Genomic DNA, 456349 nt, shown 5'->3' on the forward strand with positions numbered 1-456349 from the left:
AGGTCGGCTAACAACTCTTTATCGTGCTCGTTAATCGCTTGCGCAGTAACAGGTTTATCACTCATTTTAACACTCTCCCACTAGTTTGCCAGGATTCAAAATGAGATTAGGGTCAAGGGCGCGTTTGATATTCTTCATCGCTTCCAGCGTGACCGGGCCAAACTGATCTTCCATATATTTAAGCTTGCCCAGACCAATGCCGTGTTCGCCTGAAAGCGTGCCGCCCAGCTTGATTGCCGTACTGAAGATTTCGTCCATTGCTTTATACACCCGGTCCATCTCTTCCTTGTCGCGGATATCGCAAACAATGGTAGGATGCATGTTGCCGTCGCCGGCATGGCCAAATGTGCCGATGGTCACGTTATATTTTTGGGCAGTTTCGTTTACCGCACGAATCATATCAGGCACTTTGTTGCGGGGAACGGTAGCGTCTTCGACAAAGGTGGTCGGGCGGAGTTTGGCCAGCGCCGGCAGCGCCGCCCGGCGGGCAGCCCACAATTTATCGCGTTCGGCCGCGTCCTTTGCCATTTTGACCTCGTCCGCCTGATTAGCTTTTAAGACCTCCATGACTTTAGCCGCTTCTTTTTCCACAACCTCCGGAATACCGTCAACCTCAATCAGCAAGACGGCTTCCGCATCTACCGGCAAGCCTACTTTGGCGTAATCCTCGACTGTGCGGATTGTGGGATTGTCCATGATTTCCAGGGTTGCGGGAATAATCTTGGCGGCAATAATGGCGGCAATCGCCTTGCCGGCATTGTCAAGATTCTTAAAGATAGCCATCATACTCTTTTTGGCCTCCGGGGCAGGCACCAGCTTGACAATAATCCTGGTAATTACCCCTAAGGTGCCCTCCGCACCGGTAAAGAGTTTAGTCATGTCATAACCGGATACGTCTTTTACATTCTTTCCGCCCACGTGCATTACCTGGCCGGTGGCAAGGACAACCTCCAGGCCCATGACGTAGTGCTTGGTTACTCCGTATTTTAGCCCGCGCAGGCCGCCGGCATTCTCCGACACGGTGCCGCCCAGGGTTGCCGTGGTTACTGTGCCGGGATCAGGCGGGTAAATGAGCCCGTAAGCCTCGACTGCTTTATTAAGGTCAGATACAATAAGCCCGGGTTCGGCCACGGCCACCAGGTTTTCCGTATCGATCTCAATCAGTTTGTCCATCCGGGTCATAAGCAGGACAATACCGCCCTTGGTGGGGACCGTGCCGGCGCTCAGATTGGTGCCTGAGCCGCGGGTATATACGGGGATCTTTCCAGTGTTGGCCAAGGCCAGTACTTTAGCAACTTCTTCTGTGGTTGCCGGTTTAACCACTACATCGGGCATGTGAGAAAAGCCGGGAGTCGCGTCATAAGAATAGCAGTGCAGGTCCTCCACACTTGTCAACACGTGTTCATCGCCAACAATCTTTTTGAGCGCATCAATCTGCTGCTTTTCCATTTGCTCAGGCTCCTTTATTTTTTAAATTTTCACAACATATAAGTTATACCTGTTTACCATTATTCTCGCTAAAGTTGACGCAAATGTAAATCAGGTACTTACCTTAAAATGAAGTAAGAAACTGCCGCAAATAAATGTAGGGTATCCTCCGACATGAAGTGCTATGTTTCACGTGCTGATCAGTTTGTACTGCAGGGCGTAGTTTACCAGCTCTGATTTTTTTCTTACATTCAATTTGTTCATGATGCGCGAGCGGTACGTATCCACTGTCTTGGCGCTCAAAGACAGGTGCTCCGCGATTTCGCTGTTAGTATGCCCCTGGGCCAGCAATCTAAGTACTTGCCGTTCGCGGCTGCTTAATAAAATATAGGGGTCGCGCTGGTCGCTTTTCTCATTATTTATCCGCAGGAGACTGGTTAACAGCGTTTGGGACATAGTTTCATTCAGATATTTTTTGCCGGAATGGATTTTTAGAATACCTTCAACCAGTTCCGTATCGGCCGATTTCTTTAATACGTAGCCGTCGGCGCCGGCCCGCATAACCTCTTTAATGTATTCATCATCATCATACATTGTGAGGACAAGAATACGGCAGGCCAGTCCCCTGGATCTGAGTTCCTTAATACAGTCGACACCGCTCATGACCGGCATGGAGATATCGAGCAGCAGCACATCAGGGCGAAGTTCCTCAATCATGGCAACCGCCTGTTGTCCATCACCGGCTTCCCCAATGACCTCAAATAACGGTGAACAGTTCAGCAGGGCTTTAAGCCCGGAACGCAACACGGCATGGTCATCGGCGATAACTATACGGATTTTTTCCATTGCCTATTCTCTCCTTTTTCAACCGCTAATATATAAAATATCCTCGTGCATAGTTTGTAAATTGTGCTTTTTCCCCCATAAGTATAATATTATGTTACAATGAGATCGTATAAAATATCAATATAGTATTTTCTTTAAGAAAGACTTGGCCGTTCCTGTTTCTGCGGGATGATTGAACAGGCCGGCACCAGGGGATACTAGTACCTTGTCAGCCCCTAAGCCAGTGAATACTGACGGTCTATTTTCCGCAACCCTTCGTTGTCGCCAGCCGGCATACGTCCGGTATGCCTCCCTCTCCGCCTTGGTTTGCAAAAATAGCCTCGCCCTTATTCTACCGTTTTAGCGCTGACAGGGTACTCGGCAAGACTGACTGAAAGGAGGTAACGTAAGGTTGAACATTTTTGATATTATCGGACCGGTCATGGTCGGCCCGTCAAGTTCACATACGGCAGGGGCGGTGCGGCTGGGAAATGCTGCCCGGGCTATTCTGGGGCAGCCTGTAGCCAAGGCTGTGATTGGACTTCATGGCTCTTTTGCCCAGACCGGCCGGGGGCATGGCACCGACCTGGCACTGGTGGCAGGCCTGATGGGCTGGGCGACTGATGACCTGAGAATTCCGGAGGCCTTTGCCTTTGCCAGGGAAGCCGGGCTGCAGTATTCCTTCCGCACCATTCATGCCGGCGATGCCGCCCATCCTAATTTTGTCAGGTTTTGGCTGGCCGGAGAGGAGGGGGCTGAGAGCCAGGTTGCCGGTGCTTCGATTGGCGGCGGGCGGGTGATAATCAGTGAGGTGGACGGTTTTCCGCTGGAGTTTACCGGCGATTTTCCCACAATTCTCACTCTGCATGAAGACCGTCCCGGTGCTGTGGCCGAGGTAACAGGCATCTTATCCAGACGGGGGGTTAATATTGCCCAGATGCGTGTATTCAGAAGAAATAAAGGTGGTTTGGCCAGCATGGTGCTGGAGACTGACCAGCCGGTGGACAAGGCGGACATTACAGCTGTAGCCGGGCTGCCGATGATTAAAGCAGTACGCAGCATTACGGCCATTGGCTGACAAGGAGCGATACATATGTCATTGGATAAGTTGTCTCTGGAGGAATGGATTCAGTCTGCTGCCGGACAGGCAGTTTCTTTTGCCGACTTTTGTGTGGAGTTCCAGTCCCGCCAGCTGGGAGTGACGGCGGGGGAGGTCATCACACGCATGGCAGAACTGCTTACTGTTATGGAAGCGTCGATTGCTGCCGGGCTTAAAGGGCCGCGATCGAAAGGCGGTCTGGTTGGCGGTGATGGACTCAGGCTGCAGCAATATAACCACAGCCAAAAACGGACTGTGTTAGGGAGTTTTCTCGGTAAAGCCGTGGCTTATTCACTGGCTGTCGGTGAGGCTAACGCCGCCATGGGCCGGATCGTGGCCGCGCCTACGGCCGGTTCAAGCGGTGTTTTGCCGGCCATTTTGTTTACCCTAAAAGAAGAATTCGCCTTTAGCCAGGAGGAACTGGCTAAAGGGCTGGTCGTTGCCGGTGCGATCGGGATGGTGATTGCCTCACGGGCCTCTCTGGCCGGCGCCGCCGGCGGCTGCCAGGCTGAATGCGGTTCGGCCGGGGCCATGGCCGCCGGGGCCATGGTCGCGCTCCTGGGCGGTACCCCGGCTCAGACCGGTCAGGCCGTGGCCATTACGATAAAAAATATGCTGGGACTGGTATGTGATCCTGTGGCCGGGCTGGTTGAGGTTCCTTGCGTCAAACGCAATGCCGGGGCTGTGGCGCAGGCCGTTGTCGCGGCGGAAATGGCGCTGGCCGGCATTACCAGTGTTATACCGGTAGATGAAGTGATTGATGCGATGGAGTCGGTCGGTCAGTCCATGCACTGCTCACTGAAAGAAACAGCCCAGGGCGGTTTGGCGGTTACGCCTACCGGCTTGGCCTTAACAGAAAAAATTTTTGGTGATAGTAAATAGGCAGGTTTTTACCAAATAATATAGAATGTCCTAGAAAACAAGCTAAAGGAGGCTGCAGCATGAAAACAGTCGTTAGTTCTGACCGGGCCCCCCAGGCCATCGGTCCTTACTCACAGGCGATCAAAGCCAAGGGATTTTTATTTGTCTCAGGCCAGATACCGCTTGACCCTGTTACCGGCCAGATTGTCTATGGCGGTATCGAGAACCAAACCCACCAGGTGCTGGCTAACCTGCGGGCTATTTTGGAACAGGAGAACCTGACCTTTGCCAATGTGGTAAAAACATCGGTGTTTCTAAAGGACATGGACGATTTTGCCCTCATGAACAATGTCTATAGCCAGTATTTTACTGAGGCGCCGCCCGCCCGGGCTTGTGTTCAGGTCGCAAAACTGCCCCGTGATGTCAGTGTGGAGATTGAGCTGATTGCTGTATATCCGTAAATGAGAAAAGCCGAAACCTTTTGCAGGGTTCGGCTTTTCCTGTATATAGGGCGATATTCTGGCAAGTATTCTCAATCCATTCAGTTGGCCAATGGCAAGGTTACTTATTTTTGCCGGCAAGCCCGATGCGTTCGGCATAATAACCCTGCCGGATGAAAAGGATCAAGCCAATAACGATAACGGCGAGGCTGGTGAGCTGGGCTGATTTTAAACCAAACAGCAGGGTGCCGTAATCGCCGCGGAGAAACTCCAGGAAGAAACGGGCTGCCGAATATAAAACCGCATACAGGATAAATACCTGGCCTTTGGCATGATTGGTGGTCCTGAAGATTAACAGGAGAACAAAGATGACCACATCGATTTGGCCTTCCCATACCTCAGCCGGCCACAGCGGTTGATCGCCATATACCTGATAGGCCAGGGTGGTTGAGGGATACACGATTCCGAAGTTGCCGCCGGTAGGATGGCCAAACGCATCGCCGTTCATTAAATTGGCCATCCGGCCGATTGCCTGGCCGATAATAATAGCCGGGGCCGCAACAATATCGGCAAAGGCCCAGGTATCAATTTTATGGATTTTGGTATAGATGATCCCGGCAACGGCCCCGAACAAAACGCCGCCCTGGATAGCCATCCCCCCCTGCCAGACAAACGGGATTTCCAGCAGGTGATGCTGGTAGTATTCCCAGTCAAAGAAGAAAACATCCCAGAGGCGGGCCCCGACAATACCGGCCAAGCCGCAATAGATGCCCATGTCCGGCACATGCTGGTGCCAGCGGCCATCCTGCCTGGCCAGGAAATAGGCGGTGCCTGTGGCCAGGATTATGCTCAGGCTCAAGATCAGGCCATAGGCCCTGATCGGAAAATCACCGATAAAAAAGAGGTACTGATGCATAGTGTGTTGAACCTCCAAATTTAATAATATTAAAAAGCGGTAAAACATATATCTGTTATATCAGCTGAGAGGAGACTATCATGCCGACCAGACTTATCATTCTGGCAGTAACCGTGATCGCGATGACAATTGCGATTGGTTTTGTTGCCATGGAACCTGCTAATCTGCCTCCCCCTGCGACCAATAAGCCGGCGGCGGAGACCGGCGTAACTGTTGGCAAGATCCTGCCGGGTTTTACGCTGGCCGCTGTGGACGGGAAGCAGGTAAACATTGCTCCGGCCGGACGGATTATTGTCCTGAACTTTTGGGCAACCTGGTGCCCGCCCTGCCGGGAGGAAATGCCTGAGCTGAATCAGTTTTCCGGCAAATATGGTGACCGTATATCCTTCTATCTTGTTAATATCCAGGAGAGTCAGGCCACGGTGGCTGACTTTTTAAGCCAGAACGGGTATGATATGAACTGCCTGCTGGATATTGACGGCCAAGTAGCGAAGACCTTCCGTATTAATGCGATACCTACAACCCTGGTGGTTGATCAGCAAGGGACGATCAAATACCGGAAGTCCGGCCCGGTCACCATGGCCGAACTGGAAGGAGTGTTGAATGGATTATAATCTCACGCTGGCCACTGTTTTTGGCGCCGGTGTAGTCTCTTTTTTATCGCCCTGCGTACTGCCGCTGCTGCCGGCCTACACCGCCCTGCTGGCAGGGAGCAAAGAGCAAAGCGCGGCTGGTGCGGGCCAAAGGAGATTCCTGCTTAACGCCATCAGTTTTCTTAGCGGCTTTACCTTAGTATTTGTCGCCATGGGGGCAACGGCTTCTTATATTGGCGAGCTGTTTTTTGCGTATCAGGAGCTGATCCGCAAAGGCGGGGCGGTGTTCATGGTCCTTATGGGCTTACAGCTGGTGGGTGTGCTGAAAATTCCCGGTTTGGGGCGGGAATTCCGGCCGTTCCTGCACGGCACCTTTGCCGGTCCCCTGGGGGCTTTTCTGCTGGGGCTGGCTTTTACTGCCGGCTGGACACCCTGTACCGGACCGATTTTAGCTACTGTGCTTATGTATGCCGGGGCCATGGCGACGGTTAGCCAGGGGGCGCTGCTGCTGTTTATCTATGCGATGGGGTTTTGTCTGCCGTTTTTAATCATGGCCATGGTAATCAACCGCTATTTCCACAAGATTCAGCGTGTGTACCGCTGGCTGCCGCTTATTCAGCGGGCGGCGGGGGGGATATTAATTGCCGTTGGCATCCTGATCTATTTTGATCTGCTGGCCAAGGTCATGGGAGTGGCCGGCGGCCTTTTTGGCTAAGACGTTATAAAAGCTGCCTGACCTTGAAGTCCAGGGCATCGCAGGATACCAGATGGTAAGCGGCACCGTTGATTATACCGGTAGCCGCATTTTTTATTGACTCGCCATGGAGATGGCCGTAAATACAGATTGCCACATTATACTTGGCGATCAGGCCGGCAAAGCCGGTTGCGGTATTATGGTCATAAAAAGGCGGAAAATGCAGCATCAGGAGGAGGCGGGAATAACCGGCATTGCGGGCCGCCGCCAGGGAAGCCTCAACCCGCAGCAGCTCCCGGCTGAAAATAGGCTGGTCAGCAGTTTTGAACAGCGGGTCTTCCGGGCATGTCCAGCCCCGGCTGCCGCAGATGGCCCATTCGCCGGCGACGGCAAAGCTATTATGGAGAAACTCAATCTTAGCCTCTACGGCTTTGGTCATTTTGCTGACCGACTGCCACCAGTAATCATGATTGCCGCGCACAACAATTTTTCTTCCCGGCAGGCAGGCGATTGCCTGCAAATCAGTCAGGGCATCAGGCAGCTTCATGGCCCAGGAGATGTCGCCGGCAATCAGGACAACATCCTCCGGCGCTACCTGCTCCTGCCAGCTTGTTTTGATTTTATCCCAGTGGCCTTCCCAGTGCCTGCCAAAAATACTCATGGGCTTAGCCGGCGGCAGGCCTGATAAATGGGTATCGGCTATGGCAAATATCTTCATACTAACAGCTTCCTCGCATTTGGCTTAGTTGATCATCGAGACTGCCGCCCCTACAGGCGGACGGGTTTTCCACCCTGAAATTACCCTGCTGCAGCAGGTTCACTTGTGGCAACACCTGGAATTATTGTATCCAATATTGGTGTGAATAGCAATGCAAAGCAGCAATAAGTCCGGTATTTTACCCCAGGCGGCTGTTTTGCCTACAGCGTGAACAGATTCCGGATCTCGGTTTCGCTCATCTTGGTTAAGAAATTTTCACCAGGCTTAATCAGGGTGTCAATCAGCTTTTTCTTTTGTTGTTGCAATAGATATATTTTTTCTTCCATTGTATTTTTAGTAATGAGTTTATAGACCTGAACCGAGTTTTTTTGACCTATACGGTAGGCCCGGTCTGTGGCCTGGTCTTCGACCGCCGGATTCCACCAGGGGTCGTAGTGAATGACCATATCGGCCCCGGTCAGATTTAATCCGGTGCCGCCGGCTTTAAGGGACAGCAGGAAAACTGATTTTTCGCCGGCATTAAAAGAGCGGACAAGCTGGAGCCGCATGTCGGCTTTGGTTGCGCCATCTAGATAATGGTAGCTGATTTTCATGGCTTCAAGCTCCTGCCTGATCAGCGACAGCATGCCGGTAAACTGGGAAAATAACAGGACCCGGTGCCTGCCGTCGGTTGCATCGCGGATTAACTCCTTAACCATTTCCAGCTTGCCGCTGCCGCCCTGATAGTTTTCAATAAATAAAGCAGGGTGGCAGCAGATTTGCCTGAGTCTGGTCAACAGTGATAAAATTTTAATTTGACTTTTTTCAAAGCCATGGCTGCTGACCTCGGCTTCAAACTCGGCTTTGGCCTGCAGCAGCCAGGCTGCATATAATCTGGCCTGGGCCGCAGTCATTTCATTCACCATTTTACTTTCGATCTTTTCCGGCAGTTCCTTTAGCACCGCCTGTTTCATGCGCCGCAGGATAAAGGGCTTAGTATGGCGGCCTAATTCCTGCAGCGCCTGTTGATCATTGTTTTTGACAATGGGAATTTCGAAGCGGCTCATAAAGTCCTTGTGGGTGCGCAAATAGCCGGGCATCAGAAAGTCAAAAATTGACCATAATTCTGTCAGTGTATTTTCAATAGGCGTACCGGTAAGGGCAAAATAATTTTTTGCTTTTATTTGCTTCACCGACTTAGCGTTTAAGGTGTTCGGGTTCTTTATATGCTGGGCTTCATCCAGGAAACAGTATTTGAAGGTGCGCTGCTCATAGAGATCGATATCCCGTTTGATCAGGCCATAGGAGGTAATTACAATATCGGCGCTGTCGATATTCTTAAACTGCTCCAGCCGCTCAGCCGGCTGGCCGGCAATTACGACCGCCTGCAGGCCCGGTGCGAATTTTATTATTTCCTCCTGCCAGTTATAGACAAGCGAGGTCGGGGCAATAACAAGTGACGGACCGGGGGCGGTTTCTTTTTCGGCCAGGATAAAGGCAATGACCTGTAAGGTTTTGCCTAAGCCCATATCGTCGGCCAGAATACCCCCCAGACCGTAATGCGCCAGCGATTTAAGCCATTTGAAGCCTGTTTTCTGATAATCCCTGAGTTTGCCCTGGATACCTCCCGGTATTGGATATTCAATATCCTGCGGTTCACGGATATCCTGAACCATATGCCGGAAGGCGCTGCTGCGCTCAACCGTAAAGGCCGGCGATTCGCGGGCCAGGCTGTCCAGATAGAAGGCACGGTATTTTGGCAGTTCCACGACCTGGTTTTCCATATCGTCCGTACTTAGCTCCAGTTCGGCAATCAGGCCGGCGGCTGTTTGAAATTCGGGAGCATCGAGCGAAATGAAAGAACCGTCCGGGAGGCGGTGATAGCGTTTTTTCAGCCTGTAGGCAGCCAGCAAATCGATCAATTCCTGTGGGGATATATCTTCCAGTTGAAGCGAAAATTCCAGCATGTCTGTTGCCTGATTCAGTCTGACGCCGGCGGTAATTTTTCCGGCCGGCTTAATTTTAGGCTGGTGCAAGTCATCGGCATACAGGATCTCGGCACTGCTCTGCAGTTCCGGCAAGGCCTGAGACAGAAAGGTATAAGCCGCCTCCTCGTCAGCCAGTACCAGCCGGCCGGCCGACCAGGTAAAACCATATTGCTGAAACGTATTCAATAGTTCTTTTTCCTGGGCGGTGGCGCGGAGCAGCCATTTGCCGGCAATCGTAGCGTCACCCGGCCCGGTGTCGCCAAGGGGATTTATCATGGTGTCACCATACCAAAACTCAATCCGGGCGCAGATGCCGTTGCCAAACCGGTCAAGGTAGATGCGTTTTTCCAATTGTTCTTTATGGAAATTATTATAAATAGAATCATCTACATTTATCGTTGCAATTGTTTCGAGCGCTGGCAGTGCGCCTGACATAAAATCGGATACAGTGGCGGCCGGGATATGCAGTTCAGGCTTTCTGTTTTCGTTAAAACAGAGTAATAACCGTTTAACATAGCTGGCAAACAGGGGATCAACACGGTAAATCGTCCTGTTATGATAGATATAGCGAAAATCGGCATCAAGACCGTAAAATACATCGCCGGCCAGATTCATTGACAGCCGTAAGCCGTCCTCGGCGGCCTTAACCGCCAGATCGACCGGCGGACGGCGGTTCTGAATGGTAACACCGGGGATTGTATGGTCATTAATCACGGCTGTAAATGACTGAGACTGCATGATCTCAAAAAAACGCATAAGGCCTGAAGGGAGCAGTTTAAAGCGGCGGGGTTCACTGTAGGCAGAATTGGCGTGAAGCCTGGAGTAAACAGGGAAATTCCAGCCCGAGCGCTGCTTCTCTTCCTCATAGGCAGCGGTAAGCAGACTGACTAAGGCGGCTGATACCTCATCGAACACAACCTCGCCCGGCTTTAAGGCAAAATTTTTGCCGAAAACGATGGTTTGCCGGGCGTGCAAAGCGGTAAGCAGCTGCGGGATATCCTTTAGAACATACAGCCGGTCTGTGCCGATCATAAATTCAAGATAGCTTGTCTTTTTATTATTGGCCAGATAAAAATGATAGACCGGTATTATTTTTGCCAGCGCGGCCTTAGCGGGTTTCGCTGTTAGCTTATTCTCGCCGGTACCCTGGAAAAAATCCAGGAATTCCCTGGTGGAGCGGGTTAACGTCATCGGGCCGGGAGTGCTGAAATATTGCTGCCAGGTGTGCTGGATTTTTTTCAAAACAGCGACAATATGTTTACAGGCACCGTCAAAACTATAAAAGGCCGGGCAGTCACAGGCATACTGTTTAATTTTTTGCTGCGGTGAGAAGGTCACAGAAACACTATACAGGTGCTGGCCGGCGACCCGGGCGGCAAAAGTACTGTCTTCAGGCAAAAAAAGAAAGGTTTTGACCCGGCTGCTATGGTAATAATGACAACCCCTGATGTAGGAGGCGTGAGAATCGGCTTCTGCTTTAATTTTTTCTTCTGTTAACATCCTGGCTCCTTTCCGCTTATTGGCATCTATATATTATTTAAATTATCTTACCAACGATAAAAATCCTGCCGGGAGATTCCGCTGGCCTGCCGCCAGGCATAGATTATATCGACGGCGTATTCGCTCAGATATTGTAAAAGCGGGGGTGAACTATGATTTATCGTAACCCAGGCAGCAGTTTCCGGCAGTTAGTAGCCGGCACTGATGCCAAAGTACCTTTAGCCAATGGGAAGTATGTCAGGGGGATTAACTTTGACAATGCGGCCACTACGCCGCCACTTTGCGCAGTTTTAAGCGAGATTAATCAATTCGCTCCCTGGTATGCCTCTGTTCATCGCGGTAAAGGCTATAAGTCAATTGTCTGCTCCGAGCTTTATGAACAAGGCCGCGAGGTTGTCAGGGAATTTGTCAATGCCGGCCGGCAGGATGTTGTAATTTTTACCAAAAATACGACGGAAGCAATTAATATGCTGGCTTATGCTTTAGCCGGCGGGCCGGAGCAGGTGGTGTTAACAACAGATATGGAGCATCTGGCCAATGACATGCCCTGGCGGGATAAATTCACTGTCGATTATGTCGGTCTGACAAAAGCGGGCAGATTATCTTTGCCGAGTCTGGAAGCAAAGCTGCAGCTCCATGCAGGCAAAGTAAAATTAGTCGCTGTTACCGGCGCTTCCAATGTTAGCGGTTATATTAATCCCATTGCCAAAATTGCCCGGCTGGCCCACCAGCACGGAGCCGCAATTTTTGTGGACGGTGCGCAGTGGGTGCCGCATATCGGTGTTAATATGCGGCCGCCGGATGCGGCCGAGCATATCGATTACTTAGCGTTTTCGGGTCACAAAATGTACGCGCCCTTTGGTACCGGGGTTCTTATCGGGCCCCAAGCGCCTTTTGCCGGGGCTGTTCCGGTATATCAGGGCGGCGGGGCTGTTGGTTTAGTATCGCAGACCGCAATCGAATGGGAAGCGCCGCCAGCCAAATGGGAGGCAGGCACTCCCAATATGATGGGAGTATTGGCTCTGATTACGGCCATCGAGACGTTGTCCAAGCTAAATCTTAACGTAATCCACACTTATGAACAGCAATTAATTAACTATGCCATTGACGGCTTGCGCAATATTCCCGGGATTACGCTGTACAGCATCAGGGACGGACAGGAAGCCAGGGTGAGTCTGGTATCTTTCAGTCTGGAAGGGCTTCATCACAGCCAGGTGGCGGAAATTCTGTCACAGCAGGCTGGTATTGCTGTGCGCAACGGTTTGTTTTGCGCTCATCCGTATGTGGAAAAACTGCTGCGGCTGAGTGCGGAAGAGATCAAATATTATCAAACCCATGATGATAAAAGCCTGCCAGGGTTAGTAAGGATTAGTTTCGGTCTTTACAACACAATCAGTGAAATTAAGATATTTCTGGCAACGCTGGCTCATATTGCCGACCACCGCCGGCACTATGCCGATAAATACAGTTATGTACTGGCGCCTAACCGCCCGGACGATAAAGGCAAAGGGGAATATCCCTACTGTTAATGACAAAACCACTTAGATCCGGTTGGCGGATTCTGAGTGGTTTTGTTGCTTAGCTAACTGAGCATTCATTTACGTATTAGGGCTGGCTGCTTTAATCCAATCCTCTAACTTGGCCAGGACTTCCGTGCGGGCTTCGTCTACCTCGACTCCTCGCCATTCCTGTCCTGTCTGGCCGTCAAACCATAATTCTTTTTGGGAGAAAGTTCCGCTGGGATAGAGTTTCTCTCTGGCCGCATCCATAATCCCATCAAACATGCTTTGTTTGATGTTTTTCCTGACCATGCGGCAACCGGCCTTTTCGGTACTGTCAACCTCTATGCCGTCCGGACCGGTACTAAGGGCAACATGGGAAAGCAGCTTGCCCTGCTGGCCGGCGGCGGAAATAGCCTGCTTGGCATATGCGGCGGCCTGCTCCCGCTTAATACTGTCGTCATTTACGGTGACTCTGACATTGCCGATAATAAGCTTATACATGACACACCTCCTTATGAACTATTGTATGACTGTTTGCCTGATATAGAACAGTTTTTGTCAATACCGGCATAAGTTGACTTTTCAAATGTATTGCTATATAATGGAACAAGCAAATCTGTAGAGGCAGAATAGTAAGCCTATTATGTACAGTCCAGAGAGCTGGCGGCTGCTGGGAGCCAGTCTGTACTATACCTGAACTCACTGCTGAGGAGCGATTGTGAACTAGTTAACTACTTGCAGCGGTCGTCGCAGGCCTGCGTTACAGGCTAAGGAGTGGATGACTACAGTCATCAAGCAGGGTGGTATCGCGAGAAGTCTCGTCCCTGGCGTTAGCCACGGGACTTTTTTACTATCTGTCCGAGGGGGATTGAATTACTCGATGAATGAAAAATATTCGCCGCGCGAGATTGAGTCCAAGTGGCAAAAATCCTGGGTTGACAATGAGGCGTTCAGCACTACTATCAACCGCCAGCGTCCGGAATACTATGTTCTGGAAATGTTTCCTTATCCGTCAGGCAACCTGCACATGGGCCATGTACGTAATTACTCAATTGGTGATGTTGTTGCCAGATTTAAGGTAATGCAAGGCTATAATGTGCTGCATCCTATGGGCTGGGATGCTTTTGGCATGCCTGCTGAAAACGCCGCTATCAAGCATGGCATTCATCCATCGTCCTGGACATGGGACAATATTGCCAACATGCGACGCCAGCAGCAAGAACTGGGTTTGTCTTACGACTGGGACCGGGAAGTGGCTACCTGCCATCCCCATTATTATCACTGGACCCAGTGGCTGTTTTTGCTGTTCCTGGAACGGGGCCTGGCTTATAAGAAGAAGGCTGCTGTAAACTGGTGCAATGACTGCAATACCGTCTTGGCCAACGAACAGGTTGTTGACGGCCGCTGCTGGCGGTGTGACTCGGCCGTTATTAAAAAGGATCTCGAACAGTGGTTCTTTAAAATAACAGATTACGCCGACCGCCTCCTGGCCGACCTGGCCGACCTGAAAGGCTGGCCTGAGCGTGTTAAAACCATGCAGGAAAACTGGATTGGCCGCAGTGAAGGGGCCGAATTCAGCTTTGCCCTGCCTGAGATTGATGAAAAAATTTCTGTATATACGACCAGGCATGATACGGTTTTCGGTGTAAGCTATATTGTCCTGGCACCGGAACATGCGCTGGTGGACAAGCTGATTGCCGGCAAAGCGGAAGCGGCGGCTGTTAAAGCCTTTATTGAGCGTGTCCGGGGCCAGAGCGAGATTGCCCGCACCTCCAATGAGACGGAAAAAGAGGGGATTTTCACCGGCGCCTACGCCCTCCATCCCTTTACCGGCGAGCAAGTGCCGGTCTGGGTGGCAAACTACGTCCTGGTTGAATACGGCACCGGCGCGGTTATGGGGGTACCGGCCCATGACCAGCGCGACTGGGAATTTGCCGGCAAATACGGATTGCCCAAAAAGGTGGTTGTTCAGCCAACCGGCAAAGAGCTTATCCTTAGTGAAATGACCGGGGCGTTTGACGGACAGGGCACAATGGTCAATTCCGGCGAGTTCAGCGGTCTGGATAATGAAACAGGTAAGGTTAAAATCGCTCAGTGGCTGGAAAAACAGGGGATCGGCAAACGCCGTGTCAATTACCGGCTGCGGGACTGGCTTATTTCCCGCCAGCGTTACTGGGGGGCTCCCATTCCGGTTATTTATTGCCCGGCCTGCGGCACAGTGCCTGTGCCCAAAGACCAGCTGCCTGTCTTATTGCCGGAAAACGTTGATTTTTCCAGTGGCTCTGTATCGCCGCTGGCCCAAGCCGAAGAGTTTATCAACTGTACCTGCCCGAAGTGCGGCGGCAAGGCGCGGCGGGAAACAGATACCATGGACACCTTCATTTGCTCTTCCTGGTATTATTTCCGTTATACCAGCCCCCATAGCGCCGATGAACCGTTCAATCCGGACAAAGCCAACTACTGGATGCCTGTGGATCAGTATATCGGCGGGATTGAGCATGCTATCCTGCATCTTTTATATTCACGCTTTTTTACCAAGGTATTAAAAGACGCCGGTCTGGTTAATGTCAATGAACCGTTCAAGAACCTGCTGACCCAGGGCATGGTGATTAAAGACGGGGCCAAAATGTCGAAATCCAAAGGCAATGTTGTTTCACCGGAAGAGATTATCAGCAAATACGGCGCCGATACGGCCCGCTTGTTTATCCTCTTTGCCGCGCCGCCGGAGCGTGATCTGGAATGGAGTGACCAGGGGGTAGAGGGGGCATACCGCTTCCTGGGGCGGTTATGGCGGATTGTGGGCTACTACGCACCGCTGGTTAAGGCGGAGGCCGACAGCGCCTATGAGCCGAAGCAGCTCGGCAAAGAGGAGAAAACCCTGCGCCGCATACTGCACACAACCATCAAGCGGGTAACCGAGGATATTGGGCAACGGTTTAATTTCAATACCGCAATTAGTGCCATTATGGAACTGGTCAATGCGATGTATGCGCTAAAAGAGCAGAACATAACCCCGCAGCCGGGTCTGGCCCGGGAGGTTGCGTCCGGGCTTCTGAAAATGCTGGCACCCTTTGCGCCGCATATAACGGAAGAGCTGTGGCTCGAAACCATCGCTGAGGGCAGCGTGCACAAGCAGACCTGGCCAACCTTTGAGGCGGCGGCCATGGAAGTGGAAGAGGTGGAAATCGTCCTGCAGATTAACGGCAAGGTTCGCGACAAAGTCGTCGTGCCGGTCGGCCTGAGTGCCAAAGACCTGGAGAAAACAGCCCTTGGCCAGGAAAAAGTGCAGGCCCTTATTGCCGGCAAGCAGGTGGTTAAAGTCATATCCGTGCCGCAGAAACTGGTTAATATTGTTGTAAAATAGCAATAATAATATGAGGAGGCGGACAAGATGAGTGAATTAACGATTACCAGTACCGGACAATTCAATGATGCCGTGCTTAAAGCGGACAAACCTGTTTTGGTGGACTTTTGGGCACCCTGGTGCGGGCCCTGCAAAATGGTAGCCCCGGAGGTTGAGGCGGTTGCCCAAAAATTTGCCGGCCGGGCTGTTGTCGCTAAAGTAAATATTGATGAACAGCAAGCACTGGCCAGTCAGTACAATGTTATGAGTATTCCTACCCTGATCGTTTTTAAGGCCGGCAGTGAGGTCGGCCGGATTACCGGTTTCCGCCCGCAAAGAGATATTGGCGATATGCTGGAAAAAGTATTATGATGTGCATTAAACTCCCGGACTGCAGTCCGGGAGTTTTTCCTGACGTTGCCAGAAACGTTTATTGCCTGAAAACCCCCGGCTTTCGGAATAACGGAAACTGATTTTTGGCAATAGTATGAAAGTTTTTGGGCCGGCAGGTAAGAATCCCGGGTATGTCGAAACTAGTGTCTTGACCACATATCTTTTTCGTTTGCTGGCGGCCAAAACGGCAAATGGCGGCGTCAGTCCCTCCTAGCAGATCCCTGCCAGTATGCGGCGTCGGCGCTTCCTTGCCCTTTGCCAGTTTGTTTCGCCTAAAACTAAAATCAACGTGGCCAGACACTATCAGTTCAAACTTAATTTTGAAGGAGATATAGAATAAATATGATAGGTTGCACTAAATTGCTTTGCGGCACAGCGACCGTTTCGGACATCGTAAAATATGGCCGCAGTTCCCAGCACCTACCACCGCAGATGCTTCAATTTTCCTCAGACGCAACCCCGATTGTGGTCTGGAACTCGACTAACCGCTGTAACCTGAACTGTCAGCACTGTTATATCTCGGCTGAAGACCGGGATTATGCCGGTGAGTTTACAACAGCGGAGGCAAAGAAGTTTATTGATGACCTGGCGGCCATGAGGGTGCCTGTATTGCTATTTTCCGGTGGCGAACCGCTGGTCAGGCGCGATTTGTTTGAACTGGGGGCCTATGCCCTGGCTAAAGGAATTCGTCCGGTAATTTCCACCAATGGCACGTTGATTACGCCGGAACTGGCGCAAAGAATTAAAGCCACCGGTTTTCAGTATGTTGGTGTCAGCATTGACGGCAATGAAGAGGTACACGATTATTTCCGGGGCAAAAAGGGCGCCTTTCAGGAAACCCTGGCCGGCATCCGCAATTCCATTGCGGCCGGTAATAAGACCGGAATCCGGTTTACTGTCAATAAACTTAATTATCATACACTACCTGCTATTTTGGATATTGTTGAGCGCGAGAAGATCCCCCGCTTCTGTATGTACCATCTGGTATATGCCGGACGGGGGCGGGAAATGGCCGAGCTTGATACCACGGCGGAACAGAAGCGGCAGACGATTGAGCTGTTGATAGACCGCACCCTTGACTTTCACAAACGGGGCATTGAGGTGGAGATTCTCACCACCGATAATCATGCCGATGGTATTTATATCCTGCAGTATTTTGAGCGTACCCAGCCTGAACGGGTGCCGGAGATCAAGGAGCTGCTGTCAATGCATGGCGGCTGCTCGGCCGGCCAGAAAATGGCGAATGTGGATCCCCAGGGCGAGGTGCATGCCTGTCAGTTTTGGGGGCATAAATCACTGGGCAATGTGCGGAAACAGCCCTTTAATGAAATCTGGCATAATCAGCAGGATGAATTTTTGTGCAAACTGCGCGATAAACCTAGTTATATAACCGGACGCTGCGGCGAATGCCGCTACAAGGGCTTCTGCGGCGGCTGCCGGATACGGGCCGAAGCTGTATCCGGCGACCTGTGGAGCGAGGACCCAGCCTGCTATCTTACTGATTACAAGGAGTAGCCAGCATGATCATCTCATGGAATACCACCCAGCAATGCAATATTAACTGTGTACACTGTTACCGTGATGCCGGGGCCAAGCGGACGGACGAACTAAGCACGGCCGAGGGCAAAAAACTGCTCAGCGAGATCGCGCAAGCCGGCTTTAAGATTATGATTTTCAGCGGCGGCGAGCCTATGCTGCGGCCTGATATTTATGAATTGATCAGCTACGCGGCCTCTGTCGGTCTCCGGCCTGTACTTGGTACAAACGGTATTATGCTTACCGGGGATGTGCCCGGCAGGCTTAAGGCTGCCGGCCTGATGTGCGCCGGTATCAGTGTGGACAGCCGCGACCCGGAGCGGCATGATACCTTTCGCGGCCTAAAAGGGGCCTGGCAGCGGACGCTGGCAGGGATAAGCAGCTGCCGGGAGGCCGGGCTGCCTTTTCAAATCCATACTACGGTTAGCAACTGGAATGAGCATGAAGTGACAGCGATCACCGATTTTGCCGTTGAACTGGGGGCCGTGGCCCATCACATCTTTTTTCTGGTTCCGGCCGGCCGGGGGAAGGATATTGAGGACACGACATTAAAAACAGCCCAGTATGAGGCCTTGCTGACCCGCATTCTGGATAAGCAGGCCGATACACCGATTGAGCTAAAACCCACATGTGCGCCCCAGTTTATGCGTATTGCCAAGGAGCGGGGTGTGCCGATGCGCTATAGCAAAGGCTGTCTGGCCGGGACTACTTATTGCGTGATCCTGCCGAACGGTGATGTGCAGCCCTGCCCCTATCTGCCGCTGAAGGTCGGCAATGTGCGGGCCACCGCCTTTGACGCCATCTGGCAGGACAGTCAGGTGTTCAAACAGCTCCGCCATGAGCCGCTAAAAGGTGGCTGCGGTTCCTGCGGCTTTGACAAGGTATGCGGCGGCTGCCGGGCCAGAGCCTATTATTACTCGGAGGGGGATTATCTGGCCGAAGAACCCTGGTGCAGCCGGGGCATCAGGATACCATAACCCGGAAAGAGCGTGCTGCGGTTACGAAAGGTCAGGGCTTGCTGCTCTGGCCAGAATGCATAAACGGTTGCCAAAATGCTAGGCTAATCGAAAATAATGAGCAGGATTGTTTTATATCATGCCGCTGACTAAGAATCCAGGTCATTGCCCATGCTATAAGAACGATCCTGCTTATTAATAAATAATGTTAACTATTAGCCGGAACAAAACAGGAAAATTGGCGTGAAAAACAGAATACTTTAACAAGGATTAATTTTCCATACAATTATTTAAGGGGGGGGACTATGGAAAAGCGGGATACCCTTTGGCAATTGTTCCAGAAAAAAAATGTCAGCCGCCGCGATTTTATCAAGACGTGCGTGGCCCTGACCAGTATCATGGGTTTATCCACTGAATTTATACCCCAGGTTATTGAAGCGGCAGAGAAAAAACCTTTGCTGCCGGTTATTTGGCTCCACGGCCACGAATGCACAGGCTGTGATGAAACCTTTATCCGGTCGCAGACGCCGCTGGCCTCTGACCTCGTATTAAACATGATTGCTCTCGAATACATGGACGTATTGGCGGCCACCGGCGGCGACCAGCTGGAACACCAGCTGGAAGAGACCATTAAAAACTATCCGGGCCAGTATGTTCTGATCTTTGAAGGGGCTGTGCCTATTGCCGAGAACGGGATATATTGCATGGTCGGCGGCAAGCCAATTCTGGAGACGGTTAAACATGTCGCCAAAAATGCGGCCGCTATCATTGAAAATGGCTCCTGCGCGGCCTGGGGCGGCATTCAGGCGGCCAGGCCCAATCCGACTAAATCAGTGGCTGTCAGTGAAGTGGTGAGCGGCAAGCCGATTATTAAAGTGCCCGGCTGTCCGCCGATTCCGGAAGTACTGACAGGCACCATCATGCATTATGTCTTATTCGGTCAGCTGCCGCCTGTTGACAACCAGGGGCGGCCGAAGCAGTTTTTTGGCAACCGGATTCATGATACCTGTTACCGGCGGCCGTTTTTTGATTCCGGTATGTTTGTCGAGAAGTTTGACGATATTGCCAGCAAGGCTGGCTGGTGCCTGTATAAGGTGGGCTGCCGGGGGCCGGAGGCTTATAATTCCTGCGGCAATATACGCTGGTGGAACGGCATGAGCTATCCCATTCAGGCCGGTGCCCCCTGTGTAGCCTGCGCGGCCAATAATTTCTGGGATAACGACCCGTTTTATGAGCGGCTGCCTAATATTCCTGTGCCCAATACGATTGTCAATGCCGACAAGGTCGGCGCTATCCTGGCCGGAGTGACTACTGCCGGGGTCGTGGCCCATGGCGTGGCTTCCTATGTGCAGCATAAGCTGCATGAGGCAAAGGCGGAAAAACCGCAGGACGTTGCAGCAGAGCATAAGCCTGAACAAGACCAGGATAATGAATAGCGGACAAGGAGGAAGGGCTTAGATGAAACGTATAGTTGTTGACCCTATCAACCGGATTGAGGGCCACCTGCGGATTGAAATAAAAGTGGACGAGGCCACCGGCAAAGTGGAAGACGCACTGTCAAGCGGCACTGCCTGGCGGGGGATTGAACTGATCGTAAAAAACCGTGACCCGCGGGATGCCTGGATGTTCGCCCAGCGGATATGCGGTGTGTGTACCACCGTGCATGCCTTAGGCTGTTTACGCGCGGTGGAAGACGCACTGGGGATTGAAATCCCTAAAAACGCAAATTATATCCGTAATATCATGGCTGCCGCGCAGACGGTGCATGATCATACGGTCCATTTTTACCACCTCCACGCCCTGGACTGGGTAAGCCCGGTTGCTGCTCTCAAGGCCGATCCGGCCGCCGCCGCGGCCATCCAGAATACCGTTTTGGAAAAATACAGCCTGAATTTTACCGGTCCTGTTGGTTTTGACACCAATGCGTACCCCAAGGAATTCCCCAAAGCCACTACTGCCTATTTTAAAGAAATCCAAAACCGGATCAAGAAGGTCGTGGACAGCGGCCAGTTAGGCCTGTTTGCCGGTCATTACTGGGAGCATCCCGACTACGACGTCTTGCCGCCGGCAGCGCATCTTATGGCGGTTGCCCATTATCTTAACATGCTTGACCGGCAGCGCGAGATTGTGATCCCCCATGTTATTTTCGGCGGCAAAAACCCCCATCCTCACTATATTGTCGGCGGCATGCCCTGTTCAATATCGATGAATGATATGAATGCCCCGATCAATACTGAGCGTTTGGCTGTGGTGGATTCCTCTGTTAACCTGAGTATTGACCTGACCAATCATTTTTATGTGCCTGATGTGCTGGCGATTGGTGATCTGTTTGTCAAAGCCGGTTATGTCGACGGCGGGGGCTTGGCAGGACAACGGGTATTGTCCTTTGGCGATTTTCCGGACGAGCGTTACACCGGGATTGCCAACGGCGATTACTTTAAAAATTTGCTGATTAAATCGAACGGCGTTGTGGAAAATTTTGGCCAGGGGGTGGCTAATGCCACATTCCATCCGCTGGAGGGCAAGGACTTAAGCGATCCCAATGTGTTGGCCGAGGGTGTGGAACATTCCTGGTATAGTTATCCCGAGACCGGTAAGGACCTGCATCCGTGGAGCGGGGTAACCAGTCCCCAGTATACCGGCCCCAAAGAAGGAACCAAGACTAATTGGAAATATTTAGATGAAGACGGCAAATACTCCTGGATTAAAACACCCAAATGGAACGGCAAAATGGCTGAGGTAGGCCCTTTGGCCAAATATATTATTGTGTATACTAAAGTTAAGCAAGGCCATATTCCGCAGCCGACCTGGGCGGAGCAAATGATTGTTGATCAGATTGAGGCTGTATCGAAACTGCTGAATCTGCCGCCGGAAACCTGGATGACGACCACTGTCGGCCGGACCGCAGTCCGCGGTTTAGATGCCCAGTTAAACGCCTATGTCAGCAAATATTTCTTCGATAAGCTGATCAACAGCATAAAAGCCGGTGACACTGCTGTTGCGAACAGCGCCACCTGGGACCCGGCCACCTGGCCGAAAGAGGCTAAAGGGGTTGGCCTGCATGAAGCGCCCCGCGGCGGTCTCAGCCACTGGGTTACGATTAAAAACGGCAAGATCGACAATTATCAGGCTGTCGTTCCTTCTACCTGGAATGCCTGTCCCCGTGACAGCAAAGCCGGCTATGGTGCCTATGAATCAAGCATGATTGACACCAAGGTCAAGATTGCCGACAAGCCGCTGGAAATACTGAGGGTTCTTCATTCATTTGACCCCTGCCTGGCCTGCGCTACCCATTTGTATGACAGCCAAGGCAAGGAGCTTACCGTAGTCCGCACAGACCCGTATTTATAAAGAAAACACGGCTTGCGCCGAGCCTTGGGCGGAAGCGGAAGCCGATGTTGCCCTTATCCAGGGAAAGTTGACCTTTCCATCAGGATAAGATAAGACTTGGCTTGTGCCAAGCCCTTTAGGACGATACCCGTTGGGTATAGCCGTTCTTATGTCCACAGAATTTATTTATAAATTCTGGTAGAGACTAAAAAAGAGGAGGAATACGGTCATGCGTCAAGGCGCTATGAAACCCTATTACCTGTTCAGCCCGTGGACGCGGATTTTCCACTGGGTCATGGTAATATGTGTATTTATTTTGTTTCTTACCGGGCTTTATATTGGCAATCCTTTTTTTCTGGGCACCCAGGGAATGGAGCCAACCTTTGCCGTTAACAATGTGTTGTCCATGGAAACGATCCGCTATATCCACTTTATCGCCGGCTATGTGCTTGTCATTTCTTTTATTCCCCGGATCTATGGCTTTATTATTAATCCTGGCGACAGATTGCTGCCTAAGCCCTGGAGCAAACTGTACTGGACCGGGATGATCGATACCCAGATGCATTATATGCTTCTGCGCGGCAAGCACCGGCCCTATTTGCGGAATTCACTGGCCCGGTCAGGCTATCTGGCTGTGTACCTCATGTTTTTCATCGAAGCCGTTACCGGTTTTGCCATGTACTACATGGTTGAGCCCAACCGGTTTCTGGCAAAAATATTTGGCCCTTTCAACAACTGGCTGATTAATGAGTATATGGTACATATTATTCACCATTATGTCGCCTGGTGCATCATACTGTTTGTTATTGTCCATGTATATATGGCGATCAGGGCCGACTTAACCGAAAAAGGCGGTGAGATTTCGGCCATGTTTTCCGGCGTAAAATATATGGAGGAAGAGCCGGACGATCTGGGCGATATCACAGACACCAAGAAAACTAAGGCAAAATAGGAGCGGCCGTTATGGAGAAAATTGTTATTCTGGGTGTCGGTAATATCCTGATGCAGGATGAAGGGTTTGGTGTCCGGGTGGTTGAAGAACTTACCCGGCGCTATCGCTTTCCGGACAATGTGCTGGTTCTGGATGGCGGTACCCTGGGGATGGAGCTGCTGCGGTTTGTGACCGGTGCAGACCGGTTGCTGATCATTGATGCCGTAAGCGGCGGCGGCAACCCAGGCGATCTGTACCAGTTTGCCAATGAAGAGGTGAAAGCCTATTTCAAAAACAAGGTATCGCTGCACGAACTGGGGATTCAGGATGTGCTGGCCGCCCTGGAGCTATTGGAACAGCCTGTCCGGGAAGTTGTTATCCTCGGTATTCAGCCGGCAGTGATTGATGTTGGCCTGGAGCTGAGTGAGGCCGTGCAGCCGGGGGTGGCCGCCACTGCCGAGCGGGTGCTTACTATTTTGCAAGACTGGCGTATAAACAGCCTGCCGCTAACATAGGTATTACCATGCGGGAGGTGGGGCTGTGAATTACAGTGTCCTCAATGTGGTTCTTACTCTGAAGGAAGAGCCTGAGCTATTTCCGGCCGAAGGTTACCGGTATAATCAGGACAAAGGCTGCCATGAGCTGTTAATTACCGTTTTGGGCCAAAAACTCTGGGTGGATACACGGGCTGTTGTGTTAAAGAAAGTGACAGGAGCGACTTTTTGCTGGCAGGAGTACAGCCACGGCCAGTATGTGGAATTAACTCCGGCAAATTCCGTCTGCCCCGAATGCGGCTGGTGGCGGTGCCACCTGTGCGCTTCCTGCCGCTGTAACAAACCAGCTAAAAAAAATTAATTACAAGTGCTTTACAATGACGGCAGGAAAAACGGTTTTTTCCCCGTATAGTGTAACTTATGGCCTTGTTAATTCTTCGCTAGGAGTGGTGTTAATGCTGCGCGGTATTCGTGGTGCAACAACTGTTACAGACAATAATCGGGAAGAGATTTTTGAACGCGTGGCTGAGCTGCTTGCGGCGATCATCGAGGAAAATGCGGTCAATACGGAGGATATCGGCGCTGTCATTTTTAGCTCCACGCCGGACCTGAATGCGGCTTTCCCGGCGGCCGGGGCCAGAAAGCTGGGCTGGACCCAGGTGCCCCTATTCGGCACGCAGGAGCTGGAGTGTCCGGAGGCGCTGCCGCTTTGTATCCGGGTATTAATTCTTCTGAATACAGACACCCGCCAGTCGGATATCAGACATGTTTATCTGCATGGGGCGATAAACTTGCGCCAGGACATGAAGCTATAATACGGCTGCTGTAAAGCCTGCTTTGTCAAACGACCAAGCAGGCTTTAATAATTACCTCCCGGAAGTAAAATGCTATTAAAATACAGGAATTTTATTGCAAACAGGGGCTGACAGTGCAATAATAGATGAGTGGCAACAGGGAGGGAAGGGTATGGAACTGAGTAAGCAATTGATTTCCATTGTTGTACCGGTATTCAATGAACAGGAGAATATTGATAACTTTTACCAGGAAGTTGTTAAACATATGGCGCCGCTGGCCTATTCTTTGGAGCTGATCTTTATTGATGACGGCTCGAGTGATGCCACGCCCCTGATTTTAGAGCGGTTGGCGCAGGCGGACGGGCGGGTGCGGGCTTTGATTATGGCCCGGAATTTCGGCCATCAGGTGGCCTTGACCTGTGGGTTGGATTATGCCAGAGGCCAGGCTGTCATTACCATGGATGGCGATATGCAGCATCCGCCGGACATGATTCCGCGGCTGATTGCGGAATGGGAAAACGGTTTTGAGGTGGTGCAAACAGTCAGGATTACCACCGAAGGCGTTTCCTGGTTTAAAAGCCTGACTTCAGGCCTGTTCTATAAACTGATGAATGTGATGTCCAATGTACGGGTAACTGAGGGCGGGTCTGATTTTCGTTTACTGGACAGAAAAGTGGTGGACAGCTTCTGCCGGTTCCGGGAACGGGCCCGGTTTATTCGCGGCATGATCAGTGCGATCGGCTACCGGCAGACTTATATAGAATTTGTTGCCCCCAGGCGATTTGCCGGGAGGTCCAAATTTTCCCTGCGCCGCATGCTGCATTTTGCGCTTGACGGTATTACCGCCTATTCCAAAACCCCGCTGCGCATTGCTTTTTATGTGGGTATTGCCATGGGCTTTGCCAGTATTATTCTGACGCTGCAGGTCCTGTACATCCGGTTGTTTACCAATGAAGCTGTTCCCGGCTGGACAACAATTACTGCCAGTATTTTGCTGCTGGGCGGTTTGCAGCTGTCCGGCATCGGGATTATTGGCGAATATATCGGGCGAATCTTTGAAGAGGTAAAACAGCGGCCCCTTTACTGGCTGCGGGCGGAGATCACGCGGCCAGAAGAAAACGACGAGAGGTAAATGCTGGGCAAATAACTTATTTTTTTTGCCTAATTATTGTAAAAAAAACGCAATTTTGGGCAGGAATTTTTAAATTTAAACAGAATATAACATGGGTGAGCGTATAGAAAGCCGAATCCAGCTCCAGTACGGGGGAACCAACTTATGGGGTGAAACCGGAGAGATTTTCCGGTAGGGTGCCTGCAACCCTAACCCGGCAGCTAACCTCGGAGGCCAGCGAGAGGAGAAACAGTTTGCACAAGTTTTTTGGGTTCATTGTCGCTTTTTGTCTCTTTTTCGGAACCACTGCTTTCGCCTTTGCTTCTGGTACTTATGAAGCCGGCGATCAGGGCGAAGAAGTAGCCGCAATTCAGTCCCAGCTTAACAGCCTTGGCTTTAATGCCGGTGCAGCTGATGGTGATTTCGGCGACGCGACGGTCAGCGCCGTGAAGGCTTTCCAGAAGGCCCGTGGCCTTGAAGTCGATGGCGTAATCGGACCGCAAACCTACCGGGCTCTGATGGGGCGGGATATCCCTGTCAGCCGTGATTCTTCCACCACTTCGGTACGGCGGATTATTCAGACCTCTATGCGCTATACAGGTGTGCCGTATGTCTTTGGTGGGACAAGCCCTAATGGATTCGATTGTTCGGGTTTTACACGTTATGTTTTTGCTCAGAGCGGTGTTTATTTGCCGCGAATGGCTGATGAACAGTTTGCAGTTGGGCGGACCGTATCGTACAACAGGCTCCAGCCGGGTGATCTGGTGTTCTTCAGCACTTACGCTGCCGGGGCATCCCACAGTGGCATCTATCTTGGTGACGGCAAGTTTATTAGTGCTACGTCCAGCCGCGGTGTTGCTATTGACCGCATGAACAGTAGTTACTGGGGACCGCGCTATGTCGGTGCCCGCAGGGTGATGTAAACTGACAGCAGGGAAGGCTTTAGCAGCCTTCCCCTTTTATTTACCAAAGACTTGTGTTTTCTGAATCGATTTTCCACACCAGAAGTAGTTGTCCGATTATTGCGGTGGAGATATGCTATGTTAAGTTTTTACTGGCGAAAATTCATCATTCCCTATTGGCTGCTGGCTGCAACGGCGATAGTTTGTTTTGTTATCGCCACTGCTGCCGGCCTCGCGGCCCCGTTGGTAGTAAAACTGTTGATTGACGATGCCCTGGCGGGCGGCAGTATTGCCTTCCTGCATTTTATTACAGCCGGAATTATCCTGCTTTATCTGATCCGCGGTTTGTTCTTTTATGGCTATGGTTATGGTATGGCTAAAGCCGGTAACAAAATGCTGGCCAGACTGCGCGCCGATATGTTTCATAAACTGCAGTCACTGGATTATGCCTACTATATGAAGACGCCTTCGGGAGAGATTGTTTCATTATTTACCAATGATCTTTTGTTTATCCAACAGGCAGTTACAACGGGGATTCCCGACGTTATTGTCGAGTCCCTTAACCTGCTGGCCATTATGGCTATCATGATTTATTTTGACTGGGAGCTGGCAATGGTTACTTTTGCCACTTTGCCCTTCATTATTGTGGCCATCAGTTGTTTCAATCATAAAATAGGCCGCCTGGGAGCACTTGTGGAACATCACCTGGCTAAAGTGACGGCCATTATTCAACAGTCGGTCGTAGCGGTTATGATTGTGCAGAGTTATGCCCGCGAAGAGTATGAGTACCGAAAATTTAGCAGCAAGCTCCGGCTGGCTGCTGCTGATTTGCTGAAAGCCCAGCGGTTAAGCGCGATGCTGGTGCCGCTGGTTGAATTTCTGGCCGCTATTGGCCTAACCGTTATTGTCTGGTACGGCGGGCGGGAGGTTATCCGCGGCGACCTTACCATCGGCGGCATGTTTGCCTTTCTTGTTTACATTATCAATGTACCGGCGCCTGTCGGCAAAATTAGTCAGGGCCTGACCCAGCTTAAACTGGGATTGGTCGCCTGGGAACGGATTAGCCGGCTGCTGAACGAACAGCGGCCGGCAGTGGCGGACGGCCGGCTGGAACTGGCTCAGGCGCGGGGGCTGGTAGAATTCAGGCGTGTTACCTTTGCCTACCGGCACGGGCAGCCGGTGCTGAACAATATTAACGTGACAGCGCGCCCGGGCGAGGTAATTGCCATTGTGGGGCCGAGCGGGGCCGGGAAATCATCTTTTGCCAACCTGCTGCTGCGATTTTATGACCCGGAGAGCGGAGCCATCCTGCTGGACGGTATTGATATCAGGGACCTTACATTCAGTTCCCTGCGCAGACATATTGGTTTTATTCAGCAAGAGCCGGTATTATTTAACATGTCCATCCGGGAAAACATTCGTTATGGCCGGCCTGCAGCCACCGTGAGCCAGGTTGATCAGGCAGCCAGGCTTGCCAACGCCTATGAATTTATTCAGGCGTTGCCGGCAGGCTATGATACTATGGCCGGTGAATTAGGCGGCAGCCTTTCCGGCGGTCAGCGGCAGCGCATCGCAATTGCCCGGGCCATTATCACCGAGCCGGCCATATTGCTCCTGGATGAGCCGACTGCGGCCCTTGACGCCCATACGGAAAAGCTGGTGATGGCTGCGATCAGGCAGGCCGGAACCGGGCGCACCACTTTTATTATCACCCACCGTATGTCCACCATCATGGCCTCTGACCGGGTTCTGTACTTAACAGGCGGCACGATAGCCGAAACCGGCACCCATCAGGAGCTTATCGCTCAGGGAGGGGCCTATGCCCGGGCCTATGAGCTTGGTAAACTGCGCATAAGTGAGTAAAATAATGGTAATAATCATAACACCATCCTGCGGCCGGTCTTTATTGGGAGAGTATAGATTGGTCGCTGTATTTTTTCATAGCCTTGGCTTAAAACTGCCGGCAGGAATTGACAGATGCCAGTAAGGCTGATAACATCTAGCTAGGAATATTCTTATGTAGAGTATCCGCAACACCGGCTGAGGAGGCTACTATGGCTGAAGTTAAACTGCATAATATTACCTTTGGTTACAATAATACGGAAATGGTGCTGCGCAATATATCCTTCACTGTGCAGCAAGGTGAATTTGTTGTTGCGGTAGGACCAAACGGCGCTGGCAAAAGTACGCTTTTAAAAATTATTGCCGGGCTGATTGAACCGGCTGCGGGCCAGGTCCTGATTAATAATGGCAGTATCGGTTCCGCCGCCCGGCAGGGCATTATGGCCTATGTACCCCAGCATTATTCCCAGAATACGGCGGCTTTCCCGGCGACTGTCGAGGAGATTGTCGCCCTGGGGCTTGTTGGCAGCCGGGGGCGGCCAAAAGCGGCCGCCCATAAGCGGTTTATTGACCAGATGCTGGAAATGGTCGGGGCAGAGCAGCTAAAAGGCCGCCGGATTGGCGAATTGTCAGGGGGCCAGCAGCAGCGGGTGATGGTAGCCCGGGCTTTGGCGGGTGAGCCGCGGCTGTTATTGCTGGATGAACCAACAAGTGGCATTGATTATGCTGCCAGCAGCCGGATTTACGAATTGCTGGGCCAGCTTAACACTACCCTGGGCATCACCATTATCATGGTATCCCATGATATCGAGAATGGGACCCGCTTTGCGGCAAAGGTGGCCTGCATCAACCGGCATCTGTGTTTCTTCGGCGGCAGTGAAGAATTCCGCTCCAGTCACGCCAGTATGCAGCATTTATGGTATTATTCCGGATTCACCGGTTAGGGAGGGGGCTATTATGCCATTACTAGAGATGTTTCAGTACGATTTTATGCAGCGGGCTTTTTTGGCCGGTATGATTACAGCGATTACCTGCCCGCTGCTGGGGATGTTTGTGGTTGTGCGCCGCCAGGCTATGATTGGCGACGGGCTGGGCCACATTGCTTTTGCCGGCGTGACCGGCGGTTATCTGGCCGGCATCTATCCGGCAGTCGGCGCTTTTATCCTGACAATTGCCGGCGCCGCCGGCATTGAACTGGTACGGCGCCGTCAGACCCAGATGGCCGATACCGCTTTGGCTGTTTTTTTCTATGCAGGCATCGCTTTAGCCATTATTTTCAGCACTATTACCAGGATGCCCAGCGCCGGTTTGCTGGGGTTTCTTTTTGGCAGCATCTTAACCGTCTCCTGGCAGGATGTAATGGTTATTGCCGGCTGCGGTCTGGTGGTGCTGGCATTTGTTTGCACTAATTTTACCAGGCTGATGCTGGTTGCCTTTGACGAAGATGTAGCCGAGGTTGCCGGTATCCGTACCGCGGCCGTCAACATGGCGTTAAGCATTGTTACCGCCATCACTGTTGTTACAGGCATGATGGTGGTGGGGATTCTGATGGTAAGCGCGCTGATGATTGTACCGGTGGCAGCCGCGGAGCAGCTGGGAAAGGGTTTTAAGGCTACCATGGCCTGGGCGGTGGGCCTGGCGATGCTTGCTGTTACCGGCGGCCTGACCGCAGCTTTTTATTTGGATATTGCCCCGGGCGGTTCCATCATTATGACGATTATCATCTTTTATGCGCTGATTGCCGCCGGCCGCCGCCTTAGATATACATGGCGTTCCGCCAGACGGACACAAACTTACACCTAACTTGAATGCAGCCTGTTTTGATATAATGGGGATAAATTTACTATACATAATAAGGAGGCTTTACCGTGGATACCAGCAGACAACAAGCCTGGCAGGTATTACGCCAGCATGTACAAAGCGAGGTGCTGTTAAAGCACTGTCTGGCAGTTGAAATTGCTATGCGGGCGTATGCCGCCAAATTTGGTGAGGATATTGAATACTGGGGGGCTATAGGCCTGCTCCATGATGTTGATTTCGAGAAATATCCTCATGATCATCCTAACCATGCCGCTGAAATCCTGGGTGCTGCCGGCTACGACAGCCGGTTTGTCACCGATGTGGAAAGCCATGCCCGGGACTGGGAACCGGAACGTACACTGCTGCAAAAAACATTGCTGGCGGTTGATGAGCTAACCGGTTTTATTATTGCCTGTGCATTGGTGCGTCCTGACAAAAACCTGGACAATCTGGAAGTCAAATCAGTGATGAAAAAAATGAAGGATAAAGCCTTTGCCCGTGCAGTTAACCGCGAAACCATAATTGCCAGTGCCGCCGCGATGAATGTCGAGCTAAAAGAACATGTTGAATTTGTTGCGAAAGCCCTGGCACAGGCGGTCAAAGCACCTGAATATCAGGAGCTGCCGCTGTTAGTATCGTAGGCTGGCGGAATGAAACATAAACCGGTGAGGAGGTGCATAAAGATTAATGAGATAGCTAAGAGGAGAGAGATAATGACCAAAAATATTCTGAATAAGCTTACCGTTAATCTTTATGACACCGACGACATCCGGGAAAAACTCCACGCACATCTGACAATGCTCTTAAAATGCCAGGAGGGGCATGCCATAAGGCCGCTGGTGGTGTTGTGCATCGGCTCCGACCGTTACACCGGCGATGCCTTGGGGCCGCTTATCGGCACTCAGCTGGAAGAGCATACTGACTGCAGTGTTTACGGAACTCTTGACCATCCGGTTCATGCCGGTAATTTTGTAGAAACAGTTAATATTATTAATCACCGTTATCATCACCCGCTGATTATTGCCATTGATGCCTGTCTGGGGAAAGCACACGAAATAGGCAATATTGAGATCTGGCAGGGGGGCCTGGCGGCAGGTATTGCGGTAGGCAACAGGCTGCCCACGGTCGGTGATATTTCGGTGATTGGGGTAGTCAATGCCCAAAGCCAGATCGGTTATCTTGACCTGCAAAGCACCCCCCTGTCAAAAGTAATGAAATTGAGCAAAGCGATCAGCGAGGCGCTTGTTGAGTGCCTCAATACGGCAATGGTCGAGGCCATGCCGGCCTGCACTCAGTCTGCTGCCAAATAACAAAGTTGAAATACCGGGGTTGGGGCCAAGTGCTTCAGGGCCACGGTAAGCCAAAATGGGCATGAATTTTATATATGTCAACAGGAATGAAAAGAGACGGGTTTGCTCACCGTATGTGAACAAACCCGTCTTTTTAGGATTACTTCAGTCCTCAGGAAATAATCTGTTCCACAACATATACAGGATGATTAAGGTTCCCGCAAAAAACAAGCCAATATCGGCAATGTAACGTTCCATCGCACCACACTCCCCGACTTAGCATTTATTCTTATCTGGATTATATGCTACTTGCAGGCATGGTGCAAGGGTATGCCAAGAAATATTTTTTGCTGCCAGGCACATTCAACTTGTCTCGCCCATAAAATTTAACCGACAGACTTTTGGGGGTGAGTGACTGAATGGGCCTTTCGTTTATTATGGTTTTGGCAGCGTCGGTAATTAAAGGCATCACCCTGTTAGTGTCTTATATCGCCAACAATACTTTTCCATTGCCGTTATCGGAAAAAGATGAACAGGTTTATCTTCAACGGCTTAAAAGTGGGGATGAAGACGCTCGCAATGTCCTGATTGAACGGAACCTGAGACTGGTAGCACACATTGTCAAAAAATTTGACAATACCGGTGAAGATGTTGATGACCTTATTTCGATAGGTACAATTGGCCTCATTAAAGCCATCAACACCTTTGATCCCTCTAAGAAAATCAGGTTGGCTACATATGCGGCCCGATGTATTGAAAATGAAATTCTCATGCATTTAAGGAGCACCCGCCGCATCCGGACCGAAGTCAGTCTGTATGATCCCATTGGAGTCGACAAAGAGGGTAATGAGATAACGCTTGCTGTTTATCTGTTTGGACTCTCTAAGCCGCGAATTACTTGGGTAAAATCGGGTATAGCACTAATGTGAAATCATCGTCACGTTGGTGCTTTTCTTTTCGGTAAGTTGCATATTCAAGAACAGATTTTAACATTTGATTTTTAATTGCAGGGTCTTTGGTTTTATCATACACATCAAGTACCATTTCTAATTTAGGGATAATATCCTTCCTGGCTTTCTCGCGTTTGGTTTCATTTTTGATTGCTTTTTCCGTATCTGTAATATTCTTCTCGGCTTCGCTGATCCGTTCGGAGAGCTTTTGCGATCGATCCAAATAAGTGGCTTCGCCGTATATGCCGCGTTCTAATAAATCATGCAGTTTTTCTTTCTGTTGGACCAGCTCTTTTAGTTCTTTGGTAAGGTTCTGCTGGACCTTTTTCTTAATGCTTATGACATTATCTTTTTCTTCAACCGGCTTGGTTTTGCCCCACTGAGTACGGTACTCTTCCAGCCATGCTCGGAGCCCGGCAATTACTTTTCCTTCGACATATTCAAAGCGGCTGCTTTTATTGGTACATTGCTTGTTATAGCACATCAAGTGAGGGTATTTCTGGTGTGAGTAAGGCCTATAAATCATAGATGCACCGCACATGTCACACTTAATCATCCCGGCTAGGGGATTCGTGATGCCATTGGCAAGCTGATAGGGGACATGGTATTTTTTAGCAAGCATGTGTTGTACTTCGAAAAATTCTTTTTCAGTGACATAAGCCTCGTGCGTGTTATGTACCCACAGTTGTTCCTCGCGGGGGCGAGAACGGGTGTCTCTTTTTTTACCAGGTACTTTTGATTTTTTTTGCTCTTTCTTTTTCCAGGCGGTAATACCCGCGTATACTGGATTTTTAAGTATGTTCAAAACAGAAGCAGGCGTCCACTTTTGTCCTGTGTAAGATAGATACCCCAATCTGTTTAATTCATTTGCAATTTTATTGGTGCCGATATTTTCATAGCGATATAATCTCCAAATGATTTCAGTAGGGGCACTTTGATCTGGGTGTTTGACAAGATATCGTCTGCGATCTTTCTTCCCAATAGAGTAGCCATACGGGGGCTTGGCGCCGATATAATTACCGTCCTCAACTGAACGTATCCGGCCACCTTGCAAACGCCTTGTGATAATCTTAAGTTCTTTGCGTGCCATGAAGGCTTCAAACTCAGTGTACTCTTCGTCAAACTCATCGTTCAGGTCATACACCTTGCGCGGGGTGACAATCAGCGTCTTTGACTGCTTAAATGTCCGCAGAATAAGGCCCTGATCTTCCATGTCACCGCGGCCAAGACGGTCAACCTCTACACAGAAGACAGAACGCCATTTGCCTTCGGAAACTTCTTTTAGTAGCTGCATCATTTCCGGTCGATGAATAACGCTTTCTCCGGAAACAACCTCCTCAAAAACATGAGTAATATTGACATTATAGTCTTTGGCCAGCCTAAATAGGTCCCGTTTATGTTTGGCCAGTGTTTCACCTTCGCCGCGGGCTTCTGCTTCGCGATCTTCGCGCGATTTGCGGAGGTAGAAGGTGGCTGGTTCTAAATCAGTGCGTGTGTGTTTTTGCCTCAAGGTATTCACCTCGATTTCGACTTTATTTTGTGTCAGAAATTAGAATAAGTAACACTATTTTTTGTTAATGTTACAAAATATGATACAATTCAAGTAAATAGGTGTCGGATTTTATAATAATAGTGGTAAAATCGTTTAATTTGTCAAAAAGTTTATACCAGGTGCTATGCAGGAAAACGACCTAGTGTTTGCCAAAGTAATACTACTTTTGGATCTGACACAAAATTGCTCTTAGTCTTAAAATTTTACATAGGTTCAAGTTGCTCCTGGACTATATTTCGGTTCTGCCACAGAGAGCGAGGTGTCCTTTATGCTCAGGGTCGGAGTGATTCTGAAGCAGAAAGGAGTATCGCAACGAAAACTATCCAGGGATACAGGGATCAATGTTTCTACTGTCAATGCCATGGTAAATGGACAAAGAACTTGGTTGTCTGCAATTGAAGAAGAAAAAATAGCTAAAGTCCTTGGTGTCGATCCAAAAGAATTATACCAAGGAGGGTATAGGTTATGAACATATTTTTATGCCAGTCCGCAACGAGTTGCATCGGACTGGCATTTTGCGTTTATTTCAATGATTTTTAAATAGGATATTGCTAATAAAGGAAGAAAGAGGTAAAATTAACACAGAACATATGTTCTGGAAATTCGGTTTTGACCTATACTGGCCTTCTTGTAAGTGTTCGGATCTTGACCTCATGCTCGCCAGCAATCTCAAATAGCGACTTCATATCATCGCAAATATTGGTTTCAATCTGAGATATATTTTCTTTTAGTTCCGTTCTAATAGCATCGATTTCATCGATTACGTGAGTTCTTAGCTTGGCGACATCGTCTTTTGTAGCTACTTTAGCATTCATAATAGTGAGCATTTTCTCTTCTTTCGACGACTTCTAAGTTAGCAGTAGTAACCCTTTAAGCCGTTAACTTCAGCACTAATACATTCGGTGTTATGTCGAACAGCTTTAACGATTTGATTAGTTTCAAGCATCTGACCTTCAAGATTAGATACATCGGTTTTAATCTTCGAAACATCAATTTCGATTCGATCAAGCCGACTGTCCATTTTATCTAGTTGAGAAATGATTTGTTTTAAGAGTTGTTCACTCATTGGTTTTACCTTGCTTTTTTAAGTAATCGAATGTCTGCCTCATGTTCGAAGGTCCGGTCATTCAGGGCATCAAGTTTAGCTTCCACACGGGATATGGTTTCGGTTTTTTCGCCAAGTAAATTGACCATATTGACAATATCAGAAAAACCCTGTTCGGTTGTTTGCTTTAAATCGGTAATATCCTGTTTCAAAGTAGTTGTATCCTGTTTCAACGTGGTAACATCCTGGCGAAGCTTTTCGATGGAAGCATTATTGTTGCCAACCATTTTAATTAATTGTTCGAGCATGGATTGCATTTGGTTCAGTTGTTCGCTCATAGATTTTTTACCTCGCTTTTAATGAGTTTGGAATTATTGGTACATATGACGGGGGGCGTATATGTGGAGAGGAATGTTGAAATAACAGATGAGGAATTAAAAATTATACTACTTATGGTCTTAGATGAAATTACTGCTGAACGGAAAGATGATTAATAATTATTTCAAGAGCCTTCTGCTGATCGGGTGGGAGGCTTTTTAATTTTTTATACATTGTTAGCAGCCGCTTGGTTTGTTCTTCGGAAGACATTTCCTTGAATGTTTCCATTGCGGCTTTTCTTTCTTCTGAAAGTTCCATTGTTTCGCTTATTTTGATAGCACGTTGCTGGAGGTCTTCGACTTGAAAAAATTCTGACATAGTAATACCTAGTCCGTTACATATTTGGTTAATAGTATCTGCTCTGGGACTGGTTTTTCCTTGCATGATGGTTGCTAGGGTTGATTGTGGAATATTTGAAATTCTACCTAATTCGTTTATGCTAGATATTCCGTGTTTTATAATTAACTCTTTTATGCGTTCAGGTATATTCACAGGCATTCTTCCTTTATCGAAATTTCGTTAATTATATTATGACATAAAAAAAAATTTTATAAAATATCGAAATAACGATTGACATACTATCGATATTACGATAATATAAAGACATAATCGTAATATCGATCTGCTATTTTAATAAGGTGGTGAAATAGATGACTTTCGGTCAACGAATAAAAGTTTTCCGGCAAAGAGTTAGTAAATCACAAAAAGACATTGAAGCTGAAACTGAAATACCACAGGCGACCTTAAGCGGATGGGAAAATGATAAGTCGGAGCCCTGCGTATCTGATGCAGTTAAATTAGCCGCAGCCCTCGGCGTAACCGTTGCCGAGCTTATCGACGGTCCAGACCAGCAGCCAGGTACGTTGCCTAGGACGGGCTAAACCGGCCGCCGGGTAAGCGTCCGAATTCGTATTTCGTGATCGCCGATAACTTCGGCGACAGACCTTAAGTCCTCGCTGATGCCGGCCGCTTGTTCGTCGAGTTCTTGTCGATGTCGCGGTAAGACTGCTGAATCAATCGCCATCAAAGGCAGGTTAGTTATTTTAATAAATCCTTTGTGAATTTCATTAGCAGGCATAATTCAGGAAATACAAACATTCGCGCCTTGCAGTACACCTCTACAAACCCTTCAATTTTTTCTAAATCTTCTTTGTTTGTACGAATATCCATACCTGCAAATTTGAACAGCGCGACGGCAAATTCCATTGACATCTTATTTCCATCGTAGCCAGAATCTAATATATCATAATACGTATTTATGATTTCGGGAGGGAAAGAAAATAAATGGTCAACCGCTTTCTTGCTTCCTAATAATATAAGCGCATACTCTGTATAACGGTCAACTAACAAAATGTACATGGAACGTCTTTTAACGTCATCGCCAGCTAAAACCGTGTCCAAAGTCGATCCTACAATGGTGATTCGTAAGCGCAGGTATTCAAGAAACAATCTATTAGATTTGCCTCTTGGAAGACCTGCCGTAATATCATTAAAACCACCAACTGCTTTTATATCAGCTAAACAGTAGCGAGCTAACTCATCAGCTATTTCTTTGAGAGATTTCTTTCTTTTGAAAAAACCAAATAAGCCCATTTTTACCTCCTTTCTGGCTTGTCCGACAAGCCAAATAAAATAGTGGTCCCAGAACGAACAGAGTGAGAGTGTGAATTTAAAAAACAATAAGGACAGGGATAACCAGTAACCAGTTAGTATGCCGAGGACGGGGTAAGGATGAGAAAAGTGCACAAAAAGGAACTAAATAAAAATTCAGAGTGAATGTGGTAAATACACTGTTGTAACTTGTAATAATTTAAGGAATGGCACTACAAAAAGTTGTGGGTGTTTAAAGAAAGAATTACTTGCCAAACGTAATACAAAACACAGAATGGCTGGTCCAAATAGGAATTCGTTGTATACAGTTTGGGCAGGCATGAAGCAAGATGTTTTAATCAAAACGAAACCGCATTCAAAAACTATGGCGCTCGTGGAATAACTGTATGTGATGGAATGGAAGGTGAACATAAACAATGCGCCGGGATAAATCGAACAAAAAAGAGACTCAGACAGATTCACCCGTTGCAAAAATGACTTTCGAAGAAAAGCTTGATTTATATAAAGGTCTGTCTGTAACGCAACACGAGGAACTTCCGTTGTCAGATTTTAAAGAGTTCCTAAGGCATTCGCTTATTATCGTGATTATCAATGCCGTTGTGTTTGGGATAGCCGGACTGATAATTGTTTCTTTATGGAAGTTATCAAAGTAGGTTTAGTAAGACGCTGATCCATGAGGGTAACACGTTTTTTCATCTCACTGAGCAAATCTTTTGCGGCTGCTTTAGTCAAAGGCTCAGTTTTGCAATGCATAGTGAAGTTTTCAAACCAATGAATGTCTGCCAATGTCTCCCGAGCTATGTCGGGGCGGTAAGCAAACATATGAACGTAGTCAGAAATTGAGGATGTTGCGCCGAGCGAATGCAACTCCAACATGATTTTGCATTTGCTCTCCTTTGTAGCTATATCTAGTCTGTCAATCTGGGCTTGGATCAAAGAGATGTTTTCTGTCAGAAGTGCTTTATACATCAATAGCAATCCAGTGGCAATCTTTTCTCTTTCGCGATTTTTGAGGACTAAGTTTGTAATGTGGGTGGAAATTACCGAGGCGACTACTGATCCAATAATAGTAAGTCCAAGTTGGATAGGAGTTACAGTATTCATGAAATCGACTCCTTGATATTTGTTAATCTGAAAAACTTCAAGGAGTAGTTGTAGATTCCTGCAAGCATCTTTGTTATTTGCTTTTTATCACCAAATAGGCAATGCCAAATACAGCACTTACAGCTAAAAGTTCAAGGCCAACCTTTCCATAATCGATAGCTGAACCATGCGATGGGACTTTCCAAACCAAGGAATATCCCATAGAAAGCTTAAGAGCAGGATTATCACGATGAACTCGTTGCCAAGGAACATAAACACAGGCAATTACCACAAAAATTAAATAACCAATGAGTAACTTCCTCTGTAAAGGTGATAAATTCATAAGTTTTACCTCCTTTCCGGCTTGTCGCTTCGCCCAACCAAATAATCAAGACTGACATTGAAGTAGTCGGCCAAGGCAACAGTTAGATCAATACTAGGAGATTTTTTTCCACATTCCAAATTACTCAAGGAAGCTCTGTGAATTTTAAAGGTGTCGGCAAATTGCTTGGCTGGAATTTCATGCAATTCCCTTAATTTACGGAGTCTAGAGCCAAATAAAGCCTTTACAAACATATTATAGAAACTCCTTTTTTTATAAGCAATTCCATTTAGTGGATTTTCGCTAGATAGAATGTAAATTCCTGTAATATGGATTGATAAATAGGTGGATTTTTGGAAAAAGGATTTGAACTCAAACCGCTATTGCCGAGGATGGGTAGCGCCACCGAGCTGCGGTGCAGTAGTGGGAAAGAAACAAACTATTTTCAGGAAATACCATGCGGAACAAGGGGGAAGAGGAGGGGAGGAATTTGGCAGTTACCAGGGCCGTCCCAGGCGATCGCCGGCATATACATAGTGCTAGAGGTGATCGTATGGAACCGAAATACGCGGCCACTTATAAGTTTGGTAAAAGCACTGTGCATGTGGTAGCTCCTCCGCCAATGTCAGAAGAGAAGAAAGAGCTAGTTCTCAGAAATCTACATATGGCTGCCTGGGCTGCTTGGAATTCTTTGCCGGTTGAAGAGCGGCTAAAAATTAATTTAGGTGTGGATTTAACAAAGATTCTTCAGCGGCGGCTTTTGGTGCTCATGGCCGAGTAATTCGGCTTAGATGGAATATAGACAAGCGAGGTGATGAACAGTGAAGCCGCAACGAATTGAACCACAGCTTATATCGGCTCGCCAAGACTCGGAAGAGGACAAGTTACCGAAATGGGTAGTGGTGGTTGGTAAGGTTGCATACTGGTTGAGCGTAGTTTTATTCTTCAAGGCATTTGTTGATGCTGTTGGTTAAAAAAATAGCCCTACCGGGAGAACGGCAGGGCGAATGGAGGTGGGTGACAGACACAAGGAACTCCCGGTTTACATGTTTATTATCTCACGAGAGGGAGGTGAGAGAGGATGCCAAAATTGACGGAACTTGCACCATTTTTGCGGGAGCAGGGATTGCCGAAAACTTTACCCGGGGTATTGCGTGGTCTCCGGCTATATCGTGGCTTGCCGACGTGGCGCGTAGCGCAAGAGGCACATATGAGTGAAAGGACTTATGAGCGAACTGAAGCTGGGAAAAGAGACGTGACGCCGGATGAATTGCGAAAGCTTGATGAAATTTACGATTGCAATGACGAATTGATTATGTTTCGCTTTGGTAAGATCAAGTTTAGTTTCGGGAAAAAGAAAAATCGCCTGTGCGCCAACACAGACGAAGTAAGTTAAAACAAATTATATCATTGCCATTGTACCATGCCCGGTTATTGGCAGTCAATTGGAGGGCGTTAAAATGTACGGTGAACACTGCGATATTTGCAAAAGCTATGTGCCCGAACATATCTGTTTTGTTGAGGACAAAAATGGCCGGCCACTTGATGTATGCGGCTTATGCTTAGATAACTTGCAGGCGGACGAGCTTGTCGATGACGATGGATATCTTACATTTAGTTTCGAGGTGAAGAAGCGTGAGTGTGTCGATATTGGCCAAGACGGCAGACATTGGCCGGGCTGAGTGGCTTGAGCTTAGAAAACGGGGAATAGGCGGCAGCGACGCCGCGGCGGTAGCCGGAGTTAGCCGGTGGAAGTCCGCCGTAGGTGTGTGGCTGGAAAAAACTGGACAAGTCCCGGACGAGGAGCCGGGAGAGGCGGCATACTGGGGTATAAAACTTGAAGATGTGGTTGCCGGAGAATTTACGATTCAGACTGGGTTAAAAGTCCGCCGGCGCAATGCAATCCTTCAGCATCCGGTACATACCTTTATGTTAGCCAATATAGACCGGGAGATAGTCGGCTCAAAAATAGGCTTGGAGTGTAAGACTACCAATGCATTTATGCGGGCCGAGTGGGACGGCGACACATTGCCGGACGCCTATTATATCCAGTGCCAGCATTATATGGCCGTGACCGGATATGAGGCATGGTGGATTGCCTGCCTAATCGGCGGCAATCGGTTCCTATATAAACTAATTGAGCGCAACGAAAAATTGATTCAGCGTCTGATAGAGATAGAAGAAGCGTTTTGGCAGCACGTTATAAACGGCACCATGCCGCAGATCGACGGCACTAATGCCTGCACAGACGCGTTGTTAAGGATGTATCCAGAGGCCAATGGTCGCGAGGTAGAACTGCACGAAACGTCTGAGTTGTGGATTGGTCAATATGAACAGGCCAGCAAAGAGGAAAAAGTTGCCAAGGAGCGCAAACAAGAAGCTCAGAACGCGCTGATCAAGATGCTGGGCGATAACGAGCGGGGCCGGTCCGGTGAGCGATTAGTGAAGTGGTCTAATGTAGCTGGTCGGATCGGGTTTGACACCGAACTGTTTAAGACAGAGCACCCTGAACTATATAAGCGGTATGTTAAGCAAGGCAAGCCGTCGCGGCGGTTTAGCGTGAAGTAGGGAGGAATGACAGTGGCCAGTGTTAACGGTAGCAATGCTGCTCTTGTAAATAGAATGGCCGGGGCTAATCATGCTCCGGCCGCCGGGGAAAAAGAAGTTGGTTTAAAGGCAATGCTTGGCAATGCCAATGTGCGGAAGCGGTTTGAAGAATTGCTTGGCAAAAAAGCGGCCGGCTTCATGTCCAGTCTGATATCGGTAACTAACGGCAATGCTCAACTGCAAAAAGCGGAACCGCAAACTATTATTGCGGCCGGCGCCATAGCCGCGGCCTTGGATTTGCCGGTTGATCCTAATCTGGGGTTTGCTTACATCGTGCCATATAACACCAAAAAGAAACTGCCAGATGGCTCGGAAATTTGGGTTAACCAAGCGCAGTTTCAACTTGGTTATAAGGGATATATTCAGCTGGCAATGCGTACCGGTCAGTACAAGACGATTAATGCCTGCGAGGTTTATGAGGGGGAGATCAAAGGCATTAACCGCTTTACCGGCGAGGTTGAGTTTGGCGAACAGACGTCAGACAAAATTGTCGGATATATGGCCTATTTTAAGTTACTAAATGGCTTTGAAAAGTACTTGTATATGACCAAGGGCGAAATCGAAAGGCACGCTAAAAAATTCAGCCAGACATATAAAAAAGGGTCTGGTAAGTGGGCTGATGATTTTCATGCCATGGCTATTAAAACGGTCTTAAAGCGGCTGCTGAGCAAGTATGGCATATTATCCATAGAAATGCAGACAAGCCTACAAGCTGACCAGGCGGTGGTAAGCCAGGATGCTGATGGCAATACCGCGTTTGAATATGCGGACGGTGCGACGATTGATGCCGAAGGCGTTGTGGTTGATGACCAGCCTACTGATGATGAAATTCTGGCGGCTGCAATCGGAGGTAATGCATAATGGCAATACAACCAGAATCCGGGGAGGTGCAGGTTGTGTGACAGAGAATTGGTACGCTTTTGCACTTGCCCTGATGAGTCCGCGCTTTATAACAATAGAGACCGCATTTGAACACCTTGCCCGGGGACGCTATGCCGGCGATAGGAAATTTAATGTGTTAAGCGAGTCAGATGTCCAGGATATGGTCAATATGCGTGCTGGCGGAGAGACATGGAAAGCAGTCGGCATGGTGTATGGATTAAGTATGGATTCGGCAAGACGGAGAATTTTGCGCTTTATAGAATCCCGTGAGAGGTCTACGTGTGAAATGCAAACGATGCAGACGGCTACTTAACGACCCGTTATCCATCGACCGCAGTTACGGGCCGGTCTGCTGGGCGGCAAGCCAGGCTCAGAGCCTGGCGCCATCCCGGCCGATATCCAGACAATTAGAATTGGAGTTTGAGCCGCCGAGCCGGCTCTTTACTCCAGGCTTGAGTCTTACAGAGCAGTATAAGATCGTGAAGCGATTTCTTGATATGAAATAGTGGGGAGGAATTACAGTGAGTATGTTTGATAAAGTAAAATCGATTATTGTTGAACAGCTTGGCGTCGATCCGGCTGAAGTCACGATGGATGCCAATATTATTACCGATCTGGGCGCAGATTCTTTTGATATGGTTGAGCTAACTATGTTATATGAAGAGGAGTTCAGTATTGAAATTCCGGATGATGTCGCATTGAACCTTAAAGCTGTCCAAATGGTTGTTGACTATTTAAAAGCAGAACGGGGGGATGCCGCATGAAGTCGACAGGTATAGTGCGCAAGGTCGACGAGCTTGGCAGGATAGTTATTCCCCGTGAGTTACGTAGGACCCTGAATATTGAGGAGAAAGACCCTCTGGAGATCTATGTGGAAGGTGACCGGATCATCTTCCGGAAGTATCAGCCGGCCTGCATCTTTTGCGGGGAGGCCAAGGATATTGCAACTTTTAAAGGTAAAAACGTATGCCAGGGCTGCCTAAGTGCCCTGGCCGGGAAACCGGAGGTATCTGAAAATGAACGATGCGCCTAAGAAGTGCCCGGACTGCGGGGAAGTGCATCCACCGATAACCATGAATTTATTTAAGGAGGCGGATCTTGATGGAAATCCGGTTCAACGGCAAGGAGCTGGAGCGAGCGGTCCAGGCGGCGAACAAGGTAATCTCCGGGAAGCTTCTTAGTTCAGTTTTGAGCGGGATTCTCATCAAAGCCGAAGGTGATAAAGTTCAATTTGTAGCTACCAATTATGAGGTAGTAATTCGGTACGACGTAAGCGCCCAGGTTGTTGAATCCGGCAAGGTCCTCATTTCTGGTAAGTTACTGTATGACCTTATAAAGCGTATGCCCGGCAATGAAATTACATTGAAAACCGGGGTTAAAGACAATATGTTAACCGTTAAGGGGAGCAGTAAGGCTGTCTATGACATTCTTCTTATGGATGCCATTTTATATCCCGAAATAGAGTCGCTGGTAAATGAAAACTCCTCGCTAGTAAAAGGCAATGTATTGCATGAAATTTATCGTAAGATGGGATATGCAGTTGCAGATACAACGGCGCGGCCTATTTTTGCTGGGATTAATTTTAAATTCAGTGAGAATGAATTAGTGGCAACTGGCACTGACACGCATCGGCTTTCAAGAAAAAAATTTAATGTTTCCGGTAAGACCAATGATTTTATTATCACAGTTAAGTCCTTAGCTGATGTATCCAGTTTGGTCGAGGCTGATGAAGAAATAACCTTATTTAGCATGTCGGGTAAGGTAGTGTTTGAGACTGATCAACTGTATTATCAGTCTCAGATTATATCAGGTGAATTCCCCGATGTTGATAGAGTAATACCGATAGAATTATCGCTGCGTGTTACTGTCGAGCGACAAGAGCTATTGAGTGCCATAGATCGCCTATCTGTCATTAGTCTTAGTAAAGAGCAAAACATTACGACCAATAATATCAATTTAACTTTCGGTCAAGAAGAAATCGTAATTCAGGGCAATAGCGCCGCAAAGGGAATTGCTTTCGAGCAAATCCCGGCCGGGGTTGATGGATTACCAATAAATATCCGTTTAGACGGGACCCAAGTTGTTGAGTGCTTAAAGTCACTTGATTGTGAGCAGGTTATCCTTTCTTTTAATAAACCGCTAAACCCAGGCACTATAACTGCGGACAATGACGAGAACTATATTCATGTCATTTGTCCAATACGAAACTTTGATTGATAAATAAGCTGGGCGAGCTGGGGGAGTGGAAAAATGTTTATCTCCTATCATGATCTTGAAATAGAGCAATGCAAAGACTTGGATTACAAAATTAAATCAGGCGTAGCAGCAATAGCTTCGGCCCTGAAAGTTTGCAAACATCGACCAGCTGTGGCTTTTTCGGCCGGGAAAGACAGTACGGTACTTTGGCACTTGATCCGAACCCATTTCCCGGAGTGGCAGGACCGTCTTATTGTCATCTATGGTAATACTGGTGTCGAATATCCTGAGTGCCTGAGCTTTGCAAAGCGAATTTCCTTGGAATGGGGCCGCGGTAATTTTTACGAAGCGACACCAAGTCTCACAGAATCAGCGGGGCTAAAGTATAAAGCGCAGCAAGAGATATTGGAATACTTTATAACCACGAAACAGGTTAAGTCGGTACTGAAAGAGGATGGCAAACTCAAAAGCACTGAGGCTTTAGAAAGGGCCTGCCCGGCTCAGCTGATGGACAAATTCACCAGAGAGCGCCTTATCTGGCCAGTAGGAACAAAAATGAACTTCTGGTGGTGCATAGATCAATATGGCTGGCCGCTGTTGGGGAAAGCAAGATCAAAGCTAAAGGCCAGGCGAATTAATATTGACTGTTTTCTCCGTTTCTCACAAAGCATAAGTCAGGATGAAAAGCTTTTGGCCTATTATAGGCTGCTCCGTCAGGTGAAATTCAGTCAGGCGTGCTGCGACCTTTTAAAAAAAGAACCTTCCGAGCGGCTGCAGGTTGAATATGATGTTGATGTCGTTTTTAAAGGACTAATGGCGGCAGAATCCAGGACCAGGCAGACCAATTTTATTACTCGCGGATATCTGTTTGAATCTCACCGGAATCATCTGGGTAAGGACCCCTTTTGGCATTGTAATCCACTTTCTATTTGGACCGACGATGATATCTGGGAGTACATTCATCGTTTCAATGTTCCGTATGCCTCTTTGTATGATATGGGATGGACAGACAATAAAGGGGTTTGTCATAAAATCAAGCGAAATGGCTGCATGGGGTGCGGTACGGACTTGCTATATCCCAATAATCATGGCAATGCTCAGGCGTACTCATCCAAAGTTCTGGCGCCTTTACATGAGTATGGGAATGGCGCAGGAAATTCAAAACATCCAAATAGCGCGGAGAAACGGGAAACTAAGTTTATTTGACTATTTCGGAGCCGAGGCATTACTGGATGAGCGGCCTTGCATCTTCGACCGCATTGATCATCTGATTTATGAAGATGACACGATGGAAGAATACGACCCGGATGTGGAAGAGGAGGCGGGTTGCTGAGAAAGCCCAAAAACAGGCCCAGATAGTAAACAAGCATCTTAACATGTTGGTGGGAGAGGCGGTCAGCTGTGGCCGTCTCTTGTGGGAGGGGTGAGGTTTATGACATTCTTGCTAAGTTTAATAAGTAATCACAGCCTTAAGGAATTCATGGGAACGGAGAAAAAGCTATGAAAGATGCATTTTACTTCTCCCATGATTGTAACGCTCGCCATGATCCTAAGATATTAGCCTTGCGCAGTGTATATGGTATGGAAGGCTATGGACGTTACTGGATTCTTATTGAAATGTTACGCGAACAATCCGACTATCGCATTATGCTGACGAAATACGTCTGGAATGCACTCGCAATGCAGATGCAGTGCAGCGCATCAGAAGCAGAAGAATTTGTGCAAAACTGCATTAACGAATTTCGCCTTTTTCAAAGTGACGGTAAAGCCTTCTGGAGTGAGTCTCTTTTTCGCCGGATGAGTAAAAAGGATGCAAAAACAGATCAGGCCAGAAATGCCGCTAATGCCAGGTGGAATAAGGGGAAACAGGATTCTAATAATGCTGAAACATGCGAGGTTAATACAAAGGCAATGCAGACGCAATGCGGGAGCAATGCTATAAAAGAAAAGAAAGAAAAGAAAGAAGAAGAAAGTAAAGAAAAGAATATACGCGCGCGCGAGGAGGACAAGGTCCTGCTTGCATATCAAAACAACATCGGCGTGCTAAATGACATCGCGGCAAAAAAGCTGGATACCTTGACTGAAATGTATACGGCTGAATGGGTACTGGCCGCTATCGAGGAAGCGGTTATGGCCAATGTGCGTAAACTTGGCTTTATCGAATCTGTGCTCAGTAACTGGGGAGTAAATGGCTTTAAAACAAAGCCGTGGGAGGTTGATAAATGTGAGAGAGGGGATAAATCCAGCCATAGCGGCGGTAGTAAACAAGGCCAGAGAAGCAGCAGAGGGAGCCCGGCAAAATCAAATACAGACTGGGAAAACGAACCTGATACCCTCTGACCGCGATCAGGTTTCATATGCTGATCTTGAAAAGCGTGGTATTTACCGCCGGTACTGGCACTGCACATTTGCGGAAATGGAACGAAAGGGGATTCCTGTGCAGGTGCAAAGCCAGTATGCGCAGGTTAAGCAATATATAGCCAATATGCAAGAAAACCGGGAGTCTGGAATCGGTATGATACTCAAAGGCCCAGTCGGGACAATGAAAACCAGCATGGCAGTAGCCGTATTGGTCGAGCATTTAAAGACTGGTCATAGTGGGCTGTTTGTGCCGATGGTCAGCATGCTTGACAATATCTTCACCATGAAGGCCAGGAATAAGGAGGAGTGGCTGGCCTATGAAGATCGGATACGGAATACCGTCCTGCTGGTGTTGGATGATCTGGGCGCCGAGTATCATCAGGAATGGGTATTGTCTAAGGTGGACGCCATTATCAGCGAACGGTATAACCGGATGAAGCCGGTTATCATCACCACGAATCTGAGCGCCGATGAGTTAAAGGGCAAATATGCGGAACGGGTTTATGACCGGCTGAAAGGTACGTCAAAGGTAATTAATTTCTCTGGCAAGAGTTTGCGGGAGAGTGCATGAATAAAGTGTTGATTAAACTCACCGTCCCAGATGTTCCACCCAGTATTAACCGGTGGACACGCCTACATTGGACAAGACTGCGTCAGTTTAAAAAGCAATGGGAACTTGAAGTTTGGGCAACTGCGGTCAAGGCAAAAGTTAATAATAAGCAGTTCGCTAAAGCTGTGATACGCATTACTTATTTTTTCACAGACAGCAGGCGTAGGGATAAAGATAATTATGCTCCTAAGTTCATTTTGGATGGTCTAGTAAAGGCTGGAGTGCTGCAAGATGATAACGCAGACGCAATTGACGTTGACTGGTGTTTTGCTAAAGGGGCTAAGAGGACTGAGATCGAGATTTGGGAGGGGTAGACATGGAATATTGCAGTGTACCTATTCGATGCATAAAGCCGATGGAGGAATTTATAAAGGAGCAGGAAACCTATTTTGCTACCCAGCATGGCGACGTAGTGACCCGCAAGGCTACAGCCGCCGACATCGCCCGAATTGAGGCCGAGATTGCAGCAAAAGGCCAGAGGGTGACGGTAGACATATGCGGGGAGCTTGAACTGAACAGAAAGGCTGAAATACCGGATATGCCGTTTGAGGAGATTACACGGAAGCCGCGGCGGTTGGAGCCGCAGTATAACCCGGTGGAGTTTGGGGAGAAGGTTGGATAAGGCTTCCTGCATGGTATGCAGGAAGCCAACACAAATAACGGAGTGAATTCTCGTTTCTGTTTTAATTAAATATAGGATGTCTATAGTAATAAGTTTATATCAAAAAGGGCAGCTAGTCCGCCCTAATCTGCGTTTATATTATTTGGGGGTGGGGGTGCAGCATGAATTGCATTAGAGAAGCAGAAAACTACCTACGGTATTACCGTGAATTACAGCAAAGTATTAATCATGCTAACCGTATGATTGGTCGACTGAAAATGCAAACTGCCCCGGGTGCGGTTTCAGCCGTAAACATAGAGGTAACTGGTATCCGATCTTCTAAGCCGGTGAACACGCTGAATCAATTGTATCAGCTGCAGAAGTGGCAGGAGATGAAGGAGCGGACGCTAGAAGAGATCGAGAAGATCGAGGAGGCTCTTGCCGGGATTAACCAGGCGCAGGGGTGTGAGAGGTACCGGGACGTGCTCTTTATGTGGTATGTGGAGAGGCTGGATAAGGATGAGATTGCGGAGAAATTGAGCTATAGCCATCGGCAATCTGCATATGAAGTCAAAAACAAGGCTATTAAAAAGTTTGCCGTAGCTTTGTTTGGTGTGGTGGCATTGGAAGCTATTTAAATGGCGACAAATTGGCGACACTTTTTTGACTTTGGCTGTGGTAAAATAATAGCATGAGATAGGAACGCAAAGAAAGCCGCTCCGGCAAAGGGCGGCTTTGAGTAGCGAAGGAACTGACAGCCGCTAAGGCTGTTTTTTTATAGGCTTTTTCTTAGCGTGTAACCCGAGATGGTCTTTTAAGGCAGATTGTAGTATTTTAGAGAAGTTTACATTTTGCTTTTCTGCTATATCATTGAGATAGCGAGGAATAGTAAGGGTTTTCTTGACCGCACGATTGTCAAGCTCAGCCCGAATCGGCAGCATCCAGACTTCAATTAGGCCGATTACTTCGCCGTCTGCTAATTCGATGCTATCAATAGAGGACGGTGCGGGGATATCATCACCATCGCGTTCCATTCCCCACAGATGAAGCCCTAGCGCTTCTTTAGCCATTTCATGAGCATGCTGGAGATTATCGCCTATTGATATACAACCGGGAAGATCCGGAAAGGAAACGCCGTATTTACCTTGTAATGATTTCTCAAAGATTGCCGGATAAATATAAGAATCACGCACCACATAAACCTCCTTTGCAAGCAGCGCTATTAAATAAGCCCTGCTTGTTTTAGTATTGATTTCTCCGTTCTAGGCGTCAGGTCATCGTTTTTGCTATGAACAGGCACGGTAACTTTGCCTTTTTTAACAGGATGCTTAAACTGCCGATGTGAGCCTTCCTGTTCCACTTCATACCAGCCATCTTGTTTTAAGAGTTTAAGTATTTCTCTGACTTTCATCGGCATGACACGAATCCCCTCCTGATAGTTTGAGTATATCATACGTGTTTAATACGTGTCAAAGCTGGATTGCACTAAAATAGAGATTTTGGAGTTGATAACCATGCCGACAGTAAGATGTGAAGGTCATTGTCGGGCCGAAAAAGCGCCAACTGTTTGAACTGCGCCAGGAGTGTCGGTTTTACATATTGCCGAACGGCGGCCGGCCCGGGTGGATTACGCCGGTGTAGCAGCGGTTCGGGGAGAGTACTGGGTGGTGCCGGCGGAGAATATGATTAAGGAAATGTGGTATGAAATTGTTGGCCTGACTGTAAGAATCGCCATAATAAGGAATTGTGAGTTTTAATTTTAGAGGGGGACTAAAACCCCCAGTTTTCCGTGGTAATATGGTAGCATGAAGTAGATATGAGAAAGGTCGCCAGTAAAGGTGGTCTTTTTTTCTGCAGGGATTTATTCCCTTTTAACGAAGATTATAAACGATAACAGAACGATAGTTCTACAACCTGGAGAATAAAGTTTCTAGGAGGTGCCTATGCTTTCTACCACAGATGCGTTCAGGTATGCATTTTGTGAAATTCTGAAACGACCAGTATTTTGGATTCTGATTGCACTGCTTTATGTATTATTAGATAGTATTCGAATTAACTTTCACAATGATGGCTTTCAGAGCAATATAATACTAATCGCTGAAAATCTATTATATGTTATTGTTGTCAGCGTAACAATTAAAGCAATAGCCAATAGAGAATATCATTTAACGGATACTTTTCGTGAGCCCATCATTTTAGTTAAGGCTTGTATTCTCGCTATTATAATTTTTTTGTTGTATTGGACCTTATTGATGCTTCCAATGATGTTTTTTTTAACCGCATTTTTCTTTAAAAATTCCCTTGCTTTTGAATTTGGCTTACCGATTATAACAGTAATGATTCTATTGTTAGTGTATATATTTACTAGACTTTTCTTCGCACAATATTATTTTTTTGATAAAAAAAATTCACTATGGCAATGCTTAAAAGAATCGTGGAAAGATAGTGATTATCAAGTTTCTCTAAGCATACTTATGTCTATACTTTGGATGGGTATCTTATGTATCCCATTATTTCTGTTAGATAAAGTGATGAGTGATTTTTGTTTGCATTCATCCTTATTTATTACACCAATAGGCCAACTTGCAGGGGCTCACATGTATATGCAGTTACAATATAAAAAAGACAAAAATATGATAGAATGACATTTCATATATATAAATCCATGTTGCGTCCTTCGGGGGAGGGGGGCGCTTTTCTTATACCCAAATCCAGGAGGTGACACCATGCCCCACTGCAACCAAACCGACTGCCGGTTTAATGCCGTCGACCAGCTGCTCTGCCAAACCGAGGCCTACCTGGTTGACAGGCGGTGCATTACCTTCAAACGACGGCCGCGAAAGACTGATTACCAGGAATTAATGCGGACTGACTTGCTAGTAGCTCCAAAAGAGCGCCGGTGCCGGAATAACAAAATGACTAACTTAGCGAGGTGATAGCAATGATTATCGATAACACTCTTGGTATAGATGGGGTAATTGTGAACTATAGCAATGGCATCAGTGAGGACGAGGTTCGGCAGATACTGGCTGAGGAGCAGGCGCTGTGGCTGGCCAAGGGTAAAACACTGGGCAAATTGGAGCTGGTAGTAGACGGCGATGAGATTGTCGTCAGGGCTATTGAAAGGTCTCCGATCAAGCGGATTCGGCGCATTACCGGTTATCTCAGTACCGAGGACCGGTTTAACTCCTCGAAGCAGGCTGAGCTGGCGGATCGACGAGCACAGTTATAGAGGAGTACAATACGCCTGGAGGTGGTGACTATGTAAATGGCGCGAGAGCGAAGCCCTAATCGTGATAGAGCATTTGAAATATATAGAGAGCATGACGGCAAAATCTCTAACCGCCAGATTGCTGAGCTACTTAGCGAAGATGAAAAGAAGATTGCCGTCTGGAAACAGCGTGATAAATGGAATGTAGTACAACAATTAGCCAATGTTGTACAACAAAGTCCGGATAATGTTGTACAACAAAAGAAAAAATGTGGCGCTCCCCAAGGTAACAACAATGCAAAAGGACATGGTGCTCCCAAGAACAATAAAAATGCCGTTGGTAATCGCGGCGGACCAGGCGGCCCACCTGGTAATAAAAAGGCTGAGAAGCATGGTTTTTTTGCGCGCATATTTCCCAATGATGATGAAACCCGTGAGATAGTCGAAAGTATCAACCTGAAAAGTCCGCTTGAGATGCTATGGGAGAATATTGTTATTCAGTACACGGCTATCGCCCGGGCCCAGAAGATCATGTTCGTCAAAGATAAAGAGGAAATGATTAAGGAATTGAAGCGGTCTTATGAGAAAAACACAGAGAGAAGTACCACCAAAACTAAGTCTGATGCCCAAGAGTGTGAATATGAATATGAATTCCAATTCTCCTGGGACAGGCAAGCAACCTTTCTAAAAGCGCAAAGTGCAGCTATGAAGACGCTAGAGGGATTGTTGTCCAGGTATGAAGAAATGCTACGGAGTGAGCTGGCTACCGAAGAGCAGCAGGCCCGGATTGATAAGTTAAGGGCTGAGGTTGCGCGGATTAAGGGGGATGATGGCACTGAAGAACAGGGAGAAGAGGACACTTTCCTTGCTGCTTTAAAAGGGAAAGCTCCGGAAGTGTGGGATGACGATGGCGCTTAAGGTGAAACCATTTAAGTTTGAGCCCTTTTCCAGGAAGCAACTTCAGGTATTAACATGGTGGCTGCCGAATTCGCCGGTCCACCAAAAGGACATTCTCATTGCTGACGGCGCTGTCAGGTCGGGCAAAACCGTATCAATGTCGCTTGCCTATGTTCAGTGGGGGATGGACGAGTTTGACGGTGAAAACCTGGGTATGGCTGGAAAAACGATTGGCTCCTTCCGGCGCAATGTGCTGGCGCCCCTCAAGCGGATGCTTAAATCCTTAAGGTACAGGGTCAAAGAGCATCGAACAGAAAACATGTTGGAAATCTCCCGGCGCGGCCGGGTTAATTTTTTCTATATGTTTGGCGGTAAGGATGAGCGAAGCCAGGACCTTATTCAGGGGATTACGCTGGCCGGTATGCTGTTTGATGAAGTGGCTCTGATGCCGCAATCTTTTGTTAATCAGGCGACTGCCCGCTGTTCTGTTGAAGGGGCCAAGTTATGGTTCAATTGTAATCCGGCCGGGCCGTATCACTGGTTTAAGGTTGATTATCTTGATAAGATTGTTGAACTAAATGGCATTTATCTTCACTTCACGATGGACGATAACTTAAGTCTAAGCGCGAGGGTGAAGGCGCGCTATGGCCGCATGTACACCGGGGTTTTCTATAAGCGGTATATCCTGGGGCTGTGGGTGATGGCGGAAGGGGTGATCTACGATATGTTCAGCGAAGAAAAGCATAAGGTCAAAACCATTCCCCGGTTGATGAATGAATGGATTGCCATTGACCATGGAACCGGTAATCCGACGGCTTTTCTTCGCCAGGGATTTGATGGCGAAAAGTTCTATACTGCCGCTGAATATTATTACAATAGCAAGGAAACGGGTTTGCAAAAAACGACAGGCGAATATTCAAATGATCTTCAGGCATTCACCGTTAACAAACGTTTGCCGGTAATCGTGGACCCGAACGCCAAGGCTCTAATCGTTCAGCTGCGAAAAGATGGTTTCCCGGTCATTGAGGCTGAGAACGATGTTTTGCCAGGCATTGAGCATGTCGGCAACTTGCTTAATGATGGACTGTACCACATTCATGAGCGTTGCATTAATTTACTTAAAGAAAAGTCAGCTTATTGCTGGGATGTTAAGGCCCAGCAGCGCGGTGAAGATAAGCCACTGAAGCAACAAGACCATGCTTCTGATGCTGAGCGGTATGGGCTTTATACGATGCGATATTTGATTGATGCCGCTAAGCAAAGGAAAGCCAACATACCCAAGGCGGGACGCCTATAAGGAGGTGGTTAGAGTGAAGATTTATCTTGGTGTGATGTATGATGCGTTTGAAGGCGCTACAAGCATTGCCAAAACTTATGCTTATAATGTGGTGAGTATTGAGGTGGTAAATGATTCGACGCAGGAAAACCCACAGGAAATAATTCTTGATGTGGGTTACACGCTTGTCCGGATTAAGCAGGGCGAAAAGTTCAATGAAGTCATTATCCCGACGAAAACATTCTCTATTCAGGCCACAGGCCCGTATCGTTGTCTTGTCAGGGGGGCTGGGTAATGGGCTGGGAGACACTAAAATGCAGGGGTGATGGGTACAGTCAGCAAAAGGCTATGGTATTTTTAGTAGCTGATATGCCGGTTGGCCCTTATGAGACAGAGGTTGCCTTCCCCTGGCTTGGCCGTATTCAGCAGGTACAGGTTAATGCGCAAGCACCTAGTGCCGTTGATACAAAGTTCTATGTTGAGCAACAAGGCAAAGTCGAGTATCGGGCGCAAGCAAACAACTGGCAGCGGGTAGATGGCCAGTTGTTTGTTTTGCCAGCCGGTGAGGTTTACACAGAGCTACCAGTCACCGGCTCTGTGATGCCAGGCGATGTGTTCAGGCTCTATTGTGCGGAGGGGGGCACGAGTAGTTTAACAATCCAAATTATCATAACACTGGAGGAATGAGAAAATGTCAGAACCGATTATCTCTCTTAGAAGTACGTCGAATCCAGCTACGGAGATTACCTCTTGGCCGGTTGGGGTGGTGACTGCAGGTGAGTCTTCAGTCGTATTGGCGCTGGATATTTGGAATAATTACGGTGGCGCTGCCGATGTAAGCAATATGCAGAATGTCAAGATCACGCTCAAGGATTCTGGTGGTGGTGATGGGCTGGATGTTGTGCGGCAGAAGTGGACTCAGGTGAGAAATATAACTAAGAATGAAAGTGAGTTTATTGCTATTGGCGGCACTCACGGGGTGCAATACGCGGATGCGGGCACTACTGGCTATGAGCACCCGCTTAGTGCCGTGGGGACGGCAACCGGCGAGATTGGCGGTTACGCTAATGATGGCAATCCGTCTGCTACAGATACGAAGCGAAATTTTGTTTCTTTGCAGTTGGTCATGCGGCCGCCGCTAAATGCTAAGGCCCTGGGCAAGGATGCCCAGGGGAACGCGATACCGCGCAATTTTTTGGTTAAGTGGGGTTATCAGTACACATAAGGAGACCTATATGCAAAGGTATTTTTGGGAAGCAACGCTGAACAATGGCGAACGGCTGCGGGAGGGGCTGCATCCTTTTAGTCGAATCTCGCAGGAAAATCTTGTCCGGCTCATGCTGATTGGCCCACAGGACACGGTGTTTTTTGATATGGCGGCCGGGGTTCTGTATTTGAATGTATCTCCTATTCGCCTGCAGTTAGGGGAACGGAGTTTATGCGGCCGGCCAGATGATTATTTTACTTTTAAACACGCCGAGTTTTGCGCCGGCGCGGGTGGTGTCGGCAATCGGATTATACAGTATGATATTGGCTATACGCGCCAGGTGGATGATTGCCGTGTGAAGATCGCGTATGTGTTTCCGGTGGCCGGACCTGGCTATTTACAGCTGGAGCTTACGCCAGAGCATGATATCTGCCGTGAACTGAGTGTGATGTATTGCAGCGCCGAGTTTAAACTGCCGACTGAATTGCCCGGCGGGCAGACCTGGCAGATTGAGTTTAATATACGATAGTTAGAGGTGAGGTGAAATGTCAGACACCATTGTGCGCATTTTAGACACAACTGAGGGCTACGGCGGCAGCTTTGAGATCGCTACAGACCTGTCTGTCAGACCCTGTGCCGTGCTCCCGGAGGGCGTGGATTCCACTGTAATTACGACGACGGAGGCTACCCGGATTCCGCTGGCCCGGCGGGCTGGTATTATTGGGGTAAATGTGGAGGGGTCTGGGGCGCGGGTATTGGTTAGTTTTGATGGGGGGGAGACGTGGTTAAGTAATAAGGTTTTTATTGGATATTCACCTGATCAAAGCGGTACTGTAAATATGATTCCGGTAATGACATCGAATACTGCTCCCAGTGGAGTTGCTTCTGCAAGTAGTGAAAACAGTACCTCAAATCAAGCTTGGAAAGCTATGGATAACAATAAAGATACTTTTTGGATATCCGTTGGTGCAGGCAGCGCTTGGATTCAGTATAAGTTTAGCAGTGGTATAGTTGTAAATAAATATAATATAGATAACTCAGGTGCATCCGCAGGACCTACACCTAACTCATGGAGTTTTTTAGGAAGTAATGATGGGACTAATTGGACAATTCTTGATACGCAAACAGATCAAGCAAATTGGTCAAGTTCACTAAATAGAAGCTATAGTTTTCCTAATCAGGCAGCTTATTTGTATTATCGGTTAAATATAATATCGTCTCTTAATGGTGCGCAAATTTATTTAGGTACTCTTGCACTTTATGAAGCCTTGCCCCTTTATGGCTGGGGTCCTGTTGATATCAACGAAATCGCTGAAAAAGGCATGACGCCGGAAGAAATCAGCACTATTACGCAGGCCCAGTGGCAAGAGGTGTTTCAGCCGACAGGGATTGATTTTGCGGTGTATTTGGATGATAGTTTGAGTAGTTATGGTGATACCAATATATATCCTGCTACAGTGGTAAAAACTGTATCATATAATGGGTTTTACGCTTATTCTTCAGAATATATCCCCGAAGACATGGTCATAACAGCAGTAAATTTGCAGAGGTGGAATAACAACACGGTAGGGACATATGTATACCTATATTCTGGAGGGGGACTCTATGCCACGGTAGTGCCAAATCCTAGCAACAGCACCACTGTATGGTGGTACAATACGCAAATGAAAGCTATTGACAAAGTTGTTTGGGTGGCACCAAATGTATCAAGTTCAAGCTACGCTGTTATGTTTAAATCGGAAATATATGCAACGAAAAAGATAGCTTATCTCAAATCCATCACAGTAATCCTGCCCGAAAACTACCCGCCGGCCATAACCGATATCCACATTACTCCGGACACTACCCACAATCAGGATGTCGTGCTAACCGCCACCATCACTGATGCCGAGGGTGACGAAGCCTTTTATCGGATACTGGTGAATGGTGAGCCCTTAACGGCTTATGCTAGCAATGGTAGTAGTTATCCTATTGCGGAAACTATCCCCAGCGATCGGCTGATTGTTGGCACCAATGCGATCGACATTCAGACCAAAGACGAAGGCCAGGAAGGAACACCCTATACCGTGTATGTTACCCGGACCAATGCGCTGCCGGCTGTGGTCGGGGTGTTAAACCGGCTTGATTTTACGGCAACCATCATGGATGCGGACGGAGACTTTGTACGGTATCGGGTAAAAGTCAACGGCGAGCCACGCACGGAGTGGACAGCCTATGCCATACCGCCGATAAATGTGGCTTATACTTTGCATAAGCTGGATATCCTTGTTGGCTACCAAAATACGCTGACTTTAGAGGTGCAGGACAGTTTAGGCGAGGTAGCTGTTACTGATTTTGATTTTGTCGGCCAGTATTATGGGCTTTTGTTCGAGGACCAGGATGGTCCGTTTGCTGATGATAAGGGGAATGTCCTCCGGTACTTGGATTTTGGTGTTATGATTGCCGGGGCCAACAGCTCTCCGCAAGCGATTAAGCTCAGCAATACCACTGGGCAAAACCTGCAGTCCCTAACAGTAACCGCTGATTCTATGCCCACTATCCCGGGGATGGAGCAGCCGGAGGTTACAGTGGAATTTGATTCTACGATGGATTTTACGCGTCCGGTAACTACAATGCCGGTTCTGATGCTTAACGATGGATCAGCGGCTGACTTTTGGGCTCGTCTCAAAACAGACCGCAAAAGCCGGACAGGCGGTGTGTTTACGCTCCGGGCTAAAGGCGAGGTGACGTAAAGGTGATGCAAAACACCATGCAGGCCCGGTATGCGATTCAGCGGCCGCCGGTGTATGCGGCAACAGCCGATACGGTTATAGATGCTTTTGTCAATTCGGAAAATCCATATATGAATTACTGCCGGGAGCATGAGATGCTTAGTCAGCAGGGGAAGCAGGTGGCTTTCTTGTCATTCTCAGCCCCGGCGGTGCCGGAGTACGGCGAAACGATTGGCGCTATATTAAAGCTGAATAAGCTTACTGAGGCCACATGCACTTTGCAGATATACGCATCCCCAGAGTTTGATGAATATAGTCTTACTTGGGACAATCAGCCTGAGCAGGGTGAACTTATACGCACCATTACCCTAACTGGCGTAGGCGAGCAGCTTATTGACTTGTCTGAGGCTTATTTTAGTTTGTGGGCAGAATCTCTTTGGATTACTATTGCTATTGAGGCGGATGTATTTACTCGCCTAGCGACGGCAGAATCGGCTACATCACCAGCTTTTATTTTTGAATATGAGGATACCCGTGTTGCGCAGGCCGGTATGCGAACGCTGCCAGGGAATATTAGTATACTACGGTTAGCGGAAACCTATCTGCCAGGTAGTGTGATCATTGACGGTAAGAACCGGTCCTTTAACTTACCTGGATCGTTATGGATTATTAATAGGGTCCAGATGCGGGTTTTGTATGGCAGCCTGGTTGTAAGAAACCAGCGAAATCTTATGTTACTAGGTACTATTGCTATTGAGCAGTATATTGGCAACAGGTATCTGCCGGGGGCTGTGCAGATTCGGCGCAATGCCTGGAGACAAATGGTCGGTAATATTTATGTGCGGGAGTTTGCGGGTAGCGTCGACTTGCCGGGCTCTATTATTGTTCGCGCTAATGCATTGTCGGTATTGTCCGGTACGATGGTGATTCCGCAATTTATGGGCACAAGGGAGTTACCTGGTTCTGTTTTTATCCGTGCCTGGGGGCAGGGGCGATTACCCGGTTCTATAGGTGTTCAAACCATTGACAGCGAAGCGGTTTTACCTGGCTTGATTACCGTTCGCGAGAATCGTTTTTTACCAGGCAGTATTACTTTAAGGTGTGAGGCGGCAGCCATTTTATATGGGTATATGGAGGTTCGCGCGGCTATTGTGCTGCCAGGGAGTATTCTCAATGTTATTCAGCCATTCTTACCCGGCTCTATTGTTGTTCAGGCGATAGGGCAAATCGTCTTGCCTGGCAATATCGAAGTCAAAGCCCGCGATATCGTAGTTTTACCGGGCTGGATTACGGTTGGGGATATAGCAAAAGGCTATGTATTTATCATGTAAGGAGGGGGTGAAATATGGCAAAGGCTATACGGCTCAATGCTGAGCAGGAAGAAAAGTTGATGGACTATCTCAAAAACCGTCATTTGGCAGCCCAACGCTATTATGAGGAAGAAATTGAACCCAAGGTAGCGGAGCGCATTGATATTTATTATGCCAAAGAAGCCTTCTACGCCAAAATGTTTGAGCGTCTGTCAGAGGTGTCGAGCCTCACGGCGTCCGATGTGGCCGATACGATCGAATGGGTGATGCCTTCGCTCATGAAAATATTCTTCGGCGGCCAGTCGATCATTCAGATCCAAGGCACGCAGGAAGACGATGTGACGAATGCCGAGACCATGCAGGAATTGATTGACTATCAGATCCAGCGGCGGAATAAAGGTTTCCTGAAGTTCCATAACTGGATGAAGTATGCGCTCATTACCAACATGGCCACGACGAAATGTTATTGGGAACGTGAGACAAAGCCGGTGGCCTATGTGCAGCAGATGACAGTGGAAGAAATGGACTTGCTGCAGACACAAAAGAAGAATGTCCAGATACTTGAGGCCGAGGAGATTGCTCCTGGTCTTTTTAATGTTCAGTGGCAGGAGGAGAAGGTAATTAAAAACCAGCCGGTGATTGATTTCCTCCTGGCCAGCGAATTTCGGTTTGCACCGGATGCCCGGGATGTGGATGACCTGGACTTCTCCGAGCATGTACAGGCTGTGACCCTGGATGCTATTCGGCGCAAGGTGAAGGCCAGCGAATATCGGAAGCTGACCGAAGACGATGAGAAGAAACTGGATGCCCTGACCTATACCCGGCTTGATGAAAAGACACGGCGCTTTACCTATCAGCAAGATTGGGATGCCAATGATGACACGCCCAACAAGAAAGTTGAGATCCGCGAGACCTACGTTAAGTATGATGTAAATGATGACGGCTTGCTAGAGGATATCATTGTCTGGTGGTCTGGCGACATCTTGCTGCGGATTGAGGAAAACGCTGTTGGCCGACATCCGTTCTTTTCGTTGTCACCGACGCTGGACCCGCATCAGTTGTTTGCCGAGCGCGGCTTTAGTGAGATGATTGCTCAGATTCAGCACCTTAAGACGGCGCTGCTGCGGCTACTGGTCTACAATATCACGCTGGCCAATACGCCGCAGGCGGCGGTGGACATGACGAAGTTTCAGGATATCGATGACCTGCTGGAGGGCCGGCAATACTGGCGTGTCAACGGCGATCCCCATAACGCGGTATTCCCGATTCCGAACAGCCAGATCCATCCGCTGACGATGCCTTTCATGGAGTATTTGGAGGGACAGAAGGAAAACAAGACTGGAATTACCCGCTATAACCAGGGCACTGACGGAAATAGCCTAAATAAGACGGCCACCGGGGTATCAATGATCATGGGGGCAGCCAATCAGCGGCTGGAGTTGATTGCCCGGATATTTGCCGAGACAGGCTTTGTGCAGCTGTTCAAGTATATTGCGATGCTCAATCAGATGTACATTGATGATGACACTACCATCTTACTTACGAACAAGACGCTGCGGATTAACCCGGCAAACTTGGCTGGTGATTTTGATTTTGTTATTTCGGCCGGCATTGGGACGGGGACGAAGGAGACGAATGTTCAGCAGTTGCAGTTATTACTAGGTATGTATCCGCAATTGCTGCAGATGCGCATTGCCACTCCGGTCAATGTGTATAACTGCGTCAAGAAGCTGATTGAGGAGATGGGCTATAAGAATTCTGATGACTATGTCACCGATCCCGAACAACTGATGCAGCAGATGGGACAAGAGGAGAAGGGACCGGAAGTCAAGACGTCAATGTCATTGCGTATTGATTTTGACAATCTGCCGCCTGGCGTAAAGGCTCAAATACTTCAGGATCATGGCTATCAGGCAACTCCGGATGAGTTTGTAATGAATATGGATTTGCAAGCAGCGGCCAAGGCGGCAGAGAAAGGAGGGGTGCCGATTGGACAGGGAGCAGAAAGCCAAACTGGAGGCCCAGGTGCTCCAGGGGGAGACGGCGGCGCAGGTCTTGGCCTGGACGCGCTCTTGGCTGCAGGAATACCGCCAGGGGCTGCTCAAGGTATTGCCTGATACACCGGATGAGCAGGTAGTAGCCTTGAAATATAAAGCGGTGGCCGTGGGGGAGTTTGTCCATGCGCTGGCTGCCGCTATAAACGGGGGGAAGGTAGCGCAACAGGTTTTAGATGCTGATAAGGGCGGCGAATAGCCGTCAATTTTATTTGGGAGGAATGAGCAACCATGGAAGAATTTAAGCTCAAAATATTTGGCCTGCAAGTTTTCGCCGAGGCCGAAGGGGAAGGCGGCGAAGTTGCGGGCACCGGCGGCCAGGAGGATATTGATGATACTGATATTGACCCTGGCGATGATGTAGGGGAGGACAATGAGCCTACCGATGATCCACTGGCGCTACCCGGCAAGCTTGGTCTTAAAGATGGCCGCCTGGAATATATCGACGAAAGCGGGGACGATGACGCCGGCAAAGGGGGTGAGAAAGAAAAGCAAGAGATTGGCACCGAACAACAGAAAGCTAGCGAGGATGATGACGGCGAGAAGAAGCCGTCTTTTTATTCGCCCGCAGAACTTTCGCTTGCCGACATTACCAAGCTTGACCCTGCGCGGATTCCCCCGGAGGCTATGCCGTTCTATCGGGCTTTAGTTGCGAGCCAGGCTAAGCAGCCTGAAACTAAGGAACCCGAGAAGAAGGAGAAATCTACAGAAGAAGCTGAAGTCGCGTCAGATGTCACCGATGCAGCGATGCAGGAAGTGGCCAAGATTCTTGAAAAAAAAGGCGAAGAATATGACCCGTTCTCTGCTGAGCACCAGGCGCTGCTTTTCCAGCAGATCGCGAAGCTGGACCGGGCGAAAGCTGATGTTGCTACGCAAACCCAAGCCCGGGAAGCTAAGCAAAAACAGACAAATGAGTTGTTTGCTGCTGAGGTTGCGGCTACACGGAAAACAGACGGCGCTGATTTTGCTGGCATTGACAAGTTGGCGGCAGAGCACCTGCAGACACTGCCTTATCAACAGGCGGCCCCCATTGCCGCCGCTATTCAGCGGCTCAGTCAGAATCAGCTTACCAAAGAAGATATTCCCATAATTAAGGGATACTGGGAAGAGTGCCGGCGCGAATATTTCGCTAAAAAGACCGGAGTAGGCAAGGAGCCAAAGCAGGTTCCGCCTCAGATCTTAAAACCCAGCAATGACAAGGAAGTTAAAGAGAAACTAAATCCCAAGGAGATTGGGAAAATGAACCAGGATGAACGCATTGAGTATTACAAGCGTACTGGCTTTGCTGATAGGATTGCCAATCTCGGCTAATGCCGGGAACAAATATAAAACAATGATTAGGAGGAATGACAATAATGGCTAAAGGATCTCATAGTTATACCACTGTCGGTACGGTAGAGGATATTTCAGATTTAATTACTAACATCGCCCCCGACGACACGCCGCTGCTGACCATGTTTGGTAGGGGCAAGGCGGACAATACCACGGTATCGGAACTAAATGATGCGCTGCCGACCCCTCAAAATGACCCGCAGTTGGAAGGGTCCGACTATGTGCCGGAGGAAGTGGATGCCCGGTCCAGAATCGACAATCATACCCAAATCTTTGACCGGGTGTTCTATATCACGACGACCCAAAAGGCGGTCAAGAAATATGGCGTCAAAGACGAGGTTCTGTATCAGTTGGACAAATACATGAAAGGCATTGCCATGGACCTGGAGGCTGTTTTAGTCACGTCGGATTCGACTGCCCAGCATACCGCGTCTGTCCCGGGCCGGATGGGGGGCATTCCGTATTTCAATACGGTCAATGTCATTGACACGTCTACCCGGACGCCGGCCAGCGTGTTCGATGAAGAAGGCTTCAACGATGCTATTGAAAAGGCATGGACGGCCGGCGGCAATCCCAAAATCGCTGTCATGTCGATGAGTGAAAAACGAAAAGCGAATAATACTTTCGGGGCTGATTCCGGTACTTCCAAGCAGCGGAGCCAAAAAGAGAAAAAGGCGATTGCCCCGCTGGACTTCTATGAATCGGATGCCGGTGTTATTAAACTGATGCCGCACCGGATGATTAACCGGGCGGTTGATCCCGGTACCGGCAAATTGGGTGCGCTCAAGACTACAGGGCGCCGGGTGGAAATCATTGACCCGCAGTATTTCAAGCCGGCATTTCTGATCCCGTTCCATGTCGAGGAATTGGGCAAGAAGGGCAAGCGGTTTGAAAAGGCAATTACCGGCGAGGTGACGCTCCGGTGCCGGTCGAAGGAAGCGCATGCGGCGATGACTGGGATTGGTACTGCCGGTTAATTTTATCAGTGCGTATGGGGAGGGGAAACCCTCCCTGTTAATTTAGTAAGGAAGGTGTTGGCGATTGATTGTTGGGCAAGAGATCCGACAGGAAGGCAATAAAATTATCCTGACCAACCATGTTGATGATACCGCGCTTAGGCAATATTGCCATGAAGAAAAGAAAATTATCGGTAAGGGTTTTACTTTGGATAAAACAATGCGTAAATTCGGCTCTGTTACTCCTGCTCTTCTGCAGGCAGATCCCTTGCTGCGCGAAGGATTTCAGGCGGAAATGGCCGGTGACGATCAATGGGCAGACCGCTGCTACCGTTTATTTTTCCGGCTTAATCCGGAGTATCGCTGCTCTGAAGGTGGTATATAGTTATGACTGTTGAGCAGCTTTTGCATAAAGCCCGGTTTAAGCTGGGTGATACCTATAAGGCTAAAATCAGTGATTATAGCTTGCTTGATGCTCTGGAAAGTGTGTTGACATTAGTGTCGACAGCGCTTGACAGTATTAGCTCCAATCTCTTAGTTAAAAGAATTGCAGTGCCGCTGGTGGCAGGCGTCGGCGAGTTGCCGGCGGACTTTCAATCGTTGGTGGCAGTCGAGGATGGCTGGCGACATGCGCCGCTCCATCGCAAGCCGGGCCGCGGTGAATATCAGCTGTTAGGCAATGAAATATATGCAGATGCGGCAGTAGTAAGCATTTTGTACAAACGCCATTTGCAAGTCACATCTGTATCGGACAATGTGCCATTACCTGATGCTTTTACTGAACTCATGCTTCAATTTATGCAGCTTATCCTTGACGATCCTGCTTCAAAATCCAATGATGAGTTATTATCTATGATCGCTCCGGCGGTTTATCGTTTAGCTGCTGGCCGGGAACGGACCGAGCTACGCCAGCGCTTGATTTTCAAAGTGTAAAGGAGGTAAAACCCTATGTCAAAAGCGAGTATCCTTATTACCCGGGCACGGATGCGGTTAAAAGATCCGGGCGAGAATAAATTCTCCCGGTATGAAATGCTTGACTATTTCAACGATGCAGTGGACTTTATTTCCATGGAACTCATTGCCCAACAAGACCCGGACCTGATTTATGAAATCAATCACACTAGCGGCGAAGCTCTGCCCGACAATTTTGTGGCGTTCGCCGGCCAGCATCCTGTTTACACGAAAAACGGCCTGACTTATGCTACGGATACGGCTGCTACTTTGACAACCATCCGCTATTTTGGCAAGAAGGATCGGGTGGAGGACGTCGAGGTCAATGCCCCGTTTCTCTCTATGTACGATCCGGTACTTGTGCAGCTGATAGTTATATTCGCTATGAACCGGGACACCGGAGGTATGCCTCAAGATGCGGAAATTCTGAATCAGATCCGGCAGAATATCGGTGTGATTAAGCAACAGCAGCAGAAGGCCCAGGGGTAAGGTATGGCGACATGGATTAAGAATTTTAATTTTCGCGGGGAATGGAGCAATGCGGCTACCTATACCGTGAATGATATCGTGCTGTATGAGAATGCTTTGTATATTTGCCGGTCGCAAAATGTGAATGTAGTGCCGACGACGGAACCGACATGGCTGCTGTTTATTAAAGGTGGGCCCGGCAAATATGTTATTGTGGATGAAGAAACAGGGACCATTGCGGTTGGAATTGATGTCGAGTTTGAGTCTCCTGGAGTAGCAGCAGCGAAGGATAGTATAGCGATGGGTACTAGAGTTAGAGTAATAGGAGCGGATAACTCTATCGCAATGGGTACTGACAGTGTAGTCTTAGCACAAAACTCAGTAGTAATCGGACCTGGCGCACGGTCAACAGGCAATTGGGGAGTAGAAGACGGGAACGTGGTTATCGGTAAGAACAGTGGCACACCAGCGTCTAATACAGTAATCCTCGGCACTAATGCCTTTGTAAGCAGTGATAATAGTATAGCCATCGGTAACTACGCAGCAATTAGTACTGAATCCGGGATTGCTATAGGTCAGAATTCTGCTGTGAATGCTCCGTATGCTATTGCAATAGGTAAAGGTTCAAACGCTACTCATGATGATTCTGCAATCGCTATAGGTCGTGAGTCTTTTACTTCTGCCGGCCGCGGTGTGGCATTAGGAGTTAAATCATACTGCGTTTCTAATGACAGTGTCGCTATAGGTTCTGAAGCTTACTGTTCCAGTGAGCAAGGTATTTCGATAGGGTATAAATCATATGTGGTCGGTGATCATGGTGTAGGTATCGGCATAAATTCAATGGCCACAGGTTCCTATGCAATTTGTTTAGGGGCTGAGAATAAGGGTAACGGTGCTGAGTGCATTTGTGTCGGGCGCAATAATGAAAACTTTGGAGCGCAGTCTATAGGAATTGGCAGGGACTTGAAAGCCTATGGCTCTACGGGTGTGGTTATTGGTAAGGGCAGCGCACATTTCCAAGGTAATGGGGTAGTTATTGGCGTTGGTAACGCAACGGGCCATGGTGGCGGTATGTCCTGTGTAGTTGTCGGGGATACGTCAGCAGTAAATTACGATGGTGAGCGTTGTATCGCTATTGGCAAGGAAGCTCTGTCTGGCGGAATTATGGATGGAAGCAATAATGGTACTGATAATATTGCTATTGGGTATCAGGCTATGGGTGGGGAACGGGCTGAAAATATAACGGGGAGTAATAACATTGCTCTCGGAAAAGAATGCCTAAAGGATTTGACGACAGGATCAAATAATATATTCCTGGGCACGAATGCAGTTGATGATAACGGGTCCTATGCCGATAAATCCGGGCGTGTTGCTATAGGGCATGAAGTTTCGTGCGAAAAGAATTATGCTATCGCTATTGGGGCAAACTCTTCTGCTGTGAGAGGTGAAAACGCTATTTGTTTAGGGAAATCGGCACATACTGGTGCTGATGATACTATAGCCATTGGGAATAACGCATCAGCGTATTTTGACGCTGCGGGAATAGCAATAGGTAAAGATTCAGCAGCTGGAGCTGCTAATTCAATCGCCTTTGGTGTTAATAGCCACATTGGCGGTGATAGTTCAATCGCAATTGGGAAGCAAGCCAATTCTAATGGCATTCGATCTTTATCTGCTGGTGTTAGCTCTAATGCCGGTGGTGATGATGCCATTGCTATAGGAACAGGGAGCAACGCCGGGAGTCAAAATTCTGTTGCAATAGGGCGGGGTAGTAATTGTACAGGTGAAAAAGCAATTGCTATTGGATACGGCGCAAGTACTTCAGGTGCTAACAATATCACCATAGGAAACATTAAATCAGCAAATTCTATAGGTGGAGAAAGCAACGTAGTTATTGGAAATGGCTCATCTTCTTCGGGAAATCAAGCGGTCATTATAGGTAACGACATTTCAGCATCAGCTTATGATACAGTTTATATTGGAACAGGTGCCGGACATAACAGTTATGGCGAGAATACTGTAGCCATTGGTAAGAATGCTCTAGCTTCCGCAATAATGTATTCCAACTGCACCGGCCTAGGTGCCAACTCCGCAGTCACCGGTGACAACCAAGTCCAACTCGGCGACTCCGCCACAACTGTATATGCCTATGGCGCCATCCAGGATAGATCAGACGAGCGCGACAAGGCTGACATTCGAGACACCGAACTGGGTCTCGATTTTATTTTGCATTTGCGGCCTGTTGATTTCCGTTGGGACTACCGGGAGGACTACCGGGAAGACCAAGAAAAAGACGGCAGTAAGAAGCGCAGTCGCTATCATCATGGCTTGATTGCCCAGGAAATCCAACAGGTCATCTCAGACACGGGTGTCGACTTTGGGGGTTTCCAAGACCATAGTGTAAACAGCGGCAAGGATGTACTGAGTATCGGCTATACAGAGTTGATTGCGCCGCTTATCAAGGCCGTGCAGGAACAACAGCAGATAATAGCGGCACTGACTGCGAGACTTGAGGCATTAGAAGTTAAGTAAGGGGGTGATACCTTGCTGTCAGATTCTTTTTTTGGGACAGGAAATTTCTCCAAAACTATTTCATTTTACGGTACGGCGGTAAATGCGTTTAATAACGGCGACGCGGAAATGATCATCGTTGCCGGCGAGAACAATGAATTTCGGCTCTATCCGGGCGTAGAGCTGAACGCGGAAGAATTATCCCCCTTTACTACCGTAGAGATTACCGCCACAGGTCCCTGGGAGTGCATCATCCGAGGCCGGCCGGCCTACGATACCGGCACTTCCGACCTTATTAGCGAAATTCGCATTCTTATCCATGATGTTGACAAGCTGGAATACCCGACAGATGAAGATTTGCTGCCCCATATCAATCAGGCCATTACCTTTTTGAGCAAGCAGCTGATTGCCGCCGGCAGCTTGATCATGGTGCAGGAAGACATCTTTACCGACGATATGCCTGTACCCTTGCTCTTTGAAAAGACTTGCGGCGAATATCCGCTGCGGGTGTTGGGCGGCAAGGTCAAAATGCGGTCTCCGGGCGATATGACGGTGCAATACTATGCGCACAAGCCCCGGATTAAGGCGGTGACCGACAGTGTTGACTTCCCGGCACAGTATGTCAGCGCCTTGGCATATGTGGCGGCCATGTTCGCGCAAAACAAAAACGAATTTGAAATCCAGCAGGATGAAGGCCTATTGGCCAAATTGCTGTAAGGGAGGTGGAGGTCTATGCCAAAACTGAGCAATAAGCATGGCGAGAGGGCGCAAGTGCTGACCTTCGCCGACTTTACCGGTGGTCTGCGCAAAGACATTGCCCCTAACTCGGAAAAGTTTCTGCCGAATATGCTGCAGGAAGCCACCAATGTGGAAATTGACTATTCTTCCGGCAAACTAAAGGTAGCCGCGGGGCTGGTGCCGGTAGTTACGCTGCCGGCAGCGGCGGATACGTTGTTTTACAATTACAAGGATAATTATTTTTTGACGAATTGTGGTCGAAGTTTATATAAGCTCCGGGGGTATTTGTCGCCCAATACAACGCCGGAGCTGATCGGACAATTGAAAGGGATTAAGCGGCCAGCGTATGCGGTGTATGGGCCGTATACGGCAATCGTATCCGGGAACAGGGTTCAGTACGTGGACTATTTTAATGCGTTTAACATGGCGTCTGGTTCGCCGGTCTCGGACATGTGCTATGTGCGGGGCGGCCGCCTGGCCACAAGCAATACCGGCAGCGATATTGTTTATTTCTGCGGGGTCGGGGACATTGAAAATTGGAATTATGGCACAGATAACCTCCAGGATGCCTGGTATGCGGAGGTCGGCTACCAGGACGGTGGCGGCATTGTGGCCGTTAAACAATTGTTTGGTAATGTAGTTGTTATAAAACGATCAGGCAAGACCTTCCGTTTAGTCGGTGACTATAACTGGGATGTGTATGATGGCCCGGAGGGCGTATATGTGGCGGGACCGGAGGCGATTCGCTTTGCCGGCAATGGCTTGTATTATGTTGGTAAGGACGGGTTTTCGGTCATGGGCTTTAATTCTGGAGAATATGGCACGCTCCGGTCGTCGGAGGTAGGGGCGGCAGTTAACCAGGATTTGCTGCAAGGGGTTAGCCAGAATGCAAAGATATGGGATATACAGCCCAAGAAGCAGCTTTGGGTACGGACGGATGATATGGGCACAACCTACCTATTTCATTACTTTTCCGGGGTGTTTACGGTGCGTAAATTCAGTATCCCGATTTCGGATGTTTGCCTTGTGGGCAATACGGTGTACGTGCTGGCTGGGGATACCATCTACCGGCTAGATGAAACGGCTGACACGGAGGTTAGCGGCAATCTGATCCAGATTGATGTGGAAGGTAAACTGTATACCACGATCAACGACTTTTTGATTAAGCGCATTGCCGCGTCGGTCGATGCCAAAAGCGCGGTATTGGCAAATGTAGCAGTTAGTAAGGTGCAACTGCCGATTGGCTATACGGCGGAAAGCCCCTATGTGCATGATTCCACTGGCTATCTGCATGACGCCAACCATCCGCTGTGGGCGCTGACCAGGACCACACCGGCCAGCAAGCGGCAGATCTACCGGACCAAGGAATTTTCAATGAGAGTTACTTCTGTTAAGGGGACTTTTGCGCTGAATGACGTTAAGGTTGAGGTAGTGGAGGTGTAGCACTTGGCAACTAAACTGGATACCCATGTCACAGCAGAGGCGATAGAACGTAATTTCATCCTCCTGAACCGGGCGCTGAAAAGTTACGATGACCAGATTGCCGCACTACAGGAAGCAGCGGGAGCCGGTAATGAGGAGGCGGAAATTACCGAGGAAATCAATCAGTTAATTAATCAAAAAATGACGGAGATCAAGAAATATGCGGCTAATCTGCTGCAGGGGAGTTTGTCCTTAGATAATTATCTGGGGAGTCGCGCCCAGATTTCGGTCAAGGATTTTATCCGCTTCAGTGTGGTGAATGATAATGACGAGCAGCGGCTTGTTTTTCAGATAGCCGGTGGTGAAGAGGAAGATATGGAACCGGGTTTTTCTATTATCGATCAGGAGACAGAAGATGGCCCGGTGTATGGTAAAATCCGCTTCGGCAACGCGGAGCATGAATTCTTAATGGAGTTTCAGGATAGTACAGGGCAAACAACCACTTTTAAGCAGGACGCGGTCGGCATGTCCTTTGCCATACAAGTCGCAGAATCCACTGCGGCTTTTTTCTGTGATGCGGCTGACCAGAAATGGAAAATCTCCTATAACGATATTGCGTTCGAAATAGGAGACATGCGTAAGTCTGAGTATGATAGCAACGATGATGGTAAGGTAAATGCTGCTGACCATGCTGACTTTGTACCCTGGGAGGGTGTACAGGGCACGCCGACTACGCTGGCGGGGTATGGGATAACGGATGCCTATACAGCAGGGCAAGGGGAAGCACTGGAAAGTATTGTCGCCGATCTGGGCACGACACTAGTCAACGAAGTGAACCGGCTTAATCAGGCCGATACCGAGAATACTGCGGCTATAGCGCGTGTGGCGGCGGACCTTGCCGCGTTTGAATTAAGTGATTTACAGGATGTGGATGAAACGGTTTTGCCGGCTAAAGGCCATGTGCTTGCTTTTGACGGTGCGAAATGGAGGCCGGGTGCCGTTGAACGTAATATTGACGGCGGAACCAGTGCAAGTGTGTATTTGCCGATACAGAGGATCGACGGAGGTGGAGCTGGTGGCTGATATTATACAACTAAGGCGCGACACGGAGGCAAATTGGACTGCGGCTAATCCCGTATTGGCGCAGGGGGAGCTAGGGATTGCCATAGACTTAGTACCACCTAAAATGAAGATAGGTAACGGTATTGACGTTTGGAATGCTCTTGATTATTTTGCGGGTGGCACGGCTTCCAGTCTGGCTGATTTGACTGATGTTGATCTTGCAACGCCACCGACTGCCAGTCAAGTACTGGTTTATGACGCCACGACAGAAACCTGGAAAGCGGGAACGGTATCCGGTGGCGGCGGTGTCGGGATATCCAGCGCAGTGGTGAACGAGAATGGTGATCTGATCATCACGCTGACGGACAGCACGACGATTAATGCCGGACATGTGGTAGGCGAGCAGGGGCCGCCGGGGGATACTGGTGCAACTGGTGCCGATGGTGCACAGGGCTCCCCTGGTACTCCCGGTGCGGATGGTAAAAGCGCCTATCAAATCTGGTTGGATAACGGACACACCGGCACAGAGGCTAATTTTTTGGCTGCACTGAAAGGCGAAGCGGGGGATACTGGTCCGGCTGGCTCAGTTGATTATATTGATTTAACTACAGCGCCGGCTGACGGCGAGATTTTAGTGTGGGATAATGCAAATAGTGTTTTTAAGCCTAGCGGTATTCTTAGCGGCCTGGAGGCTGCTCTGGCCGCTATAAACGGAGTGTGAGAGAAGTGAGTATTGCCAGTGAGTTGATAACTCTGAATACAGCAAAGCAAAACATTAAACAGGCGATTATCGATAAGGGCGTTGACTTAACAGGTGTGCCGTTCACAAATTATCACACCAAGATTGCGGAAATAAGTCAAGGCGGAAGTGGCGGTAATAGCAGTATGCCGTCAATCGCGGTTACCGCCGTCACCCAAGCGGGATCAGACGCGGGGAACAAAGAAACTCAATTAACGGTAACATTGCCTAGTACAGCTGTTACTGCAGTAATTAGTTAAGGGGGATAAATTTATGCTTTATGGACCAACCGAAGAAGATTATGATGCCATACGGAAGCTTGGTACAAAACTCCACATTCCAACTCCTGAGATGTTTTGGGGGTTTAAGGTGGAAGATCTAAATGGCAATGTATTGCACGAACATGATGAACGCGGTCATAGTTGGGTGAGAAATGCTTACAATGTATTAGTGAGCGGTTTTTGTGGAGTCAACATGTCAGGCGCAGTGTTCGGAGCCGGTTACACAACCCTGAAGGCTGTTGACGGAACTGCCAAGAGTGGAAATTTAATAGTTGGGTTTGGCGATATGTCTAGCACTTCCAGTGAGTCGTCGGTAGGCTACCATGGTGCACTAGCTACTGCCACAACTGGTATAATTATTGGTACGGGAAACTCAGCGTACTCATTTGAGGACTACAAGCTAGCAACACAAATAACGCAGGGTACTTCAAGTGGGCAGATGTCGCATGATGCACATAATGCCATTGTAAAAGCGTATGATTCGGGGAGTAAGATATACACAGCAACGCATTCACGCTATTTCACAAACAATTCAGGTGCTTCAATAATCGTAAGTGAAGCTGGTCTTTTGGGACGCACAAACGGCTATGGTTTATACGGTAATTATCTGCTAGTTAGGGACGTATTAGGTACACCAATAACAGTTGCCGATTTAGCCCGCTTGACAGTGACCTACACCATAGCGGTAACTTATCCAGCTTAGCAACCCTATGCCGGCTTAATTTTACGGTACAGGAAGTAAAGCGATCTTACAGGAGGTGTAAACTATGCCCTTTTCACCAGGCTTTCCCGTAGATACAGGACCGGGCCCGAATGGGGATACCGTCCGCGCGGCAGCCGAAAAGTTTATCCAAGAGTTTGCAAAAGTCTACGGCGATATGACTGCTTTTGAACAGTTGATCGCCGTTTTGATTGAGCACGGTAATGTCGATATGGTTGACGGCAAGCACGCCGACGGTACTGCCAATAATATTCCTCTGCTCAACGGCAGCAGCAGGCTAACCAACGACACGGAAGGCACTGCCTGGAATATTCCGACTAGCGATGTTGGCGGCAATATCTGGATTGCGAAGTAAGGTGGTGGTGACGTGGCACTCAGCGAGTATAAGCTCAACATCCGCGTAGTAGAGAACAATAGTAAAAAGATCATTAGCCATGAGCTTTATGATGCCTCAACGGACATTGCTGGCGGTATGTATGCCCAGTTAAAGGACCCTGATGATAATCCGTTGTATTTGCCGATTACTACAAATCTGGTTAATTATTTTTCCTCTCCGCTGCGGTTCCGCAATAAAGCAACCGGTCAGATTTATGCGGCTAAGCGGGTCTATATTCCTCCTGCACAAGAATCAACGCTAGAATATGATGCCTATTTATATGATTTAAGAGGCAGCGTTGCCTGGCAGAATTATACGTTAGGTAACTTTCCTTTTTATGTGCAAAACAAGAGTTTGCCTATCAAGGTAACGTTAAAACTTACTGGGTGGACAAATACCTGGGGTGGTTGGGCCAATGACGTATATACCAAAATTGGTGTACACATTGATGGAGAACCTTATCTGATGAATGAGGCTGCCTCTTATGGTAAAAGTGGGGTAATCAACTACAATAACGCAGTTATCGGTGACCGGATAACTTATATTCTGGATGCCGAGGGGGCCCATACTATCGGTCTCTGCATTGCCGCCAACTGTTCATCGAAAGACGGCAATGCGTGTTATGTCACATCGTTTGAAGTTAGAGTGGAAGTCGAGGGGGATTAAATTGACTCTCTACGATTGGCTTAAACTCTATCATAAAAAGACAGGCGAATACCCTAACGGCTGGCCCGGTTCCGACTTTGTATTTGATGAGGAGCGCGGGTTTTGTGTTTCTATCCAGGATGGAGATGTGTTGATTATTGGCGAAGTGTGCGGCGGTGGCCGGTTTTGGCTACGGTGGCTGAATCAAAAGGCCAAGGAATTAGGCTGCAGTAAACTCCGGTTCTGGACCCAAAGAAACCCGGCCGCATTCGCCCGTAAGTACGGGTTTACGCTGACCGGGTTTGTGGATGGTCATTATGTTTTAGAAAAGGAGGTTGTTTGATGAGTGGGGTGAAAAAAGCGCTTTTCGGGAGCAAAGATAAAGTGTCCAGCGTGCCGGCGCAGGTGTACCCGGAATGGGATTATCAACAGGATATGCGGGAGGATTTGACCGGTGTTGCAAGCGGCCTGCTAGGTGGGGCAAGCAATTACATTAACCAGGGGGCAGGTTTGCTCTCACAGGCTGCGTCAGGGCAACTCAGCGGGGAAACGGCGGCCAATTTACAGCGCCAGGCCACGGATACCTACAACAAGCAGGTTGGCAGCCTGGTCAACAATATGGCGCTTAAAAATTTGGGCGCCAACTCCATGACGCAAAATGCCCTGGCGCAGGCCGGGACGGATGCAACGAACTGGGTGATGGATAACTATATGCAGGCATTGGGGCAGCAGGGGCAGATTGCCAGCGGCCTGGTGAGTACCGGCAACTCCATGCTGGAGCCGGCGCAGGGGCTTTATAGTCAATGGCTGCAGGCACAAATGGGGCTTTCGAGTCCGGCGCAGACTGCGATAAAGAAAGGCAGCAGTGGGTTGCTGGGTTCGGCGCTGAGTGGATGGACCAGCGGAGGATTTAAGCTGCCGTCCTAGGGAGGAGGAATTAACATGGCTATCATTCTAAATGACCCGCGATACCAGGCCCTTGACCAGGTCGGGTTTTCTTTTGGCAAATATCTCGGGGATCAGTGGGAAAAGAAAAAGGCGGATAACGCAACGCAACAATTTATTGCTGAACAGGCGGCCAATGCCCAAAAGGCCAGTGAGGTACAGGGGGTTTATGGGAGTTTCGACAAGAAATATAACTATTTAAAACAGTATGAAGCAATTAAGAAAAAGTATAAGGATCATAAAGAACTGGGTTGGGATGATAAACAATTGGATCCATTTGTAGTTGAATCTAGAGACCTACGTCAGAAGGCTCTAGATGATGGTGTTGAGTTGCCAGGCGAGGAACTTAGCTATAATGACATGCGGATTTCCAATGATGACTTTGCCCGGTCAAATATTGGACAAATTGCTTCGCAAATGGAGACAACAGGCCTTTACGGGCCGGCACTGGCAAGGATTCAGGCTGACCTGTCTCCAGGTATAGGGGCAGGAGTACGCCCAGAATTGCCACAGGGCCTCTTATCCAGTATAAAGGGGCTTGTTGACGACCAGGTGGCTAAGTACGCAGACCCCAGACAGCGGGAGGCGGATAACGCTACATTTCTGGCTAAACACTCTTTCTCGCCGGAGGTGGCGAAACGGGTTGAAACAATGCTGCAGCCGCGGGTAACAGATGCCAAGACGAAGCGCAATGCCCAGCTTATAAGAACGCTGTACAATCCTTTCGCTGCTGATGAAGAGAAGATTCAGGCGGCGTTGGAGTATTATCAAGTAAATAACCTGCCACTGGATGAGACCCTTTTGAGGAGGCTGGCGCCGGGACGTAAGACAGCAGAGCTTAATCTCGGCGACAGGGTGGAAATGGTGGAGGTGCAAGGCGCTAATGAACTCGGTTTTGGCGATCCTAAAGCGAAAACGTTCCTTACTCGGAATAAGGGGTTCGCACCGGGTGACAGGGAGCGGTTGGACTTGCAGGGTAAAATTCACGAAGATAATAACGCTCTGAACTGGGCCAAGTTCCGACAGGATGCCAATGGGATTAAGCAAATCATTACCGGTGATGATGGCACTGTGTACGGTATCAGCAACTCTGGGGACGTCAAATCGCTTGCTAATGTTTCGACTTTTTCGAAAGAAGATGCTGCACGAGTAAGAGCACTCCAGACGCGGATGAACAATGCTATTCAATTTTACAAAGCGTCACAGCATTCGTATGATGCTGAAACTGAGACTCCTGGTATGAAACAGGCGCTGGATGATTATAACAAGGCGGCGGCTGAGCTGGATGCGATATTTACGAAAGGGCGCGGCGGGCAGCAAGGGCAGGGGAGTGGGCAAGGCAAGGTTGTTAATTACAATTCCGCCATATCTGAAATAACATCCGCTCTGGAGCGAAATGCTAAAGCACCTGCCGGTCAAAAGTGGAATCGTCAACAGATAGAAGCTCATATTCTTCAAAAATATGGAGATATGGGTGAAAAGCTCATTGCAGATACTGATTTTAGAGCTTATGGAATGTAGGTGAGAATTATGGCATTTAATCCGTTTGAAGATACCTCTCCAATAACAACAGGATTTAATCCATTTAATGAAAATATAGATGAGGTGGGTAAAGTGGACCAACCTCAAGATTCATTAGGCAATGCTTATCTTAATCCGCAGGGGGTTAAGTCCGACAGACTGAACGCATACAGTCAAGCAGCGCAAAGCGGGGCCATACCGGCCAATCCATCACAGCCAGTGACAAAGGAGACTGAGGGCAATGGTGCTTTAGGCTGGTTCAAGGATGCCATAGATTCAGGCGCGGCAGGTGCATTAGCCGGGCAGGCGCATTTCATGGATGCAAACTTTGGTATTGGCGGCGATACAGCTAAATATCTTGATAAAGTTGCCGAACGCAATAAAAGAGAAAAGCAGTACAGTGCTAAAGATATGATCCCCTTTGCTTCAGATTATTGGACTAATCCGCAGGGAGCTGTTTATGATGTCGGTAACATGGTTGGTTCTGCCGGCGCATTGGGAGTTGAAGCATTAGGGGCAGCGGGATTGGCCTCTATGCTTCCTGGTGGCGCTGTCGCCGGCGGTGCGGCTGCTATTGCAAGTCGTTTTCCTACGCTTGCAAGATTTGCTAGTACTCCTCTTGGTAAACTTGCTGTGCTTAATATGGCCAGTAAGCCGTTTGAAGCTATGTCAGAAGGCGGCAGCATTGTTCCAGAGATGCGCAAGGCTGGGTATTCGGAAGATGAGATAAAAAGTGCGACTAGAGAACTAGCTGCTTATAACGCCCTATTTTTAACAGCTACTGGTCTTACTGAATCGGCCGGGATGGGATGGTTGGGCAAAGGCGTTAAAAACGCTGGGCAGCAGGGGTTAAAGGAAGGTGCTAAGACCATTGCAAAACGTAGTGCTATTGGTGCAGCTGGCGGCAGTTTGCAGAATGCTTTTGAAGAAAGGACGCAAACTGCCCTTTCCAATGATGTTATGGGCGAACCAACGGGTAACTGGTATAATCCGTTTAGTTGGACTCAGGAAGAGATCGATGCTGCGGCAGTTGGCGGCGTAGGTGGTGCGGTATTGGGCGGCGCAGGCGGCGCTTTAGGCGGTGCAACGAGCAACCGGCAAGCAAACAGTGTTGCCAGTGGCCAATCACAAGACCCCTATCAAGCCATGGCTCAGAGCGTAGCCGCCAAGACTGGCATCCCTGCCGAATTAATCTATGGCCAGCTTTACCACGAAAGTGGCGGATTCAATAGTCAGTTAGCCAGAGAAAACAATAATTTCGGCGGGCTGACGCAAGTAGAATTTAATGGCGAGGATAACAAGCAGCCGGACGGCAGCAACTACTATATGAAGTTTGACAGCCCGGAAAAGTTCGCCGATTACTATGCAAAGTATCTTAAAAAGTATGCGGAAGATGGAATACTTGAGGCTAAAACCCCGGAAGAATACGCTGCCGCCTTGAAGCGTGGCGGGTATTATACCGATAGCGTAGAGAACTATACTGCTGGCATTAAGGGCGGCATGAGTAAGTATACCGGCGCCTCCGGGCAGGTAACGGCTAGACAGCCTGATACTGCTATTCCGGAACCTCCGAAAGTCGAGTTTACACCGGAGGAAACCCAACAGGCCGTAACATGGCTGGAAGATCAAATCCCTGAGCTCCAGACCAGCAACATAGAGGAATCCAACTACATAGAAGAGGAGCTTGCCAAGAAAAATGTCGGCAAGCTCCTTAACGAATATATGATTGCTAATGGCGAAAACCCTGTGCCGCTGGGCCAGCATTTATTCCCGGAGAAGTTCCGGCAGCAAACACAATCTGTTGAGCAGCAGCCGGCTAAGCCTAATGCAATCATAACCTCTACGCCGATTGACACTGTATCAAGAGCACAGGCCGAAGATACTGCAAACTTAATGTCTTCTCCTGCGCCCGGATTGGTCATGAAGCAAACTCCATTGGCGATTAAACAGGAGATTGATGTTTTAAGGGGTGCTGTCAATCAACGCCAAAATATTGGCCAGCAGAATTCCAAACAAGTACCTGGATTATCCCAGACCGTTAATCCAGCACAACCACAAGCCGTTGCAAATGACTATATTAATACCATGTCGGGGCCTGTTAGTAATAAGCCAAGCAACACCGAAAGGGCTGCTGACGAAGCCAGATTAAATCGTATAACCGGCCAACAGGAGTCGCAACGGCCATCAATTACACTGCCTAATCAATCAGTGCCAAATCCGGCCGGAGCGCAAGCCGTTCAGCAATTGCAACAGCAGAATATGCCAGCCCAACCAGTGGTATTGCCTACTGCCGAAGTCGCCAATCTAAGGCGAAAGTTAATGCGAGCTGTAACCAGCAAAGATTACGAGTCGGCAGTCAATTTAGCAAGACAACTTGGCTTAGATGAAAAGGCTGCTTTATATGAAAACGCTTTGGCCGTACAACGTGGCAACCAGGTACCCAACTCGGCAGCTTCTTTTTCTCCGGAAGAACGCAGAAACCTGACTCAGCAACTTTCCAGGGCGGCAACGGCCAGAGATTATCCTACCGCCTTGAATTTGGCTAGGCAATTGGGGCTGGAAAAACAGGTTGGCATCTACGAAAGAGCGATGGAGAAGCAGGGAATTAAGTTTTCTCAGAGTCGGGATACCCAACAAAACCCGATGAAAGCAACGAAGATGTCCTCTGCGCAACCGCGTGCAGGCGCAACCGACCCTGGTGTTGAGTATTTACGTCAGCAGAAAGATATTAAAGCTGTAGATGATAATATCCGGCGCGGCCAAGAAGCTATAAGCACTGTCATTACGCAAAAGACTGATGTTATTGATGCTATGAATCGTCCTGACCTGGGGAGTATCTCATTTTATTGGGGTGAACCGGGGAGAGGGAATAAATTCAAAGGCGGCTATGGTGTATCTCATATTATTGCTAGACGTATGTCTGAAGGAGAAGACGGCGTTGCAGTAGTCCAGAGAATGGTAGATGTTATTGCAAAAGGCGAAGTGGCAAAAATACAGGAAGCCGGACAGGGGAGTAGGGCCTTAATAACTCATGACGGACATACCGCAGTGCTTTCGCTTTATAAAGAAGGAAATCGTCATACATGGCTGCTAACCGGATGGAAAGACAGAAAAGAAGCTCCCACTGTCGCTGGCGAAGTGTACGATTCGCGCAACGCTACTGCTTCCAGGCCTACACGTTTTCAGCCTGAAAGAGAGGAAACTTCTCTTGCTTCTAATATACCCAATTCGTCGCCATCAGTCAATGGCAAAGAGTACATGACCGACACAAGTGGTATGACGGTACCGCCCAAAGATCCGCAGGATCCGCAGCTGGCCACCCCCGGCGACGATCCAGTAACCAGCAGAGACAATTCATCACTCAATGGGGAAAAACTAAAACTATCAGCCAATAATTTTGCCGGCCAGTTCCGGCCATTTTCTTTCAGACAAGAACCAGAATACGATGTAACTTACGAAATTGAGACGAAAGAGGATAACAAAGAGAAACTCCGCTTTATCCCGGAAAAAAATTACACAAAGGAAGAACAATCCATATCCGAACTGGGCAACTTTATGGGCGTGCCGGTTCGGTTTTTTGTTGCCCGCAGAGAGCTGAGAGGTTTTTATGATCCACAGAATGGTATCAGCTATATTAACCGCAACGGCAATCGGGGACCAGACTGGGCCTTCTGGCATGAGAATATGCATTGGATGAAGCAGCAGAATCCGGCACTATATCGTGACTTGCTGGCTCATATTCAAGGGTCTGACGCTATTACGTCAGAACAGATAGCCCAGTATCGAGAGACGATTGCCCATGGCGAAACGTTGACGGACGCTGAAGTCATTGAGGAAATGCTGAGCGACGAGTTTGCCGATACTGCTATGAGGCAGCAATTGCTACGGAATCTGCAAAGTCGGGATGTTGGCCTGTTTGATAGATTGGTTGAATGGCTCAAAGCGACTATTGCCCGGCTTAAGTATTTCACACATGCAGGAGAGAATAGTAAACTGACTGAGCAACAGGTTATGGTGTTTGAGAATGCAGCCAGAAAGACGCTGCTTTCGCTCAAGGATGCAAAAGGCAACCGACTGTTTCAGGACCGGACGGAGTTTCCGTATCAGAAGCTGCCGGCAGCGGCAATGCAGGTCAGATCTGCCGAATTGCATCAGTCTTTTGCCAAGCAATTGGACGATTGGTCGGAAGGTGTAAAAAAGGGTCCCCCCCTTGCTGTGGGTAGTACCCCTGATGTTTTACTGCAGATTGGCGTAAAGCAGTTGCCGATAGAAATTAGCCGAAAAGTAGTTGCTAAAATAGTCAATCCTGCAGGTATAAATGGCGGCAAACATGGTCTTTCTCTTGAAACTTTAAAACAACTGCCAGAACAGTTGGCTAACCCTGTGCTGGTATTTAAATCTGCCACTGTGGATAACGGTATTGTAGTGCTGACTGAATTAGTCGATTCGCAGGGTAGAAGCGTAATTGCTGCTATCCACCTAGAAGTACAGCATGGTAGCCATATGGTTAATGCTCTTGCGAGCGTGTATGGACGAAATAATGTCAATAACTTTGTAGAAGATCAGATTGACAAGGGAAGATTGCTATATGCGGACAAAGAAAAGAGCCGCGATTGGCTCCGTTCCAGAGGGCTACAATTGCCCAAGGAGGTGGCTCAACAACACGACTCTATTAATAGTATAGTACCGCAAAGCGAAAAAGATGTCAATGACGGTCAACCAGATAGTTCCAATGAAGAAAAGGGTCGTCTTTCGGGTAGGCGGTATAGTGCGGGCAAAACTGAAAAAAGGGCTGTCCTTACCCAACAGGTAGAGATAACGAAAATAAATCCAATTTTCAAAGGTAAAGACTGGAAAGAACTCCGCAAAAAACGTAATTTCCCTAAAGAAATAAAACAACAGATGCTCAGTAAGTCACCTGTTGTTAATAAGCAAACCGGCTGGAAGATATTTATAACCGGCGATAGTTTTGAGCACATGTTAAATTCCGACAAGGGTGGAGAGGTAGTCAAAAGGCAGACGGTTGATCATTATGAACTTATCCCCAGTGTTCCGGAGTTATTAGAAAGAGCCGTCTTGGTCGAGTCTCATGCGGACACGCATGGCCGGAGCGAAATTAAGAGGGTTCATCGATTCTATGCGCCTGCAGACATGAATGGAGATTTACTGGTTGTAAAGTTGACAGCATTAGAATATAAAGATGGCAGCTTGTGGGTCGACGGTTTGTCAGAAACCTATAAGTTGTATGATCATTCTATTGCAACAAAAATACCAGCCGGTACCTCCCGGACTCTGCACGAATCAAAAGATAGTGTGATCTCCGGGCCAGCAGCTGGTATTCCTACTATCAGTGTAAGGGAAATGCTTGGCGATGTCAAGAATGAGGCTGGTTTGGATACAGGTAAATCTCAGAAAGGGATTAAGTTTTCTGCTGATATCGGCGAAAAAGCTCTCGAAAAACTCAGCAAGCAACTTGGCGCCAGTCCTCGCGTTAGTGTCAAACCTCATGATGCTGGTACTAGCGTCGGTATAGTCTCCCGCTGGCTTAACTCGGTTGCGGTGATTGCCAAAGACCATCCAAAAATCAAGGCATTTGTTCACATCGCTGCGAAGGCCAGGGAAAGGCAGGAAGATTTGCGCCAGCACTTCAAGCATCGGGCCGATAAATGGACAAAGGCGCTTAAATCTGATGGCAATTACGAGGAAAACAAAGCGGCCTGGAATGACTTGCTTTGGAAAGGGGATGCCCTGGAAAAAGAATTTACCACGGCAGAACTGCAGGAAATGGGGTATGCGCCGCGGGTAATTCAGGCCTATAAGATGGTACGGGAAGCTATGCGCCATGCTTATAAATTGGCAAATGATGTGCGGCAAGAGGTGCGGACTTACAGCAAAAATATGAGTGCGGCAGAAGTGGAAAAACTGCGGGAGAATAAATTTGTTACTATTCTGAGTGAAAAAAAGGACGGTAATCAGGTACTGGTGTCTTATAAAGCACCTAAAATCCGCGAACAGATTGCAACCTTGACAAAGGCTGAGTTGGAGGCGCTTAAACAGGATGAAAATGTCCAGGTAATTAGTGAGAAGCCGCTGACAACAACCAGTCATGTATTGCCAGGGGCTCAAGGGCTTGCGCGGGGAGGTGACTTCTTTGAGGTCGAATACCGGGAGCAAAAGCCGCCAGTGGGTAATAAAACCGGTTATCTGCCACACTTCTTCCATGAGTGGTTTATCATGGAGAAGGCTGTTGATCCTGAAACTGGCAAAGAGTTTCAGCGCATGTTAGGGTCCGGCAAAACTATGCGTGAAGCTGTAAAGAAAGCCAATGAACTGGCTAAAGGGCTGGTGAAAGGCGAAATCATCGTACAGCCAAAGCAATTCCAATTCCCGGGGGCTGCAGAGCAGGCGGCACTTGTTGGTGATAAGGATTACTTTAAGATGGTGCAAAAGGTTGCAGATGACCTGTCTATTAGCCTGGGTGATGCAAACAACTTCCTGTCTGATAAGGTCCATATGAAGAACCGTCACCGGTTTGTTGGTAACTTTATGAAGCGGACCGGCGCCAAGGGGTTTGAAAAGGATCTCGACTGGGTACTTGGCCATTACTTCAATATGATTGGCCGCTATGTGGCGCTTGATCCGTTTAAACATGAGGCAGTTAGCCGCTTTGAACGGGTTTATGGCAAATATGATGGCCGGCATGAGGGTGAGGCGTCGTATATCAGGAACTATATTGACGATGTTTTGGGCGTACCTACCCAGATTGAAAAAGATGTAAACTCATGGCTTGAGAAGCATCCGCGGTTACGGGCGCGGCTTGGTAACTATTTAGGCGATAGGACAGCGTTAGAGTTAGCGGGAAATTTAACTGGGCTGGCTTCGGCCCTAAAGTTGAATTTCCTCAATGTTGCGTCCACTATGCTGCAGCTCACACAGTTTATTAACTTGGCAGGCTCAATAAACAGTTATGACTATGCTTTTCAAGGCCTAAAGAGAGCATTCCGTCCTGCCATGCAAGACAAGCTAATTTTGCACAGGTCTGGCATACAGTCTAGCCTAGGGATTGACAATGCAGCTGGCTATTCTAAGGCAGGAGTAAAGCGTTGGATACAATACTCTACGGTGTCGTTTCGTTATGCGGACGGGCTAATACGGCGAGCATCGGTGCTGGCAGCGTATCAGCAAGCGTTAGACCAGGGGAAAAGCCAGGGAGAAGCCTTGCAGTATGCAAAAGAAATTAATCAGAAAGCTAACTTTGAGTATGCTGTTGACAACGCCCCTGACATCTTCCGGCGCGGCGGCCCAGTGTCTCAAGTGATGCTGCAGTTTCAAAAGTTTCCGATCATGCAAACAGAATATATGTGGGATATGTTTAAGCACGGTTCCACAGGGCAAAAGGCGCGGTTCTTTGTACCTTACTTTTTCCTTGCCGGTATATGGGGCGTGCCGCTTATAGACCTTTTGGGCACTCTGTTAGGCGGCTTGCTGGGAGCAGATTGGGAAAAAGAAATGAAAAAGGCAACGTTTGAGTGGGCCAGCCAAGGCATGTTGCCACAAGAAAGCAAGGCGCTGGTAAAATGGTTGTGGTATGGTGGCATTCCAGGGGTGGACATCGCCAGTCGTGTGGGTATCGGAGGGTTTGGAACTACACGGATGCCCCAAGATGTTCGTGAGGGATTAGGGAGAATGTTCGGCGTGACAGGGGATACGGTGTATAATGCAATCCGGCAAATATCTCAGGGTAATAGCATTGAGGCTGTTAAAGCTATTACCCCTGGTGTCGGTAATATTCTTCAGGCTGTTGCCGGCGAAACAAAGGGGAAAAGGGGTCGGACACAGACCCGGTACGAGGAGGGTATGTCGCGTGTTATCAAGGCTCTGGGGTTCATGCCTATTGAGGAAAGTGTTGAGCGTGACCGAGACTGGATTATTAACACGGAAAAGCAAAGGCTTCGTGATAAAGTGGCCGAGGCCATCGATGCCTACCTTGCAGCGGAGGCTGCCGGCAATCAAAAGGCAAAGGCAAAAGCCGGCCGGGAACTGCAGCGCCTGCGTGTGACGGGTAAGCAGCTTGATGATGAGCGGCAGCGGAAACGGAAGACAAGCCTTGAGAGAACAGAACAAAACATACCGAGGAAATACCGGCAGGAGTTTTTAGGGATTCAGCAGTTTCAATAGAGATGAGGTGATAACTATGCCGCGAGAGCCATGCCGCTGAGGAGCGGTATTTTTATGTTTAATTTTATGGGGGTGGGGAGTTGGATTATATTTTAAAGCTCTGGGTACTGATCCGACGCAGTATCGACATGATTACTGATTGCTGGCCCTATAAAGCAGCGGCAGCCGGTTTATCAACCTTGATTTGCTTTCTATTCGGTGGCAGTGAAATAATCTTGCTGATTGTTATGGTGTTTGTCTGCCTGGATACTCTGACAAAATGGGTGGCCATCACGAAACGTTATCTAATTGACCAGGGTATCCAGCCAACTACAACCGCATTACTATGCGGATTTTTTTATGCCTGGAAGCCAGGGTACTTATCTAGTACTGCTTTAAAACAATGTTGGGGCGAAAAGATTTTTACCTATGGTATCCTAATTGTTTTCGCGGTCATGACTGGGAAGCTACCTGAAATACTCGTTGTAGGGACACAGTTAAACAAGGCGATTGCCGGCGGCATATACGCTTATATTGCGATGACTGAGTTGTTTAGTATTCTAGAAAACTTCGAAGAAATGGGCAACAAAAAAGTAGCTCAGTTAAAGCAGTATTTTTGTACATTTGTTAGCAAGGTTACGGGGACTGGTTTTTCTGTGACTACAAACCAGGAGCAGGAGGACAAAAAGAATGGCTAGGGTTTGCATAGATCCCGGTCACGGTGGTTGTTATGTCTAAAGTTAAGTTGACATGTCAAAATTGTGGTAGTGATTTTGAAGTGTACCCTTATCGCATTAAACGTGGAAATGTCAAATTCTGCTCAACTTCATGTGGCACGACATACCGGAATAAGCATAATAATCCAGCAAAAAGTCTAGATATTCGTGCTAAGATAAGCGCCAACCATGCGGATGTATCCGGAACACGGAATCCGATGTATGGACGTTGCGGCAAAAATGCGCCAGGGTATGTGGATGGACGCAGGATAGGAGAGAACGGTCGAAAATTAAACGGTGATACATGGAGGCGTGTTGCTTTGCGGCATAAAGACCCTATTTGCGAGATTTGCGGTAAGATAATAAGCGCCGTCGTTTGCATGTGCACCATAAAGACAAAAACAGAAAGAACAATGACCTGAGCAATCTACAAGTAGTCTGTGTAGATTGCCATAATAACGTAATACACCCAAGAGAGCGTGATCTCTTGGGTCGTTTTATTAAGGAGGTGGTGTAAAATGCCAAGGATTTATAAAGTTTGTATTGATCCTGGCCACTGACGGTGGCTCCGATCCGGGGGCCTGCGGCAATAGCCTCCGGGAATGTGATGTCGCGCTGACGGTGGCACTAAAAACACGTGATTATCTGGTGGCTGCCGGCTGCCAGGTGGTTATGACCCGTGAAACCGATGTTGATGTGGCCTATCCTGGTGCGTCGGCCACTGCTGAGTTACAGGCCCGGTGCGACATACCCGACAGATTTGGGGCTGACCTGTTTATGTCCATCCATTGTAACGCTGCAGTAAGTCCGACAGCGCAGGGGACAGAGACTTTTTATTATGCCGGTAGCGTCAGGGGGCGGCACTTTGCGGCCTACGTGCAGATGCAGCTGGTCGGGAAGCTGGGGACCGTTAACCGGGGACTAAAGACAAATGCAATGTACGTCACAGGGCATACTCAGGCAGTGGCCATTTTGGTTGAATTGGCGTTTGTGTCTAATCCGGATGACGCCGCCTTGCTGGCCGATCCGGCAATGCAGGACGAAATAGCCAGGGCGTTGGCTAGGGGTGTGACTGATTATCTCAATAATTGAATAAAAAAGCGCCGTCCAGCGATGGGCGGCGTTTTAATGGGAGAGGAGACATTCATGTTTAGTTTAACCAAAATAAAGGAGATGATTCTCAATGATAAAAAGACTTTGGTTATCGGTGCTGTTTGCCTGCTTGCTGGTTTCGGTATCGGTTGGTACCTGTTCGGCTCAGTATCAGATGACCGATCGGGAGTTGACCAGGTTAGAACAGATATTTCAGCAGCTGGACGAGAACAACAGGCAGCTGCTGATGGAATTGGACGAGTCGAAACAGGACTTGCAGACAGCGCGGCTGAAGCTGGCAGAGTATCAGCGGGACTTGGCGGCGTTGCAGAATCAATTGCTGATGCTGAAAGCCGAATCGACAGCAGCCAGGGAAAGCTTAGTGACAGCGCAGGACTTATTAGTGAAGGCCAACGAATCCTTAGTGGCATACGAGCACGAGGTCAGGGCGGAGATTAGGGGGCTGAAGCTGCAGCGCGGGGTGTTGGTGGTTGGATTAGGGTATTTGGCGTTTAGGTAGATGCAGCCCCGGACTTCGGTTCGGGTTTTTTTATTGGTTAGAGGAAAATCTACGTAACATTTTGAATGTTATAATCAAGTATTAATGTTAATAAGAGGGTGGATGGCGTGGATTTTTCTGAGATTATTCAATGGATTGATAAGCATGAAGGAATTACGGCTATGATTGTAGCAACGATACTATTGGGGTCGCTATTAATGAAGATTCTGAAGCACGTAATTATTTTAAAAGGTGAATATTGTAAATAAGCTTTTAAAATTAATAGACTCCGGTAAAGCATATATTTTGCCCTAAAAAGGTAGTTTTGATTGACCTTCCAGCCATTCTCCCGCGCCGCTTGGCAATAATCTTTCAATGCTGAGCGAATTTCCTTTCGCGCTGCTGCCGATGTGCTGGGCTATGAAATCCATTGGAAAAAGAAAGAACCCCAGCAGTAGCCGCATCCTCCAGGGTGCGGCTTTTTCTGTATTAAGCGAAAAATAAGCCGGTTTCCCGGCTAAATAACAAATTAAATTTTACATTTTAAATACATCTTTTAATAAAATGTCTATTTGAGGCTTCAAATCTCTCAACCCATAGTAGCCATTAGTTCGTCCTGTCCATAATTTCCCATTGTATAAATATTTATTATCTTTAATATTAAAAATTTTAAAGTGTAATCCCACAAGTTTATGGACATTGCGTGCACCAGGGTCGATGGGAAGAATTTCGACTAGCACAACCATGGGATAGTTAGTTTCTTTAAATGCATCAAGTAAATCACTTTTCTCCGTACTTGCCACATCGTGGATATTATAATCATTATTTAATTGTTTAATGTTATATTTATCACCTAGTGATTTTGTAATTTGATCCATTAGAATAGCAGGTAATTCAGCTTTCATTTTAGCCATTGATTCATCTGTACTTGAGTATGAGTTATTTACGATTAACACCGGAAGGATTTGTTTCTCGTTTTGTGATATTTCACTGGCGCGGGCTTGTACCGTTCCCAATGATAATATAATCATTAGGATTAACAACAATATTCTTTTCAAAGAGCATCAGCCTCCATTTTAATACTTTGTCCTTATTATAAATACCACGTTTTTACACTTTATTCCTGCAGCCGAACATATTTCATAGGGTATTTTTGTCATCTCGTTTATGTCCATTTATTACCACTTTACTCCTGGGAACATTTGTTCTGTAATTACGACAAACAAACGTTCTGGAGTGAGACATATCATGGAAGCAAACAAACACAAAATATTTATTAAAATCACGGCTGAACATGACGAAAACGGAATTATCCGGCCCACTATCCTGCATTGGGCTGATGGACGGAAGTTTACCGTCGATAAAGTCTACGACGTGCGCCGGGCTGCAGCTCTCAAGGCTGGCGGGATAGGCTGGAGGTATAATTGTCTAATTTCCGGCAAGCAGGTGTATTTGTTTGACGAAGATGGCCGGTGGTTCGTGGAAGGGAAATAGAAATGCCCCTGGCGTGTGCCGGGGGCATTTTAATCGTATCATATGTGAGGCGGCTAGTCCGCCTCTTTTGTGTTGTAGGTATTGGCCATTGGGATTATTCGGTTAAGTTGTCTATAAAAAGCTGTAATACCGCTTTCTTTTCATCAATGGGCAACTTCATAAAAAGTTTTAATAATTGACTTTTTGTTTCATTTGAAGACGTATTAACTTTAATGTTATCACTAGCAATGCTGGATTCTTTTTCTTCTAATAAACGTTGAAAGTCTCTTAGTTTTGCCTGCTTGCTAGCTAAGTTTGCCCTAATTGCCGCCTCACCAAAAGATGTGTCATATCGGTCGCTATGTTCTTTAACGGAATTTATTTCTTCTGATAGTTCAGCAATTCTTCTTCTTAAGTATGAAGTTTCAGTATCGCTCGAAGATATGTACCCGGCCAATTCCATAAGGTAATCATGGCTAACGTTTAAAGGATTCGCCAGCTTTTCAAGAGTAGAAGGAGATGGTTTTTGTATGTCGTTTTCAATGCGCGAAAGGGTCGCGACGGTTACCCCTGAAGCTCTACTCAGATCACTAAGGCTTTCATAGCCCGCTATAGCTCTGAGATCTGCTAATTCTTTCCCAATAGTTTTAGGCATAATTATTCCTCCGAGCAAAAAAACTTTACGCATCCGTAAAATAATTATTGCGAGCTCGTAAAAGAGGCGCTATAATAATTACGAGGGCGTAACAAAGGGGGGATTTAATGACTGTAAAGTTAAATGTTGGACAACTCGATGAGGCCATTAAAAGTCGTGGATGGACAAATAGAGAGGCGGCAAAAAAGATAGGAATATCACAGGTTCAGTTATGGAGAGCCAAACTTCCGGATGATGACCCGAGGCATAATGACCCTGGTAATGAATTTATATCAGGGGCGATAAGAGCGCTAGGGAAAAATTTTGAAGACCTATTTATTGTATCATCAAATTACGAATGCGTAAACAATGATAAGCAAAGGGAACTACAGATTGAGTGATCTTAGTGTAAATTAAGAAAAAACCGCCCATGAGAGCGGTTAAGTAAATAAGCTGTGCTTAGTATAGCACAAAAGGAGCGCTCTATCAATGAAAAGTATACAATTGTCACTGCGCGGGACAACTCCACTCTTACTTAAAAGCAATGTTGGGGTTAATCCGCTTCACGAAATTTCGATAGCCAAAAAGAAGATCAGTAGTAAGCGCCAAAAAACAGAGGAAGATGTCTTGGGGTTGTTGATGCTTGACTGGCAATTAGGTTTATATTGGGATGATGAAATTGGCGTATTCATACCGGCGCAAAATGTGGAAGCTGCGCTGCGTGATGCAGCGAAAACCGTTAAGAAAGGCAAGGACATAACTAAGGGCGTATTTGTTTTCCCTGATATGATTCCTCTGGTTCATCCAGGCCCCAAGGACTTCGAAACCCTTAAAAATGATCAAAGGTATCGCGATATACGTGTTGGCAGGCTACAGGGTAAATCGTCCATCATGATTTGTCGTCCTCGGTTCGACCGGTGGAGCATTGATATATCTCTGGAATTTGACCCTAGCATTTTTGATGATGAAACGATTCTCCATATTTGCCAGACTGCCGGGAAGTATATTGGCCTGTGTGATTACCGGCCGCGGTACGGAAAGTTTGAGGTGGTTGTGAGATGACAACTGAGAACACGCGCCTGCATCCTGAATACCGGGAGTTGGTTTCAGCAGCTATTGATTGGGACTATGGCTCGATTCATTCTCACCAAGAGATAGCGGAGATCATAGGTATTCCGACAAAGACGAATCGCTTTTATTCAGCAGTCAATATGGCTAACAAGAAGTTATTAGATAAGCAGAAGATGCTTGTCTCAGTCTACAATGCCGGATACAAAGTGGCGTTGCCGGGGGAGTACACCCTTGAGGTGGTGCGACAAATTCGGTTAAGCAAGAAACGAGCAAATCAGGGGTTGAAGGTTGCACAACTTGCTCCTGTTGATAGAATGACTGTCACTGAACAGATACGACATAGAGCCGTCAGCGATAGAGCGTTGTCCTATGCTGCTTTCTCTGCCGGAGTAGTCGTTGAAGCGAAGTTGTTGCTTAGCAAAGACACTAATTAACATAGTCGTGGATTTCAAGGCACGGCGCGGCAAGGCACGGTAAGGTGAGGTGCGGCGAGGTAGGGTGAGGCAAGGCATGGTTTTCTTGGCGATGCGTGGCTCGGTATGGCGAGGCTAGGCTTGGCCTGGCGGGGCACGGCACGGCGTGGGTTTCACGGCATGGAAAAATTTAAAATTTAAAAAGAAGGGGGAGGCGCATGAGTAACTTACAAATCTTTAATAATCCCGAGTTTGGGCAGGTAAGAATCATTGTGGTTAATGGCAAGGAATACGCAGTGGGCAACGATATTGCTAAAGCGTTGGAGTATGCCGAACCTCATAAGGCAATAGCTAGTCATTGCAAGGGGGGCATAACTTATCCCATCCTTACAAATGGCGGCACACAGGAAACAAAAATTATCCCCGAAGGTGACATATATCGTCTAATTGTCAAAGCTGCCGATCAAAGTAAAAATCCAGTCATTAAAGAAAAGGCAGAACGATTTGAACGATGGATTTTTGATGAAGTACTACCATCCATTCGCAAGCACGGCGGTTACCTTACACCTGCGAAAGTTGAGGAGGCTTTGCTTAACCCTGATATAATCATTCGATTGGCTACTGACCTTAAAGTCGAACGTGAGAAGCGACAACGATTGGAGATTGAAAACGCCCAGCAGTTTCAAATCATTCATGAGTTGCAGCCGAAAGCCACGTATTACGATTTGATACTACAAACCAAAGCTGCCATATCAGTCAGCCAAATTGCAAAGGATTATGGCCTGACGGCTACAAAGTTAAACGGCTTGTTGCATGATTTTAAAGTGCAGTACAAACAGGGTGATACGTGGTTACTATATCGGGATCATGCTCCAATGGGGTATACAACATCAAAGACACATAACTACACCAACAGGAAAAACGAACAGTGCAGCAAGCTACATACCTACTGGACGCAAAAAGGACGGCTGTTTATCTACGATCTACTGAAACAACATCGGATATTGCCGATGATTGAGCGCGAGGGATTAAGGCTTGTATCAAATGAGTGATGTTTCCCCAAAAAAAATAAAAACAAAATAGGAAGTCACCCACCCGCCAAGATGATTGACTTCCTATAGTCGTAACCCCTTGCCGGGGTAGATATACTACTATTATACCCACTTTTTACTTTTTTAGTCAATACCTCCTCCGGCAAGGGTAAATGAGGAGGATATTATGAATAGCAAAGTTATTATTATCCTGTTAGCCAAACTATGGCTACAGCAAGTAATCGCTGATATGAGGCAAGGGGAGGCAAAGGAATATGTCTCCTGAAATAGTAATCGTTGAACTACCGGACTGGTACGAGTGGGTTAAAACCACAGATGGCATGTACTTTATTAATCCCCAATACATTGAATCATGGAGGAATGAGAGCAAACAGATAGACTTGGAATAATACTTTGCCGCCAGATAATCTCTGGCGGCTATTAAATAATTAAGGAGTGATTTAATATGGCAACATGGACAAAAAACTTTAATTTCCGGGGCGAATGGAATAGCACAGCTACTTATACCGTGAACGATATCGTGTTGTATGAGAATGCTTTGTACATTTGCCGGTCGCAAAATGTTAATATGGTGCCGACGACCGAGCCGACGTGGCAGTTGTTTCTTGAAGGTGGGGCTGGTAGGTATGTTATTGTGGATGAAGAAACAGGGTCTATTGCGGTCGGGGTTGATGCGGAATTGACAGCAGGTACAAATGTAATCGAAATTGGTACAAATGTGAAGGCGAATCAAGACAACATAATTGCAATAGGCACCAATACTCAAGTAGATTCGTCAGACTCTGTGGTGATAGGCAATGGCGCGGAATCTCGCGTTGGAACGAATGAACCTCCACGAAGTAAAAATGTAGTAATTGGCTCTGGCGCGTTTGTCGCAGGCGACGGTGCAATAGTCATTGGTGCTAACTCCCGTACGCCGGTGAGTGAGTACGCCCTTGTAGTAGGTAATGGAGTGAGCGCACCTGGGGGCACTAATGTTATTGCACTTGGTAAAGGAGTAACAGTATCGGGCTGCGCTGATGCTATTGCCATAGGTACAAGTGCTTACGCATCCTCAGATAGTTCTATCGCAATTGGTAGAGATGTTTCCGCTCCTTCTCCGAGTGTTAATATGATTGTTATAGGTTCTGAGGCATTCACTAGTTCAGATGGAGCGATTGGAATAGGGTTTAAAGCGTATGTCGTAAATGTAGATGGAGTGGCAATAGGTCGAGAGGCATACAACGCAGGGGACCGGGCCGTTTCTATCGGTAAAAAATCCTATGTAACCTCTTCTGATGGTATCTCTATTGGGACTAACGGATTCGTAGTGGGTCTTAGTGCGATTGGTATAGGCCTTGAAAATCAATCTAATGGTGAAAAGGCAATTGCTATTGGGAGCACAAACCAAGTATATAATATAAACGGAATTGGAATAGGCAGCGGTAATCAAGTGTATGGGCGGTCGGCTATTGGGATTGGTATTAATTTAAAAGCGTATGCTGAAGGCTGTATCGTAATCGGGAGGGATAGTGGCGATACTGGGTGCGAATCTGGTGTTATTATTGGTGATACTGCAGCGGTAAACTTTAGGGGCGAGCGTTGTATCGTTATTGGCAAAGAAGCTTTGTCTGGTGGATTGGAAGGAGGAAATAACGGCGGATCGGACAACATAGCAATCGGGTATCAGGCTATGGGCGGGGAAAGAACAGAAGGATCTCCATATGGGGATAATATAACAGGTAACAACAATGTGGCAATAGGCAAAGAGGCTGGGAAAGGACTGACGTCTGGTTCAGATAATGTATTTATTGGCAGTGTCGCTGAAGTATATCCCGATAAATCTAATCGAGTTATTATTGGCAAGGGGGCAGCCGCTTTTGCTGAAGGTGCGATAGCGATAGGTCAAGGTACTATTGTTTATCCTAACGGTTATCATGATGGTACTTCTTACCAGCAATTAGACCTCCCTAGTATAGCGATCGGCACCGCCAGTAGCATTGCGTCTGGTTATAATATCGCCATTGGGGAGGGGGCGTACTGTTCGGGTCAACCGGATCCTGATGGACAGAAGTCGATAGCAATAGGTGTACGTGCTTACGCCGGTGAGAATCGGGCTGTGTCTCTTGGATCTCGTGCAAATGTAACGCGAAACGATTCTATAGCAATAGGGACCTCTTGCAATAACGTCGGAGAAAGAGCGATTAGTATAGGTCCAGATGCGAACACAACAGAAACGCAAGCAATTTCTATCGGACATAGATGTAATAACACCGGTGAAGATGGAATTTCAATCGGCACCCAAGCTAATGCCACCAGTGATCGAAGTATTGCAATTGGGAAAAGCAGTAATAACACAGGTAAGAATACTATCGCCATTGGAAATCAAGCTAACGCAATGAGTGAGTATCAAGTGCTTATAGGTGATAATACCTCTGCGACTGGCGACTCTTCAGTTACCATCGGACGTGAATCAATAAACGGAGGTATAAATGGTGTCCTAATCGGGAGAGACTCCCACTCTCTTGGAACGGACGGAGTAAGTATTGGTAATAATATTCAGGCTTATGGGACTAACTCTATAACTATCGGGAAGGGCAGTCGGAGTAGCGCTATTAATGCGATTACCATTGGTAAAGATTGTCAGGGGGCAGAATCATCAGTAGTTATAGGGGATGCAACTGCTGTTAATTTCTACGGTGCTCGTACTATCGCTATGGGACAAGGAGCACTCTCAGGTGGGTTGGAGAATAGTGAAGGAACAGATAACATAGCAATAGGCACTCAAGCCATGGGAGGAGAGCGGACAGCGGCTATCGCTGGTACCGATAATATCGCTATTGGACAAGGAGCGCTTGCTGTCGTTACATCCGGAAATCAGAATGTCGCTATCGGACGAGAAGCGTTAAATACTCTTAGTGATGGGACTAACTGCGTAGGGTTGGGGTACAATGCTCAGATTACCGGCAATAATCAAGTCCAACTCGGCGACTCCGCCACAACTGTATATGCCTATGGCGCCGTGCAAGATCGGTCAGATGAGCGCGATAAGGCCGATATTCGGGATACAGAGCTTGGCCTAGATTTCATCTTGAAACTCCGTCCGGTTGACTTCAAATGGGACTTTCGGGAAGATTACCCGGAAGGAGAAGAAAAAGACGGCAGTAAAAAACGCAGCCGGTATCATCATGGCCTAATCGCGCAGGACGTGCAGCAGGTCATAGCGGATACCGGCATTGATTTTGGCGGGTTTCAGGACCACAGCAAAAACGGTGGTAAAGATGTGCTCAGTATTGGGTATACGGAGCTTATTGCACCGCTGATAAAGGCTGTGCAGGAGCAGAATGAGCTTATTTTAAGACAGCAGCAAGAGATTATTGAGTTGAGAGATATGATCCGCTCTTTAGTCAAGCAGTAATGTAAAAGCCCCGGCATTGCTTTGCCGGGGGCTTGATTATTTATTGACCCGTTGTAAAATTCTCAATTCCCTGAAGAGAGGGTTTGTTTACTATAATTAATTAGTCCAGGAAATGACAGAAAAATCTGAGCCGGGACCTGAACCGGGGCTTAAGTTTAGCGCAGGAGCTATTGCATCACTATGTAGAACTTTAACTCCTGATATAAATATAGTGCCGTTTGAATATAGTCCACCAACAGTAACGCCGAAATTTGTTGCTTCTATATAATTACCAGCAATCATAAGAGTCGTTCTTGCTGTACCGCCAGATAATTCAATATTGTGTGTTGCCATTACCAGTCCAACCCCATTCCCACTCATCACTGAAGAAGCGTTATCCATTTTAAAATCTTTTGTGTATATTTTGGTAACTGCACCGGATAGACTTTTATTAACTGATCCACTATTTAAATACACTCTATTCTGTGCTATTATGTTAACTATGCTGCCGTTGATGTATGTACCGCTATTAGTTAGAGATAAACTTCCATTGGTATACAAATTTACAGTTCCATTGCTACCAGTATCAATATATCCCCCATTAATGGGGACCCCTGTATTCGCATATATTGTTACAGCACTGCCTTTGATATAGGAGGATGAATTATTTAGCAATAAATCTTCATTGGTATACAAATTTACAGTTCCATTGCTACCTGCATCAATATATCCTCCACTAAAATCAAACCCATTTGTAGCATGTATAGTTATATTTCCGCCTGTAATCTTGGTCCCCGCGTACAGAGTAAATTTGCCTCTAATATATATTGTTACCGTTTTCCCGTCTGGTATCACATAAGAATGACCGTTTAAATAATAATCTCCTTCATAATAATAGGCAGGTTGCGTTAACTGATATATATGACCTCCCCACTGACCTGAAGTCCATGTTTCTGTTATATTTGTTCCTGTTTTTGAAAAATCTGTCGGATTTTCGGGCATTAAAAATGCTGGGTTGGGAATATCTATAGTACCTTGATTACTAATCACTTGCGCCTTGCCCGCAGTTATTTTTTCAATGTTCTCCTCTTTATTCGCCTTAACCATTCCGGACGGGGCATAAGCATATCCTGAAATTGAGTCAATTGCTGTCGTATGTAAATCAATGCTTGTATTTGAAGCAATATCTCCAGTTATTTGAACTGGACCGCCATTAAAGGTTATGGCACCATTTGAAAACGCACTATAATTATTATATATACCACCTCCTCCTTGAGATCCCGTCTTTACATTCACTGTCACTGTCTTTTTTGAGTCGGCTACATGCCCTTCTGAGGTAATTGTATATGTACTTCCTGGCTCTGGGGCAGAAAAGGGGTCAATTGGCGGGTCTATATTGACTATATAGTATTTATCCTCCGAGCCATCAAAACTATTATGGCTATCATTATTTAGCCAATCCCAATCCGTCCTCTCATTAGCAATCGCCACAATAGCCCGCTTAGCCCCGGCCTCAGCCACGAACTGAGCTTCAACCAGATTCTTATTTATCGATGTCAATTTAAGCTGCGTCGTAACCATGGGAGTGAGGCCAGCCACAATAATGCCGGCAAACGCCATGATGAAAAGAGCTAACATAGTTGACAAACCGCTTTGATTTCTTAAATATCTCATATATCACCCTCACATATTAGGAAGCGATATGGTGAATTCATTAAACGTAATTGTTGGACTGTTACTAAATGCCCTGTCAATTACTTCTATAGAAACGGTTAATGTTTTATTAGCAACTGATTCAAATGTTATATTTTCTATTACAGCAGAAGTCAAATTTTCAGTTGTTGTATTGCCGTCTGTGTCAGTTCTCTCTACCATGAGCGTATTGGCATTATTGCCAGTACCAATAAAGATTCGGCAATTTTCGCTATCGACAGTGTATTCAATTTCAGTTGAACTTACTAGCGTAACATTTGTAGCATATCTAATTTCATTTGATAGAGCATTAAAAATTTCGCGTTCGCTTGAGATGTTTCGCTGTTGTGCCATGTTGATTTGAAAGGTTTTAATAGTGGTTGTTAAGGTCCCAAAGATAGGTGCTAAGATTATTAGCATGATGGCCATGCCAACCAGGAGCTCAACTAGAGTAAATCCACGATCATTCAGTTTTAACATAGTAGTATCCTATCAATCTAACATTATTAGGCTCACTGTGAACCGTCAAGCAAATTCAATTGGTCAAGTTTTTGTTGAGCAATATAAGTGGCAGCTGTGTGACCAGACGCGGCGACTGTAGATTTAGATATGTACATACAAGTGCCAAGTATGGCCGTTAATGCAACAACCGTTATGAGGACTCCAAGCATAGAATCAACCAATATCCAGCCGGCTTGCGACTTCATTTTTGTAGTGAGTTTTATACGGGCACGTTTAACGAGTTCTAAAACTAATAATAGATCCCAAAGTAATGAAACCACAAACAAGACAGTAATAATAGTAATCGCTAATGCTTCAGCGAAATCTTGAACACCGTAGCTATATGCAGGAATAAGAATTAGTGCTAAAAGTACAGCTGCGACAAAAATAAAGTAAATTGCTTTAAGTAAGATTATTGAGGTTTTCTCATTTTGGTATGCTTGTTCAAGATCATCCAAATACTTCATGTAAATACCTCCCTAATATTACATATATTTCTTATAAGTTCGATATAAGGGAAAATATACCTTTTAAAAAATAATGTTATTAGAATTGTATTTATATTTTGAGATACACTCCGAGGCATCTTGACATCAGACTTAAAGAGAGCTATTGAACAAAATACAGATAACTATATAGTGTTAATGAGATAACGCTGATTGATGTATTGGGTACTGCCCCTGATATTGTCGGCGAGACAGTCGAGAATCTGTGCGAACAGGAGCGTCTGAATCGGGAGATTCATCGGCTGACCGTCCGGGAAAAATGGGTGCTGGAAATGCGCTTCGGCATTCCTAACGGCAGCCGCAAAACCCAGCGGGATATAGCTAAAATCCTGGGGATATCCCGCAGCTATGTCAGCAGGATCGAGAAGCATGCCATTAACAAGTTGGGGAAGACACTGGCCGTGGATGAACAACCGCCTAAGTAAATGCATTGCCGGTTAATCCCTTTCTAAGACACCGGAGGTTTATTGCTTGGAAAGGAAAAAACAGTAAAAACAGCGCCCACATGATATGCTTCCCTTACAGTAAACAATTGAAACACTGTTTACTGTAAGAAGAAGCATATTTTTCTGGGAAGAAATTTACGGTTTTGTTCTTATGATATCGGCAGGCCTGTCGAATATTTTAGGTCCAAGCAAGAAAGAACAATCCCCGGCTGACCAATAAAGGTAACAGGATTATTATTTTAACAAGGCGTTTTTTTAGAGACTAAATTAAACAAATAAATCGTATGTGTTCTTATGGGAATATTTCTGAATATAATGAAGGATATTGTAAATATGGGGAGAAATATATATAGTTGCAAAAATAATGATTCAAGCAGAATTGTTAGAAGAGTTAATTCAGGTAAAAACAATGTTGGTGATAGAGTGATGGTTAAGATTACTGGGAATTTAGTTATTAATGGGGTTGTGGCAATAGGAAAAGGCACTTTCGGTCAGGCTGTTGTTACAAAAGTAAAACGAGCTGGATCATAGGGAAAAGGTGGCGGTATTGAGCTTGAGGCTAATGCTATGAAACCTGTGAATATATTGAAGTTCCACTAGCGTTTGATACTACCAAGTATGGTGGCGGCCAGGGGATGGTTACCGTGGCTTTTAGTTGGTGTCTTTTCTGGTTTCCTAAAAGGAAAAAACCAAGATAACCCTCTGGCACCAAATTTTCTTAGCGGTTGAATCGGATGTTGATTTAGGCATAAAACCTGAAATGTTAGCGGATTCAATGAGAAATACTATTACAGTCACGACTGAATGAAAAAGGACTGCGAATAATGATATCATATCATAAAGAAAATGGAGGCGTTATCATGGGTAAAATTGCACAGAACCTGACCGACTTAATCGGCCGCACACCGCTTCTTCAGTTAAATAAGTATGGAGCAAGTAAAGGCGTGCCCGCAAATCTAATTGCTAAACTGGAGTATTATAACCCGCTTGGCAGTGTAAAAGACAGAATTGCATATGCAATGATTTCGGATGCGGAAGAAAAGGGGCTCATTAAACAAAATACTGTTATTATTGAGCCCACCTCAGGCAACACTGGCATTGGCCTTGCGTTCGTGGCAGCGGCAAAAGGTTACAAGTTTATTCTTGTTATGCCTGAAACCATGAGCGTTGAACGTCGCTCTCTTGCTGCCGCTTTGGGGGCGGAATTAGTTCTGACCGAAGGCGCTAAGGGGATGAAGGGCGCTATCGAAAAGGCGCGGGAATTAGCGGCTGAATTACCCTCGGCATTTATTCCCCAGCAGTTCGATAACCCGGCCAATCCTAAAGTTCACCGTGAAACGACGGCTTTGGAAATTCTTAATGACACAGCTGGAAATATAGCTGCGTTTGTAGCTGGCGTGGGTACAGGCGGAACAATTACAGGCGTCGGTCAAGTCCTTAAAGAAAAGGTCCCAGGCGTGAAGATTATAGCTGTAGAGCCTTTCGATTCGCCCGTTCTGTCCGGAGGCAATCCCGGCCCGCATAAGATTCAGGGAATCGGCGCCGGTTTTGTCCCTAAAGTGTTTGACAAGTCTGTGGTAGACGAAATAATCACCGTGAGGAATGAGGATGCGTTTGCAACCTCTCAGGCGGTAGCGACTGCGGAAGGCCTGCTGGTCGGAATATCTTCCGGCGCTGCGCTGTATGCGGCGACTCAAGTTGCCTCACACCCGGAGTTGGCAGGAAAAAATGTAGTAGTTTTGCTGCCCGATACCGGCGAGAGATATCTGTCCACGTCTCTGTTCATTAAAAATTAGCCGGCAGTCTAACCGATCAAATCTACGAAGCGTTTGGAAGCCCTTGCTCTGCGGAGCAAGGACTCCCAAACGCTTTTTTTCTATTGCAGCACCAGGCTGTCAACGCAATCGGTTGCGTAAATTGGCATTGAAATATGTGGAAAAGGCTGTAATAATTAATTTACACTAAATATATCGAATTTTATTATTAAAGGAGGTTTTTCATTATGAAAAAATTTTTTGCATTTCTGTTGGCTCTCGTTGCGTCCGCAAGTTTGCTGAGCGGATGCTCTGCAAACAATGGCGGCGGTTCCAGCGTCACAGGCACAGACAGTATAAACCGCCCGGCTAAAATCGAAATACTAAATGTTTCCTACGATCCAACCCGTGAGCTTTATGTTGCGTTCAATAAGGCTTTTGCGAAATACTGGAAAGACAAGACCGGGCAGGAAGTCGTTGTGACTCAGTCTCACGGGGGTTCTGGCAAACAGGCCAATGCGGTTATTGAAGGCAATGAAGCCGATGTCGTTACACTTGCCCTTGAGGGAGATGTTGACGCGGTCCGCAAAGCTGGGCTGATCAAAGACGGCTGGGTTGACCGTCTATCTTTGAAGAGCTCGCCCTACACTTCAACGATCGTTTTTCTTGTTCGCAAAGGTAATCCCAAAAGCATTAAGGATTGGGACGATATTGTAAAGCCCGGCGTAGAAGTCATCACGCCCTCCCCAAAAACTTCCGGCGGCGCTAAGTGGAATTTTCTCGCCGCCTGGTCATTTGCCCTCAACCGTTATAATGGTGATGAGACGAAAGCAACTCAGTTTGTGAAAGACTTGTATGCGAACGTGACTGTTTTAGATTCTGGCGCCCGCGGTTCTACTGTCACATTTGTTGAAAACAAGCAGGGCGACGTACTCCTCGCGTGGGAAAATGAGGCTTTCCTTTCGCAAAAAGAGCACCCGGGCGAATATGAAATCGTTACCCCGTCCATCAGCATTCTCGCCCAGCCTTCTGTTGCCGTTGTTGATGCGAATGTCGATAAGCACGGTACCCGCGAGGTAGCTGAAGCCTATCTCGAATACCTATATACAGATGAAGCGCAGCGCATCGAGGGCGCCTGGTTCTATCGTCCGTCAAACAAAGATATCCTCAAAGAATTTTCCAGTACGTTCGACATACATGTCAAACTCGTTACTATTGACGACGACTTTGGCGGCTGGGATGCGGCCAATGCGAAATTCTTTAAAGACGGCGCCATATTCGACAAAATTTATCATAAATAAGATTGAGGCGGCGCAAGAGGGGGAACAGATTATTATTTACATGAGGTAATGGTAGTATGGATAAAATTTTAAAAAGGTTTGTTCCGAAAAAAAAGGCGAGGGTGGTCCCGGGGTTCGGTCTGTCTATGAGTGTCACGATAACTTTGATAAGCCTGATTGTGCTCATACCACTGCTGTCAGTGCTAGTTGTCCTGTCTGGGTTCACCTGGAAGGAATTTTGGGACTGCATCACGGATAAGATGGTGCTTCACGCTTATCAAGTCAGCTTTGTGTGTTCATTGATTGCGGCGCTGATCAACTGTGTGTTTGGCTTGCTTCTTGCCTGGGTCCTTACAAGATATAAATTTCCGGGGCGAAGGATTCTCGACGGATTGATAGAACTTCCTTTTGCTCTGCCCACTGCCGTAGCGGGAATTGCGCTGACGACTATTTATGCAGACCAAGGATGGATAGGCGCCATCTTCGGACCTCTTGGAATCAAGATTTCATATACGCAAATCGGTATCACAATCGCCTTGATTTTTATTGGAATTCCGTTTGTGGTGCGTTCGGTGCAGCCTGTGCTTGAAAAATTGGACCCCCAGTATGAAGAAGCGGCGGAGATGCTGGGGGCGTCACGTTCGCGGACTTTTTTCAAGGTTGTTTTCCCCGAATTGCTTCCTGCGCTGCTCACTGGTTTCGGCTTGGCGTTTTCACGCGGATTAGGCGAATACGGAAGCGTTGTTTTCATCGCGGGAAATATACCTTACAAAACGCAAATAGCCCCGTTGCTGATCATGGGAAAGTTGGAACAGTTCAGCTATGCGGGTGCAACCGCGATTGCGCTAGTAATGATTATTTCTGCATTTATCCTTTTATTTGCAATTAATTTCATACAAAGTCATATGAACAAAGCGGCAAAAAGCAGTTAGCGGCGCGGGAGGGATGACAATGAAACAAGGAATAAAAGCAAACCTTACAGAGATTACCCTGATTGTTTTATGTGTTGTTTTTGTCGGTGTAATGCTCATAATACCGCTGGCAAGCGTACTAGTTTACTCGCTGCGGGAGGGTTGGGAAGTTTTTAGCAGGACAATCAGTGACAAATACACCATCGCCGCGCTTACACTGACGCTGTACGTCGCAGTAATCGCGGTGGTATTTAACACAGTGTTCGGGCTGTTTGCGTCTTGGGCAATTACAAAGTTCCGTTTTCGAGGGAAAAATTTCCTCACGACGCTGATCGACATTCCCTTTGCCATTTCGCCAGTTATCGCAGGCCTGATATTTATACTCATATTCGGACGTATCGGTTGGGCGTATGATTTTCTCGACAGTCACAATATTAAAGTTGTTTTTGCTGTGCCCGGCATTGTGCTTGCGACGATTTTTGTTACATTGCCCTTCATCGCGCGTGAACTGATACCATTAATGCATTCCCAAGGCTCGGACGAGGAGGAAGCTGCCGCCCTTATGGGGGCTAGAGGAATGACAATCTATCGAAAGATAACGCTGCCTCATATAAAATGGGGACTTCTATACGGAGTGATCCTTTGCACGGCCCGTGCTTTGGGCGAGTTCGGCGCAGTCTCAGTTGTTTCGGGCAAGCTGCGTGGCAAGACCAACACGCTTCCTCTCCATGTCGAGCAATTGTTCCAAGAATTTCATTTGACTGCTGCTTTTGCAGCCGCCTCAATTTTGGTTGTGGTTGCAATTATCATACTGATTTTGAAAAATATCGTGGAATACAAGGGGAAGAAGGAGGAAGAGCTTCATGTACGTTGAGTTGAAAAATATCAATAAGGCGTTCGGAAACTTTCAGGCGCTAAATGATATCTCTATTTCGATAGAAAAGGGAACATTGGTGGGCCTGCTTGGCCCCTCAGGCAGCGGCAAAACGACGGTCCTGCGTTCTATCGCTGGTCTGGAACATCCGGATTCCGGCGATATTTATATAGGCGGACAGCGGGTCAACGATGTTCCTGCCGCGAAAAGAGGCGTGGGCTTTGTTTTCCAAAGTTACGCACTCTTTAGATATATGACAGTTTATGACAATATCGCGTTCGGGCTGGAAATTCAAAAAGAAGATAAAAAATATATCAAAAACCGTGTCTCGGAATTGATTTCGCTAATCGACCTGGAAGGTCTGGAAAAGCGCTATCCTCATCAATTATCCGGCGGACAGAAGCAGCGCGTCGCGTTTGCGCGAGCGCTCGCGCCCAATCCGCATCTTCTGCTGTTGGATGAACCTTTTGCCGCAATCGACGCCAAAATCCGCAAGGAGCTTCGCACATGGCTCCGTGAAACCATTAGCAAGGTCGGAATTACAAGTATCTTTGTAACGCACGACCAAGAGGAGGCCATTGAGGTGTCGGACCAAATCGTTTTGACGAACAACAGTCGTGTGGAACAAACTGGGTCGCCTCTTGAGATATATCGCAACCCCCAAACGCCTTTTGCGGCAAAATTTCTTGGTGATTCAGCCTCAATAGACGATTATAGTAAGATCAAGGGTTTTTCGGCAACAAATGGTTTTAGCAGCGCCATTATCAGGCCCGAGTTTGTCCAAGTATTCAAAGCAGGGAAATCACTTTATCCCAACACAACCGACCGTGGAGTTGTCGAGAGTTCCTTTTTTCGCGGCAACAGCCAGGAACTTCATATCAATTTGAACGGTATAAAAGTCATTGCGGACTATTCTTTAGAAGAAAACCCTTTTCAGATTGGTGAAGCCGTTGAGGTGATTATTAACCGTCTGTTCCTTTATAACGATTCGCAGGTGCTGTCCGTTGAAAATCAAAATCTGAAAAGTTTCAACTCGGTGGTTATTTAAACCTCGTATTTTATATGTAACTGCCTATATCAACATATCCCTGATGCCAAACGCTTTCCCGTTCAACCAATTTACTGGGAAGGATGATCTTAACAGGCAGCTTATGCCCTTTGTTAATGCGGTCAAGTAATATACTCACAGCGATATTTCCCATTTCGATAGCGGGCGTTTCGATGGTAGTAAGCATAGGTGAAACATAAGCCGAAAGCTCGATATTGTCCATACCGATAACCGAAATATCTTCAGGTATTTTTATCCTTGACTCTCTGAAACGACGCATGGCGGCGATGGCCATAGAATCGGAAGCGCAAAAAACGGCCGTTGGTAAAGTCTTTCCGCGTTTAAGCAGCTGCTCTGCGGCCGCATATCCTCCTTCCGCCGTGTGCGGCACATTAATAGAGCAGATATGCTCGAGCTTGGCGGATGCCTTGCGCATCGCTTCCGTATAAGCCTTAAACCTCACCTCATTCGTTGTTTCCCCGAAATACGCAATATGCTTATGTCCGTTTTTGAATAGTAAAGCCAGGGCTTTTTCAGTTGCTTCTTTTCCATCGCAAATCACCTGGTCAAAAGATACGTCAAGAGGGTTTCTCCCGACATAAACGATATTTTTATACTTTTGCTCAATGGCTTTGATTTGGTTTTCTTTGATGCGCCCGATTACGATTGCGTTGCCGAGCTTTTCCTTGTTATCGGGAACGGAAGAATCGCAGCTAGACGTCAGAATGCTGGAGACAACAACTTCTGCGCTCAGCGAGCGCTGTTCAATTGCTCTTGCAACCTGCTCAAAAAACGGATTTTCACTAATGGTTTTCGCGCGTCCCAAGATACAGACAATGCTATTGTGCTGGTGCTTGGACGCACTGTTTCGTTTCAGATTTTTCGCGTTTTGGTTCGGCACATATTCATGCTCCCGTATGACTGCCCAAACGCGGTCGCGCACCTCTTTTGAGGCAAAGCTGTTGTCAGGTGAATTGATAATTCGTGAAACCGTCGATGCGGATACTCCGGCAATTTCCGCAATTTTTTTTATGCTCACATAGGTTCCTCCCAATTCAACACTAGCAAAATGCTACTAGCTATAGTATAGGTTTCTTCCGCTGTCTCAGCAATAAGCAATAAGTAAAACGTTTGCGCAAAAAAGTTGCGTAATACTGCTGGTGAAAATCTCGGGCTATTCAAGCAATCGGTTGCGTAATTGGTCATTGCTGTTTGCCGGTGTGAAACCTATAATTTAACTATTCGAATATGTTTGGTAGGTGCTTTTGTGAACAATATTGAGATAGGTGTACAAAGAATAGCCACGGATTTTTTAATCATAGGCGGCGGTACGGCGGGGTGTTATGCCGCGCTTACCTTTTGCGAGCATTCCGACGCGAAAGTCCTGATTGCTGAAAAAGCAAATATCAGGCGCAGCGGCTGTCTTGCGGCAGGCGTTAACGCTATCAATGCCTATATCCTGCCCGGACGTACTCCACAGGATTATGTGGAGTATGCCAGGACCGACGCCGAAAAAATCGTTCGCGGCGATCTGCTTTTGACAATGGCGGAAGGGCTGAACAGGACCGTTACTAAGCTGGAAGGCCTTGGGCTTTCGCTCCTTAAAGACGAGCATGGGAATTATGCCGCAAGAGGAAGCCGCAACATCAAAATCAACGGCGAGAACATAAAGCCGATTTTGGCTGAAGCTGTGGCCAAGCAGCCGCAAATCACGGTCATGAACCGCATCAATGTGTTTGAATACAGCGCGGAAGACGGCAAAATACTGGGCGCATACGCTTTTTCGATTGACGAGCCGGTCCTATATGTTATCTCAGCCAAGGCTGTGATTTGCGCCGCAGGCGGAGCGGCGGGCCTCTACAGGCCGAATAACCACGGATTTTCACGCCATAAAATGTGGTACTCGCCTTTTAATACAGGCGCGGGTTTGGCGATGGGGATTTTAGCGGGCGCAGAAATGACCACACTTGAAATGCGGTTTATCGCCCTGCGCTGCAAAGATACAATCGCTCCTACCGGGACTCTTGCGCAAGGTGTGGGAGCGAAACAGATCAACTCCAAGGGGGAGGTGTATGAGCGAAAATACGGTATCACCACCTCGCAGCGGCTACACGGGACTGTAACGGAAAATCTTGAGGGGCGCGGGCCGTGTTATCTGAAAACAGTTGGTATCAGCAAAGCGCAGGATGAGGATCTGCAGAAAGCTTATTTGAATATGGCTCCGGGCCAGACGCTCAAATGGCTGGAGAGCGGCAATACGCCAAGCGTGCAAAATGTTGAGATTGAAGGTACTGAACCGTATATCGTGGGAGGACATACCGCCAGTGGATTTTGGATTGATACCAACCGTGAAACGACAATCAAGGGCCTGTTCGCGGCTGGCGACGCGGCGGGCGGTTGTCCGCAGAAATATGTAAGCGGCGCGTTTGCCGAAGGAGAGATCGCCGCAAAATCCGCCCTGAAGTATAGCAAAAATGAGAGTAACACTATTTCCAATGAGGACGCGCAACGGGTTAAAAACCGCCTGCAGCTCATATTGAACAGCACGTCTGCCAGGGCAGACGCCCTTGAAGAGGAAATGCAGGCAGTGATGGACAAATACGCCGGAGGAATCGGGGCGCATTACCGTTATGACGAGAATTCTCTTGCGGTTGCAGACGCAAAGGTAAAAAAAATTCTTGAAAAATCAGAGAAATTATCCGCAAAAACAATGCGGGAGCTGTTATATGTTTTTGAACTGCGGGAGCGGTTGGTTCTCTGCCGTTCGGTAATTGCGCATCTTGCGGCCCGAAAAGAGACGCGCTGGCGCAGCTTTGGCGAGAACACCGGTTATCCCGAAAGAAGCTCCGCTTATGATGTATATATCAATTCAAAGCTGGAAAACGGCATGATAAAAGTCTTTACCCGTAATCTCGTAGAGGAGGGCAGTGTTTATGAGCATTGAGATCACGGAGCGACACTGTGTCGGCTGCGGTTTGTGCGCTGCGGTCTGCCCCGGCAGCTTGATTGCGATCATCGCAGGGAAGGCGGTTATTAACGCCCCAAACCGCTGTTGGGGCTGTGCGTCCTGCGTCAAAGAATGTCCAAAAACCGCCATAGCGCTCTATTTGGGTGCCGACATTGGCGGGTTAGGCGGAAGGCTGACTGTCCGGCAGCAAAATACGCTGCTGCATTGGACAATCAAACTGCCGGACGGCAATATAAAGATCATTATCACTGACAGGGCTCAATCAAATAAATACTGAGGAGGTTTTAAGTTGACTCATTTGGATAAGCTCGAAGCTGAAGCTATCTATATCATCCGCGAGGTTGCGGCAGAATGTGAGAAGCCTGTCATGCTTTATTCCATCGGCAAGGATTCTTCCGTTATGCTCCATCTTGCGATAAAAGCGTTTTATTCTGAAAAACCACCGTTTCCCTTTATGCATATTGATACAAGCTGGAAATTCCGTGAAATGACGGAATTCCGTGAACGCCGCGCAAAGGAGCTCGGTATCAATATGATTGTGTACCGCAATGAGGAGGCCATCGCGCAAGGCATTAATCCGTTCGACCACGGAGCCGCCTACACCGATATCCTTAAAACCCAGGCGTTAAAGCAGGCATTGACAAAATACGGGTTTACCGCCGCGTTCGGCGGTGGGCGCAGAGACGAAGAAAAGTCCCGTGCCAAAGAACGCATCTTTTCGTTCCGGAACGAGCAGCACGCGTGGGACCCGAAAAATCAGCGCCCGGAAATGTGGAAGCTGTTCAATACCAAGATTAACAAGGGCGAGAGCATTCGTGTGTTCCCTATTTCAAACTGGACAGAGAAGGACATCTGGCAGTATATCCGGCGTGAAAACATTCCAATTGTCCCTCTTTACTTTGCCAAAGAACGTCCTGTCGTTTACCGCGACGGCAATATTATTATGGTTGATGACGATCGAATGCGGTTTTTGCCCGGAGAGACTCCCGTAGTAAGAAAAGTGCGATTTCGCACCTTGGGGTGCTACCCGTTAACGGGCGGGGCTGAATCAGACGCCGACACGCTTGACGCGGTAATCGACGAAACCCTTGCGGCGGTTACGTCCGAGCGCACCAGCCGGGTGATTGACAATGAGGCGGCAGGCAGCATGGAGCGCCGGAAGCGGGAGGGGTATTTTTAATGGTGACCGTGGAAAATGGATTGCTTAAATTTATTACCTGCGGCAGCGTAGATGATGGAAAGTCAACGCTGATCGGACATATTTTATATGATTCCAAATTAATCTATACGGACCAGGAGCAGGCGCTTATTCTTGACAGCCAGGTGGGAAGCAGAGGTGGTAAAATCGATTATTCCCTGCTGCTTGACGGGCTGATGGCAGAGCGTGAACAGGGAATCACCATTGACGTAGCCTACCGGTATTTTACTACTGCTGTGAGAAGCTTTATTGTCGCGGATACGCCGGGGCATGAGGAATATACCCGCAATATGGCTGTCGGCGCTTCCTTTGCCGATTTAGCGGTCATTTTGGTTGACGCATCCCGGGGCGTTCTGACCCAAACGCGCAGGCACGCCCGCATATGCTCACTGATGGGTGTCAAATGCTTTGTTTTTGCGGTAAACAAAATGGACTTGGTTAATTATGAAAAGTCCGTATTTGATAAGATCACTGCTGATATTGATAAATTCTCGGAAGAACTGTCCGTAAAGAACACCTATATCGTTCCCGTTTCAGCGACTGAGGGCGACAATATTACGGAGCATTCAAATAATATGCTGTGGTTTAAAGGTCAGCCGCTGTTGTCCTACTTGGAAACGGTAGATATCGAAAACCGTGAAGAAATCGGATTCTATATGCCCGTTCAGCGTGTTTGCCGTCCCGACCAGACATTTCGCGGTTTTCAGGGGCAGGTCGAAGCGGGAACGGTCAGCGTGAGCGACACGCTGACCGCTCTCCCGAGCGGGGAAAAGGCTATCGTGAAAAGTCTGTACATCGGCGATAAAGCAGCGGAAGCCGCCACAGCGGGACAGCCCGTCACCATTCAGCTGGACCGTGAAGTAGATGTGTCCCGGGGTTGTGTCCTCTTGCGGGGAGCGCAGCTTAAAACCGAAAAAGCTTTTATGGCGACCATTTTGTGGACAGATGAAAGCCCTCTTGTTCCCGGCAAGGAATACTGGCTGAAAATCGGCACAAAGCTCATAACCGCTATTGTGACGGGCATCCGTTATAAAACCGACGTCAACAGCGGGCAAAAGTTGTCCGCAGAGAGCGTTGGCAAAAATGAAATTGTCACATGTGAGATTGTGGCGAGCGGACCGCTTATCATAGATGCTTTTGCGCGACATAAGACAATGGGGGAGCTTATTCTTATTGACCGGGTTACCCATGCCACATCCGCTTGCGGTGTCGTAGAGGAAGTGTGTGTGGAGTCGAACGGAAATGTTGTGCTGAAAGACAGTAACCGTGAACTGGCAGTAGGGCTGTTTGACCGTTTCTATTATCACCCGGAAATTCATACCGTTCTGCGGCACAGTCCAAACCCGGTTGTCTTTCAAAAAGGTGATGCTCTGCCGCTTGACAGTACGGGGTTTAAGTACCCGCACAGCTTTGACATACCTGCCGGTGAGGATTTTGCCAATATCAAAAACGGCGTTTTTGCCGGATTTGGCGAGCGGAATACCAGTGCGCCGCTCATTGATGCAAACGGTATTGACGCGAATGGCGCACCGCCGAGAGATTTTTTGCAATACCGCTCCGTTGCGGTGTGGGAGAAGGATTATGAGATTTAGCACTAAGGCTTTGCACAGGTTGAGACAGCGCCCGCGAAGGCGCTGTCTTTATTGTTTATATTGAGAATATCTGCCGCTTGCTATAATTTTAGCCCAGCCGTGTATTATAACTCTTCTTACTAACACAAGACCTTACAACTCAATCTCGACCATATTGCCCGGCGCCGCTTGTATCCGGGCCATTAATCCACGCCATTCATCATAAGTCAAAAAGACTGCCCTGCCTCGACAACAGAAGCCGGCACACGAAAATTTACTGTGTTGCCAAAACTGGCCACAGAGAGAACGCCACCATAAGCAGCGAGGGGGATCCGGTCAAAGTCAATGATCGGAAGGGCCTGCTCCAGGAAAAACTTCTTGTTGACCGATACTTTCATAGCTGTACCTCCACTAAAGTAATATTAATGGCTTAAGAAAGGGATGTTTGCTATTTTTCTTGATAGAAGATAAGCATAATCGTGTCTTTATCCAAAACCAGAGTTTCTCCGGAAATGTGCTTATCAAAAATCCAGCCATCCTGCGCTTGTTTGTTTAAGATTTCTTCCAGCCTCTCACCGTCGAGCCGGGAAGTTCCTAAAAACCCTTTTTTCTTTACTTCAACCACTTTATATTGTCGCATCTTAATTCTCCTCTCATAATTTTATCGGTTTCCTATTATGTAGGATCATTTGGTTATATTATCAGGTGGGCGTTAATCCCATAGGTGTAAAACAGATACCAGCAATTGCTTGCCGGCTCTGTATAGGTACCCCGTCTTTTTATAGTGGACCGCGAAAAAATGAAAAGTTCCAGATTGCAGTTAATGAATTATAATATTTGAGATTATTTACCGCCACCAAATACTATATAAATCATCAGTAAAAAGCCTAAAATAATAACCCAATTTTTCGCCCGGGCTGAGGTTTTTGGCCGCTGCTTGCGAGCCCGTTCAGCCTCAATGCGCTCGCGGGCTTTAATACGCTCCAGTTCCTCCTCATAAATTCTTTTCTTTTGTTCTTTGGTTAGTGCCATAGGCGATCACCTCTAAAAAGAATGGTTAGAAGATGGACCTTTGCTATAATCCGTTCTATTAAAGATATCAATAAAACAGCTTGTCTATTACTCGTCGTGTTTTGCTCGTCTATTCCAAACGTTACACGGTCCTGGACTCCCGGAGGGGTCCCCAATCTGCAAGTGGCCGTATTTTTTATTACCATTAACAAGTTTCGCTAAAGAAACTGCAAATTCCTGTAAAGTTAGTAAAATTAGGTTAATTTTGGAAAATTAAATTCGCCCGCTTCGAGTGCAATGGAATTATTTTCACAAAATACCATTAAGTATATTGCAGGAACCGCAAAAGAGAGAGGGGAATTCAGCCCGGCCCATCGATAGTGCGCCAGCCGTTTTTGCAGGAGCGGGAATAAGAAAAAAGCGGGAGCTAGTGTCCCGCTGTGGCTTAGTCCTGTTACTTATACTTAACTCTTTGGTTCATCAATATATTCCGCGGCTGCATGCAGCGCATCTTTATCCTGCGGGATTTCAGACTCCTTAAAAGATAATGGTTCCGGATTATTAGGACCGTAGCCTGCGGCAGTATTGGCTGCCTGCTGTTGTTTAGCAGATTCTTTCATAGCAATCACCTCTTGGTGATAGTGTGCGCGAACTTAATCTTTATTATTCCTGGGTGATGCTAAACTATCCCATTATATGATATGTGGCCCGGGTTTATATTATTCATTAGATTTAGCACTGAACCTTATATTCGGCATGGGGTTTAGGTTAGCATATTTTGAGTCTATTGCCTTTGCCAATATGCTCGCGAATGAAGCAGATTTTTTCTTGCTTAAACCATCCTTGGCCTGATGATAGCGGAAATTTTGCTGGCGATAATTGTAAACCGGTTGTGCCGGTGTTATTTTTAAAATCATATACTCACTCTCCCTGACTATTAATATAGGGTTACTGCTCTGTTAATATTTCTTTTTTTTAGATTAGCAGGTGACTGTGACAAAAACATGACAACCCATGGTGAGTGAAATCAAAGCGAACTCCCGTTAAGCATAAGAAAAGCGCCTCCCAAGACGCCTAATTATTTCAGTGTTAATTTATTCGTCGCCTTTTTTTTCTGCTTGCTCTTCGGGTAACGGCCTGGCTGCCGCTGGCTGTAAGTGCGGGGAAGATTCAGTTCGTTCCGCAGGGACGAACACGCTTTCCTGCCAGCGTTGATAAAGATAGACAGCAATTAAGTGGATTACCGTTAGGACAAAGGCCCCGAAGCCTGCAAACATATCCTGGTTAAGCCACACGAATATCTCCCGCCGATGCAGCAGTGGCTGGACTAAAAAGATCAATACAAAACTACCTATGATTTGAGCAGCCGTATACCATAAAAATCGTCCGTAAGTATATTTGAGTATCCACATCGAGCCTACCGGCAATGCCCCATAGACATAACTAATCATCTCATTTAACGGGAAAATGTTTTCCCTTGTTTCCCACAGCTTGAAGGTGACACCGGCATCGATAATTATAGTATTTGTTACAATCACAAACAAAGCTGCTGGCATCCATCTTTTAATATCTTTTTTTGGCATTAAGAATAGGGTTAGCCATGGCAAAAACAGCATACCCCATAATATTGTCTGATTACTCATAGCAGATCGCCTCGTCATCTCTTATTTGCTCAGTTTATTTTTGCACATTTTACAAGCTTTATACTAACCATTTCTGCTATTCCCCCATAAGAGGAAAGCGCAATTCCGGTCTGCCTTGATCAAAATGGCAGAAATTTCTGATAGGCGGCAGTAGGTTATTGCTTTTTAAAATGCTGCATTTCCTTTACCGGCGAATTAATACCTTGTCACAAGGCAATACTACTTACAGCTATAGGCGGTGATGCTCTTGACATTCCTAGACGGAAGCATAGAAATGTATATAGCCATTATTAGTATAGCCTTTGCCTGCATCGGCAGTTATTTTTTACTGCGACTTGACTGGAAACGCTACGGGCTTTTATACTTAATTGCCGGTATTACCGGCAACATTCTGTGTTTCATATTTGTCAAAGTTGGCTTTTATTCTTTTCCCTATATATTTTTGCCTATTGTCAAATTACCGGTAGTATCTATAACTACGGCTTTTTCCTTTTATGTTTTGTTTGGTGTCAGGTATAGTCCGGTAAAATGGCCTTATAAAATCGCTTTTTATGGCGTGATTGTAAACCTGGGCGTACTGTTAGAGACCGTTTTAAAAAATACAACTGGTTTAATTCACTATGAATATGAATGGGATTTTTGGGATTCGTACACTTCCTGGTGGGCCTTTTTTATCCTCATGGAATGGATTGGCGGCAAGATCATACCAAGCAACCTGAGAAAACCCCTTAAAGAAGAGGCGTTCCGTTTTGGGAATTGGTTTTTCTTCGTGATTCATTTTGTCGGCATATGTACAATTTTCCTGGCAGGCCTATATCTAGGCGTGTTAATAAAAGAATCAGTTAAAATTTAACTTCGCCTATACCGGCAGCCACCCCTACCGGAATTGCCGCCAACAGCCATGCCGGGCAAAGTTATGTCACACTTTTTTATCACGCCACACTCCCCGTGGGGTAATTTAGGAGACGTAGTCTTATTGTTTATCTCCATTAGGTTAAGTTCTTTTCTGCATATTATTCAGAGTGCAGGCAGCTAAGCCAGCGATGATATTAGGAGGATTTTTATGAGCAACAGCTTTATTATGTGGTTTTTGTCTTTAGCCCCGTGGCTATCCCTTTTCTTTATGAAAAAAGCAGAGATAAAGCAATGGATGCCAGTTGCTATGTTTGCGGTGGTACTGGCTACTATAATTGGCGATATAGGAATTAGGTTAGGTTCTTGGGCTACCCGGGAATCGGTGTATCCGTTTGCCCAACTGTTACCTTACACTTTTGGCACAATGCCGGTATTAACGATATGGGTTTTTAAGCTCGCATATGGACGATTCGGGCTGTATATGGCTGTTAATACAATCCTGGATATTGTTTTTAACTTCTTTTTGCTAAATTATTTTTTACCTATAAGAGGCATAATCGACTTCAACATATCCCCCTTGCTGTCATTGCCAATTACTTTACTGCATGCAGTGGTTATTTATGGCTATCAAATGTGGCAAGATGATGTATTGGTAAACACCGGCAAGGAGGCAGAGTACAATGTCCAGCCGGCAGCAGCAAAACCTTTTGCCAATCCAGGCAAGGAGGAGGAAGAGGATTAGCCATTGTTACGGGGTTATTTATTTCATTATGTGGCAGTCAGATTAAGCTATAATGATGAACGGTAAAAAGCGGATTTTTTTGCACGCAGATTAACCTGACCCTAAAAACTCGCCTGAACTCCTGGCGTTAACTCCACATAATAGTAAAGACAGCGCCTCAAAGGCGCTGTCTTTACTATTATTATGAGGAAAAATGCAGGTTAGCATAAAACAATACTGAATAGACGCCTATAAGCCCTGCTGGCGTTGGCCGCAGCATTGCCAGTCGCATGCGCCGCTAAAAGGGCTAATTTTCACTAAGGCCTAAAGTAATTTCGGCAGACTGCCGGGCACCACAATTTCCTGGTAGTCTGAGGTAGGCTGCGCCAGATTTAGCTGATTCGGTTCGGCGCCGGGGGCGAACCCGCCTGCTGCCTGGACCGCGTCCATAATCAGCGCGTTGCCGGCAAGACGATATACTCCCGGCTTATGTACAAAGCCTTTGATATACACTGTGATTGGCTCGCGGGCCGGTGGCGGTGGGGCTGGCGGCGCCCAGTGGGAAAAAGCCAAGAGGTGGGGAAGGACCATTGCGGCTAACAAAGCGCAGGCTATCTTACACAGATGCTGCACATATTTTTTTACGCCCGCTGGTTTGGCGGGGGACATAACAAACATATTTCCGCCCGGACCGGCTTCCAGCATAACCCGGTGCCAGGGGCCGGTTTTGGCAACCTCGCTGGTTGCATGCAAAGACTGGCTAATTTTTACTTCTGCGAATTCAAAGGCAAAGCCGGCAATTTGAGAATACGGTGCAGTTAAGAAAACAGGGAAGTTTTCGGTCAGCCTCTGGATAAAGACCTCTTGCGGGGTTGCCAGCGTAAAGCTGACAGGTGGTTCAGCCCAGACCGCCAGCAGTGTCCCGTCCCTGGCAATCAGGGCATGGATTGTGTCGCCACTGCTGCCTGACGGCTTGCTGCGTAAAATTTCCTCAAGAACATTCACCATAGAAATAGACTCAGCATCCATAATGTAAATCACTCCGCCCAATTCATTCCTACTAAGATAGTAAACCATCTGCGCAGTATTTACAATAATTAGAATTGATATTTATAACATTTGCAATGGACAAGCTGCTCTCCGCCGGCAGCCCTGACCTGCTGCAGCTCAGCAGCGGTTGGCCGTCTCTTTTGTTTTTTGTTCTGCCATGCTATAATTTTTAATAACTGCATAATAATGGATTGCTGGAGGAAATTTTGCTCAAATTACTAACCCCCTGCTTAGTTGTCAACACGATATATGATATTAAGCCGGAGCTGCTGTGGCAGCGCGGCATCCGGGGCATCATTTTTGATCTTGATAATACGATTGTTGCCTGGAACAGCCCGGAAGTGGGACCGGACATGCGCCTCTGGCTGCAGCAGTTAAGCCGGTATGGTCTAAAAGTCTGTCTGTTGTCCAATAACGGCAATAAACGGGTCAAGGTCATTGCCGACCAATGCGGCGCCCCCTTTGTGGCCCGGGCTCTAAAACCGGCCCGGACCGGTTTCCGGCAGGCTCTGCGTACCCTGGGGCTGACTCCGGCTGAGGTTGCCGTAGTGGGCGACCAGTTGTTTACCGATATGCTCGGCGGCAACCGGCTCGGCTTATTTACCATCTGGGTGCAGCCGCTGGCGCCGCAGGAGTTTATCGGCACCAAAATTACCCGGCAGCTCGAAAAGCTGGCCATCCGCCTGTTGCGGGCCAGCGGCCGCCTATAGGAGGGCTCGGATGAAGATCGCAATGCTGCAAATGGAGATTGTGGCCGGCGACAGGGAAGGCAATACAGGCAAAGGCCTGGCACTTGTGGCGGAAGCAGCCGCCAAGGCTGACGTCATTATCCTGCCGGAAATATGGACAACCGGTTATGCCCTTAAAAACGTGGCTGCGGCGGCCGAGCACACCGACGGGCCGCTAATGACCCGCTTGGCCGGGATTGCCGGCAGCCAGCGCGTACACATTATTGCCGGCTCCGTTCCCGTCAGCCGCAACGGCCGGGTCTACAACACCACCCTGGTAATTGACAGACAGGGTACTGTTGTTGCCAGTTATGAGAAGGTACACCTGTTCAGCCTGTATGGCGAAGAACGCTTTTTTGCCCCAGGCACTAAGCTTGGCATGCTGGCCCTGGACAATATGACAGCCGGGGTGGCAATCTGCTATGATCTCAGGTTTCCCGAACTGTTCCGCTCACTGGCCTTGCAGGGGGCCCAGGCAGTGTTTGTGCCGGCCGGATGGCCGGCAGCCCGCGGCCATCACTGGCGGACCCTGGCTCAGGCCCGGGCTATTGAAAACCACCTGTATGTCTGTGCCGTAAACTGTGTGGGCAGCTATAAAGGCAGTCCTTTTTACGGGCATTCACTGCTTGTTGATCCCGAAGGGGTGATCCTAGCCGAAGGTGACGACCGGGAAACGATTATTTATGGTGAAATTAACCCGGCCCGGGTGACCGAGGCCCGCAAGGTTATGCTGACTTTTGCCGATCGCCGGCCTGATATTTATACTTGTGAATAGGCGCGGGCCTATTCTTTCCAAGTAGACAGACCACTAGCAGAAAGGAGAATTTATGATCATAACGGCTAAAACACAAAAAGTGGGGTTGCTGGGCTGGCCGCTCAGTCATTCGCTGTCGCCGGCCATGCAGAATGCGGCCTTTACAGCCAGCGGCCTGGACTATGTCTATCTGCCGCTGTCGACACCGCCGGCGCTGCTGCCCCAGGCGGTAGCCGGCCTGGCGGCCCTGGGCTTTAGCGGCGTTAATGTCACTATCCCGCACAAGGTGGCGATTATCGACTGTCTTGACGAGCTTGATGCCAGTGCCCGGCTGGCAGGGGCGGTGAATACGGTCGTTGTCAGCGCCGGCCGCCTTCTTGGCTATAACACCGATGCCGGCGGCTACATCGGCTCACTGCTCGCCGCCGGGGTTGCCGTCAAGGCTAAGCACGCTGTTGTTTTGGGGGCCGGCGGGGCGGCCAGGGCCGTGGTGGCCGGTTTGGTCGGCAGCGGCATTGCTGCCGTCAGCATTGGCGCCCGCGATCTGTCCAGGGCAGCGGCAGTTGCCGGCTTATTCGCCGGTACCGGGGTGCCGGTGACCGGCAGCAACTGGGATTCACCGGCCTTTGCCCAATGTGTGGCTGAGGCTGATATCATTGTCAACACCACGCCCTTAGGCATGTTGCCGGACATAGCGGGCCAGCCGCCGCTGGCCTGGGATCAGCTTAAGCCGGCAGCGGTGATCTCCGATCTTGTCTATAATCCGCTGCAGACCGGTTTTCTGGCGGAAGCAAGCCGGCGCGGCCACCGGGTGGTCACCGGTGAGGGCATGCTGCTGGAACAGGGGGCGCTTGCTTTTCAACTGTGGACAGGGGTCCCGGCACCGCGCCCGGTTATGCACCGGGCCTTGCTGGCAGGATTAGGCGGTAACCCGGCTTGACACTGAGATTCATTATCATTTATAATTTTTATAGTAATTCAATTTTATAAAGTTTTAATACAGCCTTAATAAAAAAATGCAGGAATTGTAAATTGTCAGGCGAATATACTTTTAGTAAAATCTCATCCTCCAATCGGAGCAATGAAATCTGGTCTGTATGTGGGCACTTGGACCAGGATGAGCGAGTAGTGCAACCGGCCGCAAAAATAATTATTATTTTGCTGTACCGGTTGTTTTTTTATTTTACATAATTGTTTTCCTGCCTTTTTGGCGCAGGCTGTTTTTGTCAATTATACACAATAATGGAGCGCGACTATGCTAAACAACCGCAAACGGTTAGGCGACCTGTTGATTGAAGCCGGCCTGATCTCCCGGGAGCAACTGGATAAAGCCCTGACTGTGCAGAAGCAAACCGGCGAACGGCTGGGCAAGGTGCTTATTAATCTTGGTTACATAACAGAAAATAATATTACTGAGGTTCTCGAATTTCAGCTGGGAGTGCCCCATGTGGAGCTGGCCGGCATGGCCCTGAACCCGGAAATTGTGGCGACTATCCCGGTTTCACTGGCTGAGCGCTATCAGATTATCCCGGTTAAAAAAGAGGGCCGCCGGCTCACACTGGCGATGGTTGATCCGACTAACTTTTTTGCCATTGACGATGCCCGCATGGCATCGGGGTGCGAGGTCGAACCGGTTATTGCCGCAGAGCGGGAGATTATGCGGGCCATCAGCCAATACTATGGTGTTACCGAGTTGGTGGAAAAAGCGGTCAACCAGTTAAAGCCCGAAGAGGCTGCGCCGATGTCCCAGGTCCAAACCGCTGACGACGCGCCAATCATCGGCATTGTTAACTCCCTGTTCAGCCAGGCGGTGCGGGAACGGGCCAGCGACATCCACCTGGAACCGCAGGAGAAAACACTGCGGGTCCGGTTCCGGATTGACGGGGTGCTCCGGGAGGTGGCCTGTTTTACCCGCGATATCCAGGCGGCGATTGTATCCCGGATCAAGATTACCGGCGGCATGGATATTGCCGAAAGGCGTCTGCCCCAGGACGGCCGGATCAAGATTACCGAAGCCGGCCGCGATATTGACATCCGGGTGTCGACCCTGCCGACCATCCTGGGCGAAAAGGTGGTAATGCGGATACTTGACAAGCAGGCGGTCATTCTGGATGTCGGCAAGCTGGGGTTTGCCCCTGACAACCTGGAGACCTTCCGCCGCCTGTATACCCAGGCTTATGGCATGATCCTGGTTACCGGACCGACCGGGTCCGGCAAAACCACAACCCTTTACTCGACCCTGGGGGAAATCAATACCAGCAGCAAAAATACAATTACCGTCGAAGATCCTGTTGAGTACCGGTTGGACGGTATTAACCAGGTCCAGGTCAATCCCCGGGCCGGCCTGACCTTCGCCCTGGGGCTGCGGTCCATCCTGCGGCAGGACCCCAATATTGTGATGGTTGGCGAAATTCGCGACACCGAAACCGCCGATATCGCCATCCGGGCGGCGCTGACAGGCCATCTGGTGCTAAGCACCCTCCATACCAACGATGCCCCCGGGGCCATTACGCGGCTGCTGGATATGGGGATTGAGCCGTTTCTGGCCGCTTCGTCCATCCTGGGCGTGCTGGCCCAGCGATTAGTCCGCTGCATCTGCCCGGAATGCAAAACCGGCTACACGCCGCCGGCCGACTCCCTGGAACGGCTGTTTCTCGGTGTGGCCCCGGACCAGCCCCTGCTCCTGCAGCGGGGCACCGGCTGCGCAGCCTGCGGCTTTACCGGCTACAAGGGGCGGATGGGAATTCATGAGGTCATGCCGGTGACCTCCACCATCAGGGCGTTGATTACCAGACGGGCCTCGGCCGATGAAATTGCCCTGGCGGCCAAAGACCAGGGGATGCTGTCGATGCGTCAGGATGGGATCGGGAAGGCTTTGGCCGGCCACACAACGGTGGAAGAGGTCATGCGGGTAGCCTATGCCGGTCTGTAGCACTGTTACTCAAATATAAGCAATGATTGCCGTAAATAATGGGGGATAGCTTGATGATGGAAGCACTACTGAGGGCAGCGGTTGAGAAACGGGCCTCTGATGTACATATTACTGTCGGCGTGCCGCCGGTTTTGCGGCTTAACGGCAGCCTGGTCCGGACTGATGCGGCACCGCTATCGGTTCAGGATACGCGGGCCATGCTGGAGGCCATTACCACGCCGGAGCAGCAGGATAAGTTCTGGCAGACGGGTGAGCTGGATTTTTCCTTTGCCATCCCCGGCCTGAGCCGGTTCCGGGTAAACGCCTTTCGCCAGCGGGGTTCGGCCGCCATTGCCATCCGGGTGGTAAACGAGCGGATTGCAACCCTCGAAGAGCTGGGGCACCCGGAGGTATTAAAGAGCCTGGCCCGGATGCCGCGCGGCCTCGTACTTGTCACCGGGCCGACCGGCAGCGGCAAATCCACTACCCTGGCGGCGATGATTGACCTTGTCAACAACGAACGGGCCTGCCATGTGCTGACTCTGGAAGATCCGATCGAATACCTGCACAAACACAAAAAGTGTATTGTCAATCAGCGCGAGATCCATGCCGACAGCAAATCGTTCGCCAATGCCCTGCGCGCCGCCCTGCGGGAAGATCCTGATGTCATCCTGGTGGGGGAGATGCGTGATGTTGAGACCATTGGCATCGCGGTTACCGCTGCCGAGACCGGCCACCTGGTCTTTGCCACCCTGCATACCTGTGATGCCGCCCAGACGATTGACCGGATCATCGACGTCTTTCCGCCCCATCAGCAGCAGCAAATCCGGATTCAGCTGTCCCTGACCCTGCAGGGCATTGTTTCCCAGCAGCTGCTGCCCCGTCTGGACGGCAGCGGCCGGATTGTGGCCCATGAGGTGTTGATGGTGACCCCAGCTGTGCGCAATCTGATCCGGGAGGGCAAAACCCATCAAATTGCCTCTGTTATCCAGACCGGCGCCCGCTTTGGCATGCAGGCGATGGATTTTTCGCTGCGGGACCTGTTCCGGCAGGGGCTGATCAGTTATGAAGACGCCCTGGAGCGGTCCATGAACCCGGAAAACTTTATCCGTTTGGCCAATAGTTAAGGCAGGAGAGCATGAATGGCCACAACCTACCAATATAAAGCCAAGGACCGCAGCGGCCAGCTGCATACCGGCAGTATCCTGGCCGACAGCGAGATGGCGGTCGCCCTCCATTGCCGGGAAAAAGGCTATTTTGTTCTGGAGATTAAGGAACAGGGGCGGCCGGGCGGCACCCTGGGGGCTATTGCCGACAGCTTCCAGACGGTGAAGACCAAGGATCTGGCCGTAGTCTGCCGCCAGTTCGCCACCATGGTGGATGCCGGCTTGTCCCTGGTGTCCTGTCTGAGCGTCCTGATTGACCAGACCGCCAACGCCCGCATCAAAGCGGCCCTGCAGGATGTCTATAAAAAGGTCAAAGAAGGCGAGACCTTTTCCCGCGCCCTGGCCGAACACCCCCGGGTGTTCCCCACCATTATGGTGAATATGGTGGAAGCCGGCGAGGTGGGCGGGGTGCTTGACGATGTATTAAACAGATTGGCAACCCACTTTGAGAAAGAGCATAAACTGAATGAGAAGGTCAAGTCGGCTATGACCTATCCGGCGGTTGTCATTACCCTGGCCGTCATCTGTGTGGTCTTTATTCTTACCTTTGTCATGCCTACCTTTTTGAGCCTGTTTGCCGGCATGAAGGTGGAACTGCCCTGGCCGACAAGGCTGCTGTTGGCGGTAAGTGACTTTTTGAAGAATTACTGGTGGCTCGTATTATTGGAATTGAGCTGCCTGCTCATGGCCTTCAAAGTCGCCTGTACCAGGGAGAACACCCGCAAAAAGCTTGACCAGCTGCTGCTAAGACTGCCGATTGCCGGCCCGCTGGCCAGAAAGATTGCCATTGCCCGGTTCAGCCGCACCCTGAGTACCTTGGTGCGCGGCGGTGTGCCGATCATTTCGGCTCTGGATGTGGTTAAAAAGACGATTGGCAATTTGAGTATGACTGATGCGCTGGCCAAGGCGCAAGTCAACGTGCAGGAAGGCGTGGGCCTGGCCTCGACCCTGGGGGCAAGCAAGATCTTTACGCCGATGGTGATCCATATGGTGGCCATTGGCGAAGAAAGCGGCGCCCTGGACAAAATGCTGGAAAAGGTGGCTGACTTTTACGAGGGTGAGGTCGAGGACACGGTCAGCCGCCTGAGCAGTATTATGGAGCCGGTGATTGTCGGGGTATTGGGAGTGGTGATAGGGTTTATTGTTATTTCGGTTATGTTGCCGCTCTTTGATGTTGTGACTAAAATTTAAGGGCTAAATCTGGACGAAAGGAGGTGAATAGATTGACGGTATTAAAAAGAATTAAAAACCAAAAAGGCTTCACTTTAGTAGAGTTATTGGTAGTAATCTCCATAATTGGTATTCTTGTTGCTATTGCGATCCCTAGATTTACTAGTGCTACTGCCACTGCCAATACGGCAAAAGTTCAGGCTGATTTGCGAATAGTGGATGGTGCCATTCAAATGTATGCAGCCAATAATGGGGGCGAATTTCCAGATGCCGCTGACGATGTAACGGTAGTTGACGGGCTTGAACCTTATTTACCCACGACCCTTACCGTTCCCCGGGGAGCTGTTATGGTCAATGGAGTGGAGGGCGTCGCGCCTACCAGCTATGGTATTAATGATGATGGGCGTGCAATTGCAACAGGTGGCGGTTTTGGAGGAATGACAGCAGAAGAAATTAATGCACCTGCAGCAGAATGACCAGGGTAACACTTTGATAACGCTTTAAAAATTATATTGAGTTCTCTGTAGCTGGGGATGAGTTAAATCGTTCCCGGCTACCCATATTCTGAAATTGACAGGCCTTTTTTAGCCTGAATTTTGTTTGAATAGGCGATTATATGTTTATATACGAAATTATTTTTATTATTTGTATTGGTCTAATTATCGGCAGTTTTTTAAATGTGTGTATTTATCGTTTGCCAGTCAATCAATCGGTTGTTAGTCCTCCCTCGCACTGTTTTGCATGCGATACAAGACTGAAAATATATGATTTAATTCCGGTTTTCAGTTATATTTGGCTACGCGGCCGGTGCCGATATTGTGGTGTCGGTTTCTCAGCCAGGTATGTTGGAATGGAAGTTCTGTCAGCCAGCTTTTTTGCATGGTGCTATATGATATTTGGTTGGTCATTTTTTACTGTACAAGCACTTATTGGCATTTCTTTTCTCCTTATTATTGCTTTTATTGATTACGATCATCAGCTTATACTTGATAAAGTGCTTATTTGGTTTGCAGGCAGCGGTGTGCTCATAAATTTATTTCTGGATAATATTACTTTGGTGGACATGCTTATTGCCTGTCTTGCCGGCGGCGGTATCCTCTTCCTCATCGCCCTCCTCACCAAAGGCGGTATGGGCGGCGGCGATATTAAATTTATGGCTGCACTGGGCCTCTGGCTTGGCCTTAAGCTAACCTTGCTGACCCTGTTCCTATCTTTCGTTATTGGCGGCATCGGCAGCCTGCTGCTGTTGGCCTTTAATATAAAAGGCCGCAAGGATTTTATTCCTTTTGGCCCGTTTATCGCGGTGGCCGCGTTTATCAGCATGCTGTACGGCCAGGAGATCATTGACTGGTATCTTAGCCTGCTGTAGTACAGGCATATTGCCTGGTGCGGGGTGGAATATGCAACAGGGCTTTACTTTGGTGGAACTCCTGCTCACCATCGCCATTATCGGCATTATTGCCGGTGTGGCGGTACCGATGCTTGGCGATGCTGTGGCCACGCTGGAGCTGCATATTTTTGTCAACAACCTGGCAGCCGATATCCGTTATCTGCAGCAGCTGGGCGTGAATGCCAACGGTACGCAGGCTATCTATACGCTCTACTGGACTGGCGGCAGCAGCAAGCCGCAATATAATCTGCACAACCGGGAACAAGCCGTTAAAATCGTTGATTTTCCAGCCTCGGTCGCAGTGACCGGTGATCCGCAGCTAATCCGTTATGCCATCACCGGCTCGCCGTCGTCCGGGGCTCAGACTATTGAATTCCGCAGTAAACGGACCGGCGAATACCTGTATCTCGTCATTGCCCCGGTGACCGGGCGGGTACGGGTCTGTGACGCTGCCGGCCTGGAATGAAAAGTGCGGGCGGGAGGTAGGTTGCGATGGGCCGGAACCACCGGCAGGGGGAGCGGGGGTATCTGCTGCTGGAGGCCGTTGTGGCAATTTTATTGTGACGATGACGCTGGCGGTTGCCGGCCTGCTGCCGCAGGCGCTGCAGGTGATTACGGCGGCCGGCCGTTATACGGCGGCAACGGCGCTGGCGCAGGCCCAGATGGAGCTGCTTAAGAGCCGGGACGACCTGTTCTGGGCTGCTGTCGACTTTCCCTACCAGACTGGCCCGGCCGCGGTGCCCGGGACTGACTTCTGGCAGACGGCAAGGGCCGAAATCAGTCCCCTTGATCCGGAATACCCGCTCCGGCAGCGGATCATTAAGCTAACCGTTTCTGTAGGCCGCCCGGGGGGCGAGCAGGTTACCCTGATATCCTATACCTTACAGGGGATAGGGCAGTTTCTGCCCTAAGGGAGGGGAGATGAACCGTTATTGGCGTGGCCGGCAGGGCCTGACCCTGGTGGAGCTTGTGGCCGGCCTGACAATTTTTTTAATCCTGCTGGCGGCTCTGGGGCCGCTGTTGTCAACCGCCTGCCAGGTCTGGCGGACAGGCCGTTCCCAGGCCGAGCTCCAGCAAACCGCCCGATTGGCGATGGAGCGGCTCAGCCACAGTATCCGGTATGCCCAAACCGTTGCTGCCGCCGATCATGGCGGCAGCCTGATACTCAGGGACGGTGACGGCAGCAGTCTGATCTTCAGTGTCAGTCCGGATACGCAAGCGCTGTGTATGAGCATGGGCGGCGGTGCGCCCCAGCCGCTGGCCGGCGACGGCCTCAGTAAACGGGCGGGCCGGGTGGTGGTGACCGCTAACCCCGGCCGGCAGCCGCGGTTTACTGTACAGACTGTTGTCCTGCAGGCTGCAACCGGACAGGCCCTGCATACGGTAAAACGGGTGGAGATTATGCTTACTGTACAGGACAGGGAGACCGGGCTTGCCTATACCCTGCAGTCGGCTGTGGTGGCGCAAAACTCCTAAGAAGAGGTGTTCCGCTGTGTATGTACGAACACGGGCCGCCGGTCAGTCCGGGGCGAGTGCCCTGCTGGCGTTAGCGGCGCTCCTGCTGCTGAGCCTGCTCGGCTGGGGTTTGGCGACACTTAGTCTGATCGAGCTGGCCATGGCCGCAAGCTACCGTGACGGCACGGCGGCTTTATATCTGGCGGAGGCAGGAGCCAAACGGGCTCTTGTCGAACTACACTACAATCCCGGCTGGCAGCCCCGCAATCCCTATTATGAGGGCCGGGGCAGCTATTCACTGACAATTACGGACGGTACGCCCCTGACGATTGAGGCAGTCGGCACTGTTCACAAGTCGGTGCGCAAGATTGTTTTAGAGGTTACCCGAAATGACGCGGGCGCGGGCTTTACTATTAACTCCTGGCATTATCATTAAGTAGGAGGCAGAATATGCAAATAAGGAATTTTATGGAGGATTTAGTCTGGCAGCGGCTGGAAGAGGTGCTGAAACGCCATCCGAAGGCCTGCAGGTGTGAAAAATGCCGCTATGATATTGTTGCCCTGGCCCTGAATTTTCTGCCGCCGCGCTATGTGGTCACAGATCAGGGCGAGACCTACACCCGGATCAAGGGGCTTGAGCAGCAGTTCAATGTTGACATTATTACCGCCCTCTCGCATGCCATTCAAATTGTCTGCCAGCAGCCCCATCATGATGAAGGCTAATATTGCGCACGTTACAGACCGGGTCAGGCAGTGGCTTACCTATAGTCCAGCCAGTACCATCGGCATTGATATCGGCTCAGGCCTGCTGAAGCTTGCTGAAATCACCTGGCGCAACAATCAGCCGCTTCTGACGGCCGCCGGCCTGGCTGCGCTGCCGCCAGACCTGGTCCGGGACGGGATTATTCTCGACCGCCAGGTAATGGCCGAAACGTTCCGGCAGCTAATCGGAACAGCCGGTGTCACCGGCCGGCATGTTGTCATCTCGGTGAGCGGCCATGCGGTATTTATCCGTGAGCTTACCTTTCCGGCGATGACGGAGGCGGAGTTGCGTCAGGCCATTAGATGGGACCTGGATAAATATATCCCGGCTGATGCCGAGCATTACTATTTTGATTTTGCCGTTGTCGGGGCCGGCAAGCTGCCGCATGAGGTCCGGGTTTTGCTTGTGGCCGCCCCGCAGTCGATGATCGACGCTGTTACCGCGATTTGCAAAGAGGCGGGACTAAAGCCTGTGGCCATTGATATTGAGCCGCTTGCTACTGCCCGGACCTTTACTGCAGCCGCCAACTGTCTGGTCGCCGATATTGGTCAGAAACTATGCCAGCTTACGATCTTCCAGGCCAACTGCCCGGTGGTGTCCCGGCTGATTCCGCTGGGCGGGGACCGCTACACCGATGTTGTCAGGAACGCGCTGGCCCTGGATTACCATGAGGCCGAGCTGCTTAAACAACGCCAGCGGGGCCTGCTGCATGCGGCGGGCGCTAACGAGCCGGCGCCCGCCTCGGTGCACCGGCAGCTGTTGCTGCTGGTGGAGGAACTGAGCCGGGAGATACGCCGGACAGCCGACTATTATCAGGCCCAGAACCGGGAGACCGTCATTGACCGGATTCTTTTGACCGGCGGCGGGGCCCGCATGGATAATCTGGCCGGCAATCTGGCCGCCCAGCTGGGCGGGATTGAGGTAATCCTGCATAACCCACTGAACGAAATTGGCGCTGCCAAATCGTTTGATGCCGACTGGCTGCAGGCGACCGCTCCGCAGCTGACGGTGGCGGTTGGTCTGGCTTTGCGCGGGGGTGAAGGGGATTAACACCAGTATTAAAATTAACCTGCTGCCGCCGGACGAGCGTCAGGAGCGCTGGCCGGTAAACCGGCTGTTCGCTGTGGCTGCCCTGCTGGCGCTTCTGTGTTTTGGCGCCTTGGCCGGTTATAATGCCTATACCATAGCGAAGCTGGAGAGCAGTCTTGCCGCCGTGCGGCAGCAGCTGGAATTGCTGCGGCCGACCCAGGAGAAAATGGTGGCGACAAATGCGCAGCAGCAGGGGATTAATGCCAAAACGGCCCTGCTTACGAAACTGACCACTGAGCGCAAGCCCTGGTATGCGCTTGCCGCCAGGCTGGCTGTCATTATGCCGCCCCAGATCTGGCTGGATGAACTGGGGACCGCTGATAAAAATACGTTCCGGCTGAAGGGCAATGCCCTGACCTATCCTGATCTGGCCAATTTTCTGCAACTGCTGGAACAGGATGACCTGTTTACCGACCCGGTCATGATCAGGGCTGAACGTGATAATCTGTCGGCGGTTACCCGGTTCGAAATGATTGTAAAAAGCAAGGGGTTGCAGCAATGAATATCGCCTGGGCGAAACTATCAACAAAGCATAAAACCATGGTCTTTGCCGGAGGCCTGCTGCTGGCCTGCTGGCTGTACTATGCCTGGATCATCAAGGGGCAAAACGAACAGCTGGCAGCGCTGACAGCCCGGCTGCAGGCTGAGCAGCAAAAATTAGCTGTTATTCAGGGCTTTGCCTATAACCACCCTGATCCGGCCGCCTTTGTGGCAGAACTGAACAAAAAATCGCTGCAGGCTGAGGCCATGCTGCCTGATCAACCCGAACTCGGGGGGCTGCTGGCCCAGGTTGAGCAGGCCGCCAAGGCCTGCGGGCTGCAGCTGGCTGAGATCAAACCGGCGGCTGCGGTCGCGAAAGCCGGTTATCGGGAGATACCGGTGGAAATTGGCATTAAGGGTACCTTTGCCCAAACCGCCGCTTTCTTAAAAAAACTCGAGGACCTTCCCCGCTTTAATTCCCTGGCCCAGGTGAACATGACCGCCCGGCAGGGGGTATTAGAGAGCAAGCTTGTGCTTACTGTGTACAGCTACGGGGTGCCGGCCGGCACCGCCGGTGGCAAGCAGGTTCCTGCCGGACAACCGGACAGAAAATAGCTGATATCGCGGAAATGAGGGTGTTATATGCTAAGATTCATTACTGCCGGCGAGTCCCATGGCCCGGCACTGACTACTGTTATCGAAGGGTTGCCGGCAGGTGTTCCTTTAGATATTGAACTGATTAACCGTGATCTGGCCCGCCGGCAAAAGGGGTTTGGCCGCGGCGGCCGGATGCTGATTGAGCAGGATAAAGCCGAGATTACCGCCGGGGTGCGCTTCGGCCAGACCCTGGGCAGCCCGGTGACGCTGGTTATTCATAACCGGGACTGGGAAAACTGGCAGGACCGGATGGCGCCTGCCGGCCCACCCTGCGGTCCGGCGGTGACAGCCCCCCGGCCGGGGCATGCCGACCTGACCGGGGTCCTGAAGTATGACCGGCACGATGCCCGTGACATCCTGGAGCGGGCCAGCGCCCGCGAGACGGCGGCCCGGGTGGCGGCCGGGGCCGTGATGAAACAGGTGCTGACTGCCGCCGGTATCCGTATCCTTGCCCATGTCACCAATATCGGCGGCGTCCAGGCCGAGGCTGTAAGCCCGGAGTTTGCGGCGCTTGAGGCCGGTGTGCTGGCCTCGGAGCTGAGTTGCTTTGACACTAGGGCCGAAGCGGCCATGAAAGCCGCTATTCTGACGGCCAGGGAACAGGGCGATTCCCTGGGCGGCATCTTTGAGGTGCTGGCAGTTGGCGTGATGCCTGGTCTGGGCAGCCATGTCCAGTGGGACCGGCGGCTTGATACCAAGCTGGCGGCCGCCCTGATGTCGATTCAGGCCATTAAAGGGGTAGAGGTCGGGGCCGGCTTTGCTTATGCCGGCCTGCCTGGCAGCAAAGCCCATGACGAGATCTATTACGAGCCGGCGCGCGGCTATTACCGCCAGACCAATCATGCCGGCGGCCTGGAAGGCGGTATGAGCAATGGCGAACCTATCGTCCTGCGGGCGGTGATGAAACCGATTCCCACCCTGATGAAACCGCTGGCTTCGGTGGATATTGCGTCCAAGGCGCCGCTCCGGGCCAATACGGAACGCAGCGATGTCTGTGCCGTGACGGCGGCGGCCGTGGTGGGCGAGGCAATGGCCGCAATTGTGTTAACCGAGGTGCTGCTGGAGAAATTCGGCAATGATAATCTTCCCGACCTGTTAGCTGCGATCAGCCATTACCGTCAGCGCCTGAGCGGGCGCTAGAAGGGGACATTATTATGCCTGGGGCTGCTTTTATTGAGAAACTGAATAAATGGTACGAGCGGCAGCGCTATCTGGTAATGGCCGGCACCGGGATTATCCTGGCGGCCGCCATCGCCTTGCTCGGCTTGCCGGACAAGCCGCCGGCGACCAGGGTAACTCCCGGGGCGGTTACCCCCCAAGCGGCCGTTGTGCAGCCGTCAATGCCCGGCGGTTATACCGCCCCGCAGACAATGCGTGATCCCTTTGCCCCGCCGCCGGGATTCGGCCAACCGGACAAGCCGGCGGCTATCCTTCGCCCCGGCAGCAATCCGTCCGGACCGGACCCGGCCCCCCCTGCCGGCGCTAAGCCTGCTCCGGCCGCGCTGCCGCGGCTGGTGGGGGTTGTGGCCGGCGGTGACAGGCAGATGGCAATTATTCATTATGATAATACCAGCAGGTCTTATTATCCCGGACAGGAAATCGGCCCTTATCAATTGCTCCAAGTTGACGCAAATTCAGTAATAGTCCAAGGACCTGGCGGACAGCAGGTCTTAGCACTGGGAAGGTGATATGATGCGTTTGATAGCAATCCGCATACTGGCAGCCCTGCTGCTGACCCTGACGGTCGCCGCCACCGCGCTGGCGGCCAGGCCTGTTGTTAATATGAACGTTGTTGAGGGTGAAGTGCGGGAGGTGCTGACTGCCCTGGCCGGTATCGGCCAGATGAATATGGTGATTGACGATTCCGTAAGCGGCACAATAACCATTCAGCTCCGGGATATTCCCTATGACAATGCCCTCAACCTGGTCTGCCGGACCAAAGGGCTTACCTATCATGAGGTTGACAATGTCCTGGTGGTGGGAGTGGCCGATCAGATCGGCCGGGGCTTTGGGGCCGTACATATCTTTAAGCTGAAATACATTAATCCTGATTCGGTCAAAGATACCATCCTGTCCATTCTGTTCGGCGAGAAAAAAGGCGAGCGGCGGACAGAGGCCAGTGCCGGCAGCACCAGCACCAGTGCCAGCAGGAGCAGAAGCAGTACAGGGACGACCGGCAGCAGCAGCACTGCCGCCACCGGCGCCAAAGCCAGTGAACAGTCAACCACGCTGGACCGGCTGACAATTGACTATGCCACCAATTCCCTGGTGCTGTACGGGACAGCAGCCGAAGCGGCCAAGATCCAGGCCCTGCTGGCTGAGCTTGATATCCCTTACCAGCAGGTATCGCTGGAAGCGGAGGTTGTGGCCGTCAACAAGGATAAAAGCAAGGACCTGGGGATTGAGTGGTCCTGGGAGGCAACACCCCAGTATGCTGATTATGAGGCGCCCAAAACGGAGGTTGTCTATGATGCCGACGGCAATCCTGTGGGCACCCATATTACCGAGGCCGGCGAGGTTACGCGGCAGAACAATAGCGGTGTCATTCAGTTCGGGCGGAATCCGGAAGGTTATCCCTATGAGTTCTATTACCAGGCGAAAATTAATGCCCTGGTCAGCAATGGCAATGCCAAGGTGCTGGCCAAGCCCAAGGTCACAACTATTAACGGCAAACCAGCCCAGATCCTGATTGGGGACCGGATTCCGGTGCTTGTGGAAAAAATCGAGAACGGCGAAAGCAAAACCACCACAGAATATGTTGACGCCGGCATTAAACTGGTATATACTCCTCGTATCAACACTGACGGCCTGATTACCGTTGAGGTGCGCACCGAGGTGAGCAGCCCGACTCTGGTAGCCGAGATGAGGGCTTACAAGATCACGACCCGCGAAGCGGAGACCACAGTGCGTCTCAAAGACGGCGAGACGATGGTGATTGGCGGGTTAATCGGGGAAACCAACAGTGAAGTAAGGAAAGCGGTGCCGTTTTTAAGCGATCTGCCGCTCCTGGGGGCGCTGTTTAAAAACAGCAGTAAATCCAAGACTGAAACCGAGGTCATCATCTTCCTGACACCACGTATTGTTAACTAGCAGGTCCTGCTCATTCCGGAGGCATAATGAAAAATATAGTTCTGATAGGGTTTATGGGAACAGGCAAGACAAGCACCGGCCGCTTGCTGGCGGGCCGCCTGAACCGGACTTTTATTGATGTGGATAAAAAAATTGAAATCCAGACAGGCCTGGCCATCAGCGAGATTTTCCAGCTCTATGGTGAGAATCACTTCCGGCAGCTGGAACGGGATGTGATTTTCCGGGTATCCCGCTATCATAATACGGTCATTGCCACCGGCGGCGGCGTTGTCCTTAAACAGGAAAATATGATCAGGCTCAAAAGCACCGGCATTATTATTGCCCTGACCGCCTCGCTGGAGACGATCCTGGAACGGACCTCCCGGCGCGGCGTCCGGCCCTTATTGGACTGTGAGGACCGGGCCGAGCGGGTGGCCCGGCTGTTTCATGACCGGGCCAGTCTCTACATGAAGGCTGATTATACGATTGATACAACCTGCCTGCCGCCCCATCATGTGGCGGAAAAGATTATCGGGCTGCTGCGCGAAGGGAGGCATCTGCGTGGGCGAAGTAAGGGTTAGCCTGGCTGACCACAGTTACAGTATTCATATTCAGGCTGCCGGTCTGCGTCAGCTCGGGCAGTTTATGCAGGCATTGCCCTGCAGTAAAAAAACACTTCTCATTACAGATGAAAACGTTGCTCCCCTTTATGCCGCTGCGGTCACCGACAGCCTGAGGGCCGCCGGGTTCGCGCCCCAGGTCCTGGTGGTTGCACCCGGTGAGGGCTCGAAGTCGCTGGCAACTGCCGATAAGGTGTTTACCACCGCCATCAGCAGCGGCCTGGACCGCAAATCGCCGATTGTCGCCCTGGGCGGCGGGGTAATCGGCGACCTGGCCGGCTTTGCTGCCGCTACCTATCTGCGGGGCGTGCCGTTTGTGCAGGTGCCGACCACCCTGCTGGCCCAGGTGGATTCCAGCGTTGGCGGGAAAACGGCAGTCAACCACCCGCTGGGGAAAAATCTGATCGGCGCTTTTTATCAGCCCCGGCTGGTGCTGATTGACCCGCTTGTACTGAATACCCTGCCGGACCGGGAGTTAAAAGCCGGCCTGGCCGAGGTCATTAAATACGGCATTATTGCCGATGCCGGTTTCTTTGCTTATCTGGCCCGCAATGCCGACGCGCTTCTGGCCCGGGACCCGGCGGCGCTGACTGCGGTGATCAGCCGCTGCTGTCAGCTTAAGGCCGCTGTTGTCGCCCGGGATGAACGGGAAACCTCGGTGCGCATGCTCCTGAATTTTGGCCATACGATCGGTCATGCAGTCGAAGGGGTAGGCGGCTATGCCGAGTACAACCACGGTGAGGCTGTGGCTATCGGCATGGCTGGCGCCGCTATGCTGAGCAGCAGGCTGGGTCTGTGCCCGCCGGCAGCGAGCACAGCCGTACAGCAACTGCTGGCAGCCATGGGCCTGCCCCTGACCGCTCCCGGCTATGGGGTCGAGGAAATGCTGGGGTATCTGGCCCGGGATAAAAAGGTTGTGGACAGCAAGGTCAACTGGGTGCTGATGCAGGAGCTTGGCCAGGTAGTGATTACGGAGGAGGTTGCGGCAGAACAGGTTAGGGCTGTGTTGGAGCAACTGACAGCCCCCGCGAGATAAAAAATGACTTTTAAAATTCGCATAAATAGGTTATAATAAGCATAGAAACATAATAACCATCCTTGCTACCAACAAGGATGGTCGGTGAATAGGGAGGCTACTTGGTAACTGCATGGATGATTTGATAGATCAGCCATAAAGCACCGCTTGAAACGGTCAGTTGGAACCATTTCGTTTTCAAGTGCATAGAATTCACCTCCTTATTCAGTTTTAGGACGGGGGCGTAATCCCGTCCTTTTTCATTATAACAAAAAAACGTCCTTGGGAGGGCGCTTTTCTTTTAAATGCAAGTTTACTAAACCGAATGTATTCGGGGTCAGGCCTTACTATTTACACTAATAATAGAATAGGATATATAGTATGGCCGCAAAAGAGAAAGGCAGGACGTAGTCCGGATGACAAGATGCCATCATGGAATAACCATGTGTAAATCTGACAGATTGGAAAACCCTGTTGGACCAGCCATCTTGCATATCAGACTGGAAACAGCAGTAGCCCGGATACGGATGTAGAAGTGTAAGGCCTGACCCTACACTCCCCAGTTTTAGGACGGGGCGTAATCCCGTCCTTTTCCATATTTATCGGCTTTAGCCGCTACGAATATAAAAACATCTTTAAGGGTGGTAATGAGTCGTAAGTATTAAAGATTGAACAAAGTAAAAGCCAGCCTTTTTAGGCGTTGGCCGGTACTGTCACTTATCGGATAGGGGCGAGCAAACCAGCCGTTAGGCGGGGGATGTCGATTAATGCTATAACTATTCTTTATTATTCCACGATTTTATCGTTAATGATGAACTGCTGGAACCGGAAAGTGAACTTAGTGCTTCTGCTCTTCTGACTGGGTTAAAGATGGGTGATCCATCTATTTCTACTTTCCCGTTAGTGTATATTCCTGCAATAGTCACAGGTGAATAAGCAATATACGTAGGCCACCATATGGCACCGGAGCTTCCTGTAACATAGGATTTGTGGCTGGCATCATCGGCAATAAATAGTGTGCTGGGAGCCTGGACTTGGTTGTCTAACTTTATATAGTTTTTGGCTACAACTAAACCGGCTTTTCCTCCTATTGCCGCCTGATTTGTAAAATAAACATTTCCATTTGTTGAGTAGATGAACGTGCAGGCATCTTTCAGATAGTTAGATGAATACATCGTTTGATTTGCATCATTATTAACAGTAGTATTTACTGTACTATTTTTATTGATGCTTGCTGCATTATCAAATACAAGCGATGAACTGCTGTCACTCTGAATAAAAATGGTATCACCAAAGATACTTGCATTATTTGTAAGTTTTACGGTACCTTGTACATAGATTTTGATTTTGCTCTTATGATTAGCCGATAGTGGTTTAATTAAACTGTTATTTGCCAGTTCAAAATTTCCTTTGACATAAATCGTGATATCATCACCTTCCAATACGGCCGAGGTATCTAACTTTAAATCTCCATTAATTACTATAACTACGGACTGACCTGTTGGTACTGTTAGTTTAGAAGTACCATTCAGCAAATAGGCGTTGTTATAGTAGTATGAAGAACTGGTCAGGTTATAAGTACTATTATAAAATTGATTACCGCTTGTTGTTGGTAATACAGTACTAGTACTAGTGCTGGGAAACGAGGGCATGGCAGGTAATCTGACTTCTAGTGTACCCACTTCTGCTTCAGAAGATAATTTAGTATACCAGCCGGTCGGTGCATTAGGGTAGTAATAATCTGAGAAATCATGACTGACATATAGTTTTCCCGTATGATTGGGCCTATCCACATGAATGTTGCTAGAAGTGGCATTGGTGCCAATATCAGAAATCACCGGATGTGGTGTGGAATTTCCATAAATCCAAAAACCATTTTGAGAAAAAATGTCATATTTTCCCAAAACACTTCCTCTTGCAACCCCATCCCCGATTCCACTTGGACCATCTTGGGCAGTGGCTTCTATTGAAACAATGCGAGAGACTGCATTATTAACCGTTCCAGTAGATGTGATTGTAATGGTATTGTCATTCTGAACTACTGTAACCGTATACGTACCCGCGGTAGGCGTACCGGCATTTTTAGTGGGTGAAGTATAGCCAGTTGTTGCATACTTTATATTGGCAGTTAACTGGGCAATCGCCCACTGGGCCCCGGCTTCAGCCAGATACTGGGCGGCAATATCATCGCGGGTGCGGGCGGCGGTGGTGACATTGCTGGCGCTTAAGGCGGCATAGGCACCGCCGAGAATGCCGAGGACCAGCATCGCCAGTATGGCCAGCATGCCGGCCGAGCCCCGGGAATTATGGATTAGCTTCATCATTGCTTTCACCACCTATTTTACGAATTGGCTAATGGGGATGACCGTGGTTCTTTGATCAATGTGCTGGCCGTACACCGTATCGGTGACACGGATGGAGATATTCATATGGTTTTCATCACCCGCAAAAATTGCGGTGTCCGGATCGTCTATCCTGCCAAGCCGGATATCCCCTGGCTCGACAAAGGTATGGCCGGGAACCAGGGTTGGGGTTCCACCGGTGAACGGTACCTGGTAAAAATGAAAATTGTCTTTATCAATGTAATATAAAAATGTTCCTGGTTCATCCCGTTTTATCGACTCATAAAACAATGCTTCATTGTCCAGTGCTTGGTTATATTCCACAATATCGTAGTTCTTTCCGTAGCGCAGGTTGGTCGAGATGTTTAGCAGCACGAGATCGGCTGTCTGCTGGATGTCATACCGGCGCTGACCGTACATATAGTTTTTGACTAGGGAAGAAAACAGTCCGCTCAGCGCGGCCCCCAGTATGGCAGTTATGGTTATCCAGATGAGAATCTCAATCAGCGTGACACCGGCTTGCTTATTATCCTTGGTTACCATGGCTGCTTCCTTTCGTTCCTGTTGATCATTGGGCAGCGGGAGGGGTAGCTTTAGGAAAGATCGTGGTGAAAGGGACTGTATAAGCTGTATTTTGCCGGCTATGCCAGCTTATGGCAACCGTTACTTCCACCAAATCAGCGGCATTTTCCTCTGTGCACTGCACTGCCGTTGTCCTTACGGTAAAAGCAGGGTTTGAGGCTGTTGCCGCTGCCTCCAGGCTGCTGTCAAACCACTCGGTGCTGTCATAGGGATAAGGGGTTTCCGTAGTTAAGACCGGGGTCGCGCTTTGCTGGCGGAGTTTTAGATATTCAAACTGCTGTTGGGCCAGATTGGCGGCTGTTGTGTATTCGGTAGAGGCGCCTGCCGACCTGCCGGCCTGCAGAAACAACCCGCCAATGGCGATTAGTGCGACAGAGATGATAACAATGGCTACAAGCACTTCAATTAGCATGAATCCCCGCTGAGAATGCAGTTGCTGCATCAGGCACACTCCTAACCTGTTCTGATGGGCCGATAATTAGCCGTTTATATTTACTAATTATACCATACATACTTCTTATATAATATATTGTTAAGCCGCCGCCGGCGCGACAGGCGGTATTTTTTTGTTAACTTTTACGACCAAAACATAAGGAAAATTTAAAATATTTCACGGCAGGAGTGCCTAGCCAGCTGTCGAATAGGAATTGGGTATAAATTTTATGGAGGAATGAGCAGATTGGCAGGCAAGCAGAAACAAACACTGATTATTGCAGCCGTTGTTGCCCTGGCCCTGGCCGGGATTATTGGCTACCGGATTTACAGTAATATGCATGCCAGCCAGGAGCGGGCCGCCCGGGTGTCACAGGGACAGGCCGTGGCTGTCGAGGTTGCAGCCGTAACCAGAGCGGATATTACACCGGTATTAACCTTCACCTCCAGTCTGGAACCGGTATGGACTGCAGAGATTGCCAGCAAGGTCGACGGACGTGTGGACAAGCTCACCGTCGATGAAGGCGATGCTGTTACTGCCGGCATGACGATTGCTGTGCTTGATATGAGCGAGCTTGCGGCTCAGGTTATCCAGGCCGAAGGCAGTTTGCTGCAGGCCCAGGCCAATCTGGAGCAGGCAGAGCTTGATTTTCAGCGGATGGAAATGTTAGCCGCCCAGGGGGCTGTTTCCTCGCAAACACTGGATTCGGCCAGGACGAAGCGGGATCTGGCCGCAGGCCAGGTCCGGGCGGCGGAAGGGGCTGTGGCCTTATATAGCAGCAAACTGACAGGGGCTACCGTCACTGTGCCCCGCGATGGTGTAGTCGTAAAGCGGTTCCTGCAGCCCGGTTTTTACACCAAAGCCGGGTCGGCCATTATCTCTGTGGCTGATATTACTACCCTGCTGGCCAAGGCCACTGTCGGCGAAGCCGAGATTGCTCAGCTCAGACCGGGGACTCCTGTCAAGGTCAGGGTTGATGCGCTGGGCAGCCAGGAGTTTAACGGCACGATTACCCGGATATCGCCGGTGGCGGCAATGCCTTCGCGGACGTTTACGGCGGAAGTGGCAGTGCCCAACCGGCAGAATGACCTGAAGGCCGGTATGTTCGCCCGGGTTGAGGTGCCTGGCCAGGTCCGGTCGCAGGCGGTTGTTGTGCCGGAGACGGCGTTGGTGATGAAAGAGGATAGAAAGACCGTTTTTGTCGTTACCGCGGAAAACAAGGTGGAGCAGCGGCTGCTGCGCCTGGGTTATATTGGCGGCGGCTGGGCCGAGGTGCTTGACGGCGTGAAGGAAGGCGAAAAGATTGTTGTCGCCGGCCAGAACAAAATCCGGGATGGTTCCACAATTAAAATGGGAGCGCCCGGGGAGGCGGGCAGGTAAATGATTGATATTTTTATCAGACGGCCAGTGTTTACGACCATGCTGGTCATGCTGCTGGTGGTATTTGGTCTTACCTCCTATCCGGGGCTGGGGGTTGATCTGTATCCGGATGTTGAGTTTCCGCTGGTTATGGTCAGCGTGAACTATACGGGCGCCTCACCGGAGGAGATGGAAAGCCTGATTACCAAACCGGTGGAAGACGCTGTCAGTTCGGTAGCCGGTATTAAGACCCTGTCATCGGTCTCGCGGGAGGGGGTTTCCCAGACTACGATTGAGTTTGAACTGGGAACTGACCCGAAGCTGGCGGCCAATGATGTGCGGGAAAAAGTCGCCGGCGTCCGGCGGCGGCTGCCGGAACAGATTGATGAACCGGTTGTACAGCGCTATGATATTACCGCCCAGTCTATTCTTACCTTCAGCCTGGCCTCGGACATCAGGCAGCGGGGGGAAATCAGAAAGATTGCCGAAGACATTGTTAAAGATCGGCTGCAGCAGCTGGCCGGGGTAGCCGAGGTCAGTGTCTACGGGGCTGCCCTGCGGGAGATCCAGGTCCTGGCCGACCCGCATAAGCTGGAGGCTTATGGCCTGTCTTTAGACCAACTGCTGGCGGCGGTAAACAACAACAATGCGAATACTCCCGGCGGCCGGGTCACGGACAAAGGCTTTGAACTGACGGTAAGAACCATTGGCAAATACCAAAGTGTCGATGATATCAGGAAAATCATTGTCCTTAATCAGCAGGGCCGCCTGGTGCGGCTCCAGGATGTGGCCGATGTACAGGATACCTGGGCGGAAGAACGGACCTACGCCGCCACCAACGGGGTCCCCAGCGTCATTGTGTCCATCCAAAAGCAGTCCGGCACAAATACGGTGGGGGTTGCGGAAACGGTTAAGCAGGCTATGCAGCAGCTGGAGGAGAATGTGCTGCCGCCTGACATTAAGGTTACAAAAGTACGGGATAATGCCACCTATATCCGGGACAGTGTTGACGACGTCATGGTGTCTATGGTATTCGGCGGCCTGCTGGCAGTGGCCATTACCTTCCTGTTCCTGCGCAATACGCGGGCTACCATGATTGGGGCTATTGCCATCCCGACTTCGATTATAGCGACCTTCTTTCTGATGAAGGTGATGAATTTTACCCTGAATAACATGTCGCTCATGGGCCTCAGCCTGGCCGTGGGCATCCTGATTGACGATGCTATTGTTATTGTCGAGAATATTTACCGCCACATGGAGGCAGGAAAAAGTCCCCTGGTTGCGGCCCGGGAGGGGACGCAGGAGATCTCGCTGGCTGTTCTGGCAACAACTTTCTCTATTCTTGCCGTGTTTGTGCCTGTTGGCAATATGGGCGAAATCATCGGCCAGTTTTTTAAGCAATTTGGTTTGACGGTCGCCTTTGCCGTTGCCTTTTCCCTGTTTGTCGCCTTTACCCTGACGCCGATGCTGTCGGCTTACTGGCTGAAGACCGATGAGGGGCAAGGCCGGCGGCTGCGCTTGGTGGCGTTGATCCTGGACAAATGGGAGCAGGGGTTTGACGCGTTCCGGGAAACGTACCGGCAGCTTCTGTATTGGTCCCTGCAGCGCCCCAAAAAGCTGGTGGCCCTGGCTTTGCTGTCCCTGTTGCTGAACGCGCTGCTGTTGCCCCTGTTAGGCTCGGAATTTCAGCCAACCTATGATTCGGGCGAATTTAATATTAATATGACGGCACCGGCCGGCACGTCCCTTGAACGCAGCAAGGAACTGGTGGCCCAGGTTGAGAAAGAGGTTATGGCGATTCCGGAGCTGGAATCGGCCTACCTGGTTGTCGGTACGAACCGGCAAATTTACCGGTCGATGGTTGGGGTACGCCTGGTCGACGCCAGTGAGCGCTCCCGGTCGATGATGGAGATTATGGATTCGCTGCGGGTGAAGTTTCGCGATGTCCAGGGTTTGAAGGTATCGGTGCCGCCCGGGCAAAGCCAGGGCCGCGGCGATTCCCGGCCGATTCAACTGGCCCTGCGGGGGCCGGAGCTTGATCTGCTGAATCAGTATGCCGCTGCGCTGGCGGAAAAAATCAAACAGATTCCCGGGACTACGGATGTTGATATCTCCAGCGAGCAGTCTGAACCGGAGGTGCAGGTTACCTTTGACCCGAACCGTCTGGGCGATGCCGGGCTGGACGCGACTGCCGCCGGCCAGGCCGTACAAACCGCCTTTTTGGGCGCAACGGCCAAGAATCAATATAATGTGGCCGACAGTGATTATGACATCCGGGTTCAGCTACAGCAGGAAAACCGGCTCAGCCTGGAGGATGTGGCCAACCTCCGGCTTAGCAGCGCAAACGGCTTTGTCCGCCTGGGCGATATTGCCGAGGTAAAATTATCATCAGGCCCGACGCAGATTGACCGGGAAGACCGCCAGCGCCAGGTTATCGTTTATGCCAATGCCGTCGGCACCTCGCCCGGGGAAATCATTGCCAAGGTCAAGGAACTGATTCCTGAGCTCAATCTCCCGCTGGGGTACAGCCATAAACTGGTAGGCCAGGCCCAGACGATGGCAGACTCCTTTAATGAGATCGGCAAAGCGCTGATACTGGCGGTTGTCCTGATTTATATGGTGCTGGCCGCTGAATTTGAGAGCTTTATTCACCCGCTAACCATTATGCTGTCCCTGCCTTTCTCCCTGGTCGGGGCTGTCCTCGGGCTGCTGATAACAGGCAATACGATTAACATCATGTCCCTGATCGGGATCATTATGCTTATGGGTCTAGTAACTAAAAATGCTATTTTGCTGGTTGATTACGCCAATCAGCAGCGGGCGGCGGGAGTACCGGTTGTTGAGGCTCTGGTGGAAGCCGGTTCGGTACGGCTGCGGCCGATATTAATGACGACGATGGCTATGATCTTCGGCATGCTGCCGATTGCGCTGGGGATTGGTGCCGGGGCTGAAATCCGTTCCTCAATGGGGGTTGCGCTGATCGGCGGCTTAATTACCTCAACCTTTCTGACCCTGATTATCATCCCCCTGGTGTATTTGCTGATTGACAGGATACAAAACTATTTTAAGGACCGGCAGCCGGATAAGGCCGCAAAAACCCCTGGCGTTTAACGCCAGGGGTTTTCTTTAGGCCAGCTGCCAGCCTTCAATCACCAGTTTTTTAAAAGTAAAAAAGCGGCTGAGGGTTATGGTCAGAGGAATAGTGGGCAGGTCACGGGGGACATAGACCGTAACACCCCGGATTTCCTCCCGGGTGTAGCTGTCCGGATCGTGCGGCAGGCCCAGACGGACAGACGGGCTTTCCCTCAGGTCAATACAGCAGCTAATGACAGGAAAAAGCTCTAGATATACCGGTTTGCCCCGGGCTTTGATATACTCCAGGGCCTGGTCGCTTATTGTCAGCATTGCCATGAAACAACCTCCTCGCCAAATTCTGTTTCCCAATGATTCGCTGACCGGGGAGGTTTATCCTGCTGCGGCTATAACCTCGCCGCCCCGGCCGGAAAACAAGGCACCGGCGGCTTTGCTATTTCGATGTGACATAATGCTTAGAAACTGAATATCATACACTATAGTGTTCTCAGACGCGCCGCCTTGGGGGTGATGCCATTGTTTTATAACCAGACGGAGGAACTTAATAACCTGCTGGCATTAATGAGAGTACAAAATAACTATATTTATGAGGTGAATAAACTAATCTATAGTGCGGTAGCTGATATGACACTGGCCACTAACCATGAATTTGCCGGGTTTGTTAGTCACTTTTCCGAATTTGTCCGTTATCACTATAACAGTGAGGGCTACAGCCAGGCTGCACAGCTGGTGCAGACCTACCATTATATACTCCTGGAGCGATTGCTTGACAGCCAGGTCCTGGCTGCGGCCGAACAAATAGAGATCGCTATCGGTCATTTGGAAATGGCTGGCCGTGAGACCCTAATCCGGTTAAACCCACAGGTTATGCTGTTAAATCATGGTATGTTATTGATGGAGGAAACGCAGCTCAAAATTATTGAGACGCTGGAAGTGCTGCTGAAAAGTTCTCATCCGGCCCACCAATTGCAGAATTAAAAATAACCCCAAACAGGATTTTGACGGTTAATATTGAATTCTTATAAAGACATAATGCCTGACAATACAGGACATTATGTCTTTATGTTGCGGGGAGAACGGCCACTTTATTGTTTCCCCGGGCGGTAATTTGCTAAGATTATTGCCAATCCGGCTCAGAGGTGTTATTATGCAAAAAGGAACATTTTTCAGCATCAGGTATAAAAAAAACAGGGTCTACATATGTTACGCTTGATTTTACAATTCCGGAAGCAGGGAATGAGACGCAGGACGGGGTGGAGAAGTGGATATTGATTATGTAAGCAGCCTGCTTAAAGAATTTAAGGCAGGCGGTCTCTCACTGGAGGAAGCACTGGAAAAATTAAAGATATTACCGTATGAAGATTTGGAATTTGCCAAACTTGATCATCACCGGCTGCTGCGCCAGGGCTTTGCCGAGGTTGTGTTTTGTCAGGGAAAAACTGTGGAGCAGGTGCTGGCCATTATGGACAGGCTTGCTGAATATAATCGCAGTATCTTAGCGACAAGGGCTACCCCCCAGATGTATGAGGCGGTAAAACAGGCGGTGCCTGATGCCAAATACCATGAACTGGCCAGATTAATCACGATCGAACGCCAGCAGCCGCCAGTGGATCAGGACCGGGTCATATTAGTCATGAGTGCGGGAACGAGCGATATTCCGGTTGCGGAAGAAGCCGCTGTCACGGCCGAGATGATGGGCAATGTGGTTAGACGGGTATATGATGTCGGTGTGGCCGGCATCCATCGTCTCCTCGATCAGCGGCGGCTGATTGAAGAGGCGAATGTCCTGATTGTTGTGGCCGGCATGGAGGGGGCTTTGGCCAGTGTGGTCGGCGGTATGGCGGCAAAGCCGGTTATTGCCGTGCCGACAAGTGTCGGTTATGGCGCTAATTTCGGCGGTTTGTCCGCTCTGCTGAGCATGCTGAACAGCTGTGCGGCCGGAATCGGGGTTGTCAACATTGATAATGGCTTTGGGGCAGGCCGGCTGGCAAGTATTATTAATCATATGAGGTGATGTAAAAGTTATGTCCGCAAATGATAAAGCACTCTATCTGGATTGTTTTGCCGGCATCAGCGGCAATATGCTGCTGGGGGCGCTGCTTGATATCGGGGCGCCGGAAGAACTGCTCCGGACGGAACTGGCCAAGCTGCCGGTAACCGGCTATGACTTGTCAATAACACGGGTTGATAAAGGTGGCATCAGTGCTATCTATCTGGATGTGAAAGTCGATGACGCCGGCCATCACCATCGGAACCTGGCGGAGATAGCCAGAATTATTGAAGAATCGACCCTGGCGGCAGCTGTAAAGGCTAAAAGCAACCAGATTTTTACCCGCCTGGCTGAGGCGGAGGCCAGGGTACATGGTGTTCCGGTCAATGAAATCCATTTCCACGAAGTTGGCGCTGTGGATTCTATTGTCGATATTGTGGGCATCGCCTGGGCTTTGGATTATTTGGGCGTTGAACAGATTTACACCTCCCGGCTCCATGTCGGCAGCGGCTTTGTCAAATGTGCCCATGGCCTGATACCGGTGCCGGCACCGGCTACGGCTGAATTGCTGCGGGGAATTCCTTTTTATCAGGGAGATATTGCCAGGGAACTGGTAACACCGACCGGGGCGGCTGTAGTAGCTGCCCTTGGCAGCGGTTACGGGCCCATGCCTGACGGCTTTGTCAGCAGCCAGGTCGGTTATGGCGCCGGCACCTGGGAACTGGAAATTCCCAATGTTTTGCGGGTATATCTGGGAGAAATGCCGGCAGACGCAGTGCCGGAGCGGTGCGAGGGGCAGGAAGATAAAGGCTACCTGGTGGCAGAGGCCAATATTGACGACCAAAACCCGGAGTTGTACAGCTATATTATGGACAAGCTGTTTGCCGCCGGTGCGGTTGACGTCTGGCTGACACCCATCATTATGAAAAAAGGGCGGCCGGCCACGAAACTGTCGGCCCTGTTGCCGGAGGAGTGCCAGGCCGGGATTGGGGAGATTATTTTAGAAGAAACTACCTCCATCGGAATGCGGTTTTATCCTGTCACCAGGGTGATTGCCAATCGTGAGTTTATTGTGGTGGGACTGCCCTGGGGCGATGTTAAGGTAAAAATCAGTTCATTCCGGGGCAAGATATGCAATGTGGCCCCTGAATACGAGGATTGCCGCCGCATTGCCGAGGAAGCGGGAATGCCGCTCAAGGTAATCCAGCATCTGGCGCTCAAAGAAGCGATGTCATTTTGCTAGAGGGATGCGCATGGAAGGGTTAGCGGCAAGAGTGGCCGCTTTGTCTGAACGTTTTATCCGGGCCGGTTTTACAATAACGGCTGACAAGGCGATCAATTACGGCCGGCAGCTAAGGGTCTCAGCTGGAGAGGCTTCAGTAACTGTCAATATTTATAGCGGCAAAAAAGGCATTACCATTGTCGTGGGAGGCTCCCAGTCCTCCCTTAAGGAAGCAGTAACCGCCCTTACCCAGGGTCAGACACCACTCTGTCCTGCGGCCGGGGCGGAAAAACGGCCGGCGCCAGGCGGCCGCCCGCCTGGTTTTGAAGCAGTAAGGGATTTTGACCATAAGTGGATTGGTCTTGACGAATCCGGCAAAGGTGATTTTTTTGGCCCGCTGGTTATCGCGGCTGTGCTGGTTGATGATCAGTCCGCCGCCAGACTGGCTGCTGCCGGCGTTAAGGACAGCAAAGCCCTGTCAGATGAGAAAACCCGGGCCCTGGCAGCGCGGATCCGGGAGGACTGCGCCGGGAAATTTGTCGAATTGGCCTGGATGCCGGCAGAGTATAATGCAATTTACGGCGAGTTTTGCCAGGCCGGCAAAAATCTCAATCATCTTTTGGCGTTCTCTCATGCCCGGGCACTCGAAAGCCTGCTGGAACGGGAGCCTGCCAGGTTTGCGTTAGCCGACCAATTTGCCCATGAGCGGTTTATCCAGGCTGAGCTTAGGGAAAAAGGCCGGACGATTACGCTGGTCCAAATGCATAAAGCGGAGCGTAATGTTGCTGTGGCCGCGGCTTCGATTTTGGCCCTGGACCGCTTTCTCGCAAGTATGGCCGCCCTTGCCGCCCGCTACGGCATACGCTTTCCCAAGGGAGCGGTCCAGGTTTTGCCTGTGGCCCGGGAGTTTGCCGCCAGATATGGAAAAGATGCCTTACCTCAGGTTTGCAAGGTCCATTTTAAGACTTTTGCGCAGATATAAGGAATAAGGAAACTTTTTAGCAGGAAAAATCGAAATAATGTAAAATTATATTGTTAATATTGTAACTTTTTCGCTAACAGGCAACAGAACGTCAGCGGGCGGGAGGGCTGCAGGGTGGATGGCAAATACCGGATTAAACCATATTCCATTAGCGCTGTTGTGGCCGGCATGGAGCTTGGACGCATGGTGCTGACCCATGACGACAAGGTAATACTTAGTGAAGGCACTATTCTTTCCGAGACCATGATTGCGGGCTTACGCTTCTGGGATATCAGCACCGTCTATATCAAGGAATATTCACCGGCAACGGGGCTGGATTTATCCATTCCCGAAACCGCTGTCCAACAAAAGTTTTATGCTGATTATGAGCATACGGTAAGCTTACTAAAGAACTCTTTCTCCAAGCTGCGTTTTTTTAAAGAAGTACCGCTGGCTGCTATGTGTGAATTAGTGAACAATAATATTGACCCACTTATCAATGCAACCGGTGTAATGAATCATATGCATATGGTCCGCCGGCAGGATGACTATACTTTTCACCATTCTGTCAATGTTGCTGTTATTTGCGGCGTGCTAGGCAAGTGGCTCGGGTATGGGGGCCGGGAATTGCAGGATCTGGTGCTGGCAGGACTGCTCCATGATGTGGGCAAAACCCAGATTCCCCTGGAGATACTAAATAAGCCCGGCAAACTTACCCCGGAAGAAATGGAGATCATGCGCCTGCATACGATCAGGGGCTATCAACTGCTCCGCAATACCCCCAAGGCGCCTAAAGGCGTTATCTATGGGGTGCTTCAGCATCATGAACGATGCGACGGCAGCGGCTATCCTTTAGCTGTTCCAGGTGATAAAATTCACAAATTTGCCAGAATTATTGCCATTGCCGACATCTATGACGCCATGACCTCCGACCGTGTTTATCATCGTAAAATTTCCCCCTTTGCCGTTGTCGAGATTATTGTTGACGAAATGTTCAATAAGCTTGACCCGGCTATCGGCACGGTATTCCTGCATAATGTACGGGACTACTTTGTCGGCAATATCGTGGAATTAAGTGATGGCCGCCAGGGCGAGGTCATTTATCTGGGCCAGTTTATGGCTTCCAGGCCGGTTGTTGTCACCGAGGACCAGGAATATATAGATTTGGAACGCAGTAAGAGTTTAAGTATTATCAATGTTATCAGGGCGTAATGTAAATAACACAGGATAAGGGGAGCGCTTATGAACAAAAGGGCAGTTGTGCTACTATCAGGCGGCTTGGATTCGACTGTATGTATGGCTGTCGCCAACAGTGAAGGCTATGAGCTGTTGCCAATCAGTTTTAACTATCACCAGCGGCATAGCCGGGAGCTGGCAGCCGCAGCCAGTGTGGCCCGGCATTATCAGGTTGACCGCCATTTAGTGATCGAGACCAATATGGAGGCGATTGGCGGCAGTGCGCTGACAGACCCCAGCCTGGCTGTGCCTGCGGGCAATATCAACGCCGCCGGGGTACCTGTCACCTATGTGCCTGCCAGAAATCTGATTTTCCTAAGCTACGCTCTTGGCTACGCCGAGGTAACCGGGGCTGACCGGATATACATCGGTGTCAACGCGCTTGATTATTCAGGCTACCCTGACTGCCGGCCTGAGTTCATCGCTTTGTTTCAGCAACTGGCTGACTATTCCACCAAAGCGGCCACCGAGGATGGCCGGAAAACCAGCATTGAGACACCACTGATACATTTGACCAAACGTGATATTGTGCTGTTAGGGAACAGGCTGAGTGCGCCGCTTCACCTGACAACAAGCTGTTATCAGGGGGGGGATGAGGCCTGCGGCCAATGCGACAGCTGTCTCCTGCGCCTTAAAGGTTTTGCCGAGGCTGGTCTGGCTGACCCTATTTTGTATCGTACTAGGAGTGAATAAAAATGAAGCAAACAGCTCAGGGACGCAACAGCATTAAAGATGTTCAAAACAGCTGCGATGAGCGCGGTATCGCTATTCAAAAGGTCGGGGTCAGTGACGTTCACTTACCGTTTTTAATCAAGACCAAGGGTGGTTCCTTTCAGACAGTACTGGCAAAAATCAAGCTTACGGTTGATCTGCCCCAGGAGTTTAAGGGTACCCATATGAGCCGGTTTATTGAAATTCTCAGCGACTGGAGTCAGAAACCGGTATCTTATAAAGAAATTGAATATATGCTGACAGATACGATTGATCGCTTACATGCGCAGCGCGCGCATATTGATATTCATTTTAAATATTTTATCGAAAAAACTGCGCCGGTAAGCGGTTTCAAGAGTATGCTGGATTATGACTGTATGTTTTCCGGCAGTCTGGCCAGGGGGGAGCATCTGGACTTTATGTTTGGCATTACGGTGCCCTTTACCTCGTTATGTCCCTGCAGCAAGGAAATATCACAATACGGGGCGCATAATCAGCGGGGCATTATGCGGGTAAAGATTAAGCACCAGCACGGCCGCTTTATTTGGATTGAAGACCTGGCCAGCCTGATGGAGCAGCAGGGCAGCTGCCAGGTATACCCGTTGTTAAAACGGGCTGATGAAAAATATGTTACGGAAAAAGCCTATGAAAATCCCAAGTTTGTCGAGGATGTGCTCCGCGATTTAGTGCTTGCCTTGCGCCAGATTGACAGTGTCCAGTGGTTTGAGGTGGAATGTGAGAACTATGAATCCATTCACAACCACAGCGCTTATGCCGCCCATACTGAAAATGTCAGCAGATAAAGCCAGGGAGTTCACTTGGCTGAGCCTGTAAACGAACCGGCGCCGGACCATTCAGGGGAATAGTCCGGCGCCGCCCTTGCTTTATCTGGTTATTCGGCGCTGTAGTCGCCGTGGGCATCATATTTAGCAGTTAAGGTCTGATTAGCCGCCTGGCTTTTGGAATTGCCGGCAGCCGATGTGGCACTGCCCGACTGGGACTGTTTAGCCAGTTTGCCCAATTGGTTCATATCGGCCGAAGTTGCGGAACCGGAAGCAGAAGTTCCGGAAGTGGCAGAGTTGCCGGCCGTGCTGCTGGCGTAGTCGTTGTTGGCATCCAGTTTAGCTGTCAGAGTGCCGTATTGCTGTTTGCTTTCGGCCTGCTTGCTTTGCTTGTTTTGCATAATGCGAGTACCTCCTTGTTTTTTTATTTGGCCTTGTGGCCAATAATAGTATCAGAAATTGGTTATCAAGTCATACCAGGGATTTTTTGCCCGCCTGTGTTGGTGCTTGATGTAATAATTACCTTTGAGGGTGCGATGAAAAAATTAATTATCAACGCCGATGACTTTGGTTTACATGAAAATATTAATCTTGGTATTATTACCGGCCATACGCAGGGCTGTATAACAAGCGCCACCATTATGGCCGGGGGGCCTGCCTTTTTCCATGCGGCAGCGTTGGCAGCCGATTGCCGGTCGCTGGGGGTTGGCGTCCATCTTACCCTGGTCGGTGGGTATCCGGCTGCTAAGCCGGAGCAAATACCGACCCTGATTGACCGGGAAGGCCGGCTTTATGCCAAGTATCCGCTATTTTTGCGGAAGTTCTGCACGGCCGCCGTCCGCCCGGAGGATGTGCGCCGGGAGTTTGTGGCCCAGGTGAAAAAGGTGCTGGCGGCGGGAATTGAAATCACTCATCTTGACAGTCATCAGCATCTGCATGTTGTACCAGGTATTATTGATATTGTTATCGATATTGCCAGGGAGTTTCATATCCGGGCTATCCGGATTCCGGCTGAGCCCCTGTTTTATTTCGGCGGCTTCCGGCCCTCGGCCGGCCGGCTTATCGGCCGGTCCGGCCTCAGTATCTTGGCCGCTCTGGCCCGGGGGAAAGCCAGACGCGCGCGCCTGGCTGTTCCTGACCATTTTTTCGGCATGCTGGCCGGCGGCAGCATGGAGGAGCGGCTGCTCATGAACATCATTGACAGCTTGCCTGACGGCAGCAGTGAGATTATGCTTCACCCCGGCCTGGCTAATGAGGTATTGCAGCCTGTTTTTTCCTGGGATTATCACTGGCAGCAGGAACTGGCCGCAGTGACCAGCCCGCGGCTTGCCGCCGGTCTGCGGCGCTGCCGTGTTTCCCTGGTGTCATTTGCCGGTCTGGCTTAAGGAAGCGACCGGAACGATTTGGTATTTTTAAAATATAACGGGGGACGACCATGGGCAGGCAGTTGGACCGCAATATCTGGCTTGTGTCAGCGATCGCACTATTTATTATGTTTTTTAATTTGGGCGGCATTCCTTTACTTGATCCGGATGAGCCTGTGTATGCCCAAACCCCGAAAGAGATGGCGCGGTTTAATGAGTTTTTGTCGCCGCGGATTTATGGCGAATACTGGTATGATAAGCCGCCGCTGTATTACTGGCTGGTAGCCGGGGCCGGCAAGGTGTTGGGCATGAGTGAATTCGCCGCCCGCTTCCCGTCGGCGTTTTTAGGGGCCGCCGGGGTGCTGGCCCTGTACTTGTTCGGCTGTGAACTGTTTAATAAACGGGCCGGGCTGGCGGGCGCTCTTGTTCTGGCAACAAGCCTGGAATACGTGTATCTGGGTAAGGCGGCTGTTACGGATATGACGCTTACGTTCTGCCTGACCCTTGCCCTGCTGGGGTTTATTACCAAACGCTATTATCTTATGTACATCTTCGCCGGTTTGGCCACTGTCGCTAAGGGGCCGGTGGGTTTTTTGTTCCCCGGGGCCGTAATTTTTCTGTATTTGGCGATTACCGGCCGCTTTCGCCTGCTGGCAGAAATGAAGCTGCCGGCGGGAATGGTGTTATTTGCCGTGATTGGGCTCCCCTGGTATTGGTTTATGTATAGCGTTCACGGCTCTGCCTTTATTGATACGTTTCTGGGGTTTCACAATGTCACCCGCTTTACTTCGCCGGAGCACCCGGAATTAGTCGTCTGGTATTATTTCATTCCCGTGCTGCTCATCGGCTTTTTTCCGTGGACAGCCATCCTGGCTCAGTCGGTATGGGCCTCCTTGCGGCGCGGCAGTCAGGCTGACAGCCGGACATTAGTGTTTCTGAATATCTGGGCGGCGTTTATCTTTCTCTTTTTTTCCATCTGCCAGACTAAGCTGGTATCCTATATATTGCCGCTGTATCCGCCGCTGGCGCTGATTGCCGGCTGGTATATCGACAAAGTCTGGGATTTGCGGGCCAAAATAACGGCCTGGCCGGTTCTGCTTGCCCTATTGTCCACGCTGTTTGCTACCGGTATGGTTGCCGGCATGAGGCTGCTGCCCGGCCTGACATATGCCGCTTTGACGGCAGCGGCGACGCTGGGGAGCATGGCATTGGGCTCGGTAATTTTTATCCGGAAGCGGCAGCCCGGGAAAGCGTTTGGGGTGCAGGTGACAGGCATGGCCCTCTGCTTAGTGGTGATTTTTGGGCTGCTGTTGCCGCCGGCTGCCCCGTTTTTCACGGCCAAATATATTGCGCAGGAGTTTACCGCCCGGTATGACCGCCAGGCGCCGGTTTACGTAATGAAGTTTCTCCGCCCCGGCTTTGCTTATTATACTGATGTTTACGGCACGGAAGTCAAAACCCTGGGACTGGCGGCGGCTGTTGCCGGCGCCCCGGGGTCGGCCTGGTTTGTTGTTCAGCAGGCCGATTACAGGCAGCTGACAGCAGCCGACAGGGACCGGGTTAATATCGTGGCCCAGGTTGCCGACAGAATGATTTTAGTAAAAAAATAGGGAGCTGCGGCTTTATACATTGCTTGCAGGCAAGCAAAAAAGGGCCTTCCGGCGGGAAGGTCCCTTTTTTATTATCCTGTGCAGTAACTTTTTACTCTTTAATATCCTCGGCTAAGATTTCCGCAACATGTTTAATTTTTACCGCCGGCAGCTGTTTGTCAAGGCCGCCCTGAATCTGCATCATGCAGGCCGGGCAGGCCACGGCGATCACCTCGGCGTCACTGGCCTTGATGTTGGCAATTTTCTGCTTAAGGATAGGCATTGACAGCTCGCTGTATTTGACCCCGAACGCGCCGGCCATGCCGCAGCATTTGTCGCAATCTTTCATTTCCACCAGTTCATAGCCCGGAGCGGCTGCCAGCAGCTGCCGCGGTTCAGTGTAGAGGCCGAGACCCCGCTTCATATGGCATGAGTCGTGGTAGGTCACTTTTTTAGGACCGGCTGTTTTGGTCAAGCGGCCGGCTTTTTGGTATTCTCTGGCCACAAAGCTGGTAAACTCACAGACTTTGTGGCCGATTTTTTCAGCCCGCGCCTGCCATTCCGGCTCGTCGGCAAATAATTCGCCATAGGTTTGATGCCAGGTTTCGGCGCAGGTGGGGCAGGCCGAGAGGATGATGTCGGCCTTGGCCGCCTCAAAGACTTCGATATTTTTCCGGGCAATCCGCTTGGCTGTGTCCTTATCGCCCATACCGAGGACCGGTTTGCCGCAGCAGCTTTGTTCCTCCGGAAAAACAATCTCCATGTTCAGGTCCTGGAGCACCTTATATACGGCTTCACCGGTTTCGGGGAAAATAAAATCAATGTTGCAGCCGCTGAAAAAAGCAATCCGTTTGGCCGGTTTATTTATTTTTTTGGTTACTCTGGCAACCCGGTCACGGAAGGGGGAATCAGCGACCGCCGGCAGGCTGCGGTCTTTGGCCATGCCGGCCAGAAACAAAGGCAGATGGCGGATTAAGCGGCCGGTTTGAAAGGGTTTCTGCCCAATAGCGGCCAGGCGCAGCAAGGTATGAAAAACCTTGCGGTTGGCCAGGACGTTTTCAAATACCGCTTTAACGCCGAACGGCAGCCCATGTTCCCGGACGGCTTTAGCCCGGAGCTCCTCGATGAGATGGGGGATATCAATCTTGCCGGGGCATATCTCGACACATTTGCGGCAGCCGATACATAACTCATTGATTTTTTCAAAGTCCCCCATGCTGTTGAGGAAGGCCGTCAGGATGGCGCCGATGCCGCCGGCATAAATATGACCGTACACATGGCCGCCTACCAGCGTATAGACGGGACAAACGTTCAGGCATGAGGCACAGCGGACACATTGGTAGATTTCTTTGAATTTGTCATCACGGGCTGCTTTTAAACGGCCATTATCAAACAGGATAATATGCAGTTCCTTTTCCTGTTCCACCCATTTGCCGTCCTGCTTAACCATTACCGGGGTAACTCCTGCGGTCATGGTCATATAGCTGGTCATCAGCTGGCCGGTGGCGTTGCGCGGCAGGGTGCGCAGGATCGGGGCGGCATCGTTGATGGTGGGGATCAGCTTTTCATAGCCGATGATAACAACATGAATACGGGGCAGGGTAGTTACCAGGCGGGCATTGCCTTCGTTGGTTACCAGGCCGATAGCCCCATTTTCGGCGATGCCGAAGTTTGCCCCGGAGATACCCATGTCGGCCTGGAGGAATTCACTTCTGAGGGCTGTCCGGGCCGCCTGGACCATAAAGGGAATATCAGTGGGAATTTCCTGTTTCAGTTCCCGGGAAAAATAATCGGCAATCTGCTCCCGGTTTAAATGGATGGCCGGCATAACCATATGGGAGGGCTTGTGACCGGCCAGGGAGATAATCCATTCGCCCAGGTCGGTTTCCTTTACATGCAGCCCGGCTGCCTCCAGGTCATGATTCAGGTGAATCTCCTCGGAGGCCATGGATTTGGATTTCACAATCCGTTTTACATTCTTTTCCCGGCAGAGATTGATAAGATATTTTTTCAGGGCTTCACCATCGTGGGCCCGGAACACTTTGGCGCCACGCCTGGTTGCTTCGGCTTCAAATTTAGCAGCCAGGTTGTCAATGTCGGCAACCGCCCCGATCTTCATCTGCCGGACCTGCTCGCGGAGGGCTTCCACATCGGCCACATTCTCATAGGCTTTGGCCCGCGAGACAGGGTAGGCCTCGGCAAAGCGGCCTAAGGCGCCGCGTAATATATCGTCATTCAGTTTCTCTTCTATTTCATTTTTTATATTCCGGTTGTTTGTATTCATTAACAATTACCTCCGTTAACTTCTTCATCAACGGCAATAATGATAAACCGGCTGGGGCCATGCACGCCGATTGTCAGCACCCGCTCAATGTCGGCCGTGCGGCTGGGACCGGTAATGAAACTAATATAACCACGGTCATATACCTTGGAGATTACCTCCATGGCTTCTGTTACACCAGGCACAACATGACCACTGTTCATAAAGGCAACATGAACAGGAGGAAGCATGGAAACCAGGCGGCTTTCAAAGGCCATGGCATCCTGGCAGACACTGCCTGATTCAGCGATGGCAAATTCCACCGCCGAAATGCCAATGTCGGCGCTCTCCGCATGCTCGGCAATGTCGGCCTGGTCGGTGTACAGAGTAACACCAAGCTCGGCCAGGGCGGCATTGATGCCGGCTGCTTGTTGCAGCGGGCTGTTGACAGCTACAATTTTGCGGGCATTTGTGTACTTAACAAGGCTGGTAATGACTGCGGCAGCTTCGGCTGCTGTTTTGACCCGGAAAACCTCAGCGGCGGCGTTTTTGGCCCTGGCCTCAAACTCTGAGAACAGGCTGAGGCCGTCGGCATAGGCTGTAAACGCTTGTTGCCAATGCTCACTCACTTTTTTCAAACTCTCCACTCCCCCAAATAAAAAATTAGATGTTTGGTATGATGGTCTGACCAGTGTAACATTCCGCATGGAGATGAAAAAATCCTGTTTGAATTCGCAAAAAATTGCATAATTTTTGCAATTAAGAGGCTAACTATTAAAATTCATAATTATTCGACCAGCCAGCAGGAAAATACATAACAATAGGGAATTATATTTAGGATAATAATTTGATAAGTGTAGGGAACGGGTGCTTCACGCTTAATAGGGAAGTCCGGTGCAATACCGGCACGGTCCCGCCACTGTATTGGGGATGCTGCTTAAATTTGTGCCACTGGGAAACCGGGAAGGCGAGTAGTCCGGCAAGTCTAGCTTTGGGTTTGGTGGATTACAAGGTCGCGATGAACCAGAGTCAGGAGACCTGCCTGTTCCGGCACATGCCGCTAGTACTTCATCTGATGAAGTACTGGGACCTACGGAAGATAGGCAGGTGTGGGTACAATAATCAGGCAAAAAATTTTCTTGTTTGGTATTTACCCCCTGCTCAAGGGGGTTTTTTGTTGTCTGATAAACCGATGCGCAAGGGGATTACCACCGGGACCTGTGCGGCTGCCGCTGCCAAAGCGGCGGTATTGGCCTGGAAAGGGCAGTCTGTGGCAGCAGTTGAGGTAATTTCACCCCAGGGGGTGGCGCTGGCAGTGCCGGTGGCCGGAAGCTCGGCAATTGCCGGCGGCGGTACGGCCTGGGTGATAAAGGATGCCGGTGATGACCCCGATATTACCAACGGGGTAAAAATTATGGCCGAAATGATGGTAAACGATGAGCCTGGCGTAGTGATTAAAGCCGGGGAAGGGGTCGGGACCGTGACCAAGCCGGGTTTAGCGGTACCTGTCGGTGAACCGGCGGTAAATCCCGGGCCGCGGGCCATGATTATCCGGGCGGTTGGGGAATGCCTGCCGCCGGGCAGGGGCGCGGTCGTGACAATCTCTGTGCCCGGCGGGGAAAAACTGGCTGCCAGGACGCTGAATCCAATCCTCGGGATTGTTGGCGGTTTATCCATTATCGGCACTACCGGTATTGTGGAACCGATGTCCGAAGAAGCGTTTAAAAATTCGCTTGTGCCGCAAATCAGTGTGGTGCAGGCACTGGGCTATGATGAGATCGTGTTTGCCCCGGGCAAAATTGGCCAGGATATTGCGATCAACCGTTATGGCATTCCGGCTGCCGCTGTTGTTCAGACCAGCAACTTTATCGGCCATATGCTGGAGAATGCCGTTAAATATGGTATGCGCCGGGTACTTTTATTCGGTCATCTCGGGAAAATCGTCAAAGTGTCGGCCGGCATATTTCATACCCACAACCGGATGGCTGATGCCAGACTGGAGACACTGGCCGCCTATCTGGCCGCCGGCGGCGCACCGCAGGCCGCGGTCGAGGAGGTTTTGGCCTCCACTACGACCGAGGCTGTCATGCCGATTATAGCCCGCTATAATATGACGGCTGTGTACAAGGTGCTGGCTGAGCGGGCCAGTGCCCGGGCCGAGCGGTATGTGTTCGGCGATTTGACTGTAGGAACCGTGATTGTGACCCTGAAGGGCGAAATACTGGGGCTTGACCAGACTGCCAGGGAAATTGGAGGCCATTTAGGATGGAACATCAGATAATCGTTGTGGGCATAGGCCCTGGCTCGCCTGATTATGTGCTGCCTGTCGCGAGCCGGATTATCGCCGGGGCGAAGGTTTTGGTGGGCAGCAAGCGGGCGCTTGACACATTCGGCTCAGCCCATCAGACCAGGCGGATAATCGATAAGGATGTTGAGGGCGTGCTGGATTTCATCGGGCAGCAGCTTGCCTGTGAGGATGTAATTGTGCTGGTGTCGGGCGATCCCGGCTTTTACAGCATGCTGACTGCCCTTAGGGGCCGGTTCGAACCTACGCGTATCCGGGTTGTTCCCGGCATCAGCTCTGTGCAGCTGGCGTTTGCCCGGCTGGCCGAAGTCTGGCAGGATGCGGCCTTAATCAGCATGCATGGCCGCGAGGCGGCCGATGAGCTGCTCCGATACCGGCCGGGGTATAAATTAGGTATTTTAACCGATCATCAGCATAACCCAGCCCATATTGCCCGTGTGTTGCTGGCGCAGGGGTGGCCGGAAACGGCCTGTGTCTGGCTGTGCGCCAATTTGTCTTATGATAATGAAGCGGTAGCGGCGCTGACCTTGGCTGACACAGCGGCAACCCCCGGGTTCGAACATAGCGTAATGGTGGTGAAGGCATGAACCATAAGCTGGGAATTCCCGACAGTGAGTTTATCCGCGGCGGCATCCCGATGACCAAGCAGGAGATCAGGATTTTAACCCTGGCGAAAGCCGGCATCGGTGCTGCGGACACGGTGATTGACATTGGCGCAGGTACCGGCTCGTTGTCGGTCGAGGCTGCTTTGCTGGCCAGCCAGGGGCGGGTATTTGCCATTGAGCGGGAAGCGGAAGGGGTTGACTTAATCAAGGCTAATGCCGCTAAATTTCAGGCTGCCAATGTGGAGGTCATACTGGGCTCTGCCCCGGAGGCGCTGGCAGGACTGCCGGCGGCTGAGGTTATTTTAATTGGCGGCAGCGGCGGCAGGCTGTCTGAAATTCTCAGTTGCGCCGACGGGTTGTTGAAGCCGGGAGGCAGAATGATTATCACGGCAGTTACGGTAGAGACCTTAGCTGCCGCCCTTGGCAGCATGCGGCAACGGCCTGAATACCAGGTGGAAGCCTGCTGCGTTCAGGTTACCCGGCTCCAGCAGGCTGGCGCCAGCAATATGTTTAAAGCACTTAATCCGATTTATATAATTGCCTGTGATAAAATGGGCAGCTGCCGCAACATTACACAGTGAAGAAGAAAGGAGCACAAGTAAAATGCATGTATTTTTTGTAGGAGCCGGACCTGGCGACCCTGAGCTCATAACCGTGAAAGGGCAGCGTCTATTAGGCCAGGCGGATATTATTATCTATGCCGGTTCGCTGGTAAACCCGGCGCTGCTGTCGCTGGCCAAAAACGGGGCTGTGATTTACAACAGCGCTTCTATGACCCTGGAAGAGGTTATTGCCGTGATGGCGGCGGGGGTTAAGGACCAGAAGCTGGTAGTCAGGCTTCATACCGGTGATCCCAGTATTTATGGCGCCATCCAGGAACAAATGGATGCACTGGCGGCCCGGAATATTACCTTTGAGGTTATACCGGGGGTTAGTTCCTTCCTGGCCACCGCGGCGGCCTTAAAGCAGGAATATACCCTGCCTGACGTGTCGCAAACAGTAATTATTACCCGCCTGGAAGGCCGGACGCCGGTGCCGGAGAAAGAAAAACTGGCGGCGCTGGCCAGCCATGAAGCAACGATGTGTATTTTTTTGAGCGTCCATATGCTCGATAATGTGGTTAAAGAGCTTGTTGACGGCGGTTATCCCTGGGAAACCCCTGTGGCTATTGTCCAGAAGGCTTCCTGGCCTGATCAGCAAATCTTCCGCGGCACACTGGCCACGATTGCCCAGGTTGCCCGGGAGAGCGGGATTGACCGTACGGCCATGATTGTTGTGGGGAAAGTCTTACATACCGATTATGCCTTATCCCGCTTGTACGCTCCTGAGTTTGGCCATATGTTCAGGCAGGCACAGGAGGAGGGTCGGTAGGTTGTGAAGCTGGCAGTCATTTCCGTGACTAATAAAGGGGCTGAACTGGCAGGGCGCTTAGCGCCCTGCCTGGGGGCCAATGTTGATTTATATGTTAAGGCTGGGCGCAATCCGATCAATTCACCGCACTCCTATCAATCCTTAAGTGAGCTGGTTCAGGAAATATTCCCGCGGTATGAAGGGTTTATCTTCATTATGGCAACAGGTATTGTGGTAAGGGTTATTGCCCCCTATGTCAAGGATAAACGGATTGATCCGGCTGTGGTGGTCATGGATGATGGCGGCAACTTTGCCATTAGCCTGCTGGCCGGACATATCGGCGGCGCCAATGATTTGACCCGGCTGATAGCGGCCGCTGCCGGCGCCACCGCGGTTATTACCACCGCTACCGATATTGCCAGCCTGCCGGCTGCAGATGTGCTGGCAGTTAAGCTGGAGCTGGAAATAGAGCCTTTTTCCGCCTTAAAGACAATCAATTCGGCAATCGTCAATGGTGACCGGGTCGTATTTTTTATTGATCATGCCTTACCCGGGTATGAGCGCTATTTTGATTTGGCGGCGAAACAGGGGGTTGAGCTGGCCTGTCTTGATGAGCTTACCTGCCAGGATGGGTACGATGCGGCGGTAATTATCACAGACCGGAATCTTGCTGTTGAGAAGCCTCATCTCTATCTGCGGCCGGCCAGTCTGGCCGTTGGTGTGGGCTGCCGCCGCGGCGCCACCGGCGGGGAGGTCCTGGCCGCGATCAAACAGGCCTGCGGCGAGATCGGCCGTAGTGTCAAGAGTATTGCCGTGATTGGCAGCACGATTGTCAAAGAGCATGAGATCGGGCTCTTGGCGGCGGCGGAGCAACTGGATGTGCCGATTGAATTTTTCAACAATGAACAGCTGGCCCGGTGTATTGAACAAAATAAATTATCATTATCTGATTTTGTTAATGAAACGATAGGAGTGGGAAATGTATGCGAACCAGCAGCAATTCTAACAGGGCAGAGCAGCAACCTGCTGTTGACGAAAACCAAGTATCACAAGGTAACTGTTGCCATTGCGCCGGTAAAATATCGGTGGTGGGAATAGGGCCCGGCAGTTTGCTTGACATGACGCCCCGGGCCCGGCAGGCCATTGAAACGGCTGAGGTTATTGTCGGCTATGACACCTATTTGCATCTGATCCAGGATTTGCTGGCAGGCAAGGCTACGATTGGCACCGGCATGATGCAGGAAATTGACCGTTGCCAGGCGGCTGTAGAGCAGGCTATGAGCGGCAAGCAGGTGGCCGTAATCTCCAGTGGTGACCCCGGCGTCTATGGAATGGCCGGCCTGGTGCTGGAGCTTGTTGGCAAATACCCTGCCATCCTGCAGCCAGAGGTTGCCGTGGTGCCGGGGATCAGCGCCGTCAGCGCCGCCGCCGCCGTTCTGGGGGCGCCTCTGATGCATGATTTTGCAGTTATCAGCCTGAGTGACCTGCTGACCCCGTGGGAGATTATTGAAAAACGCATCGAAATGGCCGCCGCCGGCGACTTTGTTATTGCCATTTATAATCCGAAAAGCATCAGGCGTACAAGTCAAATTGAGGCCGTGCGGGCAATCACCCTGAAGCATCGCGGGCCGAATACCCCTGTGGGCATTGTCCATCATGCGACCAGAGACAAAGAGGATATGACGCTGTCTACCCTTGAAAGTTTTACAAATGAGCATATTGATATGTTCTCCCTGGTGCTGATTGGCAACAGCCAGACGTATGTGGCTGACGGGAGAATGATCACGCCCCGGGGCTACCGGCTGTGATTCTGGTGCTGGCCGGAACTCTTGACGGCCGGGAACTGGCGCTGGCGCTGGCGGCAATGGGTTATCCTGTTGTCGTCTCGGTGGTCAGCGACTACGGGCGCAATCTGGCTGAAGCGCCGGGGCTCAGCGTTCATTCCGGCCAGCTGGCCCTTGCGGACATGAAAGAGCTTATCGGCGCCCGGGGCATTAAGGTGCTTGTCGACGCCAGCCATCCTTATGCGGTGAATGGCTCGGTCAATGCGATGGCAGCGTGTGCAGCCACCGGTATTCGCTACATCCGGTATGAGCGGGCCGAAGCCTATATTCCGGTCGATTACAGCCGGCTATATACAGCCGGCGATGCCAGTGAAGCCGCTAAAATCGCGGCCGGACTGGGCCGCGTGGTTTTTCTGACCACCGGCAGCCGCACCCTCGGACTATTTAAAAATGAGCCCTTACTGGCCTCCTGCCGGCTGATTGCCCGGGTCCTGCCGCAGCCTGCGGTCATTGCCGAGTGTATGGAACTGGGGTTTAGCCCTGGCGACATTGTTGCCATGCAGGGGCCTTTTTCCCATAATTTTAATGTGGCAATGTTTAAAGAGTATGGCACTGAGGTAATTATAACCAAAAACAGCGGCGTTATCGGCGGTGCCGACACGAAGCTTTCGGCAGCTGTGGAACTGAACCTGCCGGTTATTGTTATTGGCCGCCCGGCTGTGGTGTATCAGAACCTGTGCCTGACCCGGCAGGAAGTAATTAATATGGTGCTGGAGGTAATATAATGGAATTCATAAAAGACCCGATGGCCATTGAGACCCGCAGTATGGAGATTATTGCCCCTTATCTGTCCGGGTTTAACTTAGACGAGCAATCCACCAAGGTTTATTCACGCATCATCCATGCTGCCGGCGACCCGGACTATGCCAACATTATAAAAATTCACCCTGAGGCTATAGCGGCCGGTTTGCAGGCCCTTAAGTCCGGCTGTGATATTTTCTGTGATGTGGAAATGGTGCGTACCGGGATTAACAAACGCCGGCTGGCCGAACTGGGAGGGCAGGCCTACTGCCTGGTGGCTGATCCGGCTGTGGCGGAAGAGGCGAAAGCGGCGGGGATTACCCGGTCAATGGCCGCGATGCGCACCTTCGGCGCCAAGCTTAACGGGGCCATTGTGGCGATTGGCAATGCGCCGACAGCGTTGTTTGAAGTGTTGAAACTGATCAAAGAAGAGAATATCAAACCGGCGCTGATCATAGGCGTGCCTGTTGGCTTTGTCGGTGCGGCGGAGTCCAAGGAGCTGCTGTATACGACCTCGTCCGTCCCCTTTATTACCGTACTGGGCAACAAAGGGGGCAGTCCGATTGCGGCCGCCTCTGTCAACGCGGTTATGTACATGCTGGGCCGCTAGTAGCGCGCGGGTATACGGTACGGCGGCTGTGGCTCAGAACAGTGGCAGCGCGCAATTAGGAGGATGTTGATATGAGCCAAGTGCATATTCCCCGGGTGGTTATTGCCGGGGTTAGCAGCGGGGCAGGCAAAACAACAATTGTTACCGGTATATTGGCGGCTTTAGCCGGACGGGGCCTTGCCGTTCAGTCTTATAAGGTTGGCCCTGACTATATTGATCCGGGGTTTCACCGGCTGGCCAGCGGCAAGAGCGCTCATAACCTTGATACCTGGCTGGTGCCGCCGGACTGTCTGGCGGAAATCTTTGCCAGTACGGCGGCGGGTAATGATATTGCCGTTATCGAAGGCGTTATGGGGCTGTATGACGGCGGCCGGGCCGGTGTCAGCAGCACGGCGGCAATTGCAAAAATGCTGAATGCGCCGGTGGTATTGGTTATTGATGCCAAATCAATGGGGGAAAGTGCTGCCGCCATTGCCTTAGGCTTTAAAATGTATGATCCTGATGTCAAACTGGCCGGCGTGATTATTAACCGGCTGGGCTCGGATACCCACCGGCTTATGGTCTGCGAGGCCCTTGACAAGGTTGGCATTCCTGTCCTTGGGGCTGTTTTTCGCAATAATGAGCTTGCTATGCCGGAGCGCCACCTGGGCCTTACACCGGTTACTGAACATGAGGCCGCAGCCGCTGTGGCGGAGATGGGCCGCCAGGTCGCCCGGCAAGTGGCGCTGGATGAACTGCTGGTCCTGGCCAATGCCACCGGTCCCGTCCCGGTCCGCTCCCGGCCGGCGGCAGAACGGCCGGCGGTCAAAGCCCGGATCGGCGTGGCCCGGGACAAGGTGTTTACCTTTTATTATCCCTCCAGCCTGGAAGTTCTGGAGGAGGCCGGGGCGGAAATAATCCCCTTTAGCCCCCTTACAGACAGCCGGCTGCCGGCGGTGGACGGAATTGTGCTGGGCGGGGGATTTCCCGAGATGTTTGTCAAAGAATTGTCAGCCAACAGCCTGATGCGGAATGATATATTACAGGCTGCCGGGCGGGGCCTGCCTATCTACGCCGAGTGCGGCGGCCTGATGTACCTGGCCCGGCAGATTATCGATTTTGACGGCTGTGCGTATGATATGGCCGGCGTAATCCCGGCCGTCTGTCAGATGCAGCCTAAACTGGAAACAGTGGGCTATGTGGAGGCAACCGCCCTTAAAGAAACTGTACTGTGCGGGAACGGACAGACCTTGCGCGGTCACGAGTTTCATTTTTCCCGCATGGTGCCTGACGAGGGCGAGGAGGAATTCCCCTGGGCATTTGCGTTTAAAAAAATGCGGACAGGTACTGTCTATCACGGCGGCTATGCCGTTAATAACGTAGTGGCTTCCTATTTGCACATGCATTTTGCCGGCAACCGGCAGGCAGCCGAACGGTTTGTTGAGCAGTGTTCGCAGTACCGCCTAAGCAGTCAGGGAGGGAATGCCTATGGCCGGTAAAATCATTTTAGTGACCGGTGGCGCCCGCAGCGGCAAAAGCACTTTTGCCGAGCGCTATGCCGCTCAGGGCAACCGGCAGGTGGCTTATATTGCCACTGCCCAGATCTATGATGAGGAAATGAAGGAACGGGTTGCTATTCATCAGCGGCGCCGCCCGCCCGGCTGGACAACCTTTGAAGCACCGTACGGGGCTGAACTGGCTATGGCGCAGGCTGTCCGGTGTGCAGACGCCGTATTGTTCGATTGTCTGACACTCTATACAAGCAATCTGCTGCTGGCACCGACGGCGCCGGCTACCCGGGAGGAGCGCTGTCAGGCCGTGCTGGGTGCGATTGACAAACTGCTCGCAAGTGCCAGGCAGGAGCGGGCCGATGTTATTTTCGTCACTAATGAAGTCGGGCTCGGGATTGTGCCTGAGAATGGGCTGGCCCGTGAATACCGGGATGTCACCGGGCTTGTCAATCAAAAAATTGCCGGCCAGGCTGACGAGGTCTATTTAGTGGTCAGCGGGCTGGCTGTTGCGTTAAAAAAGATAGCTGTTGGTCTTGGGGAGGTTGAGTTTTAATGGCTAAAGCGATCATGCTGCAGGGAACCAGTTCTCATGTTGGCAAAAGTATTTTAACAACGGCATTATGCAGGATATTTAAACAGGATGGCCGGCGGGTGACGCCATTTAAGTCGCAAAATATGGCCCTTAACTCCTATGTGACCAAAACGGGCGGCGAGATGGGCCGGGCCCAGGTGGCCCAGGCCGAGGCTGCAGGCCTGGAACCCAATGTTGATATGAATCCGGTATTATTAAAGCCTACCGGCAACTCCTGTTCGCAGGTCATTGTCATGGGCAAGCCTGTTGGCAATATGTCGGCAAAGGAATATCATTCCGGTTACAGCCTTACCGCCCTGGGCGTGGTAAGCGAATGCCTGGAGCGGCTGCACCGGGATTTTGACGTTATCGTGATTGAAGGCGCCGGCGGTCCGGCTGAGGTTAATCTTAAAGCCAACGATATTGTCAATATGCGTATTGCCAAACTGGCCCAGGCCCCGGTACTCCTGATCGCGGATATCGACAGGGGCGGGGCGCTGGCGTCGGTTGTCGGGACGCTGGAGTTACTAGACCCTGATGAGCGCGAACTGGTCAAGGGCATTATTATTAATAAATTCCGGGGCGATATACAGTTGCTGAAACCAGCCCTGGATTTCCTCGAAAACAAGACAGGCAAGCCTGTACTGGGGGTTATTCCCCATCTTGACCGGCTGGGTATTGACGATGAGGATTCGGTATCACTGGAAGATAAACAGCAGGCTGATACGACCGGTGAGCTTGATATTGCCGTATTGCGTCTGCCCAAAATATCAAATTTTACCGACTTTGACGCCCTTGGCAACGAAAGTGACGTGCGTGTCCGCTACGTGCGCCAGGGAGAGGCGATCGGCCGGCCTGATCTTATTATCCTGCCCGGCAGCAAGAATACAACAGAGGATTTATTATATCTCCGGCACAATGGCTATGAGCAGGAACTTGTCAGGCTGGTTAAAAGCGGCACCCCCATTGTCGGCATCTGCGGCGGCTACCAAATGCTGGGGCGGGAGGTCCAGGACCCTGACCATACGGAATCAGACTTTGATAAGGTTATGGGCTTAGGCCTTATTGACAGTATCACTGTTTTTGAGGCCGATAAAGTGACCCATCAGGTCAGGGCCGCAGCCGTTAATCATCGTTTCCTGGGCATTGACTATACCGGTAACCATCTTACCGGCTATGAAATACATATGGGACGGACCCAGTTTATGACCCCTGTTGACGCTGCTTTTACCATTGTTACCAGGTCGGGAGAGCAGGTGGAAATGCCTGACGGGGCCGTTTCCGCCGATGGCCTGGTTATGGGCACCTATATGCATGGCATTTTTGACAATGACGCCTATCGCCGGGCTGTGCTTGATGCGCTGAGAGTCCGCAAGGGACTGGCACCGCTTGGTGTCACGCAAAATACCGAGGCCCGCAAGGATGCTGCCTATGACCGGCTGGCGGCTGTGGTCCGCCAGCATATGAACATGGATTTAGTCTATCAAATTATGAACCAGCCAACAGGTAAGTAGGCATGACAGAGTATGTGGCGTTAGGGGCTGTGGTTATTGACCGCTTTGTTGGTGATCCGCGCACAGCCTGGCATCCGGTAGTCCTAATCGGCAGCTTTATCTCCTGGCTGGAGGACCGGTTACTGAATACCGGTCATTCGCCTGGCGGCAAGCGGCTGGCCGGGGCCGTCCTTGTCCTGGCGGTGCTGGCCACAGTCTACGCAGTTGCCTGGCTGGCAATGGCGGCTTTCGCTTCCATCCATCCCTGGCTTTTTTATGTCGGCGGGGCCGTACTTTTGTCTTTTGCCATAACGCCCCGCAGTCTGGCTGAGGCCGGACGGGAAATAGCCGGTTATTTACACCACGGGGACATGGAACAGGCCCGCTTTAAGGTGGGCTGGATCGTCGGCCGGGATACGGGCAGCCTCGATACCGCCGAGGTCACCCGTGCCACTGTTGAAACGGTGGCGGAGAATATTGTCGACGGCATTATATCACCGCTGTTTTATGCATTGATCGGCGGTGTGCCCCTGGCCTGCCTGTACCGGGCGGTCAACACGCTAGACTCTATGGTGGGTTATAAGAATGAAAAATACCGGGATTTTGGCATGGCGGCCGCGCGGCTTGATGATGCTTTTAATTATATACCGGCAAGGCTTACCGGCCTGTTAATCGTGCTGGCGGCTGCGCTGCTCAGATACGATGCCGGTGGCGCCTGGCAGGCGATTAAGCGGGATGCCGGCAGGCATCCCAGCCCCAACAGCGGTTTTTCCGAGGCCGGTGTGGCCGGCGCGCTGGGGATTCGCCTGGGAGGGCTCAATTATTATGGCGGGGTAGCCTCCCTGCGGGCTTATATGGGGGCGGCGAAACAAGAACTCCAGCCTATACACATCGAGCAGACGATTCGCATTATGTATCTGGTGACAATACTGTTTATTGCCGGGGCTATTGCGGTGAAGTCGGCTGTGGCTTAGCTAAGGCTGCAATCACTTGGAGGCGTTGCGCTTGAACGATTTTTTTACCGGCTTACAATTTCTTACCCGCATCCGGGTGATAAAGCAAACAGACTGGTCGCCGGCCAGCTTTGGCCGCAGTGTAAAGTATTTTACGCTGATTGGTGCGATCATTGGCCTGATTCTGGCGGCAATCAATTATACCCTGAGTCAGTTCCTGCCGGCCCATGTGCTGGCCGCCGTCATTATTCTGGCTGAGATTGTAATAACAGGCGGTTTGCATTGTGATGGGTTTATGGATACGGCGGACGGTGTATTTTCCGGACGGTCGCGGGAGCGGATGCTGGAAATAATGAAAGACAGCCGGGTCGGCGCCAATGGGGTCGTGGCCTTCGGACTCTTGCTGCTGCTGAAATACTCGCTTATTGTTGATATGACCTCAACCATGCTCACTACGGCGTTGCTGGTCATGCCGGTAGCAGGGCGTCTGGCCATGGTGATCAGTATCACCTCATTCCCTTACGCGCGGCCTGACGGTATGGGAAAAGCCTTTGCCCAGTACGCCGGCCGCAGCACCCTGCTTATTGCCGCCATTGTCGCGCTGGTGATTGTGATTCCTCTGGGACTTACGGCAGTAGTCAGTGCCGGGGCCGCAGTGGTGGCCGGTGTCTTGGCAGCCCGTTATTTTACCAATGTTTTGGGTGGCTTAACCGGAGATACCTATGGTGCTGTCACCTATCTGACCGAGTTGATGGCTTTGCTCGTATTTGTCATTTAGAAAAAGTAAGACTCAATCACTGAAAGGCAGACTTTTGTATGACAATTAAAGTTAAAGCGCCTGGCTCATGCGGTGAGCTGGTACAGGGCACAATAAACGGGGTTAATTTTCTGATTACCTGTCCTGTTGACTGGTATTCGGAGGTTACCGCCGTTGCCGGCGGCAGCATGGACGAGGTCCAGCCGAAGACTGCGGCAGCTGTGCGCAAGACTTTGGCATATCTAAGAAGCCCGGCCGCCATTGGCTTGACGGTTACATCTGATTTGCCGGTAGGTAAAGGCATGGCTTCCAGCAGTGCCGATATCAGTGCTGCCTGTCAGGCGGCGGCGCTGGCGACCGCGGCCGCTACGCTCACCTGTGATGAGATTGCCGATATTGCCTTAACAATAGAACCAACAGACGGGATCTTTTATCCCGAAATTATTATGTTTGATCATGTTGAGGGGCAGATTCGCCGCCGCCTGGGCCAGCCGCCGCCTATTCATATTGCCGTTTTTGATGCCGGAGGCGAGGTGGACACCCTGGTTTTTAACCACCGAGAGGATCTGGCGGCATTAAACAAGGCTAAGGAGCCGCAAATCAAGCAAGCCGTTGACTTGGTGGCCCGAGGCTTAGCAATTGGTGATGCCCGCCTTGTCGGCCAGGGCGCCACGCTAAGCGCCATAGCCAACCAGCAGATTTTATATAAGCCCTGTCTGGAGCTAATGATAAATGCCGGTAACCGTTGCGGCGCTATCGGCGTCTGCGCCGCCCACAGCGGGACCGTGCTGGGGGTCATGTTCAGCACTGAAGCGATGGCAGGCCACGATGCCTGTATCCGCGAGATATGTCAGGTTTGTCCGGAGGTTGTGTATTTAAAGACGGTCCGCCTGATTGCCGGCGGGCTTATCATAACAGGAGATGATGGCAATGAACGCTGACAATCAAGCCGCCGGTTTCGTTCATGGCGGTAATGTGTACGCCTGGGCGCGGGAGCATGGCGGTGAGCCGGCGTCTGTGCTGGACTATAGCGCCAATATAAACCCGCTGGGGTTAGCCCCTGGTGTTCAGGCCGCCATCAGCAAAGCTGTCGGTGAGGTTATTCATTATCCCGATGCCGGAGCGGTACTGCTTAAGGCCGCCATCAGCAGCCATTATCAAGTCGGCGCCGAATGCATCACTGCCGGCAACGGCGCGGTGGAGCTGCTGTATGTGCTGACCCATACCCTGCGCCCCCGGCGGGTGCTGATCCCGGCCCCTTCTTTCAGTGAATATGAACGGGCGGCCCGGGCGGCCGGGGCGGTAATTGAATACGCGTATCTGTCGCCGGAAAACAACTTTGTTCCGGATGTAAACTGGCTTACCCGCCGCTTGGCCGGTGTGGATATGGTATTTATCGGCAATCCCAACAACCCCACCGGCACGCTGTTGTCAGCCGGTCAAATGGAACAAATTTTATTTGCCGCCGTTCAGGCCGGTACAATCGTGGTTGTCGATGAGTCTTTTATGGACTTCATCCCCGGCGACAGGGAATATACCTCCCGGCCGCTGCTTACGCAATATGATAACCTGGTGGTACTTCATTCCCTTACCAAATTTTATGCTATCCCCGGCCTGCGGCTGGGGTTCGCCCTTGCCCGGCCGGCCTTGACGGCCAGGCTGCACGCCGCCAAAGACCCCTGGAATGTCAACTCCCTGGCCCAGGCCGCCGGCGTGGCGGCGTTAACAGACCGGGACTACCAGCAGCAAAGCCGGGATACCGTACAGTATGAAAAAGATGTTTTATATACAGGCCTGAAGGCTATGCCGGGAACCACGCCTTTGCCCCCTGCCGTCAACTACATTCTTGTCCGGATAGAGCCGCCCGCCGCCAGGGTGTGCCAGGCCATGGCCGCAAGGAATATCCTGATTCGTGATTGTTCCAATTATCCGGGGCTTTCTCCGTATTATATCCGGGTGGCTGTTAAACTCGGCGAACAGAATAAAAAACTGCTTACCCATTTAGGGCAGGTGTTGAGGTGAACCTATGACTAGACTGATAGTAGTGCGGCACGGTCAAACTGTATGGAATTTAGAGCGGAAATACCAGGGGCACAGCGATATCGCCCTGACCGATAAAGGGCTTGAACAGGCCCGGGCTGTCGCCGGCCGTCTGGCAGAAGAGCCTGTTCATGCCGTTTACGCCAGTGATTTGTCCCGGGCTTTTCAGACCGCTGAATGTATTGCCGCGGCCCATGGCCTGACGGTAAAGCTGGTACCGGAATTACGGGAGATAAAGTTTGGCGAGTGGGAAGGCCTTACGTATGAACAAATAACTGAGCGCTGGCCGGGTTTGCTGGGGAAGCTGTGGACAACGCCGGACGAGCTGGAGATTCCGGGCGGAGAAACCTTCCGGCAGCTGAAGGAGCGGTCAACTGCCGCCATCGGCCGGATTTTAGCCGCCCATCCCGGCCAAACTGTGGCCGTAGTAGCTCATGGCGGCACGATTGGCACCATTTTGTGTGCCATGCTTGATATTCAGCTCAATCATGTCTGGCGGATCAGGCAGGATAACACGGCTGTAAATATCATTGATTTTTATGAGGGCCGGCCTACCATTACCCTGCTCAACTGTGTCCGCCATCTAAAAGCAGAGAAAGGCGGCAATCTGCCGGAAGTCAAATAAGTGATGGCCCTGTGCGCTCAAGTTCGAACCGGCAAAATCCGGCGGATTTCCGCTAGCAGTCAAAAACACCAGTTTTTTGGCCGATTTTCGACCTTGAACTAACAGGGCGAACATGATAAGATCATATTGTCAAAAGTCACTAATGCCTGAGGTGCTCGTTATCTCTTATATGTTCAACCGACTCATTTATATGGGGAGTTTGATGGTATGCCGCTGTCAGGCCGCCTTGGAGCGGAAGTCAAAAGCATAAATACAAAACGCCCACCTGCGCGAAGCGGGTATGAACATACAGGAGAGAACGGTATCATGGGCGTATATAGAATTTTTTTGATAAATGCTTTCTTTGTAGAAAGTGTTTTTTTTTGCTCACTCAGACTAAATAATTTCCAGGGGCGAGATTCCAATTTTGCCAAAGTATAGCCAACTGTGTTATAATTAAAATAATTCTATCTAAGAGAGGGATATACTTTGAAAAAAGCAATTATTGAGATGGACAAAGGCAATGTGGTTATTGAGCTGTTTGAGAAAGACGCGCCGCAGACGGTTGCTAACTTTGAAAAGCTGATTAATGAAGGTTTTTATAATGGGTTGCAGTTCCACCGGGTTATTAAAGGTTTTGTTGCCCAGGGCGGCTGTCCAAACGGCACCGGCACCGGCGGCCCTGGTTACACGATTCCTTGTGAAACCAAAGGCAATCCCCATAAACATGAACGGGGCTCACTGTCGATGGCTCATCGCGGCCCCAACACCGGTGGCAGCCAGTTTTTTATTGTCTATGAACCCCAGCCCCATCTGGACGGATTACATACTGTATTTGGCAAGGTAATTGAGGGGATGGACATTGTGGATCAAATTAATCAAGGCAACATAATGAATAAAGTCACTGTTGTTGAGGAATGATTTAACAGGTAACGTCGTACAATGGACGTAAGGGGGATAGTTCTATGAGCGAACAAGAAGCCATGCTCAAAAACAAACAATGGGCTGTTGTGGGAGCTACCGATAACAAGGAAAAATTTGGCTATAAGATTTTCAAGGCTTTGAAGGAAGCCGGCTATGAGGTGTATCCGGTAAACCCCGGGGTTGATGAGGTACTTGGGGATAAATGCTACCCGGCTCTGAAGGATTTACCCTGTGTGCCTGAGGTCGTAAATGTTGTGGTGCCGCCAAAAGTCGGCGAACAGATTATGAATAACTGCTCCGAGCTTGGCATCAAAAATGTGTGGCTCCAGCCCGGAGCCAATGCCGCCAGTGTGGTGGAACGGGCTAAAGACCTTGATCTTAATGTGGTTGACCACTGTTGTGTATTGGTTGAACTTCGCAACCACAAATAGGATAGCTATTCTTAATTTAAGTAAAAAAGGGGGACTGTCTGATGGCAAATGTAGTCAATGCTAACGAAAATAATTTCCAGGAAGAAGTGCTTGACGCCGCAAAGCCGGTGCTTGTAGATTTTTGGGCTCCGTGGTGTGGCTACTGCACCCGGCTGGCGCCGGTAATGGATGAACTGGCGGCAGAAATGAGCGACCAAATTAAGATTGCCAAGGTCAATGTCGATGAAAGCCGTTCGCTGGCGCAAAGATATGGTGTAATGAGTTTGCCGACGATGGTTGTCTTTAAGAATGGCGAACAGGTTGAGAAGCTGACCGGATATATGCCGAAAGCAAACATTGCCGCCAAAGTGGAAAAACTGTTATAAAGTGTAAAAAAAATTCCCGGCCGCAGCAGGCCGGGAATTTTTTGGTCTGCCAGAATTTATAAATTCTGGCAGATATGAGGCCGCCTGTAGACCTAAAGGTACAGGCGGCTTCTATTTGGCACAAGCCAAGTCTTTTCTTATGCCTACGCATATCCCCGCGCCTTTTTGCATAGGAAATAGCATAGTATTTCGAAGCTGACGGAGGACACTCTGGTGCGGGATCCAGTGATAAAAGTAGTGCTGGTAGGCTCACCTAATGTCGGTAAAAGTGCCATTTTTAATCATTTGACAGGCAGCTATGCGGCTGTATCCAACTATCCCGGCACTAGTGTTGATATTGCGGCCGGCCAGTTCAAGGCTAATGGTTACCGGTTCGAGGTCATCGATACGCCGGGAATGTATTCTCTGATTCCTCTGACCGAGGAGGAGCGGGTTACCCGGTTGCTGCTGGCAACGGGCAGGCCTGATGTTATTGTTCATGTGGTTGACGCCAAGAACCTAAAGCGAATGCTGCATATGACCATGCAGCTGCTTGATACCGGGATACCTGTCATACTTAACCTGAATATTATGGATGAAGCGCAGCAGCTGGGTATGATTATCGATGGGGAGCGGCTCGAGCAATTGCTGGGAATTCCGGTTGTTGCCACGGCGGCAGTTAACGGTACCGGGATTGGCGCTCTAAAAAAAGCAATTAGCAAATATCAAATAATAAAACCGGTTTTTATGCCCTTGAGCGAACCCATTGAGCGGTCTGTAGCCGACATAAGCGCCTTGTTAACCGGAAATTACGGCCTGAGCAAACGCAGTGCCGCATTATTAATCCTGCAGGGGGATGCAAGCGCGGTGGCTGCTGCTCAAACCGAGGCAGCCTGGCCCGATATAGCCGCCGCCATTAGGCAGCTGCCGTCACGGCCGGAGCAGAATCTAGGCGCTTTGGTAGCAGCGGTGCGGCAGGATATTATTGATTCGCTTATCGCCCAAACGGTGCTATATGCTCGGCCCGGAGGCCGCAGGCGGAAATCGCTGGCTCTGTGGCTGGGAAAGATAACAAGAGAACCCCTGACAGGCATTCCGGTTTTATGTATTGTCCTGTATTGCGGCCTGTACCAGTTTGTGGGAAAATTCGGCGCCGGTTATCTTGTTGATTATATTAATAACTGCCTGTTTATACCCATCCTCATCCCCCAGGTCCAAGGTGCGGCTAATGCCTGGATTCCCTGGGAATGGCTGCAGTCGCTGCTGGTGGGGGATTACGGTGTTTTTACGATGGGCTTCCGTTATGCAACGGCAATTATCCTGCCTATTGTCGGGACTTTTTTCCTGGCTTTTGCCGTACTGGAGGATACGGGTTATCTGCCGCGGCTGGCTATGCTGGCCGATTCGGTGTTCCGGTACTTCGGGCTGAACGGACGGGCCGTTATTCCCTTGACCCTGGGATTGGGCTGCGGTACGATGGCGGTCATGGTTACACGCACCCTGGAAACAAAACGGGAACGCTTGCTGGCTACCTTTCTCTTAGCTTTGACGATTCCTTGCTCGGCTCAGCTTGGCGTTGTGCTGGCGCTGCTTGCGCATAATCCGGTCGCAGTTGGCATCTGGAGTGGCTACTTACTCTGTATTTTTGCCGTTGCGGGCCGGTTAAGCACCAGGCTTGTACCCGGGCGCAGGAGCGCTTTTTATATGGAGCTGCCGCCATTAAGACTGCCGCTTGTCCGCAATGTCATAAAAAAAGCGGCCCTGCGGATGACATGGTATTTTAAGGAAATCTTACCGGTGTTTGTTGCTGCCAGTGCTGTATTGTGGGCAGGAGACCGCAGCGGCATGTTAGCTGAGCTGATTCAATATCTGGAGCCGGCTATGGGACTGATCGGGCTGCCGCCGGCAGCAGCGCAAGCCTTTCTGCTAGGTTTTTTTCGCCGCGATTATGGTGCTGCCGGGCTGTATGACCTGGCTGCTGCCGGCCAGCTGACAGATCTGCAGCTGGTGGTTGCCGCCGTGGCCCTGACCCTGTTTGTTCCCTGTATTGCTCAGTTTGCCGTAATGGTCAAGGAACGGGGGCTGATCACCACCGTCATGATGGTGGCCGTGATTATCCTAATTACCTTTGCTGCGGCGGCTTTCATGTACCAGCTGCTGCGGCTGAGCCTATTTTTGGTGCTGGCAGGAGGGATGGTGTGATTGAACAACAACCGGTTGTTATGCTCCGGTCTGGTGAAAGGGCAAAAATTATTGCTGTACGCACTGCCGATGACCAGCATATGCGGAAGCTGACTGTGTTTGGCTTATTGCCCGGGGCGGACATCGAAGTGCTGCAGACCGCTCCGGTCTATGTCCTGCGTATTGATCATACTGAACTGGCCCTCGACTATGAGACGGCCGCCGGGATTTTTGTTGCCAGCCCGCAGGCTGGCCGGGTGAAATAAAAAAACACCCTTGCCAATCCCGGGGCGAAGGGGCATTATTCCCGATACTGCATAAAACTTATAACTGGTGACAGGCAAAAAAAGCAGGGCCGGCTGGCTCTGCTTTTTTATCCTGATAGAAAGGTTAACTTTCCCCTGGAGAAGGGCAACACCGGCTTCCGCTTTCGCCCCAGGCGCGGCGCAAGCCGTGTTTTCTTTATAACCCCATCAAATTTATCAACGTGCAAGACTATGCTCTAAGGATAAGAAAAATCTTTACCCTACAGGGCACAGGCGGCATCTGCCGGCGTCCCCAAGGACTACTCGCTTACGGCTTTGTTTAAATCAGCAATCAGGGCGTTTGTATCTATGCCGTGAGCGGCCGCGCCTTGCTCGATGTTTTCAAAGCGGGCAGCAGCACACCCAAGGCAACCCATGCCGTAGCTGCGGAATACTTGCACAGTCTGGGGATATTTTTGGACAACATCAACGATGCTCATTTCTTTAGTGATACTCATTGTAGCAGCCTCCTTAAATTAAATATGGAATATGTTTACAAGCTAACTCATTATATCATACTTGCCTAAAACTTGTCATGACTTTATTATAATTTTACAGAATGACAGATGCTGCTACTATTATCGCCGGCTTTTGGCTTTTTATGCGAAATCTGATTCGCCAGTCTTATCAGGCTTAAAGCCGTCCTCTTGCTGGATTGAGTGGGGTGAGCAGAAATTCTAATATAGGACTTTAGTCTCCAAATTTTGGTTTTTTTAAAATCCTGCAGATTTCAGGCAGGATTTTTTTTATTTGCCCAGAATAGACTAAAAAGTGGTGTGAAGTGGTGTAAAGTGGTTGATTATTTAAGGTGGTGGAGACAGCCGTGTTCATGGGTGAATATTTGCATGCCATCGACAATAAAGGGCGGCTGATTCTTCCTGCCAAATTCCGGGAAGAATTAGGAGAAACATTTATTGCCACCAAAGGTCTTGATAATTGTTTGTTTGTATATACCCGCAGTGAGTGGGCCATCCTAGAAGAAAAATTAAAGAAACTGCCGCTGGCTAAACCGGAAGCCCGGGCCTTTGTCCGCTTCTTCTTTTCCGGCGCGGCCGAACTTGAGTGTGATAAACAGGGGCGGGTGCTTATGCCGCCTAACTTACGGGAACATGCCAAGTTAGATAAGGACGTGGTCGTTATTGGCGTGTCAACCAGAATTGAAATCTGGGATAAAGCGGCCTGGGATGCATATAACCGGCAAATCAGCCCTACGGTTGCGGCGATTGCCGAAACCATGGCTGATTTAGGGATTTAAATATAGCTGAAACGAGTGATATAAGTGCAGGAACATGGATTTGAGCATACGAGTGTACTGCTGGCAGAGAGTATTGCAGGCATTTTCTCCGATCCGGAAGGGATCTATGTGGATTGCACATTAGGCGGCGGTGGTCACGCTGCCGCCTTAGCCGCACGGCTCGCACCGGCCGGCTGGCTGATCGGCATTGATCAGGATCCGGCTGCGATTCGTGCCGGCAAGCAGCGTTTAGCAGCGGCTGATTGCCGGATTAGTATTGTGCAGCGTAATTTTCAGCGCCTGGGCTCTGTGCTGGCGGAGCTGGAAACCGGCCTGGTTGACGGTATTCTGTTTGACCTGGGGGTATCATCCCATCAGCTTGATGTTGCTGACCGGGGATTCTCCTATATGCAGGATGCGCCGCTTGATATGCGGATGAATACCGAGGCGGATTTCTCCGCCTATGATGTTGTGAATACCTACAGCGAGCAGCAATTATCAACCATCATTTCTGATTATGGCGAGGAGCGCTGGGCCAGGCGGATTGCCCGCTTTATTGTGGAAAATAGGGCTGCGGCCAATATCACAACAACAGGCCAGCTGGTCGATATTATTAAGAAGGCTATCCCGGCCGCTGCCCGCCGGGACGGACCACATCCGGCGAAAAGAACATTTCAGGCGATTCGGATTGAAGTCAATAATGAACTGGGGATTTTGCAGGATACCTTTCTTACGGCCGTTGAATGCCTAAGACCCGGTGGCCGGATTGGCATAATAACCTTTCATTCGCTGGAGGACCGGATCGCGAAGCAGACATTGCAGCAGCTGGCCAAAGCCTGTATCTGTCCGCCCCAACTGCCGATCTGTGTTTGCCAGCATAAACCCCAGGTTAAAGTGTTGGGAAAACCTGTGCTGCCATCGCCTGATGAGCTTGAGAAAAATCCTCGCGCTCGTAGCGCTAAGCTTCGTATCGCTGTTAAGTTATAGCGACAATTGTTCTAAATTAGGGGGAGGAACAATAAAAATGTTAGTACATAAAAAACAAGAGTTATATGTGTATGAACAGGAAGCCGCTTCACCTGCGCCTAAAATAATACCAAAAGCTGACAGAAAGCTGCGCGTCAAGTGCCTGACTCTTGTCCTTATTGCTGTTGTAATGGCTGCCATTACAACCATGCAAAGCGCCGCAATCGTGCAGTCCGGCTATGAGCTGGTGAAAATTAAAGGTCAGGTGGCAAAAGTAGAGAAAGAAAATGAGCTTTTGCGCCTTGATATTGCCAGACTAAAATCACCGCAGCGGATTGAAGAAATTGCCGTAAAAGAGTTAGGGATGATTGTGCCGAAAAATGCCTATTATGCTTCAGCTGCAACGGCAGCAACGCCTGCGCCGGCAGAGCCGGCCGGGGATGCCGGTGTTGCTGAGCAACTGCTGGGCGCTATTAAACTCAACAAGGCGGAGGCGAGCAAAGGGCGGTAATTTTTTTACGATGGGGGAGATAAATAAGTGGCATCTGTTTCGCATGTTACCATCAGGAAGAGGGTCGCTTGCCTGTTCTTGATCATATCGGTAATTATGATGGGGTTGATTGGTCGCTTACTGTATCTCCAGTTTTATAAGAGCGCCTGGTTAGCGGAGAATGCTGTAGATCAGCGAATCCGTGAGATTCCGGTTGAGGCAAAGCGGGGCATTATTTTTGACCGACATGGCCGGGAACTTGCGGTTAGTGTCAGTACGGAATCTGTATACGCTATACCTGCCGAAATACGGAATCATGAAGAAACAGCAGCCAGACTGGCTGCTATTTTGGCATTAGATGAAAACAACCTTAGGAACAAACTGAAAAAGCGGCAGGCCTTTACCTGGATCAAACGTAAAATTGACCCGGAAACGGCCCGGCAGGTCCAAATGCTTAATTTGCCCGGTATTGGCCTGACGCAGGAGAGTCAGCGTTATTATCCCCATGATAACCTGGCGGCGCATGTCCTTGGTTTTAACGGGATTGACAGCCAGGGGCTGGATGGTGTGGAGATGACCTTTGACAGTTATCTCAAAGGCCGTTCCGGCAGCATCGTAATTGAATATGATGCCAGAGGCCGGGAAATCCCCCAGGCATCTCACCGGTTTGTGCCGCCGGTGGAAGGGAATAATGTCTATCTTACTATTGATTTGGTTATTCAGCAGATAATTGAACGGGAATTGGACCGGGTAATGAAGGAAACCCAGGCGAAAGCGGCTACCATCATTGCCATTGACCCGCGGGATGGCGGCATTCTGGCACTGGCTAACAAGCCCGACTATAATCCTAATAAATTTAGCGAGTTTTCGCCAAAACTTTGGCGGAACATAGCAGTTTCCAATGTGTATGAACCAGGGTCAACCTTTAAAATTATTACTACCTCAGCCGTTATGTCCGAACATATTGTGAAAGCGGATGAAAGGTTCTATGATCCCGGCGAGGTTGAGGTCCAGGGGCGGCACATTCATTGCTGGAAACATGGCGGCCATGGCAGCCAGACCTTTGCCGAGGTGGTGCAGAACTCCTGTAATGTGGGGTTCGTTAATGTTGGCCTGCGTCTGGGGCGTGATCCGTTTTACCGCTATATTGACGCTTTTGGCTTCGGCCGCGCTACTAATATTGATTTGCCTGGCGAAGCGAAGGGCCTTATGATTGAACGGACCAAAGCGACGCCGATTAATATTGCCACCATGTCAATTGGTCAGAGCATTGCTGTTAGCCCTGTTCAATTGGTAACGGCTGCCGCTGCTGTGGCCAACGATGGTCAGCTTCTTCGGCCCCAGATTGTCCGTGAGGTCAAGGATAAATCAGGGCAAACTGTTAGAGGCTTTCAGCCTGATGTAGTCAGGCAGGTGCTTGATCCGACAACAACGAAACAGGTTAAAGAGATCCTGGAATCGGTCGTAACCCAGGGATCAGGCCGGAATGCCTATATCGAAGGCTATAAAATTGCCGGCAAAACAGGTACTGCCCAGAAAGTTGGCGCCGGCGGCTATTTGCCGGATAAATATGTTGCCTCCTTTGTCGGCTTTGCTCCGGCTGATAATCCCCAGGTTGCGATGCTGGTTATTATTGACGAACCTGTTGGCCTTTATTATGGCGGGCAGATTGCTGCGCCCGTATTTGGCGCTGTCATGAAAGATGTCCTGCAGTATCTCAAAGTAACCCCTCAGCCTACAGACAATATGACTAAACCAGCTGCGCCGGATCCGCATGTACTGATTCCCAGTGTCATAAACCTCAGTGTGCCTGAGGCTGTCAAAGAACTGGAAAAAGCAGGGCTGAAACCGCGTATCGAGGAGTCCGGCGACCGGATTGCCGATCAAATTCCCAAGCCGGGGAGCCGTATTCCGGCCGGCAGCGGGGTATTGCTGTATACAATGACACCGCGTTATCAGGCCGGCGAGGTAACGGTGCCGGATTTAACCGGCCGGACACCGCGCGAGGCATCAGATATGCTGGCCGAGTTGGGATTTGTGATAAATCCTGTGGGGATGGACGGAAAAGTCGTCAAACAGGATCCGCTGCCTGGCAGCAAAGTATTGTCAGGAACAACTATTACTACCTATTTTGAGTAACCCGCGTTAAAATAAGAGATATTGGTAAAAATAGATAATAAGGATGTAAACATAATTTTTGTGATTGGGCAGGAGGATAATGATGACCAAAAGTTTAAAACAGCTGGCAGACTTGTTGCCGGCTGCAGCAATACAGGGGCGGCTTGAGCAGGAAATCAGGGCAGTGGCCCATGATTCCCGGCAGGTAGTTCCCGGCACATTGTTTGTTTGTCTGTCCGGGGTTCATGTAGACGGACACGACTTTATCCCTGCCGCTGTGCGGCAGGGGGCAGTGGCTGTGCTGGTGGAGAAGGATGTAGCGGCAGCCGGCTATGAAGGCATTACGATTATCAAAGTTGCTGATACCCGTCAGGCGATGCAGGCCATTGTCCCGTATTTTTTTGATTACCCGGGTCGCAAACTGCGTATGATCGGTGTTACCGGCACCAACGGGAAGACAACAACCACCTATCTGATTAGAAGCATTTTGCAGCAGGCCGGCCATAAAGCAGGCTTGATTGGCACAATTCAGACCATGATTGGCGATCAGATACTACCGGTTAAAAATACAACACCTGACGTTATTGAACTGCAAAGTATTCTCGCAGAAATGGTCGACAATCGCATGGAATATGCAATTATGGAGGTTTCTTCCCATGCTTTGGCGTTAGGACGGATCGCCGGTTGTGAATTTGACGTCGCCGTATTCACCAATATGACTCAGGATCATCTGGATTTTCATCAGACATTTGCCAATTATAGGGAAGCGAAAGCCGAATTGTTTCGGAGTTTAAATAAAGCCGGCAATAAGAAACAAGGGAAAACAGCAATTATTAATTGGGATGATCCGGCCGGGAAGACGATGGCGGCCAATACAGATTGTCCGGTGATCAGTTATGGGATTAACACCACAGCCGTACTTACTGCCGACAGTCTGGCGGTGGCCGCGGCAGGCTCCAGTTTCAGTATCAAGGGGCCCTTTGGCGCTATGCCGCTTAAACTCAGCATTACCGGCATGTTTAATGTGTATAATGTATTGGCGGCAACCGGGGCGGCCCTGGCGGAAAAAATTGATCCGGTCATTATCAGGCAGGCCCTGGAAAGTTTTAGCAGCGTACCGGGCCGGTTCGAACTCGTGCAGGCCGGACAACCGTTTACTGTCATTGTTGACTATGCCCACACGCCGGATGGTTTGGAGAATGTCTTAAAAACAGCAAAACAGTTTGCCACCGCCAAAATTATCGTCGTGTTTGGCTGCGGCGGCGACCGTGACCGTACTAAGCGGCCGATTATGGGCAAACTGGCCGCAGTTTATGGCGACATTGTGCTGGCTACTTCCGATAACCCCCGCAGTGAAGAGCCGGGAAAAATACTGGAAGATATTGAAGTGGGGATTAAAGACGCTTGGGCAGACGGCCATAGCGGCAAAAGCTATCAAATTATTATTGACCGCCGGCAGGCCATTACGCAGGCCCTTCAATTAGCCGGGCCGCAGGATGTGGTGCTTATTGCCGGTAAGGGCCATGAGACCTACCAGATATTAAAAGACAGGACAATTGAATTTGATGACCGCCAGGTAGCGCGTGAGGTTATCAGGGAGATGAAAAGTAATGCCTGATTTTAGCTTAAGTGAAGTATTAAAAGCTACCGGCGGCCGCGGGACCGGCAGCGGCGGCAAATTTTTTCGCGGTATTTCCACAGATACCAGGACAGTCCAGCCGGGTAATTTATTTATCGCTTTAGCGGGGGAGCGCTTTGACGGCCATGAGTTTGTTGCCCAGGCAGCAGCCAAGGGCGCTGCCGGGGTCGTTGTCAGCCGGCCGGTGGCTGTGGCCGGGCCTGTAGCAGTAATTGAGGTGCAGGATACTTTGGCTGCCTTACAGGCTTTAGCCAGGCTGCACCGCAGCCGCTATCAGATTCCCGTAATCGGTGTGACCGGCTCAAATGGCAAGACGACGACCAAGGATATGCTGGCGGCCGTTTTAGCCAGCCGGTTTCATGTGCTTAAGACCGAAGCCAATTTTAATAATGAGATCGGCCTGCCCTTAACCCTGCTGAAGCTGGACTCTGACCATGAAGCCGCCGTTGTGGAAATGGGAATGCGCGCTTGTGGGCAGATTCGCGAACTTACGGAGATTGCCTTGCCCACCGTTGGGGTGGTTACCAATGTGGGCGAAACGCATATAGAACTCCTGGGTTCAATTGAGAATATTGCCGCTGCCAAGGCCGAATTAGTGGAAGCAATCGGGCCGGATGAGGTAGTTGTGCTGAATGCGGATGACCCCTATGTCCGGGCTATGCAGCCCAAAGCCCAGGGGCGGGTTGTATTGTATGGCTTGGGCCCGGAGGCTGCAGTGCGGGCTGAGAACATAGTGACAGGAAAAAACGGTGATTTGCTTACTACCTTTGACTGCAAGGGCCCCCGTGGTTCGTTTCCCGTCACTTTGCACACCGTTGGCAGCCATAATGTATATAATGCCCTAGCGGCCATTGCCACCGGCTGGGAACTGGGGCTGGAGCCCGCTGATCTGGCCGCCGGGATCAGTAGTTTTGTCCCCGGGGCCATGCGGCTGGAGATCCTGCATTACGGCGAATATACGGTTATTAATGATGTGTATAATGCCAGCCCTTTATCTATGGCCGCTGCCCTTGACACCCTGGCAGCTATTGGCAAAGGCCGCAAGCTCGCTGTGCTGGGTGATATGCTGGAGCTTGGCGATACGGCCGCCGGGGCGCATCGGCAGGTTGGGCAATTGGCTGCTGAACAAGGTTTGGATATTGTGCTTACCGTGGGGCCTTTGGCTGAAAACATCGCGGCGGCAGCAGCTGAATATGGTGTTAAAATTGTCCATGCTTTTACCAGCCATCAGCAGGCAATAGAAATGCTGCAGCACCTGCTGCAACCGGGCGATTATATTTTGCTCAAAGGCTCCCGCGGAATGAAAATGGAAACGATGCTGAGAGCATTTGAACATACATCGCTGCGTTAGCGAGTGGATTCAGGAGGTTACGATGCAGGAATTGTTGTATGCTGCCGCGCTGGCGTTTGCCATCGCTATTATGGCAGGGCCGCTGGTTATTCCGATGCTAAAGCGGCTAAAATTCGGGCAAAGCATTAGGGAAGAAGGGCCTGAGCGGCATTATGCCAAAGCCGGAACACCGACTATGGGCGGGGTTTTGCTGTTAATGGCGCTTACTATTCCCAGCCTGATCTTTGCCGGCAATAATCCGGAAGTACAGTTAGCTCTATTTGTTACATTGGGACATGGTTTAATCGGCTTTCTGGATGACTTTATCAAAGTGGTGCTTAAACGCTCGCTGGGTCTCAAAGCCCGGCAAAAGCTGCTCGGGCAGATCATCATGGCTTTAGCCCTCTCTTACATTGCCAGTATTTATTTTGGCCGTGGCACCGATATTTGGATACCTGTCTGGGGCGTTACGATTGATTTTGGGGCTTTATATTATCTGTTAATATTCATTGTGCTTGTGGGGACTACGAACGCGGTGAATCTAACTGACGGCCTTGATGGTTTAGCCGCAGGCACAACCACCGTGGCGGCCCTGGCTTATGCTGTCGTGTCCCTGTCTTTTGGCAAGCCTGATTTAGCCATTTTTTGCGTGGCTTTAGCCGGGGCCTGCCTGGGTTTTTTGCGGTATAACGCGTATCCGGCCAAAGTTTTTATGGGCGACACCGGTTCCCTGGCGTTGGGCGGGGCGCTGGCGGCAGTGGCGGTAATGACGAAAACTGAGTTCCTGCTGGTTATTGTGGGCGGCGTATTTGTTATTGAAGCGCTTTCCGTCATTATTCAGGTAATTTCTTTCAAGTCAACAGGCAAACGGGTTTTTAAAATGAGTCCTATTCATCATCATTTTGAATTATCCGGCTGGTCTGAAACCAAAGTGGTGACCGTATTCTGGCTGGCAGGCGCAGTATTTGCCGCCGTTGCTTTAAGCCTGCTGGCGGTTAGCCGGTCTGGGGGTATGTAAATGAGTGAGCAAACAGAATTCTTCCATAAAAAAATTTTAGTACTCGGTGCCGGAATTAGCGGTATTTCCGTCGCTGCTATCCTGCAGCGGCTGGGGGCACAGGTGACATTAAGTGATGCGAAACCGGCTGATAAAATTGATAAAGATTTTTCCCGGCTAAAAGCAACCGGTGTTAATTTGGCGCTGGGTGAACAAAGCGAAACATTATTGGACGGTATCGATTATATAGTGCTGTCACCGGGCATATCTATTTATATACGGCTTGTTGCTGCCGCACAAATACGGGCTATACCCGTCTTGAGTGAAGTAGAGGTCGCCTACCGCCTGAGCAGCGCACCGATTATCGCCATTACCGGTACTAACGGTAAAACAACAACAACAACCCTGATGGGCGAGATGCTTAAAACTACCGGCCGCCAGGTAGCTGTAGGCGGGAATATTGGCGCTGCTTTGTCCGAGCAGGCGCTTGCAGCCGGGCCTGACGGTTTTATTGTTGCGGAGATATCAAGTTTCCAACTGGAGGGAGCAATCCATTTTAAACCTCACATAGCTGTGGTTTTAAATTTGACTCCCGATCATCTTGACAGGCATCAAACTATGGCTGTATATCAGGAAATGAAGGAACGGATTTTCCTCCGCCAGGAGCATAATGACTACCTGATTCTTAATTATGATGATGTGGCGGTACGGGGGATGGCTGCACGGGCGCCAGGCAAAGTTGTTTATTTTAGCCGCCGCCAATGTCTTGAACAGGGGTTTTATGTTGACGGCGGCAACATCGCTTTTACCTGGGCAGGAAAAACCGGCAAAATCTGTGCGGTCCCCGCTATGCAAATAAAAGGCGGCCATAATGTGGAAAATGCGCTGGCCGCCTGCGCAGCCGCTTATTTTGCCGGCGTCAGTCCGGAAAACATGGCTGCGGTTCTTACCGCGTTTCCCGGTGTGGAGCATCGTATTGAGCCTGTAAGGGAAATTGCCGGTGTACATTATTACAATGACTCTAAAGCCACCAATCCTGAATCGACGATGAAAGCGCTGGAGGCTTTTGCCGGCCATATTATTCTTATTGCCGGCGGCCGGGATAAGAATACCGATTTGACTGAGTTTATGCAGTTAGCCAAAGAGCGGGTTGATCATTTGATTGTAATGGGGGAGGCAGGCTGCCGTTTTGCTGAAGCGGCCGCTCAGCATGGCGTAAGGAATATTCATGCGGTGGATTCCTTCCCGGCGGCGGTTACCCTTGCCCACCGACTGGCGAAACCGCCGCAGGTGGTGCTTTTGTCTCCCGCCTGTGCCAGCTACGATATGTTTAACAACTATGAGGAACGGGGGAGAATATTTAAAGATTTGGTGCACCGGTTAGGTTAAGGAGGGAGCGAGATTGGCGGTCAGACCTAAGTCGCCCGACTATGTCATCTTTTTTGCCATCATTGCTTTGTTGGGTTTTGGGGTAGTAATGGTTTACAGTTCCAGTGCGGTTTCCGCTTATGTCAACTATGATGACAGCTATTACTTTCTAAAACGCCAGATGATTTGGGCTACCCTGGGAATGCTGGCTATGCTGTTCACTATGAATGTTGATTATCATGCATGGCGTACACTGGCAAAGCCCGCGATGATCGTTACACTTATTTTATTAGTACTTGTCCTCATACCCGGTTTAGGCAAGGTTGTTAACGGGGCAAGACGCTGGCTGGGGTTCGGTTCCCTGTACCTGCAGCCATCAGAAATTGCCAAACTGGCTATGGTCCTGTTTACAGCTAACAACCTGGCAAAATCCCAAGATAAAATCAGCAGCTTTACCAAGGGGGTTGCCCCCCAGCTGGCGATGCTGTTAGTTGTGTTCGGGCTGATTTTAAAAGAGCCTGATCTGGGAACCGCGCTTGTTATCGGCGGTACCGTGTTTATCCTGCTGTTTGCCGCCGGCGCTAAATTATCCCATTTAGGATCACTGGGGGCACTGGGGGTTGCCGGTATTATCGGCGCTATTCTGGTGGAGCCGTACCGCCTTAAGCGCCTGCTGGCCTTTAGTGATCCCTGGGCAGATCCCTTAAACAGCGGCTACCACATTATTCAGTCGTTGTATGCCATTGGCTCCGGCGGTCTGTTTGGTGTCGGCCTGGGGCGCAGTCGGGAAAAGTTTTTGTACTTGCCTGAACCGCATACCGATTTTATCTTTGCTATTTTGGGGGAAGAACTGGGTTTCATCGGTACCGCGACTGTAATTATTCTGTTTTTTCTCCTGGCCTGGCGAGGTTATAAGATAGCCATTTCCGCGCCGGATATTTTTGGGAGCTTGTTAGCAGGGGGAATAACAAGCATCATTGTTTTGCAGGCCCTGATGAATATTGCGGTGGTTACCGCATCTATGCCGGTAACAGGAATACCGTTGCCTTTTATTAGCTTTGGGGGCTCGGCATTAATTTTTACCCTGGCAGGGGTCGGCATTCTCCTCAACATATCACGACATGTTAATTTGAAATGATTAGGGGGCAAGCAATATGCGCCTGATTATATCTGGCGGGGGAACAGGCGGTCACATTTACCCCGCCCTTACCATTGCAAGGGAGGTTGCCCGGTTGAGCGGCAATTGTGAAATCCTGTTTGTAGGCACTAAACATGGTTTGGAGTCCGACATTGTGCCGAAAGAAGGTTTTGCGTTTGCCACAATCGAAGTACGGGGGCTCGAGCGCCGCCTTTCCTGGCAGAATATCCGGACTTTATTCGCTACAGCCGGCAGTGTTTGGCATTCAGTAAAAATTATTAAGCGTTTTAAACCTGATGTTGTTATCGGCACCGGCGGCTATGTGTGCGGTCCGGTACTTTTGGCCGCCAGCCTGCTTAAAGTGCCGACCATGATTCAGGAGCAAAATGTTATACCAGGCATTACCAATAAGATACTGGCCCGGTTTGTTGATAAAATAGCCATAGGCTACAAGGACGCCGAACAATATTTTACAAGGTACAAGCCTGACCAGATTGTATTTACCGGTAACCCCATCCGGCCTGCGGTTATGTCGGCGAGCCGGGACGAGGGCCAAAGGGCTTTGGGGTTAGATCCTGGCAAGCTCACCTTGCTGGTTGTTGGCGGCAGCCGGGGGGCGCGCAGTATAAATAACGCTATGTTTGAGGTGTACAAACATTTTAACGGCAGTCCTCAACTGCAAATATTGCATGTAACAGGACAAAACGAGTATAATAGCATAGTTAGCAATATCAAACAAGCTGGTATAGACATTTCCAGTGCTGGAAATATTAGCATTGAACCTTATTTGTATAATATGCCGCTGGCATTGGCGGCTGCTGACCTGGGAGTTTTCCGGGCCGGGGCTGTCGGCTTGGCGGAATTGACAGCCCGAGGCATTCCCGCGATCCTGATACCCTATCCTTATGCCGCGGAAAATCATCAGGAATTCAATGCCAGGTCGCTTGAGCGGCGCGGTGCGGCAACCGTGATTGCTGATAAGGACTTAACAGGCAGTAAGCTCATAGCTACAATTGAAGGCCTAATCACAAATCCGGCCATATTAGCAACTATGGCTGAAAAAAGCAGAGAGTCGGGCCGGCCTCAGGCGGCAGAAGCAATTGCCCGGCTGGCCCTTTGCCTAATAAAGCTGCAAAGTAAATAATAAAAGGTAACACCGGGTGCGGGCAGCGCATACTATGTGGTATGCCAGAGCGGCAGCCGGGTAGTTTCAGAGCAGCTCTTTCTGCCGGATGCGGGCGCCGGAGACGGGGTGCGCAAGAAAGGGGAGAAATACTGTTGTTAGATGATGTTAAAAAAATTCATTTTATCGGTATCGGTGGCTCCGGTATGAGTGCCATTGCCAAGGTATTGCTGGAAATGGGGTATGCAGTCTCCGGTTCTGATGCTCAGAATTCGACTGTTACCTCCAGACTTGAGCAGGCCGGGGCAAAGGTGCATATTGGCCACAGTTATGAAAATATTGGCGATACACAGGCTGTAGTTGTTTCCACAGCCATCCCCGAAACCAACCCGGAGATTAAAGCTGCGCGGGATAAGAAAATTGCAGTATATCACCGGGCTGATGTACTGGCATTTCTGATGCGGAAACGGCAGGGAATCGCTGTAGCCGGTGCTCATGGCAAGACCACAACTACCTCGATGATCGCCCTGATGCTTGAAAAGTCGGGGCTGGACCCGACCATCATTATTGGTGGTGAATTGGAATCAATAGGCGGCAGCGCCAAGCTTGGCCATGGTCCTTATTTAGTGGCAGAGGCAGATGAAAGCGACGGTTCTTTTTTAAAACTGGCCCCTCATATTGCTGTTGTGACCAATATTGAGAACGATCACATGGACTACTACAAAACCATGGATAATATATTACGCACTTTTGATGAATTTTTACATAAGCTTCAGCCAGAGACCGGGTTGGCCGTTTTATGTTTCGACAATGTCCATATCAGGAATATGGCGGCTAAGCTAGAAACACGTTATGTATCTTACGCACTCGACCAGGCTGCTGATTATACGGCGCGTAATATTAAATCCGATGGTCCGGTGACCATGTTTGACGTCCATTCCCGGGAAGAATTTTTGGGTACGGCCAGAATTTGTGTTCCAGGCGTGCATAATGTGGCGAATGCTCTAGCTGCTGTGGCTGTGGGGGTTGAAGCCGGGCTGAGTTTTCCCCAAATTGCCGAAGGCCTGAGCCAGTTTCAGGGGGCTAAGCGCCGCTTCCAATCCAAAGGGCGGGTGAACGGGGTTTGGGTAGTAGATGACTATGCTCATCACCCTACAGAAATTGCCACAACGTTGCTGGGGGCGCGCCAAACAGAGCCAAAGCGGCTAATCTGCATTTTTCAGCCGCACCGGTATACCCGTACTCAGTTTCTGAGTAAGGAGTTCGGCCGTGCTTTTACATCGGCTGATATATTGATTCTTACTGATATTTATTCAGCCGGAGAACAACCTATTCCGGGGATAACGGGGGAGACACTCAAGGCTGAGGTGGAACAGCAGACCGATCAGCGAGTTACCTATATACCGGAACGGGATAAGATCGCCCGGTATCTTGCTGAGATTGTGGAGCCCGGCGATTTAGTAATGACCATGGGTGCCGGCAATATCTACCAGACGGGGGAAGAACTGGTAGAAAAGCTTACACATCAGCAATAATAGTCAGAAAACTATTAGAGATTAGATATAAGAAAATAAAGGGTGATTGTACTTGTCTGGGAGGGAAGACGATGGAGAAATTTATCGTCAGAGGCGAAGTACAACTATGTGGTAATGTCCGGGTGAGCGGGGCTAAAAACGCTACCTTGCCGATTATGGCGGCAACGCTCCTGTGTTCCGGCGTCAGTATTATCCATGATGTTCCCTATTTGCGCGATATTCAGGCCATGCAGGATATTTTAACACTCATCGGCGCAAAAATAATCAGGCAGGGCCATACCATGCTGATTGATACGACTAATGTCAGTAAGGCTGAAATTCCCGAGCATTTAATGCGGGAGATGCGGGCGTCCGTGTTCTTGATGGGGCCGCTGCTGGGGAGGTTCCGCAAAGTTAGAATCTCCTATCCCGGTGGCTGCGCGATCGGACCAAGACCAATTAATCTACATATCAAAGCACTGGAAAAAATTGGCGCAAAAGTTGAGGAAAGTTTTGGATTTATTGAGGCTGAGGCTGAAGAATTAACCGGCGGAGAAGTTAATTTTGACTTTCCCAGCGTGGGGGCGACTGAGAATGCCATGATGGCTGCCGCATTGGCCAAGGGGACAACGATTATCCGCAATGCGGCCCGTGAACCTGAAATCACTGATTTGCAAACAATCCTGAATAAAATGGGGGCAAGAATCAGTGGTGCGGGCACAGATACAATCAGAATAGACGGTGTGGCCAAACTTACCCCGACCGAGCACACGGTAATGTGTGACCGGATTGAAGCAGGCACATTTTTAATGGCAAGCGCTATGACGCGCGGTGATGTTGTTGTTGAAAATATTATTCCGGAGCATTTATTCTCGGTTACTGATAAATTGCAGGATATTGGCGCCCAGATCGTAGCCGGCCGGGATTATGTCCGGATCAAAGCCGGGGAACTCAGAGGGGTTGATATTAAAACCCTGCCTTACCCTGGCTTTCCCACCGACCTGCAGGCACCGATGCTGTCATTGGTTACGATTGCCAAAGGCACCAGCATTATTACGGAAACTATTTTTGAGAACCGCTTTAAACATGTAGATGAACTTACCCGGATGGGAGCTAAAATAAAGGTTGAAGGCCGTACTGCTATTATTCGCGGTGTTGCAAGTCTGACCGGAGCCAATGTGGCGGCACCTGACTTAAGGGCCGGCAGTGCCCTGGTGCTGGCGGCCCTGGCCGCCAAGGGGACCTCAGAGGTTGAACAGGTTTATCATATTGACCGGGGTTATGAAAATATTGAGAAAAAATTGCAGGCTCTAGGAGCACAGATTGTACGGGTCCAGGTAGCCGAAGGGGGACATTAGCTTGAAAAATAAGAAAATTGCCGTTGTCATGGGCGGCCCGTCGGCTGAGCGCGAAGTATCTTTAAATACCGGCAGCGCTATTTTAGGAGCACTGCAGGAAAAAGGGTATAATGCCATTGGGCTTGACCTAAACCCCCGCAATTTTGTCGAACAGTTAAAAACCAATAATATTGATGTCGTATTTAATGCTGTCCATGGCCTTTACGGGGAGGACGGACTCCTGCAAGGAACACTTGATATGTTAGGGATACCTTATACAGGATCCGGGGTGTTGGCCAGCGCGGCGGCCATGGATAAAGCCGTGTCTAAACGGTTGTTTCTGGCCGCAGGGATACCAACGCCCCGCTCGCGGCTGTACAGCAGGCCGGAAGCCGGCGGGCTTTTGCTGAATGAGATTGAAAGTGAGTTTGGCCTGCCGGTGGTCATTAAGTCTGCTGCCCAGGGTTCAAGTATTGGGGTTACCATTGTGGAAGATCCTGCCGGAATTGAGGCTGCGGTAACAGAAGCCTTTAGGTATAGCGACCATATTGTGGTCGAGGAATTCATCAACGGCAAAGAACTGACTGTCGCCATTCTGGGAAGCGACCGGCCGGAGGCGCTCCCGGTCATTGAAATTGTGCCGGAATCAGGCCGCTATGATTACAGGTCAAAATATACCAAAGGCGCTACCCGCTATATTGTTCCCGCCTGCCTGGCAGCGGAGACCACCCGCCGTGTGCAGGAGGTAGCCCTTGCCGCCTATAAACTGTTAAACTGCCGCGGGATTGGCCGTGTTGACGTTATGCTTGATCAGTCTGATTATCCTTACGTACTGGAAATTAATACGATACCGGGCATGACAGCTACCAGTCTGGTACCTAAGGCGGCTGCGGCCATTGGTATTTCTTTTGCTGATTTATGTGAGCGGATCCTCTTGGCAACCGTTGATTAGGGCCTTGCGGGCAGTGTCGACAGATACTGCCCGTTTTTTTAGCCAACTAAGCCTGGAATTTCATTCCAATCCTTCCAGGCAAGTTTCGCTTTATCCGATAGCTAAGCATCACTAAGGCCTCTCGCTGCGGCGGCGGCCTAAGTGCTGCTAAGCTCCTGGATAGGCTCAACTAAGCCTGGAATTTCATTCCAATCCTTCCAGGCAAGTTTCGCTTTATCCGATAGCTAAGCATCACTAAGGCCTCTCGCTGCGGCGGCGGCCTAAGTGCTGCTAAGCTCCTGGATAGGCTCAACTAAGCCTGGAATTTCATTCCAATCGTTCCAGGCAAGTTTCGCTTTATCCGATAGCTAAGCATCACTAAGGCCCCTCGCTGCGGCGGCGGCCTAAGTGCTGCTAAGCTCCTGGATAGGCTCAACTAAGCCTGGAATTTCATTCCAATCGTTCCAGGCAAGTTTCGCTTTATCCGATAGCTAAGCATCGCTAAGGCCTCTCGCTGCGGCGGCGGCCTAAGTGCTGCTAAGCTCCTGGATAGGCTCAACTAAGCCTGGAATTTCATTCCAATTGTTCCAGGCAAGTTTCGCTTTATCTAGCGGACAATCCGGTGTATAATTACTGCAGAAGATGTCTACAGGGGTGATAGCATGCAGACAGCGGAACGCTTAAAGGCGGCAAGGCGGCGGCGTGATTCGGCATTTGCAGCCTATCTTGCGGCTTTGGCATTGCTGATAGCATTTTTTTTATTCGTTAATTCGCCCTATTTTATTGTGGGGACAGTGGTTGTTGAAGGCAATAAATACATTACGGTGGAAGACGTGTTACAGGTGGCCGGTGTCCCTGAACAAGTGAACATTTTCAGATTAAAAACGGCAGATATTAAAGAACGGTTAATGAGTGACCTGCGGGTAGCTGAAGTTAAGGTAGACAGGCGTTTTCCCGCTACTATATCTATCAGGGTAACCGAGCGCCAGCCGCTGGCTTTTGTGGCCAGCCAGTACGGTTTTGTTGAAATTGACCGGCAAGGGATGGTAATGGCTGCTTTTAAAAACCTTAAAGAGATAAAAGTCCCGGTGATTACCGGGGTCCGTTTAGGCAATGTATATGTGGGCGACCAGGTGAACAATCCCGGACTGTTCTGTGTCCTGACCTATCTTGCGGCTTTGGATGAATTAACGCTGAATCAATTGTCAGAGGTAAATATTAAGTCACCGGATGAACTCGTTGCCTATACAATCGATTCCATAGGCATACGGGTTGGTGACAATCAGCGCCTGCCGGAAAAAGCGCTGCTTACAGGCGAGATTTTGCAGGAGATTGCGACTAAAAAGCTGGCTGTCGAATATATAGATCTTAACTATAAATCGCCGATTATCAAGCTGCGTGACCGATGAGGAATTTCGAAAGGAGACGATATTTTGGTACCGATCAAACAAGGGCAGTTTGCGATTGCCCTGGTCTGTGTTGTGCTGGGAATTATGCTGGCGGTACAATTCCGTACCACCCAGGATATTAGATCAAGCATCCCTTATCAGCGGGTGGAAGATTTATCCCAGCGCCTAAGCCAGACCGAAAAAGAACGGGACGCGTTAATCAATCAGGTGCAGGAGCTTAAGCGCACTTCCGGGGCTGAGGCCGCGTCCAAGGAATTGGAGAGGGTTAGGATGGGAGCCGGCGTAATAGCTGTTGAAGGGCCTGGTATTATTGTAACTATTGATGACAGCAAGCGTCCTTCCAAACCTGGTGAAAATCCCAATCTATACCTGATTCATGATGACGATATACTTAAGGTAATTAATGAATTGTGGGCTGCAGGGGCAGAGGCAATTTCTATTAATGAGCAGCGGCTTATAGCCAGCTCTGAGGTCCGCTGTGCCGGCCCGACCCTGTCGGTTAACAATTCACGCTATTCACCGCCGTATGAGGTCAGGGTTATCGGCGAGCCGACAACACTGGAAAACGCGCTTAAAATGCGCGGAGGTGTCATTGAGACCCTGCAGTTTTGGGGTATCCAGGTAACTATAAAAAAACAGGATGATGTAAAAGTCCCGGCTTACAAGGGTGCTTTCCGGTTTGAATTTGCTAAGCCGCTGAAGGAGGGTGGTAACTAATATGGTTTTACCTATTACCGGTTTGATTATAGGTATAGTTATAGGTATATTTTTTCCCATTACTGTGCCACTGGAATATGCAAAATTTATGTCGGTTGCCCTGCTGGCATCATTAGATTCTGTTTTCGGCGGTTTGCGAGCCGGCATTGAGGAAAAATTCGATAACACCGTGTTTATAACCGGTTTTTTTACAAACGCATTACTAGCTGCCGGCTTAGTTTATATAGGCGACCGGCTGGGTATTGACTTATATTATGTTTCACTGTTAGCATTTGGCTTAAGGATATTCCAGAATTTAGCAATTATTCGTCGATATTTCTTGAAAAAATAGTCGAAAAGCTTCAAAGCCTGTCTGAATATGTTAGGGCTTTGAAGCTTTTCTTATGATGAGTTTCCCCAAAAAAAAACAACGAATTTTCCCCCCCGAAAAAAAGGGAAAATGCTACTTATGTTGAAACTATTGGGAAGAAACATAATACTGTGCTGCGAGGGAGTTATGGATAAAAAAAATATATTAGCTATTGATGTTGGCACAGGTATGGTCAAAGTTCTGGCCGGAAGGCAGGAAGCAAATGGCCGAATACAAATTTTTGGCAGCGGCGCTGCTCCAACTGCAGGGTTTGCCAAAGGTGTGATCACTGACATCGGTGCTTTGGCCCATTCTATCAGACAAGCGGTAGAGTGTGTTGTTATGGCAACTGACAGCAAGGCGGCCGGTTCTGTTTATTTAGGTCTTAGCGGCTCGGTGCTTGTTGCGCAAAATAGTATCGGTACTGTGGCAGCCGCCGCAGCCGGAGCTGTTACCGGCGCTGATGTGGAGCGGGCCTGCAAGGCAGCTGTGTTTTCAGTTGCTGATCATGAATATGAGGTGCTGCATGTTTTTCCTGCCAGGGAAGCTGTTACCCAGACTGGCGCAGCGCTTGAAGTGGAGACTCATATTATATCGGCTCCCAAAGATACACTGGCCGAGCTTAGCAGTGTTTTGAGCGGGAGCGGTATTCACCTGAATGGAATCGTTGCCAGCGGCATTATGGCGGCCGAGGGCATGAATAACGAATTACCTGATCAACCTGCTAACTTTATATTTATTGATATTGGTGCAGGTGTTGCCGATATTTCTCTGTATGTGGAAGGGCGCCTGCGTTCCTCCGCAGCATTACCCCTGGGCGGAGACTACATAACCAGTGATTTAATGCAGGGTCTTAGCGTTAACCGGGCCCATGCCGAGGAGATTAAACGCTATTATTCACGGCTTTCTCCTGATTTACGCAATCAGGGGGTAGTGCTGGATTGCAATGATTATGGGACAGTGGACAAACATATCCCCTTTGATTTTTTATATGATATTATTGAAAGCAGGGTGGAAGAAATTGTTGCTTTGGTGCATGGTTATCTTCAACCACTGCAGGCTGAATATCTAACAAAGCCGGGACAAACTTTTGCGGCTATTTATCTGACTGGCGGCTGTGGAGCAATGCCTAGCATGGTGGCTTGTACAGCCAGGGTTTTTCAAATACAGGCCACTGCGGTAACACCGGCCGCCCTTGCGGCTGAATATGCACATCCTGCTAATACCGTAGGTTATGGAATTTTAAAACACGGTGCCAAAAATATGGAAGCTGAGCCGGTTGGCGGGCGCAGTGCCTGGGATACACTGGTTCATAAAGCGAAAAAATTATTGAAATTTGATCGATATTAAGGGAGGAAAACTTACTAATGCTGGAATTTGATATGGATTTAGATCAATTTGCTTCGATAAAAGTAATCGGCGTAGGCGGTGGGGGCAATAATGCCGTAAACCGCATGATTGGCGCCGGCCTGCAGGGCGTTGAATTTATTACAATTAATACCGATGCCCAGGCCTTGATTGGTTCTGAGGCTGCCTACCGCATTCAAATCGGGGAAAAGCTGACCAAAGGTCTGGGCGCAGGCGCTAATCCGGAAATTGGCGAGAAAGCGGCGCAAGAGAGCCGGGAGGATATCATAAAAGTGCTTAAGGGCGCGGACATGGTATTTATTACAGCCGGTATGGGCGGCGGTACCGGTACGGGCGCGGCGCCGGTGGTGGCTGAATGTGCCCGGGAGGTGGGCGCCCTCACTGTTGGCGTTGTCACCAAGCCCTTTACTTTTGAGGGGCGTAAGCGTCAGTTGCAGGCAGAACGCGGGACGGCCAAGCTTAAGGAAAAGGTAGATACGCTGATAACTATTCCCAATGACCGTTTGCTGCAGGTAGTTGATAAGCGGACTTCGATACTGGATGCATTTAAAATAGTTGACGATGTATTGCGTCAGGGTGTGCAGGGGATATCTGACCTTATTGCCGTGCCGGCTCTGATAAACCTTGACTTTGCCGACGTAAAGACCATTATGAGCGATGCCGGTTCAGCCCTGATGGGCATCGGTTTTGGCACTGGCGATAATCGCTCGGTGGCGGCAGTGGAAGCTGCTATCAGAAGCCCGCTGCTGGAGATGTCAATCGATGGTGCCAAGGGGGTATTATTGAACTTTACCGGCGGTCCCAATACAACTTTATTTGAAGTGAATGAAGCAGCCGATATTATCGCTAAGGCTGCTGACCCGGAAGCAACCATTATTTTCGGGGCAACTATTGATGAACGTTTTGAGGATCAGGTACGGGTAACTGTTATTGCCACTGGGTTTGATCCCAAGCCTTCGATCAAAGCAAATGAGGGCCGGCGTGAAAGCCCGGTCATTGAACCTTTTAAAGGTCGTGACTTAGATATTCCGGCTTGGATGCGCCGTTAGTGAACTCGTTTCAGCAAAGCTGAAACTGCGAGGGTTCAGGTGGAGAGCCAACTCCACCTGAACCCTCGCCGCCTAGAGCGGCGGGAGTCTTAACGCCTCGGCTAAGATAACCGGCTCTTATAAAGAAACCCCGGCTCAGTACTGAGCCGGGGTTTCTGTCTGTTTTTAGCCTTATTCTCTGGCAAAAAATTACATTATTTTAAAATAAACCTTGGTATAATTGGCATAGTGATTTTAGCAGTGGCATATATTGCTATGTAGCGGTTCTGATTATGGTATAAAATTCCATGCCAGGAAGGGAAGACCAGTGTACATCTATGCTGATATGGTACTATTGATTAATTTTATGATGAATAGTGTGATTCTGGTGTTAACAGCTTATGCTGCAGGCATTTCGTTCCGGTGGAAACGAGTATTGCCGGCCGCTTTCCTGGGCGGAATCTATTCTCTGGGCGGGATTTTTCCGGAGCTGTTCATACTGTACACAGTCCCGGGAAAGTTATTGGCCTCAGTAATCATTATCCTGCTGGCTTTTGGCCGCAAATCCTTAAAGCTAACACTAACACTTGTCGGCATTTTTTTTATTATCTCTTTTATTTTAGGCGGAGCGGTATTAGGCTGGCTGTATTTTGCCCAGACCGGAGTGCCGCCAGGGGCCAGTCTGATGAGTACGCTGTCCTGGAGTCATTTGTTAACAGGCGCAGTTATTGCTGCCATCCTTATTGGGCTTGTCGTTAAACAGATGCTTGGCCGCATCTATCGCCGGCAGACTTTTTATCAGGCCAAAATCGAGTATGGCGGGCGTTCTGCTGAAATAACCGGTATGCTGGATACAGGCAATGGGCTTTTTTCACTGCTGGGGCGAAAACCGGTTGTTCTCTTGAACCGGCAGGCGTCACTTTCCCTGTTGAGCTTACAGGCAGTGGAATATTTGAACAAGAATAGTCCGGAGCTGTGGCTGGCTAACCTGGATCAATGCCCGGATACAGCCTGGCTGTCAAGGGTGGAGGTTATCCCCTACCAGTCAGTCGGCAGCCGCAGTGTTTTACTGGGCTTCAGACCGGATCGCATCACAGTAATGACCGAATGTGGACCGGCGCAGACCGCTAACGTGCTTATCGGTATTTATAGCGGTGTCTTTGCCGCCGGCAGCGACTGTCAGGCGCTTTTGCACCCTGCGCTAATAACCGGGGTAAATACAACAAAGGAGGCAGGGATATGCGCATTACCTGGCCAATAGTCAGATTATACTTTAAACTTAAGGTGATTTCATTTCTTCAACGTATAGGCTGGCTTAAGCCGGATGAGGTATTTTATGTAGGCAGTGCAGAGATTTTACCGCCGCCCTTATCCGGTGATGAGGAGGTATTTTTGCTCAGCCGCCTGCAAAAAGGCGATAAGTCTGTCAAAAGCGTGTTTATTGAGCGCAACCTCCGCCTTGTTGTCTATATAGCACGCAAGTTTGAGAATACGGGGGTAAGTGTTGAGGATTTAGTCAGTATTGGCACAATCGGACTGATTAAAGCGGTAAATACCTTTGATCCTATAAAAAAGATTAAACTTGCCACCTATGCCTCACGGTGTATTGAGAATGAAATTTTAATGTATCTGCGCCGCAACAGCAAGACCAGGGCTGAAGTATCCTTTGATGAGCCGCTCAATATTGATTGGGATGGCAATGAACTGTTGCTCTCCGATGTATTAGGCACCGAGAATGATATTATTTATAAGTCGGTGGAAGAAGAGGTTGATAAAACATTATTATATACTGCTATGAGTAAGTTGTCCGGACGGGAACGGCGGATTATGGAGCTTAGGTTTGGCCTTAATGATGACGGCAATGAACGCACACAAAAAGAGGTTGCTGATCTGCTGGGAATATCCCAGTCGTACATCTCCCGTCTGGAAAAGAGAATAATCAAGCGCCTGCGCAAAGAAATCAGCCGTATGGAATAAGTCCTGCGGTTGTTTTTTTTTGCCTATTTTTGGGCACGACAGGCATTCATGGCATCACACGGAGTATAAAACCGCCAAGCCATGGCAATAATGCTTGTGTAGGGTTAAGTAGTTTTAGTAGCCTGGAAAAACTGGGGAGGAATAACATGATAATCAATAAGGTAGAGATATGTGGTGTAAATACAGCCAAGCTCCCGGTGCTTTCTGCCACTAAAATGCGTGAGCTGTTTGAGGTTATGCAAGCCGGTGAAAGAGCGGCACGGGAACAGTTGATTTATAGTAATCTGCGCTTGGTTCTTAGTGTTATTCAGCGGTTTAACAACCGGGGCGAATATGTGGACGATTTATTTCAGGTTGGCTGTATCGGCCTTATGAAAGCAATTGACAACTTTGATTTGTCCCAGAATGTTAAGTTCTCTACTTATGCAGTTCCCATGATTATCGGTGAAATCCGGCGTTATCTGCGAGATAACAACCCCATCAGGGTAAGCCGGTCCATGCGGGATATTGCCTATAAGGCCTTACAGGTCCGCGATTCATTAGTAAGCCGGTTTTCGCGGGAACCATCAATCAATGAGATTGCCGATGAACTCAAAGTCCCACGGGAAGAAATCATCTTTGCCCTGGATGCGATTCAGGAACCCATCTCGCTCTTTGAGCCGATTTATCATGATGGCGGTGATCCCATCTTTGTTATGGATCAGATTAGTGATGATAAACATCTGGACTTAAGCTGGCTTGAGGGCGTGGCGATTAAAGAAGCCCTGCGCAAGCTGAGCGAGCGGGAGAAGCATATTCTTACCCTAAGATTTTTTGAAGGAAAAACGCAGATGGAGGTTGCCGAAGAGATCGGTATATCTCAGGCGCAGGTGTCGCGGCTGGAGAAAGCCGCTTTAGGGCATATGCGCAAATATATATAAGTATTCACCGGCAATACCTGGGAGGATGTTAGTCTTGAGGAAAAATTTACCTGTTAAATTTATGGTGCTGTTATTGATATTCTGTTTTGTTGGCGGCGGCTGGGGTTTACTGCTGCAGCAGGAGGAAAGTGGTACGGCTGTAATGTCCAAGCGCGGGGATTATGTTAGACTGCATATCCTGGCGAACAGTGACAGTATTGAGGATCAACAGCTGAAATTAAAAGTGCGCGATGCGGTTATCGCCTATTTAACCCCCTATGTCCAAGACCTAAGCAATGCCGGGGAGGCCAACACCATTATCGCCAGCCATCAGGACAATATAGTTATGATCGCTAAGGCGGTATTAGGGGAAAACGGTGTCAATTATCCGGTTGCCGTGCAAATGGGAACCTTTCCGTTCCCTGACCGCACCTACGGCAGTTTAGTGCTGCCGGCCGGGGAGTATCAGGCTGTCCGTATCCTGATCGGACAGGCTGCAGGCCAAAACTGGTGGTGCGTATTATTTCCGCCCCTTTGTTTTATTGATGGTGCCAACACGGCCCTGGCGCCGGTAAGCGAGCTGAAGGCTGCCGGGCAGCAAGGCAGTCCGGCGCCGCAAATTCGCTGGAAAATAGCCGAATGGTTCAGGCAATAATTATATGTTGCCAGCAATTACAATAGGGAAGAACAGGAGTTGTCTCAATAAAGATAGGGGGATAACTCTTTTTTTATTCCAGCCCCGGCAAAATAGCCGGGGTCTTGCCATACAAATTTGAAAAGCAAAAATTTTCTAACAAATGGTAAAAATTGAAAAAAATCACTGAGAGCGAAAGGGGTTTTGATTTATTTGCAGAATATGGTATTTATTGACAGGGTTATGAGGTGATGATATAGACGCCATATTTAATATCTAAGAAATTATGCCCTTAAGGTTTTATAAAGTAATAATCTGCTTATACGGTCGGCACAGCAATAAATGGTGTGCCGACTTGTTTGTGAGCAGCACGGACTGATTCTGCCGGGATAAATAAAAAGATGATCCCGGGGGATCACCTTCGCGGGCTAATTTTACATTTTAGTTACAGGCTATCCCGCTTAATCTCGCCAAAACTGCCGGCTTCCACTAAAATTACATCCATGCCGATTTTATTAATTTTATCCCAGGGAATAACTACATCTTCATTGCGGCCAAAGAGCCCTAAAAATTTTCCGATGCCCGGAACGACGATTGCGGTAAGCCGGCCACTTTCGACGTCAATTTCGATATCTGTGATATTTCCCATACGTTTGCCATCCACTACATTGATTACTTCTTTTAATTTTAAATCGCTGGTTTTTAACATGTATCCCCCTCCTCTGCCCAGACTGTTACCGATTACTATGTAGCATTCTGATTCTACAATAATTATATGAAGGACAAGGGCTAAATGTGTGTAAAATCAATTATTTATTATAAGGGGATAAGAAAAATCTGCGGCTGCTGACGTCTTGGGCCATGCCAGGTTTTTCTAAATTTAATTTTCCTGTAAGCAGGAAAAGCACAATATATGGCGTATATTAATTATCTGGATACAAGATGTAGTATAGATTCCTGCTGAGCTATAAATATTATAACATACTTGGCAGAGTAATCAAGGGAGTGGATAATTTGCGCTGTCCATTTTGCGGAGTTGCTGACAGTAAAGTGATTGATTCCAGATCAGCCGACGAAGGAAATTCCATTAGGCGTCGCCGGGAATGCTTAGCCTGCGCCCGCCGCTTTACTACCTACGAGGTAGTGGAAGCGATACCGTTAATGGTTATTAAAAAAGATGGACGCCGTGAAATGTTTGACAAAAGCAAGCTGCTTGGCGGGATAGTACGGGCCTGTGAGAAGCGGCCAGTGCCTGCTGAGATTATTGAAATTGCCGTGAGCAAGATTGAAAAAGAAATCCGGGATAACACGGAGCGGGAGGTCTCAACCCGGCAGATTGGTGAAGCTGTGATGCGGCATTTAAAAGAAATTGACCAGGTGGCATATGTACGGTTTGCTTCCGTTTACCGACAGTTTGCCGATATAAATAACTTTATGCAGGAACTTGAGAGCCTGATGAAGGCTCAGCATAAAGAGTAAGCTGAAATAGATGGGGGAAATTTTGATGTTTGCGAGGATAAAAAAACGTGATGGCCGGGAATTGGCCTTTGATGAAAGCAAAATAACCGAGGCGATATATAAAGCGGCCAAAGCAGTCGGCGGGGCGGACCGGCAGCTGGCACTGGAGCTTACGCTGGAAGTATTAAAGTTTTTAAAACAAAAATATAATGGCGGTCTGTTTAGTGTGGAAGATGTCCAGGATGCGGTTGAAAAAACTCTCATCGAAACAGGGCATGCCAAGACAGCCAAGGCTTATATTTTGCACCGGGACAAGCGTACCCGCATGCGGGAGGCTAAATCCGATCTTATGGATGCGGTTGGCGAAATATTGGTTGAAACCAGCCGGGAAAATGCAAATGTTTCCAATTCGCCTTCGGCCAAAATGCTGCAAATCGCCAGTGCTGCCAGCAAATCCTTTTACTTGAACCGTCTGATCCCCGATAAGTTTGCCCAGGCTCATGTAAAAGGGGACTATCATATCCATGACCTGGATTTTTACGGCAAGACCCTGACTTGTGTCCAAATCCCGCTGGGAAAACTATTGCAAAACGGTTTTAATAACGGCCACGGCTACATCCGGTCCCCCAAACGGCCGGCTTCGGCGACTGCTCTTGCTGCTATTATTTTACAGAGCTCGCAAAATGATATGCACGGTGGCCAGTCATTTGCTTTTTTTGACCGGGATATGGCAAAATTCATGGAAAATGCCAGTAATGAAGAAGTATATCAGGCGATGGAAGCGTTGATTTATAATTTAAACAGTATGCACTCCCGCGCCGGCGCTCAGGTGCCGTTTTCCAGCCTTAATATCGGTACAGACACGTCCCCGGCCGGCAGGACTGTAATCAAAAACGTGTTATTGGCTTACGAAAAAGGGTTAGGGCGGGGCGAAAACCCGATTTTCCCTAATATAATTTTTCGCCTGCAGGAAGGCGTCAATTTTAATCCCGGTGATCCGAATTATGATTTGTTCAAACTGGCCATCCGCGTGGCGGCGCAACGCCTTAATCCCACTTTTAGCTTTATGGATTCTTCTTTTAACAAGGAATACGGGGATCAGGTAGGGTACATGGGGTGCCGCACCCGGGTGATGGCTAACCGCTGCGGCCCGGAAGTCACCGACGGGCGGGGGAACCTGAGCTTTACCACGATAAATCTCCCGCGGCTGGCAATTAAGGCGGAACGCAACTTTATGAAGTTTTATCAGAGCCTGGCACAATTTATTGATTTAACCTGCGAACAGCTTTATCATCGCTACCAGGTTCAGGCCAAACTTAGAGTTCGCGACATGCCTTTCTTAATGGGCCAGGGCCTCTACCTGGATTCAGACCACCTGCAACCGAATGATTATATCGGGGATGTTATTAAACACGGCACACTTTCCGTTGGCTTTATTGGTTTAGCCGAGACACTGACCGCATTAACCGGTTATCATCACGGCGAAAACGAAGAGGCGCAGATTATGGGGGAAGAGATTATTGCTTTTATGCGGGACAAGCTTGACCGGGCAGCGGAACATTATGATCTGAACTATACACTGCTCGCTACCCCGGCCGAAGGCCTGTCAGGACGGTTTGTGAAGATGGATCGCCGTGAGTATGGAATTATTCCCGGCGTTACTGATAAAGATTACTATACCAATTCATTTCATATTCCGGTTAATTATCCGGTAAGCGTCTATGATAAAATCCGCATTGAAGGTGTGTATCATAAGTATGCCAATGCCGGACATATTAGTTATGTTGAGTTTTCCGCCCCCCCTGTTAATAACCTGGGGGCTCTGGAAGAGATTATCCGTTATATGCGGAAATGCGACCTGGGGTATGCCGGTTTTAACTATCCTGTTGATTTTTGTGAAGGCTGCGGCCATCTGGGGGTAATCGACACTGACGAATGCCCGTCGTGCGGGACTACCAGCGTACGCCGTGTGCGGCGTATTACCGGTTATCTGAGTACTGTCGACCGGTTTAATGATGCCAAGCTGAATGAGCTAAATCAACGCGTAAGACATATTTAGGGCAGGGAATTATTATGGAGATCAGGCTAGCTGGAATAACGGAAGAAAGCATTGTGGACGGACCAGGTTTAAGGCTGGTTGTTTTTGCCCAGGGGTGCCCTCACCATTGCCAGGGGTGCCATAATCCGGACACACATGATGTCAACAGTGGTTATACCCTTAGGGTGGAAGATCTTTTTGACTATATACAAAAACGGTTTGCCGGTAATAAAATATTACGGGGCGTTACTTTTTCCGGGGGTGAGCCTTTTCTTCAGGCCGAGCCTTTAGGTTATCTGGCTCGGCGTTTAAAAACGCTCGGACTTGATATTGTTTGTTACAGCGGCTTTACTTTTGAGCAACTGGCGCCTATGGCCATAACCAATAAGGGAGTTGGGAAATTGCTCAGCCAGACTGATATTTTAATAGACGGCTTATATCGGGCCAAGGAACGTGATCTGAGTTTGGCCTTTCGGGGCTCGCGGAATCAACGGCTGATTGATGTTGCCGCAACCGTGGCTGCCGGCCGGATCACGCTGTGGGTAGATGCTTCGCAGCAGCGGTGGGCTTAGTGTCTTGACCACATTATCTTTTTAGTTGATGACGGCCAAAATGGCCAATGGCGGCGTCAGCCCCTCCTAGCAGACCCCTTCCAGTATGCGTCGTCGGCGCTTCCTTGCCCTTGGCCATTTTGTCTCGCTCTAAAACTAAAATATAACATGGCCAAGACACTGGTAGCGTGACATTTTAAGCTGAAATTTGTATATACTATTGTAATGTTACCAATGGATTTAATTTAGCGGCAGACATTACCGGTGGATGTGATAACATGTCGTGGCATCTGAAACAGCAGCTGCAAAAAACTATTGCTGCAGAACAAGGAACATTAGTCTTTGCATCAGGCTCCCGTCAGCCGATGGCTCTTGTTTACCCGAATACCTATCATGTAGGAATGTCAAATCTGGGCTTCCACATTATATATGAGCAAGTAAACAACCGGGCCGATACGGCCTGTGAGCGCCTGTTTTTGCCGGATAAAAAAATATTGGCAGAGTATATGCGGACAAATACCCCGTTAATGAGCCTGGAGAATCAAAGGCCGTTATATGAGTTTCCGCTGATTGCCTTTGCGGTTTCTTTTGAGATGGACTATTTTAACCTGCTGGCCATATTAAAGGCAGGCAAGGTCCCGGTATTGGCAGCCGACCGGGAAGCAGGCGATCCCCTGGTGATCATCGGCGGCCCGTGCGCGACCTTTAATCCGGAGCCGCTGGCTGATTTTGTTGATGTTTGCATAGTTGGTGAAGGCGAGGAAGTAATCCAGGATTTTTTAAACAGTTATTATGACAGCCGGCGCCGTGGTTTGTCAAGGGAAGAACTTTTACTCGGCCTGGCCCGGATTGAGGGTTTGTATGTCCCGCGATTCTATCAGCCGGCTTATGACAGTGCGGGCCTTATTGCCGGCTATAGCCGGCATGTAAATGTGCCGGTCCAGGTGAAACGGCGCTTTGTCAAAGATCTGGGGAAGTTTCCCGGACAAACGGTTATCGTTACGTCCGCTACTGAATTCAAGGATATGTACTTAATTGAAGTAGCCAGAGGCTGTGGCCGCCATTGCCGGTTTTGTATGGCTGGCTACTGTTTCCGCAATCCCCGGGTACGGTCGTTGGCGCAAATTGCCGAGGGTGTGAAGAAAGCTAAGCGGCTGCAGGCTAAAGTCGGCCTTATGGGGGCCGCGATATCTGATTATCCGGAGATTGATAAGCTGTGCGCAATGATTTTAGACCAGGGAGTTGCCATGTCCGTCGCCTCGCTCCGGGCTGACTCGCTCACGCCCGCACTGGTGGAAGCCTTGGCTGCCAGCGGCCATAAGACCGTTACCTTAGCGCCTGAAGCCGGCAGTGAGCGGCTGCGAAGGGTAATCAACAAACAAATCAGCGATGACCATTTACTCCAGGCGATAGCGGCAGCAGCCAAAGCCGGCATTCCCCATGTCAGATTATATATTATGGTCGGCCTGCCGGGGGAAACGGAAGAGGACATTGAGGCGATTGTCGAAATGGCTCATAATATAAAAAAATACATGGGGGCTCTGGGCAGCAGGGGCCTATTGACGCTAAGTATTAATCCCTTTATTCCCAAGCCTTTTACCCCTTTTCAATGGCTGCCGATGGCCCCCGTGGCTGCCGTGACCGGTAAGCTGAAGTATATTCAGAAGGCGCTGAAATCACTAAGAGGTGTCGAAGTGCTGATTGAACAGCCCAAGGAGGCCTATATTCAAAGCGTACTGGCAAGGGGGGACCGGCGGCTCGGACCGGTGCTGGACTCGGCTGTGGCTGCCGGGGGCGTCAAAGGGTGGAAGCAGGCACTTAAAATACATGCAGTTGATGAAGAGTTTTATTTGTATCGCGATCGAGACCCCGGGGAAGTCCTGCCCTGGCATAATTTAAGTATGGGATTCAACTCTGACTATCTGTTGGCCGAGTATCAGCAAGCACAGGCAGAAAAAAATACCCCGCCCTGTGCTGCGGGGTGTACACGTTGCGGGATATGCCAATAATAGTGAGCCTAGTGTCTTGACCACATTATCTTTTTAGTTTGATGACGGCCAAAATGGCCAATGGCGGCGTCAGCCCCTCCTAGCAGACCCCTTCCAGTATGCGTCGTCAGCGCTTCCTTGCCCTTGACCATTTTGTCTCGCCCTAAAACTAAAATATAACATGGTCAAGACACTCGTCATAACAGGCAGGACTTGATTAGCAGCTTATCAGCCGCTTGTCCGTAAATCCGGATTTAGGCTCAGCCACTTTAGGCTGGGCTGTTTTTTTTACCGGCGTCACCCTGGCTTTTAGCAGGCAAGGCTTTTATTGGTTTCTCCAGGATGAATAAGTCGTCAATTTTTTGACTCATCAGGGCATGCGTGTCTTTTATGGCCTGATTATAAATAGGGGGACCAATCGTTTCCACAATAAAATCCAACAGCAGGGTGGCGGATAAATCGCTGATAAGCTCATCCTTTTCTGTAAGAAAGTAGTGTTTAATCGCCTCAATACAGGCAGTCTGCTGTTCTTTGCTGAGTTTAGGGTCTTTCATTTTTACCTCCAAAAATAAAAGCCAGAGCTCTGTTCGCTACAGTCACTCTGGCGGGAGTTGCGCACTCCAATATCAGTATACCCGGTTTTGCCGTTCCTTATACAGACAAGCCGGGGCGGGGCCAGCGGTGGGTTGCTCCGTTCATTTTGTGGCTACAGGCAGCGGCCCGGTATTCTCATCCGGGGTTGAAGCGGCAGAGTCGCCGGCTAAAGGCGAATTTGAGCAAAAGCCAATGGGGCACCGGGGCTCTGCCGAAGGCTGGCGTTTGATTCTAATTAGCATAAAGCTTATTTGGCTAATATGCTGAATCAGCTCAACGGCGGATTTATCGGCCAGCGTCCCCTGAAACCAAATCAGGCTTGGGTCCAGATAGCCGATACGGGCTACGCTGAATTCTGTTGATTTGCCAAAGCTTACAAGACGCATTCCGACCTCGTGTTCTTGATCCAGTTCAGCCTCAAAGGCCTGCACACGCTTAATAAGTTCGTTGAAAATGTGCTTGGCCGTATAGGGTTGGTTGAATTCGGCCAATTGCTGGCCAAATGATTTGAGCATCGGAATATCAGGCAGAGACCAGTTCTTAGGGTTTAAAGTCATGCTGTTGTCCACTCCTGCGCAAAATTATATTCATAACAAAATTCGCTAAAAGTAACAAATTTCCTGTAAACAGGCTAAAAGTTAGGCGCTATATACGCATTGGCCGCCCCTTAATGGTCTGACTTTCAACCAGGCAAGGTACTCGTGACAAACAGGTAAATAAATGAAGGATTCTCAGCCGGTTTAACGAATAGGTAGCAAAAAAGGAGGCGGATAAATATGGCTGGAGCTTCGACTATTTGGGTAAATGCCGATATGAGTGAACAAATATCTGATTTTAATGGTGAATATGTATTGATAACAATAAATACTATGCAAAGAATACCGCTGGGGCAGACACTGGAAAGCGCGATAAAGAAATTAAAAGAACTGGGCAGGGAGGACATTGCCGCCCAGTTAAAATAAGAAACGATCTGGCCTTGGGCCAAAGGCCGGCAAAAGCCGCCTGCGCCCCCGGTATAGCCGGAGTAGGCCGATAGAACTTCCATCTCCCGGGCCGGAAAAATTACCGGCTAACCTCACTGCTGTAATTGCTGTGGGGTTAGTTTATTTGGACATAACTTTTTTACAAGAAGGGGATTTCAATATGAGTGCCAGTTTGCAGTTAATTCAGTTAGACGAAGAAAAAATTGTCGAGGTTTCGGGTTTCAGCGCCCTCAGCGGCATTTATCTTGAGAATACGGAGCTGGATATTTCCGTGTCGCCTGCAGGCCAGGGCAAAAATAACACCATACAATTATCCATTACCCCCAACAGCAGGGCGGATGTGCTGCCTTTTTCTTTTGAGATTGAGATTATAGCTCACAGAATAACCTTAGCTCAGCTTGTTAACGGCAGCAGTCTGGTTGTTGTTCCCGCAGGCGTTGATATTAACTTGAGTGACAGCCTGGCGATAAAAGCTGCTTTGCAAAAAAGCGGGGGAATATGGCTGGATAGACTGCCTAAAGAATGTATCAGGGAAATCATAAAACATTGTTCCTGTTGAGACGCGTCGGCGGTTTTTACGATGTGCGCACCTAGAGGGACGGACCGGAGTCTAACTCTGTATGTTGGCATTAAACCAGCTTTGGGCAAACTCTTCCGACCAATCCTGCCGGCAGGCCTGCAAAAAATAACGGATTAACGGGATGCACATTGTTTGGGGATCAGATAAATCATCAACCTTACCATCTATGCGGAATAAGGTTGCCCTATGTTCGATTTTCAGCCTGTCCAAACCGTTTGTAGTCCAGTGAATGGGTGTTTCCGTAAGATCAATCACCTCAAACCATAAGCGGATTGGCCCCCAGTAGCCAAGAGTAGCATAGGTTTCGGAATAAAAACGCAGGGCTTTAACCCAATCGTGCACCAGCCACTGCAGGGGGAGTGGTTCCTGGGGCAACACGTTAAACCCCGTGGCATAAGTGATGTCGCCGCTTTCAAAAACTTTAACGCCAAAACTGTAATTTATTCCGGGGTTAATCCCTTCAAACCTATCGACAAAGGGCCGGAGGATATTACCGTTAAACCAACTAAGATAATGGCGGGAATTAAGCTGATCACGGTGAATCGATAAAGTATCGGCAATTTCCAGATTGCCAATCAGGGGCATGCAGGTCAGCAGAAACGATCCCCAGGGAGCCGGATCAAACAGTATTTTTTCTAAATCCAGATACCGCTGGCGGATGCTGCTTTTGGCAAGGGCGGACATTGTATACATTTGCCGTATCTCCGGTTCGGTTAAGGGAACATTATCCTGATTGCGCCGGGCGTAATAGTAAATGCGCTTATCCCAATTTATGGCATGCGGTTTGAGACGGCTCTCGGGGACATAGGCTATTAGGTAATAACCGCCTAGACGGGCTTCGATTTTGTATAAATAAAATTGCAGCCCCGGAGCGATATTGGTTCTTATAATCCGGGTGGCCCTGTCTATCAGATCAGGTTCGGAGAGCGGTGTTAATTCAGCGGCAATAGAACCGAGATCCGGATGTTTCTCTTCCTGAATGCCGTATATGATCATACCGCCGTTGCTGTTGGCAAGCGCAGTAATATCTTTCAGTAATTCACGCCGCTCTTTGGGCGGTTCAAGGTTTAGCTCCCGCTTGTAATCCAGACGCTGATTTTCCGGTATTCGCTCCCGGCACAAGAGCTGCAGGTCGTTTTCATCCCAGTTCTCCGGCGGCTTGCTGATTGGTAATAGCATACGGCTACCTCCGTTAATAGTAAATTATATACTGATTCTACAATAATTTAGTAAACCCTGTAAAAGCATGGCTCATATGGCCGGCTATTTTTACTGCCCACTGCCTGCGGCCGCGGTGCGGGAACGCATTTTTGCATAAATTTATAAGATCCAGGCACCCTAAAGCCAAGGAGTGATGACAAATGATGGATTATGGCGGCGGCTTCTTCCCTTTCGGCCTGGTATTTATGATTTTATATGTTATTGTTGTTGTGTATTTCCTTATGCAGCTCGCAGGCATCAATAAAGCACTGCAGCGGATTGCGGGCGTCTTGGAGAAAAATAAAGAATAGGTTGTCCTTACGTGGCCCCGGGAAACCGGGGTTTTTATTTTTAGAGCGACAGCTGCATGTGACCTTGCTGTCATTGCCTGTGTAAGCAGAAACTGGCAGTAACAGCTTGACAATGACTGCGGTATCATTTACAATTAGTTTGAAATTCAAATAGTTTGTTAGTGTTATTATTTGAAGTTTAAACTATAAGCTTTGGATAAGTGGTTGACGCAGATAGCGGCTCGCTGCCGGGGAAGTGAGCCGCCGGAGGCTGAAGGCCAAGGCGTTTATTATCCTGATAGACAGTCATGTCGTTACAACGGCACCAGCAAAGAATGAAACATGCTATTTTTGGGGATAGAAAGGTTAACTTTCTCTGGATAAAGGCAACAGCGGCTTCCGCTTTCGCTAAGGCTCGGCGCAAAGCCGTGTTTTCTTTATAAATAAACGATTAAGGAGAGTGGCATCTGATGAATGGAGAGACTGTGGCTGCAGTACAGGTCAATAGGCCGGTTAATGAGCTGTGGGAACGGCACGGGGCGGCGATAACAACTGCTGTTAGCGCGGTGCTGGCTTTGCTGGCGTGGTACGCCGGTACGCTGGGCTGGAGCGTGCTGGAAATTGCTTTGTATGTGTCGGCTTATCTGATTGGCGGCTACCGAAAAGCTTGGGAAGGACTGCAAACGCTCATCCAGGAGCGCGATCTTGATGTTGACCTGCTTATGATTGTGGCCGCCGTTGGTGCGGCCAGCATCGGCTACTGGCAGGATGGGGCAATTTTAATTTTAATTTTTGCGTTAAGCGGTGCCCTGGAAGGCTACACAATGGAGAAAACCAATCAGGACATTCGTTCTATTATGAAGCTGCGGCCGGAAACGGCCCTGGTCTTACAGGGCGATACAGAGCTGCGGGTCAGCGTGGAAGAACTGCAGCCGGGTGATCTGGTGCTGGTTAAACCGGGAGAGAGAATTCCGGCCGACGGGCTGGTCTGTCAAGGTTATTCTGCTGTTGATCAGGCAACCATTACGGGGGAATCCATTCCTGTGGATAAAACCTGTGGCGCTGAGGTGTATGCCGGCACTATCAATGGGCAGGGTGCTTTGACGATTGAAGTGACCAAGCCGGCGGCCGCTACCCTGCTGGCCAGAATTATCCGTCTGGTGCAAGAGGCGCAGAGTGAAATGCCCCCAAGTCAGTTATTTGTGGAAAAGTTTGAACGGATTTACGCCAGAGTTGTTGTTGGGGCCGCGCTGTTGCTGCTGATTATACCTCCGTATGCCTTTGGCTGGACCTGGGATAAGACGGTGTACCGGGCCATGATTTTTCTGGTGGTGGCCTCGCCATGCGCTTTGGTTTCATCAATTATGCCAGCGATTTTATCTGGTATCTCCAATGGTGCCCGTAAGGGAATTTTGTTTAAGGGTGGAGTTCATTTAGAAAATAGCGGTAATATCAAACTGGTTGCGTTTGATAAGACGGGGACGCTGACAGAAGGTAAACCGAAAGTGACGGATATTATCCCGCTGTCTGCGCAAAGTCCGGAGGAATTGCTGCGGCTTACGGCGGCCCTGGAAATGTTATCGGAACATCCAATTGCCAAAGCCATTGTCCAAGCCGCGCAGGCGAAACAGCTGGAATTGCCAAAAGCAACCGAATTGCAGGCTATACCGGGAGTGGGGGTTCATGGCCGTGTGAATCAAGAAGAATTTCGCATTGGCAAGCTGGAATGTCTGAAAGGTCATATTTTGCCGGCTGAACACAAGCAACTGGCGCAGCAGCTTGAGCAGGAAGGGAAAACGGTTATTTATGTACAGGCCCAAAACCAACTGCTGGGGCTGCTGGCAATCCAGGATACGCTGCGGCCGCAGGCGCGCAATGCGGTGCGGGCCTTGCGCCGCATGGGAATTCAGGTGGCTATGCTGACAGGCGATAATGCCGCCACGGCCCAGGCGATTGGCAGGCAAGCTGATGTGGACTGGATTTATGACAGTCTGCTGCCTGAGCAGAAAGTAGAGATTGTTAAGAAACTTACCGCTAAATTCGGCAAGGTTGCGATGGTCGGTGACGGGGTTAATGATGCACCGGCTTTAGCCACCGCAGCGGTGGGCATTGCCATGGGGGCCGCCGGTACGGATGTCGCCTTGGAAACAGCCAATGTGGTCCTTATGGCAGATGATATTGAAAAAGTTGCTTATGCTATTGCCTTGGGGCGCCGCACCAGAAAGGTAATTAAACAAAATATTGTTTTTGCCATGGGGGTTGTTTTGGTATTGGTGGCAGGTACCTTTTTGGATCAGGTCAATCTGCCGTTTGGGGTAATCGGCCATGAAGGCAGCACTTTGCTGGTAATTGCCAGCGGGCTGCGCTTGTTGCGGTAGAACGCTTCTTTGCCGCTAAAACGGGCTATATCCATAAAGGCAACAGATTATGTAACATACTGGCAATAGGCAGAATACAATAAATCAGGGCGGTAGTTATGGGTGTGGCTATAGAGAGGCGACGATCCCGTCGCCTTTACATAACAATAGCGCTGCCGAGTGCGGCGCCAGGGTAGCAGGGAATATATGCAGTTTGGCCCGGTGCCTCAGGCGCTAGGCAGGGTTGCTGTCCCGGCTTTGGCCAGTCTGGCATGAATTCTGATGGGATAAAGAAAACACGGCTTGGGCTGAGCCAGTGGCGAAAGCGGAAGCCGCTGTTGCCCTTAGCCAGGGAAAGTTAACCTTTCTAAATAAAAAGCGCGCCGTCCAGCGATGGGCGGCGCTTTTAAATGGGAGAGGAATACTTGGGGTTAATATACCCAACTGCCAGGCTCTTTATGCACTCGGCGTAGCATACTGGCGGCTGTGGACGGATATTCAGCCTGGCCGCCCTGCCAACAGCCGGCGCCGGTTACCCCCCTGGCGCCGGAGCGGATGCCGGGGCAGGCCTTCGACAGGCAATTGAAAATTCACATATATATAGGAAGGAACATAAAATAAATATAAAATTAGCCCTCTTATTCGACAAATAAGAGGGCTAATAAATCCGTTATCCTATGTGCTGTCAGTTATCTTTGAAAAATGTCGGAACATAATGCTGTATTATGCTCGTAAATAGCTGTTAAGGCTTCGGGATGCCCTAAATTAGTGACATAAACTGGTCGGGGCGACAGGATTCGAACCTGCGGCCTCTTGGTCCCGAACCAAGCGCGCTACCAAACTGCGCTACGCCCCGGCTCACATTTATATAGTATACACATCTGTAAACACATTGTCAACAGTAAAAATAAAGAGTTCCAGCAGACTGCAAAAAATGCCAATATAGGTCATGACGAGGCAGGGAATTTACTGGGAATGTCGAAATGAAGGCGAGAGGTCTGGAAAAAATGGGGGTATGTGTTTGAAAATAGTCCGCATAATTTTATTTACATTTATTTATACATTTTTTTTGCTCATCCCCGACAGCCTGGTTTTGGCTGCCGGGCAGGATATGCCGCTACTCAGGCAGGGCGATAACAAGGAAGCTGTCTGTGTCTTACAGGAGGAGCTAAAGCGGCTGGGGTTTTATCAGTATGAGGTGGACGGAAGTTTTGGTATTGGCACGAAAACGTCTGTTATCAGGTTTCAGGAAATTGTCGGCCTTGACGCCGACGGTATTGTCGGGAACGGAACCTGGCAGGCGCTGCGCAATTATTCCAGCAGCAGTGAGATAAGCCGGGCCAAAACGGACAGGCGGACCGGGCAGCAAATTGCCAGTTTTGCTCAAAAATATCTGGGTGTGCCCTATGCCTGGGGTGGTGCCGGGGCGGGCGGCTTCGACTGTTCAGGCTTTGTCTATTACGTCTATGGCCAGTATAATATTTCTTTGCCGCGGGTTGCTGATGAACAATTCCATATTGGCCGGAACATACGCCTGGCTGATATTGAACCGGGTGATTTGGTGTTTTACAGTACGTACGCTCCCGGGCCATCCCATGTCGGCATCTATGTGGGGAACGGCCACTTTATCCATGCCAGTTCCGGTGCCGGTCAGGTAACTTTGACAGCAATGGGTAAGCCTTATTATCAAGCGAGATTTTTGGGAGCATACCGTGTTGTCCGGTAATAAGCAAGGCTTGGCTTGAGTCAGGGGCTTGCCGGGCGGCGCAGAAGCTGCCTTAAGGGTATGGTCTTCTTACTTCTGATCAGGCAGGTACACTCTCTGATCCTGTACACAGGCAGGCGTGAGTTTTGGCAAGCAGAACCGATATTGCCTTTAGCCAGCAGAAAGTAACCCTGCTGGCAGGAAAAATAACCGGCCTTCCGGTTATTTTTTGTTTGGGCAGGGATAAGACGGGAATAATATAGCAAGACATAATTTTTTTTAACAAAAAGTGCTACAGTTGTTCAAATGTGCTAAAATATTTATGTTAAACAGAATTTCGTCATCATTCGAGGTAAAGTATGCGGATTATAACCGGAATTGCCAAGGGCACCAGGCTTAAAACCCCAAAAGGTCTTGATGTGCGTCCCACTGCTGACCGGGTAAAAGAATCTATGTTCAGCATTCTGGCAAATCTAACATTACCGGCCGGCAAACAGGCACTCAATGGGGCAACAGTATTAGACTTATTTGCCGGTACGGGAAATTTGGGATTAGAGGCCCTGAGCAGGGGGGCAGCATTTGCGCTGTTTATTGATCATAGCCAGATAAGTCTTGCAGCCACCGAACAGAATATCAGCCGTGCCCGGTTGGGAGAGCGGGCGAAAGTCCAACGCGGAGATGCTGTTAAGGCTCTTGACAAGTTAACTCAGTCAGGGCAAACATTTACGCTTATATTCGTAGATCCTCCTTATAATCAGGGGCTGGTACACACGGTATTGTTAAAACTTGATACCAGCAGTGTGCTTGCCGGGGGAGGGCTTGTTGTTGTCGAACACTCTAAACATGAGCCGCTAAATACAGCGTGGCAAAATTTGCAGCTAATTCGAACTGAACGTTATGGAGAAACATTTGTGACTTTTTTTATGCGACCATAGGCGAGACCAATATTATGGCAACAGGAGGCAGTTAAGATGCGGATAGGGGTTTGCCCCGGCAGTTTTGATCCAGTCACCAATGGCCATCTGGATATATTTTCCCGGGCCAGTAAGATGTTTGATGTGCTTATTGTGGCGGTGTTTCATAACCCTAACAAAAAGCCGTTGTTTACTATGGAAGAACGGGTCGAAATGTTGCATATGGCGACAGATGATATACCCAATATTAAAGTTGACAGTTTTTCCGGCTTGCTGAATGATTATGTGCGCCGGCAGAACAGCAGTTTTATTGTCCGCGGCTTGCGGGCTTTAAGTGATTTTGAATACGAGTTTCAACGGGCCTTGCTTATTAAAAAAATTGATCCGGCTATGGAAACGATTTTTATGATGACCAGCAGCGAATATTCTTTTATCAGCTCGAGCGGTATCAAAGAGTTGGCCAAGTTTGGCGGGCCGATAACCGGATTAGTGCCTGTATGTCTGGAGGCTAGAATTATACAGAGAATTCGCGAAAGCTAAACTGGATTAATGGGAGGGAGAAGGGTTATGACGATTGAGAAATTATTAGACGACATGGAAACGCTGCTGGTCGAAGCAGCACGTGTTCCGTTTACCAACAAACGGGTCATTGAGGAAGATGATCTGGCCAGGTTTCTTGACGAGCTGCGGGAGCTATTGCCCAAAGAACTGGACGAGGCAAAACGGCTTCTTGCCGACCGTCAGCGAATACTGGACGATGCGCAAAGGGAAGCTCAAAATATTGTAGATCAGGCAAAATTGTATGTAGTGAAACTGACGGATGAGAATATTATTAATAAGCAGGCCCAGGAACAGGCCAATGAACTTGTGGGCCAGGCCCGCAAAACAGCCAAGGATTTGCAGATAGATGCAGTGATGTACGCGGATGAAGTGTTTAAGCATGTTACGGCCCATTTGGAGAAAACACTGGAGGTTGTCCGGCAGGGGCACCGCGATTTGCAGCAAAACAAGGGCAATCAGGGGAAATAAGCAAGGACCCGGCGGCTGGGGCCAAGTCCTTGGGGATGCCGGCGGAAGCCGCCTAGTGTTTGTTAATGTAATATGGCACAAAAGGAGCTTAGCTCCTTATCTTTTTACATAGACATAGATGCTTCTCGCCAAATGGACAGTAATGGACAGAACTAGCATAATACTAAGCAATAGCCCAATCTGGTAACCGACCTGTTCAATCCTGGTCAGCCACAGCCCCCAGTTGTTAGTATGGGCTACGCTCATGGCTACCGGGACTACAAACAGTTGGGCAATTGCCTGTCCGGGGCCCAGCAATTGCACGGTAATGATTGCCGCAAGAACGGCATGCAGCAGGCGGCCGATCATATAAGGTGCCATCCGGATACCTGATTCGATAACAATACTGGCTACCTGTCCATGAACGGAAAGGCCGCTCCAGGCAATAATCGCGCTGGCGATGGCAACCTTTTGCGCCAGCGGTGCCTCAGCCTGGCTGGCGGCAAGCGTGCCCAGGTCGAGTTCGAACAACCCGCTGACCAGAGACGGAGCCAGGCTGGTGCTGTAACCGATAACGCTCAACAGCGAGGCGAATACGCCGGTTAAAATATCCGTGACACCAACAACGGTCATGATCCGGATAAAAACTGAAAATACGATGATAAAGCCGCCTATCAGCATTATCGTATTCATGGAGGTTTTGACCGCGTCGCCCAGCAATTGCCCTATGGGGCGTTTATCCTCCTGGCGGGCATTATACAGGGCTCTGAAAGCACGGACAATAATATTGCCGCTTGCTGCCGGGGCATCCCGTGTATAACCGTCTCTGTTCCGGCCGTGGAACCGGAAAACAATTCCCACCAGGAAACTGGATAAATAATGGGCTAAGGCAATGGTTACTCCCAGTTCAGGCATGCCGAACATACCTACCGCCACAGCCCCGAACATAAACAGCGGATCGGCAGTATTGGTGAAAGACAGAAGTCGCTCGGCCTCCACCGCTGTGCACAGCTGGTTTTTGCGGAACCGGCAGGTGATTACGGCATCCATCGGATAGCCGGAGGCAAGGCCCATGGACATGGCAAAGGCGCCTACGCCAGGAACGTTGAATATCGGCCGCATGAGCGGCTCAAGCAAAACGCCGATAAAATGAACGACACCGATGCCCATGAGAATCTCCGATAAAATAAAAAAAGGCAGCAGGGAGGGGAAAACAACATTCCACCATAAATTTAAACCCATAATAGCTGAATCAAAAGCTTCTTTTGGATATGTTACCATAGCAATAGTTATAAATACCGTACAAAACGCCATACAATATGCCAATAATCGAGAACGATAGCGTCTGCCACTGCTCCAAATCCGCATATATTATCTCCTCCTCCAAGCCGTGCGGTTTGATAATATATATATTGGCAGGACAGAGGTAATATAACTAAAATACGGTTCGATGTGACTAGTTTATATTGGGGGGATAGCAGTTTGCAGCCGAAAATAGGTTTAGCTCTGGGTTCGGGTGGTTTGCGGGGAATTGCTCACGTCGGAGTTCTCAAAGTATTTGAAAAGCACAATATCCCGGTGGATTATATTGCCGGGTGCAGCATCGGCAGCCTGATTGGTGCTCTGTATGCGGCCGGGCTTGATGCCGAAACGATATTTAAACTGGCTAAGAATCTAAAAAAACGGCACTGGCTGGATTTCGTCATACCCCAGATGGGAATTGTTTCCGGCGAGCGGGCCCTGGCAACTATCCGCCTGTTAACCAAACAAAAAAAATTTGAAGACCTTGTACTGCCGCTGGCCGTGGTTGCTACGGAATTAAACAGCGGTCAGGAAGTCGTATTTACCCAGGGCGATGTGGCGAATGCTGTCCGGGCCAGTATTTCCGTGCCGGGTGTTTTTATTCCTTTTGCCATTGATGACAGGCTATTTGTCGACGGGGCTGTTTTAAATCCCACCCCGATTGATGTGGCCCGCAATATGGGCGCGGATATTGTTGTTGCTGTTGATTTGGCTCATGCCAGTACTGTGGGCAATATTAATAATATGTTTGATGTCATTATTCAAGCCATTGACATTATGGAAAGAGAGCTATGCAAGCACCGTCAGCAGCAGTGTGATATCATGATTCAGCCTGATGTGGGCAGTATGTCCCCCAGTTCATTCGAGACAATGGACGAATGCGCTATAGCCGGTGAACTGGCCGCAGAAGCGGTTATACCGGCGATTAAAACCCTGATAGCTAATTGGCAAGGTAATAGGGCGAAGTCTGATAATCCTGACCGCCTGCTCTCCCTTGGCAGCTAGGATAGCCTAAAACATACAGGTCTGTGGCCTTAATATCATAAGCTAACATGGCCTGCAGCGGGGTCAGGTCATTGCTTTGCCGCTGTTTACTGGTAAGGAAGCGGGTGGTTTTGGTTATTACCGGTATTGTGCCGTGGCTGTCAATCGCCCGCAGCAGCACCCGTCCCTTCCGGTTAAATGCCAGGATACGGGCATACAGGGGGCCGGCCTGGTCAAAACCGGCGAGCGTGGTTTTGGTTGTCCCCAGGAGGGCGTGCATCATAATCCGCTGTAAACGGGTTAAGGGGTAACGCTTACTTTTAACAAGGGACAGCAACTCCTGCAGGGTTGACGCTTTCCGGGCAGAATCACTTATTTTGTTGTGTAATCCCTCGCTTACATCAGGCAATGCGGCTACTTCCCCCAGGTGCATTGACCGGAGTCTGGCCAGGACGATATTGCTGAACGCGTCACAGGTGACCGGAGCACGGCCGGCGGCAATCAGCGCGTTAATTTGGACGGCGTTGGCTGCCGGAAGGGCCTGCCAGGCGCTACTGCCCGGCGGCAGCAAGCTGTTTTGCGCAATTGCCGCCCTGATGGCGGTAGCACTGGCGATGGTTGAAGTAATAACAGTATCGTGATAAGCTGCTGAACAGCGCTGGATGACAAGGGGAACCAACCGGGGTGCGTAATTGAAAATGGCCCGCAGGTATTCAATGGCCAGGATATTGTTGGGGGAATGGATTAACCCCGGTTCAATACCGGCCGTTTCGGCCAGGGCCAGGGCTAAGCCGGCGGCATAGGTCCGGCCTGTCTTCAGTTTCTGGCGTAAGCTGTTACCGGTGGCGCCGGCCGATAAGGCCTTGGCGGCGGCTGTAAGGGCTGGCAAATCGGCAGATTCAGCGCCGAAACAAATATGGCTGACCACTCCCAGGCGGCTGAGAAGCTGAATGCCGCCGGTTGCGAAGTATTGGGCACTGCGTACGGCAAAGGCTGTGGGCAGCTCAATGACTAAATCAACGCCGGCATTTACTGCCATCGCTGCCCGCGACCATTTGTCGGTTATGGCCGGTTCGCCGCGCTGCAGAAAATTCCCACTCATTATGGCAATAGCAAATTCTGCCCCGGCTATTCGTTTCGCCTCGGTTAGATGCCATAAATGGCCGTTATGAAAAGGATTGTATTCAACGATCATGCCTATTGCTGTATTCATTAACAATTCACCCCTGTTTATTTTACAATAATTATTCTATTTGTGAAATTTTTTATTAAATAATTTTGGCAGATGAAGGGAAAATAAGTCAGGTGTCGAAAAGATAAAATTTGTTGGATAATAAGTTGACGCTATTGGATCCAGTGGTCTGTCCACTCTGAAATCATAATTACTCACGGGTCTTTTACGCTTTCAAAGTAGACAGACCGCTGCCACACCAATACATATTAAAGAAACAGGGAGGATTTTGTTGTGAAAGTTTTAGTTGTTAACTGCGGAAGTTCCTCAATCAAGTACCAGCTGGTCAATATGCAGGATGAGTCTGTTTTAGCAAAAGGCCTGGTTGAACGTATCGGTCTGGAAGGAGCCGTGTTAACCCATCAGCCGGAAGGGAAAAATAAAGTAATTATTAATGCCGATATTACTAACCATAGTATTGGCATTAAGCTTGTTATCGAAGCACTTACCGATGCCGGACATGGCGTAATTGCCAGCATGAAGGAAATTGCCGCCGTTGGCCACCGGGTTGTGCATGGCGGGGAAAAATTCGCCGATTCGGTATTGATTACGCCGGCGGTTATGACGGTTCTGGAAGAGTGTATTGAGATGGCGCCGCTGCATAACCCCCCTAATATTATGGGGATCAATGCCTGTGACGAAATTATGCCGGGCATTCCCCAGGTAGCTGTTTTTGACACCGCCTTTCATCAAACAATGCCCAAACATGCCTTTTTGTATGCACTGCCGTATGAAGCCTACGAAAAATACGGCATCAGAAGGTACGGCTTCCACGGCACTTCCCATAAGTATGTTTCGCAGCAGGCAGCAGAGCTTATGGGCGAGCATGTGACCAACCTGCGCATCATTACCTGTCATCTGGGCAATGGCGCAAGCATTGCCGCCATTAAGCATGGTAAGTGCATTGATACCAGCATGGGCTTTACCCCGCTGGAAGGTCTTGTCATGGGTACCCGTTCCGGCGGTATTGATCCTGCCATTATTCCGTTTTTAATGAAGAAAGAAAATATGACGACAGACCAGGTTGATAATTACCTGAACAAAAAATCCGGTGTACTTGGTGTTTCCGGTGTGTCAAGCGATTTCCGGGACATTGAGAACGCTGCCAATTCCGGTAATGAGCGTTCTGAACTGGCCCTGGAGATGTTTGCCTATAGAGTGCGCAAATTTATCGGCTCCTACGTTGCCGCTATGGGCGGGGTTGATGCCATTGTGTTTACCGCCGGTCTTGGCGAAAACTCTATCAGCATGCGGGATAAAATCTCTAATGGCCTTGAATATCTTGGTACCCGTATTGATCCTGATAGAAATAATGTCCGCGGCCAAGCACAGGAAATCAGTGTGGAAGGGGCTAAGGTTAAAATCTTTGTCATTCCCACTAATGAAGAATTGGTTATTGCCCGCGATACAAGAGCAATCTGCGGCAATCTTGCATAACCTTTTTACCGGCTTCGCATGACAGGCAGGGATGCCAGTACCTTGCGTCACCTAAATCTTAAGTGACGCAAGGTACAGTTCCCTGCTTTTCTTATTGCCTTGACAAACCTCCGGCGGGTAGCTATAATAGATGAAGGTTGGTGGAAAATGATGAAAATTAATGTATCCCAGTTAAAAAAAAATCCAGGGAGCACGCAAGCCTTTTCCTTTGCAACATCAGCCGGAGAGCTGGGTCTTGACCAGCAGGAAGTTTGGTCTGAGCATCTGACGGTTGATGGCTCTATTACCAATAAAGGCCTGATTTATGAGGTGAGCGGAGAAATCCGGGCTACATTACATCAATGCTGCAGCCGTTGCCTGGAAGACACGGTTACATCGCTTACGATTGCATTCAGTGAGGAATATAAAGAGGCTGTGCCTGAGGCAGGCAATGGCTTGTCGCAGGAAATCAATTATTTTAACGGTGACGAAATCGATATCGCCGAGTTAGTCCGTGAGAATCTTTTGCTGGCCGAGCCGATTAAACTTGTTTGCAGTGAAAACTGCCGGGGGTTATGCCCGGAGTGCGGCGTCAATTTAAACACCAATACCTGCGGCTGCAACCCGGTGAAAGTGGATCCGCGGCTTGCGGTTTTGGAAAAACTCCTGGGTAAGGACTGAAAATGGCAGGTCAATGTTGTTAAGGAGGTGGAAATAAATGGCAGTACCTAAGCGCAAAATGTCTAAAGCCCGCCGTGACAAGCGTCGTGCTAACTGGAAACTTACTATCCCGGGGTTGGTGGAATGCCCCCAGTGTCATGAAAAGAAAATGCCTCACCGTGTATGTCCTGATTGTGGTCATTATAATGGTAAAGTTGTGGTTGCAGCAGAATAAAAAAATAGTGAGTGAGCAAGATAAAAGGCAATTAAAATTTTATCTTGCTCACTTTTTTGCTTGCAATCCTGGTAGTAACTAGCTATAATTAATGCTATCAATTGGTAATATAACTTACTGATAAAACTAGGTGATGTAATGGCGCGAGTTCAAAAAAAAATAAGACAGGAACAGCTAAAAGAGAAGCTATTAACCACTCCGTTTTTAACAGACGAGGAACTGGCAGCTTATTTGCGGGTTAGTGTGCAGACAATCCGCCTTGACCGGCTGGAGCTTGGGATACCTGAACTCAGAGAGCGGACCAAGCAGATGGCCGAAGAGGCGCAAAATAAGCTGAAAACAATTGCCAGTACGGATGTTGTCGGTGAACTGATAGATCTTGAATTAGGTAAAACCGGCATATCACTCATGACAGTAACCTCAGACATGGTATTTGAAAAGAACAAAGTAGCCCGCGGACACTATATTTTTGCCCAGGCCAATTCTTTGGCACTGGCAATTATTGATGCGCCGGTGGCTGTAACCGGGGTCGCCAATATAAAGTATAAGATTGCTGTTCATGAGGGGGATAAACTGGTCTCCCGGGCTGAGGTTATTAAAAAAAGAGGCAATAAATATTTTATTTGGGTTAAAACTAGGAATGATAGTCAGGAAGTGTTCCGGGCTAAGTTTATTATGGTGTCATTGGAGCCTGATTTGCATAAATAACAAAAGCGGTAATAGATATTGATTATTTATTTATTGGTTTTGTGAAAGGAGATATTGAATGAAGGTTGCCGTTGATGCTATGGGCGGAGATTATGCACCTGATGAGATTGTTCTGGGTGCGTTACAAGCGGCCAAAGAGTACACCGAAGAAAACCTTGAGATTGTTTTAGTCGGCGACCAAGCTCAAATTGCTCAATCACTTGACCGCCTTGGTGATTGGAAAAGTTTCAATATTACGATACATCACGCCAGTGAAGTTATAGATATGCATGAGTCGCCCGGGGCTGCTGTCCGCAAAAAAAAGGATGCCTCCGTAGTTGTCGCCACCAGCCTGGTCAAAGAGGGGCAGTGCGATGTGGCGATATGCGCCGGCAGTACCGGGGCGGCGGTAGCTGCCGCACTGCTTGGTCTGGGGCGCATAAAAGGGATTGAACGCCCGGCAATAGCCACGCCGATGCCGAATCTCACCGGCACAACGGTGCTTGTGGATTCCGGTGCCCAGGTTGACAGCAAGCCGAAACATCTGGTGCAAAATGCGATTATGGGTGCCATTTATGCCGAGTATGTGCTGAATATTCCCAGGCCGAGGGTAGGCCTTTTAAATATTGGTGAAGAAGAAAGCAAAGGCAATGAGCAGGTACTTGCCACGTATCCCCTGCTCAAGCAGCTGAGTACAGTGAACTTTATCGGTAATGTGGAAGGCCGGGATATTCCCAAGGGATCAGTAGATGTTGTTGTTTGCGACGGCTTTGTGGGCAATATTGTTTTAAAACTGGGGGAAGGGCTGGCCGGAGCTATTTTGCAGTTAGTAAAAGACGCAATCAAGAGCAGCGGTTTTTGGACAAAAATGGCGTCCATGTTTGTATTGCCGGCTTTGCGGGGCCTTAAGAAGAAGCTTGACTATGCTGAATATGGCGGAGCGCCCCTGTTAGGTGTAAACGGCGGTTTTATTATCTGCCATGGCAGTTCCCGGGCCAAGGCGATTAAAAATGCCATCAGGGTTGCTAAAGAATTTGCCGAACAGAATGTTGTCGCCCAGATCCGTGAAAACATTGCTAAGGAGGGGGTTGTAACCAATGAAGAATAAAGCAGTAGGCATTATTGGTATCGGCACATATGTTCCGGAAAAGATAATGACGAATAAAGAGCTAGAGAGCATAGTAGAAACCTCTGACGAATGGATTGCCGAGAGGACTGGCATTCGGGAACGGCGTATTGCGGATCCGAGCCAGGCAACCTCTGATTTAGCCAGCCAGGCAGCGCAAAAAGCACTGGCCGATGCCGGTGTGTCGGCTGAAGAAATTGATCTTATCATTGTTGCTACGGCGACGCCGGATATGCTGTTCCCTTCAGTCGCCTGCCTTGTACAGGCCAACATTAAGGCTGTCAGGGCGGCCGCGTTTGATTTGGCGGCAGGCTGTTCCGGGTTTGTTTACGGGATGGTAGCCGGCAGTCAGTTTATTCAGGCCGGTTTATATAAGAAAGTACTGGTTATCGGTGCCGAGACACTTTCCAAGATACTGGACTGGAGCGATCGCAACACCTGTGTTTTGTTTGGCGACGGTGCCGGTGCCGTGGTATTGGCGGAAACAACAGCAGGCTGTGGTATTTTGTCAGCTCACCTGGGCGCCGACGGCGCTGGCGGCGATCTGCTCAAACTGCCGGCCGGCGGCTCGCGCAATCCGGCAACAACTGATACAATTTCTCAAAAAATGCACTTTGTCCATATGAATGGCAATGAGGTGTTTAAGTTCGCAGTTAAAGTTATGGGCGAGGCTGCTGTCAAGGCCCTGGAGGATGCCGGCCTTACTGCCGGCGATGTCGATTGCCTCATTCCCCACCAGGCCAACATCCGGATTATTCAGTCAGCGGCCAAGCGTCTCAAACTGCCGTTAGACAAGGTTATGGTTAATGTTGATAAATACGGCAATACTTCAGCCGCATCGATACCGATTGCGCTTGACGAAGCGGTACACAGCGGTAAAATAAAACAGGGCGAGGTTGTTGTCCTGGTTGGTTTTGGTGCTGGTTTAACCTGGGCCTCGGCTGTTATAAAATGGTGCAAGGAGGCCGAAACTATTGTTAAATAGCAAACTCTGCCAGCTGTTAAATATTCAATATCCTATTTTGCAGGGAGGCATGGCCTGGGTAGCTACGGCAGAATTAGCTGCCGCCGTCTCCAATGCGGGAGGGCTGGGCCTTATCGGCGCCGGCCATATGCCGCCTGCTGCACTCAAAGCAGAAATTATCAAGGCTAAGAGTTTGACAGACAAACCGTTTGGCGTCAATATCATGCTGATGTCACCCTTTGTTAAAGAGGTTATGCAGGTCGTCATTGATGAGCGGGTAGCGGTGGTTACTACCGGTGCCGGCAATCCGGGGGAATATATTCCGGCCTTAAAAGCGATTGGGACCAAAGTGATTCCGGTAGTGGCCTCGGTAGCCCTGGCCAGGCGCTTGGAGCGCGTCGGCATTGATGCGATTATTGCCGAAGGTATGGAAAGCGGCGGCCATGTCGGCGAAGTGACAACAATGACCCTGGTGCCGCTGGTGGCTGATGCGGTTCGCGTGCCGGTCATTGCGGCCGGTGGCATCGGGGATGCCCGTGGGGTAATGGCTGCGCTGGCTTTAGGCGCTCAGGGCGTGCAAATCGGAACCCTGTTTGCCGCCTCGGTGGAATGCACGGCTCATCCCAACTATAAAGCGGCCATTGTCAAAGCCAAAGAACGTTCAACCATTGTAAACGGTATTTCCACAGGGCACCCGGTCCGGGTTATTGCCAATAAACTCACCCGCGATTTTGCCGAATTGGAAAAGAACGGCGCCACCAGTGAAGAACTGGACCGGCTGGGAGTCGGTAAGCTAAAAGCGGCTGTCCGTGACGGCGATGTCGATTATGGCTCCGTTATGGCCGGACAGATCGCCGGCATGATCACCGCAATTCGTCCGGTTGATGAAATCATGCAGGATATTGTGCAGAATATTCCCCGGGTCTTTGCGGAACTCTCGCAAAAAATGTAAATAGGCAATATATACATAAGGAGGGAAAGAAATGGGAAAACTTGCTTTTGTTTTTCCTGGACAGGGCTCTCAAGCCGTAGGCATGGGAAAAGATCTGTATGAAAAATATGACGCAGTCCAGGCTATTTTCCAGTCGGCTGATGAAGCGCTCGGTTTTTCAATTACCGATTTGTGTTTTAACGGTCCGGAGGAAGAGCTTAAAAAGACCTATAACACGCAGCCGGCCATCCTGACTGTCAGTGTGGCCTGTTATGAAGTCCTAAAGCTTCACGGCATTAAGCCCGATATCGTCGCCGGCCACAGCCTGGGCGAATATTCGGCGCTGGTTGCCGCCGGCTCGCTCGCTTTCCGCGATGCGGTGCAGCTGGTAAGAAAACGCGGGCAGTTTATGCAGGCGGCGGTGCCGCTGGGCGAAGGCAGCATGGCGGCGATTATGGGGCTTGACCGGGCCAAGGTTGTTGAAATCTGCCAGCAGGTAGAGGCTGAGGGGGGCGCCGTGCAGGCCGTAAATTTCAACTGCCCCGGCCAGATTGTTATTGCCGGCACCACGCAGGCAGTGGAGAAGGCGAATGAGCTGTTAAAGGCTGCCGGGGCCAAACGGGCCATTTTATTACCTGTAAGCGCTCCTTTTCACAGCACGCTGATGCAGCCGGCAGCGCAAAAACTGAGCACTGAACTGGAAAAAGTCAATATTAAGGAGGCCGCGATCCCGGTAGTAGCGAATGTGGATGGGAACCCAGTGACGCAAGGCGGAGCTATCAAGGCCTCGCTGGTAAAACAGGCCGCCAGTCCGGTATTGTGGGAAGATTGCGTGGCCCAGATTGCCGGCCAGGGCGTAACTACGTTTATCGAGGTCGGCCCGGGCAAGGTTCTCACCGGCTTTACCAAGAAAATAGCCAAAGAGATGGAAACATTAAATATTGAAGATACGGCTTCTTTAGAAAAAATCCTTGATTATTTTAAGGAGGTTCGCTAAAATGCATTTAGATGGACATGTGGCAATTGTTACCGGCGCATCCAGAGGCATTGGCCGGGCGATTGCTATTGCGCTGGCCAATGTGGGGGCCAAGGTGGTCATTAATTATGCCGGCAACGCGGCCTTGGCGGAAGAGGTGCGTCAAGCCATTGTCGACAAGGGCGGCGCCGCAATCACTGTCCAGGCGGACGTAGCCGATGCACAAGCCGTGGATAACCTGGTAAACAAAACTGTCGAGACTTATGGCAAAATCGATATCCTGGTTAACAATGCCGGCATAACCCGTGACACACTGCTGATGCGAATGAAAGACGAAGATTGGGATGCTGTGATAAATACCAATCTAAAAGGGGTATTCTATTGTACTAAGGCAGTGTCCAAAATTATGATGAAGCAAAGAAGCGGTAAAATCATCAATATGACTTCCGTTGTCGGGCTGATGGGCAACGCCGGACAGGCAAATTATGCCGCCGCCAAGGCCGGGGTCATTGGCTTTACCAAATCAATGGCCAAGGAATTGGCCTCACGGGGTATCACGGTCAATGCTATTGCGCCAGGCTTTATTGCCACCGATATGACACATGGTCTGTCTGAGCAGGTAAAAAGTGATTTAGCCACCAAGATTCCTCTCAGCCGTCTGGGGACAGCTGAAGACGTGGCTGCCGCCGCTGTGTTTTTGGCAACAGATTCGGCAAGTTATATTACCGGGCAGACTTTAAATGTTGACGGTGGTATGGTAATGTAATAGATGACTCCAAAATGCCTTGGAAGGAGGTGAACACCCATCATGACAACTTTTGACAAGGTTAAAGAAATCGTTGTTGAACAGCTCGGCGTTGATGAAGCGGACGTGGCTATGAATTCTACTTTCATTGACGATCTCGGCGCTGATTCGCTGGATATTGTTGAATTGATTATGGCCTTTGAAGAGGAATTCAGCATCGAAATTCCGGACGAAATAGCTGAAAAAATTAAAACAGTAAAAGACGCTGTGGAGTACATAGACAAGGAAAAACAGGCGTAATTTAACGTTTTGCCGTCATCGGAGTGAGACATTACCTTTTGGTAGAAGAAGAAAGTCCCGTGGAAACTTTTTTCGCGGGACTTTCTTAAAGGTAATGATTTGCAGTAGCTTATGGTAGGGTTATTGATTGGAGGAGTTGTTACTTGAAACTTCCGGAGCTTAAAATTGGCCAACTTGTTGCTAAGATTCCTATTATCCAGGGGGGCATGGCGATAAGACTTTCAACTGCCCGCTTGGCGGCAGCAGTGGCTGAAGCTGGCGGTATCGGACTTATTGCAGCATCTGGCATGGGCTTTGAGGAATTGCGTCACGAAATTCGTCTGGCCCGTAGCTTAACTAAAGGTATAGTTGGTATAAACATTATGGTGGCGGCCAGAGAGTTCGCCCGTTATGTTAATACGGCCATTGATGAAGGAATTGATTTGGTAGTTGCAGGAGCCGGATTTTCTCGTGACGTATTTCCGCTGGGAAAAAAGTCTGGTACTCCAATCGTACCTATTGTATCATCGGTTAAAGCCGCTAAAATTTCGGAAAAGCTGGGTGCCGCCGCCATCATTGTCGAAGGTAAGGAAGCCGGCGGACATCTGGGGACCGACCAGCCTTTGCATGCAGTCCTGCCGGATATTAAAAAGGCGGTTAGCATTCCAGTGATTGGCGCCGGCGGAATCATGTCCGGCCGGGATATCGTTGCAGTCATGAAGCTTGGGGCTGACGGCGTGCAAATGGGAACAAGATTTGCTGCCAGTGAGGAGTCTAATGCGGCTCCGGCCCTAAAAGAATTTTATCTTAAGGCTAAACATGAAGATGTGGTCTTAATTAAGAGTCCCGTAGGCTTACCGGGACGGGCAATAAAAAATCCTTTTGCTAAGAAAATTCTTGAGTGTACCACAGAGGGCCCAAAAACCTGTGTTGCCTGTTTAAAACATTGTGAACAGAATTTTTGTATTATCAATGCGCTTATTCGGGCTCAACAGGGGGATGTTGATACCGGGCTGGTATTTACCGGTGAGTATATTCATAAAATAGATGAAATCCTACCTGTCAAAGAAATTTTTGCACGGCTTCTAAAAGAAGTTGAAGAAATAAACTAGTGAGGTGACCTTTTTTGAAAAAACGCGTTGTAATTACAGGACTAGGAGCGATCACACCTATCGGTATTGGCACCGGAAACTTTTGGCAGGCGTTGATTGCCGGTAAATCAGGCATTGACCGCATTAGCCGTTTTGATCCCAGTGAATATACGACCCAGATTGCCGGCGAGGTCAAAGGCTTTGAACCGGCCCAATATATTGATAAAAAAGAAGCCAAGCGGATGGACCGTTGCACTCAGTTTGCAATTGCCGCCGCTAAAATGGCGTTCGAAGACTCCGGTATTGTATTAGATCAGGAAGACCGCAGCCGGATAGGAACGTTAATCGGCACCGGTATTGGTGGCATCGATACACTGCATGACCAGTACAAAACCTTGTTTGACAAAGGGCCGGGCCGTATCAGTCCATTTTTTGTGCCGATGATGATTGCCAATATGCCTGCTGGTCAAACCTCCATCACTTTTGGCCTCCAGGGACCCTGCAGCTGTGTGGTTACTGCCTGCGCAACAGGCACCAACGCGATTGGCGACGCCTTTAAAATCATCCAGCGCGGCGATGCGGATGTTATGGTGGCCGGCGGGACGGAAGCAGCTGTTTCACCGGCGGCTGTGGCCGGCTTCTGCGCGATGAAAGCCATGTCCACCCAAAATGACGAGCCGCAAAAAGCTTCGCGCCCCTTCGATAAAGACCGCAGCGGCTTTGTTATGGGAGAAGGCGCCGGCATTGTTATTATGGAAACACTGGAGCATGCGTTAGCCCGGGGGGCAAAAATTTATGCGGAAATTATCGGCTATGGCTTTAATGCTGACGCCTATCATATTACAGCCCCGGCGCCGGAAGGGGCCCAGGCGGCAAAATGCATGGCAATGGCTCTTAACGATGCCGGCATTGAGCCGGCAGAAGTGGATTATATTAATGCTCACGGCACCTCAACGCCGCTAAATGACAAAAATGAGACCCTGGCGATCAAATCCCTGTTTGGCGCCCATGCGCAAAAGCTTAAAATCAGTTCGATAAAGTCTATGACCGGACACCTGTTAGGGGCCGCCGGCGGTATTGAAGCAATTGCCACTGTGCTTACCATAACCAATGGTATTATTCCGCCGACGATTAATCTGGAGATCCAAGATCCTGAACTCGACCTGGATTATGTGCCAAATAAAGCACAGGAGCATGTTGTACATGTGGCCCTTTCGAACTCCTTTGGCTTCGGCGGGCACAATGCAACCATCCTGGTGAAAAAGTACCAGGCGTAAACTGCCCGCGATGAAAGAATCCAAAGGGTTTCCTGATAGCACTCGCCTCCAGGCATTAGCCGAGTTATGCCGCAGGCTGGGAGTGACCTTTAATGATTATAAGCTGCTGCACCAGGCTCTGACCCATACTTCCTATGCTAATGAAACCAAAGGCGCTAATGTCAGGCACAACGAGCGACTGGAGTTTTTAGGCGATGCCGTTTTAGATTTGATTATCAGTTCTTATTTATTCAGTCAGTGTCCCCACTTGCCAGAAGGTGAACTTACAAAAGCCCGGGCCCAGGTCGTGTGCGAACAAACCCTGGCTAAACGGGCGCTGGCATTGGGGATTGGCGAATATCTGCTGCTGGGTAAAGGGGAGGCGCTGTCAGGCGGGCGGGAACGCATATCGATTCTCGCTGATGCGTTTGAGGCCATTATTGGGGCCGTCTATCTTGATGGTGGCTTTAAAAGTGCTGCCCGCTATGTGTTGAACCAATTGAAATCAGAACTGACTCTGGTTGAAGGCGGCGACTATTTTAAAGACTATAAAACCTGGCTGCAGGAAATCGTGCAAAAAAATAACGATAGCAAAATTGCTTATGAAGTAATTAACGAACGCGGCCCTGACCACGACAAGTCTTTTGAGGTTGCTGTTGTTGTTAACAATGAACGCATGGGAACCGGCTGGGGGAAAAGCAAGAAAGAAGCGGAACAGCAGGCAGCCAGACAGGCACTGGTAAAGTTTGGCACAATAAACGAATAAGCTGAGCAGGGCGGCCCAAGGGCCGTCCTTTCTGTATAGGAGCATGATGAAACATTACATTATACCGATATTTATTCCTCATTTGGGGTGCCGTCATCAATGCAGCTTTTGCAACCAGCAAAGTATAACCGGCCGGCCAACCCCTGTTACTGCCAGGCAGGTAAAAACAATCATTGCCGACAGGCTGGCCGGAGTTAATCAGCAACGGCAGGTTGAGGTAGCTTTCTATGGCGGCAGCTTTACTGCTTTGCCGGAGGCGGTACAAAATGAATTGCTGGCCCCGGCTACGGAAGCCCTTGGGCACGGGCATATTCAGGGGATTCGCCTGTCCACCAGGCCTGATTGCATCAATGAACGTATTGTCCATAATCTGATTCAGCACGGCGTAACCACTGTGGAGCTAGGTGTTCAGTCCCTTGACGACGCTGTGCTGGCGGCTGCAGCCCGGGGGCATGACGGCAAGTCTGTCGAGCAGGCTGTAAGCCTGTTAAAGCAGACTGCTTTACGCTGCGGCCTGCAGTTTATGCCCGGCTTGCCAGGTGAGGACTGGCTGAGCTTACTTAAGACTGTGCGGCATGCCCTGGCACTTGCGCCTGATTTTGTCCGCATTTACCCGGCGGTGGTTATTCAGGGCACCCCGCTGGCCGGGCTTTATCTACAGGGGGATTATCAGCCGCTTTCCCTGACGCAGGCGACAGTGCGTTCAGCCTATATGAAACTTGTTTTCGAGCGCCGCGGCATTGCTGTTATCCGGGTTGGCTTGCAGGCTTCAGCAGAGCTTGACAGTGAGGGGGCTGTTCTGGCCGGGCCTTATCATCCGGCCTTTGGCGAGCTGGTGGAGGCCCATATTTTTTATCTAATGCTGGCCGCCTTTGTCGAACAGGATATCGCCGGTTGCCGGGAGCATTTGCTTATACGCCATCATCCGCAGGACTGTTCTAAAGTCAGAGGGCACGGTAATAACAATATTACCGGTTTGCAGCAGGCTTATCCTATTGGCCAGATTACCCTGCAGGCAGATACTTTCGTCCCCCGGGGCACGCTTTTGTTTGTTCGTGGTGGACAAGACTATCTGTTTAACAAAAATATGATAAATTCGATTTAAAAATCATGTAAAAGAAGGAATTTTTAGGAAATAAGCAGAATACCTTTATAGCATAGGCCCTGAATTCAAAGGAGGAGAGCGAAAAATGGAAGTGCTGAAAGTATCTGCACAATCAAATCCTAAATCCGTAGCAGGCGCTCTGGCGGCAGTTTTGCGCGATCGTGGCAGCGCAGAGGTGCAGGCAGTAGGTGCAGGGGCGGTTAATCAGGCTATCAAGGCTATTGCGATTTCACGTGGTTTTGTCGCTCCCAATGGCATTGATTTGATTACCATACCGGCTTTTGCGGAGATTAGCATTGACGGGGAAGAACGTACCGCCATTAGATTCATTGTTGAGCCCCGTTAATTATGTGATCTAATGGAAAAGAAGCCTGTTGGCATATGCGGCAGGCTTTTTTATATTTGCTTGAATTATTGTGCCAGCCCGTGGTAAAATTTTGATTGACCTAAATATACAGGTGAGGGTGATGCTTGTGTTGCTGCGCAGACTAGAGGCCTATGGCTTTAAATCATTTGCCGAAAAAACAGAGTTGGAGTTTGGCCAGGGAATAACAGCAATTGTCGGTCCAAACGGCAGCGGTAAAAGCAATATTTCCGATGCCATTCGCTGGGCCCTGGGCGAGCAGAGCCTGCGGACTTTGCGCGGCACCAAACTGGAAGATGTTATTTTTGTAGGCAGTGCCAACCGCCGGCCGCTGGGAGTGGCCGAGGTATCATTAGTATTTGATAACAGTGACGGGCGGCTGCCGTTAGACTTCAGTGAGGTGACCATCACCAGACGCGTATTTAGATCAGGCGACAGTGAATATTATATTAACAAAACGCCTTGCCGGCTTAAGGATATCCATGATATTCTGGCTGACACCGGGCTGGGCCGCGAGTCAATGACAGTGATCGGGCAGAACAAGGTTGACGAAATTTTAAGCAGCAAGCCTGAGGAACGGCGGCTCTTGTTTGAAGAGGCCGCCGGTATAACCAAATATAAACAACGTAAACGGGAAGCCCTGCGCAAGCTCGATGACACCGAACAAAATCTCATCCGGGTCAGGGATATTACCTCCGAGCTGGAAAGCCAGCTGGAGCCGTTACAGGAAAGCGCCGCCCGGACCGATACTTTCAATAAACTGAAGGCTGAGCTTGTGGCCTGTCAGGTTACGGTACTGCTGGAACGTCTGGGCAAGGCAGAACGGCTGGTGGCAAGCGCCACCCTGGAGCAGACCCGTTTAACAGACGGCAGTATTGCCGCCCAAACCCGGTTAACCTCAACGGAAACAGAAAAGGAATCACTGGTGCTGCAGGCGGCTCAAACTGATGCGCAAATTGCGCATACTGATAAAGAGATCAATGATATCGCAACAGAAATAGAACGGCTTGACAGCCGGCACGGGATACTGAGTGAACGAATAGAGCAAGGCTGTAAGGCAAAACTGCGGCTCGACGAGGCTGGCCTGCGGCTCGGAACGGAGCGGAAAGCGGCAGGGGAAAAGCTGGCCGAACTGCAAAGCAGTCTGGATAGTAAACACCGGCAGTTGCTTGGCATTCAGCAGGAGATAACAGATAAAAGCCTGCGCAATGATCAGCTTACGGCCAGTATCAGACAGGTCGAACAGCAGTTAGCCACCGGCCAGGAAATGACATTTGATCATTTGCAGCAGTTGGTTAATGAACGCAACAACCTGAATATACAGGAGCGCGACCTGACGGCCTTAGCTGCCCGGGCGAATAAACTCAAGACAGAATACGCCAATTACAGCCAGCTGCAGGACGAGGTTAATACCAGGAAAGCGGAACTGCAGCAGGAATTGCAGCTGCTTGCTGCCGCCCAGCAAGCCTTAAAACAAGAAACGGCGGTTTTGCGGCAGGACATAGTTCCCCTGGAGAAGCGTTTTCAAGCAGCAGCCGCCAAAGAACAGCAACTGCTCGGTACTGTGCAGGAAACCACCTCCCGTATCAATGTCCTGACAAGCATGCAATATGAATTGGAAGGCTTCGGCCGGGCGATAAAAGGGATACTGAAAAGCCGCCATGCCTGGCGTAACGGCATCTGTGGCGCTGTTGCCCAGCTACTATCAGTCCCCGATAAATATGTCAATGCCATTGAGGTGGCCCTGGGCGGGGCGCAGCAGCATCTTGTAACTGACACAGAGCAAACAGCCAAGCAGGCTATTGCTTTTTTAAAGGCGCAGAATCTCGGTCGGGCAACGTTTTTACCTTTAAACACAATCAGATTAACAAGACCCAGAGAGGCTGAACTGCTGGCTGCCGGTCAGCCAGGCGCACTTGGTTTTGCCGCAGATGTGGTTGCTGCTGACGAGCGGTACCGGCCGGTAATTAATTATCTGTTAGGGCGGATCATTATTGCGGAAACCATTGACGCGGCGCTGGCCATTGCCCGCAGCGGCGGTTTTTCGTTCCGTATTGTTACGCTTGACGGTGAAATTATTAATCCCGGGGGATCGCTGACAGGCGGCAGTGTGGCCAGAAAGGACGCCAGCTTTATGGCCAGAAATAACGAAATTGAGGTACTGAAGCAGAAAGTGGCAGTTTTGCAGCAGCAAAGGCTGGCCTCTGAACAGGAAAAAACAGCTTTAGAGAGGGCGATTGCCGGGATTCATTCTAACATTGCCGGGCTTGAGGCCAAAGCCGGCGAGGACGAGCTTCGCCAGGCTGAATTGACGATTTATATAGACAAGGCCGGCTCTGATGCCGACAGATATGAACTGGAGCTGGCAACAATAAGGGCGGAGATGACTGAGTGCGAGCAGGGAATCAGTCAGTGCCGGCAGCACATTACAGACGGCCAAGCGGCCCTTGCCTTACTGGAAAACCGGGAAAGCAGTCATAAATCCCAGGTTGCAGACTGGCAAAAGGAACTGCAGGCAGTTAAAGCTGAACAGCAGGCTGCAGTGGAAGAATTGACAGACGCCAAAATCAGGTTGAGTGTCGTCAACCAGGAGATAGCGGGTACCTGTTCGGCCTGTGAACAGTACAAGCAGACAATTACGGCCCTGGACGATGACCTTGCCCGCCTGCAGGCAGAAGAAAACCAGCTGCAGGCTGAGATCGGACAAGCCCGGACCGAACTTGGTTCCGTAGCCGGGCGCAAAGACAAGCTGCAGGCGGCCAAAGGCCGGTTAGCAGAAGTACGCCAGGTCCATTATGCCGCAAAACTGGAATTACTGGCCAATACCCAGAAGCTGGATAAAGAGATAAAAGAGCTGCGCCGGCAAAGCAACGATTTGCAGGCCCGCCTGCACGAAACAGAGCTGCTCATAACAAAATACAGCTATGAAGCCGCCAAGTGCAGCGAGCAGATTACCGGGCAAATGGCCCTAACGCTGGAAGCGGCGAGGGCTTTGCAGAAATCCGAGTCGATTGAGCAATTAATGCAAATGATAACCCGTATGGAAAGTCAAATTACGGCGCTGGGACCAATCAATCCGGCAGCTATTGATGAACACCGGCGGGTGCAGGAACGGTATGATTTCCTGCAGGCGCAGTCCCATGATTTACTCCAGGCCAAAGACTATTTGACAGCAGTGCTGAAAGACATTGATTCTACCATGGCGCGTCAGTTTAACGCCGCGTTTAAAGCGATAAGCCAGTATTTCGGCGAGGTTTTTGTCCGTTTGTTTGGCGGCGGCCGGGCAGAGCTTGCCTTGCTGGAGCCAGGCAATATCCTGGAGACCGGCATCGATATTATTGTACAGCCGCCGGGCAAGAAATTGCAGAACCTGGCCCTGTTATCAGGCGGCGAGCGGGCCCTTACCGTAATCGCCCTGTTATTTGCCATATTAACCTACAGGCCGGCCCCTTTTTGTGTAGTGGATGAAATTGACGCCGCGCTTGATGAAGCCAATGTTCAGCGCTTTAGTGAATTTTTGCGGGATTACGCGCAAAGCACCCAGTTTATTGTTGTGACTCACCGCAAAGGGACGATGGAAGCTGCCGGTGTCCTCCACGGTGTTACCATGGAGGAGTCCGGCATATCCAGGCTGATTTCGGTGAAGTTTATGGATAAAGCCGGGTAATAAATAAATGAAAATGGTTGGAGGACTGAAGGATGGGTTTTTTTGATAAATTAAAGGCAGGCCTGGAAAAAACCAGAAAGAGTTTTACTGAAAAAATCGAACAGCTGGTGACTGGCTACGCCACCATTGATGATGAATTTCTTGATGATGTGGAGGCCGTATTGTTATCCGCCGATGTGGGGGTGTCGACCACAGCCAGATTGATGACCGAAATCCGCAATGGCATTAAAAATAAAGAGATTAATTCGCCTGACGATTTAAAGCCTTTTTTACAAACAAAAATCAGTGCCATGCTGGTAGGCAAAACCGCCGCGGCGCCGCTTGCTCATCAGCCGCCGGTGGTCATGCTGATTGTTGGCGTAAACGGTGTCGGCAAAACAACCACAATTGGCAAATTAGCCAATTATTATCACGAAGCGGGAAAAAAAGTTCTCATTGCCGCTGCTGATACCTTCCGGGCGGCGGCCATCGACCAGCTTGAGATCTGGGGCCAGCGCACCGGTACGGAAGTGATCAAGCATGCCGAAGGCTCCGATCCTGCGGCTGTGGCTTTTGATGCCGTCCAGGCCGGAAAAGCCCGGAAAGCGGATATCATCATCATCGATACCGCCGGCCGCCTGCATACTAAATCAAACCTGATGGAAGAGTTAAAAAAGATAAACAGGGTGATTGCCAAAGAAATCCCGGCAGCGCCGCACGAGACGTTATTGGTCCTTGACGCCACTACCGGGCAAAATGCAATTAACCAGGCCAAGCTGTTTGGTGATGCGGTGGCGTTATCGGGGGTCGTGCTTACTAAATTAGACGGGACGGCCAAAGGCGGGGTTGTAATCGCAATTAATAATGAGCTTAGCTTACCTGTTAAATGGGTAGGGGTGGGTGAAGGCGTAAATGACCTCCGGCCCTTTGATGCGGCTGAGTTTGCCGGCGCCTTGTTTGCCGACAAGTAATTTTACTTGACATGCCATGGTGTTTTCGCTATAATCAGTGGTGTAAAGGAATTTACCTTGTCACTTAAGCAGGTGAATGTATGGAACGCACGCTCAATAAAGTGCTGCGGGTAGGGCAGCTTTACGACTTTTATAACGCGCTGCTAACTGATAAACAGCGGGACTGCCTGAATATGCATTATCTGCAGGACCTGTCACTGGCGGAAATAGCTGATGAATTTGGTGTATCCCGCCAGGCTGTGCATGACATCCTGCGACGGGCTGAACAAACCTTAGAGGAATACGAAAGAAAACTTGGCTTAGCTGCCCGGTATAGCGAGGAACGCAGGCTGATTGCCGAGGTTATCAGCAGCCTGGGGCAGCTGCCGCTTGCCATACGGAACCGGCCTGAAATGAGTCAGGCCCTGAGGCAATTACATTCATTGCTGGAAGACACCCGGGAGGTGTGACATAACCATGGTTTTTGAAAGCCTGGCCGATAAACTGCAGCAGACGTTTAAAAAGCTGCGTGGCAAAGGAAAACTGTCGGAAGCCGATGTTACCGCTGCTCTCAAAGAGGTACGGATGGCCCTCTTGGAAGCAGATGTGAACTTTAAAGTAGTAAAAGATTTGGTGGCTAAGATTAAAGAACGGGCTATTGGCCAAGAGGTGCTTGACAGCCTGACGCCTGCCCAGCAGGTCATAAAAATTGTCAACGAGGAACTTACCAGTCTGATGGGGGGGACGCAAAGCCGTATTGCCATTGCTTCCCGGCCGCCAACGGTTATTATGCTGGTCGGTTTACAGGGGGCAGGCAAGACCACGACCGCCGGTAAGCTGGCCCATCTGTTACAGCGTCAGGGCAAACGGCCGCTCATGGTCGCAGCCGACATCTATCGCCCGGCGGCGATAAAACAGCTGGAGGTTTTAGGCGAGAAACTGGAAATTCCCGTATTTACGCTGGGGCAGGAGAACCCGGTTAACATTGCCAAAAAAGCGGTTGACCAGGCGTTGATGATGGCCCGGGACATCGTGATTATTGATACCGCCGGCCGGCTGCATATTAATGAAGAGCTGATGAATGAGCTCAAGTCGATCAAACAGACGGTCAAGCCTCATGAAATCCTGCTGGTGGTTGACGCTATGACCGGTCAGGATGCAGTGAATGTTGCCGAGTCTTTTAACAATGAGCTTGGGCTTGATGGTATTATCCTGACTAAGCTTGACGGTGATGCCCGCGGTGGCGCCGCCCTGTCGATCAAGGCTGTTACCGGTCAGCCGATCAAGTTTGCCGGTATGGGGGAAAAGCTTGATGCCTTGGAGCCTTTTCATCCGGACCGCATGGCTTCACGCATTCTGGGCATGGGTGATGTACTCAGTTTTATCGAAAAGGCCGAGTCGGCCATTAATCTGGAAAAAGCCCAGGAAATGCAGAAAAAGCTACGCAAAGAAGAGTTTACGCTGGATGATTTCCTGGAGCAGATTGAACAGGTGCGAAAACTGGGGCCCCTTGACCAGATTCTCGGCATGATTCCCGGTATGGGGAAGCTGAAACAACTGCAGGGCATGGACATTGATGATAAAGAAGTAAAACATATTATTGCGATTATCCGGTCAATGACGGCGAAGGAGCGGCGGGACCCGGCAATTATCAACGGCAGCCGGCGCAAACGTATCGCGCTGGGCAGCGGCACCCGCGTCCAGGATGTTAACAGACTGCTCAAGCAGTTTGGTGAGGCCAAAAAGATGATGAAACGTCTCCAGGAAATGCAAAAAAGCGGCAAAAAACCAAGCTTTAAACTTCCGTTTATGCGTTAACTCATCTTATAAATAATTGATATTCTGCAAAGGAGGTGACTATATATTATGGCAGTTAAAATCCGTTTAAAACGCATGGGCGCTAAGAAACGTCCTTTCTACCGCATAGTAGTGGCTGATTCCCGTTCGCCGCGGGACGGACGCTTTATTGAGAATCTGGGGCATTACGACTCTACAACCGAGCCGGCTGTAATCAAAATTGATGAAGAAAAAGCCCTGGAGTGGCTGCAAAAAGGTGCTCAGCCTACCGATACCGTGAAAAACCTGTTCAGTAAAACAGGTGTCCTGAAAAAATGGGACGAAGTAAAACGTACTAAGAAAGAAGCGTAGAGAAACGAGGCGTGATAACTACATGAAGGAATTAGTCGAAGTTATCGCCAAAGCATTAGTGAAAAACCCGGAACAAGTCAATGTGAATGAGACAACCGATAATTCGGGCACAGTCTATGAACTGCATGTGGCCCCGGAGGATATGGGGAAGATCATTGGCAAACAAGGCCGCATCGCCAAAGCCATCCGCACTGTAGTTAAAGCTGCCGCCACCCGGGAAAACAAACGAGTAATGGTGGAAATATTATAAATAAGCTATTAGGGGTGGAATTAAATGGCTGGCATTGAGAGCTTGACAATTAAGTGTCCGGTAACCATTAAGGCTAAAGTAACAGAAGACCTCAAAGCGCATCTGGCGGCCGAAATTCAGGAAGCCATAAAAAAAGCTGACGTTGAACTCCAGCAAATTGAGTTTCATGCCAAGCGGATGATGACTGAGCAGGCGAAGCAAGATGCACAAGGGCTTGTTGGCCTGCGGCAGCAGATTGATGCGGAACGTCAAAAACGTTTTGAATTTAAAAATCATATGTTGGAAAAACTAAAAGAGACAGCACAACTGGAAATTGGTGCGGAAATCGTTCAGGGTACTATGGATCGTGTCGTTGCCGTAAGTGTTGGTGATGACCTGCATAAACTGATGGCGACTGAAATTTTGCTGGAAGACGGCAAAGTTATTGCTTTCCGCAGCTAGTATGTCTGAAACAGAACTGATAACCATTGGTAAGATTGTTGCCCCGCACGGTGTGCGGGGTGATGTTCGTATATTCCCGCTTACCGATTTCCCTGACCGTTTCCAGGATTTGCAGCAAGTGTATGTCGAAAACGCGGGACAAATGCAGCTGGAGTCCGCCCGGCCGCATAAAAAGTTTATTCTGCTGAAGTTTGCCGGTATCAATACGATGAATGAGGCCGGGAATTTGAGCGGCCGGCTGATAAAAATCGGGCGGGAGGATCTGGTCCAGCTGCCGGCAGGTCAGTATTACATTTTTGATATTATTGGACTTACTGTGTTCAATGAAGCAGGCGAGCTGCTGGGGGTTATAACCGACGTGCTGCAGCCTGGCAGCAATGATGTATATGTCGTTGAGACACCGGACAAGCAGGAGCTGCTGGTGCCTGCCATTAAAGATGTAGTCAAACAGATTGATATTGCCAATAAAAAAATGCTGGTAAAACTTCAGGAAGAAATGGATTAACGAGGCATTATGCGTATTGACTTTATTTCGTTATTTCCCGAGATGTTTGCCGGTCCGCTTGGCCATAGTATGTTAAAGCGGGCTCAGGCCGGCGGGCTTATTTCCATACAGGTGACCAATCCCCGGGATTTTACTTACGATAAACATCGTATTGTTGATGATTATCCCTTTGGGGGGGGCTCAGGTATGGTTATGAAGCCTGAGCCAATATTTCGCGCTGTGGAAAGCGTAGTTAATACCAATCATACTCTAAACAAACGGGTTATACTCATGTGTCCGGGCGGCCAGGTTTTTGATCAGGCCAAGGCCCGGGAACTGGCCGGCTATGAGCAACTGATCTTTGTCTGCGGCCATTATGAAGGCATTGATGCCCGGATTCGCCGGCATGTAGTTGATGAAGCCATTTCTATCGGCGATTATGTGCTGACAGGCGGTGAACTGCCGGCCATGGTGGTTACGGATGCCGTAGCCCGGATGATTCCGGGCGTGCTTGGTGCCGATGATGGCGCTCAGCAGGATTCGTTTTACAATGGTCTGCTGGAGTATCCCCAATATACACGCCCGCGCGAGTTTAACGGCTGGGAGGTTCCTGATATACTGCTTTCAGGCGATCATGCCAAAATTGAAAGATGGCGGCGGAAGGAGTCGCTGCGGGCTACGCTGGAACGGCGTCCGGATTTGCTGGCTAAGGCCGAAATGAGCCCGCTTGATCATAAGCTTTTGCAGGAAATAAGATCTGAATAGAGCGGAGGCTGGATATGGCGGCGCCTGTATATTTAGGGTTAGTGCATTATCCTATTTACAATAAAAATAATGAGATCATTACGACTGCGATTACGAATTTTGATATTCATGATATTGCCCGTACTGCCCGGACCTATGATTTGCTGAAATATTTCATTATCCATCCGCTTGCCGGCCAGCAGGCATTAGCGGGCGAAATTATCAGCTACTGGCAGGACGGTTACGGCGGACAGTATAATCCTGACCGGAAAGAGGCCTTGCGCATTGTGGAAGTGATTCCGGACATTGCGGCCGCAGTCGAGTACATTACGGCCAGGGATGGCGCAAAGCCGCTGATTGTGACTACCGATGCCCGCAAGTATGACAATACGGTTTCCTATGGCCGGCTGCGCCGGGAAATAACCGGCACCGGCAGACCGTGCCTGCTCTTGTTTGGTACTGGCTGGGGTATGGAGAATTCAGTAATGGAGCAGTTCGATTATATACTGGAGCCTATTTATGGACCGGGAAATTACAACCATTTGCCTGTGCGCGCAGCGGTTGCCATCATTCTTGACCGCTTGCTTGGTGAACCCTGGTGGGAAAACAAATAAATTGCCTGGATTTTGTTTGAGTTACCGGGTGATATGTGGTATACTATTTTTTGTGTAATACAGGCGGTCCTCTGCCCATGGTACGAACGTCTGATATAAGGAGGAAATCAAGTGAATATTATTCAGATTCTAGAACAGGAACAGCTCCGGCAGGATATCCCTTCTTTTAAGGCCGGCGACACCGTGCGCGTGCATGTAAAGGTTGTTGAGGGAACCCGTGAACGCATTCAGGTTTTTGAAGGTGTGGTCATCAACCGCCAGGGTACTGGTGTACGTGAAACCTTTACAGTAAGACGTGTTTCTTACAACGTTGGCGTAGAGCGTACCTTCCCGGTACATTCGCCGCGTATTGACAAGATTGAGGTTAGGCGCCGTGGTATTGTCCGCAGAGCCAAGCTTTACTATCTGCGCAACCTTACCGGTAAGGCCGCCCGTATCCGGGAAAAACGCTAAAAGCATGAGCGTCCAGGGACTGAATTCAGTCCCTGTTCTTCATATCTGTCACCAATAGGATGAATTAAAGGCATGCCAATACCGAAAGGAGGCGGGCTGTGAGCAGTACCAACCTGGGTGAAGAAATAAAAGACTGGATTATCTCTATTCTCATCGCCATAGTTCTGGCTTTTTTTATCCGGTATTTTATTGTGGAATTGTATATGGTCGAAGGGCCGTCTATGCGGCCAACACTGGTAAATGGCGAACGGCTTATTGTTAATAAATTTATTTACCGGTTTAAGACGCCCGAACGGGGAGAAGTGCTGGTATTCCGTTATCCCCGTGATCCCAGCCGCGATTTTATTAAGCGGGTCATTGCCGTAGCCGGAGATACTATCGAGATAAAAGAGGGCAGGGTGTTTGTTAACGGCCAGCTGTTGAATGAATCTTATATACTGGAACGTACCCGTGGCTCCTATCCGGCGGCCACAGTGCCCGAGGGCCACGTCTATGTTATGGGTGATAACCGTAACAATTCTGAAGACAGCCGCTTTAAAGATGTCGGCTTTGTGCCCCTGGAGTTAATTAAAGGCAAAGCAGTTACGGTTTTCTGGCCAATTGACCACATAAAAACATTACCATAGTAACATGGTCAAGACACTACTACACTATAGCATTTGGTTGCTTAGGTAAGGAGTTGACTTAATGCACATTCACTGGTTTCCCGGCCATATGGCCAAAGCGCAGCGGATGATCCGTGAACAGTTAAGTCTTATTGATGTTGTCATTGAGCTGTTGGACGCCCGTATTCCCGTAAGCAGTGCGAATCCGGTTATAGCCGAGCTTGTTGGCGCCAAACCCAGGGTTGTGGCGCTCAATAAGTCAGACCTGGCCGAGCCGGCGCGTACAGCCGAGTGGATTCAGCATTTCCGCAGCCGGGGCTTTGCCACCGTCCCGTTAGATGCCGCCAGCGGCAAGGGGGCCAAGGAACTGGTAAACAGGGTTGAAGCCGAAGCGGGCGAGAAGCTGGCCCGGCTTATGGCCAAAGGGATCAGGGGCCGGGCGGTCCGGGCTATGATTCTGGGAATTCCCAATGTGGGAAAATCCTCGCTTATTAACCGGCTGCTTGGCACCGCAACGGCGAAAACCGGTGACAAACCCGGCGTGACCCGGGGACAGCAATGGCTTAAAGTGGGCAAAAATCTGGAGTTATTAGATACTCCCGGTGTTTTATGGCCCCGCATGGACGATCAGGAAGTCGCCTTTAAATTAGCCGTGACAGGGGCAATCAAGGATGATATCTATGATATGGAAAGGGTTATCCTGAAACTGTTAGCTATCCTTCGGGAACAGTATGCTGAACGTCTTTGTGAACGGTACAAGCTGAGTGCAGGCGGACTGCCGGCAGAGGCCGGCGAGCTCCTGGCTTTGATCGGGGCTAAACGGGGCTGCCTCAAGGCTGGCGGGATTATTGACGACGAAAAAGTCAGAAGAATCATCTTGACCGACTTTCGCTCAGGCAAGCTTGGCCAGTTTACACTGGATCACCCTGATCAGACGGCGGCGGATCAGGGTGACAAAACCCAGTAATGGAACGGTATTTATGTGCCCGGCCTATACAAGGAACGGCTAGTGATTGGTGAGCCGTTCTATTATTTTGGTCTACCGGAATTTGTAAATTCCGTGGACACAAGAACGCCTATGCCCTAAAGGGCACAGGCGGCTGCTGCCATCGTCCTAAAGGACTTGGAACAAGCCAAGCCTTATCTTATCCTGATAGAAAGGTTAACTTTCCCTGGATAAGGGCAACATCGGCTCCGCTTTCGCTAAGGCTCGGCGCAAGCCGTGTTTTCTTTATGCCAGGACAAGAATTGACTTCCGGCTGGCAGGATTAATTAATTCTCCAGAGAATAAGTAAAGCAGCTTGATTGGGGGAGGGCGTACCTTGGATACGAGACAGATGACAGTAGCCCAGATTACGACATTATTGTCGCAGCCTGAGCTTTCATTACATATAACGAACAGCCTGAAAACCGATGCCCGCCTTTCGGTACAACGGCTTGTGGACAGGTGGGAAGCCCGTTGCCGGGCTGAACGGCAGGAGCAAAAACGGGTTCAGGCCCTATATGAATACGAGCATCAACTATATGCGCTGGGCTATTCTTTGATTGCCGGGACTGATGAAGTTGGCAGGGGGCCGCTGGCAGGCCCCGTACTTATTGCCGCTGTTATTTTACCGCTGGACTGTTATCTGCCGGGCTTAAATGATTCCAAAAAACTTACCGCGGCGCAGCGGGAGAAATTGTATCAGCAGATCAAGGCGGCGGCTCTTGCTGTCAGCTCCTGCATAGTCAGTGTCGAGACGATTGATGCCATTAATATCTACCAGGCAACCGTCAAAGGGATGTACGGCGCCGTTTCCGGGCTGTCACCCGCACCACAGGCCGTGCTTGCCGATGCCGTCCCCCTGCCTGAGCTTACGGTTCCCTATAAAGCAATTACCGGCGGGGACCAGGTCAGCGCCTCGATTGCGGCGGCATCGATTATTGCCAAGGTCGAACGTGATCAGCTTATGAATGAGCTTGACGGCCAGTATCCGCTGTACGGTTTTGGCCGTCATAAAGGCTATGGCACCCAGGAACACCTGGACGCCCTTAAGAAATACGGACCCTGCCCGCAGCACCGGCGGAGTTTTGCCCCGGTCAGGGAGGCTGAAGCTGCGCATAGCGGCCATATGTAAGGTGACGACAACGCGCCAGGGCGAGAAAAATGGCAAAGGGCAAGGAAGCACCGACGACGCATGCTGGCAGGGGGCTGCCAGGAGGGGCTGACGCCGCCCTTTGCCATTTGGCCGTCATTAACCCTAAAAAGATAATGTGGTCAAGGCAGGACACGAAAACGGTGGCTTATAGCCACCGTTTTGACTTGGAAAGTGTATTATCAGGACGATTACCTGACACTGCCGCCTCCACAGCTTTTTCCAGTAAGGAGTTGCTTTTTAAGGCTGAACTCTTTAGTGAATTCAAGGTTTTTCCTATCCTTTTCATTGTGGCGGCGCAGGTTGAGCTTCAGATATTCGTTGCTCATAATATCACCTCCAATGATTAGCTTACCCCAATAAAAAATTTTGATGACTGCCTGTACCTATTAGACGCGGTCAGCCTTTTCCCGCTCGGCCTGCAATTGCTTTAAGGTATCCAGATAGGCCCCGTCAGCGGGCTCTGTTGCGGGAATCACCGGCTGAAGCGGATTTTCCCCGGCATCTTTCCGTATTTTTTTATCCACCGCTGTTCACCTCCGCTATTAGCTTTCCCAGGTCAGCGGCGGACATGCTGTGGCAAAGCCTGGAGAACGGGGTGTCAGTTATTTTTTAATTTAAAATGGTTATCCCGGGGATGCCAGCCTTTTTTACCAATAAATATATCTTTACCGGGCATTTCGCGGCCGTCTCTGTACAGAGCAAATTTTACCATTTTCCCTTTTCTTATATTGAAATTGATCTCATCAATCCCGCGGCCGGTAAAGCGGAACCGGATGGTGTTGCGATCCCGGTCAACTTTAACAAAGTCACCATTCTCCAGTTCTTTTTCCTTAATATTATAGAAACGGCCGTCTGTTTGAATCACACCGGTAAATACATGGCGGCCGCGCAAATTGGTGGATTTAACATGAAACTCGTCCTTACGGTCATGCCAAATTGATAAACTGGCAGTATTCATTAACTGTCCCAGGCTTTGATCAGGGCGCCCTTCAGCCCGGTCGCTCCAGGCAAACGCAGTGCCGGATAATGTAATCATAAGACAAGTAAGCGCACATAAAATCAGTTTTTTCAATGGTATCATCTCCCACGCATATATTGATACCATTATCTAACAAAAGTTTGACAAAAATATGACAAAGAAAAAATACCAAAGGTATCAGTTTTCGGAGATTCTGATACTGTCCCTTAAATATTTCAGTATTTGCAGACCGTCTTCTGTTAATGCAGTGCCGGTACCGTTACAGGCGGTACAAGCCTGGTTGCCGATTTTTCCGCACCCGTTACACGCTGAACATTCTTTTTCTAGCTGGAGCTTTCTATCCATTCAGCAGCCTCCTTTATTTGTATTCTTATTTGTTATCGATGCATTATAACAATTACTAAATAAATTTCCGAAAATAGTTCCAGTCAGCTTCTGGCTCCTTTACCCTTTTTATGAAAAAAATTACCTGCTACAGACTATTTTTTACCAGCAGGATTCTACAAATATCTGTTTAATACTATAGTAAGGAGGCGATAGTATGGTATTTATCCGGGATTGGCTTTATAAAAGGTCAAATACGGTAAAACCGTGGCCTTTATGGTTTAGACTGGTGTTTTGGACGATCATAGTCGGTGTAATAGTCGATTGGATTTTGTAGATAAGTAAGTCCCCGGACAGTAGCCGGGGACTTTTTTTTCAAACCTCAGCCCTTGTATATAAGATGCATTGACAAGCTGTTCCGGCAGGATAATGGCTATAGCATAAAGAATATAATGACATAATTCGTGATCGGTTTGTTACAGAGGAGATGATGGAGTGACTGAGCAGGAGCATGGCAAGTTGCGTAAGGCAGTTGCTCTTACCTATGATGAAGAGGAAAGACTGGCACCAAGGGTTGTAGCTAAAGGAACCGGGGCTGTGGCCGGGAGAATTCTAAATTCGGCGCAAGAGCACGGGATTCCTATTTATCAGAACAAAACACTTACCAGTATGCTGATGGCGGTTGAGCTGGACCGGGAAATACCGCCGGAGCTGTATCAGGCCGTGGCCGAGGTACTGGCGTACATTTACCGTTTGGACCAGCGCTGGGGCAGCAAGCTGAGATAACGGACTGTGGAGGCGACTATGAACCATATTGGCATAGGTGATAAGGGGGAACAGTCGGCTGCAATCTATTTAAGCAAATTGGGGTATAAAATTGTTGCAACCAAATACCGCACCAAAACCGGTGAAATTGATATCATTGCCCAGGACCGGGAGTATATAGTTTTTATCGAAGTAAAGACCCGGCGCTCAACCAGCCGCGGGCTGCCAGCCGAGGCTGTTAATCTCAGAAAGCAGCGAAAAATAATAAATACAGCCCTGTGTTATTTGCATTACCGTGGTCTTAACAACATTGCCTGCCGGTTTGATATTCTGGAAATATACCTGCTGCAGGGTACCATTCGCTATAATCATATTATAAATGCATTTGGCAGCTAGTTTTCATCGCTACGCAAACGATTCCAGCGGTTTAAGAAAGATGAAGTACTAGTACCTCGCTGCGTTGTCGTCGCCTTACATATGTCCGGTATGTAAGGCTCCTCCGCCTTGCATCGCGAAAAAATCTGCGCAAACTATTCCCTCGCTTTTAAGAAAGATGAGGTACTAAGCCGTTATGGGGGTGCGCCGTGTTTGCACAAACTTATGGCTCAACTACATTAGGGTTGCATGGTGTGTTAATAACAGTTGAAGTCGATATTGCCAACGGCATTCCCGGCTTTGATATAGTGGGCCTGCCTGATGCAGCGGTGCGTGAATCGCGGGAACGGGTCAGAGCCGCTATTAAAAACAGCGGCTTTGAATTTCCCGGCCGGAGAATTACCGTTAATCTGGCACCGGCTGATATCAAAAAAGACAGTTCTGGTCTTGATTTGCCAATAGCCATAGGCATATTGGCGGCAAGCGGCCAGGTTAACCCCCAAAGTTGCCGCCGGCAGGTATATGCCGGTGAGCTTTCTTTGGAAGGACGGCTGCGGGGCATAGCAGGAATCCTGTCAATAGCGGCTAATTGCCGGGGGTATGATATAACTGAACTGGTCCTGGCCCGGGAGAATGCTCAGGAAGCACTGCTGGCCGGTGAATTGACAGTCTATGCGCCGGCAACGCTGACAGAGCTTGCTGCCCATCTTAACGGCGAGAAATTGCTGGTGCCAGTCATGCCGGAACCATATAAAGACCAGGCTAAGGCGGCAATGGAGGATTTTGCCGATGTTCAGGGGCAGCTTGTTGCCAAGCGGGCCCTGGAGATTGCGGCCGCCGGCTTTCACAATGTTATGCTGGTCGGGCCGCCGGGGGCGGGGAAAACGCTGCTCGCCAGGCGAATTGCCTCGATCTTGCCGGCTATGACGCCGCAGGAAGCGCTGGAAGTAACAAAAATTTATAGTGTAGCCGGATTATTGAAAAACAGTACCGGCCTAATAACCAACAGACCCTTTCGCAGCCCCCATCATACGGTGTCGACTGCCGGGCTGATCGGCGGCGGCACTATGCCCAGGCCGGGTGAGGTTACACTAAGTCATAATGGTGTCCTGTTTCTGGACGAGCTGCCTGAGTTTCCGCGGGCCATACTGGAAGTTCTCCGTCAGCCGCTTGAAGATGGCGAGGTTACGATTGCCCGGGTTAATGCCACTTTGTCCTTCCCGGCCAAGCTGATGCTTATTGCGGCATTAAATCCATGTCCGTGTGGCTTTAGTTCCGATCCGACCCGGGATTGCTCGTGCACCGCGGGCGATATTCGCCGCTACCGGAAAAAAATATCCGGACCGCTTTTAGACCGTATTGATATATCCATTCATGTGCCGCGCCTTGAGTATAATGATTTAGTGAAAGACATACCCCAGGAACCGTCGGCTGTGATTCGCCGGCGGGTAGAAACGGCGAGGCAGGTGCAAGAGCAGCGTTTTCGGCAATTGGGGTTCTGGGCTAACGCGCAAATGCAGCATAAGCATATAAAAGAATTATGTCATCTTACAGGCGAAGCTGTGAATCTGCTTAAACAGGCTTTTAACCGGATGAATCTTAGCGCCCGCGGTTATGACCGGGTCATTAAAGTGGCGCAGACAATAGCCGATTTGGATGAATCTGTACAAATTGAAGCAAGACACGTGGGCGAGGCTATTCAATTCCGCAATGATTTTAATTATATTGCCAGTAAATAACTAGCGGTCTGACTCCATTGGAAGCGTAACAATAATTCACGGGGATTTTTTCGCAAGACGAGATTTCTGCTTCGTTTTCAAAAAGTCGTTTAGCTAGGAGCTCTATTTTAGCTTCAACTCGTAGGCGAGATTCAGCTTCTCGATAGTTTCTCTCGACTAAGCTGAGTGAAGCATCATTTGCTTCGCAGGTGTTTTTAAATCCGGCGTCAATTTTGCTTCACCACTGTTTAAGCGTTCAACCAGATGTTGTTGGCTTGCTCTAACGTCCCAAGTTTTTTAAGGACTAAGCGTTCAAATTCTTCATTAGTCATGACTTTTTTCCTTTTTGGCTTTGGCTTCTGCCTGAGCCTTTTTATTTTTCTCCCTGGCGTCCCAGAAGACGATTTCAAGAGATTTACTGGCAAATACGGATAAAATATTGAAAATATTTCCAGGAAATAACGGTCGTGCAACTGATGCCCAGGTAGGGTAATAGGTCGAGCTAAATCTTAATCCTCCAATTCCGTACAACCACCCGCATATAAGACTTGTTTGAATTATTCTGGGCAATATTCATCCAGAATGGCGGCACCGGTCTTTCAACCCTAAATTCTGACTCATACTCACCAACGTGCGCCGGATAGAGCCGGTGCCGGCCAAGGGGAGGCAGAGGCTTTGGGAATGGCAGGCCGATTTTATGTATGACTTATGACCCTTGTTATGATTTTCTTTTTGAGAAGAAGGCAAGATAGATAATTTCTAACACGCCGACAGTGTTAATAATGAATAGTGCGATAAACCATCCTAATTGACTATTCCGGGCAGCATGCCAAGTGGCGACCGCTTTCCAGGCTATACTCCATATGATAATTAAAGTAAACAACCAAGGCGTCTGGTGGATTGTGGAAATTATGTTTTCCATAAAATTCTCCTTTCTGGTTTAATTAAATATAGGATGCCTATAGTAATAAGTTTATATCAAAAAGGGCAGCTAGTACCTCATCTCCCTTAAACCCAAGGATAGTTTGCCCATCTTTTCCCGCACTGCTGCGTTGTCGTCGCCTTACATATGTCCGATATGTGCGGCTCCTCCGCCTTGCATTGCGAAAAAATCTACGCAAACTATTCCCTCGCTTTTAAGAAAGATGAGGTACTAGTCTGCCCTAATCCGCATTTATATTATTGGGGTGGGGACCATGATGCCGGCAGTGGACGTAAAAAAGAGAGCAAATGGAAAAACTGAGTGGCAGCGGACTGGCTCATACACTATCGGGAGAGACGGCGTGGCATAATGAGCGGGGCCGGGAGATTCAGGCCGGCAAGGAAAATGTCGGCGGTGGACGGTCGTCTATGCCAGGCCAGCCGGAGGCGTAGTCGGTCCCAGGCACTGGGGTTTAATACCGGTAGTCTCGAATTACCTTTGCCCGTACTTTGAAAATGCAGTCAACTGCGGCTTTGCTGGAGAGCGGCTCCAGGCTGATAGCGGATATCTGCACAAGGCACTATCTGGCGCTAAGCTGTATAGCTGTCTGCAGCCGACTGCGGGACAGGGCAATCTGGTACCTGCCAATCGTTAAGTGCATATAATAAAGTAACATAATACTTGGAGGTGTAAAATGGCTAAAATAATTAAGTTAATCCGTGCTGATGAATCCGGGGTCTATGCATTGCCCGAGGGATGCGGATGGACCTTTGATGCTGTGCAGGCTATTTTAGTTGACAGCAAACCAGTCAAAAAGGGCCGGTATGCTATCGTGGCTGGTAATACGGCTGTTGATATTTTTGATGTTAAGAATGAAGCGGTTATTACCGTGATTTTAAAATAAGAAAAACGCTGTCCAGCAATGGACGGCGTTTTTATATTCTGTAAGAAGACGAGCAGTATATGAAACCATAGTATTATTTGAGCCCGGCTACTCAGCCAACACGCATAACCCTCAGTGCTGGGGTTAGATCGGGCCCTTAAAGGCTTGGCCCGAACCGTTTTTTTTTTAGCCATTTTGCCAGGTTTATGTACGGATAAAGAAAGGGAGGTTTTTTTTCTTGTGATTCGCCACTGCACGGTTACTAAATTATGATGCAAACTAAAAAGTCATTTTTTTGTTGGCTTTCTGTGTGTATAGTGTTATAATAATATCCAAATTATGGAAATTATAGAACGGAGTTGTGATAGTATGACTAGCAATGGGAAAGAATCATTAATAAGTAAATTAACGGCCCGCATACAAGAGCAGCTGGTGTTGAACGGAATTACCGATTTTCAGATTGCCGACGGTAACTTTCATTTTACGAATGTTGATGATAAATCCCGGGCAAATGCAATTATCCGTGATTACTTAACTGATGTGCTTGATAATGAAGCAGAGTGTTTACTGTAGGATGCCGGCTGCCAGGGAGGCTCAGGGGCCGCTTAATTCGTGTTATCCTTTACATAAAATACTATTAAATTGGCAAATGTTCACTTATAATATTATTCATAATAGATGACGAAAGAGGCATTTTTGAAAATCTGCTCAGGGCCCCAATGGGGGCTTTGGCTGTATGGCCTTGAGTAAAAAAACGAAAGGAAGGGTTATACTTATGCAAGATGAGTCCAACCGTTTGCATCGAGAAAACCAGCCAGTGCTTATCTTAAAAAGCAAACCCGCAGGCATTAAAGAAAAAGAACGCGAAGGGGTATTTGTAAACGGCTTTATTTGCCAGAGCTGCGGGCTTCACTTCAATTTATTCTCCTGGAAAGCCAATCGCCACCGCAGTGATAATACCTATTGCCCGGAATGCGGCAACAAGGGCTCCTTTATTCACTATCGCAAGGTGTTGAGTACCAAGAGAGTCAGAGATGATAATTCCAATGACGAAATATTCAGGAATGTGCCTGTGGAAGGGAGTCAGTTAATGCCTGATTCCATTGTAATTCCTAAACAAAAGGATTCTCAGCGGGATTAAAACTTCCTTGTCCCCTGGCCGGTGAAAGCGATTAACAGCGCCAAGGCCCCCAAGAGAAACCGGCATGAGTAAAGCCCTGGCATAACGCCAGGGCTTTGATGTCCTGGAGAAAATATAACTTTCTGCCCGGATAAGGGCAGTTCGGCTTATGCCTTCACTAAGGCCCGGCTCAGGTTTCTTTAGCCTACCAGAACTTATAAATAATTCTGTGGAATACCCTAAGGGCACTGGCAGTTTCTGCCGTCGGCCTCAAAGACTTGGCATAAACCAAGTCTTTTTTAGCAGCAGCCTGTTTAACAATCATTTTTTTCCTTGGGCAGGGGTTTTATTAACTGTGAAACTGTCTCAATCACCAGGAGAAGAACGCCAACGACTGAATAGGCAAGAAAAAATATTACTACTTTTAAGGGGAAGGACGGCATTACATTGGCTTGGTCGTTGGCAGCTATGTAGGTTGAGCAAATATACAAGGCAATAATAAGCATGAAGGTGAAGGCCAGCAGTGCCAGGGAAAACCTGAATCTAAGCGAATTCACGTTGTTAAGAATCTTCAGCAAAACTGAGTTTGAGTTGACGGATACGGTAATAGATAAAGCAGCGAAAATCACGGCAAGCAGGCCACCACTAACCTGGCCAAGAAAGTTTAGCGTCTCTTTAACATAACCGGCATAGACAGTTGCCGGTAGATATTGATTGAAGTAGAGCATGATTACGGCAAAGAGGAACTCGGCCGAAAGAAAAATACTGCTGCAATACTCGCCAATAAGATATTTAAGTTGTTTAGCGCCTTTTTGATTAATAATAATTTTCATGAATATGTACTCCCAGAGGCTTTTTCAGGAGTATTGACAAACCAGCACCGGATTATACGTCCAATTACCAATAGGTAGTCAGCAATAGGTACGGCGTAGAAGACTGCTGGCAGATGGCGCGGTCAGTTATTGTAGTGTTGCTGTACACTGTTGCAGACGCAGCGGGACGGTAGTAGTGGCTTATTATAAAGACATTACCGCCGTCCCGTGTCTTTTAGCCGGAAAGCAGCAGTAACAAGAAGCCTGGACAGAAAATATATTAACAATAAGAGGAGGATCATAATATGAATAAATATTTTTATGACCTGGCGAAGCAGGCTGCCGCCGTAGCCAATGAAGGCGTTGGTGACATTATCAAACCGGAATGGATTTATTGTCAGTGGTGTCATGAGACAGGCGGATTTACTTCCACCTTGGCTAGTGAGTACTATAACCTCGGTGGGTTAACGCAGGTTACACCCAATGATACACCGCAACCGGACGGTCAGTACTACTATAAACAATTTGCCAGCTACGAAGCCTATGCCGAGTATTTTGGCAAATACCTCCGCTACTACGAAGAAGATGGTTTATATGCCGCTGCCAGCATTGATGACTATATTGCCGCACTTAAGCGTGGCGGCTATTTTGGGGATGCTTTGGCAAACTATTTAGCCAGCGTTAAAGGGATTTATGCGGCAAATTTTGCTGCTGCCGACGGCCAGACTGGCTCGGCTGAACGGTGATAGGAACGTAAAAAAGACGCCGTCCAGCGATGGGCGGCGTTTTAATGGGAGAGGAGACAATACATGTTTAGTTTATCCAGGATAAAGGAGATGATTCTCAATGATAAAAAGACTTTGGTTATCAGTGCTGTTTGCCTGCTTGCTGGTTTCGGTATCGGTTGGTACCTGTTCGGCGCAGTATCAAATGACCGAGCAGGAGTTGACCAGGTTAGAACAGATATTTCAGCAGCTGGACGAGAACAACAGGCAGCTATTGACCGAGTTGGCCGAGTCGAAAACGGACTTACAGACAGCGCAGCTGAAGCTGGCAGAGTATCAGAAGGACTTGGCGGCGTTGCAGAATCAGTTGCTGACGCTGAGAGTCGAATTGACAGCAGCCAAACAAAACTTACAGACAGCGCAGGACTTATTGCAGAAGGCCAACGAATCCTTGCAGGCATACGAGCGCGAGGTACGCTCCGAGATTAAGGGCCTGAAGCTGCAGCGCGGGCTGCTGATAGCGGGACTGGGGTATGTAGTGTTTAGGTAGTAAGGTAGAATTTTTCCTGCCAGTGATGCTATAATAACATATATAATAATTTTATCGGTAATGAGGTGCGTTAATTATGATGGATATTCTATGGTGGGCCTTGAATACGGCAATTGGTATTGGTACGGGATTTTATGTTCTTGACCTGCAGGGAGCTTTGTTTATGGCAATGGTAGGGGGGCTGGGCGGGATTTTCTTGTGGTTTGAGAGAGTAACTCACCGCTAAGCCGGAGCATTTTTGCTGCCGCTTCACCTTTTGGGGTGGAGCGGCTTTTTTTTGAGCGATTTTTCGCAGGCGGGAAGCTGTACGTAGAACCGGTACTTTTTAGTTAGCGTTTTTGTACTGCTCCTGGCAAAAATGCAATATAACGATAAAGAGGTGGTGAAGATGCGAAGGGGTGTGATGCTGCGCGGGGCCTGGAGGATTGCCAGGACTTACTGGTTCTCGGAAGAAAAATGGTCGGCCTGGCTGCTGCTGTCCGGTGTGATTATTTTAAATCTGCTGCTTGTGTACGTTACCGTCCAGCTTAATCTCTGGCAAGGGACCTTTTACGATGCGATCCAGAACTTCAATTATGAGGGCTTTCTGCAAATAATGGAACAGTATGCATTATTAGGGGTTTTATTCATTATCGTCAAAGGGTATCAGATCTATGTGCGCATGCTCCTTCACCTGCGCTGGCGGCGCTGGCTTACAGAACGCTACCTGTCGGCCTGGCTGAAAAAAAAATCCTATTACCGGCTGCAGTTAATGGCCGGGAATGCTACCGACAACCCTGATCAGCGAATTAGTGAAGACATTGAATTGTTTGTCAGGCTAACACTGCGGTTATCGGTAGACTTTTTGCAGGATGTGGTGACGGTTTTTTCGTTTGTTATCATATTGTGGAATTTATCGGGGGTTTTTTATTTGCCTGTGGGCGGCCAGCACATACCGATATACGGATATCTGGTATGGCTGGCGTTAGCCTATGCCATCGCCGGTACCTACTGGACACTCAAAATCGGGCGCCCGCTGGTCAGGCTGGAGTATGAGCAGCAGCGGTGCGAGGCCGATTTTCGGTTCAGTCTGGTCCGGGTACGGGAGTATGCGGAAAGCATCGCTCTGTACAGTGGCGAAGAGAATGAAAAGAAAAATTGTATGAAACACTTTAATGAGATTGTAGTCAATTTCCTGCAAATTATTGACGTCCGGAAACGGCTGATGTGGCTGACAACCGGTTACTCTAAGATTTCAGTTATCTTCGCGGCCTTGATCGCATCACCACTTTATTTCCGCGGCCAGATTCATTTCGGCCAGATGTTTCAGATCATTGACGCCTATAACCATGTACAGGTCGGGTTTTCCTTTATTATCGACAGTTTTACCCAATTGGCGCAGTGGCGGGCGGTTATAAACCGGTTGAATAATTTTCTTACCTGCCTGGAAGCCGTCCAAACCGAGGATAGATCCCAGCCGGAGGTTGTTTCCCGGCAGCACCACGGTGATTTTTACTTAGAGGGTGTTCAGGTTTTTCAACCAAACGGGCAAACGCTGGTTCAGGATTTAACATTAACCCTGCCTGGCAGTCAAAGCCTGCTGATAACCGGCCCTTCCGGCTGCGGCAAGAGCACCTTGCTGCGGACCTTGGCCGGTATATGGCCGTATGCCAGTGGCCGCATCCGGATTCCCCGCCAGGCGAGGATCATGTTTGTGCCCCAGAAATCCTATATGCCGATTAACACGCTGCGGGAGGTACTGTTGTACCCCGGGCTGGCCCGGCCGGTAAATGACGCTGATTTACAAGCTGTTTTGACAGCCTGCCGGCTCCGGCAGCTAACAGGCCGGCTTGATGAGTGGCTGGACTGGGGGCAGGCCCTGTCTTTGGGCGAACAGCAACGACTGGCGTTTGCGCGTGCGCTCCTGCAGCGGCCTGATTGGCTGTTTCTGGATGAGGCCACGTCGGCGCTGGATGAAACTACCGAGCAAGCGGTGTACCGGCTGGCAGTTAAAACACTGACCAAGACGACCATCATCAGTGTGGGCCACCGGAGTACACTGGTACATTATCACCAAAACCGCCTGCTTTTGGGCGGCGACGGCAGTTGGGAGCTTAGGGCTGCTTTTGCCGGCGCTGCTAAGATTCACAAATAACCGGCCTCTTGAACTGTTATAAATTCTGACGGGGTAAGAAAGAGCAAGGGCCGGCGGTTCCGGCATTAATGCCGGAACCGCCGGCCCTTGCGGCTTGCAGTAGCAGAAATGTAAGGTGGCGCGGCCTGACGCGCAGCGGCGATAGCAGGGAAAAGCTCCGGGTCTGAAAGAGGCCGGATAAGGGATAATAGGAAACTACCTCTGCCGCTTACGGGTTTTCAGGAATGGAACAGAAAGATACAGGCCGGATATTGTTAAGAGAATTAATCCGATTGCCGTTAGGTCAATAACCCAGCGCAGATCTGTCGCTGCTATTTGACCTTCATGGATCGCCTGTATTAATTCCCGGCCAGGTGAGTGAGTTTCTGTCTGGCCGTACAGATGCCCGGCGCTGTTTTCGTGTGCTATCGTTGCGTAGGGTTCGCCGGTAAGCCCGGGTTCAGACAGCAGCAGGCCGGTAATTGCTTCGACAAGGAGGTTAATGGTCAAAAAAAGGCCAAGCCACATATGGATGGAGCGCACCTGCCGGTATATGAAAGCCACCTCCCATTATTAATCTTTGTTATATTTATGCACAATGTACGAAATTTAGTATCGGCGGGGAGACCGCAGGCAGGACAGGCGATGGTGAAAGCAGCCAACAGCCAATTAGTGGCAATCGGCACTGGCGGTGCATAAACTGAGGTCGGAGGCGAATAGTAATGAAAAAGTATATTGTTGTGAACCTTACAACGCTGCGTGTTGCCTATTATGAAGAGGGCAATTTGATTGCCGAATATCCGGCAGGAATAGGTAAGGCGGAAACACCCACTCCCCCGGGAAGTTATCAGGTTATAGACAAATTAATCTTTACCGAGCCCGGTGAAGTGGACCTTGGTTCGCGCCGGTTTGTCCTGTCCACAGATAAAACCTGCCTGCACGGTTCCTGGTTTGGACCGGTTGAAGGACAGGTATCCGGCGGCTGTGTAAGAATGTACAATCAGGACATTGCAGAACTTTTTGAAAAAGTGGAGATTGGCACCCCGGTGACGATGATGCATTAGCGGTTAGCCATAAAAGCTGCTGGCAAGAGGCAGCCCGGTTGTCAGAGGGGAAAAGCGGGCAGGGACGGTGAACTGTTTTAGCCGAAGACAGTACCGTCCCTGTCTATTGGCGTAAGCTCTAGAGCCAGCCTCGCGTCCGGGGCCTGGAGCTGTCTTAAACCGCTGGCGGTATATTTTTACATTAGTTAAGCATACTACTGGCGGAGGTGTTTTTTAATGATAGGAAATACAATTTGGTTTTTGCTTATTGGGGCTGTGGCCGGCTGGGCGGCCGGCAAACTAATGCGTGGTCATGGTTTTGGGCTATGGGTTGACATTATTGTCGGTGTTGTGGGAGCGTTTATTGGCGGTTTTGCCTTATCTTTATTAGGATTCAACACCTACGGGCTGATTGGCCAGCTTGTTACCAGCATCATCGGCGCGATGATTTTTCTCTGGGTTATCCGTTTGTTCAGCGGTAATCAGGCTAGTACATAAGCGCTGCGATCAGCAGAAAAACTATTGACTACGACCGCTTCATCCTTCCTGATGAAGCGGATTTTTTTGCGTGCCCAGGCCGCCTAGCAGCGTGTCAACCTTAAAACTGTAGGATAATGGCGAGAAGATTTTTCGTAAGACAAGGCGGAGGAATGAGGCATACCGGACGTATGCCGATTGACGACAACGCAGGCTTACGGAAAATATCCCGTCAGTATCCGCAGGATTAGGGTTGTCACGCTGCTAGGGCCGGCAATCATTGCTGCCGGGAAAATTAAGCGCATGCGAGGTTGTTGCCTACACATGCGCTTGGCTCCATGGTACCCTTATCTGACGGGTTAAGACTTCCGCCTCTGGAGGCGCGTCAGTTCAGGGGTGGCGTTGACTCTCCGCCTGAATTCCCGCAGTTTCAGCTTTGCTGAAACGAGTTTACGTTCAGCAGGCCGACGGCTTTTTTCTGTCTGTTTTGCCTGGCTGTAACCGATTTCCCTGGCGGCGCATAGGCTATAATACATCACGCCGCCGGCTAACAACAGGGGAAGGGCCTGGACACAGGTTGTCTGCCCTTTTGTGGATTGTTTTTTATGTGCCTTTTGCTGTTTAACAGGGTGATTGCTTCTGAAGCTCCAGCTGCAAGTAGATGCTTAACAGTCTTTGGCAGGCTGCCGTGCAAAAGGATGTCCGAAAAAATAAATAGGGGGATAGTATCTATGAAAGCCCTTTTATATGCCCGGGTCAGCAAGGAAAACCAAGGCGCATTCAGTATCGAAACCCAGCTCCAGAAATGCCGGAAGCAGGCCGAAATCCTGGGAGCCGACGATATCGAAATATATGTTGACAGCGGTTTGACTGCAGATGTTGACAGGCCCGGGTTTAACAACATGCTGGCAGACTATCAGGCCGGCGACATTATTATTGCCCTTAGCTCCGACCGCCTATTCAGCAGCTTCAGCCAGGCAAAGGAGTTTAACAAACAATACAGGCTTCAGCTCGTCCTGCCAGACGAAGACGAATTAAGGCCGGCGGAGCAAACGGACCAGGCCCAGGCTGCAACTGAGCCTGCTGCTGCCGGGAATGCAAGTAAACCAGATAATAAAGCCCGGCAATTGTTCTTGGCTCATATTGCCGGTTTAATCGATTTCTGGGACCGGGAGCCTAAATCCAGCCGGGAAAAGCTGGAAGGCTTAGCGGTATCCATATTGGGCATTTATGACGGCTGGGCTGAGGAAATCAGCCATTATCTTAAAAAATAACCAGGTTCTTATGCCCGGATGAATGCCGTTTATACGTACGGCCAAGATAATTTGCTAGTAAAATTTGTCGAAATAGTGTATAATGTTGGCATTAGCTGCGAGGTTGCATCCGTGTGATCTCGCATTTAGATTTAAGATAGAGAGGTGTACCTAGCATGGATAATGCCAAAAGATTAGACACAGGTTTGACAGAGGAAGAATTGCAGCAGTTGTTGGCTGATCTGCCTAATATTATTAAAAAACTGGAAAATTGGCAATCTGAGGCTAATCACCTAAAACGTTCCACCTGATGCCTTGCTAATGTAAACATAAGTGTAAGCCCCCGGCGCAGGCCGGGGGCAATTCTATTGTAAGCAAGGCAGGGAAACTTTAACAGGATGGAGAATGCTTTAAAATAGAAAGATAGATAATACAAGCTGAGGCTTGCCAGGAGGTGAACAGGTGTATATTCAAGCCGGTTTGAGATAATAAAATAAATAGCAGTATTTTTATATAAAGGGAGGTTTTTAGATGAATAAAACAGTATGGGTCATTATCGCGATTGTTGGCGCCTTGTTGGTGAGTGCTGTTTTCAACTATAACACATTGGTTAGCATTAATGAAAATGTCAATGGTAAATGGAGTCAGATCGAAAACCAGCTGCAGCGGCGGGCCGATTTAATACCTAACCTGGTTAATACGGTAAAGGGCTATGCTGCCCATGAACAACAGGCAATTCAGGCAGTCGCCGATGCGCGGACCAAGCTGGCAGGAGCCCAGGGACCGGTAAACAAGGCCCAGGCAGACAATGAGTTGAATTCAGCCCTCAGCCGGCTGCTGGTAGTGGTGGAAAACTATCCTAATCTTAAGGCCGATCAAAATTTCCGGGCGCTTATGGACGAACTTAGCGGTACCGAGAACCGGATTGCCGTAGCCCGTAAAGATTACAATGATGCCGTGCAGGGCTATAATGTTAAAATACGCTCGTTGCCGACCAGTTTGTTCGCCGGCATGATGGGCTTCGGGCCCAAGGAATATTTTCAGGCCGCTCCAGGCGCGGAACAAGTTCCCCAAGTAAATTTCTAATGGCCGAATGAGGGGGTAATTTATGAATAAAAGGTTGGCCTGGCTTGTTTTAGTAGTATACCTATTACTAATTTCCCTGGCTGCGGCCCAACCCCTGATCCCGCCGGCGCCGACACACAGTTTCTATGTTCAGGACCACGCCGGCGTATTAAATTCAGATACTAAAAATAAAATTAATGCTCTGGGGGGCAAACTGGCAGATAAAACCAAGGCGCAGATTGTTGTGCTGACTGTTAAGAGCCTGGAGGGAGCCGCTATAGAGGAATACGCCCTGGAGGTTCTGCGGCGGTGGGGTATTGGGGATAAACAGCTAAATAACGGGGTACTGCTGCTTGTTGCGGTCGATGACCGGCAAGCGCGGATTGAAGTGGGATACGGCCTGGAAGGCGCGTTAAACGACGCCCGCACCGGAGCTGTACAGGATGACTACATGCTGCCGTTTTTTGCCGCCAATGATTATAACCAGGGGATTTGGAATGGTTATCAGGCCTTGGTCGGCATTGCGGCCCAGGAATATAAACTGGATATCCATACTGACGCTAAAGCCGCTACCGTGCGTTCTGCCGCCAATCCGTCGTGGTGGGATACCCTGCCCTGGTGGGGGCAGCTGGCGATAGCAGCAGGGGCGCTGGCATTGTTTATTATTGACTGGCTGTTTTTCGGCGGCACGATTACTTATCTCATTCTTTCACTGTTACGGTTCCGCGGCGGTGGCGGCGGTGGCGGCTATGGCGGCGGCTCGGGCGGCGGCGGCGGTTCCAGCCGTAGATGGTAATGCCGGCGGTGTAGGGCAATTGCGGGAATAAAGGAAGGGATTTAGATGGCAGAGGTTTCCTTATTAAACTGTTTTACCACGGTTGCAAAGTATATTCCCCAGTTAGTTAACGGCAAGGTTGGGGTGGTGGTGAGTGACCGGGAAAAATGGTTGGTATCTTACTCGATTCCTGAACTCGAAGGCCAGGTGGTTGTTGGCGAAGCACTCAAACCGGGAGCGGCTGCCTATCAGGCAATACAGCAGCGGCAACGGGTGGTTGTGGCCGTAGGCAGTGAAGTGTACGGTATTCCCTATATTGCCATCAGTCTGCCGATAATTAACGAACAGGGTGAGGTCATTGGCGCTGTTGCGGTTCACGAATCCATGGAACGTCAAAACCTGCTGGCAACGGCGGCCAGACAGTTATCCAGTTCCGCTGTCCATATGTCCTCGTCAATTCAGTCTATTCTGGCCCAGGCCGAAGAACTGGCAGCCAGCGGGCGCGTTCTTAAAGATATGTCAGTTGCCGCCAACAAAGAGGTGGCCGATACGGATTCTGTTGTTGGCTTTATTAAAAATGTTGCCAGTCAAACCAATCTTTTAGGTCTGAATGCCGCCATTGAGGCCGCCAGAGTCGGAGAGCTGGGGCGGGGGTTTGGCGTCGTTGCCGAGGAGGTCCGCAAACTGGCCACCAATAGTGCCAGTTCGGCAACTCAGATTACCACGATCCTGAATAATATTAAACAATCAATTGCGAAAATTGGCGTGGAAATAAATCAGATCGATGCGGTTACCGCGCATCAGGCCAATACCATTCAGGACCTTACAGCCCACAGCCAGACGCTTATGGCAATGTCTGAGCAGCTTGCCAGTCTGGCAGCCAGTATGAATAATGAAAAAAAGTGAAACAACCAGCAGGGTTGTTTCACTTTTTTATTTACGATATTGGCCAAACCAAAGGGCAAATTTCTAAAATTTGCATAATAATCTTTATTCTACATAATTTTATGATACAATAAAATTATATTTTGTCGCAATAGGGGAGGACGCTAATGCAATACAATATGCGGGTAATTGAGATAAAAAGCCAGGAACAGGCTAAGGCTGAACTGTACAAGGTTAAATGTGATCCCGGCGGTGCGGCTATTATGTCTAATAAAGCCGTATATAAAACGATTAAAGTGGAAAATGTGCTAAGTAAAGCCGCGCTGATCTTAAAACAGACCTTTCTTGCCAAAGGCGGCGAGGCCTCTGTCGCCAGGGGCGCGGCCGATTTTAGCGACCAATACACCGATGTGCTGTTAAGCGGGAGCTTAAAACATTATAAACAATGTATTCCCCAGCTTAAGGTCCAGCCATGGGGCTTAAAAAAACTGGCTCAGGAACTGGAGACTGTTATTGCCGCCAGCGAGTCCTTCCCCCGGCGCGACTATCAGCTGGGCAGCCACCAGCTGGCCATTACGCCGGAGAAAACACTGGTTATGGGAATTCTAAATTTTACCCCCGATTCTTTTTCGGACGGGGGAAAGTTTAATACGATTGATGCCGCCCTGAAGCAGGCGGAGCAAATGGTTAAAGACGGGGCCGATATTATCGATATCGGTGCTGAGTCTACGAGACCCTACGGATCAGAGAAAATATCGGCGCAGGAAGAGCTGGAGCGGTTAATGCCTGTCCTGGAAAAAGTACTGGCTGTTGCCAGTGTGCCTGTCTCGATTGATACTTATAAAGCCAGTGTGGCCCGGGAGGCCCTTAAAGCCGGCGCCCATATGATCAATGATATCTGGGGCCTGCAGTTCGACCCCGGCATGGCCAAGGTCGTTGGCGAAGCCGGGGTGCCGGTGGTGATTATGCACAATCAGGAAGGGACCGTGTATCAGCGGGATATTATGGCCCATATTCTTGAGTTTTTGCGGCGCAGTGTTGAGATCGGCCAGGCTGCAGGTATCAGCGCTGATCAGTTTATTATCGATCCTGGCATTGGGTTTGGCAAAACGCCGGCAGCTAATCTAGTAGTGCTGGCGCGCTTGGAGGAGCTAAAATCAATGGGGTGCCCGATACTGTTAGGCACTTCCCGCAAGCGGTTCATTGGCGATATTTTAAATGCCCCGCCTGCTGACCGGGTGGAAGGAACCGGCGCTACTGTCGCTGTGGGAATTACCAAAGGCGCCAATATTGTTCGGGTCCATGATGTCAAGGCGATAGCCCGCATTGCCCGGGTGACAGATGCAATAACAAATGCTAAATATCAGTAGGGGGTAGCTAGAGTGAGCCATAGGGTTTCTTTAAAAAATATGGTGTTTTACGGGTTCCACGGGGTGTACGAATTTGAGCGGGAACTAGGGCAGCGCTTTTATGTTGATCTGGACATGAAGGCCGATTTAAGTCAGGCCGGTAAAAGTGACCGCCTGGAAGAAACCGTAGATTATGTTACTATTTATAATCAAACCAAAGAGATTGTGGAGAATCAGCGGTTCCAGCTGCTGGAGGCGTTGTCCTACCATATTGCCGGGGAGGTTTTACGCCTGCAGCCATTGGTTGAGGAAGTCATTGTCCGGGTGCGCAAACCTTCGGTCCCCATTGCTGCCGCCCTGGAGTATGTTGAGGTTGAGGCTGTACGGAGACGGGGCGAATGATTGTTTTAGGACTGGGTTCTAATATCAGCGTTGGCCGTATTACCAGAGAAGAAAATATTGCTACTGCCATCAGGCTGCTGAATGCTCATCCGCGCATTGCGGTTGAGCAGGTATCTTCCTTATACGAGACAGAACCGGTCGGGCTTAGGGAGCAGCCCCGTTTTCTCAATGCGGTTATTGAAATTGCTACTGATTTACCGCCGCTGGAGCTGCTGGCCGCATGTCTTGGCACAGAACGGCAGATGGGCCGGGTGCGGGAGGTGCGGTGGGGGCCGCGAAATATTGACATTGATCTTTTATTGTATCATAATGTAGAAATGGCTACTGACATACTGGAATTACCCCATCCCCGGATGCCTGACAGGAAATTTGTTTTAATCCCGTTGGCAGAGATTGCCGGTGACTGCCCGGTATATAAAGGACAAACAGTACAGGCCCTGCTGGCCGCAACCGGCGATGACAGCGAGGTTAACCGTTATGGAACAGTAAAAAATACTTGGCAGGCGAATACTATTGGTTAAAACGCGGGTTTTATTTATCAGCGCCCCGATTGGGGCCGGCCATTTTAAAGCAGCCCAGGCTGTGAGCCAGCTGCTTAGGCTACACCATTCGTGCCATACGGAACTGTGCAATGTATTTGATTTCTGCCATCCGTTTATTGGCCGGACAATACTTAAATGTTATTTAAAAATACTCGCTACTTTCCCTCACGCTTATGGCGCAATGTACGGCTGGGGAAATCAAAGCCGGCTGGCCCTGCTTGGCCGGGAGCTTGTCAGTCAGCTGCTGGCACAGCGGATGCTGGCTTATATCAAACAGTTTCAGCCGGCCGCCATTGTCTGTACCCATGCAACGCCGGCCGGCCTTGTCGCCTGGCTGAAAAGAAAAGGTCTGATTACAGTGCCCGCCGCCGCAATCATTACTGACTTTGTGGCCCACCGGCTCTGGGTTTATCCGGAGTTTGAGCATTATTTCGTGGCTCATCCTGCTATGACCGAATATTTAAGCCAGCAGGGGATCAACCCCCGGTCTGTAGTGGTAACAGGCATACCTGTCAGTGCCTGCTTCAGCCAGCCAGGGGGCAAAGAGCAAATATTGGCTGAGCTTGCACTGAGTCCGGACCGCAAAACAATCCTGCTTATGGGGGGCGGCGCCGGCGTAATGCCAATGGCTGAAATCCTTACTTTATGCGCACAAATTGACAGGCCTTTGCAGATCATTGCGGTAGCGGGAAACAATCAGTTATTATACCAGCAACTGTCTCAACTGCAGGCAACCAGCAGGCACCCTGTCAGAGTTTTCGGCTTTGTGGATAATGTGCATGAACTGATGCGGGCCGCCGATGTACTGATCTCCAAACCCGGCGGTATGAGTTCGGCCGAAGCACTTACCATGGGGGTACCGCTTGTTATTTACCGGCCTATACCCGGCCAGGAAGAAGCAAATACCCGTTATTTGCTCGCCAACCGGGTCGCGCTCAGGGCAGATTCCTTGCCTGCGCTGGCGAAGATCCTGACTACACTGTTTACAAATGACAATGATATTGTTACCTTGCGCCGGCAGGCAGCTTTACTTGGCCGGCCTTACGCAGCGAAAAATATTGCCGATTTTATTGCCGAATGCCACTTAAAAGGTTAATAATATAAAAAATTTGTTAAAAAATGCTTTTATAGGACCTTGGACTCTTGACCTATGGATTTTATCCCAGGTATAATTGCAAGTATTATGATTTACCAACTACGAGTAGCTTGTCCGCTCTAAAACAGTAAAATAATGGCGCTGCTATTTTTCGCAAACCAAGGTGGAGGAGGGAAGCATACCGGATGTGTGCGGACTGACGGCAACGAAGAGTTGCGGAAAATAGACGTCAGTATTCACTGGCTTAGGGCGGGCAAGAAACTACCCAATGGTCATCCGCGAGGAATTAAAAGTGGAGGAACTGAATATGGAGCAGTATTACTTGGCTGCCTTACAGCAGATTCCGGGTATTGGCAGTTCACGCATTAAGGCCTTGGTTGATCATTTTGGTAGCGCCCGGCAGGCTTGGTTGGCTGACCAGGGCGATTTATTTTTATCAAAGTGTCTGGATAACACTGTGTGTAATAATTTGCTTGTGCACCGGGACAAGCTAGATGTACATAAGCTGGCTGAAATATTAATGAAAAAGAGAATTCTTCTCTGCAGCTTAACAAATGACAACTACCCTGTTTTGCTGCGTAACACCTACAATCCGCCTTATGTTTTATATTATCGCGGCGTTTTGCCCGGCCATGACCGGCTTGTGGCTATTGTCGGCGCGCGCAAGGCCTCGCCTTATGGCAGGAATGCCGCCGTCATGCTGGCGTCGGCGCTGGCAGCGGCCCGGGTTGGAATTATCAGCGGCGCTGCCAGAGGGATTGACACGGCTGCCCACCAGGGCGCGCTGGAGCAGGGCTATACCGTTGCCGTGCTTGGCTGTGGGGTGGACATTTCCTATCCGCCGGAAAACGCCAGGCTGCTGGCCCGTATTGCCGAGGCCGGGGCGGTAATTTCCGAATATGCCCCGGGGGTTATGGCCCAGGCCCGGCATTTTCCCGCCCGCAACCGTATCATCAGCGGTATGGCGCGGGGGGTTATTGTGGTGGAAGCCGCTGAGCGGAGCGGGGCCCTTATCACTGCCGATTTTGCATTAGAAGAAGGGCGGGATGTATTTGCCGTGCCTGGCAGTATCTTTGCCGGCACCAGCCAGGGGACAAACAGACTTATCAAACAGGGAGCCCGGCTGGTGGACCGGGCCGGTGACATCCTGGAAGAATACGGCTGGGAAACGGATCCGCCCAAACGGGCAGAAATGGACTTGACCAAGGATGAACAGGCTGTGTATAATTTATTGAATTATGAGGAGCCTATAGGAATTGAAGAAATTGTTACAAAACTGAATGTACTGCCGGCAACGGCTGCATATATATTATTGCAACTCACATTACGGGGTTTGACGGTCGAACATAGCGGTCAAAGCTATACTTGTGCCGCCAGGGAGGGAAATAAGTGAGCAAAGCTCTAGTTGTGGTAGAATCCCCGGCCAAAGCCAAAACAATAGAAAAGTTTTTAGGTAAAAATTATACAGTCAAAGCTTCTATGGGACACTTGCGTGATTTGCCAAAAAGCCAGTTTGGTGTTAATATTGAGCAAGGCTTTGAGCCTAAGTACATTAACATCAGGGGCAAGGGCGATCTGATTAAGGGCTTGAAAGAAGCAGCCAAGAATGCCGACAGAGTATATCTGGCAACAGACCCTGACCGTGAAGGGGAGGCCATTGCCTGGCATTTGGCGCATATCCTTAATATTCCGGAGCGAAGTACCTGCCGGATTGAATTTAATGAAATTACCAAGCCGGCCATTCAGCAGGCGGTTAAAAAGCCGCGTCCCATCAACCTGCCCCGGGTTTATGCGCAACAGGCCCGGCGGATACTTGACAGGATTGTGGGTTATAAGCTTAGCCCCCTATTATGGCGCAAAGTCCGCAAAGGCCTTAGTGCCGGCCGGGTTCAGTCGGTTGCTGTCAGGCTGATTTGCGACAGGGAGAAAGAGATTCAGGCCTTTGTGCCGGAAGAGTACTGGACAATAACAGCCAAACTCAAAGAAAAAAATAATGCCAAAGGTTTTGATGCCGAATTAGTAGCCGTTGACGGTACGAAGCCGACGGTTAATAACGAGCAGCAGGCCGCTGCTATTGTCGGTGAGTTAAATACAGCCGAATATGTGGTTAGTGATGTTAAAAAGCGGGAGAGAAAGCGCAATCCCTATCCGCCGTTTACCACCAGCACTCTGCAGCAGGAGGCGGCCCGCAAGCTGGGCTTTACCTCCCGGAAAACGATGATGGTTGCCCAGCAATTATATGAAGGGCTGGACATTGGCCGGGCCGGGCAGGTCGGTCTTATTACGTATATGCGGACTGATTCAACCCGGGTAGCGGACACGGCCCAGCTGGAGGCAAGAACCTACATTGAGCAGAAATTCGGTTTAGATTATCTGCCGGCCAAGGCGCCTGTATATGCCAATAAGAAATCCCAGGATGCCCATGAGGCGGTCAGGCCCACCAGCCTTGAACTGGCCCCGGCCGCGATTGATAAAAATCTCAGCAAAGATCAACTAAAATTATATACGCTTATCTGGGAAAGATTTATGGCCAGCCAGATGACCGCTGCCGTCTATGACACCCTTACCATCGAGATTACTGCCGGCCGCTATAAACTGAAGGCTACCGGCTCCCAGCTTAAGTTCCCGGGTTTTTTAGCTGCGTTCAGCGGTACAATTGGTAAAGGCAAAGAAATAGAGCAAACCGCCGACAGTGACCTGGATCATGAAACCACCCTGCCTGTTCTCACCCCCGGGCAGGTCTTAAAGCTAAGTAAAATCGATCCCCGCCAGCATTTTACCGAACCGCCGCCCCGCTATACGGAGGCATCACTGGTTAAAACACTGGAGGAAAAAGGGATTGGCAGGCCCAGTACCTATGCCCCGACAATCGAAACAATTGTTGACCGGGGCTACGTGGAACGGGTCGATAAAAGATTTTTTCCCACTGAACTGGGTTTTGTGGTACTTGATCTTTTGAAGCAGTATTTTGATAAAATTGTCGATGCCGAATTTACGGCCGGGATGGAAGATCAATTAGACGAAATTGCGGAAGGCGATGCATCCTGGTTAAGTGTTCTGGAACAATTTTATGGCCCCTTTGCCAAAGACCTGAGTTTTGCTGAAGAAGCAATCGGGCCTGTCGAGCTGCCTGTTGAGGTATCTGATATTCCTTGTGAAAATTGTGGCCGGCTGATGGTCGTTAAGCAGGGACGGTACGGGAATTTTCTAGCCTGCCCGGGTTTTCCGGCCTGCCGCAACACGAAGCCGATTTTAAAAGATACCGGCGTCAAGTGTCCCAAATGCCAGGGGGCGATTGTGGAACGTCAGACTAAACGGCGCCGGGTTTTTTATGGTTGTGAAAACTATCCGGAATGTGATTTTAATACCTGGGATCTGCCGCTGAAGGAAAATTGCCAGGTGTGCGGCGCCTTTATGGTGCGGCACAAATATAAAAATGGCGGTGTTGCGGCCGCATGCAGCAACGAAAACTGCTCAACCCGGCAAACACCTGAGAATAAAGCAACGCCTGCAAAAACAGGCGATAATGAGAATCAGGCTAAAGCGAAAAAGCCTGCTGCCAACCGGAGGAAAAAAAGTGGCTAAAGTTACTGTAATCGGAGCTGGCCTGGCCGGCAGTGAAACTGCCTGGCAGCTGGCTGAAGCCGGCATCGATGTGGATTTATATGAAATGCGCCCCCAGGTTATGACCCCGGCCCATCATACCGGCCAGTTTGCCGAGCTGGTCTGCAGCAACTCCCTGCGGGCGGCGGCGGTTGAAAATGCGGTGGGCCTGCTGAAAGAGGAAATGAGAAGGCTTAACTCCCTGATTATGAAGGCGGCCGATGCAAATTGCGTGCCGGCCGGGGGGGCTTTGGCCGTTGACCGCACTGCGTTCAGCCAGATGATTACCGAGACCCTTGTCAAGCATCCCCGGGTTACCGTTAGCCATACCGAACTGGCGCAAATCCCTGCAGCCCGGCCGCTGGTTATTGCCACCGGACCGCTGACGTCACCGGCTTTAGCCGGTGAGATCGGCCGGTTGACCGGCAGTGATTATTTGTATTTTTATGATGCGGCCGCGCCGATTGTGACCGCCGATTCACTGAATATGGCTATTATTTACCGTGCTTCCCGCTATGGCAAAGGGGCTGACGATTATCTGAACTGCCCACTGGATAAGGCGCAGTATGAACGCTTTTGGCAGGAACTGACCCAGGCCGAGGTTGCCCCGGGCAAGGAGTTTGAAAAGATGGTTGTCTTCGAAGGCTGTATGCCGATAGAATCGATGGCCGCCAGGGGCATTGACACCATGCGGTTTGGGCCAATGAAACCTGTTGGCCTGAAAAATCCCGGGACGGGAGAAATCCCTTACGCGGTCGTGCAGCTCCGTCAGGACAATTTTTCCGCATCATTATTTAATATTGTCGGTTTCCAGACCCATCTTAAATGGCCGGAACAAAAGCGGGTATTCCGACTTATTCCCGGCTTGGAAAATGCTGAATTTGTCAGGTACGGAGTGATGCACCGGAATACATTTATTAATTCGCCGGTCTTACTGGAACCGACTTTGCAGCTGAAGGCACACCGGCAGATCCTGTTTGCCGGGCAGATTACGGGGGTTGAGGGATATGTGGAATCAGCCGCCAGCGGCCTGATAGCAGGGATTAATGCCGCCAGGATAGTACGTGGCCTGGAACCGCTGGTATTTCCGGCGGCAACAGCCCATGGCGCCTTATGCCGTTATATTACGCAGGCAGATCCGGCTGGTTTTCAGCCGATGAATATAAATTTTGGTCTGTTGCCGCCGCTGGGGCATAAAATGAAAGATAAGAAGCTGAAAAATAAAGCCATTGCTGAAAGGGCATTGCAGGTAATGGAGAATTTATTTGAATAATTTGACAATAATCTTGCGGAATTATAGCAGGTATGTTAGTATAATAGTAATTTCCGCAAGACCAGAATCAGGTAACAGACGAAAGATCGAGTGACATGGCTAAAAGTAAAGAATTGGATTACATATACCAACTGCTGGATCAGTTTATGTTGTACCTAAAAATTGAAAAAAACGCATCCCAGCACACTATTCACAATTACCAGCGTGACATTCTGCAGTTTATGGATTTTGTGTCTAGGCAAGGGGCTGAGGAGGCTCTGCTTATTCAGATTACTCCGGTTTTAATTCGCAGTTATTTGGCTTATTTAAAATCCGAGCAGTATGCTAAAGCGACCATTATGCGACGAATTGCGGCGCTTAGGTCGTTTTTCCGGTTTTTATGCCGGGAAAGCATCATTTCTGAAAATGTGTTTACTACTATCAGAACACCTAAGCTGGAAAAAAAGCTGCCGGTTTTTCTTGACCCCGATGAAATCAGCGATTTGCTTTCCTTGCCGGACAACAGTCCGTTGGGCCTGCGGGACAGGGCGGTACTGGAAGTCCTGTACGCAACCGGGGCCCGGGTAAGTGAACTTGCCGGGATTAACCTGCAGGATATTGATTTTGCCGGCCGCACAATTATTGTTTCCGGCAAGGGGGCCAAGGAAAGGCTGGTCCTTATTGGCCGGAGTGCGGCCCGAATTCTGGAAAGCTACCTGGCCAGTTCGCGCAGCAAACTGTGTGCTAAGCCCGGTGAGTATGGCCGGCAAAAAGAAAAAATCCATCAGCGCCTGTTTGTCAATAACCGGGGTGGACCACTTACCGACAGGAGCATCCGCCGTATTGTCGAGAGATATGTTGAGGCGCTGGCAATTGCCAAACATGTTACTCCTCACAGTATCAGGCATACTTTTGCCACCCATCTTTTGAACAATGGCGCTGACCTGCGGTCCGTGCAAGAACTGTTAGGGCATGTCAATTTATCGACAACCCAGCTTTATACCCATGTAAGCACCGAAAGGCTCAAAGCGAGTTATAAAAAATCTCATCCACGAGCCTAAATTTCCTCGGAGGTGATACTTATGTTCCATGCTACAACAATTGTTGCGGTTCGCTATCAGGGGAAAACTGCCATAGCTGGTGACGGGCAGGTAACTTTTGGTCAAAACACGGTGATGAAGCATAATGCCAAAAAAGTCCGCCGGCTTTACCATGGTAAAGTATTAGCCGGGTTTGCCGGTTCGGTGGCGGACGCCTTTACTTTATTTGAGAAGTTTGAAGGAAAGCTGGAAGAGTACAACGGCAACATGATGAGAGCAGCGGTTGAACTGGCCAAGGAGTGGCGTTCTGACCGCGTTTTAAGGCGGCTGGAAGCGCTGTTGATTGTTGTTGATGCTGCTCATCTGCTTATTATTTCCGGCAATGGCGAGGTTATTGAACCAGATGATGGTGTTACCGCTATTGGGTCCGGGGGGCCTTACGCCCTGGCCGCGGCCAGAGCACTGGTGCAGCATTCGGCTTTGCCGGCTGCGGCTATTGCCCGGACTGCCCTGGAGATTGCCGCCAATATTTGTGTATACACAAATGACCATATTACTGTGGAAGAGTTATAGTTAAAAGGGGGGATGATTTTGCTGGAACTTACACCAAAAGAGATAGTCAGTGAATTAAACAAGTATATTATCGGTCAGCAGCAAGCGAAAAGATCAGTGGCCGTGGCTCTGAGAAATCGTTGGCGCAGCAAGAGACTGCCAGCAGAGCTTAAGGAAGAGATTATCCCTAAGAATATCCTAATGATCGGTCCTACCGGTGTTGGTAAGACAGAAATCGCCAGGCGCCTGGCCAAACTTGTGAATGCCCCTTTTGTTAAAGTCGAAGCAACCAAATTTACTGAAGTAGGTTATGTGGGGCGTGATGTCGAATCTATGGTGCGGGACCTGGTGGAAACATCCATCCGGATGGTCAAGCAACATAAAATTATTGAAGTAAATGATAAGGCCAAGGTGCTGGCGGAGGAGCGCATCCTTGATCATTTTGTGCCGCCGGTAAAAAAAGAATCTACCCGTAATCCTTTTGAAATGCTGTTTGCCGGCGGCATGGGTGCCAGCCAGGAAAAGCCGCCGGAACCGGAAGAATCTCAGGCCTTCACTACCGGCCGGGAATGGTGGCGGAAACGCCTTAGCAGCGGCGAACTGGAAGACGAACTCATCGAGATTACGGTCGAAGATGCCACGCAGCCGGCAATGGGGATGTTTGCCGGCACCGGGATCGAGGAAATGGGTATGAATATTCAAGATATGCTAGGGAATCTGCTGCCCAAAAAACAAAAAAAACGGAAAGTAACGATTGCCAGCGCCCGGAAGATTTTTATCCAGGAAGAAGCACAAAAGCTGATTGATATGGATGAGGTTACGACAAATGCGGTAAGCCTTGCCGAAGACTCGGGGATTATCTTTCTTGATGAGATTGACAAGATTGCCGGCCGGGGGCAGAGTTCCGGCCCGGATGTCTCGCGGGAAGGTGTTCAGCGTGATATATTGCCGATTGTTGAAGGGTCTACGGTCGTAACTAAATACGGGCCGGTGAAAACAGATCATATCTTATTTATTGCTGCCGGCGCTTTCCATGTTTCCAAACCCTCGGACCTAATACCTGAATTGCAGGGGCGGTTCCCCATCCGGGTTGAACTGACTAATTTGTCTAAGGAAGATTTGCGTCAAATACTGACCGAACCGGCGAATGCGCTGATTAAGCAATATATCAGTCTCCTGGAGACGGAAGGTATAAAAATCGAGTTTACAGAGGACGCTATTGATGAACTGGCAGACATCGCTTGCAAGGTAAACCTCCAGACAGAAAATATCGGCGCCCGCCGATTACATACCATCCTGGAAAAGCTGTTGGAAGATCTGGCTTTTGATGCTCCAGACGCAGGGGAGAAGCTGATTATTATTAACCGTGAGTATGTAAAAGCGAAATTAGACCACATTGTGGTTAATCAGGATTTAAGTCACTATATTTTATAGCTTATTTGTCTTATTATGAAAGGTAGGGGAATATTATGTCGTCATTGTTGGAACGCACGCGTACCATCAACAAACTGCTTCAGAAATCGGAAAATGTTGAATATAGCGAGGTCGCCACAGTCCTCAGCACAGTTATGGCCGCTAATGTTTATATTGTAAGTAAAGACGGCTCGGTCCTGGGATTTGCGTTGATTGATGATTTTGAGTGTGATCTTATGCGGGATAAAGTATTGCAAATGGGTAAATTTCCTGAACGCTATGTAAACTGGCTGCAAAAGATCGACCTGACTTCGCCGAATCTTAGGCTGGAAGGCGGTTTGTGCACCTTTAGCGATGGCACAAGCTGCATGTTTAACGACAAATTTACAACTATTGTGCCTATTCATGGTGTGGGTGACCGCATTGGCACCCTGATTGTCGCCAAATTCAGCGCTGAGTTTACCGATGATGATCTGGTACTGGCAGAATATGGCGCAACGGTTGTCGGCATGGAAATGCTCAGAGACCGCAGTGAGAAGATTGAGGAGGAAGCCAGGAAAAAAGCGACTGTGCAAGTGGCATTAGGCACTTTATCCTACTCCGAGCTCGAAGCGGTAATGCACATTTTAAGTGAGCTTGAAGGGAATGAAGGGCTGCTGGTGGCCAGTAAAATCGCCGACCGCGTCGGCATTACCCGTTCTGTTATTGTCAATGCGCTGCGGAAGTTTGAGAGTGCCGGTGTCATTGAATCGAAATCGCTGGGCATGAAGGGAACTTATATCAAGGTGCTGAATGAGCGGTTATTGGATGAATTGAAAAAATTAAAGAAATAATCTGTATATTTATCCAGCTGTATTCACTGCAGCTGGATTTTTTTTGCCTAATTGAGGCAGGCCCGGATTTTATAGTTCCGAATACCTACACCCCGTTTGCCCCCTAGGACTTTTGGCCCTATTTACAAAAACTTAAGCAGATTTATAGAGGATTTCTGCGCATTATGTAGAAATATGCATAAGATCAAAAAGCACAAATAACGTTTAGTAAAAAGTGGGATGGATGTAAAATTAACAGGAGGGCTAGCAATGCTTAACTCACTTTTAAAATCGACTCAGGTTTCGGTACTGGAAAAAGCGTTGGGTGCAGCCTCACTTCGCCATAAAGTAATCAGCAACAATATTGCCAATGTAAATACCCCGAAATTTAAAAAGAGCGAAGTGAGCTTTGAAGATCAGCTGGCATTGGCGCTGAATCCCAACACTACGCCGATTGCCCGGACTCACGCCCGTCATCTGCCGCTAAAGTCAGGCCTGCAGGTTGAACCGACGGTTAACACCATTACCACCACTTCGCTGCGCAGTGACGGCAACAATGTGGATATTGACAGTGAGATGGCCAGCCTGTCAAAAAACTCTATTTATTACGATGCCGTTGCTCAACAACTGAATAAATATTTTTCAGGAATTAAGTCTGCGATTAATGAAGGGAGACGCTGATTATGGGAATGTTCCGGGCTATTGATGCCGCTGCCTCCGGCATGACGGCGGAACGGCTGCGCATGGATGTTATCTCTAATAATATAGCCAACGCCAACACGACCCGCACGGCGGAAGGCGGTGCTTACCACCGGCAAATGGTGGTGTTTGAACCCCGGTCCGGCCAGGCTTCGTTTGGTCAGATCCTTTCCCGTCAAATGGATGCCGGCGACGGCGTGCGGGTAACCGGCATTATTAAAGACAATGCTCCGCTTAAGCTTATGTATGATCCCGATCATCCGGATGCTAACCGTGAGGGTTATGTTGAGATGCCTAATGTGAATATTGTCACGGAAATGGTCGATATGATTACTGCGTCGAGAGCGTATGAAGCGAACGTAGCAGCGGTCAACGCCGCCAAAAGTATGGCTGCCAAGGCTCTGGACATCGGAAGGTAGGAGAATAACATGCAAATAGAAGCTTTGAAATTAATGCCTGTGAAAGGTACGCTGCCGGCAACAGATGCGCCCGACAGCCCCCGGCAGCCGGAAAAAGCCTTCGGTGAATATCTGCAAGAGGCGTTAACCAACGTTAATGAACTGCAGGGTGAAGCCCAGCAGGCGAGACTCAACCTTGCTGCCGGCAAGATTCAGGATGTGGCCGAAGTTACAATTGCTGCTGAAAAAGCATCAATTGCCCTGCAGCTTACGATGCAAGTCCGCACTAAAATTGTCGATGCCTATCAGGAAGTAATGAGGATGCAGGTGTAATGCCGAAGTGAAAAAAATCAGCATTACCAAGAGTACCTTTTATAATATATTTAGTTAAATATATACTTTCCTTAACTGAAAGGGTGGAGACATGGCTGACTTGAAAGAACAGTCTCTGCGCCTTTGGCAAAATATGAATAATAAACACAGGTACATTATTCTTGGTACAGCCGCATGCATATTTTTAGCTGTTTTGTCTTGGAGCTACTGGTGGGGCGGCCGCCCTGATAATGTGCCTTTATTTACTACTCTTGAGGCCGAAGATGCAGGTCAGGTTACTGCGAAGTTAAAAGAAATGAAAGTCCCGTATGAGGTGCAAACAGGCAGTAATGGCACAGTTATTTTAGTGCCAGCCAAAGACGTGCACAAGCTCAGGCTTGATTTAGCCAGCCAGGGTTTGCCGCGGGGGAGCAAAGGCTTTGAAATATTTGAACAGAATAAATTCGGGACCACCGAGTTCCAGAATAAGGTTCAGTTATTGCAGGCCATCCAGGGTGAGCTTACCCGGACGATTGAGCAAATGGAGGAAGTGGAAAAAGCCAGGGTACATATTGTTATGTCCGAAGACAGCCTGTATAAAAAAAGCGAGAAGCCGGCCACGGCGTCTATCATGCTTAAGCTGAAACCCTCGACCCAGTTGTCGCTGCAACAGATCAACGGCATTGTCAACCTGGTGGCGCATAGTGTGCAGGGGCTGAAGCCAGAAAATATCACCGTTGTCGACCATCTGGCCCGGGTATTGAATGAGCAGTCCGAAGAAGCGCGAATGGCTGGCACAACGACGTTGACCCAGTTTGAGATGACCAAGAAAGTACAGGAAGATTTGCAAAAAAACGTGCAATCCTTGCTTGATCAAACCCTAGGTGTTGGGAAAGCGGCTGCCAGGGTCAATGTCGAGCTTAATTTTGACCAGCGTACGTTGGACAGACAGATATTTGAACCGGTTGTTGATGATAAAGGCATAATTCGCAGTTCCCAGGAAGTGAGCGAAAACTATACCGGCAACTCCGGGGCTCCGGGCGGCGTGCCGGGCACGACCTCTAATATTCCCGGTTATGTAGCAAGCAATAACTCTCAGTCCAATTATGAGAAAAGAGAAGCAATCCGTAACTTTGAGATCAATGAAACCAAAGAAAAAGTCGTTAGTACACCAGGCTCGATCAAACGGGTAACGGTGGCTGTACTCGTGGATGCCGCTGTGCCGAGAGACCAGCAAGAGAGCCTGAGCAAAACAGTAGCCAGTGCCATCGGTATTAATCCGGCCCGCGGCGACAGTATCGCTGTGGAAAGCATTCAATTCAGCACCGAACTGGCAGACAGACAGCGGCAGGATGAAGAAGCGCTTGCCAGACAAGAGCAACAGGCACTTATGCTTAAAGTGGGACTGCTCGTTATTGCCATTATTGCTATACTTTATTTGCTTCGCAGGTATACTCAACGACGTCAGCAGGAAGAATTGGTCGAAGCTCTTGATGTTCAGCCCCAGCCGATTGCTGAGGCCGAAGAGCAGGCAGCAATAAAAGAGCTGACCGCCCAGGAGAAAGAGCGGGCAGAACAGCGCAGTACAGTCGAAAAATATGCAAAATCGCGGCCTGAAGATGTGGCTCAGCTGATCAAGACCTGGTTGGCGGAAGAATAGTGGGAGGGGTCTGGGACATGTACCAGTCAAATGAATTGACAGGCAAACAAAAAGCAGCAATCTTATTAATCGCTTTAGGTCCTGACATCTCAGCCCAGGTATTAAAACACATGCGTGAAGATGAGATAGAAAAATTAACGCTGGAAATTGCCAACCAGCGCAAATTGTCACAAGAACAAAAAGATAAAGTACTGGCTGAATTTCATCAAATGTGTTTAGCCAAGGAATACATCAGCAATGGTGGTCTGGATTATGCCCGGGAAGTACTGGAAAAGGCATTGGGCGCAGAGAAAGCGGTATCCATTATCAACCGGCTGACCACCAGCCTGCAGATACGCCCCTTCGACTTTGCCCGCAAAACGGATCCGAGCCAGCTGCTTAACTTCATTCAAAATGAACATCCGCAAACCATTGCCTTAATTATGGCTTACCTGCAACCGGAACAATCAGCCGCCATTGTATCGGCCTTAGCGCCGGAACGGCAGGTGGATGTTGCCAGGCGCATTGCGACCATGGACCGTACCTCGCCTGATGTTATCCGCGATGTCGAAAGAATTTTGGAACGCAAGCTGTCATCGCTGGTAACGCAGGACTTTACCGCCGCCGGTGGCGTGGATTCGATTGTGGAAATACTTAACCGGGTTGACCGGACTACGGAACGTACGATTATAGAAAATATGGAAGTGCAGAACCCCGAACTGGCAGAAGAGATCAAAAAACGGATGTTCGTATTCGAGGATATTGTGCTGCTTGACGACAGGTCCCTTCAGCTTGTACTCCGGGAGATTGACAACAAAGACCTGGCATTGGCCCTGAAAGCGACCTCAGGCGAGGTTGCCAACAAAATCTATAAAAATATTTCCAAACGGGCGGCGGAGATGCTCCGGGAAGAAATTGAGTATATGGGGCCTGTCCGCATAAGAGATGTTGAGGAAGCGCAGCAGAAAATAGTCAATAACATTCGTCGGCTTGAGGAATCAGGTGAGATTGTGGTTTCCCGTGGCAAAGGAGACGAGATCATTGTCTAAAATACTAAAACGCGTATTATGTGAAAGAACTGCGCCGGTAATTATCAAATACCGGCCGCCGGTACCCGAACCCGAACCGGTGTGTGAAGTAGAACCGGAGCCGGTAATCCCGGAAATCTCGTTGGCAGAGGTGCAGAAAGCCGCTGACAACATCCTCGCTCAGGCGCAGGCCGCAGCGGACCGCTGCCTGGCTGACGCTGAGACCCGGGCCCGGGAGTTGGCCTGTGCGGCCCGGGAAGAAGGCCATGCCCAGGGCTACGAGACCGGCTTGGAGGAAGGGAGGCAGGCGGCGCAGGCCGAAATGCAGCAAAGCCTGCAACAAGCGCTGGCAAAGGCTGACCGGCTGGTCAAGGTGGCTGAACAGGACGCACAGCAGATGATTATTGATGCCGAACGGCAAATTGTTGAGATTGCCCTGGCTGTTGCCGGCAAAGTAATAGCCAGGGAGATTGAAGAAAACCCGGCAACGATACTGCCGATAGTGAAAGAAGCACTGGCAAAAGTCCGCGATCAGGACCACATTGTTATCCGCGTTAACCCTGGCGAGTATGAGATGGTGCTATTGGCTAAACATGATTTGCAGCTTATGGTGGGCAGAGAGCAGGCGGTTAGCGTCAGCGCCGACCAGACCGTCGCCGCCGGCGGCTGTGTCATTGACACCGCCCTGGGGACTGTTGATGCGAAGCTGGATACAAAACTGGAAATGGTGTATAAAGCCATTCAGGAAACACTGCCATGAATACTGTATTTGATGCTGCCAAATATCTGTCGGCTATACATAACGCCGATACCATGAAACTGAATGGGAAGATTACCCAGATTATCGGCTTGGTTATTGAGTCGCAGGGACCCAATGTCAACCTGGGGGAATTATGCTACATCCATCCGCGCAATCAAAGCGAGCCTATTCCGGCCGAGGTTGTGGGGTTTAGAGAAAACCGGGTCCTGCTGATGCCTGTCGGTGAGATGCAGGGGATTGGACCGGGCTGCGAAGTGATATCTGCTCACAGGCTGCTCAGGGTCAATGTCGGCCGGCAGCTGTTGGGCCGCGTGCTTGACGGTCTCGGTAATCCGATTGACGGCAAGGGACCGCTGATCACCAGTACCCAGTATCCGCTGAGCGCCATGCCGCCACCGCCGTTAAACCGGCGGCGCATACTGGACAAGCTGGCTGTGGGCGTGCGCTCTATTGACAGTGTGCTAACCCTGGGGCGCGGGCAACGGGTGGGCATCATGGCCGGCAGCGGTGTTGGCAAAAGCACTTTGCTGGGGATGATCGCCCGCAACACGGAAGCGGATATTAGCGTGATTGCCCTTATTGGTGAACGGGGCCGGGAAGTGCGGGAATTTATTGAGCGTGATTTAGGTGAAGAGGGATTAAAACGGTCGGTCGTTGTTGTGGCCACCTCCGATCAGCCGGCGCTGGTCAGGCTCAAGGGGGCGATGACGGCTACGGCCATTGCCGAGTATTTCCGGGATCAGGGGCTGGATGTCATGCTGATGATGGACTCTGTGACCCGGTTTGCCATGGCCCAGCGGGAAATCGGCCTGACAGTCGGCGAGCCGCCGGCCACCAGAGGGTATACACCGTCGGTATTTGCCATGCTGCCTAAACTGCTGGAACGATCAGGGACCGGGGACCGGGGCTCAATAACCGGAATTTATACAGTGCTTGTCGACGGGGATGATATGAATGAGCCGATTGCCGATGCGGTCCGCAGCATTCTCGACGGCCATATCGTTTTATCCAGGAACCTGGCGGCGCAAAACCATTATCCCGCCATTGACGTGCTCAGCAGTGTCAGCCGGGTTATGCTGGAGATCGCCGAGAAAGAGCATGTGCAGTGCGCTCAGCGGCTGCGCAGACTGCTGGCCACCTACCGCGAGGCCGAGGACCTGATCAACATTGGCGCCTATGCCCGCGGCAGCAACGCCAATATTGATAAAGCGATTGAGGTTATTGGGGGTATAACCAGCTTCCTGCAGCAGGATGTGCATGAAAATACGCCGGTGCTGGAAACCATTGAACGGCTCAAGCAACTTGTTGCCTAAACTCATTAAGGTGGCTGGACATGAAAAAATTCCGTTTCCGTCTTGAAACCTTGTTAAAATTCAGGCAGATGCAGGAGGAGCGGGCTCAGATCAAACTGGCTGAAGCTACGGAAGCCTTGCATAAAGAGCAGGCCCGGCTAGCCGGGTTTCAGGACAGCCTTGCTGCCAACCTGGCCTCCTTCAGCCGGAAACAGTCTGCCGGCAGCCTGACGGTCGAGACTCTTAAGACATTCAGTGATTATACCGATACAATTAACAGGATGATCAGTGAGCAGCAAACACAGGTGGCGAAAGCAGCCGGCCGGCGGCAGGAATGCCTGACAGAGCTGGAAAACGCCATTCAGCAACGGAAACTTGTGAGCAACCTGCGCGAAAAATGCCTGGCCCAATACCGGGAGGAATTGCTGCAGGACGAACAAAAGATTCTCGATGAGCTGGGAACGCAGGCTTTTGGGCGCAACAGGGGGAGGGGAATACAATGATACAAGGGATAAATCAGGTTATGCAGCGGATCACAGAGATTGAGCGGCGTTTTTCGCCCAACAGTGCTGCCGGTGACTTTGCCGGCGCCCTGGACAAGGCTGCTGCCGCCCTGCGGCCAGACAAGCCCGCAGCCAGCCCGGGTGTAACCCAGGGTGATGTGGCCAGGATGATTGAGCTTGCCGCTGCCAAATATGGTGTTGATCCTAAGCTCGCTATGGCTGTGGCCGAGGCTGAATCCGGCCTGTCCCCTGCGGCTGTTTCGCCGGCCGGCGCCACCGGTGTGATGCAGCTGATGCCGGCAACGGCCCGTTCGCTCGGGGTGCGCAATATTAACGACCCCCGCGAGAATATTGACGGTGGCGTCCGCTATCTTAAACAGATGCTGACTATGTTTGCCGGCGATGTTACCAAAGCCGTCGCTGCTTATAATGCCGGACCACAGGCGGTAAAGAACTATAATGGTGTTCCTCCGTACAGTGAAACACGCAACTATGTGACCAGGGTATTAGCGCTGGCTAAGTAGAGGAGCCTTGACTAATTATGGCTGAAAAACCAAACAAAAATGTTGCCAATCCGAAACAGCAGCCTCCGTCCGGTTCAGGCCTTGGGCTTAAAGTGCTGGCTATGTTAGTAACCTTGTTGATTTTAGTCACAATCGGCTTTGCGGCCGGTGTTTACTTCCAATTCATTGATGTGGCAAAACTGGCCAGGGATATGAAGCTTGACCAATATCCGGTGATTGGCAGCTATTTGCCCAAAACCAATTTTGAACCGGTGGACCTTGCCGAAGACGATACATCTGCCGGGCAGGAGGCTCCGGTTCAGCCTGAGCAGAGTCAGAAGCCGGCCAGTGCGTTCCCGGTACCCCAGGTCATTACCCCGGACCTGATTACCCCGGAAGATCTGGAAAAACAGGATAAGCTCAGGCAGCAGGAAGAAAACAAGCGCATTGGCAGACTAGCCCGGCTGTATGGCAGTATGAAACCGGACGAAGCCACCACAATTATGCAAGAGCTTGATGATGCTACTGTCGTGGCGATTTTCAGTAAAATGGAGGAGGAGCAGGTAGCCAAAATACTGGCCCGGTTTGATTCTAAACGCGCTGCCAGTCTTACGCAGGATATGCTTAGAGGCAAGGCCCAGCTGCCGAACCTTTAACATAAATAAAAACCGGGAAAGGAGGTGAAAAAATGAATACAGCTCAGAATATGCTGCCTGTTCAGCCGGCGGCCAAGCCGGCCGGGGCCGGCAAAAGCACTGCCGCCAGACCGAACAGTAAGCAGCAGTCCTTTAGCGACACCCTTAGCGGCTCGGTCGCTAAAGCGGACAAGGCACTGGCTGCGGCCCGGGAGCAGGCAAGCACCAATGAGGCTAAGCAGGCCGGCAGCCCTATGCCGCCAGGCGGCATACCAAGCCCGGTCAAAAAAACCGGCAATACAGCGAACAGCCAAATACCGGCTCAACCGGTCCGGGAAGAACTGGCGGCAGCGCCGGCCGACAGCGAACCGGCCGACCTGACGCAGCTTGGCCAGCAGGCAATGGCTGTGGCCAATACCGGCCTGTTTTCCCAGATGCTCCCAGCCGTTACCGGCGCCTATCTGCTGCCTGCAGCCGGGGCTGAGGCCGCCTTGACGACTGAAGTGGCGGCAATCGCTGCCAGCGTAGACAGCGCCAGTCCGGAAACGGCTGCAGTGCCGTCAGTTCCGGTATTGCCGGCGCAACCGGCCAGGCAACCCATGGCGGCTGCCGTCCCAGTTGAGGCTGACGGGGTACCGCACCTGGACGCCAGGCCCGCCGGCGTGCAGACCGGCCAGGCCCAGCTCCCGGTTAACCCGGTCATGGCCGAACCAGCTACAGCGATCGCCGCCGACCTGACTCAGTCCGCAGTGGCGCAGACCGTACTCGCCGTCCCTGGTAAAGAGGCAATGCGGGCAACAGAGCAACAAGCGGCAGCGGTACTTACTGCTGACACGGAGCAGCAGCCGGCGCTTCCCGTTACGGCCGCAGCTTCACCGGCGGGGACTTCCCGGCAGGATGCCGGCGAGGGGCAACAAGAAAGCCTGGCCGATTCCGCTTTGTTTGAACAGGCGCTTTCCCCCCAACCTGCCAATGCCAATTTGAAGGAAGGAACGCCTTCGCTGTTCCTGCCGGGGCTGGAAACCGCCCTGCTGTCTAAAACGACAGACGCCCTTGCCGGCCAGGCTGCCGAGGGTAAGCTGCCAACCGGCCCGGCGGCTGATATGTATCAGGTCGTCGACCAGATTGTAGAGCAATCCCGGGTTATTACCAAGCTGCAGAACACGGCCATGGTTATCAAGCTGAAACCGGAGCATCTGGGGGAGCTTACCCTGAAAGTGGTTGTCGAGAACGGGGCGGTTAATGCCAGTTTCCATTCCAACAACCCCGAAGTGCGCAGCCTGATTGAGGCCTCCCTGCCCCAGCTTAAACAGGAGTTGGCCAGTAGTGGTCTTAAAGTGGAAAATGTAGGCGTATATGCCGGCTTAAGCCAGTTTTTGCCCAATCATGACCAGGAGCGCAACTCACGCCAGCAATTTGCCAAACTTACCAACAAAAAAAATAGCGGCGAGTTTGTCGAGGCGATTGTGGCGGAAATGGAGGCCGGAAAAATGAACGGCACCGGTGGCCAGGCAGGCGTTGATTACCGTATTTAAAGGAGGTCGCTAACATGGATGTTTATGGTGTCGGCAGTAAAACCACAACCAATAGTACCGATGCTACCCGGAAGAAAAACGACGATCTTGGCAAAAACGATTTCCTGAAACTGCTGACTGTGCAGCTGCGGTATCAGGACCCGATGAACCCTATGGAGGACAAGGAGTTTATTGCCCAGATGGCCCAGTTTTCCAGCCTGGAGCAGATGCAGAACATGAATTCATCAATGGTTATGTCGCAGGCCAGCGGTCTGATCGGCATGCAGGTAAACTGGCTTGACGGCAATGCGGAGGAATGGACGGGGATCGTTCAGTCTGTGCGGATGATTGAAGGGCAGCCGAAACTGATTATCGGCGATATCGCGCTGGACTTGAGTCAGGTAGTGTCTGTCCAAGTACCGAAAAGTACTCCTCCTGAAGAATGACCGACAACCGGATTTATAACCCGTATCAACCGCTCAGTCCTGCCGCCCCGCCTAGTAAACCCGCAGCCTCTCCCGGGGGAATAAGCCCGAACAAAACAAATCCCGGCCCCAGCTTCAACCAGCTGCTGGAACAGGAAATTGCCGGTGTAAAGTTCTCCCAGCATGCGTTGCAGCGTTTACAAAGCCGCAAGATTCAGCTTGACGGCAGTCAGCTTAGCAAGCTCAGCCAGGCGGTGGATAAAGCTGCGCAAAAAGGCGCCAGGGAGTCGCTGATTCTCATGAATGACAATCTGGCATTTGTTGTCAGTGTCAAGAATAAGACGGTGATTACCGCGATAGACGGCGCCAGCATTAAAGACAATGTGTTTACCAACATTGACAGTGCCGTAATTATTTGAGGGCTGGACCTCTTAAGGAAGCCCGCCGGCTGCCGACTGACTGAAGCAGCCCTGTCATATTACAAATTGGGAGGTTTTGATTTACTATGATGCGTTCATTGTTTGCCGGTGTATCCGGTCTGAAAAACCATCAGACCCGCATGGATGTAATCGGCAATAATATTGCCAACGTGAATACCGTCGGCTTTAAAGCCAGCCGGGTAACGTTTCAGGATATGTTAAGCCAGACCATCAAGGGGGCTTCGTCGGCCACCGCCAACCGAGGCGGCACCAACCCGCTGCAGATTGGGATGGGCATGAGCCTGGCCAGTATTGATACCATCTTTACCGACGGCAGCCCGCAGCCAACCGGCAAGCAAACCGATTTGTCCATCTCCGGCCAGGGGTTTTTCGTGTTGAGTGACGGCCAGAGCCAGGTATATACCCGGGCCGGCGCCTTTGATTTCGACACGGCCGGCAATTTTATCGTGCCCGGCACCGGCTATAAGGTCATGGGCTGGAAAGCCGATGCCAGCGGGGTCATTGACAGCAAGCAGGATGCCGCCGCCATCCAGATCCCGGTGGGTGCCTCCATGCCCGCCCAGGTATCCAGCAAAATAATCTATACCAATAACTTGTCGGCCGGCGCCAAAGCGATCGGCACACCGGCTGAGCAGGCGGCTGCCGATGCGGCCAAAGTGGCTGCTGATGCGGCTAAGGTCATCGCCGACAATAATAAAACCGCTGCCGATGCGGCCAAAACCGCTGCCGACACGGCCAAAACCACTGCCGATGCCGCCAAGGCTGCTATCGATGCGGCTAAACTCGCGATGGCGGCTGCGAAAAAAGAGGCAGATGATTTAGCAGCAGGAGTTGCCGGCGCTACACCAACCTCTGTTCAAAATGCTGTAGTCGCCGCTGTAAGCGCTGCTGCATTGGCAGTAACGGCAGCATCACCGGCAACATTAAGTTTAGCGACAGCGGCAAAAAATGATGCCGATGCATTGAAAACGGTAACTGACGATCTGGTTGCGGGTACCGCTGACGAAACGGCTGTAGCGGCAGCGGCCGCTACAGCCGATGCTTCTATGACAAGTGCGGCAATGCTTGCCGCCAGTGAAGCGAGTGACGCTGCGATTAACGCCACCACGGCGGCCACGGCTGCAACGGCAGCGGCGGCAGCGGCTACTGCAGCGGCCACTGCCGCCACCAATGCCGCCCAGGCTGTGTTGGATGCCTATGGCACTTCTTCCGCTGTCCCAACCTCCATTACTGTATATGACGTACAGGGGAATCCCTATAGTGTAAAAGGTACTTTTATGAAGACTGGTGAAAATACCTGGAGCTTTACACCTAATGGCACAGTTGTTGATGACTCAGGGGTAATTGTTGGTAATATTACAGCCACACCCTCCACTATCAGGTTCAATGCCGACGGCACCTATGATCAGACCAGCACCATCAACACAATGACCATCGACCCTGCCGGCGGGCCTTATGCCGGGGCCGGGGCTTTCACGATAACGCCTGATTTTTCCGCTCTGACCCAGTACGGGGGGGAATCGACAGCCAAGGCCACCGGCAAGGACGGGTATGCCGCCGGCACCCTGAACTCGGTGACCATCAATCAGGCCGGCGTGATTGTCGGCACCTTTACCAATGGTGAACAACAGACGCTGGCCCAGGTGGCGCTGGCGGTATTTAATAATCCCGGCGGTCTCAATAAGGCGGGCGACAGCATGTTCTCCCAGTCCAACAATTCGGGCGAGCCCCAGATCGGCTCCAGTGAAACCGGCGGCCGGGGCAAATTCACCCCCGGGTCGCTGGAGATGTCTAATGTTGACCTGGCGCAGGAGTTCAGCGAGATGATTGTTACCCAGCGTGGTTTCCAGGCCAATTCCAAGATTATTACTACATCTGATGAAATGCTGCAGGAATTAGCCAACCTCAAACGCTAGGAAGTGTAAGGCAGCGGGGGGGAGCACCTCCCCTATGCTGCCTATTTTTGAGAATAATAATTAGGGGGGACAGGTGTGATAAAGGTAACCAAATTAAAATCCCAGGGCTGCGACTTTGTGGTTAATGCCGAGCTGATTGAGACAATTGAAGAAACTCCGGATACAGTGATAACCCTGACCAGCGGCAAGAAGCTGATTGTGGAAGAGGCAATGGATGAAATTGTCCGCAAGGTCATGGAGTATCGCCGGTCTTTATTCAGAAACCGCTAGGGCGAGTGTAACAGTAATATCTGCTGTGATGGATAAATACGCTGTAATGGAGGTGTGCCAGTGGCTGAAGAGGAAAAACCAAAAAAGATGTCGATGTCGGTTATTATCATACTGATTGTGGTTGGCTTGATTTTGGCCGGTGGTATTTCGTATTTGATTGCCACCAGGGTGGTGGCTGACAAAACAACAGAGAAAGCGGTTGCGCAGCGTGCGCCCGGACAGTTTATCAAACTGGGCGACGCGAAAGAAGGCCTGATTCTCAATATTGGCGGCGTCAACAGCGGCCGCTACCTTAAGATTGGCCTGATTGTGGAATTGAGACCTGATAAGAATGCGGCCCCGAAGGAAGGCAAACTGCCTTCACCGGAAGAGATTAGGATATTAGACACGGCTGTCTATGTCTTACGATCGCAAAAAATCGAAGATTTTGATCCGCTTAAGCAAGATCAATTAAAAGAGCTGTTAAAAAATGAAATTAACAAGACCCTGGGCGAAGATCGGGTTTATGATATCTATATAACCAATTTTGTTTTACAGTAGATTCATAACAATAATTTTAGTATAATAAAAATACCTATCAGGTAAATTATATTCCTTTTTGATGCGAAAGGAGGGGAGCGATTGGCAGGGCCAGATGTTTTGTCGCAAAGCGAAATTGATGAACTACTGTCAGCTTTGTCTACCGGTGTTGTAACGGCAGAGGAAATAAAAACCGAGCAAAGGCAGCGCAAGATCAAAAGTTACGATTTTAAGCGCCCGGATAAGTTCTCTAAGGATCAAATACGCACGCTCTATATGTTGCATGAAAACTTTGCCCGGCTGATTAATACTTATCTTTCGGCCCATTTGCGGACACTGATTCACATTGATGTTGCCTCTGTAGACCAGCTGACATATGAAGAATTTATCCGTTCCATGTCGAATCCCAGCGTTATCAGTATCTTTCAGATGCGCCCGCTTAAGGGAAATGCCATTTTAGAGATAAACCCCAGCATTGTGCTTGCCATTATCGACAGGTTATTTGGCGGACCCGGTCTGCCGCCAGCCAAGCCGCGTTCCTTAACTGATATTGAAGAGGCGATTATCCGGCGCGTAATTAATAAGGCGATGGAGAGCATGCAGGAGGCCTGGAAACAGGTTGTCGCCGTTGAACCCCGCATGGAGGCGCTGGAGACTAACCCCCAGTTTACTCAGATTGTGCCGCCTAATGATATGGTGGTGCTTATCACGCTCCAGGCGAAAATCGGTCAGGCCGAAGGGTTGATGAATATTTGCATACCCTATCTGGTGCTTGAACCCATTATGGCTAAGCTGACTACCAGCTTTTGGGTCGCGGCCTCGGCCGCCAGGCAGGCGTCGCCGGAATCGATCAGCGTTTTACAGCGGAAGCTGGAAAAAACCCTGATCCCTGTGATTGTTGAGCTTGGGCGGGCTACTGTTACCGTGCACGAATTGTTGGATTTAGGTGTTGGTGATGTGCTGCAGCTGGAAGCGAAAGCGGAGAGTGAACTAAGTGTAATTATCGGCAACCGGGAGAAGTTCAAATGCAAGCCCGGGATCGTTGGTCATAAAAATGCGGTACAAATTACGCAAGTAATTTCCCAAGGAGATGATAATGATGAGTGACGGATTTCTGTCCCAGGAAGAAATAGACGCATTGCTACGAGGCGAACCAGTCGCAGCCTCGCCATCTCCGGCTGGGGCTGATTTGTCAGATATGGAAAAAGACGCGTTAGGTGAGATTGGCAATATCTCAATGGGTACGGCCGCAACTACGCTGTCTGTGCTGTTAGGCCGACGGGTGTCAATTACTACGCCCAAGGTATCGATCTCAAATCTGAATGAAATAAAACGTCAGTATCCGCTGCCGTACCTGGTGATTGAGGTTGGCTATACCCATGGCCTGCTGGGGACTAATATCCTGGCCATGCGCGAGCAGGATGCCCTGATCATTGCTGATTTAATGATGGGGGGAGACGGCTCCAACCCGCCGTCTGAGCTGAATGAGCTGTATATGAGTGCTGTCAGCGAATCAATGAATCAAATGATGGGCTCAACGGCAACCTCTATATCCACTATTTTTAAAAAGAAAGTGGATATAGCGCCCCCCAAGGTTAATCTGCTGGATTTTGCCTTAGACCCTAATGTTACTACGATTATGTCCGGCGATGAAGCGCTGGTGCGTGTGTCTTTCCGGATGGAAGTGGAAGACCTGATCGACAGTGAGCTGATGCAGATCATGCCGCTTAATGTTGCCAAAGAAATGGTGGAAAACCTGATGAATGCCGTGCAGGCCGCCGCGGCGCCGCCGTCACCGCCGGCTGCGTCTCCTCAACCGGCCACGCCTTCGCAACCGGCCGCTCCTCCGCCGGCAGCGGCGCCAGTGTACTCTCAACCGGCACCGCAGCCCAAGCCGCAGCTGGCTGCGAATGTTGCTGTGCAGCCGGTTCAGTTTGCCCCGTTGAAACCGGCCGGGATGTCTGCTACTGACACAAATATCAATCTTATTATGGACGTACCGTTGCAGGTTACTGTTGAACTGGGACGAACCCGCAAACTAATCCGTGACATTCTGGAATTGACGCCCGGTTCAGTTATCGAGCTTGACAAACTTGCCGGTGAGCCTGTGGATATTCTGGTTAATGGCAAACTCATTGCCAAGGGCGAAGTTGTCGTCATTGACGAAAACTTCGGTGTGAGGATCACCGATATTGTCAGTCCCCTGGAACGGGCTCATAATCTTCAATAACAACCTGAATTTATTTGAGATAGGAGAGGTAAGCGAACATGGCGATTAGAGTGTTAGTTGTCGATGATGCTGCATTTATGAGGATGATGATCAAAGACATTTTATCTAAAAACGGTTACGATATCGTCGGGGAAGCCGAGAACGGGATTAAAGCCGTGGAAAAATATCAGGAGCTTAAACCTGATTTGACGACTATGGATATAACGATGCCCGAAATGGATGGCATCACAGCCGTAAAAGAGATTAAAAAGGTTGACCCGGCGGCAAAAGTTATTATGTGCAGCGCAATGGGGCAACAGGCCATGGTTATTGAAGCCATTCAATCGGGAGCACGGGACTTTATTGTAAAGCCGTTCCAGCCTGACCGTGTTCTGGAAGCAGTGCGCAAGGCAGTCGGTTAGCAGGCCTTTTCATGGGTAAATATAGCCGTTGCTTTCGCTGTACCCTTATCCTTTGCTGCCTTGTGCTGCTGTTTGCGAATTGCGGGCTGGCCGCTGGCGAAGCGCCTGAGTATCTTACCTATCAGGAACCGCAGCCGCCAGCGACTTCCTGGTTTGCAGCCACCGGTTATGTTTTTTCCCTATTGGTGACCTTTCTCTTAGTGCTTGGTCTCGCCTATTTCACATCCCGTTTCTTAGGGCAGAAAATGAATGGTCCTGCCGGGCTTAATCAGGGGAAAATTCATGCAACCCTTGCTTTAGGCCCCAATCGTGCTGTTTATGTGGTGGAGATAGCCGGTAAGTACATGGTATTAGGCGTTACCGACCAGAGTATTTCCCTGCTCCGGGAAATTACTTCCCCGGAGGATATTGCGCAGCTTACAGCCCAGGCCGGCGCTGCTGTACCGGCTGAGCCGTTCGCCAATGTTTTCCAGCGCCAGCTGCTTGTACTAAAGCAATTGAATAAGAAATTTCCCGCTGTTTTTGGTTTGGACACTCAGGAAATAAACGAGAAGGAGCATGAGAACCTTAGAGGAAGAGGTAAATAGAGTGTCACATTATACTAACTATTTTAAAGCCTGGAGCAAGTATGTTTGCCTGTTGGCTGTTGTTTTACCCGTTTGTTGGCCGGCAGTAGCCGTGGCAGCGCCCTTAATCCCTATTCCTAATCTTACGGTTGGGGTGGAACAAGCCACAACTCCCCAGGAAACGGCTCTCAGCCTGCAGATTCTGCTGACCTTAACCGTGCTGGCCCTTGCCCCGTCTATCCTGGTGCTGATGACCTCTTTCACCAGAATCATTGTGGTTTTGTCATTTTTGCGCAGCGCCATGGGGACTCAGCAAATGCCGCCTAATCAAATCCTGATTGGACTGGCCTTATTCCTAACCTTTTTTACCATGTCACCTTATTTTGCCCAGGTAAATACAGGCGCCTTACAGCCGATGCTGGCTGGGACGATGGATCAGGAAACCGCCCTCGCGGAGGCAATAAAGCCGATGCGGGAGTTTATGTTCAAGCAGACCCGGGAGAATGATCTGGCCTTATTTGTCAATTTATCAGAAATGCCGCGCCCCAGTTCACCGGAGGATGTTCCCACCTCAGTGGTTATTCCGGCTTTTGTTATCAGTGAACTAAAAACAGCCTTTCAGATTGGGTTTTTAATCTATATTCCCTTTATTGTTATTGACATGGTAGTGGCCAGCACCCTTATGGCCATGGGTATGATGATGGTGCCGCCGATCATGATATCACTGCCGTTTAAAATCTTATTATTTATTTTAGTCGATGGCTGGCATTTAATTGTCCGGTCACTGGTTACCAGTTTTAACTGAAGGGGGAACGCTTATGTCGGGCGATATGGCCATCCAGATTGGGCGCGATGCGTTAACTATGGTCATGCTGGTCGCATCCCCCATGCTGGGTCTGGGTCTGTTAGTCGGTATTCTGGTCAGTGTCTTTCAGGCAACGACACAAATCCAGGAACAGTCACTGGCCTTTATTCCCAAAATCATTGCCGTTTTTGTTGCCATTTTGGTTTTTGGACCATGGATGCTTAGCCTGGTAGTCGGTTATGCGCGGGAGATTTTTTTAAGTATTCCCAGTATCATACGTTAGCTAAAAGGGGGCCGGTGCACTTCAGCATAGATAGGTGGTCGAAAGCATTTGGATTTATTTGCATTATTACAAGAACGGCTGGGGCTGTTTCTCCTGATTTTTGCGCGCATCAGCGGCATATTTTCTGCAGCGCCGATATTTGGGGCCCGCAATGTGCCGCTAACAGTAAAAGCCGGGTTGGCATTAATCATTTCGTCTATTCTGCTGCCGCTCCTAATGCGACCGGAGTTTACTGCTCCTGAAGCTTTTTTGCCCTATGTGGGCTTGGTAACCGGCGAATTTTTGATCGGCTTAATCCTGGGATTTGCCTGCTCTTTTATTTTCTATGGCATACAGATGGCCGGTTCGCTGTTAGATACTCAGATTGGCTTTGGGATGGTCAATGTGCTGGACCCTCAGTTTGGACAACAGGTCCCCCTGATTGGCAATTTCAAGTATATTTTAGCTTTACTGGTATTTTTAGCGACAAATGGACATCATCTTTTTCTTGCCGCTTTATTTCAAAGCTTTCGGCTGATACCGGTAAGTTTTGGGGTTTTCCGGCCGGAGATAGCTGATATTGCCGTCGATATGGTGGCCGGGGCTTTTGTTATTGCCCTTAAAATTAGCCTGCCGGTACTGGTATCCCTGCTGCTGACCGATGTAGCCCTGGGGATTCTGGCCCGTACTATGCCGCAAATGAATATTTTCGTTGTTGGTGTGCCGGGCAAGATTATTGTCGGCATTTTTGTACTATCTTTGGCACTACCGTTTTATATTGGCTTTTTGGAGGTCGTCTTCAATGGCACTTTTCGAGATATTTATCGCCTCCTGGCTGTCTTTGCCCCGGCTTAAACGGCCCCGGCCCAAACTGGGCACTTTTGATTTACAGTTATTTAATGGCGAAAAAACCGAGGAAGCTACCCCTAAGCGGAAAGAAGAGTCTAAAAAGAAGGGGCAGGTAGCCAAAAGCAGCGATATGAGTGCTGTGTTTGTCATGATGTCTGCTTTCTTTGCCCTGAATTTGCTGGCAACCGGTATGTATACCGAGTTAGCCGGCTGCATGACAGGATTTTTTTCGAGTTTGACAACAACAGATTTTACGATTCAGTCTGTTCACATATTATTTCTGGGTCTTAGCCTTGTTTTTTTAAAAACGGTTGTACCGGTACTTTTAGTCATCTTGATTATCTCAGTCGCTGTTAACTATATGCAGGTCGGGTTTATTTTTTCCACTGAGGTGTTAATGCCCAACTTCAGTAAAATCAACCCTTTATCCGGTTTTCAGCGCCTGTTTTCCAAACGGTCGCTGGTCGAGCTGCTGAAAGCCCTGTTCAAGGTGGCAATCATCGGGTATTTTATCTACCGGTTTGCGGTTGTCCAGACGGCAGATATTCCGAAATTGATAAATATGGAGCTGATTGACGCCCTTAAGCTGGCCGGCTCACTTATCATTGATTTAGCCTTCCAGATTATAGGTGTTATGATGGTATTGGCGGCTTTTGACTATTCTTATCAATGGTGGGAACATAACCAAAACCTGAAAATGTCCAAGCAGGAAGTCAAAGAAGAATTTAAACAAACGGAGGGCAACCCCCAGATTAAAGGCAAAATCAAGGAAAAGCAACGGGCTATAGCGATGCGGCGCATGATGCAGGAAATACCTAAGGCCGATGTTGTGGTCACTAACCCGACCCATTTGGCCATCGCCTTAAAATATGACAAAAATATGGCGGCCCCGGTAGTTGTTGCCAAGGGTCAGGATTTTTTGGCTGAACGCATCAAGCAGATAGCCCGGGACAACAAAGTGGCCGTGGTGGAGAATAAACCCTTGGCCCGGGCCCTTTATCCTGTTGTCGAGGTGGGCAATGCGATTCCGCCTGAGTTATATCAGGCGGTGGCCGAAGTGTTAGCTTATGTATATCGGTTAAAAAAACGCCTTTCCTAATATAAGGAGCGATTGATAATGGCTGCTCAACAATCCACGCTGTTTGCGGGTCTGGAAAAATACAGTGATATTATGGTATCGGTAGCCATCATTACCATTGTGGTCATGATGATTATTCCCCTGCCGACCCTGCTGCTCGACCTGCTGTTAACACTAAACATCACCCTGGCTTTAATCATCGTCATGGTAGCTATCTATAATGTAGAGCCACTGGAGTTTTCCGTATTTCCCTCGCTCCTGTTAATCACAACCCTGTTCCGGCTGGCGCTTAATGTGTCTTCAACCCGGCTTATTCTGCTGGATGGTCATGCCGGTGAGGTGATTGCCGCTTTTGGCAACTTTGTCGTGGGCGGCAACCCGGTAGTGGGCTTTATTGTGTTCGTCATTTTAATTATCATTCAGTTTATTGTCATCACTAAGGGCGCTGAGCGGGTCGCGGAGGTTGCGGCCCGGTTTACCCTTGACGCCATGCCTGGCAAACAAATGAGTATCGACGCCGATCTTAACGCCGGACTTATCAGTGACAAGGAGGCCCGCGACCGCCGAAAAAATATTCAGCGGGAAGCGGATTTCTACGGGGCTATGGACGGGGCCAGCAAATTTGTTAAAGGGGACGCCATCGCCGCCATTGTTATTATTATTATTAATATTGTCGGTGGCTTCATTATCGGTATGGTACAGCGGGATATGGATGTTTTGCATGCGCTGCAGACCTATACATTGTTAACCGTTGGTGAGGGGCTGGTTAACCAGATCCCGGCCCTGTTAATATCCACTGCCACCGGCATTGTTGTCACCCGGGCCGCTTCGGAGGCTAATTTGGGCAAAGATCTAACCCGGCAAATTATTAATAATCCCCGGGTATTCTTTATCGCCGCCGGGGTTTTGGGATTACTGGGCCTGATTCCCGGCCTGCCGGGAATTCCGTTCTTTTCTCTGAGCCTGATTACCGGCGCCATCGGTTATGCCCTGATCAGGACCCAGCGGACTGAGGTGCAAAAGGAAATGTCCCAGCAGGAAGAGAAAGAAAAAGAGGAAGTAAGAAAGCCGGAAAATATCATTTCTTTGCTGCAGGTTGACCCGATGGAGCTGGAAATTGGCTATAGCCTGATTCCTTTAGTGGATGTCAGTCAAGGCGGCGATTTGCTGGACCGGGTGGTCATGATTCGCCGCCAGTGCGCTTTGGAGCTAGGCCTAATTGTGCCCACAATCCGCATACGTGACAATATTCAGCTTAAACCCAACATCTATGTGATAAAATTAAAAGGCATCGAGATTGCCAGGGGCGAGCTAATGCTTGATCATTTCCTGGCGATGGATTCGGGGGCTGCTTTTGAGCCGGTGCCGGGAATTGAAACGGTTGAACCCGCATTTGGCTTACCGGCTTTGTGGATTCAGGAATCCTACCGCGAGCAGGCTGAGCTTGCCGGTTATACGGTCGTTGATCCGGTTTCCGTGCTGGCGACCCACCTTACGGAAATTATCAAGTCCTATGCGGCCGAGATATTGGGCCGCCAGGAAGTACAAACATTAATTGAATCAGTTAAACAGAACAATGCGGCGGTTGTTGATGAATTGACACCCAATCTCTTATCCCTGGGTGAGATTCAAAAAGTGCTTGCCAATTTATTGCGGGAGAAAGTCTCTATCCGTGATTTGGTAACGATCTTTGAAACCCTGGCCGATTATGCTCAATTGTCGAAAGACACAGAGCTGCTGACCGAATATGTCCGGCACGGCCTGGCCCGGCAGATATCCAAGCAATATGTAAACAATAATATTTTAACCTGCCTGACTGTTGATCCCCAGCTGGAAAACACGATTATCAACTCGGTGCAGCGGACTGAGCAGGGGTCCTATGTGGCCCTGGAGCCGCAAACGGCGCAAGCCCTGATTACGGCCCTTACGAATGAACTGCCGAAGCTTACCAATATGGGCTATCAGCCGGTGGTGCTCACAAGCCCCGGGGCTAGATTATATTTTCGCAAATTAACAGAACGAGTGGCGCCTAATCTAACGATTTTATCATATGCTGAATTAAATCCAAAAATCGAGGTGCAGGCGCTGGGGATGGTGAAGTTGTAGTTGAAGGTCAAATTATTTACCGCACACAATATGGCTGAAGCGATGGTTCAAGTCAAGCAGGACCTGGGCCGGGATGCGGTGATTCTGCATACCCGCCGTTTTCGGAGAGGTGGCATTCTGGGTTTTTTTGGTAAAGAAATGGTAGAAGTCATGGCAGCTTTGGATTCGCCGGCAGCAGCCCCTCTCCCTGGGAAAAAAATCCAGACCGCCACGCCGCCGCCTGCGGCTGACACGCAGATTACCGCTCTGCAGCTGGAAATGTCCACTATGCGCAAGCTGATGGAGCAAATGTTGTGCCAGATACCAAAAACAGGGGACAGTGCATCGCCATTGCTGGACTTATTAATAAAAAATGACATCGAACCGCTTATTGCCGCCAATTTGGTAAAAGGGCTGCCTGATGAGCGGGCGATCGCCGGCAGCGAGCAGGATATTGTCCGGAAACTGTTAATTGACCGGATTATTAATTGCCTGCAAAAAACAGACGGCATTACAGTCTCGGCCACAAGCTGCAAAGCAGTGGCTTTGATTGGTCCGACCGGCGTTGGCAAAACGACGACAATTGCCAAACTGGCGGCAAACTTTGCCTTAAAGGAAGGGTATAAGGTCGCCTTAATCACAGCCGACACGTACCGTATTGCCGCTGTTGAGCAATTAAAAATTTATGGCGATATTATCGGTATTCCGATCGACATTGTGTATTCACCGGATGAGCTTAAAACCGCCCTCTACCGCCACCGCGACAAGAATCTGGTCTTAATTGATACCGCCGGCCGCAGTCCCAGCAATCACTACCAGCTGGCTGAACTGCAAGCCCTGTTAGCCGTTGATCCTGGTATTGAGACACACCTGGTGTTAAGTACCGCCACCAAATATAAAGATGCATTGGAGATAGTAAATAAGTTTTCTGTTTGTTCACCGCAGAAGTTTTTATTCACCAAGGTTGATGAAGCCAGTAATATAGGCACAATCATTAACCTGTTATACCATTTCCCCACAACCGTATCTTATATGACTACCGGGCAAAGTGTTCCTGATGATATCGAGTTGGCCAGTTCTGCTAAATTAGCAAATATGATTTTGAGGGATTAAAGTGATGAGTGATCAAGCCGAGAGATTACGTCAAATGACACAACATTCTTCGATCCCGAAAAGTCCTGTTATCAAACAAGGACCGAAGAGCCGGGTAATTACCGTTACCAGTGGCAAAGGTGGTGTGGGCAAAACCAACTTTACTGTAAATCTGGCCCTGGCTTTAGCGGCGCTGGGGCAAAAGGTCCTGGTGATTGATGCTGATTTTGGGATGGCGAATGTGGAGGTCGTTCTGGGGTGCTCCTCCTCTTACAATGTATTGCACTTACTGGAGGACGGACTCAGTCTTACTGATGTTGTCACCGAAGGGCCGCGGGGCATAAAATTTATGGCCGGCGGTTCAGGGATGTACCATTTGGCCAATATGAGTGATACTCATTTGCAGCATATTGTGTCCCAAATCTCTTTGTTTGACAACTGGGCTGACATTGTCCTGATTGACACCGGTGCCGGTCTTAGCCGGAATGTTTTAAATTTTGTTATCGCTGCCGATGAGGTTATTATTATTACGACCCCGGAGCCGACGGCAATTACCGATGCCTATGCGATGATGAAGGCCTACGGGGCGCAAAAGGGGATAGCACCGCTGCGGCTGGTTGTTAATCGTATTCTGGATCTTGATGAAGGACAGATGGTTGTTGATAAGTTAATGCGCGTATCGCAGCGATTTCTGCAGGTATCGGTCAACAACCTCGGCTATGTGTATGAGGACCGCAATATGGTTAAGGCCGTTAAAAACCAAGTGCCGCTGGTGCTTACTTTTCCTGATTCCATCTCATCCCGGTGCATTGCCAGTATTGCCCAGCGTTTGCTGTATGGCGAAGCCCCTCAACGCCCACGGGGCATGAAAGGATTTTTTCGTAAGTTTTTAGAATTTATAGGGTAGTTCCTCAAAATGAGGAGGAGGTTCCAATTAGTATCAAAACGGAAGAAATTTTTAAAATTAATCAGCGGATTGAGTTGTTTATACCTGGCCGCAGCGGGCTCGTCGAGCAATATCGCAGCCGGATCGAGGATATCCATGCCGATAATATGGTGATTGCGATGCCGATGGCTAAAAGCCTGCCAGTGCTGCTGCCGCGCGGGGAAGTGTTTTTTGGCCGGGTGGTGGCGAATTTTGCCGCTTTTGAATTCACCAGTTCGCTTATTGCCAAACAGATGCATCCGCTGCCTGTATGGATTATTGCTGTTCCTTACAATATTAAAAAAATACAACAAAGAGCTTTTGTCAGGGTCGATGCGGCTTTACCTGTGCTGATTACCGAGATGATTGACGGCCAGGAAAGCGAAAGCGCAAACATCAGTGCCGTTACCAAGGATATCAGCGGCGGCGGCCTGCAAATAGCCACCAGCCATCTATGGCCTATCGGCACTGAATTAATGGTACATGTCGATTTTCCCGGGGCCGGGCCGGTTGTGCTGAGAAGCAAGGTGATGAGAATACAGCAGCCCCAGCCTGACCGATCCATGTTTTGGATAGGAATCAAGTTTCTCGAAATTAATGAAAAAGACCGGGGCAATATTATTAAATTTATCTTTAAAAAGCAGCTTGAGCAGCGCCGCAAAGGCTTAGAGTGACTTTAGGTGGGTGGTGAGGTTTATTGATAAAGGTACTGGTTGTTGATGACTCAGTATTTATGCGCAAGCTGTTGAGTGATTTATTTGCCGGCGAACCGGATTTTACCGTTGTCGATACTGCCAAGAACGGTAAAGAGGCGATTGAGAAAGTAAAACGTCTTAAACCGGACTTAATTACGATGGATGTTGAGATGCCGGTTATGGACGGTATTACGGCCTTACAGTCTGTTATGAAAGAATGGCCGACCCCGGTGGTTATGATCAGCAGCCTGACAAAAACCGGCGCTGAAGCTACGCTGCAGGCCCTGGAGTTAGGTGCAGTCGAGTTTGTAGCCAAAACGGCCGGCCCCATTTCCAATATAACAGGCATTAGGGCTGAGATATTGAGCAAATGCCGGGCCGCGGTGAAGGTTAATATGGCTCAACTCACGCAACTGCCGCTGCTGACCGCCGGTGCCTTCGCCCGGGTTCCCTTAACCACAGGTGCAACCGGCGGCGAACGCATTGTTGCGATCGGCACATCCACTGGCGGGCCGCGGGCTCTGCAGGAGGTTATCACCAAACTGCCAGGCGATATTCCCTGCGGAGTTGTTGTTGTTCAGCATATGCCGCCGGGCTTTACCCGGTCATTGGCTGAACGCCTGAATTCATTGTCGGCTGTTACTGTGAAAGAGGCCGAGCAAAATGATATGATTCGTCCGGGACTGGTGCTGATTGCGCCGGGAGATTATCATATGCAGGTAGAGCGGGAAGGCGGGAAAGCTGTTGTTAAACTGAATCAAAGCCCCCCGCTTGGCGGGCACCGGCCGGCCGTAGACCCGTTGATGGAATCAGTGGCCCGTATTTTCGGCAGCAAGGCAATTGGTGTTATTTTAACCGGTATGGGCCATGACGGCGCGAAAGGCATCCAGGCGATCAAGCGTCAGAACGGTCAGACTATCGCCGAAGATCAATCAACGGCAGTCGTGTTTGGCATGCCGAAAGCGGCGATTGAATTGGGTGTAGTTGACAGAATAACGCCTATCACTGGTGTAACCGCTGAAATTCTTAAAGCTTTAACCAAGTAATGTAAATGAAATACGGGGGTGTAACAGATGGACATCAGTCAATATATGGGGATGTTTTTAGAAGAGTCGCGTGAGCACCTGCAGACACTAAATAATTGCTTGCTTGATCTCGAAAATGATCCGGGAAGTCTAGCCGTGCTTGACGAAATATTTAGAAGTGCCCATACCATAAAAGGCATGTCTGCCACTATGGGCTTTACAACGATCGCCGAGCTTACCCATGAGATGGAGAATGTGCTTGATTTGCTGCGCAAAGGGACAGTACCGGCCAATGACGACGTTACCGATACTCTGTTCAAATGCGTGGACACACTGGAACAGCTAGTGGAGAATGTTGCTTCCAACTCAGATAAGCCAATTGAGATCAAAACCCTTATTGCCAAGCTGACCGCCATCGCCAAAGGCGATTTTTCCGCAGCACCCAAACAACAGGCAACCCCGTCCGGGACCGAATTGCCGGCAGCAGAGCCCGCCGCCGCAGAACCGATAAAATTTGACGATACAGAGTTGAATGTCGTTAAGGCAGCAAAAAAACAGGGCATGGAGTGCTATGATGTCCAGATTGAACTAAGGGAAGGCTGCCTGCTCAAATCCGCCAGGGCGTATATGGTTATGAATGCTTTAGAGGAACTGGGTGAAGTCATTAAAAGCATTCCCGCTGTTGAAGATTTGGAAAGAGAGAATTTTGATTACAGCTTTCAGGTTGTTATGGTGACCGGGGTGGACGCGGAAAGAATCGAGCAGGCCGTAACCGGTGTTTCCGAGGTGGAGAAGGTCAGTGTTGCCTCATCCGTCATTGGGGCCAACAAAGAAAAGCCAGAGAGTGCCGGTTTACAACCGGAAAACATGCTAACAAGCAAAACGGAGAAAAAAACGGTGAAGGACCGGATGGAAAAGCCGGCAGTTAACGATGGCAACGGTAATGTGGCCGATAAAAAACTCAAAAGCGGCCAATCCGTCCGGGTCGATATTGACAAGCTGGATAGCCTGCTTAATCTTGTCGGTGAGCTGGTCATCAATAAAACCAGGCTGGAGCAAATCGGCATAACCCACCGCCTGACCGAGCTTGTGGAAACAATTGAGCAAATGGACCGGGTTACCACTGATCTGCAGGCCGTAGTCATGAAAGTCAGGATGGTCCCGGTTGGCCAGGTGTTCAACCGATTTCCCCGGATGGTCAGGGATTTATCGCGTGAATTGAATAAAGAGGTCAATCTCATCATTCAGGGGGAAGAAACAGAACTGGACCGCACGGTTATTGATGAAATCGGTGATCCCTTAGTCCATCTGCTACGCAACTCAATTGACCATGGCATTGAGCATCCGGCTGAACGACAGGCTAAAGGCAAAAACCCGGTCGGCGAAATCAGGCTGATTGCCCGCCATGAAGGCAATAATGTTATCATTATGGTCGAGGATGACGGCAAAGGCATTAATGCAGATATTATTAAACAGAAAGCGCTGGAAAAAAATCTCATTACCCAGGCTGAAGCCGATAAAATGGAGCAGTCAGAGGCCGTCCGCCTGGTATTTTTACCAGGGTTCTCCACCGCCGACACGGTTACCGATGTTTCGGGCCGCGGGGTAGGGATGGATGCCGTTAAAACCAAGATTGAATCTTTAGGCGGTATGGTGGATGTTGAGACCAAGATTAATGAAGGCAGCAAATTTAAGATTCGCCTGCCCCTGACGCTGGCTATTATTCAGGCCTTATTGGTTAAAGTATGTGACGAGATTTATGCGATTCCCCTCGGGGCCATTGATAGTACGATTAACATTACCCCGGAAAATATAAAAACAATTCAGAGCCAGGAGGTTATCCTGCTCAGAGGGCAAATTATTCCGATTGTGCGGCTGGCCAATGTCCTTAACTCGCCTGATACCTGCACTCATAATCAGGATGAATTATTTGTCGTCATCGTCCATATGGGCGAGAACCGGGCCGGGATTATTGTGGACACACTCATTGGCCAGCAGGAAATAGTCATCAAATCGATGGGGAAATTGCTGGCCGGCATTAAAGTAATTGCCGGGGCTACCATTTTAGGCAATGGCCAGGTAGCTCTTATCCTGGATGTCGGTGCTTTAAAGCAATAGCGGGAGGGGAAAAAGATGTCTGAAGTAACATATTCCGGCCATGAGGTACAACTGGTCGTATTTAAGCTGGGACGCGAAGAGTATGGCGTCAGCATTCTGCAGGTCCAGGAAATTAAGCGGATGACCGATATAACCCGGGTGCCCCATTCACCCGAGTATATAAAAGGCGTAATTAATTTGCGCGGCAGCGTGTTGCCGGTTATTGACCTCAAGAAAAGGTTGAATCTGCCGCCGATGGAGTATACCGATGATACCCGCATTATTATTGTCAAGGTTGAGGATGTCATCATTGGTATGATTGTTGATGCTGTATCAGAAGTGACGACGATTGATCAAATGAGCATTGAACCGCCGCAAACAGTGGTGGGCGGCATCGCTGCCGACTATTTAAACGGTGTGGGCAAAATGGAAGACCGGTTGTTAATCTTGTTAAACGTGGAAGCAATTATCGGGATCGGCCAGGAAGTTAAAGCTGGTTAATAGTTAGTTATTGATGTTAAAGGGGTGGAGAGATTGTCTGAGGATATACTAAAACTTTCACCATTGCAGTTAGATGCACTGCGGGAGATTGGCAATGTTGGCGCCGGCAATGCAGCAACCGCCTTATCTCAGCTCATTAATCAAAAAATTGATATGACAGTGCCTGAGGTGTCGATTTTGCCTTTGGGTGAAGTGCCTGAGGTTGTAGGCGGCCCTGATGCAATGGTTGCCGGTGTTTATCTTAGGGTTTTTGGCCCGGCGCCTGGCAGTATATTATTTCTCCTTCCCCGCGAAAGTGCTTTTTATCTGGTTGACATGCTGATGGGCCGCAACCAGGGTGAGACTCAGCTGCTAAATTCTATGGATGAATCGGCGTTAATGGAAATCGGCAATATTTTGGCAGGCGCCTATCTGAATGCTTTGTCCTATTTTACCAAGCTGACTTTACTGCCTTCCATTCCGGCGTTAGCCATTGATATGGCAGGAGCCATCTTAAGCGTCATTTTAATTCAGCTGGGGCAAATGGGAGACCACGCGCTGGTCATAGAGACTGAGTTCACTACTGATAATGATGGTGTGAAAGGCCACTTTTTCCTTATTCCTGACCCAGGCTCCCTCAATACAATCTTGACGGCAATCGGGGTGAAGGAATAATGGCTGAACTAATAAAAGTAGGCATGGCTGATTACAAGGTTGGGCGAAACCCTGACAGTTTAATCAGTTATGGCTTAGGGTCCTGTGTAGGCATTGCTTTATTTGATCCTACAGCCAAAGTTGGCGGTTTGGCACATATTATGCTGCCTGACAGCACGCAGGCCCGCTCGGCCGATAATCTGGCCAAGTTTGCCGACACGGCGCTGCCGGTAATGCTTAATGAAATCATTAAACTGGGCGGCCTCAAAGCGCGTATTATTGCCAAGATTGCCGGTGGCTCGCAGATGTTTACCTTTACTAATACCACGGACATCATGCGGGTCGGCGAGCGTAATGCCGAAGCAGTCCGGTCTGTGCTGAAAAAGCTGGAAATCAAGGTAATTGCCGAAGATACTGGAGGAAACTACGGTCGAACTGTCGAATTGAAATTAGACACCGGCGTCTTTCGGGTTAAAACAATTGACAAAGGTGAAAAACAATTATAGTTTTTGGAGGAAGGACTATGCCGCTAAATATACGGATTGGCTTATATCTGGCGCTGATTGCCGGCATGTTAACCATATTGGTTGGTGCTATGAGTGGGGTTACGCCAGTTGTTATTTTATACCGGACATTAGTATCTTTAGTCCTTTTTGCCGTATTGGGATATTGTTTGGCTCAATTTGCCGAACGTTACTTCCGGGATAAGCTTAGCCAGCCAGGAACCAAAGGCCACAATATTGATATAGTAAGTCCTGATGAGTATGGGGACGAGAACCCGGCGCCTGAATTTAAGCCCCTGAATCCTGAACAGCTTGAAAATATCACACTAACGCAAAAGTAGGATGGAGAGGTAAGCGCTAATGCCAGGTAATGACGCTGAACAGAAGGCTGCCAGCATACTCAAGCTTTGGCGGGACTATCATGCCAACCGGAATCAGGAGAGCCGGGAAAAGCTTATTGAAAATTATCTGCCACTGGTCAAACTGGTGGCGGGGCGGGTTGCCGTTAGTTTGCCCCAGCATGTAGATAAGGACGATTTAATCAGCAATGGTTTTTTTGGACTTATGGAGTCGATTGAACGGTTTGATCCTGACCGCGGGGTTAAATTCGAGACCTATGCCGTAGTACGTATCCGCGGGGCCATTTTGGATTCCCTCCGGGCTCAGGACTGGATACCGGCGACAATACGGCAAAAAGCCAGACAATATGAACAAACGGTGGCGAAACTGGAGCATGTACTCGGCCGTTCAGCCCAGGATGAAGAAATTGCCGGGGCCATGAAGATTTCCCTTAATGAACTCTACACGCTCATTAACCACTTGAATATAAGCACACTCATACCTTTGGAAGAGTTTGCCCGAACAGAGACAGCTTCCCAGCATACCCCCAATCCTTCCCAGCAGCTTGAGGAAGAAGAAGTACGGTTTATGCTGGCTAAAAGTATAGATAAATTGCCGGAGAAGGAACGTTTGGTTGTCAGTCTGTATTATTACAACGGTCTGACCTTAAAAGAAATCAGCCTAATATTAAAATTGTCCGAAGCGCGAATTTCGCAGCTCCATACGAAAGCTATCTTCAGGCTGCGCGGCGCTTTATCAAGATTAAAGTCAAGCCTGTTGTGAGTGAATTGGTTAAAGCAGAGGACAGTAATTCAGATGGGGGGGTATGTATGAGTTCAGATGAACACTTTTTAGAGCAGGTAAAGGATAACATAGGTTCACTTGACGGATATTTCAATATTACGGAAGATGAGCAGGGACTCCATTTATCTGTTTATCCCCCGCAGGGTGCAGGCCAGCCGGTAAAGGTTCCGCAAATTGTTGAGAATTTTACAGGGCGCGGGATTAGCAAATTTGATAACGCCTTGCTGATACGTGTAGTTAAAGAAGCCCTGGGAACACCGGTAAAGATTGCAGACAAGCCGGTTGAGGCAGAGGCCGAAATTCAAATACTGGTGGCCCGTGACCGTATGGAGGCTCAGTTGCAGGTTAACCTGCCCAAAGGGTGTAAGCCGGTGACCATTGACGATATTATGAATAAGCTTAAGCCTACCGGTATCGTTTACGGAATTGATCCTGAGGCCATCAAAACAGCCCTGGCCCGTCCCGGCAGCACGGTAGTGTGTGCAAAAGGACTGCGGCCGGTTGACGGGGCGAATGCCTATATTACATACCATATTGATCTGGAAAGCAAAGGCCGGCCGGTTGAGCTGGAAGACGGCCGCGTGGATTTTAAAAATCTTAATATGTTCACTACCGTGGCCAAGGATGAGCTGCTGGCAGAAAAGATTCCGCCTACAGCGGGGACTGCCGGCATGGATATCTTAGGGAACGAGGTTCCGGCTAAACCAGGCCGGGATGTATTGTTGCCGATCGGGAAGAATGTGTATGCCGTTGACGGCCTGAAAGTATATGCCGGCCAAGCCGGCCAGCTGGTTGTAAGCAATAACAAAGTAAACGTGATACCGGTTATTGAGATCAAGGGGGATGTGGACTTATCCACAGGCAATGTCGAATTTGTCGGCAATGTTATTATCCAGGGTTCGGTGCAAACCGGTTTTACTGTTAAGGCGGAAGGCAATGTGGAGATTGCCGGCAATGTCAGCGGCGGGACGGTAGAGGGAAAAAATATTATTGTCCGGATGGGCATTCAGGGCATGCACCGGGGGTATATAAAAGCGGCTGAGAATGTCATCGCCAAGTATATCGAGAATGCCAGTGTCTCGGCCGGCAAAGATGTCATTGTCAGTGATGTTGTTTTACACAGCAAGGTAAGTGCTGCCAAACGGGTCATTGTCGAAGAGCGCCGTGGTCTGATCGTTGGCGGGCAGGTAGCGGCGGGTGAGGAAATCAGGGCCAAAACGGTAGGCACCGCTTCCGCGACCAATACGGATGTTGAGGTTGGTGTAAACCCGCAAATACGGGAAGAATATCAACAAATCCGCAAAGAAGTCAGAAAAGTCGAATTTAATCTGGAACAAACACAGAAGGCCCTTACTATTCTGAAGGCCATGAATCAGAATTCACTGCCGCCGGATAAGCGGGAAATGCTGCTGAAGCTCACTAAAGCCCAATTTCATTTAATTGGGCAAATGGAGACGATGCGCAATCGAACGGCAGAGATTGAGCTTGTATTCGAAGAGATGCGGTATGGGCACATTAAAGTTGCCGATACGGTTTATCCGGGGGTAAAACTGGTTGTCGGCACATTGGTAAAACCGGTACGGGATCCAATAAAATTTGCTACCTTTTATGCCGAAGACGGTGAAATAAAAACAGGCTCCTATAAATAGTGCAAATCTACCAATCAAAGTAAATTTATGGTTGGACGGTGATGGCAATGAGCATTAGATCCATTGATATGCAGGTGCTTATTCCCCGCGCGACAGAAGTACAAAAACAACAGAATACCCTTGGTCAGCAGAGTACCTTACAGCAGCAGCAGATTGCGGAACAGCTGCAGAAAACTGCAGAAATAAGGCAGCATCAGGTTCAGGATGTGGAAAAGAGCCAGAGCGGCCGGGTCAACCGTGACGAGACGGCAGAAGAACGTTCCGCTAGCTACTATCCGCGTAAAGAGCCGGCCGCGAAGCCAGTGGAAACAGAGGAAGAAGAGAATCCGGTCAGTGGCCGGGACCCTGTCCTTGGCCATATTATTGATATAAAAACATAACTGCGAGGTGCTATTTTGCTTACTGGCGTGATTATTTTCCTGCTTTCCCTGCTGCTTTTAGTGTTTTTCCTGTTATATAAAAAACAAATGCTTGCCAAAATGTTTACTCTCAACCTATCTGCCCCTGCCGATGAGTTTGTCCGGCAGCTCGAACAAACGGCCGACCTGGCCGTTAAGCGGCTGGAGGATGAGGCTATGCAGCTTGAATTGTTACTGGATGAAGCTGAGGCCAAAATTGCCAGGCTTACCGAGCAGGTCGAAGCAGCCAATAAAGTCCTTCAGCAATTGAGTGAATCAGACTGTAAACAGGGTCCGGCAACAGAACAGGAGCAGCCTATTGCGCCTGCCGCCGGCATGAACAGTATATCCTTGGCCCCTGAGCAGCCGGCTATAGCCGGCGACTTTGCCAAAACAGCCGTAATTGACAGCAGGCCAATACACCCTGAGCCGGTGAAGCATGAACGGCACCGGATTATTATGGCCATGGCCGATCAGGGTTATAATGTGACAGAGATTGCCAAGGCTACCGGTATTGGCAAAGGTGAAATCATGCTGCTATTGCAATTGCATAAAAAATAAGCATTGCGGGCAATATATCGTTGATTTTTTGCAACATATGACTTGTTATCAGGAAGTAGGTATGCTATACTAATTTTTGGTGTTATCACACACGCAATCTAATTTTGCTACTGTGCCCAAGCTGGGTGAAAGCAAAAGATGCGGATTGCGGCGGTAAATTAACAGGAGGTGTACGTTTATGTCAGTAATTTCTATGAAGCAGCTTTTAGAGGCCGGTGTCCATTTCGGACATCAAACCAGAAGGTGGAACCCCAAAATGGCGCCGTACATATTTACGGAGCGTAATGGTATTTACATTATTGACCTGCAAAAAACAGTGAAAAAGGTAGAGGAAGCGTATAATTTTGTCCGCGATCTGTCTGCCCAGGGCCAGACGATGCTGTTTGTCGGCACTAAGAAACAAGCGCAGGAAGCGGTAAAAGAGGAAGCTATCAGATGTGACATGTTTTATGTTAATGAAAGATGGCTTGGCGGTATGCTGACTAATTTCCAGACAATTCAAAAACGCATCAATAGATTGCGTGAACTTGAGGATATGGAAGCAAAAGGTATGTTTGAAGTGTTGCCCAAGAAAGAAGTCATTACGTTGCGCCATGAGATGGAACGGCTGCAAAAATTTCTTGGCGGCATAAAAAACATGCATAAACTTCCCGGCGCGCTCTTTATTATTGATCCCCGGAAAGAACGGATCGCCGTGGCTGAAGCCCGCAATTTGGGAATTCCTATTGTTGGTATTGTCGATACTAATTGTGACCCTGATGAAATTGATTATGTTATTCCAGGCAATGATGATGCCATCCGGGCTGTCAAGCTACTTACCGCAAAAGTTGCCGATGCCATACTAGAAGGCCGCCAAGGCGAGCAGATGGCAGAGTAATTAGTATTGCAGATTAAAGGTAAGGGGAGTTTGCCCTCTTACCTTTAATAATCGTTAGGAGGATTAAAATGATAACGGCTGAAATGGTTAAAGAATTACGGGAACGGACCGGCGCCGGTATGATGGATTGTAAAAAAGCGCTGACTGAAACAAATGGTGATATGGAAAAGGCTGTTGATTTTCTACGGGAGAAAGGTTTGGCTGCTGCTGCGAAAAAAGCAAGCCGGGTTGCTTCCGAAGGCCTTGTTGAAGCTTATATACACGGAGCAGGACGTATTGGTGTTTTGCTTGAGGTAAACTGTGAAACAGATTTTGTGGCTAAGACTGACGGCTTTAAAGCGTTAGTGCGTGATATTGCGATGCAAATTGCGGCCGCTAACCCCACTTATGTCTCCCGCCAGGAAGTTCCGGAAGAAATACTCAACCATGAGCGGGAAATTTTGCGGGCTCAGGCTCTTAACGAGGGTAAACCGGCCCATATTGTGGAAAAAATGATTGAAGGCCGTCTGGAGAAATTTTATAAAGATGCCTGTTTGCTGGAACAGCCATTTATCAAGGATCCGGACAAAACGATAACTCAGCTGATCACTGCCAACGTGGCTAAAATTGGCGAGAATATTTCAGTTCGCCGCTTTACCAGATATCATCTGGGTGAGGGGATTGAGAAAAAAGCCAATGATTTTGCAGCGGAGGTAATGGCTGCAGTTAAGAAATAAAGAGAACACATAGTGTTCTCTTTTTTCTAAAGAAAATACGCCCTGGGCAAAAGGGGTACGTTTTCTCAGAGAAGAAAAAAAATTGTTCCAAATAAAGGATTTATTCTCTATTTGTAGAAATGTAATTAAAGGAGGTCCCTCTATTGGTTGCGGGTAAATATAAACGCGTTGTCTTAAAATTAAGTGGTGAGGCCCTGGCCGGGACTCAAGGTTATGGTGTGGATCCGGTTGTGGTTGATGCTATCGCCAGGGAGATTAAAGAAGTTAAAGCAAGTCCGCTGGATGTGGCTATTGTTGTTGGCGGCGGGAATATTTGGCGTGGTCTTGCCGGCAGTGCCAAAGGCATGGACCGGGCCACTGCCGATTACATGGGTATGCTGGCTACGGTTATGAACGCGCTGGCTTTGCAGGATGCACTTGAACATTGCGGTGTGGATTCCAGAGTACAAAGCGCCATTAACATGCAGCAGGTAGCTGAACCATATATCCGGCGCCGGGCGATACGCCATATGGAAAAGGGACGCGTAGTTATCTTTGCTGCCGGTACGGGTAACCCCTATTTTTCTACAGATACCACTGCTGCCCTCAGAGCAGCGGAAATTGAAGCAGATGTCATTTTAATGGCCAAAAAGAATGCCGACGGGGTATATGATTCCGATCCCCGGCATAATCCTAATGCCAAGAAATTCAAAGAGCTTGAATATATTGAAGTACTGCAGCGCGGGCTGGGGGTTATGGACTCGACGGCTACGTCACTTTGTATGGATAATAAAATACCGATTGTAGTATTTAGTATTGATGAGCCTGGCAATATATTAGCAGCGGCGTTAGGCAAAGAGATTGGAACTATCGTTGGGGGAGAAAAGAAATGATAGTCAAAGAGATTTATGCTGTCCATGAAGATAAAATGAAAAAAGCGTTGGAAAATCTGCGGCGCGAATACGGCAGCCTGCGGGCGGGACGGGCTACGCCGTCCCTGTTGGAAAAGGTGCTTGTCGACTATTATGGTACGCCGACGCCGGTAAACCAGGTAGCCAATGTTTCGGTGCCTGAACCCCGCATGATTATTATTCAGCCCTGGGAAAAATCGCTGCTGAATGCGATTGACAAAGCCATTCAAAAGTCTGATCTGGGTTTGGTGCCTAATAGCGATGGGGTTGTTATCAGACTGTCTATTCCCCAGCTTACCCAGGAACGGCGGACTGAGATTGTCAAGGTGATTCACAAAAAAGCGGAAGAAGCCAGAGTTGCCGTGCGTAATCTCCGGCGTGACGCCAATGAAAGTATTAAAAAATCCGAAAAAGACAAGAGTGTTTCGGAGGACGAAGCGAAGAAGGCTCAGGATGATATTCAGAAGCTGACAGATAAATATATTAAAGAAATAGAACTGGCCATGGCCGCAAAAGAAAAAGAAATAATGGAAGTGTAGCCGTGTTGGATACAGTTGCGCAACCGCTAATTAAGGTTATCGATAAACTGGAGCAAGCTAATCTTCCCTATACCGTTACCGTTACCAAACCTGCACGGGCGACGTTTCCGCTGCAAGACGATCTTTTTGTTATCAGGCAGCAATTAGATGAGGTTGGTATCTATAAGTTAACGGTTGCCGCAAAAATGGGAAAGGAGGTGTTTTAAACAAATGGCCTACAAAATTACAGACGAATGTGTTGCATGTGGTTCCTGTGCTGCAACTTGTCCGGTTGAAGCCATCAAAGAGGGTGAGCCGGTTTACACCATCACTGACGAATGTGTTGAGTGTGGCGCTTGTGCAGCAGTTTGCCCAACTGGTGCAATTATAGCTCCGGAGTAATTTAAATCCCCCTCGGAAGAGGGGGTTTAAATTTGGTATACGTTGGCTAATTTTACTAGATTTCGGGGATAATTCTGATATTGATTACAGTTAACAGTTTGGCGGAGGGGCTTAGCGTGTGGAAGAAATGGTTTAGTCGAAGTGAGCCCGGGGAACCTAATCATTATGATAAAATTAATCATGAGAGACTTCCCCGGCATATAGCAATCATCATGGATGGCAATGGGCGGTGGGCCCAGAAAAAAGGACTTCCCCGGGCTTTGGGTCACCGGGCCGGGGCAGAAACCTTGCGGGGGATTGTGAAGGCAGCTGCTGAAATGGGGATACAGGTTCTTACCGCCTATGCCTTTTCAACAGAAAACTGGCGCCGGCCGGCTGATGAAGTGCAGTTGCTGATGAGTCTGCTGGCAGATTATCTTGATAATGAGATTAATGAGCTTCATCAGAATAATGTGCAAATTCGTTTTGTCGGCCAAATTGACGAACTGGCTCCAAGCCTGCAGAAAAAAATAGAAAAAGCTCAGGCGCATACTGCTCGCAATACCGGCTTAATTTTAAATCTCGCTGTAAACTATGGCGGACGGGCTGAGCTTGTGCGTGCTGTTAAAATAATTGCTGAAAAAGCAGTACATAAAGAATTGGAACTACATGCTATTAATGATTCAGTTATCGAAGAAAATTTATATACTGCGGGCCTGCCGGCACCGGATTTATTGATCAGGCCCAGCGGTGATTATCGTATAAGCAATTTTTTATTATGGCAAATGGCGTACACTGAATTTTGGTTTACTGAGATTAACTGGCCTGATTTCAAACCAGCTCATTTAGTACAGGCTGTATATGAATTTCAACAGCGGGAACGCCGGTTTGGCGGCATTAAAAATACAAAAAAACGGTAGGTGCCTACATTGCTTGGTAAGCGTATTATAACAGCAGTTATTGGAATACCGGTAGCTGTATATATTATTAATCACGGAACATGGATTTTTGCGGCCGCTGTAGCATTACTGGCACTGGTAGCCTGGCATGAGTTCTATAAAATGATGGCTGTTAAGAATATAGAGGTTCACTATCACATTGGGTTTGCGGGTGTAATTTTGGTGTTAGGCTGTGCCTGGCTTGGCAATAGCCAGGAACTCATTATGGTAATTTTGCTCCTTGTCTTAGCTACACTGGCTAGAACTGTACTATGCCATAAAAGTTATGGAATGATTGAAGCTGCCGTTACCCTGCTGGGAACGTTATACATAAGCCTGCCATTTTCTCATTTGCTTTTGCTGCGGTTTATTGAGTCCAATCAATACATACCCACAGCCTTGGGTAGTTTGGCGGCTGGGGCTGCCTATCTATGGTTAGCCTTTGTCGGTACATGGGCCAGTGATACACTGGCTTATTTTGTCGGTTCTACCCTGGGGCGCCATAAGCTATGTCCGGCCGTCAGTCCGGGGAAAACCTATGAAGGCGCAGCCGGCGGCTTAGTTGGCAGTACGGCGGGGATAACGGTGATGGGAATGCTGTTTGGCTTGCCGGTCATCCCTGTTTTTATCCTCGGCTTGCTTGTCGGCATTGCGGCCCCTTTGGGCGATCTTACGGAATCGGCCCTGAAACGCTTTGCCGGCGTTAAGGATTCAGGCCGTCTGTTACCAGGCCACGGGGGTGTGCTTGACCGTTTTGATGCCATTATGTTTGCCACGCCGGTAGTATATTATTATGTTAAAGTTTTTATTATTATTTAGAATTATAGACAGGAGATCTTCTTTATGCTACATGTTGCAGTGTTAGGAAGTACGGGGTCTATAGGCACGCAGACCCTTGAAGTGATTGCCGCTAATCCGGATAAATATAAAGTTACGGTATTGGCTGCTTATAAAAGTGATAAGTTGCTGGCTGAACAAATAGAATATTTTAAACCGCAGTTGGCAGTTTTGATTGATAAGCAGGCTGCCGACCGGCTGGCTGCCGTTTATCACGGGCCGACAAAAATTTTAACAGGTGAGGAAGGGCTGCTGGAAGCAGCTACCTTTCCGCAAACAGATACGGTGGTGACAGCACTTGTCGGTTTTGCCGGGCTGGGGCCGACGATAGCCGCAATAAAAGCCAAAAAAAATATTGCATTGGCAAATAAGGAAACGCTAGTGGCCGCCGGCGAATTTGTCATGCCCCTGGCTAAACAGTACAATGTCAGTGTTTATCCGGTGGATAGTGAACACAGTGCTGTATTTCAGTGCCTGCAAGGTGAGAATAAAAACCGAATCTCCCGTCTTATTCTTACCGCATCAGGCGGACCGTTCCGGGGGCGGACGGCGCCGGAGCTGAAAAATGTGACGGTGGCGGACTGTTTACAACATCCCAATTGGTCTATGGGGCGCAAGATTACCGTTGATTCAGCTACCTTAGCCAACAAAGGCCTGGAAGTCATTGAAGCAAGATGGCTGTTTGATGTAGCCTATAACCAGATTGAGGTTTGCGTTCATCCGCAAAGTATTATTCATTCCATGGTCGAGTTTGTTGACGGCAGTGTCCTGGCCCAAATGGGTCTGCCCGATATGCGGCTGCCCATCCAGTACGCATTATCTTATCCGGAGCGTATTCCGTCAAGTTATCCGCGCCTGGATTTTACGAGCCTGGCGGCCTTGACGTTTGAGCAACCGGATGTCATTCACTTTCCGGCCTTGGCGTTAGCCTATAACGCCGGCAAAAGCGGGGGGACAATGCCTTGCGTTTTCAATGCCGCCAACGAAGTGGCCGTGGTTGCATTTTTACAGGGGGAAATTAGTTTTCTTGATATCCCCAAGGTTATAGGCTATACTATTGAAAGCCATATAAATGTTCCTGATATCGATCTGAACCAGATTTATCTGGCAGATACCTGGGCCCGGGACCAGGCCCGGAAGGTAGTGGCAGACTTCAGAAAACGGTAACATATTTGAAGGGTTGGTGAAAATTTGTCTACACTTGTAGCGACTATTTTTGTTTTTGGTTTGTTGATTTTATTTCACGAGCTTGGTCACTTTATTACCGCTAAAAGTGTTGGTATGAGAGTTGATGAGTTTGCTATCGGTTTTGGACCAAAGCTGATAAGCCGGAAAATCGGCGAAACAGTCTACTCTTTACGTATTATACCCCTCGGGGGCTTTAACAAGATTGCCGGTATGGATCCTGAGGAAGAACAGGATGAGCGCTCCTTCAGCGCTAAACCGATTTGGGCCAGGATGCTGGTCATTGTGGCCGGTTCAGCCATGAATTTTGTGCTGCCTGTTATTTTGCTGTTTATTGTATTTGTGAGTGCCGGCGTTGATACGCCGTCAAATCAGCCTTTAATCGGCACTATTTTTCCGGAAAAACCGGCAGCCGTGGCCGGCTTGCAGTCTGGTGACCGGGTAACCGCTGTTAATGGGGCCCCGATAGATTCGTGGCGTCAATTTGTTGGCGCCATTCAGGGCAGCGCCGGCACGCAGCTTACCATTACTTATACCCGCGGTTCTGAGACCGGAAAAATTGCCGTACTTACGCCTGAATATGATGAAAAAGGTAACCGGGGCATCATTGGCGTTACGCCGCAAATTGACAAATACCAGCCCGGGCTGGGGGAAGCGGCGGGACTTGCGGCCAAACAGACCTTTTTCGTTGCCCAAAGTATGCTGATTGGCATTGGGGAAATGATCACAGGCAAGACGGCTGCTGATGTGGCCGGGCCGATTGGCGTTGCGCAAATGGCTGGCGAGGTGGCACAGCTTGGCCTTATCCCGCTCTTGCAGTTTGCCGCTTTTTTAAGCATAAATCTGGGCTTAATTAATCTTTTGCCGGTGCCTGTATTGGACGGCGGACATGTGGTAACCCTGGCGGTGGAAGGCGTACGCGGTAAGCCGCTCAACCGGAATCAAATGCAGTTTATTCAAATGATAGGCTTTGCGTTGCTGATGCTGCTGTTCGTTGTGGCGACGTTTAAGGATATATCGCGGTTAAAATTGTTTTAAGCTGGTGAGAGTAAATGCAACGCAGACAAACACGTTCTCTTAACATTGGCCAGGTCGCAGTCGGCGGTTTGGCCCCGATTACGGTACAGTCCATGACCAATACCCGTACCGACGATGTAAACGGCACTGTAGCCCAGATTAAGCGGCTTACTGATGCCGGCTGTGACATCGTGCGCCTTGCTGTGCCGGATATGGCTGCGGCTCTGGCAATAGAGCAAATAAAGCTGGCTGTTGATGTCCCGCTGGTGGCCGATATTCATTTTGATTATCGTCTGGCCATTGCCGCGATAGAACGGGGCGTTGACGCTCTGCGCTTAAATCCCGGTAATATCGGCAATCCCGAGCAGGTAGCTGTGGTAGTCGCTGCCGCTAAAAAAAAGCGTATTCCCATTCGTATCGGCGTTAACGCCGGATCGCTCAGCAAGGAGATGCTGGCTAAATATGACGGGCGGCCAACCGCACAGGCTATGGTGGAGAGTGCTCTCAGTCATATTCATATGCTGGAGAAACATGACTTTTTTGATATCAAGGTATCATTGAAAGCGCATGATGTGCCGCTTACACTCCGTGCTTATCAGCTTATGGCAGAGGCTGCAGATTATCCCCTGCACTTAGGCATAACGGAAGCAGGAACAGTGCGCTCCGGGGTCATCAAGTCGGCTGTGGGGATCGGGGCGCTGCTGGCACAGGGGATTGGCGATACGATCCGGGTGTCTCTTACCGGCGACCCGGTGGAGGAAGTCCGGGCAGCTAATGAAATTCTTAAAGCCCTGGGGCTTAAACAGGCGGGACCCACGCTGGTGTCCTGTCCAACCTGCGGCCGGTGCCAGCTTGATCTTATTCCTATTGCTGAAGTCGTGGAAGATAGACTTAAACATGTGGCTAAGCCGATTACTGTCGCTGTAATGGGCTGTGTTGTCAATGGTCCGGGTGAAGCGAGGGAGGCCGATGTGGGCATTGCCGGCGGCAAAGGGGAAGGTCTGTTGTTCAGCAAAGGCAAAATCATCCGCAAGATCCCGGAAACTGAACTCATAAGTGCATTGTTTGCTGAAATTGATAAGCTTATTAAGGAGGAGAATTAGTCTATGCGTGTTTCCCAACTATTTGCGCCGACTTTAAGAGAAACGCCGGCAGAAGCCGAAATTATAAGTCATCAGCTGATGCTGCGGGCCGGATTTATCCGTAAGGCGGCCGGCGGTATTTATTCCTATTTGCCGCTGGCCTGGCGGGTACTTAAGAAAATCGAAACCATTGTCCGGGAAGAAATGGATGCCAAAGGCGGCCAGGAGTTGGCGATGCCGATCATCCAGCCGGCGGAAATGTGGCAGGAAACAGGCCGCTGGAGCGTTTACGGTGAGGAAATGTTTCGCCTGAAGGACCGGCATAACCGGAATTTCTGCTTGGGGCCAACCCATGAAGAAATGATAACAACCTTGGTGCGGGGTGAGGTCCGCTCTTACCGGCAGCTGCCGCTGCTGCTTTATCAGATACAGAATAAGTACCGCGACGAGATCAGACCCCGGTTTGGCCTGATGCGGGGCCGGGAATTCATAATGAAAGATCTGTATTCCTTTGACCGTGATGAAGCCGGTCTTGATCAAAGCTATAATAAAATGTATGATGCCTATACCCGGATATTTACCCGCTGCGGCCTGATATTCCGGGCGGTAGAAGCCGATTCGGGCGCCATCGGCGGCAGCGGTTCCCATGAATTTATGGTTTTGGCCGAATCCGGGGAAGCGGCTATTGGCTACTGTGGCGGCTGTGATTATGCTGCTAACGTGGAAAAAGCGGAACTTCATCCGGTACAGGCCCCGGCTGAAGAACGTCTGCCCCTGGCCGAAAAAGTCACGCCAGGCACCAAGTCCATTGCCGCTCTTTGCCAGTACCTTGGCATCACTCCGGAAAAAACGATAAAAACCCTGGCTTACCGTACCGATGCCGGCAGCCTTGTGCTGGCGCTTGTCCGGGGCGATCATGAGGTTAATGAAATTAAACTGTTGAACAAGGTTGGCTGCCTGCAGCTTGCTATGGCCAATGATGAGGCAATCGCCGGTATTTTGCAAAGCAATGCCGGCTATATCGGGCCGGTAGGCCTGGAAGGCAAGGAAAATGTCCTTATAGTTGCCGATGCCACCGTTATGAATATGTATAACGCCGTATGCGGGGCCAACAAACCGGATTTACACTATATTAACGTAAATCCCGGCCGTGATTTCAAATCTGCCATCATTGCCGACATCCGCCTGATTCAGGAAAATGATCCCTGCCCCCGCTGCGGCGCGCCGGTAAAAACAGCGCGGGGAATTGAGGTTGGACAGGTATTTAAATTGTTTACTAAATACAGTACCGCCCTGCAGGCAACCTTTATTGGCGAAGACGGCAAAGAACGGCCTATGGTTATGGGCTGTTATGGCGTGGGCGTAAGCCGGACCATGGCTGCAGCTGTTGAACAAAATTATGATGAGCATGGAATCATCTGGCCGGCACCGATTGCGCCTTATGCGGCAGTGGTTATCCCTGTCAGCATTAAGGATGAAGCCCAAAAGGCGTTTGCGGAAAAAATATATGTCGAGTTGTGTGCTCAGGGTGTGGAAGCTTTGCTTGATGACCGTAACGAGCGGCCTGGCGTTAAATTCAAGGATGCCGATTTGATTGGCTATCCTTTGAAAGTGACGGTTGGTCCCAAAACCATTAGTGAAAATCTAATTGAGGTAAAAATACGGCGTACAGGCGAGACACTTTATTTTAGTCCGGAGGACTATCTTGAGGGTATCAGAGAATTGCTTGCCAAACTGTAACCAGATGCAGTTTACACTCTAAAGCGTGATGCCTGGCTATCACGCTTTTTGCATTCCTGCCAGCTGTTGCGGGAGATACCCGGTCCCGGTCAACGGCAGTTAGCCCGTAATACCTACACGGAGGGTGATGATATGGCTCCTATTAGTGAAATCGATATTGTTTTGCGCTTAGGCATCTCCTGTGTTCTTGGCGGCTTGATCGGACTGGAGCGTGAAAGCCTGGAGCGCCCTGCCGGCTTGCGTACTCATATCCTGGTGTGTATTGGCTCGGCGTTAATGATGATCGTTTCTGTCTATGGTTTTGCCGGTTATGAGTCTGTCAACAAAGATCCTGGCCGGATTGCCGCCCAGGTTGTCAGCGGGATTGGTTTTTTGGGAGCCGGTACCATTCTGCGCGAAGGAGTAACCGTAAAAGGCCTTACTACAGCTGCCAGCTTATGGGTAGTTGCCGGCATTGGCTTAGCGATCGGCTGCGGCCAGTTTTTTGCCGGTATTGCGGGCACCGCCCTGGTATTTCTGACCCTGGTGCTGTTCGGCCAGATGGAGCGGCGCCATTGGAGCAATAAATACTGTGACCGGGTTAAGCTGGTGATCCGTGATCAGCCCGGACAGCTTGGCCGGGTGGGCATGTTTTTTGGCAAACACGGTGTCGGCATAAAAAATATAAGCATGCAGCATGTGCCTGAACAAAAAGTAATAAATTTAGAGTTTGTCCTAAAAATCCCGCCAGAGGCCGATATGATCCAAATATTCGCCGAACTGGCCGAAATTGACGGCGTGCTTTCCCTGGATAAATCATGTTAAAATGAGAATGACCAGTTTGTGATAGGAGAGGTTTTGATTGCCTAGTTATTGCATTATACCAGAAAATTGTCAGAGCTTTTTCCTGTTTGTTGACCAACTGCCGGTTGATCCGGCAGGCCGGGAAGCATTAAAGTCATCCCAAGTAAATAAAGTGGAAATCAATCCCGCCACCGGGGCCTGGACGATACATATCACCGTTGCCGCGTCTATCGCCACGGAAATTTTCGATATTGCCGCGGCGCATTTATGCCAGAAATGCGGCTTGCGCAAAGTACTGTTTAAGCAGCAGGTTAAGGATTTAAGACAGTATTTAACGCAAAACTGGCCTCAGTTTGCCTGCCAGGTCGTGCAGGGACAGCAGGCAGTAAAACCTTTATTGCTTAACGCTTCCTGGGCGTATGATGAAGAAACACTGACAATCGAGACTGCCGGCGGTTTGGCAACGGCAATCCTGAAAGACCGCGGTGTTGATCAGGTCATGCAAACCTTTATTTTGCGGGAATTTGGCCGCCGCTGTGAAGTCCGGTTCACCAACGCAGTTGCCGAAGCGCCGGCTGCTCCGGGCGATGATGCCTTCCTGACGCCGGAGTATAAAGAAGCCCTCATTGAAGCCGCTGCCCCCCAGGCTAAGGCTAAGTCTAAGGCCAATGATAATCCGGTCATATTTGGCCGCAATATTAGAGGCGCCGCCGATTCGCTGCAGCCTATCAGCGCCATCCAGGAAGAAGTGCGCAATGTAATTCTTGCCGGTCAGATTATTAACCATGAACTCAAAGAATTAAAATCCGGCCGGTTTCTGCTTACCTTTGACCTTGTCGATCAAACCGACGGTATCAGCGGCAAGGTATTTTTTGATAATCAGGAGCAGTATGGTAAAACAGCCGGAGCCATTACCAACGGGATGCATGTCACCGTAAAAGGCATAGTCCAATACGACAAATTCGCCAATGAACTGGTATTATTTGCCGACAGTATGTGCCGCATGGAAAAAAAGGCCGACCGCCAGGATACGGCGCCTGTCCGCCGGGTTGAATTGCATGCCCATACCCGTATGAGCGCCATGGATGCCATCGTTTCCGCCAAAAACCTGATCAAGACGGCGGCCAGCTGGGGCCACCCGGCTGTGGCCATTACCGACCACGGGGTAGTACAGGCTTTTCCCGAGGCCTATGAGGAAGCAAACAGTGTCGGCATTAAAGTTATTTACGGAATGGAAGGGTATTTGTTTGATGAGGATATCAACCAATCCCGCCATATTATCATTTTGGCGCAGAATAACATTGGTTTACGCAATCTATACCGGCTGGTGTCAATTTCGCATCTCCGCTACCTGCACCGTAAACCGCGCATACCCCGGAAAATCCTTGACGGCTACCGGGACGGCTTATTACTGGGGTCGGCCTGCGAAGCCGGGGAGCTCATACAGGCAATGATTAACGGGAGCAATGAGGAAGAATTGCTCCGTATTGCCCGGTACTATGATTATCTGGAAATTCAGCCAATCGCGAATAATCTATTCCTGCTGCGCAAAGGCAAAGTGGCTGATGAGCAGGGGTTGCGCGATATCAATATCCGGATTTGCGAGCTGGGGCAAAAGCTGGACAAACCGGTTGTCGCCACTTGCGATGTCCATTTTCTCAATCCGGAGGATGAGATATACCGCCGTATCCTGATGGCTGGACAGGGCTATGATGATGCTGATCAGCAGCCACCGCTTTTTTTCCGGACAACGGAGGAAATGCTGGCCGAATTCAGCTATCTCGGGCCCGACAAAGCCTATGAGGTGGTAATAGAAACCCCGCGGCAGATTAATGATCTGATTGAAAACATTAAACCGATTCCGGAAGAGTTGTACTCGCCGCAGATCCCCGGCGCGGAAGAAGAGATAAAAGACATGTCCTATCGAAAGGCCGAATCACTGTATGGAGCACCGTTGCCGGAACTGGTGTCGGACCGCCTCAAGTATGAACTGAATTCCATTATTAACAACGGGTTTGCCGTGTTATACCTTATTGCCCATAAACTTGTTAAAAAGTCGATGGACGACGGCTACCTGGTAGGCTCAAGAGGTTCGGTCGGGTCTTCGTTTGTCGCCACGATGACAGGAATAACGGAGGTTAATCCCCTGCCGCCGCATTGGCGCTGTCCGGCCTGCAAGTATAGTGAATTCATTACTGACGGCAGCTATGGCGGCGGCTTTGATCTGCCAGACAAAGCCTGCCCTCATTGTCTGCTGCGCATGGAAAAAAATGGCCACGACATCCCCTTTGCCGTATTTATGGGGTTCCATGGCGACAAGGTCCCGGATATTGATCTCAACTTTTCCGGCGATTACCAGCCTGTGGCTCATAAATACACCGAAGAATTGTTTGGCCGCGACAATGTATTTAGGGCCGGGACGATCGCAACAATTGCCGAAAAGACAGCTTATGGCTTTGTCAAAAATTATCTAACCGAAAAAGGCACTGCGGCCCGCAACGCGCATATAAACAGGCTGCTGGGCGGCTGCACCGGCGTTAAGCGGACCACCGGGCAGCATCCCGGTGGTATCATGGTCATACCGCGGGACATGGATGTCCATCATTTTACGCCGATTCAATATCCCGCCGATGACAAAAATTCAGCAACAATCACTACTCATTTTGATTATCACTCCATCAGCAGCCGGCTGGTTAAGCTTGATATCCTGGGGCATGACGATCCGACCGTAATTAAAATGCTGGAGGATCTGACCGGGATTGATGCCAAAACCATTCCTTTCGATGATGCGGTAACGATGAGTCTGTTTTCATCAACCGAGGCGCTGAAACTAACCCCTGATGACCTTAACAGCACGGTGGCCACCTTTGGCATCCCTGAATTTGGTACTAAATTTGTCCGGCAAATGCTGGAGGACACCAAGCCCAAAACCTTTAGTGAACTGGTGCGGATTAGCGGTTTTTCCCATGGCACCGACGTATGGCTGAACAATGCGCAGGATCTGATTCGTAATGGTACCGCCAAACTGTCGGAAGCGATTTCGGCCCGGGATGATATTATGGTGTATCTCATCCATAAAGGCGTCGAGCCCCAGGTAGCGTTCAAAGTTATGGAAAGTGTACGGAAAGGCAAAGGTGTGAAGCCTGATGATGTGGAAAAGCTGCGGGCAAAAAATGTGCCTGAATGGTATGTCGAATCCTGCCAAAAGATAAAATACATGTTTCCCAAAGCCCATGCCGTGGCTTATGTCATGATGGCTTTTCGCATAGCCTATTGTAAGGTGCATCATCCGCTGGCCTTTTATGCCGCTTATTTCACGGTCAGGGCAACTGATTTTGACGCAGACCTGATTCTTAAAGGGGAAAAGGCCCTTAAGGCGGAGCTGATGAGCCTGGAGGAAAAGGGGAATACACTCTCGGTAAAAGAGAAAAGCATCCAGACAATACTGGAGATGGCCCATGAAATGTACTTGCGCGGCTTTGTATTCCACCGGGTGGATTTATACAAATCAGATGCTGCAAAATTCCAGATTATTGACAACGGTCTCTTGCCCCCCCTTGGTTCCCTGCAGGGCGTAGGCGAGTCAGCGGCGCATAATATTGTGGCCGCCCGTGAAAGCAAACCTTTTTCGTCCATTGAAGATATCCGCTCACGCAGCCGGGTTTCAAAAACCGTTATCGATATTTTAAAAAATCATGGCTGTCTGGCCGGCCTTGATGAAACAGATCAGATTATGCTGTTTGCCTGATGTAATAATTTAACTAAAGCCGGTTGTAAGATTACCATTTTAATGGTATAATAATTGCAGTATAAAAGTATTTGACTTCTTCAAGAGTGGGTACCGGGCACCCACTCTTTCATCTTATTTCAGGCGTTAATGTTCTTACCATAATTAGGTATGAGGGGTTAGATATCAGGCAACAATACAAAATAAGAGACTGTCACGGTTACTGTACTTCCTCTTTCTTAAAAGCGAGGGAATAGTTTGCGTAGATTTTTTCGCAATGCAAGGCGGAGGAACCGCGCATATCGGACATATGTAAGGCGACGACAACGCAGCAGTGCGGGAAAAGATGCGCAAAATATCCTTGGTTTTGAGGAAGATGAAGTACTAAGCCGTCAAGCGGAGGTGTTGACAAGCATGTCGACAGAAAAAATAGAAGCAGTTGTGGAAAAGCTTGTTGCGGACATTATTGCCGAAAGTGAGCTTGAACTGGTAGATGTCGAATACGTTAAAGAACGCGACTGGTATCTAAGGGTATTTTTAGATAAAAAGTCTGGCATTGAGATTGATGATTGTCAATGGGTTAGCGAACAGCTTGAGCGCAAATTGGATGACCTTGATTTAATCAAAGATCATTATTACCTTGAGGTTTCCTCACCAGGCCTGGACCGCCCGCTAAAAAAGGAACGGGATTTTATCCGTCACGCTGGTGATAAAGTGGAGATAAAGACCTATGAACCCATCAATGGTCAAAAATTATTCACTGGTAAACTGATTGGCCTGGCGGCCGGCAATATTGAAATTGAGGCTGACGGGCAGGTTATGCGTGTTCCCCAGCCCAAGATTGCACTCATCCGGCTGCACATTGAGTTTTAAGAAGGAAAATTGAATAGGGGGAAATAGTTAATGAATGCAGAATTTATGCAAGCCTTCGAACAATTAGGCAAAGAAAAAGGAATTGCACCTGAGATATTGTTTGATGCAATTGAGGCGGCCCTGATTTCGGCATATAAACGCAATTTTGGTTCGGCGCAAAATGTCCGTGTATCGTTAGACCGGACCAGCGGTGAAATACATGTATATGCGCGAAAAAACGTAACGCAGGAGGTTAGTGATGCCCGACTGGAATTATCGCTGAGCGAAGCCAAGGCGATTGATCCGCGTTATGAACTGGACGATGTGGTCGAACTGGAAGTGACGCCGAAAAATTTCGGCCGTATTGCCGCGCAAACAGCTAAGCAGGTGGTGGTGCAGCGAATCAGGGAAGCTGAGCGGGGCATGATTTATGAAGAATTTTCCAACCGGGAAAGCGATATTGTCACAGGGATTGTGCAGCGGCTGGAACAGAAAAATGTATTTATTGATCTGGGTAAAGCCGAAGCCATTCTGGCACCATCTGAACAGATTCCGGATGAGATATATAAACACGGCGACCGTCTGAAAAGTTATATTGTTGAAGTAAAGAAAACCACTAAGGGACCGCAGATCCTGGTATCGCGAACCCACCCAGGGCTGCTGAAGCGATTGTTCGAACTGGAAGTGCCGGAGATTCACGACGGTATTGTCGAAATAAAATCAGTAGCCCGTGAGCCTGGCTTACGTTCTAAAATTGCTGTTTATTCCCGGGATGAAACCATTGATCCGGTGGGATCCTGTGTAGGGCATAAAGGGATGCGGGTGCAAACCATTGTCAATGAGTTAAAAGGGGAAAAAATCGATATTGTCAAATGGAATGCCGATCCGGCAAAATATATAGCCAATGCCTTAAGCCCGGCCAAAGTAGTGTCAGTCGAAGTTCAGGAAACAGAAAAGATGTCACGGGTGGTTGTACCTGACTATCAACTGTCGCTGGCAATTGGCAAGGAAGGACAAAATGCCCGTCTGGCCGCTAAGCTTACCGGCTGGAAGATTGACATCAAGAGTGAATCCCAGGCGGCCCAGTCACCCGCATTTACTTCCAGTCCGGTATTGGAGGAATTGGTGTGAAGCCAAAGAAAATTCCGCTCAGAATGTGTGTTGGCTGTCAGGAAATGAAAGCAAAGAAAGAATTGCTGCGGGTTGTCAGGACGCCGGAAGGGGAGATTGTACTTGATCCAACCGGCAAAAAAGCCGGCCGGGGTGCATATATGTGCCGGAGTGAACCGTGTTTGACCAAAGCCTTTAAGGAAAAAAGACTGGAAAGAGCGCTTAAACAACAGATTTCTGCCGATGTTTACAATGCTCTCCGGGCTGGAATTATAGAATGAGTGACCAAAAGCTCATGTCGATTTTGGGCTTGGCCCAAAAAGCAGGCAAGGTAATATCTGGTGATTTTGCCGTTCAGGGTGCCCTTAAATCAGGTAAAGCCAGGCTGCTGATTATTGCCGGTGATGCATCGGCCAGTACAAAAAAAGAGTATGAATATCAGGCCCAATACCGGAATATTGCCGTCTATTGCGCTTTAACAAAAGAGCAGTTAGGCGGTGCTATCGGCAAAGCCTTACGGGCCGCTGTGGTTATAACTGATGAAGGTTTTGCCAAGTCAATAGTCAAGACTCTCGAAAAGTAAACGTATGTTGCCTGGGGAGAGAAAGAAAATGGGGGTGGATCAATGTCCAAATACAGAGTATATGAATTAGCCAAGGAATATAATACGACCAGCAAAGTAATTATAGATATTTTAGGACGGCATAGTATTGTCGCCAAAAATCATATGAGCAGTGTGGATGAAGATGCCAAGGTGGCAGTGGAAAGAACTTTTGCCCGGAAAACAGGCGGGGCGGAGCAGGCACCTGCTCCCGGACGGGCCGCGCAGCCTGCTCAGCAGGCCGCCAGAAATGAACAGAAAAATTCCCAGTTTGTAAAAGAGGTACATACGCAGGAACCACGGAACCGTCCGGGCTATAACAGTAGCCAGCCGCAGCAGAACCGTCCGGGCTACAACAGTAACCAGCCGCAAAACCGTCCGGGCTACAACAGTAACCAGCCGCAGCAGAACCGTCCGGGCTACAACAGTAACCAGCCGCAGCAAAACCGTCCGGGCTTTAACAGTAGCCAGCCGCAAAACCGTCCGGGCCACAACAGTAACCAGCAGCAGAACCGTCCGGGCTACAACAGTAACCAGCCGCAGCAAAACCGTCCGGGCTATAACAGTAGCCAGCCGCAGCAGAACCGTCCGGGCTACAACAGTAACCAGCCGCAGAACCGTCCGGGCTACAACAGTAACCAGCCGCAGCAAAACCGTCCGGGCTTTAACAGTAACCAGCCGCAGCAGAACCGTCCGGGCTACAACAATAACCAGCAGCGGCAGAACCGTCCGGGCTATAGCAACAGCCAACCAAACCAGCCTGCCGGTAATAACAATAATCAGCAGCAACAGAACCGTCCCAATCATAGCAATAACCAGCAGCGGCCAGGGCAGCGGCCCGGCTCAGGTTCTGAGAACAGGCCGGGACAACAAAATTCACAATTCCAGAACAATAACCGCCGGTCCGCCAATCAACGGAATACCGGTAGTTCCGGTCCGGGTAAACGTTCAAACCAAAACAGGCATCAGTCTGCCAGAAATCAGGCGGCGCCTCATGTTAAAGCGGAGATGCCGAAACCTAAGAGCATTAGAATCGGGGAATCCATTACCGTAAAAGACCTTGCCGGCAAAATGGGGCGTGAAGCCGGGGAAATCATCAAGAAACTGATGATGCTGGGAACCATGGTTAATATCAACCAGGAAGTCGATTTTGATACTGCCAGTATTTTAGGCGGTGAATTTGGGGTGGCGGTAGAGGCCATTCCACCGGAAGAAGATCCGACAGAAATTCCTGAGATTGAAGATGATGAGAAAGACCTGGTTTACCGGCCGCCGGTTGTCACTGTTATGGGTCATGTTGACCATGGTAAAACGTCACTCCTGGATGCGATCAGGAAGACCCATGTCACTTCGCAGGAAGCAGGCGGCATAACCCAGCATATCGGTGCTTATCAGGTAATGTGCCAGGGTAAGAAAATTGTCTTTTTGGATACCCCGGGCCATGAAGCCTTTACGGCCATGCGCGCTCGCGGTGCCCAGGTAACAGATATTGCCATATTGGTCGTAGCCGCCGATGACGGTGTTATGCCGCAGACAATTGAAGCGATCAATCATGCCAAATCCGCCCAAGTACCAATTATTGTCGCCATTAATAAAATGGACCGCCCGGGCGCCAATCCGGACCGGGTTAAACAACAGTTAGCCGAACATCAGCTGATACCTGAAGACTGGGGCGGCGATACTATTATGGCGCCTGTGTCTGCTCATCAGAAAACAGGTATCAACGAACTGCTGGAAATGATCTTATTGGTAGCGGAGATGCTGGATCTCAAAGCAAATCCCAACCGTCTTGCCTATGGTACCATCGTGGAAGCCAAACTGGACAAAGGCCGGGGACCTGTATCTACAGTCCTGGTGCAAAAAGGCACGCTGCGCGTTGGCGATACTATTATCGCCGGCACAGCCTACGGCAAGGTGCGGGCCATGGTAAATGACCGGGGCGAAAAAGTGAAAAAGGCTGAACCGTCCACCCCGGTGGAAGTACTTGGTTTAACTGATGTTCCACAGGCCGGCGACACACTGGTAGCCGTAGATGAACGGACGGCCCGGGTTATTGCTGAAAAGCGCATTGCCAAAAAACGTACTGAGGAAATCAAGCAGTCCCAAAAGGTTTCTTTAGATGATTTATTTAAACAAATTCAGGAAGGCAGCCTGAAGGATCTTAACATCGTTGTTAAGGCCGATGTTCAGGGCTCGATCGAGGCTCTCCGCCAGTCACTGCTTGGCATTAAAAACAAGGAAGTCCGGGTTAACATTGTTCACGCGGGCGTCGGGGCGATCAATGAATCTGATGTCATGCTGGCGGCGGCGTCCAATGCGCTCATTATTGGGTTTAACGTTCGGCCTGATGGCAATGCCCGCAAGGCTGCGGATAATGAAAAGATAGACATTCGGCTCTACCGGGTTATTTATGATGCGCTAAATGATGTGGAAGCGGCAATTACAGGCATGCTGGCGCCCGAGTTCAAAGAAGTCCCGTTAGGCAGGGCAGAGGTGCGTCAGGTGATTTCTGTTCCTAAAGCAGTTGTTGCCGGCTCCTATGTACTGGAAGGCAAAATAACCAGCACCGCCCAGGTACGGCTTATCCGGAACGGTATTGTTGTTCATGAAGGCAAGCTGGAGTCGCTGCGGCGCTTCAAAGATGATGTTAAAGAGGTTGCCCAGAATTATGAATGCGGCATAACGATTGAAAAGTTCCGCGATGTTAAAGAAGGCGACATTATTGAAGCATTTACAATGGAAGAAGTTGCCCCCCGGGGATAAGGGCAATATGTAGCGGAGGAATTTATTATGGGACAATTGCGGGTAGAAAAGGTTCAGGAATTCATCAAGCAGGAAATCAGCAAGCTGATTCTGACTGAACTAAAAGACCCTCGGATTGGTTTCGTAACGGTAACCAGAGTGGAAGCTACTGGCGATCTACGCAGTGCCAAGGTATATATCAGCCTTATGGGCAGCGATGAGCAAAAAGCAGAGACCTGGGCCGGACTTACCAAATCGTTAGGCTATATGCGGGCTGAAATAGGTAAACGTATTCGTATGAGATTTGCTCCCGAATTATCGCTGCATCTTGACGAAACATTGGAATATAGTGCACGAATTCAGGAACTTATCTTGAAAATTAAGCAGGAAGAAGGCAAGCAATAACAGTGGAAGTATCTATTGCACACAGTGCTGAGCTGTTAAACAGGGCTAATCACATTATACTGACTGCTCATATTCATCCTGATGGTGATGCTTTGGGATCACTGCTCGCTCTCAATGCATACCTTTCGTCCCAGGGCAAGCAGGTTAGAATGCTGCTTGATGATGAAATCCCCCGGACCTTTAAATTTCTGGCTGACTGGGAAAAGATAGAAAAGCCGGACAGCTCCGAAATTGAAGCCGACCTGCTGGTCGTGCTTGATGCCAGCGACTTAGAGCGGGTGGGCAAAGTCCGCAACGCGGTAAAAGCTCCGATATTAAACCTGGACCATCATATCTCAAACCTGAAGTTTGCCGATTACTGGTATGTGGACAGTCAAGCGGCCGCTACCGGTGAGATTATTTTCAAGCTGCTTAAGGCAGTGCCGGCGGCGATTACAGCTGACATGGCTACCGCCTTGTTCACGGCCATTGCGACTGACTGCGGTTTCTTCCGGTTTGCCAATACATCGGCCGAAACGCTGCGATTTGCTTCTGAGCTGGTGGCCCTGGGGGCTAAGCCTCATATTATTTCTGAATATCTGGATACAAAACCGCTGGCTGTTATCGCAGCCTTGCCGAAAGTCCTGGAAACCCTGGAGATCCTTGACTGTGGTCAGGGCCGGCAGATTGCGGCCCTGACACTGCGCCAGGAAATACTGGCTGATCTGAGGGAGGATACGGAGGGATTCATTAACTATCCCCGCAATATTGAGGGGGTCGAGATAGCGGTCATGTTTAAGGAAACGGATAATAGCGTGAGGGTAAGCCTGCGCTCCAAAACGGTTGATGTCAGCAAGATTGCCCTGGGGTTTGGCGGCGGCGGCCATGCCCGGGCTGCGGGCTGCACTGTCGCCGAACCGTTAAGCAAGGCCAAGCGGCTGATCCTGGAGGCTGCTAAAAAACAGTTAGCCAAAGGCGCAAGTATTAAATGATGCAAAGTGGTTTAATTAATGTTCTTAAACCGCCAGGCATGACTTCCCATGATGTGGTTGCCTACGTTCGACGACTATATGGGATAAAGCGTGTTGGTCATGCCGGAACGCTGGATCCGGCGGCGGCCGGGGTTTTGCCGGTATTTGTCGGCAACGCCACCAGGCTTGTTGAATATTTGGCTGATGCTGATAAAAGTTACCGGGCTGAACTCACTTTTGGCCTGGAAACAGATACCGGCGATGATACCGGGCAGATTCTCCGGCGCTGTCCGTACACCCGGCCGCAGCCGGGCCGGATCGAGGCTGTTTTTGCCTCGTTTATCGGTGTATCCGAGCAAGTTCCGCCGATGTACTCAGCGGTTAAAATTGGCGGGAAAAAACTATATGAACTGGCTCGCGCCGGTCAGGTTGTGGAACGGAAAGCGCGTAAAATTGTCATTGAGAAGCTTGCGCTTGTCTCGGAAACGGAAACCGGCCTTGTTTTTGATGTACATTGTTCCAAGGGAACGTATATCCGTACACTGTGTGCTGATATTGCCCGCCGGTTGGACTGCCTGGCAGTTATGAGTTTTTTGGTTCGGACGCGGGTGGGCAGTTTTTGTCTGGAAAAATCATTGACACTGGAAGAGATTGCCGCAAATAAAGAACAGGCGCTGCAAGCTGCGGATGCTGCGCTTACCCATCTGCCGGCTGTTATACTGTCCGAGCAGGAGGCACAGGCAGTAAAGAACGGCCGTTCCATCCCCGGCCGGCCAAGCGGGGCTGATTTAGTAAAAATGTATGACTGCCGGCAGAATTTTATTGGTATTGGCCGGGAAACAGGTCAGCGTACAGAGCAGCCAATGTTAATGCCGGTGAAAATTTTAAGTCCGGACCGGTAATGGCAGCCCACACCGGGTTGGCGTTTCACCCAAGGCCGGCACGAGTACCGTACGGCACTTGGAATTTTTTTGTTAGGCGACGCACGGTACTAGTGTTCTTGACCACATTATCTTTTTAGTTTGATGACGGCCAAAATGGCCAATGGCGGCGTCAGCCCCTCCTAGCAGACCCCTTCCCGTATGCGTCGTCGGCGCTTCCTTGCCCTTGGCCATTTTGTCTCGCCCTAAAACTAAAATATAACCTGGCCAAGACACTAGCTGCAATGAGGAGAAACAGATCAGTATGAAAGTCTTTACCCAAATAGAAAACATACGTCATCAGGCTCCTGTGTTCATAGCCTTAGGAACCTTTGACGGTATTCATATCGGCCATCAGGCGATCATCACCCGCGCTGTTAAACAGGCGAAAGAGCGCAATTGCGCCAGCGCGGTGTTTACCTTCAGCAATCACCCGCTTAGTGCGATTGATCCTGAGCGCTGTCCACCGCTGCTTGTAACAAATCAGGAGAAAATTGACCTCATTGCCGGGTTAGGTGTGGATATATTGTTTAATGTTCCCTTTACCACCGAATTTTTGCGGCTGAGCCCGCTCCACTTCCTGAATAAACTGGTCAGCAGCATTAACCTCAGGCATGTTATTGTCGGAACCAATTTTACCTATGGCCACCGCGGGGCCGGCACACCAGCCCTGCTGAAAAAATTTGGCGCAAAACATGGTTTTACCGTCGACGTGGTAGGAATGGTAGATGTGGACGGGGTGATTGTCAGCAGTACAAGCATCAGACAACTGGTGGCCGACGGTGCGGTTAAGCAGGCCGCAAACTTGCTGGGACGGCGGGTAAGTATAACAGGGAGGATTATTGAGGGTGATAAGCGGGGCCGCGAGTTAGGCTTTCCCACCGCAAATCTGGCGATTCCTCAAGGACTGTCTGTACCTGCCGACGGGGTTTATGCTGTTTACGTACAGGACGAGCAGGGGCTGCATTTCAACGGGGTTGCCAACATTGGCAATAATCCTACTTTTACCAGGCAAACCCGGCGCATCGAGGTACATATTCTTGATTTTGACCGTGTTATTTACGGACAGCAGTTAAAAATACAATTTATCGACAGGATCAGGGGCGAAGTTGCTTTTAACGATATCGATCAGCTTAAACAACAAATGGCGGCAGATATTGAATTTGCACAAAAAATATTTTAGATCAACAGTAAAGGTTTACAGGGCATGATTTTTATGGTAAAATATCTTTTAGTGATTTAATCACTGTTTTTAACCATAGCGAGGATAGTCGAGTCTCCGGCGATGTCTTGGCTAATGGGGATAGTAAGTAAAAGGAGGTGAACCATCGTGTTGACACCTGAAAACAAACAGAAGCTGATTGAAAAATACCGTGTACATGTAAATGATACCGGATCGCCAGAAGTACAGATTGCAATCCTTACGGAACGGATTAATTACCTGACTGAACATTTGCGCGAACACAAAAAAGACCATCATTCCCGCCGGGGGTTATTGAAAATGGTAGGTCAACGCAGAGGTCTCTTGAACTATCTGCGTGAAAGTGATATTGAGCGCTACCGGTCCATTCTCGAAAAACTTAATTTAAGAAAATAAAGAAAGAAAACACGGCTTGCGCCGAGCCTTGGGCGAAAGCAAAAGCCGATGTTGCCCTTATCCAGGAAAAACTAACCTTTTTATCAGGACAAGAAAAGCGGATTATCCGCTTTTTTTATTTTTTTCCAGGTTAAAGAAAAATAAAAAAGGGAATAATAAGAAAAATGTCGAACAGTTAATCTTTGCTAAAAGAAAAGGGGTTTATCAGAGGAGGAAAACAAAATATGGAAAAATTCCAGTTGGAATTAGGCGGCCGGACCCTGATCATTGAATCAGGGAAGATGGCTAAGCAGGCCAGTGGCGCTGTGCTGGTGCGCTACGGCGATACCGCCGTACTGGTAGCTGCGACCCAATCGGCTGAACCGCGGCAGGGGATTGACTTTTTCCCCTTAACAGTTGACTATGAAGAGCGTTTGTATTCTGTGGGGAAAATTCCCGGCGGTTTTATTAAACGGGAAGGCCGCCCCAGCGAAGCGGCGATTTTAGCCGGCCGCTTGATTGACCGGCCTATTCGGCCCCTGTTTGCCGATGGCCTGCGTAATGATGTTCATGTAGTGGCTACAGTGATGTCGGTAGATCAGGATAATCCTCCCGATATTGCCGCCATGATTGGCGCATCCTGCGCTTTGGGTATTTCTGATATAGTTTTTAACGGGCCAATTGGCGGTGTGCGTGTTGGGTTACTGGACAATAAGTTTATTTTAAACCCTACCGTAGCGCAGCAGGAACTAAGTGATCTTAATTTAGTTGTTGCCGGCACCAAGGATGCTATTCTGATGGTTGAGGCAGGAGCCAAGGAGCTATCGGAAGAGACTATGCTTGAGGCTATTTTATTTGGCCATGAGGCAATTAAAGAGATCGTCGCTTTTCAGGAAGAGATTATTGCCAAAATTGGCAAACCCAAAAAAGAGAAAACCTTATATGAAGTCCCGGCTGAGATCGACGCGGCTATGCGTGAATTTGTGACTGCCGACTTAAAGGCCGCGGTAGCGAATAAAGACAAGCTCCAGCGGGAAGAGGATATTAAACAGGTTAAAACCGATGCTGTTACCCATTTCCTTGCCCTTTATCCGGATAAGGATAAGGATATTAACTATATGTTCCAAAAGATACTTAAAGAGATTGTCCGGAAAATGATTACGGTTGACAAGATCCGTCCTGACGGCCGCCAGATTGAAGAGGTAAGACCGATTACCTGTGAGGTTGGACTGTTGGCCCGTACTCATGGTTCCGGCTTGTTTACCCGCGGCCAGACTCAGGTTTTTACCATTACCACCCTTGGTGCGATTGGTGACGAGCAGATTCTTGACGGCCTCGGCGTTGAGGAGTCTAAACGCTATATGCACCATTATAACTTTCCTTCCTTTAGTGTAGGCGAGACCAGGCCGTCACGCGGTCCGGGCCGCCGGGAAATCGGACATGGCGCCTTGGCGGAACGGGCCTTATTGGCGGTCATTCCCTCGGAAACCGAGTTTCCCTATACGATCCGGCTGGTATCGGAAGTCATAGAATCCAACGGGTCAACCTCAATGGGCAGCGTTTGCGGCAGCACCTTATCGCTGATGGATGCAGGGGTGCCGATTAAAGCACCGGTGTCCGGGGTTGCAATGGGGTTAGTCAAAGAGGGCGATCATTATACTATCCTCACCGATATTCAGGGCATGGAAGATGCGCTGGGCGATATGGACTTCAAAGTTGCCGGCACGGCGCAAGGCGTGACCGCCATGCAGATGGATATGAAGATATCCGGTATTACCAAAGAAATTTTTGTTGATGCCCTGGCCCAGGCCAAACGGGGACGGATGCATATTATGGGGAAAATGCTTGAGGTCATCAGCGAGCCCAGAAAAGAATTGTCTCCTTTTGCCCCCCGCATCATAACCATGGAGATTGACCCCGATAAAATCCGCGATGTCATTGGACCAGGCGGGAAAACCATTAAGAAGATTATTGAAGAAACCGGGGTTACGATTGATATTGAGGATGACGGCAAAGTCTTTATTGCTGCTGTTGATGTTGCCGCCGGCCAAAAAGCCGTACATATTATTGAAACACTGGTACGGAGTGTGGAAGTGGGTGCAACCTACACCGGCAAAGTGACCCGGTTGATGAATTTTGGCGCTTTTGTCGAGATTCTTCCCGGTAAAGAGGGGCTTGTTCACATCTCCCAACTGGCCCGTGAACGGGTGGCCAAAGTTGAGGATGTTGTCAAAGTAGGCGATGAAATAACCGTTAAAGTAACGGAAATTGACCGTCAGGGCCGCATTAACCTCTCCAGAAAAGAACTGTTAAAAGCAGAACCGCGGGAAACTGCCCCGCAAGGAACAGCGCAGTAATCAGACAGAACGGGGGACTTGGCACAAGCCAAGTCTTTTTATTTTGCTCATAAATTCCTGCCGGCGCTAATACACTGTACTACAGGTGTGACAGGAGTTGATGGAATGCAATGTAAAATAGTAATGGTAGGAAAAATCCGTTATTGGTATGTATACTTTGCTGTTGGTGTATTCATGACAGTGGCTATGTTGTCAGGCAATCTCCAGCCGCTGGTGGCTACCAACGAACTCCCGGCAGTGCCGCCGCCTGTTTTTCAGGGTAATTCGTCTCAGCCCCGGGTTGCCTTTGCCTGCAATGTATTCTGGGGCGAGGAGTATCTGCCGGCTATGCTTAAAACCTTTGATGAAAATAATATCCATATCACTTTCTTTATTGGCGGCAGCTGGGCCAACCGCTATCCGGAGGTGCTAAAAGACATAGCCAATAAAGGCCATGAACTGGGGAACCATACCTACAGTCACCCCCACCCCAACAATTTAAGCAAGGAAAAAAATAAAGAACAGATACTCAAAGCAGAGGAGCTTGTCACCAGCCTTACCGGCATAAAAACCAATCTGTATGCCCCTCCGTATGGTGAGTACAACAATACCGTTCTCCTGGCCGCCCAGGAGCTGAATTATACCACGATTATGTGGAGCATCGACACCGTTGACTGGAAACGGCCGCCACCGGATATTCTGCAAGAACGGGTGCTGAAAAAACTTCATAATGGCGCTATTATTCTCATGCATCCAACAGCACCGACAGCGCAGGCTTTACCAGGGCTTATCAGTGAGATTAAGAAACGGGGATATACGATTACTACAGTAACTGATATACTAAACTAACAAAAATAGGCAGGTTAAAACCTGCTTTTTTTATTGCTTAAATAGAATAAATATGATACTATGATTTACATAAAAAGATAACATGAGGTTATCATGTTTATCTGCTGGAATGGAGGCTGATCTATGAGTAAGCTCAAAAAAATGATATCCTGGCTGGTAATTATGGTGTTCATGCTAACTGTTATGGCACCTGTTACGCCGGCGTACGCTTTTTCAGTAGCTGATCTGTTAGGACAAGCCAACGGTTCCGGCGAAACAAGCGCCGTTTCCGGCGCAAGCACAGGCCAGGGTATGGTGGATATTTTACTGGGACTGCTTATGGGCAGGTTTCTGGGCAATACCTCTGGCACGCCGGCCAAGGAGACCGGCCAGGGCAGTCCGGCCAGCGGCTGGGCCAAGGCCGGGCCGAAAGAACTGGTTGGCTTTTATGCCGAATGGTGGGGGGCAGACACCTCTTCCTATAACTCAATGATGAAAAATGCTGATGTAATTAACACGATTGCCCCCTTCTGGGCAACTCTGCAGGCTGACGGCACAGTAACAGACCGTGGCGGCAATGATCATATGTCTGTGGTTAACAGTGCCGGCCAGAATGATATAACCGTATTGCTGCTGGTCAATAATGCCAAGCAGACTGGCAATACCGTACCCATTCATACGGTGTTGTCAAATCCTGAGCTCCGGTCTAAAGCCATTCAAAATTTTGAGGCTTATCTTAAGAAATATGACCTGGACGGCATCAATATTGACTTTGAAATGGTGCCGGCTACCGACCGGGACAACCTGACCGCGTTCATGCGGGAGCTTTATGCCCGTCTGAAACCACAGGGGTATATTGTGTCGATTGACGTTTTTCCGAAACAGGATGAAAACAATGATGTGGCAGCTGCTTACGATTATGCCGAGCTTAGCAAGTATGCCGATAAAATTATGATTATGACTTATGACAATCATGGGGCCTGGAGTGGTCCGGGACCCATTGCCGATATCGGCTGGGTGGAAAAAAGCCTAAATTATGCCCTGAAGTTCATTCCCAAGGACAAGCTGTTTCTGGGCATTGCCGCTTATGGGTATGACTGGTCGGCTAAAGGCACTCAGTCTTTAGAGTATAAGGCGATTATGGATCTGGCTAAGCAGTATGGCCGGAAGGTGCAATGGGACGACAATTCGAAATCTCCGTATTTTAGCTATAACGCAGCTGATGGTACTGCGCATACGGTCTGGTTTGAAAACAGCGAGAGTTTGAAATATAAACTGGCGCTGCTCACCAAATATGATATTGCCGGTGCCGCCATGTGGAAACTTGGCGAGGAGGACCCGGCTGTCTGGCCGGTACTGCGGGACACGTTCCGCAATGAGTAAAATATTGACGCAGGAGGTATGCTGTGTATAGTAAAAAAATAGTAACACTTGTATTGCTGTTTGTTTTGGTTATCAATGTGGCAGGACCGGTACAAATCGGCCAGGCCGCAGCTTTGGATAATGTCATTGGGGCTTTGGCAGCTTCGAGTGTCCCGGCAACCGACGGGGGCGGGTCAAATGTATTTGACAAGCTGTTTAGCCTATTATTCGATAAAATACTGGGTCCGATTTTTAATATCTTTGGTGGCGATAAAACAACCACTGTGCCGGATAATCCGGTAAAAGTAACGCCCCTGCCATCTGGCGGCGGCAGTGCCGGCAGTGTCACCAGCAGCGGCCTGCGGGGGAAAACGATTGTTATTGACCCCGGGCATGGTGGCAGCAATCCCGGTGCTGTAGCTAATGGCACCAGGGAAACGGATAATAACCTGGCTGTTAGCTTAAAACTGCGGGACAAGCTGCTCAGTGCCGGCGCCAACGTAGTCATGACCAGGGAAACTGACCGCACAGTAGCGGCTGAAGGCAGTTCATTAGGCCAGGAGCTGGCGGCACGGGTCAATATTGCTGAAGCTAAAAATGCCGATATGTTTATCAGTGTTCACTCCAACTCCAACCCTAATCCCGCCATTTTCGGCGCTATGACATTCTATCCGGCCGGCAAGTCGTCCAAACTGGCGCAGACAGTACAGGATCATATCATTAGAGAAACCGGTGCTGTGGACAAAGGCACCTCCTCCGCGACTTTCTATGTTCTGCGCAACACGACAATGCCCAGCATTTTAGTGGAGATGGGCTTTGTTAGTAATGCCGCTGAAGCCCGTAAGCTGCAGGATGACAGCTACCGGAATAAGATTGCCCAGGGTATTTTTAACGGAGCGGCCCAATACTTCAATAATTAGCCGCTTGCTTACACTTATTAAACAGAGACAAACGTTAATTCGAAATCTCTGTTTTTTTCTTCGTCAATATTAGGTATAATAGGGAGTATAATTAGCCAGGCACGTTATTTTTAGCTGGCAAGCTCACTGCTATTTGCGTATGAAAAGGAGATTTACATGTATCAAAAGTCAGTGTTACCTAATGGGATTCGTATAGTTTCTGAAACAATTCCGTATGTTAAATCAGTGACAATGGGGGTATGGATTGGCACAGGCTCAAGATTTGAAGAGGGATATAATCATGGTGTTTCCCATTTTATTGAGCACCTGATGTTTAAAGGCACGGCCAGGCGTTCGGCCAAAGACATCGCTGAAACAGTTGATGCCGTCGGTGGCCAGCTTAATGCCTTTACAGCCAAGGAATATACCTGTTATTATTTAAAAGTGCTCGATTCCCATGCTGATTTAGCGATGGATGTTCTCAGCGATATGCTGCTGGCCTCAAAGTTTGCGGAAGATGATATCGAGCGGGAACGTCAGGTAGTGCTCGAAGAGGTGCATATGTATGAGGATTCACCGGATGAACTGGTCCATGATATTCATCTTGACACCACCTGGTCCGGGCACCCTTTGGGCCGGAATATTCTCGGCACCGCCGATTCCATCGGCCGGTTCAGCCGTAAACTGGTAACAGAGTACTGCCGGGACTTTTATACGGCCGATAATGTTGTTATTGCCGCCTCAGGCAATGTGACCCATGCTGAGCTGGTGAGGCTGGCAGCGCAGTATTTTGCTGTTATGGACGGGAAAAAGAGCAAGCCGGCGATAACGGCACCGGCCCTTACACCGGCCAGAACGGTTGTCAGCAAGGATATCGAGCAGGTGCATATCTGCTTAGGGACGGTGAGTGTTCCTCAGGACCATCCGGAAATTTACCCGGTGCATATCATGAATAATATTTTGGGCGGCGGCATCAGCTCCCGGTTATTTCAGGTGATCAGGGAAGAGCGCGGACTGGCGTACTCGGTTTACTCTTATCAAAATAACTATAAGGATGCCGGGCTGCTGACCATCTATGCCGGGACCCGTCCCGGCAATGTTAATGAGGTGCTGGCGCTGATCATGGCTAACCTGAAAGCAATGAAGCAGCAGGGCATAAGCCAGCAGGAGCTGACAAAGTCCAAAGAACAGATAAAAGGAAATCTGCTGCTGGGCCTGGAAAGCTCCAGCAGCCGGATGTCACGTATTGGCAAACTCGAGGTTACTTTAGGAAAATATGTAGCACTGGAAGAGGTTGTTAATAAAATAGATAAAGTAACCCTTACAGATATTAACAGAATGATTGCGCAGATGTTTACCAACGAAAATCTGTGCTTTACTGCCCTTGGGCCTGTCGACTCCAAGGATATCAACACAAATATCAGTTTTTAACAGGGGGATCATATGATTAGAGGGTTCGAAATCGTCAGTCGTTATGTAGAGAGCGGCATCAGCCTGCCTGTTCGCAAAACGGCAGCAAGTGCCGGTTATGATATTGCCGCCGCCGAGGACAGCACCTTGCTGCCGGGAAAGGTTACCTTAGTGCCCACAGGTCTGAAAGCCTATATGGCCGGCGATGAATATCTGGGCATTCATATCCGCTCCGGGCTGGCTGTAAAGCAGGGCCTGAGCCTGATTAACGGCCAGGGAATTATTGATGCCGATTATTACAATAATCCGGATAATGAGGGGCATATCCTAATCGCCGTTTTTAATCACGGAGACCAACCGGTGCCGATCGCCAAAGGCACCCGGCTGGCGCAGGGAATTTTTTATAAATATCTGCTTGCCGATCATGACAGTCCGGGCGGACAGCGCCTGGGCGGCTTGGGCAGTACCGGCTAAAAACTTCAAGGGGAAACCCTTGAAGTTTTTTTCATATTCTCTTTTGCGCTGCATATACATTGATAGAAGCAGCTTGTGGGGTGGTTCTTTGTATACGTGGGCAATTTTAATGGTAATTATTCTGGCTATTATGTGGTCAATATGGCTGCGGGTCTGCCACTGCCGCCTGGCATTAGACAACCTGCCCCAGGTTGAGCCGCGGCCATCGCCATTTTCCATTGCGGTGCAGGAACTGGTAGCTACTGCCGGCGGTGTTTATCTGTCGCTGGTTATGATTGTCTCTTTTTTAAAACTTGAACTGCCTGAACGGATTACAGTAGGCATACTGTCTTTCGACCCACTGGCGATGACGGCGATCGGAGTAGCCGTGATTCAGCCGGCTATTAGTAAATTATTTCAAAAAAAGTAGGTGGATGGATGCATGCGGATAAGTGAAATGACAGGTAAAGAAGTGATAAACTTAGGCGACGGCACCCGTTTGGGCACGATTGGTGAATGTGATCTGGCATTTGACAGCCGTACCGGCGCAATCAGCGGTTTAATACTGCCAAAACATAAAACTATTTTTCAGTTTTTAAGCGACAGTCAGATCACAAGCATTCCCTGGCATGCAATCAGGCGTATTGGCGACGAGGTTGTTATTGTTGATTTAAATAATGCCTATGACCGTATGTATTCAAGGTTTGAACGGGAATAAAAAATCCAGTGCTGGTTAAACCTAACAGTAGGCTGAATATCAGACTAATGTTAGGAGGTTTTTACAATGACGACAACCAGTAATAACAATCAGGACAATATGTTTAATCCGACAATGGCGCAAACGGAAGGTCAGGCAGGCAACGCCTTGGTCAATAACTATTCCAGTGCCCAGCCGCAGGCGGCAAGTGCAAGCACCGCGTCCAATACCCAGCAGGCTTCCATGCAGGCCGGCGGCCAAGGCGTGAAAAGCGTGATTGGCGTATTTAACTCCCGCGCTGATGCTGAAAAAGGGGTTAACGCCCTGAGAGCCCAGGGTTTTACAACAGAAGAGATTAATATTGTTTCCAAGGACAAAAACAAGCAAAAGGGGCAGGGGAGCGAATACTTTGAGGATGATATTACCGACGGGGCGCTGACCGGCGGGACTTTGGGCGGTATTGGCGGCTTGCTGTTAGGCGCGGGTGCACTGGCCATTCCCGGTGTGGGGCCAATACTGGCGGCCGGCCCGATTGCCGCTGCCTTAAGCGGCGCTGTCGCCGGCGGCATTGCCGGTGGTTTAATCGATTGGGGCATTCCGGCCGAAGCGGGCAAACGCTATGAGCAGCAGGTCGCACAAGGCGGAATTCTCGCCATTGTCCGCTCAGACGCGGCTAAGGTTAATCAGGCGGCTCAGATCCTCCGCCAAAATGGGGCTAAGGATGTGGAGACCCACGCCGTAAAATAGTCAGACTGGTTTTTTATTGTCAGAAAGCAGTCAGCTTTCAATATTTATTGACAATACTGGAACCTTTATTATAAAATGTGTATAAAATGAATAAGCAACATCCTGTACAGGATGAAGTAGAGGTGCGGGAGTTAAAAGTACTTTCAGTAAGAGTGGCATCAGTGACCTGAAAGGAAAGGGGCGACCGCCGAAGTAAGTTAGACTGCCGGGTCTACTTATTGGTCTTATATCAAATAGGTTTAAGACTGTCACCATTACTTGGTGGAGCGCTATCTCATCTGATTGGGGAGGATATATTATATTTTCCTATTGTCAGAAAACGTTGCCATATGGCAGCTGGTGAGAAGCGCTCACCGGCTGCTTTTCTTATTAACAGGAGGTGGATAGCGCTTGACTAGGGTAATGGTTTGTGGCGCTTACGGTAAAATGGGCCGAGAGGTTCTACGGGCCGTGTATCAGGATGAGCACTTGAGTTTAGTGGGTGCGGTAGATACTAACTCTGATTTTGCCGATGTGGGGGAGCTTATGGGGGCAGGCAAGACCGGGGTGACTGTCGGCAAGGATTTGGCGACAGTGATTAATGAAACCAAACCCCAGGTAATGGTGGATTTTACCAATCCTCAGTCGGTAATGAACAATATCAGAGTCGCAATAAAAAACGGGGTATGCCCTGTCGTCGGCACTACCGGCCTGGGAGCCACTGATTTGGATGAGGTCCGCCGGCTGTGTGCGGCGGCTAAGGTTAATGCAATTATTGCGCCTAATTTTGCCATTGGTGCTATTTTGATGATGAAATTAGCGCAGGAAGCAGCGAAATACCTGCCGCATGTTGAGATTATTGAAATGCACCATGACCAGAAACTGGATGCTCCTTCCGGTACGGCCCTTAAAACGGCTGAGCTTATTACCAAGGTCAGAGGGGAAATGTGTCAGGGCCATCCGGCTGAGCTCGAAAAGCTGACAGGTGCCCGCGGCGGCGAACTGGCCGGGATCAGGCTGCACAGTATCCGCCTGCCGGGGTATGTGGCGCACCAGGAGGTTATCTTTGGCGGTCTGGGCCAAACTCTCACCATCCGTCATGACTCCATATCACGGGCGTCATTTATGCCGGGTGTGGTGCTGGCCTGTAAAAAAGTGCTTACTGCTGGCGGGCTGACTTATGGTCTGGAGGATTTACTGGGCTAAATGCGCCTAAAGGTGCGCATGCTAACGTCAAACATATGGGGGAGTTGTTGAAATGAAAAAATATAATGTAGCAATTTTAGGAGCAACAGGAGCTGTTGGCCAGGAGTTTCTGAAACTGATCGAGGAGCGGAATTTTCCGTTTAATGAATTAAAGCTGCTGGCCTCTGAGCGCTCTGCCGGCAAAGTCATTCCTTTTATGGGCAAAGACTACATAGTGGAAGCAGCTAAGCCCGAGTCTTTCAAGGATGTGCAGATTGCCTTGTTTGCCGGCGGCTCGACCAGCAAGGACCTGGCGCCGGCGGCTGTCAAGCACGGGGCTGTTGTTATTGATAACTCCAGTGCCTTCCGGATGGACCCGGATGTCCCGCTGGTAGTGCCTGAGGTCAATCCTGAGGCAATCAGGCAGCACAAAGGAATTATTGCCAATCCGAACTGTTCCACAATTATTATGGTGATGGCGCTGAAGCCGATCTATAATGCTGTTAAAATCAAGCGCATTGTTGTTTCAACCTACCAGGCCGTTTCCGGGGCCGGCAAAGAAGCCATTGATGAACTGACAAATCAGGTAACCGCACTTATGGAGAACCGGGCAGTTGCGGCCAATATCCTGCCAGGCGCCAGCCTGCCTAAGCACTACCAGATTGCCTTTAACCTGCTGCCGCAGATTGACGTATTTGTCGACGGGGATTACACCAAGGAAGAGATGAAAATGGTCCATGAAACCCATAAAATCCTGAATGACTATACCATCGGCATCACGGCGACAACCGTACGGGTACCGGTATACCGCAGTCATTCGGAATCAGTCAACATCGAACTTGACGGACCGCTGTCGCCTAAGGAAGCCAAGGAATTGCTGGCCGGCTTCCCCGGGGTGATAGTCCAGGATGATCCGGCAGAAATGATCTATCCGATGCCTGTATACACCTCTGACAAAAATGAAGTGTTTGTGGGCCGGATACGGGCCGACAAAACTGTGCCGCACGGATTAAATATGTGGGTAGTAGGCGATCAGATCCGGAAAGGGGCAGCCTTAAACGCTGTGCAGATTGCTGAGTACATGGTTGAGCATAATTTAATTTGAGGTGTAAAAAAATGCGGATAATCGTCCAGAAATTCGGGGGGACATCGGTTGCGTCACCCGAAGTGCGGGAACTGGTTTTGCATAAAGTACAGCAGGCCCGTGAGCAAGGCCTCAGCCCGGTGGTAGTCGTATCGGCCATGGGCCGCAAGGGCGCTCCCTATGCAACAGACACCCTGATCGGCATTGCTCAATCAGCCTGTAAACAGATTGCGGCCCGTGAGCTTGATCAGATTATGTACTGCGGGGAGATGATTTCAGCTGTCGTCATGGCTGGAACCCTGCAGGCCGCCGGCATGGATGCCGTGATGCTGACAGGCGGGAATGCCGGTATTGTAACTGACGCAAACTTTAATAATGCCAGGATTCTAAAAAGTGACCCGGCCCGTATCATTTGCCTCCTGCGGCAGGGCAAAGTGCCTGTTGTCTGTGGTTTCCAGGGCATGACCAATGAAGGCGAATTTACCACTTTAGGGCGGGGGGGCAGTGACACGACCGCTTCCGTTCTCGGGGCGGCGCTGAACGCCGAGCTTGTGGAAATATATACAGATGTTGACGGCATTATGACGGCTGATCCGAGAATTGTTGATAATGCCAGGATTCTTGAATGCATAAGCTACGCCGAGGTGTGTCAGCTGGCTCACCAGGGGGCCAAGGTCATTCATCCCCGGGCGGTGGAGATTGCTATGCAGAAGAATATTCCGCTTGTGGTGAAATCAACCTTTTCTGATGCCCCGGGGACCTTAATTACCAATATTGCCAGAGAGGATGCGAGTAACGCGGTTGTGATCGACCGGGTGGCAACAGGAGTAACCTATCTGACCAATCTGGTGCAGATAAAGGTTCAGCTTGCGGAAACAATGGCAGGTGATACCAGTTATAAAGTATTTAAAACACTTGCTGACAGTGATATCAGTGTTGATTTGATCAACGTCCATCCCGGCCAAATTATGTTTACCATTAATGCCGATCATATGGATAAGGCGGCAGAACAACTAGAGCAGCAAGGCTATCATATTGAAGTTTTGGAGAACTGTGCCAAAGTATCGGTTGTGGGCGGCGGCATGCGTGAGGTGCCCGGGGTGATGGCAAGTTTTATTGAAGCATTGACAAATAACAAAATCGCTATTCTTCAGACAGTAGACTCTCATACCTCCATCTCGGCGCTGGTGCCGCAAAACGATGTTGGGGCAGCGGTTAAATCACTTCATGAGAAGTTTGGTTTATCAAATTAATAAGGAGAGAGTTTGATGAGGCATTTCGGGCGGATTTTAACTGCAATGGTAACCCCGTTTAACAATGATGGCAGTGTTAATTATGGTGAAGCTGTTAAATTGGCTCAATACCTTGTAAACAATGGTTCAGACGGTCTCGTCGTCACCGGCAGCACCGGTGAAGCGGCAACCCTGACCAAAGAGGAGAAGGTTAAACTCTATACGGCGGTGCTTGAGGCTGTGGGCGACAGGGCCACAGTCATTGCCGGCACCGGTACGAATGATACTAGAGACTCTGTTGAACTGACCAAAATCGCCGAGCAAACCGGCGTCCATGGGGCTATGGTCGTTGCTCCCTATTACAACAAACCGCCCCAGGAGGGGTTGTTTCAGCATTTCCGGGCGATTGCCGAGTCTACAGCCTTACCGCTGATTGTATATAATGTGCCGGGGCGCACAAGCTCTAACATCCTGCCGGACACGATCGCCCGGCTGGCGGAGCTGGAGAATATTGCCGCCGTTAAAGAAGCCAGCGGCAGTTTGGAGCAGGTTTCGGAAATTATCCGTATTACCCCTAAGGACTTTTTCGTATACAGCGGTGATGATGCTCTAACCCTGCCGGTGCTGGCTGTGGGGGGGCAGGGGGTTATCAGTGTGGCCGCCCATATTGTCGGCAGTCGTATGCAGGCCATGGTAAACGCCTTTTTTGCCGGAGATATGGTCAAGGCTAAGGACCTGCATCTGGAACTCCTGCCTTTCTTCCGGGTGATATTTGTCACCACCAATCCTATTCCGATTAAAGAGGCGGTTAACCTGATCGGTATCAAGGCCGGCCCGGTAAGACTGCCGTTAGTACCGCCCACTGCCGGTGAAACGGCCCAGCTGACAAAGATTATGCAATCATTAGGCGTGTTAAATTAGTTAACGGTTACCGGTAGCGCAAGCTACCGGTTTTTTGTATGTAGAGGCAGGTTTTGCATATAATATTTAAGAGCGAGTAGACCACTTGTTGTCAGCGAATACTAAATAGGTTATAATTATTCACAAGTGGACAGGACGGCCGGTTTCTAGTGATGGGCTTAATGAACGGGCAGTTACAACTTGATTGATTAATATTTTTGGAGGTGTATGTTTTTTTGGCGCGACAACCAGGCAAAGTACAGATTATCCCTCTGGGCGGGATGGGGGAAATTGGCAAGAATATGACGGTAATCCGTTATGGTGATGAAATCATTGTAGTTGATTCAGGGTTAATGTTTCCGGAAGATGACATGCTGGGCATTGATCTGGTCATTCCCGACATCAGCTATCTGTTGGACAACCGTGAGTTAGTCAAGGCTATTGTTTTAACCCATGGGCATGAAGACCACATTGGGGCATTGCCGTATGTGTTAAAACAGCTGAGTGTTCCCGTATACGGAACTCGCCTGACCCTGGGGATTTTAGAGGGACGCCTGAAGGAAAACAATGTTCCGGCCAGCAATCTGCATGCCGTAAAATCCGGGGACCAGATCCAAATCGGCCATTTTTCCATTGGCTTTATCCGGGTAAGCCATAGCATCGCCGATGCGGTAGCTTTATCCATTAAAACGCCTGTAGGTGTCATAGTCCATACGGGAGATTTTAAACTTGATCAAACACCGGTTGACGGTAAAGTCACTGATTTTCACAAATTTGCCGAATTAGGCGACCAGGGGGTGCTGGTGCTGCTGGCAGACAGTACGAACGCCGAGCGGCCCGGCTATACGCCAAGTGAGAAATCAGTGGGCGTTACCTTTGATGATGCCTTTCGCAATGCGCGGGAACGAATTATTATTGCCTCTTTTTCATCCAATATTCACCGGATTCAACAGGCTATTGACACAGCCTGCAAGTACCGGCGCCGGGTGGCCATCCTGGGCCGGAGTATGGTGAACGTTGTTACGATCGCCTTAGAACTTGGTTATTTAAATGTTCCCGAGGGCGTTATTATTGATATTGACGAAATTAACAACTATCCCTCATCCAGCATCGTTATTTTAACAACAGGCAGTCAAGGGGAACCCATGTCGGCCCTCACCCGGATGGCCATGTCGGATCATAAGAAAGTTGAAATTATTCCCGGTGATACTGTAATTATCTCGGCTACGCCAATACCGGGCAACGAGAAGCTGGTGTCACGGACGATTGATTATTTATTCCGCCAGGGCGCCGAGGTTGTTTATGAATCCACCTCAGGCATCCACGTATCCGGCCATGCCAGCCAGGAGGAGCTTAAGCTGATGCATAATCTGCTGCGGCCGAAATTCTTTATCCCCGTACATGGCGAATACCGGCATCTGATTAAGCATTCTAAACTGGCCCAGTCTTTAGGCATGGCCAAGGAAAATATTTTTGTTGCCGAAAACGGCCAGGTCCTGGAATTTACCGCGGACAAGGGCGCTATAACCGGCAAGGTAACCTCAGGCAATGTCCTGGTGGACGGCCTGGGGGTCGGCGATGTGGGGAATATCGTCCTCCGGGACCGCCGCCAACTGTCGCAGGACGGGATACTTATCATTGTTGTCACTATGGATAAGCAGCGCGGTCAGGTAGCTGCCGGCCCGGACATTGTATCCCGCGGTTTTGTCTATGTCCGTGAATCCGAGCAGCTGATGGAGGATGCCAAGGAGCGGGTTAAACAGGCCCTGGATAAATGCGAACTCAATAATATTACCGAATGGGCCACAATTAAGTCTAATGTTCGCGATACCCTGGGCAAATATTTATATGAACGCACCCGCCGGCGACCCATGATTCTGCCTATCATTATGGAAGTCTGAAAAGCTGCTTGCCGCTTCAGTCAAAGAAAACACGGCTTGGGCCGAGCTGGGGCGAAAGCGGAAGCCGGGTTGCCCTTATCCAGGGAAAACTAACCTTTCTATCCTGAAAAATACATTTTTCATTCTTTGCTGGTGCCAGCGTAATGGCATGAGTGTCTATCAGGATAAAAAAAGCCCTGCCGCAGTTAGTTAGTCTAATTGCGGCAGGGCTTATAGGTTGGGGCCTGGTACCAGCTTCTAAGAAGGCGACAACAGCGGCTAAATAAACCAGAAAAAGAGTAAGGCTAATAACAGCACCCAAAAATGGGATAACAGAAAAAATATGATCGCTGCCAAAATCAACCAGAATAGCATAAATCTAATCCCACCCTCTGCTTGTTATCTATTACATATTATGTTTGGTAAAGAAATATGCTACCGCCAGGCAGTGAGACAAACACAGCGAATAAATGTGTCAGAGTATACGCCTGACGGTGGCTGTAACCAATAAATCCTCAATCATCTATTTACAAATGTGTTTGGCCTGATCTATACTAAGGGCAAGAGAATTTTTGTGCTAATTTATCCCATATACACCATTAACAGCATAATGTGGGGATAGGTGCCCTTCGGGGCTTAATAGAGAAGTCCGGTGCAATACCGGCACGGTCCCGCCACTGTAACGGGGAGCAAGCCTGCAAGTGCCACTGAGCAATCGCTTGGGAAGGCGCAGGCGAGCGATGAACCGGAGTCAGGAGAACTGCCTGCCCGGCAATCGCCATTTGTACCTGCGAGCGACAGGGCGGGGATTACGGCAGCGTAAACACGCAAACACTTTCCTTGCAGGAGAGTGTTTTTGTCATTCTGCCAGAAGTTAAAAAATTTTTCTGTGGGCATATGAACGACTAGACCCTAATGGGTGGCGTCCTAAAGGGCTTGACTCAAGCCAAGTTTTTCTGATGAGGACGTTCTCGTTGAAAAACATTGCCATGAGGCAAAAAGGAGAGGAACAGCATGAGTCTGATCGACTGGTTTTCCCGGTTGTTTGTGAAAGAAGCCAAGCATTATGTCTTTACACCGGTAACAGCGGATGTGGAAAGGATTGTGTTCCAGGAGGGACAACACTATTTTCGCCTGCGCCTGGCGGAAATGTTCCTTAAGGATGACCGGAAGCTGTTTCGCAAGGTTGTGCCAGTGGTTTCCTCTGTGGTCGGTTTGCAATTCGGCGCCAATGCGGCCCAGCAGCTGCCCAGCGTGGCCGGTCCGCTGGCGCTTAACCTGGATGAAAGCTCGCTGGGACATGGCGTGGAGCTGAATTACTCCCTGACCAACCTGGTGCCTTATCGCGGCGGCCGGGTGTCGATTAGTGCCGCCTTACTGGCCTATGTCAACAAAGACTATTTTCAGTCTTTTTTAAGTCTTGCCAATAGCATTTCCAGCCTGCTGACCATCGGCCAGCTGTCAACCACTCTCAAAGTGGTCGACAGTGCGGTCAGCGCGCTGCAGGACCTCTTAGCCGGCGGGGATAAAGACATCCGTCTGGTGTTTCACAATGAATACGCCGGAACAGACAGCCTGGGCGGCGTATCGCTCCAGAACGGCTATTTTGCCGTGATTAAGGCCGATGCCGCCAAGTTCAACCCGGAAAAGCTGTTCGTAAAAAATTCGCAGCTCTACTGGGGTGACGACCAGACACCGGCCAGGCCGCTTACCGGTTATGACTACATGCTGTTCAGCGTGGAAGCGGCGCTGTACCGGGACGACTTCCGTTATTTTGCTGAGTACAACAGCTTGCTCTATACGGCCATTGAAAAGGGCATGATCAATAAAAGCGAGGGCGATGCCGTTATCCGGGCCGGTATGCTGGCTGTATTCAAATCAGATGATCTGACCTATGTTGATAAAACGCGGGTAGCGGCCGCACTCAAACAGGAATATGAAGAACGGCTCTCGCTGCAGGGTAAATTAAAAGGAACAATCGCTGCCGACGGGCAGTGGCTGAACACCAGGGCGCTGGCAATCAACCCGGACGGGGTGTGGCGGCAGATTGAGCCGCTATTGGCTGAACCACGGGATGATGCTGCTATTGCCGGCAAAATCTTTAGGCTGATCGAAAACGGCAAAATCGCCTGAAACTTAATTTGCGAACCTAAAGAAACGATCAGGCCCTAACGGGCACAGGCTGGATGAAAATAGCGTCACAACCTGGTATTTTTTCCATATGAGAAATACTATCATAAAACCGGAAAGTTAACCTTTCTATCCTGAAAAATAGCATTTTATATTCTTTGATGGTGCCGTTATAACGACATGACTGTCTATCAGGATAAGAAAAGACTTGGCTTGGGCCAAGTCCTTTGGGACGATACCCTTTAGGGTATCGTCGTTCTTATGTCCACAGAAATTATTTTTTAACTGCTGGTAGACTAAAAAAGGTACACCGGCCATCAACCTGCGGTGTACCTTTTAATGTTCCGGCTTATAAACCTAAAAAACCGACTCTATAAAGCCGGTTATGCAGCCTGAACCTATTTTTTACTTATTATTCCCTCGGAAACGGGAAGGTAGAAAAAATTACTGGATATCATTTTTCATTCGCTCCAGAAACAATTGCAAAGCCTCTCTCTGGCCGGGAGTGAGAGTTTTAGCAATGGTTACTAATTGCTTGATATCTATTGGTATTTCCGTATCATCATCAGAAAAGAATTCACTTAAACTTATTCCTAAGCCAGCACATATTTTACTCATAGAATCAACGGTAGGCTGTTTTTCACCTAACTCAATCTGCCTTACAAAACCCTGTGACAGTCCTGCTATAGCCGCGAGTTTATTCGTACTATACCCTTTTAATTCACGTAGTTCAATAATGCGTTTTGTGATATCCATTTTTAACCACCTTAAAAATAATTCTAAAAATAATTCTATAGTAATAATAGCATATATCACTATCGGAAAAATAATATCATAGTATTGACTGATTAATTCTATAGAATTAGAATGTTAAGCATAAGATGTACTAAAAAGGAGGATGAGAAAATGACGCTGGAAAAATTGCGGACTATGAAAAATATGTCGCAGCAAAAACTGGCGAAGGCAGCAGGCTTAACGCAGGGATATATTTCCGAACTTGAGCGTGGCGCAAAAAAAAATCCTGGCCAGGTAGTGGTAAAAAGGTTAGCAAACGCTCTTAATGTATCCACTGATATGATTTTAGGACTATTTCCTGATACATTGCCTGCCAATGCCAAAGAAAAGTTGTAGCGGCCTAGGAAATGAGGTTGCAAAACGAAAACCGACCAAGCCGGCCGGTTCCTTACGTACTATTTTTTTATATAGGGACTACTTATTTCAATGGGATTAAAGAAAGCCGCCACATCGATTTCTAACCCTTCCGCGATTAGAAATAACATATCTATAGAAAACGCGGAATTAGCCTGGGGAGCTTCAATTTTAGATATATGGCTTGCACTGACTTCAATTTTTTCAGCTAATGCTTCTTGGCTTAATCCGCGTATATTCCGATAAAAAGCTACCTTTCTACCGATTTCTCTATATTTTTCTACATACCTTTTCGGTTTCCGCAATACTTATCCACCTCCTGCGTTCATTATACTGGGGATGGAAATGCCATTGCACTTCACAAATAATATAATATTGTTGCATTGCTTGTGAAATAAATGGTATTATATGGTGAAAAAGATAATGGTTTTGCCGCTGTTTTAATATATATACGACATATCTTCTCTACGTCTTTACTTAATCCTGTTAACAAATACCTGATTTATGGAAAAGTTCGCTCAACAGCAAAAACAGTTTTGCCATATAGCTTGACCTTGACCGTAAGCCAGAGCCTACCGGTCTTGCAACCGGATCAGGACTGAAAAGATCATCTGATAAGCCGATAAGGCTTCGTCAAACAAGGCGAGCCTTTGGATATTACGACTAGAGGAGCTATTGAGGGATGCTTAAAAGGAAAAAGAGACTGACAGTAAAAAAAAGACAGGAATATGATGCTTTATGTGATAAAATCCGGGAACTGAGCCTGGAATATGATCTGTTGGACAAGGAGAAAAAAGACATAACGGAAATAAATAAGCGCCTGGGTATGCTGTTGGATCAATGTTTTGCCTTTGTGCGCAGAGAATATTACAATAAAAATTAAACTGCCTGGTTTGGCCAGGGACGCGTAAGTATAAGAACACCAAAGCCGGGAAGTGATCCCGGCTTTGGGCCGTACTGGTGAGTCCTCCAAGCGAATTATTGGCCGGCGTAATGATAGCGGCCAGCATTACAGTTTATAAATTAATATTGCGGATAAGCTACTATAAAAAAGATAAACTGGCATTAAACAAGGAGTGGAAAACAAGGCTGTGAAATCCCATAGTAAGAATAAAATAATCCTGCTTGGAGTTGGAATACTTGCTGTAATGATACTTGTTTCAGGACTTTGGTATTACGCTCCCCAATATCTTCCCGGACCGTTCAAAAAGTCTGAACAGATGCCTGCAAAGCCGGCTTATGAATATTACATCATTCAGGATGAGGCGACAGGCAATACCTTGATGTATGTGTCAGTCGTAACCGTGAATATAGGGGATGAGCTGGTCGTGGATAATGGCAAATGGTATAGGGTGGTGCGGGTGGAAAACAACATAGCCTATGCCAGACAGTTTGAAAAACAGCTGGATAAATAAACGCTGCCGGAGCGGTCCGGGAACGGCTGAAAAAATAGACAAAAATTGCCGGCTGACAGGAGCGTGAAGAAGAAGGAAGTTTCCGGTATGAAACTCGAATCCAGGTCCATACTAGTAATGATAATACTAGTTGGAGGGAAATTATGTTAAATAATGATAACCCTGTTATAGCACCTCCTGGAACTAATCCGGAAACCCCCCAGGAACCGGTGATGCCGGCAGAAACACCGAAAAAACACCGCTCGGTTTCAGCCAAAAAGGGGACGGCGGCCGGGAACATTCAGGAATTGGGCAGCACTGAGATTCCGGTGGCCAAATCTAATGTTCATGTTATGACAATTATTGGTCAGATTGAAGGTCATATGGTGTTGCCGCCTAATTCAAAAACGACCAAGTACGAACATATTATGCCGCAATTGGTAGCTATAGAGCAAAGTCCGGAGATTGAGGGACTTATGCTGCTTTTAAATACGGTTGGCGGCGATGTCGAAGCCGGCCTGGCCATTGCTGAAATGATCGCCAGTATGTCTAAACCCTCTGTTTCCATTGTCCTGGGTGGCGGTCATAGTATTGGCGTGCCTGTGGCCGTTTCGGCTACCCATTCGTTTATTGTGGAAAGCGCCACAATGACAATCCATCCGATCCGCCTGACCGGTCTGGTTATTGGGGCGCAGAGTTCTTTTGATTATCTGGAAAAGATGCAGGAACGGGTAAATAACTTTGTTACCTCCCATTCAAATATATCTGAGAAAAAATGGAAGGAACTGCTGTTTAAAACCGGTGAATTGTCACGGGACATCGGTACCTCGGTCGTAGGCCGGGATGCAGTGCGGTATGGCCTTATTGACGAAATCGGCGGTGTCGCCTCGGCGATGAATAAACTGCAGGAAATCATCCGCGCCAAAGGTCAGACTAAGGGGTTGAAGCAGTAATGGTGCTTTGGACTATTATGCCTGATGAAGTGCTGTTTGCCCAGGACTATAGTCCTGTTTTGGAAGAGGTTGAATTGGCCGGCACCAGAATGATGGTGGAAAAGACGGCTGGGGATGGCTACCGGGTTGTACGCATATTATCAACTGATCCGCAGGATTACCTTCGACACGATATTCAGCCGGGCACGGTTTTTCACAATGATTGTTTTCATTAGTCAGCGTCAAGCGCTCTCATAAGGGGAGCGTTTTTCTTTGGCAAAATAAAGGATTTTTCTCCATTATGTAGAATGCAATACTGTTAGAGGTGGTATACTTTGCCTAAATGGTTAGCCCATTTAACTCCTGAATTAAGACATGAACTATTTGGCATCACCATGGTGACCGGGGGCGTACTGGCGTTAGTCAGCCTGTTTGGTTTAAATGTTGGTCCCCTGGGGCTGTTTGTTGCCAAAATTCTTAGGTATACTTTTGGGCTTGGCGCCGTGGTTGTGCCGCTGGTACTGTTGATTATAGGCTTAAAGTATATAATGGTAAAAAATTCGATTACATATTCTGTGAAATTTTGGGGCCTGTTGCTTTTATATTTTATGGCTTTAGCCATTTATCACCATATCAAAATTCCTGTCGGTCAGGAGATATTGCCTGAAAGCCTGGTATCAGGCGGCGGCTTTGCCGGTGGAATGATGCTTTTTTCCTTGCGCAAATTATTAGGTGTCCACGGTTCAATCATTGTTTTGTCAGCATTATTGCTGTGCTCCTTGCTGATGGCAACAACGTGGTCGCTGGCAGAAACCTTGGCAAATGCCAAAGAGAAAGCGGTAGAAAGCCTGGTTTCAGCCAGGGAAGCGATTGCGGCCTCTACGGAAACCATATTCCAAAACGAAGAGGAAGAACCGGCCGGGCGCCAACCGGTGTTTTATGACCAGCAGCGTGACGGCAAGGCGGGGCTTTCTGCTGCCCCTGCCCGGGAAACCGACGCCGATTTCACTGGGGCCGAGTATTCGGCACCGGCTGAATTGGCCGGGGCACCGCCACTGGCTATGGGCACCCCGGCAGCAGCCGGCATTAATCCTGCCTATGGGCTACCGCCGGTATCGCTGCTAAAGAAGCCAAACCGGACGCGATTGACCAGGGTCCCCAAAGAGGTTGCCGACAATGCCCGGATATTAGAACAGACGCTGGATAGTTTTGGTGTCAGTGCCAAAGTCATAAACACCTGTCAGGGGCCGACTGTTACCCGCTATGAGCTGGAACCGGCCCCAGGCGTAAAGGTAAGCAAAATAGTTAATTTGGCCGATGATTTATCACTTAAGCTTGCTTCATCAGGGGTTCGTATAGAAGCACCCATCCCGGGCAAAGCCGCTATTGGCATTGAGGTGCCAAATAAGGAATTGTCAGGGGTTGCCCTGCGGGAAGTGCTGGAGACGGATGAATTCCAACGCTCTCCATCAGGACTAACGGTTGCTTTAGGCAAGGATATTGCCGGTCAGCCGATTGTTACCGATTTGGCTAAAATGCCTCATTTACTGGTAGCCGGAGCAACCGGTTCCGGTAAGAGTGTTTGTATCAACACGCTGATAACCAGCGTATTGTTTAAAGCCCGGCCGGATGAAGTAAAGCTTGTGCTCATTGACCCGAAGATGGTGGAGCTGTCAAATTATAATGGTATACCCCATTTATTAACACCTGTTGTGACTGATGCCAAAAAAGCGGCGGCGGCTTTAAACTGGGCTGTCCAGGAGATGGAGCGCCGGTATGAGGTCTTTGCAACAGCCGGAGTTCGTGATATTTCCCGCTATAATGAACTGCATCCTGAAACCAGGTTGCCGCTTATTCTAATTATCATCGACGAGCTGGCCGACCTCATGATGGTGGCACCTGTTGATGTTGAGGATGCCATATGCCGTCTGGCCCAGAAAGCAAGGGCTGCCGGCTTGCATTTAGTGCTGGCCACACAGCGGCCGTCTGTTGATGTTATTACCGGGACAATAAAAGCGAATGTGCCTTCCCGGATTTCGTTTGCTGTTTCTTCCCAGGTGGATTCACGCACCATTTTGGATATGGCCGGAGCGGAAAAGCTTCTGGGCAAGGGGGATATGCTTTTTTATCCTGTAGGGGCTGCTAAGCCGCTCCGTGTGCAGGGGGCCTTTATTGGCGACACGGAAGTGGAGGATTTGGTTTCCTATATTAAAGAGCAGGCTGAGCCTGAGTATACAGAGGGCATAACGACTGTGGAAGCCGGGGGTACCGATAAAGAGGAAGCAGCGCATTATGAGGATGAGCTTTTGGAAGAAGCTGTCCGGATGGTATTGGAAACCGGGCAAGCCTCTGTGTCGATGCTGCAGCGAAAATTCCGGATCGGGTATACCCGTGCGGCCAGGCTGATTGATACGATGGAGGAAATGAAAATTGTCGGGCCCAATATTGGCAGTAAGGCCCGGGAAATTATTATGAATTCAGAGCAGGTTTATTCACGGTATTTCAAAAAATAAGTTGTTGTGGTGCTTAGCGCATTGGCCGGGCAGACTAGTAATAAATGCCGATGCCTGAAATGTTATGAGAACAGACCCTTCTGATTATGCTGCAGGCAAAGGCTGATGATGTGGTCCAGGCCACAGGTGAATATCGACTATTTACAAAAGGTTGGGAGGTAGTTGTGTTGCAAACAGTAGGGGAGATTTTACGTGCCGAACGTGTAAAAAAAGGCCTGACAATAAAAGATATTGAAAATGCCATCAGTATCAGAGCGCTTTATATTGAAGCGATTGAGGAAGGTAATTATGGCATTGTCCCCGGTGAAGTATACTTGAAAGGTTTTATCCGTAATTATGCCACTTTTTTAGGGCTTGATTCCCAGCAGATTATGGAGGTTTACCGGCAGAATAAAGAGCAGCAGACTGCGGCAAAGGCCCCTCCTGCCCCGGCGCCAGCCGAAGCCCCACCCCCGGCCGCGCCTGGCGGCAGCTTGACAAAATGGCTGGTAATTGCCGTTGTGGCGGCCGGTGTGGTGGCGGGAGTCGCCTGGTGGTCGGCCGGCAGCAACAATGCGAAGCCGCCGGCTGCCCAGAGACAACCGGAACAGGCAGCCCAGCAGCGGCCGGCTCCGCCGTCCGCATCCCTTCCGTCCGCCCAGCCGGCGGCACCAGCCAGTAAAGTCGTAATAACAGCTACCTATAATGGGCAGTGCTGGACCCAGATCATAGCAGATGGCAAAGCGATTTATGAAGGGATTCCCAAAAAAGGCGAGTCCCTTACCTGGGAAGCCGCAACCAGGCTTACTGCCAAGTTTGGCAATGCCGGTGCTGTTGACCTGGTATATAACGGCAGTGTTGTGGGGAAAATTGGAGAGAATGGCGAGGTAGTTGCCAAAACGTTCACCGTAAATGGTATGACACAATAAAAAGTGAGGGTATTATAGCAATATGACTGATTTTTTGCCAATGACCCGGGAAGATATGGCGAAACGGGGCTGGCAGCAACTGGATTTTCTGTTCATCAGCGGGGACGCCTATGTTGACCATCCCAGTTTCGGGCCGGCAATTATCTCCCGTTTGCTGGAAAAATACGGTTATAAGGTTGGGCTAATAGCCCAGCCGGACTGGCGTTCAACCAATGCTTTTAAAAAATTAGGCAAACCACGGCTCGGGGTATTGGTTTCAGCAGGCAATCTCGATTCTATGCTGAATAAATATACAGCTGCCAAAAAATATCGCAGCACTGACAACTATTCGCCCGGCGGCCAGGCAGGATGCAGGCCTGAACGGGCGACAATTGTTTATTGCAACCGGATACGGGAATTGTGGAAAAATATTCCTCTGATTATCGGCGGGATTGAAGCCAGCCTGCGCCGGTTCGCCCATTACGACTACTGGTCGGACAGTGTACGCCGTTCGATCCTGATCGACAGCCGGGCTGACCTGCTGATTTACGGTATGGGGGAAAAACAGATAAAAGAATTGGCAGCCCAGTTGTCGGCCGGGATTAGTGTAGATACTATCCGGGATATTCCGGGAACCTGCTACCGCGCCGAATCTCTGGACCACCTCTGGGAGTATACCCAGACCCCTGGTTATGAGCAGGTAACCAATAGCAAAAAGGCGTTTGCCGAGGCTTTTAAGATACAGTACCTGGAGCAAGACCCGATCAGGGGCAAGATTATCGTGCAAAATCACGGTGAACAGTATGTTGTGCAAAATCCACCGTCCGTGCCGCTGTCCACACCGGAAATGGATGAGATCTATGATTTACCTTATCAACGTGCGTATCACCCCTCTTACATACCGGCCGGCGGTATTCCGGCCATCCAGGAAGTAAAGTTTAGTATTGTCAGTCATCGTGGCTGTTATGGCAGCTGCTCATTCTGTGCACTGTATGCCCATCAGGGGCGGATAATACAAAGCCGCAGCCAGCAATCGATACTGCAGGAAGCCGAGAAAATTACGAAGTTACCTGATTTTAAAGGTTTTATTCATGATGTCGGCGGCCCTACCGCAAATTTTCGCCAGCCAGCCTGCAGCCATCAGGCGGACCGGGGAACCTGCCGCGGCAAGCAGTGCCTGTTTCCTGCCGCCTGTAAGAGCCTGAATACCAGCCATAATGAATATTTGACGCTGCTCAGGGCACTCAGGAAACTTCCGGGCATCAAAAAAGTGTTTGTCCGGTCAGGGCTGCGCTATGATTACCTATTGGCTGCCAATGATAAGGTTTTCCTGAAGGAATTATGCGAGCACCATGTAAGCGGCCAGCTTAAGGTTGCGCCTGAACATATTTCACCCAAGGTGACTGCCTTGATGGGCAAAGCGGGCAAGGAAACCTACCTGAGATTTAAAAAAGCTTATGAGCAGGCCAATAAAGAGTTAGGCAAAGAGCAGTATCTGGTGCCGTATTATATGTCCAGCCATCCTGGCGCCGGGCTTAAGGAAGCCGTCGAGCTTGCAGAATTTCTGCGGGACACCGGCTATAACCCGGAACAAGTGCAGGATTTTATTCCTACTCCCGGCAGTTTGTCCACCTGTATGTATTATACAGGCCTGCACCCGCTTACCGGGGAAAAGGTCTATGTGGCCAAAACGGCTCATGATAAAAGGCTGCAGCGGGCTTTGCTGCAGTTCCGCAATCCCAAAAACCATGCCCTGGTGCATGAAGCACTGCTTGCGGCAGGACGGCAGGATTTAATCGGCTATGGACCTAAATGCCTTGTCCGTCCATTAAAGCCGGGACAATATCCTGCCGGCAAAAGACCGGGCGGAAAACCGGACAAGGCCCGGGCTTTGCAGGCTGCCAGAAACAAAACAACTAAAAAGCAGACTAGAAGCTCTTAGTCTGCTTTACTTATCAGGCCAAATGTGCGCCGGCAGTCGTCAGATAAAAGATACATGCCTATCAGCCCGTGGGGGACTATTGTCATGACGCCCATCGTCATATTATAGCCAAACATCACGATGAAACCGATAATTACAAAAATAAAAGACAGGACCAGCTCGAACATGCGGGCCCAGCGCTTGAGCTTCAGCAAACCAGCGGCCGGGACGGCATACAAGAGCAGGGCAACGAACGCATTAAAAGCGGCCGGCAGGTTGCCATGGACTAGGCCGTCATACACGCCAAACGCATAACCGATGGCGACAAGCAGTAAAAAGCCGATAACGAGCAGCAGGCGAACCGTTAAATCTGGATGAAGGAAAGACCACCACCTGGGTCTTTCTGACATAGTAACAACTCCTTTCCAAGCTACTTTCATTTTACCATACAATCAGGTCTTTTTGAATAAGCCGAGGGACTTGCATAAACCTTGAAAAAGGGGTATAGTATATATGTTTGTCTTAATTGTTTGGCCCATCTATCAGCAATGGGGGGGTAACTTATGAAACGTTATCTGCCGTTATTATTGATCTCGTTTTTTTTAATCATCCTGGCGGTAGCAGGCACGACCTATCTGGCCGGCTATGCAGGCAAAGAAAATAGAGATACACTGCCAACCATCACGGTGTATACCACGCTGCCGGTTGAGCAGGTTTCGGTATTAGCACAGGAATACGAGAAGACCGCAAAAGTCAGGGTAAGCATTGCGCCCTTGACCGAGAAAGAACTGTTCACTAAATTAATCCAGGAATCGGCAAAGCCGCAGGCCGATCTGGTTCTTGCCAACCGCAAGACGCTGAAACAGGCCAAAAGCAGCGCGCTGCTGATTCCCTATCAGTCCGAATACACGGATATCATACCAGCGAGATTCCAGGATCCTGACGGCTATTGGACCGGTGTCTGGTATGACCCGGTTATTTTTGCCGTTAACCAGGATTATTCGCTGAAGACGGCTAAAAAACCGGCAAGATGGTCTGAATTGCCATTGGAATCCACGGTAAGGTTCGGTATGACTGATTTTCTGGCAGCTGACGCGGCGGCTAATTTATTGTATACCCTGGTGGCGGCCAATGGCGAAGAACAGACATTGCATTTTCTAAAAAAGCTGCATCCGCAAATTGTTCAGTATGCCAAGTTTCTGGTAACCCCGGCCAGGATGGCGAGTATGGGCGAGGTGGATATCGCTATTGTTGTTCATAGTGAAGCCATGCGGTATGTGCGGGACGGTTTTCCGATCGAAATCGTCTATCCCGAGGACGGAACGGCCTATTTGCTGACCGGAGCCGGGTTAATCCGCGGCGCACCCCATGGTTCTGAGGCCAGGCAATTTATTGACTGGCTGACCCAGGCCGGGGCCCTTGGGGCTATGGCGCAGCAGAAGTTTTATTTTGTGCCGACCAACCCGGAATATCGTATGTACAGGGAGTACATGCCGAAAGAGCTGCTGTTGCTTGATCACCATGACATGTATTTGCCTGAACAACAACGCAAGTTATTAAATAAATGGGTACAGGCCGTGCGCCTGGGAATCCAGTAGGAGGGCCGTATTATGCTTACAGCAGGATTTGTTAGTTTGGGCTGTGCCAAAAATCTTGTTGATACTGAGATCATGTTAGGGATTCTGGCTGATAATAATATAGACATTACCGACGACCCTCATATTGCCGATATTTTGATTGTTAATACCTGTGGTTTTATTGATTCCGCCAAAGAAGAATCGATTTCGACAATTATTCAGATGGCTGATTTTAAGAAAGCCGGCAAATGCAAGGGTGTGATTGTAGCCGGCTGCTTAGGCCAGCGTTATCAGCAGGAACTGCTGGATGAGCTGGCTGAAATATCGGCAATTGTCGGTACCGGTGCCTGGCACCGCATTATGGAAGCGGTTGAGGCTGTTTTGGCCGGTGAACGGGTACTGCTTATTGGCGAAACAGATACAATTTATGACGAAACAATGCGGCGGATCACCACTACGCCGGCCTACAGCGCTTATGTGAAGATTGCCGAAGGCTGCAGCAACTGTTGTTCCTATTGTGTAATTCCGCTGGTGCGGGGCAGTTTCCGGAGCCGGCCGGCAGAATCGGTGATCAGCGAGGTGCAAAAGCTGGCCGGCCGGGGCGTCAAGGAGATAAATCTTATTGCCCAGGACACGACAAGCTACGGCCGTGACCGTTATGGCCAGCCGCAATTGGCGGCACTGCTCAGGGAATTAGCAAAAATTGAGGGTGTTGTCTGGATTCGTTTATTATACTGCTATCCTAACTATTTTAATGATGAACTTATCGACCTGATTGCCCGCGAGCCTAAGATTTGCAAATACATCGATTTGCCGCTCCAGCATGCCGATGATGAGATCCTGACAGCTATGAACCGCCGGGATACACGGACGGAGATTGAACGCCTGCTGAAAAAAATCCGGACAGCTATCCCCGGGGTTGTTGTCCGTACCTCCTTTATTGTTGGCTTTCCGGGTGAGACCGACAGTCATTTTGCCGCACTGAAGCAATTTGCAGCCGAGCAAAAATTTGAACGGCTGGGGGTTTTTACCTATTCCCAGGAAGAGGATACACTGGCCGCCGCTTTGGCACAGCAGGTGCCGGATACAGTTAAAGAGGAACGCTATCATGAATTGATGGCCTTACAGTGTCAGATATCGGAAAACCTGAACCGAAATCTGGAAGGACAGGTGCTGTCGGTATTGATTGAAGGGCATAACCCGGAGCAGCCGGAGGTGGCATTTGGCCGGTCCTACCGGGAAGCCCCCGATGTTGATGGCCGCATTTACGTCGAGAATGCCGGCAGCCTGGCGCCGGGCGAGGTCGTGCAGGCCGAGATTGTACAGGGTTTTACTTATGATTTGCTGGCGGAAAGAAAGTGATATGGGCTGTATAATAATATAATGCAGGCTTAAAATAGTAGAGACTGCCAAGCTCTGCTATTTTTTGTCCCCCGCAGAATTTATAAAATTCGAGCTGTAATCTAAGGGATAAGAAAAATTTTGCCCTAATGGCACAGGCGGCTTCTGCCGGCGTCCTGTGGGACTGCATAACCTAATAAATTCTTGTACTAATTTTTGTCGCAAATGGTATTAATTAAAGGGAATAATTAACCGGGCCGCGAATGCATTATTGTCAGGAGGGAAAGTAATGATTGTAGAACTGGTGAGTACCGGCACAGAGTTGCTTTTGGGTCAGATTACTAACACCAATGCCCCTTTTTTGGCAGCCCGGCTGAATGAACTGGGGTTTAGTGTATTATATCAGACAACCGTTGGCGATAACCGGGAGCGGATGAAGAGAGTGCTGCAAACAGCCTTGGAACGGGCTGATATTGTGATAACAAGCGGGGGTCTAGGCCCTACGCAGGGGGACATAACGAAAGAAGTAACCGCGGCGGTGCTGTCCAGGCCGATGTGCTTTCATGCCGACAGTGCGGAGCGGATAAAGCGCTATTTTGCCGACCGCCGGCTATGCATGTCCGATAATAATCTGCGGCAGGCGATGATGCCGGCAGGGGCAAAAATTGTGGAAAACACTTGCGGCACAGCCCCCGGCGTCATTGTCGAAGACGACACAGGCGGAAAAATAATTATTAATTTACCGGGACCGCCCCATGAGCTGGCCGCTATGTTTGAAGCCTCAATTATTCCGTATCTTACAGAGCGGTATGGCCTGCAGGGGGCTATTGTATCAAGGGTATTGCGTACATATGGGTTAGGTGAATCGGCCCTGGAAGAAAAAATCAAGGCTTTTATCCTGGCTCAGTCTAACCCGACAATTGCCCTGTTGGTGAGAAAGGGTATAATCAATGTCCGGCTTACGGCCAGGGCCGCTGATGAGACCGCCGCTCGGCAGCTGATAGCGGCGCTGGAGGACCAGATCCGGCCGTTATTGGGCGAATATATCTTTGGGGTTGATGATGACACCCTGGAACAGGCTGCAGGCCGGTTGTTGCTGGCCAAGGGTTTGAAAATAGCATTGGCCGAATCCTGTACCGGCGGTCTTGTTACCAGCCGGATTACCGATGTTCCCGGTAGCTCACAGTATGTAATCGGATCTGTGGTTTGCTACAGCAACGAGATCAAGATGGCCCAGGTTGGCGTGCCGGCCTCTGTCCTGGCGGCCGAAGGCGCTGTAAGTCAAAAAACAGCCGCAAGCATGGCCCGGGGCATTAAAGCAAGGTATGCCGCTGATGTTGGCCTCAGTATAACCGGCATTGCCGGTCCCGGCGGCGCCACCGACGGCAAGCCTGTCGGCCTTGTCCATATCGCTATTGACGGCCCGGCAGGAACTGAAAGTTATCAACATTATTTTAATGGCAGTCGCACAGACGTTAAGCACCGAACGGCTCTTGCCGCTCTTAATCACTTGCGTCAATATCTGCTTACACTATAGGAGGTTTTTTAATAATGAAAGATGCAGTAACTTTATTTGGTGATATAGCATTAAGCAAAAAAACAGCAGCGGCAATCACGGCTATGGGCTTTGAAGAGCCGTCGCCAATTCAGAGCCAGACCATTCCGCTCGTATTAGCCGGGCATGATGTTCTCGGTCAGGCTCAGACCGGTACCGGCAAAACAGCAGCCTTCGGTATTCCCATCATGGAACGGATTGCGGAAGCCAAGCAGATTCAGGCCCTGGTGCTTACTCCCACCCGGGAGCTGGCGATTCAGGTGTCGGAAGAGTTGGCTAAAATAGGAAAATTTAAACGGATAAAGACGTTGCCCATCTATGGGGGGCAGGCAATTGAACGTCAAATCCGCTCTCTTAAACTAGGCGTGCAGGTAATCGTAGGCACCCCCGGCCGCCTGCTTGATCATATCCGCAGGAATACAATCAAGCTTGATCATGTCAGAATCCTGGTCATTGACGAAGCCGATGAAATGCTGGATATGGGTTTTATCGATGATATTAAAAACATCCTGCAGCACGTCCCTGACGAACGGCAGACCCTGCTATTTTCAGCGACAATGCCTGCAGAGATCATGGCTTTGGCCAATAAGTACATGAAGGACCGGATAACGGTAACCATCAGCAAGGAGCAGCTGACAGTACCGCTGATTGATCAGATCTATTATGAAACCCGTGATAAACTTGACGGCTTATGCCGGGTGCTGGATTCAGAGACCGTTGGCCGGGTCATTATATTCTGCCGCACCAAAAAAGGGGTGGACGATCTCGTTGCGTCATTATCCACGCGGGGCTACATCTCCGACGGTTTGCACGGCGACCTGAGCCAGGCCCAGCGTGACCGGGTTATGAAAAAATTCCGGGATGGCAAGCTGGATATTCTGATTGCCACTGATGTTGCGGCCAGAGGGCTGGATATTGAGCATATTACCCATGTTATCAACTATGATATACCCCAGGACCCTGAATCCTATGTTCACCGCATCGGCCGTACAGGCCGCGCCGGTAAAAAGGGGGTAGCGATAACCTTTATTCAGCCGCGCGAATACAGGCAGTTAAAGCTGATTGAAAAAGAAGTGCGAACCCGTATCCTGCGGCGGCAACTGCCATCCCCGGCCGATATCCTGGAGCGGCAGAGCGAGATTATAAAAAATCAGCTGACCCAGACGATTACGCGCGGCGGGCTGGATGCCTACAGCAGCATCGTTGCCGATCTCGCAACCGACTATGATCCGATTGACCTGGCGGCGGCCGCGCTGAAACTCTTCCAGGAGGGGTATAAGGAACAGGCCATTATTGAGAAACAGGAGCTGCAATTTGGCAATACCGGCGCCGAACCGGGCATGGTGCGCTTATTTATCAATGCCGGCCGGGCCCAGAGAATCCAGCCGCAGGATATAGTCCGCACCATTGCCGAGGAGGCTGATATTCAGGGGAGCATTATCGGCTTGATTAATATTTATGACAAATTTACTTTTGTTGAGGTCCCCGAAAGCGTCGCCGAGCGGGTGCTGTCAGTTATGAATAAAAATACAATTAAGGGCCACCGGGTTAATATTGAACCGGCTAAAGGGCGTTAGTAGCTGAAAAAGATAACCTGCAACCAGTAAGATTGTTATTGACAAAACGAACAAATGTTTGTAAAATGGTGATATAGTTGCGGGGGAGGTCTCAGGTAATGGATAAGGCTAAAGATTTTGAGAAGAACCGGGAAATGGATAAATTCAAAGCCCTTGAGAATGCGATGCGCCAGATAGAAAAAGATTTTGGCAAGGGTGCGATTATGAAGCTGGGCGAAGCGGCGGCCAAAATGAACCTGGAGGTTATTCCCACAGGGTCCTTACCCCTTGATGTCGCGCTGGGGGTAGGCGGGGTGCCGCGCGGCCGGGTTGTAGAAATCTTCGGCCCGGAATCATCAGGTAAAACGACTGTATCCTTGCATATTATCGCTGAGGCGCAAAAATTGGATGGGATTGCCGCTTTTATTGATGCCGAGCATGCCCTTGATCCGGTGTATGCGAAAAAGCTGGGGGTTGATATTGATAATCTTCTCATTTCCCAGCCGGATAACGGTGAACAGGCGCTGGAGATTGCCGAGGCGCTGGTGCGCAGTGCGGCTATTGATATTATTGTTATTGACTCGGTCGCGGCTTTAGTGCCTAAGAATGAGATTGACGGTGATATGGGCGACTCCCATGTTGGCCTGCATGCCCGTTTAATGTCTCAGGCCTTGCGTAAATTGACCGGTATTATCAGTAAATCACGGACTACCGTTATTTTTATTAATCAAATCAGGGAAAAAGTCGGTGTCATGTTTGGCAATCCGGAAACAACTACCGGTGGGCGGGCGTTAAAGTTTTATGCCTCCATCCGTTTGGATGTCCGTAAATCGGAGAGCTTAAAGCAAGGCAATGATGTTGTCGGCAACCGCACGAAAGTAAAAGTTGTTAAAAATAAAGTGGCGCCTCCTTTTAAACAGGCAGAATTTGATATCATGTATGGCGAGGGGATTTCCCGGGAAGGCAGCCTGGTCGATATTGGGGTTAAGCTTGAGATTATCAATAAAAGCGGCGCCTGGTTTTCTTATAAAGACCAGCGGCTGGGCCAGGGCCGGGAAAATGTAAAAGAGTTTTTAAAGGATAATCGTCAGATTGCCGATGAGATAGACCGTAAAATTCGGGAAATGCTGTTGGCCGGCGGTGATGCCCAGATTGATCATGCCCTAAGTGACGAATTGTTACCGAACAATGGGGATGAAGATAAAGACGATGTTTTTGAGGCTTAAATCAATATGAATATAGTTGATGCTGCCGTTAACATGTTAAGGTTTAGGTCCCATAGCCAATATGAACTTGAACAAAAGCTTCTCAACCAGGGGTATGATGAACTGGCGGTAAACCAGGCTATTCAATATGTTGCTGAGCGCGGCTATCTTAATGATGCCGCGCTTTGTGATGCGCTTGTGGAGCGATATGCGGCCCTGAATAAATATAGCCTGCGGGAGACCTCCCTGCGCTTAAGGCGCAGAGGTTTGCCGGCAGACTTAATTGCGGCCAAGCTGACAGACCTGGACGGGGAGTTTGAATTCCAGGCTGCTTTCAGACTGGCTGCCAGGCATTTCTGTGCGGAAAACAGTGAGGATAGGAACAAGTTAATACGCCGTCTGGCAGCCAAAGGATTTAAGGCCGGGACGGTCCGTAAAGTTTTAGAGCGCCTTAGAGATATGGCTCCTTGACACTCATTTGAAAAACATTTAAAATAAAATTATCCAATCGTGCACCACAGCAAATCTATTAGGTACTTTTAGGAGAGCTTGAATGCTGATAAGGCAATTGAAGAGCTACTTTTAAGAGCCGAGTTTAACTCGGCTTTACCCTTAATACCAGTATTTTAAGTAAGGAGGTGGAACTTATAGTAGAGGTTATTATTACCGCAATTATCGTCGGTCTGTTGGGTGCCGGCGCCGGCTACTGGGTACGCAAGAATATAGCTGAGGCAAAAATTGCTTCGGCTGAGCATGCAGCAAGAAAGATTGTCGAGGATGCTGAAAAATCCGGTGAATCCAGGAAGAAAGAAGCGCTAATCGAAGCCAAGGAAGAAATTCATAAATTAAGAAATGAACTTGAACGAGAAATTAAGGACCGGCGCACAGAACTTCAGCGTTTAGAACGACGCCTGGTGCAAAAAGAAGAAAATCTTGACCGAAAAATTGATTCCCTCGAAAAGAAGGAAGAAATTCTCAGCCGTAAAGAAACTGAGATCGATAAAAGCCAGGAAAAGATTAACGAACTGTATAGTAAGCAGCAAACCGAACTCGAAAGGCTGTCCGGTTTAACCTCGGAAGAGGCCCGCTGTTTACTGCTGGCCAATGTGGAAGAAGAAATCAAGCATGAAACGGCCATGTTAATCAAAGACCTGGAACAACAGGCCAAAGAAGATGCGGATAAGAAAGCCAGAGAGATTATATCGTTAGCTATTCAGCGCTGTGCCGCCGATCATGTTGCAGAGACGACCGTATCTGTGGTTGCTTTGCCTAATGATGAAATGAAAGGCCGGATAATCGGGCGCGAAGGCCGCAATATTAGAACCCTGGAAACACTTACCGGAATTGATTTGATCATTGATGACACACCGGAGGCAGTTATTTTATCCGGGTTTGATCCTGTCCGTCGGGAAGTTGCCAGGATTGCCCTGGAAAAACTTATCGTAGACGGCCGAATTCATCCTGCCCGTATCGAAGAGATGGTTGAGAAGGCACAAAAAGAAGTTGAACAGAAAATTAAGGAAGCAGGCGAACAGGCCACATTTGAAACCGGCGTTCACGGCCTGCATCCAGAACTGATAAAACTTCTCGGAAGGTTAAAATTCCGTACCAGTTATGGTCAGAATGTACTTAAACACTCGATCGAAGTAGCCCATTTGGCAGGTGTTATGGCAGCGGAACTGGGTGTAGACGTCATGTTGGCTAAACGTGCCGGTTTATTGCACGATATTGGCAAGGCTGTAGACCATGAGGTCGAAGGCCCGCATGTAACAATTGGCGCTGATCTGGCCAAGAAGTACCGTGAGTCGGCCGAAGTGATCAATGCTATTGCTGCGCACCACGGAGATGAAGAGCCTAAGACGATTCAGGCTGTGCTTGTCGCCGCGGCTGATGCCGTCTCGGCCGCCCGGCCAGGGGCCCGCAGAGAAACTCTAGAAAGCTATCTTAAGCGATTAACACGATTGGAAGAAATTGCTGAATCATTTGATGGCGTAGAGAAATCTTTTGCGATTCAAGCGGGTCGCGAAATTCGTATTATGGTTAAGCCTGATAAGATTGATGATTTAACAGCTGTTCGTTTAGTGCGGGATATTGTCAAGAAGATTGAAGGCGAGCTTGAATATCCGGGGCAGATTAAAGTGACAGTGATTCGTGAAACCCGGGCTGTTGATTATGCTAAATAGAGAGTAAACGACTATGTAAAACGGCTTTACCAGCAGGTAAAAGCCGTTTTTTAGCTTTTTTCCCAGAAATTTAAAGCAGGATTTACATATCTTCTAGAGAATAGTTACAACAGAACTTTACACGCAATTATTTATATACAAACATTGGACGGTGAAAACAGATGCCTGAACTTTGCCAAAGCGACCAACAGGTTTCCGATGGAGCAAACCTTCTTATATCTATGCTGGTGCGCTATCCGGAAATAGGTACAATTAATTTTGATCCTGAGGCTAATTCACTTACTCTTACTTTTATGATTGCCGGCATTCCCACTGCAAAAGAGTTTGAAACCGCCAAACGGCTGCTCATTCATAGTATTGCCGCCTATCACTTGCTGGAAGGGGTTACAGACAGCATGATTGATGTTGAGCTAAGTTCCTATGAGCAAGTGGCTATTTTAACTGTGCTGCGGGACGTGCATACTATGTCGCGCGGAGAAATCGGGCTGACGATTAAACTGCTGCGGGAGAGGTTTGCCGAGCGGCTGGTTGCCGACCGCAATGATGCGATGCTGGAGGAAGATCTGCTGCTGCAGGAAGAAGTTATTGAAGATATGCTGGAAAATATGCGTAAACAGGATAATGATGACCACAGCCTGATTGGGATTCGTGAAGACGGACGTGTTTTTGTGTTTAATAAATAACGCTGCCGACAATTTGTGCCGGAGATTATAGATAAAAAACGGTTATATGTGCATTTGTTGTAATTATTAGATTTTTTTGTATATGGATAAAGGAATTTTTTCCCGTATAACGAATATATCTATTTTATAGGACTAATAACGTTTTTTTTTAATCAAAGGAGGGCACATAAAAACATGGATGTCTTGAAAGTATCAGCAAAATCCAATCCTAATTCTGTAGCAGGAGCCTTGGCCGGAGTGCTTAGAGAACGGGGGGGGGCCGAGATTCAGGCGATCGGTGCCGGCGCACTCAACCAGGCTGTAAAAGCAGTTGCCATTGCCAGAGGGTTTGTTGCACCCCATGGTGTCGACTTAATTTGCATTCCCGCTTTCACGGATATTCTTATTGATGGCGAAGAACGTACAGCCATCAAATTAATAGTTGAGCCCCGCTAAGACATTGCTGAATACTCAAAACCTGTTCTAGCTGAACAGGTTTTACTGTTTTAGTAGGACATTTTATGGCATAATATAATAATGTTTAGTGCTATCAACTACGAGGAGTGGAAAAATGAAAATTGAAGTAATTAATGGAGCTCTAATCGAAACTGTGTGTGACACCCTCATCATCACTCTGTTTGAAGGCAATAAGGGTCTGCCTGCCGGCAGTGCGGCCAGTAGTGCTGACAGGGCCCTGAACGGTCATATAAGCAAAATTGTTCAGGACCTTCCCACCGCCGGTAAATATGGAGAAACTACTGTTATCTACACTTTGGGCATGATCAGTGCTGAGCGCATCATTCTCCTGGGCTCAGGGAAAAAAGCGGACTTCACCCTGGAAAAAGCCCGGGCCCTGATGGCGGTTGCCCTGCGGAAGGCTAAGAAGCTGCATGCCAGACAGGTAGCTACCGGTATTAGTGATTTTGTTGGCAGCGGCGCTGCCGACTTCCGGGCTATGGCTCAAGGCGTGGCTGAAGGCGCAATCATGGGTTTATATCAGTTTAAGTGCTATAAGTCCGCTAATAACGATGGGCACAATATCGAACAGCTGTTGCTGGTGGAAGCCGGTGCCGGCCATATAACTGCCATTAATAAAGGGGCAGAGCTTGGCAAAACAGTGGCGGCAAGCGTAAATTATGCCCGTGACCTGATCAATCATCCGGCCCAGTATATGACTCCGGCCAAGATGGCCGGACAGGCGGAAGAACTTGCCCGGCAATATGGCTTAGAGTTCAGCCTGCTGGAGAAGGAAGACATGCAGCAGCAGGGGATGGGCGCATTGCTGGCGGTTGCCCGGGGCAGTGCCGAACCGCCCAAGCTGATTGTTTTAAAATATATAGGCGACCCGGCCAGTCAGGAAATGATTGCTTATGTAGGTAAAGGCATTACTTTCGACAGTGGCGGCATATCAATAAAACCCAGCCAAAACATGGACGAAATGAAGCGGGATATGGCAGGCGGCGGCGCTGTGCTGGGGGCGATGATGGCTATTGGTCAGTTGAAGCCCAAGGCGAATATCGTGGCCGTAGTGCCCTGCACCGAGAATATGCCTTCCGGCAGTGCCTACAGGCCTGGCGATATTATTACCTCCATGAGCGGGAAAACAATCGAAGTACTAAATACGGATGCGGAAGGCCGCTTAATCCTGGCAGATGCTGTCAGTTATGCCAAAAAGATCGGTGCCACTAAGATTGTCGATCTGGCAACATTAACCGGCGCCTGCGTTGTGGGGCTGGGTACGGTCTACTCCGGCGTCATAGCCAATGACGGCGAGTGGTGCCGGCGTGTTCTGGCAGCCGCCCGGCAAGCCGGTGAAAAGATGTGGGAACTGCCTAATGACGAAGAATATCTTGAGCAAATAAAAAGCTCCATTGCCGATCTTAAAAATAGTGGCGGCCGGGCAGCAGGCACAATTACCGCCGGCTTATTTATCGGCCAGTTTGCGGATAAGACACCCTGGGTCCATATTGATATCGCCGGCACCTCGGATGCAGACAAAGTGAAAGGCTATAACCTGAAAGGGGGAACGGGAGCCGGTGTCCGGACCTTGATTCAATTAGCCACCGCACAACCCGGCAGCTTATGACAGCTGATTTGCATATCCACTCTACCGCCTCCGACGGCCGCCTGTCGCCGGGGGAAATTGTGCGTCAGGCTATGGCGGCCGGTTTAAGTCATATTGCCATTACCGACCACGATACCGTTGCGGCCCATCTGGAACTTAGCCAAGCCGGGATTACGGCAAGCAGTGCCGCCAGGCTGACAATTATTCCGGGTATTGAGTTTAGTACCGATGTGCCACGGCATGAAGTTCATATGTTAGGTTATTTTATCGATGTTGATCATAGGCGGCTGCGGGAGCAGCTGGACATTATCCAGGAGGACCGGTTGCTGCGGGCAAAAAAAATGGTCAAAAAGCTTAATCAATTGGGCTATTTGCTCGATTATGATAAGGTAGCCGAGTTTGCCGGCCCGGCCATGGCTATAGGCCGGCCCCATGTGGCCCAGGCTTTGGTAGCCGCCAATTACTTTACCACGGTAACAGAGGCTTTTGCTGTCCTGCTGGCGAATAACGGACCGGCCTATGTCCCCCATTATAAGCTGCCCCCTGAACAGGCCATACAACTTATTAAACAAGCCGGCGGTATCGCTGTCTTGGCCCACCCCGGCTTAATTGGTGATGACAGCCTGGTTCTTAACATGATTAACGCCGGTGTGGGGGGACTGGAAGCTTTTCATCCTGAGCACGATCAGGCGATGACTGATAAATATATAGCTATCGCCAATAAATACAAGCTAAAAATAACAGGTGGTTCGGACTTTCATGCTATACCTGGCCGGTATCCCGAGAAGATTGGTGAATTTACCATTTCGACTGTCCTGGTTGATACTCTTCAAGGTAATGTGAGTTTTACTTGACAACACCTGCAAAGGTGTTTATTTTTATGTTATATCCTATTATACTTTTACCAGGAGGCTGCCTATGGATATCTTCGCTTTGGTGGGGTCAAGCGGAACAGGCAAAAGCCATCGGGCCTTGATTGTGGCACATGAGCACAATGTTGATACAATCATTGATGACGGCTTGCTCATTAAAGACAGCAAGATTGTTGCCGGCCATTCAGCAAAAAAGGAACCCAGTAAGATCAGAGCTGTAAAACGTGCTATCTTTATGGAGCCTGATCATGCGGCTGAGGTTAAAGCGGCGATTGCCAGGGTAAGGCCTGAACGCATTTTAATTTTGGGCACATCGGAAAATATGGTGGAAAAAATAGTGGATGTTCTTGATCTGCCGCCGATCAGCAAAATAATCCGGATTGAAGATATTGCCACCAAAAATGAAATTGCCAAGGCGCGGGAGAGCCGTTTAAAAGAAGGCAAACATATTATTCCGGTCCCCACGATTGAGCTTAAACCTCATTTTTCCGGTTATTTGATTGACCCGCTCGATATATTTTTTAAAAAGCCCCGCTCCCGGCAACGACGTAAGCTTGGTGAAAAATCAATTGTCAGGCCGACTTTCAGTTATTACGGCAAGCTGCTGATTTCCGATGCCGCCATTGCGGCGCTTGTGGATTATGTGGCGACAAGTGACGCCAGTATTACTAAAGCTGGTCAGATTACGATTAAAAACTCTCATGACCGGGAAAAAGGCATCTCCATTTCGCTGGATGTAACAATAAAATATGGTCAGTCGATCTGGAATGTTGTCCATGAGGCCCAAAAGCGGATCAAAAAAATTGTGGAGTATATGACAGGGATGGTAGTTAGGGAAGTGAATATCGCAGTTAAACGTCTAAGTATTGAATAATTGAAGATAAGGCGGGAAAAGCGTGGAAAAAACTCAGGGTAAACAGATTCTTTTTTCCGGTTATGCCAAATTGCCTACCGGGATTACAGCCAGTGAAATCTATAAAGTAATTGGTGTAGTACTGCTTGTTAATGAAGATACGGGCGAGATTATCCAGGCTGATTGCACGCTGGCGACAGCGGTGGCGCGGAATCATGTTTCGTCTATTCTCGTGGGCAAGCAAATTGCCAATCCCGACTATCTGGTCCGGATTGTGGATACAACCTATCAGGGAAGCGCTAAAAAAGCGATTATTACGGCCATTCGCATCATTTATGACAAATACCGCAGTTATAAGGAGGGTTTGGCCCCCAGTGCAATTGACTGACAGGGGGGACGGCATGTCTGAGAAGGTAAAGTTTTCCGGTGTGGGTTTTTTTGTGGGCATTCTCAGTGGTTTGCTGGGCGTAGGCGGCGGCATTTTTATTGTGCCGATTCTGGTAGCCTATTTCGGCCTTACTCAGCATATAGCGCAGGCAACATCTATGGCTATCGTTGTGCCTACCAGTTTGGTCAGCAGTCTGATTTATGGTTTTCATGGCAATATGGATATCCCCCTGGCTCTAAATCTGATCGTGGGCAGTATTTGCGGCGCCAGTATCGGTGCCCGGGTAATGAAAAAGATACCAGCCGTTCGCTTAAAGCAGTTATTTGGTATTTTGCTGATGCTGGTCGGGCTGAGGATGGTGCTGGCATGATTCAGGTACTTGTTGTTTTTGCTATGGGGCTTGGGGCCGGTATACTCAGTGGTATGCTGGGGGTCGGCGGCGGTGTGGTGCTGGTACCGATGATGGTGTTTATATTAGGCATAACCCAGCATACGGCGCAGGGGATCTCGATGCTTGTTATTATTCCCACAGCTATTGTCAGTGTGTGGCATTTTCATAAAGCTCAGCTTATTAATTATCAGGCCGTGCCGTACATCGCCGCCGGGGCCGTGGCCGGGGCCTTAATCAGTGCTAATTTTGTCCAGGATGTACCGGCAGATGAGCTTAAACGAATTTTTGGGGTGTTCGCTATTTATTCAGGGCTGAAAATGGTTGTAAGCACCCGGAAAAAATAGTGGTCGGGCGCGGAAATGTTCAGCCCCAGGATGAAGACTTCGTTATATATAGCTGCTCTTGTAGGGCAGCTATTATATTTTGCCGTTACCAGGCACAGCGGCAGCAATACCAGGGCGGTTATGGCCGGCGTTAATGGCAGAAATTTGTACAAGTCCGGCATTTAGGCTATAATTAATTTTACAATACCGCAATTGGAGCTGAAACAGATGGAAGCTAACGATTACAAACATAAAGCCGCGCCTAAACTCTTTTATACGGAAACCTACGGCTGCCAGATGAATATTAATGACTCGGAACGTCTTGCCGGTCAATTAAGAACAATTGGCTATGAGGAAACGGAGCAGGTGGACAAGGCAGACTTAATTTTAATCAATACCTGTTGTGTCCGCGAAAGCGCCGAAAAGAAAATCCATGGCCGCATTGGTGAGATGAAACGGCACAAGCTTGTCAATCCTAATGTCATTATCGGCGTTGTCGGCTGCCTGGCCCAAAAGGATAAAGAAAAAATACTCACTGCATTTCCTCATGTAAATTTAGTGATGGGTACCCATAACACCCATCAGCTTATTGAAGTCATTAGCCAGGTAGAGCAGAGCCGGGAGCCTGTACTGGCAGTATGGGACCAGGCGGAGCGTTTGGCGCCTGATGTTCCTACCGTGCGCAAGGGGCAAATATCAGCCTGGGTGCCGATTATGTACGGCTGCAATAATTTTTGTACCTATTGCATTGTCCCTTATGTCCGTGGCCGTGAACGGAGCCGGCCCCTGGCGGATATTGTGGCTGAGATCCGCCAACTGGGGGCAGCGGGCTTTAAAGAAGTAACCTTGCTGGGGCAGAATGTCAACTCCTATGGCAAAGACAGCGGGACGGCGATTACTGATTTTGCCGATCTGCTGCAGGCCGTGGATCAGGTTGAGCCAATCGCCCGGATCCGCTATATGACCTCCCATCCGCGGGACATGAATGATAAAGTGATTGAAACAATCAAAAACAGCAAAAAAATTTGCGAGCATTTCCACCTGCCTGTCCAGTCCGGTAATAATGACATCCTGGGACGGATGAACCGCGGTTACACCACCGAATATTACCAGCGTCTTGTCAATCATATCCGCCGGCTGATGCCCGGTGCCAGCGTGACAACTGATTTAATAGTAGGATTTCCCGGTGAAAGTGAAGAACATGTTATAGAGACCCTGAATTTTATCAAAACGATCAGGTATGATGCCGCCTATACTTTCCTCTATTCCCAGCGTTCGGGGACCCCGGCCGCCGGCTATCCCGACCAGGTGCCGGTAGCGGAGAAAAAAGCCAGGCTTAATCAATTGATGGCGGTACAAAATGAAATTAGCCTCCAGATTAATAAACAGCTTGTCGGCACCAGCGTAGAAGTACTTGTCGAAGGCCCCAGCAAAAACGATGAAACTAAACTCATGGGGCGGACCCGAACCAATAAGATCGTATTGTGGGCAAAAGCCGGGGCGGAAAAACCCGGCGATTTAGTCAATGTCCAAATTGACACCGCTCAAACCTGGGTTTTAAAAGGCTGTTTGGTTTAACTTCCAGCGGAGAGGAGAATTTACAGCATGTCTATAAGCTACACCCCGATGTTAGAGCAATACCGGGAAGTAAAGAGCAGGCACAGCAATGAGATCTTGTTTTTCCGGTTAGGCGATTTTTATGAGATGTTTTTTGAAGATGCCGAGGTAGCGGCCCGCGAACTGGAGATTACCCTGACTTCGCGGGAGGGCGGCCAAAATACCCGGGTCCCCATGTGCGGTGTACCCTATCATGCCGCTGACAACTATATCGCCAAATTAATCAACAAAGGCTTTAAAGTGGCTATTTGTGAACAGGTGGAGGATCCCAAACAGGCCAAAGGCATTGTCAGGCGGGAAGTTGTCAAAATTATTACCCCCGGTACGGTTCTGGCCGAAACCGCGCTGCCTGACAAAGCCAATAATTATCTGGCGCTGCTGTATGAGGAAGCAGATGAATTATGTTTGACAGCCGCCGATATATCAACAGGGGAGTTTGTATGGGCCGTTTTTACCGGCAGTTCCCGGGCTAATCTTGTTTGCGACCAGTTGTACCGCCTGCTGCCGGCGGAATTAGTTCTGGCAGGCAAGCTGGAAGGCCTTGCCGGCATTAGCAGTTTTCTGGCCCAAAGAGTGCCGGCCTGTGCGGTGACCACCCTGACTAACGCCGACCTTACCGTGGCATCAGCGCTGCCCGGACAGCACTTTGACGGCGGAACGCTCCCGGCCAGCCCGGCGGTGCAGACCGCCATCGGTTATCTGCTGTATTATTTGCATTATACCCTCAAAAGCGACCTTTCTCATATCAATAAACTGGCCGCCATCAATACGCAGGATTTTCTGCTGCTGGATGCCTCCACCCTGCGTAATTTGGAAATTACCCGCAATATGCGCGACGGCGGGCGCAAGGGAACTTTGCTGGCGGTTCTGGATTTTACCAAAACCGCCATGGGCAGCCGGCTGCTCAGGAAATGGCTGGAGTTCCCCCTGCTAAACCCTGTCGCCATCGCTAAACGCCAGGATGCAATCAGCGATTTGCTTGATAAACGGGCTGTGCTTGATGAAGTAAAAGAACTGCTCAGCGATATCTATGATTTTGAGCGCATTTTGACCAGGATTGAGGTCGGCAGTGCCAATGCCCGGGATTTGACGGCGCTGCGAACCTCGCTGGCTGTGCTGCCGGCCATAAAACTGGCCTTGCAGCAGTGCCAGTCCGGCCTGTTAACCGGTATCGGCAGTGAGATTAGAAGCCATGCGGATGTAGCCAACATGATTGCGGCGGCGATTGTCGATAATCCGCCGTTTGGTGTCCGCGACGGGGGCATTATCAGAAGCGGGTACGACCTGGAGCTGGATGAGTTGAGGACGATTGCCAGAGACAGTAAGCAATGGATTCAGGACCTGGAAATGCGGGAGCGGGAAACGACAGGGATTAAATCCCTTAAAATCGGCTATAATAAGGTTTTTGGCTATTATATTGAAGTAACCCATGCCAATACCGGTGCCGTACCGGCTTATTATATCCGCAAGCAGACCCTGGTTAATGCTGAACGCTACATAATGCCGGAACTAAAAGACTTTGAGACGAAAGTGCTTGGGGCGCAGGAGAAAATTGTAAATATCGAATACCAGTTGTTTGCCGGCATCAGGGACTATATAAAGGAACGCATCAGTGAAATTCAACAGACGGCAAGGCACATTGCCCAGCTGGATGTAATTATGTCCCTGAGCGAGGTTGCCGCCCGCTATGGCTATACCCGGCCCGAGCTGAATCAGAAAAAGGAGATTATCATTAAAGATGGCCGCCATCCGGTGGTGGAGCGGCTGTTAACCGGTGAGATGTTTGTACCTAATGATACCTGTTTAAACCACCGCGACAGTGAAATCATGATTATTACCGGTCCCAACATGGCCGGTAAGTCAACCTATATGCGGCAGGTAGCCCTGCTGACCATTATGGCTCAGACCGGCAGCTTTATTCCGGCGCGGGCAGCGTCAATCGGGCCTGTTGACCGGATTTTTACCCGGGTTGGGGCCAGTGATGACCTGGCGACAGGGCAAAGCACCTTTATGGTCGAAATGACGGAAGCCGCCCAAATCATTAAATTTGCCACAGCCAACAGCTTAATTATCCTGGATGAAATCGGCCGGGGGACCAGCACCTTTGACGGCATGAGCATTGCCAGGGCGGTTGTCGAATACATAAAAGACAGGGTGAAGGCGAAAACATTATTCGCCACTCACTACCATGAGCTTACCGAGCTGGCCGAATACAGCAAAGTAATTAAAAATTTTTCGGTAGCGGTTAAAGAGCGGGGCAATGATATTGTTTTTTTGCGCCGGATCGTACCGGGCGGGGCGGATAAAAGCTATGGCATTCATGTTGCCCAGCTGGCCGGGCTGCCGAAACGCATTATTGAGCGGGCCCAGCAGGTTTTGCAGGAGCTGGAGCAGGCCAAGGGCCAGGGCGGGGCTGTTTATGAACCTGCGCCGCCGGCAGCAGGCAAAGCGCAGCCTGCGGCTGCGATATCCCTGTTTGGCTCAGGTATTGCCGATGAAATCCTGGCGCTTGATGTAATGACCCTGACCCCCCTGGAGGCCCTCAATACCTTGTATAAATTACAAAATAAAGCCAGAGAGGAAAGCGGCAGCATATGAGTGAGCAGGTAATCCGTGTATTAGATGAAAATACGGCCAATAAGATTGCTGCCGGTGAAGTGGTTGAGCGGCCGGCCGCGGTGATTAAAGAGCTTGTTGAAAACGCAATTGACGCCGGCAGCAGGCATATTGACATTGAAATTACCGATGGCGGCACCCGCTTCATCCGTGTTACCGATGATGGCAAAGGGATGAGCCATGAGGATGCCCAACTGGCTGTAAAACGTCATGCCACCAGTAAAATCCGCACAGCTGAGGATTTAACGGCCATTTATTCCCTGGGCTTTCGCGGCGAGGCATTACCCAGTATTGCGGCCGTGTCCCAATTTACCCTGACAACCCGTTTGCCTGATGAACCCCTGGCGAGCTATGTTGAAATTCATGGGGGCGTTCCCGTGGATGTCCGCGAAGCGGGGGCCGGTCCCGGCACCACAGTGGTTGTTGCCGATTTATTTTTCAATACCCCGGCCCGCCGCAAATTCCTGAAATCCCCTGCGGCTGAAAGCGGTCATATCAGCGATATAGTCACCAAGCTGTCGCTGTCGCATCCGCAGATTGCCTTCAAATTGATCAGCAATCAGCGCCTGATTCTGTCTACCGGCGGCAATGGGCGGCTGGCAGATACGATTGCCGATATTTACGGGCACAAGGTTGTACCGGAGCTGATTGCGGTGGACTATAGCCAGGACGGCATTGCTGTGTCCGGCTATGTAGCCAAACCGGCCCTGCTGAAAAGCACCCGTCAGTGGCAAACCTTTATGGTTAACAAACGGGTGGTAAACAGCCGTATGCTGGCCAAAGCACTGGATAATGCCTATTTTTCCCTATTGCCGAAAAATGGCTATCCGCTGGCTGTGCTTGCCCTCCATATCCCGGTAGAAGCTATTGATGTCAATGTGCATCCGCAAAAAAAAGAGGTTAAGTTCAGTGATGACCAAAAGATATACAGGGCATTATATAAGGCGGTCTCCTCCAGTCTGGTCCTGCCGGCCGCGCAGAATCAGGCGGCTGCAACCGTTCCCTTTAACCCGCCCCCGGCCCTTAGCCCGCAAAATGGGACCGGCGGTATGGCCGAGCCGCCATATGCCGGTTACAGCAGCCGGACAGGCGGACCGGGGCCGGCCGCCGGGGCCGGCAGCACCCGGCAATGGGCGCCGGCTTTATGGCACGAGGAGAGTGCCACCCTGGCCGAGGTCAGACAAGCGATTAAGCAGGAGGAACAGCTAATCGTAAGAGACGAGGCTGCTGACAGGCCGCAGGCAGCCTCGCCTCTGTACCCTTTGGGCCAGGTTGAGGCCTGCTATATTGTAGCCCAGGGGCCGGACGGCCTGTACATTGTTGATCAGCATGCCGCGCACGAACGCATACTTTATGACCGTATGAGCCGGTCCAAAGGCCGGGTGCCGGCGCAGCAGCTGTTAGTAACGCCATTCCTGGAATTTACCGCCGGTGATTGTGATATGATAGCCGAGAACCGGGAGATTTTTTATCAGCTGGGGTTTACGCTGGAACAGGCCGGCGCGGATACTATGCGGTTAAGCGAGATGCCTGTAGATATTCCCCTGGCTGATGCCGAGCCGGTAATACGGCAGATTTTAAAGCTGATAAACGAACTGCATCAGCCCACTGCGCAGGAACTGCGCCATGCTTATTTGCAGATGGCAGCCTGCCGCAGCGCCATCAAGGCGGGGGATACGCTTACTATGCGGCAGATTCAGGCCTTAATCAGCGAACTGTATACAACTGAGTTGCCCTACACCTGCCCCCATGGCCGGCCGACAATTGTGAGATTTGGGCCGGAGGAGCTGGCAAAAATGTTTAAACGGACATAAGGGGATTCTATGAGTTTAATCGTCACAACAGCGCAAAAGCCGACACCCGCTGTCGTCCAGCTGGCGCGGGATATAGCCGCCCGGCTGGGCGTGCCGTTTGTCCCCCGGGAGCGGTATTCCCTGGCCGTGCTTAAGGAAAAATACGGGGACTGTGATGTAATTGTGGCTGCCGCCAAGGGGCCTGTCATCCATACTGCCGCCGGTGAGTACTTTTTTCATATAAGTATGGCTGAGTTGCGCATAAAAAACTTAATAAATGGAAAACATGACCATATGGTGAATGCCATGGGGCTCCGGGCCGGGATGTCTGTGCTTGACTGTACCTTAGGCCTGGCGACAGATGCCATTGTTGCCAGTTATGTGGCCGGGGCGGCCGGGGCGGTGACCGGACTGGAAAGCTCGCCGGCAATTGCCCTGGTAACCGGCTACGGCCTGCAGCACTTTAGCGTTGATTCTGACGTTGATATTACCGATTCTTTACGCCGGATACAGGTGAAAAACGCTGCCTATGATCAATACCTTGCTGCCCTGGCTGATGACAGTTTCGACATTGTTTACTTTGATCCCATGTTTCGCAATCCCCTCTACAAAAGTTCCAATGTAAACCCGATCAGGACACTTGCCAATAGAAACCCGCTTACGCCGGCGGCCATTCAACAGGCTTGCCGGGTTGCCAGGCAAAAGGTAGTGGTAAAAGAGGCAGCCGGGAGTGGCGAGTTTGCCCGTCTGGGGTTAGTGACAACGGTGGGCGGCAAATACAGCCGTGTACAATACGGGATCATTGACTGCCGGTCACAGACCAGCAATGGAGGCCAGCCATGGAGCGTTTAATTGTTATTATTGGCCCCACGGCTGTGGGAAAAACGCAAATAAGCATTGACCTGGCCAAACGGCTGCAGACACAAATCATCTCCGGCGATTCCATGCTTGTATACCGGGGGCTGGATGTCGGCGCTGCCAAACCCGACAGCAGCGAGCGCAGCGGGGTTGTCCACCATCTGATTGATATCCTGGACCCCTGGGAAGAGTTTAATGTCGTTGATTTTCAGCATTATGCGCAAACATTAATTACCGAGCTCAATCATGACGGACTTATTCCGATTTTAGCCGGCGGCACCGGACTGTATGTCAGGGCCTTACTTGAGGGCTATCGTTTTAACCAGGCGCCAAGCGACGAGGGACTGAGGCAAAAATTGCTTGGTTTGGCAGCGCAATTCGGTAATCAGTATCTGCATACCCTGCTGGCACAGGTACAGCCCGAAACTGCAGCCAGGCTTCATCCCAATGATCAGCGGCGGGTAATCCGGGCGCTGGAGGTGCATACCCTGAGTGGCGAGACGGTTTCTCAGGCTAAGAACGCGCCGAATCAGCTCCTGTATGATGCGGTTGTCATTGGCCTGACGATGGAGCGCGCCGCCTTATATGAGCGGATTAATCAACGGGTCGACCGCATGCTGCAGCAAGGGCTGGTCGCAGAGGTAAGGAGACTTCTCGGCCAGGGAGTCACGGCCAGCTGTCAGGCTATGCAGGGGATTGGCTACAAAGAAATTGTTGAGTATCTGGCTGAGGGCGGGGATTTGCCGCTTGCTGTCAATAAAGTGAAAAAAGCGACCCGCAATTTTGCCAAACGGCAGATGACTTTTTATCGGCAAATGCCGTATATAACCTGGTTTGATGTAGGTGACCGCAATAATTACGATAAAACGTTGGAAACAATTTACAATCATGTTGCAGGAACGTTTGGTCTAAGGTAAAATAGATGTGAGTGAGTAGAACATGAATACGGAGGGGTTTCATTTGACTAATAAAGTCATTAATCTGCAAGACAGTTTTTTAAATCAAGTACGAAAAGAAAACGTGCCGGTAATTATATATCTGGTTAACGGGTTTCAACTGCGGGGAGCCGTAAGGGGTTTTGATAATTTCACCGTAATTATTGAAAACGACGGTAAACAGCAACTTGTTTATAAGCACGCCATCTCGACAGTAACCCCCTTTCGCCCATTGTCCGCCAATCTGCACGAGAAAAAGGAAGAAGCTGCCAAAGCTGATAAAGCTGATAAATAGAAAAATGTCTTGCAGTACTCCGGGTATCATGCCTGGAGTGCTTTTCCTTTTAGTAATCGGATTTATGCGGCCTGAAGGGCAAAAAAAAACAGCCAGCCTAAGGCAAGCCGCTTTTTATCCTGCTAGAAAGGTTAACTTTCCCAGGATAAGGGCAGCATCGGCTTCCGCTTTCGCCAAAGGCTCGGCGCAAGCCGTGTTTTCTTTATCGTTCTTTATCGTTCTGCATCCCTATTTAAGCACCATCATCTCGGTGGCTTTAACCAGTGCCGTAACCTTGTCCCCCGGAGCCAGATTCAAATCTTCCACTGAGTCGACCGTAATTGCTGCTACCAGTTCACTGCCTTTATAATCCATGACAACTTTCGCCATGACGGCACCTTTTACCACTTCTTTTACGGTGGCCTCCAGTTTGTTTCTGCCACTGATTTTCATAAGCTGCAACTCCTTTATTTGGTAATTACTTAGCAACAATATAGCATATTAAATAATGAAAATCAATAAATATCGCAGTATTTATCGATTTTTAGCTAAAATACTAATATATATAACCATACCGAAGTATAGCTCTTAAATACGACGAAAAACTAGTAATATGATAACAATTATGTGAGTTCTGATTTGGTTATGTTAGTTGGCTTGGCAGGCTGGTATGATAGAAGCGGCGCTGCCGGCTCATAATAAAAAAACTACCCTGATTGGTAGTTTCTTTATTATGTCTGTAGATATTGCATTAAATACTTGTAATTTTTGGCAAATCACAATTCGACTGCCCAGTCGATCTCGCTGTATTCCGGGCTATTGTTGACAGGAGCCGGCTTGACGGCAGCATTTGCCATTTGCCGGATGGTAAGGGGAATGTTTGTTTTAGACAGGAACACCAGCTGCTTACCCTGCTGGCGGACCAGCTTGATCAACTTATAAAAGCAGCCATGACTAAATTTACAGCGCACATTGGCAAAAACAATATCGGCATGAAGAATCAGGGCGTCATCAAAACCGGCATCATCACCGGCGAGATAGGTAAAATGAGGCAGCTTGGCTTTTAATTTTGTCTGCCAGCTGTCGGTGCCGCCAATAACCAGGGCCTGCACCGGGGCCAGCAGTTTTACCGCGGCCTCGGAATCCGGCAACTGATCAGATATTGCTGTTAGGTTGCCGGCTGGTAGAGACCTGATGCTGCTGACCTTACCGCTGCGTCCATTCTGCGGCTGAGTGCTGGGTTTCACCAGCTTTTGCTCCTTGGCCATTGAATTCAGGACAAATTCCTGTTTGACCGCCAGGTTGTTAATTTCTTCTTCTTTGGCCGCAAGCAATTTGTTTTTTGCTGCTAACGCTGCTTTCAGCCGCCGGATTTCCAACTCGTTATCACTAAGCTGGTTTTTTAGATTAGCCACTTCGGCATGCAGATAAGCGGCATTATGCTCAAAATAATACTTTTTGGCTTTTTTATATTCTCTTACAAAGTCCAGCAGGTTTAAACCGAACATGACGAATTCGGCACAGTCCAATTCCATTTCTTCTTTACTCTTTTTTACCTGACCGGCGCGAAAGGTTTCAGCCGCCATTTTCACAATATACAGGCGGCAGAGGAGCTCTACATCCCGTTCCTTGATCTGGGCGATCAGGGTCGGTGACAACAGCGAAATACCCTCTTCTGATGAGAGATAGGCATTACAATGGGCCAAGCCTTCCAACAGGCGGTCATCCTGCCAGGGATCAAGATAATTATGATATATTTTTTGATAAATCACATTTTTTAGATAACGGGCCATCTTTTTGACTGCTGATTTATTTAGCCTGCTTTTTAATAAATTGATTTCCTGGGTATTGTCTAAATTACTGCTAATTGTTTGAATGATGGAAAGCAGTTCCGGATCCGATACTGTGACCGGCCGGCCGGCAACACAGGCTATAAACAGGGAAAACTTCAAAGTGGCTTGCAGCGGCAGGTCAATGGAAGGGTATAAGGTGATAAAGGAGCGGATATAGCGAGTGGCTGCCCCTGTCAGCAGATTGTGTTTGTAGCTGTCTTTTACCGGCTTGGAATAATAATGCGGTTTGATTACCCCGGCTAAATCAAGGGTTTCACAATCCCTGATATGGCAGTATAATCCATGCCAGCGCTTGGTCATAATCGCAATTACCTTTTTGAACAAGGGCGAGTTCTGACCGTCTTCTATCGCTGCCAGCAGGAGCCCTGAATATTTGGCGGCATAAATTTGCCGGTCGATGCCGCCGGTCGTAAACAGGGTATGTTTAGCATAAGGCGAGCGGGCGGCGGCGTTGTGGAAACGGATTTTGTCTGTCTCATAGAGCAGGTCGACTTCCTTATATGCTGAAGCCGTATCGGCTGCAAGCTGAATGAAAAGTGGGAGTGTATCCACTGTGATGTCATCAATTGTCAGCGTGAAAGCTGAGGTATCCATAAACAGCACCAACCTTTGCGATAAAATAATTGCCAGATCTTCCCTTGGAGAAGGCCTGGCAATTATTGTCCGGCGGCGGTTTCTTTGAACACAAAACAGACGCACCGATTGCGCCGCCTCAAAATAATGCATCCTTTCCAAAGAAAAACGGGAAGCATAGCGGTTTCCCGCTATACCGGTCGGCCGAGCGCCATGCCATGAAAGGGTTAGGCAAATCGGCTAAGGAGCAATATATATTTACATTATTGCAGTAAGCAACGGGCTTAGCCAATCCGGCAGTTGTTGGCAGCAGGCCAAAATTGATTTAGCCGCCGAATTGAGTTATTATAAAATATAAACAGAATGTCCCGTTCTTATAATCTTTGCAAACATAAGCTAACAAAAACAAAATTAAAACTAATGCCTAATTTGCTTATGTTCATTATAGTTAATATTATATTGCAAATAAATAAAGAATGCAAACACTGATTGATTTACATATTGCTTTAAATTGTGGTTATTTTTATGATTTTGTGTTACATTTTAAATAAGAAAGCCTTTGCGGGGAGCCATAGTTTGCAGTTAGTTTAGTTGATGGGAGATAGGAATTAGTATGCAGCTAATCACAGTGGCCGGACCGCCTTCGGCCGGCAAAACATCAGTGATTCTTAATATTATTAAAGCCTTGCAGGGGGACGGGGTAAAAACCGGTGTGATCAAATTTGATTGTCTCTCAGCCGAGGATCAGAAACTATATGAAAAAAACAATATTCTTGTCAGGACCGGCTTATCGGGCAACTTATGCCCTGATCATTTTTTTGTGACAAATATCCAGGATTGCCTGGAGTGGGGGAAAAAGCTGAACCTGGATATGTTGATAACCGAAAGTGCCGGTTTGTGCAATCGCTGTTCGCCTCATATCCGCGGCGTAATGGCCGTGTGTATTATCGATAATCTTAGCGGTGTCAATACGCCCCGTAAAATTGGCCCTATGCTTAAATTGGCCGATATTGTCGTAATCACCAAAGGCGATATTGTTTCGCAGGCGGAGCGGGAGGTATTTGCCTTCCGCGTCAAGCAGGCCAATCCGGGCGCAGCTATTGTTTATGTTAACGGTATTACCGGTCAGGGCGCACAGGAGGTGAGCCGTTTATTTAAAACGGCAGCCCAATGGGATTCGCTTAGCGGTTGCAGCCTGCGCTTTTCTATGCCTGCTGCCGTTTGCTCCTACTGTCTGGGGCAAACGCGCGTGGGTGTGGATTTTCAAATGGGCAATGTGCGCAAGATGGATTTGTTGTAAAGCAATGTGCAGAAAGGCGGATGGTTATGTGGGACAAGTTAGCGGCTTTATCTATGCGGCAGCTATTGCGTGATTATCCCCATGCACTTGATTTCTTTGCGGCTTTGCCGGCGGGAAAAGGGGATGGCGGTCAGACGGTGCAAGCGTATTTTGCGAACCTCACGGAGGAACAGCTCCAGGATGCGGGAGTCGGCTATGAGGAACTCAAAACGCAGTTTAACGCCTTTATGGTGCAAATGGAAAAATTGAAAACGAAAGAAAAAGCGATCGAAACGGTAACCATTTGTGGTGGCGTTGATAAAAACGGTAACCAGGAAAACTTTGATTTAACGATCCGGGCCGGTGAAATAATCTGTATCGTTGGTCCAACCGGTTCGGGTAAAAGCAGGCTGCTGGCCGATATCGAATGGGTAGCGCAGCGGGATACGCCGACAAAACGCCAAATTCTGCTTAATGGACAAGTGCCGGATTTGACCAGAAGATTTGCGGTTGAACATAAGCTGGTGGCGCAGCTGTCGCAAAACATGAATTTCATCATGGATCTGACAGTCTGTGAGTTTGTCGGCATGCATGCCGAGAGCAGAATGGTTGAACAGGACCGGGACATTATCCAGCATATCATTGATAAGGCCAACGGACTGGCAGGTGAACCTTTTCAGCCGGACACACCTGTTACTTCACTGAGCGGAGGCCAGTCCCGGGCGCTTATGATTGCTGATACAGCCTACTTAAGCGCATCGCCGATCATCCTGATTGACGAGATTGAGAACGCCGGGATTGACCGTAAGCAAGCCTTGCAGCTGCTTGTTGACAAAGAGAAGATTGTGCTTATGGCTACCCATGATCCGATCCTGGCGTTAATGGGAGATAAACGGCTGGTAATAAAAAACGGGGGTATCAGCCAGATTATCGCAACAACACCGGCAGAAAGAAAGAACCTGGCCCGGCTGGAACAGATGGACCGTCAGCTGGCTGTCATCAGGGAATTATTGCGCCAGGGCGAATTTATTAATGAAATTCCGGCTGTAATTACGTAATTAACCAGGAGGAGGAAATCTGTTTTGGAACTTTGCGATGTAACTATTGGTGAACTGATTGAAACCTATCCGGCAACCCGGGCTGTGTTTATCCGTAATGGTTTTCCTCAGTTTGCCGATGATGACGTATTGCAGCAACTGGGGCCTGTCCTGAAACTGAAAACAGCTTTAAAAACTAAAGCAATTAACGCGGAAGCCTTTATTAAACTGTTGGAAGAACACATTGCCGAGGCCGGTTTATACCGCCGGCTGGCAACCGGGGCAGCAAAGGCCGGCCGCCTCAACCTGGTTGCTTTGCTGCCCTGTCCGCTCAAGGTGCCGCTGGAAGCGGAATTAAGCTGTTTTATCGAGGGCTTGCGGCAAGCCGGGGAGGTCAGGCTGGATTATTGCTCGGAAGCTTTTTCCACCAATATGGTTAATTATGATGAGTATATTAAATACTTTGAAGACCCCGACGAACTGCCTGATATTCTGCTGACAGCCGGTTATAGTTTTTTTAACCCGCTGTTTATGGAACGCTTTGTGCGGAACGGCGTGTTCGCCCGGATCGGCTATGCGAATATTGATCCCCGGCTGGAGCAAGCCGGCTTGCTGGACAAAGAAGGACATTTCACGGTAATTGCGGTAAATGTGCTGGTCATGGTGGTGGATCAGCAGCGGCTTGGCGATTTGCCTGTGCCAAACAGCTGGTGTGATTTGTTGCAGCCCATGTATGAGAAAAAAATAGCTATTCGTGGCCATAATGAAATTTTTTGCGATATTGTCCAGTTGAATTATTATAAGGAATACGGTGAGTCCGGGTTGGCAGCCCTGGCGCGGTCTGTAAAATACGGCCTGCATCCGGCGCAAATGGTAAAAGCGTTAAAAAGCAATCAGGCCGATATTCCGCCAATTCATATTATGCCTTATTTTTTTGCCAACACGCTTGCTGACCGTGCTCATATTAAGACAGTTTGGCCAAGCGACGGCGCCCTGGCCTTTCCGGTGTCTGTACTGGTGAAAGCGGATAAAATGGCATTGTATAAGGAACTGGCGGAGTTTTTGACAGGGCCGCATATCGCCCGGATTTGCGGAGCGGCGTTTTTTCCTTCTGTGCACCCTGCCGGGATGGCTGGTTTGCCTGACAATGCCGGCTTCAAGTGGCTGGGCTGGGATTTTATCAAACAGCATGATATGGAGAGGCTGGCAGAAGCGGTAAATGCGAAGTTTGTGCAGGCCCAAAAGAAATAATTGCAAACGGCAAAGGCCCCGGTGCTGCGATCGCACCGGGGCCTTTGCCGTTTGCAGGCATTGTTCTTATTTCCCGGCAGGGGGGACATTCGGATAAGGCTCTGCTTTTGGCTGCTGCGCTTGCAGTTTAGTAGTGCAAGCCTGTAATTGCGCCTCCAGCTGGCTTGTGTGCTGGGAAAGGGCTTGTTCAGCGCCGCGCAGGCTGGCAATTTCCGCCTGCAGGGAATCGATTTTTTGATTGGCAAGCTGCTGTAAAGGCTCAATTACCTGGAGCCGCTCCTCCAGCCGGTTGCGGACGATGGTTTCCCGGGTGAGTTGGTCCTGCAGCGACTGGGTGCTGCTTTTTTCGGCAACAAGTTCTGCCTGACAGCGTTTTGCTTCTGCTTCGGCGGCGGTCAGTCGGGTGAGCAGGCCGGCATTGGTCGTTTCGAGCACGGTGGTTTTGCTGCCGGCCTCGGCCGCGAGCGCTAATGCCTGCGTACACTCTTCCTCGGCTTTTTTCTTTAAGGCAGCGGCCTCGGTCGCCATATGCTGTACGCTGGCAATCATTCCTGCCAAGCCTTTGCGGCTTTCGGCCTCGCGCAGTAATTCTGCATGGCAGGCTGCCGTCTCCGACTGGGCTTTAATCAGTTCGCGTTTGGCTGTAGCGAGACTTTTTTCCAGTTCGGCTAGTTTGGCCTCAAGCTGTTGCGTATATTCTTCTGTCGCCTGGGCTCTTTGGCGATACTCGGCAATTGCCTTAAATTTATCATTTTCGATAATCTGCATTGCCTGCAGGAGGCTTTCGGTAGTGGTCATGATTTCGCACACCGCTTTTTTCATCACCTGCATTTGCGGCGGCTCGACAACCTGTTTATTCTCGCTGTAAATCTTGAGCATATCATTCATAAAATCGGAGAATTTTTTAATACCTGCCGTTTTTTGCGCCTCTTTGAGCATCGTCATTAACTGTTCGTCGACCTTGCCGCCGTAAGTAAGCTGCTTCCCTTTTTCCAGAGAATTCTCGCTTGCCTGGTCCTGACTATTCATCTGCCTATACCCCTTACTCTTAATTTATATACATATTTTATCGCTTTTTGTACATTTTGTCATCTATATATTAAATAAGTTAACTTTTTTATAAAATTAAAAATGAGTTAACTGTTATATTTATTAAGTTAACTAAAAGTTAACTGAATAAATAATGTAAGATTGAAGTTAACTATGGAAAACGTTGGTTAAAAGCAAAAATCTCACATAATGATATTTTGTGAGATTTTGTAAAAAGCCTTATAATCCTTGGATTATAAGGCTTTGCCGGTCTTTTTGCGTACTTTTCCGGGCTTGACAGAAAGGGGAGATCAGGCTATAATCTCACATAATAGTTGGGTAAAGGGGAACCGCTGCGTGAAATTTGTTGAACCATTTCGGAGCAAAAAAGATATTGAAGCAGTGCGTCTGTATCTGCGGGGCAAGGCGCTTAAGCATGGGCTTTGGTTTTGGATTGGTGTGAATTCGGCGTTGCGGATTTCCGACCTGCTGGCGTTAACGGTCGGTGATGTCCGCAGGCCCGATGGCTCGATAGTCAACCGCATCAGCCTGAAAGAGCAAAAAACCGGTAAGACCAAAGAGTTTCCCCTTTCGGACAAGCTCCGGGCGGAAATTCAAACCGTGATCCGGTTTTATAGCCTGCACCATGAGGCTGAACCGCTGTTTCCCAGCAATAAGGGCAAGGGGGGAGAGCGGGGAACCCTTAAGGCCATCGGCCGCTCTTACGCCAATCAGCTTATTACCGAAGCGGCCAGGATGTGCAATATTCCGGGCAATTTCGGCAGCCATTCCATGCGCAAAAGCTTTGCTTATTTTGCCTGGGAGCAAGGCACCGATGTTTTGCTGCTGATGGATTTGCTGAATCATTCGTCCCCGCGGGATTTGCGGCGTTATATCGGCATCACGCAGGAGCAGCTGAACGCGGTGTATTTAAGTGTTAATTTGTAAAGAAAACACGGCTTGCGCCGAGCCTTGGTGCAAGCGGAAGCCGATGTTGCCCTTATCCAGGGAAAGTTAACCTTGCTATCAGGATAAAAAAAGCGCACCATCAGCAGGCTGATGGTGCAGGTTAACGTCTGGCAGGGGGCAGCGGCGCAGTTATTTGTTTTTGCCTTTTTTCGCATCTTTTTCCGGCTTGATAAAACCGGCTGCTTTGCCGGCTCCCTGGCCATCTTTACCGCTGGTTTCACCAGTATTTTTCATAAGCTCACCTCCGGCTTTATTGTTTCCGGAATGAATGAAAAAATGTGGAAAATGAAGATAAGTACCCGGTTTTGTCATAGGCTTGTCACAATTTGGCTGTATAATGCTATATTAATACGCCTGTTTTAAACACCCTATCGCGGCAGGAGGGGATTACTCCGTTAGCGCTGGATTCCATTGAAGACTGAACAAGGGAGGCTGATCATGTGAATAAATGGCTGCAACGATTTTCGATTTTTGTTCTGGGTGTGTCGATGGGGGTTTTGCCCCTGTTGCATTACGCAAAGGCCTCGCCGCTACCGAATCTGGTGCCGCCTGTTGCCAATAGCGCGGCCCCGTCGGCCGAGCGCAACACCTATGTCGTGAATGCGGTCAAAACTGTCGGTCCGGCGGTTGTCGGCATCACCAATAAAGCCTATATGCGGGATAATTTTGATCAAAAGGTGCTTGTGGAACGCGGCGCCGGCTCCGGGGTGATTTTTGACGCGGCCGGGTATATTGCAACAAACTACCATGTTGTTGAGGGGGCCCAGGACATTACCGTTTCCCTGCCTGACGGCCGGACCTTGAGCGGTAAGGTAATTGGCATGGACCAGGCGACCGATTTGGCGGTGGTAAAAGTAGAGGCGGCCGACCTGCCGGCAGTGACGTTTGGTGATTCTGACGCTATCATGGTCGGTGAACCGGCAATAGCCATAGGCAATCCCTTAGGGATGGAATTCCGCGGCAGTGTCACTGTGGGCGTAATCAGCGCTTTAAACCGGACCATTGAGGTCGGCGACCGGCGTTTTAAGCTGATCCAGACCGATGCGGCCATTAACCCTGGCAATTCCGGCGGGGCCCTGGTCAATGCCGACGGTCAGGTAATCGGCATCAACAGTGCCAAGATTGCCTCGGCCGGGGTCGAAGGGATGGGCTTTTCTATCCCGATTAACTCGGCCCGTCCGATTTTGCAGTCCCTGGTTGAGAATGGTAAGATTGCCCGGGCGTACCTGGGCATTGGCGTACTGGACCGGGATGCGGCGCTGCGCTCCGGCTACCGGCCGCCGGTTGACGAGGGGGTATATATTACCCGGGTGGAAAAGAACGGACCGGCCTATCTGGCTGATATGCAGGAAGGCGATGTAATTGTCAAGGTCAATGGAACCGCTATTAATGGCATCGCTGATTTAAGAATGGCCTTGGACAGCATCGCGATAGGCAGCAAGGTGGAAATTGTCATTCTCCGCAATGGTAAAACCCTGACTGCTAACCCGGTAGTAAAAGAAATGCCGAATTAACACTGCAGTCTGAACAGTAAGGTCACTGTGAAAATATAAGTACCAGCCTTAATAAAAGCCTCCATCCGACGCCCGGATGGAGGCTTTAACACCGGTTTTGTGAAGTGCTGCCAGGCTATGCTTGTGCGTTGATAAAGAGGATGGTAAAATATACTCATAGTAGATTTGTGAGTATACGTGAACGACAAGCCGGTAGACTCACGCGTGTATTGTGAGTCTACCGGCTTGTCTGCTTTGGAGGTGAGGCAATGCATATTGAGATCCGGAAGAACGGAACATTTTATCTCAAGGACAGCATATATAACCCGGTTACCAAGCTCCCTAAGAACAAATCCATTTACCTGGGCTCAAATCCCCTGCAGGCCAAACAAAAACTGAAAACTCTGACTGATGATGCCGTGCTGCTAAACCAGATACCCGATACCCTGCCTTATGAAATCGAGCTCGACAAGGTGATTAGAAATCTGCAAAAATTAAATGGTTTGCAGACCAATGGGGTAACCAGGCTGGTCAAAGAGTATTTGGACAGCCTGTTACAGGCCAAACTGTTCCTTGCCGCCGCCCGTAAAGGCATTGTGGCTCCCACACCTGACTGCCAGGCCTGCCGCTACAAAAAAGCAAACCGTTGCGACCACTTTGACCGTGATTTTATCAACGGCAACGGCAGATATAAAGACGGGAAACCGGTACGCTGCCTGGCTTATGAATTAGGAAAAACCAGGCCAGGCAACGGGGCGATCAAACTGCCCCGTGATTTCAGAGAACAGTAATGAACTGCTTTCTCAGCTTTTATTTGATTTAGGATCCGGTGTAAGCACCCTTTCCGCCGGTTTGCGTATAATATATATCACAAAGCCTGCAGATGAGGTGAGATTATGGCTTACCCATGGCCTGAAGATGTGTTACGGGCAATTGAATCAGGAAAAATGTCTCCGTTAGAAGGGTTTAAAAAACTGCGGGAAATAGATAATGCGGCAACGGGGAAGCGCGATGCAACCGGCCTGCAATCCACTGTGGAACAGCGTATCGAGAACGTCCTGCGCGAAATGGATAACCTGGTCGGCCTTAGTGAAGTCAAGGTGCTGGTACGGGAAATATACGCATTTATTGAAATTCAAAAACGGCGGGAAAAAGAACACCTGAACACAGAGCCGCTGGTACTGCATATGATATTCAGGGGCAACCCTGGTACAGGCAAGACCACTGTTGCGAGAATCATGGGCAAGGTATTCCGCGAGATGGGTGTTTTGTCCCGGGGCCATCTTATTGAAGTGGAACGGGCTGATTTAGTTGGCGAGTATATCGGCCATACGGCGCAAAAAACCCGCGAGCAGTTGAAAAAGGCCTATGGCGGCATCCTGTTTATCGATGAAGCGTATTCACTGGCCAGAGGGGGCGAAAAAGACTTCGGGAAAGAAGCCATTGATTGTATGGTAAAGGTTATGGAAGATCATAAAGATGAACTGGTATTAATCCTGGCAGGCTACCAAAAAGAAATGGAAAAGTTTCTCGAGACCAATCCCGGCCTGCGGTCACGGTTTCCCATACATATTGATTTTCCTGATTACAGCAAAGAAGAACTGCTGCAGATTTCGGAGCAGCTTTGTGCCAAACGCCAGTACATGCTGAATAATCAGGCTAAACTTGCCTTGCTGAATTTATTAAATCCGCCTGCTCACAGCAGTGATGACAATTTTGGCAATGCCCGGACGGTAAGAAATATCATTGAAAAGGCTATCAGGCGGCAAGCGGTGCGCCTAGTCCGCAAGCATTCTACAACCAGGGAGGAACTGATGGTTATCGAACCGTGCGACTTAATGGGGGGAGAATAATGCGGGAATGCGTAATTATTGGGCGGCCTAACTCGGGTAAAACCCTGTTTGCTCTAAATTTTGCCAGATATCTGGGTGTCAAGAGCATTGATATGACCTTCCGGACCTATGACGGGCTGATGACTTGCCGCCATTTCTCACTGGAGGAAGCCAAGCGGCAACTGTGCGGAATTGATTTACATAAAACTCGCTCCCTCCAGTCGATGGTCCTGAATATGCCTATCGGCAAATCAACGGTAAATTTTAAACTTACCGATACCTGCGGCATTAGTGAGCAAATACATGCTGATGAGGCAATCAGAAAAGGCATGGCCCAGACCATTGGGCTGCTGCGGTCGGCGGATTTTATTCTGCACCTGGTGGACCTGACTAATATTAGACGCGAGCCGGGGACCCAGGCCAGCATTGATTATGAGTTTTATTATTATGGTGTTGCCCGCAACGCCTATATTATGCTGGGTAACAAGGTTGACCTTGGCTGTGCCAAAGAGAATCTGCCACGGCTGGCAGCGGCGTTCCCCAAGGCGACGGTGATTCCCATTTCCGCCTTATACAACCAGGGCTTTAGAGAGGTGAAGGCCTATGTGGCAAGAAATATTTGATTTTTTTTCCATCGCGGCGGCGGTAGTATTTTGTGCGGCGGCTGTTAAACTTGCTGACGATTATCTGGACAGAGAGTTTGATGCCATCGCCGGCAAAGCGAACTGGGCCGACAGGCTGGGCCGGGGAACGATGCTGTATGCCATGTTTTTACTGGCTTTGGCGGCAGGCATTAATACCCCGTTAAGTTTATCTTTATTTCTTGCCAGTTATGTGATTGGCATGTTTAACAGCATGCGGACAACATTACCCAGCCGGTTAACCGGCTTCCAGGAGTCATTGCTTGCTCTGCTCGCCGGCATGGTACTGTTTGGCTGGAATAACATGTTTTTTGCCTTTAGTTTTGTCTTGGCTGTCCAATTATTTGATGATTGCCTGGACATTCATAGCGACCAGATAGCCGGGCAGCGCAATCTGGCTAAGCGCTTTGGCGGTTTAGAGTGTATGGTGGCGGGGGCCATCTGTATTGTGGCTGCCTGGGGCGCCAATGAAGAGCTGTTTTTGCCTGTGGTCTTTGGGAGTACGCTGGTTTATCTGGGGTCCCTGGGCTATGAGCGGGTGCGGTCATGATAATATATATTACAGTAAGTATGCTGCTGGCGTTCCTGGTGGGGTATATTTGGGGAAAACGCCGGGGCCGGGCGGCCGGCTATCTGGAAGCGGAAGCGGCTGTGCCGCTTACTCTGCGCCAGCAGTCGCTGGAGCAGGGGCAATGCGTACTTTGTCAGGAATATTGGCTGAAGACAATGGCCGATGGGAAAAAAATTGTGCATTACGAAAAAGAAAGGTGAAATTGTCGTGGCAGGCAAGCATAATGAAAATCTTCCTTAACTTTATGGCAGGAGTTCATTAACCGGTCATATTACCTATGTTCGTCATCCAGATTCACACGCTTAACCAAAGCAGCCTTCCGGTGTTATACCGCCGGATAGCTGCTTTTAATAATTCGGATTTCACTCGGGTATCTGCACAGCTTATGGATGATCTAGAAATCCATGTATACAATATATATTCGAAAATTTAATTTACAACCCTGATAAAAAGCGATATAGTAAAAGCATGAAACATTATCATTTTCCCAGTAAGACAAAAAACGCCTACCGAACCTTGCCTGGCATGATCACCGACAGCCTGCGCGAAGCCATTGTTTCCGGCGAACTTAGCGGGGGCGTTCAACTCAAGCAGGAGGAATTAGCGGCCAAATTCGGCGTAAGTATGAGCGCTCTGCGGGAAGCCCTGAAAAGCCTGGAAGGGGAGGGCCTGGTGCGTTTTTATCCCAACCGCGGGGCGGTAGTCAGTGAATTATCGGCGGCAGAAGCGCAGGAGATCTTTGATATCCGGATCTTTTTGGAAGCAGGGGCGCTGGAACTGGCGATTCCCAGTCTGACCGGGGCGGATTTGGCAGCGGCGGCGGCTATTTTGCAAAAAGCGGATGCTGAGACCCGGTGTAAGCGGTGGAGCGAGCTGAACTGGCAGTTTCATCAAACCCTGTACCGGCCTGCCAGCCGGCCGCAGCTGCTGGCACTGATTCAAAACCTTCATAACAATGTGGAACGCTATATGTGCTTATATTTATCAACAATGCATTACCAGACAAAATCGCAGGCAGAACACCGCGCGCTGCTAAACGCCTGCGCGCAAGGCGATATTCAGGAGGCCCAGCAAGTATTGCGCCAGCATATGGCCGATGCGAGCAAGAGTTTGGCAGAATACCTGCGCAAGTGACAAATTGCAGCAATTTATATTTTGTATACATTCGAAAATCGAAATTAATACAAGGGCCGGCATAGTGATAATAAAAAACGGGAGGGACAGATATGCCTAGCAAGCGCATTGAGGAGTTAAAAAAGTCGTATATTGATGCTAAGCCATCTATCAGTATTCACCGGGCGGTCGCTTTCACATCATCCCATCAGGATACAGAAGGCGAGGCTGTTATTATCCGGCGGGCGAAAGCATTTCAGGCGGTATGCAAGAGCATTCCCGCCACCATTTTTGCCGGTGAGCTTATTGTTGGCTCTGTCGGCGAGTTTCTGAAGACTGGTGTTATTTGCCCGGAATACTCATGGCAATGGGTTGAGCAGGAAATGGATTCGTTTGCCAGCCGGGAGCAGGACCCCTACTGTATTGACGAAGAAGCCAAGACGGTTTTGCGGGCGAAGATTTTTCCCTATTGGCGGGGCCGGTCGCTGGAGGAAAACTTTCTGGCGCGCATTAATCCGGAGACGGCCGGAATTTTGATTGACACCGGCATTATTGACAATGATTCCAAATGGCGCAACGCCGTCGGCGAAATCACGGCTGATTATCAAGATATCATTTTTAAAAAAGGCTTTGGCGGGCTACAACAAGAGGCGCTGGCCAAGCTGCAAGGACTGGAGCCGGTTTCGGCCGAAGCGCTGGCCAAGATTGATTTCTATAAGGCGGCAGTCCTGGTGTGCGAGGGCATTATTATCCTGGCCCGGCGTTATGCGGCACAAGCGGCTGAGATGGCCCGGACGGAAGTGGACGTCCGCCGCAAAGCAGAATTACTGGAGATTGCAAGGATTTGCCGGAAAGTACCGGAACATCCCCCGGCCACTTTTTATGAAGCCGTACAGACCGTATGGTTCACCCAGCTGGGGTCGGTTTTGTCGGAAAACTCGCTGGCCTTGAATCTGGGCAGGTTTGATCAGTACATGTATCCCTATTACGCCGGCGATAGCAAGGCCGGTACTGTCACTGCGGACGCCGCGCAGGAACTGATTGAAGCCCTGTGGCTGAAGCTTTCGGAATGGGTATGGGCTATTTCCAGCAATACGGCCAGGTTTTTTGCCGGTTACAACTCCTTTCAAAATCTGACCATAGGCGGCAGAACACGAGACGGCCGGGATGCAACCAATGACCTTTCTTATATGTGCCTTAAAGCCACGGAAAACGTAAAAACCCATCAGCCGGGCCTGAGTGTGCGGATTCACCCGGACAGCCCGCAAGAGTTTTTATTGGCAGTGTGCAGGCTGGTCCGGGCCGGCACGGGCTTTCCCGCCATTCACAATGACCGGGTTGGCTCGGCCATGCTGCTGGCGGAAGGGCTGTCGCCTGAAGATGCGCGTGACTGGAGCAACTGTGGCTGCGTAGTGCCCCATTTCAGAAAAGTCGGCAAGTGGACATCGGCAGTTAACATTAATCTGGCGGCGGCCATGGAATATGCTTTAAACCAAGGAAAAAGCCGGCTTACCGGCAAGGAAATGGGCCTGCCGGCAGTGCCTGCTGCTGAGCTCAGGCGTTATGAAGAAGTGAAAGCGGCCTTTTTTAAGCAGCTGGCTTATCTGATAAAGCACGCGGTGATCGGCTCGGTTACAGCCCAGCAAATTCATGCGGAAATGGTGCCCAGACCGTACATCTCCCTGCTTGTGGACGGCTGTATGGACAAGGGAAAAGACCTTAGCCAAGGCGGCGCCAAATATAATCTGGGGCCGGTTCTTACCGGTATCGGAGTGGCTGACGCGGCCAACTCACTGGCGGCGATAAAGAAACTGGTATTTGAGGACCAAAAATATACGTTAACAGAAATGAATAGAGCTTTAGACGCCAACTGGGAAGGGTATGAGGAACTGAGGCAAGCGGCGCTTGCCTGCCCGAAGTATGGCAATGATGATGACTATGTTGATGCAATTGCCGTAGAAATAAGTGATTTTTACTATCGAGAGGTCCGGGCCTATAAAGACTATTTCGGAGCACCGTTTAATTCGGCATTCATGGGAATCTCCAACTATATCCCGGCCGGGAGCGTGATTGGCGCGACTCCGGACGGCAGAAAGGCAAAAACCCCGTTGACCGAAGGTGTTTCCCCCCATGCGGGCACTGATTTGACAAGTCCCACCGCCGCCATGCGTTCTGTGGCCAAGATTAATCATGATGTACATTCGGGCGGTACTTTGCTGAATATCAAGCTGGCGCCTGCATTACTGCAAACCGAAAGAAGCCTGAACAACCTGGCTGCTATCATCCGGGCCTATTTTGCCCTGGGGGCTTTTCATGTTCAGTTTAATGTGATTTCCACCGAGATTCTGAAAAAAGCCCAGGCCCAGCCGGAGGAATATAAGGATCTGCTTGTGAGAGTAGCCGGCTATAGCACTCAATTCGTCAATCTGTCCCGGGAAGCCCAGAATGCGATTATTGAAAGAACCACCTATGAAGCAATGTAGGGGGCATATATTCCAGATCCAGCGCTGGTCGGTTCATGACGGCGAGGGGGTACGAAGTACGGTTTTTTTAAAAGGCTGTCCGCTGCGCTGTAAATGGTGCGCGAATCCCGAATCCTGGAACCGGAAGCCGGAAATGCTGTTTTTTCCTGAGAAGTGCACCGGTTGCAACCGTTGTGTATCCGCCTGCGGCCAGAGGGCAATTACCATAACCGCAACGGTCAGTCACTTTGCGCGCGAGCGCTGCTGTGGCTGTGCCAGGTGCAGTGAAGGTTGTCCAACAGGGGCCCGCAGGCTGATTGGCGCTGCCGTGACGGTTGCCGATGTCTTACAAGTAATCAAAAGAGATGCTATTTTTTACCGGGAGTCGGGGGGCGGGGTCACTTTCTCCGGTGGCGAACCCTTTGCCCAGCCTGAATTTTTGCGGCAGCTGGCAGCCGCGTGCCACGGACTTGGCATTGATACGGCGGTTGAGACCAGCGGTTATTTTGACTGGGAGCAGGTAAAAGATATTTTCCCGCTATTAGACTGCGTTTTTGTGGACAGCAAACATATGGATGATGAATGGCATAAACAAATGACCGGAGTCAGTAATCGCAAGATTTTAGACAATATCGCGCTGATATCCCAGGAACACCCCCAGACCATTGTGCGTGTTCCTCTGCTTGGCGAAGTGAATGCCAATGCGCAAAACATCAGCAGCCTGTGTGCGTTTCTAAAGAGCAAAACACAGGTTACAGGGGTAGAACTGCTGCCTTACCATGATTACGGTGAGGCGAAATACACTGCGCTTGGGCTCCCGGGCCAGACGTTCACAACGCCGGCGGCAGCAGCCATTGCCGACCTGAAAAAAATAATCTCTGCCTATGGGCTCAATATTGTAGATTTTAATTAGTTTCGGGGTCAGGCCTTACTATTTACACTAATATTTTATCATTAGTGTAAATAGTAAGGCCTGACCCCTCATGATGACCCCTCATGATGCTAGTCCAGGGGATAGTTTTCTGTTGGTTTCAACAGCAGCGAATGAATTAGGGCCAGGGGAAACAATAGAACCCCATAAATCCACCATAATTTAAAGCTTCTTCCTTTGCAGCAGGCAATAAGCGCAGGAATGACTGCTAAAAAAATAAACACATTCGGGCGTCTATATAATGAGAGGTAGAGGTTTAACCATTCATTAAGCACAGACACGGCAGTGTCCATTTGATCACTCCTTATTTATAAAACTGCTGTAAGCTTTTTGTATTCTTTTGATCATTCGATGTTTGGCGAACCAACTCCTGTGTCACGGATGCATGATTATGAATACTATAATATAGAATGCTTATAGGCGTTATTAATTATATTGAGTTTTTCTGTAAACATGCCTGTATGATAAAGAGGTCGTATATTTCTATTTATTGTCTTAATTACTCTTTACTGGCCGGAATATAATCACTGATAACCCAGCAAACTTAAGCTTGAATAAGGGATGAAAGGAGTATTTTATGGAAAGAACTAATGCGCAGTATTATGTCGATTTTATTGATGCCGTTTGGCAAGGGACAATAGGAGATAATGAAATTCAAAACATAAATGAACAAGTTGAGGAGATTGCAAACACAGTATTTCTGGAAATTCAGAAATGCTCTAAAGGCATACTCGCAATTGACATAACTTATTCGCTATTTTATGGAGTTTCTTCTTTTAAAGATCTAATTATTAATTTGGTATCATCTAGCCTCTCTATTCCAAACTGGATTGATGTTTTGCGTGGAAATAGCCAGTACCGGATTTGCGTTTTAGTTGCGTCAATTAATTGGAAAAGTACAATGGCTCTCGCCTTATTAGGATTGGCAAAAGAGAAAAACAACAATCCGGAAGTCGTTTGTAACTTAAAAGAAGAAGGGGAATGAAGTCTTATATATAATATCTCCCTTTAATTTTTAAAAGTCACTTGAAAAAATTACTTGAAAAAATTAAAAAAATAGCATCTATAGATTTTTAGGTTTTGCAGTGAAGTAGCCTTCTACTTTTACTGGAAGCTGTTTAACCTTCTCAAAAGCTCTCTCAGTCTTGGGAAGCTTTACGGGGGTTAAGGTGATAGCCCATGGGGAGAAATAGGGATTAGGTTTTTGGGGTCAGGCTTTACTGTCTTACACTTATGATAAATATAAGTGTAAACAGTAAGGCCTGACCCCTCACTCTGCCCAGGGGGCGATATAAAAGGTGGGATTTTATGCTAAGAAACTGGTATAATATTATGTGTAATTCACATATAAAAGCGGAAAAGTGCGAAATAGGAGGTCAGATGAAGCAAGCGCAGGGATGTAGCGGCTTCATAACCAAAATATTGTAGAGTATGTAATAATACTAACGTTAGGGGTGTTTCATGCTTGCCTGAGGTATATGGAGAAACAACCGGCATCAAAAAAAATATTCTCGATGAGTTGAAGCAATTATATGAGTTCACAGTCCCCTTTGGCCAAACTGTTACCAAGGAGCTGGCTGAAGGCATGGCGGCGCTAACCGGTGTGCTGAACAGGGAGATCGCCGTTTATATTAACCGCCGGGGCAGTGTCGTCCTGGTGGCTGTTGGTGATACCCGGACTGTCTCACTGCCGGAAACTGATGGCCGGCGGGCCCTTAACCGTTTAAGCGGCATTCGCTGTCTTCATACCCATCCGGGGGGCGACAGCCGGTTAAGCAATGTGGATTTGTCGTCTCTCAAAGCAATGCGTTTTGACATCATGGCGGCAATGGGGGTAAGGACAGGGATTGAAGAGATTAGTTTTGGCTTTATTTCCGGGCATACGGCAGACAGTTACAGTGTCGGCACAGTCGGGCCCTTGTCCTTAGCTGATTTTATTGAGCTTGATCTGGGTTATCTGACGAATCAGATTGAGCGTCAGTTGGAGAGTAAAGATATACGGTCCAATGCAGATCAGCCTGAAAACGCGCTCCTGGTCGGGGTCGAGCGTCAAAGCGGCTGGGATGTGGACGATTCCCTGCGCGAATTAGCCCAGTTAGCCGAAACTGCCGGAGCAGAGATTGCCGGGGCGGTGCGGCAGAAACGGAGCCGTCCTGATCCGGCCTTCTTTATCGGGCGGGGCAAGGTTCAGGAGATTAATCTGATTCGCCAGGAGCTTAATGCCAATGTAATTATTTTCGATGACGAGCTTTCCCCCGCCCAGCAGCGCAATCTGGAGCAGGTACTGGGGATTAAAGTGATTGACAGACCGGCGTTGATATTGGATATATTTGCTCAGCGGGCCCGTTCCCATGAAGGGAAATTACAGGTCGAATTAGCGCAGTTAAAATATAACCTCCCCCGGTTAGGCGGCCAGGGACTGGTATTGTCACGTTTAGGCGGGGGGATTGGCACCAGAGGGCCTGGTGAGACCAAGCTGGAGGTGGACCGGCGGCGGATCCGGTCCAGGATAAGCGAGATTGAACAAGAAATTGAGTATCTGAAAAAACACCGTCAGCTGCAGCGTGAGCGCCGGCAGGCCGCGAGAATACCCACGGCGGCATTAGTCGGCTATACTAATGCCGGTAAATCCACCTTGCTGAATAAACTTACCGCTGCTGATGTTTTGGCGGAAGATAAACTTTTTGCCACTCTGGATCCAACCACGCGGCGAGCTACACTGGCCAGCGGCAGGGAGTTTTTACTGACAGATACGGTAGGGTTTATTCAGAAGCTGCCCCATCAGTTGGTTGCGGCTTTTCGCGGGACGCTGGAGGAGGTTTTGCAGGCTGATTTATTACTGCATATCATTGACGCCAGCCATCCGCAGCATGAACAGCAAAGCGAGGCCGTCTACCAGGTACTGCGGGAGTTGGGGGCAGATACCAAGCCGGTAATTACGGTATTTAATAAGATTGACAGGATAGACAGTCTGCCTGTGCAGGAGCGTATGCTGCGGCAGCCGGGAAGTATTGCCGTATCGGCGGTTACCGGAGCAAATCTGGATAAACTGCTTGATCGGATTGAGGATCACTTGCGTACGGTTGTTGTCGATGCGGTGTTATTGGTTCCTTATGACGACAGCGGGTTTATATCTAAGCTATATGATGGTGCTGTGGTTAACAACATTGAGTATAAGCCTGAGGGGATTAGCATTTTAGTTTCCTTAACGCCGGAGCAGTTGGCGCGCTATCAAAAATATGTTGCAGGAGATGAATGATTCATGGCTCTTTTCCCCGAAAATATTATGGCTTTGAAAGGTAAGGCTCTCGAACAGGCGTTGCCATTGTTTGCCGCGCTTGACGCTATAGCAGAACAAAATACTGCCAGCGTGCTTACCGCTTTTCGCAATCATCAAATCTCGGAATATCTTTTCCGGACAACGACCGGTTATGGCTATGGCGATACCGGCCGAGAACGGCTGGAGGCTGTATGGGCTGAATTGTGCGGTGCGGAAAAGGCGCTGGTACGGACTCAGTTTGTATCGGGAACTCACGCCTTGGCCTGCGCCCTGTTCGGGTTGCTGCGTCCCGGTGAGGAGCTGCTGGCGGTTACCGGCGCTCCCTATGATACGATGCAAACGGTCATCGGTCATACTGTGCAAACCCCCGGCTCACTGACAGAGTGCGGCATCGGCTACCGGGAGCTGCCCATGACGGAGGCCGGTGTGGACATAGGGGCTATCGCCGGCTGCATTGGGCCTAATACCAGGGTCGCCCTTATTCAGCGCTCACGGGGCTATAGCCTGCGCAAACCGCTCAGTATTGAAGCAATCCGGGCCGTATGTGCCGCGATTAAAAGCTGCAAGCCTGATTGTATCTGTTTTGTCGACAACTGCTACGGCGAATTTGTGGAGACCGCTGAACCGACAAGTGTTGGTGCCGATATCATGGCCGGATCACTGATCAAGAATCCTGGCGGCGGTTTGGCCCCGGCCGGCGGCTATATTGCCGGTAAAGCGGCCCTGGTGGATATGGCGGCCCGGCGATTAACCGCCCCGGGGCTAGGAGGCGAACTGGGGGCAACACTTGCCGATAGCCGTTTGTTTTATCAGGGGCTGTTTTTAGCGCCCCATGTGGTAAATCAAGCCTTAAAAGGGGCAATATTTGCCGGCCTGATTTTTAGTTTGCTTGGCTATAAGACGCTGCCCCGGCCGGAGGAGCTGCGCAGTGATATTATACAAACCATTGAATTAGGTTCACCGGAAAAAATGGTTGCCTTTTGTCAGGGGCTGCAGCAATATTCTCCGGTTGATGCCCATGTGCGGCCTGTGCCGGGAAACGTGCCGGGATATACGGATCAGGTGATTATGGCCGGGGGGACTTTCGTCCAGGGGTCATCCATTGAGCTGAGTGCCGACGGCCCGCTGCGGCCGCCCTATATTGTTTATGTGCAGGGCGGTTTAACCTTTGAACATGCTTTGCTTGGCATATTGGGGGCTGCCAGCGCTGTTGCCGAAATATAACATTTCTTTGCATATTTCTTAATTGCTGCTGCTTATATGACAGGAAAAAACAAAAAAGCGTAGAATAGGTAGAATAGTTAAAATCAGAATTATGTAAGTTGAAAATTTGTTTTTTTGGTGGTTGGAGTGGAATATATAATTGCCAGTTTACTGGCTATACTTATCGCAACCCTGCTTGTGTATAAACTGGCCAATAGCTTATTGGGGCTGGAACTGCAGTTAAAATCATTATTGTTGTGTGCCGCCTGCGCTATGTTTATCAGCCTGGTTTTACCCAAGTTTGTTGTCGGTTTTGCCGGATTGCCAGGGACTCTGGCTTTTTTAGCTGTTTTTGCCGTTGTTTTTGCTTATTTTGTGGCCCATTATGAAGACGCCGCTGCCACTGATGACAGGGAGAGTGCCTGTTGTCTAACCCAGTCTGAGGTAATGGAGCAAATGGAAGTTACAGGCAGTTTGCTGAATGAAACTGCCTGTAAAAACAGACAGCAGACTGAACAGGGTTATTCTTTCAGTATTAGTGAACCTAGAATAGAGGAAGAGCCGGCAGCAGAAGAGCCGGCAGCAGAAGAACCGGCAGTGGAAGAGCCGGCAGCAGAAGAACCGGCAGTGGAAGAGCCGGCAGCAGAAGAGCCGGCAGAGGAAGAGCCGGCAATGGAAGAGCCGGCAGTGGAAGAGCCGGCAGTGGAAGAGCCGGCAGTGGAAGAACCGGCAATGGAAGAGCCGGCAGTGGAAGAACCGGCAATGGAAGAGCCGGCAGTGGAAGAACCGGCAATGGAAGAGCCGGCAGTGGAAGAACCGGCAATGGAAGAGCCGGCAGTGGAAGAACCGGCAATAACCGGTGACAAGCAGGAACAGACACAATGTATATCATTAATGGAACAGGCAGGTGTTACAGTGCAGGAGTCCGGGAACTCGATCTGGTTTAATGAAAAAGAGGTCAAAGGAGATAAGCCTGCCGCGGTGCAACTGGAGGATTTATTGGATTATGCTTTTTATAATAAAGAACAACATAATTATGAGGCGGCGTTAATGGCCTTTAGCCAGGCGTTGGCTTTATACCCGGATAGTGAGGCCGCTCCTTTTTTGGTTGTTGAAGTGGGCAATCTCCTGAAAAATAAAGGATATTATGATGAAGCGATTAAAGTTTTTGTCGAAGGTCGCCAACTCTGCCAAACCAGAGGGGATGAAATGCTGGAACAGGAATTTATCAGCACAATCGCTTATCTGCGTATTATTAAGAATATTTTAGTGCAGCATCAGTTGGGAGCTATTGCGTTTTTAGAAATTCCGCAACATATAGTTACAGAAATTGATGAGGAATTCAGGGAGTGGCGGCATGTAGCCAATATCTAAGTAGTCGAATATGGAGGGTATAAGATGAAAAAAAGTGCAGAAATTGTAGGACAACCGGTTATAAGTATTACTGAAGGTAAAGAATTTGGCCATGTTAAAGAACTGCTCGTTAATTATATGAATGGTTCCGTCGCGGCAGTGGTTATTGATGATGGCAAATGGTATTTAGGCGCTAAATTACTGCCTTTTACGGCGATTGCCGGCTTGGGTGAGTATGCCGTTACCGTTAATAACAGTGAAGATATTCTGACTGTAAAAGATAAACCGGAGCTGGAAAAATTACTAGAGGCCGGTATTAAGGTTATCGGGACTAAAGTTCTCACTAAAGGCGGCCGCATGCAAGGAAAAATCAATGAATTTATCATTGACGACGCTGGTAAGATTGTTACCTGTGAGCTGGAGACCGCTGACGGTGCAGTGGTTCCTTTGCCGGCTGACAGGGTTGTTACCTTTGGCAAAGAGGTAATAATCATTGCTGAAACTGACCCGGCCGCTGCTGTTACGCCTGCAGCTCCCGTAGCTCCCGCCAAAGAAGCGCCTGCCGCTCAGACTGAACCAGTGCCGGTAGTTATGGCGGAGCTGACAGAAACACTGGCGGCTGCCAGTGTGGTGGAGACCAAAGAGCAGGAACCCGCGGTTGACGATTCCGCTAAAAAATTTGATGATAAACATCGTAAATTTTTGTTAGGCAAGAAAGCTGCCCGCCGTATTGAGACTGATAACGGCATGATCATTGTTGATCAGGGGGGAGAAATTACGGAAGAGGTATTGCAAAAAGCTAAGCTTGCCGGTAAATTTGTTGAACTCTCCATGAATATTCAATAAGCCAGACAGGAAGTAATCCCCGCTATTCCAGCGGGGGTTTACCTTATTGCGGTATTAAGGTTTGCTTTGTGTATACTGGCACTTATAAGAAAGGACTAAGTGTGCTCTGTGCAAACGGCAACAACACGAAATGTGAATATTATATTGTTCCTAATAATCATCCTGCTGTTTAGCTTTATCAGTATGCTGGCAGCTAACTCGGCCTTTATGGTTACAAACAAGATTTATCAGGGTGTCCGGGTTGGTGATATAGATGTTGGCGGCTTATCGGTCCGGGAAGCCGAACAGAAAATCGCCAGGGCCTTTACCGAGCGAACCGCCGCCGCAGCAGCAGTAACAGTAATGTATGACAACAGGCAGTGGCGTATTACTGCCCAGGATATTGAACTGAGTATCCAGGCCGGTGAACTGGCCAGGCAAGCCTATGCTGTCGGTAGAAGCGGCAATCTCATTGAGCGGATAACAGAACGATATCTGGCAGTCAATCAAGGCTATCGCCTGCCGTTAACAGTAGACTATAATTATGATAAAATCTATAGTCAATTGCTGCGTATTGCTAAGCAGATCGAACGTCAGCCGGAGAATGCCAAGCTTAAACCGGGCACGGGCAGGACCACGGCCCGTATTGGCATTGTGCCGGAGGTAGTTGGCCGCAAGGTAGATCTGGATAAGACTATCGCGGCAACAACTGCCGGACTTAACACTCACCTTACCTTTACGGTTAATGTCGCGGTAGATGAGCTTATGCCGGCTGTGGTCAGCAGCGACTTGGCGCATATCGACGGGCTGATTGCCTCTTATACCACTCAATTTGATCCCCGGGACCAGAACCGGACCCAAAATGTATTGTTGGCAGCAAAGAGTGTTAATGATATCCTGGTTAGAACCGGGGAAGTGTTTTCTTTTAATGATATTGTCGGCTTGCGGCTGGCTAAATTTGGCTATAAGGAAGCCCCGGTGTATCTTAACGGTATGTTAGTGCCTGACTGGGGTGGTGGTGTTTGTCAGGTGAGCAGCACACTGTATAATGCGGTTTTGCTAGCCGACTTAGCGATTGAAGAGCGAACCGCCCACTTCCGTCCGCCCGGTTATGTACCGCTTGGCCAAGATGCGACTGTGGCCGATAACCAACTGGATTTCAGGTTTAAGAATACGACGCTGCATAATATTTATATTATCGGTGAAGTTGACGGCAATCAACTTGTTATTAATATCTTTGGCAAGCAATTGGCTAATCCCCCCCAGATTGCGGTAATCGCCACTGATAAAAGGGTATTGGAGCCGAATACTCTTATCAAGCAAGATCCTGGTCTGGAGCTGGGGAAAGAGATTATTGATGTCGAGGGCCAAAAGGGGTTTCTGGTGTCAACCTACCGGATAAAAAAAGTCAATGGCAAAATCATTGACCGGGAATTTTTGGCTGCCGATGAATTTCAAGCTGTCGATAAAGTAATCCGTGTCGGCACAAAAATTTCTCCCAATGAGGAGCAAAAAAAATAGCACTAATTTATTTTAAATTAATATTCTCGGATATCGGATCAAAAGGAGCTTACATTATGAGCTCCTTTTGATTATTTCACAAATTAAATACAGCAGAAACAAATAATATTAATATAATAATAGATTATACATATTGGAATGAATGTAATAATAACTAATTTTTATGTCCGATAATATCTATTATGTTAATTTGAGTTGAGGGAGGAGCAAAATGGACATGTCTTTGAAGGACGACAGTACGCTGGTGCCCCGGGGGCTAATGTTTTTGCTTGCACTGTTCCGCACAGGAAATCGGCGATTTGCAGGAACGCTCATGGTTGCAGCCTGATTGCGGTTATGTAAGGTTTAGTTACTTATTCATCTCGGTCATCTCAGTTATGGAATTAATTGTAAAAATATCTGATTTGGGGTTAATCGCAATATTGCGGTTTGGTTGCGATATAATCGCAAGTCAAGGTAAATATTTACAGACTATTTACAGCACAATTTAGAGTCGAGTTTGTATAAGTGATTATTATAAATATAATACTAAACCTGTCACGGTGGCGTAAGCAATACAGAAAATATGGTGGTGTTATGATATGAATGTATTTGGTCTGTTTGCCCAAGAGAAAGCTGGGAAAAATAACCCCGAACAGGATCATAAAGAAAACTATAATTATGAGATTTCCACAGACCTTTCCTCCTCTGCCGATGCGGATAAACAACAAAATTCTTTAAAAACCCAGTATGATATCCATGAAGATATGATTTTTCCCAGCTAAGCCGGTAAATAAGTAAGATAGATATATTATCATAAGTATATTTACGGAGGTGACGGAATTTGGCTTACTATGGCAGCAATTACTCGCAGAAACTTACCGGAAAAGAAAGAGGCTACTTAGAAGAAGCATTAGAAATGGAGAATCTGGCTTTGGCTAAGTATAGCTTATATGCCGATTATTGCCAGGACCCCGAGCTTAAGAACCTGTTATTTGATATGTCCCAGAATAAACGCCGCCATGCTGACCGCTTGAAGCAGCTAACTGGCAAAGCCGGTGTGTCGCAGCATCAATATCAATAATAATTCTTGTATGAGGTGATTCTATGAGTCATAACAGACGTTATAGTAATAACATGCAGTCCAACCGCAACCGGCTTTCAGAACGGGATATGCTGGTCGATTTAATCAATACGGAAAAGCACCTCTCCCATTTATATGAGCATGCAATTATGGAGTCCACCAATATTACGGTCCGCAATGCTGTGGAAGAGTTCCAGCATGATGAGCACGAAAATGCCTATATCTTATTTCAGGTTATGCAAGATCGGGGCTGGTACAATCCGGCCGGCCAGGAACAGAATACCGGCAGTAAGAAAGCTTATCACGGGAAGCACAATAAAAGATATCAGCCAAACTTTAATGGCCAATATATAAACAACTAAATCTCTAAATAAATTCTATAAAGCGAAAGGAACCCGGGCACTTACCGAGTTCCTTTCGCTTTATATTATATTATAGATGCCTTATAATAGAGTAACATTGAGCTGATCGAGTACATTGGTGATCTTGTTAAACATGGTGGCCTGCTCTGACCCGGCAAATAAAAGCCCAATGGCATAATTATCTTCAGTCAGGATCAAAGAACCGCTGTCTCCGGGCATACTCATCGGCCCTGCCAGAATTTGATCGGTAAACACACCGTATTCTTTGTTGGTCATGGCGATTTTAAAGGTTACGTTGGTGGCCAGGACCTGACTAAAAGTAATACCGGTAGTCCGGCCGCTTTTTTTTACAAATAATCCGGGTGTCGCTTCTTTGATGCCGGCCACAGAGCCAAAGCCTAAAATTTCAGCTTTGATTGCTGCCGGTTCAAGCGGGGCTGCTACGGCGCAATCGACTATATTCAGCTTCTCGCTTTCCTTTACTACCTGGACCTGATAGCGGGGCCGCAGCAGATGAATACAGTTATTCAGCAGTTTTTCAAATACTTTGGCTATTTTACATTTGGGAGATACTGTTTCCCGGTGCAGCGGAATAAACCGGCGCAGATGGGCGATGGTACAGTCGGCCGGTTTGCCGCCGTCATAAATGCCTGGCTGGATGATGGCATCGCCGACTGCGGCGCGGCCGTCACTGCCGTCAGTAATATTGGCCAGGACGTGATTATTCGATAAGATGAGCGTTTCACCGGTAGCCCTGTCTTTGACAACGGCACCGAAGGTCCCGGCTGATATCTTATAGTGCCCAAGGCTCATGCCCGGCTGCGCCGGGCGGTGATACTCCGTCCGTTCTTCCAGCAGGTGGATGTCGCCAACTTCTATTATATCGGTTGGAACATTGTCTATTCTTGCTGGCAGAACTGAACCGCTACGCAATTCAGAGTGCGGATATTTCTTTTTTACTAATATAATTAAGGCTTCCTTGCCTGTGTTGTTTCCACGGGTGTATTTCTGGCCGTGGCCAACGCCAACGACATTATCAGTCTGCGTGTCTAGTTTTAAGAGCTGGCGAAATATTGCCGGAATCTCGTTTTTATTCATTTGCGTGCCCTCCTCCCCTGCTACTGTATGATATGCAGGGAAAAATGAGCAGGCAACTAATAACGCTTATAAGAGTAAATCCCGGATTTCATTCATTTTATTCATCGTGGCATGATAACCGCGCTTAATAAATTCATTAGCCTGGCTCAGGTTCTTTTGATTCAGGTCATAGACCTGCGGTCTGATAATTATATCCGCATACTGTTCTGATTTGATTAAAGTAACTTCCCGGCCCATAATTTCAATACAGTGCATGAGAATTTCACCTACCGAGTTAGTCTCATAATTAGGCTGGCCGGAATAACCTAAATCAATGGCAATAATCTTATTAGCCCCCATATGATTCAGAATATCGGTAGGCAGATTATTTTTTACAGCCCCGTCAACAAGTGTCATGCCGCGGTATTTTTTCGGGAAAAACACGCCGGGGATTGAAATGCTGGCCCGTACAGCTTCATATAAGAGTGCATTATGATAATAACGGGCATTGGCGATGGCCCGGTTAGGCGGCAGCGGTGAGGTAAAAAAAACGGTATCTGCTGATATTATGTCGACTGCTGTAATGGCTAAAGGAATCTTGGTTTCCCGGATTGTTCGCTGCTGCCATAATTTTGCCAGTAAATTCTCGATCTTCTCTCCTTTTATCAGACCGGTGGGTAATACTGACCAGAAGCGGAATTTTCCACTCATGAGCCATTTAAAGCCATGTTTAAATAAATCGGCTGATGTTACTTTTAGGTCAATCAAATCAGCAATATTAATATCCCGGATAATTGTTTGCATTTGTTGGGGCGCGTATCCGCAGGCGTACATGGTAGCCACTATTGCACCGGCACTGGTGCCTGCGATATAATCAACCGGTATGTTATGGTCATTCAGGGCCTTAAGGACGCCGATATGGGAAATTCCCCTTAACCCGCCGCCGCTTAAGGCTAAACCGATTTTTGGCCGCAGACCGCGCTGGAGATTATTGATGGTGACAATCATTGCTATTCACCTCGCACATTCCATCCTCTATTATGTTATGAAGGAACAGCAGCAGGTGATAATTAAAGCAAAAAAAAAGAGACTGTCGTCTCTTTTTTAGTTTAGATTTTTTTGGCAAGGATGATCATCCGCGGCGTTTCCGAACTGTAGGGCCGCCCGTCAAAGCCGCCGTAGGTTTCCAGGATGGACAGGCCGCTATGGCTAAGGATGTTGGCCATTTCCGGGAGCGAATAAGCCCGTAAGATGAAATCGTATTGAATTTTTGTGCCTGTTATCTGGTTGATAAGCTGCCGTTTCATAGTGGCTATTCCCTTTTCCAGCTGCACTTTGTAGGAGAGAACATATTCACCGCTGGGATGGCGCCAGTAGCGGTTCAGGTTATTGCTCACCATCCAGTCCCGGTTTAATAAGTCAATAAGGAACAGGCCCTGTGGTTTTAACGCGTTGGCAATGAGTTTAATAATGTTGGCGTTTTCATCGTCTGTAAAATAACCAAAGGCAGCAAACATATTGATAACAGCCGCAAATTCCTGGGCATAATTAAGTTCGCGCATGTCCTGCTGCTTGAATGTAACATTTACCCCGGCTTCCTGGGCTTTCTGGGCGGCGATATCCAAAAAATCCTGCGTGGCGTCGATGCCGGTCACGTTAAACCCTTGTTTGGCCAGTTCAATTGCGTGGCGTCCATACCCACAATACAAATCTAATATAGGTTCACCGGCTTGTAAATTAAGGGTACTGGTAACAAACCGTACCTCCTGGTCTGTACCGGCGAGAGAATAAGCTTTAAAATCACCTGCTGGTTCATGAGTCACTTTTGACACCACCGTCTACCATTCTTTTTGGGGCAAGTTGCATGTTTGGCAATAGCCTTCCTTATTTGTCCGGCAATTATGTGGGTTTAATTACGGATTGTCAGTCAATGTTCGGTTATGTAGTCGTTAATTTTATAGTGCTTTAAGAGCAAGCATTGACAGTGAGGCTATTATAGAGTCTGAATATTTACTAATAAAAGTTCGATACATTTGCTTAAAATCCTGCCCCGCTATTTTGTAAATTAATTATCGTCATATTTTTTACAGCTTTGCTCTTGCTGGGCCGGGGGTGCGGCTTCCTGCCAGTGCAGATGTAAAGACCTCCTGTGGCGGTTATTTATCCTACCACAGGAGGTCTTTTTTCCCTCTGCCGTTTCAGAGGGCGTTTCCGTTCCGGACAAGCTCTGGCGCTTGGCTTTAATTTCCGTCTTGTATAAATTTTATTCCCCGGCGGATCGCGCTTTCATTAATAGCCAGCAATTCCGGCTTTTTGGCAAACATCTTGGCAAAGGCCTTTAATACGGCATCGGCTGATACCACTTGAGCGGCACCAATGATTGCACCGAGCATAACCATATTGGCGGTTTTGGTATTGCCAAGCTCAGCGGCAATATCATTGGCGGGGATTCGATAGGAAGTAATATCCGGGCGGCTTGCCCCCCGTTCAATGAGCGAGCTGTTGATAACCAGGATTCCGCCTGGCAGCAGCAGTGGTTCAAACTTATCCAATGAGGGCAGATTCATGGCGATAACCAGGTTGGGCTCGGAAACAATGGGCGCTCCAATCGCCTCGTCGGCGATGATTACTGAGCAGTTGGCCGTGCCGCCTCTCATTTCCGGGCCGTAAGAGGGAATCCAGGAAACTTGCTTATGTTCAATCATGCCGGCATAAGTCAGCAGCTGGCCCATTAACATTACTCCCTGGCCGCCAAAGCCGGCCATAATTATTTCATGCGTCATTCCGATCCCCCCTCCCATGTTTTATAGACACCTAACGGGTAATAGGGAATCATTGACTCGGCCAGCCATTTGGCTGCTTCAACCGGGCTCATACCCCAGTTGGTCGGGCAGGTCGATAATATTTCCACCAGTCCAAAGCCTTCGCCGCTGATTTGCAAGGTAAAAGCCTTTTTGATAGCCGCTTTGGCTTTTGCCATATTGCCGGGAGTATTGATGGCCACACGGGCGATAAACTTGGCGCCTTCCAGTGTAGCCAGCATCTCAGAAACCTTAACCGGATAGCCGGCTGCTTCGGCGTTCCGGCCATAAGGCGAGGTATTGGTAACCTGCCCAATCAGGGTAGTTGGCGCCATCTGGCCGCCGGTCATGCCATAAATTGCGTTATTGACAAAAATGGTAGTAATCTTCTCGCCTCTGGCCGCCGCATGGACAATTTCCGCACAACCGATGGCTGCCAGATCACCGTCGCCTTGATAGGTAAAAACAACTGCATCAGGGTGAACCCGTTTTACGCCGGTAGCGACCGCCGGGGCCCGGCCATGGGCAGCTTCAAAGGCGTCAAAGTTAAAATATTCATAAGCAAGTACTGAACAGCCAACCGGTGCGACACCGATCGCCTTATCACGCACATCAAGCTCATCCAGCACTTCGGCAACTAACCGGTGAATGATGCCGTGGTGGCAGCCCGGGCAGTAATGAAAGGGAACATCTTTAAGCCCTTTTGGTCTGGAAAAGATCCTGTCAGCCATGCTTATCTGCCCTCCTTCCCGTTGAGGATATTGACAATCTGTTCAAAAACCGCTTTGGTGCTGGGAATCATACCGCCTGAACGGCCGAAAAAGTATATCGGTTTCGCGCCGTTAACAGCCAGGCGGACATCTTCGATCATTTGTCCGGCGCTGAGTTCCAGCGTAAGGAACGCATTGGCCCGGCCTGCTAAGGCCGCCAACGGTTTTTCCGGGAACGGCCACAGCGTAATCGGACGGAGCATGCCAACCTTCATACCTGCATTGCGCGCTTTTTCCATGGACGAACGGGCAATGCGCGAGGTGATGCCGTAAGCTACCAGGATCAGTTCGGCATCATCGGTATATAATTCTTCATAGCGTGCCTCCCGGGCGATAATGTCGGCGTACTTTTGTTGTAAATGAATGTTATGTAATTCCAGTTTCTCCGGCTGAAGATGAAGCGAGTTAATAATATTAGGTTCCGAACGCCCTCTCAGGCCTGTAGCCGCCCAGGGTTTGGCAACTGGTCTGGTTTCACTGGGATTGAATTCTACCGGTTCCATCATTTGGCCTAATGCCCCGTCGCCCAGTAGCATAACCGGATTTCGGTACATATCGGCAAGATCAAAGGCCAGGATTGTCGTATCCACCATTTCCTGAACTGAGTTGGGGGCCAGAACGATACAATGATAGTCGCCGTGCCCGCCGCCTTTGGTTGCTTGAAAATAATCCGACTGCGCCGGCTGTATCCCCCCTAAACCGGGACCTCCGCGCATGATATTTACGATAACACTGGGCAGCTCAGCGCCGGCAATATACGAAATACCTTCCATTTTCAGGCTGATCCCCGGACTGGAAGAAGAAGTCATTACCCTGGCGCCGGCTCCGGCGGCACCATAAACCATATTAATCGCAGCCACTTCGCTTTCGGCCTGGAGAAATACGCCATTGATCTGCGGCATCCGTTTGGACATATATTCCGTCAATTCCGTTTGCGGTGTGATTGGATAGCCAAAATAGTGGCGGCATCCGGCAACAATTGCTGCTTCACCAATGGCTTCATTGCCTTTCATTAATACCTTTTCTGCCACTACCATCACTCTCCTTTGTCTTTATTGTCTTTATGAATCTCAATGACAATATCCGGGCAGGTTTTGGCGCAGAGAGCACAGCCAACACATTTTGCTTCGTCGATACAGATGGCCGGCCGGTAGCCTTTACTGTTAAACCTGTCGGCAAGCACTACAATCTTGTGGGGGCAGGCTACCGTACATAGCTCACAGCCCTTACAGCGTTCCTCATTGAAAACTGGTCTTGGCATATAATTCCTCCTTATTCTTATTTATGTATAGGGACATTATATCCAGTATACAAAAATTCAACCCCATGTCCTGCAACACGGGGTTAAGATTAATAAAAATTATTTCCTATTTTACAATTTCCACCGTGTCGCCGGTATTAATCTTGGCAGCATTACCTTCATCTGTATCCAGGTGGCATTCGAGCTTAAAGCTGTCACTTACTCTTGCCAATACATTGTCGTAAATGAGGCCCCGCTCGCCATTACAGCGAACTTTCACAATATCTTTATCTTTTAAGCCTAATTCGGCAGCGTCGGCAGTTGTCATATGGATGTGGCGACAGGCAGCAATAACGCCTTCATCCAGCTTTACTTCGCCTTTCGGGCCAACCAGCGTCAAGCCGGGCGAGCCTTTTAGATCACCGGAATCACGTACCGGCGGCTTAATACCAAGTTTGAGGGCATCAGTCAGTGCAATCTCGATCTGAGTCTGCTTGCGCTCTGGTCCGAGTATGCGGACTTTTTTAAAAGATCCTTTTTCCGTAACCAGATCAACTTGCTCTTCACATGCGAACTGGCCCGGTTGTGACAGATCTTTTTTTACTGTAAGTTGATATCCTTCACCAAATAAGATGTCCAGATGTTCACGGGACACATGCAAATGGCGGGCTGAAATACCTACTGGGATTGGTTTAGACATAGAAAAAGCACTCCTTTTATATTAAATTATATGATACCGCTACTCAATGATTTCCGAAAAGTATACTACTGTTACCAGATCGCTGTTGCTTAAGGTTTTGTCATAAATAGACTGTAAGAAGCACATCAGTTCATCAATGCTGGTAAGATCGGGGTTTTCACCTTGTAGATCATGAAGTGTCAATTGGGAAATCGGCTTTACCAGAACACGGTCGATTGCTGCCGTAAATATTCGTTTTTTTTGGGAAAAGCGTTTGCCTACCGTTACCCATACAATATCGCCTTCTGAATATTTATTGGTCTTATCCCCCAGCCTGATAGTACAGATTTTGCGGCGGCAAACCAATTGGCTATGATAGTTAGATGAATAAAAATTCAATGCTTTCATCCCAAAATCCTCCTGTTATTATGGCTTTAGCCATTTTTTTATTCTCGCTACAGCCTCTGCCAGCCTTGCTTCAGGCTGAACAAGAGCCAGGCGTATATAGCCTTCACCGCAAACGCCAAAGGCGCTGCCGGGGATTACAGCTACGCCTGCATTTTTTAATAACGAAACGGTAAAGTCAAAGGATGACTGGTTAGTGGGCACAGGTGCCCATACATACATGGAGGCTTTGGGCCGGTCTGCTTTCCAGCCTATTTCGGCAAAACCATCAATAATGATATCGCGCCGCCGCTGGTAGGTTGCGGCGGTTGCAGCAACACAGCCCTGCGGTCCTGTCAGGGCCGCTACAGCCGCTTGCTGCAGGGGGTAAAAAATACCATAGTCAAAATTGGACTTTAAGCGCCCGAGCAGCGAGATTACCTGGGCGTTACCGACAACATAACCAACACGGCAGCCAGCCATGCTATAGGTTTTCGAAAGCGAATTAAACTCTATGGCAATATCTTTGGCACCGGGGATAGACAGAAAGCTGTCTGGCCGGTAACCGTCAAATACCAGGTCGCTATAGGCAAAATCATAACAGACAAGGATATTATGACGTTTGGCAAAGGCAACAACCTGTTCCAGAAAACTTCGGGGTGCCGTTGCTGCCAGCGGGTTGTTAGGATAATTTAAAATCATGATTTTGGCCCGCTTTAGGATAGTGCCATCAATAGCGTCCAGATCCGGCAGGTAGTTGTTGGCCGGCAATAGCGGCATGCGGTGGAGTTCAGCCCCCGCAACAAGCGGACCGGCGCTGAAAATGGGATAGCCTGGATCTGGTATCAGTACGATATCACCGGGATTGACCAAGCATAATGCGATATGGGCCAATCCTTCCTGCGAGCCGAGCAGGGAGTGTATTTCGGTCTCAGGGTTCAGTTCCACGCCGAATTTATCCTTGTACCAGCCGGCAATAGCGTATAAAAGCTCAGGCACGCCTTTGGATAAGGTATAGCCATAGTTACAGCAACCGTCGGCAGAACTTTTTAATGCTGCAATAATATGCGGTGCCGGTGCCAGATCGGGACTGCCAATGCTTAAGGTGATAACGTCTTTGCCTGCGGCAACTTCGGTTCTGCGCATATCATCAACCTGGGTGAAGATGGCTGAGGTTAAGGCCTGCATACGATGAGCCTGTTCAAACATGATAGCTCCTCCCCTATAGACAGCTAAATGAAACAGGATTATTTTTAATATTCAATACTAAACAGGGCAATTCCTGTTGGCAGCGGCAAAAAAATTATTCGGGGCGTGAAGATTTTATCAAGCGCAGGCCGCGCCGGCCGGCTTCAGCAGTAAGGCGTTCCTGGTCTATGGTTGTCAGCCAGCGGTTAGTCAGCAGTATCTTGCCATCGACAATTACCGTATGGACGTCCTGCGCAGCGGCGGCATAGGCTAACAGGGATAACCGGTCATGGCGCGGATACCAGTGCGGCTCCTGCATGTCAAAAATAGTTATGTCGGCCTTGTACGAAACTTCCAGCCGGCCGGTCGTTTTACCCAGGCCCAGGGCTTCGGCTCCCTGGGCAGTAGCCATGGCTACTGCTGTTTTGGCGGGAACCGCCAGCGGATCAAGGCGATGGACCTTGTGCAGCATGGCCGCTAACCGCAGTTCTTCCAGCATATCGAGATTGTTGTTGCTTGCTGCCCCGTCCGTTCCCAGACCCACACAAATCCCGGCTTTCAGCATATCGGGTACGGGAGCCACGCCGCTGGCCAGCTTCATATTACTGCCCGGATTATGAGCGACCCTTACTTTTTTCTTTTGCATAATCCCAATATCGTCGGGCGTTACATGCACGCAGTGGGCAGCTAAAACCCCATGGTCAAGGACACCCAGCTCTGCCATTAAGGCAATCGGTGATTTTCCGTATTCTTTGTGGCAATCAGCTACCTCACCGGCTGTTTCCGCTAAATGTATATGAATTTCAGCTCCTAACTTTTCCGCCAGGGCCGTTACTTGCCGAAGATATTCAGGCGGGCAGGTATAGGGGGCATGGGGGCCGAGCATAACCGTAATCCGGTCAGCGGCGGCTAAATGCCATTCTCTGTAAAAACTCTCGCTTTCCGCCAGGGCCTGGCTGGCTGTCGGGGCAACCCCGGCCATCCCCCGGGCCAGTACGGCGCGAATACCGCTTTCGGCCACCGCTTTGGCTACTGCGGGCATAAAAAAATACATATCGGCAAAGCAGGTTGTGCCTGATTTCAGCATTTCCGCAATCGCCAGCTGCGTGCCCCAGTATACATCCTCTGCTGTTAAATTATCTTCGGCCGGCCAGATTTTTGTTTTTAACCAGTCCATCAGCATCATATCGTCCGCATAACTGCGAAACAGTGACATCGCTGCATGGGTATGGGTATTAACAAATCCCGGCACGATCAATTTATCCTGGCAGTTAATGATCTGCTCAGCCTGACCGGTGACGGTTCCGATCTGTGTAATTACTGAACCGCTGATGGCGATATCCGCCCGGCGTACCTGGCCGTCAGCACAAAGCACATCACCGTCTTTGAGAAGTATATTTATCATTTATATCCCCCTTCCGCTAAGCCTTATGGAGATAATCATATTGTGCGGGGGTAAGCTCGTCAATGCTAAAGCCCATCGCTTTAAGCTTGAGGCCGGCCACCCGCTGGTCCATTGCGGCGGTTACCGTATACACCCTGTTTTCCAATTCGTCATGCTGGTCGGCAATGTGCAGAACCGCCAGGGTCTGCATGGCAAAGGATAAATCCATAATCTCCGTTGGATGCCCGTCCCCGGCCGCCAGGTTGACTAAACGGCCCTCGGCCAGCAGATATAGCTTGCGGCCGTCCTTCATAACGAATTCTTCAATATTTTTCCGCACGGTACGGCAGCTGACAGCTAATGCCGTTAAATCGTCTTTGTTGATTTCAACATCGAAGTGGCCGGCATTAGCCATAATCGCACCTGGTTTCATGATTTCCATGTGTTCACGGCGAATCACGTCTTTGCAGCCGGTCAGGGTTACAAACATGTCGCCGCAGGCCGCTGCCTGCTGCATCGGTAATACGGTAAAGCCGTCAAAAACAGCTTCAATGGCCTTAATCGGATCAATTTCGGTAACGATTACATTGGCTCCCAGCCCTTTGGCCCGCATGGCCACTCCTTTGCCGCACCAGCCATAGCCGGCAACAACAACTGTCTTGCCGGTTACCGTCAGATTGGTGGTTCGCATAATCCCATCCCAGGTGGACTGGCCGGTGCCGTAACGGTTGTCAAACAGGTATTTGCAGTAGGCATCATTGACCGCAATCATGGGGAACTTCAGCCGTCCTGAATCGGCCAGGGCCCGCAGCCGGAGGACACCGGTCGTCGTTTCTTCCGAGCCGCCGAGGATATTGGCTGCTAAATCGCTCCGCTCACCATGCAGCAAAGAGACCAAATCCCCGCCATCGTCAACAATAATGTCCGGTTTGGTATCAAGCGCCTTATGCAAAAAATCCTCATACTCGGCGGCGGTAGTATTGTACCAGGCAAAGACCCTGACCCCCTGGGAAGCCAGCGCAGCCGCCACGTCGTCCTGGGTTGACAGCGGGTTGCTGCCGGTTACCGCCACATTAGCCCCGGCATTCTTAAGGACAATAGCCAAATAAGCGGTTTTGGCCTCCAGATGCATAGTGATTACCAGATTTTTGCCGGCCAGTGGTTTAGTCTGGGATAATTCCTCATTCAGAACATTAAGTACAGGCATAAATTCTTTAACCCAGTTGATTTTATCCAGCCCCTGCGGGGCCAGGCTCATATCGCGCACAATAGAATCCATAGTTATTGTAGCTCCTTCCTTTACTTTCGCATTGCTGCTAATTGCCCGATGGACTCCTGATAAGGAGCCCGCAGTAAACCATATTCAGTGATAATCGCGGAAATCAGCGTGTGGGGTGTAACATCAAAAGCCGGATTAAATACCCGTACTCCCGCCGGGGCCACGCAGTTGCCGCCCAAGGTAGTAACCTCGGTGGGGCACCGTTCTTCTATGGGAATATCGGTACCGCTCTTTATTGCGAAGTCAAACGTGGAGACCGGCGCCGCCACATAGAACGGAATTTTGTGTTCTTTGGCCAGGATCGCCACACTGTAAGTGCCGATTTTATTGGCAACATCACCATTCAGGGCAATCCGGTCGGCACCGACAAGCACGGCCTGTACCATATTATTTTTCATTACCCAGCCAGCCATATTATCAGTAATTAACGTGACGGGAATGCCATCCTGCATCAACTCCCAGGCTGTCAGCCTGGCCCCTTGCAGCAGCGGCCGGGTTTCATCAGCGAAAACGCCGGTAATGTTTCCCTGGGCCCAGGCCTTACGGATAACTCCCAGCGCTGTACCGAGCGCGACAGTTGCCAGGGCGCCGGCATTGCAATGGGTAAGCACTGCTGTGGGGGTTGTAAATAAGGCCGCCCCCTGGGCCGCCAGTTTCTCGTTGACAGCCTGGTCTTCCCTGGCAATAGCAACTGCCTCCTGTTCCAGGGCGGCAACTGCCGCAGCAGAACCGGTGTCTGGCGGCAGGCGGTTAACAATAGCCAGCATCCGGTCAATTGCCCAGAACAGGTTGATTGCTGTTGGTCTTGTTTGGCGCAGTGCTTCGGCTGTGGCTGCGAGGTTATGTTTGAATTCATAAAACGCCAGACCGCTAAGTTCCTTCGCTCCCAGGACCAGGGCAAATGCCGCCGCCGCGCCAATGGCCGGAGCGCCGCGGACCTCCAGCCGCTTGATTGCCTCGGCGGCGCGCCGCCAGTCATAACATTCGATGTATTCCACTTTATTGGGTAAGAGTGTTTGATTTAACAGGGTTAAACAATGATTGGACCAAACGACAGACCTCATGACGTACCCCCTATAATTTAAAACCGCCATATTCGGCTAAAGCATGCTTGCAGCGGCAGTCGCTAGCGGCCTGCAGACGGGAGATCGCCGCAATAATAAGCTGTTTGATATTTTCGGCATTCCCCTGCATGGTTTCCAGCACTTCGTTATGGGTCAGCGGCTGGGTGGATATACCGGCGGCAAAATTTGTGACCATGGATACCGTGGCGTAACAAATCTCAGCCTCGCGGGCTAAAACGACTTCAGGGACATTTGTCATGCCGACCACATCGCCACCCAGCTTGGCAAACATCTTGATCTCGGCCGGGGTTTCAAACCGTGGACCTTCCGTGCATACATAGGTCCCCTGCTGATGCAGGGTAATAGCCAGGTTGGCAGCGGCAGCGGTTAATACACTGCGCACTGTCGGACAATAAGGAGTTGTTACGTCAACATGGACGACCCCGCGTTCACCGCCTTCGTAAAAGGTTGTGGCCCTGTTTTTAACAAAATCGAGAAACTGGTCAATGAGCACAAAATCCCCCGGTTTCATAGCCGGGTTCAGCGAACCCACCGCTGTTGTTGCGATAATATTTTGTACGCCCAGCTTTTTTATTGCCCAGATATTAGCCCGGTAATTAATCAAATGCGGCGGGATAGAATGACTGCTGCCATGGCGCGGAATAAAGGCAATCTCTTTGCCTGCATATTCACCGCTCTTGAAACGCACCACGCCATAAGGGGTGGCAATCTCCTGCTCGCGGATATTATCTAAGATACGTGGATCGTATACGCCTGTGCCGCCAATGATGGCAATTTCCATAATGTATCACCCTGCCTATTTATTATTTATGCCGCAAATAGCAAGCAAATCTTCCATGGTGTTAAGCACATAGTCAGGCCGTTCTGCCAACAGGTCCTGCCAATCAAGCCGGGTCCAGCGGACTGCCGCTGTTTTGACCCCGGCGGCGCGGCCGCTGGCCAAATCAAAAGGACTGTCGCCGACCATCAGGCACGCGGCCGGGTCCAGCTTGCTGTGTTCCAGGGCCAGTTGTACAGGTTCAGGATCAGGTTTATGCCGGCGGCACTCCTCGTGGCCGATGACAATAGAGAAATACTTGTCCATGTCAAACAGGCGCAGTCCTCTTATCGCCGTGGCTTTCGTTTTGGAAGTCACAATCGCCAGCAGCAGGCCTGCATTGTATAGTTTGTGAATGGCTTCCGCAACACCGGCAAAGCCGGTCGTCAGCTGGTCATGGTGAGCCAGATTGAAATCTCTGTAGGTGGAAACTAAAGCCTCTACCCTGTCTGGTCCATAATGCTCCATGGCAGCTCTGAGCGGTTTACCGAAGAAAGCATAGATCTCCGGGGGCGTAAGCGGCTGCCCGTAATGCTGTTTAAAGGTGTGTTGAAAAGAGCGGACAATCAAGTCGGACGTGTCAATCAGTGTACCATCCAAATCAAATAAAATTCCTTTAAAATTCAAAGCTGCCTCCTGCAAACATTAATATAACCAAAACAGGAGCCTGAATGTAAGGCTCCTGTTTGTGCTCAGGTTATTGGCAGATAAATGAGCTACCTGCCAGCATATAGATAGTGAGCCAGAATTCATATTGCTGTTGGATTTATTGCAACTGCTGCCAAGGGAACAAAAGGCAACCACCTAATTGTCAGGCCGGCTTCCCTTTGCTGTCCCTATAGTATAGAAATTCAAGGTTATTGCCCGAATCCCTGCATTTGATTGCTAAAAATTACAAATTTACGCCAATAAATCCACCCAGCGCACCGGCCAGGCTGCCGGCAGCAAATTTATTGCCCAGCATCAGCCAGGATATTTGCTCCTGCCCTAATTCTAACCCGATACCCACCGAGAACAATACATAGATTATGCCGACGGCCCCACCGATAATCAAGCCCTTGGCCAATACCTGCCGGGCGGCATAGATGCTGCCGACAAAGATGCTGGTGGTTGTCACCGCGACCATGATATATTCAATATAGGTGTCAATAAATCTATTTTCCGATATCAGGCTGACTAAAGAAAGGAGTATGGCACAAACAAGCGATACAGCTATGCTAACGGCAACTCCTTTAAAAATAGCCAGAGGTATATTGGTAATACGCGGAGTTTGGGGGTAGTTTCTTGTCCGTCTGGAAACTTTGGCCATCGTACTCCCTCCTGAACAGTCTTTTACTGTAAATTTATGCAAATTACAGCCAAATATGCCGGACTAAATAATAAGTTTATAACTCCCAGGTCTCCATTGCCTTTATTATACCATAGTTAGTCAGATCAAAATGGACTGGCGTAAGGGATACTTGCCCGTTTTTAACCGCGACAATATCAGTATCCGGGTCATTTTCACTTTCCGATACCCTGCCGCTCATCCAATAGTAGGTGCGGCCCCGGGGGTCCTGCCGGCGTTCAAACGTGTTCTCATAGCTGCGGACACCAAGCTTGGTGATGGCGATGCCTTTGAACTGCTCTTCCGGCAGTGCCGGTACATTGACGTTAAGCAGGGTATTAGGCGGTAAACAGTTAGTAGCCATTTTGGCCACGATCCTCCTGGCTATTTTCGCTGCCGGCAGGAAATCAAACGGCTGCCAGCTGTCCAGCGACATGGCCAGAGCCGGCAGTCCATGCAAAGCCCCCTCAATAGCGGCGCTGACTGTGCCTGAATAAAGCACATCAGTACCTAGGTTTGACCCCTGATTGATGCCGGACACAATGATATCCGGCCTGTCGTCTGTGAGCAGCGCCTCTAAGGCAATCTTGACACAGTCGGTTGGTGTGCCGCCAACCCGCCAGGCGCATATAGCCGGGGTATCAAGGCAGTGGTTATCCACCCAGATCGGATGATGTACAGTAATTGCCTGGCTTGACGCGCTTTTCTCACTATCAGGGGCGACTACAGTAATTCTGGCAATCTGGGATAATTCCAGCCACAGCGCCTTTATTCCCGGAGCATTGATGCCGTCGTCGTTGGTTAACAGTATATGCAAGCCCCAGTCCCTCCCATCGATTATAATTGGCCCATAAACTTATGAGTTTGCGGAATAACCCTGACATTTTCAAGCTGTTTAAGCGCCTCCGCCTGGTAAGCCAGCATGCTGGCCGGTGTTACGGCTGTAGAGGCGTTACAAGGGCTGACTGGCTGCAGGATGAGCGGAATACCGGCGTGAACTGCGGCAACCAGGTCAATTGCTTGTTTAAATTCGTGCGCGCCGGTTTGGCCGGTGATAACCAGTTTGACAAACACTTCTTTGGCTGTTGCCAGACGTAAAAACTGATAATGCTGCTGCCAGTATGGCTTGCCGGTAACGCTGGGGAGTTTTAGATCCATACTGATAATCTGTATATACGGCAGAACCTGGGCCAGTTTTTCCACCAAAGTGCCGTTGGTTTCAAGATATATCGGGCATGTAAGCCTGGGGGCCAGCTGGCTAATGCTTTCTGCTTGCCCCAGGGGCTCGCCGCCAGTGAAACTGATGGAATGGTGTTTAACGGTCAACAGGGAATTAATCCGCCGGGCAAGTTCCGCAACCGGCACCGGATTCGTCACTTTGTCAAAAACCCTTTGGCCCGGAACCGTCTCAACCAGGGCCTGATCACATAGCTGGCGGGATGCAGGGGTATCGCAATAATCACAGGCTAAATTGCAGCCGGCAAAGCGGACAAACACCTGGCGTGTGCCGACATATAAACCTTCTCCCTGAATCGAAGAAAATATTTCAACAATATTGGCCATAGCTTACCCCTGCGGACTGTATTTCACAGCAGAACGCGGTGATTCCCATATTTGGACACTGCGGACCTTAATATTCTGCTGAAAGGCAGGGGTAGCGGCCAGCGTATCATAAATATATTTGGCAATATGTTCTGCTGTCGGGGGGACTGATTTAAATTCCGGCAGGTCGTTGAGGTAATAGTGATCAAGATTATCAATCACTTTGCCAACCGCGGCTTTAAGCTCCTTAAAATCCATAACCATGCCGAGCTGGTTAAGCTCATGACCGTAGACTGTCACCTCCACTTTCCAGTTATGACCGTGCAACCGGCAGCATTTACCGGGGTAGTCAGGCAACTGATGGGCGGCTTCAAATTCCGCAATAATGGTTAAGTCATACATGGGAAAATACCTCCTCCAATAATAGGTTTAATCAGCTGTAGCAGAAATATACTCCAATCATTAAGTGTCAGGGCCATCTTAACTATATGTAAGAAAAGACTTGGCTTGTGCCAAGTGGTTCTTATGTCCCACAGAATGTATTTAAAATTCTGGTAGACCAAAAAAAGATGAGTGTGAACTCACCTTTATTTGATGGCCTGCTTACTTAAGAGGTTTTCCTTGGCAAACTCGTCCGAATTATTTAGCAGCATATCGCGATAGCTTATACTGCGGGTATGTGCAGTGTGGCTCCAGTTCCGGTCATTCCGGTGCAGAAATCCCAGGAAAGTAATTGGTATCCAGCTGTAGACAAACAGCGGATAAAGAAGCAAATAGATCCAGGTCTTCCAGTTTGCCCGGATTTTTGCGAGTATTAGAATTGGAAAAACATATTGGCCAATAAAGATAATCCGCCATACCTCAATGGGCAAAACCATATACAGTATATTCGTATAGAAAGGAACAATATGATAAACATAGCTTAAAATGACGAAGGTTGTGGACAAGATCAAAAAGTGTGGCTGGACCAGATGCAGGACACCATCCAGAATTCGTATGTCCCGCCGCCTTATCCCCTCTGCCAGCAGCTTGGGAATATATCTCCCGGCAACGTCAAAATGTCCCTGAGCCCAGCGTTTGCGCTGTTTACAGGATTGCATGAACGTAAGCGGCTTTTCATCATACACGATAGCGTCATGGGCCCAGGTGGTACGAATGCCAATTAACAGTGTTTTCATGGTAAATTCCATATCTTCTGTTAGACAGGTAGCTCCCCAGCCAAACTTTTTCAGGATATCGGTTGAAATACACATCCCCGTACCGCCGAGAACACTTGATAGGCCAAGATTATACTTGGCCAGATGCCAGATGTGGTTGACAACCCAGAATGAAATGGCAAAAGTTGCGGCTATCCAGGTATCGTTAGGGTTTTTTGCATTCAGGTAACCCTGAATGACTTTTTCTCCCTTGCACAGACGGTTGTTCATTTCACTTAAAAAATTAGGATCAACGAGATTATCAGCATCAAAGACCACTACAGCATCATATTGTTTTTTAAGCGCGAACAGCTTCTCGAACATCCATTCCATGGCATAGCCTTTGCCCCGCTGTTCCAGGTTGAACCGCTCATACACCAGCGCCCCGGCGTTTTGGGCGATCTGGGCGGTGCTGTCTTTGCAATTGTCAGCTACAACATAAATGTCATAAAGTTCTTGCGGATAATTTAGCACATGCAGGTTTTCCACCAGCTGCCCGATTACTTGTTCCTCATTATGGGCCGCAACTATAATCGCAAATGTATTCTTTGGCGTGGTTATTTTATCCTCGTGTCTTTTACAGATGCCAAAAAAGGCGATGATAAAATAATACAAGGTGAAAAATACAATGATAAGCTGCATGGGAATCATTATGTAATCAAAAATGTAATTCATGGACGATTCTCCCTTGTAAAATCCCATCAGGTAATATGTTCCCAATAGGATCTAGTGAGCGGTTTTTTCAAACCTGCTTTGATCTTGTTAGAAAGGTTCACTTTCTGCTCTGTGTCTAAGGAAGAAAAATCTTTACCCTAAAGGGCACAGGCGTTCTGCCGCCATCCGAAGGACTTGGCACAAATCTAATTATTAAGTTTTTCTATTAAATAATATGCATAGGTTGCGGTTACATGTTTATTTTTCCTGCTTCATAACGCCCTGGCAAATAAATTAAGTTGATTGCGGACGGTCAAACAGACCAAATAGAGTATTCAAAATGCCGAATAAGGAATAAACAAAAAACGGCACAAACAATACTGCATTAAGGGTTAAGGTCAAAATATATATACCGACAGCCGCTGCGATTACCGCCGGAATTAACCGCACAGGCTCGCCGCCTTTGCCTTTAAAATCAGGATATTTGATTGTACTCACCATCAGATAGGCAAAAATAGCTACCATTAAAGGAAATGTCCAGCCTGCAGGCTTCATACCCACCATGACAAAGGTTGCCACAACACAGCCGGCAGTAGGAATCGGCAGACCCATAAAATAACCCTTGACGCTGCCTGTATTCACATTAAATCTGGCTAAGCGCAACGCCCCGCAGGTGGCAAAAGCAGCGGCAACAAGGTACCCGGCTGCACCGAAATCCTTGAGCATAAAGGCATAGGCTAAAATAGCGGGAGCTACGCCAAAGGACACCAGGTCACACAAGGAATCGAGCTCTTTGCCAAAATCACTGCTTACACCAAAGTAGCGGGCCACCCGGCCGTCAAGGCCGTCGGCAACCAGCGCCGCTATAATAAATAACGCTGCCGCGGTAAATTCCCCCTGAAAGGTAAAGATAATGGCCAACATGCCTAACACGATGTTGACTGCTGTTAATATATTAGGAATAGCATTTCTCACTGTTCCTTTAACCTCCCTATCACAGTAATTCCGCCTTTAACTCTGTCCCCCTTTTTTACAAGGATGTCAACTGTTGTTGGTACAATAAGTTCGGTACACGACCCGAATTTAATCAATCCGTAACGTTCACCCCGCTGCAGGACCGTGCCCAGGGTAACCCAGGACACAATACGTCGAGCCAGAATACCGGCGATTTGCGTAACTAAAACACGCATCTGGCCATTTTCTAAACCAATAGCGTGACGTTCATTTTCACAGGCGGCGGCCTCTTTGTAGGCTGGCTTAAATCTACCGCAAGTATATTGTTGAAATTTAATCTCACCATTGATGGGACTGCGATTGACATGCACATCAAATACAGATAAAAAAATTGTCACTTTAATACTCTGTTCATTAAGAAACAGATCGTCGTACACCTCACTGACGCCCATTACTTTACCATCTGCAGGCGATACGATCAAATTATTGTCTAGTGGAACATCACGTTTGGGATTGCGGAAAAAGAAGGTAACAAAGGCCGTTAATATTCCCGGAATAATCGCCCAATACCAGCCAAGGGCCAGGGCCGCAACAATAGTGATTAGGCCAAGTACTGCAATATAAATATATCCTTCTTTAACAACAGGAGTTTTTACCATCTATCCACCTCCCTGAGAAAACCTCCTATTAAGTACTAAACCAAAAAGCAAGTTCAGTATATCAGTATAATATACTTGGTTTACTTTGTCTAACATTTTTTGTCGAATATAACTTTAAGGGCAAAACGGGGTAAAGCCATCATTCTGATAATACGCTGCGGCTGATGCAGCAAGCGGAACAGCCATTCCAGGCCGGTGCGCTGCATCCAGCCCGGGGCGCGTTTAACAGTACCGGCCATTACATCAAAAGTTCCGCCTACTCCCATACAAACAGGCACGTTCAGGGCGGATAAATATTTCGCCAGCCATTTTTCCTGCTTGGGAACCCCTAAAGCTGCTAATAAAATATCAGGTTTTGCCGTTTTAATAGCATCAATAATTTCCAGCTCGTCGTGGGGCGTAAAAAAGCCATCTCTCGTACCGGCGATGCAAAGGCCGGGATATCGCTCGGCCGCAACCTTTTTCGCCTTTTCAATAATTTCCGGACGGCTGCCAAACAAAAAGACGCGATACCCCTGCCTGGCTGCCTGGGCCAGCAGGTTTTGCGAGAGGTCATAACCTGCGACTCGTTCTGGCATAGTATATCCTTGATGCCTGGCTGCCCATACAACACCGGCGCCGTCAGGCACTACCAGATCGCAATGATTGAGGATTGTTGCCAATTCCTGATCTTCTTGCGCCAATATAACCATTTCCGCGTTAGCCGTAGCGATCAAATGGGGTTTTTGGCTGGCAATAAACTGTTCAAGCCTGGCTACCGCCTCCGCCATGGTTACCCTGTCAATCGCAATGTTTAAGACAGTTGCTTTAGTACTCACTGAGAAATATTAACTCCTTAAACTTTGTTTTACTATCCTAGCACATTGTACCACAACTTTAAAATGACGGCAATCGCGACCATGGCCATTTCCAAAACGGCTGTTTGCGCTCCTGCTGATCGGGGCGTTGTTCTTGCGTTCCCGGCGCCTGCCAGGATTTAGACCGGGTCTCAGGCAAGGGCTGGGTTCCCTGGATAAAAGCACTGTATTCGGTTTCTTTGCAACCGCTTTCTGCCAGTTTGCCTGTATTGGCACAAATCGGAATACCGGCAACAACATTAGGGGGAATCGGAAAATCAGTGGACGGCGTATTGGCAACGATTTTAGAAACCATTTTGCCCCATAAGGCGGAAACCTCGGTACCTGAAATGCCTACTGGCTTACGGTTGTCATTACCCACATAAATCCCTACTAATATATCCGGCGTATAGCCGATAAACCAGGCTGTTTCGTAATTATCGGTGGTGCCTGTTTTGCCGGCGGCGGGCCGCCCCAGATTAGCCGGTGTTGCCGTACCATCCTGCAGAACGCCCTGGAGCATATCTGTTAAAATATAGGCTGTTTCCGGCGTAAGCACTGATTGCTGGCTGATCCGGCCTTCTTCCAGCACCTGGTTATTTTCATCAAGCACTTTCAGGATCGACACCGGTCTGGATAGTACCCCGCCATTGGCAAAGGCACTATACGCAGTCGTCAATTCCCACAAATTAGTACCCTGGGTCAGGCCGCCCAACGCGGAGGCCAGATTGTTGTCTTCATCCGTTAAGGTTGTAATTCCCAGGGATTTGGCGAGCGATAACGCCTGGTCGATTCCCACCTGCTGGCCAAGTTTGACAGCAGCCACATTGACCGACCAGCGCAGCGCTTTTTTCATGGTGACAGGTCCGCGATACTTTTTATCGTAGTTAATCGGTGCATAGCCGTTAATATTTATGGGTTCATCGACAATAATGGCATTGGCGGCAAGACCCTGATTAAGGGCGGTTGCATATAAAAAGGGCTTAAAGGCGGAGCCGGGCTGGCGAACTTCAACAAATACGCGATTGATCTGACTTTCTTCGTAGCTGCGCCCCCCCACCATGGCTTTGACGTAACCGTTCCTGGGATCAAGAGCCAGTACGGCTCCCTGCAGTTCGCCCAAGGCTGCTTCGGCCGCCTGCTGCTGCTTGATGTCTAGCGTGGTATATACTTTAAGGCCGCCTTTATATACTCTGTTGGCACCGTAACGCCCAACAAGCTCGTTAGCCACATAGTCAAGAAAATAGGAGGCTTGCACCACCCGCTTTTTTTTCCCCGCCAGGGCAATTGGCTCGGTTTTAGCCTGTTCGGCTTCCTGCGCGGTAATATAGCCTTCTTTAACCATACCGGCCAGCACAATCGCCCGCCGCTCGGCGGCGGCCTTCATATCGATATACGGTGAATAGATATTGGGGCCGCGGGGCAAGCCGGCCAGCAAGGCACTTTCCGCTAAAGACAGCTCCTTCGCATGTTTGCCAAAATACATTTGCGCCGCCGCCTCCACGCCATAGGCCCCTTCGCCGAAATATACCTGGTTCAAATAAGCCTGCAGGATTTCCTGCTTAGAGAATTTTCGTTCAATAATTAAGGCCAGCAATGCCTCTTTTATTTTGCGGAATAATGTCCGTTCCTGGGTAAGAAACATATTTTTTGCCAGCTGCTGGGTTATCGTGCTTCCCCCTTCAACGACACCGCCTTGACGAATATTTACCACTATGGCCCGCAAAATTCCGATTGGATCAATACCAAAATGATTGTAAAACCGGGTGTCTTCGTTGGCTATGATCGCCTGCTGGACATAGGGGGACATATTGTTAATTGTTACCACAATCCGGTTTTCCTCGAACAATTTCGAAATGAGCTGACCGTTTATATCAAACACCTGAGTTGCGGCAACCAAATTTAGGTTATTTAGAGTATCTGTTCCCGGCAAGCCTAAAAATGCGGAACAAATATTGGCCGACATGGAAAATAAAACGACAAAAACGGTAATTATAATAATTTTTTTGGTCATAGGCATACACTCCTCTGTGCATAGTATCCCCAAGCTGCCTAAGTTTTACATGCAGGAATAGTGAATCTGACAGAGAATATACGAGATTTAGACAGTGTTTGTCAAATTACGCAACACAGGAGCGACTAATGAAGCATAAATCACGCCTGTTTCCGTCACTATGCAGCGTAAGCGTTGCGTGTCTCTTCCTGTTGATTGCCTCGCCTCTCTACCCGGCAACATCATCGCCAGATTCTGTTATGGCATTTACCCTGCCGGACATGGCCGCCGACGCCTGCTATATGAATGAAAACCCTGAATTTATACCGGTTTCAGGTAACCCAGTTTATGATGTATTCACTGTGGCCGCGCGGCAGGCAAAAGGTTTGGGGCTGGAGGCCCCGCAAATTGCGCCCTATTATGCGGAAAAGGTGGTATATCTTACCTTTGATGACGGTCCGGCACCTGAAAATACACCGGTAGTGCTCGATATTTTACAACGTCATGGCATAAAGGCCACTTTTTTTGTGGTGGGCACGCAGGTTGAGAAGCATCCGGATATAGTGCGGCGCATGTATCAGGAAGGTCATGCTATTGGCAATCACACCTATAATCATGTGTACCGTGAGCTGTATCAGTCGGCTAATACCTATGTTGCACAATTGCACTACACGGATGATATTATTCAGAGCGTCATCGGGGTTCGACCGCGCATTTCCCGTGCGCCCGGCGGCCCGGCCGGCAGTTTTACCAAAGAGTACTGGGATAATTTAAGCAAACAGGGCTATGTTGAAGTGGGCTGGAATATTAGCTCTGGTGATGATTCACGCGCCAAAGCCGGACGCATAGTGGCTAATATTGTTGCCCAAATGAAAAATAAAAATTTATGGAGTCATGCTATTGTACTGATGCATGATGGCCGTGGCCATGGCGAGACGGTAAAAGCCCTGCCGGAAATCATTACATTTTATCAAGAACGCCAATTTGAATTCCGGGTTGTCAGCTTCGACACCCCTCCACCCTGGTAACAATATGTGTAAAAAATGCTTTGGACACCTGGTCCAAAGCATTTTTGCAGTTTAAACACTGTAATTAGGCGATTCTTTGGTTATGCTGATATCATGGGGATGGCTCTCTTTTAACCCGGCACCGGTAATCCGGATAAACTGGGTTTTGGTAATAAGTTCGTCAATATTACGGACCCCGCAGTAACCCATACCAGCCCGCAGGCCCCCTATCAACTGAAATACGGTATCAGATACGGAACCTTTATACGGTACCCGGCCTTCAATTCCTTCCGGCACGAGCTTGTCCATGTTTTCCTGGAAATAGCGGTCTTTGCTGCCTTCCGCCATTGCCCCCAGCGAACCCATACCCCGGTAGACCTTGTAGCTGCGCCCCTGATAGATGATAGTTTCACCCGGGCTTTCCTCGGTGCCGGCCAGCAGGTTGCCAACCATTACGATTTGGGCGCCGGCGGCAATTGCTTTGGCCACATCGCCTGAATACTTGATGCCGCCGTCGGCAATAACCGGCACATTATATTCCTTGGCGGCTCTGGCACAGTTATAAATGGCGGTTATTTGCGGTACGCCGATACCGGCAATAACCCGGGTAGTGCAGATCGAGCCAGGCCCAATCCCTACTTTTACTGCATCGGCACCGGCTTCAATCAGGTCGCGGGTAGCCTCGGCTGTGGCAACATTGCCGGCAATAAGGTCAATCGTGGGAAAGGTGTCTTTAATCTTTCGCACTGAATCAAGAACCCCCCGGGAATGACCATGGGCAGTATCCACGACAATTACATCAACTTTAGCGCCGACAATAGCCTCCACCCGCTCCATCATGTCTGATCCGACCCCGACTGCGGCAGCTACCAGCAGCCGGCCTTTGCCGTCTTTGGCTGAGTTTGGATATTTTTGAGCTTTTTCAATATCTTTAATGGTAATGAGGCCTTTCAAGTTGCCTTCAGAATCAAGCAGCGGCAGCTTTTCAATCCGGTGTTCGCGCAAGATGGCTTTGGCTTCTTCCAGCGAAGTGCCGACATGGGCGGTGATAAGATGCTCTCTGGTCATACAGTCGGATATTTTACGGCTAAGATCAGTTTCAAAACGCAAGTCCCGGTTGGTCAGTATTCCCACCAGTTTATTATTGGTGGTAACAGGAACCCCTGAGATCCGGTATTTTTCCATAAGGTCGTGGGCATCCTGGAGTGTATTGTTAGGCGACAGGAATATGGGGTCAACAATAATACCATGCTCAGACCGTTTGACTTTATCAATTTCGTTGGCCTGGCGGGCGATCGGCATATTTTTATGGATTACCCCGATGCCGCCTTCGCGGGCCATGGCAATCGCCATCCGGGCTTCGGTAACGGTATCCATTCCTGAACTGATAATGGGAATGTTGAGCTTGATATTTTTAGTCAAATATGTAGATACTTCCACTTCCCTGGGCAGTACTTCCGATTTTGCCGGAACAAGCAACACATCATCAAAAGTTAACCCTTCAGGACCGAATTTGTTGTCGAACATTGACTAAACTCCTTTCACTAGTAAGGTACTAAAACACATCTAATAGGTATTTCTCACTATAATAACATAAATAAAGTTACCAAATCTACCATTTTTCATGTCTTGAATAAAAAAAATAAAACAATGCCTGGTATGCACCAGGCATTGCTGTTAACCAAGAACATATACTTTAACTTGTTGGACGCCAAAATCATAAGCCTTAGCTACAGAGACCATGGCGATGTCGATGCGGTTGCCTTTAATTGCCCCACCGGTGTCTTCGGCTATGCCATACATGCCGCTGCCGTCAGCAAACTGGATATATACCCTTGAGCCAAGGGGAATTACCCGGGGGTCAACCGCAATGACACCTGGGCGTATCTGTGTGCCCATATAGGTCAGATTGCCCCATTGGCCATTGTCGTGCGGACCGGGAGCATAAGCCGTAGCTTTGATGTCGAGCACGGCTTTGTAACGTTCGGGCGCACTGCCGCGTGATACCTCTGTTCCCCGATTGCCCACCAGAATTTGCAAGGTGGCCTGCCCGGCAATACCGTCGGCATTAATATTTTTCGCCTGCTGGAGTTCTGTAACCGCTTGCTCGGTGCTGTCACCATATATGCCATCAACTGCAAGGTTATAGCCTAAATCATTGAGCCGGCCCTGAAGCTCCCGGACATCCTGGCCTTCCATACCTGGCTTGAGGGTCTGGTCGCCCAGGGCAGCGGAAACTGGTGACAGCCAGAGAGTGGCAGCCAGAACAGCCAGCGCGCCGGTGCTGTACACAATTTTTTGGATGTTTTTCATTTAGATACCCCTTTCTAAAGCCTACGAGGTTAGCTGACGGGTTCGGGACAAAGGGAAATCCCTACCGCATAGCGCGGATTCACCCCCAAAATGGGTCCCCCATTTTCCTCTTAATAAGGAAATTCGGCTTGTCGATAGTGTACATGATTTTTGGGGGTAAAGCAAGTTGACATAAGTTTGTTTATTAGTAAATAACGACTCTTATCTTTGTTTTTTGGGCATATGCCCGGTAATGCATGGTTTTAAAGAAAGGCCTGTAAAAAATAAAGAGGCTGCAGTTTTGCAGCCCCTGTTCCCGGTTATAATTCTTTACCCAGCATAAACGGGGCAAAGCCGAGTTGCCCCCAATAATAGTTCACTGAGGATTGAATAATACCGGCCAAGCGTCCCCGCAATATTTTTTTGGTTTCGGCTAAGGAATGAAAAAACAGTCTGGCCGCCGGATGGGCGTTATTGGCGGCCGCCTGCTGGTAATACTGGGCCGAGCGGTCTATTAGAGTGTATATAGACCAGAGGGCTGTCAGGGCCGGCAGGTTTACCGGATCGGTCCCAGGCTTGGCCTGGGCTGTGAACTGCTGCCAGTCCGAGTCACTGCCCAGGAGTTCGGCTGCTTCGACAACCGGGTACCTGGCAATATCAATATCTACAGTACTGGCAACAGTGAGTAAAGCATAGAACTTTTCCTGGAACGTATTAACCAGCGTCATTGCCGGCAATGATCCGGTATGGGCTGCCAGTATTGCAAGCTGATTATTTAGCGCAGTTTCCAGTTCAAGGGCGAATTGAAGCGGCACCATATCAGCTGAGTCACCACCTTTTAAATATTATTAGGAAATTAGGCCATTTCCTCACGAAATGGCCTAATGCTTATCTATCTGCTGCTAATACGCCAGCTTTGGCAATATGTTGGGTTGGAGCCTCGCGTAAGACAATGGTTACCGCTTCCGGCGGGCATTTGGCTGTTTCCACAATCGCTTCAGTTACCTTTTTAACTAATTCCCGTTTTTGCTCCAGGGACCGGCCTTCTAACATGTCGATTTGTACAATGGGCATAGTTATCCCTCCTGGTTATTTATAGTTTTTATTTTCGCCATACATACATATAATCCCTGCTGAATGAATAGAGATTATATGACTTCGGAACTCTCTATCACTAATTCATACTATGTAGCATACGATACAATAGAGTTCCACGATCATGAAAAAAAAAAGGAGGATTTTTATGGCTACCTTAAAAGATATTGAAAGAGTTTACGGGTGCGAAATTAATGCTATTGATACGCCGCCCTTCACGACGACCCTGCCTGCTAACGGCACCGTAAGCCTATGCTCGATTACTGTACCTACACGCCGGGACGCCTATCTGGTACGAGCCGTCATCAACTGGAGCGTAACCTTTACACCAATAATACCGACTGTGAGCGTTGTCTTAAGCACCCCCGGCTTTGCCCAGGCTCAATTTGAAATTTTGAAAGATGGCGGCCCGATTGCCCGTGTAACACAATCTCTTGGCCAGCTAGGGTTTACGATTGGTGCCCTTTTCAGTACCCAAACCGCCAGTTTTGGTGTGGCCGCGCTACAGGTCCTGGATACAACATCACTCTGCGGGAATACCAATGAAATTTCAACTTTCGAGGTGCGCGCCACCAACATCGCTTTGTCTGTGCCGTCAGGCATCAGTGGTACCTCAATTATCCCCTTAGGCAGTATTGTATCAGCAGTTGGCCATGTGTCGCTGGTGGTTGAGCAAGTTGATACCTGCAGGCAAGAGGAGATTAATTCTTAAAAGCTACCTGTAACGGGCACACCGGCGTTGTGCCCGTTTATATTATTTGCACTGGCGTTTCTTTCGCGCCTTGCGCCACCACAGGCCACCGTAGAGTGCAGCCACCAAAGTGATAATAAGCATAAGCCGTATACTATTTTCACCGGCAAACACCAGATCATGACCCAGTAAGACCTTGATGATTACCGGCGGCAGTTTGCCGATCCCTGTGGCTAGTAGGAAGTCCTTGCAGGAAATCCTGCTGATTGCGGCCACGGCGGTAATAATTCCTGACGGGGCTAAGGGCAGCAGCCTGGCAAGCAATAGCGCCTTGAAGCCATTGGCGGCACTATAGTCGTCTATCTGCTTTAAATAGCAGCTTTTCTTAATCGAGCGTTCGACTAACGAGCGAAAGCAGTAACGGGCAAAGACAAACATGGCTATGGCCCCGAGAACTTCGCCCGCCCAGGAAATCATGATACCCCAAAACAACCCGAAAACAATACCGGCTGCCCCGGAAAGAATCATAAACGGAAAAACAATGGTAAAGGTCATGACAACAAATAAAATAAGCGTAACAAGGACAGCGCCGGCACCAAAGGAGCGAAGGTATTCAGCCAAAGCGGCAATATCACCCTTTTCGATAATACCGTACGCCTGCTGAAAAAATTCCGGCTGCCACAGGTACATTAGGATAATAAGTGTCAGGACCGCCAGCCAACCCAGGGCTTTTTTCATTTCATATCCTTCCTGTTCTTTAAAAACAGCGCTACACAGCGCTGTTTCGGGGTTAATCGTATTGAGACAGTTCTTTTCTGAATATGTTGCAAGAGCCCTCCAGCCAGTGAATACAGTCAGCACAACGTCGGGCATAAGTGGACGGCGATACATTAAGCAGCGAATAACCATACCCCATTGCCGTGATAACATGCTCAAATTCCTGACATTCTCCGGCAATATTTCTTAGTTGCTGTTCAGTATAATCTTTTACCATGCCGCACCTCTCCTTATCCGATTTTTTTTAGTGTGCGCGCGGTGGTGATAAAAAATTAAAAAATATTTTCAAAACCTGTTATTTTTATGTATAAACCTGCCTGAGAATGTCAATATTAGTAATGTAAATTTTCTCCTCTCCCATAATTGGCGGCCTTCGGGCCGCCCCTTTTTTTGGTTCTGCCACAATTTGCAAATACTTCTGCAGATCAGCCGTAAGCCTTATCTGCAGAATACCATAGTAAAGTTTTCGCCAAACCAGCTTAACAATGTCTGCCAAACCCGGTTAAGGTATTCAGGCGTACAAACGGTCTGCTGAGCCGCACGGCGCGCTTCCAGCAAAATATCGGTATCTCTGATAATATCAGCAATTTTTAAATCAGGGATGCCATGCTGGACTGTGCCGAAAAACTGGCCCGGCCCTCGCAAAATCAAATCCTTTTCAGCCAGGATAAACCCATCATTAATCTCGGTCATGACCTTAAGCCGCTCCACTGTCTCCTGGCTGGTGCTGTCAGATAATAGAATACAGTAGGATTTATGCTCTCCCCTGCCTACCCGGCCGCGTAACTGGTGAAGCTGGGCCAGGCCAAACCGGTCGGCACCCTCAATAATCATGACCGTGGCATTAGGTACATTAACACCAACCTCGATGACTGTCGTTGCAATCAAGGCTTTAATCTCACCGGCGGCAAAAGCCGACATGATGCCGTCTTTTTCCTGTGGCTTCATTTTACCATGCAGCAACCCGCAGGTATAGCCTCTAAAAAATGTGGTCGATAATTCATCATAGATTTTTATCGCCGACTGCGCTTCCACCTTGTCTGATTCCTCAATAAGCGGGCAGACAACATAGACCTGACGGCCAGCCTTAATCTGATCCAGGGCAAAGGCATAGACTTTGTCCCGGCGGCTGCTGGCCCGTGAATAAGTGGCAATTGGCTGACGCCCCGGCGGCAGCTCGCGGATAACAGACACATCAAGATCACCATAAACCGTAAGGGCCATGGTCCGGGGAATGGGTGTGGCCGTCATCACTAATACATCAGGCTGTCCCCCTTTGGCTTCCAGCCGTGCCCGCTGCTGAACGCCAAAGCGGTGCTGTTCGTCGGTTACAACAAGGCCCAGATGCTTGAACTCAACATCAGTCTGAATTAGTGCATGCGTGCCGACAACAATGTCAATGCCGCCTTCTTTAATTTGGCCCAGCACCTGTTCGCGGGCCTTACGGGTAAGTTTCCCGGTGAGAACGGCCAGTTTGATGCCATGAGGTGCAAGTAATCTGGCCAGGGAATGATAATGCTGTTCAGCTAAAATCTCAGTGGGAGCCATCAGGGCTCCCTGGTAGCCATTTTCCACGGTCTTAGCCAGTGCCACTGTGGCAATCACTGTTTTGCCGGAGCCAACATCTCCCTGGAGCAAACGCTGCATAGAGGTGATATCTTCCATGTCGGCTTTAATCTCCCCCAGGGCTTGCTGTTGATCACCGGTTAATGTGAAGGGCAGCTTATTCTCTATTGCCGTTACCAGTTTTCCATCAGGAGCATGTTTGATGCCCGGGCTTTTGTGTTTGTTTTGTTGTTTTAAGTATGTCAGGCCGCACTGTAATAAATATAACTCTTCAAATACCAGCCGCCGCCGGGCTGCGGCCAGCATTTCCCTGGTGGGGGGAAAGTGGATGGCAGTCAGGGCCTGTTGGCGATTGATCAGGTTGTAGTCGGAAAGTATTGCCTGAGGCAGGGTTTCTGCCTCAGACACCGGTAAGGTATGAAATATTTCCACTGCCTGGCGGGTAAGTGCACGCAGCTGCCATTGCGGAATACTCTCGATCGCCGGATATACAGGTATAATCTGCCCGGAGTCGGCATTAAAGTCGGCGGCTAACTCGATGTCAGGCTTGTTTATTTCTACAGTGTGCAGGCGCCGCTGGACTTTGCCGGAAATAATAAGCTCCATCCCTGTCTTATACCTGTTTTTAATATACGACTGATTGAACCAGGTAAGCTGAGCCACACCGGATGGATCCCTGACGGTGATTTTTACGATCCTCAGGCCGCGGTGTGATTTAAGCTCACTGATATTAATGATGACTGCCCGGAACGTTTCATACAATCCGTCAGTTAATTCCGCAATCAGCTTATGGTTGCTCCGGTCTTCATAGCGGCGCGGATAGTGCTCCAGGAGCTGTCCTACCGTAAAAATCCCTAATTTCGCCAGTTTGGCGGCATTAGCCGGTCCCACGCCTTTTAAAAACTGTATTTTTGCCGTCCATAATTTCTGAATAATAATCACCTTACACTTTATCTGTTCCTGCCAGTAAATCATTTAGTTCAGCCAGTAGTGCCTCGACGTCAATCTCATGCATAATGGCACCGGTTTCAATCGTTTCTGTGGTTGAGCCCATACAGCCGGTACAGCCCATGCCATATTTGGCAAAAATCTCGTACGCTTTGGCATGTAAACGGAGCGCTTCAATCAGCGGAGTGCTTCTAGTAAACATAGGTAGCCCCCCTTCGCTTATTTATTTCTATTTTCCATATTATACGCGCAATTCCTGCCGGCGCCCACCCGGTACCGGCGATTTTGTGAAAATATCCTGTAAAAATTCAATTTAGCCTTGCACTTCATAAGTAATTTATGCTAAAATAGTCATGTTGAGTACATGAGGATTTGTCCTACAGGAGGTGGAAATAGATGGCAAATATTTGTGAAATCTGTGGTAAAGGTGAGCGTTCCGGCTTCAATGTCAGCCATTCTAACCTTAAAACCAAGCGCACCTGGAAACCTAATATACAAAGAATCAAAGCATTAGTTAAAGGTGAAACTAAACGCCTGAATGTATGCACACGTTGTCTGCGTTCCGGTAAAATCCAACGGGCGGTCTAAACCTGCCGTACACAGTTAATAAAGGACTTGGCAAAAGCCAGGTCTTTTCTTATTTGCAAAATAGTGTAAAACCAGCGGCCCGTTTGGGAACGCTGGTTTAATTTTTTTAGTCTGCCAGAATTTATCAATAAATTCTCTGGACATAAGAACGACTATACCCTCAAGGGCACAAGCCAAGTCTGTTCTTATTTATTATTTTGCTGCAGCAGCTGTAAAATAGCAGCCAGCTCGGTGGCGTTAAACTGATATTTCTCATTGCAAAAATGACAGCATACCTCGGCCTGGCCTTCGGCAGTCATTGCTTCCAGTTCCTCGGCCCCAAGGCTTATCAGCATATTCTGCACTCTTGCGCGTGAACACTGACAATGAAACCGCAGAGCCAGCGAGTCATAAAAAGTGGCCGGCAAACCGGCAAAAACCGTTTCCAGGATCCCTTTGGCATCCTGGCCGCTGTGTACCATATGTGAAACGGAGGGGATGTGGCGCAGATTGGTTTCCAGTTTTATGAGTGCGTCTTCTTTAGCATCAGGCAGAGCCTGGATAAAGAAACCGCCGGCTGCCAGGGTTGTTGTGTCAGGGGCTATTAAGACCCCCAGGGCAACGCTGGACGGGGTTTGCTCAGACACGGTGAGATACTGGGTGATATCTTCCGCAATTTCACCTGACACGAGGGCGGTGCTGCCGGTAAACGGCTGTTTAAGGCCAACAAACCGGGTGATATGAATATGACCGCTGCCCACTGCCCGGCCGACAGCCAGCTTACCGTTGTGTAGCGGCAGGTCCACAACGGGGTTGCGGACATAGCCGCGAACCGACCCGTCAGGAGCAGCATCTGCCACTATTTCGCCAAGCGGGCCATCACCGGCAATTCTAATCGTCAGGCTTTCGGCTGTCTTTAAATTGGCGGCCAGCAGCAGCGCACCCGTCATTGTCCGGCCCAGGGCTGCTGTGGCCACCGGGAAACAATCATGACGCCGCCGCGCTTCTTCCACCAGGCTGGTGGTAACTGCGGCAAAAGCGCGGATTCCCGGTGCTGTGGCCCGGATTAAATGGTCATGCATAGGTACCTCCGGCACTAGGCCAGCTCCTTGGCAATAAGCGGCTGGCCTGTTGTTATATCTAGTATTTCAATCTTACTGCCCTTTATCCAGGCAATGGTGCTGTAACCGTCAGGATGTTTTGTCATTCCCGGTGAGCCGGGGTTCAGGTAAAAGACACCGTTATGGTGTTCCAGACTGGCGATATGCGTATGGCCGGTAATGAAAATATCGGCTTTCAAGCGCGCCGCCAGCTCCTGCCGGGCAGCTTCGGTCAGATTATGCCCATGGGTTACAGTGATTCTCAAGCCATTCAGCATAAGATAGGCGTACGGTGACTGAATGGGGAGTTTGAGCACCATGCCGTCAACCTCGGCGTCACAGTTCCCGCAGGCAGTAATAATAGGTACGGGGCAGCTGTTAAGAACTTCAGCCAGTTGTTGGGGATTATACTCAGCCGGAATCGGATTGCGCGGTCCATGGTAAAGTACATCACCGGCATGGATAATCAAATCGGCATCCTGGAAATAGCGGCTGAATACACGCTGCCAGGTTTCCAGGCAGCCATGGGTATCACTGATTATGCCAATTTTCATGGTCAACCTCCAGCAAGGCAGAGTTATGCGCTATAGTCCTTTGAGCAGATTTGCCATCTCGATGGCCGACACGGCGGCATCAAAACCTTTGTTCCCCGCTTTGGTGCCGGCCCGCTCGATCGCTTGTTCAATGGTGTCGGTAGTGAGCACGCCGAAGATGGTCGGGACCCCGCTATGCAAGCCAACCTGAGCCACCCCTTTGGATACCTCGGCGCAAACATAGTCGTAATGGCTGGTGCTGCCCCTGATTACCGTGCCCAGGCAGATGACCGCATCATATTTTTTGCTCATTGCCAGCTTCTGCGCTACAAGCGGAATCTCATAGGCACCGGGGACCCAGGCAATTTCCACGTTCTCGCCGGCAGCACCGTGGCGCTTGAGGGCATCCAGGGCGCCACCCAGCAGTTTGCTGGTAATAAATTCATTAAACCGGGCGACAATGATGCCGAATTTTAATCCATCCGCAACCAGATTTCCTTCATGAATTTTACTATTCTCCATTATTTTTGTGCCTCCTCATATTGTTTGAGTAAATGTCCCAGTTTGGATTTTTTGGCAGATAAATACCGGTTGTTAAATTTGTTCGCCAATATTTCCAGCGGCACCCGTTCCGTAATTGTCAGTCCGTAGCCCTCAAGCCCGATCCGTTTGCGGGGGTTGTTGGTAAGCAGCCTGATACTGGTCAAACCAAGGTCGGCTAATATCTGGGCGCCAATGCCATAATCCCTGAGGTCAGGGGCAAAGCCTAAAAGTTCATTGGCTTCGACTGTGTCTTTGCCCTTATCCTGCAAGGCGTAGGCGCGGATTTTATTCGCCAGGCCAATGCCCCTGCCTTCCTGCCGCATATAGAGCAATACGCCGCTGCCTTCCTGTTCGATGCGTTTTAGGGCATGAGCCAGCTGATCGCCGCAGTCGCAGCGCAGAGATCCGAGAACATCACCTGTCAGGCATTCGGAATGGACCCGCACCAATACATTTTGCTTATTGGTAATATCCCCCTTTACCAGGGCAATATGGCACTGATTATCCAGTTGACTTTCATAGGCAATGAGGCGGAAATCACCATATTTGGTCGGCAGGTTGGTTTCGGCCGCTCTGGTAACAAACCGTTCATGTTGTTTCCGGTATTTGATCAGGTCGGCTATGGTTATGAGTTTCAGTTCATGTTTTTTTACAAACTCCATTAATTCCGGCGTCCGGGACATTGTGCCATCTTCATTCATTACTTCGCAGATTACGCCGGCCGGATACAGGCCGGCCAATACGGCCAAATCCACAGCCGCTTCCGTATGTCCTGTACGGCGCAGCACACCGCCCTCACAGTATCTGAGCGGGAAGATATGCCCGGGGCGTCTCAGGTCACTGCTCCTTGTTTTACGATCAAGCACTGCCTGTACAGTGGCTGCCCTTTCCTGGGCCGATATGCCGGTTGTCACTGATTTGGCGTCAATGGAGACTGTAAAAGCCGTACAATGATTGTCCGTATTCTCAGCGACCATAGCCCCAATGCCGAGTTCATCAAGCCTGTTGCCGATAATTGGCATGCAAATCAAGCCGCGGGCGTGGGTAGCCATAAAATTGATGGCTTCAGGGGTTACTTTTTCGGCCGCTATCACAAGGTCACCTTCGTTTTCCCGGTCCTCATCGTCAATAACGACTACGATTTTACCATTTTTTATATCTTCAATCGCTTCTTCAATCGTATTGAATTTCATAATAACCAACTTCCTCCGTTTCATTACCTGGCCGTGTATTGCTCAGCGGGCAAAGCCGTGCTGTTCAAGAAAGCCGAGCGTTATCCTGTCAGCCGGCTTGCTGTCCGGTTTTAGACCAAGCAGTTTTTCAACATATTTGCCGATGATGTCTGCTTCTAAATTTACTTGCTTGCCTGCTGGTTTTAGCCCTACGGTAGTCAGGGCCGCCGTATGGGGAATCAGGGAAACGGTAAACCAGTCCGGGCCGGAGTCGACGACAGTAAGGCTTGTGCCGTCAATGGCAACGGAGCCTTTGTTAATAACATAGCGCATAACTTCGGGGCCGGCACTAATTCTGACAATAACGGCATTGTCATTTTGTTCCTTGGTCAGAATCAGACCGACACCGTCAATGTGACCGCTGACGATATGCCCGCCGAGGCGATCGCCAACCCGGAGCGTGCGCTCCAGGTTGACCGTGTCGCCGGTCTGGAGTTCAGCCAGGGCTGTCCGGTCAACTGTTTCCGGCATGACATCGGCAGTAAACCAGTCACGGCCATAGTCGACAACGGTGAGGCAGGTGCCGTTAACGGCAATGCTGTCGCCAAGCTTAACATCTGTCAGTACTTTGCGGCCACTTACGGTCAGACGCACAGATTTGGCGCCTCTCGCGATTTGTTTAACTTGGCCGAGTTCTTCCACAAGTCCGGTAAACATTGTGTCCCTCCCGTCCGGTTATATAGCCGGTAAGTAAAATGTCGGTGCCTAAGGCTTCCGTTTTCAGGTCCTCCAGTCCAAGCGCCTGGTCTACAGCCGGAAAGCCTGTGCCTCCTACCGGGGTTGGCGCGGTGTGGCCGCCAATTATTTTCGGAGCAATGAAGCAGTGGACTTTATCGATTAAACCGGCTGCAAGCACTGACGCATTGATCGTGGCGCCACCTTCCACCAATATACTGGTAATGCGGCGTTCTCCCAATATTTTAAACAGCTGGCGCAGGTTGATGCCTGCCGGTGTCTGGTCAAGCGTTAGTACCTCAACGCCTTGGCTGCCGAGAGCGGCAACCCTGTCAGCCGGGGCCTCGCGGCTGACAGCGATAATGGTTTGCGCCTGGCCGTCGGTTACTACCTTCGCAGTCAGCGGCGTACGGGCCATACTGTCAACAATAATCCTCACCGGATTGCGGCCAGCCGCGGGCAAGCGGGTAGTTAATTCCGGATTATCGGCAAGCACCGTACCGATACCTACCAGAATACCTGCATACGTATCGCGGAGTTGATGGACATACGCTCTTGCCGCTGCGCCGGTTATCCACTTAGAGTCACCGGTATAAGCAGCAATTTTGCCGTCAAGAGACATGGCTGTTTTGAGAACCCCCCAGGGCATGCCGCCGGTAACCATCCATTTAATAAACACTTCGTTGAGGCGGGCTGCTTCTGCTGACAGAACACCTTCCACAACTTGGATGCCGGCTGCCCGGAGGCGGTTAAAGCCATTACCGGCAACCAGCGGATTGGGATCAGTCATGGCGGCAACAACTTTACTGACACCGGCTTGAATCAGGGCATCGGCGCAGGGCCCGGTCCGGCCGTGATGAGAGCATGGCTCGAGCGTCACATAGACGGTGGCCCCTCTCGCCAGGTCGCCTGCCTGGATCAAAGCATGAATCTCAGCATGGGGCGTGCCTGCCTGCCGGTGCCACCCCTGGCCGACAATGCGGCCGTCTTTGACGATAACAGCGCCTACCATTGGATTAGGGCTGGTCCGGCCCTGAGCGTACTGAGCGATTGTCAGTGCCTGCTGCATGTAATACTCATCCATAAAAGTCCCCCAGTACAGGTAAAATAAAAACTGTTGATTAGCTTTGGGGCTATCAACAGTTAAAGGGAAAATTCAGTAACTGCCATTATGGCAGCATATACGCCTTTTACCATCCAGACTATACTGTCGGCTCTGGAATTGCACCAGATCAGCCGTATAACGGCTCGCGGGCTGTACCGCCGGTCAGGAATCAAAAGATCTCTCTTTTTCACCTTGCCCCAAAGGCTGAATATAAAATTAGCTACTACCTATGTTACCATTAAGCGCCAAATTAATCAAGACCCCGGATGGCCTTAATTGCTGCCGCTATGTCCGGGGCGCCGTATACGGCGGAACCGGCAACCAGGATATTGGCGCCGGCAGCCGTAACCTTACGGGCCGTAACCGCATTAATGCCCCCGTCTACCTCAATATCAACAGTGAGTCTGCGGGCAGTAAGCATCGCCCGCAGACGGGCAATCTTGTCAACTGCAGCCGGTATGAACTGCTGACCGCCAAAGCCCGGATTGACGCTCATGATCAGGACCATATCAATGTCGCCAAGCACTTCTTCCACTACTGAGAGCGGTGTTGCGGGATTTAAAGATACGCCGGCTTTCTTTCCCCGCTCTTTAATGGTTTGAATCAGGCGGTGCAGGTGCGGGGCGGTCTCCGCATGAACCGTAATGATATCGGCGCCGGCTTTTACAAAAGGATCAACAAAGTCCTGGGGGTTGCTGACCATTAAATGAACGTCAAAAGGTAGTTTGGTGACAGGACGGATGGCCGCGACAACCGGCGCGCCAAAGGTTAGGTTAGGGACAAAGTGGCCGTCCATAACATCGATGTGTACCCAGTCGGCTCCGGCCTGTTCAATTTTAAGTATTTCCGCCGCTAAGTGTGAAAAATCGGCAGATAAAATAGAAGGGGCAACTTTAATCGGCGTAGTCATCTAGTAGTCCTTCCTGCTTTCTCTGATTTCAGTTAATATCTCAATATAGGACTGATACCTTTCCTGACGTATGAGTCCGTTGGCGACGGCCTGTTTAACGGCACACTGGGGCTCCCGGTGATGCAGGCAGGAACTGAATTTGCAGGTTGGCGCCAGCCTGGCTATATCAGGGAAATAGTCCATCAGATGCGCTTCCTCTATATCGTTAAACTCGGTGAAACTGAATCCCGGAGTATCAACGACAAAACCGCCGCCGCTCACCGGCATAAGCTCGGCAAACCGTGTGGTATGCTTGCCCCGGCCGATTTTGTGGCTGACGTCTCCTGTCATGAGCTCCAGTCCGGGCTGAACGGCATTTAGAATAGTTGATTTGCCGGCACCGGAGGGGCCGGCAAATACGCTGATTTTATCAAAAAGCAGCGAGCGTAATACATCGATCCCTATGCCCTGCCGGGCGGAAACGGTAAGCACCTTATACCCGATCTGTTCATACAGCCCGGCTAATTCGGCGATAGATTCCGTATTCGATAAATCGATCTTGTTAATGCAGAGGATTATTTCCAGCTCAGAAAATTCGGCAATAACCAGAAACTTATCCACTAGCGTTGTATTGATATTCGGATTGACAGCGGCAAAGGTTAAAACAACCTGGTCCACATTGGCTACCATTGGCCGCTTCAGCATGCTGCGACGGGGCAGGATCTCTTCAATGACGCCTTTGTCCGGGCCGGTTATGGTATAGGTCACCTCATCGCCCACCAGGAGGGAAAAGCGCTCCTTTTTAAACCGGCCACGGAGACTGCAGGTGACGATTCTACTGCCGGCCTGTACATAGTAGTAACTGTTATAGGCTTTTACCACAATACCTTTCAGCACATGATGAGCCTCCTATATTGTTTGTTCCTGCAATAATTTTTCGTTTATATATACTTGCACCCGTACCTGGCCAATACCTTCTACCGTTTTTTCCACCCGCTCCCCGGCTTTATGCGTGCCTTCATACACGACACGGCGGCCATTGGCGTCTGTCACCACAATTTGCAGTGGCTGCCGGTTTGAGCCGTCAGGCACTGTTATTTGCACCATGGCTCTTTTGACAGCTCCCGGTACGCCTTTAGCTACGGAAAAGTCAATTGCTGTACCCTCTGCCACTTCCGTAGCCGGGAGTGGATTCTGGCCGACAATGGTTCCCGGCGGGTATTTGTCATTGAGGATTTCCGTTACTTGTCCCTGTTTTAGCTTCAGGCTTTCCAGCTGCGAGGCAACAGTACTCAAGAGGGAGCCTTGGAAATCAGGCAGTATGACTTTTTTCGGTCCGGCCCCCTTACTTACAACAATATCAATCGCCGTACCTTTGGTTATTTGCGCCGGCGGCCGGGGATTCTGGCTGATAACCGTATCCTGCGGGCTATCCTCTGCGAATTGTTCGTCAATCCGGCCTACCTTCAACCCGGAATTTTTAATCTGCAGCTCCGCATCGCGACGGTTGAGGCCGCGCAAATCGGGCACTACAGTCACCTCGCCGCCCTTGCTGACGATAACGGTAATGGTCCGCTGCTCTTTGACCGTTGCTCCCGCTTCCGGTTGCTGGGAAATAACATACCCGGCCGGGACTTTATCATCGAAAGCATCGGACACGGTAACGCGCAGGTTATTACTGATTAAGATATTGCGGGCCGTATCTACCTGCTTGCCGACAACGTCCGGTACAATCACCTCACTAAGGCTCCAGAATTTGCCGAAGCCTAGAAAGGCGGCAAGGGCCGAAACCAGCAGCAGAAAAATCAGGCTTCCCCAGATCCAGGGCCTGCTGTTTTTGGTTGCCGGCCTGTCAGGCGTGAGGCCTGGTGACTGAACCGGGTTGTTAGGGTTGCCTGGGTTTGAGGGCGGTGTTACCGGCGGCAGGACCTGGGTAGGGAAATCATTGTGCGATAAGCGGCGGGTGCTGTCATCCCTGAGATAATGCTGGGTTAATTTAAAATCGGCAGTCATTTCGCCAATATCATTAAATCTGGCCGCAGGTTCTTTAGCCATTGCTTTTAGAACAATGGCCTCAATGAGGGGTGGGATGTCAGGATTTAGTTCACGGGGGGCCTTTGGTTCTTCCTGCAGATGCTTAAGGGCAATGCTGATCGGTGATTCACCGGTAAACGGGACCTGGCCTGTAAGCATTTCATAGAGAACAACGCCGAGTGAATAAATATCTGACTTGGCGCCCACGGCGGCACCTTTGGCCTGTTCCGGAGAAAAATAATGGACTGAGCCGATAATTGTGCCGGAGTTGGTCATGGTCGAGGAAGTAACGGCTCTGGCAATGCCAAAGTCAGTTACTTTAATGCGGCCGGAACGGGTGACAAGAATATTATGTGGTTTAATATCACAATGAACCAAATTGTTTTGATGAGCATGTTCAAGTGCTTCTGCTATTTCGATGGCGATCCGCACCGCTGTTTCCACAGGCAGGGGCGCTTCCCGTTCAATTTTGTCCTTTAGTGTTTCCCCGGAGATATATTCCATAATAATATAATAGGCTTGTTCATCCAGACCAACATCGTAAATATTAACAATATTGGGGTGAGAAAGCCTGGCGGCTGCCTGGGCTTCACGCCGGAACCGGCTTACAAACTCCTCGTCGTCAGTAAACTGTGAGCGGAGTACCTTAACAGCTACTGAACGGTCAAGCAGCTTATCGTGAGCACGATATACGTCGGCCATCCCCCCGCCGCCAATACGTTCCAGTATTGTGTAACGATCATCAAGTGTGCGATTGAGCATATATTCACCCCCTTATTGTAATGCCTGTACCAGGACTTGCCGCGCTGCCGGCGCGGCGATGGCGCCGCCGGCACCGGCGTTTTCGACAACCACGGCAATCGCAACCTGCGGATTCGCCGCCGGTGCAAAGCCGATAAACCAGGCATGCGGCGAGCCGTGTGGATTTTCGGCTGTGCCGGTTTTACCGGCAACCTCAATATTCCGGATGGCCGCTCCTTGGCCGGTGCCTTCTTCTATTACGGTGACCATCATGCGGGCTACCTGGGCGGCAAGCTGTTCATCCACCGGTGACAGCCATTTTTCCGGTGCGGTCTCTTTAACTGCCACCCCGTCCGGGGTGGTGATTTTTTGTACTAAATAGGGTTTCATCATGATACCCTTGTTGGCAAAAGCTGCTGCCAGCAGAGCCATCCTCAGCGGCGTAACCAGCAGACTGCCCTGACCAATTCCTGTTTGCGCCAAATCGCCGTCGCCCAGTTTGCTAAAATCCGGCAGTTTACCTGGCGTCTCCCTGATATCACCGTCCAGCGGCCGAGAGAATCCATACCGCTCAAAACTTCTGGCCATTTTGGCAGATCCCAGGTCCAGTGCCAATTGGCCGAAAGTTACATTGCAGGATACTGCCAGCGCCTCTTCCAGCTTGAGTTTACCATGCGCTTTGTTACCGGACTCGGGCAGTACATAATCAGGTCCGATTTTCAGTGCCCCGGTACAAGTAAACTCACTTTCGCCTGTGGCTATTTGTTCGGCCAGCGCCGTTTCGGCCACAAGGACTTTGATAATCGAGCCGGGCGGATACAGGCCCTGTGTCGCCCGGTTAAGCAGCGGGCTGCTCGCGGCCTGCGAGATATCATTCCAGTTGTCGTCAATACTGCCTGGATTAAAACCAGGGCGGCTGACCATGGCTAAAATTGCCCCCGTCCTGGGGGCGATGGCAACAATAGCGCCGCGGTTATCTCCCAGTGCCTGATAAGCAGCTTGCTGCAGCCGGGCATCCAGTGTCAGGGTAATATTGTCCCCTGCACCGGCTTTAAACAACTGACTGATCGCGCCCAACCGGCGTTCCGGGGCTATTTGCCCGGACAGATAGCCGTCATAGGCACTTTCAATCCCGGTTTTGCCATATTTGAGGCTGTCATAGCCGACTACATGCGCAAATAATGCGCCCCCGGGATATTCGCGCCGATAATCCTGTTGGGCTGTTTGTTTACTTATAGCAATTACTTTACCCTGGCTATCGGTAATCAGCCCCCGTTCGACTTTGCGGGCTGCCTCGGCGGTGCGCCGGTTTAAAGGATTAAAGGCGAGGCTGTTGCTCTCAATAACCTGAAGATAAGTAATATAACCCAGCAATAGGACCAGCAAGCCGATGGAGAACAGGGCAACTTTATAGATATGCCGGCGAATTGGCTGATCCTGGTTCATTTTATTTTTCATGGGGCACTGTCGCCTCCGATATGGCAAATAACATACCCAGCAGGATAAAACTGGAGACCATTGAGCTGCCGCCATAGCTGATGAGCGGCAGGGTTATACCGGTCAACGGCAAAAATTTGGTTACGCCGCCGATGATAAGAAAAGTCTGCAGCGCTGTCAATACGGCCAGTCCGCCGGCGAGCAGCATCGTAAATGCTGTTGCCGCAGTCAGGGCTGTGCGAAAGGCACGGTATACAATCAGGATATAAGCAATTATTACGGCGGCTGAACCGGCTAGTCCCAGTTCCTCGCCGATGGCGGCAAATATAAAATCAGTATGTACCTCCGGGATGATATCCGGATAGCCGTAAGTAAGACCGCTCCCCAGTATCCCGCCTGAACCAAAGGCAAACAATGACTGGACTATCTGATAGGCGCGGCCGCTGGGATCAGTCCAGGGATTAAGCCAGATATCAATCCGGACTTGTACATGGGGAAACACCAGATAACAGATAACAGACCCTGCAAAAAACAGGCCAAGCGCCAAGACAACGTAACTAAGCCTGCCGCTGGCCATATAGGCCATGATAACGGTGGTGCCGAAATACAACAGCGCCGAGCCCAGGTCCCGCTGGACAATAAGCATGGTCATTGTCAACCCCCATAGGGCCAATAGCGGTGCTATAAACCGGGGGTGAGGCAGAGTGAACGGGCCATAGTGCCTGGTGGCATAGGTCAGGAGCTGTTGTCTTTCGCTTAGATAGGCAGCCAAAAACAGGATGATAAGCAGTTTGGCGAACTCGGAGGGCTGAAAGCGCATAGGACCCAGAATAACCCAGTTTTTATTGCCGCCAATGTCAATGCCCAGGGTGATGGTGAGTAATAATAAAGCGATGCCTGTTAGGCCGCATACATATTTATATTTGGCAATTGCTTCGGCCTGGCGGAAAATACGGCCGGTAATGGCAAAGGCCAGGAGGCCTGCCGCCAGCCACAACGCCTGGGGAAAAAATAAATCAGGTCGCAGCCTTAATATCATTGTTAACCCGATAGAGGCTAAAAATACTGCCAGCGGCAACAGCAGCGGGTCGGCACCGGCTGAAGAGCCGCGTATGACAGTTGCTGTTACTGTCCACAGCAGAATTAAGCCGCTAATTGCCGCCAGCCCCTGCAGACTAAATTGATTATTTGTTAGAGTAACTGCGAGATAGCCATTAATCAGTATCAGGCCGGCCAGGACCAGCAACCCTAACTCGGTTAATCTTGTTTGCTTCATATTAGTCCCTGTATTCCACGATAATTGCCGTAATATTGTCATAGCCGCCGGCCTGGATAGCCTGTTCGACAAGTTTGTTGACTGCCTGCTGCGGGTGTTCATATTGCAAACAGATACTGAGTATATCTTGCTCTGACACCATGTTAGTTAATCCATCTGTGCATAACAACAAACGGTCTTCAGGCTGCTGCGAAAACATGCCTGTATCGACAGCGATTGTTTCGCTGGTACCGACGGCTCTGGTCAGGATATTCCGGTGTGGATGCACTAAGGCTTCCTCGGCAGTAATACTGCCGCTCTGGACTAATTCTTCAACAAGCGAGTGGTCGCTTGTTATCTGGCGCAGTTGATTTTCCCTGATCAGATACAGCCTGCTGTCACCCACATGGCCCCAGTAGATATCGGTCCCCTCCGCATATACAGCCGTAACCGTGGTACCCATACCCAGGCACTCACTTTTGGTTTGGGCCATTTGATAAATGATGGAATTCGCTTTGCTGATGGCCGCTTTCAGATTTTGCTCCCAGTCAGAAGACTGTTGGCAATTTTGGATATATTCCTGGATGGTACTGGCTCCCAGACTGCTGGCAATTTCACCGGCAACATGGCCTCCCATACCATCGGCAACTACAAATAAATGCGGCGGCGCAAAAATAAAGCTATCTTCATTGGTTTTTCGTACCAAACCGATGTCTGACTGTGCAAATGCCAGCATGGAAGTCACCTCACAAACTTAAAAGTAACCGCTCCGATTTGTATGATATCGCCGTCCGCCAGAGCAGTCTCTTCTTCTATCCGTTGACCATTGAGCAATGTACCGTTTGTACTGTTTAAATCAGCGATAAGGTACAGCTGCTTCGATGTAGATATACAGGCATGTTCGTAAGAAACAAAGGAATCATTGATAACTACATCATTATGTTGACTGCGTCCCAGGGCTAAGCTTTCAGCTATGGGATATACAGTTTGCGCTAACAGGCTTTTGCTGTCATCAATAACCAGCAGTTTAGGCAGTTCACCCCTGCCGGTACTCTCTGCCAGTGGCCGGGAAATCGCCGTCTGTCGGGTTAAATCTTGGGCGGCAATTTTTATTACGCGGTATAAAAAATAATAGAGCAGTAACACCAGGCTGTATTGTAAGGTGACGGCAACAATACTGAGCCAATGTATCTTACCAGGCAATTCACTTCACCTCGTATAAAATTACAGTATTGCCTACTTTGATTTTATCACCGTGTTTTAATTGCTTGTGGGTAATACGGTGGCTGCCGACATAAGTGCCGTTTAGACTTTTGGCATCATGGAGAACATGGCAGCCGTCTTCGTAAACAATATATGCATGCAGGCGTGATGTATTCATATCAGTCAGCGGCATTTCATTCGTATTACGGCGGCCAATATTGACTCTGTTGGCAGTACAGTCAACAGTAAGGCCGGCATCAAGCCCATCAGTTACTGTCAACAGTCCGGGCAGCAGCCGGGCTGGCGGAGCAGCCGGCAATGGCGGGTTGAATTTGTCGAATATCCTGGTATCACTGCTGGCGCTTTCGGCCGGAGGAGTATTTACTTCTCCGGGATCATCAGTAAAACTTGGTATAACCCGTAAGGCCTGTTTGGTCAGTTTTTCATCGGCAAACAGCTCAATCTGGGGGCTGCCGGCCATCGTGTAGCCTTTATGCCGGCTTTCCTCGGTTAAATAGGCTGACAGTTCACCACAAACGGCGGGAGCATAAGGCGCCAGCCGCTCATACTCTTCCTGGCTTACATAGATTGAGTAATGGTTAGGCACATATACATGGGAAACACCCACAGTACGCTCATCTTCCATCAGCCGCCCCAGATATCTGGCAATTTCTGCCGGCTGCAGGCCACTGGTAAACTGCTTATTAAAAAACCCCTCGATATATTTTTCAAAAAAGCTTTCAATATTGCGGACAAACTTCAAGTTGTAACACTCCCGCTGCTCTCGTAAATTCAGATAAGAAAAGACGTGGCTTGTGCCAAAACCTCAGGGCGCCGGCAGAAGCCGCCTGTGCCCTTTAGGTATAGGCGTTTTTATGTCCACAGAATTATTTATAAGTTCTGGTAGACGCAAAAAACTTAGTCTCATTATACGCCATATTACCAATCTAGTCAAAATTAACCATCTTTTTGCAGGATTTTATGGCGAAGCTGGCCGCAGGCAGCGTCAATATCGGTCCCCATCTCCCGCCGGAGCGTGACATTGAGCTGGTAGTTTTTTAAGAGCTGCTCAAACCTGCCGACCGCGGCCGGTGACGGCCGGTATAGGCCGCGCTCGGGGACGGGGTTGACCGGGATCAAATTAATGTTGGCCTGCCGGCCTTTGAGCAGCGCCGCCAGTTCGCGGGCATGGCCCGGCTGGTCGTTAATGCCGGCGATGAGGCTATATTCATAGGTAACACGCCTGCCGGTAATGTCGGCATAACGGCTTCCTGCCGCCAGCACCTGTTCAAGCGGATAGTGTTTATTGACAGGCATGAGTCTGGTTCTGAGCTCATTGTTGGCTGCGTGCAGGGAGATTGACAGCGTAATGGGAATCCCCTCAGCCGCTAATCTATCCATTGCGGGCACAATTCCGGCTGTAGACAGCGTGATGCTGCGGTAACTCAGGTTAAGGCAGTACGGTTCATGGATGAGGCGGATGAACCGCAGAACGTTGTCGTAATTGGCCAAAGGCTCGCCGGAGCCCATGAGCACGAGGGAATCGACCTTTTGACCAGCCGGTTTTAATAATTGATCAACATATAACACCTGGGCCAGGATTTCGCCGCCGGTAAGATTTCTGGCCAGTCCGCCCAGGGTTGAGGCGCAAAAAGAGCAGCCCATGGCACAGCCTACCTGGGTGGAGATGCAGACACTATTGCCGTAGGGCTGACGCAGGAGCACTGTTTCCACTGCCATGCCATCGGCAAAGGCCAGTAAAAACTTGCTGGTTTTACCGTCGCCGGCATGCTGGACTGCCTGCTCGCCAATCTGCAGAATGGTGAAATTGCCGGCAAGCTTAGCGCGCTGGTCTTTGGCAAGATTGGTCATTGCCGCAAACTCACGGACTCCGTGTTTATACATCCACTCAGCAATTTGCCGGCCCCGGTAGGCCTCAAGGCCCAGGGGTTTTATCACCGCAGCCGTCTCAGGGGCCGTGAGGCCAAATAATTCGGTTTTTGCCGGAGTTGTCATCATTGATCCCGCCTTATTGCTGACGTCTCATACGGGCTATAAAAAAACCGTCCACACCGTCGGTGTGCGGCCAAAGCTGCAGCATCGTGTCAGGCCGCTTTTTTTCCGGCAGGTACTCACCTGCTGCTTCCAGGCTGAACAGAGGCTGGTCCTGAAGAAAGGCCTGCACAATATTCTCGTTTTCCTCAGGCTCGGTCGTGCAGGTACTGTAGACCAATACCCCGCCTGGCTTTACGCACTGGGCGGCACTGGCGAGGATCGCCGACTGCAGCCTGGGCAGATCCTTAAGCATCGCCTCTGACTTGCGCCAGCGGGAATCGGGCTTGCGTCTTAGGACACCCAGCCCGGAGCACGGGGCATCAACGAGCACCCTGTCAGCCTGAAGCGGATACATACTGCCTAAATTGACAGCATCCAATGCTTTTGTTTCAATATTGGTCAAGCCCAGACGGCAGGCGTTTTCCCGGGTCAAAGCCAGCTTGTGTTCATAAATATCAGTAGATAAAACCTTGCCGGTGTTTTTCATCAGGGCGGCAATATGCGTGGTTTTACCGCCGGGCGCCCCGCAGGCGTCAATAATTAGTTCACCTGGCTGAGGATCAAGAACATGGGCTACCACCATGGAGCTTTCGCCCTGTACCTGGAAAAGCCCGTTCCGCAATGAAGCCAGCGTGCTCAGCCCCGGATGCTCATAGCAGACAATGCCTTCCGGCGCCCAGTTGGAGATTTCGCAGGTTACCCCTTCGCCTGTTAACCTTTCCAGGAGTTCAGTGCGGCTGATCTTTATTGTATTGGCGCGGATTGACAGCGGTGGTGTAGTATTATTGATCTGGCATAATTCCTGACAGGCGGCGGCTCCGAGTCGCGCCAGCCAGCGGGTAATCAGCCATTCAGGGTGGAAATAGGTAAGGGCCAGATATTGTACCGGTTCTTTATCCGGGTCGGGATATACTATTTTTTCCGGGCTGCGGGCAGCATTTCTCAGCACTCCGTTGACAAACTTAACAGTACCGGCATGTCCGTATTTTTTGGTCAGTTCGACGGCCTGGTTGCAGGCGGCCGCAGCCGGTACTTTTTCTAAAAAAAACAGCTGATACATACCTAAGCGCAGAATATTTCTGATAACAGGCGCCACTTTGGCCAGCGGCCGGCTCAGATAGCTGCTGAGCATCCAGTCCAAAGTAGCTCCGGCTTTAACGGTGCCATAAACCAGTTCGGTGATAAACCGCCGGTCCTGATCGGAAAGCGGTCCCTGGGACAACTGGCGGTTTAGCTCGCGGGTCAGGGCAAGGTTGGCATAAGCGCCGTTTGTTTCAATGTCATTAATTATTTTTAGGGCGACTTCCCTGGCATCAATTTTTTTTGCAGTCATATAGAGCCACCATCTTTTTTTGATTTCTAAGTGGTTTTTATGAAGCCTTGAATAACCTCTTCCACTTTTTTTAGGTCAACCCGTGTATTGCAGCAGGGGCCAAATGGCCGGCTGTTGAGAACGCCGATTACCGGCAAGGGAAACACATCCTGGATACCGCTTGTCAGATCGCGCTCACAGGCAATGGCCAGTACTGCGTGGGGGCGAATACCTTTTATTACCTTTCTGGCCAAGGTACCGCCGGTCACGACCGCCAGTTGGGCGCCGTAACGGTTGGCCAGGGTTAAGAGATCACCTATTTGGCATTGGCCGCAGTGATGGCAGTTGGACACATCACGGGTTATTTTATGCGGGCAAGCCTCCTGCTGCAGGCAGTGCGGCGTCATAATCAGCAGTTTGGCCGGTTGTACTTTTATATTCTTTTGCCTGATTAAATGGTTGCTGACCTCAATAAAAGAGCGTTCAATCCGTTCTTTATCGACATCAAACAATTTACCCAGGCAAATTGCGATCGGAAATAAGAGGTTGATGGCCGACCAGGCCAAGCCCTGAAAAACCCCCAAAGTCCTGACCCCGAGGATTGCCAGCAGGATACCGGCAACACCGCAGACAGCGGCCAGAATCACTGCTGCCAGCAATAGACCAAGCAGCAGGGGCAAATAACTGCTGATATTGGTTAAACCGGGCAGGCTGACCACCCACAGGCCGTAGCCGGATATGACTGCCAGCAGCAGGCTAATGAGGATTAGCGCTAAAAAAAGACGTTTGCGGGGCCTGTGTACGATATCTATCATAATTGCCACCTTCTATTCAAATAGGTTGCCTACGTTGAGGCAGTAGCCGCAAACACAGTCGCTGGCCGTCATCCGTCGTTTTGATGCAGGCTGTACCTCCAGTAGTTCAATCAATCCCCTGCCGGTTTCAACAACCAGCCCGGCTTTGGTTATTTGCACAACCCGTCCAGGTTTTGTACAGGCCTGTGTTTCGTTATGGATATTAGTCTGCCAAATTTTCATTGTTTTATTTTGCAGGGTACAGTAGGCACCGGGCCAGGGATTAAGTCCCCGCACCAGATTGTGGATGGCAACAGCCGGCTGCTGCCAGTCAATCCGTTCCGTATCCCGGTCAAGCAAGGGCGCGTAAGTGGACTGAGCCTCAACCTGCGGGGTCCGTGGCGCGTGGCCGGCCTCCAGGCGCTGCAGTGTATCGGCAAGCACGCTGGCACCTAAGTCCCGGAGTTTGTCATGGAGGCTGCCGGTAGTATCGGTTGGCAGAATGGGCAGTTCAGCTTTTAAAATCATGTCGCCGGTGTCCAGGCCGGTGTCCATGTGCATAGTGGTAATCCCGGTTTTGGTTTCGCCATTGATAATGGCCCAGTGTATTGGCGCTGCTCCCCGGTATTTTGGCAATAAGGAAGCATGGACATTGATACAGCCGTGGGGCGGCAGCGTCAAAATTCTCCGCGGGAGAATCTGGCCGAAGGCGACAACAATAATGACATCCGGTGCCAAAGCGCTTAGCTGGTTATAAAATTCATCAGTCTTGATCGTTTCCGGCTGCAAAACAGGTATATTATGGCGCAGCGCCGCTTCTTTAACAGGCGAATAAGCGAGCTTTTGCCCCCGGCCTTTGGGACGGTCAGGCTGGGTAACAACAGCAGCTACCGGAAACTCTTCTTTAATCAGCATTGCTAAACAGGGTACGGCAAATTCCGGCGTTCCCATAAACACTACACGTAGTTTTTCCATTCGATTACCCCTTGCGCATGGTTTTGGCTAACTCAATGAATAAGATACCATTAAGATGGTCTATTTCGTGCTGGAGGGCACGGGCCAGGAGACCGGAGCCGTTAATCTGAATCTTCTTGCCGTTCCTGTTTACGGCCTCAACCGTAACCGTGGCATAGCGTTCAACCTCACCGCACATACCGGGAACGCTTAAACAACCCTCGGTGCCGGTTTCGCAGCCGTCCTTGGCAATAATTACCGGGTTGATAAGTTCGAGCAGACCATCGCCCACGTCGATAACGACGATGCGCTGGGACACCCCCACCTGCGGGGCTGCCAGCCCTACCCCATCGGCAGCATACATGGTTTCAGCCATGTCATTAAGTAAGCTTCTAATTTTACGGTCAATTTTATCGACAGGCACTGCCAATTCTTTCAGGATCTTGTCGCCTGCTTTTCTAATTTCCATTACCGCCAACGTATTTACCTCCTCTTACATCAAACCAATTAAAAAAATTTTACCATAATTTTGTTTACTGCGAAAGGTGCCGGCTATGCCTAAAGGACATTTATCGGGTCAATGTCGACAATGATATCGCGGCGGCTGGCCAGACCCAGGCCTGTCAGCTGTTTGACCACAATGGGCAACATCTGGGTTTTTATGAGGATATTCGCCCGGAAGATATCTTTTATTCTATTCACCGCGGCCGGAAACGGACCAATAACGGCAGACTCTGCCAATCCCGGCGCTTGGGAAATTTCTGCTGCCAATTGGTTAGCATTGCGGTGAACGGTTATTTCGTCAGTTCCGTGAACGGTTATTTTCACCAGATTGGCATAGGGCGGGTAATTTAACTGGCGGCGGCAGGCGATTTCGTGCTCATAAAAGGCCTGGTAATTATGGCTGGCGCCGGCGGTAATCGCATAGTGTTCCGGGTTGTAGGTCTGCATAACCACCCGGCCGGATTTTTTGCCGCGGCCCGCCCGCCCGGCCGCCTGCGTCAGCAGGGCAAAGGTTTTTTCGGCGGCACGAAAGTCAGGCAGATTCAGGGCTGTATCGGCAGAGATGATGCCGACGGCCGTAACGTTCGGGATATCATGGCCTTTGGCCACCATCTGCGTGCCCAGGAGAATGTCATAGGCGCCGGCGGCGAAGGATGACAATATTTTGTCATGGGCCATTTTACCGCCTGTTGTGTCCTGATCCATGCGGATGATGCGGGCGGCCGGAAAGGCGGCGGCCAGCGCTTCTTCCACTTTTTGCGTGCCGGCGCCAAAATAGCGGATATAGCGGCTGCCGCATTCCGGACAGATATCGGGCACGATATGACGCTCCCGGCAGTAGTGGCAGCGCAATACATTGGCAGTGGCGTGATAAACCAGGGAAATGTCGCAATGCGGGCATGTAAGCACATGGCCGCATTCGCGGCACAGCACAAAAGTGGAATAACCGCGCCGGTTCAGCAGGATGACCGCCTGTTCGTGCTTGGCCAGCGCTTCTGTCAGCATATCCTTCAGGGCCTGGGAGATAACACTGCGGCGGCCCTGGGCCAGTTCCTGGCGCATGTCGACAATGGTAACCTCAGGCATCGGTGTATTATCGACCCGCTGGTTCAGCGGGATAAACACATGGTCGCCCCGCTGGGCCCGGTAATAGGTCTCAACCGCAGGGGTTGCACTGCCAAGGACCACAACGGCCCCGGACAGTCTGGCTCTGGCTAAGGCGACCTCCCGGGCATGATAGCGGGGTGTTTCTTCCTGCTTATAAGTAAATTCATGCTCTTCATCAATAATAATCAGGCCTAACCGGCCGGCCGGGGCAAATAAGGCCGACCGGGCGCCGATAACAATGCCTGCCTGGCCTGTCTGCAGACGGCGCCACGCATCATGCCGTTCGCCGACAGACAGTTTACTGTGCATGACAACAACATCTTCGCCGAAAGCGGCTTTAAAACGGGCTACAATCTGGCTTGTCAACGCAATTTCCGGCACCAGTACGATTGCCTGCCGGCTAAGGCGTCTTGCCTCGGCCACGGCCCTGATATAAACCAGGGTCTTGCCGCTGCCGGTAACACCATGCACTAAGAACGAGGTATGAAGGCCGGCCTTAATTGCCGGTATAATTTGGGCAAGTGCCGCTGCCTGTTCTGCTGTCAGGTCTACTGCCGGCGTCTGCAGGCAGCCCCCGGCATAGCTGTTTCTGAATAGAGGCAGCTGCCGGGTTGTGATGAGGCCCTGTTCTGCCAGCTTTTTCACTGTGGCCGGCGTGATGCCGAGACTGCGCAGCTGGGCCGTGGCAAGGCTGCCGGGCGCAGCCAGCAAAGCGTTAAGCAGCCGGCGCTGAGCCGCCTTGTTTTGCGGGAGATTTTGCTCAAGCTGAGCGGCGGTTTCGCGGCTGACCGCCAGATCAATGATTGTTGTTGCGCTGGCTTTGCCTCGCTTGCGGACAATATCGGCACTGACAATTAGTTTATGCTGTAAAAAGAATTTTATCATAGCTTCCGGGTTGCTTGTCAGCTTGGCAAAATCAGCCAGGGCGACAGGGCCGTGTTCATATATATAGGTAAGCACCAGCCGGAATTCTTCCGGTTTCTTGCTTAATAAAACCGCTGCCTGCTCAAGGTCGACACCGGCCGGCGCCTGATAGGCCTTCTGGGTTTTGATGCCCGACTGACCGGGAATAAACAGGCGCATGGCTTCGCTTAGTGAACACAGGTAATAATCACTTAACCATCTGGCCGTGTTCAGCATATTGCTGTCAAACCAGGGCTCCTGATCCAAAATCTCAAAAATTGGTTTTAAGCCTTCGGCTTTTTCCGGTTCCAGGCCAATGATAAATCCTTCCACCTTACGGCTGCCAAAAGGCACAAGTACCCGGCAGCCCACCCGGGCATTGTCCAGATGGGCCGGAATCGTATAAGAAAAAGGCCGGTCAAGGCCGCGGGCCGGAATGTTAACAATAATCTGGGCAGTATTTGCCATAGTCTCACCACTTATCGCCGAATAAAGAGAAGGGGACTGTGCAGTCCCCTTTTTAATTATAAATAGATATTCGCTTTTTACTTGTCAAATACCTGCTGGCGGTTATCCGGATAATGAGCGGCCATTTCCCAGTCAAACCCAGTGTCCATTGGCAAACGTTTAAAAAAACGTCTGGCCCGGTGTCGGCGCAGCGGCGAAAAACGAAGCTTCATATAAGCACACTTCCTAACCCTGAATGGAATAGCCCAGTGATTGCAGCGTTTCTTCAATATAGCCGCTGGGAGTAACCGCTTCGTCATGGGTGACTGCAACCTGATGGTTGGTTAAGGACACCTTTACTGAGGAGACACCATGAAGATGGGACAAAGTATGCTCAATACGATCCCGGCAATGGTCGCCTTTAAGGCCTCCAACACGGTAGATGGATTGTTTGGTGTTTTTCTGTGTAGCCAATGGAATACCTCCTTGTTACTGACTTGAGTGTCCACCATTGTTAGTATTACCATTGGCCGCTAATTAATTAGCTACAGATTTGCTTCTTTGTGCAGAATTTCCGCTTTGTCGGTCTGCTCCCAGGGCAGGCTGACATCGGTGCGGCCAAAATGGCCATAGGCAGCAGTCTGACGGTAAATCGGCCGCCGGAGATTCAGGGATTTAATAATACCGGCCGGTCTTAAATCAAAATGCTTATTGATGAGTTCAACTATTTTCGATTCGGAAATTTTCGCAGTACCGAATGTCTCTACCATAACGGAAACCGGCCGGGCAATACCGATGGCATAGGCCAGTTGGATTTCGCATTTATCGGCTAAGCCGGCGGCAACTACGTTTTTGGCTACATAGCGGGCAGCATAAGCAGCGGAACGGTCGACCTTTGTTGGGTCTTTACCCGAAAAAGCGCCACCGCCATGCCGGGCCATGCCGCCATAGGTGTCAACGATGATTTTCCGTCCTGTTAAACCGGCATCGCCTTGCGGTCCGCCGACCACGAAACGACCGGTCGGGTTGATATAATATTTTGTTTTGGCGTCTAACAGATCCTGGGGCACGATCGGCACGACGACGGCGGCGATTAGATCCTTTTCGATAGTTTCGCGGTCTACTTCCGGGCTGTGCTGAGTGGACACAACAATCGTATCAATGCGTACCGGTTTGCCATCTTCATACTCAACTGTAACCTGGGTCTTGCCATCAGGACGGAGGTAGCCGAGCTCACCGCTTTTACGGACCTCGGACAGTCTGCGGGCCAGTTTATGGGCTAAAGCGATTGGCAGCGGCATATATTCGGGGGTTTCGTTGGTGGCATAGCCGAACATCATCCCCTGATCGCCGGCTCCAATGGCTTCAATCGCGTCCATATCGCCCTGTTTTGCTTCCCAGGCCTTGTCCACTCCCAGGGCAATATCCGGCGATTGTTCGTCAATCGAGGTTAACACACCGCAGGTTTCACCGTCAAAACCATATTTGGCCCGGGTATAGCCGATACTCTTGATGGTTTCACGGACAATTTTGGGAATATCTACATAGCAATTAGTGGTGATTTCTCCCACTACGTGCACAATACCGGTTGTTACCAGGGTTTCGCAGGCAACCCGGGCTGACGGGTCATGAGCCAGAATCGCATCAAGCACACTGTCGGAAATTTGGTCGGCTATCTTATCCGGATGGCCTTCCGTGACAGATTCAGAAGTAAAAAGCACGCGTTTTTTTTCCAAGATCAGTATCCCTCCCTGTTATATTTAAAAAAAGAAAACCCCCGCAAGGGGGTGTGATTTTTTCTTTCACTCCCATCTTACGGTCTTGCCGCCGGAATTGGCACCGTTTTTAGCCGAATAATGCTAAATGGTTGCCGCGGTTTCATCGGGCCAGTCCCTCCACCAACTCTTGATGAGTATAGAGTATGCAATTTTCATATCAAATTTTAATCGAATTAATAAAAAAAATCAAGTAGAATTTGTCAGCATAGCACAAATTCTGTCTAAAATGATTTCTGCAACCTGCTGTTTACTTTGCAGTGGCAGTGCTTCTACCAAGCCGTTTTTGTGAACAATTTTTACGATATTGGTGTCCAGATTAAAACCGGCACCAGGTAAAGTGACATCATTGGCTACAATCATATCCAGGTTTTTCTTGCGCAGTTTTTCCTGGGCATGTTCGATCAGGCCTTCTGTCTCAGCCGCAAAGCCAATTAATAGCTGCTGCTTTTTCCGCTGGCCCAAATCATGCAAAATATCCGGATTTTTGACCAGATTCAGGGTCAGTGCCTGGCCGGTTTTTTTTATTTTTTGCTCTGCTGCCAGTTCAGGCCGGTAATCGGCAACAGCCGCGGCTTTAACGACGATATCAACGGCGTCAAAGTCGGCCAGAACGGCATTGTGCATCTCCGCCGCTGTTTCTACCCTCTTTATGGTAATGCCCGGCGGTACAGGCAAGCTGGACGGTCCGGAAATTAAAATAACTTCAGCACCACGCGCTGCCGCTGCCTGGGCCAGGGCATAGCCCATTTTACCGCTGGAACGGTTGCCAAGGTATCTGACAGGGTCGATGGGTTCCCTGGTGCCGGCGGCAGTAACCAGCAGGCGTTTCCCCGCCAGCTCACGGCGGGGATGCAGGATAGACAGGAGCTTCTCCACAATCGCGGCCGGTTCGGGTAACCGGCCGGGTCCTTCGATTCCACAAGCCAGCATACCTGAGGCCGGTTCCATAATATGATAACCTAAGCTTTTTAGCTTAATTAGATTTTGCTGTGTGACCGGATTGAGAAACATATTTGTATTCATAGCCGGCGCGAGCATAACCGGCGCCGTAGTGGCCATGACGGTGGTTGTAAGCATATCGTCGGCAATACCATTGGCAATTTTGCCGATAATATTGGCTGTTGCCGGGGCAACTAAAAATAAATCAGCCTGTGAAGCCAGGGCAATATGCTGGACATTCCAGGTTTTGGGCTCTTCCCACATATCGGTGACAACCGGATTGCCGCTGATTTCCCGGAAGGTGAGCGGCGTAACGAAAGCAGTGGCGGCTTTTGTCATGATGACATAAACATTGCAGCCGGTTTTTTTTAAACGGCTGACAACATCGACTGCTTTATAGGCAGCAATGCCGCCGGCAACACCCATGACAATCGTTTGACCTGAGGACATGGCTTCCTCCTATTTAATGCCGGTTTTGGTGCGTTCGTAGGTTATTTTCCGCTGGGCTATTTCTTCCAGGGCAATTGTAACAGGCTTATTGGATTTTGATTCTGCTAAAGACGGCTTTCCGTCCATTATTTCTCTTGCCCGTTTGGCCGCAAGCACCACCAGTGTGTATTTACTGTCAACTTTCTCTACTAAAACATCTAAAGATGGATTAATCATTATGTTTCCCCCTAGCCTTTACTTGAAGGTGTGCCTATACACTTTGAACGGTAGAGACTGTCGATTAAATCGATATTCCGTTCTGCCCGGTATTTTTCGGCAGTGATTATCGTTTCAATTCTTTGGACAGCGGCAGCTACCTGATCATTGACCACGATATAATGATAGTTGCGCGCCAGCTTAAGCTCACTGCTTACGCAATGCAAGCGTTTTCTAATCACATCAGGGCTGTCGGTGCCGCGTTTATAAATCCTGTCAGCCAGCTCATTAAGGGAAGGCGGGACAACATATACATAAACACCCTGCGAGAAATTATCCTTGACCTTCATGGCTCCCTGGGTATCAATTTCCAGTACGACATCATACCCGTTATTTAGCTGGTCAAGCACATATTGGCGTGGTGTGCCGTAGAAATTACCGTACACTTCGGCCCATTCCAGCAATTCGCCGTTTTCAATCATTTTCTTAAACTGATCTTTGCCAGTAAACAGGTAGTTTACCCCATCTACCTCTCCCACCCGCGGCGGGCGTGTAGTGGCTGATATCGAGTATTTCAGACGGGGATTGCTACGCAGCAACTCACGGCAAATAGTACCTTTTCCGGTGCCGGAAGGTCCGGAAATAACAATCAAAATTCCTTGCTGCGCCATCGTCAATCTCCTTCCGGGCAGTTATTCCGCCGATTCATCACTGGTATCTTTGCTTGTTAGACGGTGGGCCACTGTTTCCGGTTGTACAGCCGATAAAATGACGTGGTCGCTGTCAGTGATAATTACCGCACGGGTCCGGCGTCCATATGTAGCATCAATAAGCATCCCCCGATCGCGGGCTTCCTGAATAATCCTTTTAATAGGAGCGGATTCCGGGCTGACAATAGAGATAATCCTGTTAGCTGATACGATATTACCGAAGCCAATGTTGATCAACTTTATATCCATTAAGACTCCTCCTATGACATTTATAGGCTGTTAGACGTAGCTTTCTCCTATATTACTCTATGTTTTGGATTTGCTCTCTGACCTTCTCAATTTCACTTTTAATTTCAACGACCACATTGGCAATTGTCGAATCGTTGGCTTTAGAAGCAATGGTATTTGTTTCCCGGTTAATCTCCTGCACGATAAAGTCCAGCTTACGTCCAACCGCTTCCGTTGCTGTAACCGTTGCTTTGAATTGCGATAAATGACTTTTTAGGCGTACAATTTCTTCAGTGACATTTGTTCGGTCGGCAAACAGTGCGGTTTCCTGGATCAGCCTGGCTTCATCAGGTTCAGCTCCGGCCGCGGCCAGCAGTTCCCGCATGCGCAGCAGCAGCTTCTCCCGGTATTCACTCAGGATCTGCGGGGCTCGCTCTTCAACGCTGGCTATATATGTGTACAGTTTATCAACCCGCTCCAACAGGTCGCGCTCAATATTGGCTCCTTCCGTTTCCCGCATTTTCATCAAATTAAGTATCGCCGCTTCAATCGCCGCACCCAGTTTAGGCCATAATTGCTCAACATCTTCCGTTATCTCCTCCACCCTGAGCACATCAGGATATCTGGCAAGATGAAAGATATTATCGCTGGCTGGCATTTCCACGATACCGGCTAATTCTCTCATTGCATTATGGTAAGCTATTGCCAATTCTTTGTCAACCCTTACCGTCCGTTTCTTTTCTCCGTATTCATCCACTGTGATAAAAACATCGATCCGGCCACGCAAAATAGTATTGGCAATACTGCGGCGAATTTTGTCCTCCAGACTGCCGAACGTTTTTGGCATACGGATCACAATCTCATTATACCGGTGGTTTACCG

At 49.5% G+C, this 456349-nt stretch carries 489 protein-coding genes, 1 tRNA gene, 1 other RNA gene, 5 pseudogenes, 9 riboswitches and 1 other annotated feature (2 of these 506 running past the window's edge); of the genes and pseudogenes, 377 read left to right on the forward strand and 119 right to left on the reverse strand.

All coding sequences use genetic code 11. The annotated features are described in order from the left end of the window. From ACZ481_RS09835 to ACZ481_RS09845, 3 genes are all read right to left on the reverse strand, one after another. On the reverse strand, positions 1 to 65 hold the start of the coding sequence (locus ACZ481_RS09835; RefSeq protein ID WP_464769966.1) for a (Fe-S)-binding protein. It extends 1258 nt beyond the left edge of the window; the window shows 65 of its 1323 coding nt (coding positions 1-65); the start codon lies at positions 63 to 65; its stop codon lies beyond the left edge, outside the window. Position 66: 1 nt separating this feature from the next. Continuing rightward, positions 67 to 1449, reverse strand: a complete 1383-nt coding sequence (locus tag ACZ481_RS09840) for an FAD-binding oxidoreductase (protein ID WP_464769967.1) — start codon at positions 1447 to 1449, stop codon at positions 67 to 69. Between the two features lie 168 nt (positions 1450 to 1617). Continuing rightward, positions 1618 to 2274: a response regulator gene (locus tag ACZ481_RS09845; protein ID WP_464769968.1), complete on the reverse strand. Its 657-nt coding sequence runs from the start codon at positions 2272 to 2274 to the stop codon at positions 1618 to 1620. A 391-nt stretch (positions 2275 to 2665) separates the two neighbouring features. Here ACZ481_RS09845 and sdaAB point away from each other — a divergent pair, with 391 nt between their 5' ends. Genes sdaAB through ACZ481_RS09860 form a run of 3 tightly spaced genes read left to right on the forward strand, consistent with a single transcriptional unit; the run spans position 2666 to position 4674 of the window. Beyond that, positions 2666 to 3331, forward strand: a complete 666-nt coding sequence (sdaAB, locus tag ACZ481_RS09850; RefSeq protein ID WP_464769969.1) for an L-serine ammonia-lyase, iron-sulfur-dependent subunit beta — start codon at positions 2666 to 2668, stop codon at positions 3329 to 3331. A gap of 15 nt (positions 3332 to 3346) precedes the next feature. Next, the gene (sdaAA, locus tag ACZ481_RS09855) at positions 3347 to 4234 is read left to right on the forward strand and encodes an L-serine ammonia-lyase, iron-sulfur-dependent, subunit alpha (protein ID WP_464769970.1); all 888 of its coding nucleotides are present in this window, start codon (positions 3347 to 3349) and stop codon (positions 4232 to 4234) included. A 59-nt stretch (positions 4235 to 4293) separates the two neighbouring features. Continuing rightward, the gene (locus ACZ481_RS09860; protein ID WP_464769971.1) at positions 4294 to 4674 is read left to right on the forward strand and encodes a RidA family protein; all 381 of its coding nucleotides are present in this window, start codon (positions 4294 to 4296) and stop codon (positions 4672 to 4674) included. A gap of 100 nt (positions 4675 to 4774) precedes the next feature. Here ACZ481_RS09860 and lgt read toward each other — a convergent pair whose 3' ends face one another. Beyond that, entirely contained in the window at positions 4775 to 5569 is a 795-nt protein-coding gene (gene lgt / locus ACZ481_RS09865) for a prolipoprotein diacylglyceryl transferase (protein WP_464769972.1), read from the reverse strand. An 80-nt stretch (positions 5570 to 5649) separates the two neighbouring features. Here lgt and ACZ481_RS09870 point away from each other — a divergent pair, with 80 nt between their 5' ends. Continuing rightward, on the forward strand, positions 5650 to 6183 hold the full coding sequence (locus ACZ481_RS09870; protein WP_464769973.1) for a TlpA family protein disulfide reductase: 534 nt from the start codon (positions 5650 to 5652) through the stop codon (positions 6181 to 6183). Next, entirely contained in the window at positions 6173 to 6877 is a 705-nt protein-coding gene (locus ACZ481_RS09875; RefSeq protein ID WP_464769974.1) for a cytochrome c biogenesis CcdA family protein, read from the forward strand. Before ACZ481_RS09870 ends, ACZ481_RS09875 begins: the two co-directional genes overlap by 11 nt. A gap of 4 nt (positions 6878 to 6881) precedes the next feature. On the opposite strand, the gene ACZ481_RS09880 is transcribed toward ACZ481_RS09875, so the two are convergent. Together ACZ481_RS09880 and ACZ481_RS09885 are read right to left on the reverse strand one after the other, a co-directional pair. After that, positions 6882 to 7574, reverse strand: coding sequence for a metallophosphoesterase (locus ACZ481_RS09880; protein WP_464769975.1), 693 nt, complete (start codon positions 7572 to 7574; stop codon positions 6882 to 6884). Between the two features lie 200 nt (positions 7575 to 7774). After that, on the reverse strand, positions 7775 to 11041 hold the full coding sequence (locus ACZ481_RS09885; RefSeq protein WP_464769976.1) for a DEAD/DEAH box helicase: 3267 nt from the start codon (positions 11039 to 11041) through the stop codon (positions 7775 to 7777). Positions 11042 to 11193: 152 nt separating this feature from the next. Between ACZ481_RS09885 and ACZ481_RS09890 the strand changes: the two genes are divergently transcribed. Further along, complete coding sequence (locus ACZ481_RS09890; protein ID WP_464769977.1) at positions 11194 to 12570, forward strand: aminotransferase class V-fold PLP-dependent enzyme; 1377 nt, start codon at positions 11194 to 11196, stop codon at positions 12568 to 12570. Positions 12571 to 12639: 69 nt separating this feature from the next. On the opposite strand, the gene ACZ481_RS09895 is transcribed toward ACZ481_RS09890, so the two are convergent. After that, the gene (locus ACZ481_RS09895; RefSeq protein ID WP_464769978.1) at positions 12640 to 13044 is read right to left on the reverse strand and encodes a hypothetical protein; all 405 of its coding nucleotides are present in this window, start codon (positions 13042 to 13044) and stop codon (positions 12640 to 12642) included. A gap of 109 nt (positions 13045 to 13153) precedes the next feature. After that, positions 13154 to 13372 (forward strand) — a binding site (T-box leader). A 51-nt stretch (positions 13373 to 13423) separates the two neighbouring features. On the opposite strand from ACZ481_RS09895, the gene leuS reads away from it, so the two are divergent. The 18 genes from leuS (at position 13424) to ACZ481_RS09985 (ending at position 32193) form a co-directional block, all read left to right on the forward strand. Beyond that, on the forward strand, positions 13424 to 15907 hold the full coding sequence (gene leuS, locus ACZ481_RS09900; protein ID WP_464769979.1) for a leucine--tRNA ligase: 2484 nt from the start codon (positions 13424 to 13426) through the stop codon (positions 15905 to 15907). Between the two features lie 27 nt (positions 15908 to 15934). Continuing rightward, complete coding sequence (gene trxA / locus ACZ481_RS09905) at positions 15935 to 16258, forward strand: thioredoxin (RefSeq protein WP_464769980.1); 324 nt, start codon at positions 15935 to 15937, stop codon at positions 16256 to 16258. A gap of 453 nt (positions 16259 to 16711) precedes the next feature. Further along, on the forward strand, positions 16712 to 17794 hold the full coding sequence (locus ACZ481_RS09910; RefSeq protein ID WP_464769981.1) for a radical SAM protein: 1083 nt from the start codon (positions 16712 to 16714) through the stop codon (positions 17792 to 17794). A gap of 5 nt (positions 17795 to 17799) precedes the next feature. Beyond that, a complete protein-coding gene (nirJ2, locus tag ACZ481_RS09915) occupies positions 17800 to 18792 on the forward strand; it encodes a putative heme d1 biosynthesis radical SAM protein NirJ2 (RefSeq protein WP_464769982.1) in 993 nt (330 codons plus the stop codon). A gap of 284 nt (positions 18793 to 19076) precedes the next feature. Beyond that, positions 19077 to 20207: a hydrogenase small subunit gene (locus ACZ481_RS09920; protein WP_464769983.1), complete on the forward strand. Its 1131-nt coding sequence runs from the start codon at positions 19077 to 19079 to the stop codon at positions 20205 to 20207. A gap of 22 nt (positions 20208 to 20229) precedes the next feature. Beyond that, the gene (locus ACZ481_RS09925; RefSeq protein WP_464769984.1) at positions 20230 to 22122 is read left to right on the forward strand and encodes a nickel-dependent hydrogenase large subunit; all 1893 of its coding nucleotides are present in this window, start codon (positions 20230 to 20232) and stop codon (positions 22120 to 22122) included. Between the two features lie 208 nt (positions 22123 to 22330). Beyond that, positions 22331 to 23053 carry a Ni/Fe-hydrogenase, b-type cytochrome subunit gene (cybH, locus tag ACZ481_RS09930; protein ID WP_464769985.1) on the forward strand — a complete coding sequence of 241 codons (723 nt, stop codon included), beginning with the start codon at positions 22331 to 22333 and terminating at the stop codon, positions 23051 to 23053. 11 nt (positions 23054 to 23064) lie between these two features. Further along, positions 23065 to 23547, forward strand: a complete 483-nt coding sequence (locus ACZ481_RS09935) for a HyaD/HybD family hydrogenase maturation endopeptidase (RefSeq protein WP_464769986.1) — start codon at positions 23065 to 23067, stop codon at positions 23545 to 23547. A gap of 25 nt (positions 23548 to 23572) precedes the next feature. Continuing rightward, entirely contained in the window at positions 23573 to 23887 is a 315-nt protein-coding gene (locus ACZ481_RS09940) for a hypothetical protein (protein WP_464769987.1), read from the forward strand. A gap of 94 nt (positions 23888 to 23981) precedes the next feature. Further along, positions 23982 to 24341: a chorismate mutase gene (gene aroH / locus ACZ481_RS09945; RefSeq protein ID WP_464769988.1), complete on the forward strand. Its 360-nt coding sequence runs from the start codon at positions 23982 to 23984 to the stop codon at positions 24339 to 24341. 151 nt (positions 24342 to 24492) lie between these two features. Continuing rightward, entirely contained in the window at positions 24493 to 25452 is a 960-nt protein-coding gene (locus tag ACZ481_RS09950) for a glycosyltransferase family 2 protein (protein WP_464769989.1), read from the forward strand. Between the two features lie 99 nt (positions 25453 to 25551). Then, positions 25552 to 25682: riboswitch (cyclic di-AMP (ydaO/yuaA leader) on the forward strand. 3 nt (positions 25683 to 25685) lie between these two features. Further along, positions 25686 to 26354, forward strand: coding sequence for a C40 family peptidase (locus tag ACZ481_RS09955; protein WP_464769990.1), 669 nt, complete (start codon positions 25686 to 25688; stop codon positions 26352 to 26354). Positions 26355 to 26471: 117 nt separating this feature from the next. Then, positions 26472 to 28196, forward strand: a complete 1725-nt coding sequence (locus tag ACZ481_RS09960; protein ID WP_464769991.1) for an ABC transporter ATP-binding protein — start codon at positions 26472 to 26474, stop codon at positions 28194 to 28196. A 191-nt stretch (positions 28197 to 28387) separates the two neighbouring features. Next, a complete protein-coding gene (locus ACZ481_RS09965) occupies positions 28388 to 29119 on the forward strand; it encodes a metal ABC transporter ATP-binding protein (protein WP_464769992.1) in 732 nt (243 codons plus the stop codon). A gap of 13 nt (positions 29120 to 29132) precedes the next feature. Continuing rightward, positions 29133 to 29978, forward strand: a complete 846-nt coding sequence (locus ACZ481_RS09970) for a metal ABC transporter permease (RefSeq protein WP_464769993.1) — start codon at positions 29133 to 29135, stop codon at positions 29976 to 29978. Between the two features lie 65 nt (positions 29979 to 30043). Beyond that, complete coding sequence (locus tag ACZ481_RS09975; protein WP_464769994.1) at positions 30044 to 30616, forward strand: HDIG domain-containing metalloprotein; 573 nt, start codon at positions 30044 to 30046, stop codon at positions 30614 to 30616. Between the two features lie 72 nt (positions 30617 to 30688). Continuing rightward, entirely contained in the window at positions 30689 to 31285 is a 597-nt protein-coding gene (gene yyaC / locus ACZ481_RS09980; RefSeq protein ID WP_464769995.1) for a spore protease YyaC, read from the forward strand. 416 nt (positions 31286 to 31701) lie between these two features. Continuing rightward, entirely contained in the window at positions 31702 to 32193 is a 492-nt protein-coding gene (locus ACZ481_RS09985; RefSeq protein ID WP_464769996.1) for a sigma-70 family RNA polymerase sigma factor, read from the forward strand. Here ACZ481_RS09985 and ACZ481_RS09990 read toward each other — a convergent pair. Next, positions 32159 to 33724 carry a recombinase family protein gene (locus tag ACZ481_RS09990; protein ID WP_464769997.1) on the reverse strand — a complete coding sequence of 522 codons (1566 nt, stop codon included), beginning with the start codon at positions 33722 to 33724 and terminating at the stop codon, positions 32159 to 32161. The two genes, ACZ481_RS09985 and ACZ481_RS09990, sit on opposite strands and share 35 nt — an antisense overlap. A 325-nt stretch (positions 33725 to 34049) precedes the next feature. Between ACZ481_RS09990 and ACZ481_RS09995 the strand changes: the two genes are divergently transcribed. Continuing rightward, positions 34050 to 34235 carry a helix-turn-helix domain-containing protein gene (locus ACZ481_RS09995; protein WP_464769998.1) on the forward strand — a complete coding sequence of 62 codons (186 nt, stop codon included), beginning with the start codon at positions 34050 to 34052 and terminating at the stop codon, positions 34233 to 34235. A gap of 145 nt (positions 34236 to 34380) precedes the next feature. Here the strand turns inward: ACZ481_RS09995 and ACZ481_RS10000 are convergent, their stop codons facing one another. The 4 genes from ACZ481_RS10000 to ACZ481_RS10015 form a co-directional block, all read right to left on the reverse strand. Next, entirely contained in the window at positions 34381 to 34581 is a 201-nt protein-coding gene (locus ACZ481_RS10000) for a hypothetical protein (RefSeq protein WP_464769999.1), read from the reverse strand. Between the two features lie 38 nt (positions 34582 to 34619). Continuing rightward, positions 34620 to 34832: a hypothetical protein gene (locus ACZ481_RS10005; RefSeq protein ID WP_464770000.1), complete on the reverse strand. Its 213-nt coding sequence runs from the start codon at positions 34830 to 34832 to the stop codon at positions 34620 to 34622. Positions 34833 to 34837: 5 nt separating this feature from the next. Next, entirely contained in the window at positions 34838 to 35149 is a 312-nt protein-coding gene (locus tag ACZ481_RS10010; protein ID WP_464770001.1) for a hypothetical protein, read from the reverse strand. 130 nt (positions 35150 to 35279) lie between these two features. After that, a complete protein-coding gene (locus tag ACZ481_RS10015; RefSeq protein WP_464770002.1) occupies positions 35280 to 35681 on the reverse strand; it encodes a helix-turn-helix domain-containing protein in 402 nt (133 codons plus the stop codon). A gap of 158 nt (positions 35682 to 35839) precedes the next feature. Between ACZ481_RS10015 and ACZ481_RS10020 the strand changes: the two genes are divergently transcribed. Then, the gene (locus tag ACZ481_RS10020) at positions 35840 to 36070 is read left to right on the forward strand and encodes a helix-turn-helix domain-containing protein (RefSeq protein WP_464770003.1); all 231 of its coding nucleotides are present in this window, start codon (positions 35840 to 35842) and stop codon (positions 36068 to 36070) included. Between the two features lie 157 nt (positions 36071 to 36227). On the opposite strand, the gene ACZ481_RS10025 is transcribed toward ACZ481_RS10020, so the two are convergent. From ACZ481_RS10025 to ACZ481_RS10040, 4 genes are all read right to left on the reverse strand, one after another. After that, entirely contained in the window at positions 36228 to 36782 is a 555-nt protein-coding gene (locus ACZ481_RS10025) for a hypothetical protein (protein WP_464770004.1), read from the reverse strand. A gap of 606 nt (positions 36783 to 37388) precedes the next feature. After that, entirely contained in the window at positions 37389 to 37904 is a 516-nt protein-coding gene (locus ACZ481_RS10030; protein WP_464770005.1) for a hypothetical protein, read from the reverse strand. Between the two features lie 73 nt (positions 37905 to 37977). Then, positions 37978 to 38226, reverse strand: a complete 249-nt coding sequence (locus ACZ481_RS10035; RefSeq protein ID WP_464770006.1) for a hypothetical protein — start codon at positions 38224 to 38226, stop codon at positions 37978 to 37980. 5 nt (positions 38227 to 38231) lie between these two features. Continuing rightward, positions 38232 to 38459, reverse strand: a complete 228-nt coding sequence (locus tag ACZ481_RS10040) for a helix-turn-helix domain-containing protein (RefSeq protein ID WP_464770007.1) — start codon at positions 38457 to 38459, stop codon at positions 38232 to 38234. Between the two features lie 299 nt (positions 38460 to 38758). Between ACZ481_RS10040 and ACZ481_RS10045 the strand changes: the two genes are divergently transcribed. From ACZ481_RS10045 to ACZ481_RS10115, 15 genes are all read left to right on the forward strand, one after another. Next, entirely contained in the window at positions 38759 to 38986 is a 228-nt protein-coding gene (locus ACZ481_RS10045; protein ID WP_464770008.1) for a hypothetical protein, read from the forward strand. 300 nt (positions 38987 to 39286) lie between these two features. Then, positions 39287 to 39601, forward strand: a complete 315-nt coding sequence (locus tag ACZ481_RS10050) for a helix-turn-helix domain-containing protein (protein WP_464770009.1) — start codon at positions 39287 to 39289, stop codon at positions 39599 to 39601. Positions 39602 to 39840: 239 nt separating this feature from the next. Then, positions 39841 to 40773, forward strand: coding sequence for a YqaJ viral recombinase family nuclease (locus tag ACZ481_RS10055; RefSeq protein WP_464770010.1), 933 nt, complete (start codon positions 39841 to 39843; stop codon positions 40771 to 40773). A 12-nt stretch (positions 40774 to 40785) separates the two neighbouring features. Further along, entirely contained in the window at positions 40786 to 41673 is an 888-nt protein-coding gene (locus ACZ481_RS10060; protein WP_464770011.1) for a recombinase RecT, read from the forward strand. Positions 41674 to 41710: 37 nt separating this feature from the next. Beyond that, positions 41711 to 42007 carry a hypothetical protein gene (locus ACZ481_RS10065; protein WP_464770012.1) on the forward strand — a complete coding sequence of 99 codons (297 nt, stop codon included), beginning with the start codon at positions 41711 to 41713 and terminating at the stop codon, positions 42005 to 42007. After that, positions 41976 to 42200, forward strand: a complete 225-nt coding sequence (locus ACZ481_RS10070) for a DUF6011 domain-containing protein (RefSeq protein WP_464770013.1) — start codon at positions 41976 to 41978, stop codon at positions 42198 to 42200. Before ACZ481_RS10065 ends, ACZ481_RS10070 begins: the two co-directional genes overlap by 32 nt. Positions 42201 to 42215: 15 nt before the next feature. Continuing rightward, on the forward strand, positions 42216 to 42458 hold the full coding sequence (gene acpP, locus ACZ481_RS10075) for an acyl carrier protein (RefSeq protein ID WP_464770014.1): 243 nt from the start codon (positions 42216 to 42218) through the stop codon (positions 42456 to 42458). Beyond that, entirely contained in the window at positions 42455 to 42727 is a 273-nt protein-coding gene (locus tag ACZ481_RS10080; protein ID WP_464770015.1) for an AbrB/MazE/SpoVT family DNA-binding domain-containing protein, read from the forward strand. Before acpP ends, ACZ481_RS10080 begins: the two co-directional genes overlap by 4 nt. Before the next feature lie 68 nt (positions 42728 to 42795). Continuing rightward, positions 42796 to 43911 carry a DNA polymerase III subunit beta gene (gene dnaN, locus ACZ481_RS10085; RefSeq protein WP_464770016.1) on the forward strand — a complete coding sequence of 372 codons (1116 nt, stop codon included), beginning with the start codon at positions 42796 to 42798 and terminating at the stop codon, positions 43909 to 43911. A 33-nt stretch (positions 43912 to 43944) separates the two neighbouring features. Continuing rightward, a complete protein-coding gene (locus tag ACZ481_RS10090; RefSeq protein ID WP_464770017.1) occupies positions 43945 to 45096 on the forward strand; it encodes a phosphoadenosine phosphosulfate reductase family protein in 1152 nt (383 codons plus the stop codon). Between the two features lie 294 nt (positions 45097 to 45390). Further along, entirely contained in the window at positions 45391 to 46230 is an 840-nt protein-coding gene (locus ACZ481_RS10095) for a Lin1244/Lin1753 domain-containing protein (RefSeq protein WP_464770018.1), read from the forward strand. A 76-nt stretch (positions 46231 to 46306) separates the two neighbouring features. After that, positions 46307 to 46822 carry an ATP-binding protein gene (locus ACZ481_RS10100; protein WP_464770019.1) on the forward strand — a complete coding sequence of 172 codons (516 nt, stop codon included), beginning with the start codon at positions 46307 to 46309 and terminating at the stop codon, positions 46820 to 46822. After that, positions 46819 to 47175: a RusA family crossover junction endodeoxyribonuclease gene (locus ACZ481_RS10105; protein ID WP_464770020.1), complete on the forward strand. Its 357-nt coding sequence runs from the start codon at positions 46819 to 46821 to the stop codon at positions 47173 to 47175. Before ACZ481_RS10100 ends, ACZ481_RS10105 begins: the two co-directional genes overlap by 4 nt. Positions 47176 to 47177: 2 nt before the next feature. Next, positions 47178 to 47483 carry a hypothetical protein gene (locus tag ACZ481_RS10110; RefSeq protein ID WP_464770021.1) on the forward strand — a complete coding sequence of 102 codons (306 nt, stop codon included), beginning with the start codon at positions 47178 to 47180 and terminating at the stop codon, positions 47481 to 47483. A 161-nt stretch (positions 47484 to 47644) separates the two neighbouring features. Continuing rightward, on the forward strand, positions 47645 to 48100 hold the full coding sequence (locus ACZ481_RS10115) for a hypothetical protein (RefSeq protein ID WP_464770022.1): 456 nt from the start codon (positions 47645 to 47647) through the stop codon (positions 48098 to 48100). Positions 48101 to 48223: 123 nt separating this feature from the next. Here the strand turns inward: ACZ481_RS10115 and ACZ481_RS10120 are convergent, their stop codons facing one another. Both ACZ481_RS10120 and ACZ481_RS10125 read right to left on the reverse strand, forming a co-directional pair. Continuing rightward, on the reverse strand, positions 48224 to 48658 hold the full coding sequence (locus tag ACZ481_RS10120) for a type II toxin-antitoxin system HicB family antitoxin (RefSeq protein ID WP_464770023.1): 435 nt from the start codon (positions 48656 to 48658) through the stop codon (positions 48224 to 48226). A 26-nt stretch (positions 48659 to 48684) separates the two neighbouring features. Further along, positions 48685 to 48879 carry a type II toxin-antitoxin system HicA family toxin gene (locus tag ACZ481_RS10125; RefSeq protein ID WP_342787123.1) on the reverse strand — a complete coding sequence of 65 codons (195 nt, stop codon included), beginning with the start codon at positions 48877 to 48879 and terminating at the stop codon, positions 48685 to 48687. Positions 48880 to 49045: 166 nt separating this feature from the next. On the opposite strand from ACZ481_RS10125, the gene ACZ481_RS10130 reads away from it, so the two are divergent. The 35 genes and pseudogenes from ACZ481_RS10130 (at position 49046) to ACZ481_RS10300 (ending at position 85281) form a co-directional block, all read left to right on the forward strand. After that, on the forward strand, positions 49046 to 49219 hold the full coding sequence (locus ACZ481_RS10130; protein WP_464770024.1) for a hypothetical protein: 174 nt from the start codon (positions 49046 to 49048) through the stop codon (positions 49217 to 49219). A gap of 186 nt (positions 49220 to 49405) precedes the next feature. Further along, entirely contained in the window at positions 49406 to 50107 is a 702-nt protein-coding gene (locus tag ACZ481_RS10135; protein ID WP_464770025.1) for a hypothetical protein, read from the forward strand. Between the two features lie 296 nt (positions 50108 to 50403). Beyond that, on the forward strand, positions 50404 to 50694 hold the full coding sequence (locus ACZ481_RS10140; protein ID WP_464770026.1) for an anaerobic ribonucleoside-triphosphate reductase: 291 nt from the start codon (positions 50404 to 50406) through the stop codon (positions 50692 to 50694). 36 nt (positions 50695 to 50730) lie between these two features. Continuing rightward, a complete protein-coding gene (gene terS, locus ACZ481_RS10145) occupies positions 50731 to 51591 on the forward strand; it encodes a phage terminase small subunit (protein WP_464770027.1) in 861 nt (286 codons plus the stop codon). Next, the gene (locus tag ACZ481_RS10150) at positions 51581 to 52867 is read left to right on the forward strand and encodes a PBSX family phage terminase large subunit (protein ID WP_464770028.1); all 1287 of its coding nucleotides are present in this window, start codon (positions 51581 to 51583) and stop codon (positions 52865 to 52867) included. Before terS ends, ACZ481_RS10150 begins: the two co-directional genes overlap by 11 nt. 13 nt (positions 52868 to 52880) lie before the next feature. Further along, the gene (locus ACZ481_RS10155; RefSeq protein ID WP_464770029.1) at positions 52881 to 53141 is read left to right on the forward strand and encodes a hypothetical protein; all 261 of its coding nucleotides are present in this window, start codon (positions 52881 to 52883) and stop codon (positions 53139 to 53141) included. Then, positions 53141 to 53533 (forward strand): hypothetical protein, encoded by a 393-nt coding sequence (locus ACZ481_RS10160; RefSeq protein WP_464770030.1) that lies wholly within the window; start codon positions 53141 to 53143, stop codon positions 53531 to 53533. Before ACZ481_RS10155 ends, ACZ481_RS10160 begins: the two co-directional genes overlap by 1 nt. Before the next feature lie 4 nt (positions 53534 to 53537). Further along, positions 53538 to 54071 (forward strand): hypothetical protein, encoded by a 534-nt coding sequence (locus tag ACZ481_RS10165; protein ID WP_464770031.1) that lies wholly within the window; start codon positions 53538 to 53540, stop codon positions 54069 to 54071. Between the two features lie 10 nt (positions 54072 to 54081). Further along, positions 54082 to 54582, forward strand: coding sequence for a hypothetical protein (locus ACZ481_RS10170; protein ID WP_464770032.1), 501 nt, complete (start codon positions 54082 to 54084; stop codon positions 54580 to 54582). Between the two features lie 16 nt (positions 54583 to 54598). After that, positions 54599 to 56785: a discoidin domain-containing protein gene (locus ACZ481_RS10175; protein ID WP_464770033.1), complete on the forward strand. Its 2187-nt coding sequence runs from the start codon at positions 54599 to 54601 to the stop codon at positions 56783 to 56785. 5 nt (positions 56786 to 56790) lie between these two features. Then, positions 56791 to 58095, forward strand: a complete 1305-nt coding sequence (locus tag ACZ481_RS10180; RefSeq protein WP_464770034.1) for a CBM96 family carbohydrate-binding protein — start codon at positions 56791 to 56793, stop codon at positions 58093 to 58095. A gap of 14 nt (positions 58096 to 58109) precedes the next feature. After that, positions 58110 to 60191 carry a portal protein gene (locus ACZ481_RS10185; protein WP_464770035.1) on the forward strand — a complete coding sequence of 694 codons (2082 nt, stop codon included), beginning with the start codon at positions 58110 to 58112 and terminating at the stop codon, positions 60189 to 60191. Further along, complete coding sequence (locus ACZ481_RS10190; protein ID WP_464770036.1) at positions 60184 to 60327, forward strand: hypothetical protein; 144 nt, start codon at positions 60184 to 60186, stop codon at positions 60325 to 60327. The genes ACZ481_RS10185 and ACZ481_RS10190 overlap by 8 nt, the downstream gene beginning before the upstream one ends. A 32-nt stretch (positions 60328 to 60359) precedes the next feature. Next, positions 60360 to 61439 (forward strand): hypothetical protein, encoded by a 1080-nt coding sequence (locus ACZ481_RS10195; protein WP_464770037.1) that lies wholly within the window; start codon positions 60360 to 60362, stop codon positions 61437 to 61439. A 44-nt stretch (positions 61440 to 61483) separates the two neighbouring features. Beyond that, positions 61484 to 62437 carry an SU10 major capsid protein gene (locus ACZ481_RS10200; protein WP_464770038.1) on the forward strand — a complete coding sequence of 318 codons (954 nt, stop codon included), beginning with the start codon at positions 61484 to 61486 and terminating at the stop codon, positions 62435 to 62437. Positions 62438 to 62501: 64 nt separating this feature from the next. Continuing rightward, a complete protein-coding gene (locus ACZ481_RS10205) occupies positions 62502 to 62801 on the forward strand; it encodes a hypothetical protein (protein WP_464770039.1) in 300 nt (99 codons plus the stop codon). 2 nt (positions 62802 to 62803) lie between these two features. Further along, positions 62804 to 63349, forward strand: a complete 546-nt coding sequence (locus ACZ481_RS10210) for a hypothetical protein (RefSeq protein WP_464770040.1) — start codon at positions 62804 to 62806, stop codon at positions 63347 to 63349. A gap of 15 nt (positions 63350 to 63364) precedes the next feature. After that, positions 63365 to 63856 carry a hypothetical protein gene (locus tag ACZ481_RS10215; RefSeq protein WP_464770041.1) on the forward strand — a complete coding sequence of 164 codons (492 nt, stop codon included), beginning with the start codon at positions 63365 to 63367 and terminating at the stop codon, positions 63854 to 63856. 3 nt (positions 63857 to 63859) lie between these two features. Beyond that, entirely contained in the window at positions 63860 to 66367 is a 2508-nt protein-coding gene (locus tag ACZ481_RS10220; RefSeq protein WP_464770042.1) for a tail fiber domain-containing protein, read from the forward strand. Between the two features lie 12 nt (positions 66368 to 66379). Further along, on the forward strand, positions 66380 to 67063 hold the full coding sequence (locus tag ACZ481_RS10225; protein ID WP_464770043.1) for a hypothetical protein: 684 nt from the start codon (positions 66380 to 66382) through the stop codon (positions 67061 to 67063). 15 nt (positions 67064 to 67078) lie between these two features. Further along, positions 67079 to 68527 (forward strand): hypothetical protein, encoded by a 1449-nt coding sequence (locus tag ACZ481_RS10230; RefSeq protein WP_464770044.1) that lies wholly within the window; start codon positions 67079 to 67081, stop codon positions 68525 to 68527. A 3-nt stretch (positions 68528 to 68530) separates the two neighbouring features. Then, on the forward strand, positions 68531 to 69589 hold the full coding sequence (locus tag ACZ481_RS10235) for a hypothetical protein (protein ID WP_464770045.1): 1059 nt from the start codon (positions 68531 to 68533) through the stop codon (positions 69587 to 69589). Further along, a pseudogene (locus ACZ481_RS10240) lies at positions 69582 to 69665 on the forward strand (hyaluronate lyase N-terminal domain-containing protein); the annotation flags it as partial. The gene ACZ481_RS10235 and the pseudogene ACZ481_RS10240, both read left to right, overlap by 8 nt. 27 nt (positions 69666 to 69692) lie before the next feature. Continuing rightward, complete coding sequence (locus tag ACZ481_RS10245; protein WP_464770701.1) at positions 69693 to 70289, forward strand: collagen-like triple helix repeat-containing protein; 597 nt, start codon at positions 69693 to 69695, stop codon at positions 70287 to 70289. Then, a complete protein-coding gene (locus tag ACZ481_RS10250) occupies positions 70286 to 70567 on the forward strand; it encodes a hypothetical protein (protein WP_464770046.1) in 282 nt (93 codons plus the stop codon). Before ACZ481_RS10245 ends, ACZ481_RS10250 begins: the two co-directional genes overlap by 4 nt. Positions 70568 to 70580: 13 nt before the next feature. Then, positions 70581 to 71291 carry a hypothetical protein gene (locus ACZ481_RS10255; RefSeq protein WP_464770047.1) on the forward strand — a complete coding sequence of 237 codons (711 nt, stop codon included), beginning with the start codon at positions 70581 to 70583 and terminating at the stop codon, positions 71289 to 71291. A 64-nt stretch (positions 71292 to 71355) separates the two neighbouring features. Continuing rightward, entirely contained in the window at positions 71356 to 71664 is a 309-nt protein-coding gene (locus ACZ481_RS10260) for a hypothetical protein (RefSeq protein WP_464770048.1), read from the forward strand. A 12-nt stretch (positions 71665 to 71676) separates the two neighbouring features. Then, the gene (locus ACZ481_RS10265; protein WP_464770049.1) at positions 71677 to 72351 is read left to right on the forward strand and encodes a hypothetical protein; all 675 of its coding nucleotides are present in this window, start codon (positions 71677 to 71679) and stop codon (positions 72349 to 72351) included. A gap of 1 nt (position 72352) precedes the next feature. After that, on the forward strand, positions 72353 to 72673 hold the full coding sequence (locus tag ACZ481_RS10270; RefSeq protein WP_464770050.1) for a hypothetical protein: 321 nt from the start codon (positions 72353 to 72355) through the stop codon (positions 72671 to 72673). Beyond that, positions 72673 to 73257: a hypothetical protein gene (locus tag ACZ481_RS10275; protein WP_464770051.1), complete on the forward strand. Its 585-nt coding sequence runs from the start codon at positions 72673 to 72675 to the stop codon at positions 73255 to 73257. The genes ACZ481_RS10270 and ACZ481_RS10275 overlap by 1 nt, the downstream gene beginning before the upstream one ends. Before the next feature lie 15 nt (positions 73258 to 73272). Next, the gene (locus ACZ481_RS10280) at positions 73273 to 74796 is read left to right on the forward strand and encodes a hypothetical protein (protein ID WP_464770052.1); all 1524 of its coding nucleotides are present in this window, start codon (positions 73273 to 73275) and stop codon (positions 74794 to 74796) included. A gap of 9 nt (positions 74797 to 74805) precedes the next feature. Then, positions 74806 to 82974 (forward strand): MuF-C-terminal domain-containing protein, encoded by an 8169-nt coding sequence (locus ACZ481_RS10285; protein WP_464770053.1) that lies wholly within the window; start codon positions 74806 to 74808, stop codon positions 82972 to 82974. 80 nt (positions 82975 to 83054) lie between these two features. Continuing rightward, positions 83055 to 83651, forward strand: coding sequence for a phage holin family protein (locus tag ACZ481_RS10290; protein ID WP_464770054.1), 597 nt, complete (start codon positions 83055 to 83057; stop codon positions 83649 to 83651). A 561-nt stretch (positions 83652 to 84212) separates the two neighbouring features. After that, positions 84213 to 84761, forward strand: coding sequence for an N-acetylmuramoyl-L-alanine amidase family protein (locus ACZ481_RS10295; RefSeq protein WP_464770055.1), 549 nt, complete (start codon positions 84213 to 84215; stop codon positions 84759 to 84761). Between the two features lie 91 nt (positions 84762 to 84852). After that, complete coding sequence (locus tag ACZ481_RS10300; RefSeq protein WP_464770056.1) at positions 84853 to 85281, forward strand: hypothetical protein; 429 nt, start codon at positions 84853 to 84855, stop codon at positions 85279 to 85281. 515 nt (positions 85282 to 85796) lie between these two features. On the opposite strand, the gene ACZ481_RS10305 is transcribed toward ACZ481_RS10300, so the two are convergent. After that, positions 85797 to 86318 carry a hypothetical protein gene (locus ACZ481_RS10305; protein ID WP_464770057.1) on the reverse strand — a complete coding sequence of 174 codons (522 nt, stop codon included), beginning with the start codon at positions 86316 to 86318 and terminating at the stop codon, positions 85797 to 85799. A 190-nt stretch (positions 86319 to 86508) separates the two neighbouring features. Between ACZ481_RS10305 and ACZ481_RS10310 the strand changes: the two genes are divergently transcribed. Next, positions 86509 to 86754, forward strand: a complete 246-nt coding sequence (locus ACZ481_RS10310) for a hypothetical protein (RefSeq protein ID WP_464770058.1) — start codon at positions 86509 to 86511, stop codon at positions 86752 to 86754. A 94-nt stretch (positions 86755 to 86848) separates the two neighbouring features. Here the strand turns inward: ACZ481_RS10310 and ACZ481_RS10315 are convergent, their stop codons facing one another. Beyond that, on the reverse strand, positions 86849 to 87388 hold the full coding sequence (locus ACZ481_RS10315) for a helix-turn-helix domain-containing protein (protein WP_464770059.1): 540 nt from the start codon (positions 87386 to 87388) through the stop codon (positions 86849 to 86851). A gap of 107 nt (positions 87389 to 87495) precedes the next feature. On the opposite strand from ACZ481_RS10315, the gene ACZ481_RS10320 reads away from it, so the two are divergent. From ACZ481_RS10320 to ACZ481_RS10340, 5 genes are all read left to right on the forward strand, one after another. Next, positions 87496 to 87768 carry a hypothetical protein gene (locus ACZ481_RS10320; RefSeq protein ID WP_464770060.1) on the forward strand — a complete coding sequence of 91 codons (273 nt, stop codon included), beginning with the start codon at positions 87496 to 87498 and terminating at the stop codon, positions 87766 to 87768. Positions 87769 to 87856: 88 nt separating this feature from the next. Next, on the forward strand, positions 87857 to 88429 hold the full coding sequence (locus ACZ481_RS10325; RefSeq protein WP_464770061.1) for a hypothetical protein: 573 nt from the start codon (positions 87857 to 87859) through the stop codon (positions 88427 to 88429). Further along, positions 88426 to 88872, forward strand: coding sequence for a hypothetical protein (locus ACZ481_RS10330; protein WP_464770062.1), 447 nt, complete (start codon positions 88426 to 88428; stop codon positions 88870 to 88872). The genes ACZ481_RS10325 and ACZ481_RS10330 overlap by 4 nt, the downstream gene beginning before the upstream one ends. Positions 88873 to 89069: 197 nt before the next feature. Next, positions 89070 to 89903, forward strand: coding sequence for a phage antirepressor (locus tag ACZ481_RS10335; protein WP_464770063.1), 834 nt, complete (start codon positions 89070 to 89072; stop codon positions 89901 to 89903). Positions 89904 to 90348: 445 nt separating this feature from the next. Next, positions 90349 to 93300 (forward strand): tail fiber domain-containing protein, encoded by a 2952-nt coding sequence (locus ACZ481_RS10340; protein WP_464770064.1) that lies wholly within the window; start codon positions 90349 to 90351, stop codon positions 93298 to 93300. A 96-nt stretch (positions 93301 to 93396) separates the two neighbouring features. On the opposite strand, the gene ACZ481_RS10345 is transcribed toward ACZ481_RS10340, so the two are convergent. From ACZ481_RS10345 to ACZ481_RS10355, 3 genes are read right to left on the reverse strand one after another with little or no spacing between them, the layout of a single operon-like run. Further along, positions 93397 to 94953, reverse strand: coding sequence for a hypothetical protein (locus ACZ481_RS10345; protein ID WP_464770065.1), 1557 nt, complete (start codon positions 94951 to 94953; stop codon positions 93397 to 93399). A 9-nt stretch (positions 94954 to 94962) separates the two neighbouring features. Then, positions 94963 to 95451, reverse strand: coding sequence for a PilW family protein (locus ACZ481_RS10350; protein WP_464770066.1), 489 nt, complete (start codon positions 95449 to 95451; stop codon positions 94963 to 94965). A gap of 32 nt (positions 95452 to 95483) precedes the next feature. Then, positions 95484 to 95939, reverse strand: a complete 456-nt coding sequence (locus ACZ481_RS10355) for a hypothetical protein (RefSeq protein ID WP_464770067.1) — start codon at positions 95937 to 95939, stop codon at positions 95484 to 95486. A gap of 200 nt (positions 95940 to 96139) precedes the next feature. Between ACZ481_RS10355 and ACZ481_RS10360 the strand changes: the two genes are divergently transcribed. The 7 genes from ACZ481_RS10360 (at position 96140) to ACZ481_RS10390 (ending at position 102291) form a co-directional block, all read left to right on the forward strand. Then, positions 96140 to 96403 (forward strand): sigma factor-like helix-turn-helix DNA-binding protein, encoded by a 264-nt coding sequence (locus tag ACZ481_RS10360; protein ID WP_464770068.1) that lies wholly within the window; start codon positions 96140 to 96142, stop codon positions 96401 to 96403. Between the two features lie 336 nt (positions 96404 to 96739). Further along, on the forward strand, positions 96740 to 96955 hold the full coding sequence (locus tag ACZ481_RS10365) for a hypothetical protein (protein ID WP_464770069.1): 216 nt from the start codon (positions 96740 to 96742) through the stop codon (positions 96953 to 96955). A gap of 329 nt (positions 96956 to 97284) precedes the next feature. Further along, positions 97285 to 98220, forward strand: a complete 936-nt coding sequence (gene cysK, locus ACZ481_RS10370) for a cysteine synthase A (RefSeq protein ID WP_464770070.1) — start codon at positions 97285 to 97287, stop codon at positions 98218 to 98220. A 206-nt stretch (positions 98221 to 98426) separates the two neighbouring features. Next, positions 98427 to 99479, forward strand: coding sequence for a sulfate ABC transporter substrate-binding protein (locus ACZ481_RS10375; RefSeq protein WP_464770071.1), 1053 nt, complete (start codon positions 98427 to 98429; stop codon positions 99477 to 99479). 56 nt (positions 99480 to 99535) lie between these two features. Next, the gene (cysT, locus tag ACZ481_RS10380; RefSeq protein ID WP_464770072.1) at positions 99536 to 100390 is read left to right on the forward strand and encodes a sulfate ABC transporter permease subunit CysT; all 855 of its coding nucleotides are present in this window, start codon (positions 99536 to 99538) and stop codon (positions 100388 to 100390) included. 19 nt (positions 100391 to 100409) lie between these two features. Beyond that, on the forward strand, positions 100410 to 101243 hold the full coding sequence (gene cysW, locus ACZ481_RS10385; protein WP_464770073.1) for a sulfate ABC transporter permease subunit CysW: 834 nt from the start codon (positions 100410 to 100412) through the stop codon (positions 101241 to 101243). Further along, on the forward strand, positions 101233 to 102291 hold the full coding sequence (locus tag ACZ481_RS10390) for an ABC transporter ATP-binding protein (protein ID WP_464770074.1): 1059 nt from the start codon (positions 101233 to 101235) through the stop codon (positions 102289 to 102291). Before cysW ends, ACZ481_RS10390 begins: the two co-directional genes overlap by 11 nt. A gap of 10 nt (positions 102292 to 102301) precedes the next feature. On the opposite strand, the gene ACZ481_RS10395 is transcribed toward ACZ481_RS10390, so the two are convergent. Continuing rightward, entirely contained in the window at positions 102302 to 103330 is a 1029-nt protein-coding gene (locus ACZ481_RS10395) for a LacI family DNA-binding transcriptional regulator (RefSeq protein WP_464770075.1), read from the reverse strand. 228 nt (positions 103331 to 103558) lie between these two features. Here ACZ481_RS10395 and ACZ481_RS10400 point away from each other — a divergent pair, with 228 nt between their 5' ends. From ACZ481_RS10400 to ACZ481_RS10415, 4 genes are read left to right on the forward strand one after another with little or no spacing between them, the layout of a single operon-like run. After that, the gene (locus ACZ481_RS10400) at positions 103559 to 105235 is read left to right on the forward strand and encodes an adenylyl-sulfate reductase subunit alpha (RefSeq protein WP_464770076.1); all 1677 of its coding nucleotides are present in this window, start codon (positions 103559 to 103561) and stop codon (positions 105233 to 105235) included. Then, complete coding sequence (locus ACZ481_RS10405) at positions 105225 to 105536, forward strand: indolepyruvate ferredoxin oxidoreductase subunit alpha (protein ID WP_464770077.1); 312 nt, start codon at positions 105225 to 105227, stop codon at positions 105534 to 105536. The genes ACZ481_RS10400 and ACZ481_RS10405 overlap by 11 nt, the downstream gene beginning before the upstream one ends. Before the next feature lie 12 nt (positions 105537 to 105548). Further along, positions 105549 to 106439, forward strand: coding sequence for a sulfate adenylyltransferase subunit CysD (gene cysD, locus ACZ481_RS10410; RefSeq protein WP_464770078.1), 891 nt, complete (start codon positions 105549 to 105551; stop codon positions 106437 to 106439). Then, positions 106439 to 108049, forward strand: coding sequence for a sulfate adenylyltransferase subunit 1 (locus ACZ481_RS10415; protein WP_464770079.1), 1611 nt, complete (start codon positions 106439 to 106441; stop codon positions 108047 to 108049). The genes cysD and ACZ481_RS10415 overlap by 1 nt, the downstream gene beginning before the upstream one ends. Before the next feature lie 206 nt (positions 108050 to 108255). Here ACZ481_RS10415 and ACZ481_RS10420 read toward each other — a convergent pair whose 3' ends face one another. From ACZ481_RS10420 to ACZ481_RS10445, 6 genes are all read right to left on the reverse strand, one after another. Next, a complete protein-coding gene (locus ACZ481_RS10420) occupies positions 108256 to 108426 on the reverse strand; it encodes a hypothetical protein (protein ID WP_464770080.1) in 171 nt (56 codons plus the stop codon). Between the two features lie 50 nt (positions 108427 to 108476). Next, a complete protein-coding gene (locus ACZ481_RS10425; RefSeq protein ID WP_464770081.1) occupies positions 108477 to 108668 on the reverse strand; it encodes a DUF4177 domain-containing protein in 192 nt (63 codons plus the stop codon). Between the two features lie 203 nt (positions 108669 to 108871). Continuing rightward, positions 108872 to 109060, reverse strand: coding sequence for a hypothetical protein (locus ACZ481_RS10430; protein WP_464770082.1), 189 nt, complete (start codon positions 109058 to 109060; stop codon positions 108872 to 108874). A gap of 443 nt (positions 109061 to 109503) precedes the next feature. Then, positions 109504 to 109659: a hypothetical protein gene (locus ACZ481_RS10435; RefSeq protein ID WP_464770083.1), complete on the reverse strand. Its 156-nt coding sequence runs from the start codon at positions 109657 to 109659 to the stop codon at positions 109504 to 109506. A 99-nt stretch (positions 109660 to 109758) separates the two neighbouring features. Further along, positions 109759 to 109956, reverse strand: a complete 198-nt coding sequence (locus ACZ481_RS10440; protein WP_464770084.1) for a hypothetical protein — start codon at positions 109954 to 109956, stop codon at positions 109759 to 109761. Positions 109957 to 110133: 177 nt separating this feature from the next. Further along, positions 110134 to 110682 (reverse strand): hypothetical protein, encoded by a 549-nt coding sequence (locus tag ACZ481_RS10445; protein ID WP_464770085.1) that lies wholly within the window; start codon positions 110680 to 110682, stop codon positions 110134 to 110136. A gap of 274 nt (positions 110683 to 110956) precedes the next feature. On the opposite strand from ACZ481_RS10445, the gene ACZ481_RS10450 reads away from it, so the two are divergent. Together ACZ481_RS10450 and ACZ481_RS10455 are read left to right on the forward strand one after the other, a co-directional pair. After that, positions 110957 to 111535 (forward strand): CBO0543 family protein, encoded by a 579-nt coding sequence (locus tag ACZ481_RS10450; protein ID WP_464770086.1) that lies wholly within the window; start codon positions 110957 to 110959, stop codon positions 111533 to 111535. A 210-nt stretch (positions 111536 to 111745) separates the two neighbouring features. Continuing rightward, on the forward strand, positions 111746 to 112279 hold the full coding sequence (locus ACZ481_RS10455; protein ID WP_464770087.1) for a hypothetical protein: 534 nt from the start codon (positions 111746 to 111748) through the stop codon (positions 112277 to 112279). Between the two features lie 303 nt (positions 112280 to 112582). Here ACZ481_RS10455 and ACZ481_RS10460 read toward each other — a convergent pair whose 3' ends face one another. After that, positions 112583 to 113299: an SLBB domain-containing protein gene (locus ACZ481_RS10460; protein ID WP_464770088.1), complete on the reverse strand. Its 717-nt coding sequence runs from the start codon at positions 113297 to 113299 to the stop codon at positions 112583 to 112585. 215 nt (positions 113300 to 113514) lie between these two features. Between ACZ481_RS10460 and ACZ481_RS10465 the strand changes: the two genes are divergently transcribed. The 22 genes and pseudogenes from ACZ481_RS10465 to aroB all read left to right on the forward strand — a co-directional run bounded on the left by ACZ481_RS10465 (position 113515) and on the right by aroB (position 130596). Beyond that, complete coding sequence (locus tag ACZ481_RS10465) at positions 113515 to 114018, forward strand: YqeG family HAD IIIA-type phosphatase (RefSeq protein WP_464770089.1); 504 nt, start codon at positions 113515 to 113517, stop codon at positions 114016 to 114018. A 10-nt stretch (positions 114019 to 114028) separates the two neighbouring features. Further along, positions 114029 to 114811: a carbon-nitrogen family hydrolase gene (locus ACZ481_RS10470; RefSeq protein ID WP_464770090.1), complete on the forward strand. Its 783-nt coding sequence runs from the start codon at positions 114029 to 114031 to the stop codon at positions 114809 to 114811. Between the two features lie 52 nt (positions 114812 to 114863). Next, positions 114864 to 115730 (forward strand): shikimate dehydrogenase, encoded by an 867-nt coding sequence (locus ACZ481_RS10475; protein ID WP_464770091.1) that lies wholly within the window; start codon positions 114864 to 114866, stop codon positions 115728 to 115730. Positions 115731 to 115856: 126 nt separating this feature from the next. Then, a riboswitch (cyclic di-GMP riboswitch) is annotated at positions 115857 to 115939 on the forward strand. Between the two features lie 106 nt (positions 115940 to 116045). Beyond that, complete coding sequence (gene gspE / locus ACZ481_RS10480; protein ID WP_464770092.1) at positions 116046 to 117722, forward strand: type II secretion system ATPase GspE; 1677 nt, start codon at positions 116046 to 116048, stop codon at positions 117720 to 117722. A gap of 53 nt (positions 117723 to 117775) precedes the next feature. Then, a complete protein-coding gene (locus tag ACZ481_RS10485; protein ID WP_464770093.1) occupies positions 117776 to 118828 on the forward strand; it encodes a type IV pilus twitching motility protein PilT in 1053 nt (350 codons plus the stop codon). A gap of 15 nt (positions 118829 to 118843) precedes the next feature. Continuing rightward, positions 118844 to 120058: a type II secretion system F family protein gene (locus ACZ481_RS10490; RefSeq protein WP_464770094.1), complete on the forward strand. Its 1215-nt coding sequence runs from the start codon at positions 118844 to 118846 to the stop codon at positions 120056 to 120058. A 32-nt stretch (positions 120059 to 120090) separates the two neighbouring features. Beyond that, the gene (locus ACZ481_RS10495; protein WP_464770095.1) at positions 120091 to 120513 is read left to right on the forward strand and encodes a type II secretion system protein; all 423 of its coding nucleotides are present in this window, start codon (positions 120091 to 120093) and stop codon (positions 120511 to 120513) included. A gap of 140 nt (positions 120514 to 120653) precedes the next feature. Further along, positions 120654 to 120920 (forward strand): annotated as a pseudogene (locus tag ACZ481_RS10500) (prepilin peptidase); the annotation flags it as partial. Between the two features lie 6 nt (positions 120921 to 120926). Then, positions 120927 to 121406: a prepilin peptidase gene (locus ACZ481_RS10505; RefSeq protein WP_464770608.1), complete on the forward strand. Its 480-nt coding sequence runs from the start codon at positions 120927 to 120929 to the stop codon at positions 121404 to 121406. 31 nt (positions 121407 to 121437) lie between these two features. Then, a complete protein-coding gene (locus ACZ481_RS10510; RefSeq protein ID WP_464770096.1) occupies positions 121438 to 121893 on the forward strand; it encodes a prepilin-type N-terminal cleavage/methylation domain-containing protein in 456 nt (151 codons plus the stop codon). A gap of 100 nt (positions 121894 to 121993) precedes the next feature. Further along, positions 121994 to 122338, forward strand: coding sequence for a hypothetical protein (locus ACZ481_RS10515; protein WP_464770097.1), 345 nt, complete (start codon positions 121994 to 121996; stop codon positions 122336 to 122338). A 10-nt stretch (positions 122339 to 122348) separates the two neighbouring features. After that, the gene (locus ACZ481_RS10520; protein WP_464770098.1) at positions 122349 to 122903 is read left to right on the forward strand and encodes a PilW family protein; all 555 of its coding nucleotides are present in this window, start codon (positions 122349 to 122351) and stop codon (positions 122901 to 122903) included. 16 nt (positions 122904 to 122919) lie between these two features. Continuing rightward, the gene (locus ACZ481_RS10525; protein WP_464770099.1) at positions 122920 to 123318 is read left to right on the forward strand and encodes a PilX N-terminal domain-containing pilus assembly protein; all 399 of its coding nucleotides are present in this window, start codon (positions 122920 to 122922) and stop codon (positions 123316 to 123318) included. Between the two features lie 14 nt (positions 123319 to 123332). Further along, positions 123333 to 123605 (forward strand): late competence development ComFB family protein, encoded by a 273-nt coding sequence (locus ACZ481_RS10530; protein ID WP_464770100.1) that lies wholly within the window; start codon positions 123333 to 123335, stop codon positions 123603 to 123605. Then, positions 123592 to 124695 carry a type IV pilus assembly protein PilM gene (pilM, locus tag ACZ481_RS10535; RefSeq protein WP_464770101.1) on the forward strand — a complete coding sequence of 368 codons (1104 nt, stop codon included), beginning with the start codon at positions 123592 to 123594 and terminating at the stop codon, positions 124693 to 124695. The genes ACZ481_RS10530 and pilM overlap by 14 nt, the downstream gene beginning before the upstream one ends. Continuing rightward, positions 124682 to 125236 carry a PilN domain-containing protein gene (locus tag ACZ481_RS10540; RefSeq protein WP_464770102.1) on the forward strand — a complete coding sequence of 185 codons (555 nt, stop codon included), beginning with the start codon at positions 124682 to 124684 and terminating at the stop codon, positions 125234 to 125236. The genes pilM and ACZ481_RS10540 overlap by 14 nt, the downstream gene beginning before the upstream one ends. Beyond that, complete coding sequence (locus ACZ481_RS10545) at positions 125233 to 125829, forward strand: type IV pilus inner membrane component PilO (RefSeq protein WP_464770103.1); 597 nt, start codon at positions 125233 to 125235, stop codon at positions 125827 to 125829. The genes ACZ481_RS10540 and ACZ481_RS10545 overlap by 4 nt, the downstream gene beginning before the upstream one ends. A 27-nt stretch (positions 125830 to 125856) precedes the next feature. Continuing rightward, complete coding sequence (gene aroC, locus ACZ481_RS10550) at positions 125857 to 127011, forward strand: chorismate synthase (RefSeq protein ID WP_464770104.1); 1155 nt, start codon at positions 125857 to 125859, stop codon at positions 127009 to 127011. Positions 127012 to 127025: 14 nt separating this feature from the next. Beyond that, entirely contained in the window at positions 127026 to 127559 is a 534-nt protein-coding gene (locus ACZ481_RS10555) for a hypothetical protein (RefSeq protein WP_464770105.1), read from the forward strand. A gap of 1 nt (position 127560) precedes the next feature. After that, positions 127561 to 128961 carry a type II secretion system protein GspD gene (locus ACZ481_RS10560; RefSeq protein WP_464770106.1) on the forward strand — a complete coding sequence of 467 codons (1401 nt, stop codon included), beginning with the start codon at positions 127561 to 127563 and terminating at the stop codon, positions 128959 to 128961. 26 nt (positions 128962 to 128987) lie between these two features. Further along, a complete protein-coding gene (locus ACZ481_RS10565; RefSeq protein ID WP_464770107.1) occupies positions 128988 to 129521 on the forward strand; it encodes a shikimate kinase in 534 nt (177 codons plus the stop codon). Beyond that, positions 129502 to 130596 carry a 3-dehydroquinate synthase gene (gene aroB / locus ACZ481_RS10570; protein WP_464770108.1) on the forward strand — a complete coding sequence of 365 codons (1095 nt, stop codon included), beginning with the start codon at positions 129502 to 129504 and terminating at the stop codon, positions 130594 to 130596. Before ACZ481_RS10565 ends, aroB begins: the two co-directional genes overlap by 20 nt. Positions 130597 to 131351: 755 nt before the next feature. Here the strand turns inward: aroB and ACZ481_RS10575 are convergent. From ACZ481_RS10575 to ACZ481_RS10585, 3 genes are read right to left on the reverse strand one after another with little or no spacing between them, the layout of a single operon-like run. Further along, positions 131352 to 132899, reverse strand: a complete 1548-nt coding sequence (locus tag ACZ481_RS10575; protein ID WP_464770109.1) for a DUF7305 domain-containing protein — start codon at positions 132897 to 132899, stop codon at positions 131352 to 131354. A 12-nt stretch (positions 132900 to 132911) separates the two neighbouring features. Further along, a complete protein-coding gene (locus tag ACZ481_RS10580; RefSeq protein WP_464770110.1) occupies positions 132912 to 133460 on the reverse strand; it encodes a PulJ/GspJ family protein in 549 nt (182 codons plus the stop codon). 25 nt (positions 133461 to 133485) lie between these two features. Beyond that, on the reverse strand, positions 133486 to 133941 hold the full coding sequence (locus tag ACZ481_RS10585; protein WP_464770111.1) for a type IV pilus modification PilV family protein: 456 nt from the start codon (positions 133939 to 133941) through the stop codon (positions 133486 to 133488). A 228-nt stretch (positions 133942 to 134169) separates the two neighbouring features. Here ACZ481_RS10585 and ACZ481_RS10590 point away from each other — a divergent pair, with 228 nt between their 5' ends. Both ACZ481_RS10590 and ACZ481_RS10595 read left to right on the forward strand, forming a co-directional pair. Continuing rightward, a complete protein-coding gene (locus ACZ481_RS10590; protein WP_464770112.1) occupies positions 134170 to 135312 on the forward strand; it encodes an efflux RND transporter periplasmic adaptor subunit in 1143 nt (380 codons plus the stop codon). Further along, positions 135313 to 138402, forward strand: a complete 3090-nt coding sequence (locus tag ACZ481_RS10595) for an efflux RND transporter permease subunit (protein ID WP_464770113.1) — start codon at positions 135313 to 135315, stop codon at positions 138400 to 138402. 15 nt (positions 138403 to 138417) lie between these two features. Here ACZ481_RS10595 and ACZ481_RS10600 read toward each other — a convergent pair whose 3' ends face one another. Continuing rightward, the gene (locus ACZ481_RS10600) at positions 138418 to 138702 is read right to left on the reverse strand and encodes a CC/Se motif family (seleno)protein (RefSeq protein ID WP_464770114.1); all 285 of its coding nucleotides are present in this window, start codon (positions 138700 to 138702) and stop codon (positions 138418 to 138420) included. A 198-nt stretch (positions 138703 to 138900) separates the two neighbouring features. Here ACZ481_RS10600 and ACZ481_RS10605 point away from each other — a divergent pair, with 198 nt between their 5' ends. From ACZ481_RS10605 to folE2, 7 genes are all read left to right on the forward strand, one after another. Further along, positions 138901 to 139362 (forward strand): hypothetical protein, encoded by a 462-nt coding sequence (locus ACZ481_RS10605; protein ID WP_464770115.1) that lies wholly within the window; start codon positions 138901 to 138903, stop codon positions 139360 to 139362. Between the two features lie 283 nt (positions 139363 to 139645). Next, on the forward strand, positions 139646 to 140398 hold the full coding sequence (gene larB / locus ACZ481_RS10610) for a nickel pincer cofactor biosynthesis protein LarB (RefSeq protein WP_464770116.1): 753 nt from the start codon (positions 139646 to 139648) through the stop codon (positions 140396 to 140398). A gap of 10 nt (positions 140399 to 140408) precedes the next feature. Beyond that, a complete protein-coding gene (larC, locus tag ACZ481_RS10615) occupies positions 140409 to 141617 on the forward strand; it encodes a nickel pincer cofactor biosynthesis protein LarC (RefSeq protein ID WP_464770117.1) in 1209 nt (402 codons plus the stop codon). 10 nt (positions 141618 to 141627) lie between these two features. Next, positions 141628 to 142578, forward strand: a complete 951-nt coding sequence (gene rnhC, locus ACZ481_RS10620) for a ribonuclease HIII (protein ID WP_464770118.1) — start codon at positions 141628 to 141630, stop codon at positions 142576 to 142578. A 114-nt stretch (positions 142579 to 142692) separates the two neighbouring features. After that, the gene (locus ACZ481_RS10625) at positions 142693 to 143769 is read left to right on the forward strand and encodes an HD-GYP domain-containing protein (RefSeq protein WP_464770119.1); all 1077 of its coding nucleotides are present in this window, start codon (positions 142693 to 142695) and stop codon (positions 143767 to 143769) included. Between the two features lie 30 nt (positions 143770 to 143799). Further along, entirely contained in the window at positions 143800 to 144486 is a 687-nt protein-coding gene (queC, locus tag ACZ481_RS10630; RefSeq protein ID WP_464770120.1) for a 7-cyano-7-deazaguanine synthase QueC, read from the forward strand. 32 nt (positions 144487 to 144518) lie between these two features. Beyond that, positions 144519 to 145307 carry a GTP cyclohydrolase FolE2 gene (gene folE2 / locus ACZ481_RS10635; RefSeq protein ID WP_464770609.1) on the forward strand — a complete coding sequence of 263 codons (789 nt, stop codon included), beginning with the start codon at positions 144519 to 144521 and terminating at the stop codon, positions 145305 to 145307. An 89-nt stretch (positions 145308 to 145396) separates the two neighbouring features. Here folE2 and ACZ481_RS10640 read toward each other — a convergent pair whose 3' ends face one another. After that, positions 145397 to 145687, reverse strand: a complete 291-nt coding sequence (locus ACZ481_RS10640; protein WP_464770121.1) for a hypothetical protein — start codon at positions 145685 to 145687, stop codon at positions 145397 to 145399. 135 nt (positions 145688 to 145822) lie between these two features. Here ACZ481_RS10640 and ACZ481_RS10645 point away from each other — a divergent pair, with 135 nt between their 5' ends. Both ACZ481_RS10645 and ACZ481_RS10650 read left to right on the forward strand, forming a co-directional pair. Continuing rightward, positions 145823 to 146671 carry a ChbG/HpnK family deacetylase gene (locus ACZ481_RS10645; protein ID WP_464770122.1) on the forward strand — a complete coding sequence of 283 codons (849 nt, stop codon included), beginning with the start codon at positions 145823 to 145825 and terminating at the stop codon, positions 146669 to 146671. A gap of 50 nt (positions 146672 to 146721) precedes the next feature. Next, a complete protein-coding gene (locus ACZ481_RS10650; protein ID WP_464770123.1) occupies positions 146722 to 148260 on the forward strand; it encodes an ArnT family glycosyltransferase in 1539 nt (512 codons plus the stop codon). A gap of 91 nt (positions 148261 to 148351) precedes the next feature. Here ACZ481_RS10650 and ldhH read toward each other — a convergent pair whose 3' ends face one another. Next, positions 148352 to 150523, reverse strand: coding sequence for an L-lactate dehydrogenase (quinone) large subunit LdhH (gene ldhH, locus ACZ481_RS10655; RefSeq protein WP_464770124.1), 2172 nt, complete (start codon positions 150521 to 150523; stop codon positions 148352 to 148354). Then, positions 150523 to 151128 carry a LutC/YkgG family protein gene (locus ACZ481_RS10660; protein WP_464770610.1) on the reverse strand — a complete coding sequence of 202 codons (606 nt, stop codon included), beginning with the start codon at positions 151126 to 151128 and terminating at the stop codon, positions 150523 to 150525. Before ACZ481_RS10660 ends, ldhH begins: the two co-directional genes overlap by 1 nt. 219 nt (positions 151129 to 151347) lie before the next feature. Beyond that, positions 151348 to 151559: riboswitch (cobalamin riboswitch) on the forward strand. 132 nt (positions 151560 to 151691) lie between these two features. Here ACZ481_RS10660 and cbiD point away from each other — a divergent pair. The 22 genes from cbiD to ACZ481_RS10770 all read left to right on the forward strand — a co-directional run bounded on the left by cbiD (position 151692) and on the right by ACZ481_RS10770 (position 170008). Next, positions 151692 to 152780, forward strand: a complete 1089-nt coding sequence (gene cbiD, locus ACZ481_RS10665; RefSeq protein ID WP_464770611.1) for a cobalt-precorrin-5B (C(1))-methyltransferase CbiD — start codon at positions 151692 to 151694, stop codon at positions 152778 to 152780. Then, positions 152765 to 153391 (forward strand): precorrin-6y C5,15-methyltransferase (decarboxylating) subunit CbiE, encoded by a 627-nt coding sequence (cbiE, locus tag ACZ481_RS10670; RefSeq protein WP_464770125.1) that lies wholly within the window; start codon positions 152765 to 152767, stop codon positions 153389 to 153391. The genes cbiD and cbiE overlap by 16 nt, the downstream gene beginning before the upstream one ends. Further along, positions 153388 to 153990 (forward strand): precorrin-6Y C5,15-methyltransferase (decarboxylating) subunit CbiT, encoded by a 603-nt coding sequence (gene cbiT / locus ACZ481_RS10675; protein WP_464770126.1) that lies wholly within the window; start codon positions 153388 to 153390, stop codon positions 153988 to 153990. The genes cbiE and cbiT overlap by 4 nt, the downstream gene beginning before the upstream one ends. A 22-nt stretch (positions 153991 to 154012) precedes the next feature. Continuing rightward, a complete protein-coding gene (cobM, locus tag ACZ481_RS10680; RefSeq protein WP_464770127.1) occupies positions 154013 to 154780 on the forward strand; it encodes a precorrin-4 C(11)-methyltransferase in 768 nt (255 codons plus the stop codon). A 3-nt stretch (positions 154781 to 154783) separates the two neighbouring features. Next, a complete protein-coding gene (locus ACZ481_RS10685; protein ID WP_464770128.1) occupies positions 154784 to 155857 on the forward strand; it encodes a cobalt-precorrin 5A hydrolase in 1074 nt (357 codons plus the stop codon). 20 nt (positions 155858 to 155877) lie between these two features. After that, complete coding sequence (gene cobJ / locus ACZ481_RS10690; RefSeq protein WP_464770612.1) at positions 155878 to 156567, forward strand: precorrin-3B C(17)-methyltransferase; 690 nt, start codon at positions 155878 to 155880, stop codon at positions 156565 to 156567. Further along, a complete protein-coding gene (cobK, locus tag ACZ481_RS10695) occupies positions 156564 to 157328 on the forward strand; it encodes a precorrin-6A reductase (protein ID WP_464770129.1) in 765 nt (254 codons plus the stop codon). The genes cobJ and cobK overlap by 4 nt, the downstream gene beginning before the upstream one ends. Continuing rightward, positions 157328 to 157954, forward strand: a complete 627-nt coding sequence (locus tag ACZ481_RS10700; RefSeq protein ID WP_464770130.1) for a precorrin-8X methylmutase — start codon at positions 157328 to 157330, stop codon at positions 157952 to 157954. Before cobK ends, ACZ481_RS10700 begins: the two co-directional genes overlap by 1 nt. A gap of 71 nt (positions 157955 to 158025) precedes the next feature. Next, on the forward strand, positions 158026 to 159432 hold the full coding sequence (locus ACZ481_RS10705) for a cobyrinate a,c-diamide synthase (RefSeq protein WP_464770131.1): 1407 nt from the start codon (positions 158026 to 158028) through the stop codon (positions 159430 to 159432). Next, positions 159422 to 159997 carry a bifunctional adenosylcobinamide kinase/adenosylcobinamide-phosphate guanylyltransferase gene (gene cobU / locus ACZ481_RS10710; protein WP_464770132.1) on the forward strand — a complete coding sequence of 192 codons (576 nt, stop codon included), beginning with the start codon at positions 159422 to 159424 and terminating at the stop codon, positions 159995 to 159997. The genes ACZ481_RS10705 and cobU overlap by 11 nt, the downstream gene beginning before the upstream one ends. Next, positions 159997 to 161529, forward strand: coding sequence for a cobyric acid synthase (locus ACZ481_RS10715; RefSeq protein ID WP_464770133.1), 1533 nt, complete (start codon positions 159997 to 159999; stop codon positions 161527 to 161529). Before cobU ends, ACZ481_RS10715 begins: the two co-directional genes overlap by 1 nt. 2 nt (positions 161530 to 161531) lie before the next feature. Continuing rightward, on the forward strand, positions 161532 to 162482 hold the full coding sequence (gene cbiB, locus ACZ481_RS10720; protein WP_464770134.1) for an adenosylcobinamide-phosphate synthase CbiB: 951 nt from the start codon (positions 161532 to 161534) through the stop codon (positions 162480 to 162482). A gap of 31 nt (positions 162483 to 162513) precedes the next feature. Next, entirely contained in the window at positions 162514 to 163239 is a 726-nt protein-coding gene (gene cobS, locus ACZ481_RS10725) for an adenosylcobinamide-GDP ribazoletransferase (protein ID WP_464770135.1), read from the forward strand. Positions 163240 to 163277: 38 nt separating this feature from the next. Then, positions 163278 to 164159: a GHMP family kinase ATP-binding protein gene (locus ACZ481_RS10730; RefSeq protein WP_464770136.1), complete on the forward strand. Its 882-nt coding sequence runs from the start codon at positions 163278 to 163280 to the stop codon at positions 164157 to 164159. Continuing rightward, positions 164149 to 165240, forward strand: coding sequence for a threonine-phosphate decarboxylase CobD (cobD, locus tag ACZ481_RS10735; RefSeq protein WP_464770137.1), 1092 nt, complete (start codon positions 164149 to 164151; stop codon positions 165238 to 165240). Before ACZ481_RS10730 ends, cobD begins: the two co-directional genes overlap by 11 nt. A 4-nt stretch (positions 165241 to 165244) precedes the next feature. Then, positions 165245 to 165883, forward strand: a complete 639-nt coding sequence (cobC, locus tag ACZ481_RS10740; RefSeq protein ID WP_464770138.1) for an alpha-ribazole phosphatase — start codon at positions 165245 to 165247, stop codon at positions 165881 to 165883. A 140-nt stretch (positions 165884 to 166023) separates the two neighbouring features. After that, positions 166024 to 166200, forward strand: a non-coding RNA gene (gene ssrS, locus ACZ481_RS10745) — 6S RNA. 151 nt (positions 166201 to 166351) lie between these two features. Then, positions 166352 to 166783 carry a peptidylprolyl isomerase gene (locus ACZ481_RS10750; RefSeq protein ID WP_464770139.1) on the forward strand — a complete coding sequence of 144 codons (432 nt, stop codon included), beginning with the start codon at positions 166352 to 166354 and terminating at the stop codon, positions 166781 to 166783. Positions 166784 to 166827: 44 nt separating this feature from the next. Then, positions 166828 to 167217 carry a CoA-binding protein gene (locus ACZ481_RS10755; protein ID WP_464770140.1) on the forward strand — a complete coding sequence of 130 codons (390 nt, stop codon included), beginning with the start codon at positions 166828 to 166830 and terminating at the stop codon, positions 167215 to 167217. A gap of 41 nt (positions 167218 to 167258) precedes the next feature. Further along, positions 167259 to 167582: a thioredoxin gene (gene trxA / locus ACZ481_RS10760; RefSeq protein ID WP_464770141.1), complete on the forward strand. Its 324-nt coding sequence runs from the start codon at positions 167259 to 167261 to the stop codon at positions 167580 to 167582. A gap of 225 nt (positions 167583 to 167807) precedes the next feature. After that, a complete protein-coding gene (gene feoB, locus ACZ481_RS10765; protein WP_464770142.1) occupies positions 167808 to 169763 on the forward strand; it encodes a ferrous iron transport protein B in 1956 nt (651 codons plus the stop codon). After that, a complete protein-coding gene (locus tag ACZ481_RS10770) occupies positions 169760 to 170008 on the forward strand; it encodes a FeoA family protein (protein ID WP_464770143.1) in 249 nt (82 codons plus the stop codon). The genes feoB and ACZ481_RS10770 overlap by 4 nt, the downstream gene beginning before the upstream one ends. A 299-nt stretch (positions 170009 to 170307) precedes the next feature. Here the strand turns inward: ACZ481_RS10770 and ACZ481_RS10775 are convergent, their stop codons facing one another. Then, positions 170308 to 170505 (reverse strand): DUF1858 domain-containing protein, encoded by a 198-nt coding sequence (locus ACZ481_RS10775; RefSeq protein ID WP_464770144.1) that lies wholly within the window; start codon positions 170503 to 170505, stop codon positions 170308 to 170310. A gap of 365 nt (positions 170506 to 170870) precedes the next feature. On the opposite strand from ACZ481_RS10775, the gene mraZ reads away from it, so the two are divergent. From mraZ to spoIIR, 22 genes are all read left to right on the forward strand, one after another. Beyond that, positions 170871 to 171302, forward strand: coding sequence for a division/cell wall cluster transcriptional repressor MraZ (gene mraZ, locus ACZ481_RS10780; RefSeq protein ID WP_464770145.1), 432 nt, complete (start codon positions 170871 to 170873; stop codon positions 171300 to 171302). Between the two features lie 24 nt (positions 171303 to 171326). Then, entirely contained in the window at positions 171327 to 172268 is a 942-nt protein-coding gene (rsmH, locus tag ACZ481_RS10785; RefSeq protein ID WP_464770146.1) for a 16S rRNA (cytosine(1402)-N(4))-methyltransferase RsmH, read from the forward strand. Between the two features lie 37 nt (positions 172269 to 172305). Beyond that, positions 172306 to 172758 (forward strand): cell division protein FtsL, encoded by a 453-nt coding sequence (gene ftsL / locus ACZ481_RS10790; protein WP_464770147.1) that lies wholly within the window; start codon positions 172306 to 172308, stop codon positions 172756 to 172758. A gap of 27 nt (positions 172759 to 172785) precedes the next feature. Then, entirely contained in the window at positions 172786 to 174876 is a 2091-nt protein-coding gene (locus tag ACZ481_RS10795; RefSeq protein ID WP_464770148.1) for a stage V sporulation protein D, read from the forward strand. 82 nt (positions 174877 to 174958) lie between these two features. Beyond that, entirely contained in the window at positions 174959 to 176473 is a 1515-nt protein-coding gene (locus ACZ481_RS10800; RefSeq protein WP_464770613.1) for a UDP-N-acetylmuramoyl-L-alanyl-D-glutamate--2,6-diaminopimelate ligase, read from the forward strand. Then, positions 176466 to 177845: a UDP-N-acetylmuramoyl-tripeptide--D-alanyl-D-alanine ligase gene (locus ACZ481_RS10805; protein ID WP_464770149.1), complete on the forward strand. Its 1380-nt coding sequence runs from the start codon at positions 176466 to 176468 to the stop codon at positions 177843 to 177845. The genes ACZ481_RS10800 and ACZ481_RS10805 overlap by 8 nt, the downstream gene beginning before the upstream one ends. 22 nt (positions 177846 to 177867) lie before the next feature. Continuing rightward, positions 177868 to 178842: a phospho-N-acetylmuramoyl-pentapeptide-transferase gene (gene mraY, locus ACZ481_RS10810; RefSeq protein ID WP_464770150.1), complete on the forward strand. Its 975-nt coding sequence runs from the start codon at positions 177868 to 177870 to the stop codon at positions 178840 to 178842. Next, positions 178843 to 180210 carry a UDP-N-acetylmuramoyl-L-alanine--D-glutamate ligase gene (gene murD, locus ACZ481_RS10815; protein ID WP_464770151.1) on the forward strand — a complete coding sequence of 456 codons (1368 nt, stop codon included), beginning with the start codon at positions 178843 to 178845 and terminating at the stop codon, positions 180208 to 180210. A gap of 13 nt (positions 180211 to 180223) precedes the next feature. Next, positions 180224 to 181327 carry a stage V sporulation protein E gene (gene spoVE / locus ACZ481_RS10820; protein WP_464770152.1) on the forward strand — a complete coding sequence of 368 codons (1104 nt, stop codon included), beginning with the start codon at positions 180224 to 180226 and terminating at the stop codon, positions 181325 to 181327. A gap of 16 nt (positions 181328 to 181343) precedes the next feature. Further along, a complete protein-coding gene (murG, locus tag ACZ481_RS10825) occupies positions 181344 to 182471 on the forward strand; it encodes an undecaprenyldiphospho-muramoylpentapeptide beta-N-acetylglucosaminyltransferase (protein WP_464770153.1) in 1128 nt (375 codons plus the stop codon). 134 nt (positions 182472 to 182605) lie between these two features. Next, positions 182606 to 183985: a UDP-N-acetylmuramate--L-alanine ligase gene (gene murC, locus ACZ481_RS10830; protein WP_464770154.1), complete on the forward strand. Its 1380-nt coding sequence runs from the start codon at positions 182606 to 182608 to the stop codon at positions 183983 to 183985. Positions 183986 to 184056: 71 nt separating this feature from the next. Continuing rightward, positions 184057 to 185322 carry a UDP-N-acetylglucosamine 1-carboxyvinyltransferase gene (gene murA / locus ACZ481_RS10835; protein WP_464770155.1) on the forward strand — a complete coding sequence of 422 codons (1266 nt, stop codon included), beginning with the start codon at positions 184057 to 184059 and terminating at the stop codon, positions 185320 to 185322. A gap of 1 nt (position 185323) precedes the next feature. Then, positions 185324 to 186253, forward strand: a complete 930-nt coding sequence (locus tag ACZ481_RS10840; RefSeq protein ID WP_464770156.1) for a D-alanine--D-alanine ligase family protein — start codon at positions 185324 to 185326, stop codon at positions 186251 to 186253. A 641-nt stretch (positions 186254 to 186894) separates the two neighbouring features. After that, a complete protein-coding gene (locus ACZ481_RS10845; RefSeq protein WP_464770157.1) occupies positions 186895 to 187641 on the forward strand; it encodes a cell division protein FtsQ/DivIB in 747 nt (248 codons plus the stop codon). Between the two features lie 24 nt (positions 187642 to 187665). Then, positions 187666 to 188358, forward strand: coding sequence for a DUF881 domain-containing protein (locus tag ACZ481_RS10850; RefSeq protein WP_464770158.1), 693 nt, complete (start codon positions 187666 to 187668; stop codon positions 188356 to 188358). Position 188359: 1 nt separating this feature from the next. After that, the gene (locus tag ACZ481_RS10855) at positions 188360 to 188689 is read left to right on the forward strand and encodes a small basic family protein (protein ID WP_464770159.1); all 330 of its coding nucleotides are present in this window, start codon (positions 188360 to 188362) and stop codon (positions 188687 to 188689) included. A gap of 165 nt (positions 188690 to 188854) precedes the next feature. Then, positions 188855 to 190057, forward strand: a complete 1203-nt coding sequence (gene ftsA / locus ACZ481_RS10860) for a cell division protein FtsA (RefSeq protein WP_464770160.1) — start codon at positions 188855 to 188857, stop codon at positions 190055 to 190057. 17 nt (positions 190058 to 190074) lie between these two features. Next, complete coding sequence (gene ftsZ, locus ACZ481_RS10865) at positions 190075 to 191124, forward strand: cell division protein FtsZ (protein WP_464770161.1); 1050 nt, start codon at positions 190075 to 190077, stop codon at positions 191122 to 191124. Positions 191125 to 191431: 307 nt separating this feature from the next. Then, positions 191432 to 192364, forward strand: a complete 933-nt coding sequence (locus tag ACZ481_RS10870) for a sigma-E processing peptidase SpoIIGA (protein WP_464770162.1) — start codon at positions 191432 to 191434, stop codon at positions 192362 to 192364. Continuing rightward, positions 192343 to 193080 (forward strand): RNA polymerase sporulation sigma factor SigE, encoded by a 738-nt coding sequence (sigE, locus tag ACZ481_RS10875; RefSeq protein ID WP_464770163.1) that lies wholly within the window; start codon positions 192343 to 192345, stop codon positions 193078 to 193080. Before ACZ481_RS10870 ends, sigE begins: the two co-directional genes overlap by 22 nt. A 146-nt stretch (positions 193081 to 193226) precedes the next feature. Further along, positions 193227 to 194000 carry an RNA polymerase sporulation sigma factor SigG gene (sigG, locus tag ACZ481_RS10880; protein WP_144350013.1) on the forward strand — a complete coding sequence of 258 codons (774 nt, stop codon included), beginning with the start codon at positions 193227 to 193229 and terminating at the stop codon, positions 193998 to 194000. Positions 194001 to 194034: 34 nt separating this feature from the next. Next, positions 194035 to 194634: a stage II sporulation protein R gene (gene spoIIR / locus ACZ481_RS10885; RefSeq protein ID WP_464770164.1), complete on the forward strand. Its 600-nt coding sequence runs from the start codon at positions 194035 to 194037 to the stop codon at positions 194632 to 194634. Between the two features lie 424 nt (positions 194635 to 195058). On the opposite strand, the gene ACZ481_RS10890 is transcribed toward spoIIR, so the two are convergent. Further along, positions 195059 to 195322 carry a YlmC/YmxH family sporulation protein gene (locus ACZ481_RS10890; protein ID WP_464770165.1) on the reverse strand — a complete coding sequence of 88 codons (264 nt, stop codon included), beginning with the start codon at positions 195320 to 195322 and terminating at the stop codon, positions 195059 to 195061. A 305-nt stretch (positions 195323 to 195627) separates the two neighbouring features. Between ACZ481_RS10890 and nrdR the strand changes: the two genes are divergently transcribed. From nrdR to ACZ481_RS10910, 4 genes are all read left to right on the forward strand, one after another. After that, complete coding sequence (gene nrdR, locus ACZ481_RS10895) at positions 195628 to 196092, forward strand: transcriptional regulator NrdR (RefSeq protein WP_464770166.1); 465 nt, start codon at positions 195628 to 195630, stop codon at positions 196090 to 196092. 25 nt (positions 196093 to 196117) lie between these two features. Continuing rightward, positions 196118 to 198130 (forward strand): anaerobic ribonucleoside-triphosphate reductase, encoded by a 2013-nt coding sequence (gene nrdD, locus ACZ481_RS10900; RefSeq protein WP_464770167.1) that lies wholly within the window; start codon positions 196118 to 196120, stop codon positions 198128 to 198130. A 14-nt stretch (positions 198131 to 198144) separates the two neighbouring features. Beyond that, the gene (gene nrdG / locus ACZ481_RS10905; RefSeq protein WP_464770168.1) at positions 198145 to 198681 is read left to right on the forward strand and encodes an anaerobic ribonucleoside-triphosphate reductase activating protein; all 537 of its coding nucleotides are present in this window, start codon (positions 198145 to 198147) and stop codon (positions 198679 to 198681) included. 257 nt (positions 198682 to 198938) lie between these two features. Beyond that, on the forward strand, positions 198939 to 200669 hold the full coding sequence (locus tag ACZ481_RS10910; protein ID WP_464770169.1) for a TIGR03960 family B12-binding radical SAM protein: 1731 nt from the start codon (positions 198939 to 198941) through the stop codon (positions 200667 to 200669). Positions 200670 to 200917: 248 nt separating this feature from the next. Here the strand turns inward: ACZ481_RS10910 and ACZ481_RS10915 are convergent, their stop codons facing one another. Both ACZ481_RS10915 and ACZ481_RS10920 read right to left on the reverse strand, forming a co-directional pair. Next, on the reverse strand, positions 200918 to 201202 hold the full coding sequence (locus ACZ481_RS10915) for a DUF2164 domain-containing protein (protein ID WP_464770170.1): 285 nt from the start codon (positions 201200 to 201202) through the stop codon (positions 200918 to 200920). Between the two features lie 141 nt (positions 201203 to 201343). Further along, positions 201344 to 201799: a DUF6173 family protein gene (locus ACZ481_RS10920; protein WP_464770171.1), complete on the reverse strand. Its 456-nt coding sequence runs from the start codon at positions 201797 to 201799 to the stop codon at positions 201344 to 201346. 219 nt (positions 201800 to 202018) lie between these two features. Between ACZ481_RS10920 and ACZ481_RS10925 the strand changes: the two genes are divergently transcribed. Both ACZ481_RS10925 and ACZ481_RS10930 read left to right on the forward strand, forming a co-directional pair. Then, on the forward strand, positions 202019 to 202204 hold the full coding sequence (locus ACZ481_RS10925) for a hypothetical protein (RefSeq protein WP_464770172.1): 186 nt from the start codon (positions 202019 to 202021) through the stop codon (positions 202202 to 202204). Between the two features lie 181 nt (positions 202205 to 202385). After that, positions 202386 to 202784: a hypothetical protein gene (locus tag ACZ481_RS10930; RefSeq protein ID WP_464770173.1), complete on the forward strand. Its 399-nt coding sequence runs from the start codon at positions 202386 to 202388 to the stop codon at positions 202782 to 202784. Positions 202785 to 202835: 51 nt separating this feature from the next. Here the strand turns inward: ACZ481_RS10930 and ACZ481_RS10935 are convergent, their stop codons facing one another. Further along, complete coding sequence (locus tag ACZ481_RS10935; RefSeq protein ID WP_464770174.1) at positions 202836 to 203984, reverse strand: AlbA family DNA-binding domain-containing protein; 1149 nt, start codon at positions 203982 to 203984, stop codon at positions 202836 to 202838. A gap of 182 nt (positions 203985 to 204166) precedes the next feature. Between ACZ481_RS10935 and ACZ481_RS10940 the strand changes: the two genes are divergently transcribed. After that, a complete protein-coding gene (locus tag ACZ481_RS10940) occupies positions 204167 to 204316 on the forward strand; it encodes a hypothetical protein (RefSeq protein ID WP_464770175.1) in 150 nt (49 codons plus the stop codon). A 449-nt stretch (positions 204317 to 204765) separates the two neighbouring features. Further along, positions 204766 to 206673: a heavy metal translocating P-type ATPase gene (locus ACZ481_RS10945; protein WP_464770176.1), complete on the forward strand. Its 1908-nt coding sequence runs from the start codon at positions 204766 to 204768 to the stop codon at positions 206671 to 206673. Positions 206674 to 207431: 758 nt separating this feature from the next. On the opposite strand, the gene ACZ481_RS10950 is transcribed toward ACZ481_RS10945, so the two are convergent. Then, positions 207432 to 207508 (reverse strand) — tRNA-Pro (locus tag ACZ481_RS10950). A 165-nt stretch (positions 207509 to 207673) separates the two neighbouring features. On the opposite strand from ACZ481_RS10950, the gene ACZ481_RS10955 reads away from it, so the two are divergent. From ACZ481_RS10955 to ACZ481_RS10970, 4 genes are all read left to right on the forward strand, one after another. Beyond that, positions 207674 to 208378, forward strand: coding sequence for a C40 family peptidase (locus ACZ481_RS10955; RefSeq protein WP_464770177.1), 705 nt, complete (start codon positions 207674 to 207676; stop codon positions 208376 to 208378). A 338-nt stretch (positions 208379 to 208716) separates the two neighbouring features. Beyond that, on the forward strand, positions 208717 to 209292 hold the full coding sequence (gene rsmD, locus ACZ481_RS10960; protein ID WP_464770178.1) for a 16S rRNA (guanine(966)-N(2))-methyltransferase RsmD: 576 nt from the start codon (positions 208717 to 208719) through the stop codon (positions 209290 to 209292). A gap of 36 nt (positions 209293 to 209328) precedes the next feature. Beyond that, positions 209329 to 209811, forward strand: coding sequence for a pantetheine-phosphate adenylyltransferase (gene coaD / locus ACZ481_RS10965; protein WP_464770179.1), 483 nt, complete (start codon positions 209329 to 209331; stop codon positions 209809 to 209811). Positions 209812 to 209838: 27 nt separating this feature from the next. Further along, positions 209839 to 210300 (forward strand): ATP synthase subunit B family protein, encoded by a 462-nt coding sequence (locus ACZ481_RS10970; RefSeq protein WP_464770180.1) that lies wholly within the window; start codon positions 209839 to 209841, stop codon positions 210298 to 210300. 96 nt (positions 210301 to 210396) lie between these two features. On the opposite strand, the gene ylbJ is transcribed toward ACZ481_RS10970, so the two are convergent. Further along, positions 210397 to 211647 carry a sporulation integral membrane protein YlbJ gene (gene ylbJ / locus ACZ481_RS10975; RefSeq protein WP_464770181.1) on the reverse strand — a complete coding sequence of 417 codons (1251 nt, stop codon included), beginning with the start codon at positions 211645 to 211647 and terminating at the stop codon, positions 210397 to 210399. A gap of 114 nt (positions 211648 to 211761) precedes the next feature. Here ylbJ and ACZ481_RS10980 point away from each other — a divergent pair, with 114 nt between their 5' ends. Further along, positions 211762 to 212586: a patatin-like phospholipase family protein gene (locus ACZ481_RS10980; protein WP_464770182.1), complete on the forward strand. Its 825-nt coding sequence runs from the start codon at positions 211762 to 211764 to the stop codon at positions 212584 to 212586. On the opposite strand, the gene ACZ481_RS10985 is transcribed toward ACZ481_RS10980, so the two are convergent. Next, entirely contained in the window at positions 212522 to 213778 is a 1257-nt protein-coding gene (locus ACZ481_RS10985) for a nucleotidyltransferase (protein WP_464770183.1), read from the reverse strand. The genes ACZ481_RS10980 and ACZ481_RS10985 overlap by 65 nt on opposite strands. Positions 213779 to 214030: 252 nt before the next feature. Between ACZ481_RS10985 and ACZ481_RS10990 the strand changes: the two genes are divergently transcribed. The 30 genes from ACZ481_RS10990 to ACZ481_RS11135 all read left to right on the forward strand — a co-directional run bounded on the left by ACZ481_RS10990 (position 214031) and on the right by ACZ481_RS11135 (position 239217). Continuing rightward, positions 214031 to 215233, forward strand: coding sequence for an acetate/propionate family kinase (locus ACZ481_RS10990; RefSeq protein ID WP_464770184.1), 1203 nt, complete (start codon positions 214031 to 214033; stop codon positions 215231 to 215233). 147 nt (positions 215234 to 215380) lie between these two features. Continuing rightward, entirely contained in the window at positions 215381 to 215893 is a 513-nt protein-coding gene (locus tag ACZ481_RS10995; protein WP_464770185.1) for a YceD family protein, read from the forward strand. Positions 215894 to 215930: 37 nt separating this feature from the next. After that, positions 215931 to 216107 (forward strand): 50S ribosomal protein L32, encoded by a 177-nt coding sequence (rpmF, locus tag ACZ481_RS11000; RefSeq protein WP_084575475.1) that lies wholly within the window; start codon positions 215931 to 215933, stop codon positions 216105 to 216107. Positions 216108 to 216245: 138 nt separating this feature from the next. Then, positions 216246 to 216815: a transcription factor FapR gene (gene fapR, locus ACZ481_RS11005; protein ID WP_464770186.1), complete on the forward strand. Its 570-nt coding sequence runs from the start codon at positions 216246 to 216248 to the stop codon at positions 216813 to 216815. Between the two features lie 58 nt (positions 216816 to 216873). Beyond that, positions 216874 to 217902 (forward strand): phosphate acyltransferase PlsX, encoded by a 1029-nt coding sequence (plsX, locus tag ACZ481_RS11010; protein ID WP_464770187.1) that lies wholly within the window; start codon positions 216874 to 216876, stop codon positions 217900 to 217902. Then, complete coding sequence (locus ACZ481_RS11015) at positions 217892 to 218905, forward strand: beta-ketoacyl-ACP synthase III (protein ID WP_464770188.1); 1014 nt, start codon at positions 217892 to 217894, stop codon at positions 218903 to 218905. Before plsX ends, ACZ481_RS11015 begins: the two co-directional genes overlap by 11 nt. Before the next feature lie 49 nt (positions 218906 to 218954). After that, positions 218955 to 219836, forward strand: a complete 882-nt coding sequence (locus tag ACZ481_RS11020) for a DUF561 domain-containing protein (RefSeq protein ID WP_464770614.1) — start codon at positions 218955 to 218957, stop codon at positions 219834 to 219836. Between the two features lie 31 nt (positions 219837 to 219867). Next, the gene (fabD, locus tag ACZ481_RS11025) at positions 219868 to 220812 is read left to right on the forward strand and encodes an ACP S-malonyltransferase (RefSeq protein ID WP_464770189.1); all 945 of its coding nucleotides are present in this window, start codon (positions 219868 to 219870) and stop codon (positions 220810 to 220812) included. Position 220813: 1 nt separating this feature from the next. After that, the gene (fabG, locus tag ACZ481_RS11030) at positions 220814 to 221557 is read left to right on the forward strand and encodes a 3-oxoacyl-[acyl-carrier-protein] reductase (protein WP_464770190.1); all 744 of its coding nucleotides are present in this window, start codon (positions 220814 to 220816) and stop codon (positions 221555 to 221557) included. A 42-nt stretch (positions 221558 to 221599) separates the two neighbouring features. Further along, positions 221600 to 221836 (forward strand): acyl carrier protein, encoded by a 237-nt coding sequence (locus ACZ481_RS11035; RefSeq protein ID WP_084575468.1) that lies wholly within the window; start codon positions 221600 to 221602, stop codon positions 221834 to 221836. Positions 221837 to 221979: 143 nt separating this feature from the next. Beyond that, positions 221980 to 222927 (forward strand): NAD(P)H-dependent flavin oxidoreductase, encoded by a 948-nt coding sequence (locus tag ACZ481_RS11040; protein ID WP_464770191.1) that lies wholly within the window; start codon positions 221980 to 221982, stop codon positions 222925 to 222927. A gap of 14 nt (positions 222928 to 222941) precedes the next feature. Then, positions 222942 to 224183 (forward strand): beta-ketoacyl-ACP synthase II, encoded by a 1242-nt coding sequence (gene fabF / locus ACZ481_RS11045; RefSeq protein WP_464770192.1) that lies wholly within the window; start codon positions 222942 to 222944, stop codon positions 224181 to 224183. A gap of 10 nt (positions 224184 to 224193) precedes the next feature. Beyond that, positions 224194 to 224928 (forward strand): ribonuclease III, encoded by a 735-nt coding sequence (gene rnc / locus ACZ481_RS11050; protein ID WP_464770193.1) that lies wholly within the window; start codon positions 224194 to 224196, stop codon positions 224926 to 224928. 43 nt (positions 224929 to 224971) lie between these two features. Then, a complete protein-coding gene (locus ACZ481_RS11055; protein ID WP_464770194.1) occupies positions 224972 to 226033 on the forward strand; it encodes an elongator complex protein 3 in 1062 nt (353 codons plus the stop codon). Between the two features lie 85 nt (positions 226034 to 226118). Continuing rightward, entirely contained in the window at positions 226119 to 226379 is a 261-nt protein-coding gene (locus ACZ481_RS11060) for a stage V sporulation protein S (RefSeq protein ID WP_464770195.1), read from the forward strand. A 121-nt stretch (positions 226380 to 226500) separates the two neighbouring features. Continuing rightward, positions 226501 to 230064, forward strand: a complete 3564-nt coding sequence (gene smc / locus ACZ481_RS11065) for a chromosome segregation protein SMC (protein ID WP_464770615.1) — start codon at positions 226501 to 226503, stop codon at positions 230062 to 230064. A 32-nt stretch (positions 230065 to 230096) separates the two neighbouring features. Beyond that, positions 230097 to 231014, forward strand: coding sequence for a signal recognition particle-docking protein FtsY (gene ftsY / locus ACZ481_RS11070; RefSeq protein ID WP_464770196.1), 918 nt, complete (start codon positions 230097 to 230099; stop codon positions 231012 to 231014). Between the two features lie 80 nt (positions 231015 to 231094). Continuing rightward, a complete protein-coding gene (gene ylxM / locus ACZ481_RS11075) occupies positions 231095 to 231463 on the forward strand; it encodes a YlxM family DNA-binding protein (RefSeq protein ID WP_464770197.1) in 369 nt (122 codons plus the stop codon). A 7-nt stretch (positions 231464 to 231470) separates the two neighbouring features. Next, positions 231471 to 232811 (forward strand): signal recognition particle protein, encoded by a 1341-nt coding sequence (ffh, locus tag ACZ481_RS11080; protein ID WP_464770198.1) that lies wholly within the window; start codon positions 231471 to 231473, stop codon positions 232809 to 232811. Positions 232812 to 232859: 48 nt separating this feature from the next. Continuing rightward, the gene (rpsP, locus tag ACZ481_RS11085; RefSeq protein WP_325530476.1) at positions 232860 to 233141 is read left to right on the forward strand and encodes a 30S ribosomal protein S16; all 282 of its coding nucleotides are present in this window, start codon (positions 232860 to 232862) and stop codon (positions 233139 to 233141) included. Between the two features lie 22 nt (positions 233142 to 233163). Next, positions 233164 to 233391 carry a KH domain-containing protein gene (locus tag ACZ481_RS11090; RefSeq protein ID WP_144350048.1) on the forward strand — a complete coding sequence of 76 codons (228 nt, stop codon included), beginning with the start codon at positions 233164 to 233166 and terminating at the stop codon, positions 233389 to 233391. Between the two features lie 24 nt (positions 233392 to 233415). Beyond that, positions 233416 to 233832: a YlqD family protein gene (locus ACZ481_RS11095; protein WP_464770199.1), complete on the forward strand. Its 417-nt coding sequence runs from the start codon at positions 233416 to 233418 to the stop codon at positions 233830 to 233832. Position 233833: 1 nt separating this feature from the next. Beyond that, positions 233834 to 234337 carry a ribosome maturation factor RimM gene (gene rimM / locus ACZ481_RS11100; protein WP_464770200.1) on the forward strand — a complete coding sequence of 168 codons (504 nt, stop codon included), beginning with the start codon at positions 233834 to 233836 and terminating at the stop codon, positions 234335 to 234337. 9 nt (positions 234338 to 234346) lie between these two features. Then, the gene (gene trmD / locus ACZ481_RS11105) at positions 234347 to 235081 is read left to right on the forward strand and encodes a tRNA (guanosine(37)-N1)-methyltransferase TrmD (RefSeq protein ID WP_464770201.1); all 735 of its coding nucleotides are present in this window, start codon (positions 234347 to 234349) and stop codon (positions 235079 to 235081) included. Between the two features lie 14 nt (positions 235082 to 235095). Then, the gene (locus ACZ481_RS11110; RefSeq protein ID WP_464770202.1) at positions 235096 to 235674 is read left to right on the forward strand and encodes an RNA methyltransferase; all 579 of its coding nucleotides are present in this window, start codon (positions 235096 to 235098) and stop codon (positions 235672 to 235674) included. 111 nt (positions 235675 to 235785) lie between these two features. Next, the gene (gene rplS, locus ACZ481_RS11115) at positions 235786 to 236127 is read left to right on the forward strand and encodes a 50S ribosomal protein L19 (RefSeq protein ID WP_464770203.1); all 342 of its coding nucleotides are present in this window, start codon (positions 235786 to 235788) and stop codon (positions 236125 to 236127) included. A 98-nt stretch (positions 236128 to 236225) separates the two neighbouring features. Then, on the forward strand, positions 236226 to 236753 hold the full coding sequence (lepB, locus tag ACZ481_RS11120; RefSeq protein ID WP_464770204.1) for a signal peptidase I: 528 nt from the start codon (positions 236226 to 236228) through the stop codon (positions 236751 to 236753). A 61-nt stretch (positions 236754 to 236814) separates the two neighbouring features. After that, positions 236815 to 237699, forward strand: coding sequence for a ribosome biogenesis GTPase YlqF (gene ylqF, locus ACZ481_RS11125; RefSeq protein WP_464770205.1), 885 nt, complete (start codon positions 236815 to 236817; stop codon positions 237697 to 237699). A gap of 355 nt (positions 237700 to 238054) precedes the next feature. Next, positions 238055 to 238849, forward strand: a complete 795-nt coding sequence (locus ACZ481_RS11130) for a ribonuclease HII (RefSeq protein WP_464770206.1) — start codon at positions 238055 to 238057, stop codon at positions 238847 to 238849. A 29-nt stretch (positions 238850 to 238878) separates the two neighbouring features. Then, positions 238879 to 239217 (forward strand): hypothetical protein, encoded by a 339-nt coding sequence (locus ACZ481_RS11135; RefSeq protein ID WP_464770207.1) that lies wholly within the window; start codon positions 238879 to 238881, stop codon positions 239215 to 239217. A gap of 39 nt (positions 239218 to 239256) precedes the next feature. On the opposite strand, the gene ACZ481_RS11140 is transcribed toward ACZ481_RS11135, so the two are convergent. The 3 genes from ACZ481_RS11140 to ACZ481_RS11150 all read right to left on the reverse strand — a co-directional run bounded on the left by ACZ481_RS11140 (position 239257) and on the right by ACZ481_RS11150 (position 240194). Next, positions 239257 to 239394 carry a hypothetical protein gene (locus ACZ481_RS11140; RefSeq protein WP_464770208.1) on the reverse strand — a complete coding sequence of 46 codons (138 nt, stop codon included), beginning with the start codon at positions 239392 to 239394 and terminating at the stop codon, positions 239257 to 239259. Between the two features lie 74 nt (positions 239395 to 239468). Next, positions 239469 to 239906 carry a hypothetical protein gene (locus ACZ481_RS11145; protein WP_464770209.1) on the reverse strand — a complete coding sequence of 146 codons (438 nt, stop codon included), beginning with the start codon at positions 239904 to 239906 and terminating at the stop codon, positions 239469 to 239471. Between the two features lie 120 nt (positions 239907 to 240026). Next, positions 240027 to 240194: a hypothetical protein gene (locus ACZ481_RS11150; protein ID WP_464770210.1), complete on the reverse strand. Its 168-nt coding sequence runs from the start codon at positions 240192 to 240194 to the stop codon at positions 240027 to 240029. Positions 240195 to 240668: 474 nt separating this feature from the next. Here ACZ481_RS11150 and ACZ481_RS11155 point away from each other — a divergent pair, with 474 nt between their 5' ends. The 3 genes from ACZ481_RS11155 to ACZ481_RS11165 all read left to right on the forward strand — a co-directional run bounded on the left by ACZ481_RS11155 (position 240669) and on the right by ACZ481_RS11165 (position 243052). Next, complete coding sequence (locus tag ACZ481_RS11155; protein ID WP_464770211.1) at positions 240669 to 240959, forward strand: EscU/YscU/HrcU family type III secretion system export apparatus switch protein; 291 nt, start codon at positions 240669 to 240671, stop codon at positions 240957 to 240959. A gap of 18 nt (positions 240960 to 240977) precedes the next feature. Continuing rightward, positions 240978 to 241334 carry a YraN family protein gene (locus ACZ481_RS11160; protein WP_464770212.1) on the forward strand — a complete coding sequence of 119 codons (357 nt, stop codon included), beginning with the start codon at positions 240978 to 240980 and terminating at the stop codon, positions 241332 to 241334. A gap of 188 nt (positions 241335 to 241522) precedes the next feature. Then, positions 241523 to 243052, forward strand: coding sequence for a YifB family Mg chelatase-like AAA ATPase (locus tag ACZ481_RS11165; RefSeq protein ID WP_464770213.1), 1530 nt, complete (start codon positions 241523 to 241525; stop codon positions 243050 to 243052). 697 nt (positions 243053 to 243749) lie between these two features. Here ACZ481_RS11165 and ACZ481_RS11170 read toward each other — a convergent pair. Next, positions 243750 to 243953: a DUF5652 family protein gene (locus ACZ481_RS11170; protein ID WP_464770214.1), complete on the reverse strand. Its 204-nt coding sequence runs from the start codon at positions 243951 to 243953 to the stop codon at positions 243750 to 243752. A gap of 308 nt (positions 243954 to 244261) precedes the next feature. Here ACZ481_RS11170 and ACZ481_RS11175 point away from each other — a divergent pair, with 308 nt between their 5' ends. From ACZ481_RS11175 to ACZ481_RS11190, 4 genes are all read left to right on the forward strand, one after another. After that, a complete protein-coding gene (locus ACZ481_RS11175) occupies positions 244262 to 244405 on the forward strand; it encodes a hypothetical protein (protein WP_464770215.1) in 144 nt (47 codons plus the stop codon). Positions 244406 to 244647: 242 nt separating this feature from the next. After that, positions 244648 to 244857 carry a hypothetical protein gene (locus tag ACZ481_RS11180; protein ID WP_464770216.1) on the forward strand — a complete coding sequence of 70 codons (210 nt, stop codon included), beginning with the start codon at positions 244648 to 244650 and terminating at the stop codon, positions 244855 to 244857. 348 nt (positions 244858 to 245205) lie between these two features. Next, complete coding sequence (locus tag ACZ481_RS11185; protein ID WP_464770217.1) at positions 245206 to 245409, forward strand: hypothetical protein; 204 nt, start codon at positions 245206 to 245208, stop codon at positions 245407 to 245409. Between the two features lie 163 nt (positions 245410 to 245572). Then, positions 245573 to 245977: an FmdB family zinc ribbon protein gene (locus ACZ481_RS11190; protein WP_464770218.1), complete on the forward strand. Its 405-nt coding sequence runs from the start codon at positions 245573 to 245575 to the stop codon at positions 245975 to 245977. A gap of 293 nt (positions 245978 to 246270) precedes the next feature. Here ACZ481_RS11190 and ACZ481_RS11195 read toward each other — a convergent pair whose 3' ends face one another. Continuing rightward, a complete protein-coding gene (locus ACZ481_RS11195) occupies positions 246271 to 246789 on the reverse strand; it encodes a hypothetical protein (RefSeq protein WP_464770219.1) in 519 nt (172 codons plus the stop codon). Between the two features lie 284 nt (positions 246790 to 247073). Here ACZ481_RS11195 and ACZ481_RS11200 point away from each other — a divergent pair, with 284 nt between their 5' ends. The 4 genes from ACZ481_RS11200 (at position 247074) to ACZ481_RS11215 (ending at position 250177) form a co-directional block, all read left to right on the forward strand. Then, positions 247074 to 247514, forward strand: a complete 441-nt coding sequence (locus ACZ481_RS11200) for a glucosaminidase domain-containing protein (protein ID WP_464770220.1) — start codon at positions 247074 to 247076, stop codon at positions 247512 to 247514. Positions 247515 to 247614: 100 nt separating this feature from the next. Further along, positions 247615 to 248043, forward strand: coding sequence for a hypothetical protein (locus ACZ481_RS11205; protein WP_464770221.1), 429 nt, complete (start codon positions 247615 to 247617; stop codon positions 248041 to 248043). Positions 248044 to 248119: 76 nt separating this feature from the next. Next, complete coding sequence (locus ACZ481_RS11210; RefSeq protein WP_464770222.1) at positions 248120 to 248269, forward strand: hypothetical protein; 150 nt, start codon at positions 248120 to 248122, stop codon at positions 248267 to 248269. Between the two features lie 162 nt (positions 248270 to 248431). Beyond that, a complete protein-coding gene (locus ACZ481_RS11215; RefSeq protein WP_464770223.1) occupies positions 248432 to 250177 on the forward strand; it encodes an ABC transporter ATP-binding protein/permease in 1746 nt (581 codons plus the stop codon). Between the two features lie 195 nt (positions 250178 to 250372). On the opposite strand, the gene ACZ481_RS11220 is transcribed toward ACZ481_RS11215, so the two are convergent. Continuing rightward, the gene (locus ACZ481_RS11220) at positions 250373 to 250684 is read right to left on the reverse strand and encodes a hypothetical protein (protein WP_464770224.1); all 312 of its coding nucleotides are present in this window, start codon (positions 250682 to 250684) and stop codon (positions 250373 to 250375) included. Between the two features lie 194 nt (positions 250685 to 250878). On the opposite strand from ACZ481_RS11220, the gene ACZ481_RS11225 reads away from it, so the two are divergent. From ACZ481_RS11225 to ACZ481_RS11595, 75 genes and pseudogenes are all read left to right on the forward strand, one after another. Next, on the forward strand, positions 250879 to 251220 hold the full coding sequence (locus ACZ481_RS11225) for a L,D-transpeptidase (RefSeq protein ID WP_464770225.1): 342 nt from the start codon (positions 250879 to 250881) through the stop codon (positions 251218 to 251220). 216 nt (positions 251221 to 251436) lie between these two features. After that, positions 251437 to 251697 (forward strand): GlsB/YeaQ/YmgE family stress response membrane protein, encoded by a 261-nt coding sequence (locus tag ACZ481_RS11230; protein ID WP_464770226.1) that lies wholly within the window; start codon positions 251437 to 251439, stop codon positions 251695 to 251697. A 710-nt stretch (positions 251698 to 252407) separates the two neighbouring features. Continuing rightward, entirely contained in the window at positions 252408 to 252950 is a 543-nt protein-coding gene (locus ACZ481_RS11235) for a recombinase family protein (RefSeq protein WP_464770227.1), read from the forward strand. Positions 252951 to 253105: 155 nt separating this feature from the next. Next, positions 253106 to 253240 carry a hypothetical protein gene (locus tag ACZ481_RS11240; RefSeq protein ID WP_464770228.1) on the forward strand — a complete coding sequence of 45 codons (135 nt, stop codon included), beginning with the start codon at positions 253106 to 253108 and terminating at the stop codon, positions 253238 to 253240. Positions 253241 to 253460: 220 nt separating this feature from the next. Further along, the gene (locus ACZ481_RS11245; protein WP_464770229.1) at positions 253461 to 254015 is read left to right on the forward strand and encodes a LemA family protein; all 555 of its coding nucleotides are present in this window, start codon (positions 253461 to 253463) and stop codon (positions 254013 to 254015) included. Between the two features lie 22 nt (positions 254016 to 254037). Beyond that, positions 254038 to 254790: a TPM domain-containing protein gene (locus ACZ481_RS11250; RefSeq protein WP_464770230.1), complete on the forward strand. Its 753-nt coding sequence runs from the start codon at positions 254038 to 254040 to the stop codon at positions 254788 to 254790. Between the two features lie 45 nt (positions 254791 to 254835). Continuing rightward, the gene (locus ACZ481_RS11255) at positions 254836 to 255675 is read left to right on the forward strand and encodes a methyl-accepting chemotaxis protein (protein ID WP_464770231.1); all 840 of its coding nucleotides are present in this window, start codon (positions 254836 to 254838) and stop codon (positions 255673 to 255675) included. Between the two features lie 146 nt (positions 255676 to 255821). Next, complete coding sequence (folP, locus tag ACZ481_RS11260) at positions 255822 to 257024, forward strand: dihydropteroate synthase (protein ID WP_464770232.1); 1203 nt, start codon at positions 255822 to 255824, stop codon at positions 257022 to 257024. A gap of 12 nt (positions 257025 to 257036) precedes the next feature. After that, positions 257037 to 257405, forward strand: coding sequence for a dihydroneopterin aldolase (gene folB, locus ACZ481_RS11265; protein ID WP_464770233.1), 369 nt, complete (start codon positions 257037 to 257039; stop codon positions 257403 to 257405). Beyond that, entirely contained in the window at positions 257402 to 257926 is a 525-nt protein-coding gene (gene folK / locus ACZ481_RS11270; protein WP_464770234.1) for a 2-amino-4-hydroxy-6-hydroxymethyldihydropteridine diphosphokinase, read from the forward strand. Before folB ends, folK begins: the two co-directional genes overlap by 4 nt. Further along, positions 257919 to 259043, forward strand: coding sequence for an MGDG synthase family glycosyltransferase (locus ACZ481_RS11275; RefSeq protein ID WP_464770235.1), 1125 nt, complete (start codon positions 257919 to 257921; stop codon positions 259041 to 259043). The genes folK and ACZ481_RS11275 overlap by 8 nt, the downstream gene beginning before the upstream one ends. 268 nt (positions 259044 to 259311) lie before the next feature. Further along, complete coding sequence (gene dprA / locus ACZ481_RS11280; protein ID WP_464770236.1) at positions 259312 to 260436, forward strand: DNA-processing protein DprA; 1125 nt, start codon at positions 259312 to 259314, stop codon at positions 260434 to 260436. Then, positions 260433 to 262628: a type I DNA topoisomerase gene (gene topA, locus ACZ481_RS11285; protein ID WP_464770237.1), complete on the forward strand. Its 2196-nt coding sequence runs from the start codon at positions 260433 to 260435 to the stop codon at positions 262626 to 262628. The genes dprA and topA overlap by 4 nt, the downstream gene beginning before the upstream one ends. Continuing rightward, the gene (gene trmFO / locus ACZ481_RS11290; RefSeq protein WP_464770238.1) at positions 262621 to 263919 is read left to right on the forward strand and encodes a methylenetetrahydrofolate--tRNA-(uracil(54)-C(5))-methyltransferase (FADH(2)-oxidizing) TrmFO; all 1299 of its coding nucleotides are present in this window, start codon (positions 262621 to 262623) and stop codon (positions 263917 to 263919) included. Before topA ends, trmFO begins: the two co-directional genes overlap by 8 nt. Before the next feature lie 95 nt (positions 263920 to 264014). Continuing rightward, on the forward strand, positions 264015 to 264959 hold the full coding sequence (xerC, locus tag ACZ481_RS11295; RefSeq protein ID WP_464770239.1) for a tyrosine recombinase XerC: 945 nt from the start codon (positions 264015 to 264017) through the stop codon (positions 264957 to 264959). A gap of 21 nt (positions 264960 to 264980) precedes the next feature. Next, the gene (hslV, locus tag ACZ481_RS11300; protein WP_464770240.1) at positions 264981 to 265511 is read left to right on the forward strand and encodes an ATP-dependent protease subunit HslV; all 531 of its coding nucleotides are present in this window, start codon (positions 264981 to 264983) and stop codon (positions 265509 to 265511) included. An 18-nt stretch (positions 265512 to 265529) separates the two neighbouring features. Further along, positions 265530 to 266924 carry an ATP-dependent protease ATPase subunit HslU gene (gene hslU / locus ACZ481_RS11305; RefSeq protein ID WP_464770241.1) on the forward strand — a complete coding sequence of 465 codons (1395 nt, stop codon included), beginning with the start codon at positions 265530 to 265532 and terminating at the stop codon, positions 266922 to 266924. A 35-nt stretch (positions 266925 to 266959) separates the two neighbouring features. Next, positions 266960 to 267736 carry a GTP-sensing pleiotropic transcriptional regulator CodY gene (codY, locus tag ACZ481_RS11310; RefSeq protein ID WP_464770242.1) on the forward strand — a complete coding sequence of 259 codons (777 nt, stop codon included), beginning with the start codon at positions 266960 to 266962 and terminating at the stop codon, positions 267734 to 267736. A 249-nt stretch (positions 267737 to 267985) separates the two neighbouring features. Beyond that, positions 267986 to 268396, forward strand: coding sequence for a flagellar basal body rod protein FlgB (gene flgB / locus ACZ481_RS11315; RefSeq protein ID WP_464770243.1), 411 nt, complete (start codon positions 267986 to 267988; stop codon positions 268394 to 268396). A gap of 2 nt (positions 268397 to 268398) precedes the next feature. Next, positions 268399 to 268833, forward strand: a complete 435-nt coding sequence (flgC, locus tag ACZ481_RS11320; RefSeq protein ID WP_464770244.1) for a flagellar basal body rod protein FlgC — start codon at positions 268399 to 268401, stop codon at positions 268831 to 268833. 9 nt (positions 268834 to 268842) lie between these two features. Then, complete coding sequence (fliE, locus tag ACZ481_RS11325; protein WP_464770245.1) at positions 268843 to 269145, forward strand: flagellar hook-basal body complex protein FliE; 303 nt, start codon at positions 268843 to 268845, stop codon at positions 269143 to 269145. A 91-nt stretch (positions 269146 to 269236) separates the two neighbouring features. Next, positions 269237 to 270784 (forward strand): flagellar basal-body MS-ring/collar protein FliF, encoded by a 1548-nt coding sequence (gene fliF, locus ACZ481_RS11330; protein ID WP_464770246.1) that lies wholly within the window; start codon positions 269237 to 269239, stop codon positions 270782 to 270784. Between the two features lie 17 nt (positions 270785 to 270801). Beyond that, entirely contained in the window at positions 270802 to 271812 is a 1011-nt protein-coding gene (fliG, locus tag ACZ481_RS11335) for a flagellar motor switch protein FliG (protein ID WP_464770247.1), read from the forward strand. After that, entirely contained in the window at positions 271805 to 272551 is a 747-nt protein-coding gene (locus tag ACZ481_RS11340) for a FliH/SctL family protein (protein ID WP_464770248.1), read from the forward strand. The genes fliG and ACZ481_RS11340 overlap by 8 nt, the downstream gene beginning before the upstream one ends. Beyond that, positions 272548 to 273864, forward strand: a complete 1317-nt coding sequence (gene fliI, locus ACZ481_RS11345) for a flagellar protein export ATPase FliI (protein WP_464770249.1) — start codon at positions 272548 to 272550, stop codon at positions 273862 to 273864. Before ACZ481_RS11340 ends, fliI begins: the two co-directional genes overlap by 4 nt. A gap of 20 nt (positions 273865 to 273884) precedes the next feature. Next, entirely contained in the window at positions 273885 to 274346 is a 462-nt protein-coding gene (gene fliJ / locus ACZ481_RS11350; RefSeq protein ID WP_464770250.1) for a flagellar export protein FliJ, read from the forward strand. Then, positions 274343 to 274870: a lytic transglycosylase domain-containing protein gene (locus tag ACZ481_RS11355; RefSeq protein WP_464770251.1), complete on the forward strand. Its 528-nt coding sequence runs from the start codon at positions 274343 to 274345 to the stop codon at positions 274868 to 274870. The genes fliJ and ACZ481_RS11355 overlap by 4 nt, the downstream gene beginning before the upstream one ends. Positions 274871 to 274887: 17 nt before the next feature. Then, positions 274888 to 275505, forward strand: a complete 618-nt coding sequence (locus ACZ481_RS11360; RefSeq protein ID WP_464770252.1) for a MotE family protein — start codon at positions 274888 to 274890, stop codon at positions 275503 to 275505. 32 nt (positions 275506 to 275537) lie between these two features. Continuing rightward, a complete protein-coding gene (locus ACZ481_RS11365; RefSeq protein WP_464770253.1) occupies positions 275538 to 277019 on the forward strand; it encodes a flagellar hook-length control protein FliK in 1482 nt (493 codons plus the stop codon). 14 nt (positions 277020 to 277033) lie between these two features. Next, a complete protein-coding gene (locus ACZ481_RS11370) occupies positions 277034 to 277444 on the forward strand; it encodes a flagellar hook capping FlgD N-terminal domain-containing protein (protein ID WP_464770254.1) in 411 nt (136 codons plus the stop codon). Then, positions 277441 to 277842, forward strand: coding sequence for a TIGR02530 family flagellar biosynthesis protein (locus tag ACZ481_RS11375; RefSeq protein ID WP_464770255.1), 402 nt, complete (start codon positions 277441 to 277443; stop codon positions 277840 to 277842). The genes ACZ481_RS11370 and ACZ481_RS11375 overlap by 4 nt, the downstream gene beginning before the upstream one ends. 86 nt (positions 277843 to 277928) lie before the next feature. After that, complete coding sequence (locus ACZ481_RS11380) at positions 277929 to 279779, forward strand: flagellar hook protein FlgE (RefSeq protein ID WP_464770256.1); 1851 nt, start codon at positions 277929 to 277931, stop codon at positions 279777 to 279779. A gap of 75 nt (positions 279780 to 279854) precedes the next feature. Continuing rightward, positions 279855 to 280049, forward strand: a complete 195-nt coding sequence (locus ACZ481_RS11385) for a flagellar FlbD family protein (RefSeq protein WP_464770257.1) — start codon at positions 279855 to 279857, stop codon at positions 280047 to 280049. Positions 280050 to 280109: 60 nt separating this feature from the next. Beyond that, positions 280110 to 280589, forward strand: coding sequence for a flagellar basal body-associated FliL family protein (locus ACZ481_RS11390; RefSeq protein WP_464770258.1), 480 nt, complete (start codon positions 280110 to 280112; stop codon positions 280587 to 280589). An 81-nt stretch (positions 280590 to 280670) separates the two neighbouring features. After that, positions 280671 to 281675, forward strand: a complete 1005-nt coding sequence (gene fliM, locus ACZ481_RS11395; protein WP_464770259.1) for a flagellar motor switch protein FliM — start codon at positions 280671 to 280673, stop codon at positions 281673 to 281675. Further along, complete coding sequence (gene fliY / locus ACZ481_RS11400; protein WP_464770616.1) at positions 281668 to 282798, forward strand: flagellar motor switch phosphatase FliY; 1131 nt, start codon at positions 281668 to 281670, stop codon at positions 282796 to 282798. The genes fliM and fliY overlap by 8 nt, the downstream gene beginning before the upstream one ends. 38 nt (positions 282799 to 282836) lie before the next feature. Continuing rightward, a complete protein-coding gene (locus tag ACZ481_RS11405; protein ID WP_464770260.1) occupies positions 282837 to 283199 on the forward strand; it encodes a response regulator in 363 nt (120 codons plus the stop codon). 11 nt (positions 283200 to 283210) lie between these two features. Further along, complete coding sequence (gene fliO, locus ACZ481_RS11410) at positions 283211 to 283786, forward strand: flagellar biosynthetic protein FliO (protein ID WP_464770261.1); 576 nt, start codon at positions 283211 to 283213, stop codon at positions 283784 to 283786. A gap of 49 nt (positions 283787 to 283835) precedes the next feature. After that, on the forward strand, positions 283836 to 284570 hold the full coding sequence (gene fliP / locus ACZ481_RS11415) for a flagellar type III secretion system pore protein FliP (RefSeq protein ID WP_464770617.1): 735 nt from the start codon (positions 283836 to 283838) through the stop codon (positions 284568 to 284570). A 13-nt stretch (positions 284571 to 284583) separates the two neighbouring features. Next, the gene (gene fliQ / locus ACZ481_RS11420) at positions 284584 to 284853 is read left to right on the forward strand and encodes a flagellar biosynthesis protein FliQ (protein WP_464770262.1); all 270 of its coding nucleotides are present in this window, start codon (positions 284584 to 284586) and stop codon (positions 284851 to 284853) included. 48 nt (positions 284854 to 284901) lie between these two features. Next, positions 284902 to 285687 carry a flagellar biosynthetic protein FliR gene (fliR, locus tag ACZ481_RS11425; RefSeq protein ID WP_464770263.1) on the forward strand — a complete coding sequence of 262 codons (786 nt, stop codon included), beginning with the start codon at positions 284902 to 284904 and terminating at the stop codon, positions 285685 to 285687. Beyond that, a complete protein-coding gene (gene flhB, locus ACZ481_RS11430) occupies positions 285635 to 286780 on the forward strand; it encodes a flagellar biosynthesis protein FlhB (RefSeq protein WP_464770264.1) in 1146 nt (381 codons plus the stop codon). The genes fliR and flhB overlap by 53 nt, the downstream gene beginning before the upstream one ends. An 18-nt stretch (positions 286781 to 286798) precedes the next feature. Beyond that, positions 286799 to 288865 (forward strand): flagellar biosynthesis protein FlhA, encoded by a 2067-nt coding sequence (gene flhA / locus ACZ481_RS11435; protein ID WP_464770265.1) that lies wholly within the window; start codon positions 286799 to 286801, stop codon positions 288863 to 288865. A 30-nt stretch (positions 288866 to 288895) separates the two neighbouring features. Further along, positions 288896 to 289957 (forward strand): flagellar biosynthesis protein FlhF, encoded by a 1062-nt coding sequence (flhF, locus tag ACZ481_RS11440; protein ID WP_464770266.1) that lies wholly within the window; start codon positions 288896 to 288898, stop codon positions 289955 to 289957. 34 nt (positions 289958 to 289991) lie between these two features. Continuing rightward, positions 289992 to 290843: a MinD/ParA family protein gene (locus tag ACZ481_RS11445; protein ID WP_464770267.1), complete on the forward strand. Its 852-nt coding sequence runs from the start codon at positions 289992 to 289994 to the stop codon at positions 290841 to 290843. 56 nt (positions 290844 to 290899) lie between these two features. Further along, positions 290900 to 291535 (forward strand): flagellar brake protein, encoded by a 636-nt coding sequence (locus ACZ481_RS11450; protein WP_464770618.1) that lies wholly within the window; start codon positions 290900 to 290902, stop codon positions 291533 to 291535. A 23-nt stretch (positions 291536 to 291558) separates the two neighbouring features. Next, positions 291559 to 292602: a protein-glutamate methylesterase/protein-glutamine glutaminase gene (locus ACZ481_RS11455; protein WP_464770268.1), complete on the forward strand. Its 1044-nt coding sequence runs from the start codon at positions 291559 to 291561 to the stop codon at positions 292600 to 292602. Positions 292603 to 292629: 27 nt separating this feature from the next. After that, on the forward strand, positions 292630 to 294699 hold the full coding sequence (locus ACZ481_RS11460) for a chemotaxis protein CheW (protein WP_464770269.1): 2070 nt from the start codon (positions 292630 to 292632) through the stop codon (positions 294697 to 294699). A 15-nt stretch (positions 294700 to 294714) separates the two neighbouring features. Further along, positions 294715 to 295179, forward strand: a complete 465-nt coding sequence (locus ACZ481_RS11465; protein WP_464770270.1) for a chemotaxis protein CheW — start codon at positions 294715 to 294717, stop codon at positions 295177 to 295179. A 33-nt stretch (positions 295180 to 295212) separates the two neighbouring features. Then, the gene (locus ACZ481_RS11470; protein ID WP_144350115.1) at positions 295213 to 295833 is read left to right on the forward strand and encodes a chemotaxis protein CheC; all 621 of its coding nucleotides are present in this window, start codon (positions 295213 to 295215) and stop codon (positions 295831 to 295833) included. Beyond that, positions 295833 to 296318 carry a chemotaxis protein CheD gene (locus ACZ481_RS11475; protein WP_464770271.1) on the forward strand — a complete coding sequence of 162 codons (486 nt, stop codon included), beginning with the start codon at positions 295833 to 295835 and terminating at the stop codon, positions 296316 to 296318. Before ACZ481_RS11470 ends, ACZ481_RS11475 begins: the two co-directional genes overlap by 1 nt. A gap of 17 nt (positions 296319 to 296335) precedes the next feature. Beyond that, entirely contained in the window at positions 296336 to 296656 is a 321-nt protein-coding gene (locus tag ACZ481_RS11480; protein WP_464770272.1) for a hypothetical protein, read from the forward strand. A 19-nt stretch (positions 296657 to 296675) separates the two neighbouring features. Then, positions 296676 to 297437: a FliA/WhiG family RNA polymerase sigma factor gene (locus ACZ481_RS11485; protein WP_464770273.1), complete on the forward strand. Its 762-nt coding sequence runs from the start codon at positions 296676 to 296678 to the stop codon at positions 297435 to 297437. Positions 297438 to 297484: 47 nt separating this feature from the next. Next, the gene (locus tag ACZ481_RS11490) at positions 297485 to 299107 is read left to right on the forward strand and encodes a DUF342 domain-containing protein (protein WP_464770274.1); all 1623 of its coding nucleotides are present in this window, start codon (positions 297485 to 297487) and stop codon (positions 299105 to 299107) included. A 47-nt stretch (positions 299108 to 299154) separates the two neighbouring features. Continuing rightward, complete coding sequence (locus tag ACZ481_RS11495) at positions 299155 to 299487, forward strand: hypothetical protein (protein WP_464770275.1); 333 nt, start codon at positions 299155 to 299157, stop codon at positions 299485 to 299487. Between the two features lie 15 nt (positions 299488 to 299502). Then, positions 299503 to 300066 (forward strand): DUF6115 domain-containing protein, encoded by a 564-nt coding sequence (locus tag ACZ481_RS11500; RefSeq protein WP_464770276.1) that lies wholly within the window; start codon positions 299503 to 299505, stop codon positions 300064 to 300066. A gap of 178 nt (positions 300067 to 300244) precedes the next feature. After that, positions 300245 to 300943 carry a 30S ribosomal protein S2 gene (gene rpsB / locus ACZ481_RS11505; protein WP_464770277.1) on the forward strand — a complete coding sequence of 233 codons (699 nt, stop codon included), beginning with the start codon at positions 300245 to 300247 and terminating at the stop codon, positions 300941 to 300943. Between the two features lie 68 nt (positions 300944 to 301011). Further along, a complete protein-coding gene (gene tsf, locus ACZ481_RS11510; protein ID WP_464770278.1) occupies positions 301012 to 301659 on the forward strand; it encodes a translation elongation factor Ts in 648 nt (215 codons plus the stop codon). A gap of 143 nt (positions 301660 to 301802) precedes the next feature. Then, positions 301803 to 302531 carry a UMP kinase gene (gene pyrH, locus ACZ481_RS11515; protein ID WP_464770279.1) on the forward strand — a complete coding sequence of 243 codons (729 nt, stop codon included), beginning with the start codon at positions 301803 to 301805 and terminating at the stop codon, positions 302529 to 302531. Next, positions 302528 to 303088, forward strand: coding sequence for a ribosome recycling factor (frr, locus tag ACZ481_RS11520; protein WP_464770280.1), 561 nt, complete (start codon positions 302528 to 302530; stop codon positions 303086 to 303088). Before pyrH ends, frr begins: the two co-directional genes overlap by 4 nt. Positions 303089 to 303090: 2 nt before the next feature. Beyond that, positions 303091 to 303294, forward strand: a complete 204-nt coding sequence (locus tag ACZ481_RS11525) for a hypothetical protein (protein ID WP_464770281.1) — start codon at positions 303091 to 303093, stop codon at positions 303292 to 303294. Positions 303295 to 303298: 4 nt separating this feature from the next. Continuing rightward, positions 303299 to 303469: a DUF362 domain-containing protein gene (locus ACZ481_RS11530; protein WP_144350127.1), complete on the forward strand. Its 171-nt coding sequence runs from the start codon at positions 303299 to 303301 to the stop codon at positions 303467 to 303469. Between the two features lie 116 nt (positions 303470 to 303585). Next, the gene (locus ACZ481_RS11535) at positions 303586 to 304368 is read left to right on the forward strand and encodes an isoprenyl transferase (RefSeq protein ID WP_464770282.1); all 783 of its coding nucleotides are present in this window, start codon (positions 303586 to 303588) and stop codon (positions 304366 to 304368) included. Further along, on the forward strand, positions 304369 to 305205 hold the full coding sequence (locus ACZ481_RS11540; RefSeq protein ID WP_464770283.1) for a phosphatidate cytidylyltransferase: 837 nt from the start codon (positions 304369 to 304371) through the stop codon (positions 305203 to 305205). It begins immediately after the preceding gene. A 24-nt stretch (positions 305206 to 305229) separates the two neighbouring features. Beyond that, positions 305230 to 306390 carry a 1-deoxy-D-xylulose-5-phosphate reductoisomerase gene (locus tag ACZ481_RS11545; RefSeq protein ID WP_464770284.1) on the forward strand — a complete coding sequence of 387 codons (1161 nt, stop codon included), beginning with the start codon at positions 305230 to 305232 and terminating at the stop codon, positions 306388 to 306390. A gap of 24 nt (positions 306391 to 306414) precedes the next feature. Further along, complete coding sequence (gene rseP / locus ACZ481_RS11550) at positions 306415 to 307446, forward strand: RIP metalloprotease RseP (protein ID WP_464770285.1); 1032 nt, start codon at positions 306415 to 306417, stop codon at positions 307444 to 307446. A gap of 14 nt (positions 307447 to 307460) precedes the next feature. After that, on the forward strand, positions 307461 to 308528 hold the full coding sequence (gene ispG, locus ACZ481_RS11555; protein WP_464770286.1) for a flavodoxin-dependent (E)-4-hydroxy-3-methylbut-2-enyl-diphosphate synthase: 1068 nt from the start codon (positions 307461 to 307463) through the stop codon (positions 308526 to 308528). Positions 308529 to 308531: 3 nt separating this feature from the next. Beyond that, positions 308532 to 310247 carry a proline--tRNA ligase gene (locus tag ACZ481_RS11560; protein WP_464770287.1) on the forward strand — a complete coding sequence of 572 codons (1716 nt, stop codon included), beginning with the start codon at positions 308532 to 308534 and terminating at the stop codon, positions 310245 to 310247. A gap of 132 nt (positions 310248 to 310379) precedes the next feature. Further along, on the forward strand, positions 310380 to 311051 hold the full coding sequence (locus ACZ481_RS11565) for an MgtC/SapB family protein (protein WP_464770288.1): 672 nt from the start codon (positions 310380 to 310382) through the stop codon (positions 311049 to 311051). A gap of 37 nt (positions 311052 to 311088) precedes the next feature. Next, positions 311089 to 314778, forward strand: coding sequence for a PolC-type DNA polymerase III (locus tag ACZ481_RS11570; protein WP_464770289.1), 3690 nt, complete (start codon positions 311089 to 311091; stop codon positions 314776 to 314778). Positions 314779 to 315171: 393 nt separating this feature from the next. After that, a complete protein-coding gene (locus ACZ481_RS11575) occupies positions 315172 to 315630 on the forward strand; it encodes a ribosome maturation factor RimP (RefSeq protein ID WP_464770290.1) in 459 nt (152 codons plus the stop codon). A 30-nt stretch (positions 315631 to 315660) separates the two neighbouring features. Next, on the forward strand, positions 315661 to 316740 hold the full coding sequence (gene nusA / locus ACZ481_RS11580) for a transcription termination factor NusA (RefSeq protein WP_464770291.1): 1080 nt from the start codon (positions 315661 to 315663) through the stop codon (positions 316738 to 316740). Continuing rightward, positions 316737 to 317000, forward strand: coding sequence for an RNase P modulator RnpM (gene rnpM, locus ACZ481_RS11585; RefSeq protein ID WP_464770292.1), 264 nt, complete (start codon positions 316737 to 316739; stop codon positions 316998 to 317000). Before nusA ends, rnpM begins: the two co-directional genes overlap by 4 nt. Beyond that, positions 316997 to 317302, forward strand: coding sequence for a L7Ae/L30e/S12e/Gadd45 family ribosomal protein (locus ACZ481_RS11590; RefSeq protein ID WP_464770293.1), 306 nt, complete (start codon positions 316997 to 316999; stop codon positions 317300 to 317302). The genes rnpM and ACZ481_RS11590 overlap by 4 nt, the downstream gene beginning before the upstream one ends. A 42-nt stretch (positions 317303 to 317344) precedes the next feature. Continuing rightward, positions 317345 to 317413, forward strand: a pseudogene (locus tag ACZ481_RS11595) (translation initiation factor IF-2 N-terminal domain-containing protein); the annotation flags it as partial. Here the strand turns inward: ACZ481_RS11595 and ACZ481_RS11600 are convergent. Then, positions 317414 to 318127, reverse strand: a complete 714-nt coding sequence (locus tag ACZ481_RS11600) for a hypothetical protein (protein WP_464770702.1) — start codon at positions 318125 to 318127, stop codon at positions 317414 to 317416. 201 nt (positions 318128 to 318328) lie between these two features. Here ACZ481_RS11600 and infB point away from each other — a divergent pair, with 201 nt between their 5' ends. The 21 genes from infB (at position 318329) to ACZ481_RS11705 (ending at position 341038) form a co-directional block, all read left to right on the forward strand. Beyond that, on the forward strand, positions 318329 to 320083 hold the full coding sequence (infB, locus tag ACZ481_RS11605) for a translation initiation factor IF-2 (RefSeq protein ID WP_464770619.1): 1755 nt from the start codon (positions 318329 to 318331) through the stop codon (positions 320081 to 320083). 27 nt (positions 320084 to 320110) lie between these two features. Continuing rightward, positions 320111 to 320467 carry a 30S ribosome-binding factor RbfA gene (rbfA, locus tag ACZ481_RS11610; protein WP_464770294.1) on the forward strand — a complete coding sequence of 119 codons (357 nt, stop codon included), beginning with the start codon at positions 320111 to 320113 and terminating at the stop codon, positions 320465 to 320467. Positions 320468 to 320469: 2 nt separating this feature from the next. Beyond that, positions 320470 to 321438, forward strand: coding sequence for a DHH family phosphoesterase (locus tag ACZ481_RS11615; RefSeq protein WP_464770295.1), 969 nt, complete (start codon positions 320470 to 320472; stop codon positions 321436 to 321438). Next, positions 321435 to 322319: a tRNA pseudouridine(55) synthase TruB gene (gene truB, locus ACZ481_RS11620; RefSeq protein ID WP_464770296.1), complete on the forward strand. Its 885-nt coding sequence runs from the start codon at positions 321435 to 321437 to the stop codon at positions 322317 to 322319. The genes ACZ481_RS11615 and truB overlap by 4 nt, the downstream gene beginning before the upstream one ends. A gap of 283 nt (positions 322320 to 322602) precedes the next feature. Next, positions 322603 to 323520 (forward strand): bifunctional riboflavin kinase/FAD synthetase, encoded by a 918-nt coding sequence (locus tag ACZ481_RS11625; protein WP_464770297.1) that lies wholly within the window; start codon positions 322603 to 322605, stop codon positions 323518 to 323520. Between the two features lie 147 nt (positions 323521 to 323667). Further along, positions 323668 to 323934, forward strand: coding sequence for a 30S ribosomal protein S15 (gene rpsO, locus ACZ481_RS11630; RefSeq protein WP_464770298.1), 267 nt, complete (start codon positions 323668 to 323670; stop codon positions 323932 to 323934). Between the two features lie 224 nt (positions 323935 to 324158). Further along, a complete protein-coding gene (locus tag ACZ481_RS11635; RefSeq protein ID WP_464770299.1) occupies positions 324159 to 326270 on the forward strand; it encodes a polyribonucleotide nucleotidyltransferase in 2112 nt (703 codons plus the stop codon). 105 nt (positions 326271 to 326375) lie between these two features. Beyond that, positions 326376 to 327098 (forward strand): polysaccharide deacetylase family protein, encoded by a 723-nt coding sequence (locus ACZ481_RS11640; RefSeq protein ID WP_464770300.1) that lies wholly within the window; start codon positions 326376 to 326378, stop codon positions 327096 to 327098. 123 nt (positions 327099 to 327221) lie between these two features. Further along, positions 327222 to 328460, forward strand: coding sequence for a glycosyl hydrolase family 18 protein (locus ACZ481_RS11645; RefSeq protein WP_464770301.1), 1239 nt, complete (start codon positions 327222 to 327224; stop codon positions 328458 to 328460). A gap of 23 nt (positions 328461 to 328483) precedes the next feature. Beyond that, on the forward strand, positions 328484 to 329359 hold the full coding sequence (locus ACZ481_RS11650) for an N-acetylmuramoyl-L-alanine amidase family protein (protein ID WP_464770302.1): 876 nt from the start codon (positions 328484 to 328486) through the stop codon (positions 329357 to 329359). Positions 329360 to 329515: 156 nt separating this feature from the next. After that, positions 329516 to 330769: a M16 family metallopeptidase gene (locus tag ACZ481_RS11655; protein ID WP_464770303.1), complete on the forward strand. Its 1254-nt coding sequence runs from the start codon at positions 329516 to 329518 to the stop codon at positions 330767 to 330769. Between the two features lie 12 nt (positions 330770 to 330781). After that, positions 330782 to 331222 carry a dCTP deaminase/dUTPase family protein gene (locus ACZ481_RS11660; protein ID WP_464770304.1) on the forward strand — a complete coding sequence of 147 codons (441 nt, stop codon included), beginning with the start codon at positions 330782 to 330784 and terminating at the stop codon, positions 331220 to 331222. Between the two features lie 88 nt (positions 331223 to 331310). Then, entirely contained in the window at positions 331311 to 331631 is a 321-nt protein-coding gene (locus ACZ481_RS11665) for a hypothetical protein (RefSeq protein ID WP_464770305.1), read from the forward strand. 12 nt (positions 331632 to 331643) lie between these two features. Further along, positions 331644 to 331919, forward strand: coding sequence for a YlmC/YmxH family sporulation protein (locus ACZ481_RS11670; protein ID WP_464770306.1), 276 nt, complete (start codon positions 331644 to 331646; stop codon positions 331917 to 331919). A 66-nt stretch (positions 331920 to 331985) separates the two neighbouring features. After that, positions 331986 to 332645, forward strand: coding sequence for a general stress protein (locus ACZ481_RS11675; RefSeq protein ID WP_464770307.1), 660 nt, complete (start codon positions 331986 to 331988; stop codon positions 332643 to 332645). A gap of 109 nt (positions 332646 to 332754) precedes the next feature. After that, positions 332755 to 332925: riboswitch (Lysine riboswitch) on the forward strand. A gap of 110 nt (positions 332926 to 333035) precedes the next feature. Next, complete coding sequence (gene dapB, locus ACZ481_RS11680; RefSeq protein ID WP_464770308.1) at positions 333036 to 333830, forward strand: 4-hydroxy-tetrahydrodipicolinate reductase; 795 nt, start codon at positions 333036 to 333038, stop codon at positions 333828 to 333830. Between the two features lie 52 nt (positions 333831 to 333882). Further along, entirely contained in the window at positions 333883 to 334914 is a 1032-nt protein-coding gene (locus ACZ481_RS11685; RefSeq protein WP_464770309.1) for an aspartate-semialdehyde dehydrogenase, read from the forward strand. Positions 334915 to 334925: 11 nt separating this feature from the next. Next, positions 334926 to 336146 (forward strand): aspartate kinase, encoded by a 1221-nt coding sequence (gene dapG / locus ACZ481_RS11690; RefSeq protein ID WP_464770310.1) that lies wholly within the window; start codon positions 334926 to 334928, stop codon positions 336144 to 336146. Positions 336147 to 336161: 15 nt separating this feature from the next. Beyond that, positions 336162 to 337046 (forward strand): 4-hydroxy-tetrahydrodipicolinate synthase, encoded by an 885-nt coding sequence (gene dapA, locus ACZ481_RS11695; protein ID WP_464770311.1) that lies wholly within the window; start codon positions 336162 to 336164, stop codon positions 337044 to 337046. Between the two features lie 260 nt (positions 337047 to 337306). Beyond that, on the forward strand, positions 337307 to 338926 hold the full coding sequence (locus ACZ481_RS11700) for a ribonuclease J (protein ID WP_464770620.1): 1620 nt from the start codon (positions 337307 to 337309) through the stop codon (positions 338924 to 338926). Between the two features lie 581 nt (positions 338927 to 339507). Next, positions 339508 to 339687: riboswitch (cobalamin riboswitch) on the forward strand. A gap of 232 nt (positions 339688 to 339919) precedes the next feature. Continuing rightward, positions 339920 to 341038: a hypothetical protein gene (locus ACZ481_RS11705; RefSeq protein ID WP_464770312.1), complete on the forward strand. Its 1119-nt coding sequence runs from the start codon at positions 339920 to 339922 to the stop codon at positions 341036 to 341038. 441 nt (positions 341039 to 341479) lie between these two features. Here ACZ481_RS11705 and ACZ481_RS11710 read toward each other — a convergent pair whose 3' ends face one another. Then, complete coding sequence (locus tag ACZ481_RS11710; protein WP_464770313.1) at positions 341480 to 341791, reverse strand: helix-turn-helix domain-containing protein; 312 nt, start codon at positions 341789 to 341791, stop codon at positions 341480 to 341482. A 150-nt stretch (positions 341792 to 341941) separates the two neighbouring features. Here ACZ481_RS11710 and ACZ481_RS11715 point away from each other — a divergent pair, with 150 nt between their 5' ends. Continuing rightward, entirely contained in the window at positions 341942 to 342166 is a 225-nt protein-coding gene (locus tag ACZ481_RS11715; protein ID WP_464770314.1) for a helix-turn-helix domain-containing protein, read from the forward strand. Between the two features lie 59 nt (positions 342167 to 342225). On the opposite strand, the gene ACZ481_RS11720 is transcribed toward ACZ481_RS11715, so the two are convergent. Beyond that, positions 342226 to 342489, reverse strand: a complete 264-nt coding sequence (locus tag ACZ481_RS11720) for a helix-turn-helix domain-containing protein (RefSeq protein ID WP_464770315.1) — start codon at positions 342487 to 342489, stop codon at positions 342226 to 342228. 377 nt (positions 342490 to 342866) lie between these two features. On the opposite strand from ACZ481_RS11720, the gene ACZ481_RS11725 reads away from it, so the two are divergent. The 7 genes from ACZ481_RS11725 (at position 342867) to ACZ481_RS11755 (ending at position 349852) form a co-directional block, all read left to right on the forward strand. Then, positions 342867 to 343067 (forward strand): hypothetical protein, encoded by a 201-nt coding sequence (locus ACZ481_RS11725; RefSeq protein ID WP_464770316.1) that lies wholly within the window; start codon positions 342867 to 342869, stop codon positions 343065 to 343067. A gap of 193 nt (positions 343068 to 343260) precedes the next feature. Beyond that, the gene (locus ACZ481_RS11730; protein ID WP_464770317.1) at positions 343261 to 343599 is read left to right on the forward strand and encodes a stage II sporulation protein P; all 339 of its coding nucleotides are present in this window, start codon (positions 343261 to 343263) and stop codon (positions 343597 to 343599) included. A 143-nt stretch (positions 343600 to 343742) separates the two neighbouring features. After that, positions 343743 to 344531 (forward strand): ClpP family protease, encoded by a 789-nt coding sequence (locus ACZ481_RS11735; RefSeq protein WP_464770318.1) that lies wholly within the window; start codon positions 343743 to 343745, stop codon positions 344529 to 344531. Continuing rightward, positions 344531 to 344746 carry a YlzJ-like family protein gene (locus ACZ481_RS11740; protein ID WP_464770319.1) on the forward strand — a complete coding sequence of 72 codons (216 nt, stop codon included), beginning with the start codon at positions 344531 to 344533 and terminating at the stop codon, positions 344744 to 344746. The genes ACZ481_RS11735 and ACZ481_RS11740 overlap by 1 nt, the downstream gene beginning before the upstream one ends. A gap of 159 nt (positions 344747 to 344905) precedes the next feature. Next, positions 344906 to 347023: an FtsK/SpoIIIE family DNA translocase gene (locus tag ACZ481_RS11745; protein WP_464770621.1), complete on the forward strand. Its 2118-nt coding sequence runs from the start codon at positions 344906 to 344908 to the stop codon at positions 347021 to 347023. Between the two features lie 86 nt (positions 347024 to 347109). Beyond that, complete coding sequence (locus ACZ481_RS11750; protein WP_464770320.1) at positions 347110 to 347931, forward strand: helix-turn-helix domain-containing protein; 822 nt, start codon at positions 347110 to 347112, stop codon at positions 347929 to 347931. 22 nt (positions 347932 to 347953) lie between these two features. Continuing rightward, a complete protein-coding gene (locus ACZ481_RS11755; protein ID WP_464770321.1) occupies positions 347954 to 349852 on the forward strand; it encodes a YgiQ family radical SAM protein in 1899 nt (632 codons plus the stop codon). Here the strand turns inward: ACZ481_RS11755 and ACZ481_RS11760 are convergent. Continuing rightward, on the reverse strand, positions 349849 to 350241 hold the full coding sequence (locus ACZ481_RS11760) for a hypothetical protein (protein ID WP_464770322.1): 393 nt from the start codon (positions 350239 to 350241) through the stop codon (positions 349849 to 349851). The two genes, ACZ481_RS11755 and ACZ481_RS11760, sit on opposite strands and share 4 nt — an antisense overlap. Positions 350242 to 350394: 153 nt before the next feature. Between ACZ481_RS11760 and ACZ481_RS11765 the strand changes: the two genes are divergently transcribed. The 22 genes and pseudogenes from ACZ481_RS11765 to hfq all read left to right on the forward strand — a co-directional run bounded on the left by ACZ481_RS11765 (position 350395) and on the right by hfq (position 372916). Continuing rightward, entirely contained in the window at positions 350395 to 351429 is a 1035-nt protein-coding gene (locus ACZ481_RS11765; RefSeq protein WP_464770323.1) for an ABC transporter substrate-binding protein, read from the forward strand. Positions 351430 to 351441: 12 nt separating this feature from the next. Then, positions 351442 to 352770, forward strand: coding sequence for a 30S ribosomal protein S12 methylthiotransferase RimO (gene rimO, locus ACZ481_RS11770; RefSeq protein ID WP_464770324.1), 1329 nt, complete (start codon positions 351442 to 351444; stop codon positions 352768 to 352770). 268 nt (positions 352771 to 353038) lie between these two features. After that, on the forward strand, positions 353039 to 354286 hold the full coding sequence (locus tag ACZ481_RS11775; protein WP_464770325.1) for a competence/damage-inducible protein A: 1248 nt from the start codon (positions 353039 to 353041) through the stop codon (positions 354284 to 354286). A 14-nt stretch (positions 354287 to 354300) separates the two neighbouring features. Then, complete coding sequence (locus tag ACZ481_RS11780) at positions 354301 to 355881, forward strand: DEAD/DEAH box helicase (RefSeq protein WP_464770326.1); 1581 nt, start codon at positions 354301 to 354303, stop codon at positions 355879 to 355881. Between the two features lie 134 nt (positions 355882 to 356015). Beyond that, a complete protein-coding gene (gene recA / locus ACZ481_RS11785; RefSeq protein ID WP_464770622.1) occupies positions 356016 to 357086 on the forward strand; it encodes a recombinase RecA in 1071 nt (356 codons plus the stop codon). A gap of 6 nt (positions 357087 to 357092) precedes the next feature. Beyond that, a complete protein-coding gene (locus tag ACZ481_RS11790; protein ID WP_464770327.1) occupies positions 357093 to 357536 on the forward strand; it encodes a regulatory protein RecX in 444 nt (147 codons plus the stop codon). Between the two features lie 167 nt (positions 357537 to 357703). Continuing rightward, positions 357704 to 359248, forward strand: a complete 1545-nt coding sequence (rny, locus tag ACZ481_RS11795) for a ribonuclease Y (protein WP_464770328.1) — start codon at positions 357704 to 357706, stop codon at positions 359246 to 359248. Positions 359249 to 359469: 221 nt separating this feature from the next. Beyond that, complete coding sequence (locus ACZ481_RS11800) at positions 359470 to 359931, forward strand: hypothetical protein (protein ID WP_464770329.1); 462 nt, start codon at positions 359470 to 359472, stop codon at positions 359929 to 359931. A gap of 174 nt (positions 359932 to 360105) precedes the next feature. After that, positions 360106 to 360366 carry a stage V sporulation protein S gene (locus ACZ481_RS11805; RefSeq protein ID WP_075755210.1) on the forward strand — a complete coding sequence of 87 codons (261 nt, stop codon included), beginning with the start codon at positions 360106 to 360108 and terminating at the stop codon, positions 360364 to 360366. Between the two features lie 115 nt (positions 360367 to 360481). Continuing rightward, positions 360482 to 361996 carry a leucyl aminopeptidase gene (locus ACZ481_RS11810; RefSeq protein WP_464770330.1) on the forward strand — a complete coding sequence of 505 codons (1515 nt, stop codon included), beginning with the start codon at positions 360482 to 360484 and terminating at the stop codon, positions 361994 to 361996. Next, positions 361993 to 362829, forward strand: coding sequence for a PHP domain-containing protein (locus ACZ481_RS11815; RefSeq protein WP_464770331.1), 837 nt, complete (start codon positions 361993 to 361995; stop codon positions 362827 to 362829). The genes ACZ481_RS11810 and ACZ481_RS11815 overlap by 4 nt, the downstream gene beginning before the upstream one ends. A 64-nt stretch (positions 362830 to 362893) precedes the next feature. Then, entirely contained in the window at positions 362894 to 363721 is an 828-nt protein-coding gene (locus ACZ481_RS11820; RefSeq protein ID WP_464770332.1) for an Asp23/Gls24 family envelope stress response protein, read from the forward strand. A gap of 22 nt (positions 363722 to 363743) precedes the next feature. Continuing rightward, a pseudogene (locus ACZ481_RS11825) lies at positions 363744 to 364037 on the forward strand (DUF3870 domain-containing protein); the annotation flags it as partial. Further along, positions 363943 to 364458 (forward strand): annotated as a pseudogene (locus ACZ481_RS11830) (sulfite exporter TauE/SafE family protein); the annotation flags it as partial. The pseudogenes ACZ481_RS11825 and ACZ481_RS11830, both read left to right, overlap by 95 nt. After that, complete coding sequence (locus ACZ481_RS11835; protein ID WP_464770333.1) at positions 364455 to 364823, forward strand: sulfite exporter TauE/SafE family protein; 369 nt, start codon at positions 364455 to 364457, stop codon at positions 364821 to 364823. The pseudogene ACZ481_RS11830 and the gene ACZ481_RS11835, both read left to right, overlap by 4 nt. 30 nt (positions 364824 to 364853) lie before the next feature. Continuing rightward, complete coding sequence (locus ACZ481_RS11840) at positions 364854 to 364988, forward strand: hypothetical protein (protein ID WP_464770334.1); 135 nt, start codon at positions 364854 to 364856, stop codon at positions 364986 to 364988. Between the two features lie 42 nt (positions 364989 to 365030). Continuing rightward, positions 365031 to 366380 carry a tRNA (N6-isopentenyl adenosine(37)-C2)-methylthiotransferase MiaB gene (gene miaB / locus ACZ481_RS11845; protein WP_464770335.1) on the forward strand — a complete coding sequence of 450 codons (1350 nt, stop codon included), beginning with the start codon at positions 365031 to 365033 and terminating at the stop codon, positions 366378 to 366380. A 27-nt stretch (positions 366381 to 366407) separates the two neighbouring features. Continuing rightward, a complete protein-coding gene (mutS, locus tag ACZ481_RS11850) occupies positions 366408 to 369017 on the forward strand; it encodes a DNA mismatch repair protein MutS (protein WP_464770336.1) in 2610 nt (869 codons plus the stop codon). After that, positions 369014 to 370849: a DNA mismatch repair endonuclease MutL gene (mutL, locus tag ACZ481_RS11855; protein WP_464770337.1), complete on the forward strand. Its 1836-nt coding sequence runs from the start codon at positions 369014 to 369016 to the stop codon at positions 370847 to 370849. Before mutS ends, mutL begins: the two co-directional genes overlap by 4 nt. A gap of 9 nt (positions 370850 to 370858) precedes the next feature. After that, complete coding sequence (locus ACZ481_RS11860; protein WP_464770338.1) at positions 370859 to 371680, forward strand: class I SAM-dependent methyltransferase; 822 nt, start codon at positions 370859 to 370861, stop codon at positions 371678 to 371680. Further along, positions 371668 to 372603, forward strand: coding sequence for a tRNA (adenosine(37)-N6)-dimethylallyltransferase MiaA (gene miaA, locus ACZ481_RS11865; RefSeq protein ID WP_464770339.1), 936 nt, complete (start codon positions 371668 to 371670; stop codon positions 372601 to 372603). The genes ACZ481_RS11860 and miaA overlap by 13 nt, the downstream gene beginning before the upstream one ends. 43 nt (positions 372604 to 372646) lie before the next feature. Continuing rightward, positions 372647 to 372916, forward strand: coding sequence for an RNA chaperone Hfq (gene hfq / locus ACZ481_RS11870; RefSeq protein WP_464770340.1), 270 nt, complete (start codon positions 372647 to 372649; stop codon positions 372914 to 372916). Positions 372917 to 373144: 228 nt separating this feature from the next. Here hfq and ACZ481_RS11875 read toward each other — a convergent pair whose 3' ends face one another. Then, positions 373145 to 373348 (reverse strand): TOBE domain-containing protein, encoded by a 204-nt coding sequence (locus ACZ481_RS11875; RefSeq protein WP_371381369.1) that lies wholly within the window; start codon positions 373346 to 373348, stop codon positions 373145 to 373147. A 323-nt stretch (positions 373349 to 373671) separates the two neighbouring features. Further along, positions 373672 to 375474: a glutathione S-transferase family protein gene (locus ACZ481_RS11880; protein WP_464770341.1), complete on the reverse strand. Its 1803-nt coding sequence runs from the start codon at positions 375472 to 375474 to the stop codon at positions 373672 to 373674. After that, positions 375457 to 375580, reverse strand: a riboswitch (molybdenum cofactor riboswitch). (Overlaps the previous gene by 18 nt.) Positions 375581 to 375934: 354 nt before the next feature. Here ACZ481_RS11880 and ACZ481_RS11885 point away from each other — a divergent pair. Genes ACZ481_RS11885 through ACZ481_RS11895 form a run of 3 tightly spaced genes read left to right on the forward strand, consistent with a single transcriptional unit; the run spans position 375935 to position 378888 of the window. Continuing rightward, positions 375935 to 376621 carry a GTP-binding protein gene (locus tag ACZ481_RS11885; RefSeq protein WP_464770342.1) on the forward strand — a complete coding sequence of 229 codons (687 nt, stop codon included), beginning with the start codon at positions 375935 to 375937 and terminating at the stop codon, positions 376619 to 376621. Between the two features lie 26 nt (positions 376622 to 376647). Next, positions 376648 to 377658: an ATP-binding cassette domain-containing protein gene (locus ACZ481_RS11890; RefSeq protein ID WP_464770343.1), complete on the forward strand. Its 1011-nt coding sequence runs from the start codon at positions 376648 to 376650 to the stop codon at positions 377656 to 377658. 24 nt (positions 377659 to 377682) lie between these two features. Beyond that, positions 377683 to 378888 (forward strand): ABC transporter substrate-binding protein, encoded by a 1206-nt coding sequence (locus ACZ481_RS11895; RefSeq protein WP_464770344.1) that lies wholly within the window; start codon positions 377683 to 377685, stop codon positions 378886 to 378888. Between the two features lie 66 nt (positions 378889 to 378954). Here ACZ481_RS11895 and ACZ481_RS11900 read toward each other — a convergent pair whose 3' ends face one another. After that, positions 378955 to 379917 (reverse strand): hypothetical protein, encoded by a 963-nt coding sequence (locus tag ACZ481_RS11900; RefSeq protein ID WP_464770345.1) that lies wholly within the window; start codon positions 379915 to 379917, stop codon positions 378955 to 378957. A 357-nt stretch (positions 379918 to 380274) separates the two neighbouring features. Here ACZ481_RS11900 and ACZ481_RS11905 point away from each other — a divergent pair, with 357 nt between their 5' ends. From ACZ481_RS11905 to ACZ481_RS11995, 19 genes are all read left to right on the forward strand, one after another. Next, the gene (locus tag ACZ481_RS11905) at positions 380275 to 380865 is read left to right on the forward strand and encodes a tyrosine-type recombinase/integrase (RefSeq protein WP_464770346.1); all 591 of its coding nucleotides are present in this window, start codon (positions 380275 to 380277) and stop codon (positions 380863 to 380865) included. Between the two features lie 461 nt (positions 380866 to 381326). Continuing rightward, positions 381327 to 382400: a S1C family serine protease gene (locus ACZ481_RS11910; protein WP_464770347.1), complete on the forward strand. Its 1074-nt coding sequence runs from the start codon at positions 381327 to 381329 to the stop codon at positions 382398 to 382400. Positions 382401 to 382648: 248 nt separating this feature from the next. Further along, the gene (locus ACZ481_RS11915; protein ID WP_464770348.1) at positions 382649 to 383170 is read left to right on the forward strand and encodes a hypothetical protein; all 522 of its coding nucleotides are present in this window, start codon (positions 382649 to 382651) and stop codon (positions 383168 to 383170) included. Between the two features lie 105 nt (positions 383171 to 383275). Beyond that, positions 383276 to 384232: a stage V sporulation protein K gene (spoVK, locus tag ACZ481_RS11920; protein WP_464770349.1), complete on the forward strand. Its 957-nt coding sequence runs from the start codon at positions 383276 to 383278 to the stop codon at positions 384230 to 384232. Continuing rightward, positions 384232 to 384834 (forward strand): GTPase domain-containing protein, encoded by a 603-nt coding sequence (locus ACZ481_RS11925; protein ID WP_464770350.1) that lies wholly within the window; start codon positions 384232 to 384234, stop codon positions 384832 to 384834. The genes spoVK and ACZ481_RS11925 overlap by 1 nt, the downstream gene beginning before the upstream one ends. After that, a complete protein-coding gene (locus ACZ481_RS11930) occupies positions 384815 to 385402 on the forward strand; it encodes a UbiA prenyltransferase family protein (RefSeq protein ID WP_464770351.1) in 588 nt (195 codons plus the stop codon). The genes ACZ481_RS11925 and ACZ481_RS11930 overlap by 20 nt, the downstream gene beginning before the upstream one ends. Beyond that, positions 385399 to 385623: a hypothetical protein gene (locus ACZ481_RS11935; protein ID WP_464770352.1), complete on the forward strand. Its 225-nt coding sequence runs from the start codon at positions 385399 to 385401 to the stop codon at positions 385621 to 385623. Before ACZ481_RS11930 ends, ACZ481_RS11935 begins: the two co-directional genes overlap by 4 nt. Positions 385624 to 385891: 268 nt before the next feature. After that, a complete protein-coding gene (locus ACZ481_RS11940) occupies positions 385892 to 386557 on the forward strand; it encodes a GntR family transcriptional regulator (protein ID WP_464770353.1) in 666 nt (221 codons plus the stop codon). Between the two features lie 92 nt (positions 386558 to 386649). Beyond that, complete coding sequence (locus ACZ481_RS11945) at positions 386650 to 389019, forward strand: glycyl radical protein (RefSeq protein ID WP_464770354.1); 2370 nt, start codon at positions 386650 to 386652, stop codon at positions 389017 to 389019. Beyond that, positions 389006 to 389911, forward strand: a complete 906-nt coding sequence (locus ACZ481_RS11950; RefSeq protein ID WP_464770355.1) for a glycyl-radical enzyme activating protein — start codon at positions 389006 to 389008, stop codon at positions 389909 to 389911. Before ACZ481_RS11945 ends, ACZ481_RS11950 begins: the two co-directional genes overlap by 14 nt. A 595-nt stretch (positions 389912 to 390506) precedes the next feature. Then, positions 390507 to 390914, forward strand: coding sequence for a hypothetical protein (locus ACZ481_RS11955; RefSeq protein WP_464770356.1), 408 nt, complete (start codon positions 390507 to 390509; stop codon positions 390912 to 390914). Positions 390915 to 391394: 480 nt separating this feature from the next. After that, positions 391395 to 393188 carry a GTPase HflX gene (gene hflX, locus ACZ481_RS11960; RefSeq protein ID WP_464770357.1) on the forward strand — a complete coding sequence of 598 codons (1794 nt, stop codon included), beginning with the start codon at positions 391395 to 391397 and terminating at the stop codon, positions 393186 to 393188. A 3-nt stretch (positions 393189 to 393191) separates the two neighbouring features. Then, positions 393192 to 394433: a methionine gamma-lyase family protein gene (locus ACZ481_RS11965; protein WP_464770358.1), complete on the forward strand. Its 1242-nt coding sequence runs from the start codon at positions 393192 to 393194 to the stop codon at positions 394431 to 394433. 126 nt (positions 394434 to 394559) lie between these two features. Further along, positions 394560 to 395786: a tetratricopeptide repeat protein gene (locus tag ACZ481_RS11970; RefSeq protein WP_464770359.1), complete on the forward strand. Its 1227-nt coding sequence runs from the start codon at positions 394560 to 394562 to the stop codon at positions 395784 to 395786. Between the two features lie 24 nt (positions 395787 to 395810). Next, complete coding sequence (locus ACZ481_RS11975) at positions 395811 to 396611, forward strand: PRC-barrel domain-containing protein (protein WP_464770360.1); 801 nt, start codon at positions 395811 to 395813, stop codon at positions 396609 to 396611. A 132-nt stretch (positions 396612 to 396743) separates the two neighbouring features. Beyond that, on the forward strand, positions 396744 to 398111 hold the full coding sequence (locus ACZ481_RS11980; RefSeq protein ID WP_464770361.1) for a VanW family protein: 1368 nt from the start codon (positions 396744 to 396746) through the stop codon (positions 398109 to 398111). 581 nt (positions 398112 to 398692) lie between these two features. After that, positions 398693 to 398875: a hypothetical protein gene (locus tag ACZ481_RS11985; protein WP_464770362.1), complete on the forward strand. Its 183-nt coding sequence runs from the start codon at positions 398693 to 398695 to the stop codon at positions 398873 to 398875. Positions 398876 to 398934: 59 nt separating this feature from the next. Beyond that, positions 398935 to 399174, forward strand: a complete 240-nt coding sequence (locus ACZ481_RS11990) for a ferritin family protein (protein ID WP_464770363.1) — start codon at positions 398935 to 398937, stop codon at positions 399172 to 399174. A gap of 23 nt (positions 399175 to 399197) precedes the next feature. Further along, positions 399198 to 399536, forward strand: a complete 339-nt coding sequence (locus ACZ481_RS11995) for a spore coat protein (RefSeq protein ID WP_464770364.1) — start codon at positions 399198 to 399200, stop codon at positions 399534 to 399536. An 81-nt stretch (positions 399537 to 399617) separates the two neighbouring features. Here the strand turns inward: ACZ481_RS11995 and ACZ481_RS12000 are convergent, their stop codons facing one another. From ACZ481_RS12000 to ACZ481_RS12115, 24 genes are all read right to left on the reverse strand, one after another. Further along, positions 399618 to 400634 carry a chymotrypsin family serine protease gene (locus ACZ481_RS12000; RefSeq protein ID WP_464770365.1) on the reverse strand — a complete coding sequence of 339 codons (1017 nt, stop codon included), beginning with the start codon at positions 400632 to 400634 and terminating at the stop codon, positions 399618 to 399620. A 66-nt stretch (positions 400635 to 400700) separates the two neighbouring features. Further along, on the reverse strand, positions 400701 to 401621 hold the full coding sequence (locus ACZ481_RS12005; protein WP_464770366.1) for a patatin-like phospholipase family protein: 921 nt from the start codon (positions 401619 to 401621) through the stop codon (positions 400701 to 400703). A gap of 101 nt (positions 401622 to 401722) precedes the next feature. Further along, positions 401723 to 402436 carry a class I SAM-dependent methyltransferase gene (locus ACZ481_RS12010; RefSeq protein WP_464770367.1) on the reverse strand — a complete coding sequence of 238 codons (714 nt, stop codon included), beginning with the start codon at positions 402434 to 402436 and terminating at the stop codon, positions 401723 to 401725. A gap of 417 nt (positions 402437 to 402853) precedes the next feature. Continuing rightward, positions 402854 to 403396, reverse strand: a complete 543-nt coding sequence (locus ACZ481_RS12015) for a 2-oxoacid:acceptor oxidoreductase family protein (protein ID WP_464770368.1) — start codon at positions 403394 to 403396, stop codon at positions 402854 to 402856. Continuing rightward, the gene (locus tag ACZ481_RS12020) at positions 403393 to 404145 is read right to left on the reverse strand and encodes a thiamine pyrophosphate-dependent enzyme (RefSeq protein ID WP_464770369.1); all 753 of its coding nucleotides are present in this window, start codon (positions 404143 to 404145) and stop codon (positions 403393 to 403395) included. Before ACZ481_RS12020 ends, ACZ481_RS12015 begins: the two co-directional genes overlap by 4 nt. Positions 404146 to 404147: 2 nt before the next feature. Next, a complete protein-coding gene (locus tag ACZ481_RS12025; RefSeq protein ID WP_464770370.1) occupies positions 404148 to 405215 on the reverse strand; it encodes a 3-methyl-2-oxobutanoate dehydrogenase subunit VorB in 1068 nt (355 codons plus the stop codon). A 5-nt stretch (positions 405216 to 405220) separates the two neighbouring features. Further along, complete coding sequence (locus ACZ481_RS12030) at positions 405221 to 405445, reverse strand: 4Fe-4S dicluster domain-containing protein (RefSeq protein ID WP_464770371.1); 225 nt, start codon at positions 405443 to 405445, stop codon at positions 405221 to 405223. A gap of 106 nt (positions 405446 to 405551) precedes the next feature. Beyond that, the gene (pduL, locus tag ACZ481_RS12035) at positions 405552 to 406124 is read right to left on the reverse strand and encodes a phosphate propanoyltransferase (RefSeq protein WP_464770372.1); all 573 of its coding nucleotides are present in this window, start codon (positions 406122 to 406124) and stop codon (positions 405552 to 405554) included. A gap of 39 nt (positions 406125 to 406163) precedes the next feature. Then, a complete protein-coding gene (locus ACZ481_RS12040) occupies positions 406164 to 406511 on the reverse strand; it encodes an ASCH domain-containing protein (protein ID WP_464770373.1) in 348 nt (115 codons plus the stop codon). 18 nt (positions 406512 to 406529) lie between these two features. Continuing rightward, positions 406530 to 407696 (reverse strand): aminotransferase class I/II-fold pyridoxal phosphate-dependent enzyme, encoded by a 1167-nt coding sequence (locus tag ACZ481_RS12045; protein ID WP_464770374.1) that lies wholly within the window; start codon positions 407694 to 407696, stop codon positions 406530 to 406532. A gap of 94 nt (positions 407697 to 407790) precedes the next feature. After that, the gene (locus ACZ481_RS12050; protein ID WP_464770375.1) at positions 407791 to 409080 is read right to left on the reverse strand and encodes an amidohydrolase; all 1290 of its coding nucleotides are present in this window, start codon (positions 409078 to 409080) and stop codon (positions 407791 to 407793) included. 16 nt (positions 409081 to 409096) lie between these two features. Then, on the reverse strand, positions 409097 to 410338 hold the full coding sequence (locus ACZ481_RS12055; RefSeq protein WP_464770376.1) for an adenosylhomocysteinase: 1242 nt from the start codon (positions 410336 to 410338) through the stop codon (positions 409097 to 409099). Positions 410339 to 410358: 20 nt separating this feature from the next. Then, entirely contained in the window at positions 410359 to 411402 is a 1044-nt protein-coding gene (gene mtnA, locus ACZ481_RS12060; RefSeq protein WP_464770377.1) for an S-methyl-5-thioribose-1-phosphate isomerase, read from the reverse strand. Between the two features lie 10 nt (positions 411403 to 411412). Continuing rightward, positions 411413 to 412204, reverse strand: coding sequence for an S-methyl-5'-thioadenosine phosphorylase (mtnP, locus tag ACZ481_RS12065; RefSeq protein ID WP_464770378.1), 792 nt, complete (start codon positions 412202 to 412204; stop codon positions 411413 to 411415). Between the two features lie 15 nt (positions 412205 to 412219). Next, positions 412220 to 412867 carry a pyrophosphatase PpaX gene (gene ppaX, locus ACZ481_RS12070; protein WP_464770379.1) on the reverse strand — a complete coding sequence of 216 codons (648 nt, stop codon included), beginning with the start codon at positions 412865 to 412867 and terminating at the stop codon, positions 412220 to 412222. Positions 412868 to 413132: 265 nt separating this feature from the next. Further along, positions 413133 to 413549 carry a TIGR04086 family membrane protein gene (locus tag ACZ481_RS12075; protein ID WP_464770380.1) on the reverse strand — a complete coding sequence of 139 codons (417 nt, stop codon included), beginning with the start codon at positions 413547 to 413549 and terminating at the stop codon, positions 413133 to 413135. 76 nt (positions 413550 to 413625) lie between these two features. After that, a complete protein-coding gene (gene surE, locus ACZ481_RS12080) occupies positions 413626 to 414384 on the reverse strand; it encodes a 5'/3'-nucleotidase SurE (protein WP_464770381.1) in 759 nt (252 codons plus the stop codon). 20 nt (positions 414385 to 414404) lie between these two features. Beyond that, positions 414405 to 415130, reverse strand: coding sequence for a 7-carboxy-7-deazaguanine synthase QueE (locus tag ACZ481_RS12085; protein ID WP_464770382.1), 726 nt, complete (start codon positions 415128 to 415130; stop codon positions 414405 to 414407). 3 nt (positions 415131 to 415133) lie between these two features. Next, positions 415134 to 415511, reverse strand: coding sequence for a 6-carboxytetrahydropterin synthase QueD (gene queD / locus ACZ481_RS12090; RefSeq protein WP_464770383.1), 378 nt, complete (start codon positions 415509 to 415511; stop codon positions 415134 to 415136). 185 nt (positions 415512 to 415696) lie between these two features. After that, positions 415697 to 416980 (reverse strand): glycosyltransferase family 2 protein, encoded by a 1284-nt coding sequence (locus ACZ481_RS12095; protein WP_464770384.1) that lies wholly within the window; start codon positions 416978 to 416980, stop codon positions 415697 to 415699. A gap of 273 nt (positions 416981 to 417253) precedes the next feature. Further along, positions 417254 to 417934, reverse strand: coding sequence for a CDP-diacylglycerol--serine O-phosphatidyltransferase (pssA, locus tag ACZ481_RS12100; RefSeq protein ID WP_464770385.1), 681 nt, complete (start codon positions 417932 to 417934; stop codon positions 417254 to 417256). Next, complete coding sequence (locus ACZ481_RS12105; RefSeq protein ID WP_464770386.1) at positions 417931 to 418572, reverse strand: phosphatidylserine decarboxylase family protein; 642 nt, start codon at positions 418570 to 418572, stop codon at positions 417931 to 417933. The genes pssA and ACZ481_RS12105 overlap by 4 nt, the downstream gene beginning before the upstream one ends. A gap of 89 nt (positions 418573 to 418661) precedes the next feature. Next, positions 418662 to 419390, reverse strand: a complete 729-nt coding sequence (locus tag ACZ481_RS12110) for a WecB/TagA/CpsF family glycosyltransferase (protein WP_464770387.1) — start codon at positions 419388 to 419390, stop codon at positions 418662 to 418664. Between the two features lie 58 nt (positions 419391 to 419448). Further along, positions 419449 to 421422, reverse strand: coding sequence for a transglycosylase domain-containing protein (locus ACZ481_RS12115; protein ID WP_464770388.1), 1974 nt, complete (start codon positions 421420 to 421422; stop codon positions 419449 to 419451). Positions 421423 to 421550: 128 nt separating this feature from the next. On the opposite strand from ACZ481_RS12115, the gene ACZ481_RS12120 reads away from it, so the two are divergent. Beyond that, positions 421551 to 422429 carry a polysaccharide deacetylase family protein gene (locus tag ACZ481_RS12120; RefSeq protein WP_464770389.1) on the forward strand — a complete coding sequence of 293 codons (879 nt, stop codon included), beginning with the start codon at positions 421551 to 421553 and terminating at the stop codon, positions 422427 to 422429. A gap of 51 nt (positions 422430 to 422480) precedes the next feature. Here the strand turns inward: ACZ481_RS12120 and guaB are convergent, their stop codons facing one another. The 4 genes from guaB to ACZ481_RS12140 form a co-directional block, all read right to left on the reverse strand. Next, positions 422481 to 423935, reverse strand: a complete 1455-nt coding sequence (gene guaB / locus ACZ481_RS12125) for an IMP dehydrogenase (protein ID WP_464770390.1) — start codon at positions 423933 to 423935, stop codon at positions 422481 to 422483. Positions 423936 to 424085: 150 nt separating this feature from the next. After that, positions 424086 to 424721 carry a peptidoglycan-binding protein gene (locus tag ACZ481_RS12130; protein WP_464770391.1) on the reverse strand — a complete coding sequence of 212 codons (636 nt, stop codon included), beginning with the start codon at positions 424719 to 424721 and terminating at the stop codon, positions 424086 to 424088. 3 nt (positions 424722 to 424724) lie between these two features. Continuing rightward, positions 424725 to 424860: riboswitch (cyclic di-AMP (ydaO/yuaA leader) on the reverse strand. A gap of 160 nt (positions 424861 to 425020) precedes the next feature. Beyond that, positions 425021 to 425518, reverse strand: coding sequence for a hypothetical protein (locus ACZ481_RS12135; protein ID WP_464770392.1), 498 nt, complete (start codon positions 425516 to 425518; stop codon positions 425021 to 425023). A gap of 70 nt (positions 425519 to 425588) precedes the next feature. Next, positions 425589 to 425774 carry a 2-hydroxymuconate tautomerase gene (locus ACZ481_RS12140; RefSeq protein ID WP_464770393.1) on the reverse strand — a complete coding sequence of 62 codons (186 nt, stop codon included), beginning with the start codon at positions 425772 to 425774 and terminating at the stop codon, positions 425589 to 425591. A 169-nt stretch (positions 425775 to 425943) separates the two neighbouring features. On the opposite strand from ACZ481_RS12140, the gene ACZ481_RS12145 reads away from it, so the two are divergent. After that, the gene (locus ACZ481_RS12145; RefSeq protein WP_464770394.1) at positions 425944 to 426507 is read left to right on the forward strand and encodes a hypothetical protein; all 564 of its coding nucleotides are present in this window, start codon (positions 425944 to 425946) and stop codon (positions 426505 to 426507) included. Between the two features lie 42 nt (positions 426508 to 426549). On the opposite strand, the gene ACZ481_RS12150 is transcribed toward ACZ481_RS12145, so the two are convergent. The 4 genes from ACZ481_RS12150 to ACZ481_RS12165 form a co-directional block, all read right to left on the reverse strand. Beyond that, a complete protein-coding gene (locus tag ACZ481_RS12150; protein ID WP_464770395.1) occupies positions 426550 to 427224 on the reverse strand; it encodes a TVP38/TMEM64 family protein in 675 nt (224 codons plus the stop codon). A gap of 52 nt (positions 427225 to 427276) precedes the next feature. Continuing rightward, positions 427277 to 427480, reverse strand: coding sequence for a hypothetical protein (locus tag ACZ481_RS12155; protein WP_464770396.1), 204 nt, complete (start codon positions 427478 to 427480; stop codon positions 427277 to 427279). A 221-nt stretch (positions 427481 to 427701) separates the two neighbouring features. Beyond that, complete coding sequence (recG, locus tag ACZ481_RS12160; protein WP_464770397.1) at positions 427702 to 429804, reverse strand: ATP-dependent DNA helicase RecG; 2103 nt, start codon at positions 429802 to 429804, stop codon at positions 427702 to 427704. Beyond that, complete coding sequence (locus tag ACZ481_RS12165) at positions 429773 to 429979, reverse strand: DUF1858 domain-containing protein (RefSeq protein WP_464770398.1); 207 nt, start codon at positions 429977 to 429979, stop codon at positions 429773 to 429775. Before ACZ481_RS12165 ends, recG begins: the two co-directional genes overlap by 32 nt. 194 nt (positions 429980 to 430173) lie before the next feature. Here ACZ481_RS12165 and rpmB point away from each other — a divergent pair, with 194 nt between their 5' ends. Continuing rightward, complete coding sequence (gene rpmB / locus ACZ481_RS12170; RefSeq protein ID WP_464770399.1) at positions 430174 to 430365, forward strand: 50S ribosomal protein L28; 192 nt, start codon at positions 430174 to 430176, stop codon at positions 430363 to 430365. 185 nt (positions 430366 to 430550) lie between these two features. Here rpmB and hslO read toward each other — a convergent pair whose 3' ends face one another. The 28 genes from hslO to ACZ481_RS12310 all read right to left on the reverse strand — a co-directional run. Beyond that, positions 430551 to 431426, reverse strand: a complete 876-nt coding sequence (gene hslO, locus ACZ481_RS12175) for an Hsp33 family molecular chaperone HslO (RefSeq protein ID WP_464770400.1) — start codon at positions 431424 to 431426, stop codon at positions 430551 to 430553. A 14-nt stretch (positions 431427 to 431440) separates the two neighbouring features. Beyond that, a complete protein-coding gene (gene yfcE, locus ACZ481_RS12180) occupies positions 431441 to 431998 on the reverse strand; it encodes a phosphodiesterase (protein WP_464770401.1) in 558 nt (185 codons plus the stop codon). Positions 431999 to 432028: 30 nt separating this feature from the next. After that, positions 432029 to 432499, reverse strand: coding sequence for a 6,7-dimethyl-8-ribityllumazine synthase (gene ribH / locus ACZ481_RS12185; protein ID WP_464770402.1), 471 nt, complete (start codon positions 432497 to 432499; stop codon positions 432029 to 432031). Further along, positions 432499 to 433713, reverse strand: a complete 1215-nt coding sequence (locus ACZ481_RS12190) for a bifunctional 3,4-dihydroxy-2-butanone-4-phosphate synthase/GTP cyclohydrolase II (RefSeq protein WP_464770403.1) — start codon at positions 433711 to 433713, stop codon at positions 432499 to 432501. The genes ribH and ACZ481_RS12190 overlap by 1 nt, the downstream gene beginning before the upstream one ends. Before the next feature lie 42 nt (positions 433714 to 433755). Continuing rightward, entirely contained in the window at positions 433756 to 434409 is a 654-nt protein-coding gene (locus ACZ481_RS12195) for a riboflavin synthase (RefSeq protein WP_464770404.1), read from the reverse strand. After that, entirely contained in the window at positions 434372 to 435511 is a 1140-nt protein-coding gene (gene ribD, locus ACZ481_RS12200) for a bifunctional diaminohydroxyphosphoribosylaminopyrimidine deaminase/5-amino-6-(5-phosphoribosylamino)uracil reductase RibD (protein WP_464770405.1), read from the reverse strand. The genes ACZ481_RS12195 and ribD overlap by 38 nt, the downstream gene beginning before the upstream one ends. 97 nt (positions 435512 to 435608) lie before the next feature. Further along, positions 435609 to 435741: riboswitch (FMN riboswitch) on the reverse strand. A 41-nt stretch (positions 435742 to 435782) separates the two neighbouring features. Continuing rightward, positions 435783 to 436442: a ribulose-phosphate 3-epimerase gene (gene rpe / locus ACZ481_RS12205; RefSeq protein WP_464770406.1), complete on the reverse strand. Its 660-nt coding sequence runs from the start codon at positions 436440 to 436442 to the stop codon at positions 435783 to 435785. Continuing rightward, positions 436443 to 437318 (reverse strand): ribosome small subunit-dependent GTPase A, encoded by an 876-nt coding sequence (gene rsgA, locus ACZ481_RS12210; RefSeq protein ID WP_464770407.1) that lies wholly within the window; start codon positions 437316 to 437318, stop codon positions 436443 to 436445. It lies immediately after the preceding gene. 12 nt (positions 437319 to 437330) lie between these two features. Continuing rightward, positions 437331 to 439217: a Stk1 family PASTA domain-containing Ser/Thr kinase gene (pknB, locus tag ACZ481_RS12215; RefSeq protein WP_464770408.1), complete on the reverse strand. Its 1887-nt coding sequence runs from the start codon at positions 439215 to 439217 to the stop codon at positions 437331 to 437333. Positions 439218 to 439229: 12 nt separating this feature from the next. Beyond that, the gene (locus ACZ481_RS12220) at positions 439230 to 440654 is read right to left on the reverse strand and encodes a peptidoglycan D,D-transpeptidase FtsI family protein (protein ID WP_464770409.1); all 1425 of its coding nucleotides are present in this window, start codon (positions 440652 to 440654) and stop codon (positions 439230 to 439232) included. Further along, positions 440644 to 441909: an FtsW/RodA/SpoVE family cell cycle protein gene (locus ACZ481_RS12225; protein ID WP_464770410.1), complete on the reverse strand. Its 1266-nt coding sequence runs from the start codon at positions 441907 to 441909 to the stop codon at positions 440644 to 440646. The genes ACZ481_RS12220 and ACZ481_RS12225 overlap by 11 nt, the downstream gene beginning before the upstream one ends. 1 nt (position 441910) lies before the next feature. Further along, positions 441911 to 442624 carry a Stp1/IreP family PP2C-type Ser/Thr phosphatase gene (locus ACZ481_RS12230; RefSeq protein ID WP_464770411.1) on the reverse strand — a complete coding sequence of 238 codons (714 nt, stop codon included), beginning with the start codon at positions 442622 to 442624 and terminating at the stop codon, positions 441911 to 441913. A 5-nt stretch (positions 442625 to 442629) separates the two neighbouring features. Next, entirely contained in the window at positions 442630 to 443091 is a 462-nt protein-coding gene (locus tag ACZ481_RS12235; RefSeq protein WP_464770412.1) for an FHA domain-containing protein, read from the reverse strand. Position 443092: 1 nt separating this feature from the next. Further along, the gene (locus tag ACZ481_RS12240; RefSeq protein ID WP_464770413.1) at positions 443093 to 443854 is read right to left on the reverse strand and encodes an FhaA domain-containing protein; all 762 of its coding nucleotides are present in this window, start codon (positions 443852 to 443854) and stop codon (positions 443093 to 443095) included. Positions 443855 to 444048: 194 nt separating this feature from the next. After that, positions 444049 to 445110, reverse strand: coding sequence for a dual-specificity RNA methyltransferase RlmN (rlmN, locus tag ACZ481_RS12245; protein ID WP_464770414.1), 1062 nt, complete (start codon positions 445108 to 445110; stop codon positions 444049 to 444051). Positions 445111 to 445120: 10 nt separating this feature from the next. Continuing rightward, positions 445121 to 446464, reverse strand: a complete 1344-nt coding sequence (rsmB, locus tag ACZ481_RS12250) for a 16S rRNA (cytosine(967)-C(5))-methyltransferase RsmB (protein WP_464770623.1) — start codon at positions 446462 to 446464, stop codon at positions 445121 to 445123. A 41-nt stretch (positions 446465 to 446505) separates the two neighbouring features. Then, positions 446506 to 447273: a DUF116 domain-containing protein gene (locus tag ACZ481_RS12255; RefSeq protein ID WP_464770415.1), complete on the reverse strand. Its 768-nt coding sequence runs from the start codon at positions 447271 to 447273 to the stop codon at positions 446506 to 446508. 12 nt (positions 447274 to 447285) lie between these two features. Next, the gene (fmt, locus tag ACZ481_RS12260; RefSeq protein WP_464770416.1) at positions 447286 to 448227 is read right to left on the reverse strand and encodes a methionyl-tRNA formyltransferase; all 942 of its coding nucleotides are present in this window, start codon (positions 448225 to 448227) and stop codon (positions 447286 to 447288) included. Between the two features lie 4 nt (positions 448228 to 448231). Further along, complete coding sequence (def, locus tag ACZ481_RS12265; RefSeq protein ID WP_464770417.1) at positions 448232 to 448684, reverse strand: peptide deformylase; 453 nt, start codon at positions 448682 to 448684, stop codon at positions 448232 to 448234. 80 nt (positions 448685 to 448764) lie between these two features. Continuing rightward, positions 448765 to 451188 (reverse strand): primosomal protein N', encoded by a 2424-nt coding sequence (priA, locus tag ACZ481_RS12270; RefSeq protein WP_464770418.1) that lies wholly within the window; start codon positions 451186 to 451188, stop codon positions 448765 to 448767. 77 nt (positions 451189 to 451265) lie between these two features. Then, complete coding sequence (locus ACZ481_RS12275; RefSeq protein WP_464770419.1) at positions 451266 to 451400, reverse strand: hypothetical protein; 135 nt, start codon at positions 451398 to 451400, stop codon at positions 451266 to 451268. A 13-nt stretch (positions 451401 to 451413) separates the two neighbouring features. Further along, positions 451414 to 451641, reverse strand: coding sequence for a heavy-metal-associated domain-containing protein (locus ACZ481_RS12280; protein ID WP_464770420.1), 228 nt, complete (start codon positions 451639 to 451641; stop codon positions 451414 to 451416). A 71-nt stretch (positions 451642 to 451712) separates the two neighbouring features. Then, complete coding sequence (metK, locus tag ACZ481_RS12285; protein WP_464770421.1) at positions 451713 to 452903, reverse strand: methionine adenosyltransferase; 1191 nt, start codon at positions 452901 to 452903, stop codon at positions 451713 to 451715. Between the two features lie 69 nt (positions 452904 to 452972). Beyond that, positions 452973 to 453082, reverse strand: a riboswitch (SAM riboswitch). A 49-nt stretch (positions 453083 to 453131) separates the two neighbouring features. Further along, positions 453132 to 454334: a bifunctional phosphopantothenoylcysteine decarboxylase/phosphopantothenate--cysteine ligase CoaBC gene (coaBC, locus tag ACZ481_RS12290; protein WP_464770422.1), complete on the reverse strand. Its 1203-nt coding sequence runs from the start codon at positions 454332 to 454334 to the stop codon at positions 453132 to 453134. A gap of 9 nt (positions 454335 to 454343) precedes the next feature. After that, positions 454344 to 454550, reverse strand: a complete 207-nt coding sequence (gene rpoZ / locus ACZ481_RS12295) for a DNA-directed RNA polymerase subunit omega (protein WP_464770423.1) — start codon at positions 454548 to 454550, stop codon at positions 454344 to 454346. Between the two features lie 11 nt (positions 454551 to 454561). Beyond that, positions 454562 to 455200 (reverse strand): guanylate kinase, encoded by a 639-nt coding sequence (gmk, locus tag ACZ481_RS12300; RefSeq protein WP_464770424.1) that lies wholly within the window; start codon positions 455198 to 455200, stop codon positions 454562 to 454564. Positions 455201 to 455221: 21 nt separating this feature from the next. Beyond that, positions 455222 to 455488, reverse strand: a complete 267-nt coding sequence (gene remA / locus ACZ481_RS12305; RefSeq protein ID WP_144350270.1) for an extracellular matrix/biofilm regulator RemA — start codon at positions 455486 to 455488, stop codon at positions 455222 to 455224. Positions 455489 to 455540: 52 nt separating this feature from the next. After that, positions 455541 to 456349 carry the 3' portion of a YicC/YloC family endoribonuclease gene (locus ACZ481_RS12310; RefSeq protein ID WP_464770425.1) on the reverse strand. Its footprint extends 64 nt past the window's final position, so 809 of the gene's 873 nt are visible here — the last part of the coding sequence; its start codon lies beyond the right edge, outside the window; it ends in the stop codon at positions 455541 to 455543.

Source organism: Sporomusa intestinalis (assembly GCF_055383785.1).

What these genes read in the sequence shown, in the direction of transcription:
- ACZ481_RS09840 (WP_464769967.1), bottom strand. Translation starts at nt 1,449, where the DNA reads ATGGAAAAGCAGCAGATTGATGCGCTCAAAAAGATTGTTGGCGATGAA.
- ACZ481_RS09845 (WP_464769968.1), bottom strand. Translation starts at nt 2,274, where the DNA reads ATGGAAAAAATCCGTATAGTTATCGCCGATGACCATGCCGTGTTGCGT.
- sdaAA (WP_464769970.1), top strand. Translation starts at nt 3,347, where the DNA reads ATGTCATTGGATAAGTTGTCTCTGGAGGAATGGATTCAGTCTGCTGCC.
- ACZ481_RS09860 (WP_464769971.1), top strand. Translation starts at nt 4,294, where the DNA reads ATGAAAACAGTCGTTAGTTCTGACCGGGCCCCCCAGGCCATCGGTCCT.
- lgt (WP_464769972.1), bottom strand. Translation starts at nt 5,569, where the DNA reads ATGCATCAGTACCTCTTTTTTATCGGTGATTTTCCGATCAGGGCCTAT.
- ACZ481_RS09870 (WP_464769973.1), top strand. Translation starts at nt 5,650, where the DNA reads ATGCCGACCAGACTTATCATTCTGGCAGTAACCGTGATCGCGATGACA.
- ACZ481_RS09875 (WP_464769974.1), top strand. Translation starts at nt 6,173, where the DNA reads ATGGATTATAATCTCACGCTGGCCACTGTTTTTGGCGCCGGTGTAGTC.
- ACZ481_RS09880 (WP_464769975.1), bottom strand. Translation starts at nt 7,574, where the DNA reads ATGAAGATATTTGCCATAGCCGATACCCATTTATCAGGCCTGCCGCCG.
- ACZ481_RS09885 (WP_464769976.1), bottom strand. Translation starts at nt 11,041, where the DNA reads ATGTTAACAGAAGAAAAAATTAAAGCAGAAGCCGATTCTCACGCCTCC.
- ACZ481_RS09890 (WP_464769977.1), top strand. Translation starts at nt 11,194, where the DNA reads ATGATTTATCGTAACCCAGGCAGCAGTTTCCGGCAGTTAGTAGCCGGC.
- ACZ481_RS09895 (WP_464769978.1), bottom strand. Translation starts at nt 13,044, where the DNA reads ATGTATAAGCTTATTATCGGCAATGTCAGAGTCACCGTAAATGACGAC.
- leuS (WP_464769979.1), top strand. Translation starts at nt 13,424, where the DNA reads ATGAATGAAAAATATTCGCCGCGCGAGATTGAGTCCAAGTGGCAAAAA.
- trxA (WP_464769980.1), top strand. Translation starts at nt 15,935, where the DNA reads ATGAGTGAATTAACGATTACCAGTACCGGACAATTCAATGATGCCGTG.
- ACZ481_RS09910 (WP_464769981.1), top strand. Translation starts at nt 16,712, where the DNA reads ATGCTTCAATTTTCCTCAGACGCAACCCCGATTGTGGTCTGGAACTCG.
- nirJ2 (WP_464769982.1), top strand. Translation starts at nt 17,800, where the DNA reads ATGATCATCTCATGGAATACCACCCAGCAATGCAATATTAACTGTGTA.
- ACZ481_RS09920 (WP_464769983.1), top strand. Translation starts at nt 19,077, where the DNA reads ATGGAAAAGCGGGATACCCTTTGGCAATTGTTCCAGAAAAAAAATGTC.
- ACZ481_RS09925 (WP_464769984.1), top strand. Translation starts at nt 20,230, where the DNA reads ATGAAACGTATAGTTGTTGACCCTATCAACCGGATTGAGGGCCACCTG.
- cybH (WP_464769985.1), top strand. Translation starts at nt 22,331, where the DNA reads ATGCGTCAAGGCGCTATGAAACCCTATTACCTGTTCAGCCCGTGGACG.
- ACZ481_RS09935 (WP_464769986.1), top strand. Translation starts at nt 23,065, where the DNA reads ATGGAGAAAATTGTTATTCTGGGTGTCGGTAATATCCTGATGCAGGAT.
- aroH (WP_464769988.1), top strand. Translation starts at nt 23,982, where the DNA reads ATGCTGCGCGGTATTCGTGGTGCAACAACTGTTACAGACAATAATCGG.
- ACZ481_RS09950 (WP_464769989.1), top strand. Translation starts at nt 24,493, where the DNA reads ATGGAACTGAGTAAGCAATTGATTTCCATTGTTGTACCGGTATTCAAT.
- ACZ481_RS09960 (WP_464769991.1), top strand. Translation starts at nt 26,472, where the DNA reads ATGTTAAGTTTTTACTGGCGAAAATTCATCATTCCCTATTGGCTGCTG.
- ACZ481_RS09965 (WP_464769992.1), top strand. Translation starts at nt 28,388, where the DNA reads ATGGCTGAAGTTAAACTGCATAATATTACCTTTGGTTACAATAATACG.
- ACZ481_RS09970 (WP_464769993.1), top strand. Translation starts at nt 29,133, where the DNA reads ATGCCATTACTAGAGATGTTTCAGTACGATTTTATGCAGCGGGCTTTT.
- yyaC (WP_464769995.1), top strand. Translation starts at nt 30,689, where the DNA reads ATGACCAAAAATATTCTGAATAAGCTTACCGTTAATCTTTATGACACC.
- ACZ481_RS09985 (WP_464769996.1), top strand. Translation starts at nt 31,702, where the DNA reads ATGGTTTTGGCAGCGTCGGTAATTAAAGGCATCACCCTGTTAGTGTCT.
- ACZ481_RS10000 (WP_464769999.1), bottom strand. Translation starts at nt 34,581, where the DNA reads ATGAATGCTAAAGTAGCTACAAAAGACGATGTCGCCAAGCTAAGAACT.
- ACZ481_RS10005 (WP_464770000.1), bottom strand. Translation starts at nt 34,832, where the DNA reads ATGAGTGAACAACTCTTAAAACAAATCATTTCTCAACTAGATAAAATG.
- ACZ481_RS10010 (WP_464770001.1), bottom strand. Translation starts at nt 35,149, where the DNA reads ATGAGCGAACAACTGAACCAAATGCAATCCATGCTCGAACAATTAATT.
- ACZ481_RS10020 (WP_464770003.1), top strand. Translation starts at nt 35,840, where the DNA reads ATGACTTTCGGTCAACGAATAAAAGTTTTCCGGCAAAGAGTTAGTAAA.
- ACZ481_RS10025 (WP_464770004.1), bottom strand. Translation starts at nt 36,782, where the DNA reads ATGGGCTTATTTGGTTTTTTCAAAAGAAAGAAATCTCTCAAAGAAATA.
- ACZ481_RS10030 (WP_464770005.1), bottom strand. Translation starts at nt 37,904, where the DNA reads ATGAATACTGTAACTCCTATCCAACTTGGACTTACTATTATTGGATCA.
- ACZ481_RS10035 (WP_464770006.1), bottom strand. Translation starts at nt 38,226, where the DNA reads ATGAATTTATCACCTTTACAGAGGAAGTTACTCATTGGTTATTTAATT.
- ACZ481_RS10040 (WP_464770007.1), bottom strand. Translation starts at nt 38,459, where the DNA reads ATGTTTGTAAAGGCTTTATTTGGCTCTAGACTCCGTAAATTAAGGGAA.
- ACZ481_RS10045 (WP_464770008.1), top strand. Translation starts at nt 38,759, where the DNA reads ATGGAACCGAAATACGCGGCCACTTATAAGTTTGGTAAAAGCACTGTG.
- ACZ481_RS10050 (WP_464770009.1), top strand. Translation starts at nt 39,287, where the DNA reads ATGCCAAAATTGACGGAACTTGCACCATTTTTGCGGGAGCAGGGATTG.
- ACZ481_RS10080 (WP_464770015.1), top strand. Translation starts at nt 42,455, where the DNA reads ATGAAGTCGACAGGTATAGTGCGCAAGGTCGACGAGCTTGGCAGGATA.
- dnaN (WP_464770016.1), top strand. Translation starts at nt 42,796, where the DNA reads ATGGAAATCCGGTTCAACGGCAAGGAGCTGGAGCGAGCGGTCCAGGCG.
- ACZ481_RS10090 (WP_464770017.1), top strand. Translation starts at nt 43,945, where the DNA reads ATGTTTATCTCCTATCATGATCTTGAAATAGAGCAATGCAAAGACTTG.
- ACZ481_RS10095 (WP_464770018.1), top strand. Translation starts at nt 45,391, where the DNA reads ATGAAAGATGCATTTTACTTCTCCCATGATTGTAACGCTCGCCATGAT.
- ACZ481_RS10100 (WP_464770019.1), top strand. Translation starts at nt 46,307, where the DNA reads ATGGAACGAAAGGGGATTCCTGTGCAGGTGCAAAGCCAGTATGCGCAG.
- ACZ481_RS10105 (WP_464770020.1), top strand. Translation starts at nt 46,819, where the DNA reads ATGAATAAAGTGTTGATTAAACTCACCGTCCCAGATGTTCCACCCAGT.
- ACZ481_RS10110 (WP_464770021.1), top strand. Translation starts at nt 47,178, where the DNA reads ATGGAATATTGCAGTGTACCTATTCGATGCATAAAGCCGATGGAGGAA.
- ACZ481_RS10115 (WP_464770022.1), top strand. Translation starts at nt 47,645, where the DNA reads ATGAATTGCATTAGAGAAGCAGAAAACTACCTACGGTATTACCGTGAA.
- ACZ481_RS10125 (WP_342787123.1), bottom strand. Translation starts at nt 48,879, where the DNA reads ATGCCGATGAAAGTCAGAGAAATACTTAAACTCTTAAAACAAGATGGC.
- ACZ481_RS10135 (WP_464770025.1), top strand. Translation starts at nt 49,406, where the DNA reads ATGCTTTCTACCACAGATGCGTTCAGGTATGCATTTTGTGAAATTCTG.
- ACZ481_RS10140 (WP_464770026.1), top strand. Translation starts at nt 50,404, where the DNA reads ATGATTATCGATAACACTCTTGGTATAGATGGGGTAATTGTGAACTAT.
- terS (WP_464770027.1), top strand. Translation starts at nt 50,731, where the DNA reads ATGGCGCGAGAGCGAAGCCCTAATCGTGATAGAGCATTTGAAATATAT.
- ACZ481_RS10150 (WP_464770028.1), top strand. Translation starts at nt 51,581, where the DNA reads ATGGCGCTTAAGGTGAAACCATTTAAGTTTGAGCCCTTTTCCAGGAAG.
- ACZ481_RS10160 (WP_464770030.1), top strand. Translation starts at nt 53,141, where the DNA reads ATGGGCTGGGAGACACTAAAATGCAGGGGTGATGGGTACAGTCAGCAA.
- ACZ481_RS10165 (WP_464770031.1), top strand. Translation starts at nt 53,538, where the DNA reads ATGTCAGAACCGATTATCTCTCTTAGAAGTACGTCGAATCCAGCTACG.
- ACZ481_RS10170 (WP_464770032.1), top strand. Translation starts at nt 54,082, where the DNA reads ATGCAAAGGTATTTTTGGGAAGCAACGCTGAACAATGGCGAACGGCTG.
- ACZ481_RS10175 (WP_464770033.1), top strand. Translation starts at nt 54,599, where the DNA reads ATGTCAGACACCATTGTGCGCATTTTAGACACAACTGAGGGCTACGGC.
- ACZ481_RS10180 (WP_464770034.1), top strand. Translation starts at nt 56,791, where the DNA reads ATGCAAAACACCATGCAGGCCCGGTATGCGATTCAGCGGCCGCCGGTG.
- ACZ481_RS10185 (WP_464770035.1), top strand. Translation starts at nt 58,110, where the DNA reads ATGGCAAAGGCTATACGGCTCAATGCTGAGCAGGAAGAAAAGTTGATG.
- ACZ481_RS10195 (WP_464770037.1), top strand. Translation starts at nt 60,360, where the DNA reads ATGGAAGAATTTAAGCTCAAAATATTTGGCCTGCAAGTTTTCGCCGAG.
- ACZ481_RS10200 (WP_464770038.1), top strand. Translation starts at nt 61,484, where the DNA reads ATGGCTAAAGGATCTCATAGTTATACCACTGTCGGTACGGTAGAGGAT.
- ACZ481_RS10210 (WP_464770040.1), top strand. Translation starts at nt 62,804, where the DNA reads ATGACTGTTGAGCAGCTTTTGCATAAAGCCCGGTTTAAGCTGGGTGAT.
- ACZ481_RS10215 (WP_464770041.1), top strand. Translation starts at nt 63,365, where the DNA reads ATGTCAAAAGCGAGTATCCTTATTACCCGGGCACGGATGCGGTTAAAA.
- ACZ481_RS10220 (WP_464770042.1), top strand. Translation starts at nt 63,860, where the DNA reads ATGGCGACATGGATTAAGAATTTTAATTTTCGCGGGGAATGGAGCAAT.
- ACZ481_RS10230 (WP_464770044.1), top strand. Translation starts at nt 67,079, where the DNA reads ATGCCAAAACTGAGCAATAAGCATGGCGAGAGGGCGCAAGTGCTGACC.
- ACZ481_RS10245 (WP_464770701.1), top strand. Translation starts at nt 69,693, where the DNA reads ATGAAGATAGGTAACGGTATTGACGTTTGGAATGCTCTTGATTATTTT.
- ACZ481_RS10255 (WP_464770047.1), top strand. Translation starts at nt 70,581, where the DNA reads ATGCTTTATGGACCAACCGAAGAAGATTATGATGCCATACGGAAGCTT.
- ACZ481_RS10260 (WP_464770048.1), top strand. Translation starts at nt 71,356, where the DNA reads ATGCCCTTTTCACCAGGCTTTCCCGTAGATACAGGACCGGGCCCGAAT.
- ACZ481_RS10275 (WP_464770051.1), top strand. Translation starts at nt 72,673, where the DNA reads ATGAGTGGGGTGAAAAAAGCGCTTTTCGGGAGCAAAGATAAAGTGTCC.
- ACZ481_RS10280 (WP_464770052.1), top strand. Translation starts at nt 73,273, where the DNA reads ATGGCTATCATTCTAAATGACCCGCGATACCAGGCCCTTGACCAGGTC.
- ACZ481_RS10285 (WP_464770053.1), top strand. Translation starts at nt 74,806, where the DNA reads ATGGCATTTAATCCGTTTGAAGATACCTCTCCAATAACAACAGGATTT.
- ACZ481_RS10300 (WP_464770056.1), top strand. Translation starts at nt 84,853, where the DNA reads ATGATAAAAAGACTTTGGTTATCGGTGCTGTTTGCCTGCTTGCTGGTT.
- ACZ481_RS10310 (WP_464770058.1), top strand. Translation starts at nt 86,509, where the DNA reads ATGGAAGCAAACAAACACAAAATATTTATTAAAATCACGGCTGAACAT.
- ACZ481_RS10315 (WP_464770059.1), bottom strand. Translation starts at nt 87,388, where the DNA reads ATGCCTAAAACTATTGGGAAAGAATTAGCAGATCTCAGAGCTATAGCG.
- ACZ481_RS10320 (WP_464770060.1), top strand. Translation starts at nt 87,496, where the DNA reads ATGACTGTAAAGTTAAATGTTGGACAACTCGATGAGGCCATTAAAAGT.
- ACZ481_RS10325 (WP_464770061.1), top strand. Translation starts at nt 87,857, where the DNA reads ATGAAAAGTATACAATTGTCACTGCGCGGGACAACTCCACTCTTACTT.
- ACZ481_RS10330 (WP_464770062.1), top strand. Translation starts at nt 88,426, where the DNA reads ATGACAACTGAGAACACGCGCCTGCATCCTGAATACCGGGAGTTGGTT.
- ACZ481_RS10335 (WP_464770063.1), top strand. Translation starts at nt 89,070, where the DNA reads ATGAGTAACTTACAAATCTTTAATAATCCCGAGTTTGGGCAGGTAAGA.
- ACZ481_RS10340 (WP_464770064.1), top strand. Translation starts at nt 90,349, where the DNA reads ATGGCAACATGGACAAAAAACTTTAATTTCCGGGGCGAATGGAATAGC.
- ACZ481_RS10345 (WP_464770065.1), bottom strand. Translation starts at nt 94,953, where the DNA reads ATGAGATATTTAAGAAATCAAAGCGGTTTGTCAACTATGTTAGCTCTT.
- ACZ481_RS10350 (WP_464770066.1), bottom strand. Translation starts at nt 95,451, where the DNA reads ATGTTAAAACTGAATGATCGTGGATTTACTCTAGTTGAGCTCCTGGTT.
- ACZ481_RS10355 (WP_464770067.1), bottom strand. Translation starts at nt 95,939, where the DNA reads ATGAAGTATTTGGATGATCTTGAACAAGCATACCAAAATGAGAAAACC.
- ACZ481_RS10365 (WP_464770069.1), top strand. Translation starts at nt 96,740, where the DNA reads ATGAAGGATATTGTAAATATGGGGAGAAATATATATAGTTGCAAAAAT.
- cysK (WP_464770070.1), top strand. Translation starts at nt 97,285, where the DNA reads ATGGGTAAAATTGCACAGAACCTGACCGACTTAATCGGCCGCACACCG.
- ACZ481_RS10375 (WP_464770071.1), top strand. Translation starts at nt 98,427, where the DNA reads ATGAAAAAATTTTTTGCATTTCTGTTGGCTCTCGTTGCGTCCGCAAGT.
- cysT (WP_464770072.1), top strand. Translation starts at nt 99,536, where the DNA reads ATGGATAAAATTTTAAAAAGGTTTGTTCCGAAAAAAAAGGCGAGGGTG.
- cysW (WP_464770073.1), top strand. Translation starts at nt 100,410, where the DNA reads ATGAAACAAGGAATAAAAGCAAACCTTACAGAGATTACCCTGATTGTT.
- ACZ481_RS10390 (WP_464770074.1), top strand. Translation starts at nt 101,233, where the DNA reads ATGTACGTTGAGTTGAAAAATATCAATAAGGCGTTCGGAAACTTTCAG.
- ACZ481_RS10405 (WP_464770077.1), top strand. Translation starts at nt 105,225, where the DNA reads ATGAGCATTGAGATCACGGAGCGACACTGTGTCGGCTGCGGTTTGTGC.
- ACZ481_RS10415 (WP_464770079.1), top strand. Translation starts at nt 106,439, where the DNA reads ATGGTGACCGTGGAAAATGGATTGCTTAAATTTATTACCTGCGGCAGC.
- ACZ481_RS10420 (WP_464770080.1), bottom strand. Translation starts at nt 108,426, where the DNA reads ATGAAAGTATCGGTCAACAAGAAGTTTTTCCTGGAGCAGGCCCTTCCG.
- ACZ481_RS10425 (WP_464770081.1), bottom strand. Translation starts at nt 108,668, where the DNA reads ATGCGACAATATAAAGTGGTTGAAGTAAAGAAAAAAGGGTTTTTAGGA.
- ACZ481_RS10430 (WP_464770082.1), bottom strand. Translation starts at nt 109,060, where the DNA reads ATGGCACTAACCAAAGAACAAAAGAAAAGAATTTATGAGGAGGAACTG.
- ACZ481_RS10435 (WP_464770083.1), bottom strand. Translation starts at nt 109,659, where the DNA reads ATGAAAGAATCTGCTAAACAACAGCAGGCAGCCAATACTGCCGCAGGC.
- ACZ481_RS10440 (WP_464770084.1), bottom strand. Translation starts at nt 109,956, where the DNA reads ATGATTTTAAAAATAACACCGGCACAACCGGTTTACAATTATCGCCAG.
- ACZ481_RS10445 (WP_464770085.1), bottom strand. Translation starts at nt 110,682, where the DNA reads ATGAGTAATCAGACAATATTATGGGGTATGCTGTTTTTGCCATGGCTA.
- ACZ481_RS10450 (WP_464770086.1), top strand. Translation starts at nt 110,957, where the DNA reads ATGTATATAGCCATTATTAGTATAGCCTTTGCCTGCATCGGCAGTTAT.
- ACZ481_RS10455 (WP_464770087.1), top strand. Translation starts at nt 111,746, where the DNA reads ATGAGCAACAGCTTTATTATGTGGTTTTTGTCTTTAGCCCCGTGGCTA.
- ACZ481_RS10470 (WP_464770090.1), top strand. Translation starts at nt 114,029, where the DNA reads ATGAAGATCGCAATGCTGCAAATGGAGATTGTGGCCGGCGACAGGGAA.
- ACZ481_RS10475 (WP_464770091.1), top strand. Translation starts at nt 114,864, where the DNA reads ATGATCATAACGGCTAAAACACAAAAAGTGGGGTTGCTGGGCTGGCCG.
- gspE (WP_464770092.1), top strand. Translation starts at nt 116,046, where the DNA reads ATGCTAAACAACCGCAAACGGTTAGGCGACCTGTTGATTGAAGCCGGC.
- ACZ481_RS10485 (WP_464770093.1), top strand. Translation starts at nt 117,776, where the DNA reads ATGATGGAAGCACTACTGAGGGCAGCGGTTGAGAAACGGGCCTCTGAT.
- ACZ481_RS10490 (WP_464770094.1), top strand. Translation starts at nt 118,844, where the DNA reads ATGGCCACAACCTACCAATATAAAGCCAAGGACCGCAGCGGCCAGCTG.
- ACZ481_RS10505 (WP_464770608.1), top strand. Translation starts at nt 120,927, where the DNA reads ATGATATTTGGTTGGTCATTTTTTACTGTACAAGCACTTATTGGCATT.
- ACZ481_RS10510 (WP_464770096.1), top strand. Translation starts at nt 121,438, where the DNA reads ATGCAACAGGGCTTTACTTTGGTGGAACTCCTGCTCACCATCGCCATT.
- ACZ481_RS10515 (WP_464770097.1), top strand. Translation starts at nt 121,994, where the DNA reads ATGACGCTGGCGGTTGCCGGCCTGCTGCCGCAGGCGCTGCAGGTGATT.
- ACZ481_RS10520 (WP_464770098.1), top strand. Translation starts at nt 122,349, where the DNA reads ATGAACCGTTATTGGCGTGGCCGGCAGGGCCTGACCCTGGTGGAGCTT.
- ACZ481_RS10530 (WP_464770100.1), top strand. Translation starts at nt 123,333, where the DNA reads ATGCAAATAAGGAATTTTATGGAGGATTTAGTCTGGCAGCGGCTGGAA.
- pilM (WP_464770101.1), top strand. Translation starts at nt 123,592, where the DNA reads ATGATGAAGGCTAATATTGCGCACGTTACAGACCGGGTCAGGCAGTGG.
- ACZ481_RS10545 (WP_464770103.1), top strand. Translation starts at nt 125,233, where the DNA reads ATGAATATCGCCTGGGCGAAACTATCAACAAAGCATAAAACCATGGTC.
- aroC (WP_464770104.1), top strand. Translation starts at nt 125,857, where the DNA reads ATGCTAAGATTCATTACTGCCGGCGAGTCCCATGGCCCGGCACTGACT.
- ACZ481_RS10555 (WP_464770105.1), top strand. Translation starts at nt 127,026, where the DNA reads ATGCCTGGGGCTGCTTTTATTGAGAAACTGAATAAATGGTACGAGCGG.
- ACZ481_RS10560 (WP_464770106.1), top strand. Translation starts at nt 127,561, where the DNA reads ATGATGCGTTTGATAGCAATCCGCATACTGGCAGCCCTGCTGCTGACC.
- ACZ481_RS10565 (WP_464770107.1), top strand. Translation starts at nt 128,988, where the DNA reads ATGAAAAATATAGTTCTGATAGGGTTTATGGGAACAGGCAAGACAAGC.
- ACZ481_RS10575 (WP_464770109.1), bottom strand. Translation starts at nt 132,899, where the DNA reads ATGATGAAGCTAATCCATAATTCCCGGGGCTCGGCCGGCATGCTGGCC.
- ACZ481_RS10580 (WP_464770110.1), bottom strand. Translation starts at nt 133,460, where the DNA reads ATGGTAACCAAGGATAATAAGCAAGCCGGTGTCACGCTGATTGAGATT.
- ACZ481_RS10585 (WP_464770111.1), bottom strand. Translation starts at nt 133,941, where the DNA reads ATGCAGCAACTGCATTCTCAGCGGGGATTCATGCTAATTGAAGTGCTT.
- ACZ481_RS10590 (WP_464770112.1), top strand. Translation starts at nt 134,170, where the DNA reads ATGAGCAGATTGGCAGGCAAGCAGAAACAAACACTGATTATTGCAGCC.
- ACZ481_RS10595 (WP_464770113.1), top strand. Translation starts at nt 135,313, where the DNA reads ATGATTGATATTTTTATCAGACGGCCAGTGTTTACGACCATGCTGGTC.
- ACZ481_RS10600 (WP_464770114.1), bottom strand. Translation starts at nt 138,702, where the DNA reads ATGGCAATGCTGACAATAAGCGACCAGGCCCTGGAGTATATCAAAGCC.
- larC (WP_464770117.1), top strand. Translation starts at nt 140,409, where the DNA reads ATGTCCGCAAATGATAAAGCACTCTATCTGGATTGTTTTGCCGGCATC.
- rnhC (WP_464770118.1), top strand. Translation starts at nt 141,628, where the DNA reads ATGGAAGGGTTAGCGGCAAGAGTGGCCGCTTTGTCTGAACGTTTTATC.
- queC (WP_464770120.1), top strand. Translation starts at nt 143,800, where the DNA reads ATGAACAAAAGGGCAGTTGTGCTACTATCAGGCGGCTTGGATTCGACT.
- ACZ481_RS10640 (WP_464770121.1), bottom strand. Translation starts at nt 145,687, where the DNA reads ATGCAAAACAAGCAAAGCAAGCAGGCCGAAAGCAAACAGCAATACGGC.
- ACZ481_RS10645 (WP_464770122.1), top strand. Translation starts at nt 145,823, where the DNA reads ATGAAAAAATTAATTATCAACGCCGATGACTTTGGTTTACATGAAAAT.
- ACZ481_RS10650 (WP_464770123.1), top strand. Translation starts at nt 146,722, where the DNA reads ATGGGCAGGCAGTTGGACCGCAATATCTGGCTTGTGTCAGCGATCGCA.
- ldhH (WP_464770124.1), bottom strand. Translation starts at nt 150,523, where the DNA reads ATGAATACAAACAACCGGAATATAAAAAATGAAATAGAAGAGAAACTG.
- cbiD (WP_464770611.1), top strand. Translation starts at nt 151,692, where the DNA reads ATGCGCAAGGGGATTACCACCGGGACCTGTGCGGCTGCCGCTGCCAAA.
- cbiE (WP_464770125.1), top strand. Translation starts at nt 152,765, where the DNA reads ATGGAACATCAGATAATCGTTGTGGGCATAGGCCCTGGCTCGCCTGAT.
- cbiT (WP_464770126.1), top strand. Translation starts at nt 153,388, where the DNA reads ATGAACCATAAGCTGGGAATTCCCGACAGTGAGTTTATCCGCGGCGGC.
- cobM (WP_464770127.1), top strand. Translation starts at nt 154,013, where the DNA reads ATGCATGTATTTTTTGTAGGAGCCGGACCTGGCGACCCTGAGCTCATA.
- cobJ (WP_464770612.1), top strand. Translation starts at nt 155,878, where the DNA reads ATGACGCCCCGGGCCCGGCAGGCCATTGAAACGGCTGAGGTTATTGTC.
- ACZ481_RS10700 (WP_464770130.1), top strand. Translation starts at nt 157,328, where the DNA reads ATGGAATTCATAAAAGACCCGATGGCCATTGAGACCCGCAGTATGGAG.
- ACZ481_RS10705 (WP_464770131.1), top strand. Translation starts at nt 158,026, where the DNA reads ATGAGCCAAGTGCATATTCCCCGGGTGGTTATTGCCGGGGTTAGCAGC.
- cobU (WP_464770132.1), top strand. Translation starts at nt 159,422, where the DNA reads ATGGCCGGTAAAATCATTTTAGTGACCGGTGGCGCCCGCAGCGGCAAA.
- ACZ481_RS10715 (WP_464770133.1), top strand. Translation starts at nt 159,997, where the DNA reads ATGGCTAAAGCGATCATGCTGCAGGGAACCAGTTCTCATGTTGGCAAA.
- cbiB (WP_464770134.1), top strand. Translation starts at nt 161,532, where the DNA reads ATGACAGAGTATGTGGCGTTAGGGGCTGTGGTTATTGACCGCTTTGTT.
- ACZ481_RS10730 (WP_464770136.1), top strand. Translation starts at nt 163,278, where the DNA reads ATGACAATTAAAGTTAAAGCGCCTGGCTCATGCGGTGAGCTGGTACAG.
- cobD (WP_464770137.1), top strand. Translation starts at nt 164,149, where the DNA reads ATGAACGCTGACAATCAAGCCGCCGGTTTCGTTCATGGCGGTAATGTG.
- cobC (WP_464770138.1), top strand. Translation starts at nt 165,245, where the DNA reads ATGACTAGACTGATAGTAGTGCGGCACGGTCAAACTGTATGGAATTTA.
- ACZ481_RS10755 (WP_464770140.1), top strand. Translation starts at nt 166,828, where the DNA reads ATGAGCGAACAAGAAGCCATGCTCAAAAACAAACAATGGGCTGTTGTG.
- trxA (WP_464770141.1), top strand. Translation starts at nt 167,259, where the DNA reads ATGGCAAATGTAGTCAATGCTAACGAAAATAATTTCCAGGAAGAAGTG.
- ACZ481_RS10775 (WP_464770144.1), bottom strand. Translation starts at nt 170,505, where the DNA reads ATGAGTATCACTAAAGAAATGAGCATCGTTGATGTTGTCCAAAAATAT.
- ftsL (WP_464770147.1), top strand. Translation starts at nt 172,306, where the DNA reads ATGTTAGTACATAAAAAACAAGAGTTATATGTGTATGAACAGGAAGCC.
- ACZ481_RS10800 (WP_464770613.1), top strand. Translation starts at nt 174,959, where the DNA reads ATGACCAAAAGTTTAAAACAGCTGGCAGACTTGTTGCCGGCTGCAGCA.
- ACZ481_RS10805 (WP_464770149.1), top strand. Translation starts at nt 176,466, where the DNA reads ATGCCTGATTTTAGCTTAAGTGAAGTATTAAAAGCTACCGGCGGCCGC.
- mraY (WP_464770150.1), top strand. Translation starts at nt 177,868, where the DNA reads ATGCAGGAATTGTTGTATGCTGCCGCGCTGGCGTTTGCCATCGCTATT.
- murD (WP_464770151.1), top strand. Translation starts at nt 178,843, where the DNA reads ATGAGTGAGCAAACAGAATTCTTCCATAAAAAAATTTTAGTACTCGGT.
- murG (WP_464770153.1), top strand. Translation starts at nt 181,344, where the DNA reads ATGCGCCTGATTATATCTGGCGGGGGAACAGGCGGTCACATTTACCCC.
- murA (WP_464770155.1), top strand. Translation starts at nt 184,057, where the DNA reads ATGGAGAAATTTATCGTCAGAGGCGAAGTACAACTATGTGGTAATGTC.
- ACZ481_RS10845 (WP_464770157.1), top strand. Translation starts at nt 186,895, where the DNA reads ATGCAGACAGCGGAACGCTTAAAGGCGGCAAGGCGGCGGCGTGATTCG.
- ACZ481_RS10855 (WP_464770159.1), top strand. Translation starts at nt 188,360, where the DNA reads ATGGTTTTACCTATTACCGGTTTGATTATAGGTATAGTTATAGGTATA.
- ftsA (WP_464770160.1), top strand. Translation starts at nt 188,855, where the DNA reads ATGGATAAAAAAAATATATTAGCTATTGATGTTGGCACAGGTATGGTC.
- ftsZ (WP_464770161.1), top strand. Translation starts at nt 190,075, where the DNA reads ATGCTGGAATTTGATATGGATTTAGATCAATTTGCTTCGATAAAAGTA.
- sigE (WP_464770163.1), top strand. Translation starts at nt 192,343, where the DNA reads ATGCGCATTACCTGGCCAATAGTCAGATTATACTTTAAACTTAAGGTG.
- sigG (WP_144350013.1), top strand. Translation starts at nt 193,227, where the DNA reads ATGATAATCAATAAGGTAGAGATATGTGGTGTAAATACAGCCAAGCTC.
- ACZ481_RS10890 (WP_464770165.1), bottom strand. Translation starts at nt 195,322, where the DNA reads ATGTTAAAAACCAGCGATTTAAAATTAAAAGAAGTAATCAATGTAGTG.
- nrdD (WP_464770167.1), top strand. Translation starts at nt 196,118, where the DNA reads ATGTTTGCGAGGATAAAAAAACGTGATGGCCGGGAATTGGCCTTTGAT.
- nrdG (WP_464770168.1), top strand. Translation starts at nt 198,145, where the DNA reads ATGGAGATCAGGCTAGCTGGAATAACGGAAGAAAGCATTGTGGACGGA.
- ACZ481_RS10910 (WP_464770169.1), top strand. Translation starts at nt 198,939, where the DNA reads ATGTCGTGGCATCTGAAACAGCAGCTGCAAAAAACTATTGCTGCAGAA.
- ACZ481_RS10915 (WP_464770170.1), bottom strand. Translation starts at nt 201,202, where the DNA reads ATGAAAGACCCTAAACTCAGCAAAGAACAGCAGACTGCCTGTATTGAG.
- ACZ481_RS10920 (WP_464770171.1), bottom strand. Translation starts at nt 201,799, where the DNA reads ATGACTTTAAACCCTAAGAACTGGTCTCTGCCTGATATTCCGATGCTC.
- ACZ481_RS10925 (WP_464770172.1), top strand. Translation starts at nt 202,019, where the DNA reads ATGGCTGGAGCTTCGACTATTTGGGTAAATGCCGATATGAGTGAACAA.
- ACZ481_RS10930 (WP_464770173.1), top strand. Translation starts at nt 202,386, where the DNA reads ATGAGTGCCAGTTTGCAGTTAATTCAGTTAGACGAAGAAAAAATTGTC.
- ACZ481_RS10935 (WP_464770174.1), bottom strand. Translation starts at nt 203,984, where the DNA reads ATGCTATTACCAATCAGCAAGCCGCCGGAGAACTGGGATGAAAACGAC.
- ACZ481_RS10940 (WP_464770175.1), top strand. Translation starts at nt 204,167, where the DNA reads ATGATGGATTATGGCGGCGGCTTCTTCCCTTTCGGCCTGGTATTTATG.
- ACZ481_RS10945 (WP_464770176.1), top strand. Translation starts at nt 204,766, where the DNA reads ATGAATGGAGAGACTGTGGCTGCAGTACAGGTCAATAGGCCGGTTAAT.
- rsmD (WP_464770178.1), top strand. Translation starts at nt 208,717, where the DNA reads ATGCGGATTATAACCGGAATTGCCAAGGGCACCAGGCTTAAAACCCCA.
- coaD (WP_464770179.1), top strand. Translation starts at nt 209,329, where the DNA reads ATGCGGATAGGGGTTTGCCCCGGCAGTTTTGATCCAGTCACCAATGGC.
- ACZ481_RS10970 (WP_464770180.1), top strand. Translation starts at nt 209,839, where the DNA reads ATGACGATTGAGAAATTATTAGACGACATGGAAACGCTGCTGGTCGAA.
- ylbJ (WP_464770181.1), bottom strand. Translation starts at nt 211,647, where the DNA reads ATGCGGATTTGGAGCAGTGGCAGACGCTATCGTTCTCGATTATTGGCA.
- ACZ481_RS10985 (WP_464770183.1), bottom strand. Translation starts at nt 213,778, where the DNA reads ATGAATACAGCAATAGGCATGATCGTTGAATACAATCCTTTTCATAAC.
- ACZ481_RS10995 (WP_464770185.1), top strand. Translation starts at nt 215,381, where the DNA reads ATGATGAAAATTAATGTATCCCAGTTAAAAAAAAATCCAGGGAGCACG.
- rpmF (WP_084575475.1), top strand. Translation starts at nt 215,931, where the DNA reads ATGGCAGTACCTAAGCGCAAAATGTCTAAAGCCCGCCGTGACAAGCGT.
- fapR (WP_464770186.1), top strand. Translation starts at nt 216,246, where the DNA reads ATGGCGCGAGTTCAAAAAAAAATAAGACAGGAACAGCTAAAAGAGAAG.
- plsX (WP_464770187.1), top strand. Translation starts at nt 216,874, where the DNA reads ATGAAGGTTGCCGTTGATGCTATGGGCGGAGATTATGCACCTGATGAG.
- ACZ481_RS11015 (WP_464770188.1), top strand. Translation starts at nt 217,892, where the DNA reads ATGAAGAATAAAGCAGTAGGCATTATTGGTATCGGCACATATGTTCCG.
- ACZ481_RS11020 (WP_464770614.1), top strand. Translation starts at nt 218,955, where the DNA reads ATGGCCTGGGTAGCTACGGCAGAATTAGCTGCCGCCGTCTCCAATGCG.
- fabD (WP_464770189.1), top strand. Translation starts at nt 219,868, where the DNA reads ATGGGAAAACTTGCTTTTGTTTTTCCTGGACAGGGCTCTCAAGCCGTA.
- fabG (WP_464770190.1), top strand. Translation starts at nt 220,814, where the DNA reads ATGCATTTAGATGGACATGTGGCAATTGTTACCGGCGCATCCAGAGGC.
- ACZ481_RS11035 (WP_084575468.1), top strand. Translation starts at nt 221,600, where the DNA reads ATGACAACTTTTGACAAGGTTAAAGAAATCGTTGTTGAACAGCTCGGC.
- rnc (WP_464770193.1), top strand. Translation starts at nt 224,194, where the DNA reads ATGAAAGAATCCAAAGGGTTTCCTGATAGCACTCGCCTCCAGGCATTA.
- ACZ481_RS11055 (WP_464770194.1), top strand. Translation starts at nt 224,972, where the DNA reads ATGATGAAACATTACATTATACCGATATTTATTCCTCATTTGGGGTGC.
- ACZ481_RS11060 (WP_464770195.1), top strand. Translation starts at nt 226,119, where the DNA reads ATGGAAGTGCTGAAAGTATCTGCACAATCAAATCCTAAATCCGTAGCA.
- smc (WP_464770615.1), top strand. Translation starts at nt 226,501, where the DNA reads ATGCTTGTGTTGCTGCGCAGACTAGAGGCCTATGGCTTTAAATCATTT.
- ftsY (WP_464770196.1), top strand. Translation starts at nt 230,097, where the DNA reads ATGGGTTTTTTTGATAAATTAAAGGCAGGCCTGGAAAAAACCAGAAAG.
- ylxM (WP_464770197.1), top strand. Translation starts at nt 231,095, where the DNA reads ATGGAACGCACGCTCAATAAAGTGCTGCGGGTAGGGCAGCTTTACGAC.
- ffh (WP_464770198.1), top strand. Translation starts at nt 231,471, where the DNA reads ATGGTTTTTGAAAGCCTGGCCGATAAACTGCAGCAGACGTTTAAAAAG.
- rpsP (WP_325530476.1), top strand. Translation starts at nt 232,860, where the DNA reads ATGGCAGTTAAAATCCGTTTAAAACGCATGGGCGCTAAGAAACGTCCT.
- ACZ481_RS11090 (WP_144350048.1), top strand. Translation starts at nt 233,164, where the DNA reads ATGAAGGAATTAGTCGAAGTTATCGCCAAAGCATTAGTGAAAAACCCG.
- ACZ481_RS11095 (WP_464770199.1), top strand. Translation starts at nt 233,416, where the DNA reads ATGGCTGGCATTGAGAGCTTGACAATTAAGTGTCCGGTAACCATTAAG.
- rimM (WP_464770200.1), top strand. Translation starts at nt 233,834, where the DNA reads ATGTCTGAAACAGAACTGATAACCATTGGTAAGATTGTTGCCCCGCAC.
- trmD (WP_464770201.1), top strand. Translation starts at nt 234,347, where the DNA reads ATGCGTATTGACTTTATTTCGTTATTTCCCGAGATGTTTGCCGGTCCG.
- ACZ481_RS11110 (WP_464770202.1), top strand. Translation starts at nt 235,096, where the DNA reads ATGGCGGCGCCTGTATATTTAGGGTTAGTGCATTATCCTATTTACAAT.
- ylqF (WP_464770205.1), top strand. Translation starts at nt 236,815, where the DNA reads ATGCACATTCACTGGTTTCCCGGCCATATGGCCAAAGCGCAGCGGATG.
- ACZ481_RS11135 (WP_464770207.1), top strand. Translation starts at nt 238,879, where the DNA reads ATGGCAAAGGGCAAGGAAGCACCGACGACGCATGCTGGCAGGGGGCTG.
- ACZ481_RS11145 (WP_464770209.1), bottom strand. Translation starts at nt 239,906, where the DNA reads ATGATTACATTATCCGGCACTGCGTTTGCCTGGAGCGACCGGGCTGAA.
- ACZ481_RS11150 (WP_464770210.1), bottom strand. Translation starts at nt 240,194, where the DNA reads ATGGATAGAAAGCTCCAGCTAGAAAAAGAATGTTCAGCGTGTAACGGG.
- ACZ481_RS11160 (WP_464770212.1), top strand. Translation starts at nt 240,978, where the DNA reads ATGAACCATATTGGCATAGGTGATAAGGGGGAACAGTCGGCTGCAATC.
- ACZ481_RS11170 (WP_464770214.1), bottom strand. Translation starts at nt 243,953, where the DNA reads ATGGAAAACATAATTTCCACAATCCACCAGACGCCTTGGTTGTTTACT.
- ACZ481_RS11175 (WP_464770215.1), top strand. Translation starts at nt 244,262, where the DNA reads ATGGAAAAACTGAGTGGCAGCGGACTGGCTCATACACTATCGGGAGAG.
- ACZ481_RS11180 (WP_464770216.1), top strand. Translation starts at nt 244,648, where the DNA reads ATGGCTAAAATAATTAAGTTAATCCGTGCTGATGAATCCGGGGTCTAT.
- ACZ481_RS11185 (WP_464770217.1), top strand. Translation starts at nt 245,206, where the DNA reads ATGACTAGCAATGGGAAAGAATCATTAATAAGTAAATTAACGGCCCGC.
- ACZ481_RS11190 (WP_464770218.1), top strand. Translation starts at nt 245,573, where the DNA reads ATGGCCTTGAGTAAAAAAACGAAAGGAAGGGTTATACTTATGCAAGAT.
- ACZ481_RS11195 (WP_464770219.1), bottom strand. Translation starts at nt 246,789, where the DNA reads ATGAAAATTATTATTAATCAAAAAGGCGCTAAACAACTTAAATATCTT.
- ACZ481_RS11200 (WP_464770220.1), top strand. Translation starts at nt 247,074, where the DNA reads ATGAATAAATATTTTTATGACCTGGCGAAGCAGGCTGCCGCCGTAGCC.
- ACZ481_RS11205 (WP_464770221.1), top strand. Translation starts at nt 247,615, where the DNA reads ATGATAAAAAGACTTTGGTTATCAGTGCTGTTTGCCTGCTTGCTGGTT.
- ACZ481_RS11210 (WP_464770222.1), top strand. Translation starts at nt 248,120, where the DNA reads ATGATGGATATTCTATGGTGGGCCTTGAATACGGCAATTGGTATTGGT.
- ACZ481_RS11215 (WP_464770223.1), top strand. Translation starts at nt 248,432, where the DNA reads ATGCGAAGGGGTGTGATGCTGCGCGGGGCCTGGAGGATTGCCAGGACT.
- ACZ481_RS11220 (WP_464770224.1), bottom strand. Translation starts at nt 250,684, where the DNA reads ATGTGGCTTGGCCTTTTTTTGACCATTAACCTCCTTGTCGAAGCAATT.
- ACZ481_RS11225 (WP_464770225.1), top strand. Translation starts at nt 250,879, where the DNA reads ATGAAAAAGTATATTGTTGTGAACCTTACAACGCTGCGTGTTGCCTAT.
- ACZ481_RS11230 (WP_464770226.1), top strand. Translation starts at nt 251,437, where the DNA reads ATGATAGGAAATACAATTTGGTTTTTGCTTATTGGGGCTGTGGCCGGC.
- ACZ481_RS11235 (WP_464770227.1), top strand. Translation starts at nt 252,408, where the DNA reads ATGAAAGCCCTTTTATATGCCCGGGTCAGCAAGGAAAACCAAGGCGCA.
- ACZ481_RS11240 (WP_464770228.1), top strand. Translation starts at nt 253,106, where the DNA reads ATGGATAATGCCAAAAGATTAGACACAGGTTTGACAGAGGAAGAATTG.
- ACZ481_RS11245 (WP_464770229.1), top strand. Translation starts at nt 253,461, where the DNA reads ATGAATAAAACAGTATGGGTCATTATCGCGATTGTTGGCGCCTTGTTG.
- ACZ481_RS11250 (WP_464770230.1), top strand. Translation starts at nt 254,038, where the DNA reads ATGAATAAAAGGTTGGCCTGGCTTGTTTTAGTAGTATACCTATTACTA.
- ACZ481_RS11255 (WP_464770231.1), top strand. Translation starts at nt 254,836, where the DNA reads ATGGCAGAGGTTTCCTTATTAAACTGTTTTACCACGGTTGCAAAGTAT.
- folP (WP_464770232.1), top strand. Translation starts at nt 255,822, where the DNA reads ATGCAATACAATATGCGGGTAATTGAGATAAAAAGCCAGGAACAGGCT.
- folK (WP_464770234.1), top strand. Translation starts at nt 257,402, where the DNA reads ATGATTGTTTTAGGACTGGGTTCTAATATCAGCGTTGGCCGTATTACC.
- dprA (WP_464770236.1), top strand. Translation starts at nt 259,312, where the DNA reads ATGGTCATCCGCGAGGAATTAAAAGTGGAGGAACTGAATATGGAGCAG.
- xerC (WP_464770239.1), top strand. Translation starts at nt 264,015, where the DNA reads ATGGCTAAAAGTAAAGAATTGGATTACATATACCAACTGCTGGATCAG.
- hslV (WP_464770240.1), top strand. Translation starts at nt 264,981, where the DNA reads ATGTTCCATGCTACAACAATTGTTGCGGTTCGCTATCAGGGGAAAACT.
- codY (WP_464770242.1), top strand. Translation starts at nt 266,960, where the DNA reads ATGTCGTCATTGTTGGAACGCACGCGTACCATCAACAAACTGCTTCAG.
- flgB (WP_464770243.1), top strand. Translation starts at nt 267,986, where the DNA reads ATGCTTAACTCACTTTTAAAATCGACTCAGGTTTCGGTACTGGAAAAA.
- flgC (WP_464770244.1), top strand. Translation starts at nt 268,399, where the DNA reads ATGGGAATGTTCCGGGCTATTGATGCCGCTGCCTCCGGCATGACGGCG.
- fliE (WP_464770245.1), top strand. Translation starts at nt 268,843, where the DNA reads ATGCAAATAGAAGCTTTGAAATTAATGCCTGTGAAAGGTACGCTGCCG.
- fliF (WP_464770246.1), top strand. Translation starts at nt 269,237, where the DNA reads ATGGCTGACTTGAAAGAACAGTCTCTGCGCCTTTGGCAAAATATGAAT.
- fliG (WP_464770247.1), top strand. Translation starts at nt 270,802, where the DNA reads ATGTACCAGTCAAATGAATTGACAGGCAAACAAAAAGCAGCAATCTTA.
- fliI (WP_464770249.1), top strand. Translation starts at nt 272,548, where the DNA reads ATGAATACTGTATTTGATGCTGCCAAATATCTGTCGGCTATACATAAC.
- fliJ (WP_464770250.1), top strand. Translation starts at nt 273,885, where the DNA reads ATGAAAAAATTCCGTTTCCGTCTTGAAACCTTGTTAAAATTCAGGCAG.
- ACZ481_RS11355 (WP_464770251.1), top strand. Translation starts at nt 274,343, where the DNA reads ATGATACAAGGGATAAATCAGGTTATGCAGCGGATCACAGAGATTGAG.
- ACZ481_RS11360 (WP_464770252.1), top strand. Translation starts at nt 274,888, where the DNA reads ATGGCTGAAAAACCAAACAAAAATGTTGCCAATCCGAAACAGCAGCCT.
- ACZ481_RS11365 (WP_464770253.1), top strand. Translation starts at nt 275,538, where the DNA reads ATGAATACAGCTCAGAATATGCTGCCTGTTCAGCCGGCGGCCAAGCCG.
- ACZ481_RS11370 (WP_464770254.1), top strand. Translation starts at nt 277,034, where the DNA reads ATGGATGTTTATGGTGTCGGCAGTAAAACCACAACCAATAGTACCGAT.
- ACZ481_RS11375 (WP_464770255.1), top strand. Translation starts at nt 277,441, where the DNA reads ATGACCGACAACCGGATTTATAACCCGTATCAACCGCTCAGTCCTGCC.
- ACZ481_RS11380 (WP_464770256.1), top strand. Translation starts at nt 277,929, where the DNA reads ATGATGCGTTCATTGTTTGCCGGTGTATCCGGTCTGAAAAACCATCAG.
- fliY (WP_464770616.1), top strand. Translation starts at nt 281,668, where the DNA reads ATGAGTGACGGATTTCTGTCCCAGGAAGAAATAGACGCATTGCTACGA.
- ACZ481_RS11405 (WP_464770260.1), top strand. Translation starts at nt 282,837, where the DNA reads ATGGCGATTAGAGTGTTAGTTGTCGATGATGCTGCATTTATGAGGATG.
- fliO (WP_464770261.1), top strand. Translation starts at nt 283,211, where the DNA reads ATGGGTAAATATAGCCGTTGCTTTCGCTGTACCCTTATCCTTTGCTGC.
- fliQ (WP_464770262.1), top strand. Translation starts at nt 284,584, where the DNA reads ATGTCGGGCGATATGGCCATCCAGATTGGGCGCGATGCGTTAACTATG.
- flhB (WP_464770264.1), top strand. Translation starts at nt 285,635, where the DNA reads ATGGCACTTTTCGAGATATTTATCGCCTCCTGGCTGTCTTTGCCCCGG.
- flhA (WP_464770265.1), top strand. Translation starts at nt 286,799, where the DNA reads ATGGCTGCTCAACAATCCACGCTGTTTGCGGGTCTGGAAAAATACAGT.
- flhF (WP_464770266.1), top strand. Translation starts at nt 288,896, where the DNA reads ATGGCTGAAGCGATGGTTCAAGTCAAGCAGGACCTGGGCCGGGATGCG.
- ACZ481_RS11445 (WP_464770267.1), top strand. Translation starts at nt 289,992, where the DNA reads ATGACACAACATTCTTCGATCCCGAAAAGTCCTGTTATCAAACAAGGA.
- ACZ481_RS11460 (WP_464770269.1), top strand. Translation starts at nt 292,630, where the DNA reads ATGGACATCAGTCAATATATGGGGATGTTTTTAGAAGAGTCGCGTGAG.
- ACZ481_RS11465 (WP_464770270.1), top strand. Translation starts at nt 294,715, where the DNA reads ATGTCTGAAGTAACATATTCCGGCCATGAGGTACAACTGGTCGTATTT.
- ACZ481_RS11475 (WP_464770271.1), top strand. Translation starts at nt 295,833, where the DNA reads ATGGCTGAACTAATAAAAGTAGGCATGGCTGATTACAAGGTTGGGCGA.
- ACZ481_RS11480 (WP_464770272.1), top strand. Translation starts at nt 296,336, where the DNA reads ATGCCGCTAAATATACGGATTGGCTTATATCTGGCGCTGATTGCCGGC.
- ACZ481_RS11485 (WP_464770273.1), top strand. Translation starts at nt 296,676, where the DNA reads ATGCCAGGTAATGACGCTGAACAGAAGGCTGCCAGCATACTCAAGCTT.
- ACZ481_RS11490 (WP_464770274.1), top strand. Translation starts at nt 297,485, where the DNA reads ATGAGTTCAGATGAACACTTTTTAGAGCAGGTAAAGGATAACATAGGT.
- ACZ481_RS11495 (WP_464770275.1), top strand. Translation starts at nt 299,155, where the DNA reads ATGAGCATTAGATCCATTGATATGCAGGTGCTTATTCCCCGCGCGACA.
- rpsB (WP_464770277.1), top strand. Translation starts at nt 300,245, where the DNA reads ATGTCAGTAATTTCTATGAAGCAGCTTTTAGAGGCCGGTGTCCATTTC.
- tsf (WP_464770278.1), top strand. Translation starts at nt 301,012, where the DNA reads ATGATAACGGCTGAAATGGTTAAAGAATTACGGGAACGGACCGGCGCC.
- frr (WP_464770280.1), top strand. Translation starts at nt 302,528, where the DNA reads ATGATAGTCAAAGAGATTTATGCTGTCCATGAAGATAAAATGAAAAAA.
- ACZ481_RS11530 (WP_144350127.1), top strand. Translation starts at nt 303,299, where the DNA reads ATGGCCTACAAAATTACAGACGAATGTGTTGCATGTGGTTCCTGTGCT.
- ACZ481_RS11545 (WP_464770284.1), top strand. Translation starts at nt 305,230, where the DNA reads ATGCTACATGTTGCAGTGTTAGGAAGTACGGGGTCTATAGGCACGCAG.
- ispG (WP_464770286.1), top strand. Translation starts at nt 307,461, where the DNA reads ATGCAACGCAGACAAACACGTTCTCTTAACATTGGCCAGGTCGCAGTC.
- ACZ481_RS11560 (WP_464770287.1), top strand. Translation starts at nt 308,532, where the DNA reads ATGCGTGTTTCCCAACTATTTGCGCCGACTTTAAGAGAAACGCCGGCA.
- ACZ481_RS11565 (WP_464770288.1), top strand. Translation starts at nt 310,380, where the DNA reads ATGGCTCCTATTAGTGAAATCGATATTGTTTTGCGCTTAGGCATCTCC.
- ACZ481_RS11575 (WP_464770290.1), top strand. Translation starts at nt 315,172, where the DNA reads ATGTCGACAGAAAAAATAGAAGCAGTTGTGGAAAAGCTTGTTGCGGAC.
- nusA (WP_464770291.1), top strand. Translation starts at nt 315,661, where the DNA reads ATGAATGCAGAATTTATGCAAGCCTTCGAACAATTAGGCAAAGAAAAA.
- ACZ481_RS11590 (WP_464770293.1), top strand. Translation starts at nt 316,997, where the DNA reads ATGAGTGACCAAAAGCTCATGTCGATTTTGGGCTTGGCCCAAAAAGCA.
- ACZ481_RS11600 (WP_464770702.1), bottom strand. Translation starts at nt 318,127, where the DNA reads ATGATTGGGACGGTTCTGTTGCTGCTGATTATTGTTATTACCGGCAGG.
- infB (WP_464770619.1), top strand. Translation starts at nt 318,329, where the DNA reads ATGCCGAAACCTAAGAGCATTAGAATCGGGGAATCCATTACCGTAAAA.
- rbfA (WP_464770294.1), top strand. Translation starts at nt 320,111, where the DNA reads ATGGGACAATTGCGGGTAGAAAAGGTTCAGGAATTCATCAAGCAGGAA.
- truB (WP_464770296.1), top strand. Translation starts at nt 321,435, where the DNA reads ATGATGCAAAGTGGTTTAATTAATGTTCTTAAACCGCCAGGCATGACT.
- ACZ481_RS11625 (WP_464770297.1), top strand. Translation starts at nt 322,603, where the DNA reads ATGAAAGTCTTTACCCAAATAGAAAACATACGTCATCAGGCTCCTGTG.
- ACZ481_RS11635 (WP_464770299.1), top strand. Translation starts at nt 324,159, where the DNA reads ATGGAAAAATTCCAGTTGGAATTAGGCGGCCGGACCCTGATCATTGAA.
- ACZ481_RS11640 (WP_464770300.1), top strand. Translation starts at nt 326,376, where the DNA reads ATGCAATGTAAAATAGTAATGGTAGGAAAAATCCGTTATTGGTATGTA.
- ACZ481_RS11645 (WP_464770301.1), top strand. Translation starts at nt 327,222, where the DNA reads ATGAGTAAGCTCAAAAAAATGATATCCTGGCTGGTAATTATGGTGTTC.
- ACZ481_RS11655 (WP_464770303.1), top strand. Translation starts at nt 329,516, where the DNA reads ATGTATCAAAAGTCAGTGTTACCTAATGGGATTCGTATAGTTTCTGAA.
- ACZ481_RS11660 (WP_464770304.1), top strand. Translation starts at nt 330,782, where the DNA reads ATGATTAGAGGGTTCGAAATCGTCAGTCGTTATGTAGAGAGCGGCATC.
- ACZ481_RS11670 (WP_464770306.1), top strand. Translation starts at nt 331,644, where the DNA reads ATGCGGATAAGTGAAATGACAGGTAAAGAAGTGATAAACTTAGGCGAC.
- ACZ481_RS11675 (WP_464770307.1), top strand. Translation starts at nt 331,986, where the DNA reads ATGACGACAACCAGTAATAACAATCAGGACAATATGTTTAATCCGACA.
- ACZ481_RS11685 (WP_464770309.1), top strand. Translation starts at nt 333,883, where the DNA reads ATGAAAAAATATAATGTAGCAATTTTAGGAGCAACAGGAGCTGTTGGC.
- dapG (WP_464770310.1), top strand. Translation starts at nt 334,926, where the DNA reads ATGCGGATAATCGTCCAGAAATTCGGGGGGACATCGGTTGCGTCACCC.
- dapA (WP_464770311.1), top strand. Translation starts at nt 336,162, where the DNA reads ATGAGGCATTTCGGGCGGATTTTAACTGCAATGGTAACCCCGTTTAAC.
- ACZ481_RS11700 (WP_464770620.1), top strand. Translation starts at nt 337,307, where the DNA reads ATGGGGGAAATTGGCAAGAATATGACGGTAATCCGTTATGGTGATGAA.
- ACZ481_RS11705 (WP_464770312.1), top strand. Translation starts at nt 339,920, where the DNA reads ATGAGTCTGATCGACTGGTTTTCCCGGTTGTTTGTGAAAGAAGCCAAG.
- ACZ481_RS11710 (WP_464770313.1), bottom strand. Translation starts at nt 341,791, where the DNA reads ATGGATATCACAAAACGCATTATTGAACTACGTGAATTAAAAGGGTAT.
- ACZ481_RS11715 (WP_464770314.1), top strand. Translation starts at nt 341,942, where the DNA reads ATGACGCTGGAAAAATTGCGGACTATGAAAAATATGTCGCAGCAAAAA.
- ACZ481_RS11725 (WP_464770316.1), top strand. Translation starts at nt 342,867, where the DNA reads ATGCTTAAAAGGAAAAAGAGACTGACAGTAAAAAAAAGACAGGAATAT.
- ACZ481_RS11735 (WP_464770318.1), top strand. Translation starts at nt 343,743, where the DNA reads ATGTTAAATAATGATAACCCTGTTATAGCACCTCCTGGAACTAATCCG.
- ACZ481_RS11740 (WP_464770319.1), top strand. Translation starts at nt 344,531, where the DNA reads ATGGTGCTTTGGACTATTATGCCTGATGAAGTGCTGTTTGCCCAGGAC.
- ACZ481_RS11745 (WP_464770621.1), top strand. Translation starts at nt 344,906, where the DNA reads ATGGTGACCGGGGGCGTACTGGCGTTAGTCAGCCTGTTTGGTTTAAAT.
- ACZ481_RS11750 (WP_464770320.1), top strand. Translation starts at nt 347,110, where the DNA reads ATGCTGCAGGCAAAGGCTGATGATGTGGTCCAGGCCACAGGTGAATAT.
- ACZ481_RS11755 (WP_464770321.1), top strand. Translation starts at nt 347,954, where the DNA reads ATGACTGATTTTTTGCCAATGACCCGGGAAGATATGGCGAAACGGGGC.
- ACZ481_RS11760 (WP_464770322.1), bottom strand. Translation starts at nt 350,241, where the DNA reads ATGTCAGAAAGACCCAGGTGGTGGTCTTTCCTTCATCCAGATTTAACG.
- ACZ481_RS11765 (WP_464770323.1), top strand. Translation starts at nt 350,395, where the DNA reads ATGAAACGTTATCTGCCGTTATTATTGATCTCGTTTTTTTTAATCATC.
- rimO (WP_464770324.1), top strand. Translation starts at nt 351,442, where the DNA reads ATGCTTACAGCAGGATTTGTTAGTTTGGGCTGTGCCAAAAATCTTGTT.
- ACZ481_RS11775 (WP_464770325.1), top strand. Translation starts at nt 353,039, where the DNA reads ATGATTGTAGAACTGGTGAGTACCGGCACAGAGTTGCTTTTGGGTCAG.
- ACZ481_RS11780 (WP_464770326.1), top strand. Translation starts at nt 354,301, where the DNA reads ATGAAAGATGCAGTAACTTTATTTGGTGATATAGCATTAAGCAAAAAA.
- recA (WP_464770622.1), top strand. Translation starts at nt 356,016, where the DNA reads ATGGATAAATTCAAAGCCCTTGAGAATGCGATGCGCCAGATAGAAAAA.
- ACZ481_RS11790 (WP_464770327.1), top strand. Translation starts at nt 357,093, where the DNA reads ATGAATATAGTTGATGCTGCCGTTAACATGTTAAGGTTTAGGTCCCAT.
- ACZ481_RS11800 (WP_464770329.1), top strand. Translation starts at nt 359,470, where the DNA reads ATGCTGGTGCGCTATCCGGAAATAGGTACAATTAATTTTGATCCTGAG.
- ACZ481_RS11805 (WP_075755210.1), top strand. Translation starts at nt 360,106, where the DNA reads ATGGATGTCTTGAAAGTATCAGCAAAATCCAATCCTAATTCTGTAGCA.
- ACZ481_RS11810 (WP_464770330.1), top strand. Translation starts at nt 360,482, where the DNA reads ATGAAAATTGAAGTAATTAATGGAGCTCTAATCGAAACTGTGTGTGAC.
- ACZ481_RS11815 (WP_464770331.1), top strand. Translation starts at nt 361,993, where the DNA reads ATGACAGCTGATTTGCATATCCACTCTACCGCCTCCGACGGCCGCCTG.
- ACZ481_RS11820 (WP_464770332.1), top strand. Translation starts at nt 362,894, where the DNA reads ATGGATATCTTCGCTTTGGTGGGGTCAAGCGGAACAGGCAAAAGCCAT.
- ACZ481_RS11835 (WP_464770333.1), top strand. Translation starts at nt 364,455, where the DNA reads ATGATTCAGGTACTTGTTGTTTTTGCTATGGGGCTTGGGGCCGGTATA.
- ACZ481_RS11840 (WP_464770334.1), top strand. Translation starts at nt 364,854, where the DNA reads ATGAAGACTTCGTTATATATAGCTGCTCTTGTAGGGCAGCTATTATAT.
- miaB (WP_464770335.1), top strand. Translation starts at nt 365,031, where the DNA reads ATGGAAGCTAACGATTACAAACATAAAGCCGCGCCTAAACTCTTTTAT.
- mutS (WP_464770336.1), top strand. Translation starts at nt 366,408, where the DNA reads ATGTCTATAAGCTACACCCCGATGTTAGAGCAATACCGGGAAGTAAAG.
- mutL (WP_464770337.1), top strand. Translation starts at nt 369,014, where the DNA reads ATGAGTGAGCAGGTAATCCGTGTATTAGATGAAAATACGGCCAATAAG.
- ACZ481_RS11860 (WP_464770338.1), top strand. Translation starts at nt 370,859, where the DNA reads ATGAGTTTAATCGTCACAACAGCGCAAAAGCCGACACCCGCTGTCGTC.
- miaA (WP_464770339.1), top strand. Translation starts at nt 371,668, where the DNA reads ATGGAGCGTTTAATTGTTATTATTGGCCCCACGGCTGTGGGAAAAACG.
- ACZ481_RS11875 (WP_371381369.1), bottom strand. Translation starts at nt 373,348, where the DNA reads ATGAAAATCAGTGGCAGAAACAAACTGGAGGCCACCGTAAAAGAAGTG.
- ACZ481_RS11880 (WP_464770341.1), bottom strand. Translation starts at nt 375,474, where the DNA reads ATGCATTATTTTGAGGCGGCGCAATCGGTGCGTCTGTTTTGTGTTCAA.
- ACZ481_RS11885 (WP_464770342.1), top strand. Translation starts at nt 375,935, where the DNA reads ATGCAGCTAATCACAGTGGCCGGACCGCCTTCGGCCGGCAAAACATCA.
- ACZ481_RS11890 (WP_464770343.1), top strand. Translation starts at nt 376,648, where the DNA reads ATGTGGGACAAGTTAGCGGCTTTATCTATGCGGCAGCTATTGCGTGAT.
- ACZ481_RS11900 (WP_464770345.1), bottom strand. Translation starts at nt 379,917, where the DNA reads ATGAATAGTCAGGACCAGGCAAGCGAGAATTCTCTGGAAAAAGGGAAG.
- ACZ481_RS11915 (WP_464770348.1), top strand. Translation starts at nt 382,649, where the DNA reads ATGCATATTGAGATCCGGAAGAACGGAACATTTTATCTCAAGGACAGC.
- spoVK (WP_464770349.1), top strand. Translation starts at nt 383,276, where the DNA reads ATGGCTTACCCATGGCCTGAAGATGTGTTACGGGCAATTGAATCAGGA.
- ACZ481_RS11925 (WP_464770350.1), top strand. Translation starts at nt 384,232, where the DNA reads ATGCGGGAATGCGTAATTATTGGGCGGCCTAACTCGGGTAAAACCCTG.
- ACZ481_RS11930 (WP_464770351.1), top strand. Translation starts at nt 384,815, where the DNA reads ATGTGGCAAGAAATATTTGATTTTTTTTCCATCGCGGCGGCGGTAGTA.
- ACZ481_RS11935 (WP_464770352.1), top strand. Translation starts at nt 385,399, where the DNA reads ATGATAATATATATTACAGTAAGTATGCTGCTGGCGTTCCTGGTGGGG.
- ACZ481_RS11940 (WP_464770353.1), top strand. Translation starts at nt 385,892, where the DNA reads ATGAAACATTATCATTTTCCCAGTAAGACAAAAAACGCCTACCGAACC.
- ACZ481_RS11945 (WP_464770354.1), top strand. Translation starts at nt 386,650, where the DNA reads ATGCCTAGCAAGCGCATTGAGGAGTTAAAAAAGTCGTATATTGATGCT.
- ACZ481_RS11950 (WP_464770355.1), top strand. Translation starts at nt 389,006, where the DNA reads ATGAAGCAATGTAGGGGGCATATATTCCAGATCCAGCGCTGGTCGGTT.
- ACZ481_RS11955 (WP_464770356.1), top strand. Translation starts at nt 390,507, where the DNA reads ATGGAAAGAACTAATGCGCAGTATTATGTCGATTTTATTGATGCCGTT.
- ACZ481_RS11965 (WP_464770358.1), top strand. Translation starts at nt 393,192, where the DNA reads ATGGCTCTTTTCCCCGAAAATATTATGGCTTTGAAAGGTAAGGCTCTC.
- ACZ481_RS11975 (WP_464770360.1), top strand. Translation starts at nt 395,811, where the DNA reads ATGAAAAAAAGTGCAGAAATTGTAGGACAACCGGTTATAAGTATTACT.
- ACZ481_RS11985 (WP_464770362.1), top strand. Translation starts at nt 398,693, where the DNA reads ATGAATGTATTTGGTCTGTTTGCCCAAGAGAAAGCTGGGAAAAATAAC.
- ACZ481_RS11995 (WP_464770364.1), top strand. Translation starts at nt 399,198, where the DNA reads ATGAGTCATAACAGACGTTATAGTAATAACATGCAGTCCAACCGCAAC.
- ACZ481_RS12000 (WP_464770365.1), bottom strand. Translation starts at nt 400,634, where the DNA reads ATGAATAAAAACGAGATTCCGGCAATATTTCGCCAGCTCTTAAAACTA.
- ACZ481_RS12005 (WP_464770366.1), bottom strand. Translation starts at nt 401,621, where the DNA reads ATGATTGTCACCATCAATAATCTCCAGCGCGGTCTGCGGCCAAAAATC.
- ACZ481_RS12015 (WP_464770368.1), bottom strand. Translation starts at nt 403,396, where the DNA reads ATGACGCATGAAATAATTATGGCCGGCTTTGGCGGCCAGGGAGTAATG.
- ACZ481_RS12020 (WP_464770369.1), bottom strand. Translation starts at nt 404,145, where the DNA reads ATGGCTGACAGGATCTTTTCCAGACCAAAAGGGCTTAAAGATGTTCCC.
- ACZ481_RS12030 (WP_464770371.1), bottom strand. Translation starts at nt 405,445, where the DNA reads ATGCCAAGACCAGTTTTCAATGAGGAACGCTGTAAGGGCTGTGAGCTA.
- pduL (WP_464770372.1), bottom strand. Translation starts at nt 406,124, where the DNA reads ATGTCTAAACCAATCCCAGTAGGTATTTCAGCCCGCCATTTGCATGTG.
- ACZ481_RS12040 (WP_464770373.1), bottom strand. Translation starts at nt 406,511, where the DNA reads ATGAAAGCATTGAATTTTTATTCATCTAACTATCATAGCCAATTGGTT.
- ACZ481_RS12045 (WP_464770374.1), bottom strand. Translation starts at nt 407,696, where the DNA reads ATGTTTGAACAGGCTCATCGTATGCAGGCCTTAACCTCAGCCATCTTC.
- ACZ481_RS12050 (WP_464770375.1), bottom strand. Translation starts at nt 409,080, where the DNA reads ATGATAAATATACTTCTCAAAGACGGTGATGTGCTTTGTGCTGACGGC.
- ACZ481_RS12055 (WP_464770376.1), bottom strand. Translation starts at nt 410,338, where the DNA reads ATGGATTCTATTGTGCGCGATATGAGCCTGGCCCCGCAGGGGCTGGAT.
- mtnA (WP_464770377.1), bottom strand. Translation starts at nt 411,402, where the DNA reads ATGAGGTCTGTCGTTTGGTCCAATCATTGTTTAACCCTGTTAAATCAA.
- mtnP (WP_464770378.1), bottom strand. Translation starts at nt 412,204, where the DNA reads ATGGAAATTGCCATCATTGGCGGCACAGGCGTATACGATCCACGTATC.
- ACZ481_RS12075 (WP_464770380.1), bottom strand. Translation starts at nt 413,549, where the DNA reads ATGGCCAAAGTTTCCAGACGGACAAGAAACTACCCCCAAACTCCGCGT.
- ACZ481_RS12085 (WP_464770382.1), bottom strand. Translation starts at nt 415,130, where the DNA reads ATGGCCAATATTGTTGAAATATTTTCTTCGATTCAGGGAGAAGGTTTA.
- queD (WP_464770383.1), bottom strand. Translation starts at nt 415,511, where the DNA reads ATGTATGACTTAACCATTATTGCGGAATTTGAAGCCGCCCATCAGTTG.
- ACZ481_RS12095 (WP_464770384.1), bottom strand. Translation starts at nt 416,980, where the DNA reads ATGAATTACATTTTTGATTACATAATGATTCCCATGCAGCTTATCATT.
- ACZ481_RS12105 (WP_464770386.1), bottom strand. Translation starts at nt 418,572, where the DNA reads ATGGTAAAAACTCCTGTTGTTAAAGAAGGATATATTTATATTGCAGTA.
- ACZ481_RS12115 (WP_464770388.1), bottom strand. Translation starts at nt 421,422, where the DNA reads ATGACCAAAAAAATTATTATAATTACCGTTTTTGTCGTTTTATTTTCC.
- ACZ481_RS12120 (WP_464770389.1), top strand. Translation starts at nt 421,551, where the DNA reads ATGAAGCATAAATCACGCCTGTTTCCGTCACTATGCAGCGTAAGCGTT.
- guaB (WP_464770390.1), bottom strand. Translation starts at nt 423,935, where the DNA reads ATGTTCGACAACAAATTCGGTCCTGAAGGGTTAACTTTTGATGATGTG.
- ACZ481_RS12130 (WP_464770391.1), bottom strand. Translation starts at nt 424,721, where the DNA reads ATGAAAAACATCCAAAAAATTGTGTACAGCACCGGCGCGCTGGCTGTT.
- ACZ481_RS12135 (WP_464770392.1), bottom strand. Translation starts at nt 425,518, where the DNA reads ATGGTGCCGCTTCAATTCGCCCTTGAACTGGAAACTGCGCTAAATAAT.
- ACZ481_RS12140 (WP_464770393.1), bottom strand. Translation starts at nt 425,774, where the DNA reads ATGCCCATTGTACAAATCGACATGTTAGAAGGCCGGTCCCTGGAGCAA.
- ACZ481_RS12145 (WP_464770394.1), top strand. Translation starts at nt 425,944, where the DNA reads ATGGCTACCTTAAAAGATATTGAAAGAGTTTACGGGTGCGAAATTAAT.
- ACZ481_RS12150 (WP_464770395.1), bottom strand. Translation starts at nt 427,224, where the DNA reads ATGAAAAAAGCCCTGGGTTGGCTGGCGGTCCTGACACTTATTATCCTA.
- ACZ481_RS12155 (WP_464770396.1), bottom strand. Translation starts at nt 427,480, where the DNA reads ATGGTAAAAGATTATACTGAACAGCAACTAAGAAATATTGCCGGAGAA.
- recG (WP_464770397.1), bottom strand. Translation starts at nt 429,804, where the DNA reads ATGATTTACTGGCAGGAACAGATAAAGTGTAAGGTGATTATTATTCAG.
- ACZ481_RS12165 (WP_464770398.1), bottom strand. Translation starts at nt 429,979, where the DNA reads ATGTTTACTAGAAGCACTCCGCTGATTGAAGCGCTCCGTTTACATGCC.
- rpmB (WP_464770399.1), top strand. Translation starts at nt 430,174, where the DNA reads ATGGCAAATATTTGTGAAATCTGTGGTAAAGGTGAGCGTTCCGGCTTC.
- hslO (WP_464770400.1), bottom strand. Translation starts at nt 431,426, where the DNA reads ATGCATGACCATTTAATCCGGGCCACAGCACCGGGAATCCGCGCTTTT.
- yfcE (WP_464770401.1), bottom strand. Translation starts at nt 431,998, where the DNA reads ATGAAAATTGGCATAATCAGTGATACCCATGGCTGCCTGGAAACCTGG.
- ribH (WP_464770402.1), bottom strand. Translation starts at nt 432,499, where the DNA reads ATGGAGAATAGTAAAATTCATGAAGGAAATCTGGTTGCGGATGGATTA.
- ACZ481_RS12190 (WP_464770403.1), bottom strand. Translation starts at nt 433,713, where the DNA reads ATGAAATTCAATACGATTGAAGAAGCGATTGAAGATATAAAAAATGGT.
- ACZ481_RS12195 (WP_464770404.1), bottom strand. Translation starts at nt 434,409, where the DNA reads ATGTTTACCGGACTTGTGGAAGAACTCGGCCAAGTTAAACAAATCGCG.
- ribD (WP_464770405.1), bottom strand. Translation starts at nt 435,511, where the DNA reads ATGGATGAGTATTACATGCAGCAGGCACTGACAATCGCTCAGTACGCT.
- rpe (WP_464770406.1), bottom strand. Translation starts at nt 436,442, where the DNA reads ATGACTACGCCGATTAAAGTTGCCCCTTCTATTTTATCTGCCGATTTT.
- pknB (WP_464770408.1), bottom strand. Translation starts at nt 439,217, where the DNA reads ATGCTCAATCGCACACTTGATGATCGTTACACAATACTGGAACGTATT.
- ACZ481_RS12220 (WP_464770409.1), bottom strand. Translation starts at nt 440,654, where the DNA reads ATGAAAAATAAAATGAACCAGGATCAGCCAATTCGCCGGCATATCTAT.
- ACZ481_RS12225 (WP_464770410.1), bottom strand. Translation starts at nt 441,909, where the DNA reads ATGAAGCAAACAAGATTAACCGAGTTAGGGTTGCTGGTCCTGGCCGGC.
- ACZ481_RS12230 (WP_464770411.1), bottom strand. Translation starts at nt 442,624, where the DNA reads ATGCTGGCATTTGCACAGTCAGACATCGGTTTGGTACGAAAAACCAAT.
- rlmN (WP_464770414.1), bottom strand. Translation starts at nt 445,110, where the DNA reads ATGATGACAACTCCGGCAAAAACCGAATTATTTGGCCTCACGGCCCCT.
- ACZ481_RS12255 (WP_464770415.1), bottom strand. Translation starts at nt 447,273, where the DNA reads ATGATAGATATCGTACACAGGCCCCGCAAACGTCTTTTTTTAGCGCTA.
- fmt (WP_464770416.1), bottom strand. Translation starts at nt 448,227, where the DNA reads ATGGAAAAACTACGTGTAGTGTTTATGGGAACGCCGGAATTTGCCGTA.
- priA (WP_464770418.1), bottom strand. Translation starts at nt 451,188, where the DNA reads ATGGCAAATACTGCCCAGATTATTGTTAACATTCCGGCCCGCGGCCTT.
- ACZ481_RS12275 (WP_464770419.1), bottom strand. Translation starts at nt 451,400, where the DNA reads ATGAAGCTTCGTTTTTCGCCGCTGCGCCGACACCGGGCCAGACGTTTT.
- coaBC (WP_464770422.1), bottom strand. Translation starts at nt 454,334, where the DNA reads ATGTCCTCAGGTCAAACGATTGTCATGGGTGTTGCCGGCGGCATTGCT.
- rpoZ (WP_464770423.1), bottom strand. Translation starts at nt 454,550, where the DNA reads ATGATTAATCCATCTTTAGATGTTTTAGTAGAGAAAGTTGACAGTAAA.
- gmk (WP_464770424.1), bottom strand. Translation starts at nt 455,200, where the DNA reads ATGGCGCAGCAAGGAATTTTGATTGTTATTTCCGGACCTTCCGGCACC.
- remA (WP_144350270.1), bottom strand. Translation starts at nt 455,488, where the DNA reads ATGGATATAAAGTTGATCAACATTGGCTTCGGTAATATCGTATCAGCT.